Raw genomic sequence first — 461,373 nt, 5'->3', positions numbered from 1 at the left:
GCTCGGCAATTCGGCGTGTCGGACTGGAACATTCTGAGTGCCAGGATCGAGGCCAATACCGAACCGTCGTTGTCGCTGCCGCAGGGATGGATGCGCTCCGGCAGCAAGCCCCGCCTTTACCGCTCCGGTCTGGATCCGGCAACCGGCAACGCGCTGATTGAAAGCCGGCTCGATAGCGGAACCATAAGCGCCAGTGACTTCTGCACCTTGATGCAGAGCATCGCTGCCGCCCCCTACATCGGCAAACGCATCCGTCTGACGGGAGAAATTCGCACTGAGAATGCTGCAGACGGAGGCACCATTTTCATGCGTATTGACGGCGAGACGGCAACCAGCCTGCGATTTGACAATCTAAATACCCGGGAGACCGACGGAGCAGTCACCGGAACTTCGGATTGGCAGACGCGAAACATCGTTTTCGACGTACCGGAAGAAGCCGTTAGTGTTCACTTCGGCTTTTTCCTCGCCGGTAACGGACGGTGCTGGGCCCGTCAGTTTACGCTGGAAACGGTTGATAGCTCTGTGCCGACCAGCATAAGGCAATTGCGCTATCTGCGGGAGCCAACCAACCTGGACTTCCGCAGCTCACAACCAAACTAAGGCCCCTGATGGGCCGTGTTTAGAGTCTGCGCCTCCCTCCCCTTGATGGGGAGGGAATGAGGGTGGGTGATGGGGGCCACAAAGGCCAAGGGTGTGAGTATTGCCCTTGATTTGGGACAGGAACGAGCCCTTAGTTCAGTGCGCTAAGCCTCAATCACCCCCGAGATATCGATCCCCTTCCGCTCCTCCAGCCAGCGCGGCACGGGCAGGCCCTTGCCGCGCAGGAATTCCGGGTTGAAAAGCTTCGACTGATAGCGGTTGCCATAGTCGCAGAGCACGGTGACGATGGTCTTGCCCGGCCCCAGGTCGCGTGCCATGCGCACGGCGCCGGCAATGTTGATCGCGCTCGATCCACCCAGGCACAGGCCCTCATGCTCGAGCAGGTCGAACACATAGGGCAGGGCCTCGGCATCGGAAATCTGGTAGGGATTGTCGATGGTCAGCCCCTCGAGATTGGCCGTGATCCGGCCCTGGCCGATGCCCTCGGTGATCGAATTGCCCGAGGATTTGAGCTCCCCATGGGCGTAAAAATTGTAGAGCGCCGCCCCTTCCGGGTCCGCCAGCCCGATCCGCACATCCTTGCTGCGCGCCCGCAGCGCCTCGGCCACCCCGGCTAGCGTGCCGCCCGAACCCACCGCGCAGATAAAGCCATCAATCCGGCCATTGGTCTGCTGCCAGATTTCCGGCCCTGTGGTTTCCACATGTGCGCGCTTATTGGAAACATTGTCGAACTGGTTGGCCCAGATCGCACCCTCCGGCAGCTCTTTGTTGAGCTTTTCGGCCAGCCGCCCCGAAATCTTGATGTAATTATTGGGGTCCTTATAGGGCTTGGCCGGAACCTCGATCAGCTCGGCGCCATAGAGCCGCAGCGCGTCCTTCTTTTCCTGGCTTTGCGTCTCGGGAATGACGATCACCGATTTGAAGCCCAGCGAATTGGCCACCAGCGTCAGCCCGATGCCGGTATTGCCCGCCGTACCCTCGACAATCGTGCCGCCCGGTTTCAGCGCCCCTGATTTCACCGCATCATGGATGATGAACAGTGCTGCCCGATCCTTGACCGATTGCCCCGGATTGAGAAATTCCGCCTTGCCCCAGATTTCGCAGCCAGTCAGCGCCGAGACGCGGTTGAGACGGATCAGCGGCGTATTGCCGATCGCGGAAATCAGGTCTTCGTGCTTGGCCATGGATCGACAATCTCTGGATGACGGTCTGCGACCCTAAGTGGCGCCGCGATGAGCCGCAAGCCTCGCGCTGGGGATTGGCATGGCATTCCGCCGCAAGCCTTTGCTGGGAAAGGCAATTTGGCGGGCAGCGTCAAGCCCGCAATATCATTCCCGCTCGCCTTATTCCAGAACTTCGGCCAGCGCCTCCAGCGCCGAATTCCAGGCTTCCATCGAGAAAATCCGCGATTCCGGATCGGCATGCGCCAGGCCCCGCTCGGTGATCGTTACCCGGGTCTGGTCCGCGTTCAGCGCTTTGAAGCCGATATCCAGCACGAAGATCATCTCCTCGCCGTCCTCGTCCTCATCCTTGGCCACCCAGGACAGCACCAGCTTCTCGTTCTCAACGAATTGCAGCACTTCCCCGCTGACCACATGCTCGTCCGGGTCCTCGTCGTCGCCAAACGTCACGAAACGGTATTCACCGCCCTCGAATGCATCGAATTCGGCCTCGTCCGCCTGCCATTGCTCGATCAGCGCCGGGTCGGTCCAGGCCGAGAACACATCGTCGATATGCGCGTCGATCGTGCGGCTGAGGGTGATCTGGCTTTCGCCATCGATATCGCTGCCATTGCTGCTCATGAAAGCCGCCTTTCTACTATTGGCGTCCTCCTAAACCCGGGTCTCCGGCGAGGCAAGCGCCCGGGCGCAGCGGCAAGACAAAAAGCGCGGTCGAGACAGTGGGGCGCTCCGGTTAGTTATGCGTTCACTTTTGTTCTACGGCTATTGGCGGAGTGTTATTTGAAGGAATAAAATAATTCTTGGAGATGTGGAATATTGCGACCTTGGGCTTCGTATATCCAGCATGACAAGTTCAGAAACAAACATAGATATATTGGCGCAACTCCCGCATTTGCGTCGCTATGCCTTGTCGCTGACCCGGCATCCGTCCGATGCCGAAGATCTCGTGCATGATACGGTGCTGCGCGCCTATGAACGGCGCTCGGCCTTCCGCGCCGGCAGCGCCTTGCGGCCCTGGCTCATGTCCATCCTGCACAATACCTGGGTCGACGGGGTCCGCTCCCGTCGTTCCGAGCGCGAGCGGATCAATCGCGCCTTCGAGGTCATGGAGGATCACGAACCGGGTCGCCAGGACATGTCCTTGCGCCTTTCTGAAGTGCGGCGCGCCTTTCTCAGTCTGCCCGACGAGCAGCGGGCGGCCCTGCATCTGGTGATGATCGAGGACCTGTCCTACCAGGAGACCGCCGACATTCTCGCTGTGACGATTGGCACGGTCATGTCCCGCATTGCCCGGGCCAGGGAGAAGCTGCGGTTGATCGATGAAGCCGGTCCCGCTGCAGGCAAGCTCAGGCTGGTGAGGGATTCGCAATGATGACCCATGATGTCAGCGACGCCGATCTCCACGCCTATCTCGATGATGAACTCGATCCGCTGCATAGCCTCGCGGTCGAAGCCTATCTGGCGCGCCACCCGTCGGCGGCGGCGCAATTGATGGCCGATAGGCGCCTGCGGACCGAATTGCGCCTGGCGCTTGCTCCCGAAGAGGCACTTCGCCCCGTGCCGACCGAACAGGCGGCCACGCGATTGGCGAACGCATTGAACCGGGCAAAATGGCAGGGATGGCGCCGCTCCGTTCCCTTGGCGGGCCTATTGCTGGCATGCGGCTGGCTCGCCCATGAGGCCGCAATCCTGCCCGATGTCATGTCGGTAGTCGGCGTTCCCGACTATGTGGATGTTGCCATCGAGGCTCACCGCGATACCAGCGTGCATCCGCCGCTCTACCCCCAGATCCAGGGCTATAACCGTCGCCAATTGCTCTCGGCCACGGCCATCGCCATGCCCCACTTGCCGCCCGATTGGAAGGTTGTGGATGTGCAGGCCTACCCCTCCCAATATGGCCCCAGCGTCGAAGTGCTGGTCGCGGCCCCGGGCATGGGAGCGGTCTCCTTCTTTGCCACCCGGCCGGGAAACTCGGCGATGGTGGAGGTCAACAGCGATCGCGTCGATGGCGTCGCCACCGCCAATTGGCAGGTGGGCGATGTCGCCTACGCTTTGGTGGGAGATACCGATCTTCCGCGCATCGAACGCGCGGCGGAGGACCTGACCGGGCGGTTCTGACGAAGGCCCGGGCGGATCAAAACAAGCAAGAAAACGTAACAGGCGGCGGAAACAGGGATGAAGGGAGAAGGCTATGTTCAGCAGATACGATATTCGGCCCGAATGCGAGGTCACCTACACCGTCTATGACATCGATACCGGTCAGCCCGCCGTGTTTCAGGGGCGCACCCTGGCGGGCATAGGCATCCAGGAGGCCGACGAGATCGCCGATCTCCTCAACGGCCTCGATGAGGGGCTGGAAAAAGTGCTTGGCGAAACCGGGGCTCTCCCCGCGCGCGGCATTGCCAGCGCCTGACAATTCCAGGTTCGGTTTGCGGCAATTGGCGAGGTTCTAAATGGCCCTGAGGTCTGGACGGCTGGAATATGTCGAAACCATCCGCGGCATCGTCTGCATCTTGCTGGTGACGTTCCACGTCACTGGCTCCGCCTCCACCGAGGGCCTCGGCCTCGACCTTTGGCATCCGCTGCGCATCATCAACGACGGGCTGGACAATTCCCGCATGCCGATCTTCGCTTTCATCTCGGGCTTTGTGCTGAGCGCGGCGATTGTCACCGTCACCCAATGGCGGACGGCTATGTTCAGCAAGGTCAAGCGCCTGCTCGTGCCCATGGTCGTGGTGAGCGTAATCTTCTATGCCTTGCGGGCCGCCGCCGGTTACGACCAGCAACCGTTCTTCTCGATCTTTTTTGTCCAATACGCCCATTACTGGTTTCTGCAGGCCATCTTCGTGCTCATCCTGCTGCTGGTCACCCTCAGCCTGCTGCTCAAGGGCCGCAGCGATGTGGCGGCCATGATTCTGTTTGTGGTCTTCGTGCCGATCTACATTTTCGTCGATCGCTGGAGCCCAAACATCATGTCCATGTATCAGGGCGCCTATCTGGCGCCGTTCTTCTACGCGGGCCACCTGTTCGCCTATCATCTGCGCCACCGGGCGCAGGCCGAGGAAGGGAACCTGCCGGCCTGGTTGACTGTGGCTTCCGGCGTGCTGCTGGCGCTGCTGCTCGTCTTCAATGTCACGCTGACCCTGGAACTGGTCGAGCTGCCCCGCCAGGTCGTCAATTTCCACAAGGTGATCCTGGGGCTGTGCAGCGCCCTGTTTCTGTTCCTGCTCAGGCCGCGGTCCCGGATATTGCTGTTCTTCGGCACCTACACCTACGCCATCTTCCTGTTCCATGTGATTTTCACCGGAGGGATGCGGGAGGTGATGTGGAAAATCTGGCCGAGCCTGCCCCCAGAGCTGATTTTCGTGCCGGCCTGCATCGCGGGGCTGTTCGGCCCCATCCTGGTGGAAAAGCTGGCGCTGAAAAACGACCTGGCAGCGCTGCTCCTGCTCGGCGTCGACCTCAAGGCGCAACGCAGAAAGGCCGCTCGCCGCAAGGAGGAAGCCCTGCAAGGCAACCAGCCCGGTTTGACACCGGCTGCGTCCAGCTAGGTTCTCCGGCCGGAAAGAGAGGTCGGCCCTTCGACCGCGACAAAACCAGGCCGGCGGCCATCCACCACCTGCGCATCCAAACGTTCTTTGCTGGGTGAGAAAAGGAACTGCGTTCCTTTGAAACGAATGGCTCCGCGAGTAGGACTCGAACCTACGACCCAGCGGTTAACAGCCGCTTGCTCTACCAACTGAGCTATCGCGGAAGACATTCGGTGGCCTTCTCTGCGAAGGCGAGGTCCGTGTACCGAACTTGATTTGCTTTGCCAAGCCCTCTTTGCATGCCTGTGTGAATAACTTCACATCCCTGTCACAAGCCACGCGCTCTGCGCTGCAGGCTCGTCAGGTCCGCCAGCGTATTGAGATTGGCAAATGGATCGCGCTCATACCCTGCGGTCCAGTCAAGCCTGGTCCCCTTTAGGCGCCCATACAGGGCCTTGAGGCTGTTGGGCGCGGTTCCATCGCGAACCTGGCCGGGCAGGGCGCTGAGCGCCTCTATGCGCCAGGCCGCATTGGGCGGGTAGAAGGCCTCCCCCCAGGCCGCATAAATCGCGTCCGCATCCCCCAGCGCCGCGGCCATCGCATCGCCGAATCCCGCTGGCAGGAAGGGCGTATCGACAGCCGCCGAAACCACAATGCCTTGGTGAATGCCCCGGCGCTGCAGCGCCTCGATTGCCGCCGCCAACCCCGCCAAGGGACCGCCGACGGGGCCGTCGAGATCAGCAATCGCCAGCATGCCATCGTCGAGCACCGGAGCCTCACCCGGCCCCGTGGCCACCAATACCGGCGGGTTCACCGCGCCAAGCGCCTGCCGCACCCGTTCGATCAGCCTGATCCCACCAATCCTGATATCGCGCTTGCGCACCCCGCCCAGCCGCTGGCCCTGTCCGCCGGCAATGATGACGGCATAGGGCGCGCTCACTTGGCGCCCGGCCCTTTCGGCAAGGCGATCCCCAGCCGCAACAGGATCAATATGGCGATGCCGCCCACCAGCCCCCAGAACGGTGCCCCGACCCCGACAATGGTAATGCCGGATGCGGTGGTGACAAAGGTGAAGATCGCCGGCAACCGTGATTCCTCGATCACCAATGCCCCCGAAAGCGCCGCCGCCAGGCTCGACAGCAGCGCCAATCCCGCCACCGCCTGGATCAGTAGGGGCGGGGAGGCTGCGATAAAGGCGGCAGCCAGGCTCGCTGCCGCACCGAGAAAGAGATAACAGACCCCCGCCGCCACCGGTGCTGGCCATCTCTTGCTCTTTTCCGGATGCGCTTCCGGTCCCGCGCAAATCGCGGCGGTAATCGCGGCAAGATTGCTGGTATGGCCGCCGAAAAATGCCGTTACTGCACTGGCCAATCCCGTCATCACAAAGAGTGGCGCCGGCGCCAGCTCGAAGCCATTGGCTTTCATCACGGCCAGCCCCGGCAGGTTCTGCGACGCCATGGTCACCACATAAAGCGGCAGGCCGATGCGGATAATGGCGTCCAGCGTGAACACCGGCATCACCGGAACCAGGCTCGGCCAGGTGCCGTCCAGCGTTCCGGGCGGTAGATGCGTCGTCGTCGCCAGCACGATTCCCGTCACCACCACCGCAATCGGCACCGCATAACGCTTGGCAAACCGCAGCCCGATCACCCAGGCCAGCAGAATTGGCAGCGCCAGCAACGGCATTTCCGCCACCGCGTTGATGGGCGCCAGGCACAGCGTCAGCAACATGCCCGCCAGCATGGCATTGGCGATCGCCGCCGGAATCGCCGCGATCAGCCGGGCCAGCGGCTTGATCAGTCCCGTCAGCACAATCAGCCCCGCGGCCACCAGAAACGCCCCCGCCACCGCAGGAAATCCGCCCGTCGGCTCGCCCACGGTCAAAAGAAAAGCCACGCCCGGCGTCGACCAGGCAAAACTCACCGGCAGCTTGAGCCGCGAACTGACCACGATATTGAGCACGCCAATGGCCAGGCACACCGAAAACAGCCCCGACCCCGCCTGTTGCGGCGAAGCCCCCGCCGCTGTCAGCGCTGCAAGCACCAGCGTAAACGTGCTGGCATAGCCCACCACGGCCGCCAATGCGCCCGCCATGATCGGCTGCAGAAACTCGCGCCGGCCAACGGCAAGGGTGGCCTCAGTCTGCATCACGGCATTCTCCCGGGGGACAAACAGATATGCCTCGAAAAAGCCAAGGCCGGGCAAACCTATGCAAGCTGTGCGCGCGGGTGAAGCCACAAAGTGAGCCCCGGCGCCCACGGCCCTTTGGATAAAATTGCTGCCATTAAGGTGAACAAGCGGTTTCGCTGGCGTTCAGCCGGGAAAGCCTACACAACACACGGGAGCCCGGATGAGCCGGGAACGCCCACGAGAGAGCGGTTCCCCGCCGCAACAGAGCCGCTCTCTCGGTCACCTCTCGCGCCGATGGCCGCCAATCCTCACACGAAAAATAGCGACACGCCGGGCCTTTTGGCTCGTCGCATACTGCTGCAATTTGGGGATGTTCTGGAGGCCACGCCCGGAATTGAACCGGGGTACGCGGATTTGCAATCCGCTGCGTCACCACTCCGCCACGTGGCCTCTAGGCGCCGGGTTCTAAGTCAGCGCCATGCCATATGCAAGATGGCAGGTTTCCAAACTGTTATTTTGCCATAGGTTGCGTTCCGGCCATTGCAATCCCCTGTTCATATTGTCACGCCATAATAAGTGTGCTTGCCATTGTTAGGGGCGAGGAATATTCACGTCCGGCATATGGTTTGATCCGGCAGGGCCTTGTTGAATGGTGGACTACGAGCGCGCGCGCCGCTTCATGGTGGACAATCAACTGCGCACCAGCCACATCACCGACCGTCGGATTCTGGCGGAGATGGGGCGGCTGCCCCGTGAACAGTTTCTGCCCGAACCCCGCCGCCCTCTCGCCTACATAGATGACGTGCAGCCCCTGGGCCCGGCCGGTTCGGCCCGGTTCATGCCGGCGCCGGCAACCTTTGCCAAGCTGTTGCAGCTGGCCGATATCGCCGCCACCGATCGGGTGCTCGATCTGGGGGCAGGGGCAGGCTATTCCACCGCTGTCATCGCCGGTCTCTGCCAGGCCGTCCTTGGTCTTGAGGAAGACGCGCAATTGGCCGCGGCCGCCACCGGAAATCTGGCTGCGCTGGGGCTCGCCAATGCCGCCATGCGCGCCGGCACGGCCGCGGACGTGGCTGGTCAGCGCTATGATGTCATAATGGTGGAGGGTGCGGTTGATAGCGTGCCCGAAGCCCTGTTTGCTCTGCTCGAAGAAGATGGGCGGCTGGTCGCCCTGGTTCGCGGGGGCGGCGTTGCCGTTGCCCATGTCTTCGTCAAATCTCATGGAAGCGTTGCGGCGCGGGCGGAATTCAACGCTACGCTGCCTCCGCTTTATGCCGGGCCGCGTCCGGTAGAGTTCGTATTCTGAGGACACGCAAGGCGCGGGGGGTGTTGCTCCCCGATCACGCCGAGATATTAATCGTGTCTTAAATTTTGGTAGGGCTTGCCGCAGAAGGTTGTGTACCCACATCTGCGGCGCAATAGTGTTGAGTGTCTGGAGGCCGGGGCGATGATGATGCGTAAAAATTTGGTCGCAAGTGTGCTGGCCCTGAGTTTGGCGGCCTGGAGCGTCGGCGGCGCACAGGCGCAATCGATTACACAGGCGCTGACCGCCGCCTATAATTATGCACCCGAGCTGGCTTCTGCCCAGCTGGCGGCCAAGTCCTCCGCCGAGAATATTGCCCTGGCAAAGGCCGGCAAGCTCCCAACCATCGGCGCCTCGATCGGCGGCACCTATGATTTTTCGACCGCCGGCTCGTTCACCGACTCCGCCGCGCTGAACGCGGGCCTGTCCTACAGCCAGACCATCTTCGACAACTACAAGACCGATGCGCAGATTGAAGCGGCCCGCGCTGGCGCTGAAGCTGCCGAATACCAAATCCGCAATACCGAGCAGAATGTGCTGCTTGCCGTCGTTCAGGCCTATATGGATGTGCTGAGCAATCGCCAGCTCGTTGCCCTGCGGCAGGAAAACGTCAATTTCTATCAGGCTCAGCTGCAGTCCGCCAAGGACCGGCTGGATGTCGGCGAGGGCACGCGTATCGATGTTGCCCAGGCCGAGGCGCGTCTGGCCCAGGGCGATGCGACCTATCGTGCCTCCCAGGCGAGCCTGGAAATCAGCCAGGCGACCTTTGCTCGCTATGTTGGCGCGCCGCCGCAAAGTCTCGACGCCTCGCACAATTATGGCCGCCTGATCCCCAATAGCCTGCAGGGCGCTCTGTCCGAGGCCGAGACCGGCCACCCGGCAATCATGCTGGCCAAGGCGGCCATTCGCGCGGCCCAGGCCAGCAGCGACGCCGCGTCCGCGGCATTCGGGCCTACCGCGTCGGTTTCGGGCCGCATCGGTACCAGCGTGTCCGATCCGGGTGGCATGGCCGCAGGCGTCAGCGGCCAGCTTGGCTTCTCGATCACCGTGCCGATCTATGCTGGCGGCGCCATCGGCGCCGGCGTGCGCCAGGCCAATCTCGATCAGATCAAGTCCGAAGTTGACGCGATGGGCGCCTATGATCAGATCCGCGCCGCTGTTATCGCCGCCTGGGCCGGCATCCAGAGTGCCGACGCGCAGATTTCCGCCGCGCAGGCCGCCGTGTCCGCTGGTCGCGAAGTGCTCGAAGGCACCATTCAGGAGCGCGATCTTGGCACCAGCACCACGCTGGACGTGCTCAACTCCCAGGCCGAGCTGACCACCGCCCGTGAATCGCTGATCAACGCCCAGACCAACAAGGTCATCGCCACTTTCTCGCTGCTCTCGTCCATGGGCCGCTTGACGGCCGGCAATCTGGGCCTCCCCGTCGAGGTCAAGACTGCGGTTCAGTACAACCAGGCCGTCGAAGACGTCTGGCAGGAATTGCGCACCGTCGCCGAGTAGTTCTTTCGTCAGCGTGGAGCCTATTTGGTGGCCGGGCAATGCCCGGCCACAACTTTTAGTGGAAGACCGCAAATCGGCCCGGTACCCCGATTCCTTATTGCGCGGGCTGGCGTTAAGGTGATGGCAACGAATCGGGCAGGCGACTTCGGCGGAGAGTCCCCGATTTGGTTCAAGCGCATGAGTAAGAGGCACTGATGAACAAGCCGGCAGCCAAAGAACCTTCCATGGACGAGATTCTGTCGTCCATCCGGCAGATCATCGCCGATGATGACGCCGCCGGGGTGCCACGGCGGCCTGCAATCCAGGCAGCGCCCCCGCCCATGCAGGCTGCCCCCGCGCGTCCGACGTCAAGTTCACTTGATCGTCCGACGTCAAGCTCGCTTGATCGTCCTGCGCCCGAACCGCTCGATCGCGACCTCAGCGACATGCTCGACGATATCGAGCCGCTTGCTCTTTCGTCGGCCCAGATCGTGGACGACGCCGAAGAGGACGAGGGCGGCCTGAGCTTCGATGACATTCTGGCTGACACCGAGGCTGACACTGTCACCCCGCTTGCTGCCGACCCGCTGGTCGAGCCCGACGACGTGGCATTCGTGACCGAGGAACCACCTGTCCCCGAATTGCCCGCCTTCAATCCGCCGCCGCTGGCCCGCGCCCCCTTTGTCCCTGAGCCGGAACCTGAGCCCGAGCCCGAGCCGCTTCGTCCGCGCCCGCCTGTGGCCCAGGCCGCGCCGCTACCCGATCCGACCCTGACCAGAGATATTGCCGAAGAACTGCTCGAACCGGCCACCAAGGCCGCCGTACGCAGCTCGATCACCCGCCTCAACGGCATCGGCCTGGGCAATTCGGGCGCCACTATCGAATCCCTGATGCGCGACATGCTGCGCCCCATGCTCAAGGAATGGCTGGACGAAAACCTGCCCGCCGTTGTCGAGCGCATGGTCGAAAAAGAAATCGGCCGCATCTCCCGCGGCGACTGAGCTAACGCCCACACCAACCACGGTGTCATTCCGGCGAAGGCCGGAATCTATGTCCGCATCTGCTCTCGACCACCGGCTCAGTCGCGTGGTCCACAGCATGGATCCCGGCCTTCGCCGGGATGACACAGTGTTTTATGACTGCACCAGGGCAGACACTGCTCGATGTCTCAGTCGGTTCACCCTCCCCCTTGTGGGGAGGGAAGCGAGATAGGACTTAGCTTGCTAAGTCCGTGATCGAGCAGGGTGTGGGGTATGCTTCCGCAAATTCGATGGCCGGGATACCCCCTCCCTTGATCGGGAGGGTGTCGACTGCATCAGCAGTGCCAACAATACCCTCCACCCACAACGTCATTCCCGCGTAGGCGGGAATCCACTCTATCCACTCCAGCGCCGCCCACCGAAAGCCACGCACCCCAGCCATTCATGCGCTTTCAGTTGACCCCGCACCGCGCTTTTGCTTGAAGTCTGCCAAACCCTATATTCGGCCCGCCCGGTATCCGTTGGCGGGTCGTTGCTGTTGCGAGTGACCTGATGCTTGAAAAGACCTATGAGCCCGGCGCCGTCGAGGCGCGCATTTCTGCCGACTGGCTCGAGGCCAATGCTTTTGCGGCCGGGGCAGGGGCCAAGCCCGGTGCCGAGCCCTTCACCATCGTCATCCCGCCGCCCAACGTCACGGGCTCGCTCCATATCGGCCACGCGCTCAACAATACGATCCAGGACATTCTGGTTCGCTTCAATCGCATGCTGAAGAAGGACGTGCTGTGGCAGCCGGGCATGGACCATGCCGGCATTGCCACCCAGATGATCGTCGAGCGCCAGCTCATGGAACGCCAGCAGCCCGGCCGCCGCGCCATGGGCCGCGAGAAATTCGTCGAGCGCGTCTGGGAATGGAAAGGCGAGAGCGGCGGCGCCATCATGAACCAGCTCAAGCGTCTCGGCGCTTCGGCTGATTTTAGCCGCGAACGCTTCACCATGGGCGACAATGGCGCCGCCGACGATCAGATGGTCCGCGCCGTCACCAAGGTCTTTGTCGAGCTGCACAAGCGCGGCCTGATCTATCGCGCCAAGCGCCTGGTCAATTGGCATCCGGGTCTCGAAACCGCCATTTCCGATCTCGAAGTCGAGAACATCGAGATCAAGGGCCATATGTGGCACCTGCGCTATCCGCTGGCCGATGGCGTGACCTATCAGTTCCCCGTCGCCCATGACGAGGAGGGCAAGCCCACCGAGTGGGAAACCCGCGACTACATCATCGTCGCCACCACGCGCCCCGAAACCATGCTGGGCGACAGCGGCGTCGCCGTGCACCCCGATGATCCGCGCTACGCCTCGCTGGTCGGCAAGTTCATCGACCTGCCGCTGGTCGGCCGTCGCATTCCGGTGGTTGCCGACGAATATGCCGATCCCACTTTGGGCACCGGCGCAGTCAAGGTCACCCCGGCGCATGATTTCAACGACTTCGAGGTCGGCGTCCGCAACAATCTCGAACAGATCAACGTCTTCACCACGCGTGGCGAAATCGTCTCCGACGAATTCATCCCGGCCACCTATCGCGGCATGGATCGCTTCGTCGCGCGCAAGGCCATCGTTGCCGATCTGACCGCTTTGGCTGAGGAAGACCCCACGCGCGGCCTCGACCATATCGAAGACAAGAAGATCATGGTGCCGCATGACGAGAAGTCCAAACTCGTCGTCATCGAGCCCTTCCTGACCGACCAATGGTGGGTCAAGGCCGATGTGCTGGCCCAGCCGGCCATGGCCTCGGTGCGTGAAGGCCGCATGAAATTCGTGCCCCAGCAATACGAAAACACCTATTTCGCTTGGCTCGAAAACATCAAGCCCTGGTGCATCAGCCGCCAGCTCTGGTGGGGCCACCAGATTCCGGCCTGGTACGGCCCGGATAATGAGGCATTCGTCGCCTATGACGAGGCGGAGGCGCAGGCTTTGGCCGATGACCATTACGGCAAGCCAACCCCGCTCAAGCGCGACGATGACGTGCTCGACACCTGGTTCTCCTCGGCCCTCTGGCCCTTCTCGACCCTGGGCTGGCCCGATGAGACGCCCGAGCTCAAGCGCTACTATCCCACCAGCGTCCTGGTCACCGGCTTCGACATCATTTTCTTCTGGGTTGCCAGAATGATGATGATGGGTCTTGAATTCTTGGATGAAGAGCCGTTCCACACGGTCTACATGCACGCCCTGGTCCGCGATGAAAAGGGCCAGAAGATGAGCAAGACCAAGGGTAATGTCATCGACCCGCTCGAGCTTATCGACCAATATGGCGCCGACGCCACCCGCTTCACCCTGGCCGCCATGGCTGCGCAGGGCCGCGATATCCGTCTGGCCATCAACCGCGTCGAGGGCTACCGCAACTTCGTCACCAAAATCTGGAATGCCGCCCGCTTCCTCGAAATGAACGAGTGCCGCCGCGTCGAGGGCTATGACCCCAAGGCCAACAAGCTCCCGCTCAATCGCTGGATCGTCGGCGCCACGGCGCGCGGTGCTGCCGCCGTCACCCAGGGCATTGTCGATTACAAGTTCAACGAAGCCGCCAACGCCGCCTATGACTTCGTCTGGGGCACCTTCTGCGACTGGTATGTCGAATTTGCCAAGCCCGTCTTCAACGGCACTGATGAAGCCGCCAAGGCCGAAACCCGCGCCACCGCCGCCTGGGCACTCGACCAGATCCTGACGATCCTGCACCCCTTCATGCCCTTCGTCACCGAAGAGCTCTGGGCGGAAACCGGCAAGTTCGGCCCGGCGCGCGAGAGCATGCTGATCCTGACCGAGTGGCCCGACCTGACCGGCCTCGAAGACCCGGCAGCCGATGCCGAGTTGACCTGGCTGATTGACGTGATCACCAATGTCCGCTCCATCCGCAGCGAAATGAACGTGCCCGCCGGCGCCAAGCTGCCCATGGTGGTGGTCGGGGCAGGGGAGACCACGCTCGCCCGCCTCGTCGCCGGCACCTCGCTGATCACCCGCCTGGCCCGCCTTGAGGAAATCTCGCCCCAGGGCAATGTGCCCGGCGGCTCCGCCCAATTCGTCGTCGGCGAAGCCACCTGGGCCCTGCCGCTGGCCGAGTTCATCGATATCCCCACCGAAAAGCTGCGTCTCGAAAAGGAGATCGGCAAGCTCGACGGCGAAGTCGCCCAGATCGACAAGAAGCTCGGCAACGAGCAATTTGTCGCCAAGGCGCCCGAAGAAGTCATCGAGGAACAGAAGGCCCGTCGCGAAGCTGCCATCGATCGGCGCGATCGTATCGCCGAGGCCCTCAAGCGCCTGAGCTAATTGTCGAGACCCGCCATGGATGACATTCCGCGCCAGCCGCCCGCCCGCCACGTGTTCAACGGCATGGTGGGCATTGGCGCGCTCCTGGTCTTCGATGGCAAGGGCGGCGTCACGCGCCACGAACCGACGGCCGCCGCGCCCTCGGTTCCGGCGCGGGGCTTCAAGCTCATCGTGGGCAATTCCAAATCGCCCGAATTCAAGGTCTGGCTGCGCGACGAGCTGGGCGCCTTCAACGCCGACCTCTTGACCGCCCCCTCCACCCGCGCCCGCTGCACGGTGATGGAGGACAAGGCCCTGGTCATGCTCCGCGTTGCCCGCCCCGGCGCCGCCCCCGACGATGTCGGCCGCCAGTTGCTCACCCTCTGGATTGAGAAGGGCCGCGTCATCATCGCGACCGAACTCAACATTCTCGATTTCCTCGGCCTGCCGCGTTGGGAGCAATCCCACCACGCCCCCGTTTCGCCCGCCGATCTGGTGGCGCGCCTGGGCCTGCGCGCCGCCGACCGCCTCGAACCGCTGATCGAAATGCTGGGCGATGGCCTCGACGAGATCGAGGAAGCCCTGATTCTCAAGAATCACACCAAGGCCCAGGACAATCTCGAGCATCTCCGCCGCACGCTGATCAATTTCCGCCGCCTGGTCTGGCCGCAGCGCGACGTGCTCAACACGCTCGAAATCGAGGACCTGTCCTTCTTCACCGCCAAGGATCGCCTGCGCCTGCGCGAAGCCTCCGCCCGCTCGGCCCGCATGGGCGATGAGCTGCAGGCCCTCTCCGAACGCGCCGTCCTCGTCCACGAACAGATGATCGACGACCGCGCCGAGCAGATGAACCGCATCATGCTCGTGCTCGCCGCCGTCACCGTGGTCTTCATGCCGCTGACCCTGATCACCGGCGCCCTGGGCATGAATGTCGCCGGCATTCCCTTTGCCGATCACGACAGCGCCTTCTGGATCGTCTGTCTGGGCCTCGTGGCCTTTGCCATCGGCATCATCTGGTGGATGCGCGGCCGCCACTGGCTCTAAGAGGCCCGCGCCTGCGTCAAAATGTGACGATTCAGCAACATTGCCCGCGATTCACTTTGTCGCACACCGCCGTCAACACTTTCGCGATGTTTCCCGCCACAATCTCACCCTAAACGAGACGACATAGGCATCTGGGGGCGGATGGTCTGTGGCGATGGCGTGGATGCGCCCGCCTATGCATTCCTCCTCCCGTGCCGGAACCGGCCAGTGATTATTTGCGCCCTGACGCCAAAAAGGTCAGCAAGCGCCGATATTTGAGCCGGGGAGGGGTGAGACTTTGGACGTGATTGACCTGGCCGCGACTGTTTCTGCCGATTTCCGGTCCGCCGAGCGCCGACTTGTGATCGGTTCGGCTGGAATCCGGTCACAAACTGGGTTTACCAAAACATTAACGCCTGCTTTCCACGCCGCCTCAAGTGGCAGAAAATGGCTGAAACCAATAAGGGACGCCGCCGGCATGTCTGGCGCGCCCGCCACGAGCCCGGAAATCCGGGCCGCGCAAGAAACGCCCGCCTGCCCGCCGGCAGGCAAAAGGAGTATGATGCGGACTATTAGGGGTACCTCCCTGATCTCCGCTGCGACGGCACTGGCGCTCGCCTTGGCGATGCATACCGTGCCTGCGTATGCGCAGACCGCGGCCGATGCCGCGCTGGATATGGCCAATATGCTCGATGGGGCAGGTGGTGGCGTGTCCGGCGACGATCTCCTCGCTGCCCTTGAGGATGCCGCCGAGGCCGGCCAGCCCATGGCCATGTGGCAGCTCGGTACCATGTATGAAAATGGCGAAGGCGTCGCCAAGGACCCGGCCAAGGCTTTCGGCTATTTCGCCCAGATCGCCAATCAGCACGCCGATGCCGCCCCCAAGGGCGTCGAATCCGACATTGTGGCGCAGTCCTTCGTCAAGGTCGGCGAATATTACCGCGAAGGCCTCCCCGACGCCGGCATTCCCGCCGATGCGGAGCGCTCGCACGCCCTGCTGCTGCACGCCGCCACCTATTTTGGCGACGCCGATGCGCAATATCGCGTGGGCCTGCTGTATCTCAACGAGGACGAACTCGGCGTCAATCCGCTGCAAAGCGCCCGTTGGTTCTCGCTGGCCGCCCGCAAGGGCCATTGCGGGGCCCAGGCCCAGCTCGGCCGCCTGCTGTTCAACGGCGTCGATGGCATTGCCGCCCAGCCCGTCGAGGGCCTGATGTGGCTCAACCTGGCCCAGCAACGCTGCGTCGGCACGGCTGACGCCGCATGGATCAACGACCTGATCAACCAGGCCAATTCCATCGCCTCGCCCGACCAGCAAGCTGAAGCCACCAAACTCGCCACCAGCATAGCGCCGCAATTCGCCGGCTTCTAAAACGCTGAACGGCCAACGCGGCGCCTTTCCACCCACAATGTCATTCCGGCGCAGGCCGGAACCTCTGCGCGCGGGACTCCGGCACGTGCCGCGGAGACTCACCAAACCCACCGCCGCTTCCCTCGGGCTCGACCCGAGGGCCACTCTCAACGCGGCACAAGCGGCGAATGATCCTCGGGTCAAGCCCGAGGAAGGCGACTGTGGTTATGACGTGAAGTTCGCCCCACCCACAGCGTCATTCCGGCGAAAGCCGGAATCCATGCTAAAGGCTCACCTCCCCACCGCCGCCTCCCTCGGGCTTGACCCGAGGGCCACCCTCAACACGGCACAAGCGGCGAATGATCCTCGGGTCAAGCCCGAGGAAGGCGACTGTGGTTATGACGCGAAATCCGCCCACCCACGGTGTCATCCTCGCGTAGGCAGGAATCCACTCTTCGTGCATGCGGCAGAGTGCTCACTCCACCGACTTGATCACCAACGCCGCGGTCTCCGCCGACAGCGCCCGCACGGCCTTGTCCGCTTCACCCGGCAAGTCCTCAAGGCTGCATCCAAACGGCACGGGCAGCGACAGGCGCTTGTCAGGCTCATCGTCCCACACCAGCAGCACGTGAGACTTCTTGGTCCGGAAATCGTGGTTGATCCCGACAATCGTCGCCGCTGCCATGGCTGCCTCCCTAAAAACTGAACCGTCCTTCGACCGGCACGTGATCGCTCGGCTTGTCCCAGCCGCGCACGTCCTTATGCACCGTCACCCCATCCAGCCGGTCGGCCGCTTGCGCCGACAGCATCAGGTGATCGATTCGAATCCCCGCATTGCGCCGCCACGCCCCCGCCTGGAAATCCCAGAACGTATAGGCCGGCTCGGCCGTCGTGGCGCGCAGTGCATCGGTCAGCCCCAGATTGCTCAGCGTACGGAACCGCTCAAGGCTCTCCGGCCGGTAAAGCGCATCGCCCCACCAGGCCGCCGGATCATGCGCATCGATCGGCGCCGGAATGAGGTTGAAGTCGCCCAGCAGCACGAAGGGCTCTTCCAGCGTCAGCCGCTCTTCCACAAATTTGGTCAGCCGGTCCATCCAGGCCAGCTTATAGGGGAATTTCTCGCTATCGACCGGATTGCCATTGGGCAGGTAAATATTGCACACCCGCACCGCCCCGGTTTCCACCGAGAACACGCCCTCGATCAGCCGCGCCTGCTCGTCGCTATCGTCGCCCGGCAGGCCCCGCGTCACCTCGTCGAATTTCAGCAGCGACAGGATGGCGACGCCGTTCCAGCTCTTCTGGCCATGCGTTTCCACATTATAGCCCAGCGCCTCGATTTCGGCCCGCGGAAAGCCCTCATCGACCGTCTTGATTTCCTGGAGGCAGACGATGTCCGGCTTTTCCTGCGCCAGCCAGGTCAGCAGGATTTCCAGCCGCGCCTTGATGCCATTGATATTCCAGGTCGCAATACGCATCGGGCAGTCTCCATTCACCGCAAGGGTAGTGTCCGCCGGAGCAGGGCGCAACCACCCGGCGCCCTCCACCCACAATCGCTTCCCTCGGGCTTGACCCGAGGGCCTTTCTCAACCCGGCACAAGCGGCGAATTACCCTCGGGTCAAGCCCGAGGGAGGCGGCGGTAGGGTGTGGAGAGGGTGCAAAACTATCGGCTCACCACGAAGCCCCTCACCGCAACCCCGCATAAATCGCATCGCGCACTTCCAGCGGATAGGCGCGATCACAACCCTCGAGCCCCGTATTGGTCATCGAAACCACACTGAGCCCGGCTGTCGGATCGATGAACCAGGTATGCCCATAAATCCCACCCCAGCGCGATGTCCCCACATTGGCTGGCGACTCGGCAAGCTTGGGATCCGCCAGCCATGCGCCGAAGAACCCGAACTGCCAGCCCGGCGACACCGATTGGGCCAGTTGCGGCGTCTGGTTGGCAAGGCCCAGTCCCACCGTTTCCGGCTTGAGCACCGCTCCGCCGCCTGTCCGCAAGGTTTCGAGCAGCGTCATATAATCCCGCGCCGTTCCCGCCATGCCGCCTCCGCCGGCATGATAGGCTTTGGCATCCAAAATCCGCCCGGGCGAATAGGTCGTAACCCCGCCCCATGGGCTGGGCACGCTATGCGGATCGCCCATCAGCACAGGCTCATCGGCCCCATCGGCATAGGCCGCGGCCAGCCGTGCCCTGTCGGTGGCGTGGAATGCCGTATCCACCATCCGCAATGGGCCGGTTACATATTTCTCGACGGCATCACCCAGCGTGCCGCCAACCAGCCTGCCGGCCACGGCGCCCAGCACATCGATGGCCGGAGAATAGGCCCACCCCGTTCCTGGCGCGAACAGCAGCGGCATGCTGGCCAGCCGCTCCATGTTCTCGTCCAGCGACAGGTGCCAGCGATCGAAATCGGGTGCCTGCTTCTCGGCCTCCGACAACGGGATATCCCCGCCGAGCCCGGCCGTATGCGTCAGCAAATGCCTGATGGTGATTGTGGGCGTGCTGCCGTCTTCCAGGCGCGGCGTGAAATAGGGCAGGTAGTCCGTCACCGCATTGTCGAGCCCGATCATGCCGGCATCCACCATGGCCAGGATCGTCGTTGCGACGATGGGCTTGGTCAGCGATGACAGGCGGAAGATTGCATCGGCCTGCATCGGGCGTCCCGCTTCCCGGTCGGCCAGGCCATATGCCGCTTCATGGATCAGCTCGCCATTGCGCCGAACCAGCAGCACTGCGCCAACGATGCGCTTTTCGTCTAGCGCCTTGCCGACCGCAGCATTGACCAATTGTTCCAGGCTCATGTCAGATCCTTTCCGCCGTAGACGGCGCGCAAGATGTCGTCGCGGAAGGGGCCGTTGCAGCCCTCGAATGTGGTATTGGTGCAGACCGCAATGGTAATCCGGTTGATCGGGTCGACCACCCAATTGTGCCCCCAGGCTCCGCCCCAGTCGACCGTGCCCTGGGGGCTTGGATTGTTGGCCGCCACCGGGTCGGCAAGCACCGCCCCGAGAAAGCTGAACCGCTTGCCCGCATCATGTTCGCGCCGCGGCAAATCGCCGATCTGGTTGGTCAGCGCCAGCGCCACGGTTTCCGGCGCCAGCAGGCCCGGCCGGCCATTATAGGCTTCGAGCATTTTCATGATGTCGTCGGTCGTGCCGGCCATGCCCGCGCCGCCATTCTGTGGTGCTGCGGGATTGAAGATGCGGCCAGGCGAAAATGTCGTGCCATGGCCTTCCGCATCCAGGATCACATGCGGCTCGCCCATGCGCACCGGCGGCGTGCCATCGGCATAAGCCGTGCTTAGCCGGGCCGGGTCGGTCACATGGAAATGGGTATCCACCATCCCCAGCGGCCCGGTCACATAGCGGCCCAGTGCATCTTCGACATTGGAGCCGTTGATAGCGGCCAGAACCCCGCCTAGCACATCGATGCTGGTGCCATAAGCCCAACCCGTGCCCGGCGCGAAGGCCAGCGGCACTCGGGCGATATTGGTCAGCGTCTCGGTCAGCGAATTGATCGGTCCCGACAGCCCGCCGCTGGCATCGGCCGGCACCCGTTCATAGGCCAGTCCCGATGTGTGGTTCAGCAAATGCCGGATGCGGATATCGGCCGGGCTGCCATCGGGATTGGCCGGCGTGAACCAGGGCAGGTAGCGCGTGACGCGATCGTTGAGCCCGATCAGCCCCAGATCGACCAGCCGCAGCACGGCCGTCGCGACGATCGGTTTGGTGACCGAGGCCAGCCGGAAAATCGCGTCCCGCCGCAGCGGCACATTGGCCTCGCGGTCGGCCAGACCGGCGGCCCGGGCATAGATTTCCTGCCCATCCTTGTTGATGATGATGACGCAGCCGACAATGCGCTGCACCAGCGCGGCATCAATCGCCGCGTCAACCCGTTCCACCAGCCCCATAAAATCCTCCGCTAGTTGCGGCGGAGACTATGGCGTGATTCTGCAGAGAACAATTGGTTTAGACGGCGAAACTCGTGCCGCAGCCGCAGGAAGCAACCGCATTCGGATTCTTGATCTGGAAGGCCTGGCCGATCAGATCGTCGACGAAGTCGATTTCCGAGCCGCCCATGAATTCGAGACTCATCGAATCGATCAGCACCACCGCATCGCCCTTTTGCAGAACGATATCGTCGCTGGCCGCCTTTTCCTGTACGAGGTTGTATTCATACTGAAATCCGGAGCAACCGCCCCCGGCCACCGAAATGCGCAACACCGTGCCCTCCGGCTCCTTGGACAGGATGCGGGAGACGCGCTTGGCAGCGCGGTCGGTCAGAACCACTTCGGTCGGGGCGAGCACAGCTTCGGTCATTTGCAATCCATGCCGTTCGTAATGTCATAACGGTCAGGCTAAAATAGTAACTCTGCCGGCCGTTGAAAAGGGCCAAAAAACATGGACCGCGATCACCGATGAGCGATACTGCTCCCTATGCCAGCAAACCCGAACACTCGCTCGGCCGTCTGTATGGCACCGGCCCCAGTCCCACGCGCTCCGAATTCCAGCGCGACCGTGACCGCATCATCCATTCCACCGCTTTCCGCCGCCTGCAGCACAAGACGCAGGTTTTCCTGCATCACGAAGGCCGCCACTTCCGTAACCGGCTGACCCACACGCTCGAAGTCAGCCAGATGGCCCGCTCCATCGCCCGCGCCCTGCTTCTCGACGAAGACCTGGCAGAAGCCGTCGCCCTCAGCCACGATCTGGGCCATACCCCCTTCGGCCATGCCGGCGAACGCGCACTGCACCATGTCATGGCGCCCTATGGCGGCTTCGACCACAATATCCAGGCCATCCGCGTCGTCACCCGCCTCGAAAACCGCTATGCCGAGCATGACGGGCTCAACCTCACCTGGGAAACCCTCGAAGGCATCCTCAAGCACAATGGCCCGCTGATCCACGCCGACGGCGCCCCCTATGGCCGCTACGCCCGCGAAGGCCTCCCAACCGGCCTCGACGACATCCCCGCCAGTGCCGATCTGCGCCTTTCCACCCACGCCTCGCTCGAAGCCCAGGCCGCCGCGATTGCCGACGACGTCGCCTACAATGCCCACGATATCGACGACGCCCTGCGCGCCGGCCTCATCGTCCTCGCCGATCTCGCCGACGTGCCCCTGGCCGGCCCCGTGGTCCGCGAAGTCCTCGCCCGCTACCCCGATATCGCCCCCAAGCGTCAGGCCCACGAAGTCCAGCGGCGCCTCATCACCCGCTCCATCGAAGACGTCATCGCCACCTCCGCCGCCAATATTGCCTCTGCCGGCGTCAAGACTGCTGAGGATGTCCGCACTGCCGGCCGTACCCTCGTCACCTTCTCGCCCGCCACCGCCGAAGCCGAACGCGGCCTCAAGCAATTCCTCTTCGATCGCGTCTATCGCCACGAGTCGGTGATGGTCCCCGTGCGCCAGAGCGAGGCGGTCGTCGCCGACCTCTTCGCCCGCTACATGCAGACCCGCGACATGCCCGGCCGCTGGGGCCTCGCCGCCGCCAATGCCCCAGACGACAATGCTCTCGCCCGCATCGTCGCCGATTTCATCGCCGGCATGACCGATCCCTATGCCCTCGATGAATATGCCCGGCTGTTTGACGCTAAGGTGGAATTCCGCTAACCCCGGCGCTCCTATACTTTCAGGTTTGTCATGGACGTTTTCGCCCTTTTTGCTGCGCGCGTTTCCAACGCTCTCTCGGTTCTTTACCCCGAAGCCGGTGCCGATCTCCTGGCCCGCATCGTGGTCGAGCCCCCGCGAGATAGCGCCCATGGCGATCTCTCCACCAATGCGGCCATGATCGTCGCCAAGCCCCTGGGCAAGAACCCGCGCGAAGTTGCCGCCACACTGGCCGAGCATTTCGGCAAGGACTCGGACGTGACCTCCGTGGAGGTCGCCGGCCCCGGCTTCATCAATTTCCGCCTCGCCACGCCCATCTGGCATCAGGTCCTGCGCGCCATCGCCCATCAGGGCGATGATTACGGCCGCTCGACGCTAGGGCAGGGGGAAGCGGTCAATATCGAATATGTGTCGGCCAATCCCACCGGCCCCATGCATGTCGGCCACACCCGCGGCGCCGTGTTCGGCGACACGCTTGCCGCGCTGATGGCCTATTCCGGCTACGAGGTCAGCCGCGAATACTACATCAATGATGCCGGCAGCCAGATCGATACGCTCGCCCGCTCCACTTTCCTGCGCTACCGCGAGGCCCTGGGCGAAACCATCGAGATTCCGTCCGGCTTCTATCCCGGCGATTACCTGATCCCGGTCGGCCAGGCGCTCAAGGCCGAGTTCGGCACCAGCCTGCTCGACAAGCCCGAGCCTGAAACCCTGGCCCTGGTCAAGGATCGGGTGCTGGCCGCCATGCTCGAATTGATCAAGGCCGACCTCGCCAAGCTCAATATCCATCACGATGTCTTCTTCTCCGAACGCACCCTGCACGGGCAGGGCGGCGCCATCGACACCACGCTCGATTGGCTGCGCCAGGAAGGCATGATCTATGAAGGCCGCCTCGAGCCCCCCAAGGGCAAGACCCCCGACGAGTGGGAAGATCGCGAGCAGACCCTGTTCCGCGCCACCGACTATGGCGACGATGTCGATCGCCCCCTGATCAAGTCGGATGGCACCTACACCTATTTCGCCGCTGATATCGCCTATCACCGCAACAAATATCTGCGCGGCTTCAAGCACATGATCAACGTGCTCGGCGCCGACCACTCGGGCTATGTCAAGCGCCTGCAGGCCGCCACCAAGGCCGTCTCGCTCAATGCCGCCGACATGGACGTGCGCATCTGCCAGCTCGTCCGGCTGATGAAGAACGGCGAGCCGTTCAAAATGTCAAAACGCTCCGGTGACTTGGTCACGTTGGCTGACGTTGTGGATGAAGTGGGCGCCGATGTTACCCGTTTCATGCTGCTGTTCCGGCGCAATGACGCCGCCATGGATTTCGACTTTGCCCTGGTCAAGGAACAGACGCGGGATAATCCCGTATTCTATGTCCAGTACGCGCATGCCCGCGCTTACTCGATCTTCAAGACCGCCAATCGCGATCTGCCAGCCCTCGATCTATCGCCCGAAGCCCTGGCCCTGGCCGAGATCGAACGCATCCAGACCCCTGAAGAACTCGACCTCGTGCGGGTTCTCGCCGCTTGGCCGCGCACCGTCGCTGCCGCCGCCGTGGCCCACGAACCGCATCGTATTGCCTTCTACGTGCATGACCTGGCCAGCGCCTTCCATAGCTTCTGGGCAAAAGGCAAGGATGATGTATCTTTGCGGTTTGTTAACGCTGACGATCCAAAGCTGACATTGGCTCGACTCGCGCTCGTCGACGCCGTCCGTCAGGTTTTGGTGAATGGCCTAGCAATTCTGGGCGTCTCCGCCCCGACTGAGCTTTCATAATTCGGGCGCATTACTGTGATGACTCGCGGCAAAATGCCTATACTGGGCGCCGTTGCAGTAACCAAGAAGGCGCTGCTTGATGACAACAGCGAAACCGGAGCCAATGGCCGGACAATCTGACGCCGACGACCTGATCGCCGAACTCGCCAAGCTGATGGCGCAGGATGCGCGCACCGATACGCCCGCGCCGTCCACCCCGCCGCCCGCTGCCGCCCAGCCTGTTGCTCCTCAGCCCCAGCCCACGCCATTCCCGGTTCGCATTCCGGGCGGCGATGCGCCGGCTGCCGCCAGTCCCGCGCCCGTGCCGCGTTTTGATTTCAACCGTCCTGCCGAAGCGCCCGCCGCGCAGCAGGCGGCAACCTCGCGTCGCGATCCCGAACCGGCTCCGGCCACGCCCGTCGCTCCTGCCGCCCCGGCTTCCACCCCGGTTGAGCCCAAGCGGTCCGACGATGCCTTCAATTTCGATCTGGATTTCGCGCCCAAATCCTCGCCTGTCAGCTCGCCCGTGCCGCAGGCCGCCAAGCCTGCCGAGCCGGCGCCTGTCGCCGTTCCGCCTGCCGCCACGCCGCAGCCGCCGGCAACACCCGCCAGCAGTGACTATGACAGCATTGCCGATCTGATTGCCGCCGAACTGCTGGCCGATACACCGGCCGAGCCGGAGGTAGCTCCGGCCCCCGTCAGCCCGCCGGTCGTTGCGGCCGCTACCCCGCAGGTGGGTCGCCCGGTCGTGTCGGGCGGTCAGGTTATCGGGCAGGAAGAGCGCGCCGAGCGCCGCCCGCCTAGCTTTGACGCTCCCGCACCCAAGCCGGAGGGGGACAGCTTCAAGATTCCGCCGGTCTTCGGGCTGGGCGGCCGTCCCGCAGCAAGCTCGACCTCCGCTGCATCCGAATCCGTCGCGCCCGTGCCCACGACCGAGCCGCGTGTCGAAACCCCGCCAGCGGCAGAAATTCCGGCCAAGGACGGCGACACGCTGGGCACCGACCCCATCGATGAGATCGAAAACCTCATCGGCCGCGCCGTCCGCGTCGATATGGAGCCTCCCGTCCAGGCCCGGCCCGCCGGTGAAAGACCCGTTGCGAGCCCCGCGCTGCGCAGCCTGGCTACGCCCACGCTGCAAGCGCAGCCCGAGCCTGCCGCAAGGGCGCCCCGTCCGGTATCGGATGTCGACGAAACCATTTTGGCCGCCGCTGCTGCGACCGGCGCCGATATCGGCTGGGTCGAGGCGCCCGATTCCGTCGAGGCCAAGCCCGGCAAGCGACGCGTAAAGGCTGATCGCGCCCCGCGCGCGCCGCGCAGCTTCAATTTCTCCCGTGCGCTGGCCGGCCCGGTCGTCGCCATCGTTCTGCTGGCCGCCGCAGGTCTCGGTCTCTATTGGGTCCTGGGCATGGGTGGCGGCGAAAGCGGTCCGCCGCCGGTGCTGACGGCCGATGCCACGCCCGTCAAGGAAACGCCGGCTGCCGAGCCGGCTGCTGCCAGCACGCCGCAATCGGTGGTTTTCAATGAAATCGATGGCGTGCAGCCGGGCAGCGAAGAACAATTGGTTTCCCGCGATCAGGCCGATGTCAACGAAGTCACCCAGGTCGCAACGCCTTCGGTGAGCGAGGAAGGCCTCGCCAACCGCAAGGTTCGCACCGTCACTGTCCGTCCCGACGGCACCATTGTCAGCGGCGACGAAACCGTCGCCGGTTCGGCCATGCTGCCGGTGGATCGCCCGACAGTGCCGGACGTCCCGGGTGCTGAAACGGCGAGCCCCGAGCTTGTCGCTGCCGCCCAGCCGCAGCCCGAACCCACGCCGCCCGCCCAGCCTGTCACCCCGCCCGTGACGCCGGTAACCCCAGGCGCGACCGTTCCCGCCGTCGATGCTGCGGGCAATCCGATTGCCGGCAAGACCGCGGTCGTGCCCCGTCTGCGTCCGGCGACATTTGCCCAGGCTGCCGCGGCGGCTCCCGCAGCGGCCGCGCCCAATACGGTGAACGCCATCATCGAGGCGGCAACGCCACCTGCCGCCGCGCCCACACCGGCACAGCAGCCGGCGCCCGGCCAGCCATCGATAACCGTGCCCGGCGCTACCGAGGTTGAAGCTCTGGGCAATGATGCGCCGGCCTATGTGCAGCTTGCCTCCCAGCGCAGCGAGGCCGAGGCCCGCCAGACGGCACAGGCCATGGTCAACCGCTTCGGTCCGCTCTTCGGCGGCGCCAATATGGAAGTGCAACGCGTCGATCTGGGCGCCCGCGGCATCTACTACCGCGTCCGCGTCCCGGCCACCTCCATGCAATCCGCCAACGAGATGTGCACCCAGGTCAAGGCCGCCGGCGGCGACTGCTTCACCATGTAGCCCCTGCACCTCTCCCTTTGGGGGAGAGGTCGGCCCGAATGGGCCGGGTGAGGGGGCCTTGCATTGTCCTCGACCTGACGGTCCCATCGCCTCCCTCCCCCTTGAGGGGAGGGATTGAGGGTGGGGGTTCTGAATTTTCCGTCGGCATGGAGTTTGTGGAGACCACAGCCCCCCACCCTGGCCCTCCCCTCAAGGGGGAGGGGACCGCGCGGTGGCTCTCGACCTCACAGTTGACGCATCCTGCCCAAAACCTGGCCCCCATAAAACCTCATAGAAACCGGCCCAGCGCTTGACGCTGCCCGGCCCAACCGCCAAGGATTGCAAGCATATCTTGCAAGGCGGCCACCGACTGACATGACGAGCCCACAGACCGATTGGTTCGATACGCCGGCGGCGCCAGCCGACGAAGACGTCATGTATGTCGATGTCGATGGCTATGAAGGCCCGCTCGATCTGCTGCTCGATCTCGCCCGCCGCCAGAAGGTCGATCTGGCAGCCATTTCCGTCCTGGCCCTGGCCGAGCAATATCTCCAGTTCATCGAAACGGTGCGCGAGAAGCGCATCGAGGTCGCTGCCGATTACCTCGTCATGGCCGCCTGGCTGGCCTATCTCAAAAGCCGCCTCATGGTGCCCCAGGCATCCACGGACGAAGAGCCCTCCGGCGAGATGCTCGCCGCTATGCTGCAATTCCGCCTCAAGCGGCTTGAAGCCATGCGCCGTGCCGCCAGTCAATTGATGAACCGGCCCCGCCTGGGTTTCCAGATTTACGCCCGCGGTGAGCCCGAACCGATTGAAATCAATCGCAAAAGTCTGTGGGAAGCCTCGCTTTACGATCTGCTCAAGGCCTATGCCGGCCAGCGCGAACGGGGCGCTACCACCGAATACACCCCCATTCACCGCACCGTCTGGTCGCTGCAGGACGCGCGAGATATCCTCCAGCGTCTGATCGGTGATAGTTTTGAATGGATCGCCATGGACACCTACCTGGCCGAATACCTGGCGACGCCAACCGAGCGCGCCACCGTTCGGGCCTCCACCTTCGCCTCCAGCCTTGAACTGGTGCGCCTGGGCCAGATCGATCTCCGCCAGACCGAGACTTTCGGGCCGCTTTTCATGCGCCGCCGCAAGGATGACACGCCGTGAGCGAGGTCACCGAGCGCCATTTGCGCATTCTCGAAGCGCTACTTTTTGCGTCCAGGGAGCCTCTGGATGCTAACAGTCTGCTAGCATATCTGGGGGAGGGGGCAGACATTGGCGCCCTCCTGCTAACGCTGCAATCGCGCTATGCCAGCCATGGTGTGAACCTGGTGCGCCGCGCCGACAAATGGGCCTTCCGCACCGCTGAAGACCTCGGTTTCCTGCTCCGCCGCGAAGAGCAGGAAACCCGCCCACTCTCCCGCGCCGCCCTCGAAACCCTCGCCATCATCGCCTACCACCAGCCCGCCACCCGCGCCGAAATCGAAGAAGTCCGCGGCGTCGCCACCGGCAAGGGCACCATCGATCTGCTGCTCGAAGCCGGCTGGATTCGCATGCGCGGCCGCCGCCGCACCCCCGGACGCCCCGTAACCTACGGAACTACCGAAGCTTTTCTCGATCACTTCGGCCTCGAAGCGCTGAGCGATCTCCCCGGTCTCGACGAACTCAAGGGCTCCGGCCTCCTCTCTAATCGGCTGCCGCCCACCCTGCAGATACCGCTCCCCTTCGACGGCGCCCTGCGCGACGACGAAGACCCGCTCGAACCCGGTGACATCGACGACGCCGAAGAAATCGAGGACAATTCATAGTGCCCAACACCGCCGAACTGCGCAGCTGGGGCGCGCGCGGCACCGCCGGCGTCAGCTTCGCCGCCACCCTCGAATTCGCCGCCGTCACCGTTCACCTCGGGGGCAGGGTGGTGCTCGACCAGTTCTCCCTCCGCCTCGAGCCCGGCGAGATCGTCTGCCTGCTCGGCGAATCCGGCTCCGGCAAATCCACGGCTCTCCGCGTTGCCGCCGGCATCCAGCCGGTCCATGCCGGCGCCTTGCTGATCAACGGCCAGACCATGTCCGCCCCAGGCGCCAATGTGTCGCCCGACAAGCGCGGAATTGGCCTGATGTTTCAAGACTTTGCGCTCTTCCCCCATCTCACCGTATTGCAGAATGTGCTGTTCGGCCTGCGCCGTCTCGGCCGCACCGCGGCCTTGTCCCAGGCTCGCGCCGCCCTCCACCGTGTCGGCCTCGGCGCCCGCGAAGCCGATTATCCTCACATGCTTTCCGGCGGCCAGCAGCAGCGTCTTGCCCTCGCCCGCAGCGTCGCACCGCGTCCGGCCGTGCTCCTCCTCGACGAGCCCTTCTCCAGTCTCGATGCACGATTGCGTGAAACCGTGCGCGAAGAAACCCTCGCCGTTTTGCGCGAAACCCATGCCACCAGCCTCATCGTCACCCATGACCCTGAGGAGGCCATGGTCATGGGCGATCGCGTCGCGCTGCTTCGCCATGGCCGCATCGCCCAGATCGGCACTGCCGCCGAAATCTACCGCCATCCCGTCGATCTCAGCGCTGCCCGCTTCTTTTCTCCGCTCAGCGAAATCGACTCCATCGCCGTCAACGGCCACGCCCCCACGCCCCTGGGCGCGGTGCCTACGCCCGGCCTGCCTGACGGCGCCGCCGTCACCATAGCTATCCGGCCCACCGGCGGGGCGGATTTGTCGACCACGGGGCCAGGCACACCAGGCCGGCTCGTCGCCAAGCGCGACGCCATCGGGGTCGATATCTGCGAGGTCAAAGTCGATGGCATTGAAGCGCCGCTGGTTCTTCGCCAGCCGGCGCGAACCGATATTGCTGTGGGCCAAGACGTCTTCGTGAAGCTCAACCGGGAACACGTTCTTGTGTTTGGCCGAGATTAAACCTATTTCTCGCTATATCTATCGCGTGTCACGCGTCTGAAAAGTCTAGGGAGTTCAATATGCACGCGCCAGGAATTTGGGGCATTCTCGTTATCGCCGTCGTTGTCGTGCTGCTGTTCGGCCGCGGCAAGATTTCCGGCATGATGGGTGAAGTCGCCTCCGGTATCAAAGCCTTCCAGAAGGGCATGCGCGATGAAGAGACCAAGCCGGTGGATCGGGTGACCACCAGTGCCGAAGTCGATGCTCGCGAAGTAGACCGCAGCAAGGACGCTTGATCGCGCCTGGCTCGCCACGGCCCTGGGCCGCGCCGTCTCTAAGGAATAGAACGCTATGCTCGGCTTGAGCTGGACAGAGATGCTGGTCATCGGTCTTGCGGCGCTGATTTTCATCGGCCCCAAGGAATTGCCCGCCGTGATGAATCGCGTCGGTAAGGTGATTGGTCAGATCAGGCGCATGGGCAATGAGTTCCAGCGCGAAATCAACAAGACCACCGGCCTCGACGAAGTGCGCAACCTGCGCAATTCGCTCACCAGCCCGCTCAAGAAGACGGCTGACGAGATTCGCCGCGAGTTCAACACCATCACTCCGACCGGCCAGAAGCCGAGCGGCATTATCAAGCCCGCCGATCCCAAGGTCGAAAGCGTGGTGGACGAAATCAAGGCCGCCGCCGGCATGCCAGCAAGCGCCGCCGCTGCCGCCGCACCACTGATGACATCAGCGCCGGCGGCAGCCGCCAAGGCCCCTGCCGCCAAAGCCCCGGCCAAGCCCAAGGCTCCCGTCAAAGCCAAGGCTGCGCCGACCCGTCCGGTCGTCACCACCCAGCTCGCACCGCTGCCCGAAGAGGCCGCCAAGCCTGCCGCTGCGAAAAAGCCCGCCGCGCGCAAAGCTACCGCGACCAAGTCCGCGGAAGCACCCGCCGAGCCCAAGTCCGCTCCGCGCAAGCGCGCCGCCGCCAAACCTGCTGCCGCAAAGCCCATTGCGGCCAAGGCGAAAGCGGCTGCCAAGCCCAAAGCCGCGGCCAAGCCTAAGCCGCCCGCCACCGAAACCGCTGCGAAAGCCGGAAACGAATAAACATGGCCGACGCAAATCCGCAGATCGAAGACAAGAGCAAGCCGGTTGAGGACGAACTGGCCGGTAGCGAAGCGCCATTGCTCGAACACCTGATCGAGCTGCGCAAGCGGCTGATCTATTCGGCGGTCGCGCTGATCATTCTCATGGTGATCTGCTTCATTTTCGCGCGGAACATCTATGACGCGCTGCTCGTCCCCTATCTGCGGGCCGTGCCCAGCGCCGAGCTGATCTATACCGCGCCCCAGGAACTCTTCTTCACCTACCTGAATGTGGCCCTGTTTGGCGCCATTTTCCTTGGTTTCCCGGTCGTTGCCAGCCAGATCTACATGTTCGTGGCGCCCGGCCTCTATAAGCACGAGCGCAAGGCGTTCATTCCCTATCTCGTCGCCACGCCGATCTTCTTCATCGCGGGGGCGTGCCTGGTCTATTTCGCCGTGCTGCCCATGGCGCTGCATTTCTTCGCCAGCATGCAGACCGACGACATCAAGATGCTGACCAGCGTTTCCGAATATCTGGGGCTGGCCATGCTGCTGATCCTGGCTTTCGGCGCCTGTTTCCAGTTGCCCGTGGTGCTGACCTTGCTGGCCCAGATCGATCTTGTGCATGTCGACCTGCTCAAAAAGGGGCGCCGCTACGCCATTGTGGGCATCCTGATCTTTGCCGCGCTCATCACGCCGCCCGATCCGATTTCCCAGATCGGCCTTGCCGTGCCCATGTACCTGCTCTACGAACTCTCGATCCTGTCCGTGCGAATGGTCGAGCGTCGGCGCGCCGCGTCCCTTGCGGCCGAAGCGGCGTCGACGGACGAGCAGTCGTCCTAGCGCATTAGTTTCTGGACCTCGTCCTGCGCGTTGCGACGGAGGAGGTCGTGGCAAGGTTTTGCCATGTCCTGATGGTTTCTTGGGCGCGCCATCAGGCCCCAATCATCCAGCCCGTGCAACCAGAGAGGCGGGCAGCGTCCCGTACCAACCGATGTTTGATATCAAGTGGATCCGTGCCAACGCCGAAGCATTCGATGCCGCCATTTCGCGGCGCAAGGGTGTATCGGTGCGCTCCTCCGATCTGCTTGCCATCGATGACCGCCGCCGCGACATCATCGTGCGTCTCAACGAGGCTCAGGAAAAGCGCAACGCGCTATCCAAGCAGATCGGCCGGGCCAAGGCCCAGAAGGATGAGGCCAAGGCGCAGCAATTGATGGCCGAGGTCGCCGCCCTCAAGGACTTCATCCCCCAGGGCGAGGCCGACGAGCGCGCCATCGAGCAGGAGCTGCGCAACGCCCTGTCGGTCATCCCCAACCTGGCCTTCGAAGATGTGCCCGATGGCGTCGATGAAAACGACAATGTCGAATATTTCGGCCCCAACGGTTCGCCCGCCACTGCCGCCAAGGCCCGCGCGCCCAAGCCCAGCTTCTCGTTTGCCCCCAAGGAGCATTACGAGATCGGCGAAGCCATGGGCCAGATGGATTTCGAAACCGCCGCCAAACTGTCGGGCAGCCGCTTCGTCGTGCTCAAAGGGCAGGTCGCCCGCCTTGAACGTGCCCTCGGCCAGTTCATGCTCGACGTTCACACGACGGAGCACGGCTATACCGAAGTTCAGCCCCCATTGCTGGTGCGCGACGAGGCGCTTTACGGCACCAATCAGCTCCCCAAATTCGAGGAAGACCTGTTCTTCACGCCGCATGGCGACTCGCGCCTGGCGCTGATCCCCACCGCCGAGGTCCCCCTCACCAATCTCGTTCGCGAATCCATCCTTGCCGAAGAAGCATTGCCCATGCGCCTCACCGCGCTCACACCCTGCTTCCGTTCCGAAGCCGGTTCGGCTGGCCGTGACACCCGCGGCATGCTGCGCCAGCATCAGTTCAACAAGGTCGAGATGGTGTCCATCACTACGCCCGAGACTGCGGTGGACGAGCATGAGCGCATGCTGACCTGTGCCGAAACCGTGCTGCAAAAGCTGGGCCTGCACTATCGCGTCATGACCCTGTGCACCGGCGATATGGGCTTTGGTGCCAAGAAGACTTACGACCTCGAAGTCTGGCTCCCCGGCCAGGACACCTATCGCGAAATCTCCTCGGTCTCGGTCTGCGGCGATTTCCAGGCCCGCCGCATGGATGCGCGCTATCGTCCCGCCGGCGAAAAGCAGGCGCCGCGCTTCGTCCATACCCTCAACGGCTCGGGCACGGCGGTCGGTCGCTGCCTCATCGCCGTCATGGAAAACTACCAGCAGGAAGACGGCTCCGTCCTCGTGCCCGAAGTGCTGCGCCCCTATATGGGTGGCCTCACCACGATCGGCGCCCGCTAATGGCCCTGCGCATCCTCCTCACCAATGATGATGGCGTGGATGCGCCGGGCCTTGCCGTGCTGGCCGATATCGCCCGCGCCATCAGTGACGATGTCTGGATCGTCGCGCCCGATGGCAATCAAAGCGGGGCAGGGCACCGCTTTACCCTGGGCCGTGAGCTGCATTACGAGCAGCGCGCCGCCCGCACTTTCACCGTAATCGGCGGCTCTCCCGCCGATTGCGTCGTCACCGGCATGACCCATTTGCTGGACCGTCCCGCCGATCTGGTCCTCTCCGGCGTCAATGCCGGTCAGAATCTGGGCGATGTCATCAATTGCTCGGGCACGGCCGCCGGCGCGCGGGAAGGGGCCTTGCAGGGCGCCATCGCCATCGCCATGAGCCAGGCCAATAATTACGAGCATGGCCGCGCGGTCGATTGGGCCAATGCCACCCGCTACGGCGCCGCTACTGTGCGCGCCATCCTGGCCGCCGTCGAGGGCCGACAAACCTATTACAACGTCAACTTCCCCTGGTGCCCGCCCGAGGAAGTCTCCGGCATCTCGGTCGTCCAGCACCAGCGCTTCTCGCGCTCGCCCTTCCGCTATTACCCCAGCGACAATGCCGGCAAATTCTTCGTCGCCGTCCCCGAAACGCCGCTGCCGCTCGATCCCACCCACGATTTCGAGGTCCTGCGCCAGGACAAGGCCATCACGGTAACGCCGCTATTGCTGCAGCAGACAGACTTGGCCACGACTGAGCGCCTCCAGGGCAAGCTGGCGCTGTAGAGCCACGGAATCATCAGTCGACTCACCCTCTCCCTTGTGGGGGAGGGAAGCGAGATAGGACTTAGCCTCAGCTAAGTCCCCCGCCTCTTAACCTTACCCAATCCAGAATCCACCCCATCCGATTTTGCTCAAATCGCATCGGCTTTAAACTCGTCTTTACCTTACCGGCTTAGTCTCAAACTCGTGTTGAGTACCTGCGTACGAGTGAGCTGATGAGTATCCGCGTATCCCGTCGGGCACCGAAAGGTGCAGTTGCGATGGTTGGCCTGATGGCCGCCGCATTTGCCCTTTCCGGTTGTTCCAGTCTGGGTAGCCGTACGTTCGGCGATCAGACGACGACCGCCTCCGTGCCGCAGAACGCTCCTTCCAGTTATACCCAGCCCATGCCGTCGAGCCTCGGTGCGCCCCAGGTCGCCGAAAATCAGTTCCTGCCGCCCGCCAATGTGGGTGGTGGCTGGAACGGCTCCCCGGTTCAGACGGGCTACGCTCCGCCGCTTGCGCCCATGGCGCCAGTTGCCGCACAGGGCTCCATGCCCACCGTGCAGTCCCAAGACCTTCCTGTATTGAGTTCCTCGTCTCCAATGGGATCCCAGCCAGCCATGCAAGCTCAGCCCGCCTTCGCTGCGGCGGCCCCGATGCCGTCGCCTGCCACTCTTGGCGCTCTGCCCACCAATAGCGCCGTTCCAACCGTCGCGCCCGCCACCACTGGCGGCACGTTCACGCACACCATCGCCAGCGGCGAGTCGCTCTATACCATCGCCCGCCGCTATGACGTGACGACGCAGGCCCTGGTCCAGGCCAATGGCCTGTCTTCGCCCGACAAGATCGTCGTGGGCCAGAAGGTCATTATTCCGGGCCGCGCCGATCTGCTGGCCACCAAGGCGCCCGCGCCAGTCCAGGTCGCTTCGACCGGCCCCGCCGCGACGCCGGCTCCGCAGCCGACCCTGCCTGCCGCAGCGCCCAATACCCTGCAAACGGCAGCGACGCCCACGCTGGCTCCGCCACAAGCCGCCGCGGCTCAGCCTGCGCCGACCCAGGTCGCCAATGTTCCGGCCGCCGAACCTGCCATGTCGGGCAACACCAAGTTCCGCTGGCCCGTCAGCGGTCGCGTCTTGACCGACTTCGCCTCCTCGCGCGGCACGGGCATCAATATCGAAGCGTCCGAGGGCAGCGCCATCAAGGCCGCCGAAAATGGCACCGTCATCTATGTCGGCTCGGGCGTCGAGGGTTACGGCAATCTGATCCTGATCCGCCATCCCAATGGCTATGTCTCGGCCTATGCCCACCTCAAGTCGATGAGCGTGGCCAAGGGTGCGGTTGTCAGCCGCGGCGACACCATCGGCGCCGCCGGCATGACCGGCTCGGTCACCCAGCCGCAGCTCCACTTCGAACTGCGCAAGGGCGCTACCCCGGTTGATCCCATGCCGTTGCTGGCGAGCTGAAATCGGCGCTCCAGTCGTAAAATCCCCGCTTCGGCGGGGATTTTTGTTTGAGGGCAGAATAGCCAGGCCAAGCCGTTCTCGGGAGGAAAGCCATGCGACGTTCTTTGATCATGCTCGGCGGCGCATTTGCCATGTGCAGCGCCGGCTCCGCATGGGCATGCGAGGTGTCCGACCTCTATGGACTGGATAATTTTCCCGTTCCCGTTGTCAGTGCTGACGCAAGCCGGCTGCATTTCCTCGCCCCGGCTTCGAATGACAAGCCGGGCTGTCCGGCAGCGAGCGAGCAATGCACGCTCCCGACCTATCTGGTCGCCGGCGATGAGGTGCTGATAACCGATTTCGCCGAGGGCGAGGATGGTCTGGTCTGCGCGCACTACATTTCCCCGGCGGGGAAGGTCACGAGCGGCTGGCTGGACAATTCGGCCCTGACCTACCGGGGCGACAGCATGGTGCGGTTCGATAGCACCGATGCCTATGGCGACTGGGTGAGCGGCCTGCAGGATGCCTCAATCTCCATCGGTCCCGCCGAAACACCCGATAGTGACTATGTCCTGGTGTCAGGCGATGCCACCCGCGGCCCACCCTCTTACAACACGGGAAGTTTTGCCGGCCCCGCCTATATGACGGACAATAACTGGCTCGCCGGCTATGACAGCGATCAGTATCGGGGCGATGAACCCGCCAGCAGCACGAAAACGCTTTCGGACGGCTGCCGGATTCGATTTCGTTTCGCCGGGCATTACCTGCTGGTCGACGACAATATGATCTGCGGCGGACTTGGTGTGACCTTTTCAGGCGTCTACGCTAAGAAAAACGGTCCCTAGACAGCCTTACCCAATTCCCCCGCCAACGTCCGCACCAGTTGGATCGCGACGCGTCCAGATCGCGCCCCGCGTGTTGCCGCCCATTCGATGGCTCGCGCCCGCAGCGTTTCCTCGTCCAGCCCCAGCTCGTAATGGTCGGCATAGGCCTCGACCATGGTGAGGAATGTCGGCTGGTCGCAATTGTGAAAGCCCAGCCACAGGCCGAACCGGTCCGATAGCGACACCTTTTCTTCTACTGCCTCGCCGGGATTGATCGCTGTCGAACGCTCGTTCTCGATCATGTCACGCGGCATCAAATGGCGGCGATTGGATGTGGCGTAGAACAGCACATTGTCCGGCCGCCCCTCGAGCCCGCCATCGAGGATCGTCTTGAGCGATTTGTAGCTGGTCTCGCCGCTATCAAAGCTCAGATCGTCACAGAACACGATAAAGCGCGCCTCTTCCTTGCCGATCAGCCGCATCAGGGCCGGAAGGGTTTCCAGGTCCTCCCGCGCAATCTCGATCAGCACCAACCGCTCAAATCCATCCCGCGCTACGATATCGCCATGGATCGCCTTGACCAGCGAGCTCTTGCCCATGCCCCGCGCGCCCCACAGCAGCGCATTGTTGGCGCCATGGCCGCGGGCGAACTGCTCGGTATTCTTGAGCAGGATATCCTGCACCCGATCGATTCCCTTGAGCATGCCCAATGGCACTCGGCTGACCTTTGGCACAGCCATCAAGATTCCGGCATCGCCATCCCAATGATAGGCATCAGCGCTGCCAAGCGTTGGGGCAGGGGTGGCCGCAGGCGGAGCAAGCGCCTCCAGCGAACGGGCTATCTGCGCCAAGGATGCAGCAATTTCAGTGAGTTGGTCTTTGGTCTTCAAGTCTTTTTCCTTGTCGTCGGCGCGGCAATTGGCGTCGCCCCGAATGCCTTTGCAATCGCAGGGGTGCAAATGTATAGTCCGCCCGATTTTGACCGGGGCGCAAGTGCAGTCAGGCCCATATGCGTCCACTGCATCGTAGAACGATGCCGGTTTCTGGCGCCGACCCCTCCACAGCCAAGAAGAAAAGATAAGGAGCACGCTTCATGTTTGTAACGCCCGCTTATGCACAGGCAGCCGGGGCCCCCGCCGGTGGCGGTATGACCGATATTTTTATCCAGCTTATGCCGATCCTGCTGCTGGTGGTGATTTTCTGGCTGCTGATCTTCCGTCCGCAGCAGAAGCGTCTCAAGGCTCAGCAGGCCATGCTGTCGGCCATCCGCCGCGGCGACACGGTCGTCACCACTGGCGGCATTGTTGGCAAGGTCACCAAGGCCGTCGATGGCGAAGACCTCGAAGTCGAGATCGCCACAGGCGTCAAGGTTAAGCTGGTGCGCGGCATGATTTCCGATGTGCGCTCCAAGGCCGAACCGGTCAACGACAACAAGCCTGCGTAAGCAGCTTATTCTGTGCCGGAGCCCAAGGGCTCCGGCTTTTCTGCCTCTAGGACTGCACAGATGCAATTTTCGCCGATCCGAACCGCTGTCATAGCCATCGTTGCTTTGCTGGGCGTGCTTTTCGCCGTTCCCAGCTTCCTTCCCCAGGATGTGCGCGATGCCTGGCCGAGCTTCCTGCCCAAGCAGACGGTGGTTCTGGGTCTCGATCTGCAGGGCGGCTCGCACCTGCTGCTGCAGGTCAGTGAAGAAGGCATCGTGTCCGAGCGCTTGCAAAGCGTGCGCCGCGACGCCCGCAATATCCTGGCGGGCCAGAACGGCATCGGCAATCTGATCACCACCGATCCGGCAACCAATTCCATCGCCATCGAGTTGACCGATCCGACCCAGAAGGATCAGGCCAGGACGCTTATCGAAAGCCTGCAGAACACCGTTTCCAACGGTATGTTCGCGGTCGGCGGCGTCAATGAATTCGCCTATGGCGAAACGCCCGATGGCAAGCTGACCATCACCCTCACCCCCGAGGGCATCAGCCAGCGCACCTCCGCCCTGGTCGCGCAATCCATCGAAGTCATCCGCAACCGTATCGACGAGCTTGGCACCACCGAGCCGTCCATCCAGCGCCAGGGGACCAATCGCATTCTGGTGCAGGTGCCCGGCTTCGGCGATTCCACCCGCCTCAAGGACATTATCTCCCGCACTGCGCGCCTGACCTTCCACATGGTCTATCCCGGCATGTCGGCCGCAACGGCGGAGGCCCAGGGCCTCCCGGCCGGGACCATGATCCTGCCCAGCCAGGATGGCGGCAGCGAGCTGCTTTATGAAGACGTGGCGCTTGGCGGCGAATCCCTCGTCGATGCCCAGCCCAGCTATGACCAGCAGCGCGCCATGCCCGTGGTCAGCTTCCGCTTCGATACGCGTGGCGCGGTCACCTTCGGCCAGATCACTTCGGCCAATGTCGGCCAGCGCTTCGCCATCGTGCTCGACAATACCGTCATTACCGCGCCGGTCATCCAGCAGCCCATCACCCAGGGCACCGGCCAGATCAGCGGCAATTTCACCACGCAATCGGCCAATGACCTTGCCGTGCTGCTGCGCGCCGGCGCACTGCCGGCCAGCCTTGATATCGTCGAGGAGCGCACCGTCGACGCCAGCCTTGGCGCGGATTCCATCCGCTCGGGCCTCACCGCCGGCGTGGTCGCCAGCGTGCTGGTCATCGCCTTCATGGTCATCGCCTATGGCGTCTGGGGCGTCTTCGCCAATATCTCGCTGATCCTCAACATCGTCCTGATCTTCGGCGCCCTCTCCATGCTCGGCGCCACCCTGACACTGCCCGGCATCGCCGGCATCGTGCTCACCATCGGCATGGCCGTGGACGCCAACGTGCTGATCTACGAACGCATGCGTGAAGAACAGCGCGCCGGCAAATCGCCGCTGCAATCGATCAATGCAGGCTTCGAGCGCGCTTGGGGCACTATCGTCGACTCCCACCTGACCCAGCTCATCACCGCCATCGTGCTCTATTTCCTGGGTTCCGGCCCGGTGCAGGGCTTCGCCGTGACCCTGGCGCTCGGCATCCTCACCTCGCTCTTCACCTCCTATACCGTCACCAATTATCTGGTCGGCCTCTGGTATCGCGCCGTGCGCCCCAAGGTCCTCAAGATCCAGCATTTCCGCTTCATCCCGGACGGCACCAAGATCCCGTTCATGAAGATATCGCGTTATGTGATCGTCTTCTCGATCGTGATGTCCGTGCTCTCGATCGGCTCGGCCTTCGTCAAGGGCTTCAACCTCGGCATTGACTTCGTCGGCGGTACCGCCATCGAAGTGCAGCATGTCGGCGGCCCAGCCGATGTCGGCGTGGTGCGCGGCCTGCTGGACGGGCTCGAACTGGGCGAAGTGCAGGTGCAGGGCTTCGGCACCCCCGAAGACGTGCTGGTCCGCGTTCAGGCGCAGGAGGGTGGGCAGGATGCCGATCAGGCCGCCGTCGCCAAGGTGCGCGATGCGCTTGCCACCGAGAATTACGAAATCCGCCGCACCGAGGCCGTCAGCGGCACCGTGTCGGGCGAACTGGCCTGGGCTGGCACTATCGCCGTCCTGGTCGCGCTCGGCGCCATCCTGATCTACATCTGGTTCCGCTTCGAATGGCAGTTCGCGCTGTCCGCGGTCACCACCACGACCCATGACGTGATCATGACTATAGGTCTGTTCTCGATAACCGGGCTCGAGTTCAACCTCACCTCGATCGCGGCCGTGCTGACTCTTGTGGGTCTGTCATTGAACGAAACCGTCGTTATTTCCGACCGAATACGTGAGAATCTGCGCAAGCATCGCAAGATGCCATTGCCTGAATTGATCGACCTGTCGATCAACCAGACCATTGTGCGCACCTCGCTTACCCAGTTCACTGTGTTCCTAGCCTTGGTACCGCTGGTGCTGTTCGGTGGCGAAGTCATCCGCAGCTTCACCATCGCCATGACCTTCGGCTCGCTGGTGGGCATGTATTCCTCGATCATCGTCAGCGGCCCGATCCTGATCAATTTCGGCCTCAAATCGCGCGCCGAAAACGACGAGACCGACAAAAAGGGCAAGCCCGCCGACGGCGCGGCTGTCTAAAGAGCGGAACTAAGACGGCGACCCATCAGCCATCGTCTCCCTCCCCCTTGTGGGGAGGGATCAAGGGTGAAGGTGCTCTCAACACGCTCGAACGTTTAGTCGAAAGCCAGGACTGCAGGAGACAGCGTTGAACGAAACGGGACACTATCCCGAACAGGTCGGCCTCGACGCCTATGGCAATGGCGGCTTCCGTTTCGCCGGCCTCTCCCATCGCGGTTCGCTGCTCTGCCTGCCTACCGGCATGCACGCCTGGGATGTGACCTCGCTCGCCGAATTGACCCTCGAAAGCCTCGCGCCGGTCCTCGCCGTGGCCGACGACATCGACGTGCTGTTTATCGGCCTTGGCCACGACATCGCCGCGCTCGATCCCACGATCCGCCAGGCCTTCCGTGAGCGCAATGTCATCGTCGAGGCCATCGGCACCGGCGGCGCCGTTCGCACCTATAATGTTCTGTTCGGCGAACAACGCGCCGTCGCCGCGGCCCTTATCGCCGTCGATCGGGCCCGCTGATGGCCGTCGAAAGCTTCGCCCATGCCGCGGCAGATCTCCGCGCCAATGATCGCGACCGCTACCTCGCCACGCTCGTATTGAGCGGGGCAGGGCGCGACGCCATCACCGCGCTCTACGCCTTCAATGCCGACGTCGCCTCGGTGCGCGACCGCGTCAGCAACCCGGCTCCCGGCGAAATCCGCCTGCAATGGTGGGCCGACGCTGTCGGCGGGCAGGGCCATGGCGATGTCAGGCAAAACCCCGTGGCCGATGCACTGCTCGGCACCATGGAGCGCTACCGCATTCCCGCCGGTACCCTGCAGCGCCTGATCGCGGCCCGCCGTTTCGATCTCTATGACGATCCCATGCCCGATCTAGAAAGTTTCGAGGGCTATGCGGGGGAGACGGCCTCGACCCTCTACCAGCTCGCCGCCATGGTCCTCAATGAAGGCGAACCCGTTGAAACCGGCGACGCTGCCGGCCATCTGGGCGTCGCCCACGCCATGGTCGGCCATCTGCGCGCCTTCGGTTACACCGCCTCCCAAGGCCGCATCATGCTCCCCTGGTCCATCTTCGCCGCCAACGGCGTCACGGAACGCGAAATCTTCTCCGGCCAGGAGAGCGAAGGCGTGATCGAGGCTTTGGGCCAGATTACCGAACTGGCGACGGGCCATCTCGCCAAGGCCGATGCTGCCATTAGCGCGCTGCCCGGCAGGCTAAAGCCCGCCTTTGCGGCGATTGCAGTGCTCAAGGCGCAACTGGCGCTGCTTGATACGCCACGCAATGCCTTCGCATCGGCGCCCGACGAGGCCGACTGGCGCAAGATCACGCGTCTTGTATGGTGGTCGTTGCGCAATCGGTAGAGGGGCAGGGCGCTTACGCCCAGCCCTTCAGATCTTCAAGTGCCCGCGAAGTGATCGCCTTGCGCTTGGCAATGGTCTTGTCATTGCCTCGCCAGCGGCCCACGCCTTCGGGCTTGGTGATCGTCACCTCGGGAAACAACCCGAAATTGACATTCATCGGCTGGAAGCTGCGCGCCCCGCTATAGCCTTCCGCCTCGATATGCCCGCCGGTGATATGCGCCACCAGCGCGCCAAGCGCCGTCGTCAGCGGCGGCGTTGCCAGGCTCTCGCCGCGGCTTTCCGCCGCGGCCAGCCGCCCGGTGATCAGCCCCACCGCCGCGCTTTCAACATAGCCCTCGACGCCCGTAACCTGCCCGGCAAAGCGAATGCGCGGATCGGCCTTGAGCTTGAGGTCCGGCCCCAGCACCTTGGGCGAATTAAGGAATGTATTGCGATGCAACCCGCCCAGCCGGGCAAATTGCGCATTCTCCAGGCCCGGGATCATGCGGAAGATTTCCGCCTGAATGCCGTAGCGCATCTTGGTCTGGAAGCCGACCATGTTCCACAGCGTGCCCAGCGCATTGTCCTGCCGCAGCTGCACAATGGCATAGCTCTTGACCAGTGGATCGCGCGGATTGGTCAGCCCCACCGGCTTCATCGGGCCGTGCCGCAGCGTTTCGACGCCGCGTTCCGCCATGACTTCGATCGGCAGGCAGCCGTCGAAATAGGGTACCTTTTCCCAATCCTTGAACTCATGCAGCGGCGCGGCGATTAGTGCCTCGACAAAGGCATAGTATTGATCCCGGTTCATCGGGCAGTTGAGATAATCCGCGCCTGTTCCGCCGGGCCCCGCCTTGTCATAGCGCGACTGCGCCCAGGCAATGTCCATATTGATGCTGTCGCGATGCACAATCGGCGCAATGGCGTCGAAAAACGCCAAAGAATCCTCGCCCGTCTTGGCAAGGATGGCATCGGCCAGCGCCGGGGAGGTGAGGGGGCCGGTGGCAATGATGACATTCTTCCAGTCCTCTGGCGGCCAGCCGGCAATCTCTTCGCGCACCACTGTGATATTGGCGTGGTTGTGGATGGCGCGGGTGACTTCGTCGGAAAAGCCGTGCCGGTCCACAGCCAGCGCGCCGCCCGCCGGCAGCTTGTGCAGGTCGGCGGCTCGCATGATCAGCGAGCCGCGGCGCCGCATTTCTTCGTGCAGCAGACCAACGGCATTCTGTTCGTGGTCGTCGGAGCGGAAGCTATTGGAGCAGACCAGCTCGGCAAAGCTGTCGGTGCTATGCGCGTCGGTGCTGCGCACGCCGCGCATTTCGTGGACGATAACCGTGGCGCCCGCTTCGGCCGCCTGCCACGCAGCTTCAGACCCGGCGAGCCCGCCGCCGATGATATGAATAGGTTCGTTTTGCATGGCCGTCAGGTAGCAAGCAGCAAGGCCGAGCGCAACAACTGTAGCTGGGAGATTATCATGCCGCTCAAGGGGCGGGGATAAGTTGGGTAAGCTGCCGGTCCAATTTCATCGGGTGAATTGCCGGCCAAAAAGCAAAACACCCGCGTCTCAGAGAGAGGCGGGTGTTCGATTTGCGTAGTCTGAAAATTCAGTGCAGCAAATCTTAGAGCGAGCTGGCATGGTCACGAGCAATCCGATTGATGTCGGTGCGCGAAATACCAAGGTCATTCAGCTGACGATTGTCGAGAGCGGCAAGCTCACGGACGGTCTGCTGGTAGGCGGCCCACTTCTTGAAGGTTTTACGGATGTCCATTTGGTAGTCTCCTTTCGTTTACGAGGCTATATTTAGGGCAGCGCCTGCCGAATGAGCAGTGGGAGATTGGTCAAACGAGCTATGCATTCTGCGCGGGGCATTAACCGGGCTCGTTCATTTCCGGTTAAGCGATGCGGCAGGCGGAAGGCCGCCGGGTGGCGAACCGGCGGCCGCCTCTGCCACCAGCGGCATGGCTGGGATCAGCGGTCGAACAGGCCCTTGGTCATCTTGGAGAAGTCGGGGCCGGAGATCCCCAGCAGGTCGGCGTCTCGCGTGGATGGCACGTCCGTCTCACGCAAAGTCTGCTTCAAATCCACCAGGCGCTTGAGGCGCCATACAGCACGCACGAACATCGGTCAGGTCCTCCATGAAGATCTGCGACGCTTAGGAAGATGATCCTGTTCGCTAGGAAGCGCCATGGCTCAAACTACAAATGCATCATGCAGCGAGCGCATGGCCGAATCCGCGCTTTGTCATAATGGTGTTAGACTTAGGTATGATGTGGCGGGATTGGCCGGCTGTTGGCACGTGGCGGAGATCGGCTAACAGACTGTTAGCATCCAGCGCGGCGTTTTGTGGCACGGGGGTGTTGAGGCTCTCAACCATCCGCGGGCTTATCAGTGGAGCACCGGTTGCTGCACAATCGCAATCGCCCTCGGGTCGAGCCCGAGGGCGATTGTGGTGGGGAGTCGTCGGCGCACCACCGATACACGCGCAAACGCCCCAACCACCTCGCGCTCAAGCCTACTCCGCTGCCTGGCTGGCCCGCATGGGGCGGCGGGCCATGACTTCCTTGAGGAAGGTGCCGGTGTGGGAATGCGGATTGGCCGCGATGTCCTCGGGCGTGCCGACGCCGACGATCTCTCCGCCGCCATCGCCGCCCTCTGGGCCCAGATCGATGATCCAGTCCGCCGTCTTGATGACTTCGAGATTATGCTCGATGACGATCACCGTATTGCCGCCCTCGACCAGCTCATGCAGCACTTCGAGCAGCTTGGCCACGTCGTGGAAATGCAGGCCCGTGGTCGGCTCGTCCAGCATGTAGAGCGTGCGGCCGGTGGCGCGCTTGGACAGCTCCTTGGAAAGCTTGACGCGCTGCGCCTCGCCACCCGAAAGGGTGGTGGCCGGCTGGCCGACCTTGACATAGCCCAGCCCCACCCGCTGCAGGGTGGCAAACTTGTCGCGGATGACCGGCACGGCCGAGAAGAAATCGACGGCCTCGTCAATGGTCATGTCCAGGATGTCGGAAATCGACTTGCCCTTGAACTGCACCTCGAGCGTTTCGCGATTGTAGCGCTTGCCCTTGCAGACATCGCAGGTGACGTAGACATCCGGCAGGAAGTGCATCTCGATCTTGAGCACGCCGTCGCCTTCGCACTTCTCGCAACGGCCGCCCTTGATATTGAAGCTGAACCGGCCCGGGCCATAGCCGCGTGCCTTGGCCTCGGGCAGGCCGGCAAACCATTCGCGCAGCGGCGTGAAGGCGCCGGTATAGGTGGCCGGGTTGGAGCGCGGCGTGCGGCCGATCGGGCTCTGGTCGATATCGATGACCTTGTCGAGGAATTCGAGGCCGGTGAGGCTTTCATGCGGGGCAGGGACCACGCGGGCGCCATTCAGCCGCCGGGCAATGGCCTGGTACATGGTATCGATCATCAACGTCGACTTGCCGCCGCCCGATACGCCGGTAATGGCGACGAACATGCCTAGCGGCACATCCACCGAGACATTCTTGAGATTGTTGCCCGTCGCGCCTTTGACGCTGAGCGCCTTACCCTTCTTGGCCACGCGCCGTTCCGCCGGCAGCGGAATGCCCATGCGGCCCGACAGATATTTGCCCGTCAAGGAATCGGGGTGATTGAGAATGTCCTGCGGCGTGCCCTCGGCCACGATATGGCCGCCATGCACGCCCGCACCCGGCCCGATATCGAGCACGTAATCGGCGGAGAGGATGGCATCCTCATCGTGTTCGACAACGATCACCGTATTGCCCAGATCGCGCAGCCGCCGCAGCGTATCGAGCAACCGCGCATTGTCGCGTTGATGGAGGCCAATGGAGGGCTCGTCCAGCACATAGAGCACGCCTGTCAGCCCCGAGCCGATCTGGCTGGCAAGGCGAATGCGCTGGCTTTCCCCGCCCGACAGGGTGCCCGAATTGCGCGACATGGAGAGATATTCCAGCCCCACATCGTTCAAAAAGTTCAGCCGCTCGGTGATCTCCTTGAGGATGCGTTCGCCGATCTGCTTCTGGGTCGGGGTGAAGCGCTCGGGCAGGGCGGTAAACCACTTCGAGACATTGCGGATCGACTGCTCGGTAACCTGGCCGATATGCAGGCCATCGATCTTGACGGCCAGCGCCTCGGGCTTGAGCCGGTAGCCATTGCAGGCCACGCACGGCTTGGCCGACATGTATTTCTCGATTTCCTCGCGCATGCCGGCGCTTTCGGTTTCCTTGTACCGGCGCTCGAGATTGCCGATCACCCCTTCAAAAGGCTTGGTCGTCTTGTATTGGCGCAGGCCATCGTCATAGACGAAATTGATCGGTGTCTTGTCGGTGCCAAAGAGCACGGCATGCTGCACCTCGAAGGGCAGGTCGGACCAGGCTGTGCCAGTCGAGGCGCCGAAATGCTTCACCACAGCCGAGAGGGTCTGCAGATAATAAGGTGCGCTGGTCTTGGACCAGGGCAGGATGGCGCCGTCGCGCAGCGAGAGCGAGGTATCCGGCACGATCTGGTCCGGATCGATCTTCTGTTCGGTTCCAAGCCCGTCGCAGACGGGGCAGGCCCCGAAGGGATTGTTGAACGAGAACAGCCGCGGCTCGATTTCGGTAATGGTGAAGCCGCTCACCGGGCAGGCGAATTTCTCCGAGAACGTAGTCTGGCGCGGCGTGCCATCCTCGTTCTTCTCATCGGCATATTCGATCAGCGCAATGCCATCGGCCAGTTTCAGCGCCGTCTCGAAACTCTCGGCCAGCCGGCCGGCAATATCGGGCCCCACCACCACACGGTCGACCACCACTTCGATATCGTGCTTGAACTTCTTGTCGAGGGCTGGCGCATCCTCGATCTCGTGATATTCGCCATCGATCTTGACGCGCTGGAAGCCCTTGCGCATCAGATCGGCCAGTTCCTTCTTGTATTCGCCCTTGCGGCCGCGCGCGATGGGCGCCAGCAGATAGAGCCGCGTGCCCTCGGGCAGCTCCAGCGTGCGATCCACCATCTGGCTGACGGTCTGGCTTTCGATGGGCAGGCCCGTGGCCGGGGAATAGGGAATGCCCACGCGCGCATAGAGCAGACGCAGGTAATCATAGATCTCGGTGACGGTGCCAACGGTAGAGCGCGGGTTACGCGATGTGGTCTTCTGCTCGATGGAAATGGCGGGGGAGAGGCCCTCGATATGCTCCACGTCGGGCTTCTGCATCATTTCGAGGAATTGCCGCGCATAGGCGCTGAGCGACTCCACATAGCGCCGCTGCCCCTCGGCATAGATGGTGTCGAAGGCCAGCGACGACTTGCCCGAGCCGGAAAGCCCCGTCATCACGATCAGGCTGTCGCGCGGCAGCCGGACATCGATGCCCTTGAGATTGTGCTCGCGGGCGCCGCGCACGACGATCTCTCGGTTCTGGCTGGGCTTTTGCATCATTGTCGAAGTCCATGGCTGGCTGCGCCGTGTCAGGCACAGGCGGCATATAAAGTACGGGTCATATTGGCTGGCAAGTGCAGAGATAGGAGCCAACCGTCTTGGCCGCAAGCGGCCATCTTACCGGGCCTTGCGCCCCGGCGTCACCTTATCGTGTCAGGGCAGGGTTGCGCAAAACGCCTTTCACTGTCGCATATGGAACATAAAAGGAACAAACTGGATTCGGTCAAGCCCCGACATGACCGAATATCCCATGCCAGGCGGCGAAGGCGGCTGCCAGGATGAACAGCACGCCCGCGCCACGGCCGATCCATTGCGTAACCTGCGGGTTGCCGATCAGGGCGTCGCGTGCCCTTGCGGCGGCGAGCCCAAGCCCGCCATAGATCAGCAATTGCATCGAGATGGTCATGATGCCCAGGACCAATGCCTGCTGCCAAACCGGGCCGAATTCCGGTCGGATGAATTGCGGAAACACGGCTATGACGAACATATAGGCCTTGGGATTGAGCAGATTGGTGATGGTGCCTTGCCGGAACGCCACCCAGCCCGACCGGCTCTGGGCCTTGCCGATATGGTCGACCGTGATCGAACTGCGCACCAGCGTATAGCCGATCCAGGCCATATAGGCCGCGCCGACCAGGATCATGGTGCGGAAAACCTCGACCGGCAATTGCGTCAGCACGCCCACGGCCAGCGCCCCGAAGAGAGTATGCACCACCGCGCCCAGCATGATCCCCGCCGTGGCGGCGAGCCCGGCGCGCCGTCCACCCGTCAGCGCATTGGCCAGCACGAAAAACATGTCCATGCCGGGCACGATGATGATGCCGAACAACAGCACGAGATAAAGCCAGAGAGCCTGAGCATAATCCAATCATGATCTCGCAACGGATGGGTGGAGTGCCGCTGGCTTGGCCGAGCCCTGCTGACAAACTGTGTCAGCAGCGGGCTTGACCTGCGTTAAGAATTGGAACATATAGAGAACAATTGTGCAAGGGCCCGTCACTTCTGTTCAAAACGCCAAGTTTGGCGCGCGGGACGGGGCAGGGCGGAGTAAGGTCCGGCGACCAAGGGGCCGCTGGCCCCGGCAATGCAATATGTGAGCGTCCCGGCGGCCGGAAAGGCCCGGGACTGAATTGAAAGGATTTTGCTATGGCAGGCAGCGTCAACAAGGTGATCCTCGTCGGCAATCTGGGTGCCGATCCCGAAGTGCGCAATCTGCCCAGCGGCGGCAAGGTGGTGAACCTGTCCATCGCCACTTCGGAGCGCTGGAAGGATCGCAATAGCGGCGAACAGCGCGAAAAGACCGAGTGGCACCGCGTGGTGATCTTCTCGGAAGGCCTGACCCGCGTGGCCGAAAGCTATCTGCGCAAGGGTTCCAAGGTCTATATCGAGGGCCAGTTGCAGACCCGCAAATGGCAGGACCAGTCCGGCCAGGATAAATATTCCACCGAAATCGTGTTGCAGGGCTTCAATTCCAACCTGACGCTGCTCGATGGCCGTGGCGACGGCGACAATGCCGGCGGCGGCGATGGCGGTTTCCGCAGCGCCGACAATGGCGGCGGCTTCCGCGGTGCGCGCCCGGCCGGTGGTGGCGGCGGCCAGCGCCCATCCTCCAACGCCCCGGCCTTCGAGCCCGGCGGCATGGATGATGATATCCCGTTTTGAGGCGGGGACCAGACGTTGAAAGGAGGCCGCCGGCCTCCTTTTTTGTGCGGGTCGTGGCGTTATATCCTGGGATACCCCCTCCTAGCCTCCCCCTGATAGGGGGAGGGATCTCTCCACTCTTGGGCAAGATCGCGTCCTAAACCACCAGACGGTCCCTCCCCCTATCAGGGGGAGGTTAGGAGGGGGTACCGCGAGCCTCAGAAGCTAATTCACCGTGTGCTGCGGCCCCGCATGGAATGTCCGGCTGGTGTTCCGTCCGGCGGCCTTGGCCGCATAAAGCGCGGTATCCGCGCGCTTGAAGAGATCGGGAGCCGGGCTGCCGTCGGGGTAGGCCACGCCCACCGAGGCACCCAGGGTCAGCATCTGTCCCAGCCGCATGAACGGCTTGCCGATTTCCGCCACGATGCGTTCGGCCACGGCCTCGATTTGCCCCGGCGTCGTCTCATGCCCCAACAGAACCGCGAATTCATCGCCCCCGATCCGGGCGACCAGCTCGGCGGCCGGGCAGGCATCGCGCAGGCGGGCGGCAGCCTCCTTGAGGCATTCGTCGCCAAGCGCATGGCCATAGGTGTCGTTGATCTGCTTGAAATTATCGAGATCGGCCAGCAGCAAGGCGCCGATCGGCCTGGTGTCGAGCTCGGCCAGCCGCGCCTGGAACTGGCTGCGATTGGCCAGCCCCGTCATCACGTCGAATTCGGCCAGATAGCGCGTGCGGTCGGCCAGCAGCTTTTCCTCGGTAATGTCCTGCTTCATGCCGAAAATGCGGGTGGCGACGCCATTGCGCGTCTCGACCGTACCGGTCAGCCGCATCCAGCGGCGGCGGCCTTTGACGGTGGTGATCTCGGCATCGAGGCTGAAATCGCTGCATTCAGCGATGGCCTTGGCGCGGGCCCGCTCCATGGCCTCGCGCGATGCGTCCGAATAGCAGCGCAGGGTTTCCTCGCGCGTCACCACCGAGCCCACCGGGAATTCGAACAGGTCATAGACCCCGTTGCTCCAGGTCAGGCTATTGTCGCTGAGGTCGCATTCCCAGACCCCGATCCGGGCCGTCTTGGAGGCGCGCTCGAACAGCTCGAGCTGCCGCCGGCGCGTGGCCAGCAGGTCGGCAATGGCTTGCTCGCGCTCGGCAAGCTCGGATTCGAGCCGGACGATCATGGCCTGGCTGCGCTGCTCGCTATCCCCGCCAAACACCTCCTGCGCCAGAATGCCCAGCTGGCCCGCCATGGCTGCGCTCCGCGGCCTGGCATCGAACAGGCTGAGCAAAAGCGGCTCGCCCTCGCCAAACGTCACCGGAATACCTGCATAAAAGCGGACGGCGCCGCGGCCGGTATCGGCAATGACAAGCGGCCCGGTGCCTTGCGCGGCATGGGCATGCAATTCGGCCAGGTCTTTGGCGATCTGGCCGCTGACGCCGGCCTGCCACAGGATCTGCATGGCCTGGCTGCCGGCAAAAGCCAGCGCCGCGCCATCCACGCCAAGCAATTGCCGGACCCGGTCGAGCCGCGCATCAAGCGCCGCAGGCCTTGCCTCGCCCGAAGGCGGGTGGCCCAGAAAGGCGGCGGATGACTGCATGGGGCGCACTGGCGCTCGTCCTAGGAGTTCGATTGTCCGAACGCTAGCGCAGCACAGTTAAGACTTCATGATTTCAAGGAGTTGCCGACTACTTGTTGAACGGCACCTGGGCGCGGATATATTCGCCGGTCGCAATATACATGACCTCGAAATTGACATCGATGGCGCCGCCATTGAGCGCGATCTGCGCCGTGATGCCGATTTCCTTGCCCTCTTCGTCCTGGTCGCGCTCGCGCAGATTGAAGATCAGCCCGCCGCCGCGCTTCTGCCCAACCGCAAGGCCGGTAAAGGCGACATTGGAGGTCATGGCCGCTTCATAGCGCTTGCTGGCCTCGATATAGGCGATCGTGCCATTCATCGAGAGCTGGCTGCCCGCCACGGTGCAGCGGCCGGTGTAATTGACCTTGTCCTGATTGCCCGGCTTGAGCGAGAGCCGGCAGACCACGGTCTCCGAATTCGCCCCGGTCACGGTGCCGCGCCCGCGCCATTCCCCGATATAGGATTTGAGCAATTCCACATCGGCCGGTGCGGCGGCAGCCGGTAGGGCGCCGAAAACCGCCGAAAAGAGCAGGCCCGTCAGTGCTGCGGCACGCGACAAAGGTCCGAGAAAAGTCATTGCACCAGGGCTCCACGGCGAACGCGCCGAATCATCGTCCTATTCTTGTAATGGGGCGGCAAATTTTCGCGCAAGCGGGCTCCCTATGTCGTGCTGGGATTAGAACGGATAATTTCAGTCGCCGCCTCGCCGGTGGGATCGTCCGGCGTCGGATCGTGATCGGCCATGCGCACGCGGATACGGCCCAGGGGCTGAAAGAACCTGCCGCCCGCCGCTAGCAGCGCCGGGAGGATGAAGAGGTCCCCGATCAGGGCAAAGCCCAGCGTCGAGACGAAGAGCGTGCCGAACAGAGCCACCTGCGGCATGTCGGAAAAGACCACGATGACCATGCCCGAACAGAGGATAATGGTGGTGCCGACAATGGCGCCGCCAATCCGCTCGAGCGTGTGCTTGATCGCCTCCATATGCGTGCGGCCTTCCTCACGCCGGCCATGCAGATAGTGGGAGAGGAAATGCACCGTATCGTCCACCGCAATGCCGAAGGCGATGGTGAGGGCGATGACCGTGGTGAGCTGCAGTCCCGCTCCGCTGAAATAAAGCCAGGCCTCGGTGCCCAGCACGGGAAAGAGATTGGGAATGGCCGAAGCCAGCGCCACCCGGAAGGACTGGAAGGCAAAGCCGATCAGCGCCAGATTGACCAGCACGCTCAGCGTCAGGTCGAGCTGCAGCCCGCGCACGATCTGGTCGGTGGCATAGGTGGTGAGAATGCGGAAGCCGCCGATCTCGGCATTTTCCACCCCGGCCGCCGCCAGTTCCCGATCGACATCCTCCACCAATTGCTTGAGGGCATCGGAATCCACGATGGTCGGCATGAAGCCGGTGATGAGCGCCTGCGAGCCATCGTCGGTGACGAAGCGGTGGCGCATGAACGGGCCGACCGATTCCAGCACCTCGGCGCGGCTGAAACCGCTCTCGATGTAATTGCTGGCGCTGGCCGCCGAGATGACCTTGTTCTGCCCCAGATGCCGCTCGAGAATCTGGTGGGCGGCCTTGATCGTCTCGAAATCGGCGTCCCCGACATCGGGATCGTTCTGCTTGAGCGGCACCCTTATATAGATCGGCGCCACCCCGCCCACGCCGCTATCGATTTCAGCCGCCGTCGCCAGGGCGCTGGAATCGCGGGCCACGAAATCCTCGAAGGAAAAATGCGGCTGGATCAGGCCATAGGGAATGAACAGCAATAGGGTGACAGCTATGGCCAGAATGGATAGCGGCCGCCCGAACCGGCTGGCCAGGAACCAGCTCAGCGGCAGTGGCGCGGTCAGCACCAGGCTCGGCCGCCCCGGCGCCTTGAAGCCGATGCGCAAGGCCGCCTTCAGCATCAGCGGCATGAAGGTCATGAGGCAGACAAACAGCAGGGCCGAGCCGATGGCCCCGGCAATCGAGAATTCGCGAATGCCCTGGCCGGGTGTCAGCGCCAGCGAGGCAAAGCTCACCAGCGTCGTCAGCATGGTCAGCGCCGTGGCGGGGCCGACCAGCTTGACCGTGGCATCGACCGCCTTGTTGGGCTCCATCCCGGCACGCCAATAGGCCAGCCAGTTGAAGACGAAGAACATGGACTCGGCAAAGGAGATCACCAATACCAGCGTCGTGACGATGATGGTGAGGAAGGAGAACGATCCGAAAAGCAGGATCACCATGCCCATGGTCCACATGACGGCCACGAAGGGTGTAGCAGCCACCATCAGCGCACCGGGCACCGAGCGCAGCGCCAAGAGCGCAATCAACGTGCCCAGTCCAAAGCCCCAAAGCGTGAACTTGATCTGGTCTGATACCGCCGCATTGACCATTTCGGTGGTCCAGATGGGCGGGCCGGTCAGCTCCACATCGATGTCGCTATCGGCATAATAGGCGATGGTGTCGCGCACCGAGGCGATCATTGCCTTCGTGCCATGCTCGCGCACCATGTCCTGATTGGGGAACATGATCAGCACCACGCCAGTGAGGTCCGGCGTGATGAGATTGCGCATCATCGGATCGTTCTGCTGCAACTGGCTCAGCGCCAGGGCGACCTGGGCGAAATCGGTCATCCCCTCGGGCACGGCCGGCACGGATGTTCCGCCGCCATCGGGCTTGCGCAGGGTGAAGGGCGACATGGTGCCGACGGCGAATTCGTTAAGCTCGAGATCGAAGGCCAGCTCACGCACCTGCTCCAGCGTTTCGGGCTGGGTCAGCGTGGGCGAACTGACCAGCAGGTAAAGGTCGTTCTCGAAGGTGCCGAACGTGTCGGAGAGGTGCTCATAGGCATCGTAATAATGCCCGGAATGGGCATAGATGCGCAGCAGGTCGCCATCGACCCAGGCGCGGGGAATCTGGGTGGCGCAGACTATGCTGAAGGCCAGCACGGCCAGCGCAATGGCGCGCGGATAGCGCAAGGCGGCCAGCCCGATATGCTCAAGACCGAAACCGATCGAGCGGTCGTACACCAACCGCGCCCAGAGACGCCTGAACCACGAACCAGCCAAAGGATACCGACTCCGCAACGCGCACGACGCTGGCGCAGTCCTACCGGGTTTGGTGGTGAGCCGTCCAGCGGGGAGGGATGGAGCTCAATTCAATAACACCCGCTGCGCTTCCCTCGGGCTCGACCCGAGGGCCACTCGCCGCTTGTGCCGGGTTGGGAGAGGCCCTCGGGTCAGGCTCGAGGGAGGCGATTGTGGGTGGGGGAGGGATGGTGCCCAAAAGATGTGTTAAGCCCTCGCCCTCGACGACCACCCTATTACCCCCAAAAAGCGACAAGCGATGTTCGACATCTATTTCGTCCCTTCTTCGTGCTCCGCCATGCCGGAGGACCCACGCGGATTGGAGCATGCGGGTTCCATCGACCTCGCTGCGCATCGCTCCCTGGCTCCTGTCTTGGACCAATGCAGGCAAGCGGGAGCAGACCTCAGCTATTTCGACGACACGCTACTGCGGCCGGACCAGGTTTTGACGATGCTGGGCGTGTTCAACGCGAATGCCGACACGCTCGGCGCTGAGCGTGGGCCGCGTGCCGCGTTCGAGACGATGCACGGGATGCTTGCTCGCGCCGCGAAACAAGGCATGGGGCTTGCGGCATTCTGCGACTGATGCGGGGAAGGGCGCGGATAGCGTAGCAGGGGCAGCGCTGGTTCAACCTCCGCCGCTTCCCTTGGGCTTGACCCGAGGGGCACTCGCCGCTTGCGCCGGGTTGGGAGAGGCCCTCGGGTCAAGCCCGAGCGAGGCGATTGAGGTTGGGGAGGGATATGCTTTCGGCCCCACCAGGGGACAAAAACCTCGCGCTTTCGCGGGAATGACACCGTGGAGGAAAAACGACCTCTGGCAAGCAGGCGGGTAGCGCGGCACCATTCGGGCGCCGCGCTGCGATATTACCCCGCCAGAGCCCCACGATTGGCCGCCAGAAATGCCTCCAGCGCTTCCGGCTTGCGGTTGGTGAACTGCTCCACCGTATCGGTGACGATGGCATGATAGCCGCCAGCCGCGTCGATATCGAAGGCCACCATCACATCGGCCATGCCGGCCGGCAGGCCGGCGGCGACCAGGCCTCCGCGCAGCTGGTCGGTGGTGAGGCCCACGCGCGCCACCGGCTTGCCGCTCAGCTTGGCGAATTCGGTGGCGAGCGCTTCCTGGGTCACGGCGGCGGGGCCGGTGACGTCGAGGATGAGCTGGCCTTCGGCGGTCAGCAGGGCACCTGCGGCGGTATCGGCCGCGTCCTTGCGCGCCACATAGGAGCGGCCACCGCCATTGGTGGCGTCATAGAGCTGGCCCGAACCGATGGCCGAACCGGCGCCCAGCAGGGTGATTTCGGCATAGATGTGATTGCGCAGGAAGGTGAAGTCGAGCCCCGCAGCGGCGATGGCGACCTCGGTCCAGTAATGCTCGGGGGAAACCCCGGTGCCGGGATTGGGCCGCGGATTGGGCGCCGAGGTATAGACAATGTGCTTGACCCCGGCAGCCTTGGCGGCGGCAACGGCATTGCGCTGCTGCTCGATGCGGCTGCCGACCGCGTCGGTGCTGATCAGCAGCACGCGCTCGGCCCCGGCAAAGCCGGCTTCAAGGCTCGCCTTGTCGTTGAAGTCCAGCTTGCGCACCTCAACGCCCTTGGCGGCCAGATCGGCCAGCTTGGACGGATCGCGCGTGCCGGCGATGATCTTGGTGGCGCCGCGCGCCAGCAGGGCCTCGACCGCCAGGCGCCCGAAATGTCCTGAAGCCCCGGTGACGAGCAGGGCGCTGTTCTTGAAATCTGCCATTTGTCTCTCCTTGGTTGGCACCGCTCCCTTGCAGCAGATGCGCCGAGAGAGTAGGTATCGATTAGAGAGTGCCTATCTAGGATGCCATTTGGCGCGGCGAAAGGAGGCACTTTCTCGGGACAACGTCACCTGGAGGTAACTCACGTGCGAACCTTGCAAGAGGAAGCCAGCCATTATGTCGAAAAGTGGAGCAGCAATGCCGGGCCGATCGGCAATTGCCCGGTGCGCGGCGTGCTCGACAAGATTGGCGACAAATGGAGCATGCTGCTGATATTGACGCTGGCGGCCGGCCCCCGGCGCTTTAACCAGCTGCGCCGCGAAATTCCCGATATTTCCCAGAAGATGCTGACCCAGACCCTGCGCGAATTGCAGCGGGACGGGCTGATTTCGCGTCATGTCTTCGATACCAAGCCGCCTTCGGTCGAGTATCGGCTGACCGCTTTGGGCGGTTCGCTGACGGAGCCGCTCAGCTATCTGATCCGCTGGGCCGACCAGCATTACGGCCAGATCGATCGCTCCCGCACCGATTTCGACAAGGCGGCCTGATTTTTTCTTCGGCGAATAGTCGAAGCCTTGTGCAGCCAAGCGTCGCGGAGATGACCGGATGCCGGTCACTCAGCAACAAGGAGCAAATCCATGCGTTTGGATGCCATCGAAGTCGTTACGCTATTCGTCGAGGATATCGGCGCCGCCAAGGCCTTTTACCAAAAGGTCTTCAACCCGGAAGTTCTCGGCGAGGACGAAGCCTCGGCGCTGCTCAAATTTTCGGGCGCCATGATCAACCTGCTGCGGGCCAGTCAAGCGCCCATGCTGGTCACGCCATCGCCCGTCGGCGCGGCGGATTCAGGGCCGCGCATGCTGTTTACCGTGCGGGTCGACGATGTCGATGCGGCCTATGCCGAGCTGCAAGGCAAGGGCGTCACATTCCTCAACGGCCCCATCAACCGGCCTTGGGGCCGCCGCACCGCCACCTTCGCCGACCCGGCCGGCCATGCCTGGGAACTGGCGCAGGTCATTGGCTGAGGACTCGTATCACCCACGGTGTCATTCCGGCCTGCGCCGGGATGACGCCCGCAGTGAGGTCGATCGGGGGCTAGGCTTCGTCCGGATAATGGCCCTTGGTCTGCCCGACCATTTTGGCCAGCTCGGCAAACGAGGCGATACTGGTTTCCGATGCGCTGTTATTGGCCAGTTGCAGCAGCCGGGCAGGGAAAGCCACGGCGTCGCGGCCGGACGGGTTCATTTCCTCGGTCAGCCGCTCGTCGCCCAGGGCGGTCTGCTCGGCGCGCCGCAGGGCGGTGTCCACCTCCTGGCGCGTCAGCACGCCTTTGGCGACCAGCGCATTGTTGATGGACGCAACGGCCAGATAGAGCCCCTGTAGCTGAAGGTTCGAGACGTTCATCATTCCTCCCGGATGCTTGTGTCACTTGCAGAGAAAATGTCCGATAGGGCCGCGGAGTTGCGTCGTCAGGCCACTCCCGCCTCCAGAATAGTGAGCCGCCCGGCGGCACAATCGATCCGCACCCTGGCGCCATAGGGCAGGGTGAGCATGGGCTGGGTATGGCCGAAATCGAGGCCCGACAACACCGGCAGGTCGGCGCGCCCGGCTTCGCCCAACGCGGTCAGCAGCGCCTGCTCCTGCCTCTCGCGATAATGGGCGTCGCCCTTGGGATCGGGCCGCGCCAGGATAATGCCGTTCAGCACGCCCAGAATGCCTTGCGCCGCATAATTGCGCAGCCAATAGCGCAGAAATTCGACAGGCGGCGCCTCTTCGGAGGTTTCGATGAAGAGGATCGCGCCGCGCCATGCCTCGAGCGGCGGCCACCATGCCGTGCCCTTGACCATTTCCAGCACCTCGGCGCAGCCTCCCAGCAAATGCCCCTCCGCAATGCCGTGGCCCTGCAGCACAAGCGGCGCATCGGCCGGTTGCAGGCGCCGCCGCTGCTGCTGCAAGGCCGGATCGCCCCATTCCAGGCGCTCGGCCGTCCAGCCCTCGGTATTGAGCGGCACCGGGCCCGCCGGTTCGCTGCTGAACAGCACCCGCCGCACGCCATCGGCAGTATAGCGGTGCATGCCGCCATTCTCGGCAAAGCCGGCCATGATGCTGGGACCATAGAATGAGGTAATCCCCGCCGCGTAGCAGGCTAGGTGCAGGCTCGTCGTATCGGAAAAGCCGAGGAACACTTTCGGATTCTGCCGGAGGACCTCGAGATCGAGATAGGGCAGCAGCCGGATGCAGTCGTCCCCACCGATCGAGCTGAATATGCCGGCGATGGATTCGTCGGCAAAGGCCGCCATCAGATCCTCGGCGCGGGCCTGGGGATTGGCCGAAAGCCAAGCCGCATCCGCTCTGGCATGTGCCATGTCGATCACCGTGACGCCGAACTCCGCCTCGAGCTGCCGCTTGCCGGCCTCATAGCGCTGCGGAAAAATGCCCGGCCCGCCCCAGGACGGGCTCACCACGGCAATCCGGTCGCCGGCCGCAAGGGCTCGCGGTTTTAGCAGCGTCATCGTCGTCTCCCCCGGCGGCTTTTTCGCTCAACTCAGCTTTAGCCGCTCGATCGTCTGCAACCAACCGGCTTCGATGCCCAGCGCGAACCATTCACGCGCTTTTTCGTCGCTGACATGGGGCGGGACCTCAAGCCGGCAGATCATTTCCGTGCCGCCGCCCGGCATGGGGTTGAACAGCAGTGTAACGAGCAGGGCATCGTCCAGCCCGCCGGCGAGATCGGGCCAGCCGCCCACGGCGCCGAAATTGAAGACCAGCTTCCTCGGCGGGTCGATCTCGCGATAAATCCCGCCCGTCACATAGGACTTGCCGGGATGCTCGACCATGAGCTGCCGCCAGGCGCCGCCAACCCGCAGGTCGACCTCGGGCGCCTGTTCGACCGGCATGCCGGGATTGAAGAACCAGCCCAGCAGATCGGGCTCGGTCCAGGCGGCAAAGACGGCCTGGGGCGGCACCGGATAGGTGCGGGTGACAGTGAAACCGCGCTTTTGAGGCTGGCCATTCATGACGCGTCTCCTTTGGGCTTGAGCATGGTGTTCAATTGGTCTCCGAGCCGGTCGAACCGCTCACCGAAAAAGGCCCGGTATTGGCCAATCCACTGATCGGCGGCCTCGAGCGGAGCCGTTTCGAGCCGGCAGGGCCGGTATTGTGCGGACCGCTCCTTGACGACCAGCCCCGCCTCCTCGAGCACCTTGAGATGCCGGGAAATCGTCGGCAGGGTGGTGGCGAACGGCTCGGCCAGTTCATTGACAGTGGCCGGCCCTTCCGTCAGCCGGGCAAGGATGGCCCGCCGTGTCGGATCGGCCAAGGCGGCGAAGGTAATGGTGAGCTGGTCCTGCATATTTGCTCATATACGTAATTACGTTGTTGAGTAAATACAAAGCCAGGAGCACCGAGTCAAGCCGGTCCATTCAGACGGCGCGCCGTGCTCTCCACAGCTTCCCCCGGCTAAAATTAGCAATTCCGGGCGAAATCGCTTACATATTGGCTAGTTCGAACAAGCAAGAATCACCCAGTGACCGATACGCCTGACAACGGAACCGGCGCGCCGCAGCCGTCCGATATCTCCCTGATCTCGATCACCGACGAGATGCGCAAATCCTATCTCGATTACGCCATGAGCGTGATCGTGAGCCGGGCGCTGCCCGATGTGCGGGACGGCTTGAAGCCGGTGCATCGCCGTATCCTGTTCTCGATGAACGAGAATGGCTACGAGTACAACAAGCCCTATCGCAAATCGGCCCGCGTGGTCGGCGACGTTATCGGTAAATACCACCCGCACGGCGATCAGTCGGTCTATATGGCCCTGGTTCGCATGGCCCAGGATTTTTCCATGGGCGAATTGCTGGTGGAAGGGCAGGGCAATTTCGGCTCGGTCGATGGCGATATGCCCGCCGCCATGCGTTACACCGAAGTGCGCATGCAGAAGATCACCAATTCCCTGCTCGATGATCTCGACAAGGACACGGTCGACTTCAAGGAAAACTATGACGGCTCCGAAAAGGAGCCGACCGTGCTGCCGGCGCGCTTTCCCAATATGCTGGTCAATGGCGGCGGCGGCATCGCGGTGGGCATGGCCACCAATATTCCCACCCATAATCTGGGCGAAACCATCAGCGCAGCCCTGCTGCTGCTCGACAATGAGAACGCCACGACCGAAGAACTGCTCGAAGTGCTGCCCGGGCCCGATTTCCCCACCGGGGGCATTATCCTGGGTCGCGCCGGCATCCGCTCGGCCTACGAGACCGGGCGTGGCTCCGTGTTGGTGCGCGGGCGCGTTGCGGTTGAGGAAGTGCGCAAGGAGCGCGAGGCGCTCATCATCACTGAGCTGCCTTATCAGGTGAACAAGGCCGCGCTGGTCGAAAAGATCGCCGAACTGGTGCGCGACAAGCGCATCGAGGGCATTGCCGACATGCGCGACGAATCCTCGCGCGAGGGCATGCGCGTCGTCGTCGAAATCAAGCGCGATGCGCTGGCCGATGTCGTGCTCAACCAGCTCTACCGCTTCACTGCGCTGCAATCCTCCTTCGGCTGCAATTTCGTCGCGCTCAATGGCGGCAAGCCGCAGCTGATGAACCTCAAGGAAATCCTCGGCGCCTTCATCGATTTCCGTCACGAGGTGGTTACCCGTCGCGCCCGGTTCCTCCTCAACAAGGCCCGCGACCGCGCCCATATCCTGGTGGGCCTGGCCGTGGCCGTGGCCAATATCGACGAAGTTATCGCCCTGATCCGCACCGCGCCCGATCCGGCAACGGCGCGCGAGCAACTGATGACCCGCCGCTGGCCGGCGGCCGATGTGGAGCCGCTGATCAAGCTGATCGACGATCCGCGTCACCGCATCAATGATGACGGCACGTTCAATCTGTCCGAGGAACAGGCCCGCGCCATCCTCGAGCTGCGCCTGGCCCGCCTGACGGCGCTGGGCCGCGATGAAATCGGCGATGAACTCAACGGCCTGGGCGCGGAAATCGAGGACTATCTCGATATCCTGCGGTCGCGCGAACGGGTGATCGAGATCATCCGCACCGAACTCACCGAGATCAAGGAACAGTTCGCCACCCCGCGCCGCACCGAAATTTCCGACGTTGTTGGCGATTTCGACGACGAGGACCTGATTGCCCGCGAGGACATGGTGGTGACCATTTCCCACGAGGGTTACATCAAGCGCGTGCCGCTCTCGACCTATCGGGCGCAGAACCGTGGCGGCAAGGGCCGCTCGGGCATGGCCACCCGCGAGGAAGATTTCGTTTCCCGGCTCTTTGTCGCCAATACCCATACCCCGGTGCTGTTCTTCACCAATCGGGGCATTGCCTACAAGCTCAAGGTGTGGCGTCTGCCGCTGGCGGCCGCCAATGCGCGCGGCAAGGCATTGATCAATATCCTGCCACTGGAACAGGGCGAACGGCTGACCACCATCATGCCGCTGCCCGAGGACGAGACCAGCTGGGCCAATCTCGACATCATGTTTGCCACGACGCGCGGTACCGTGCGCCGCAACTCGCTGGCCGACTTCGTCGAAGTGCGCCAGAACGGCAAGATCGCCATGAAGCTCGATGAGGGCGATGCGATCGTGGGCGTCGAGACGGCCACCGCCAATAATGACGTGCTGCTGACCACGGCGCTGGGGCAGGCCATTCGCTTCCAGGTGGATGATGTGCGCGTGTTCAAGGGCCGCGACTCCATGGGTGTGCGCGGCATCGCGTTGGCCAAGGACGATACGGTCATCTCCATGGCTGTTATCAACCACTCCGATGCCAGCGCCGAAGAACGCGCCGCCTATCTCAAGATGAGCCGCGCCGTGCGTGGCGAGGGTGAAAGCGAAGAAAACGGCTCGGACGAGGGCGATGTGGTTGCCGGCGAACTGAGCCAGGAACGCTATGCCCAGATGAGCGCGGTCGAGCAGTTCATCCTCACCATCTCCGAAAACGGCTATGGCAAGCGCACCTCCAGCCACGAATACCGGATCACCGGCCGTGGCGGTAAGGGCATCGTCGCCATGGCGGTCAACAAGCGCAATGGCAACCTCGTCGCCAGCTTCCCCGTGGCCGATGACGACCAGATCATGCTGATCAGCGACGGCGGCCAGACCATCCGCCTGCCGGTGGGCGGCGACAAGCCCATCCGTATCGTCTCGCGCGGCAGCCAGGGCGTCATCGTCTTCGACACCGCCGAAGACGAGAAGGTCGTCTCGGTCGAGCATATCAGCGAGCCCGAGGAAGATGAGGAAACTCCGGACAGCCCGGAAGCCCCGGACGGCCCGGAAGCTCCAGAGGCGCCGGAAACACCTCCTAGCGAATAAGAAAAAGGGCGCTTCGGCGCCCTTTTTTGTTTTCCTGGGTGTTGGGGGGCTCTGCCACGACCTCGTCCCACACAGCGCCATTCCCGCGTAGGCGGGAATCCATTCTTCGCTCCGAGGAACTTGGAAGATGGATTCCCGCCTACGCGGGGAATGACGTCGGGGAGAAGAAACGGTCTATGGGTCGCCGGCCGAGATTATCTCCCGATTCACCTCACCCTCTATCGCTTCCCTCGGGCTTGACCCGAGGGCCACCCGCCGCTTGCGCCGGGTTGAGAGAGACCCTCGGGTCAAGCCCGAGGGAAGCGATGGTGATTGTTGCGAGACGTGTATCCACCCCCGGCAACTGCAACCCACGCACCCCCTTGCACTTTCCCCCACACAATGGCTTGCTCACCCTCGGTAGGAGTCCATCACCGGCTCCTGTAAGGAGCCACCATGATCGACCCCGCAATCATTCTGCCTTACATCCTGGCCTGCCTGCTGTTCTCCATCATTCCCGGGCCGTCGGTATCGGTGGTGATCGCCAATTCGCTAGCGGGCGGCACTAAAGCGGGGCTCTTCACCATTTTGGGGACCGAATTGAGCATGCTCAGCATGGTCTTCATCGTCGCCATTGGCCTTGAGGCCGTGATGAACGTCGTCTCCGGTGCCTTCGAAATCATCAAACTGGTCGGCGCCGCCTATCTGATCTGGATCGGCTGGAAAATGTTCCGCTCTTCCGGCCGGCTCAATTTCGCCGATGGCGCGCGCCTGCCGATCGGCCGCTATATCTGGCAGGGTGCCCTGACCAATTGGTCCAATCCCAAAACCCTGCTGTTCCTCAGCGCCTTCCTACCCCAATTCATCGATGTGAGCCGGCCCGCCTTTGGCCAGATCATGATCCTGGGCCTCATCGTCATGGCCGTCGCTACCGCCAGCGATTGCCTCTATGCCGTGGCAGCCGGGCAGGCCCGGCACCTGCTGACCGCGGCCCGTGTACGGCTGGTCAACCGGGTTTCGGGCGTCATCCTGATGATGGGCGGCGTGTGGCTGGCTCTGCAGAAACGCGCCTGATGGCCGATCCGCAATCGTCCGGTTACCGGTCGCTCATGGCGCTGCCGGCGCCACGCTGGCTGGCCGCGGCGAGCCTGCCGGCCGATTTCGCCGATTGGCTGGACTATGCCGCCGTGGTGGCGCTGCTGGTCTTTGTGTGGGGCGAGGGGCCTTTCGTCATGGCGCTCTTCGCCCTGGCATTGACGCTACCCTATGTAACGGCCGGCCCGCTGCTCTCGATGGTTGTCGACCGCTCGCCTTTGGGGCGCGTGCTTTTTCTCAGCAATCTGGGCCGGGGCGTGGTTACCCTGGCGCTGCTCTTCGCGCCCAATACGGCGATCGTGCTGATCCTGGTCTTTGTGCGCGGCTGCGTTGATTCTGCCTTCAATCCGGCTCGCCAGGCGGCCATCCAGGCCACGACCCCGCCGGAAATGCTCTCGGCCGCCAATGGCCTGCACCAAGCCATCAACCAGACCTCCAAGATCGCGGGACCCGCGCTGGGCGGCCTTTTGCTGGCGGTCATGCCGGCCCAGGGCGTGTTCGGCATTAATGCCGTGCTCTCCCTTGTCGCCGCCGCCATTGTCCTGCGGCTCAACCTGCCGGCCCGGCCACCATCGGAACCGCAGGGCGATTTCCGCTCCGAACTTCTGGCCGGCGCCGCCGAATTCCGCCGCAGCCGCCTGCTGCTGGCCGCGCTGGTGTTCTCGGCCATCGCCTATTTCGCCTTCTTCCTCTACGACACGCTGATCGCCCTGCTGGCCGACGAATTCGGCTATGGCCCGACAGCCTTCGGCCTTTCCATCGCCGCCTCCGGCGCCGGTGGCCTCTTTGCCGCCATGCTGGCCGGGCGGGTCACCGCCAAAAATCCCATTGGCGGCATGATCACCGGCGCATTCGTCGCCGGCATCATTGCCTGCCTCATCGCCGCAGCGGCCATAACGGACCTCAAGCCACCTGTCCTGCTCTTCTTCCTCACCATGGCCATCGCCGCCGGCTCCACCACCTTCATGCTCGTGCCCTACCGCACCATCATCCAGGCCGAAGCCCCGCCTGACCGCATTGCCCGCGTCTTCGCCGCCGGGGAGGCCGTCACCATGGCCGTCATGCTCTCGGCCCCCTTTATCGGCAGCGTCATCGCCACCGCCTACGGCACCGGCATGGCCTTCCTGGCGGGTGGCGTCGTGCTGCTGGTGCTGGCATCGGCAGCCCTCATCGTGCAGCGCAGCGGCGCAATCCGATGAAGATTCTGGATCTGAACGACACCCCCGATCTCAAACCCATCGTCGCCGACCGAATCTGGCAGGCATTTTGGCGCCCATACGGCGCCGCGCTCAGCGATGTCGAAACAGCCCTGGCCGACGTTCTGGCAGGCGGACCATTCCGCTTCAGTCTCGTCGCGACCGATGGCGAGCAGTTCCTCGGCACCGCGACAGCCATAGAATCCGACCTGGCCGCCCGGCCGCTTCTTTCCCCCTGGATCGCGGCCCTCTGGGTCGAGCCCGAAATGCGCGGGCAGGGGATTGCCGAAGCCCTGCTCAAAGTCGCCACGGCAAGGCTCTTCGAACAGGGCATGTCGCCGGTCTATCTCTGCGCCAAGCCGCATATGCAGGGCTTCTATCAGCGGCTCGGCTGGAGCCTGATGGAGCAGGATGTCGGGCCCGACAGGCTCGACGTGTTCACGCGCCACGCGGTTCAGCGCTTGCATTCAGTCATCAACCCATGACACAAACCGCGCCAAACAGGGGGAGGGCCCTATGACCAAGCTCGTCGGATTTTATCCTGGCTCGTTCGATCCTTTGACCAATGGGCATCTCGATGTCATCGAGCGGGCCTGCAAGCTGGTCGATACGCTCGTCGTCGCGGTTGGCATCAATGCCGGCAAGAAGACGCCGCTTTTTGCCCATTCCGACCGGCTGGAGATTCTGCAGCAGGTGCTGGCCCCGGTCGGCAAGCGCACCGATACCGAATTCAGAATCGTCGATTTCTCCGGCCTCATGGTCAATGCGGCGCGCGAGCACGGCGCCAAGCTGATCATCCGCGGCCTGCGCGACACCACCGATTACAATTACGAAATGCAGATGGTGGGGATGAACGCCCAGATGGCGCCCGATCTGCAGACCGTGTTCCTGCCCTCCAGCCCGCCTGTGCGGCATATCTCGGCCACATTGGTGCGCCAGATCGCCGAGATGGGCGGCGATATTTCCGCCTTTGTCCCGCAAATCGTACTCAAGGCCCTGAAATCGAAATGATCGCCTTTACCCGCCGCTTTGCCCTGGTTGCCGCCGCTGTTCTGGCCGCCACCTTCGCCGCTCCCGCCTTCGCCCAGACCGGCACGCCGCATCTGATTCTCACCCTCGAAGGCGGCGACGTCGATATCGAGCTGCTGCCCGAGCTGGCCCCCAAGCATGTCGAGCGCATCGTGACGCTCACCAATGAAGGCTTCTACAATGGCGTGGTCTTCCACCGCGTCATCGACGGCTTCATGGCCCAGACGGGCGACCCGACCGGCACCGGCATGGGCGGCTCCGAGCTGCCCGATCTGGCCGCTGAATTCACCGACAAGGAAAGCTTCCAGCGCGGCGTGCTCGGCATGGCTCGCGCGCAGGACCCGAACTCGGCCAATTCGCAATTCTTCATCACCTATGCCGATGCCAGCTTCCTCGATGGCCAATACACTGTCTTCGGCAAGGTGGTTTCCGGCATGGAATATGTCGATGCGCTGCCCAAGGGCACCGACCAGTCCGGCATGGTGCAGAACCCCGGCAAGATCGTCTCGGCCAAGATCGAATATAAGTAGGCCAATGGCGCGACCTGCTTGGGTTGCGCCAAACGCCAACATTCCTTACATGCGGGGCACAAATCCCCCCAACACGAAAGTTGCAAGACCATGGCCGAGATCACCGATCCCGAAAACACCCTCGTCATCGAAACCACCAAGGGCAAGGTTGTTATCGCCATGCGCCCCGACCTGGCGCCCAATCACGTCGCCCATATCAAGAAGCTGGCGCGCGAAGGCTTTTACGACGGCATCGTGTTCCATCGCGTGATCGATGGCTTCATGGCCCAGACCGGCTGCCCCCAGGGCCGCGGCACCGGCGGTTCGAAGTATCCGGACCTCAAGCAGGAATTCAACGCCGAGCCGCATGTCCGCGGCACCGCCTCGATGGCCCGCGCGCAGAATCCCGACAGCGCCAATTCGCAGTTCTTCATCTGCTTCGACGATGCGCCTTTCCTCAACAAGCAGTACACCGTCTGGGGCAAGGTCATCGAAGGCATGGAATTCGTCGACCAGATCAAGCGCGGCGAGCCCGTCATCAACCCCGACAAGATGATCTCGGTCAAAGTCGCCGCCGATATCGCCGCCTAAAGGCCGATCACGAATCTTCCCCTCTCCCCTTGCGGGAGAGGGGCACGGAGCCTTCCTCCCCCTCTTGGGAGAAGGTGCCCGAGGGGCTTACGCCTCCCACAATGTCATCCCCGCGGAAGCGGGGACCTCCGTTTTCTTTCCTGCATCGCACAACAGAGGTTCCCGCTTTCGCGGGAATGACACCGATATTCTCAACGGGCCTCATCGCGCGTATGCCGTCTCGCGAGCTTCGCCCACCCAAACCACGATACGATAGATGAAAATGGATACTCTCCTCTGGGCGCTGATGGGCGTCGTCGCTGGCGCCTGCATTGCCACGCAAGCCCCGATCAACGCCCAGCTCGGCAAGGGCCTTGGCCTGCCGATCGCCGCGGCCGGCGTGTCCTTCGTCGCAGGCGCCATCGTGCTGTGGGCCATCGCGCTGATCTTCGTGCAGACCAAGGGCGCCACCATCAATTTCGGCGCCCCCGCCCCCTGGACCTTCGTGGCAGGCGGCGTACTCGGGGCTTTCTACGTCTTTTCCAATATCATGCTGACGCCCATGATCGGCGCCGCCGCCGTCATGGCTCTCTCTGTAACCGGTCAATTGCTGGCGGGCCTGGCGCTCGACAAGGTCGGCTTCATGGGCATGGCGGTGCGGGAAATCTCGCTCGGCCGCGTGGCGGGCGCGGTTATGCTTGTTGCGGGCGCAGTGATGATCCGGGCGTTTTGATCGGTCGCTCCGCCAAACTCTCCAACTGCCCACGGCGTTATTTACTCCACAGCATCATCCGCCTCCACGATGTCATCCCCGCGAAAGCGGGGACCTCCGTTTCCCTGCCGAACCGTCCAAAACAGAGGTTCCCGCTTTCGCGGGAATGACTCGGTGGGTGGCGCATTCCCCCATAGGCCCACCCGTGCTAGGGAGCCCTCATGCGTGTTTCCGATTTTGACTTCGACCTGCCCGAAAAGCTGATTGCCCTGCACCCCGCCGAGCCGCGCGACAGTGCGCGGCTGCTGGTCGTCGATCCGGTCAAGGGCCTGAGCGACCGCCATATCCCCGATCTGCTGACGCTGCTGCAGCCTGGCGACGTGCTCGTCGTCAACGACACGCGCGTCCTGCCGGCCGAGTTGCGCGGCAGCCGCATTCGCGGGGAAAACCGGGCTTCGGTGTCCTTCAACCTGCATAAGCGCGTCGATGCCCATACCTGGCGGGCCTTTGCCCGGCCGGCCAAGCGCCTCGCCGTGCTCGACCGGCTTGAGCTGGGCAATGGCCAGGCCGATGCGCTGACCGCCCGCGTCGCCGGCAAGGGCGATACCGGCGAGATAACCCTGGAATTCGATCTCGGCGGCGCTGAGCTTGATGAAGCCATCAAATCCCACGGCGCCATGCCGCTGCCGCCCTATATCGGCGCCAAGCGCGGCATCGAGGAGCGCGACAAGACCGATTACCAGACGGTCTATGCCGCCGAAGACGGCGCCGTGGCCGCACCCACGGCGGGCCTGCATTTCACGGAAACCTTGCTGCAGCAATTGACCGAGCGCGGCGTCACCATCGAGCGGGTGACGCTGCATGTGGGGGCAGGGACCTTCCTCCCCATGAAGGTGGACGACACCGACGATCACGTCATGCATGCCGAATGGGGCGAGCTCGACCAGGCCACGGTCGAACGCATCCGGGCCAAAAAGGCGCTGGGTGGTCGCGTGATCGCCGTGGGCACCACCAGCCTGCGCCTGCTGGAGACCGCGGCCCGTGCCACCGGCACGCTACAACCCTTTATCGGCGACACCGACATCTTCATCACCCCCGGCTTCCGCTTCCGCGCAGTGGATGTGCTGATGACCAATTTCCACCTGCCCAAATCCACCCTCTTCATGCTGGTCAGCGCCTTTGCCGGCATGGACACCATGCGTGGCGCCTATGAGCACGCCATCGCCGAAGGGTATCGGTTTTACTCCTATGGGGATTCTTCACTGCTGATCCGGGCGGAGTGAGGGCGATCGGAGGAGCGAGAGGGCGCGGCGAACGCCCCAAGTTCGTCACCCTCGGGCTTGACCCGAGGGTTCTTACTTAATGATTTCATACCAGAGATCATTCCACTCCGGATTGTTCTCCTCGATCAGCGCTATTTTCCACGCGCGCACCCAATGCTTTAGATTTTTCTCACGCTGGATGGCTAAGGGCACGGTGGCATGAACGTCGAAATGCACCAACTGCTTGATATTGTGCTTTTTCGTGTAGCCTTCGGCCAATCCTTCTCGATGCTCATAGACACGTCGTACGAGATCATTCGTCACGCCGACATAGAGTTTGCCGCGCGGGTGGTTTGCTAAAATATAGGTGTAACCGGCCATCTCGCGACGGTTAAGAAAAAGAGCCCTCGGGTCAAGCCCGAGGGTGACGATCGAGGATGAGGGTGACGATCGGGGATAGTGTCCCCACTGCCGCCACATTGCCCCGGCTTGCTCCCCGACGCCTGCATTCGCCTCTTCGGGAGAAAGTAAATTGTTTATTACCAAGAAGATAGCCGCGCCGCTGGCGTTGGCTGCCGCCACCACCTGTCTGTCATCCATCGCCGTGCTTGCAGATGACGCACCCGAGGCGATCGCCGCTGCGGTGGATGCCGCTTTCCAGCCGCTGCTGGAGGAACATGACGTGCCCGGTCTCGCGGTCGGGGTGACAATTGGCGGTCAGCACTATTTCTTCAACTATGGCCTTGCCGCCAAGGATACCAAGGCGCCGGTCAGCGAGAATACGCTGTTCGAGCTGGGCTCGGTCAGCAAGACCTTCACGGCCACCCTGGGAGCATCCGCCGTCGTCATTGGTGGAATGTCGCTGGCCGATCACCCGTCCAAATATATGCCGGAGCTGGAGGGGAAGGGCGTCGACAAGGCGACCCTGCTCAATCTGGCGACCTATACCGCCGGCGGCTTGCCATTGCAGTTTCCCGACGCCCCGGGCATGGAAGCCTATTTCCAGCAATGGACGCCCGATGCGGCGCCGGGCGAGCAACGGCGCTATTCCAATCCCAGCATCGGCCTATTCGGCTACCTCGGCGCCCGGGCACTCGATGGCGACTTCACCGACCTGATGGAAAAAGCCATTATTCCGGGCCTTGGTCTCACCAGCACATATATGCGCGTTCCCGAGGAAGCGATGGACAATTACGCCTGGGGTTACAACCGGGACGGTAAACCCACGCGGGTCAATCCGGGCTGGCTGGCTGCCGAGGCCTATGGCGTAAAATCCTCTACCGCCGACATGCTGCGATTCATCGACGCCAATATCGCGCCTGAAACCCTGGAGCCAGAGCTGCGGCAGGCAGTCGAAGGCACCCATATCGGCTATTTCCGGGTGGGCGAAATGGTGCAGGGGCTCGGATGGGAGCAATATCCCTTCCCGGTATCGCTGGAGCGCCTCCTGGCCGGCAATGCGGCGACCATGGCCATGGAACCCAATCCCGCGACCGAACTGACGCCGCCGGTTAGCCCGACGGAACCGACGCTGTACAACAAGACCGGCTCCACCAATGGCTTCGGCGCCTATGTCGCCTTCGTGCCGGAGGAGAAGATCGGCGTCGTGATGCTGGCCAACAAGAACTTCCCGATCCCGGCACGGATCACGGCGACGCATGCGGTGCTGGAGGCGTTGGCGGGGGAGTGGGCCAAGCGCGCTGAGTGACGAAAGCCCCGATGCAGTTCCCTCCCCTCAAGGGGGAGGGAGGCGATCGCGAACCTCAGTTGATCGCGTTCACATTCAGCAACTGGCCGGTAAAGCCGCAGGCAGCGCCGTGATAGCTGATGCAACCGTTGCGTTCTTCGAGGTTGAGGAAGCCGTCCTCGTCGAAGGTCACGCCGATTTCGCAATAGCGCTCGCGGGTCATCGGGCTGGTCGAGCCCTGTTCGTAGAATTCGTTCTCGACGAAGAAATTGCCGCCGGTCTCCGTCATGATCATTTCGCCATCGATGCCGCCGCCGCAGCCGGGAATGTCGTTTTCCATCGGTACGGTCGTGGTGATGGAAATGGCATAGACGTCGTTCTGCAGATGAGTGATCTCGGCGCTCAGCTCGCCCTCGCCGGAGCCGACATATTCGCCCACCCGATCACCAAGCGGACCATTGTCCTGGGCCAGGGCAGGGATGGCAGTGAAGGCCAGAGTTGCAGCAAGGATAGACAGTCGGATCATCAGGTCACCGGGAAATCGAGTTGGACACTTTCGTTAGACGCCACTGCGCCATCAAACCTTTGGCAGAAATCTGACAAATCGTACTTTCGCCGGCCTGATCGAGATGCATTGTCGCGCGCGTGGCAATTGTCTAGAACCTGCGCCCATGAAACAAGTCACTTTCACCCTTTCCGCCACCGATGGCATGGCCCGGCGTGGCCGCATTGACATGCCGCGCGGCGATATCCAGACGCCCGCCTTCATGCCGGTGGGCACAGCCGGCACCGTCAAGGCCATGTATCCCGAACAGGTCCGCGCCACCGGCGCCGATATCCTGCTGGGCAATACCTATCACCTGATGCTGCGCCCCGGCGCCGAGCGCGTCGCCTCGCTGGGTGGTCTGCACACATTCATGGATTGGGAACGGCCAATTCTCACCGATAGCGGCGGCTTCCAGGTCATGTCGCTGGCGCAATTGCGCAAGCTCACCGAGCGCGGCGTCACCTTCAAGTCCCATATCGATGGCTCCTCGCACGAGCTGACGCCCGAGCGCTCCATCGAAATCCAGACCTTGCTCGATAGCGACATCATCATGCAGCTCGACGAGTGCATTGCACTTCCCGCCGAGCGCAAGGAAATCGAGCGTGCCATGGAGCTGTCGCTCCGCTGGGCCGACCGCTCCAAGACTGCCTTCAACAATCAGCTCAACCGTGCCCTGTTCGGCATCGTGCAGGGCGGCGACGACGCCGAGCTGCGCGCCCGCTCGGCCCAGGGGCTCAAATCCATCGGTTTTGATGGTTATGCCGTCGGCGGCCTCGCCGTGGGCGAGCCGCAGGACGTGATGTTCCGCGTCATCGAGGACATTACCCCCGAGCTGCCGACCGACCGGCCGCGCTACCTCATGGGCGTCGGCAAGCCCGACGACATTCTGGGCGCCATCGGGCGGGGCATCGACATGTTCGATTGCGTTCACCCCACTCGCGCAGGGCGCCACGGCCACGTCTATACGCGCTTCGGCGTCATCAACCTGAAAAATGCCCGGCATAAGGATGATCATCGTCCGATCGACGAGGCCTCGCCCAATCCAAATTGCCGCCGCTTTTCGCGCGCCTATCTCCATCACCTCGTTAAGACTGAAGAGATTTTGGGCGCGATGGTCCTTTCCCAGATCAACCTGCACTACTATCAAGAGCTGGTTCAGGGCTGCCGGACCGCAATCGAGGCCGGGCGGTTCACCGATTTTGCGGCAGAAACGCGCGCGGCATGGGCCGCCGGCGATCTGCCTGTTCTTTAGCGTCAGAAAAGGGTTCATCTACATGGCAAAATCGGGGCGCAAGGCGGGTTTCGAAGCCCTTGGCAAGCTCAAGAAGCGCCTGGCTGAACAGCCAATGCGCGTGCAGTTCGCAGTCGATCCCAACCGGTTCAAGCGTTATTCGGCGACCGGGGCAGGGATCCTGCTGGACTATTCCAAGAACCGCATCGACGAAGACGTCATGGCCGCCCTGTTCGACCTGGCCCGTGCTGCCGGAGTCGAGGAACGCCGCGACGCGATGTGCGAAGGCGAACATATCAACATCACCGAGGATCGCGCGGTGATGCATATGGCTTTGAGATATCAGGGAGATCATCCGGTGCCGGTCGACGGCAAGGATGTCATGCCCGATATCCGCGCTGTGCTGTCGCATATCGAAAGCTTCACCAATGCCGTCCGCAATGGCGAAATCCGCGGCCAGACCGGCGAGCAATTCACCGATATCGTCAATATCGGCATTGGCGGCTCCGACCTTGGTCCCGCCATGGTGACGCTGGCGCTCGAGCCCTATACCCGCCCCGACCTGCGCGCCCACTACGTCTCCAATGTCGACGGCGCCCATATCCACGATATCCTCAAGCGCCTCGACCCCAGGAAGACGCTGTTTATCGTTGCCTCAAAGACCTTTACGACCGACGAGACGATGACCAATGCGGGTTCTGCCCGCAAGTGGATCGCCGATGCGCTGGGCGACGGGGCAGTGGCCGACCACTTCGCTGCGGTCTCGACCAACATCCCCGCCTGCCAGAAATTCGGCATCCGCGAAGACCGCATTTTCGGTTTCTGGGACTGGGTCGGCGGCCGTTACTCGGTCTGGTCGGCGATCGGCCTGCCGATCGCACTGGCCGTGGGCTACGACAATTTCGCCGCCTTCCTTAGGGGTGCCGACGCCATGGACCGGCACTTCCTCAGCGCCCCGCTCGAGGAAAACCTGCCTGTTATCATGGGCTTGCTGGGCGTCTGGTATCGTAATGTCTGGGGCTTTTCGACCCATGCCGTGCTGCCCTATGACCAGCGCCTGAGCCGCTTTGCCGCCTATCTGCAGCAGCAGGATATGGAATCGAACGGCAAGTCGGTGACGCTGGCCGGCAAGCCCGTCGCTTGGTCGACCGGCCCCATCGTCTGGGGCGAGCCGGGCACCAATGGCCAGCACGCTTTCTACCAGCTGATCCATCAGGGCACCGACATTATCCCCGCCGATTTCCTGATCGCCGCCCGGCCGCATGAATCGCTGCCGCCGCATCACGACAAGCTGGTCGCCAACGTTTTGGCCCAGTCTGAAGCGCTGATGCTGGGCAAGACCGAGGAAGAGGTTGTCGCCGAACTCAAGGCCCAGGGCCTCGACAAAGCCGCGATCAAGGAACTGGCGCCGCACAAGGTATTCCCCGGCAACCGGCCGTCCAATACGCTGTTTTATCAGCAGCTTACGCCCGAAACGCTGGGTTCGCTCGTCGCGCTCTACGAGCATAAGGTGTTCACGCAGGGCGTCATCTGGAACGTCAATTCCTATGACCAATGGGGCGTGGAACTGGGCAAGCAACTCGCCAAGGCGCTGCTGCCCAAGGTCGAAGGCAAGGAAAGCGGGGAGGGGCATGACAGCTCCACCCAGGGCCTGCTGGCCTATTACCTCGCCAACAAGGGTTGAACGCGTGACCATCACCACTGAAGAGCAGCTCGAAAAGCTTAGGGAAATCGGCCGCATCTGCGCCATTACCCGCGATGCCATGGCGGCCGCCATGCGGCCCGGCATGACCACTGCCGAACTCAACGAGATCGGCGCGCGGCTGCTGGCCGAGCATGGTGCGCGCTCGGCGCCGGTGATCACTTATGACTTTCCCGGCGAAACCTGCATCTCGGTGAACGAGGAAATCGCCCATGGCATTCCGGGCGACCGGGTGCTGCATGAGGGCGATCTGGTCAATATCGACGTCTCGGCCGAAAAGCATGGTGTCTTCGCCGATACCGGCGCCTCCTATGTGCTGGGTATCGGCGACAAGCGGCTGGATGCGCTCTGCCGCGACGGCAAGAAGGCCATGTGGACCGGCATCCGTGCGGTCAAGGCCGGCGCGCCACTGGCCGATATCGGCGAGGCCATCGGCAAGTTCGCCAAGAAGGGCGGCTATACGCTGATCCGCAATCTCGCCAGCCACGGCGTGGGCGATAGCCTCCATGACGAGCCAGGCGAAATCGCCACCTGGCCCGACAGGACCGAGCGCCGCCGCATGACCAATGGCCTGGTCTTCACCATCGAGCCCTTCCTGTCCCTGGGGGGGCGCATGGCCGATCAGAAGTCACCAGACGACGAATGGACGCTGATCAGCACGCCTTCGGCACCGTGTGTGCAGTATGAGCATACGGTGGTGGCCACCCCGCGCGGAGCCGTCGTGGTGACACTGGCTGCTTAAGTGGGGGCATTTCCACAATAGGTCTCTCCCCACAGAGTCATTCCCGCGAAAGCGGGAGCCTCTGTTCAGGGTGCTGGAGAAGTAAACGGAGGTTCCCGCTTTCGCGGGAATGACACCGTGGAGAATGGGATTCGCGCTAAAGCGCCACCAGCACCATCGGTCCCAGCAGCACCAAAGCCACTGCCACAACAAAACGCAGATTGCCCAATTGGCGCAGCGTCGGCACGCTGAGCAGGGTCGAGAGCAGCCAGAAGCCGACCAGTACGATGAGGACCGGCGTCAACGGCGACAGCGCGAAGGCCGTGCCTTCGGTGATCTGCAGAAAGGCCATGTGGCCACCGACGAAGCCAAGCAGGGCGGTGATCACCACCGTCACCGCCTTGGATACGATCAGCAGGCCCATATCGATCGTATTGCTGGTGATCAGCAAGGCCAGGCCCGACACGGTGACATGGACGGCCGCAAGTGTCGTGAACAGCCGGTTGTCGGCCAGCAGCGGCACCATTTCCGGCGGCGCGCTCAGCGGCAGCGACCCGATCATCGGCAGATTTGCGCCGTAACGGGCCAGCAGCAGTATGACATAGAGCATCACCAGCGTGCCGACCGCGAAGGTCAGGGCGGTCACGGCCAGCACCTTGAGCAGACCAAGACTACCTTGCGACACGGTCACGATCCCGATGATGAAGGGAGATGGTATGCCGGGAGGGGGTCGAACCCTCGACCATTCGATTAAAAGTCGAATGCTCTACCACTGAGCTACCGGCACAGACCGAAACGGCCAACGCTATTGGCGTTGCGGCGGAACATAGCCAGACAAGTTCGGCTGTCAACCGCAATTGCGCCTCTTGCTGCCTCAGTTGGGGAGAGGGATGCCGGTAAACGGCATCGGCGTGCAGGAAATCGATACGCTTTCAAGTCGGTTGCACAAGGCTCTCGCCTGAGAAATCTCCGCTATCGGGCCCACCACGATGCGCTTGCCATCGCCTTCGAGCTGGTCGGCCAGGCGGGGCGCAAGGCCAAGCAGCAAGGGGCCAACCTTGGTGGAGATGTCATTCCAGGCCAATCCCGCGTCCGCGGCTGCAATTTCAGGACCGACAGCGACGCCGAACGCCAGCGCGGCCGGGGTCTCATCTATACTGGCAGTTTCGACCGGATCGGGCAGGGGCTGGTTGTCCGGAGCCGACGGGAGCGCCTGCGGCATGGGCTGCTGGCTCACCTTGACGCTGCCCCCCTCGGCCGCAAAAACCACCGCCTCGCCATTGCCTATGGATGAGGTCAGAATGCTGCGGTCGATTTCGGCGCTGTCGGGAACCGCCTCAAGCAGGCGCGGCAGACTGACTTCAAGCGCCCCAACCCGCCGCGTCACCTCTCCGCCCGACTGTTCCTGCAGGGCAAAACGGGTCAGCAGCGTCGTATTCTCGTTTTTGAGGCGGAGCGTTTCCTTGCGAAGCTCGGAGACATCGAGCCGCAATTGCTCGACCGAAGCGCCCTCAAGGCGGGTCTTGTGCAAGCCCGCCAGCAAGCTCGGCGGGACGATCGCGGATACATTGGCGCTGAAAACGGCAATGCCGCCCACAATCAGCGCCACTAGACCCCATAGGGTGACGTCCGATTGCCGGAATTGTTCCGATGCGTTAGCCAATGACGCCACCCCGCGGCGCAGTCGAATCAAGTCTTGCGCCCGTTAATACAATGCCGCCGCTGTTATCGGTTCGCCAACTCTTGCGTGCCATAAATTTGTGAAAATCGGCGACGAGAAGATCGCCGCTCGGAGAACGCCTCATGACTGAATTGCTGTCGATCATTCTTGCCGCGGGCGAAGGCACCCGCATGCGATCGACAACGCCGAAAGTCCTGCATCCGGTGGGCGGCATGCCCATTGTCGGTCACGTGGCGCGCGCCGCACGCGAGGCGGGCTCGACCCGCATTGCGCTGGTGACTGGCCCGCGGCACGACCAGATCCGCAAGACGGTGTCCGCATTGGACCCCGCAATCGAGCATTTCGAGCAGTCTATCGCCAAGGGTACGGCGCATGCCGCCTCGATGGCACGCGCGGCCTTCGAGACGGCCAAAGGCTATATTGCCGTGGTCTATGGCGACCACCCGCTGCTGCGCGGCAGTAATTTTCGCGCGGTGCTGGACCGGCTGGACGCCGGACTGGACGTCGCCATTCTCGGGTTCGAGCCGGAAGACCCGACTGGCTATGGCCGGTTCATCACCGATGGCGAGCGGCTGCTAGCCATTCGCGAGCACAAGGATGCGAGCGAGGAAGAACGGCGCATCGGGCTGTGCAATGCCTGTATTTTGGCGTTCCGCGCCGAAGTCTTCCGCGACCTGATCGACCAGGTCGGCAACAATAATGCGCAGGGTGAATACTATCTGGGTGACCTGGTTGAACTGGCCAATGCCGCCGGCAAGAAGGTTGGCTATGGCGTGGCGCCGGAAAACGACGTCATGGGCGTCAACGATCGCAGCCAGCTGGCACGGGCCGAGGGCCTGTTCCAGGACGTGCGGCGCGAGGATTTCATGAAAGCGGGCGTGACGCTCAAGGATCCCCGAAGCGTCTGGTTTTCCTATGACACCGAGATCGCCAGCGACGTCACCATCGAACCCAATGTGGTGTTCGGCCCGGGCGTGGTGATCGAGAAGGGCGCTGTGATCCACGCTTTCAGCCATCTCGAAGGGGCCCATGTGGGCGCCAATGCATCGGTCGGGCCGTTTGCGCGGCTGCGGCCCGAGGCCAATCTGGGCGAAGGCGCCAAGGTGGGCAATTTCGTCGAGGTCAAGAAGGCTGAAATCGGCAAGGGTGCCAAGATCAGCCATCTCAGCTATATCGGCGACGCGACGATCGGCGCCGAGGTCAATATCGGCGCGGGTGTCATCACCGTGAATTATGACGGCTACAACAAGCACCAGACCATTGTTGGCGACGGGGCCTTTATTGGCTCGAACTCGTCGCTAGTGGCGCCGGTCACGGTGGGCAAGGGCGCGCTGGTTGCCAGCGGCAGCGTGATCACCGAGGACGTGGCCGACGACGCGCTGGCCCTGGGCCGGGCCCGCCAGGTGGCCAAGCCCGGACGGGCAAAAGAGATTTTCGCCAAGGCTGCGGCCAAGAAGCAGTCGAAGAAGGGATAAGACCATGTGCGGCATTGTGGGTATCGTTGGCAGTGAGCCGGTCGCCGGGCGTCTCGTCGATGCGCTGAAGCGCCTCGAATATCGCGGCTATGACAGCGCGGGCGTGGCAACGCTTGAACATGGCGCCATCAACCGCCGCCGGGCCGAGGGCAAGCTGGGCAATCTGGCGCAGAAGCTGGCTTTCGAGCCGCTCGATGGGCGGATCGGCATCGGCCATACCCGTTGGGCCACGCATGGCGCGCCGACCGAGCTGAACGCCCATCCGCACGCCACCGAGCGGGTAGCGGTGGTGCATAACGGCATTATCGAGAATTTCCGCGAAATGCTGGCCGATCTCGCCAAGGACGGCTACCTGCCACAGACGCAGACCGATACGGAATCTGTCGTTCTTTGGGTCAGCCGCGAACTGGCCAATGGCGCCGACCCGGAACTGGCGGTGGCGCGCACGCTCAAGAAGCTCAAGGGGGCCTTTGCCCTGGCATTCCTGTTCAGGGATCAGGAAGGACTGCTGATTGCGGCCCGCCATGGTGCGCCGCTGGCCGTGGGCTATGGCACGACCGAAATGTATCTGGGCTCGGACGCCATGGCGCTGGCCCCGTTCACGTCGCGCCTGACCTATCTCGAGGACGGCGACTGGGCGGTGATCACACCCAACGGCGTCACCATCCGCGACGGCATGGACGCGATCGTCCACCGCGAGCAGCAGATTTCGCAGGCCTCGGCACTATTGGTGGACAAGGGTAACCACCGCCATTTCATGGCCAAGGAAATCTACGAACAGCCCGAGACCATCTCCCATACCCTGAGCCATTATGTGGATATGGGCGCCGAGCGGGTCGCCCTGCGCGAAACGCTGCCCTTCGATTTCTCCGATCTGAGCCGGCTGACGGTCAGCGCTTGTGGCACGGCCTATTTTGCTGGCGCCGTAGCAAAATACTGGTTCGAGCGCTATGCGCGCCTGCCGGTGGATATCGATGTGGCGTCCGAATTCCGCTATCGCGAGCCGCCACTGGAAAAGGGCGGGCTATCGCTGTTCATCTCCCAATCCGGCGAGACGGCCGACACGCTTGCAGCGCTACGCTATTGCGCCAGCCAGGGCCAGCATGTGGCCTCGCTGGTCAATACGCTCGAATCCACCATTGCCCGCGAATCCGGCGTGGTCTTTCCCATTCTCTGCGGACCGGAAATCGGTGTCGCCTCGACCAAGGCATTGACGGCACAACTCACCGCGCTGGCCAGTCTGGCCATTGCGGCCGGGCGTGCCCGTGGCGTGCTGAGCGTCGACCGGGAAGCCGAACTGGTGCGCGCGCTGGTCGAATTGCCGGCGGCCGTATCGGCGGCACTGGGCGCCGAGGGGCAGATCATGGACATTGCCAAGCGGCTGTCCAAGGCCAAGGATGTGCTCTATCTCGGCCGTGGCCCGATGTTCCCCATCGCCATGGAAGGTGCGCTGAAGCTCAAGGAAATCAGCTACATCCACGCCGAAGGTTATGCAGCAGGTGAACTCAAGCATGGCCCGATCGCGTTGGTGGATGAAGCCATGCCGGTGATCGTGGTTGCGCCGTCCGACGAGCTGGTCGACAAGACGCTGTCCAACATGCAGGAAGTCGCCGCCCGCGGCGGCAAGATCATCCTGATCACCGATGCCGAAGGTGCCGCAACCGTCGGGCATGGCGTTGCCGATGTCATCGTCATCCCGCACGTGCACAATTTCGTCGCGCCGATCCTGGCGACGATCCCGGTGCAATTGCTGGCCTATCACACAGCGGTCTTCATGGGCACGGACGTCGATCAGCCACGGAATCTGGCGAAGTCGGTGACGGTGGAATAGTCACCCCGCCCGGATCAGCGGGATGGCGAGGTCTTTCCGGAACAGATAGAGCGCGGTGCGCGCGGCTTCGCCGTCCGGTCCTGAGAGGCCGGGATTGCGGGCCAATAGCGCCTTGGCGTCGTCATGGGCGAAATCGATGAGGTGGCGGTGGACATCAGCCACGGCCAGGCGATATCCGGGCATGCCGGATTGCCTCGTGCCCAGCACATCGCCTTGGCCGCGCAATTCAAGGTCGCGTTCGGCGATTTCAAAGCCGTCTTCGGTGGATTTGATGGTGTCGAGCCGCGCCTTGGCGGTTTCGCTGAGCGGGTCCTTGTAGAGCAAGAGACACGCTGAGCGCACCGAGCCGCGCCCGACCCGGCCGCGGAGCTGGTGGAGCTGCGCCAGGCCGAAACGCTCGGCATGTTCGATGATCATGATCGAGGCATTGGGCACGTCGACGCCCACTTCGATGACGGTGGTGGCAACCAAGAGCTTCAATTCATTGGCGGCAAACCGCTGCATGACCTCCTGCTTGGCGGCGGCGCTCATGCGGCCGTGCACAAGCGCGACCTGATCCCCGAACACCTTCTGCAATTCGGCGAAGCGGTCCTCGGCGGAAATCACATCGAGATGCTCGCTTTCTTCAACCAGCGGGCAGACCCAAAAGGCCTGCGCACCTTCGGAGAGGCGCGCCTGGAGGCGGGAGATGACGCGGGCATAATCGCCAATCGACAGGACGGCGGTGTCGATCGGCTGACGCCCGCGCGGCTTTTCTCGCAAGACGCTGACCGCCATGTCGCCGAAATGGGTGAGGACCAGCGTGCGAGGAATGGGCGTCGCGGTCATCACCAGAAGATCGGTGTGACGGCCCTTGTCGGAGAGGGCGAGCCGCTGATGCACGCCGAAGCGGTGCTGCTCGTCGACGACGGTCAGGCCCAGATTGTGAAACTCGACCCCGCTCTGGAACAAGGCGTGCGTACCCACAACGATATCGGTCTGCCCATTCGCAATGCCCGCCAGAATGGCGCGGCGCTCGGCGGCGGGCATCTTGCCGGTCAGCAATTCGCAGCCCAGCCCAGCCTTGTCGCAGAGGGGTTTCAGCGTTTTGAAATGCTGTGTGGCGAGGATTTCGGTGGGCGCCATCAATGTCGATTGCGCACCACCCTCGGCAACGGCCGCCATGGCCATCAGCGCGACCACGGTTTTACCGGAGCCGACATCGCCCTGCAGCAGCCGGGACATGCGGTCGGGGGAGGCGAGGTCGGCGCGGATTTCCGCAACAGCCTGTTGCTGGCCCTCGGTCAGCGAAAAGGGCAGGGCCTCGGCCACCCGCGCGGTGATCTCGCCCGTGAAGACGCGGGCAATGCCGCGCGCAGCGGTCATGGTGGAGCGGATCAACTGCAAGGTGAGCTGGCCGGCGAAATATTCGTCATAAGCCAGCCGCATGCGGGCAGGGCCCCAAAGCTCTGCTTCGACAGGGTTTTCGGGCAGGTGGACTGACTGCATGGCTTGAGCAAAGCCGGGCCATTTGTGCTTGGCCAGCGTTTCGGGGCCGATCCATTCGGGCAGGTCGGGCACGCTATCCACCACCTGGCGTACCAGCTTGGCGAGCGCCTTGGAGCTGAGCCCTTGGGTCAGCGGGTAAACCGGCTCGACCAGCGGCAGGGTGGCGAATTTATCCGGCTCCACCACATAATCGGGATGAGTGATCTGCTTTTCACCGTTGAAAAAGCCGATCTGCCCGGAAACAAAGCGCTCCTCGCCCACGGGCAGGGCCTTTTCCACCCAGCCGCCCTGGGCGCGGAAGAATACCAGCTGGATATCGCCGGTATCGTCATGGGCGAAGACCCGATGCGGCACATGCAGCTTGCCACGCGGCGGCGGCTGGTGGCGGTCGACATGCAGGCGCAGCGTCACGATCTGGTTGAGATAGGCCTCGGCAATGCCAACCTGCCGGCGCCGGTCCACGACACCGCTAGGCATATGCATCAGAATGTCGAGCGCGATGGCTTCCTGGCCTTCGGGGGCGCCGAAAAAGCGGGTCAGTAATGCAGCCAGTTTGTCGCCGACACCCTTGATGGAATGTAGCGAACGGAACAGCGGCGACAGGCTTTCAGGGCGTGACACGATTCGATGGGCCTCTCTCGGTCCCGAAACTAGCGCCCGGCGACAGCCTCGTCACCCCGGGGCCATTGATGGCTGACAAGCCGGCACAATCCGCGTAAACAGGGGGAACAAATCAGGAAGTTCGGAATCATGGCGCAGCAAAACGCAGCCGGTGAAGACATTGCTATGCGCCGGAAGAAAATCCGCTATCGGGCATGGCACCGCGGCACACGGGAAATGGACCTCGTATTGGGGCCGTTCGCCGATGCGCATACCGAAGCCATGGAAGCAGCGGAACTGGATCGGCTCGAGGCCCTTATGGCCGAGGAAGACCCACATTTGCTCAAATGGGTGATGGGGCAGGAAGTGCCGCCTGACACTGTCGATGTCGCGCTGCTCGAGCAGGTGATCGCGGACCATAAGGCGCGCGTTTCCAAATGAACGAAGTCATGCCGCAACGGCCCACGCGCACCATCTCCAATGTGCCCGATGGCATGCAGCCCATGGTGCTGTCGCGCCTGGTCGAGCAACGCCTGAGCGCTGCCCCAGACGACGCTGCCAGCGTGGTCTTTGTGGCGCGCGACGGCCGCCGGCTGCAGCGCATCGCCGATATCCTGACCGCGATGCTGCCCGGCCACACCATCCTGACGCTACCGGCCTGGGACTGTCTGCCCTATGACCGGGTATCGCCCAATAATGTCACCATTGCCGCGCGAATGAATACGCTTGCGGCATTGACCTCGGGCGCGGCCAAGGGTGCCGTGGTGCTGACGGCGGTCAACGCGCTGATCCAGAAAGTGCCGCCCCGCGATGTGGTGGAAACCATGTCGTTTTCGGCCGCGGCCGGGCGGGTGGTCGATAGCGAGAAGCTGATCGGCTGGGCCTCGCGCAATGGCTATCTGCGCGTGCCGACCGTGCGGGAATCGGGCGAATATGCCGTGCGCGGCGGGCTGGTCGATCTCTTTCCAGCCAGCGCCGAGTCGCCGCTGCGCTTCGATTTCTTCGGTAGCCAGCTCGAATCGATCCGCACTTTCGATCCCGATAGCCAGCGGACCACCGGCACGCTGAAGCGCGTCGACCTGACGCCGATGAGCGAAGTCGTGCTCAATGAGGAAACGATCCGCCGTTTCCGGCAGAATTACACCGCAGCCTTTGGCGGCAATACGGTCGATGACACGCTCTATGCCTCGGTCAGCGGCGGTTCGCGCTATTCGGGCACAGAACATTGGCTGCCGTTCTTTTACGACCATCTCGATAGCCTTGCCGACTATGTCGGTGACGCGCCCTTCGTGTTCGACGACCAGGCCGCTGAGGCCTATGCCGAACGCGCGACCCAGATCAGAGACTATTACGAGGCCCGCGAAGCGGCGCGGCTCGCGCCGGTGGTGGCGGGGGCAGGGGCACCGTATAAGCCGGTAAAGCCCGAACTGCTTTATGATATCGACGCCCATCCCTATGGGCTCGCGGGTGCGTCGGTTGTGCAATTCTCGCCCTTCATGGCGCCCGGCGCCAAAGCGTCGGACGATGCCGGGGGGCATATCGCGCCCAGCTTTGCCGCCGAACGGCAGGCCACCGACACCAATCTCTTCCAGGCCGTTGTCGACCGGCTGCTGGCCGAACGCCGCAATGGCCGGCGCAGCATTGTCGCCTGCTGGAGCGTGGGGACGCGCGACCGCATGGTACAGGTGCTCAAGGATCACGGCCTGACCAATCCGCGGCTGGCCGAGAACTGGCGCGATGCCGAGACCACCAGCGCGGCAACGACCTCGCTGGTCGTGCTGCCGCTTGAGACCGGATTCGAGACCAAAGATCTGCTCGTGCTCAGCGAGCAGGACATTCTGGGCGAGCGCATCCTGCGGCCGCAGCGCAAGAAGAAGGCCAGCGATGCCCTGACCGAGGCGGCGAGCTTGGCCGCCGGCGATCTGGTCGTCCATGTCGATCACGGTATCGGCCGTTTCCTCGGCCTCAAGGTGATCGAAGCGGGCGGGGCGCCGCATGAATGCGTCGAGCTTGAATATGGCGGCGATACCAAGCTCTATCTGCCGGTCGAAAATATCGAGCTGCTGACCCGCTACGGGGCCGACGATTCCAATGTAACGCTCGATAAGCTGGGCGGCGTTGCCTGGCAGGCCAAGAAGGGCCGGCTCAAGAAGCGCATCCGCGAAATGGCGGAACAGCTCATCAAGATCGCGGCGGCACGCCTGCTCACCCGGGCCGATGTGGTTGAGATCAGCCCCGGCGCCTATGACGAGTTCGCCGCGCGCTTCCCCTATGAGGAAACCGAAGATCAGATGGCCGCCATCGAGGCGGTGTTCGATGACGTGACCTCCGGCCGCGTCATGGACCGGCTGGTCTGTGGCGATGTGGGCTTCGGCAAGACTGAAGTGGCGCTGCGCGCAGCCTTTGCCATTGCCTTGTCGGGTAAGCAGGTGGCCGTGGTGGTGCCGACGACATTGCTGGCTCGCCAGCATTTCAAGACCTTCTCGGAGCGTTTTGCCGGCCTGCCGGTGCGGGTGCGGCATGCATCGCGCATGGTGAGCGCCGCTGAACTCAAAGCCACAAAGGAAGGCCTTGCCGATGGCCAGGTCGATATCGTGGTGGGTACCCACGCGCTGCTCAGCAAGACCATCAAATTCAAGGATCTGGGCCTGCTGATCATCGACGAAGAGCAGCATTTCGGCGTGGGCCACAAGGAGCGCCTCAAGGAACTCAAGGCCAATGTGCATGTGCTGACGCTGACCGCGACGCCGATTCCGCGCACGCTGCAACTGGCATTGACCGGCGTGCGCGATCTTTCGCTGCTGGCGACGCCACCCGTCGACCGTCTGGCCATCCGCACCTTCATCTCGCCCTTCGATCCGCTCTCGGTTCGCGAGGCGCTGCTGCGCGAAAAATATCGTGGTGGCCAGAGTTTCTACGTGGTTCCTCGCATCAAGGATCAGCACGAGATTGCTGAATTCCTCAAGGCGCAAGTGCCCGAAGTGTCGTTTGTCGTCGCCAATGGCCAGATGCCGCCGGGCGAGCTTGATGACATCATGAATGCCTTCTACGACAATAAATTCGATGTGCTGGTCGCCACGACGATCGTGGAATCGGGCCTCGATATCCCCAATGCCAATACGCTGATCGTGCATCGCGCCGACCATTTCGGACTGGCTCAGCTTTACCAGATCCGTGGCCGCATCGGCCGGGCCAAGGCCCGCGCCTATGCCCTGTTCACCGTGCCCGCCGACAAGAAGCTGACCGACACGGCCGAACGGCGGCTGGGCGTGCTGCAATCGCTCGAAAGCCTGGGCGCCGGGTTCCAATTGGCCAGCCATGACCTCGATATCCGCGGGGCAGGGAACCTGCTCGGCGACGAGCAATCGGGCCATATCCGCGAAGTCGGCTACGAGCTTTACCAGGCCATGCTGGAGGAAGCGGTCGCCAATCTCAAGAATGGCGACGAGGAATACGAGGACCGCAACGAGTGGAGCCCGCAGATTTCGCTGGGCATGCCAGTGATGATTCCCGAGCATTACGTGCCGGACCTGCAATTGCGCATGCAACTTTACCGGCGCCTGGGCGATCTGACCGAAATTCGCGATATCGACGCCGCCGGCGCCGAATTGATCGATCGTTTCGGCCCATTGCCGGAAGAAGTCGAGGCGCTGCTCAAGGTGATCCTGGTCAAGGCTTTGTGCCGCCAGGCCAATGTCGAAAAGGTCGATGCCGGCCCCAAGGGGGCTGTTATCACCCTGCGCAACAACGAATTTCCCAATCCCGCCGCCCTCGTGCGGCTGGTGTCGGACCCCGCCAATCAGGTTCGTATCAAGCCGGATCAGAAATTGGTTTTCGCCCGTAACTGGCCGACGCCGGAGGCGCGTCTCAAGGGAACGGCGGCCATCCTGTCGCGCATGGCGAAACTGGCCGAAAATGCGGCCTGATCAAGTCCTTGTTATGAGGGGCGGCCATAATGCTTTGGCAAGGACCATCGGTCATGTTATTGCCCGATTTCAGCACTTGAAGGGCAGTTCAATTCTCGTGGTGACAGGACGTCACCGGGACCGCCAAGGAAGCCAAGGATATTCTATGAAATTCAGGAAACCCCTCGTCGCCGGTTTTGCGGTGGCCGCGCTGATGCTGTCCCCCCTGTCGGCCTTTGCCCAGGAAACCACGCCACCAGCCGCGCCCGCTGCGGAAACCCCGGCCCCGGCGCCTGCCGAAGGGGCTGCGGCTCCCGCCGCCGCGACGCCAGGCGTGGCAAGCCAGAACTGGCTCAAAGTGTGCGATCCGCTGCCCGATGGTCAGAAGGCCTGCATCATGCGGCAGGTGGTGCTGGCCAATGGTCAGTTCCTCGGTTCGTTCCTGCTCCGTGACGATCCGGGCCAAGAAAGCCGCCTGCTCGCCGTTGCCGCCGTTCCGCTCGGCGTGCTGCTGCCGTTCGGGCTGACCTGGCAGATCGACGGCGCCAAGCCGATTCGCGTGCCCTACATGCTGTGCGACCCCACCTCCTGCGCCACGCAGCTGGTGATCAACGAGCAGTATGTGAACTCGCTCAAGAAGGGCGGCACGCTGAAGCTGACTGCCAAGAACCGCCAGAACGAAGATCTCACCATCGAGATCAACCTGGCCGGCTTCACCGCCACCTATGATGGCGATGCTGCGCTGACCTTCGACCAGTTCCGTCAGGAAACCAGCGGCTCGAACGCTCTCGAGCAGGTGCTGCAGGATCGCGCCGAAGAACTGCGCAAGCAGCTCAATGGCGAGGCCGCACCGGCTGAAGGCGCTGCTCCCGCAACGCCGTAAAAGCGAATACAGCTTTGAGTTTAAGAAAGGGCGCGGGAAACCGCGCCCTTTGTCTATTCAGCGATTGCCCATGCCGATGCCGAAGGCCTGCTTGCGCAAGCCGGGCAGCAGGCGAAGCGCCCACAACCCGCCGGCTCTAAGGCCTTGGGCGGGCAGCATATCGGCGAGCAGCGAACGGAACAGGGCATCGACCATGGTTCCGGTACGAGCCAGGTCTGCCGCGCGCAAATCGGCATAGCGCTGGCTGACGCGTCCGGCCCAGTCGGGCTGCGAGCGATCCGCGCTGCCGAGCACCGTGGCGAGATCGGCCACATCGCGCAGCCCCAGATTGAGGCCCTGCGCACCGATGGGCGGGAAGGCATGCGCCGCCTCGCCCACCAAGACCACGCCCTGCTTGCCCGGCCGTGCGACGCTCAGCGTGCTGAGCGGGAAAACGTGGCTGGGCGTTACCGGCAGGATCGTGCCGAAGAGCCGTTGCGATTTATCGGCAAATATCTTCGCCAGCGCCTCTGGCCCCTGGCTGCGGGCCGCCTCCAGCACGGACCGCTCATCGATCCAGACCAGGTTGGCCCGCTTGTCGCCGGCAGGCACCAGGGTAAAGGGGCCATTGGGATAGTGAAACTCGATGGACGCGCCGCCGATGGCGCGGCCGAGATCGAGATCGCAGACCAAGGCCGCCTGCTCGAACTGGTTTTCGTGGACGGGAAAGCCCGCGGCAGAACGGATGAGCGAGGATTTGCCATCCGCTCCGACGATCAGCGGTGCTGAGATCGTGTTGCCATCGGCCAGTGTGAGGGTGCCCCCGGAACCGTCAGCCGCAAAGGCAGTGGCCCCCATGTCGCGGATGTCCAGCTTGCCAAGCGTGGCCGCCACACTATGGAAGCGCTCCAAGAGACGGCTATTGGCAAAATTCCAGCCAAAGGCCGCTAGTCCCGCCTCGTTCGCATCGAACAAGGTTTCTGGCGCCCGAATAAGCCGCTGTGTCGCATCGATGATGCGGATCTGGGTCAGTGGGTGGCCGACATTGGCGGGGTCATCGATCAATCCGGCCGCAACCAGAAAGTCGACGCTGGGCATCATGAGCGCCGACGTGCGGCGATCCGGCGGCCCGGCGGGTGCGAGATGGATGGTCTGAAGCCCGGCCTTGGCGACGGCAATTGCCGTGGCGACGCCGACCAGGCCGCCACCGACAATGATCGCATCGGCAGTGCGCATGCTCATGGCGTCACCACCGTCTGTGCGGGCGTCAGACGCGGCATGACAAAGCGGCCTACCCAGGAGCCGATGGCCATGGTCACCAGAAATATCCAGAGACTGTCGGGCATGAAGGCAATCAGCGAAATGGCCGGGCCGGGGCAAATGCCGGACATGCCCCAGCCGAGCCCGAACAGCGCCGCGCCGCCAACCAGCGGGCCGTCGATCGCTTTGGATGCCGGCTCGTGGAATTTATCATCGAACAACGGAGCCTGCCGCCGCTTGCCGATGCGAATGGCGATGAACATGACCGCAATGGCCGGTACGATGACGAAGGCAAGGCTCGGATCCCAGCCGCCTTGGGGAATGGCTGTGAAATCGAGGAAGCGCAGTATTTTGAGCGGATCGACCATTTGAGAAATGTAGAGCCCGGAGCCAAACAGGGCGCCGCTGAGCGCCGCTGTCGCCAAAAACGGCAATTTGAAACCGGACATCAGACGATCCCCGTAATGGTGACGGTGAGGATGGCGACCACGAAAAACACGGCCACCGCCACCAGCGAGCGCACCGACAGCCGAGCCAGCCCGCATACGCCGTGGCCCGATGTGCAGCCATTGCCAATTCTCGTGCCGAGGCCGGTCAGCAGCCCCGCCGCGGCAAGCCAGACCGGGGTCGGTATGCTCCAGTCCGCCGGCGCTTCAACCAGCCGGATGGGTTCGCCGCCGCCCAGGCCGGGCAGCAAGCGGGAAGCGGCGAACGTGCCGAGTACCAGGCAGACGAGGAACACCAGCCGCCACAATGCATTGCGCGATGCAGGCAGCAGATTTCCAAATATGCCGGCTATTCCAGCGATACGGCCATTGCCCAGCCAAAGCAGTGCTGCGGCCAGGCCAATAAGCGTCCCGCCAATGGCGGCTGTAAGCGGGGTGAAAGAATCCATGCCGATGTCTCGCAAAGCGTGTTGGCGGGGAGACTATCATCGTGCTCGCAAGGGATACCAGCGCGGCCAATCAGGCTTTCTGCCGCAGGCGGAGAAATAATGCTGCCTTTCCCGCGGCCCAGACACCGCATAAGTATAGTGCCATCAAAGACTCGGAACGGAGCCGGAAATGCTTGAGCTATTGGCCGATCCCAATGTGTGGATCGCCTTTGCAACCCTGACGGTCATGGAGATCGTGCTGGGCATCGACAATATCGTATTCATTTCCGTGCTGGTTTCGCGCCTGCCGCGCGAACAGGCCGAATTTGCCCGCAAGCTGGGCATCGGGCTGGCCCTGGTGTTCCGCATCGTGCTGCTGCTGTTGATCAGCGTGATCGTGCAATTGCAGGACCCCGTGGTCACCCTGTTCGGGCTCGCACTGTCCTGGAAGGACCTCATCCTCATCGCCGGTGGCGCTTTCCTGATCTACAAAGCCACCCACGAAATGCATGCGGCCATCGAAGAGCCACATGAATTGGACCTCAAGGAGAAGGCCAAGGCGACCCTGCAGGCGATCATCCTGCAGATCGTGGTGATCGACATGGTGTTCTCCATCGACTCGATCATTACCGCCGTTGGCATGGTGCCGGCCGATCAGGTGATCGTGATGGTTGCCGCCGTATTGGTCGCCGTTGCAGTGATGTTCGTCGCCTCCGGTCCCATCGCCAAATTCGTGGCCGACCACCCCACCACCAAGATGCTGGCTCTGGCCTTCCTGCTGCTGATCGGCGTGACGCTGGTGGCCGATGGCTTGGGCTTCCATATTCCCAAGGGCTATATCTATTCGGCCATGGCCTTCTCGGTGCTGGTCGAGGCGGTCAATATTTTCGCCAAGCAACGCCGGCTGAACAAGGGCGGCCATGCCGTCGCCAAGCCCGCGGCGGCCCTTGCCGGGGCTGCTGTCCAGGCTGACGCCACGCCGCCCAAGCCCCGCGCCAAGACAAGTGCGACCGCTCGCGCGCAGGCCCGTCCCAAATCGGCGCCCCGCAAGCCACGGACGCCCAAGCCATGAGCAGGGCAATCGTCGTCCACCAAACCGGTGGGCCGGAGGTTCTGAGCTATGAGGAGTGGCCACTGGCCGCTCCTGGCCCGGGGCAGGTCGCCGTGCGGCAGACCGCGATTGGCCTCAATTTCATCGATACCTATCAGCGTTCTGGTCTTTACCCGCAAAAGCTGCCCTTTGTTGCGGGCAACGAGGGCGCTGGTATCGTGACCGCGCTGGGCGAAGGCGTTACCCATTTCGCCGTCGGTGACCGTGTCGCCTATCAGGGGCAGATCGGCGCCTATGCAACCGACCGGCTGCTCAATGCCGAGCGCATCGTCGCCATCCCCGATGGCGTGGATGACAAGATCGCTGCTGCGATCATGCTCAAAGGCCTTACCGCCTATTACCTGCTGTTCAAAACCTGGCCGCTCGCGGCTGGCGAGACCATTTTGTGGCATGCGGCTGCCGGGGGCGTCGGCGCTATCGCCACGCAATGGGCCAAATCCCTGGGGGCCAGGGTCATCGGCACGGTGGGCAGTGACGAGAAGGCCGCGCTGGCGCTCGAAAACGGCTGCGATGCCGTGATCAATTATTCCAAGGAAGACTTCGTCGAGCGGGTTAAACAGCTGACTGAGGGCAGGGGCGTCGATGTCGTCTATGACGGGGTGGGCAAGGCCACGTTCGACAAATCGCTCGATTGCCTGCGGCCGCGCGGGCTGATGGTGAGCTTCGGCAATGCCTCGGGCGTGGTTTCCATTCCCGATCTCACGGTGCTGTCACGCAAGGGCTCGCTTTACGTGACCCGTCCCACCACCGCTCACTATGTGATGGAACGTTCGGCGCTCGAGGTCGCGGCTGCTGCCCTGTTCGAGGCCGTTGCCAGCGGCAAGATCAAGGTTGCGATCAACCAGACCTTCCCGCTGAAGGATGCGGCCGAAGCCCACCGGGCACTGGAGAGCCGGCAGACCACGGGATCGGTAGTGCTGTTGCCTTAGGCGCACTGGACAGGTTTGCGATCAACCGCTAAACGCTGACGTCCAACGGGTAGGTGGCAGAGCGGTTGATTGCTCCGGTCTTGAAAACCGGCGAACGTGCAAGCGTTCCGGGGGTTCGAATCCCTCCCTACCCGCCAAAACTCGCCGGCCTCATTCCGCAATCACGGCGTGCATCTTCTGGGTTGCTATGCTGGGTGTCGACCTCAGGGTAAGTGCCCAGAAAATGATGGTCACGAGGCTGATCGCTGCGCCGGTGACGCAGACGCCCGTCCATCCGGCCCAGGCGTAGACAATCGTTGAAGTCGACGACCCGATGGCACTGCCAATCGAATAGAACACCATATAGGCGGCTGTCAGGCGGCTTTGCGCCTCCGGCCTGACGCGGTAGATCATCGCCTGATTGGTGACGTGGGTCGCCTGCAATCCGAAGTCGATGACCAGCACGCCGGCAATCAGCCACAAGATCGAGTGATCCAGCAACGAAATCGGCAACCATGCGGCCAGCATCAGCCCGAGCGCGATGCCGGTTGTTCGCTGGCCATGCCCAGCATCGGTCCACCGTCCGGCACGTATGGCCGCCAACGCGCCGGCGGCTCCGGCGAAGCCGAACAGCCCGATTTCGGTATGGGACAGGGAAAATGGCGGTGCGCTCAATGGCAGGACCAGGGGCGCGAGCAAGGTCGTGATATTGGCAAAGATCAGCATGGCAATGACGGCGCGGATGCGCAGCACCGGTTCCTCAATCAGGAGCGTCGCGAGGGATTTGATGAGACCCGGATAAGATAGTCCGGTTGGTGGTCTTTCCTGCTGCGGGAGCGTCCGCCACAGCAGCAGCGCGACTGCTGACGTCATTGCGGCGGAAACGAGATAGACCGTGCGCCATCCGGAGAGATCGGTCAGGATGCCTGCAACGCTTCGCGCAAGCAGAATGCCGAGCACAATCCCGCCAGTGACCATGCCGACCACATGGCCGCGCTCGGAAGGGTGCGCAAGGCTGGCGGCATAGGCGACCAGAGCCTGCGTCACGACCGCCAACAATCCGACAATCGCGATGGAGGCCAGGAGCATGGTCGCGGAGGTCGAAAAGCCAACGCAGATCAATGCCACAACGGACAGAAACGACTGCGCGATGATGAGCTTGCGCCGATCGATGAGATCACCCAGCGGCACCAGCAGCACAAGACCCAAGCCGTAACCGAGCTGCGTAATACCCGCGATGAGGCCAGCGCTGGCGCGGGAAAGTCCCAGATCGTCGGCCATCACGTCGAGCAGCGGGTGCGCGAAATACACATTGGCCACCGCAAGGCCGCTGGCCAGGGCGAACAGGAAGACCCTGGCGCGGGTGAGCGGGGATGGTTCCGCGGATGGCGTAGTGGCGCCGGTTGCGCGCGCAGGCGTCCTCGTTCGTGGCGCCCGCAGGCGCCGCGAGTTCGTCAGAAACATTGCAGACTCCAGATTGATGGTTTAATAATGAAACCATCAATCGAGTACGGAATTTGGTTTAATAATGCAACCAATTTTTCCGAGGGCTGATGGAACACGGAGTTGCCTATGGTCGCGCGAAAGAGCCTCAAGCAGGATTTCTGCCCCAGCGCGCGCGCGCTCGACGTCATTGGTGATTGGTGGTCACTGTTGATCGTGCGCGATGCCTTTGACGGGCTGACGCGCTTTGGCGAGTTTCAGAAGAGCCTCGGCATTGCCCGGAACATCCTGACCGAGCGTTTGCGCAGGCTGATAGCGAGCGGCATTCTGGAGTCGGTTGCCGCCAGTGAAGGCGGCGCCCGCATGGAATACCGGCTGACCGCGAAGGGAAAGGACCTGTTCCCGGTCGTCGTTGCGCTCAGGCAATTTGGCGAACGCCATCTCTTCGCACCCGAGGAGGCGCATTCGCATTTGCTCGAACGCGCAACCGGTCAGCCCATCCGGCTCGAGGTTCGGACCCAAAGCGGCCAACTTGTCGGTCCTGACGAGGCGGTCATCGTCAAAGTGCCGGAACCAGAATAACGCGGCCACAACCTTGCTGCCCTGTGCAGCGCAGAAGCGGCGGTCTGAGGCGCCGCTTCCGGACCATCAACCGTCACATATTGCCATTTGGCCCCAACCGCCTTTATGAGGAGGTCCGGCGCGCGAGCTGTTGCGCCACCAAGCAGAAGGTCTGAACAGTGAGCCGCAAGGAATTCGAGGCATCGCGAATGCGCCGCATGAAGCGGCTTGCAGGGCGCTACGGCCTGACCATCCTGACGGCGGAAAAGCTCACGGCCAAGCAGGGCAAGGGTGGCCACGCCATCCGCGACGATGAGAGCTTCAAGGTCGTCTATGGCCATAGCCCGCTGCCGTTTTCGGCAACGCTGGACGATATCGAATCTTATCTGGAGAAGCTCGAAGCGGGCGAAGAGTAAGCGCCGCTGTCGTTTCTGGCAATTGCCCACCTGACGGGCAGTAACAGATTTCCATTATTCAATCTGAAAGGGGAATCGCGTCACAATCCCTCCATTGGCTACTTTGGAGGCGCGTTATTGTGTTTACTCTGATTAACGCCGACGCTGAAGACGACGACGCCGAAATCACCGATCCCCAGGAAATCGCGGAACTGTTCGCTGCCATAGCGGCGGTCGCCATCGAGGCGATCGGCGCTGGACAGGCCCGGCTCTTGTTTGATGCCGTGGTCGAACAGGACGGCAGGGATCCGAACTGACCAGTAAGCCTGGCCGGTCATATCTGGCTGGCGCTTTCGGGCGCCGGCGTGAACAAACGGTCTTCCGGGGCAAGCAGAGCCTTCGCACCCATTGACCGGGTTGACCCATAAGGGCAGGTCCGACAGGACTAGGGCTCATGCATGAATCAGCCGAGGAGGCTGTGCCATGGCCAGCCCGGCCTCACGAGAGCTGTTAGCGTCGCCCATATTGCAGCCTTTGGGCGATGCAGCTCTGCTGATCCGCTTCGCAACCACGCTGACCGACCCGGCAAACCGCGCGGCGATTGCCTGCGCGCAGACATTCGTCCGCGATCCCGTTCCGGGCGTGGTCGAGGTCGTGCCGAGCCTTGTTTCCGTGCTGTTGCGCTACGATCCGCGGCGCGCGGCGCTGAATACGCTGATGGGCGAGGTGCGTCTGCGCCTGTTCGGGCTTTCGGTCGAGGATGTGGCGCCCCCGGTGGAGCGATCCATTCCAGCCAGATTCGGTGGCGCGGCCGGGCCCGACGTTGATGAGGTCGCCCAAATGCTGGGCATGGCGCCGGAAGCGTTTGTGGCGGCGCATAATGCCACCACGCTGCGGGTCCTCGCCACCGGCTTTGCGCCGGGCTTTGTCTATTGTGGCTTCCATCCGGCCGAGCTGCTGCTGCCCCGTCGCAGCGTGGTGCGCTCATCCGTGCCCAAGGGGAGCATCTTGTTTGCCGCGGGCCAAACGGCGATTGCGGCGACGGAAATCCCCACCGGCTGGCACGTCATCGGCCATACCGATTTTGCCAATTTCGACGCCACGGCGATGCCACCCACAACACTTATCCCCGGCGATCGCCTGATATTCGAGGCGCTGATATGAGCGCACTTCTGACCATTACCCGCGCCGCCCCGCTCAGCACCATTCAGGATGCTGGACGCTTCGGCATGCTCTCGCATGGCATCAGTGCCTCGGGAGCCATGGATGGCAGCGCCTACCACGTGGCGGGGATATTGGCTGGCGCGCAGAGCAATGGCGCCATCGAGTTCACTACGGCGGGCATCGACGTCGCTGTGAGCGGCGGACGCTGCAGTGCCGGCGTGGCGGGAGGCGATTTCAAGGCCTTGCACAACGGCGCGCCAATCGCCTGGCCTGGCCGGGTCGATCTGAGGGCCGGCGACCGCCTCTCCATCACGCCGGGTGCAAGGGGCAATTACGGCTATCTGCGATTCGAGCGAAATTTCGATCTACCATTGGTGATGGGAAGCCTCTCGACCAGCACGCGAGCCATGATTGGTGGCCTTGATGGCCGTGCGCTAAGAGCCGGTGACACCTTGGCATTGGGAAATACCGGACCGGCCGCGACGGGGAATATTGTCGAACCAAAGCAGGATGATGCGCCCATTCGCGTCGTCTGGGGCCTGCACGCCGACATGTTCGGCAACGCGCTGCGCCAGCGCTTTCTGGACAGCAATTTCACGATCGCCGCGCAGATGGACCGCATGGGGGTGCGGCTGGGCGATTCTGCCGGGGTTTTCGCCGCCACCAAGGCGCTTTCGCTTGTGTCGGACGCGGTTGTGCCCGGCGATATTCAGATCATGGGTGACGGCACGCCCGTCGTTCTGATGCGCGACCATCAACCCACGGGCGGCTATCCGCGCATTGCGACCATCGCAAGCGTCGATTTCGACAGGTTTGCGCAAATGCGGCCCGGCAGCCCGGTTGCTTTCCAGTCCATCACCGTGGAGCATGCCCTCCACTTACTGAGGAGCGGCCAGCCATGACGACGATCGATCTCAATGCCGACCTCGGAGAGGGCATGGGGACCGATGACGACCTGTTGTCCGTCGTATCGAGCGCCTCCATCGCCTGTGGCGGCCACGCCGGCGATGCCCCGACCATCCGGCATATTCTGAGGACCTGCAAGGCGCGCGGTGTGCGGGCAGGGGCCCATCCCGGCTATGCCGATCCCAAGCGGTTTGGACGCTTTCGCGTCGTCATGCCGCTCGATCAATTGCTGGGGCAGATTCGCTCGCAACTATTCCTGGTTCGCTTCATCGCCGACGAGGTGGGCGTGCCGCTGGCCTATGTGAAGCTACATGGCGCTTTGGCCAACCAGACGGCCGAAGAACTGGCTTTTGCGGTCGGGATATTCTCCACGATCCAGGCCATGAACCCCAAAATGGCTGTGTTGGCGCTGGACAATAGCCAGCAGGTGCGGGCGGCGAAGGCCGTGGGCATGCCCCTGATCCGGGAGGCCTATGCCGACCGCGCGTATACGGCTGAAGGCCTGCTGGTGCCGCGCAACCAGGAAGGCGCGGTGCTGCATGACACCGATATGGTGATCGAGCGCTGCCTGCGCCTGGCCCAGAAGGGCGAATTGGTTGCAATCGACGGAACGGTGCTGAAATCGTCGGCCCGCTCGATCTGTCTCCATGGCGACACGCCCGGCGCAGTCGACCTGGTGCGGGAAGTGCGCGATGCCCTGGAAGGCGAAGGGATCGAGATTGCGGCGCAGCCGCCAGAACCGCCGACGGCGTGAGTTTACCCTGGGCCTCCCGATGGGAGAGGTGAAATCGGCGGAATGCCTTTGAGTCGAAAGACCCAGGGTAGAACGAACGGCCTTGCGGCCGAAATCAGATCGCCAGATATTCGTGGCGCAGGTCGGTGTTATCCAGAACCTCCTTGGCGGTACCGGAAAAGGCGACTTCGCCGGTATCCAGGATGACCGCCCGGTCGGCCAGCTTGAGCGCGGCGACGGCATTTTGCTCGACAATGATGGTGGTGATGCCCAGCGGCTTGATTGAATGCAGAATACGTTCGATTTCCTGGACGATCACCGGCGCCAGCCCCTCATAGGGCTCGTCGAGCAGGAGGAGCTTGAGATCGCGCGCCAAGGCCCGGGCAATGGCGAGCATCTGCTGCTCACCACCCGATAGCGTGACGCCCTCCTGCTTGCGCCGCTCGGCCAGCCGCGGAAAGCTCTGGTAGATCTGCTCAAGGCTCCAGCCATTGCCGGGGGCGACCTTGGCGAGTGTGATATTCTCCTCGACGGTCAAGCCGGCAATGATGCGCCGGTCTTCGGGAACGAGCTGGATGCCGGCGCGCGCGGCCTCAAAACTCTTCATCTGGTGGACAGGTTTGCCATCGAGCCAGATTTCGCCCTGCCGCATCTGTGGGTCGTCGGTGCGGGCGATGGTGCGCAGGGTGGAGGTCTTGCCGGCGCCATTGCGGCCGAGCAGAGCCAGGATTTCGCCCTGCCGCACATCGAGCGACACGCCCTGCACGATGTAGCTCTCGCCGTAATAGGCATGCATGTCGCGCACGGAGAAGAATGGTCTTGTCGTTTCGATGCTGGCGGCTTGGCTGTTGCTGACGATTTGGGTCTCCATGGCGATTGCGCTCATCAATGGGTCCCTCCGAGATAGGCTTCCTGCACCTTGGGATTGCCTCGCACCTGGTCGGGCGTGCCATCGGCGATGATCCGCCCCTGCGCCAGCACCGAGATCTTGTCGGCCAGCGAGAACACCACATGCATGTCGTGCTCGATGATCACCTTGGTCATGCCGCGGCTCTTGATCTTCTTGAGCAATTCGATGGTGGTATTGGTGTCATGGCGGCTCATGCCGGCTGTTGGCTCGTCGAGCAGCAGCAGGCGCGGATGCTGGATCAGGCACATGGCCAGTTCCATCCGCCGCTTGTCGCCGCGGCTCAGACTGCCCGCCGCCATATCGCGACGGCTGGTCATGCCCACATCCTCCAGCATGTCCTGCGCCTCGGCGCGAATGCCGGTTTCGCTGTCGAGCGAGCGCAGCATATTGAGCTTGAACGCGCCATCGCGCTTGGCCAGCGCCGGGATCATCACATTGTGCAGCACGCTGAGATCGGAGAAGATTTCCGGCGTCTGGAACACCCGGGCGATGCCGAGCTGGTTGATTTCGAACGGCTTGCGGCCGGTCAGCACCGCGCCGTCGAATACCACCGTGCCACTGGTTGGCGCGAGCTTGCCGATAATGACGTTGAGCAGGGTCGATTTGCCCGCCCCATTGGGGCCGATAATGGCGTGGGTCTGGCCTTCTTCCACCTGCAGGTCGATATCGGCCAGGGCATGCAGCCCGCCGAAGCGCTTGTGAACGTCGGCAACATGCAGAACGACATTTGGAATGGTCATTTTGGCTCTTCCTATTCTGCAGGCTGCACTTGGGCGGGCGTGTGCCGCGGCGTTTTGTTGGTGCGGTTGAACAATGCCGCGATCCGCCGCACGCCTTCCATGATGCCGCCGGGCAGGAAGACGACGATCAGCACAAAGACCAGGCCCAGCGTGAGGAACCAGCCTTCGCCGACGAATTTGCTCACGATCTTTACCGCGACATGATCGGCCCCTTCCGGCAGGAAGGCGAAAAAGCGGGTGAGGATGCTGTCGTTGATGGCCGAGAAGATGTTCTCGAAATATTTGATCAGCCAGGCCCCGATCACCGGGCCCACGAGCGTTCCTGCGCCGCCCAGGATGGTCATGAGCACCACTTCGCCCGAAGCGGTCCATTGCATGCGTTCGGCGCCGGCAAGCGGGTCGGTAATGGCGAGCAGGGCACCGGCAAGGCCCGCATACATGCCCGAAATGACGAAGGCTGCCAGGGTATAGGGCTTGGTGTTGAAGCCGGTATAGTTCATCCGCGTCTGATTGGACTTGATACCCTTGAGCATCATGCCGAAGGGCGAGCCGGTGATGCGCTGGGCAATGAAGAAGGCGATGATCAGGAAGCCGGCACAGAAATAGAAGCCGGCATAGCCCGTAAGCGGAGCCCCAAACAGCGTGGGTGAGGGCAGTCCCGCCGGGGCGGCCGAGAAAGCTCGATCGAGATACCGCGGGTCGGCAAGGGTGAGCTGCAAGCCGGTCTCGCCGTTGGTGATCGGCGTCAGCACCGAATAGGCGAGATTGTAGCTCATCTGCGCAAAGGCCAGCGTCAGGATGGAAAAGTAGATTCCCGAGCGCCGCAGGCTGACATAGCCAATGGCCAGGGCAAAAATGCCCGAGACCACGATGGCAAAGATCATGGCCGGAACGGCATCCATGCTGAGCAGCTTGAACGACCAGACCGCCGCATAGGAGCCGACGCCGAAAAAGGCCGCATGGCCGAAGCTCAGATAGCCGGTCAGCCCGAAGAGAATGTTGAAGCCGACCGCGAAGATGGCAAAGATCGTGAAGCGGTTCAGCAGGTCGGGATAGGCGGCGCCGAATGGCTGCAGCCAGATCGGCATGGCCAGCACGACAATGGCAAAGCCGAGAAACAGCAGCATATCCTTGCGAGGCATGGCCAACATGCTAGGCCTCCATCACGCCGCGCCGGCCGAACAGGCCACGCGGACGCACCAGTAGAACAATGACGGCGACCAGGTAGATGATGATCTGGTCGATGCCGGGAATGAGCGCCTTGACCTGCGTCAGCGAGGCGAACGATTGCAAAATACCCAGCAGGAACCCCGCCGCGACCGCGCCGGGCAACGAACCCATGCCGCCCACGACCACGACGACGAAGCTCAGGACCAGGAAGTCCATGCCGATGTGATAATTGGGCGGGAGCAGGGGCGTATACATGACGCCCGCCATGCCCGCGACCACGGCGGCCAGGCCGAACATGATGGTGAAGCGCCGGTCTATATTGATGCCGAGCAGCCCAACGGTTTCCCGATCGGCCATGCCCGCGCGCACCACCATGCCGAATGTGGTGAATTGCAGGAAGGCGAAAACTCCACCGATGATGACGGCGGCGAACAGGAAATAGACCAGCCGCCAGATGGGGTAGGTGATGACTCCCGCCTGCATGCCCAGCCACGCGCCGATATCGGCCGCGCCGCGCAGGTCGGCCGGCATGGGCTGCGGGATGGGATTGGGCCCGAAGACCGATTTGATGACTTCTTGAGCCACAATGGCGAGGCCAAAAGTCACAAGAATCTGTTCGGCATGCGGGCGTTTGTAGAAGTGCTTGATGATGCCGCGTTCCAGCGCAACACCAACCAGCAGCATGATCGGAATGGTGATGAGCAGCGACACGGGGACCGAGTAATTTACCAGCACGGCGCCCCAGTCTCCGAACCAGGCCTGCACCAGCGGTTCGCGCACTTCGAGTGGCGAACCCCAGGGTGATAGCTTCTCCGGATCGATGGTGACGGTTTCAAGCGTCAGGAACTGCCGCACCATGACGGCACAGAACGCCCCGAGCATGAACAGCGCGCCATGCGCGAAATTGACGACGCCCAGTGTGCCGAACACCAGGGTCAGCCCCAGCGCGATCAGGGCATAGGCGCCGCCCTTGTCCAGTCCGTTGAGGAACTGCAGGAAAATGACTTCGAACATGTTCTGCTTCCCAAGCAAGACAGCGGCCCGCCCGGTTTAGGGCGGGCCGCTATCGATCAGCACATGGGCACGGGTTCTGCCGGGCCGAGATCGCCGCCGAACATGGCCGGGTCATAGGCCACTTCTTCACGCGGGATTTCCTGCACGATGTTGAGCACGTCGAACTCGCTGGTCGGGCTCTCATTGCCCCGGACGACCAGAACGTTCTTGATGCACTGGTGATCTTCGGCGCGGTACAGCGTGGGGCCATTACCCATGCCGTCGAATTCGAAGCCTTCCAGCGCCTTGATGACCTCGGGTGGATAGAAGGTGCCTGCGCGCTCGACGGCGTCGGCATAGAGCAGGGCCTGCACATAGGCGGTGTGGGCTGCCTGGGAGGGCGGAGTGCCATAGGCTGCGCCGAAGGACTTGGTGAAAGCCACCGTGCCGGCGTCCTGCAGGTTCCAATGCCAGTTCGACGTGCCGAAAATGCCCTTCACGTTGTCGCCGGCACCCTTGGCCATCAACTCGGAGATGAGCGGGGTGACAATCTGGAAGTCCTTGCCGTTCGCCTGGCGGTCACGCATGCCGAACTGCACGGCCTGGGTCAGCGAATTGACCATGTCGGTGCCGTAGTGATTGAGGATCAGCACGTCGGCGCCCGAATTAAGGATCGGCGTCAGATATTGCGAGAAATCGGCCGCGCCCAGTGGCGTGCGGACAGCCTGCACGGTCTCCCAGCCGAGCTTTTCCGTCGCCGCCTTCATCGACTCTTCCTGGGTCCAGCCCCAGGTATAGTCGGCGGTGAGGTGATAGGCCCGGCGGTCGGCGCCATATTCGTTGACGATGGCGGGGGCCAGGCCAATGCCGGACTGATAGGCATTGAAGAAGTGGCGGAAGCCGTAGCGTTTCTTGTCCTTGCCGGTCGTATCGTTGGAATGGGTGAGGCCCGCCATGAAGATGACGCCCATTTCCTGGCACAGGCCCTGCACGGCAATAGCCTCGGCGGATGAGGAACCGCCCGTGATCATCACCGCGCCATCGCGCTCGATCATGCGGGTGGCGCCGGCACGAGCAACGTCGGCCTTGGTCTGGCTGTCGGAGGTCACAAAGGCGACCTTCTTGCCCAGCACGCCATTGCCCTTGAGTGCGGTGGGAGTCAGCACGCTGATCAGCCCGCCATCGCCCTCGCCATTGAGATGCTGGATGGCCAGCTGATAGGCCTTCTGCTCGTCGGCGCCTTCTTCGGCATAGGCGCCGGTCAGCGGCAGGTTGAGGCCGAAGGTAACGGTGTCGCCGGTGGGGTTGTTGCAGAATTCCTGCGCCCAGGCGCCGCGGCTGAAGATAAGCGGCGCCACGCCGGTCGCGAGAATGCCGGCCATGCCGGTTTGCAGCACACGGCGACGGCTGATGCCGCGCTTGATAACTGTCATCGATTTCCTCCTTTTGGCGCGGGGCATCGGTACATGGCCGAACGCTCACCGCATGCGAAAGTATTTGTCAGGACAGCAAATGCTGGCAATACAGCATTGTAATTGCAGCAATATTCTGTAAATAATTGAACTGCCATGGCCAAATAATAGTCAATTCATTGACAGGTGCCGGGCAGGGAGGGGAGCCCGTATGCGCGCGCCAATCGGCTTTCGCATCAGCAGCCGCCGGAAATCATTGAAGATTTCGCAGGCCGCATTGGCGCGCCTGATCGGCATTTCGCCGAGCTATCTCAACCTGATCGAGAACAATAAGCGCGATATCGGTGGGGCGCTGCTCAACCGTGTCGCACAGCATCTGCACATCGATATCGACGAACTGGCCGGCCGCGCCGAGCAGAAACTGCTGCAGGACCTCGAAGAGGCCTTTGCCGATCCCATGGTTGAGTCGCTGCCCTTCCGGCCCGACGAGCGGCGTGAATTGGTGGCGCAATATCCGGCCAGCGCGGCCGCCCTGGCGCGCATGCATCGCGCCTATAGCGGGGCGCAGATCAGCGCAGATGCCTATGCCGACCGCCTGCGCTCGGACCCGATATTGTCGCAGTTCTTGCATCAGATATTGTCGGGCGTCACGGCGATCCGCTCCAGTGCGGAAATCCTCGCCGATGTTCCCGATCTGGCCGAGGAGGAGCGCCAGCAATTCCTCTCCGCTATCGGTCGAGAAACGCTGGCGTTGACCGATGTGGCCCGCAATCTGATCGGCCAGTTCGACATTGCCCGCCGCGACAGAAGCGACATCTCCCCGGCGCGCGAGATCGACGACCTGCTCATCGAGCAGAACAATTACTTTCCCGCGCTTGAGACGGCCGCTGACACGCTGCGAAGCGAGGCCGAGCAACTGGGCCCCTTTGGCATGGCAACGCTCGTGCAGATGCTCGGCGAACGCTTTGGCGTCACGGTCAAAGTCGGCGGTACGGCGCTGGAAGGGTTTCCAGGGCAATATCGCTTCGATAGCGAGCAACGCACAATGTGGCTGCAAGGCTCTACGAGACTGGCGACCCGCCAGTTCCAGCTGGCGCGACTGTTCGGAGAATTGGCGGCGCCCGATATCATCGCGCAGCAATTGGCCAGTGCGCGGTTGTCTTCGCCAGTCGCCCGACGGCTGGCCTCCCGTGCGCTTGGTTCCTATCTGGCCGGGGCCATGATCCTGCCCTATGGCCGCTTCCGCGGGGATGCCGAGGTGGCCGCCTATGATATCGACCACCTCTGCCAGATTTATCACGCCAGCTACGAGCAGGTGGCCCAGCGGCTGGTTACTCTGCGGCGCCCGGGGGAGGAGGGCGTGCCATTCGGCTTTCTGCGTTCAGATCCGGCGGGGCGCTTGACCAAGCATTTTCCTCTGCCCGGGCTGCTCTTGCCCAATAGCGGCCATGCCTGCCCGCTCTGGGCCATCTATGGCGCCTTCCGCACGCCCGAAGCGGCGGTGCGGCAGGTGGTCCGCTTTTCCGATGGTTCTCGCTATCTCTTCCTGGCGCGCACGGTGCAGCGCCGCACAGCTTCTTTCCATGAACATGCCCCCACGGCGTCGATCATGTTGGCCTGCGATGTGCTGCACGCCGATCGCACCATTTACGGCGCGGGCCTCGATCTCTCCGACTTGTCCTCCGACGTCCCGGTGGGGCCGAGTTGCCGGCTCTGCACGCGGCACGATTGTTCGAGCCGGCAGGAGGAAGCATTGTCTCCCGCTGGCTCTGGTGGAGAAATCCGGGCGCCGCTGCTGCCGCCGGGATTTCAGCTTGGCGATTTGGCGTGATTGCGCTTTAGTGGAGCGATCCGCGGAGGGGAGACTGCGGATCGAGGGGGGATTTTGGCAATCGACATACTCATTGCCGAGGATGAGCCGAGCATTCTTGAATCGCTCGATTTCATTCTGCGGCGCGCCGGCTGGACGATCGGCTCGGTTACCGACGGCGAAGCCGTGATCGACGGCGTACGTCGGCTGCAGCCGCGCGTGTTGGTACTCGATGTCATGCTGCCCAAGCGCAGCGGCTTTGATGTGCTCAAAACGATCAGGGCCAATGCCGATACCCGGCTGCTGCCAGTGCTGATCCTGACGGCCAAGGGCCAGCAACAGGATAGGCGCATCGCCGAGGAACTGGGGGCGAACGAATTCGTCACCAAGCCCTATGCCAATGCCGATGTGGTCGGCGCGGTGCGGCGATTGCTGGGCGATCATGGTCGAGCGGCGTAGGCTCGAAGCGGCAATGCTGGTGCTGACCGGGCTCGGCACGCTGCTGATTCTGCCGCCGCTGACCTATATCTTTGGCCAGCCGATCAGCCATTTCGGCGTACCGCAGGTCGTCATCTACCTTTTCGCCTGGTGGGCGCTGGTGATTGCGGGCACGGCAATATTGACCCATTGGATGCCGCGCGACAGCACTGGCGACGAGGAGCCGGACTGATGCTGTCGGCCGATTTCGTCATTGCAACGGCCGTGGCCTATGTCGGCCTGCTTTTCGTGCTCGCCTTTTTCGGCGACCGGAGGGCCCGGGAGCGAAAGTCGTCCTTCCTCCATTCTCCCGCCGTCTATACGCTCTCCATCTCGGTCTATTGCACCAGTTGGACCTTCTATGGCGCCGTGGGCAACGCCGCGCGCAGCGGGCTCGAATTCCTCACCATCTATCTGGGGCCGACCATTGTTTTTGTTGGCTGGTATTTCGTGCTGCGGCGGCTGGTGCGGATCAGCCACCTGCAGCGCATCACCTCGGTCGCCGATCTGCTCTCGTCCCGCTTCGGCAAATCGAGCCGCCTGGCCGTCTTGGTCACCTGCATCGCCGTAATCGGCATCGCACCCTATATCGCCCTGCAGCTCAAGGCGGTGACATCATCGATTCAGGCGGTTGCCGGCGCATCCGAATTCGGCCAGGGGAGCCTGGCTGGCATTGACGATGTGGGGCTCGCACTGGGTGTTGCCGCGGCCATGGCGCTTTTCACCATTCTCTTCGGCACGCGGCATGTCGATGCCAAGGAGCAGCATCACGGCGTCGTGGCGGCCATTGCCTTCGAGGCCGTGGTGAAGCTCGCCGCGCTGCTTGCCGTCGGCGTTTTCGTGGTTTTTATCGGCGGGGGCTTCGAGGAGATCTTCAGCAATGCGGCCGCGCGCGGCTTTACGCTCGACACCGAAAATACCTTCAATGATCGCTGGGTGACGACGCTCGTCCTATCCATCGCCGCCATCGTCTGCCTGCCGCGGCAGTTCCAGGTCACGGTGGTCGAAAACTCCAATGAAAATCACCTGCGCGTGGCCGGCTGGGCTTTTCCGGCCTACATGATGCTGATGAGCATCTTCATCCTGCCCATCGCGCTTTATGGGCTGACGACGATGCCCGCCGGCGCCAATCCCGACATGTTCGCGCTGACCCTACCTATGGCGGCGGGGCAGGATGGGCTGGCGCTCTTCGCCTTTATCGGCGGCTTTTCCTCGGCGACATCGATGATCATCCTGGAATCGATTGCGCTCTCGATCATGGTCTCCAACCATATCGTCATGCCGATCGTGCTGCGCTTCACCAGCGGCGGCCGGGACGGGCAGGGGGTCAGCCATTTGCTGCTGGTAGCGCGGCGCTTCTCCATCGTGCTCATCCTGTCGCTGGGTTTCTTCTATTTCTTCTTCACCCGCGACTCCGATGCCCTCGCGCCCATCGGCCTGATTTCCTTCACGGCCATTGCCCAGTTCTTTCCCGCCGTGCTCGCCGCCCTGTTCTGGCGCGACGCCTCACTCAAGGCCGCGACAGCCGCTATTGCGGCGGGCTTCGTGATCTGGGTCTGGAGCAGCTTCTTGCCTTCCTTCGCCTCTGTCTCGCCGCAGGTTGCCCAACTGGTGCTGGAGGGGCCATGGGGCATTTCGTGGTTGCGGCCGGAAGCCTTGTTCGGATTGGACGATTTCGACCCGCTGACCCACGCGGTGCTGTGGAGCCTCTCCATCAACATCGTCGTCCTGATCGTGGGTTCGCTCCTGGCGACCCAATCGACGCTGGAGCGTATCCAGGCCAACCTCTTTGTCGATGTGTTCCGGCGCGGCAACGTGGCCCCGCGCAACTTCATGCGCGGCGCGGCGACAGCCAACGATCTCTATTTCGTGGCCGAACGCGTGCTGGGCGAACGCCGTGCCGCAGCCCTGTTCGAGACTGCCGCGCGTGAAAGCGGCGTAGCGCCGGCCATGCTCGATCCCTCGCCCGAATTCATCGGACGGCTCGAACGCGAACTGGCGGGTTCGATCGGCGCCGCCTCGGCTCACGTCATGCTCTCCAAGGTGGTGTCGGGCGTGGAGGTCTCCCTGGAGGAGGTCATGCAGATGGCCGACGAAACCCAGCAGGTCATCGAATATTCCCAGCAATTGGAAAAAACCTCGGCCGAACTGCGCTCCACGGCCCGCCAGCTTGAAGATGCCAATGCCCAGCTTCGCGTGCTCGATGGCCAGAAGGACGATTTTCTGAGCCAGGTGAGCCACGAAGTGCGCACGCCCATGACCTCGATCCGTTCGTTTTCCGAAATCCTGCTCGATCAGGGCGCGCTCGACGAACAGCAGCGCCATCGCTTCGTCTCCACCATCCATCAGGAAAGCCTGCGGCTAACCCGGTTGCTCGATGAAATCCTCGACCTCAGCGCGCTCGAGCGCGGCGAACGTACCTGGGAGAATGTGCCCATCGATGCCGAAGCGGCATTGGAGCGGGCGCTGACGGTTTGCGGCGCGCTGCTGAGCCAGCGCGGCATGCGGGTGGAATTCGGCGGCCGCGCGCGCCCGACAATGGTGGAGGGCGACAGCGACCGGCTCTGCCAGGTCTTCATCAATGTCATTTCCAACGCCGTGAAATACAACGACAGCGAACGCCCGCTATTGCACGTCACCTCCGCAGTCCGGGCTGGCAGCTATGTGGTCGAGATCGCCGACAACGGCCCCGGCATAGCCAAGGCCGAACGCAAACTGATCTTCGAGAAGTTCTCGCGCGGCCAGCGTGGGGCCGCCGACCAGAGCGGCGCCGGACTGGGTCTGGCCATCAGCCGGCAGATCGTGGCCCGCATGAATGGCTCGCTCGACCTTGTGACAGGACCGCTTCCCGGGGCTTGTTTCCGTGTGCGACTGGCCGTGCTTCGCTAGTCGTGGCCGTGGTCGGGAATATTGAGAATGTGACCGCAGGCCTTGCAATGGACGGCATCCGGTTCGTGCTTCTGCAACCCGCATTGCGGGCAGGGGAAATGCACCTTGTAGGGCCGGAAGATCGACTGGGCCAGGCGCACGAACAGCGATATGCCGATGATCATGATGACAATCGAGGCCAGCTTACCCCACGGCCCCGGCAGGGTGATGTCGCCGAATCCGGTCGTGGTGACGGTGGCCACCGTGAAATAGAGCGCGTCGATATAACCGGCTATGCCGGATTCCTCACTGACAAAGGCGGTGTAGACGAAGCCGGTGACAACGAACAGGAACACGGCCAGGTTGATGACCGCCTGAACCGTGGGCTGGTATGAACTGAGCCCATGTTTGCGCAGTGGCCGCCAGAACGTATTGGACCGCGTCAGCGTCCAAAGCCGCATGATCCGCAGGAAGCCCAGATTGACCAGCCAGGTCGGCGCCAGCAGCGTCAGCAGGATGAAAATGTCGATGACAACCGGGAATTGCCGCATCCAGCGCAAAACGTCGGTAGATGCCAGGGCGCGCGCGATCAGGTCGGCTGCCAGGAGGGCCGCGATCGAATAGTCGATCCAGAGGAATGACGCGTCGTCGCGCAGCAGCGGCGTGGCGATGAAAAAGACGATAATCGCCAGATCGACAATCAGCGCCGCAGCCTGGAAGCGCTGCGCCGTGGCAGACTGACCGTGATAGAGCAGACGCAGGGTCGACCGTAGCCGGGTAAAGCGGCCCTCCGGGGCCTCGTCGGTCGTCTTGCTCATGCTTCCTCAAACTAACATGCCGATGACGCTACCAGCTTGTCACGCCAAATTGGTTGGCGCACAAGAAAGTTCCCGTTTCGGGAAGAGACAAGCAGGATAACTTCTATGACCATCTCGATGTACGGCATGACGGTGCCGTTCTTTACGCGCATGCTGACCAATCTGCTGGCAATCATGGACAAGGCCGACGCCAATGCGGCCGAGCGCAATTTCGATACCGGCGTGCTTGTCACATCCCGCCTGGCGCCTGACATGCTGCCGTTCCGCAGCCAGATTCAGATCGCGACCGACCACGCCAAGGGCTGTGTCTCGCGCCTTGCCGGCCAGCCTGTTCCGTCATGGCCGGACGACGAAACGACCTTCGACGAATTGCGCGCTCGCCTGAACAAGACGCTGGATCTGTTGGCGACCGTCAAGCCGACCGATCTCGATGGCTCCGATACGAGACCAGTGACGCTCAAGCTCCGCAGCGGCGATGTCACGTTGTCCGGCGAGGACTATATTGTGCAGCGCGCCTTGCCCAATTTCTTCTTCCACGTCACCACGGCCTACGCCATCCTCCGGCACAACGGCGTCCCGGTCGGCAAGAGCGACTTCCTCGGCTGACTTCACTCACGGCACAGTTGGCGAATTCGGCCCGCCTGGCGTTGTGGGCGTAGTCGGATTCGTCGGCGTGGTGGGTGTTGTCGGTGTATTGGGCGTTGTCGGCGTCGTGGGAGTATTGGGCGTGTTGTCGTCATCGTCCGACATGTCCGGCGACTCACCCAGGCTATTGATCGACTCGGCCCCGCTTGAGTTGGCATTCTGACAGCTATTGGCGCCGCCGACCCGGAACTTCGGCAATAGCGCCCGCTGTATCCGCGAATACCGGAAGCCCCCGACCACCTGTGGTCGCCGGGGGTCCTGCAGCGACAGCGTGGCTACCCCACCAGACGAGGAATACCCAATGGCGCAGCGCTCCGCCAACTGGACGCAGCGGCCCCCGCCACGGCACAATTGCAAGGCGCCCTCATAGAGCATGACCAGCGTTTGCTGTTGGGTGACGATCAGATCGAAGGCCGTACCGCGCACGGCGATTGCTGCGGTCGGTGTCTGGATCGAATAGGCCGATTTGGGGCTATTGCCGGAAATAAAGCGGAAGCTGCCGCTCAGCGCGTTGACGGCCAGCTTCTGCACACTATTGGGACCCGACAGCAGATAATCTTCGATAAGCAGCGCGCTGCCCGGGCCAACTACCAGCCGCGTGGCATCGTGGAAGACAATCTGAACCTGGCCGGAGCCTCCGGTAACGATCAGCTCGCCCACCGATACGTCGCTGCCAACCTTGAGGACGCGATCTGCCGAACTGATCCGCGCCACAGCGTCCGGATTGACGCCGACGGCCGTTCCTTCGCCCGCCGCATGAGCCGGGACAATAAGGAGCAGGGCGATGCTCAATGCAACAAAACAATGCAGTATTTTGCGGATGATCATTGCGCGATCTTTCGGTCAACCTGAGCTGAGGAAGTAAATCTGCACCGCACACAGATTACCGATAGCAGACAATTCCCGGCCGGGAAATGTGCCATGGCGCCAGACTGATGTGCAAAGAGCCGGAAAACATTGCCGTAACCCGCTGTAGAGGCTATTGGCAGATTTCCGCGGCCCGGCCGCGCCAACACGAGGCATCCATGAAACTGGCATTCGTCATCCCGGCGTATAATGAAGAAGCGCTGATCGGCAAATGCCTGCAATCGGTAGTTGATGAGATAGCGCGCTCGGGCGCCGATGCCGATATCGTCGTCGTCAACAATGCTTCGACCGACCGCACCGGCGAAATCGCCCGCAGCTTTCCCACCGTCCGCGTCGTCGATGAACCTAAAAAGGGCTTGGTCAATGCCCGCGACGCAGGCTTTGCCGCGACCGAAGGGTTCGATCTGGTTGCCAATATCGATAGCGATACTGTCGTTCCGGCTGGCTGGCTCGACACCGTGATGTCCGAATTCGCCAAGGACCCCAAGCTGGTCTGCCTCAGCGGCCCCTATGTCTATTACGACATGAGCCGCTTCAACCGCATTCTGGTGGGCATGTTCTATGGCTTGACCTACCTGATCTACGTGTTCAACCGCTTCATCCTGCGGGTCGGCTCAGTGGTGCAGGGGGGCAATTTCGTCTTCAAGCGCGCCGCCTGGGAACAGGTTGGCGGCTACGATCGCTCCATCGAATTCTTTGGCGAGGATACCGATGTCGCCGTGCGCCTGTCCAAGGTTGGTGGCGTCAAATGGACCTTCGCGCTCAAGATGAAGACCTCGGGCCGCCGCCTTGAGCAGGAAGGCGTATTCCGCACTGCGGGCACCTACACGCTCAACTTTTTCTGGGTCACATTTCGCGGCAAGCCGGCCACCAAGAACTATACCGATATCCGCCCGCACTAGCCTCTTCACCGATCGCTAAGCGGCCCGTGCCATTTAACTGCGGCTTTGCGATTCCTCTGCTAGGGTCTCGCATCAGGCCGCATGGGGCGGCGGAGGCGCGGGCGGTCCATGCCTATTTCCTCGCAGTTTCCGGCGCCGGCCGTTCCCACACGTGGTGGCGCGCTCGAGGCTTTGGCCCTCCAGGCCGGACAGGTCATTTCCGCCAAGGTCATCGGCCCGGCGCCCAATGGCGGCACGCAGGTACAAATCGGCGATCACCTGCTGAATCTGGTATTGCCGGTTCCGGTCAAGCCTGGCGCGGTCCTGCAGATGGAAGTGGCCGGCAGTGGTAGCCAACTGCGCCTCATACTCCAGCCGCAACAAGCAGCCGCGGCCACTCCACAGCCCGTGCAGACCGGCGCTCCGCTTTCAGGCATTCCCACGCCTAGCGTAACACCACAGCCGGCAACGGGCGCGCCGGCGCAAATGCCTGTATCCCTCCCGCCCGTCGCCGCGCCACAGACAGTTTTGATGTCCACGCCGCCGCAGCCGGCTGTTCAGCAGGCGTTATCTACGCCGCTCCGGGCCCAACTGCCGGCGGCACAGCCGGCCGCGGCTACGTTGCCAACGGTCTCGTACGCAGCCGCTACGCCGTCTGCAGCGGCACCGCAGCAGGCGGTTCCTGTTCCCTTGCCACCTACCCAGCACCCGCAGGCAACGACGCCCGCCAATATGGGCCGTGTAGCGGCGGGACCGACCGTACAAATGGCTCCACCGCCCTCAACCGGCACAGTGCCATCCGCGCCGCCGCGGCCGCCCGCCACGCCGGAGAGCGCGCTGGCGCAGATGGTGCAGACCTCGGTGCAGCGACAGGGCAGCTTGGCAGCGCTCACCTCGGCCCTGGCGTCCATTGCGGGGAAGGTCACGCTGCCCGAGCCGGTGGCGCGCGCCGCCCAGCAGGTAATGGCCGGACGCGTGTCGCTGAACACGCCCATTGATGGGGCGATGCTACAGAAGGCGGTGCTAACCTCGGGCATATTTCAGGAAACGGCGCTGAAAAGCGGCCAGACGCCAGCCCAGACCGATCTGAAATCGGCGCTGCTGACCCTGCGCCAAACGCTTTCCAGCTGGCTGGGCTCGCAAGCCGCACCCGTGCAGCCGGCGCCTATGGCGCCCCCGGTTCGCGGTGGTGTGCTCCGCGCCCGTGCCATGCAGGAAGCCGGCGGCATCGATCCGGCGTCGACCACAGCCGAAGAAGCCGGAAAAATCCTTCTCGACCTCACCGAGGCGGCCTTGTCGCGGATCAGGCTGCACCAGCATGCCTCTTTGCCCGACCCCACCGGCAAGCAGGGGGGCGACTGGAGCCTCGACTTGCCGGTGCTGGTTGGAAATCATCAGACGCTGCTGCAAATGCAAATCCATCGCGACGGACGAAGCGGTGGGGAGCAGGAGAACGAGCCGGGTTGGCAGATGCGCTTCGCGCTCAACCTGCCAGCGCTGGGTGAGGTGGGGGCACAGGTATCGTTGCGAGGCGGAGCGACGGGTATCATGCTCTGGGCGGGTGAGCCCGAAACCGCTGCGCTGCTTGAAAGTGAATTGCCCGAACTCCGTACCGCCCTGGCCGCCACGGGCCTGCGTGCCGGCTCAATTGTCGTTCGCCGGGGCGAGCCGTCTGCCGCGCAAGCGCCATCGGGTCACTTTCTGGATGCACAGACATGAGCAGGGAGAGCAAGCCGCGCGCTTTGGCTGTCGCGCTGCAATATGAAAAAGGCACGAGCGAAGCGCCGCGCGTCGTCGCCAAGGGCAGGGGGCTTATTGCCGAACGCATCATTGCCATGGCCGCCGAACACGACGTGGTCATCGAAGCAAATCCGGTGCTTGCCGAGGCGCTGAGCGCGGTCGAACTGGACGAAACCATTCCCATCGAACTCTATGAGTCGATCGCCGTGGTCATCGGCTATGTCCTGCGCATTGCGGCAAAGAAATAGCCCCGCAACCGAAGTTGCGGGGCTGAATAGTCAGCTCGAAGCTTTACGTTCTTATTGAACGCCAAACATCTGCTTGGCAGCCTGTTCAGCCATGTCGGCAGCCTGCTTGACCTGATCGTCGCTCAGGCCCTGGGCCTTGGCCGCATCTTCAGCAGCCTTGCGGGCGGTCGCGATTGCTTCGTTCTTCTGCTCGGGCGTCATGTTTGCCGCCTGTGCCTGAACGGCCTGCATGGCCTGCTCGGGCGTCATGGTGGCAGCGCCGGCGGCGGGAGCTGCGGGAGCAGCTGCCGGTGCGGCGGCAGGCGCCGCGGCGGGTGCAGCAGGTGCCGGCTCGGCAGGCGCTGCGGCCGGAGCAGTGGTCTCGGTCGAAGCGGCGGGCTCGGCCGGGGTCTGCGGATCACTGCATGCGGCCAGCGCAAACATCGAAAGAGCAGCCAGCGGCAGCAGGAACTTGGAATTCATCGACAATCTCCCATAAATTTTATGATGTTAGGTATGCAGATCACCGCTTCGTTACCGCACGAAGCTGGACGAAATTTGGTCAACTTTGCGGCTTCTTCGCGGCAACAAGAACTCTTTGCATCGCTCTTGGTTCCGCGCGGTTGCAACCGGTGCCGATGTTTCCCATTTTCTTGCTACGACCAGATGTCAGGGAGCCGGAAATGTTGAACCAGCAGGAACGTGACGCCATAAACGACCTGTTCGACCGAATCGAAGCGGCGGCTCGCAAAAGCCCGCCACGGGAAGCAGAGGCCGAGGCTCTGCTCCAACAGCGCCTGCGGGCCTATCCGCCATCGCCATACTATATGGCCCAGACCATTCTGGTGCAGGAGCAGGCCCTCCGTTCCGCGCGCGAACGCATTGAGGAACTCGAAGCGCGACAGCAATCGGGCGGCGGTTTTCTCGGTGGGCTCTTTGGCGGCGAGGAGCCGGTCCAGCAAGGGCGGCGGACTCGTGGCCCCTGGGATCGGCGCGACGATAACGACACTGCACGAGGGCAGGGCGGCGGCTTCCTCGCCGGCGCTGCCCAGACCGCATTGGGCGTGACTGGCGGCCTGTTGCTCGGCTCGGCCATCGCAGGAATGCTCAGCGGTGGCGCCGAAGCCTCCGAATATGAGCCGGACGCCCCTCAGGAGCCCGCCGAGGACATGCAGAGCGGCGACGCCGATTTTGGCGACGACGACTTCGACATGGGCGGCGATTTCTAGGCCTGGGCCAGTCCAGTACCAGGCTGCGGCCGCAGTGTTCTCACTAGGCGCATCGCCCTGCAATTGACGCGCGAGGCGATGCTACGCACTAGCACGCTATTATTTGGCATAAGGATCGTTTTATCGCATTTTTGCGTTGTCGCCCGATGAGGTTGAAGCGATTGCGCTTTCAAGCCTCACATTCGCGCTGAAACCCCTGTTCGATGACCCGGTCGTCGGACGAAACGGAGGATAAGTTGATGGCGGAAGATTGGGCCCTGAATGTAAGAAAATACGCGCCTCAAGCCGACCCCGATATCATTGCCGGAATCATTCGTCATTGCGGCATCGCCCTGCAAAGCCGCGACGCTTCATTGGTCTCGTTCACCGATAAGGCCGAAACGGACCGCGTTCGGGAAAGCTTCTTGAAAAAGAAGCTCGGCGTGATGGAGGCCGACGAGCAGTTGGACAATTCGATCACTGCCGTAGGCGAGAAAATGAAAGGCGAGTCTTTCAGGCACCGCGTTACGGTCTACTACCTGCTCGCTGACCATTATGGGAAGCTGGAGGTGTTCAGGAAGTCCCCCGCCCATGCCGGCGACGCCCATGCCAATGGCTCGCATGGTGCCGAGCCACCTGCCGCTCAGGCGCGGCACGTTTCCGAAACATTCCGGGCGGCTGAAGCGCCACATATCGCCGAAGTGCCCCGTCCGGTCGAAGCGCCAGATGCACCGGCGACCCATAGCGCCGAACCTCTTGCGGCCGCTGCCTACAAATCAGCCGATCCCGGCGACACCGCAAGGTCCGGAGCTGCCAGCCTCGGCAGTTTCGGTGCAGTTGGTGCCGCCGCCGGAGTGGCCGGCGTCGGAGCGGGTGGTGCGGCGATCAAGGGCACGCTTGGCGCTGGCGGAGGCCATGGATATGGCGCCCCCACGTCAAGCGCCGGCGGCAGTGCAGAAGGCAGCGCGGCACAGGCCTTTGTCGGCTCAAGCGCGGTAGAGGAACCGGCAACCCGGTCCGGCGGCATACATTGGCTGCTTTGGCTCGTTCTCGCCATCGCCGTCGTGCTGCTGGTGCTGTACCTGCTGGGCTACCGCCTCTAGGCGTCGCGATCCCTTACCCGCTCTTGGGGGAAGGTCAGTATTTCTCGTAGAACTCGTTGCCGCCCGCTTCGAGCACATAGTGCATATTGTTATAGGGGAAGCGCAGCCCGGCCGTGTGGAAGTGCTGCGCGTTCTGCACGCCCGGATGGCGCGCACCGGCCAGCACCTGGTCGGCCATCTGTGCGGCAAGCACCGCGCCGCTATCGGTCATCTTCTTGCTGAGCACGCCCTGGGCGAACTGGTTCTTCTGCCCCACGACACCGCAGACCGATTTGGGATAGCGCGGATCGTTGAGCCGGTTCATCACCACCGTCCCCACCGCCAGCATGCCTTCTGAGCTCGAGCGGTTCGATTCAAAATACATGGCGCGCATCAGGCATTCTTTTTCGCTGAGCTGGGCCATGCCGAAATTGAGGCCCATGAAGCTGCAGCCGCCCAGACTGGTGGCGACGACAGCCAGCGCGGCGACGCGCAAAAGCGCCTTCGACGAAAAGTGCATGAGTCATCTCCGGTCTGTTGCTGTGCTGCAAGTTTGACCGAAAATGACTCTGTACGATTAAGGAAACGGTGACCAGGGTGGTTAGCAAAAAGCTAACGCTGCTAGTCGCGGCGGAAAACCAGCGCGGAGATGAGGGCGATGGTGCCCAGTGCAATGATTACCGGCACCGGGTTTTGCTGAACGGCACGCGTCGCGACCCCGGCCTGACGGCCGACCTGGCGGGCAACGACCGCGCCCTGGTGGCGCACTTCATTGGCCAATGCCACCGCATTGTGCTGCACGTCATGCAGGCGATGCCCGCCATAATCTCCGACCGCGTCCGCTATTGTCGCGATCTCCTTGCGCAGAGCCGCAACCTGGTGGATGAGGTTGTCCGAGATATCGTCGCCGGTCTCTTCAATCTGTTTGATAGCTCGTCGTGCTGAAGTTGCCATCATGACGCTCCCATGGTTTGTGTTGCCTCCGATCAACTCGGCCTTGGCCCAATGGTTCCGGCGGTGGGGCAATTGGTCATTGGGATTGAACGGGAAATTGACTGGCCGGTCTTGGAACAGCCAGATTGAATGACCAGTTATAGTTCAACGCCAGACCAGCAAGGGATAGTGCATGCGAACCAAGAGCCACGCCCGCCTCAACCGCCAGTTCGACCGGCTGCAACGCCGCGTTCCGGAGTTTGCCGCAGGTTGGCTGGAACGCGTCCGCCGCCCCGAGGCCCGCTGGGTCCGCATTCCGCTCGGCATACTGCTGGTGCTGGGCGGCATATTCAGCTTCCTGCCCGTCCTGGGTATCTGGATGCTTCCGCTGGGGCTGCTCTTGCTGGCGCTCGATTTGGTTTTTCTGCAGGGGCCTGTCAATCACGCCATCGTCCGCGGCACCCGCAAATGGTCGACCTGGCAGCGGGCGCGCCGCGACAAGAAGGCCCGCACCAGCAATTAAAGCCGGGTTTTCTGCCCATAGGCTGCTTCGATGATGTCGACCGCGGCAGCCAGCTTTTCGTCGACGACATGCAGGTAGCGCGTCCAGTCGGCCAAGTGGCTGAGATCCGCCACGCCGTCGGAAATGCCTCTCAGGGCCAGCAGGGGCACGCCATAACTCTGGCAGGCGCGCAGGATCGCATAGGTTTCCATATCCACCATTTCGGCGTCGATGGCGTCATAGGCCGCGCCCGAAACGACATTCGCGCCGGTCGACAGGCTCGCGCCCTTCAATCCATCCAGCAACGGCGATAGCGGCAGCACCGCGGGCAGATCGAGCAGTGGCGTCCGGCCTTTCTCGAAGCCGAGCGCCGAGGCATCCATGTCGCGATAGCTCACTGAATGGGCCTGATAGACTTCGCACTGCTCAAGCGTCCGCGAGCCTGCCGATCCCAGCGAAACGACCAGATCGGGCAACGCATCGATGGCCTTTGCCTCGGCAAGCGCCCGCGTCATCACCACCGCTGCTTCTACCGGGCCTATCCCTGTCATCAAGGGAGAAATGCGCGCCTGCAGATGAGGGCCATATTCGGCCGGAGCGGCCATCACGTAGAGAATCGACATGGCGCGAAATTAACACGCGACTGGTACCAGCCAAGCGAATTGGCGTTACCGCTTCGGTAATAGAGCCATGACAATATGATGACATTCGGCGGTGGCGATCATGCCGCGCCTTGTTTGTATTGAGTTTTGAAGTGCGTTTCGCAGTAGTCGAAAACAGCCGGGCTCCTGTCTCGGTGGAAGATGTCGAAGCCGAAGCCAGGCGGCGCCTGCGATACCTCAAGCTCGATGAGTGGCGCACGCGCGAATTCATCACCGGGCGGCCCATGCCCGAGGTCATCCAGCATCTTGTGCAGCAGATCGATCTGGCGTCGCGAGCGCTGTCGCGCATGTCGCCGATCCCGCACGACTATTTCGACGACGTCTATTGGCCACGCATGTGGGAAGTCGAATTCGGGCCGATATAAGCCGCCCGCGCTGGTTCTGCTACAAAACTGAAGTACGCCTTTGCTATCGCGACGCTATGGCCGGATCTTTACGCGGCGCGTCCTTGAGCTTGTCGATCAGATAGGCATGCGTCGCCTTGTTGGCGACGATGACGCAGCCGGTCTTCTCATAGAATTCCGGCCCGCGGCCCCACCAATCCGTAACGACGCCACCGGCTTCCTGCACCAGCAGCACGCCGACGGCCCAATCGACCAGGCCCGATTCCTCGTAATAGCCGGTCAGCCGGCCCAGCGCGACATAGGCGCAGGAATTGGCGGAGCTGCCCACAATACGTACCGAGCTGATCGGATCTCGGATCTGTTCTAGCCGCTGATAGAAGCCGGGGAAGGTGAACAGGCGAGACGTGGCGAGGCCCGTGCCGACATTCATCAGGCCGATATCGCTCTGCTCGCTGACCTTGAGAGGCTCGCCATTCATAAAGGCGCCTTCTCCCTTGATGGCGGTGAACATCTCGTCGGACACCGGATTGTAGAGCGCGCCGCAGACCGTCTCATTGCCCCGGCGTAGGGCGATCGAAATGGTGTAATGCATGCCATTGATGAAATTGGTCGTGCCATCGATGGGATCGACCAGCCAGCGATATTCCGGGTCCGTGCCCGTCACCGGGGCGAATTCCTCACCGGTAAAGCTCCAATTCGGATAGCGCTCGAACAGAAATTTGCGGATGAGCTTTTCGGATTCCATATCGGCTTCGGAAACAAAGTCTGCTGGTCCCTTGATGCCGATTTCGAGATCGCGGAAGCGCTTGAAATACCCCAGCGTCAGGGCGCCTGCTTCGCGGGCAATGGCGACCATATCGGCGAGCACGGCATCGTAGGACTGCATATCTATCTCCAGGCCGCTGTGGCCATATCGTCTCAGGAGCCCACCCGGCTCACACTGGGCGGCCTAAATTATTCCGCAACGAGGGCCACAAGGCCCTCGGGATCGTCAGTGGTGATCTGGTCCACCTTGAGCGCCAGCAGCCGTTCGACCGCCGCGCGGGAATCCGCATTTGCCGCCTTGATCGTATAGCTGTCTACGCGCCGGGCATGCTGGTGAAAGGCTTCGATGAGATCGAAGCCCTGCCGATCCGCCGCAAGCACCAGCGGATAGGCCAGATAGATCATTTCCGCCTTCGGGGACGCGGCAATGGCATCAGCGACGAAACCGGCATAATCGCGCGAAACGGCAAGCCGCTCCAGCGCCCCGTCATGGCAGGGATCGTAGCCGATCCGCATTCCCTCGACCCCCTCGCTCAGCAAGCGCACCGAGTCCGCGTCGCCCGACGACAGGATCATATGCCGCGCCACCGGGCCGACACTGTCCTTGAAGGTGCGGATGGCGCGGTCGTCGAGCACCTTAGCATCTTCCTTATAGTCCAGTTGCAGCAGCGCATCGGGATGGGCGCCGCTTTCCGCCAGCAGCGCGGCCAGATCTTCCAGCAGCATGACCGGCTGGTCGAGCGGCTTGCCGTCTTCATCGCGCAGATAGAACGAGCGCAATTGTGCCGCCGTGAGTTCCGCCACTTTGCCGGTGCCGGTGGTTTCCCGCTCGACGCTCAGATCGTGCAGCACGGCGTAGCCGCGATCGGCATGCACGACCAGATCGACCTCGACACTGGCACCCAGCCGCATACCCTCAAGAATCCGCTGCCCGGTGAAAGCCGGATCACCGGCACGGCGGCGGCCACGGTGCCACTTCAACCAGGTCTTGTGGCCGTTGCGGACGATAGTGATGGGGTCGGTCATATCAGCTTCGATGAATAAGGGCGTGGTTGCGATAACAGGCGATGGCCCGAGGCGTCAGGGTAACCGCCTGGCCGGTCTTGAACAGGTCGGGATGGGCAACCGAGGCCTTGAGGCGCGTCGCATCCGGCAGTTCCAGATCGACCAGCCCATGGGTGCCATAATCGGTGACGCGGTGCACCTTGGCCTGGCCGTTTTCAGCGACCGCGGCAAGGTCCAGCGCCTCGGGGCGAATAGCCAGCGTGGCGGGGCCATCGGCGACCGGCAGCGGAAAGCTGAAGCCGGAGCGACTGAAAACGCCGTTGGAAACGCTGCCTTCCAGCAGGTTCATCGTGCCGATAAAACCAGCGACGAAGGGAGTTTTGGGCTCGCGATAGACCACGTCGGGGCGGTCGGCCTGTTCGATCTTGCCATCGCGCATGACCACAATGCGGTCGGCCATGGACAGCGCCTCATCCTGGCCATGGGTCACGAACAGCGTTGTGATCTTGAGGCGCTGCTGGATATCGCGCACTTCCTCGCGCAGCCGCTCACGCAGATGCTGGTCGAGGCTGGCAAAGGGCTCGTCGAGCAACAAAATCTTGGGTTCCAGGACCAGCGAACGCGCCAGGGCCACGCGCTGTTGCTGGCCACCGGAGAGTTGGGTGACATGACGCGTGCCATAGCCACCCAGGCCAACCAGCTCCAATACGCCTTCCACCCGGCGCTTGATCTCATCGGCCGGCAGGCGGCGCAGCTTGAGGCCGAAGGCGAGGTTCTTGAAGACGTTCATATGCGTCCACAGCGCGTGGCTCTGGAACACCATGCCGGTGGGTCGTTTCTCGGGCGGAAGGTGGGTGATTTCCTGCCCGTCGATGGTGATGAGGCCACTCGAAGGCCGCTCAAACCCGCCAACCATGCGCAGCAGGGTGGATTTGCCTGATCCCGATGGGCCGAGCAGGCAGACCAGCTCGCCATCGGCGACATCGAGGGAGAACGAATCCACGGCACGCGTGGTGCTGAAGACCTTGGAAACGTCGGAGATATTGAGAACGGACATGAGACTTCCTAGCCGCCGAAACCGCGGGCGAACGATCCCGAATTGACCACGCGGCGCGCGAACAGCAGGGCAATGAAACTGGGCACCCAGAGCAACACCGACAACACGGCGCCATATTGGATGACCGGCTGGTTGTTGATGAACGAAATCATCAGCACGGGCAGGGTGCGGACTTGCGGCGCGCCGATCAGCCAGGCGCCCTCGGTTTCGTAGAACGTACCGACGAAGGAGAGCAGGATGGCCGCGGCAATGGTCGGTCCGGCCTGGGGCAGGGTAATCGACCAGAACACCCGGAACGGTGAAGCGCCGACGTCGCGGGCGGCCTCCTCCATGCGCCGGTCAACGGCCTGGAAAGCCGCAACGGGAATCCAGATCATGAACAGCAGCGTGCCCACGAGCTGGATCAACACAACGCCCCAGAATGTGCCGATCAGGTTGAGTTGCAAAAAGATACCGGCAATGGCGACCAGAAGGCCGAATTTGGGAAAGGCGTGCCCGGCAAGGAACGAGAAGAACAGCAGGTTCCGTCCCGGGAAATCCATTCTGGCAAAGGCGTAGGCCGCCGGCAGGCAGATCAGTGCCGACAAAAAGGTCACCGTTGCCGCCAGCGTCAGGCTCATCGTGATCGAGCTCCAGACGTCGGCACGGGCCAATGTCTGGTTCCAGAATTTGAGGCCGAATTCCTGCGGAATGACCGAGGGGTAGCGCCAGACATTGGTGAATGCCCAGGTTCCCACCACCACTAGCGGAACGACAATGACGATTGTCAGGACAACGGCAAGGACGATGCCGGTCCAGTCTATTTTGGGTCGGACGAGAGCGGCGGCCATCAGGGCGTCCTGTTCTTGGCGACGGAGCGCACATAAAAGAGCCCGAACACGATGCAGAACCCGAAGGTGACCACGGCCTGCGTAATCGCATTGGTCGGATCGAACAATTCGCGGAACGTGCGCTGCATGAACGGCCCCATCATTTCCGGCGCCGCCGGACCCAGCACATAGGGCAGCGTGAAGGCTGAGAAAATGCCCAGCACCGCGAAGGAAATGGCGACCAGGATGGAATTGGAAATGCGCGGCAGGATAATGTGCCAGAGAAGCGCAAGGCGCCCGGCACCTACATCGCGCGCCGCTTCGATGGACTGATTGGACACATTGCCCAGACCGGACAGCAGGATCAGCACCGTCAACGGGATATTGTCCCAGACCAGGCCGATGACCGGCCCCCAGGGGGTCAGATAGGGCGTGCGGATCTTGGGCAGGCCCACGGCATTGAATAGCAGGTCGACGGTGCCGTTCGGACCGAGCACGCGGATAAACGCGAAGCTCAGGATGATCGAGGGCACGAACATCGGGAAAATGGCGAGGCCCTGCACATAGGCGGCCACGCGGCTGTCGGAAAAGCGCAGATAGAGCGCGATCGGCAGGCAGACCACCAGCAGCAGGATGGCGCAGACCATGGTGGTCCACAGCGTCAGCGACAGGTTGGAAAGGCTATAGGGATCGCTGAAGAAGAAGCGATAGGTCTCCACCGAGAAGGCCGTGCCTTCGGGCGTTTTCACCCAAAGCGTGGTGATGACGGCGGAGATGATCGGCCAGATCACCAGCCAGATCACCATCAACACGGGAATGGCGACGAGCAAGAGGCCAATTGGCCTCTTGCGACTTGGTTCCACGGCCGCGATCGGGCCGGACGTGACCGCTGTCACGAATTGGGATCCACATTCGGAGCCACGGCGCGATACCAGCCGTCATTAACGGCCTTTTCCCAATCGCCACCCGGGAAAACCGGGATCGAGGTCGGGATGATATCCTTGAACTTCTCACGCAGATCGGCAGCGACATAATCCCAGGAAACGCCGGGGAAGCCGCCCAGTTCAGTCAGCACGGCCGACTGGATTTCTTCGCTGAGCACGAAATCGGCAAGCTTGAGCGAAGCGTCCTTGTTCACGCCATTGGTCAGCACGGCGATCTTGGTGAAGCCGCCCGGCAGGCCGAGATCGGAGAGCTGAACCAGGCCGGTGGTTTCCGGCAGCACGCCCTGGGCGATGGCCGACAGGGCCTGATCCGACCAGGTCGGGATCATGGTCACGGCCGACTGGCCCAGCAGCTGCAGCGACTGGGTATTGCCCGAAGTATAGGCGCCGCCGTCGAACATGGACGGAGCCAGGTCCTTGAGGATATCCCAGGCCGGGTTCAGCGCGGCATCGCCGAATTCCTGCGTGTAATTGTCGACGGTGAACTTGCTCGGGTCCTTGCCGTTTGCCTCGAGGATGGCGCGGCGCACGAAATTGCCGCCCGAACCGCCCTTGTTGGGACGATTGTAGATGAACTGGCCGGGATTGGCCTTGATCCAGGCAACCAGGTCAGGCCAGGTCTTGGGCGCATTGGCCGGGTCGAGCTTGGTGGTGTCGTAAGCCAGCAGAACCTGCGAGCCGCGATAGGGCAGGTTGGTCGGCGTATCGAAAGCCAGCGGATTGATCTTGGAATAATTGCTGAGACCGGCCTTCTCGAAATCGACATAGAGGCCCTTGGCAATGCCGTCGACCGTTACGCGGGTGTCGAAGCCCTCGAAAATGTCGGCCTGTGGATCAGCGCCAGTGGCCATGGCGGCCAGGGCGCGGTCGCCGATCGCAGCGACGCCGGCACCATCGCCGCCATCGACCAGGTTCAGCACCAGGCCGGGATTGGCGGCCTCGAATTTCGGCTTCACCACATTGGTCCAGAAGTCGAGCACGTTCTGGTCCGAGCTGGTGTACCAGTCGATAGTGCCCTCGGCACCAAACGACATACGGGGCAGCATAAGGGCGCCGGCAGCAGTACCGGCAGCGAGCATGAAATCACGCCGTTTCATTGTTGTCTCCCAAAGTCCGTTTTCGAACGGATGTTCCACTCGACGGTTTGTTCCGCCCGCAGATTTCATCGGTCTTGTGCCAATGCTGGAAGCAAGACTAACTACCCATTGCGAGCGTGTGCAAGCGGAAACCCGCCACCGGACACATAGTCACGGCGATTGCGTTGTAATCATAAGATTGCGACGGTCTTGTAACAGCGCCTTTTCCGGGCGGATTGGGCGGGTGGGCACAGCTATTGGCCGCCGCGGGCAACGGCTGCACGCGTGATCGATTCCAGTGCAAAAATATGGACGTAGGCGCTTCGAAGTTCGCACGCGGCGTGTCGGAACAGGATTTTCGCGACCTGTCATGATGAAACGGATGTTCTGAAATTCGGCCATGACAATACCCCGGCCTGCCTTCGCATGAAGCGCTTCGGAACGACTCTGGCGGGGGAGGGAGTGGTGCAGTTTCGAGCCCATTCGATTTGTGTTGCCCGGGCCAGTGCGCGGCGTATCATCCCGGCCGCGGCAAACATGGAGAGAACCCATGCCAACAAGTGTCAAGGAATTGATGGCCGCCGCCAATGCGGTCGTGCCGAAAATCTCGCCCGAAGAGGCCCGCAAATTGATCGCCGAGCGCAATGCCCTGGTCATCGATGTGCGCGACGCACCGGAAGTCGCCGCCAGTGGCAAGGTGCCGGGCGCAATCAATATCTCGCGCGGCATGCTGGATTTCCGCGCCGAAGCCGACACACCCTACCACAATGCCGAATTGACCAAGGATCGCCCCATCATCGTCTATTGCGCCTCCGGCGGCCGCTCCGCCCTCAGCGGCAAGCTGCTCAAGGACATGGGCTATGGCGAAGTGTTCAACCTTGGCGGTTTCAAGGACTGGACCGAAGCCGGCGGGGCCGTGGAGAAGGTGGGATAAGATCACAGAAAGGGCGGGGCAACTCACCCCCGCCCTTTGTTGCTTCTAGGCGGATGCTCCGCGATATTTTGCGAGCTTCGTACGGGCATTCTCGCTTCGAGCAAGATCTGCCAATTCCGCCGGCACGACGCGTCGGCCCACAGGCCATAACGATATACCGGCAAGCTTGAACGACTGCAGTCCGAACGGAATGCCTATCAATGTGAGGCAACACAAAACGCCAGCCAAAAGATAGGCAAAGAACAACACGATACCGAAGGTGCAGGCCCAGATTACGTTGACGATAAAGCCGACGGTGCCCGTAACCGCCGTTGTTGCACTTAAGCCTTTGCCATCAAGCTCTCGGATATGAACCACGTCCTTGCCGAATGGCCACGCGGACAGTCGCGCCATTTGTAGCGCTGCAATAGTGAGTGGAATGCCGACGATTGATATCGCGAATACTGCTGCGCCGAGCAGCCAAATTAGGGCGGTGTACCACCCGCCCAAGACAAACCAGATTACGTTTCCTGCAAACCGCATATTTCCCCCAAAGCGTCATTTTGACATCCATCTCCTTTATTCAGAGTTCAGCATTTTTAGAATTGGAATTTGGGAGCCTAAGTAATCGGCGCGAAGGGTAGAGCACTCCCTTGGTAAGGGAGTGGCTAAATCATCGCCATCGTTCTGTCACATGCATGCGAAACCCGCGGGCTATCACCAGTGGCAGCGTGTCGGAGGATGTGATGACGGAAAGCGCCACGGCCCATCAGTTGAAAGACGCATGCGAGCAATTGCTCAGCGATGCGCAAAATCCCGATGATGTCACGGTGCGGCGCATTACCGAGCTGGCGCGGACCAATGTCGGGGCGGTGAACTACCATTTCGGCAGTCTCGAGCGGTTGATCCTTTCGGTGGGCGAGCGGGTCTATCTGCGGCTCAATGCGGAGCGGCTGACGCTGCTGGCGCAGGCGGTGGCGCGCAATCAGCCCCAGCCCGCTGATGCCGCCTCGCTGATCGCCGCATTGGTCGGTCCCTCGATCCGCTGGAGCCTCGATCCGAAATCGAGCTATCGCGTGCTCAAGCATATGACGACGATTGCCCAGGCCAGCCATCACCCGGAAATCTTCAATCCGATCGTGGAAGATGTGGAGCACCACCGCACGTTCATTCCCCATTTCCGGCTGGTCGCGCCCTGGCTGAGCGATGTCGATGTCGGGTTCCGGATCAGTTGCATACTGGGTGTACGCTCGCAGATCATCCGGAGCCGGCACCGCACCGAAATGTTGACGAGCAATGCCATCGATCTGGGCAATCCCCAGGTCGTGCTGGAGCAGGTTGTGGCCGCCACGGCGCCCATGTTCACCGTTCCGCCACAGCCCTATCCAAACGGCGTTTCAATTCCGTCACGGCACTGAGACGCCGCCGCGCTACCTGCTGCTCCGACCTTAAGCGGAGCATAGAGCATGGCCGGCGAGACCACCTTCATTCACCTGACCGATCTGCATATCGGCAACCCGGACGTTACCGATCCGCACCTGTTCAGCGACACCTCGGCGACGCTGCGGACGATTCTCGATCTGGTGGAAGCGGTCTCGCCCCGTCCCAGTTTCATCGTCGCCAGCGGGGACCTCACCAACCAGGGCGATCCCGGCAGCTATCGCCAGCTCAAGGCGCTGATGGCGGCAACCTCCCTGCCGGTCATCTATGCGCTGGGCAATCACGATACCCGCGAAGGGTTCTATCGCGGCATGCTGGATCGCGAGACCGATCTGGAAGCAACTCTGGACCACCAACAGGTGATCGCCGGTGTCCATGTCATCACCCTGGACACCAGCACACCCGGCCAGATCGGCGGCACCATCGAGCCCGAACAATTCGCCTGGCTCGAGGAGGCGCTGGATAGCAACCCAGAACTGCCCAAGCTGATTGTCGCCCATCATCCGCCCGCCTTGGGCGATGAGCCGGACTGGGCGCATTGGCGCACCGTGGAATTCTCGCAGTCGCAGCGCCTGGCCGAACTGCTCAAGGGCCGCAATATCCTCGGCATCCTGAGCGGTCATATTCATCACGACCGCCTGTCTGTGTGGCATGGCATCCCGGTAGTCGTGGGCATGGGCCAGCACGCCGCCACCGATATCCTCCAGGCCGAAGTGCTGCGCATGGTCAATGGCGCCTCCTTCGGCATTGGCACCATCAGGCGCTCGGGCCTCACCATGGCATTGGTGCCGTTGCCCTCCGACCGCGCCGAACTCAACCGCTATTCGCTGCAAATGCTGCGCGACCGCCAGGAAGCGGCGCTCGCGGCTGCCGGCTGACCCCTTCTCTCCCAGAGGACTATTCGATGATCAGACGACACATTCTCAAGCTGCTCGCTGCCACCGGCCTTGGCTTCACCGCGCTTTCAGGCCTGGCCTTCGCGCAGATGGCCGCCTCGGTCGACGCGCCCGTGACCATCACCTTCTACAATTACAACCTCGCCACGGCGAGCGCGGGCGCCGATGCGACGCGGGAGCTGATCGCCGAATTCGAGGCGGCCAATCCCAATATCAAGATCGAACCGATCGGCGTGCCCTCCAACGAGATCATCACGCGGCTCCAGGCCGACATGGCCGCCGGCCAGCAGCCCGACGTGGCGCAATTGGTGTTCCGCGACCTGATCTACATTGCCAGCGATCTTGGTGCGAATGCGCTTGAGGATATGGCGGGGCAGGAGGGTTACGACGCCCTCGTGGACGGATTGATCCCGCGTGGCGTGGATCTCGGCCGCATCGATGGCAAGACCTATGGCCTGGCCTATACCTTCTCGACGCCGATCCTCTATTACAACGCCGATCTCTTCCGCGCCGCCGGGCTCGATCCGGACCAGCCCCCGCGCACCTGGGCCGAGGTGAAGACCGCCGCCGACGCCATCGTCGCCAAGACCGATGCCGAGGGGTTCTTCCCCGGCGCCTATGGTCCGGCCGACGGCACCTTCGTCTATCAGGCGATCCTCATGTCCAATGGCGGCAATGTCCGCGATGGCAACACGCTGAGCTTCGCCAATCCCGAAGGCATCGAAGCGGTGCAGATGCTGCGCGACATGGTCGATAGCGGCGGCCATGGCCGGCTCGACCCCGCCAATCCCAGCGACAGTATGGCGAGCGGCACGCTGGGCATGTTCCTCTATACCAGCGCCTTGCAGAACACGCTCTCCAAGGCCGCCGAAGGCAAATGGGATCTGCGCGTCGCGCCGATGCCGGCCTTTGGCGACAAGCCGACCGCGCCGACCAATTCGGGCAGTGCGCTCTTCACCTTCTCCAAGGACCCGGTCAAGCAGCGGGCTTCCTACGAGCTGATGAAGTTCCTGACCTCCAAGCATGGCTACACCATCATCACCAGCAAGATCGGCTATTTGCCGCTGCGCCTCGATATCGTGGATGACCCGGAATTCCTGGGCCCCTGGACCGAGGCTCACCCGCTGATCCGGCCGAACCTCGAGCAGCTCGATCGTCTCACGCCCAATGTCGCTTTCCCGGGCCCGAACTACCGCCAGGCCGAAGGCATGATGAAGGAAGCCGTGACCGAGGCCGTATTCGGGGAAGGGGACGTCACCCAGGTGCTGACCTCTGCCCAGGAAACGGCACAGACCCTGATGCCGCAGGACTGACGACAGATCGGGGCGCTACGGCGCCCCGCACGTTTCCAAACCGATGAGATCCAGCAATGTCGATTGCCTTCGACCGGCACATGCCGCTTGCCGACACCCACAATATTCGCGATCTGGGCGGCTATGCCCGCGCCGATGGCGGCAGCACGCAATGGCGGCGCATCCTGCGGGGAGATTCGCTCTCCCACCTGCGCGAGGCGGGCCGCGCACACCTGCTGGCCCAGGGATTGTCGACGGTGATCGATCTGCGCGGTCCGCACGAGACGGCCGGGGAGCCCAACCCGTTCCAGGGCCATGCTAGCGTCGACTATCGCAACATCGCCCTCTTCGATGCACTCGCGCCGATTGCCGCCGGCGACGCGGGTTTCGACATGGGCGCCCGCTATCGCGAGGCGCTGGATCGCTGTGGGGACCGGCTGGCGGAGGTGTTGCGCGCCATTGCCGCAGCGCCACAGGGCATCGTGCTGTTCCACTGCACCGCCGGCAAGGATCGCACCGGCATTGTCTCCGCCATGCTGCTGCTACTCTCCGGAGTGAGCGAAGCGGACGTGGCCAAGGACTATACGCTCACCGCCACACTGGCCGACCCGCTTATCGCCCGGCTGCGCCTGGTGGCGCAGGCGAGGGGGCTCGACGACGCCCATATCGACCGCGTGCTCTCGAGCGACGCGGCCACGATGATGGACATGCTGCAGTATTTGCGCCTGCAGCACGGCGGCATCGCGGCCTATGGCACGGCGATCGGTCTCGCGCGAACTGACATCGACACCTTGGTCAGCCGGCTATGCGACTAGCCATGCACCGCAATCGCGTCCCAGCACATGCCGGCGATCTGCTCCCGCTCCAATACGGTGAGCGGGGCGGGATTGGTCCGGCGGCGCTTGAGCGTATTGCGGATGGCGCCGCGCACGAAGCTGGCCATGAGCGAAGCGGGCCCCTCGCGCACGCTGCCCTCGCGTTGGCCGGCCTCCAGCATGGCGGAGGAGTGGTCGACGAAGGGGCTGAAGATCGCGCCGGCTTCGTTGATCGTCATCAGCGGGTTGTTGTCGAGATATTCGAAGAGCCGCGCTCGCAGCGGGTCCTCCCAGATGAAGTCGATATAGTCGGCGATATAGCGGCGGATGCGGTCTCTATGCGAAATGCCCGCTTCCGGCTCGGCCGCCAGCCGCCCGGTCATCACCTCGGCCACCCGGCCATAGACTCCGCGGACCAGATCTTCCTTGGATTTGAAGTAGTTGTAGAGCGAACCAGTCGCGACCCCGGCCTCCACGGCAATAGCCGACATGGAGCATTGCAGACCGTTCTGCACGATCAGCTTGGAAGCCGCTTGAAGAATGCGCTCGCGCTTGTCGGGACTAACATCCATAAACTGAATGAACCTTCATTCACCTGTCATGCTGCGAGGCTACCCATGCCCTCGTCCTCACGCAAGAGCCAATCGCCAGCTTTAACGAACGGCCCGTGAACGCATCATTCGAACCGGTCGCCCCAAGGGCCGGTCTGCAACAGGAAGGCGCCACCAATGTCCGAACATCTCACCTTCATCCACCTCACCGACCTGCATATTGGCAACCCCGAGGTGCAGGACGATCACCTCTATTCCGATACCGCGACCACGCTGACCAGGATCCTGGCCGAGGTGAAATCGCTGGTGCCGCAGCCCAAATTCATTGTCGCCAGCGGCGATCTGACCAATCGCGGCGATGCCGGCAGCTACGAACAGCTCAGGCGCATCATCGCCGAATCCGGCCTCGACATGCCCATCCTCTATGCCCTGGGCAACCATGACCGCCGCGACGGCTTCTACCCCGCCATGCTCGGCCAGACCGAAAATGTCGATGCGCCCTATGACCATTCCCAGGTGATCGACGGCGTCCACGTCATTGTGCTGGATTCCAGCGTGCCCGGCAAAGTCGGCGGCCATTTCGAGCCCGGTCAGATCGATTGGCTCAAGTCTGAGCTCGACCAGCATGGCGACCTGCCCAAGCTGCTCGTTATGCACCACGCGCCGGCCCTCGATACCGACCGGCCCGACATGGAATGGGAATCGCTCACCATCGCCGACACTGAAGCCCTGCGCGAAGCCGTCGAAGGCTATGACGTGATCGGCATCCTCTCCGGCCATATCCATTTCGACCGCGTGTCCAACTGGTACGGCATTCCGGTCGTCGTCGGCATCGGCCAGCATGCCGCAACCGACGTGCTGTGGCTGCATGAAGGCCTGCGCATGCTGTCGGGCGCCTCCTTCGCCATCGGCACACTGCGCCCCTCCGGCCTCAGCATCACCTTCGCGCCCCAGCCCGCCGAGCGTCGTGAACTGCACAGCTTCACCTTCGCGGGCATGGCCGAAATGCTCAAGAAATACGAAGCCAGCGCCCCCGTTGCGGCCGAATGAACCGAAAGCCGATGCAGATGAACCGCAAGACGTTTCTCGCCCGCGCCCTGGCCTTGCTGGCCGCCGGCCTCTCGCTGCCCGCTTTGGCCCAATCGATCCCCGCAAGTGTCGATGAGCCGGTGACCATCACCTTCTACAATTACAACCTGGCCACCGCAGGCATTGGCGGCGACGCCACGCGCAAGATGATCGCCGAATTCATGGCGGCCAATCCGAATATCACGGTGGAAGGCGTTCCCTATTCCAGCGCCGACGCCAGCCGCATCCAGGCTGACCTTGCCGCCGGCCTGCCGGTCGATCTGGTGCAAACCGTGTTCAGCGATCTCGATTTCGCCGTCACCAATTTCGGCGCCCAGGCGCTGGAAGACCTTGTGCCGGCCGAAGAACTGGCCGCCCATTTCGAGGGCATGTCGCCCAATGGGCTCAAACTGGGCGTGCTCAACGGCAAGACCTATGGCCTGGCCTATACTTTCTCGACGCCGGTCCTGTTCTATAATGCCGACCTGTTCAAGGCTGCCGGGCTCGACCCCGACCAGCCGCCCAAGACCTGGGAAGCGTTGAAGGCCGCAGCCCTCGCCATCCAGGACAAGACCGACGCAGCGGGCTTTGCCGCCGGCATCACCGGCCCGACCGCCGCAGACTGGCTGTTCCAGGGCGTCGTGCGCTCCAATGGGGGCGAGGTGATCTCGCGCGACCGTACCACGCTCAAATTCGCCGAGCCCGAAGCGGTCGAGGCCGTGGCCATGCTGCGCGATCTCGCCGATGCGGGCGTCTATGAGAACGCCGATATCAATGGCGCACTCGAGGGCATGGCGGCCGGCAATATCGGCATGTACCTGCAGACCAGCGCCATCCAGGGCTCGCTGGTGGCCGGCGCGACCGGCAATTACGAGCTGCGCGCCTCCACCATGCCCAGCTTCGGCGACAAGCCGGTGCGGCCCAACAATTCGGGCAGCGCGCTGACCATCCACACCACCGATCCGCTGAAGCAGCGGGCCGCCTGGGAGCTGATGAAGTTCCTGACTTCGGAACATGGCTACACCATCATCACCTCCGAAATCGGTTACCTGCCGCTGCGCCCGGCCATCGTCAACGACCCGCAATATCTGGGCGAATGGATCAAGGAACATCCGCTGGTGCAGCCCAACCTGGACCAGCTCGCCGTGCTTGAGCCCTGGGACCCGATGCCCGGCCCCAACTACCGCCAGATCGTCAAGACCATGATGGACGCAGTCGAAATGGCCGTGTTCGGCGGCGCCGATCCTGCCGAGACGATGAAATCGGCGCAGGACACCGCGCAGAGCTTCATGCCGTGAATAATAGCCGCCCCACATACGGTGTCACCCCGGCGAAGGCCGGAATGACACCGAGGGTGGGGCGGTCTTCGAATATCAACGAGAGGTCAGCATGACCGATGCAACCCTATCCACCCGCCGGATTGCCGCGCCCCGCAAGCGCTCGGGGCTTTGGCGCGTTTCGCCCTGGCTCTACCTGGCCCCGGCCATCATCACGCTGATCATCTGGATCTATTGGCCGCTGGTCGATGCCCTGCGGCTGAGCTTTTTCCAATGGAACATGCTGCCCAATTCGCCGCGCACCTTTGTTGGCTGGGACAATTACACCAAGATTTTCGCCCTGCCGAAATTCTGGCTGGCGCTGCGCAATACCGGCATCTATGTCGCCGGGCTCCTGCCCATCGCCGTGCTCATTCCGCTGGCCATCGCCATCTACACCCATGATCTGCCGGCCCGCTGGCGCAATATCTACCGCGCCATCATCTTCGTGCCGATGATCATCGCGCCCGTCGTGGCCGCCGCCGTGTGGCGCTGGCTGCTCGATCCGGGCTACGGCATGGTCAATCTGGTCATCAAGTGGTTCGGCTTCGACCCGGTCAAATTCCTCAGCGATCCCAAGGTCGCCATCTGGACCATTATCGTTATCACCGGCTGGAAGCTGATCGGCTTTTCGACGCTGATCCTGTCGGCGGCCAATGCCAATATCAATCCATCGCTGATCGAGGCGGCCCGCATGGATGGCGCCAGCAAATGGGAAGTCATCCGCGATATCCGCCTGCCGCTGCTCAGCTCGTCGGTGCTGTTCCTGGTGATGATGACCATCCTGCTCGGCGCGCAATGGAGCTTCACCTATATCAATGTGCTGACCGGCGGCGGCCCGCTTGGGGCCACCACCAATATCTATTTCCTGCTGTGGGATTTCGGCTTTTCCAGCATGTCGGTGGGCTGGAGTTCGGCCTCTGCCGTCATCCTGTTCCTCGGCTTCGGGGCCATCGCCTTCTTCCTGTTCCGCCTCATCGACAGGTATTCCTTCCATGACAATTGAAGCCGTTTCGCGCCCTCTGGTCGCCGCAAAGCCACGACTTCGCCGCACCGCCCGGACCCGCTCGCGCCTCGATGGCGCGGTGGGACACCTGGTCATGGTCGTGCTGTCGATCTTCTGCCTCTTCCCGGTCTATTGGATGGTCGTCACCTCGCTGCGACCCGCCAACGCAATCTTCGAGACGAGCCTCTGGCCCTCATCGATCTCGCTAGACAATTATGCCTATGCGCTCAACGCCATTCCCATCGTGCATATGCTGGGCAATACCCTGCTGATCTCCGCCGTGGTGACCGTGATCCAGCTTTTTACCGGCCTTTTGGCTGCCTATGCCTTTGCCCGCTGGCGGTTCCGCTTCGATACATTGGTCTATTCGCTCGTCGCGCTGACCTGGCTGGTGCCGTTCCAGGTGGTGATGATCCCCAATTATCTGCTGGTGGCGCAACTGGGCCTGCTCGACAGCATCACCGCGCTCATTCTGCCGCATTTCGCCTCGGCGCTGGCCATTCTGCTGCTGGCCCAATCCATGCGCAGCTTCCCCAAGGAGGTCATCGAGGCCGCCCGCATGGATGGCGCGCGCAGCTGGCGGATTCTCTGGGAAGTGATGATGCCCAATCTGCGCGGCACCATCGCCTCGCTGGCCATCCTGATCTTCATTTCCACCTGGAATGAATATTTCTGGCCGCTGCTGCTCTCCCGCACACCGGAAAACAGCGTCATCCAGATCGGCATCCAGATGTTCATGACGGCCGAGGGCACCCAATGGGGCCCGCTCATGGCGGCCTCGACCATGGCCAGCCTGCCGATCCTGCTCATCTACATCGTCCTGCAACGGCAGGTCATCCAGTCCTTCATGAAATCGGGAATTCGCTGATGCAAACCCAGTTCACGCGCCACCTGCCGGTCAGGGGCACCTATAATATCCGCGACCTGGGCGGCTACCTTACCGCCGACGGCGAGACGCGCTGGCGCCGCATATTGCGGGCCGATGGCCTGCATCGCCTCGATGCCGAAGGCATGGCGGCGCTGGTGGGCGAGGGGGTAACCACCGTCATCGACCTGCGCCATCCCGGCGAATTGGTCAGCCACCCCAATCCGTTCGGCGACAATCCTGCCGTGCGCTATCACAATGTCTCGCTGTTCGAACAATTGGCACCGGATGCAGGGCAGGGCGGCGATGTGCTGCTCGAACTCTATAAGCTCGCCCTGGCCAAGCGGCAGGACGCCATCCGCGACGTGTTGACCATCATTGCCGACGCCCCTGAGGGCGTGGTGCTGTTCCACTGCACCGCCGGCAAGGACCGCACCGGCATCGTCGCTGCGCTGCTGCTGGCGCTGGCCGGTGTCGAAGCGGCACTGATCGTCGAGGACTATGCCCAGACCGGCACCATGATCGCCCCCATGGTCGAAGAGATCATCGCCGACGCTGTGGCGCGCGGCGCCGATATCGAGGCCTTCCGCCCCATGCTGGCTGCCGACCCCGCCACCATGGCGGCCACCATCGCCCATATCGTGGAAGCCCACGGCTCGGTGCGGGATTATCTGCAAGCCATTGGTCTTGGCGATGCCGCCATCGATCGCCTCAAGAACCGTCTCGCGGGAGAAGCATGATGGGTGAACTGGCCCTTTCCGCCCTCAAAAAGACCTATGAAGGCAAGCAGGTGCTGCATGGCATCGATGTCGAGATTGCCGATGGCCAGTTCGTGGTCATTGTCGGCCCCTCCGGCTGCGGCAAGTCCACCTTGCTGCGCATGATCGCCGGCCTCGAGGACATTACCGAGGGCACTATCACCATCGACGGTACGGTGATGAACGACATCGACCCGGCCGATCGCGGCTGCGCCATGGTGTTCCAGAATTATGCGCTTTATCCGCATATGACGGTGCGCCAGAACATGGCCTATCCGCTCCGCATTGCCGGCCTGCCGCAGGCGGAGCGCGACCGCAAGGTGGAGGAGGCGGCCGCCATTCTCAGCCTCACCGACTACCTCGATCGTCGCCCCGCGCAATTGTCCGGTGGGCAGCGTCAGCGCGTCGCCATGGGCCGCGCCATTGTGCGCGAACCTTCGGTGTTCCTGTTCGACGAACCCCTATCCAATCTCGATGCCACGCTGCGCGTGCAGATGCGCATCGAGATCAAGCGGCTGCACAAGCGGCTCAAAGCCACTTCGATCTTCGTGACCCATGACCAGGTGGAAGCCATGACCCTGGCCGATCTGCTGATCGTGATGAATGGCGGCCGGGTCGAGCAGGTCGGCACGCCTGCCGCGGTTTATCGCAACCCCGCCTCAACCTTCGTGGCCGGCTTCATGGGCGCGCCGGCGATGAACTTGATGCCGGCCTCAGTCGGGGCCAATGGCGCTGTTACCCTCGATATCGCCCCGCAACTACCCTTGCTGGAGGTGCCCGAACTGGCCGCAGGCACGCTCGTCACACTCGGCATCCGCCCCGAGGCCATCGGCATTTCGTTCGATTCCACACGCGGCTTGCCCGCGACAGTGGACCTGGTCGAGGAATTGGGCGGCTCGCGCGTCGCCTATTGCGCGGTCAAATCCCTGGAACTGGCCATCGTGCTGCCTCCGGGCGACGAGAGCTACGAGGGCCGCCAGGTCTTCCTCGATTTCGGCAAAGCCTGGCACATCTTCGACCGCCTGACCGGCAAGCGGATCGAAACGGCAGCACGCGAAGCTCGCGGTGGTGTGGGGCAGTCCCGGCTGATCGAGGCCTGAGGCTCAGTCCCAGCCCGACAGCATGGCAGCTTCCACATAGTCCAGATGCCCGCTCATCGCGGCGCGCGCCGCGGTGGCATCGGCATTGATGATGGCGCCGACGATCTTCTCGTGATCGTCCAGAATATGCTCGCGCACCTCGCGGATGTCGGCCAGATGCTGGTGGAAAGCCGCGTCGAGCTCTTCGCCGCGCGAATTCCACAGACCATCTAGGATTTCCCGCAGCACGGCATTGGCGCAACCATCGGCAATGGTCATGTGCAGGGCCCGGTCGCTCTCGGATGACCATTGGTCGGCGGCGGTCTCCGCGCGCATGGTCTCGATGATCCGCAAGAGCCGCGCCTTGCCTTCTTCCCCGATATTCTGCGAGGCCAGGGCCCCCACTTCCGGCTCGATGAGGCGGCGGGCCCGCATGATTTCGATGGGCGAATGGTTGAGCTCGGGCAGGGCGTCATCGTGCTCGCGCTGGCCCCTGACAAAGGCGCCGACACCGACGCGGACTTCCACCAGCCCCGCCACCTCCAGCGCGATCAGCGCCTCGCGCACCGTCGGCCGGGAGACCCCCAGGCTGATGGCCAAATCGCGCTCGGACGGCAATTGCTGGCCCGGCGTGGCGGCTCCCGAAACGATCTGCTCGCGAATCTGGTCGGCGATCTGGACATAAAGTTTCCGGTTGGAAACGACCTGCAGTTTCATGCTTTCCCCAAAAATTCCGCCGCTCGGCCGCTCCGGCATCGTGTTGGAACTGCCTCTTCTTAGCGGGCAAGCCCGCACTTGTCCACACTGGTATGACCACTTGACAGCCTGGCGGATTTACCATTAGCTCCATGCCACGAACGAGCCGACGCTTCTGAGGAGGGGCGCCAAGCCCGCGGTCCGCTGGGACTGCGCACTGCCACATGGCGGTGGAGGAATTTGCATACCAATCGCGCAACCGGGGCGATCTCTGCTGGAGAGCGGATGGCTCCTTGCGCCCTTAGTCAGCCAAGAATTTAGGGAAGAGACTGATGAACGAGCAGATTGCGGTGAAAGATTTGGTCCTGGCTCAGGACAAGAAGGACTGGTTCGTTGCGGACCGCTTCGGGATGTTCATCCATTGGGGCCTCTATGCCCTGGGCGCACGCCACGAATGGCTCAAGAACCGCGAAGAAATCACGACTGCCGACTATCAGAAGTATTTCGACAATTTCGATCCCGATCTCTACGACCCCAAGGAATGGGCCCGCCGGGCACGCGAAGCCGGCATGAAATATGTGGTGCTGACCACCAAGCACCATGAAGGCTTCTGCCTCTGGGACAGCAAGGTCACCGACTACAAGGCCCCCAACACGCCCTATGGCAAGGACCTGCTCAAGCCCTTCGTCGACGCTTTCCGGGCCGAGGGCCTCAAGATCGGCTTCTATTATTCGCTGATCGATTGGCACCACAAGGATTTCGGCGTGGATGTGCACCATCCCCAGCGCAATGCCGACGATGCGGCGGCGATGAATGTGGGCCGCAATATCTCCAATTACGCCTCCTATATGCGCGATCAGGTGCGCGAACTCCTCACCGGTTACGGCAAGATCGACGTCATCTGGTTCGATTTCAGCTATCCCAACCGCACCTATCGCAACCTGCCCGGCAAGGGCCGGCAGGATTGGCAGAGCGAGGAATTGCTGGCCATGGTGCGCCAGCTGCAGCCCGATATCATCGTCAATAATCGGCTCGATCTGATCGGGCAGGAAGGCTATCTGCCCGATATCACCACGCCCGAGCAGTATACCCCGCGCGCCGCCCCCAGGATCAATGGCCAGGCCGTGACCTGGGAGGCCTGCCACACCTTCAGCGGCTCCTGGGGCTATTACCGCGACGAGGAAACCTGGAAGAACCCCGAGCAACTGATCAAGCTGCTGGTCGATACCGTTTCGCTCGGCGGCAATCTGTTGATGAATGTCGGGCCCACCGGTCGCGGCACCTTCGACAGCCGCGCCAATGACGCGCTGGCTGTCTATGGCGAATGGATGCGGCTCAATTCCCGCTCCATCTATGGCGCTGGACCCAGTACGTTCCAGGCGCCCAAGGATTGCCGCCTGACGCAGAAGGGCAACCGCCTCTACTTGCACATCTACAGCTGGCCGTTCCGCCACATCCATATCGATGGGCTCGGGGACAAGCTCAAATATGCGCAGTTCCTGCACGACGCCAGCGAGGTGCGCTGGCTGACGCCCGAACCCACTGTGGACAGCAATATCGGCGTCGCGGTGCCGCAGGGCTCGATCACGCTCGAACTGCCGGTCAAGCAGCCCAACGTCACGGTCCCCGTGATCGAGCTGATCCTGAACGACTGACATCAAGCCAGGGATGGCCCGGCGCTGGAGGGATGTCGGGTCATTCGGACATGAACCAGGGATAGAGGAGGAAAATCCCATGAAGACGTTGAAGCATCTGGCGGCCATCGCCGTGATGAGCACGAGTTTCGTTGCATCCGCATTTGCCCAGGATCAGGTGAACCTGACCTGGCAGATGTGGGGCAGCAATGAAAACGACATCGCCGCCTGGCAGCACCTGGCCGATATGGTCACCGAGGTGCATCCCGAGATCAAGGTGACGCTGCAGACCTCGGCCTGGAACGATTACTGGACCAAGCTGCCGGTGCTGGCGGCCTCGGGCCAGCTGGGCGACATCGTAGCCATGCAGTCGCTGCGCATGCCTAATTTCTACGCCATCCTCGAGCCGCTCAATGCGCGCATCGAGACCGATAAATTCGATATCGGCGCGTTCGACGGTTCGATTATCGGCGGCATGTCGGCCAATGACGAGGTGTATGGCCTGCCTTACGACGTAGGCCCGTGGATGATGTTCTATAACAAGGACATGTTCGATGCCGCCGGCGTCGAATACCCCAAGCCCGGCTGGACCTTCGATGATTATGTAGCGACCGCCAAGGCTCTCACCAAGGACGGCAATTACGGCGCAGGCCTCACGCCGCAGAATTTCTCGCTCTTCTCGGCCGCGCTGGGCGCCAGCTACATCAATGCCGATGGCCAGCTCGATCTGGCCAATCCCGACGCAGTGGCCGTCGCGGCGCGCATGATCGATCTGGTGGTTACCGACAAGGCCGCCCCGGTGGTCGCTTCGGGTGCCGATCCCGGCGCCTTCATTTCCGGCCGCTTCGACGCCGGCAATATCGGCATGTATGTCGATGGCCCCTGGGCCATGATCGGCAAGATCGACACCGTCAAGTTCCAGATCGGCCTCGCCCCGCTGCCGCGCGGTACCGAGGAACTGGCCGCGGTGACGGCCGGCTCTGGCTTCGGCATCGCCGCCTCCAGCCAGAATAAGGACGCTGCCTGGAAGGCAATCCAGGTGCTGACCGGCCCGGACGCCCTGACATTCCTGGCCTCCGAAGGCCGCGCTCTGCCTGCCCGCACGGCCCAGCAAGGCACCTGGTACGATGTCGCCGCTGCCGATGTGGCCGGGGCGCGCGAGGCCCTCGAATACTCGTTGGCCCATTCGGCGACCTACCGGATCACCAACAACTGGAACGCGGTGGAAAATCTGTTCAACCAGTATTTCCCGCTGGCCTTTGCCGGCAGCGCCACGGCCGAGCAGACCATGCAGAACATCCAGAGCCTGGCCGCCAGCCAGTAAGCGAAACCTCCCTGTGGCGGCGGGCCTCCGGGTCCGCCGTCCGCATGAGCCACCCGCGAGGACCAATGGCCGATATCGTCTCGACCCAAGCCAAGACCGCCCCGCGCCCCAGGCGCCGGAACAAGATCTCTGCCTATGAGACGCGCACCGCGTTTCTCTTCCTGCTGCCCAGCCTGCTCGGGTTTCTGGCTTTCATGCTGATCCCGATCATCGCTTCGTTCGGGCTAAGTTTCACCAATTGGCAATTGCTGGCGCCGCCGCAATTCGTTGGCCTCTCCAACTATATCCGCCTGCTGACCACCGATCCGGCCTTCTTCAACGTCCTGGGCAATACCCTGTTCTTCACGGTCGAATATCTGGTGCTCAATATTGTGATCTCGCTGACCCTGGCGGTATGGATTTCGAGCCTCAAACGCGGCCAGCGCTGGTTCCGGGTGATTTTCTTCATCCCCACCTTCACGCCCACCATCGCCGTTTCGATCGTCTGGCTGCTGATCTTCACGCCCGGCGGGGTCATGGACTATCTGTTCCAGACCCTGGCACTGACCGTTCCCAACCTGTTGCTCGATAGCAAGCTTGCCATGCAGGCGGTGATCATCGTCACCCTCTGGGCCGGCGTGGGTTACAATATGGTGCTGTTCAACGCAGCGCTCGATCTGGTGCCGCAGAGCTATCTCGAGGCCGCCAAGATCGACGGCGCCTCCGCCTGGGACCGGTTCTGGAAAATCCGCCTGCCGCTGATTTCTCCCACCGTGTTTTTCGGCACGGTGATGACGGCGATCACTTCGCTCCAGGTCTTCGACCAGATCTATGTGATCACCCGCGGCGGTCCGGGCTCATCCACGGCAACGCTCGGCTTTGCCATCTACACCAATGGGTTCCAGAACTATCAGATGGGTTTTGCCTCATCGCTGGCCTGGGTGATGTTCGTCATGATCATGGCGCTCACCGGCTTCCAGTTCTGGCTGCAGCGCAAATGGGTGCACTATGACAGCTAGAGTTCGCACGCCACGCAAACCACCGCATCAAACCCGCACGCTGGTGCTCGACACCATCAGCCATGCCGGATTGACGCTGGTCGCACTGCTCTTCCTTTTTCCATTCTTCTGGATGGTCTCCAATGCCGTGCGCGGCAACAACGAAGTGTTGGCGGTGCCGCCACGCTTCCTTCCGACAGAATATCAATGGGGCAATTTCGCCGAGGCCTGGCTGCGCCTGCCATTCGGCAAGTTCTTCCTCAATAGCTTCATTGTGGCGGGCAGCGTTACGGTGATCACTATCATCGTCTCGTCGCTGGCCGCCTATGCCTTTGCCCGGCTGAAATTCCCAGGGCGCGAAAGCATATTGGTAGCCTATCTTGGCACGCTGATGATCCCCCAGGTCATGCTGGTCATCCCGCTATTCCTGATCGTCAGCCGCCTGGGCCTGATCAATACCTATCAGGGCATGATCCTGCCCATGGCGTTCAGCTCGTTCGGCGCTTTCCTGCTACGGCAGTTCTTCCTTTCCATCCCCAAGGAGCTGGAAGAAGCCGCGCTGATCGACGGGGCCTCGCGCCTGCGCATACTGATTTCGATCATCATCCCGCTCTCGCTGCCGGCCATTGGCCTCTTGTCGCTGTTCACCTTTATCGGGCAGTGGAACAATTTCCTGTGGCCGCTGATCGTGGTCAACGGCATGGACCATGCGACCCTGCCGCTGGGCCTCACCATGTTCCAGACCCAGCAGGGCACCTCGTGGAACTACATCATGGCGGGCGCGACCCTTTCGATGATCCCCGGCATCGTCCTCGCCATCATTCTCCAGCAGCTCATCTACAAAGGCATCACCGTCGGCTCCGGCTTCGGCGGCCGCTGATATCAATGCAAAGGAAACCAGGCTCATGGCCAGCGTAGACCTGATCGATGTGGTCAAATTCTATGGTTCGCTCGAAATCCTGCACGGCATCGATCTCAGCGTTGCCGATGGCGAATTCGTCGTGCTCGTCGGCCCCTCGGGCTGCGGGAAATCGACCCTGCTGCGCATGATTGCCGGGCTCGAAACCATCTCGGATGGCGACATCCGCATCGGCAGCACGATCGTCAACGACCTCCAGCCCAAGGAGCGCGACATTGCCATGGTGTTCCAGAATTATGCGCTCTATCCGCATATGAAGGTGCGCGACAACATGGCCTTCTCGCTCAAGCTCTCCAAGCGCAGCCGCGACGAGATCGAGGCAACCATCCAGCGCGCCGCCGATATTCTCGATCTCGGCCATCTGCTCGACCGCTATCCGCGCGAACTGTCGGGCGGCCAGCGCCAGCGCGTCGCCATGGGCCGGGCCATCGTGCGGGATCCGGCGGTGTTCCTGTTCGACGAGCCGCTGTCCAATCTCGATGCCAAGCTGCGCGTCGCCATGCGCGGGGAAATCAAGGCACTGCACCAGCGCCTCAAGGCCACGACCATCTATGTGACGCATGACCAGATCGAGGCCATGACTATGGCCGATCGGATCGTCGTTATGCGGGACGGCTACGTGGAGCAGGTCGGCAGCCCGCTCGAACTCTACGACACCCCCGCCAATGTCTTCGTCGCCGGCTTTATCGGCTCGCCGGCCATGAACCTGATTCACGGCACCGTATCGGGGCAGGGCGTGGAAACCGCGGGGGGCACCGTCTGGCCCTTGCCGCCAAAGGCGCCGGTAGAGCAGGGGCAGGAGGTCATTGTCGGCTTGCGGCCCGAGCATCTGGCGGTAACGGAGGAGGGGCTCGACGCGCTGGTCACGCTGGTCGAGCCCACGGGCTCGGAAACCCATATCGTGCTCGATATCTCGGGCGAAGCCGTAACTGCGGCGTTACGCGAACGTATCGTTGCCGTGCCCGGATCGCGCCTCACCGTGTCGCCAATGCTGGGCAGCATGCACCTGTTCGACAAGGCCAGCGGCAAGCGTATCGCTTTCTGATTCAAACCATTTTTGAAGCCCATGACAAAGATCACGTCCCTCTCCACGCACGATCTGCGCTTTCCAACTTCTGCTTCGCTCGACGGTTCGGACGCGATGAATCCCGACCCCGATTATTCTGCCGCCTATGTCATCCTGGGCACTGATGGTCCTCATGAGGGTCATGGGCTGACCTTCACTATCGGGCGCGGCAATGAGGTGGTCTGCGCCGCCATCATGGCGCTGCATGACCGCGTGGTCGGGCTCGATCTCGATTGGATCGCCGAAAATCCCGGCCGCTTCTGGCGGCACGTGACCGGCGATAGCCAATTGCGCTGGATCGGCCCCGACAAGGGCGCCATGCATCTGGCAACCGGCGCCGTGGTCAATGCCGTCTGGGACCTCTGGGGCAAGGTCGCAGGCAAGCCGGTCTGGCAGCTCGTGGCCGAGATGACGCCGGAACAGCTCGTCGCCATCATCGACTTCCGCTACCTCACCGACGCCATCACGCCCGAGGAGGCCCTGGAAATCTTCCGCAAAGCCGAGCCCGGCAAGGCCAGCCGCATCGCCACGCTCCGAGCCGAGGGCTATCAATGCTACACCACCAGCGCCGGCTGGCTGGGCTATTCCAACGAAAAGCTGACCCGCCTGGCTACCGAAGCGGTGGAGCAGGGCTTCCGCCACATCAAGATGAAGGTGGGCCGCGATCTCGACGACGACATAAGGCGCCTCGAAATCGTGCGCTCCATCATGGGCCCCGATCGCCTGCTGATGATCGACGCCAACCAGGTCTGGGAAGTCGGCCAGGCCATCGACTGGGTCAAGGCGCTATCCCGCTTCAATCCCTATTTCATCGAGGAGCCCACTAGCCCCGACGACATCTCCGGCCACCGCGCCATTCGGCAGGCCATAGCGCCGGTCAAGGTCGCCACCGGCGAAATGTGCCAGAACCGCATCCTGTTCAAGCAGTTCATCAAGGATGGCGCCATCGACATCGTCCAGATCGACGCCTGCCGCATCGGCGGGCTCAACGAAGTGCTCTCCGTCCTCCTGATATCAGCCAAATATGGGCTGCCCGTCTGGCCTCATGCTGGCGGCGTTGGCCTCTGCGAATATGTCCAGCACCTCTCGATGATCGATTATCTGGTGGTCTCCGGCACCAAGGAGGGCCGGGTGATCGAATATGTCGATCACCTGCACGAGCATTTCATCGATCCCTGCCTGATCCAGAACGCCGCATACATGCCGCCTGTACGTCCGGGCTTCTCCATCGAAATGAAGCCGGAATCGATCCGCGCGAATACCTTCGCCGGCTAGTCCCTCAGCTCGATCCACGCCGGCGCATGGTCGCTGGCGTGCTCGGCGCCGCGCACGTCCCGGTCGACACCGGCATCGGCCAGCCGGCGCACCAGCGGCTTGCTCAGCAGCAAATGGTCGAGCCTCAGCCCGGCATTGCGGGGCCAACGGTTCCGCATATAGTCCCAGAAGGTGTAGACCGTCTCGTCCGGATGCACCTTACGAAGCGCGTCGGTCCAGCCCTGATCCAGCAGCCGCGCAAAGAGCGCCCGGCTTTCTGGCTGCACCAGCGCATTGTCGCGATAGGACGTAGTCTCGTAGATATCGCGCGGTTCCGGCACGATATTGTAGTCCCCCGCCAGCACCACCGGCAGCCCGGTGCCGAACAGCTCGGCCGCATGGTCGAGCAGCCGCTCGGTCCAGGCCAGCTTATAGGCGAATTTCGGCCCTGGCTGCGGATTGCCATTGGGCGCATAGAGCGAGGTCACGATCACCCCATTGACCGCCGCTTCGATATAGCGCGCCTGCTTGTCATCCTCATTGCCCGGCAGTCCGGTGCGCGTCAGCACGGGCTCCACCCCGCGGGCCAGGATAGCCACGCCGTTCCAGACCGATTCCCCCAGGAAAACCGAGCCATAGCCCGCATCGGCCAGCGCACCGGCCGGAAACTGCCGCTCGCTGGCCTTGAGTTCCTGCAGGCACACCACATCGGGCGCAGCATCGGCCAGCCAATCCATCAGATTGGCCAGCCGGGTATTGATGCCATTGATATTGTAGGTGGCGATCTTCAGGGCGCGATCCGCCCGGCCCAGGCCTCGATTGTCTCGACCATGGTTTTCATATGGTCCGCGGCCGAAAAGCCCGACACCGCCTTGCGCGGTTTGAGATCATGGTCGCCGTCTTCGAGGAATTTCACCTCAATCGTCGGCGGCAACCCATAGGTGGCCACTTCCTCCGGCGTGCCGAACGGATCGCGTGTTCCCTGGACGATCAGTGCTGGCGCCTGCAGCTCGATCAGGTGCTTGGTCCGCAGCTGGTCCGGCTTGGCCGGCGGATGGAAGGGATAGCCCAGGCAGACCAGCCCCGCGATCCGTTTGGCGGCAAACAGGGGATCGGCAACCATGCTGGCCACCCGTCCGCCCATGGATTTGCCGCCAATGATCAGCGGGCCATTGGTCGGGCCGAGATCGTCCACGGCCGCGATGAATTCCGGCATCACCTTCTCGGCGCGGGGCGGCGGCTTGCTGCCCGCTTCAGTGCGGCGGCTGGCCATATAGCCAAATTCGAAGCGCGCAACGCGCAGGCCCCGGGCAGCCAATAATGCGGCCGCATTCGCCATCCACGGGGAATCCATCGGCGCCCCGGCCCCATGGGCGAGGAGCAGCGTGATCCGGGCATCTTCCGGCCCGTCAAAGAGAAAGTCCGTTGCCATCTAGCCCGCCGATTTCCGTAAGTGTTGATCCGCCACCACTATGCCGGCCCGCGCCCGTTTGGCCCAATCCGAGGTGGCATCGAGTTCGAGATAGCGCCGCCAATATTGCCGCGCCGCCGCCAGGTCATCCCCATCATAGGCAATCGCCGCCAGATTATAGACCGCGTCAGCATAATCCGGATCGAGCTCGACCGCCTTGGTCAGATGCTGGCGCGCCGCCTTGAGCTTGCCCGCGTCGCGCAGCAGGCCGCCATAGTTGAACCAGGCCTCGACAAAGCCGGGATCGCGCTTGAGCGCCGTCGCATAGGCCAATGCGGCCTCCTCGGCATGGTTGAGCGCACGCAGGCAATTGCCCAGATTGAACGGCGCCGTGGCGTCGCTGGGGTCGATGGAGGAGCAATGGGCATAGAGCGTGGCGGCCTCCGCCAGCAGGCCCGCCGCCTCGGCGGTCTCCGCCAGCCCAAAATAGTCCTCCGCCTCGTCATCGCCTTCGGGCAGGGCGAGAAGACGCTGCCCATCCAGCTCGGCAAAGGAATGAGCGTCGAGGCTGACGATCTTCTCCGTCCCCGCCGGATGCAGCGTGAGGGCCGTCAGCGAGCCCACCGGCCCGATCTGGTGCACCGATCGCGCCACCGCGCTCCATGCCGCGCCGCTTGCCAATAGGCCGGCATATTTCTTGGCAAGGATCACATCGCGAAACGAGAATGGCTCGGCATGATGTTCGAAAGCGTCGAACAGCGCCAGCATGTCAAAAACCGGCCCCGCCAATCCCGATTGCTCGAGTATCGATTGCCGGCTGATATTAGCGGCGGGAACCGGGGGCAGTGAGCCCAGCAGGCGCAGAAACCCATTTTCGCTGAGGGCTCGGGCATTGGGCGGCACGCCCCCAACCCGGCGTTCGATTTCGGCTTCGTCCTGCCGCGCGAGCAGCGTGCGGCCGAAAACGACGCAGGTTGTCGCGCGGGTCACATTGCGGTGCAGCCGTCCGCCATGGCTTTCGACACGTCTGGCGGCAAGGCGCAGCGGGAAGGCCTGCAGGGCGCCGACGACGCCAAAGCTCTCCCCGCGCAATTGCATGATTTAGGCCTTCTTCTTCGGTGCCGCCTTTGGTGCCGCAGCCTTGGACGCTTCCAGCGCCGCCTTCAGCGATGCCTTGACCGGCGATTCCTTGGGGACCGCCTTGGGCTTGCTCTTGGCGGCCGGCTTGGCTTCGCCAAGGCTGGCCTTGAGCGCATCCATCAGGTTGATGACATTACCCCGTTCGGGCGCCGCCGCAATGATCGGATTGTGGCCCTTGAGCTTCTCGCGGATCATGGCCATCAGCGCCTGCTCATAGCGGTCCTCGTAATCCTTGGGATTGAAGGTCGTCACCTTCTGCTCGATCAGCTTTTGCGCCAGATCGAGCATTTCCTGGTCCGGCTTGCCGACGGGAATATTGTCGAAATATTCGGCAGTGCCGCGCACTTCGTTCGGGTTGCGCAGCGTGGTCACGAACATGCCGGTTTCGCGGGCGCCAATGGTCACCACGCGCTCGCGACTGGTCAGCACCAGCCGCGCAATCGCGACCTTGCCGCTTTTGCGTAGCGCTTCGCGCAGCACGATAAAGGTTTCCTCGGCCATGGCCCCGTCGGGCGCCAGGTAATAGGGCGTGTCCTGATAGAGCACGTCCACCTCGCCGGCATCGACAAAGGCCTCGATGTTCATCGTGTGGTTGGATTCGATGCGCACGGCGTCGAGATCGGCATCATCGATGATGATATATTGCTTGGGCTCGTATTCGTAGCCGCGCACCAGGTCGCTCCGCTCGACCAGACCCAATTCGGGGTCCACCGCCTTCATGTTGATGCGGTTATGCGTGTCCTTGTGCAATTGGTTGAAGCTGATGCGCTCCGAGGCGCTGGTCGCCGGAAACAGCTTTACCTGACAGCTCACCAGGCTCAGCCGAAGCTGGCCCTTCCAACTTGCTCTCGCGGCCATTCTTGCCTCCTACGCGCGAACTACTTCCTCACCACAAGAAATCATGCGGGCAAATCCCGTGCGGACTCGTTAATTTCGGCCCAGGGGTCGCCTGACGTGGTTAATAGACCCGGAAGTGAAGAATAATTGAGGTCCAGCGGAGAGTCGATGGACTCCAGATCCCGCCAATCAATTGGCGTTGATGCTGGCAGATGGGGCCGCGCCCGCAAGGAATAGGCGGCGACAGCCGTGGCGCTACGCGCATTGCGATAGAAATCGATGAAGATGCGGCCCTTGCGGTTCTCGGCACCCATCAGGGTGACGAATGTATCGCGCCCCGTCGCCGCCAGCCGGCTGGCAATGGCCGAAGATGCCTGGTGCACCTGTTTCCAGCCCAGCTTTTGCTTGATCGGCACGACGATATGCACGCCGCGCCCGCCCGAGGTCTTGACGAAGGGAGCGAGCCCCATGCCCTCCAGCTCGCCCCGCAGATGCACCGCCGCATTGACCACGTCGCGCCATTCCACGCCCTCACCGGGGTCGAGGTCGAAAATCACCCGGTCAGGCTTGTCCAGATGGCGTTCATGGGTGCCCCAGACGTGGAATTCGACCACACCGAACTGCGCCAGCGCCAGATAGCCCTTGGCGTCCTCGACCGAGATATAGGTTCGCGTCTCGTCATCCGAATTCTTGGTCTCGAACACCTTTATGGTCGGGGGCATGCCGGTAAAGGCGTGGCGCTGGAAGAAGCAATCCTTGGTGCTGCCGCTGGGGCAGCGGAACAGCGACACCGGCCGGTTGAACAGGTGGGGCAGCATGTAGTCGCCCACGGCGGCGTAATAGACTGCGATATCAAGCTTGGTCGGGCCGGATTTGCCGAATAGCCGCCGCGTCGGGTTGGTCACCCAGATGCCGGCTAGGTCGGCATCCGAGATAATGCGCTTGCGGGGCTGGGTTGCCGGCGTTGTCAGCTCCACCTCGCGCAGTCCCTTGAACACCGAATGGCGCAGCAGGCCATCGGTGGTCATCGTGGCATATTGAATGCGTGCCGTGAGGGTAGGGCGCACGGGCAGCACATCGGGTGGCGCGCCATCCAGCTTGTCGGCAATGCGCATGGGCGCGAGCCGCTTGAGCAGCGCACGCATGGTGCTCGCGTCAAACCCCGTGCCGACCTTGCCGCGATAATGCAATTCGCCATCGACCCATTCGGCCAGGCCCAGAGCGCCAATGCCGCCTGCATCTTCGGAATCGGTGTAGCCGGCGATGACGAAATCGCCCGTCTTGAGCGCCTTGACCTTGAGCCACCCCGGGGAACGGCCCCCTTGATAGGTGCCCTTGGCGCGCTTGGCGACGATACCCTCAAGACCCTTCTCCGATGCCAGGCCGTAAAGCGGGCCGGCATCGCCCTCCATATGATCGCTGTAATGCAGGGCAGAGCGAGCATTGATATGCCCCGCCAGGAGCTGCGCCAGTAGCGTCTTGCGCTTGGTGAGTTCGACGCCGCGCAGGTCCCAACCGTCGAGATAGAGCAGGTCGAAGGCATAAAAGACCAGCTTGTGGCTGGCCCCTTCGGCAAGCGCATCCTGCAGCTTGCCGAAGCGGCTGATCCCATCGTCATCCAGCACGACGATTTCGCCGTCGATAACCGCCTGTTTGCAATCGAGCGCCGCAAAGGCCTCGGGCAGGTCGCCATAGCGGCGGGTCCAATCAAGGCCACCGCGGGTGATCAGCCGTGTCTTGCCGGCCTCGATGAACGCCAATGTCCGGTAGCCGTCGAACTTGATCTCATGCAGCCAGCCGCTGGCATCCTTCGGCGGTGCCTCGGCGGCCGTGGCCAATTGCAGGTCGACCTTGTCGGGCATCGGCCCCTTGATCGCCCCGGCTGCCTTGCCCGGCATGATTTTGACCCGTTTAACGGGGGCAGGGGGCGCAACCAGCTCCTCGATGCGCCGGCCGCTTTTGACGCTTTCCGGTCGTTCCTTGAGAATATCGACCTCGGTATCCATTGCCGGGTCGCGTTCCTTGAACAGCAGCCAATTGTCCCGGCCCTTGTCCTCGGGCTTGCCCTTGAGCCGGGTCAGCATCCAGCCGCCATTGAGCTTCTCCCCAGCCAGGCGAAACTTGAAACTACCCTTTTCCAGATCGGCATGCGGATCGCCCATCGGCGCCCAGACACCCCAATCCCAGACGATCATGGGCCCGCCGCCATATTCACCCTCGGGGATCACGCCCTCGAAATCGAAATAGTCGAGCGGATGGTCTTCCGTCGCCGCTGCCAGCCGCTTGTCGGCCGGGTTCAGCGACGGGCCCTTGGGCACCGCCCAGCTTTTGAGCACGCCATCGAGTTCGAGCCGCAGGTCGTAATGGTCGGAGGACGCCGAATGCTTGTGCACGACAAATCGATTGCCGGTCTCGTTGCCCGCGCCGACCGGCTCTGTGGTCTTGGAGAAATCGCGTTTCCGGCGGTAGGTCTGGAGTTTTTCGCTGGCCATGCCGAAAAGCTACACGGGAGCAGCCCAAATGCCAGCCCAATGTTAACAGTCTGCTAGCATTAGCTCGCCAAACAAGCCCTTGACGTGAATCACGATGAGGAACACAACATATGGTGTGTCGTGGTCACGCGGGTCGCAAGGACGTGTGATAATAGGGAAGCCGGTGCGGGCCTTGGGCCCCAGTCCGGCGCTGCCCCCGCAACTGTGAAAGCGTGCCCTGGCACGCCAGCCAGATACCTGCCGCGACAGGTTAGAACGTCCACGGGCGGGGTGTCCCGGTTGGTCGCCAGCGGAGCTTTGCCGGCACATCCGGAACCCGCGCGCGCCCATTCGCCCCCGCCATCCAGCTAAGGACTATGGGGGTCCAATGTCACAGACTGAAACGCTTCTCCGCTCCGAAACCCTTGCGCCACCGGCCTTTTCTGCGCCCGGTCACGCCACCGCCGAGCCGGGCTATTCGCTCATCAAACGTAATGGCGGCACCGTGCCGTTCGATCAATCCAAGATCGCCGTGGCGCTGACCAGGGCCTTCCTCGCTGTCGAAGGCAACAAGGCGGCCGCCTCGCGCCGCGTACATGAAATCGTCGAAGGCCTCACCGCCGAAGTCTTCGCCGCCCTGACCCGCCGCGCCAAGGACGGCCGCGTCTTCCACATCGAAGACGTGCAGGACCAGGTGGAACTGGCCCTGATGCGCGGCGAACACCAGAAGGTGGCCCGAGCCTATGTGCTTTATCGCGAAGAGCATGCCCGGGCCCGCGGCGCGGCAAAGGTGCCTGAAACGGTAACCGCCGTGTTGCGGATGAAGTTGACAGATGGTGCTCTTGTCCCGTTGGACGAGGCACGGCTGGCGACGGTGATCGCCGAGGCTTGCGATGGCCTGGAAGGGACTGCGTCAGCAACGATTCTGGAAGAAACCCGCCGCAATCTCTACGACGGCATTTCCCTCGACGAGCTGGCGCTGGCGCCGATCCTGGCTGCCCGCACGCTGGTCGAAACCGAACCGAACTATGCCTATGTCTCGGCCCGCCTGCTGCTCGATAAGCTGCGGCGCGAGGCCCTGAGCTACGTGTCGGGGCGGCCCGAACAGGCAACGCAGGCCGATATGGCGACGCGTTATGCCGACTATTTCCCGGACTATCTGAGCACGGGCATTGCCGCCGAGCTGATCGACCCCGAACTACAGCGCTTCGATATCAAGCGCATCGCCGCCGCGATCAAGCCGGAGCGGGATACCCAGTTCCAGTATCTGGGGCTACAGACGCTGTACGACCGCTACTTTTTGCACGTCCAGCGCAATGTGTTCGAGCTGCCGCAGGCCTTTTTCATGCGGGTCGCCATGGGGCTGGCGGTGCGCGAGATCGACCGCGAGGCGCGGGCTATCGAGTTTTACGACCTGCTGTCGAGCTTCGACTTCATGGCCTCGACGCCGACCCTGTTCAATTCGGGCACGCTGCGGCCGCAGCTATCGTCCTGCTTCCTGACCACCGTCGCCGACGACCTCGACGGCATCTTCAAGGCGGTGAAGGACAATGCACTGCTCGCCAAATATTCTGGCGGGTTGGGCAATGACTGGACGCCCGTGCGGGGCTTGGGCGCTCACATCAAGGGCACCAATGGCGAGAGTCAGGGCGTCGTGCCCTTCCTCAAGGTCGCCAATGACACCGCTATTGCCGTCAATCAGGGCGGCAAGCGCAAGGGCGCAGTCTGCGCGTATCTTGAAACCTGGCATGTCGACATCGAGGAATTCCTCGACCTGCGCAAGAATACCGGCGACGACCGCCGCCGCACGCATGACATGAACACGGCCAATTGGGTGCCGGATCTGTTCATGGAGCGCGTCGAGGCAGGCGGCGACTGGACACTGTTCTCGCCCGATGAGGCGCCGGACCTGCACGACCTTTATGGCCCGGCTTTCAAGACGGCCTATGAGGCTTATGAAGCCAAGGCAGCCGCGGGTGGGCTCAAGGTGCATCGTACGGTCAAGGCGCTCGATCTGTGGCGCAAGATGCTGACCATGCTGTTCGAGACGGGGCATCCCTGGATCACCTTCAAGGACCCCTGCAATATCCGCTCGCCGCAACAGCATGTCGGCGTGGTGCATTCGTCCAATCTCTGCACCGAAATCACGCTCAATACGAACAAGGACGAGGTTGCGGTTTGCAATCTCGGCTCGATCAACCTGCTTGCTCATATCGGGCCGAATGAGCTCGATCTGGTGCGGCTCAAGCGCACAGTCGATGTCGCCATGCGCATGCTGGACAATGTGGTGGATATCAACTTCTACACCATCCCCGAGGCGCGGAAATCCAATCTGCGGCATCGTCCGGTAGGGCTGGGGCTGATGGGCTTTGCCGATGCACTGCAGGCCCAGGGCATTGCCTATGCCTCGGATGCGGCCGTCGATTTTGCCGACATCTCTATGGAGGCCATCAGCTATTTCGCCATTTCGGCCTCGACCGATCTGGCCGAAGAGCGCGGCGCTTATGCGTCGTTCCAGGGCTCACTGTGGAGCCAGGGCGTATTGCCGATCGATAGCCAGGAATTGCTGGCCAAGACGCGCAGCGAGATCAATATCGACCGCAGCCAGCGGCTTGATTGGGAGACGCTGCGGGCTCGCGTCAAGACCGTGGGCATGCGCAATTCCAACACCATGGCCATCGCCCCAACGGCAACAATTTCCAACATTTGCGGCGTCAGCCAGTCGATCGAGCCGGGCTATCAGAACCTCTATGTGAAATCGAACATGTCTGGCGATTTCACCGTGGTGAATGCGCAGCTTGTTCGCGATCTCAAGGCGCGGGGCCTGTGGGACGAGGTGATGATCTCGGACCTCAAATATTTCGACGGTTCGGTGGGGCAGATCGACCGGGTGCCGGACGATCTCAAGGCGATCTATGCGACGGCCTTCGAAATGGATGCGCGCTGGCTGATCGATGCCGCCTCGCGCCGGCAGAAGTGGATCGACCAGTCGCAATCGCTGAACCTCTATCTCGCGAACCCCTCGGGCAAGGCGCTGGATCAACTCTATCGCTCGGCATGGAAGGCGGGGCTCAAGACGACCTATTACCTGCGCTCGCGCTCGGCGACCCATGTCGAGAAATCGACACTCAAGGGCACGGATGGCAAGCTCAATGCTGTGGCGGTGAGCGCGCCGGTCGCGGCGGCCCCGGTTGTCGAAGCGGCCCCGGTGCGGACTGCACTGGTGATGCCGGCGTTGGATGGCCCGGCTTGCCTGATCGACGATCCTGACTGCGAAGCCTGCCAGTAAGACCACGCATCGCCGACCGATGTGACCAGCACTCATCTCCTCGCACCGTCATTGCCCGGCTCGTCCGGGCAATCCACCGCTCCGCATACGCTGAACATGGATCACCGGGACAAGCCCCGTGATGACGGGGTGGAGAGATCGCCCTCCGGTCAACACATCTCCAAAATTCAAGGAATCCCAAAATGTCTCTCGATTGGTCCTCCGACGCCGCCAAGCCTGCGCCTATCCCCACCAGCGAAGCCCGTATTGACCGCGACGGCGGCCGCGTCTCCGTCGACGACAAGGCGATGATCAATTGCCGCGCCGATGTGAACCAGCTGCTGCCGCTCAAATACAAATGGGCCTGGGAAAAATACCTCAATGGCTGCAACAACCATTGGATGCCCACCGAGGTCTCCATGCAGGCCGATATCGCACTGTGGAAGTCCAAGGACGGGCTGACCGACGATGAGCGCCATACGCTCAAGCGCAATCTTGGCTTCTTTGCAGCCTCGGAAAGCCTGGTGGCCAACAATATCGTGCTAGCGATCTATCGCCATCTGACCAATCCCGAATGCCGGCAATATCTGCTGCGACAAGCCTTTGAGGAGGCAGTGCATACGCACACCTTCCAGTACATCGTGGAAAGTCTTGGCCTTGATGAGGGCGAGCTGTTCAACATGTATCGCGAAGTGCCCTCGATCACCGACAAAGCGGCCTGGGCGCTGAATTTCACCCAGCACCTGGACGATCCCGATTTCACCACCGGCACGCCGGACACCGACCGCGCCTTCGTGCGCGACCTGGTGGCGTTCTACGTCATCTTCGAGGGCATGTGGTTCTATACCGGCTTCGCGCAAATCCTCTCGCTGGGCCGCCGCAACAAGATGGTTGGCATTGCCGAGCAGTACCAATACATCCTGCGCGACGAGTCCATTCACCTCAATTTCGGCATCGACGTCATCAACCAGATCAAGGCCGAGAACCCCCATGTCTGGATCAAGGAGTTCCAGGAGGAGGTTCGCGGCATGATCAAGACGGCTGCCGAATTGGAAGCGGCCTATGGCCGGGACACCATGCCGCGCGGTTTCCTGGGGCTCAATGCGGCGCTGTGCGAGCAATATATGCACTTCATCGCCAACCGCCGCTGTGCGCAGTTGGGGCTGGCGGCGGTTTTCCCCGAAACCGAAAATCCATTCCCCTGGATGAGCGAGGCGATGGATTTGAAGAAGGAGAAGAACTTCTTCGAGACGCGCGTTATCGAATACCAGAACGGCGGCGCGCTCAGCTGGGATTGACGGCGTTCTGCTCGTGCCGGGCCCGTCGGCAGGCGGGCCCAGTCAATCTTCGTTCTTGAGGTAATTGTTGCCGTCGATCACCAGCAGCCCATCCGAACCGGCATCGGGCAAGAACAGGCTGAGCGTCTTCTCGCTGCCATCCGAGCCGGTCAACTTCAGGGTATAGCCATCCACTTCGTAGCGGCCGCTCATATTGGGACGATTGCTGGAAGCGGTGACGGAGGTGCTGGTGTCGCCGCTGGCATTGGACGACATGACGCCGGACCATCCGGTCATCTCAAAACGCCCGTCCGGCGTCATTGTCAGCAGGCGCTCGCTGGATACCCCGCCCGATGACGTCGCGGTCATCCCGCTGGACGCCCCAGAAATAGCGCCAGCTACCGTCAAGCTGTGTGCCCCGCGGCAGGGGCGGAATGCGGCGGTAGTCATCCTCATCGATGACGAGGTTGTCGCCATCGCGCGAGAAGGTCTCCGTCTCCGTTTCGACGATGCCGTAATCGTTGCTCATCTGCGCCAACTCGATGCTGTCGGCCCCGCCAAACCAGCCGCCGCCGCGCAAGGCATAGGTGCCGCAGCTCTTGAGCCGTGCCGTGCAATGATCCTGCATGCTGACCCCGGCAGCGGGAATCTCGCTGCTATAGAGCCCCGAAGGATCGAAGGCCAGGATCACGCTCTCGGCGGTGAAATCCATCCCGCCGAACAGATTGGGCATCAGACTGGTTTGCAGACTGGTATAGACGCCTTCAAGACCGCCAGCCCCCTCGGCCGGGGTGAGAACAGCCGGCGTTTCCTCGTTCTTGCTGCGCACCGACCGTATGGCGAAAGCGAATTCTTCTTCCAGCGCCCGCCGCTCGTCGGAGTCGAGATTGATCATTACCAGCACCAGGAAATACTGGGCATCGGGCCGCTGCATGCCGACCGCTATGGACGCCACCAGGATGTCGTCACGATAGCCGCAACAAACATCGCTGAGCATGACGGGGTACCCGTCCATCGTGGTCCCGGTGCGTTCGATGACCGGGTCTTCGTCGCGCAGCTCGGGCAGGATGGCCGCCATAGCGGCGAAATTGTCGGCAAAGGCGCCTTGGCTGGTCGGAGACGGAACCTGGATGAACGCGCCGCCTTTGCCACCGTCATCGGTGTTGACGGCCTTGACCAGGGCCAAGCTGCCGCCTTCGCCTTCCTGGACTTTCCAGCCCCGCGCTTTCCCCGGCAAGTCGAATCGGATGTCGCCAATTGTGTAGGACGCGGCCAGGGCTGGCGCCGCTCCGAACGAAATCACGGCAAGCGCAATCGCCCCGAGGCCCACCAGGGAAGACCATGAACATCTCCAAAAACCCGGCATTTATTGGCCCCCGGCGGTATGTGCACACCAAATAGTCGATGCTCTCTGCGGCGGCATGATGACAATTCAGCGTTGGTCGCAGCCCTGTCGCATTTGCTGGCCACCTTGGTGCCTGACAGAGGAGAAGCACGATGGGCCTGTTTGATAAACTGCGCGAGCTGCTGACGGGACAGACCGGGAAGGGCGCAAGCAAGCCGGTAGCAGCCGAACCTGCGCCGGCAGCCATGACCCCGGCGGCCAGCAGCGTGGACAATGAACAGGCGTTCGAGGAAACATTGCGCCGGCGGCATGAATACTGGGCGGGGGTAGGGGAGGTCGAAGACGATGTCCTGACCCATTTGATCAGCCCGACTTTTACCGGTGGCCCCGCCTGGCCCTCGACGCGTCAGGCCTTCCGCATCGTGCGGCGGCCGCATGGCATCGTCCTGGCAACCGATGGTCTTTCCGACCCGTTCGATGGTGTTGCAGGCGCAGGCAACGGCTTCGAGCTGGAGCTCTTCGTGGAGACCGCCGACATCGACCCCGACCTGGCTGGGGCAGCGGGCGATGTGGGCGGATTGAGCAAGAGCTGGGCATTCGAGCTGCTGAACCAGGTGGCAGGAACCATTGCCGGTGCCGGTGGCATCAGCGGACAACTGGCGCGCTACAAGGTGCTATCCATGGAAATCCCCGGCGTCAGCCGGAGCTACGCCATCGCCGCGCAGCTGCCGCCAGGTTTCACGACCGATGATGACAGCGTAGGCGTACTGATCGGTGCGCCGGAACCGGATTTTCCGACGCGGATCGACGATACCCCGCTCTCGCCCGTGACGATCGTGCCGTTGGTGCTGTTGCGCGCCGAGGAATTGCAGCAATTGCGCCAGGGCGGTGCTGAAGCGCGCCAGGCGCTTGCAGCCCGGTTGGCCGCATCGCCCACGCGGCACCGCAGCAGCCTGACGCGCCCGGCGCTGATTTAGCGCCGGGCTACCGGCAGGGTGAGGATTTCGCCGCGCCGGGAACCGAGATCGAACCGTGTCATGGCGACGCGGTCATTATCGAGCCAGACCAGGTTCTCGATTTCGCCGCTGCGGGTGGGAAGCCGCTGGATCAGGTCCAGCGACTGGACGTCCCAGATCAGCAGGGCCGAGGTATCCTTGCCCCAGACCGATGCGCCATCGAAGGAGGCCGCAACGTAACGGCCGTCGGGGCTGAACCAGATCCAGGGCAATAATTGCATGCGCCAGGCGCCCAGCGGCGCGGTCAGCAATTGCCCCGACCAGCTCTGGAAGGCAGCGTCGGCCAGCCGCAGGGCCACGACGCCGCTATCGCCACGGGTTTCGACATGCTGGGCAAGCAATGTCCCATCCGGCGAGAAAGCTTGCGAGACCCCTCCGGTGTAGATGAGTTTGGCGGCACCATCGGTCAGCTGCCCCAATGCGCTGCCGTCGCGAGCGGAAAACACCTGTGCGGCAATATCCGGCGGATGTTCGGAACTGATTTCGCCGCGGTCGATCAGCACCCGGTCCTCACCGTCAAAACCCACCAGTCCGACCGAATAGGGCGGAAATTGCGTGGTGACCTTACCGCTCGCGCGATCGATCACCGCCGTTTGCTGATCCAGCATGGTGGCGGCCAATTGCGCGCCAGCTGGCGACACTGCCGCATTCATCCAACTGGCGCCTGGCGGCAGGCCGGTAATCGCGGTTTCCGACAATACCGCGCCGTTTTCCGGATCGAGTTCGAGCAGGCGTTGAAGTTCGGTGGGGTCGGGGCCGTCCTGCCGGGCGACGGTCAGCAAATTGCCATTGGGCAGCTTGAGCAGCGCCTGTAGCTGGCTGGCATCGAAGGTCGTCACGATGCGGCAATCGCTGGTTCTAACGATGCGATCCACGGGTCCGCAGGGATAGAAGAAGCCAATACCCCAACCATAGATTGCCCCTGCGGCCGCGATGATCGCGACCAGGCCGGCCCATATCCGCATCGTTACCCCCAAAATGTCCCCTCGAAATTGTGCAGCCAATTATGTCGGGAATATTTCGATGATGGCGGCAGCTTCGATGTCGATGGCAAGTGCATTCACACTGCCGTTGATTTGCGAACCGGGTTCCTCATTGCGAACCTTGGGCTACCGGCTCAGCTCTGCCGAGCCACCAGCAGATTGAAGTTGGGATCGCCGAACTTGCCGAACAGGCGCATCCACATCGGCACCAGGTCTTCCATGGCGCGACAGGCGGTGAGATCACCCAGATCCAGGATGGAGCGCCAGCCAAAACTGCGCAGCAGCGCCTCGACCTCGCCCTTGGCGCCAGCGTCATCGCCAGCGACGAACACCGTGTGATCCGCGCCCAGGCTGGCCGGATCGACCATGAGATGGGCGCTGACGCTGTTGAGAGTCTTGACGAGCCGCGCCGTCGGAAACGCCGCCTGGAGCGCGAGGCCCAGGGGCGTGGCGATCGGACCGTGGACGATCGCTTCGTAATTGCCGATATCGACAAGTATCTTGCCGGCGAGGGCGCAACCGGTGAGCGTCGCAATGGCTTGTTCGCCCGGCAAGGCATTGACTATCCACTCGCCATGCGCGGCCGCGTCCTGATGACTGGCAACCGGGATGCCCGTTTCCGCGCTTAGCTGCCGGGCCTTGTCGCTGCCCGGCGATCGCGAGCCGAAAACCACCTCATGTCCCAGAGCGTGCAACTTGCCGCCGACTGTCGAGCCGACTTCTCCGGTTCCCATTACGCCTATTTTCATGGCCGACCTCCATCTTGCTTATGGCAAGGTGAGCGCGAAGCCACGATGGCGCAAGGGGGTGGTGCTAGAGCTCGATCGGTTCCTGGGTGAGGACCACGCCGAACCGCTCCTCTACGGCGTGTTTGATCGTCGAGGCGAGCTTGTGAACATCCCCATATGTGGCGCCGCCGCGGTTCACGATGATCAGGGCATGATCCTTATGAACGGCCGCTTGGCCTTCCTGGTACCCCTTGAGGCCGCAGGCATCGATAAGCCATGCCGCCGAGAGTTTGACCCTTCCGTCCGGTTGCGGATAGCGGGGGACGCCCGCAATGCCGTCAGCGACTGCGGGCTGGACCACGGGATTGTGAAAGAATGAGCCCGCATTGCCCAGCACGTGCCAGTCGGGGAGTTTCGAGCGCCGGATGGCAAGCACACGCTCCATGACGGCGGCGGCATCGACATCAGCCGGCAAATTGTCCAGCCCCGCATAGGAGAGCACCGGCACCCATTCCTGCGGCAGGGCAAGGGTTACGTCGAGAACGATAAAGCGCCCGCCGGCCTGCTTGAAGAGGCTCTGCCGATAGGAGAACTGGCATTCGTCCCGCTCGAAAACGCGCTCCTTGTGGTCGACGCTGTCCCATGCGGTCAGCGACTGAAACCGGTCTGCCAGCTCGAGCCCATAGGCCCCGATATTCTGTATGGGCGCCGCGCCGACCGTGCCCGGTATGCCCGCCAGGTTTTCTAGGCCCCCGATGCCCTGCGACACCGTCCAGCCGACGAATTCCGACCAATCCTCGCCCGCCTGTGCCGTCACGATTACAGTTCCATCGGGGCCGCGTTCGATATTGCGGCCCTTGATCGCCATTACGCCGACAATGGCAGCCAGTTCATCCCGCAGCACGAGATTGCTGCCGCCGCCGATGAAGTGAGCGGGCAAACCAGACGATGTGGCGAAGCGCGCCACCTCATCGACCTGTCTGCGCTCGGCGATCACTGCGCCAAACTGGGCATGTGAAACCAGGCCCATCGTATTGAATGCGGAGAGATCGAAGTGTTGCGTCAGGTGCATGGTGTCGAGCGGTGCCTTCGGAGTCGTGACGCGGTTTAGCATGATTTGGCGGGGGAGAATAACCGGCGCGCAGGGGCGGCGATTGTGCCTTGAGCCAGGACGCTGGGCCAGAAAGGCGCTGCGTGGGTTTTAAGACTCGGCTACATCAAGCCTCTATGCAGCTGAACCCCCAACAAGCTTGATGGCCGAGACCGATCTTTACCTTCCCCTGAAGGCTTTCATGGAAGGCGCCGGTTACGCCGTCAAAGGCGAGATCAACGGCTGCGATCTGGTGGGCGTCAAAGAGGGCGAGCCGCCGGTCGTCATCGTTTGCGAGATGAAGCTGGCCTTCAATCTCGAACTGGTCATGCAGGGGGTCAAGCGGGCGGCATTTTGCGACGAAGTCTGGCTTGCCGCGTGCGCCTCCAAGACCGGAAAGGGCCGCGAGCACGACGCACGTTTCCGCAATCTGTGCCGGCGTCTTGGCTTTGGCCTCGTGACCGTTTCGGCCTCCGGCGTGGTGGATGTCATCGTCGCGCCTTTCGCTGTAGCACCGCGCCGGGATGCCAAACGGCGCTCTCGACTGCTCGATGAGCACAGGCGCCGGGTCGGCGACCCGCAGAAGGGCGGGGGACGCGGCAAGCCGATCATGACCGCATACCGCCAGGACTGCATATTATGCGCGACCTCCCTGCTGACCGGCCCACAAAGCCCCAAGCAGCTGAAAGCGCTGGTTGCGAGGGCCCCGACAATTCTCAGAAGCAACGTCTATGGCTGGTTCGTGCGGGAAAGCCGAGGCATCTACGGCCTGACCGAACTCGGCAGAGCCGCGGTCGCGCCGCCGCAAGGCTGAACGGTCGTTCGCCCATTTGCCGTAGGGCGCTGGCCGAACAGCCGAAATTGCCGCCCGGCCCGGAGGCGTCGCGGTTATACGGTAACGGGCGGCCATTGGGCCTTCCGAAATCTAAAGAACGGACCAATGGCCGCCCGTTACGATCCGCTTTTGCGCAAGGTCCGGTTCAGGCGGTACCATTATTGCAGGCCCGGCTGCCGAGTTTCCAACCCCACTGGAAAGGCGCCCCTCTCCCACGGTCTCCCCACCCGGCCCTGCGTCGGGACCGCGTAACTGGCGGGGATGGGGGTATGATGGCATGGGGTTTGGGGGCGGGGATAAGTTTTTTGCATTGGCCGGTTTCGACCCCATTGCGGTCGTTCCCGCCGTGATCGAAACTTCTTGATAGCTGTCATGCATGGGCGCTCACGGGGTGAGCCAATGGGTCCCATCTCCCATCGTTTGGGTGGGTACTACCTTTTCCCAAGAGCTGCCGTTCACTTGGCCGAAAGTGAACAGTAATCAGGTTTTCTATTCCCGTCTCATCCGTCCTCCGCCGGTAACCAACAATCACGTCACAGACAACTTGGCGTGGGAACGAGTTATCGCCGCGATATGGAGAATCATCGCCACCGAGCGGACGATCAGGCAGGTTGGATCTGGCCAACCGCGTCGTTGAGGTTGTTCTTCCTCGCAACCGTCAAGGGAAATCCGGTCAGGTTAAAAATTTTCGAGCGAAGTTCGACGCGCACCGCAGGCTCGTTGGCCTTCGTAGCGTTGTGAAAGTTGAAAAGTCCTTCGATTGCAGGCAGTACCGAGATCGCCATCGCTTCGATCTGCGCGTCGGTCGAGCCGGGTTCCATAGACTGGAAAATGGCGCCCAGCGCCGCTGCTAGCTTGGCGCGGAGGAGTACGCTTTCGTCGATGTTGCGCCCGGGTGAAGCGCAGCGCAGCGCGCGGACGAGTTCGGGATACTCGGCGGCCAATTGTACGCGCGTCAGCGCTGCGAGGCGATCGGCCTCGGTGCTCGCGCGCGCGGGCTTGCCCGCGCCGCTTGATGTGTCGGCATAGTAGTTCTCGATCGCGCCGCGGCGGAGAAAGAAGCAACCGAGCTGTTCGAGCCCGTCGAGCAGCACGCCGTAGCGGGTGGCTAGCGCTGTCATTTTAGCCCCGAGCTCACCAGTGAACGCGGTCGGGTCGGTTAGGAGCTGCGCTAGCGTGCAGCGACGACGCTTCACATCGGGGTCTTGCTTGTCCGACCAGTAGGGATAGGCCCCCACCGCCCCGTCGATCGCTGCGGCGTTCGCGGTGATGAGCCCGGCAAGTTCGGATCGCAGTTTGCTGTCGAGGTCGATGAGCGAGGGATGGCCGATAGCGTTGGCGATCGCAATCGCCCCGTCCGCTCCGCTGAAGTCATTCACGAGGCGGTTGTCGTCGGCGAGGGCATCGAGATCGGCAAGCACTGTCACCCGCATGCCGATTTCGGTGAAGAGCTTCCTCGCCTCGCGAAATTCCCCCTTGCCGAGCGCAGGGAGAATCTGGGTGTTTCGGGCCTCGATCTTGAGGCCGAGAAGCCGGGCGGTGCGTGCCGCGACGATCTCGTCGCTCGGCCCTTCGACGAGTAGGATACGCTCGGCGAACAGCGCCTGCCGGTGGGACAGGCTAATGCGCGCGACGAAATCTCCGAGCTTCGACGATAGGAGCAGGCCGTCGGCGGGATCGATTTGGCGGCAATCGACGTCGCCGCCAAAGAAGACGACGCCGGGAAGGTCGGCGAGCGAACGGAGGGGCAGGAACGACGGCGAGTGGGTCGAGATCAGAATACGCTTTTTGCCAGGATCGGCCCAGTCGCCCGCGACCATTTCCATCTCCTCGAGGATGAACGCCTGGAGCTGTGGGTGGAGCGAGATCTCGGGCTCGTCGACGATGAGAGTTCGTATTGTGTCGTCGTAAATCGCGGCGAGCAACGAAACAAGTTGGGTGATCCCGCTCGCCTCGAGCCCGGAGTGATAGCGAGCGTTGCCTGACATGGCGGTGAAGGACATTGCGAGCCCACCCTGACTCCACTGGAAGTCGATTCCCCGTCCGAAAAGCTGTTGCAGCCTCGTTTCGACCTTGATCCGCAGATCAGAGCGCTGATCGAGATTCATCACGTCGCCCACAACGCTCTCGATTTCGTGCCATTGGGAACGATAACTTATGTGTCCGTAAAACGCCTCGCCTTGATTTGATCCCACCCCAGGAGAATCGGTGGCCGCTCGGTACCGCTCGACCGGTCCGGTTCGACCTGCGGGGAGAAAACGGACATAGGCGGCCTCCGCGCCGCGATTTCGAAGCGCCTGCTGGATGGACCGCAACGCCCGCGTCTTGCCGCTGCCGTTGGGCCCGACGAGGGTGGTGATGCCGGGGCGGATCGTAACCGTGCCGCCGGGCTTTCCCGCTATGACGCCGAGCGGAATTGCAACGTCGGTGGCCGGAGCTGCCACAGCGGCGGTCGAAGGGACATGGATTGCGGGATCGTCGGACACGGGAACCTCTTGGGATCGAAGTCTGCTTTTAGCACTCGTCGCAGCGATGTGTTACGACCGCAATAGTATCGATAGTAGAATCGCAGATTTCGTAGTCTGGTCGCTCAAAAACCGGACGGTAAACTTGCGGCCCGGTCTATGCCGGATCGACGACGTCCGCTTTTACAGCAGACCGCCCGAAACCTGCCAATCCGCTTTCCACCCATCTCTGCCATAGAAGCTAGCTTTGGAACGGCAGCTTTTGGCGATTGATCAGCACGCCTATCCGGACCAGCAACGGCAAAGACAGCCCGGTTTCCCGGGCTGTCTTGTTTTGCATACCAATTCTATGCGCAGCTACGGATAGTCTATTCGATCACGAGCACCCAGTCGTCGTCCCGCAATCCTCGCAGACCATGCAGTGACCGCTGACTTTCATCCGCATGGAATTGCAATTGCTGCACTGGTCGCCGGTATAGCCCTTCATCTGGGCTTCGGCGCGGAGCTGGTTTTTGTCCGTCGAGGGCGGCGGGGAGGGGATGGGGGCGATCTCGGCGGCGTTGAGGGCCGTCGGGGTCGGGTCGATCTTGAGGGCGGTGGCCGAGCGCAGGGCGGTCACGGTCGAGGTCTGCATGGCCTGGACCGGGTTGAACTGCTGATCGCCGGAAACGATCATCAGGCTCTTATTGGCCACCTTGCCGCGGGTCATGCCGCGGGAGACAAAGCGCTCAGCGGGCACCGGGGCCGATGCGCTGGCCTGCGGCCGCACACCTTGCTCCTCGGCAACGCCCTTGCTGAGCGAAGTCGGACTATCCGGATTGACATGGGCGAGGTCGTTCCGGTCGAGATAGCTGACGGCCAGTTCGCGGAACACATAGTCGAGGATCGACGTGGCGTTCTTGATCCGGTCATTGCCCATCACCATGCCGGCGGGCTCGAAGCGGGTGAAGGTGAAGGCCTCCACGAACTCGTCCAGCGGCACGCCATATTGCAGGCCAAGCGAGATGGCGATGGCGAAATTGTTCATCATCGCGCGGAAGGCGGCGCCTTCCTTGTGCATGTCGATGAAGATTTCGCCGAGACGGCCATCGTCATATTCGCCGGTCCGCAGATAGACCTTGTGGCCACCGACCACGGCTTTCTGGGTATAGCCCTTGCGGCGGTCCGGCATCTTCTCGCGGTTGCGGACTTCCACTTCCCGCTCAATGATGCGTTCGACGATCTTCTCGGCAATGGCCGGCGCGCGGGCGGCGGCATTCATCGAGACCAATTCTTCGACGGCGTCCTCGTCTTCCTCGTCATCGGCCGCGGCGAGCACGGACGAATTGAGCGGCTGGCTGAGCTTGGAGCCATCGCGATAGAGCGCGTTCGCCTTGAGCGCCAGGCGCCAGGACAGCATATAGGCTTCCTTGGCGTCTTCGACCGTGGCGTCGTTGGGCATGTTGATGGTCTTGGAGATCGCGCCCGAGATGAAGGGCTGCGCAGCAGCCATCATCAGGATATGCGAGTCGACCGAGAGGTACCGCTTGCCGATCTTGCCGCAGGGGGTGGCGCAATCGAACACCGGGAGATGCTCGGCCTTGAGATGGGGCGCGCCCTCCAGGGTCATGGCGCCGCAAACATGGATATTGGCGGCTTCGATGTCCTTCTTGGAGAAGCCCAGGAAGGGCAGCAGCTCGAAGGAGAAATCGGCCATCTGCGCATCGGTAACGCCCAGCGACTTCAGGAAATCGGCACCCAGCGTCCACTGGTTGAAGACGAACTTGATGTCGAAGGCCGAAGCCATGCCCTTGTTGAGGGCCTCGATCTTGTCGTCGGTAAAGCCCTTGGCGCGCAGGGTGGACGGGTTGACTGATGGAGCCTGGTTCAGATTGCCATGGCCGACCGCATAGGCCTCCATCTCGGCAATCTGGGCTTCCGAATAGCCCAGGGTACGCAGGGCCGGGGGCACGGCGCGATTGATGATCTTGAAGTAACCGCCACCGGCGAGCTTCTTGAACTTCACCAGGGCGAAATCGGGCTCGATGCCGGTCGTGTCGCAATCCATGACCAGGCCGATGGTGCCGGTCGGGGCGATCACCGAGACCTGGGCATTGCGGTAGCCATGCTGCTCACCGAGGGCGAGAGCATTGTCCCAGGCGATCTTGGCGCGTTTGGAAAGGTTCGCGTCGATCAGCGAGCCATGGTCGAGCGGAACCGGGTTGATCGAGAGCTCTTCATAACCGGTCGCATTGCCATGGGCGGCGTTGCGATGGTTGCGGATGACGCGCAGCATATGCTTGGCGTTGCGCTTGTAATCCTTGAAGGGGCCGAGTTCCTTGGCCATTTCGGCCGAGGTGGCATAGGAAACGCCGGTCATGATGGCGGTAACGGCACCGGCAATGGCGCGGCCTTCCTCGGAGTCATAGGGAATGCCCGAGGTCATCAGCAGGCCACCGATATTGGCGTAGCCGATACCCAGCGTGCGGTATTCATAGGAACGTTCGGCAATGGCACGGCTCGGGAACTGGGCCATCATCACCGAGACTTCGAGCACGATGGTCCAGAGGCGGACAGTGTGCTCATAGGCGGCGGTGTTGAAAGTGCCGTCCTGGTTGCGATAGGGCAGCAGGTTCACCGAGGCCAAGTTACAGGCCGTATCGTCGAGGAACATATATTCCGAGCAGGGGTTCGACGCATTGATCGGACCGGCTGCGGGGGAAGTATGCCACTCGTTGATTGTGGTGTGATACTGGATGCCCGGATCCGCCGAGGCCCAGGCGGCATAGCCGACCTGTTCCCACAGATCGCGTGCCTTGAGCGTCTTGGTGACCTTGCCGGACTGGCGGGCGGTCAGGTTCCAATCGCCATCATTCTCGACAGCCCTGAGGAAATCGTCGGCGACGCGGACGGAATTGTTCGAATTCTGGCCGGACACGGTGAGATAGGCTTCGCTATCCCAATCGGTGTCATAGATGGGGAATTCGAGATCGGTATAGCCTTGCTTGGCGAACTGGATGACGCGGTAGATGTAGTTCTCCGGCACCAGCGCCTTTTTGGCAGCGCGCACTTCGCGCTTGAGGGCCGGGTTCTTGGCCACGTCGAAGCAATCATCGCCCGTGCCTTCGCAATTCACGGCGGCTTTCATGATCGCCTTGAGATGCTTGGAGACGACCTTGGAGCCGGTCACAAGGGCAGCGACCTTCTGCTCTTCCTTGACCTTCCAGTTGATATATTCCTCGATATCGGGGTGATCGATATCGATGACGACCATCTTGGCGGCGCGACGCGTGGTGCCGCCCGACTTGATGGCGCCGGCAGCGCGATCGCCGATCTTGAGGAAGCTCATCAGGCCGGAGGACTTGCCGCCGCCCGAGAGCTTTTCGCCCGAGCCGCGCAGGGCCGAGAAATTGGTGCCGGTGCCCGAACCATATTTGAACAGGCGTGCCTCGCGGACCCAGAGGTCCATAATGCCGTTTTCATTGACCAGATCGTCATTGACCGACTGGATGAAGCAGGCATGGGGCTGGGGATGCTCGTAGCTCGATTTGGACGAGACCAGCTTGTGGGTGAAGGGGTCGACGTAGAAATGGCCCTGGCCGGGGCCATCAATGCCATAGGCCCAGTGCAGGCCCGTATTGAACCATTGTGGGCTGTTCGGCGCGACGCGCTGGCTAGCCAGCATGTAGCAAAGCTCGTCGAAGAACGCCTTGGCGTCTTCCTCGGAGTCGAAATAGCCGCCCTTCCAGCCCCAATAGGTCCAGGTGCCGGCGAGCCGGTCGAAGACCTGGCGGGAATCCATTTCCGAGCCGTAGCGTTCGGCTTCCGGCAGCTTGGCGAGCGCAGCTTCGTCGGGGACGGAGCGCCACAGCCAGGAGGGAACGGAATTCTCCTCGACCTTCTTGAGCGCCTTGGCGACGCCGGCCTTGCGGAAATATTTCTGCGCAATGATATCGGCCGCGACCTGGCTCCAGGTGGCGGGAACGGCAATGTCCTCGAGCTTGAACACGACCGAACCATCGGGATTGCGAATCTCGCTCGTAGCCGAGCGGAATTCGAGGGACCCGTAACGGTCCTGGCCTTCTGTCGTAAAGCGGCGTTCAATGCGCATTGTCGTCGTAATCCCCAATGTAGCAGGCACACAAATGCCCGCGAGCCGAACCCCGGCTTCTCATCCAAATCTGTTTTGACGCTACCAACCCGGCGCCCGGTAGCCCGGACTGCCGAAACTTGCCCCGTGCCCGGACTAGGCGACGGTCTTGGTGCCGCCGCTCGCCTCCGGGTCTTGCCCGCAACTTGTATGCTGCGGCCCGTCGAAAACACTCTGCCGATTCAAACCCAGCGTCAACGGCAGAAAAACTAATTGTAGTAGTGGGGCGCTGGGCCAGAACTAACTCTAGTGGGTGTAATATGTGGATTGCGGGGAAAATCTGCAAGGCAAAATGGACCCTGCACGGGGCCGGAAGTGACTAATTTTACCCTCCCGGAAACCTTCTGCCGAAAGTCCAAAACAGCGCTCTAAAGGGGCATAGAATCTGGCACTTCAGGCGCCGCTCCGACGCCTTAATTGGCACAATTAACCATGCCGGCAGATGCGCCGAATCACGTCACAATTTAAGTCAAGTTCATTATTCCGCGGCCTGTTGGCGGTGTGGACATCCACTAGCTGTTGATCGGACGCCAGGGCTAGGCGCAAGGGCAGGTGCGTGGTACACCCCAACCACATTGCAACGCCGTTCGCGGCACGAACTTGGTTAGCGGCATGAAGGACTTCCTGCTCGAAATCTTCCGGTGGTGGCATGGCCAGACCTGGGGGACGCGCCTGTGGATCTGGCGCCACGGCGATTTGGTGGGCACCGACGAATTCGGCAACAAGTACTACCAGGACAAGAAGGCCAACCGGCGCTACGTGACCTATAACGGCCCGGCCGATGCCTCGGCGATTCCGCCCGGCTGGCATGGCTGGATGCATTTCCGGACCGATGTGGTGCCGACCGAGGCAAACTATGTGGCGCGCGCCTGGCAAAAGCCGCATGAGCCGAATTTGACCGGCACGGCTGCGGCCTACCGGCCGGATGGCAGCATGCTCAACAAGGGCGAACGTCCGCGGGTAACCGGCGACTACGACGCGTGGTCTCCCGAGTGAGAAGGCCGGCGATTTGCGCCTGACCACGTTTTCCATTCCGATGTCAGCCAAAGCGCTAGTGCCCCTTGCGGCATTGGCGCTTTTGGCTTTCACATCCCCCGGTATCGCACAGCCGATTGCCAATCCGGTCGCTACCTTTGCCGGCCTCGATAAAATCACCGGCCGCATCACCCAGTTCGATGTTTATATCGATGAGACGGTGCTTTTCGGCGCACTCGAGATCACGCCTCGCGCCTGCTACAATCGGGCGGCAACCGAAACGCAGCGGATCTCGGCGTTTCTGGAGGTCGATCAGCGAAGCCTGACAGGCACTTCCAAGCGAATCTTCACTGGCTGGATGTTCGCCGACAGCCCGGCGCTCAACGCCGTCGATCACGCCGTCTATGACGTCTGGCTGATCGATTGTAAGACGAGTTCCGAGGTTCCGCCGCCCGAGGCGCGGAACGCGCCCTGATCTATCCCTGTTTGCTTTGAATTTTTTCGGCGCCCATGTCGAAGGCGCCCAGCCCTGTTCGTCGTGACCATGCCGGGTGGCTTTGCCACCCGATCGCGAGGAGGGCGCAATGTTGCTTGGGACAAAAACGGCAGTCATTTATGGCGGAAGCGGAGCGGTTGGCGGAGCCGTGGCGAAAGCCTTTGCGCGCGAGGGTGCGCGGGTCTTCCTGGCCGCAAGGACATTGGAAGGGCTGCAGGCGGTAGCGGATGAAATCCGTGCACTGGGCGGCGAGGTAGCGGTTGCGTCCGTGGACGCCACAGACCGCGCCGCCGTCGAGCAGCACCTGGCCGCCATCGTCCGGGCAACGGGCAGGGTGCATGTCATGTTCAATGCCATCGACTGGGGCGATACCCAGGGCGCCGTGCTGACCGACATGGCGCTCGAAACCATGCTTCGCCCGGTCTATACTGCGTTGACCACCTGGTTCCACACCGGGACCGTTTATGCCAGCCACATGGCCGAAAATGGCGGCGGGGTGATTGTTGGGATTACGGCCAACGCCGCCCGTGAGGCCTATAGCCATGTTGGCGGCTTTGGCATTGCCTGCGCGGCCGTGGAGCATTTCTTGCGGCAATTGGCCGTCGAAAACGGCCCCTTCGGCGTGCGCGCCTGCTGGGTCCGCTCTCCCGGTTCACCGGATGCTCCTGGCGTACGCGCCGCCTGGCAATTGCGCGCCGACGAACAAGGCGTGACCTTCGAGGATATTTCCCGTGAATTCGGCAAGCACACGCCGCTGCGCAAAGTGACGGCCCTGGCCCAGGTCGCCGATGCGGCCGTGCTGCTGGCGAGCGATCTGGCCGCCGGAATGACCGCCACCGTGGCAAATGCCACCGGTGGAGCCCAGGTCGACTGACTAAAGGTTCAACAGGAGGAAAACACGCATGCTTACCCTACCCGAAATTGTCGACCGTCCGGCCCAGCCTTACGCCTTCATCACGTTCACCGTGCGGATGGATCAGATGACCGAGCCGGCCGATAAGGGCTTTCCTGCCCTTTTTGCCTGGCTGGGACAGCACGGCATCGAACCGGTCGGCGCCCCATTCTACAATTACCGCCGGATCAACATGAGCAAGACGCTCGATGTCGAGGCCGGCATCCCCATTGCCAGACTGATTGCTGGCGAAGGGCAGGTCGAAACCGGAACCTTGCCCGCCGGCAAATTCGTCACGCTCGACTGGATCGGCCACTATGACGGGCTCATGGGCGCAACCACCATGCTGATTGGCTGGGTGCGGCTGACCCAGGTCGAGCTGGACATGACCACGCAGGGCGAAGACGATCATTTTGCTTGCCGGCTCGAAATCTATGAGACTGACCCGAGTGCGGAGCCGGATGTGGAGAAATGGCGGACGCAGCTGGCGTTCAAGATCAAGAATTGACGGAGATCGGAGTACCCCCTCCTAGCCTCCCCCTGACAGGGGGAGGATCTCTCCACTCTTAAGGCTGGATCCGAGTTCAAACCACAAGGCGATCCCTCCCCCTATCAGGGGGAGGCTAGGAGGGGGTACTCCGATGCCCGGTCAAAACAGCTCGTCCAGCATCCTGTAATAAGCCATTCGTTCGCGGTCCGGCGCGGATACGCCATAGGCGTCGAGAAAGGCATCGGCCGCAGCGGCGTCGAGATTGTAGACGAGGCTGCGATGGGCCAGGGCCAAATCCTGGTAGCGGTCGGCTATGCCCAGCCGGCCGCAATCGATAAAGCCGGTAAAGACGCCGTTTTCCGCCAGAAGATTGGGCAGGCAGGCATCGCCGTGGCAGACGACGAGGTCCTCGCCGGAAGGCGTGGTTTGCTGCAGCGCGTCAAAGACGGCGGCGGCAGTCCAGCCCGAGCGGCTGTCATCGAAATCGTCCTCATCGACCAGGCCCGCCGCGACCCGCGCTGCGCCGAGTGTCAATTTCCGTTCCAGACGAAGATCGAAGGGGCAATCGGCGATATCGATAGCATGCAGCCGGCGCAGTGCCTCGGCGTAGAGCTGGATCAGGCGATCGGGCGCGATCGGGCCGGATGCGAGATCATGCCCCGGCAGGGCACTCATGAGCAGCCATTGCCATTCCGCATGCTCGGTAACATCGATTATGCGCGGACAGGGAACGCCGTGCTGCGCCATCCACGCCAGGCGCGCAATTTCGCCCGGTAGCTCAGCCAGCGGAGCCTGCCGCTCGCCTTTGAGGAACAGCGGGGTTTGGTCCGGCGGCGAGAGCCGGTAGACCACAGCGCTGGACTGGCCAATCGTCTGGCGTTGCCAGCGGGCGCCTCCATAATGGGCGGCCCAGGCCGGTGGTATGTCTTGCGGCGTCATCGCTCGTCATTGTCCCAGGCGTGCCAATCGCCCTTCATTTCCAGGGCTTCGGCCAACCGCTCTTCATATTCCGCGCGGGGAATTTCGATGCCGCCCAGGGAAACAAGGTGATCGGTGACGAATTGGGTGTCGAGCAGCACGAAACCGCCGGCATTGAGGCGCTCCACCAGATGGGCCATCGCCATTTTGCTGGCATTGGTGGCGCGGTGAAACATGGATTCCCCAAAAAATGCACCACCAATTGCCAGGCCATAAAGGCCACCCACCAGATCTGGACCGTCCCAGACCTCGACGGTGTGGGCAATGCCGCGGCGGAACAGCTCGCCATAGACGGAGCGGATCGTTGCATTGATCCAGGTGGAGTGCCGGTCCTTGCCAACCGTGGCACAGCCTTCGATCACCGCCGGGAAGTCGGTATCGACGCGAATGGCAAAAGAACTTTTGCGCATCGCCTTGCGCAGGCTGGTGCTGAGCTGGAAGCCATCAAGCGGAATGATGCCGCGCTGCTCCGGGCTGACCCAGAACAAATCCTCGTCTGCGGCATCTTCGGCCATGGGAAAAATGCCGGCGCGATAGGCGCGCACGATCAATTCCGGCGTAATCTCGACATCGAAGGGATTGGGCCGCGACATGGACGATCCTTGAAACAGAAAGGGCGCCGCAGCGCCCCCTCCATCAAACTTTGTTCTCGGCCAGATACTTTTCAAGCCAGTGAATGTCGTAATTGCCCGCCAGGATATCGGGTTCCTTGATGAGACGCTGGAACAGGGGCAGGGTGGTCTTGACCCCGTCGACCACGAATTCATCGACCGCGCGGCGCAGGCGCTGCAGGCACTCTTCGCGAGTGCGGCCATAGACGATGAGCTTGCCGATCAGCGAGTCGTAATAGGGCGGGATTTTGTAGCCCTGATAGACGGCGGAATCGACACGCACCCCGACGCCACCCGCAGGGTGATAAAAGGTGATCGTGCCCGGCGAGGGCGCAAAGGTCTGTGGGTCTTCCGCATTGATGCGCACCTCGATGGCATGGCCATAGAATTGCACATTGTCCTGCGTCAGCGAGAGCTTCTCGCCCGAGGCCACGCGGATCTGCTCGTAGACGATATCGATGCCGGTGATGCGCTCGGTGACCGGGTGCTCCACCTGCAGGCGCGTGTTCATTTCGATGAAATAGAACTCGCCATTCTCGTAGAGGAATTCGATCGTGCCGGCACCCGAATAGGAGAGCTTGCGCATCGCGGCGGCGCAGATTTCGCCGATCTTGTCGCGTTCTTCCGGCAGAATCGTCGGGCCACCGGCCTCTTCCCAGACCTTCTGGTGGCGGCGCTGCAGCGAGCAGTCGCGTACGCCCAGATGCACGGCATTGCCCTGGCCATCGCCCAGCACCTGCACCTCGATATGGCGCGGCTTGCCGAGATACTTTTCCATATAGACGGAATCGTTGCCGAATGCGGCCTTGGCTTCCGAACGCGCCGTCGACCAGGCGATCAGCAGGTCCTTTTCGGTCAGCGCGACCTTCATGCCGCGCCCGCCGCCGCCGGCCGTCGCCTTGATCAGCACCGGATAGCCGATTTCCTTGGCGGTCCGCAGCGCATCCTGCTCCGTATCGACGGCGCCGGCCGATCCGGGAACCACCGGAATGCCGAGTTCGACGGCAGTCTTCTTGGCGGTGATCTTGTCGCCCATAATCTCGATATGGTGCGCCGACGGGCCGATGAAGGTAACGTTGTGCTCGGTCAGTATTTTGGCGAAACGGGCATTCTCGGACAAAAAGCCATAGCCCGGATGCACGGCGTCGGCACCAGTGATCTCGCAGGCCGCCATGATGGCGGGGATGTTGAGATAGCTGTCCTTGGCCGCATTGGGGCCGATGCAGACGCTTTCGTCAGCCAGGCGCACATGCATGGCATTGGCGTCGGCGGTGGAATGCACCGCCACGGTCTGGATGCCGAGCTCCTTGCACGCGCGCAGGATACGCAGCGCAATCTCGCCGCGATTGGCGATGAGGACCTTCTGGAACATGGAAGTTCCCCCTTACTCGATGACGACGAGCGGCTCGCCATATTCGACGGGCTGTGCATCATCGACCAGAATGCGGGTGACGGTGCCCGAGCGATGCGCCGGAATCTGGTTCATGGTCTTCATCGCCTCGATGATCAGCACGGTCTGACCTTCGGAGACCTTGGTGCCGATATCGGCGAAAGGCGGCTTGCCGGGCTCAGGCGAGCGATAGGCGGTGCCGACCATGGGGGAGGTGAGGGTGCCCGGATTGGACGAAAGGTCTTCGACCGCGGGCGCTGCGGCAGCCGGCACCGAGCCGGCAGGAGCAATCGAGGCCGGGCCCGGGGCCGGCTGCGCATAATGCACCGGCGGGGCCGCGTAGGTCACGCCTTCATTGGCGTAGGAGCGGGTGACGCGGACCCGGAAGTCCTCCTGCTCGATCTCGATCTCGGCGAGGTTTTCCTTGTTGAGCAGTTCGGCAATGGATCGGATCAGATCCTGATCCACTTGCGATGACTTGGTCATTCTTTTCGGTCTCCCGCGTTTTCCGCGTCGAAGCGTTATTTGAGTTTTTCGGCCAAAGCGTGGAGCGCCAGTTTATACCCCGCCGCCCCGAAGCCGCAAATGACGCCATAGGCGACGGCCGAGACATAGGAGTGATGCCGGAATGGCTCACGCTGATGGATGTTGGACAGATGCACTTCGGCGACCGGCAGGCCAACCGCCTTGAGGGCATCGTGAATGGCGACAGAAGTATGCGAATAGGCGGCCGGATTGATCAGGATCGCATCGGCGCCGTTGCGGGCCTCTTGAATCCAGGTGACCAGTTCGCCCTCATGATTGGACTGGCGGAAATCGACCGCAAGGCGCAGCTCATCTCCTGCCGACCGGCAGAGGGCCTCGATATCGCTGAGCGTGGTGCGCCCATAGATTTCAGGCTCGCGCATGCCGAGCAGATTGAGGTTCGGGCCGTTGAGGACGAGAACGCGCTTTGCCATTATTTTTGCCTTGTGCACCGGCCATTCCGGCCGACGCAAGGCCGGTTACACGAAATGCACCGAAAAGGCAAAAAACCTGCGCTTTCTGGAAAGCTCACCCTTGGCACTGCGCCTCGCCGCATTCGCGTATATTGGCGATCCTCGAACGCAGCTCATCGATGCCGATGGCGCCCGGAATGATCTCATTGCCGATGATATATGTCGGTGTGCCGGTGATATTGAGCGCCTTGGCAATCTCGTAGGAGGTCTGGATGGCCTGCGAAACGCGGGGCTCGCCCATCTGCATCTCGAGGTTTACCGGGCTCAGGCCCAGTTCGCTTGCCGCGGCGAGCGCCACGCCCTTGTCGACCTGGCCGCGGCTCGAAAACAGCGCTTCGTGAAAGCTCCAGTAGTCAACATCGGCCTTGCCCACCAAGACCGCGATCCGCGCGGCGTCGATGGATTCGTTGGAGAGAATGGGAAATTCCTTGAGTACCACGCGCAGGTTCGGGTCCTCGGCCAACAGGGTTGCCAGATCGGGCAGGGCGCTGCGGCAATAGCCGCAATTATAGTCGAAGAACTCGACCAGCGTCACATCGCCATCGGGATTGCCGAGCACGACCTGGTCGGGATCGTTGAAAATCTTGTCGCGCATGGAGGCAATGGCCGTAGTGGCCTGCTGGCGTTGCTCGCCTTGCAGCGTGCTGTCGAGCGCTACGGACATGCGCTGCAGGATTTTGGGGTCGCTCATCAGATAGTCTTCGATGAGCGGATTGAGTTCCGCCGGGTCGATGGCCGCCACAGCCTGCGCCGGTTCGGCCGCGGCCCGTGCTGCCAATGCCTCATCCACAATTGCCCGAACCGCCACCGCATCGGTCTGTGGTGCGGGCTTGTTGAAGACCGAATAGCCAAGCGCTCCCGCCAGAATGCCCACAAGGGCGACAAGGGCAAGGGTAACGCGCGACATAGGGCTGGCTCCGGCTAGTTGGTTTTCTGCCTTCTAGCAGAGGTTTGCGCAGAATAGCAGCCGGGGATGAAGAGACCGTTCGCCTCATCACCAATTGTTGTTGAGACGCAACGCTGTTCGGGCTAGGCCGGATGCAACACTGGAGCCCGTTATGACCGAAGCGCCCGCCGATGGCCTCATGCCATTCCATGCCATGGAAATATTGAAGCGCGCCAAGGCGATCGAGGCGTCCGGACGCATGGTGTGTCATCTCGAAGTCGGCGAGCCCGGCGCTCCGCCGGCCCCGAAGGTGATCGAGGCGGTGCGCCGCGTGTTGCCCGATGCCCATGGCTATACCAATGCCAAGGGGCTGGGCGAACTGCGCGAGGGACTGACGGCCTACTATTCCGCCCAGCACGCTGTTTCGGTCGACCCCGATTCGATTATCTGCACGATGGGTTCATCGGCAGGCTTCATCCTGGCCTTCCATACCGCGTTCCGGCCCGGCGCCCGCATCGCCATCACCCGGCCCGGCTATCCGGCCTATGTGAACACGCTTCTGGGGCTTGGCTTCGGCATTGCCGAAATCCCGCTGACAGCCGCCAATGGCTGGCGCCTGACCGGCGCCGATATTGCGGCCGCTCATGCGCGAGAACCCTTTGACGGGCTGCTGTTTGCCAGTCCCGCCAATCCAACCGGCGCCAGCGTCGACGGGGCAGGGCTCGCTGATATCGTCGTGACCTGCAAGCGGCTGGGCGTAAGGCTGATTTCCGACGAGATCTACCATGGGCTCGACTATCGCGGCCCCTCAGTCAGCGCGCTCGAGCTGACGCGCGACGCCATCATCATCAACAGCTTCTCGAAATATTACTGCATGACCGGCTGGCGCATTGGCTGGATGGTGCTGCCGGACGAGCTGATCCGCCGTGCGGAGATTCTGCAGCAGAACCTGTTCATTTCGGCACCGACGCTGAGCCAGATCGCGGCAACGGCTGCCCTGGCCGAGCGAGATTATGCCGAGGAGCAAAAGGCGGGCTATGCGGTCAACCGGGCGCTGCTGGATGCAGGGCTGCATGATCTGGGCTTTGAGATCGGCAGTCCCTCGGATGGCGCTTTCTACGCCTATGCCGGAATTGGCAGGTTTTCCAACGACTCCATGGCGTTTTGTGAATCGATGCTTGAGGCCGCCGGCGTAGCCATAACCCCCGGCATCGACTTCGACAGGACCGACGGCAATGGCTATGTCCGGTTCTCCTATGCCGGCAAACGTGAGAGCATCGAAGTGGCGTTGGAGCGGATGCGGAAGTTTCTCGCTTAAATGACCGTCAAAACCGGGTGGAGATTCGCCGCGGGCTTTGCCGAGCCGGTCGGTATGTAACCAGACAAGGATCAGCAATGTCGCAGACCGCCAAAGCCAGTCAGTTCGCCAGCCTGCACGTGCCGGGCAACCCGCTGGTCATCTACAACGCATGGGATGCCGGCAGCGCCATCGCCATTGCGGCGGCGGGTGCCAAGGCTATCGGCACCGGAAGTTGGTCGGTGGCAGCCGCGCAGGGCTATCAGGACGGCCAGGCCCTGCCATTGGCTCTTCTCGAACAGGTTGCTGGACGCATCGTGGCCAGTGTCGATCTGCCGGTGAGCATCGACTTCGAAGGCGCCTATGCGGAAGCGCCGCAAGAGGCGGCCGCGAATGTCATGCGGCTGATTGCATTAGGTGTCGTCGGCATCAATTTCGAGGACCAGGTCGTCGACAGGGGCGACGCCGTCTATCCCATTACCGACCAGCAGGCGCGGATCGATGCGATCCGGACTGCCGCCAGCACAGTGCTGCCGGACTTCTTTATCAATGCGCGAACCGATCTGTTCCTGCAGGCGCCGGCCGATCGCCACGCCGGTTTGGTGGGCGAGGCGATCGAGCGCGGCAAGGCCTATAAGGCTGCGGGCGCCAGTGGGTTCTTCGTTCCAGGATTGGCTGATCCCGGGCTGATTGGCACGGTGTGCCGCGAGGTGGCTTTGCCGGTCAATGTTATGAAGTCATCCGGCGTGCCCGGACATTCCGAGCTCGGAGCATTGGGCGTCGCCCGCATCAGCTACGGGCCAGGGCCCTATCGTAAGGCCATGACCGAGCTGACCAGGCAGGCCGCAGACGTCTTTGCCTAGCGCGGATTTTCCGCCCGGCTGAAGACACGCAGCACATAGCCATCTGGATCACGCGCGGCGAAGGTAAAGCCGAAATCCATATCGGTGGGCTCCTGCACGATGGTAGCGCCGCGCTGCTTCCATGTCGCGTAGGTGGCGCTGACGGCGTCCTTGTCGGGTTCGCTGAACGTCACCTCGACGCCGCCGGGGGGCAGGGGCCGGGGCACCATCTCGTCCTTGATCCACAGCCCTAATTTGATGCCATTGGGCAGCACGTAGAGCACAAAGGTCGGTGCTTTCTGCACAGGCTCCTGGCCCAGCAGGCGCGAATAGAACGTCTCGCTCTTGGGCGGATCGGCAACGGCCAGCAGCAGATAGTTCAATGTGGTCATCACGACCTCCTTTTCTGATGGAGGTCAGTCTAGGGCCATGGACTGTCAGTTTTCGGCAGTGGTCCTAGGGCCAATCGACATTCAGCTGATGCTAGCCTGAGTGAATGTCGATTGGCCCTAGAGGTGCTTGCCGGTGTAGATGGCACGCCATTCCCGCAGCATGACGGCCCGGCGCTTGGGATAGCGTTCGGCCAGCCGCTCGATGTTTTCGATCAGGTCGATGCGGAAATGCCGATAGTCCTGGCGCAGTTCGCACCAACCCGCAACGATCCTGGCGTCCTCAAAGAAACCGATCAGGAACGGCCAGATCGTCCTGGTCGAGAGGTCGCCGCCCAGACTGCGATAGCGGATGCGCAGCTTGTATTCGCCACGAATTGCCAGCCGGATTTCCGCGGCGTCGATGCGATCTGCATTGCTGCTACGGCGCACCAACAAGTTCGTCGCCTCGACGCGGTCGCGTAAATCGGCAGGCAATACCGCCGTGATCTTGCTGAGGGCCTGCTGGGCAGAAGCGCTGAGCCGGCCATCCGACGAGCGCGCAGCCACCCATCGAGACCCCAGGACCAAAGCCTCGATCTCGTCGGCGCTGAACATCAGCGGCGGCAGGGTAAAGCCGGGCCGCAATATATAGCCCAGCCCCGGTTCGCCCTGAATATCAGCGCCTTGCGCCTGCAGGGTCGCTATATCGCGATAGAATGTACGAATGGAAATGCCCAGCTCGGCGGCGAGGTCCTGACCACTCACCGGCACGGTGCGGTTGCGCAGGGCCTGCAACAGATCGAGCAATCGGGCGGCGCGAGACATGTTTCAAAGCCCAGGAAAACGAAAGGCGGCATGAATGCCGCCTTTCTAAAGCTTATGACTGGCTTCGCCTAGCCGAGGCCGAGGCGGCGCTGCCACCAGCCGACCTTCTTCTTTTCCGGCTCCTCTGGCGTCTCGCCTTCGGCCTTGGGCGTGCTTGATGACACCACGATGCCTTCAGCAGGCAGTTCCTTCTTCACCCGGCGCGGCTTGGGCGCTTCGGCCGCAGGTTCGGGCGCAGCGGCAGCCGGAGCTGCTGCAACCGGAGCGGCTTCCGCCACGGTCGCGGCCGGTGCAGCCTCGGCCGGCGCGGCTTCCGCTACCTCAGCCTTGGGCTTGCGGGCGCGCGGCTTCCGCTTGGGTTTCTCGTCGGCTACCGGGGTTTCCTCCGGTGCTGCTTCAACAACAGCGACCTCAGCCACGGCTATCTCGGCAGGCACTTCGGCGGTCTTGCGGGGCCGGCGGGTCCGCTTCGGCTTCTCGGCCGGTGCTTCGGCGACAGGCTCAGCCTCTACCGCGACGGGCTCAGGAGCGGGAGCAGGTGCGGCCTCGGCCACAGTCTCGCTAGCGGCTTCGACGGGCTCGGCATCGCCGGCAGTCGCGGGCGAAGTCTCGCTGCCCTCGGTGCCTTCCTCGCCATCGCGACGATTGCGGCGGCCGCCACGGCGACCGCGACGGCGGCGCTTGCGCGGCTCGTCATCGGCACGGGCATCCGAAGATGCGGAAGCGGCGGTCTCGTCGCCCTCTTCACCCTCATCGTCGCCTTCTTCGGCGTCGCTCTCGGCTGCTGGCTGCTGGGCTGCACGCTGCTGCGGCGGGCGCTGACCACCGTCGTCACCACGCTCGCCACCACGACGGCGGCGGCGACGGCGGCGACGGCCTTCGCCCGTTTCCGAAGCCTGCTTTTCGCCGGCCTCGGCCGTTGCTTCTTCCTCCTCGTCCTCGACGATATCGTCATCGGCGCTGTCATCGATGACCGCACTGTCGACACGGACATGTTCGGCCACGCGCTGATCGGCATAGGCCGAGACGCGGGCCTCACCCTTTTCGATGGCGAACTGGTGACCGGTCATCTTGCCGTCGGCAGTGATGGTGATCGAGAGATGGTTGCGGATTTCCAGCGCCGTCAACGTGTCGCGCTTGAAGTTGAGGATATAGAGCGCGACATCGATCGGCACGCGCACATTGATCGACTGCCCCTGGCGGCGCAGCACGTGATCCTCGATATGGCGCATGATCATCAGCGCCAGGGATTCGGTGGAACGCACCAGGCCCGTGCCATCGCAGATCGGGCACTTATGGGTGGAGCTTTCGACGACGCCAAAGCGGATGCGCTGGCGGCTCATTTCCATCAGGCCGAAATGGCTGATGCGGCCAACCTGGATGCGGGCGCGGTCGTCCTTGAGGCAATCCTTGAGCTTGCGCTCGACGGCGCGGTTGCTCCGGTTCTCCATCATGTCGATGAAGTCGATGACGATCAGGCCGGCCAGATCGCGCAGGCGGAGCTGGCGGCTGACTTCCTCGGCGGCTTCCAGATTGGTCTGGAGCGCGGTGTCCTCGATATTGTGCTCCTTGGTGGAGCGGCCCGAGTTCACGTCGATGGAAACGAGCGCTTCGGTCGGATTGATCACGATATAGCCGCCCGAGGGCAGGGTGACCGTGGGGGAGAACATCGAGTCGAGCTGGGCTTCGATGCCATATTTGGAGAACAGCGGCTGATCTTCCTTGTAGAGCTGCACGTTTTTGGCGTGGCTCGGCATGATCATCCGCATGAAGTCCTTGGCCTCGCGATAGGCGTCATCGCCCGCGACCTGAACTTCGTCGATGTCCTTGTTGTAGAGATCGCGAATGGTGCGCTTGATCAGCGAGCCTTCCTCATAGACCAGGCACGGCGCCTGGCTCTTGAGGGTCAGTTCGCGCACGCTTTCCCAGAGGCGCATCAGATATTCGAAGTCGCGCTTGACCTCGGCCTTGGTGCGCGAAGCGCCGGCCGTGCGCAGAATGACGCCCATGCCCTGCGGCACCTCGAGATCGCTGGTGATCTCCTTGAGGCGCTTGCGGTCGGCGGCATTGGTGATCTTGCGGGAAATGCCGCCGCCACGGGCGGTATTGGGCATCAGCACCGAATAGCGGCCGGCCAGCGACAGATAGGTCGTCAGAGCCGCGCCCTTATTGCCGCGCTCTTCCTTGACCACCTGCACCAGCATGACCTGACGGCGCTTGATCACTTCCTGGATCTTGTAGTGACGGCGATTCTGGCTCTGGCGGCGGCGCTCGGGAACTTCCTCAAGCGCATCCGCCCCGCCGATCGACTCGACAGGTTCGGTATTGGCCGGGGCCTGCTCGATATGGCTGGCGCCTTCCATGTCCTGGGTATCGGTATCAGCGTCCGGCTCGGTCACGCCTTCGGGCAGGGAAATATGCTCCTCACCCGCCTCGTCATGGTGATCGTCGTCCTCGTGCTCTTCGCGCAGCAGGGCTTCGCGGTCGGCAACGGGGATCTGGTAATAATCGGGGTGGATTTCGCTGAAAGCGAGGAAGCCGTGGCGGTTGCCGCCGTATTCGATGAAAGCGGCCTGCAGCGAGGGCTCTACGCGCGTAACCTTGGCGAGGTAGATATTGCCCCGCAACTGGCGGCGGGTCGCCGATTCGAAATCGAACTCCTCGAGCCTGTTACCCGCTGTGACGACAATCCGTGTTTCTTCCGGGTGGATGGCATCCACCAGCATTCTCTTGGTAGCCATAGTAAACTCCGCGCGCTCGCGCGCCGACAAGAGGCCGCCGGTCAACCGGCATCCTTCTCATGGTGCTGTGCGAGGCGAATGGTTTGAAGGTAAAGGCGCGCGAAACGGAGGTGTCGGGCGCGCCGGCATAAATGGTCATGGCCGGAAGATGCAGCGTGGCAAAACGGCAATCGTTCACGTCGATCGCGTCGCGTTTTGTCCGCATGCGGGCCATCTGACCTCTTCCTATTGGGCCGCTCGCATCCATAAAATGCCAGCAGCCGTCCGGTCCGAGCGGACCGAAATTTGTCGAGAAGCGCAGGATTTGCCGCTTCTGAACCAGCCTCCGGGAAGTCTCTTCGCCCCGGTGCCGGCCCACTTCCTGTCCCAATGTCGTCAGCCTCTAGCCAACGCGAACTGGTGCCGCAGGAAGCTTGCGCCTCATCTATAGCGTGTAGGGGTGTTGCAACAGATTGGCAACAGGAAAGTCAAAAAGCGCATGCCGCCTACTTTTCGAACACCCTTTATTGGCCGCCTCGGCAAATCATCGCATAAGTGCCTCAGCGCCGCAGAATCGCCCGATCTTTCTGGCACTGCGGCAGCCATGACATAGGGGCCGTTCCGCACTTGTTCAAATTCCTCCGCTCGATCCAATGGCTGGTGATCGCCCTGCTGGCTTTCGCGGCACTTTTGCCTGCAAGAGCACAGGACGCGACCCCGCTGCCCGCGCTGCCCAATGTGATGGACGTCCGCGTATCGGACACGCCCGAGCGGGCACGGTTGATCGTCGACCTCGCCGCCAAGACCGAATTTGCCCTGGTTTCGCTCGATGGGCCCAACCGGCTGGCCATCGATGTGCGCGCCGCCACCTTCTCTGTCCCTGACCCGACGGGCGAGCCGGCCGGGGAGGGGATCGTCTCGGGATACCAGATCGAACAGGCCGCGCCCGACCGGGTCCGCACCATATTGACGCTGTCCCAGCCCGCCCAGGTGCAACAGGCCTATGTGCTTGATCCCTTCGAGGATCAGCCCGCGCGGCTGGTGGTTGATATCATTCCTGCAACGCCCGAGGACTTTGCCGCCAATGTCGCCAAGGACAAGGCTGCTTCCAGCGATATCGCGGCGGCGCCGGCGCAGTCCACTCCGGCCGGCGGCTCGGAACTGCCCAGCGCTACCCGTCCGCTGGTTGTGATTGATCCGGGCCATGGCGGCATCGATAGTGGCGCCGAAGCGGCCAACGGCATCAAGGAAAAGGACATCGTCCTCGCCTTCGCCCTCAAGTTGCAGCAATTGCTGGTCGAGTCGGGGCGCTTTGACGTCGCGCTGACCCGCGAAGATGACACTTTCCTGCGCCTGGAAGAGCGCGTTGCCCTGGCCCGCGCCAACAAGGCTGACCTCTTTATCTCGCTGCATGCTGATAGCTTCCAACAGCCGGAAATCCGCGGCGCCAGCGTCTATACGCGCGACGAGAACGCCACCGACGTGCTCGACAAGGTGCTGGCCGACAATGAGAACAAGACCGACGTGATCGCCGGCTTTGCCGTGCCGCGAATGGCCCCTGAAGTTGTCGATATCCTGATGGACCTGATGCGCCGCGAGATGCGCATGCAATCCTACATGGCCGCCCAGGCTATCGTGCATCAGCTCGAACCCAGCGTGGAGCTGCGCCGCTTCCCGGTGCGCCAGGCCGATTTCTTTGTGCTGCAGGCCCCTGACGTGCCTTCACTGCTGATCGAGCTGGGCTTTCTTTCCAACGCCACCGATATTGCCAACCTCATGCAGAGCGATTGGCAGGATCGCACGGCCAACGCCCTGGCGCGGGGCATCTCGACCTATTTCGACAGCCTCAAGCCCGGAGAGTGATGTGACAAATCCGTCACGCCAGCGGCCAACGGCACGAGCCCGGCTCAACGCGTTGACTTCCAGTCTACATTTTCAACGCGCTCTGCTATGATTCCGCCTAATATTGACAGGGTGCACCAACGCGGTGTCGGTCACGTTATGCGGGCGTGCCGGCGACCGGGCGGTGTGCCGTGGAGAGACCGACTATATGCTGCGTTTGCTCGGCTGGATTTTTGGCTTTGGAATGTTCTTGGCGCTGGCCGGCGTGGCTGGCGGCGCTTTCTACCTGACGACGGTTTCGGCCGCGCTGCCGGACTACACCGTTCTCAAGGACTACCAGCCTCCGGTGACGACCCGCGTTCACGCTGCCGACGGTACGCTGCTGGCCGAGTTCGCGCGCGAACGGCGCCTGTTCCAGCCGATCGAAACCGTGCCGCCGCTGGTTGTCCAGGCTTTCCTCTCGGCCGAAGACAAGGACTTCTATAGCCACGGTGGCATCGCCGTCGACGGTGTGTTCCGGGCTGTCCGTGACAATCTCATGGCACGGATGGACGGTAACTCGGCGATTCAAGGTGGCGGTTCATCCATTACCCAGCAAGTGGCCAAGAACTTCCTGCTGACCACCGAGCAGACCTGGGATCGTAAGATCCAGGAAGCCCTGCTGGCGGTCCGCATTGAATCCACCTTCTCCAAGGACCGGATTCTGGAGCTCTATCTCAACGAGATTTTCCTCGGGCTCAACTCCTATGGCGTTGCCGCCGCGGCGCTCAACTATTTCGACAAGGCGCTCTACCAGCTCGATCTGGCCGAAGCCGCCTATATCGCGGCGCTTCCCAAGGGCCCCAATAATTACCACCCGTTCCGCCGCCCGCAGGCCGCCATCGAGCGCCGCAACTGGGTGATCGATCGCATGGTTGAAAATGGCTATGCGACTGCCGAAGAGGCGGCCCTGGCCAAGGAAGAGCCGCTCAATGTCGTGCCCCGCGCCGGCGGCAGCCAGCTCTATGCCGCCGAATATTTTACCGAGGAAGTCCGCCGCGAACTGGCCAAGCTTTATGGCGAAGACCAGCTCTATGGCGGCGGCCTTTCGGTGCGCACCACATTGGACCCCAAGCTGCAGGAATATGCCCGCCGCTCGCTGATGGATGGGCTGATCGCCTATGATCATACCCGGGGCTTCCGCGAGCCGGTGGCCAGCATCGAGATCGGGGAGGATTGGGGCGTCGACGTTTCCAAGATCAGGCCGCTCAGCGATGTGCCCGAATGGCAATTGGCCGTTGTGCTGGAGATGAATGGCAACGAGGCCCATATCGGTCTTCGGCCCGCGTCTGCCGTCGATGGCGCCGTTGGCCAGGACCGCGTTGAGGGAACCCTTTCAGGCCCCGAAGTCAAATGGGTCTCCAGGTCGCTGTCGGACATCCTCAAAGTGGGCGACGTGGTCTATGTATCGCCGGTCAGCGGCAAGACGGGCATTTATACCCTGGAACAGGTTCCCGAAATCGAGGGCGCCCTGGTTGCCATGGACCCGCGCACCGGTCGCGTTCTGGCCATGGTGGGGGGCTTCTCCTTCGCCGAATCCGAGTTCAACCGGGCGACCCAGGCGCTGCGCCAGCCCGGCTCATCCTTCAAGCCGATCGTTTACGCTGCCGCGCTCGACAACGGCTATACCCCGGCCTCGGTGGTGCTCGACGCGCCCGTCGAAATCCGCAATGCCGATGGCTCCATCTGGCGGCCGGAAAACTATGCCCAGCAATTCTATGGTCCGCAAACCCTGCGGCGCGGCATCGAGCGCAGCCGCAACGTGATGACGGTGCGGCTTGCCAAGGATATCGGCATGCCGCTGGTGGCCGAATATGCCCGGCTGTTCGGCGTCTATGACAGCATGCAGCCTGTGCTGGCCATGGCGCTCGGTGCCGGCGAAACCACCGATATGCGGATGACGGCGGCCTATGCCACCATCGCCAATGGCGGCCGCAAGATCGTGCCGACCTTGATCGACCGCATCCAGGATCGCTATGGCGTTACGGTCTATCGCCACGATCAGCGGATCTGCGAGGGCTGCGTTGCCGACGCCTGGCAGGGGCAGGGCGAACCTCGCATCGTCGATAACCGCGAGCAGGTGCTCGACCCGATGACCGCCTATCAGATCACCTCGATGATGGAAGGCGTGGTGCAGCGGGGCACCGGCACCGCCGCCAAGGTGCTCAACCGCCCGGTCGCTGGCAAAACCGGCACCACCAATGATTATAAGGACGCCTGGTTTGTCGGCTTCACGCCGGAACTCGCCGTGGGCGTCTATGTCGGTTACGACCAGCCGCGTTCCATGGGCAGTTCCGTCACCGGCGGCACGTTCGCAACCCCGATCTTCACCGAATTCATGCAAAAGGCCCTGGCCGGAACGCCGGCGACGCCGTTCAATGTGCCCCCAGGCATGACGACGGCATGGATCAATCCCAATTCCGGTGTGCAGGCCTATAGCGGTGAAGGCGGGGGTATTGAAGAATCCTTCAAGCCCGGCACCGGACCCAATCTGGCAACCTCGGTAATCGGGCTGGGCGTCAATGCCGCCGATGCCGTCCAGCGGCAGCAACAGATGCAGCAGCAATACGGCAGCGGCTACATGGCCCAGCCGACAGCCGATAACGCCTATGTTGACCCTAATGCCGGACGTGGCGGCCTGTTCTAGGACCAATCGACATTCAACTGATGCAGGCCGTGCCCGATTTCGTTGTCTATCCGCATGCCGCACTGAACCGGCCGGCCAAGCCCCGCCCGGTCGATGGGGCTATGCTGCAAGCAGGCCAGCGCTTGTTGGCGGCAGCAAAGGATGCCTTGGCCTATGGTCTTGCGGCGGCCCATCTCGGCGAGACCGAGCCTCTCGTCGTCATCTCCATGACGGACGATCCGGCGCAGCGCGACTATCGCGTTCTGTTTAATCCGCAAGTCGTTGCCGTTGCTGAAGAAACGGCGAGCGGCGTGGAAGGCTCCGTGTCCCTTCCGGGCATCGAGCTGGCGGTTACACGTCCAGTCGACGCCGAAATTGCCTATGACGACCCCGATGGTGTCAGCCACCGTCTCCACCTCGACGGCTTTGTCGCGCGGGTGGCCCTGCATGAAATTGACCAGATGAACGGCGTTTTCTTCCTCGCGCGCGTTTCGCGGCTCAAGCGCGACGCTGCGTTGCGCAAGTTCGAGAAGAGCCGGCGGGCATAATTGCTGCCACAAGGTTGATCCTCAACCCGCTCTCCGTTACACGGGGCGCCAGTTTTGAAGGAACAAACCATGCGTACGGAAATCGAAAAGACCGTCGCCGAAATCGAGCAGGTTCTGACCCTGCTGAGGAGGCATCTTTGACTGGGATACTGCAGAAGTCCGTCTCGACGCGCTGAATGCGCAAACTGAATCCCCCGATTTCTGGAATGATCCGGAAAAAGCCCGCACTGCCATGCGCGAGCGCGACGAGCTCGACGTTGCCGTCAAGGCCGTGCGTGAGCTCGAAGCCGGAATTCGCGACAATTCCGAGCTGATCGAAATGGGTGAGGCCGAAGGCGACGCCGGTATCGTCAAGGACGCCGAAGACTCGCTGATCGAGCTCAAGCAGACGGCTCGCCGCCGGCAGATCGAAACGCTGCTATCGGGCGAAGTCGACGCCAATGACTGCTATGTCGAAATCCACTCCGGCGCCGGTGGCACCGAGAGCCAGGATTGGGCGAATATGCTGCTGCGCATGTATACGCGCTGGGCCGAACGGCGGAAGATGAAGGTCGAAGTGCTCGAAATGCATGACGGCGAAGAAGCCGGCATCAAGTCCGCCACCATCCTGGTCAAGGGGCACAATGCCTATGGCTGGCTCAAGACCGAGAGTGGCGTGCACCGGCTGGTCCGCATCAGCCCCTATGACTCGGCTGCCCGCCGGCATACGAGCTTTTCGAGCTGCTGGGTCTATCCCGTGGTCGATGATTCCATCGAGATCGAGATTCGCGAGTCCGATCTCAAGATCGACACCTATAGGGCCTCGGGCGCCGGTGGCCAGCACGTCAATACGACCGACTCGGCCATCCGCATTACGCACATGCCGTCCGGCATCATCGTGGCCTGTCAGCAGGAACGCAGCCAGCACAAGAACCGCGCCACCGCCATGGCCATGCTGAAATCGCGTCTCTACGAAGCCGAGTTGCAGAAGCGCGAAGAGGCGGCCAATGCCCAGGCGGCCAGCAAGACCGATATCGGCTGGGGTCACCAGATCCGCTCCTACGTGCTGCAGCCCTACCAGATGGTCAAGGACCTGCGCACCGGCGTCGAAAGCGGCCAGCCCTCCGTCGTGCTGGATGGCGATCTCGACGAGTTCATGGAAGCAGCCCTGGCCCAGCGCGTCGGTGTCGCCACCGACGTAGCGGAAGCCGAATAAGCTGACGGCCCTGCGGGCAATCAGCCGAGCAGGGCCGTCAGCCGCTTGCCCGCCTCGATAAAGGTCTTGGGATTGATGGCCATGTCGTCCCGGCGCACTTCGAAATGCAGGTGCGGGCCGGTCGAGCGGCCGGTAGAGCCCACTTTGGCGATCGGGCTGCCGGTGTTCACCCGCTGCCCGACCTCGCTCAGAAAGCCCGACAAATGGGCGTAGCGGGTAATGAGCCCATTGGCATGGGTCACCTCCACCACATTGCCATAGCCTGACTGCTGCCCGACAAAGCTGACGACGCCGGCGCCCGCACTCAAGACGATGGTGCCGCTGGTCGCGGCAAAGTCGAGACCCGAATGAAACGCCCGCCGGCCAGTAAAGGGATCGGTGCGATTGCCGAAGCCCGAACTCTGCCGGAAACTGCCTGAAATCGGCATGTGGACCGGTGCGGTATCGATGGTGTCGCGGGCTGCCTTGTAGCGCACCAGCGCGGCCATCACCGCGTTTGCATCGTCGATCATTGGCGAAGAAGCGTCGGCGCCATCCACCGCCGCCAGAAGCGGGCCGCCAACCCCGTCTGCGTCCTCGCTGGGCAAGTCCACGCGAATGCCCAACCCCGTCAGCTCGGTCACGATATTGCGCGTCCGCTGCGTTGCCGTTTCGGCAATCGAGGTCATGGCGAACTGGGTTTCGCCCATCATCTGCGAGATCGCCGTGGCTGTCGCATCGATTTCGGCATTGCCGCTGTTCATCGCCAGGGGCGCGATGTCCGGGGCACCGGTCGCTGTGGGTAGCGCTGCGCTATCGATTCCCAATTGCCCGGCCTTATCGACCAGAACCTTCACCAGCTGATGCTGCTCGAGCAGCACTTCCTGCTGCTGCGACAATTCCTGCAACTGAAGATTGATATCACCCGCCTGCGCGTAACTGCGCGAATGCAGGCGGTCGACCTCGACGCGCAATTGCGCGATGCGGTCCTCATAGGCTGCGACAACCTGGTCGTCCTGCCGGTTCCACAGTTTGGCGATGTCACTCGAAAACACAAAGGCGGTAGCCGTCAGCGCATTGGCACAGAGCAGGGTGGCGAACATGCCGTAGAAAAGGGCAGGGCGGACACCCTGGCGCGGCGCCGGAGCGGGAGTGGCGGGACCGCCAAAACTGGCTGAATAACGCAACGCAACACACCTCGCGACACCAACAACATGGTGAGCAAATTATGGCGAGGCATGGTTAATAAAGGCAAAAGCCGCGCTACTTTGCGGCGAGATGGGCGTCCAGCGCTTCCAGCATTTTTTGCGCATGCCCTACGATCCGCGTCGCACGGATGATCCGGGCGATGCGACCGTCGGCGCCGATGATGAACGAGGTGCGGATCAGCCCCATAAACTCGCGTCCATAGAGTTTTTTCAGCTTCCACAGCCCGAAAGCCTCGATGGCCTTGTGCTCGGGGTCCGCCGCCAAGGGTACGGCCAGGTCATACTTGGCGCGAAACTTGACATGACTGGCCAGATCGTCTGGCGATATGCCCACTAAAACCGCGCCGCGCTTGGTAAATTCAGGGGACAGCGCCGAAAATTCTTGGTTCTCATTGACGCACCCGCCCGAGTCGTCTTCAGGATAAAAATAGAGGACAACAGGCCTGCCGGCATGGCGCGCCAGATCGAAGGTCGAACCATCATCCACTGGCAAAGTAAAAGTTGGTGCGAGGTCGCCCTCTTGCAGTTCGGTCATCGTGGGAACTCCTGGCCTTTCCGGCTGGGTGCTATTGTAGGTGTCAGCGCCATATTACAGCCGGTATCATCAGGCACTAGACCGCATTCTGCGGTTGATTCTCAGGGGTGCCAGCAGATACCGGCCGAGTTTCGATCTGGAAGCAAGTGAGCGCGTCACCTTTACCCGCAGACACGCCAACTTTATCGCCTGCCGCGGGCGGGCGGCATCCCGTGCGCCATGCAGCCAAAGTCTGCGTCTGGGTGCTGGGCATTCCTGCCGTCCTGTCGCTGTTGCTCTACATGGTCCTGCTGATCACGCCGATCCGGCTGCCCTTCGGCGGCGATGCCGTGCGCGCCCTGGCGCAATCGGCCTTCCCGCCGACAGCCGATCTGCAACTGGGGCAGATGGCGCTGGCCCTCGAAAATGGCGTCTGGCCCGTCATTCAACTTTCGCCCGTCATGCTCACCGACGCCAAGACGGGGGCGAAGGTATCGATCGAGGCCTTTGAGGTCGGCTTCTCGCCGGCCCGGGCGGTCTTCGGCCAGCCTGGCGCCACCGTTACGCTGGTTCGTCCCCACGTGCAGGTGGTGCAGGACCTGTTCGGGCCGCGTGTAACCAGCTTTGATCTGGTGGATGACCCCGATGGCGGCCCCCCCATCGTGCGGGTCAACGAGGGGGAAGATGCTTTCCCTGCCGTCGATATTTCCCAGCAGGGCATCGATCTGCGCGGCGCCGCGCAACCGGTGCAGATGCGCTCGGACAATGATTGGCTGATCTACAATCTGGAAGCCAGCGAGAAGGGCATTGCCGACATTGTCGAGCACGCGGCGCAAGGACGGTTCTCCAAGCTCGTAATCCGCGACGGCACCGTGGATATGAGCGATAGCGTCTATGGCCTTTTCCGGCGTTTCGAAAACATCAATCTCGAAATCGGCCCCACGCCCGACCGCCGCAATACCCATGGCCGGTTTTCCGCCACGCTGGGCGGGCGCACCATGTCGGGCAGCTTGTCCCGAACGCTGGATGACGCCGGCGGGGCACGGCTCGAGGCAGATGTCACCAATATCGACTTTGCCGCCGTGCTGCCCTTTATCGACGACCCATCCAGCCTGGCGGCCATCCGTGGCGCCGGGGCGCTGTCTTTTGATGTGCAGTTTGCGCCGGAAGGCAAGCTGATCGACGGCAATTTCAAGATCGACGCAACCGGTCTCGACCTGCGCATTGCCGATTCTTACTTTCCTATTGCCAGCTCCATCATGAATATCAACTGGGCGCCGGAAAAGGGGCAGTTCACCCTCGAAGAAAGCGCTTTGCAGATCGGGCAGAGCTCGGCGCGCGTCTCGGGCGTCTTCGCTCTTGGCCTGGATTCCAAATTCGGTCCAACCACCGGCATAGCCCTCAAGGCCACCGATGTCCGTATCCAGCCCGGCGATATGGAAGCGCCGGCCGAACCATTCGACAGCATGGAATTTTCCGGCTGGTCGGCGCCGCTCTACGGGGCATTGGGCATAGATCGCCTCATCGCCCGCAAAGGCGCCGCGACGATCGAAACGACCGGCCGGCTCGACATGCTGCAAAAGGGGCTGGGTGTCGATTTGACACTGGCCGGGCAGGGCGTCAGCGCCGACGATGTGAAACGGCTCTGGCCCTATATAATGAATACGGAGAGCCGCGACTGGTTCGTCGCCAATGTCACCGGCGGTACGGTCAAGAACGCCCGCATGCGTTTCAACTTCCCCGTCGGCACCATGTCGCTGGAGGGGGAAGACAAGCCGATCCCCAAGGACGCGCTGCAAATCGATATGGTTGGGGAGGGGGTCACGGTCACGCCCACCGCCGAGATGGCTCCGATCGCCCTGGAAGGGGAAACCCGGCTGCAGATCGACGACAGCAATGTCACCATATCGGCCGGCGGCGGCCAGATCGCCACGGCTTCCGGCGCCCTCAAGGTGACCAATCCGGCCCTGGTCATGGACAATTCCGTGTTGTCGGAACGCATAATCGAGGTCTCCGGCGACCTTGATGGCTCCATTCCGGCGCTGTTGGCCCTCACCCGGGAACAACAGCCCCAGGCCATCGAGAATACGCCGCTGCCGCTCGATCTCGATGCGCTGAGCGGCACTGTCGATGCCGGGCTGGTCGTAACGGTCAAATTGCCCGACGAGGACAGCGGCCGGCCATTGAATATCGACTACGTGCTCAATGGCACTGTAGCCGGCTTTGCCAGCGCGCAGCCCATCAAGGGGCATCAGATCGGCAACGGCCAATTGGCTTTCAGTGCGTCCCAGGCCGGTTACCAGGTTGGCGGCACGGCCGAGGTCAACGGCATGAAGGTTGACGTTGAGATATTGGGGACGCTGGAGAGCCAGCCCGCCTTCCGCCTCTCGACAATCGTAACCGCCGAGGATCTGGCCAAGCTGGGCTTCGATGCTTCGCAATTCCTGGGCGGCTCGGTGCGCATCGTCGGCCAGCCCATGCCCGATGACTCGATCCAGGTCGCAGCCGATCTGCAGGATGCCCGGCTCACCATCAAGGATATCGGCATCAGCAAGGCGGCGGGGACACCGGGGACCCTGCACGCCAACGTCAAGCAGAACGGCGAGGTCACCGAACTGGGCGGCATCGATCTGTCATTCGGCTCGGTGCATCTGCAGGGGGGCGTCAAATACCACGCCACCGAGGGCCTCCAATCGGCCAATTTCGAGCAATTCGCGCTTAGTGCAGGCGATAATGCGCAACTGGCACTGGCGCCGCGCGATGGCGGATATTCCGTACAGATACGGGGGGCTCAGCTCGATCTGCGGCCGATGCTCAAGCAGTTCTTCGGGTTGGGCGAGGGCACCGGCGGCGTGCAATCCACCTTCAATCAAACGATCGCGCTCGACGCGCGGCTGGATCGCGCCCTCGGCTATTATGCGACCACGGCCTTTAACATGAATCTTGATCTGCTGCTGCGCGGCAGTGACCTGCGCCGCGTCGGCATGTCGGCTCAGTTCAGCGACGGCAACGCTGTGTCTGTCACGACCAATCCGACGCCGGACGGCCGCACCATGTCGGTGGCCTTCAACGACGCCGGCACGATATTGCGCCTTTTGGGCGTTTATTCACAGCTGGCGGGCGGGGAGGGCAGCCTGGTCCTCAATACTTTCAATCAGCAGAAGCTTGATGTCGGACAGCTATTGATGCGCCGCTTTGCCATTGTCGACGAAGCCAATGTGGCCCAGGTGCTCGGCAATCACTCGGACTCCCGCGCCGCGATCGCGCGGCAGAACCGGCTCGATTTCGACAATGCCAAGGTGGATTTCGTTCGCCGCTCCGACCGCGTCGAAGTGACGAACGCCGTGCTGAGCGGCAGCACGGTTGGCGGCACCCTGCGCGGCTTCATCTATACCCAGCAGCGTCAATATGATCTGACGGGAACCTATGTGCCCCTGTTCGGCCTCAACAGCGCTTTTCAGAAGATTCCGATTATCGGCCCGCTCCTGGGCGGCCGGGAGGGCGAAGGGCTGCTGGGGGTGACGTTCTCCGTCACCGGCGCGCTATCCAGCCCGGTATTCCGTATCAATCCCCTGTCGGCCCTGGCGCCCGGAGCACTGCGTGAACTCTTCGAGTTCCGCGCCAACGAACAGCCTCGCGTGGAATAGAAAAGGCGCCGCGAACGGCGCCTTTCAGTTTTCCGGTAGACCTCACATCCCGAGCTTGTCGGGGAGGTCCGCTCTGGGCTCGTTTATACCGGCTTGATCAGCGCATGGCGCTTCTTGCCCACGGAAAGCTTGATGACACCCTCAGGCAGCAGGGCATTGCCGCCAATGCTGAGCTTGTCGTCTTCGATCACGGCATCATTGACCCGCACGGCGCCCGACTGGACATGCCGGCGCGCTTCGCCATTGGAGCCGGCAAGGCCAGCGGTCACCAGGGCGGCGAGAATACCGATACCATCGGCCAGATCGGCCTGCGATACCGTCGCCGTCGGCAATGATAGATCGATGCCGCCGGTCTCGAACGTTGCCGCGGCGGTCGATGCCGCCTGCTCGGCCGCCGCCCGCCCGTGGACGATCGCGGTGACCTCGGTCGCCAGCACCTTCTTGGCCTCGTTGATTTCATTGCCGCCCAAGGCCTCGAGCTTGGCGATTTCGCTCAGCGGCAGGCGGGTGAAGATCTTGAGGAATTTGCCGACATCGGCGTCTTCCGTATTGCGGAAATATTGCCAGAAATCATAGGGGCTGAAGAGGTCGCCATTGAGCCAGACGGCGCCGGAGGCCGACTTGCCCATCTTCTCGCCCGATGCCTTGGTCAAAAGCGGGGTGGTCAGCGCATAGAGCTGCTCGCCGCCCATGCGGTGATTGAGGTCGACACCATTGATGATGTTGCCCCACTGGTCCGACCCGCCCATCTGCAACACGGTGCCATAGCGCCGGTTCAGCTCGGTGAAATCATAACCCTGCATGATCATGTAGTTGAATTCGAGAAAGCTCAGCGACTGCTCGCGATCGAGCCGCAGCTTGACTGAGTCGAAGCTCAGCATGCGATTGACCGAAAAGTGGCGGCCCACATCGCGCAGGAATTCGACATAGTTGAGCTTGAGCAGCCAATCGGCATTGTTGACCATGATGGCCGGATTGGAGCCCTCGTAGTTCAGGATATTGCCGTAGACCTTCTTGATGCTGGCAATATTGGTCTCGATCTGCTCGACCGTCAGCAGCTTGCGCTGATCGTCGCGGAACGAGGGATCGCCCACCATCGAGGTACCGCCGCCCATCAGGCTGATCGCCTTGTGGCCGGTTTCCTGCAGCCAGTAGAGCATGGTGACGGTGATCAGATTGCCGATATGGATCGAGGTCGCCGTCGCGTCATAGCCGACATAGCCTGATATCGGGCCCTTGAGCGCGAGCGCGTCGAGCCCCTCGGGATCGGAAATCTGGTGAATGAAGCCGCGCTCGTCGAGCACGCGCAGGAAATCGGATTTGAACTTGGTCATCTGGTGCGATCCGGTCTGGATAGGTGCTGCGCCATTCCCTTGCCCGGCGTCATCCCCGCCCTGCGCGGGGATGACGCCGTGATAAGGACGGCGGGTGGAACTTGATCGCGGTGTGTGCGCTCGAAACTAGCGCCCGCCGCCGGCGGCGATCTCCTGCCGGCGACGGTCGAGATAGTCGGCACAGCGGGTGGTCAGTTCGTCGATCTTGCCCTCGAAGAAGTGGTTGGCGCCATCCACGATCTGCTGCTCGATGGTGATGCCCTTCTGCGTTTTGAGCTTGTCCACCAGCTTCTGAACCGAGGTGGGCGGGGCCACCCGATCCTTGTCGCCATGGATGATCAGGCCCGAAGAAGGGCAGGGGGCCAGGAACGAGAAGTCATAGAGGTTTTCCGGCGGGGCCACCGAAATGAAGCCTTCGACTTCCGGACGGCGCATCAAAAGCTGCATGCCGATCCAGGCGCCGAAGGAAAAGCCGGCAATCCAGCAACCGCGGCTTTCGCGATTGATGATCTGCAGCCAATCCAGCGCCGCGGCAGCATCGGAGAGCTCGCCAATGCCATGATCGAACATGCCCTGGCTGCGGCCGACACCGCGCGAATTGAAGCGCAGCACGGCAAAACCGCGCTCGGCAAACATATAGAAGAGATTGTAGACGATCTGGTTATTCATCGTCCCACCGAACTGGGGGTGGGGGTGCAACACGATGGCAATGGGAGCATTGGGCTCCTTGCCCGGCTGGTAGCGGCCTTCCAGACGGCCCTCGGGCCCGTTGAAAATCACTTCTGGCATGGTCTTGTTCTTCCGGCCATTCGGCTCTGTTGGCGTGGGTCTTTTCAACCTTCGGTTTGACGGCTCTGCGGCTTGACTAAGCGCGCCTTGCTGCCTAAAACATGGGTCGAAAAATCCAGTTTAGAATTATTCGAAACTTGGTTTTTGGCCGCAAAGCGGCCTGTGAGAGCGCCCCTTGTAATGAAGTTGGGCGGCAAATTTCAAGAAGTGTTTGGATTCGGCGGCACATCGGCGCCCCGGGCCGGGCATGGAAGCCATGAGCGGCGCGCATGCGCCACGGAAATTCGATGACGCGAGCGGCGATCTATCTCGATCATAATGCTTCCGCGCCGCTTCTGCCGGAAGCGCGGGCGGCGCTGCTTGCCGCGCTCGATCTTACGGGCAATCCCTCATCGGTGCATGGCCATGGCCGGGCCCTGCGGCATGCGGTCGATAATGCCCGCGCGCAGGTGGCTGCCCTGGCTGGCGCCGAGCACAAGCAGGTTGTGTTCACCGGCTCGGCCACCGAAGCGATTACCCAGGCCATCATCGGCGGGGCTCGCGTGTTTGGCAGCGATGCTGTTGTCATCAGCGCGGGCGAACATGCGGCAGTCTCCAAGGCCGCCGAAGCAACCGGTCTTCCGGTCCGCACCATTGGCCTTCTGGCCGATGGCAGCATTGATCTCGATCAACTGGCTGCGCTTCTGGCCGATGCCGACGCCAATGGCCGCACCTTCCTCGTGGCCTTTCACTGGGTCAACAATGAAACGGGAGTCGTGCAGCCGATCGGCCGCATCAACGCCCTGGTCGGCCCCACCCGTCACACGCTTTTCATCGATGCGGTCCAGGCCTTCGGCAAGCTGCCCCTCGAATTTGCCGCTTCGGCACCCGATATGATGGCTATCAGCGGTCACAAGATCGGCGCGCCTGCCGGCGTCGGAGCGCTTCTGGTAAAAGCTCATGCCGATACCGTCCGCCTCATCCCGGGCGGTGGCCAGGAGCAGGGGCGACGCGGCGGCACCGAGCCAGCTGGCCTGATTGCGGCCTTCGGCGCTGCTGCCGCGGCTTTCGCGGGGCGTTATGAGGCCGCTGACGTGGCTGATCTGATCGACCGGCTCGAGACGGGGCTGCGGGCCATGGCCGATGATGTGGTGATTTTCGGCGGCCAGCGGCTTGGCAACGTGACCAATTTCGCCGTGCCCGGCATCAAGAATACCACGGCCATGATGGGCCTGGACCTGGCGGGGCTATCGGTGTCCTCGGGTTCGGCCTGTTCGTCCGGCAAGGTCGGGCCGAGCCACGTATTGGCCGCCATGGGCGTTGCGCCCGAACTGGCCGAATGCGCCTTGCGGGTCAGCCTCGGCTGGTCCTCGACCGCGGAGGACGTTGATGCGTTCCTCGCCGGTTACCAATCCATCCTGTCGCGCCACCGCGCCCGGCAGGGACAGGCGGCCTAGGCCGCAGAGATTTTACTGAGAGGCTCGCGGCGACCTTAACTCGCCGAGGGGCACATAGGAGAAGCCACATGGCTGATTACGATATCCCGACGCTCAAGGAAAACATCGACCGCGAAACGGTGGAGTCGGTGCTGGCGCTCGACGTCGACAAGTACAAATACGGCTTCGAGACCGATATCGAATCCGATGTCGCGCCTGTCGGCCTCAACGAGGATGTCGTTCGCCTGATCTCGGCCAAGAAGGAAGAGCCCGAATGGATGCTCAATTGGCGGCTTGAGGCTTTCCGCCGTTGGGAGACCATGGTCGAGCCGACCTGGGCCAAGGTCCACTATCCCAAGATCGACTTCCAGGCGATCAGCTATTATGCGGCCCCCAAGTCCTTCAAGGGCCCCAAGAGCCTGGACGAGGTCGATCCCGAGCTGCTCCGCACCTATGAGAAGCTGGGCATTCCGCTCAAGGAACAGGCTATCCTGGCTGGCGTTGAAGGCGCTGGCGAGCCGACCGGCACCCCGTTCAGCGGCAATGTGGCGGTGGATGCGGTGTTCGACTCCGTTTCGGTGGTCACCACCTTCCGCACCGAATTGGCCAAGCACGGCATCATCTTCTGCTCGATTTCCGAAGCCATCCGTGAATATCCCGAGCTGGTGCAGAAGTACCTGGCTTCGGTGGTTCCCGTTTCGGACAACTACTATGCGACGCTGAATTCAGCCGTCTTCACCGATGGGTCCTTCGTCTACATCCCCAAGGGCGTGCGTTGTCCCATGGAGCTGTCGACCTATTTCCGCATCAACGAGAAGAAGACCGGCCAGTTCGAGCGCACGCTGATCATCGCCGATGACGATAGCTATGTGAGCTATCTCGAGGGCTGCACGGCTCCTTCGCGCGACGAAAACCAGCTCCATGCTGCCGTCGTCGAGCTGGTCGCGCTCGAAAATGCCGAGATCAAGTACTCGACGGTCCAGAACTGGTATCCCGGCGACAAGGATGGCAAGGGCGGCATCTATAACTTCGTCACCAAGCGTGGCGATTGCCGCGGCAACAATTCCAAGATCTCCTGGACCCAGGTGGAAACCGGTTCGGCCATCACCTGGAAATATCCGAGCTGCATCCTGCGCGGCGACGGTTCGCGCGGCGAATTCTATTCCATCGCCATCTCGAACGGTCACCAGCAGGTCGACAGCGGCACCAAGATGCTGCATCTGGGCAAGAACACGTCCAGCCGTATCATCGCCAAGGGCATTGCCGCCGGTTTCTCGGACAATACTTATCGCGGCCAGGTCTCGGCGCATGCCAAGGCCAAGAATGCCCGCAACTTTACCCAGTGCGACAGCCTGCTGATCGGCGACAAGTGCGGCGCCCACACCGTGCCCTATATCGAAAGCCGCAACGGTACGGCCGTGTTCGAGCACGAAGCCACCACGTCCAAGATTTCCGATGACCAGATGTTCTATTGCCAGCAGCGCGGCCTCAATGAGGAAGAAGCTGTGGCGCTGATCGTCAACGGCTTCGTGCGCGACGTGCTGCAGCATCTGCCCATGGAATTCATGGTCGAAACCCAGAAGCTGATCTCGATCAGCCTCGAAGGCAGCGTTGGCTAAACCTGTAACCAGTTCATTGCCGATTGGCGCCCGTCCGGCGACGTCGGCCCCTTACTTTCGGAGACGACTATGACCACCCCAATTCTTGAAATCCGCAACCTGCATGCCCGCATCGAGGAGCGCGAAATCCTCAAGGGCGTGAACCTCACCATTCCCGCCGGCCAGGTCCATGCCATCATGGGCCGCAACGGCTCGGGCAAGTCGACGCTGAGCTATGTGCTGGCCGGCAAGGAGGACTATGAGGTCACCGAGGGCGAAATCCTGCTCAATGGCGAAAACGTCCTTGAGATGGAGCCCTCCGAGCGCGCCGTCGCGGGCATCTTCCTGGCCTTCCAATACCCCATCGAAATCCCCGGCGTCGCCACCATGACCTTCCTTAAGGCCGCTCTCAATGCCCAGCGCAAGGCGCGCGGCGAGGGCGAGCTGTCGACGCCCGATTTCATGCGCGCGGTCAAGGAAGCCGGTTCCCAGCTCAATATCGATGCCGATATGCTCAAGCGCCCGCTCAATGTCGGCTTCTCGGGTGGCGAGAAGAAGCGCGCCGAAATCCTGCAGATGGCATTGCTCAAGCCCGCGCTTTGCGTGCTCGACGAAACCGATTCCGGCCTCGATATCGATGCGCTCCAGGTGGTCTCCAAGGGCGTCAACGCCCTGCGCGATGCCAAGCGCTCCATGCTGGTCATCACCCACTATCAGCGCCTGCTGAATCACATCGTGCCCGACGTGGTGCATGTGTTTTCTGATGGCCGGATCGTGGAAAGCGGCGACAAGGACCTCGCCCTGCAGCTCGAAGCCAAGGGCTATGCCGACTTCGACGCGACGGCGGCCTGATCATGCGTCAAACCATGCCAGTCCGGCTCAATGCAGCCGAAGAAACCCTGATCGCGCAGCTCAAGAGCGTCGGCGCCGAGGCGGATGCCGAACGCATCAGCGTCGCCGGCCTGCCGACCCGTCGCGTCGAGAGTTATCACTATACCGACCTCAAGATGCTGCTGAAGGCCGTGCCGCCCCTGGCCCAGGCCGCCAACCAGGCCAGCGCCCCTGCGCTGCGCGTTCCTGGCGCTTACCAGCTGATGATCGCCAATGGCGTGGTGCAGACCGGCAGCACGGCTCCGGCCGGCATCATTGTCGGCACGGCACAGGGTTCTGCCCTCTCCACGCGTGACGACGTATTGGTGCATCTCAACACCGCGCTCGCCAAGAACAGCCTGACGCTGACACTGGAAAACAGCGTCGACCCGGTGATCCAGATCGACCATCGCAGCGAGGGTGAAGCCGCCCACGTCGCCGACTCGGTCAAGATTTTCGTGGCCGACGGCGCTTCGGCGACCATTCTCGAGACTTTCTCGGGCTCGGACGCCGCGCACGTCAACAATCACGCCACCTATCTGGCGCTCGGCAAGGATGCCGTGGTCACCCACATCACGGTCGATCTTTCGGGCCGCGCGACCTCGCATTTCGCCACCAATGAATATCACGTGGGCGAGGGCGCCAAGCTCCGGACCCTGGTGATCCATGCCGGCGCGGGCCTCAGCCGCACCCAGCTCTTCCCGCGCTATGAGGGCGCCGGCGCCCATGGCGACATTACCGGCCTCAATCTGGTGTCGGATGGCCAGCACAGCGACATCACCATGGATGCCAGCCATGCCGTGCCGCACACCACCAGCCAGCCGCTGTTCAAGTCTATCGCCCGCGGCCATGGCAAGGCCATCGTCCAGGGCCGGCTGGTCGTTGCCCGCGATGCCCAGAAGACCGACGCCAAGCTGATGAGCCAGGGGCTTATGCTCTCCGACGAGGCCGAAATCCTCAGCAAGCCGGAACTCGAAATCTATGCCGACGACGTCGTCTGCGGCCATGGTTCGACCTGCGGCAAGCTCGACGAGGATAGCCTCTTCTACCTCGTCAGCCGCGGCATTCCCAAGGCCGAAGCCGAAACCATGCTGGTCCGCGGCTTTATCGAGGAACTCATCGACTCCGTCGAAGACGAAGCGCTGGCCGAAGCCCTGCACGAAGTCGTCGACGGCTGGCTGCTGGGCAAGTAGCCCAAGGCTGCTTTAGGCACCATTGTGCCACAACCACTGAGCGGCACCTCCCCCTCGACGGGGGAGGTTGGGAGGGGTGCGAGAGCCCAAATATATGGGCTCACGCACCCCTCCCTGACCCTCCCCGCAAAGGGGGAGGGTGACGACTGAGAAATTGGGGACGTGCATGACCTTCGATCTCGAAAAAGTCCGCGCCGATTTTCCGATCCTGTCGGAACAGATCCACGGCAATCGGCTGGTCTATCTCGATAGCGGCGCATCGGCCCAGAAGCCGGTGCAGGTGCTGGACCGGATGGATTATGCCTTCCGCCACGAATACGCCAATGTCCATCGCGGCCTCCACACGCTGGCCAATCGCGCGACCGAGGCCTATGAGGGCGGCCGCCATGCGGTGCAACATTTCCTCAACGCATCGCGGCCCGAAGAAATCATCTTTACCCGCTCGGCCACCGAGGCGATCAACCTGGTCGCTTCCTCCTTCGCCGGTCCGCGCATCGGGGCAGGCGACGAAATCGTCACCACGATCATGGAGCACCACTCCAATATCGTGCCCTGGCATTTCCATCGCGAACGCAAGGGCGCGGTGATCAAATGGGTCGATGTGCGCGACGACGGCAGCTTCGATATCGACGCCTTCGAGGCCGCCCTGACCGACCGCACCCGTATCGTTGCGGTTACCCATATGAGCAATGTGCTAGGCACCGTCACCCCGATCAAGGACGTGATTGCCATCGCCCATGCGCGCGGCATTCCCGTGCTGATCGACGGCAGCCAGGGCGCGGTTCACACCAAGGTCGACGTCCGCGATCTCGACGCCGATTTCTACGTCATGACCGGCCACAAGCTCTATGGCCCGACCGGAATCGGCGTGCTCTATGGCAAGCATGACCTGCTCGCCGAGATGCAGCCCTATCAGGGCGGCGGCGAAATGATCGATGTCGTGACCATGGAAACGGTAACCTACAACGAACCGCCGCATCGCTTCGAAGCCGGCACCCCGCCCATCGTCCAGGCCATCGGGCTGGGCGCGGCCATCAAATACATGGACGATCTGGGCCGCGAGGCCATTGCCGCCCATGAAGCCGATGTGGCCGCCTATGCTCATGAACGGCTGAGCCGCATCAATTCGCTGCGCCTCATCGGCACGGCGCCGGGCAAGGGCGGCATTTTCTCATTCGAGGTCAAGGGCGCCCACGCCCACGACATGGCCACCATTCTCGACCGCTACGGCATTGCCGTGCGCGCCGGCACGCATTGCGCCATGCCATTGCTCAAACGTTTCGGTGTCACCTCTACCTGTCGCGCCTCCTTCGCCCTATATAACGGCAAGGACGACGTGGACGCGCTGGTGGACGGCATCGAACGCGCCCAGAAATTCTTTGCCTGATTGGTATCGCTATGACTGACGAACCAGAAATCGCTCCGGCGCCTGTTATTCCCGAGCCCCGCATCACCCCCAATGTTTCCGGCGGCTTGCCGGAGGCGGAGGTTGAACGCATCACCACCGACCTGATCGGCGCGCTCAAGACCGTCTATGACCCGGAAATCCCGGTCGACATCTATGAGTTGGGCCTGATCTACAAGGTCGATCTCGATGATGACCGCAAGCTGGTCATCGACATGACGCTGACCGCGCCTGGCTGCCCGGTGGCCGGCGAAATGCCCGGTTGGGTCGAGAACGCCGCCCGCGGCGTCGAAGGCATCCAGGATGTCGAGGTCAACATGGTGTTCGATCCCCCCTGGGACGCCTCGCGCATGAGCGAAGAAGCCCAGGTGGCCCTCAACTGGTGGTGAGGTGAACCGTCCGCCGCTGCAGGGCCTGGTCGAAACCTGCCTCTACGTCTCCGACGTGGTGCGCAGCCGCGACTTTTACGTCAGGATTTTCGGCTTCGAGCCAATGGGCGGCGACGAACGCATCCAGCCGCTCAGGGTCGGGGAGGGGCAGGTCCTGATTCTCTTCCGCCGCGGCGCCACGCTGAAACCAATTCCCGTCGGTGGTGGTTTCATCCCACCCCATGACGGCGCCGGAGAACAGCATTTCGCCTTCGGCATAGCTGCCGAGAGCTTCGAGGATTGGAAAATCTACCTTGAAGGTCTACATATAGAGTTGGAAAGCGAAGTTGGCTGGCCGCAGGGCGGCCGCAGCATCTATTTCCGCGATCCGGACCGCCTGGTGGTCGAATTGATCACCCGGGGCGTCTGGCCGAATTACTAGAAGGATATGGCTCCATGGCCTTCAAGATCATGTCGCTGACCGATGCTGCCGCCGAGCGCATCACCGAAATCATCGAGGATTCCGACAAGCCGGTCATCGGCCTGCGCGTTGGCATCAAGAATTCCGGCTGCGCCGGCGTGGCCTATACCATGGACTATGTCAGCGAGCCGGTTAAGGGCGACGACCATGTCAGTGACAAGGGCGTCGACGTCTATGTCGACCCCAAGGCCACCATGTTCCTGCTCGGTACGGTCATGGATTTCGAGCAATCCAAGATGAGCGCTGGCTTCACCTTCACCAATCCCAACCAGACCGGTGCCTGTGGCTGCGGTGAGAGCGTGACGCTCAAGGCCGCCGATCTCAAGGCCATTGCCGACGCTCGTGCTATTGCCTGAACGTCCCGTTGCGCCTGCCCGATATTTGCCCTAACAGGCAGGAGCAATCTGGCTCCAGCCTTTAGAGTATGTCCATGACCGGCCTGCCTCCGGCTCTCACCGTCATCCCGCCCAATCATCCGCTGGTCGGCCGGGTTTCGCCTCCGGGTTCCAAATCCATCACCAATCGCGCTCTGCTGCTGGCCGCCCTGGCCAATGGCACGAGCCGCCTGTCCGGCGCGCTCAAGAGCAAGGATACCGTGCTGATGGCCGCCGCCCTGCGCCAGATGGGCGTTACGGTCGAGGAACCCGACGCCACCAGCTTTGTGGTAACCAGCACCGGCCGCCTGCAACAGCCCGATAGCCCGCTCTTTCTGGGCAATGCCGGCACGGCCACGCGCTTCCTGACCGCTGCGGTCGCAACCGTCGACGGTGAAGTCATCGTCGATGGCGACGAGGAGATGCGCCTGCGCCCCATCGGTCCGCTGGTCACCGCATTGCAGTCGCTTGGCATCGAGGCTTCCAGCCCCACCGGTTGCCCACCGGTTACCATCCGCGGCAAGGGCAGCTTCGGGGAGGGCCGGGTCGAGATCGATGGCGGGCTTTCCAGCCAATATGTATCGGCGCTGCTGATGGCGGCCCCGCTAGGCGATGGTCCGATTACCGTGGCCCTCAGCGGCAATGACATCGGCGCGCGCGGCTATGTTGATTTGACCCTCGCCGCCATGCGCAGCTTCGGCGCCGATGTCGAGCAGATCGATGCCGGTTCCTGGCTCGTCCAGCCCACGGGCTACCAGGCCGCCGATCTGCTGGTCGAGCCCGATGCCTCCGCCGCAACCTATCTCTGGGGCGCCGCGGCGTTGACCGGCGGCAAGATCGATCTCGGCGTCGCCGCCGACGCTTTCACCCAGCCCGATGCTGCCGCACAGGCCATTATCGCACAATTCCCGAACATGCCGGCCGCCATCGATGGCTCGCAGATGCAGGATGCCGTGCCGACCATCGCGGTTCTCGCCGCCTTCAACAACCATCCGGTGCGTTTTGTCGGCATCGCCAATCTGCGGGTCAAGGAAACCGACCGTATTCGCGCAGTTGCCAATGAACTGAACCGGATCTTGCCTGGCCTGGGAACCGAAGAGGGCGATGATCTGCTGGTCGCTTCCGACCCCAACCTGGCCAAAAAGCTGGCCGGGCGAAACGCGCTCACCCGCATCGAGACCTATCACGATCACCGCATCGCCATGAGCTTTGCTCTGGCTGGACTAAAGCTGACCGGGATCACCATTCTCGACCCCGCCTGCACCGGCAAAACCTACCCGCAATATTGGGATATGCTGGCCGGCCTGGGCGTCAAGCTCGTCCCCACAGCCTGAAGTCAGGCGGCCGATATACCGCTGCCGGCCGCCTGCATTTCGGCCAGCTCCGTCTCGCTGACCACCCTGTTGCGGCCGGCATGCTTGGCCGCATAAAGGCAGCGATCGGCGCGTTCCAGCAGCGATGATGGGGTGTCGCCCGAACGAAACGCCGCGACGCCGAACGACGCCGTGATCCGGCCGAGCTTTTCATTGGTCGAACGCTTGAGCAATTCCTTGGCCTGGATCGCCTTGCGCACGTTTTCGGCGACAATGACCGCGCCATCGAGGTCGGTAGAGGGCAGGATGGCGACAAACTCCTCGCCGCCATAGCGAGCCGCCAGGTCCTTGCCCTTGATATTGGACCTTATGGTCATGGCGACCAGCCGCAACACCTGGTCGCCGGTTTGGTGACCATAGGTATCGTTGAACGTCTTGAAGTGATCGATATCGGCGATCATCAGGCAAAGCGGTTGATCACCGATATTTGCCTCGGCAACCGCAGCCTCCAGCCCCTCGTCAAAGCTTTTGCGATTGGCGATCTTGGTCAGCGGGTCCAGCATGGACTCGCGCCGCACATCGTCGAGGTCGCGCTGCAGGGCCGCGATGTCGTCGCGTGAGGCCTCCAGCTTCTGCTCCAGCGCCTGGTTGGTCTCCTGCATGACGCGGGTTTCCAGCAGCAGCCGGTTGGCCAGCGATTTCAGCGTCTCGACAGTGATGTCCTGTTGCAGATCGCCGCTGGCGGCCTGCAGTGAGCCGGAATAGGCATTGGCCGTGGTCATCGCGCTGTCGATGGCGTCATGCACCGCCTCGATGCGCGCATGCATGCGCTCCGAGACATCGCTGATGCGGTCATTGACGTCCGACTTCAGAAATTCATTGTAGAGCGCTTCGGCCAGATCGACCGAAGGCGACGATCCCTCGCGGAAAATCGCGTTGATCCGGTTGTTCAACGACGGATTGACACCCGTGGCATAGGTGTAAAGCAGCTCATAGAACTGCGGATAGGGCGGAATTCCACTCCGCTTGAGCAGCTCGAAAGCCGCGTTGGCATAGCCAAGCGCCCGTTTGAATTCTTGTCCGGACACCGCTTCCCTCGCGCTCCGTTACCCGCATTCGGCTCTCGCGTCCCCAAGAAAACCGAATCTATGCAGATAGATACAGTCCCTCTTCCTCTAAGTACAACCGCTAGGCCAATTTTTTCTTGGCCATCTGTCTAGTCAACCGCTTAACCCGATCAGGACGGGGTCCGCGTGGACCGCAGCAGAAAGGCCGGTATGGGGCCATCATTGCCGAAAGGCGAGCTGGGGTCGATGCCCGATTCATCCGCTCGGGATTCGGCCGGACGGCGGCCGCGCCCGCGCGGCGGCTTGGCCTCCTCGCTGCGCTGCGGTTTTGCCGGCTGGGCCTCGACTGCTTCCGTCTGCTCGGCAGCCGGCCGCGCTCCTCTCCCGGGAGATTTGGGCGCGGGCTCGGCGCTTTCCACATCCGGGTTCGCCGCGGCTTTCTCGGCCGCCGGGCGTGGGCCACCGCGGCGCGAGCGGGCAGGGCGCTTCGGCTTGCTGTCCTCCGGCGCCTCTTCGGCCGCAGCAGGCGCCGCCCCGCCAGCAACCTCAAGCCATTCGATCGGCTTCTGGATCAGCTTGACGATGGCATCCAGGTGCTTGCCATCGGCCGGTCCCACCAGCGTATAGGCGACACCAGACCGGCCAGCACGGCCGGTGCGGCCAATGCGGTGCACATAGTCTTCGGCATGCACGGGCACGTCGAAATTGAACACATGGCTCACCGCGGGAATGTCGAGACCACGCGCAGCCACGTCGCTGGCCACCATCAGGGTCAGCTTATTGGCCCGGAAGGCATCGAGCGTTTCGGTGCGGCTCTTCTGGTCCATGTCGCCATGCAGCGCACCCACGCTATAGCCATGCCGCTCCAGCGAACGGGCGAGGGTCGCCACATCGCGCTTGCGATTGCAGAAGATAATGGCATTGGTCAGCCCCTCGGCCGCGTCGATCCGCGCCCGCAGCGCTTCGCGCTTGTCCTCGGGCTTGGACGACACCTTGACCAGTTTCTGATCGATCGTGTCGGCCGTCGAATTCTGCCGCGCCACTTCCAGCCGGATCGGGTCGCGCAGGAACTGGTTGACCAGCTTCTGCACTTCCGGCGGCATGGTGGCCGAGAACAGCAGCGTCTGCCGGCGCGCCGGCAAGAGACTGCAAATCTTCTTGATGTCGTCGATAAAGCCCATGTCCAGCATACGGTCGGCTTCGTCGATCACCAGGATGTCGACGCCGGTCAGCAGGATACGGCCACGGCCGAACAGGTCGAGCATGCGGCCGGGCGTGGCGATCAGCACATCGACGCCGCGATCCAGCTTCTTGATCTGGTCATCGAACGACACGCCGCCGATCAACAGCGCCATGCTCAGCTTATGGTTCTTGCCATATTTCTCGAAATTCTCGGCCACCTGCGCGGCAAGTTCCCGCGTCGGCTCCAGAATAAGAGTGCGCGGCATGCGTGCACGAGCGCGGCCGCTTTCCAGCAGCGTCAGCATCGGCAGCACGAACGACGCGGTCTTGCCCGTGCCAGTCTGGGCAATGCCGATAATGTCCTTCTTCTGCAGGACATGAGGAATGGCCTGCGCCTGGATTTCGGTAGGCTTGGTGTAACCCGCAGCCACCACCGCCTCGGTAACTTTGCTCGAAAGGCCCAGCCCGGAAAATTCGTCGGTCAAATTCAGTCGTTCCACTCAAAGCTGTTGCCCGATGCAGGATCCGCTCGAAACATTCAAGGCGGCGCACCGGGAAGAAGACCGCAAGGGACGCATGTCAGATCATGCGGTTTGCGTCAGCGGCGGGCTGGGAAGGCAATCACACAGACAGTCCGCACACGAGGCGGCCACGATACGCGAGAGCAACAAGTGCTGGTCGGCAAGAGTGGCCCTGAGGCACCTTCAGCAAAGGCGGACTGTGTCAGTAAAACCAGCCGTCAAGCCGGAAATGCTCCAGCGGCGCGGACCATAGCGCAAAGACCTTTCAAGTCAACGGCCTTGCAGGATTTAGCCTTAACTGCCCGCTTTGCAGCCGCATCCTAAATATCGAGATCGGTCACGAAGGCCGCATTCTCCTGGATGAACTCGAACCGGGCCTCCGGCCGGTTGCCCATCAGCCGGTCGACACTGATCTTGGTCGCATCGACCTCATCCAGAACCTTCACCTGCAATAGCGTCCGCGTCTTGGGCGACATGGTGGTTTCGCGCAAATGCGCATAGGGCATTTCGCCCAAGCCCTTGAAGCGGGTGATATCCACCTTGCTCTTGCCAGTGAATTCGGTCTCCATAAGCTCGTTCTTATGCGCATCGTCGCGGGCATAGAGCGTCTTGGGGCCCTGCGAAATGCGGTAGAGCGGCGGCAATGCCAGGAACAAATGCCCGCCATCGATGAGCTTGGGCATTTCCTGGAAAAAGAAGGTGATGAGCAGCGACGCGATATGGGCCCCGTCCACATCGGCGTCGGTCATGATGATGATCTTGTCATAGCGCAGATCGTCTTCGCGATAGCGGTCGCGCGTGCCGCAGCCCAGCGCCTGGATCATGTCGGCGATCAACTGGCTGGCCGCCATCTTCTCCCGGCTGGCGCCGGCGACATTGAGGATTTTGCCGCGCAGTGGCAGCACGGCCTGGCTGGCGCGGTTGCGCGCCTGCTTGGCGGAGCCACCGGCCGAGTCGCCTTCGACGATGAACAATTCCGCGCCCTGCGCCGCGCCCTGCGTGCAGTCGGCCAGCTTGCCCGGCAGCCGCAGCTTGCGCGTGGCGCTGGCCCGGTCGATCTCTTTTTCCTTGCGGCGCCGCAGGCGCTCCTCGGCCCGTTCGATCGCCCAGTCCAGAAGCTTCCCTGCCTGGTTGGGGGAGGCGGCCAGCCAATGATCGAAAGCGTCGCGCAGGGCTGTATCGACAATACGGGTCGCTTCGCCCGAAGCCAGCTTGTCCTTGGTCTGCCCGACAAATTCGGGCTCGCGTACAAAGACCGACAGCATGGCGCTGCAGCTGGCGAAGACGTCTTCGGCGGTCAGCGTCGCCGCCGCCTTGTTCTTGGTCAGCTCGGCATAATTCTTGAGGCCGCGCAGAATGGCCGTGCGCAAGCCCGTTTCATGCGTTCCACCATCAGGCGTCGGCACCGTATTGCAATAGGACGAGACCCCGCCATCGCCCAGCGTCCAGGCGATTGCCCATTCCACCGCGCCATGCGAACCAGCCTTGCCGCTATTGCCCGAAAAGATATCGTCGACAATGCGCGTCTCGCCATCGATCCGCGCGGTCATGAAGTCCCGCAGGCCATCGGGGTAGTGGAACACCGCCTTGGCCGGCGTTTCGTCGCTGGCAAGGCTGTCGTCACAGCTCCAGCGCAGCTCGACACCACCGAAGAGATAGGCTTTCGCCCGTGTCATGCGGAACAGGCGTGCCGCTGAGAACTTGGCCGTCTCGCCGAAGATCTGCGGATCGGGGTGGAAACGGGTGGTCGTGCCACGGCGATTGTTGACGCGGCCCAGCGCCACGATATCGCCCTGCGGAATGCCGCGCGAGAAGGTCATGCGGTAGAGCTGCTGCTCCCGCGCCACTTCCACCACCATGTCGTCCGATAGCGCATTGACCACCGAAACGCCCACGCCATGCAGGCCGCCAGAGGTTTCATAGGCCTTGGAATCGAACTTTCCGCCGGCGTGCAGGACAGTGTGGACGATCTCCAGGGTGGAGCGATTGGGGAATTTGGGGTGCTTTTCGACCGGAATGCCGCGGCCGTTATCGGTAACGGTAATGTAGCCGTCTTCACCCAGATGCACTTCGATGCGGCTGGCGTGGCCAGCAATGGCCTCGTCCATCGAATTGTCGATGACTTCGGCAAACAGGTGATGCAGCGCATTGATATCGGTGCCCCCGATATACATGCCCGGACGGCGGCGGACTGGCTCAAGTCCCTCCAGAACCTCAATATCTGCAGCCGAATAGCTCCCCGCCACCGGTGCCGCGGCGGGCGCGGGTTTGGGCGTTTCGGGCTTGCGAACGGGTTCGATGGGGCCGCCGAAAAGGTCGTCTGCCTGGGACAATGCACTACCTGTCTTAAAGCCCGAATCGGGCGATTTGCGCCTTTTAGCATATCTGATCGAAGCCGCATGCTCGTGCGGCATCGCTTGATTTGCCTTGAAATTCCACATGTCTGAACGGATTATGAATGGCGAGTTCGGTGCCGGTTCAGCCCAGTGCGCCTATGGCGGATCCGCTGGCGCGATCGCCGCGAACCGCAGGAGATGACCATGCGCAAGGTTGGGTTAGCCCTGCTTTCTGTCTTATTCATGGCCGGCGGATTGAGTGGCGCGGCCAATGCCCAGCCATCTTTCGGCTTCGGCATTCATTTCGGCGACGGCCCGGAGGATTTCCTGCCCGAGCGCCGGCTGTGCCAGACCGACCGGCAAATTCGCAATACCATCGCCGCCGCCGGCTATACCGATATCTCGCTCAACGTCCCCAATGACGAGTTGATCAAGGTGCGCGCCACCCGTGACGGCTGGGTCTATCAGCTCAATTACAATTATTGCCGCGCCTATATCAAAGAATGGATCAGGCTGCGGCCCGCCCGCTAAGCAAGATATCGGGACAAAACCGTCCCAAGATCGGGCGCTGGATTTACGTTCCGTTTGCTTCTTGAAAGCACTTTCTTAAACGCCCGCTGCTAAAACAGTGGACATACGGTTTTTGTTTGGAGTTGCCGTATGCGAGCCGACCGGGATCGTCGTTCTGCGTATCAAGCGAACCCAGCCGGCTCATCTATCGGCGTTTGGCCGCAAGCCGGATTTTCAGGTATTGCGTACCGGCTGGCCAGGCTGTCTGTCCCGCGTTTTGGGGCATTGACCATCGTTTCCGCCTTGTTTTATCTCATCTGACCGCCGCGAATTGATTTTTGCGGCGGCCGGGACTATTTGTCCCTTCAGTGTTCAACACCAGCGCCAAGGAGGGCTGCATGACATATTCGCGTCCGCATCGTCAGCGCGGCCCCGTCCAGGCCCTGTGGCATAAGCTGCAGGGCTGACCAGCGACTGGTTCTGACACTTCTTCCTGTCTCCCATTCTGGTTTGCCCTTCATGGCGGCGCGTTCAACGCGGCCGCGACGTGAATGCAAAAGGCGCGTATCCAATCCGGCGCCAGACCAGTGAGACGAAAATGGGCTCGATCAGCCTCCGCAATGCCGGCCTTACGGCAACCGACACACTCTTCAGCAAACTCGATGTCGTCATCGCCGATGGCGACCGCGTCGGTCTCGTAGCCGGCAACGGCAAGGGCAAGACCACGCTGCTGCGCGCCATAGCCGGGCAGGGGGAACTCACCGAGGGCGAAATCATCTGCTCGCGCGGCCTGCGCATCGGCTATGTCGAGCAGGACGTGCCCAAGGACATGCTGGATGTATCGCTCTACGACGCCGTGCTTGCCGTCCTGCCCGAGGGCGATCGCACGAGCGACAGCTGGCGCGTCGATGTGGTGCTGGCCGATCTCGAAGTGCCCGACGACCTCTGGCAAAAGCCCGTGCGCGAACTGAGCGGGGGCTGGCAGCGCATCGTACTTATTGCCCGTTGCTGGATCGCCGAGCCCGATGCCCTGCTGCTCGACGAGCCGACCAACCATCTCGATCTCGGCAAATTGCTGCTGCTGGAGAACTGGCTGGACCGGGCGGCCCGTAACATCCCGGTTATCATTGCCAGCCACGACCGGGCCTTTCTCGACGCCACCACCAATCGGACCCTGTTCCTGCGCCCGGGCACATCAGCCTATTTCCCGCTGCCCTACGGCAAGGCGCGGGCGGCGCTCGACGAGCTGGATGCCGCGGCCGAACTCAAGCGCGAACGCGACCTCAAGGAAGTCGACCGCCTGCGCCGGCAGGCTGCCAAGCTCACCAATATCGGCATCAATTCGGGCAGCGACCTGCTGACGGTCAAATCCAAATATCTGCGCGAGCGGGCCAGCAAGATCGAGGACAATCTCAACGAGCTGCACAAGGAACGCTCAGGCGATATCAAGCTCTCCAATAGCGGCACGCCGGCGCGGGTACTGCTGGCCATCGAAAATTTCGATGTGACCACGCCCGATGGCCGAAAACTGTTCCGCATCGACAAGCTGCATATCTTCCAGGGCGACCGCATAGTGCTGCTGGGGCGCAATGGCACGGGCAAATCGCAACTGATGGGACATCTCTATCGCGCCATGATTGGCGAGGAGGTGCCGGGCATTCGGGTCAGCCCGCAATTGAGCGTGGGCTATATCGATCAGGCCATGTCGCACCTGCCCAACAAGCTCTCCCCGCTCGCCTTCATCACCGGCCAATTCGACAATGGCGACCAGCGCAGCAAGAGCCTGCTGGCCGCCGCGGGCTTTCCGGTCGAAAAGCAGGACAAGCCGATCGCAACCCTGTCCTTCGGCCAGCGCACCCGGCTGGGCCTGCTGGCGCTCCGCCTGCGCCAGCCCAATTTCTACCTGCTGGACGAACCCACCAACCACGTGGACATCACCGGCCAGGAACAGCTCGAAAGCGAAATCCTGACCCATGGCGCGACCTGTATCCTGGTTTCGCACGATCGCAGTTTCGTCCGGGCGCTTGGCAGCCGCTTCCTGCAGATCGAGGGCAAACGGCTCAGGGAAGTGGATGACCCGGAGGGCTTTTTCGCTGCAACTGTGGCGGGGTAGGTGGCGGTTGGGTTGATGGACCCGGAGCACCTCCCCCTTTGATTGGGGGAGTGTTTACTTCGGACTTCTGCGGCTCCCATCACCCCACGCCTGCTTTTTCGCTGCAACGAAAAAGCTGACCTCCCTATCATGGGGAGGGAGGCGCAGGCTGAGGGCCCACGGCTCTTTCGTCTCCCTCCCCCTTGTGGGGATAAAGGGTGGGGACACATGCGCCCAAGATGGACCCTCTTGATGAGGGGGCCGTGAGTGTTTTGCTCCGACGCCATTTTTGTCCACGACGTCATTCCCGCGCAGGCGGGAATCCACTCTTCTGCACACGGACCATCGAAAGAATGGATTCCCGCCTGCGCGGGAATGACGTCGTGGGACATTGCAAAGTGACCCGGACCAGCCTCCTCGCAAGGGGAGCGATTGGTAGCTGGCCCTTCACCTTTCTCCCCCGCAGGCTCAGCTCAACACCACCACGTCATAGGCGTCGAGCTGGGGCAGCGTGAAGGACGTGTAGCCATTGCTTTTGAGGAGCGGCAGGCTGCGCCCACTGCTGGCAAGCCTGGCCGTGTCGAATTCCCCATGCAGCTCCACCCGGATCGCGCCCATGGGAATGGCGGGATGGAAGGCGACCTGCGCCGCGCCCGACAGGTTTACGAAATGCACCAATGTACGGTTGGCATGCGCCTGTTTTTGCAGCGTCAACTGCACCATGGGGTGGGCATTGGTGCGGATCTGCCGGCCGGCGGGCAGCAGATCGTCGATCAGGTCGGCGACGAGGCCCGAATGGAAGGCGTTGCTGGCGCGATAATAGAGGTCGCCGATGTCCCAGGGAATATAGGTCAGCCGGCCCTTGCCATAGCTGGCGCGATAGAGGCCGGGCTTGGCGGTATCGGTCAGCCCTTCCCCCACCATTTCCATCGGGTTGACCTTGGTGCGCGGCACGAGGGTCAGCGGCGCATCGTCATTGGCCTCAAGCTCCAGATAATCGCCATAGAAGAACAGGAGATCGGCATCCCTCAGCGAAGGCAGCAGGTTGCGGTCCCGCACGCGCCAATAGGAGGCCAGCGTCTCCTTGCGCGGCCATTGCCGCACGATTGCCGGCAGGTCGAGTTCCGGCTTTTCCGCACCGGCCGCCAATACCCGCCCGCCACCGCGCAGATAGGCGTCGAGCTGGGCCGGTGCCCGCCGGCTTGAAATCACCAGGTCGTAACGCCCCGGATCGGTATCGATCCAGCCGAGGTCGCGCGACAGCACGAAGGGAATATGGTTTTCCGTGAGCATCCGGAAAAAGCCGGCCATGGCCGTATTGCTGTTTTCCGGGCCGCTGCCCAATTCCAGGCTGTCGCGATAGCCGAAACCACCATTGCCCGGCGCCGTGCCATCAACCACCTTGCCCTGTCCGAACCGGAACAGCATCCGCGCCAGCGAGGGGCCGGGTTCATCAAGCAGCATGATGCGCGCCGCATTCTCCTGCCGCACATAGAGTTCGGCATTGGCCTTGTGGAATTTGAAAGCCGGGCGGGCACCGTTTTCGCCATTGCGGTCGAATTGCTCGTGATTGCCATTGACGAAGAGATAGGGGCCGGCGCCATTGGCCATGTTCTGGTAAGCGCGTGCCTCGCCATCGGGGGCCGAGCGATGCGCATAGCGCCAGCGGCCGTCGAGGAATGCGGCGTCATTGTTGAACTGCATGCGATCGGGATGCGCCGCCCGGGCCCTGTTGACGGTTTCACTGGCATCGTACAGCCAGAAGGCATGGGCTTCGGCTATGGGCGCGCTATGGGTTTCCGAATTGGTGGAATCGGCGTCCTTGCCCACCATGAAGTTGAAATTATGCGGCTTCTTGGCCTTGGCGAAGGCACGGATCTTGCTGGCCAATTGCCCGGCGCAGTCATTCATGAAGTCGATATATTGCGCGTCCGGCGTAAGGGGCAGCTCGGCGCCATATTTGTCCTTATAGAGCCGCTTGCAATTGTCGCACTGGCAGGGGCCGAAGGCATTGCGCTGGCCGCCGCCATAGTTGAAGAACATGCCATCGAGCGGATAACGCGTCAGCGCTTCGTCCATGATCTTGAAGATATGCTCCTGCATATAGCCGCCGTTGACGCACATCAGATGCGTGTCGTTCCAGAGCGGGGAATTGCCCTGGCTGTCGCGCTGCACCCAATCGGGGTGGGCCTCGATGATCGACTTGTCCTGGTTCACCGTCCATTCAAAGCGCGCCACGACATAGATGTCCCGGGCATGGGCCTTTTCGACGATCTCACCCACCAGATCACGGCCGGGCGGCAGCGAGGGCGCGCGGACATGAAAGGGGACTTCGGTGGGATAAAATGCGCCGATGCCGCCGGTAGGCAGGATGACGGCATTGACCTCCAGATCGACCAGTTTCTGCACAAAGGCATCGGTATCGACCGGCGCCTGATATTGATTGTAGAGAAACAGCGCCATGCGGATCGGCTCGTCGATCCACCACTGGCTGTTCTTGTCCGTCGCACGCTCGCTCATGTCACTTCCCACAGGTTTTTCCTGAGTTTCGAATGACAACTTTTACAAGTCAATGGGAAGTAGCGGGAAGTTGTTTTATTTATGCCGCGATAGCGCGAGCACGGTGCCGCCCGCGGCGATGACCAGGCATCCGGCAATGACGCCGGCCGTGGGCAATTGGCCAAAGAACCACCATCCCCAAAGGGCGGCGAAGACCAGCGAGGAATAGCCGACCGGCGCGAGCAGGCTGACGCTGGCGGCCATATAGCCCCGGATATTGAGATATTGTCCCAGAATGGCGAACGGCCCGAGGCAGAGCAGGGCGGCATTGACGGGGCCGGTGGAACGCCAGGTCAGCAGCGCGGGAATGAGCAGCAGGATGGCGCCGAAGAAATTGGCATGCGCCAGCGTAACCAGCGGCCGGTCGGACATGGCCAATATCTTGATGAAGACATGCTCGGTGGCCAGCAGGAGCGCGCCAACCGCCACGATGGAAGCGGGAAACAGGTAGCTGGCATCCAGCGTCGTGAAGGCCCCGCGGGCGGCCATGACAATGGCAGCGCCCGCAATGCAGGCCAGGGCGCCCGCGATACCCGGGCCGGGCAGGCGGTCGCGAAAGACGATATAGCCCAGGCCCAGGGTGAAAACCCCGCTCAACAGGCCGATCGCATTGGCGTCGACCAGCGGCATATGCGCATTGCCGAAGATGATGGCCGCACCGCCCAGCCCACCCGCCAATGCCCGCAAAGCCTGGCTCACGCGGTGTTCGCTCTGCATGCTGGCCCAGTTTCTGCCATTGAGCCCCGCGATGGCGCAGACCGTCAGCAGGCCACCGCAATAGCGCAGAAACATGATTTGCAGCGGCGAGGCCAGATCGCCGACGACGCGGCCTGATATGAAAATGAGCGAGAAAATTGCCGTTGCGGCAAGGACGCAAAGCACTGCGACGACATTGGTCCAGTCGCGCCGGCTCAGGGATGGGGATATGGACGTCATTGCACGCGCCCGCATTGTGCGCCAGGCCGCGCCCGCCCCATCCGATCCATGATCTATCTCCAGACTGTCACCAGGCCGCACTATGGGGAAAGCGTGCCGCCAAGACAAGTTTCACATCTTGAACAACTTGTTGTCGCAGCCACCTGGCGCATGCTAGATTGTTGCATAGACCGGTCGATGGAGGAAGAATGGCGATCGAGGAGCGCCCCCCTTATGTGCTTGAGCGAGGCCAGAGCCTGGCGGATGTCGTGCATGGCCAGATGCTGGCCTTGATCGACGATGGCAGCTGGTCGCCGCGCTCGCGCCTACCTTCGGAAACCGAACTGGCCCGGCGCTTCGGCATGTCGCGCCCGGTGATCCGGCAGGCCTTGGCCATGCTGCGCGACGCCGGGCTCATCCAGTCGCGCCAGGGCTCGGGCAGTTTCGTCATCGGCCCGCCCGATGCTGTCGAACAGCCACCCGAGCAGGTGCTGTTTCCGGCCATTGGCAGCATTGCCGATATCACCGCCTTCGTCTCCTTCCGCGAAGGCATGGAGGGGGAAATCGCGGCTACGGCGGCGCTCAACCGCAGCAAGGAGCAATTGGCGACGATCCTGGGCGTATTGGGACGCTTCCGGGAGAAGCGCGCGCTGGGGGAACGGCCGCAGGACGATTTTGCCTTCCACCTGTCGATTGCCCAGGCCACGGGCAATCCGTTTTACGTCAACAGCCTCACCTCGCTGCGCGAGCAGATGACGATGGGCATGGCGTTGATCTGGAATTTTTCGGCCGATCGGCCGGATTTCCGCGCCGTGGTGGCGGATCACCACGAGGCGATCTATGATGCCATCCGCCTTCAGGATGCCGAGGCGGCGCGCGATGCCATGCGGCGGCATCTCCGCTGGGCGGGCGCGCGGATTCTGCGCGGCGATGATGCGGAGGCGAACAAGATTTAAGCCCTGGCGGTCCCCGGACCGGCAGGTGCAGAAGTTCCCGTCACGGCGTCTGAAGAGGAGCAGCGTCATGATTCAGTCAAGCACCGATTGGCCGACATCTGGCCACCATTGCTTCGAATTCCGCATGGGGATCGAGGGCGAGGCGGCTGCGGCTGCCGCGCGGCATCGAACCGCCGACGATCTGATCCAGCTGGCCGACGTGGTCAGCAAGCTCGAAACGCTCGATGCCAGCAAGGAGCCCGGGCTGGAGGAGGATTACAATTTCCACCTCTGCGTCGCCCGGGCCTCGCAGAACAGCTTCTATTCCAGTGTCATCCAGGCCATTCGCGGCAATATTTTCGGTGGCATGCTGCTGGCGCGAACGACGTCCGGGCTGCGGACGGCCGAGAAGGTCGCTGCCATCAATGAGCAGCATCGCGCGATCTATGAAGCCATTGTCGCCAGCGACGCCGATCGCGCCCGCCAGGCCATGCGACACCATCTGCTGGCCTGCCGCAAATCGACCCGCCATTGGGACGCACGGGTCGGGTAACGGACCGGCACTGCCCGGAAGGCCGGGCAATGCCGATATCCATGCTTAGTCCTGCAATTGCACGATCACGAGATCGCGTTGCGGAATCGACACCGTGCCGGTGCCTGATGCCTTGCCCCAATAGGCCTTGCCATAGACGGCCGGCCTGCCGTCGACGGCAATATCGACGCTCGCCGCTTCGCGCAGCGGATTGAGCACCCACAGAACCTTGCGGCCATCGGCCTCGTGCAACCTGGCCTGCAGGCGATTGTCCGAGATCGAAACGCGTTGCTTTTTGCCGGCCCAGGCGAGAATGGCGGCGAAATAGGCTTTGCCGGTGTCTTCGCTTTTCTGGAAATAGCCGATGCCCGGATGGGTGCCGACCAATAATGTACGTCCGGAACCATGCCTATGTTCGGCAATGGCGATACGGCCATCGGCGAAGCGCCCGCGTTCGGTCGCCCCTTCAAGCGTATAGGATTGGAGGAACCCCCCGCCGCGTATCGTTTTGCCCTCGAAGTCAAAGGCGATCTTGTCGCCCAGATCGGGCATGAACTCGACCTCGTGCTCCCTGACGCCGAAAACCGCGTCGAGCCCGTTATGCGGCTGGACCGTGCCGACCTTGCCGCGATCGCCGAAATAGCCTGGCGTGGCTTCGCTGATCAGCGTGCCGCCCCCTGCCACCCAGGCGGCGATGGCCTTGGCCGTCTCGGTGGTCATCGAAATGGGGTAGGGCGCGTACAAGGAATTGTACTTGGCAATATCCTCGATATGCACCCAATCGGCCTGGATGCCATTGTCGAAGAAGCCGCGATAGACGCCCCACATGGCCTGGCGATAGGTTTCGGGCATATGGTTGCGATTGAGCAGATAGTCCCAGGCCTGCGCTTCGGGAATGACCAGAATGCCGATATCGCCTTGCACCGGCCGGGCCTCGAACAGGCTCTGCTGGGCATCGTCATTGGCCCATTTGGCGATGGCACTGGCCATGTCCGAACGCGGCGTGCGGCTGCCATCCATGCCATAGGAGCCGAAAGCGCCGAACAGCGGTCCGTCAAGCAGCGGCCGGTAGCGCAGGTTCAATACACCCGTGGCGCCTGCGGCAAAGGAAGTCATGGTCAGTAGCCGCACATCCTCGGGTTCCATCACCCGGCCGTCTTCCTTTTCGTGGCCGAGCACCTGCGGCTGCATCCACAGTGGACCGCCCGGGCGTTCGGCATGCCACCATTTTTTGCCGCGCGAGGCCGAGCGGGTCAGGTCCGGCCCGAAAAAATTCTGCCAGGGCTTGAAGCCGCGGCGGCTCGGCACCCAGGTCAGCCCGTAGAGTTCAACCTTGGAGGCGGCCAGCCAGTCGTCGCTGCCGTGCGACGACATATGCTGGATGGCGCCGGCCACGCCATGGGCGGCGATCAGGCAATCCTTGTCGACGGCGCGGATCGTGTCGATCTTCCACTGCATGTCGCCGTAATAATGCTGGCGCTTGAATTCCAGCCAATCGAGGTTTTCGGGGTAGGGGCCCACGTCATGGGGCGGCTCGACATCGTCCCATTCAGCGTGGGAATAGCGATACCAGGCCTGGCTCAACGCTTCGAGATCACCATATTTGGCCTTGAGCCAGGTGCGGAACGCGGCCTTGGTATAGTCGTTGAAGTCGATATCCTCGGCATAATTGACCTCGTTCCAGATGTCATAGCCGAGCAGGCCCGGATGCCCCTTGTAGCGCGTCGCCATGGTGGTGAGGAAAGCCCCGACGGCTTGCTTCACCTCGGGACAATTATAGGTGAGCGCGCCGCTGCCGGCGCCGTTATGAGAGAATCCCCCGGTTGCCGAGCTGCCACCCATGATGGTCGTCATGACCGAGCCATCGGCCCGGATCTGGCGGGCATGAGCGAATTTGCGATAGGCCCAGTCCGGCGTGGTCTGGGTCATTTCGGCGATGACGGTCACCATGCCGTTCTTGGCTGCAAGGTCGAGCTGGCGGTCGAATTCGTCCCATTCATAATAGCCCGGCCGCCGCTCGATTGCGGACCACATGAACCAGTGGCGGAAGACATTGAGCCCGTCTTCGGCGGCGATGCCATAGTCCCGCTCCCAATCCGGCTTGGGCGGGTTGGACTTGCGGAAATACACGGCGCCATAGGGCACTTTGGGCAATCTATCGAGTGGCATTGTTGTTCCTCCAGACAAAATGAGACTGCATGGCGCCGCGGCGGCGCCATTGAAAATGCTGATATTTATCGCCGCTTAGGCTGTGGCGCTGGACAGTGCTTCGAGCGTGCGGATCAGCCCGGAATGGTCCTTGTCGCCATCGCCCTGGGCCAGGGCCGCCGACATCAGCTGCGCGGTTGTGGCGGTATTGGGCAAAGCCAGTTCGAGGCTTTTGGCGGCGTCGAGCGCCAGCGCCAGGTCTTTGCGATGCAGGCGGATGCGGAAGCCGGGATCGAAGGTGCGATTGTTCATGCGCTCGCCATGCACTTCGAGAATGCGTGAGGCGGCAAACCCACCCATCAGCGCCTCGCGCACCTTGACCGGATCGGCGCCGGCGCGGGTGGCGAACAGCAGGGCCTCGGCCACAGCCTGAATGGTGAGACCGACAATGATCTGGTTGGCGACCTTGGCGGTTTGGCCGTCGCCGACCTCGCCGACCCGGTTGATGTTCTTGCCCATCAGCTCGAAAAGCGGTCTCGCCCGCTCGAATGCCTCCTGGCTACCACCGACCATGATGGTCAGCGCGGCATTTTTTGCGCCCACTTCGCCGCCCGAGACCGGCGCATCGAGATAGTCGCCACCCTTGGCTTTGACGCGGGCGGCGAAGTCCTTGGTGGATACCGGGGAAATGGAGCTCATGTCGATGACCAGCGCGCCCGGCGCGATAGCTTCGGCAATGCCACCCTGGCCAAATAGCACGGCCTCGACATCGGGCGTGTCGGGCAGCATGAGGATAACGATTTCGGCGCCTTTGACGGCCTCCTGTGCCGTCGCGGCGGCGCGCGCTCCGGCATCGACAAGATGCTGGGAGATTGGCTTGACGCGATTGACCGCGACGTCGTGTCCGGCAGCGATCAAGTGTGCGGCCATGGGGCGCCCCATGACGCCCAGTCCGATAAAGCCGATCTTCATGGCCTAGTTCTCCTTGCGGTAGGGATTCATCCAGCCCAGGCCCTGGCTTGTGCCGGCGCTCGGCTTGTATTCGCAGCCGACCCAGCCGGCATAGCCGAGCCGGTCCAGCGCCGCGAAGATGAAGGGGTAGTTGATTTCGCCCGTACCCGGCTCGTTGCGGCCGGGATTGTCGGCGATCTGCACATGGCCGATCCGATTCTTGAGCCGCTCGAAGGTCGGGATCAGGTCACCCTGCATGATCTGCATGTGGTAGAAATCGTACTGGATCTTGAGATTGTCCGACGTCACCTTGGCCATGATCCGCTCGGCATGCTCGGTCGTGGACAGGTGGAAGGTTGGCATGTCGCGGCGATTGATCGGCTCGATGACCAGCGCGATCCCGGCATCGGCCAGCCTTGGGGCGGCATAGGCGAGATTGTCGATAAACGTCCAATCCAGGTGATTGGGATCGCTGCCAGCGGGCGCAAGGCCAGCGAGGCAATTCACCGTCGGGCAATCGAGAGCCTTGGCGTAGTCGATGGCGGTATCGATCCCCAGGCGGAACTCGTCGACGCGGTCCGGCAGGCAGCCGATACCACGCTCGCCAGCGGCCCAATTGCCGGCAGGCAGGTTGAACAGCGCCTGGGCAATGCCTGCCTGCTTGAGCGCGGCGGCAATCTCCTGCTTGTCATATTCGTATGGCGACACATATTCGACCGCCCCGAAGCCATCCCGGGCGGCCTGTGCGATCCGCTCGAGAAAGGGCAGGTCCTGATACAGAAACGATAGATTGGCGGCAAACCTGGGCACGAAACAGTCCTCTTAACCTGTGAAGCGCGTGCGGTGCAGCATGCGCTTATTGCGGGGGTCGGGGTTGGGAACGGCGGAGATGAGGCTCTGCGTATACGCCTGTTTGGGCGTGGTGCAGATCTCCTCGGTGGGGCCGATTTCAACCAGCTTGCCCCGGTGCATCACGCCCACACGGTCGCAGAAATAGCGGACAACCGAAATGTCGTGCGAGATGAAGATGAAACTCAGCCCCAGCCGCTTCTGAATGTCGAGCAGCAGATCGAGCACCTGGCTGCGGATCGACACATCCAGCGCCGCCGTCGCCTCGTCGGCAATGATGATCTTGGGGTCGAGCGCCAGCGCCCGGGCAATGCCGATGCGCTGCCGCTGGCCGCCCGAAAAGGCGTGCGGATAGCGTTCGCGCGTCGCCGGATCGAGCCCCACCAGTTCGAGCAGTTCGCAAACCCGCTGATCGATGGCCTTGCCATTCATGGTGCCGGAAACCACCAGCGGATCGCCCACAATGTCCCGCACCGTCATGCGCGGATTGAGCGAGGCAAAAGGGTCCTGAAAGACCAGCCGCACCTGGCGGTGAAACGTCCGCAATTGCGATTTGGAGAGTGCAGTCACCTCCATCGGGCGCTTCTCGTCATTGAAGCTCACAGTGCCCGAACTGGGCTCGACGATGCGCAACAGCATGCGCCCAAGCGTGGTCTTGCCCGAGCCGCTTTCCCCCACAATGCCGAGATTTTCGCCGGCCCGCAGATCAAAGCTCACATCATCGACAGCCTTGATCGCGAAATTATTGCCGCCGAACCAGGCGGTGGATGCACCATAGACCTTGGTGAGATTGCGCGCGGAGAGCAGCACCGGCGCTTCCGGGCGCGTTTCGCGGCTTGCCGACCGGCGGTTCTGTTCCAGCTTGACCGTGGAATTGAGCAGGCGCCGCGTATAGGCGTGCTTGGGGTCATGGAAGATGTCATCCACGCTGCCGAATTCGACGATCCGGCCGTAATGCATCACCGCCACGTCGTCGGCCACCTCGGCCACCACGCCCATATCGTGGGTGATCAGCAGCATGGCCATACCGCGGCTGACCTGCAGGCGCTTGATGAGATCGAGAATTTCGGCCTGGGTGGTCACGTCCAGCGCCGTGGTCGGCTCGTCCGCGATCAGGATTTCCGGATCGGCCGCCAAGGCCATGGCGATCATTGCGCGCTGGCGCATGCCGCCGGAGAATTCAAACGTATAGCGGTCGATCATCTTGTCGGGATTGGGAATTTCGACCTGCCGCAACAAGTCGATGGTCTCGGCCCGCGCCTCGGCCTTGCTCATCTTGCGATGGAGCCGCAGCGCCTCGACGATTTGCGAGCCGATGGTGTGGACCGGGGAAAGCGAACTCATCGGCTCCTGAAAGATCAGACCAATGCGGCCGCCGCGAATGGCCAGCAATTGGCGGCTGCGCTCATCGAGGCCGGCAATATCGATCGGCCCCTTGGGATCGTCGAGCAGGATGCGGCCACCGGCAATGCTGCCATTGCCGTCGATGATGTGCATGAGGGCGCGAGCCGTGACGCTCTTGCCTGACCCGCTTTCGCCCACAAGGCACAATGTCTTGCCGCGTCGCAGCTGGAAGCTGACATTGCGGGCCGCATGCAGCACCTCGGTCCGCAGGCGAAAATCGAGACTGAGGTCCTGCACATCGAGCACGATGTCGCTCTTGTCCATATCGTCACTTGCTGGATTGAGCATCAGATCAACTTTCATAGGGGTCAGCGGCATCGCGCATGCCGTCTCCGAGGAAGTTGTAGGCAAGCACGGTGATCACCACGGCGCCGGCCGGCCAGATCAATTGCCAGGGCGCATTGGCGATGGTGCGGACATTCTGCGCCTCCTGCAGCAGCACGCCCCAGCTGACGATCGGCGCCTTGAGCCCGATGCCGAGAAAGCTGAGAGCGGTCTCCGCAACGATCATGGTGGGCAGGGCCAGCGTCACCACGGCCAGGATATGGCTGGTGAGCGAGGGCAGGATATGGCGGAAGATGACGCGCCGCTCGGTCGAGCCGTCGAGCTTGGCGGCCGTCACGAAATCCTCGCCGCGCAGGGCATAGAAGCGGCCACGTACCTCGCGCGCCAGGCCCGTCCAGCCGAACAGCGACACGATCAATGTGATGACAAAGTAGACGGTCAATGGCGACCAGGTGAGCGGGATCGCCGCCGCGAGGCCCAGCCAGAGCGGAATGGTGGGCATGGAGGATATGACCTCGATGACGCGGGCAATCAGCGCATCGACCGCGCCGCCGTAAAAGCCGGCCAGCGAGCCCAGGGTGACGCCCAGGCAGAGGCTAATGCAGACGCCAAGCAGCCCGATCGACATGGAAATGCGCGTGCCATGGATCAACCGGCTCAGCAGGTCGCGGCCAAGCCGGTCGGTGCCCAATAGATACATGGTGTCGGTGGATTTGAGCGGTCCGACCAGGTGACGGTCGGCGGGGATCAGGCCCCACAGCTTATAGGCCGGACCCTTGACGAAGAATCCCACCGGCACGACGACACTTTCGTCGGGCACATAGCTGCGCCGCAGGGAAGCAGGGTCGACCTCCATCGTATAGCCCGTCACATGCGGCTGGAAGCTGCTGGTGCCGTCCTCATTGGTCGTGAACAGCCGCAATTGCTGCGGCGGCGCATTGGTGAATTGCGGCTTGGACGTATCGGGCAGGGCAGGAGCCAGGAATTCGGCAAAGAGCCCGATCAGCGCCATGATGATGATCACCATGCCCGAGGCGAGCGCCAGTTTGTTGCGGGCGAATTTGTGCCAGATCAGGTTCCACTGTCCGGCCACCGCCAGCTGGCTATTGTCGCGCCTGGCCTTGATGGGCGTTACGGCTGGCCCGGTTTCGGGGTCGCCATCGATGAAGGTATGGACTGTCATCAGGTAAACCGGATTCGAGGATCGAGAAGGGCGAGCAGCAGGTCCGATACCAGCATGCCGATGAGGGTGAGCACGCCCATGAGCAGGATGAAGCTGCCGGCCAGGTACATGTCCTGGCTGACCAGCGCCCGCAGCAGCAGCGGCCCGGCAGTGGGCAGATTGAGCACGATGGCGGTGATGGTGACCCCCGAAACCAGTTCAGGCAGCACCCAGCCGATGGCTGAGACGAAGGGGTTGAGCGCGATGCGCACCGGATATTTGATCACCGCCCGATGCTCGGGCAGGCCCTTGGCCTTGGCGGTGATCACATAAGGCTTGCGCAATTCGTCGCTGAGATTGGCGCGCAGCACGCGGATCATGGCGGCCGTGCCCGAGGTACCGATCACGATGATGGGGATCCACAAATGGCTGAGCAGGTCCACGAACTTGCCCCAGCTCCAGGGCGCATCGACATATTGCTGGCTGAACAGCCCACCCACGCTCTGGCCGAAATAGCGGTAGCTCAGATACATCAGGGTCAGCGCCAGGATGAAGCTGGGCACGGCAAGGCCGATAAAGCCGATAAAGGTGAAGACATAATCGCCCACCGAATGGCGGCGCATGGCCGAATAGATGCCGATGGGCAGCGAGACGGCCCAGACAAAGAGCAGCGACGCAACCGAGATACCCAGGGTTGAACCCATGCGATCCCAGATCAGCTCAGAGACCGGCCGGTTCCATTCGAAGGAATGGCCGAAATCGCCGCGGAACAGGATGCCTCCGATCCATTTGAGATATTGCAGCCATACCGGGTCGTTGAAGCCATAGGCTTCGCGCAGACGCTCGATCTGGCGCGGATCCACATTGGCGCCCGAATCCTGCATGGAGGCGATCATTGAGGTCACATAGTCCCCGGGCGGCAATTGGATGATCAGGAAGGCGATCAGGGACAACCCGAACAGTGTCGGGATCATGTAGAGCAGCCGCTTGATGATATATTGGAGCATGGCAGGCTCAGCTCCAATCGATCTGGATAGCGTCCAGCGTTGCCAGTTCCGCCAGCGTTACCGTGACTCGCCCACCGGCGCTTTGATGCCTCATGCTTTCACCAGTCGAGCCCAGCCGCACCTGATCGACGGAGCGTCCCTGGGGAATGGCGATGGAGAGCGTGATGGGGCCGATGGGGAAGACCTCGCGGATCGGCCCTTTCATCATCATCGGATTGGTCAGGTTGTTGACCAGAACGACTAGCCTGTCCTCGCTCTTGCGCAGAGCGATATCGATGACGCCCTTGGCCTCCACCTCCACATCGACCCGCTTGCCGAGCGCCCAGTGCACGCTATTGGCGATCAACCGGCCATGGTCGCCGGCCAGCACTTGCCAGAAGGTGGCCCCGATATTCCAGGGAATATAGACCGTGCGCCCGCCACCCTCGTGCTGGCGTGCAATGACCGCGGCGCCGCGCGGTTCCTCGCGCGGATAGACCTCCTCCATCGGCAGGTCGGGGAAATCAGGCACATAAAGGAAGGGTTGCTCGGCGCCGTTTAGGGCTTCGACGCCCATGAGATGGGTGCCCCCGATAATGCGCTCGGCGCCATCATAGCCCTGGTTGATGGGATGCTCGCCATTGAGCGAGACATAGGTATTTTTGACCGGACCACGCGCCGGACTGGTGACGCGATAGCCCAGCAGGTCCGCCAAAGCAGGCGTTGCGCGGGGGCTGTTGTCCGCCTGGCGCGTGCCCGTTTCGAAAGCGGCCACCAGCGAACCACCACGGGCGACAAAGCCCTTGAGCATGTCGACCTGTTCGTCGGAAAGGCAGGTCGAATTGCACAGGACCAGCACCTTGAACTGGTCGAGCCGCTCCGGCGTCATCTGCGCGTCCGACACCATTTCAAAGGGTAGTCGCGCCTCGACAAGGGCGTGGTAGAAGCCCAGTTCATGGCTCTCTGCTTCCTTGCGTGACCACATATCGTGGTGGCGCAGGCTGGTAGTGGGATCGAGTATGGCGATCTCGGCATCCGGCTGCGTGCTCAAAACCAGGGGTTCGAGCTTTTCCTGCAAATGGAAGCTGTCGATGATCGGCTGCACCCAGCGCTGGTCCGGCACCACGCCATTGAACTTGGTGAACCAAGGCAGCATGCCATGCACCGTGCCACTATTGGTCCAGGCCTCGATTTCGGGGCCCAACGTCACGCTGTCCTTCCAGCGATAGACCTCCTCCGGCCCGATCGAGGTGATCAGCACGGCCGGCCGGTCGGGGAAGGTGGCGCGCATGCGCTTGCCGTTGCGGCCCGACATCCAGACCGGCTCGGTGCCGCGGCGCCCCTGATCGTCGACGCACAGAAAGGGGCAATAGGTCTTGATGATTTCCTGGTCGAAATCCATCAGCGACACGCCGCCCATATTGGGAATGAAACTGGTATGGGGCTTGATCGCCTTCATCACCGCGTCCCATTCCACGACGAGGCGGGTCAGCACATCGCGGCGCCAGTCGTTCCAGGCGCGCCAGGATGGATCCTCGCTGTCGCTCGAGCGCGGCAGGTCATGGCCCGATGCGGCCTTGAAATTGCTCTTACAGGCCTCGCAATAGCAGATGCCATGGCCCTGCCAGCGATTGGCGAAGATCGCGTCGATATCGTAATTGGCGGTGATTTCCCGCAGTACGTCGGGCATGAATTTGAAATTGTAGTCCGAATAGGCGCAGGTCACCCAGACATCGGAAAAGGCCCAGTGCCGCATCGGCGCGCCGTCCTTGTCGACCATGACCCATTCGGGATGAGCGTCCGCGGCGTCCTGGTGGATGGCGTGCGGATCGACGCGCGCCATGACATGCATGCCCAATTGCCGTGCCCCATCGACAAGCTGACCAAAGGGGTCGGTGTCGCCGAGATGCTTGCTGACATAGTGATAGGGAACCTTGCTGGGGTAATAGGCGATATAGCCTCCCGCGCTCAGACAGGTTGCGTTCGAATGCGTCCGCTTGAAGATGTCGATCCAGTACTCGGGGTCGAAACGGATCGGATCGTCCTCGACCAGGGTGAGCTGGGTCCAGCGCGTGGCGGACTTATACCAGGTCGAGCTTCTGAGGTCGGGCGTGGATTTGGCGTCGAGGTGTAACATCATCGTCTCGCGGTGCGCGTTTCACGGGACGCAGGCCCGGGGGCCCGCGTCTGGGAAGCATCATCAATGGCTGCGGCCTAGGCCTTGAAATACTGTTCTGGCCGGGTCGGAGCGGGCGTGGGCCAGCCGAAGGAGTTCGGCATGGTCTTTTGCACATTGACCATGTCGTTCTTGACGATGCCGTAGCCATCGGCGGGCAGGCTGACGCCGAAGGTGAAGAAGAGATCGGCCGCGTTTTGCAGGATTTGCGTCATGATCTCGGCCTGCCTTTCCGGAGCCGGGGTGGCGGTCAGTTCGCGATACAGCGCCTGCTGCGCCTTGACCGGCTCCGGCGGCTCGATGGCGGCCGCGTTGTCGGGCTGGCTGTAGTAGAGTGACCAGCCCGGCGCATAGAGGCAATTGCTGTTGATTGGCACGTAGAAACGGGGATCGAGCATGGCCGCAATGCCCGAATTGGCGCCGAACTGATGCGCCGTTGCGTCGAATTCGCGGCCATTGCGCACGCGTTCTTCCCAGAGCGAGCGGTCCATGGAGCGCAATTGTGCGTCGATACCGACAGCCTGGAACATGGGAATGGCCAGCTGGAACATATCGAGGAAGGTGGTGCGCGTCTGGTCGATCTCGAAAATGATCGTCATGCGGCGCCCCTGGGAGTCCAGGCGGTATCCCTCCCCGTCACGCTCGGGCATGAGGGCGTCGAGCATGGTATTGGCAGTATCGGGATCGTATTCGGTGAACTGTTTGGACAATTGCTCGTTATAGAGGGGATCGGTCTCGATCATGGAGGGTTGGGCCGGCGCGCCCTGACCAATAAACACGGCGTCGATCAGAGCCTGGCGATCAATGGACAATGACAGCGCCTGGCGGAATTCGATCGTGTTGAATAGCGCGTTCTTGACCTCGTCGAGATGGTTGAGGTTGAGCTGGAAGGCCATGACGTTGGCCGCTGTCTCCTTGAGCGTATAGAAGCTGTAATTGCCGGTCTGCTGGCCATCAAACAGCGTCGGTCGATTGGCTGGCGTCGCGATATACTGGTCCATCATGTCGATTTCGCCCTGCAGGGTCTTGAGCAGCAGGACTTCGGGATCGGCCACCATCTGATAGACGATGCGGTCGAAATAGGGGAGCTGAGTGCCCTCGGTATCGACCTTGAAATAATAGGGATTGCGGGCGGCCAGGGTCTGCTCGGTATTCTGGCCCGGGGGCAGGGTGAAGTACCAGGCGTTCAGCGTCGGACGATTGCCGTTCTGGTAATAGGTATTGGTATCGTCAAAGCCGATTTCGCGCTGGAATAGAGCTATCCAGCTGCCGAGCCCCGCGTCCTGCGCCAGCTTTTCCGCATCCGGGTTGTAGCGGATGTGGAATTTTTCCAGATAATGCTTGGGGCAGCGCACCAGCTGATCCTGGTCGGCCCAGGCCATTTGCTGCAGGAAAAAGCCATTGGGGCTGGCGAAAGTGACCTTGAAGGTCGTCTTGTCTATGACCTCGAGCTTGGCCTTGCTGCCGCCGATCTCCCAGAAGGACTGGACGCCCAGATTGGTTTCGGCATCGGTGAAATAGGCGTCATACCAGAACTGCACGTCATCGGTGGTGAAGGGCTCGCCATCGGACCATTTATGGCCCTCGCGCAGCTTGAACGTATATTCGGTGCCGTCTTCGCTGACCTCGTAGCTTTCGGCCACATTGGGAATGACGCCCTTCCATTCGGGATCGAAGCGCACCAGCGGATCATAGGCCTGGTAACGCACAATCATGGAGAGCGAGCCGCCGCCCACCAGGGCATGGCGCCAATCGCCGCCCTGTTGTCCGGGCCGCTCCAGCGGCGTCACGACAAGCGGATTGACCGGCAGGCGCTCGGCCACCGGCGGCAGGTTGCCGGCATCCACCTCGGCTTGCAGGAATGCCGATTCAGGGGTGGCTTGCCCATAGGCCCAGCGCGGCAACAGGCCCACGCCGGTAGCCGCCGCAGTGGCAGTGATGAAGGTTCTTCTGCTGATGGTTGACATCATATCCTCCCAGGCATCGCAGATGCATGCGGCCCACAGGCCGCGCTCCAGTCCCTGACCCGACCTCCCTCCTCAAGGCGCCCGGGCAAGACCAATGCCCCTATGGTTAGATTATTTGTCCATGTTGTCAATGTTGTAAAATACAACTTTGGCAGGAGGGGCCGCCTGATCTGGCATTCAGGGGGTTGAAACGAACCGTACCGTACGGTACACCGCGCCAGTCCGGTCCTCCCGCCGGACTGGCAAAGATCGTCCGGGCGCCCGCGAGATTTGCCGGCCGGCCCGGCTGGCCCAGCATTCAAACGCGCCAGGATATCGCCATGACCATCGCCACGGACGCCGCCAACGGCGCCCCCGTGCCATCGACCAATTCCGCTCGCCGCATCCTTGCCGCGAGCATGGTCGGCACCACCATCGAATTCTTCGATTTCTACATCTACGCCACCGCCGCGGTGATCGTATTCCCGCATCTGTTCTTCCCGGCAGGCGACGAGACCTCAGCGCTGCTGTCCTCGCTCGCCACCTTCGCCATTGCCTTTTTCGCACGCCCGATCGGTGCTGCGTTCTTCGGCCATTTCGGCGACAAGATCGGCCGCAAGGCGACGCTGGTTGCGGCGCTGCTGACCATGGGCATTTCGACCGTGCTGATCGGCGTGCTGCCGACCTATGGCCAGATCGGCGTCATGGCGCCGCTGCTGCTGGCATTGTGCCGGCTGGGGCAGGGGCTTGGCCTGGGTGGCGAATGGGGCGGCGCGGTGCTGCTGGCCACCGAGAATGCGCCGGAAGGCAAGAAGGCCTGGTACGGCATGTTCCCGCAATTGGGCGCTCCGGTCGGCTTCTTCTTCGCGACGACGATTTTCCTGGTGCTGGCCCATTTCATGGGCGAAGAAGCCTTCATGAGCTGGGGCTGGCGCGTGCCGTTCCTGGCCAGCGCGCTGCTGGTCATCTTCGGCCTCTTCATCCGCCTCAAGATCACCGAGACGCCCGAATTCGCCAAGGCCATCGAAAAGGCTGAGCGCGTGGAGGTGCCGTTCCTCGACGTGTTCAAGCACCACAAGCTGAGCCTGCTGCTCGGCACCATGGCGGCGCTGGCCACCTTCGTCCTGTTCTACCTGATGACGGTGTTCTCGCTGAGCTGGGGCACATCGGCCCTGGGCTATACCCGCGAGGAATTCCTCATCCTGCAGATGGTGGGCGTCGTGTTTTTCGGCCTCTTCATCCCGCTCTCGGCCGTGCTGGCCGACCGCTATGGCATGCGCCGGGTGATGGTCGGGGTCTCGCTCGCCATCGCCATTTTCGGCCTGCTGATCGCCCCGCTTTTCGGCTCGGGCAGTGTGGTGGGCGTGCTGGGCTTCCTCTGCATCGGCCTCGCACTGATGGGGCTGACCTATGGTCCGCTCGGCACCGCCTTGGCCGCGCCATTCCCGACCGCCGTGCGCTATACCGGTGCCTCGCTGACCTTCAATCTGGGCGGCATTTTCGGCGCCTCGCTGGCCCCCTATGCCGCGACGTACCTCGCCACCAATTTCGGCCTCCACGCCGTGGGCTATTACATGATCCTGGCCGCAGTGATCACGCTGCTGGCCTTCGGGTTCATCCGGCAGACCTCCGACTGACACTAGGCGAGGTTGGCGTCCCGACCTCGCCACACCACCTGTTCTCCCTCGGGCTCGACCCGAGGGCCACTCTCAATACGGCACAAGCGGGGAATGGTCCTCGGGTCAAGCCCGAGGAAAGGCCCGGCGGACTTTGCGGCCACCGGAAATCCATTCGCCGCTGCGGGAGATGCCGCGCCGCGCGATATTTTCTCCGGCCCCCCCTTTTCCTTGTCACATCGAGCGTCTAGGAAAGCGGCCATATCGAGCAAACCCCAACGGGAGAGGGCTTTTCCATGTCGTCAATTATCCACGTCCAAGGCCGCCAGATCTATGACAGCCGCGGTAACCCGACCGTCGAAGTGGACGTGGTGCTCGATGACGGCAGTTTCGGCCGCGCCGCGGTCCCCTCGGGCGCCTCGACCGGTGCCCATGAGGCGGTGGAGCTGCGCGACGGCGGCAAGAAATATTCCGGCAAGGGCGTCCTGCAGGCCGTCGAGAATGTCAATTCGGCCATTTTCGATGAAATCCAGGGTATGGATGCACTCGATCAGCTGGCCGTCGACAAGGCCATGATCGAGCTGGACGGCACCCCCAACAAGTCGAGGCTCGGCGCCAATGCCATTCTCGGCGTGTCGCTCGCCGTGGCCAAGGCTGCTGCCGAATCCAGCGAATTGCCGTTCTACCGCTATATCGGCGGCCCGAACGCCCATGTCCTGCCGGTGCCGATGATGAATATCATCAATGGCGGCCAGCATGCCGACAATCCCATCGACATGCAGGAATTCATGATCCTGCCGGCCGGCGCGGAAAGCCTCAGCGATGCCGTCCGCATCGGCTCGGAAATCTTCCACACCCTCAAAAAGGGTCTGGCTGCCGATGGCCACAATACCAATGTGGGCGATGAAGGCGGCTTTGCGCCCAACCTCAAATCGGCTGACGAAGCGCTGGGCTTCATCATGAAGTCGATCGAAAAGGCCGGCTACCGGCCGGGCGAGGATGTGTTCCTGGGCCTCGATTGCGCCTCGACCGAATATTACAAGGGCGGCAAATACGCCATGGAAGGCGAGGGCAAGACCCTGTCGTCCGACGACAATGCACGCTTCCTCGAGGACCTGGTGTCCCGCTTCCCGATCATCTCCATCGAAGACGGCATGGCCGAGGACGATTGGGAGGGCTGGAAGGCGCTGACCGACGCCATCGGCAAGAAGGTGCAGCTGGTCGGCGACGATCTCTTCGTCACCAATACCGAACGCCTCGTTTCGGGCATCAAGATGGGCGTGGCCAATTCGATCCTGGTCAAGGTCAACCAGATCGGTTCGCTCTCCGAGACCCTCAATGCCGTCGATACCGCGCACCGCGCCAGTTATACGTCGGTCATGTCGCACCGCTCGGGCGAAACCGAAGATTCCACCATTTCCGATCTCGCCGTGGCGCTGAACTGCGGTCAGATCAAGACCGGCTCGCTGAGCCGTTCGGATCGTCTGGCCAAATACAACCAGCTCATCCGCATCGAAGAGCAGCTCGGCACATCGGCCAAGTATGCGGGCTTCTCGGTGGTCAAGGGCCGCTAGGCCCATGACCAAGATGCGGGCCCTGGTCTACGACTCCTATGGCCCGCCAGAATCCTTGCGGTTGGAGAGCATTCCCCAACCGCAGCCCGGTCCCGGCGAGGTGGTGGTGCGCATCCGCGCCGTCGCCCTCAACTCCTGGGATTGGGACCTGATGGTCGGCACCACTATGGGCCGCATCACCAACCCCTTTAAACCTCCCCGCAAAATCCTTGGTGCTGACATTGCCGGCACCGTTGAGGCCGTAGGCGAAGGCGTCACGGAATTCGCGCCAGGGGACCGGGTCTTCGGCGATCTCTCGGAGGGCAACTGGTCCGGATTGGCCGAGTTCGCGCGTGCGAAAGCCGGTCACCTGGCCCCGCTTCCGCAGGGCCTCAGCTGGATTGACGCGGCGGCTCTGCCGCAGGCCGGCAGTCTCGCGCTGCAGTCAATGCGCAAGCGGCCTCAACTGGGACCTGGTGAGCATCTGCTTATCAACGGTGCCGGTGGTGGTGTCGGCACCTTTGCCTTGCAGATGGGAAAGGCCCTGGGTGCGCGAGTCACGGCGGTCGATCGGGCGGAGAAGCGTGACGCGCTTATGTCCTTGGGGGCGGACGCTTTCGTCGACTATCGCACCACAGACTTCGCCGCTGGTGCAGACCGCTTCGACATGATCATCGACGTGGTGGCCAATCGATCGATTGCAACCTTCTCGCATGCCCTCAACGATGGCGGCACGCTCGTTGTCGTCGGCGGTACCGTGGGCAGCCTGCTGCAGGCAGCGGCCCTTGGCTGGCTGGTTGGCCGCAGGCGGCGGCAGAATCTCGGTGTGCTGGTGTATCGCGCCAACCCTTCCGACAGTACCGAATTGGCGGCGCGCTGCCTTTCCGGGGCCATGCGCCCAGTTATCGACGGTGTCTACCCGCTGGAGCTGGGCGCACAGGCCATGCGCCGCCTCGGTGAGGGCATGGCGATCGGCAAAGTCGTGGTTTCACCTGACGCATAGCCCACTATCCCGCACAGCAGAGGATGGCGGTGGCGGCGCGCGGATATCCAGCGTCCTTGCGGACAGATCAAACCGACTCGCTGAGCCGTCCCGATCGTCTGGCCAATACAACCAGCTCATCCGCATCGAAGAGCAGCTTGGCGCCTCTGCCAAGTATGCGGGCCTCTCGCTGGTCAAGGGCCGCCAAATCACAAGCAGAGACCAAGAAGGGGCCGGCACGGTTACATCGCATCGGCCCCTTCTTTTTGCGCGTTTTCCGGTAACGTTTTGGAGAGTATGATGTTTACGGCGAATCATGAGGAGGGCTCAAATTGATTCAACGACTGTCTGCTGAAGCATTTGGTACGTTCTGGCTGGTCTTTGGTGGCTGCGGTGCAGCTGTTCTTGCGGCGGGCGTGCCCGACGTTGGTATTGGTTATCTTGGCGTGGCATTCGCCTTCGGTTTGACTGTTTTGACCATGGCTTATGCTGTCGGCAATATTTCGGGCGGGCATTTCAACCCGGCCGTTTCGCTCGGTTTGGCGATTGCCGGCAAGTTCGAATACAAGGATCTGGTGCCCTATTGGGTCGCACAATTGGTCGGCGGCATCCTTGGCGCGGCGGTGCTCTTCGTCATCGCTTCGGGAACGGCCGGCTTTACCGCTGGTGGCTTTGCTTCCAACGGCTATGACGCATTGTCGCCTGGCGGTTACGGGCTGGTCGCGGCCCTGGTGGCCGAAATCGTGCTGACCGCCTTCTTCCTGATCGTGATCCTGGGCTCCACGTCCAAGCTCGCACCGGCCGGCTTTGCGCCGATCGCCATCGGTCTGGGCCTGACGTTGATCCACCTGATCTCCATCCCAGTGACCAATACGTCGGTCAACCCGGCCCGCTCGATCGCTGCTGCCATCTTTGCGCAGAATGGCGCTCTGGGTCAGGTCTGGCTCTTCATCGTCGCTCCGCTGATCGGTGCGGCCTTGGGCGCCATCATCTGGAAGGCCCTGCTGAGCCGCGACGACGCCTGATCGGATATTCCGCGAATGAAAAGCCCGGCAGTGATGCCGGGCTTTTTGTTATCCGCGATGCCATTCCACCCACGGTGTCATTCCGGCGCAGGCCGGAATCCATGCTGAAGGCTATCCCAGCGCTGGATGTGCGGGCAGCCTTCAGCATAGATTCCAGCGATGGGGAGACAAGGTGGTGTGCACTATCTTGCCAAAATCACCGCTCTTCCTCGGGCTTGACCCGAGGACCATTCGCCGCTTGCGCCGTATTGAGAGCGGCCCTCGGGTCAAGCCCGAGGGAAGCGCGGTGAGGAGGAGGGACGGAGGTATTTGCACGCAGGCTCGCTCAACCACCTGCAGCGCCATTCCGGCCTGGGATATCGCAACACCCCGCTAGATGGCCTCGCGAGGGCCACCCGTTCACACATCTTGCGGCTGTAGCCGCATCTCGATATGGGCCGTTGCCCGCGCCGGGGTGACACTGAGTGTAGGCGCAGCCCTACTGAAACGCCGTCTCCGCGAAACTGCGCAGCTTGCGTGAATGCAGCCGTTCCGCCGGTTGATCCCGCAAAATCTCCATCGCCCGCAGGCCGATCTGCAGATGCCGGTTCACCTGGGTGCGGTAGAAGTCCGAAGCCATGCCGGGGAGCTTCAGCTCGCCATGCAACGGCTTGTCGGAGACGCAGAGCAGGGTGCCGTAGGGCACGCGGAAGCGGAAGCCATTGGCGGCAATTGTCGCGCTTTCCATATCCAGAGCGACGGCGCGCGATTGGCTGAGCTGCCGGGTGATTTCCACCTGGTCGCGCAGTTCCCAATTGCGGTTGTCGAAGGTTGCGACCGTACCGGTACGCATGATGCGCTTGGTTTCGAGCCCTTCGGTCTGGGTGATTTCCTCCACTGCCTGCTCGAGCGCCACCTGCACTTCGGCCAGGGCCGGGATCGGCACCGAAACCGGCAGGTCGGCATCCAGCACATGGTCTTCACGCACATAGGCATGGGCCAGCACATAATCGCCCAGCTCCTGCGAATTGCGCAGGCCCGCGCAATGCCCCAGCATGATCCAGGCATGGGGGCGTAGCACCGCGATATGGTCGGTAATGGTCTTGGCGTTGGAAGGACCGACGCCGATATTGACCATGGTGATGCCGCGACCGCGCGCCGCCGTCAGGTGATAGGCCGGCATTTGCGGGCTGCGCACCGGCGCCGTGCCGCTGATGCCGCCGCCACGCAGGGCATTGTCGGTCATCACATTGCCGGGCTCGATAAAGCTCTCATAATGGCTGTGGCCGGTGCGCATATGCTCCTTGGCTACCCGGCAGAACTCGTCGATGTAGAACTGGTAATTGGTGAAGATCACGAAGTTCTGGAAATGCGCCGCATCCGTGCCGGTATAGTGGCTCAGCCGGAACAGCGAATAGTCCACGCGCGGCGCCGTAAAGGCCGAAAGCGGATAGGGGCCACCCTTGGGGGGTACGAAAGTCCCATTGGCGATTTCGTCGTCGGTATTGGTCAGGTCGGGCGCGTCGAACAGGTCGCGCAGCGGGATATTGAGCGCGTTGAGCGCTTCGCCATCGATCCGCTCATTGGCAGCAACAGCAAAATGCAACGGGATCGGAGTGTCGGATTCCCCGATATCGATCGTGCCGCCATGGTTCTTGAGAATGACGGTGAACTGTTCCTGGAAATAGGTGCGGAACAGGTCCGGCGCGGTCACCGTGGTCCGGTAGATGCCCGGCGTATGCAGATAGCCATAGGGCAGGGTGCTCTCGCCCTTGCCGAAGCTGGTGGAGCGCACTTCCACCTGCGGATAGCAGGCGCGCACCCGGCCTTCGGGCACCACGCCCTTGGCGAGCGCGCTCAAATGCTCACGGATGAAGCTGGTATTGCGGCGATAGATTTCCGCCAGATGCGCCCAGGCTTTTTCAGGGTCGGTAAAAGATTGTTTTTCGAGGCGCGGCGGGCTGATCGTGGTCATACTTGTCTCTTGGTTTGCCGGCCCCGGATTGGGCCGAGCCGTCTAGCGGAATCGCTGGGCTTTATCGTGCAATGCCTATTCTTCTGGCATGACAGCTTCTCGACCGCGCTTCAACCGGCGGGCCAAAACACAAAATCTTTCACAACCGAGTGAAGGGCACTTTTCTTGCCGCATTTCGACACCATCTTCATGGGCAGTTCACTGGCACGGCAAGCGACCCATGCAAAACCGGTGAGCGAGGAATGTTGCGCAGGCCGCTTGTCCCCCAAGCCCTCAACAGCGCGGCAGGCAGACATTCCATAGGGCTGCGACGGCAGAAATGCCTCGCAGCCCTTTTCATGTTCGGCCCGGATAGGTCCGGCGCAGCGTCTCCACCGAAATGCCGGCCAATTGCCGCAGGATTTCGAGATCGATGTCGCTCAGCCGTTTCACATAGAGACATGCCTTGCCCATGCGATGTTTGCCGAGCCTTGCCAGCAACCGGTCGCGGCGCTGCGTTTCCTCGGGAAGATAGGTTCCCATCAGATAGATGCTGAATTCGGTCTTGCGCGGGGCGAAGCCGACGAGAAAGGCATCGCCCTCGTGCCCGCTGGCATATTTGTAATGGTATCGGCCAAATCCGATCATCGTGCCCCACAGCACGGGCGGCTCGCCCGATACCTCCTGCAGCAGTCTGGCCATGGCATGGCTATCGGCGCGCCGGGCCGGATCCTCGATCTGCGCCAGAAAGGCATCGACCGAGCCGGTGTCCGGCATGGTTTTCTGTCCGGCCATGGCCTGTTTCGCCTCAGCTATAGCGGCGGGCCGTGAAGGTCACCGGCCGGTATTGCGGCACGCTGGGCGAATAGGTGCAGCGCAGCGACCCGATATTGGGGATGCCCGGCACGACGACGAAGCCGATAATGCCGCCGAGCAGGCCCGCGCTGCGGCAGGTCATGCGGTCGGCGCTCCAGGCGACGCCATTGCCGCAGGAGGTGCGGCGCAGCTGGACGTTGATATCACGCCCCGACACCCGCCAATCGAGCCGGCCATTGCAGGTTATTCCGCCGCCGGTCACCTGATAGACGCCGCGCTGTTGCAGACAGAATGTGAGCCGGTAAGGCCCATAGAGACGGGCATTGACCCGATAGCAGCCACCAAAGGCCGCGCCACCGGGATAGTCGGGCACAACGACGCGCGGTTCGTTCTGGGCAAAGGCGCCATTGGGCGCGAACGTGGTCAGGCAGAGCAGAATGGCAACGACAATACGTTTCAACATGGTCTCATCCCTCCTGAGGCGCACGCCGAAATGGCGTCGAGTCTCGCGCCTTGCTGCAGCATGGCTATCGCATGAACCCGCCGTCAAGCTGTTGATACTGCGGGGGATGGACGAAGCGGGCGGCATTTTCTATTGCAGTGAACGAAGCGTGCAGCCCCAGCCAATCATTTCTTCACAGGAGCCACCATGACCGCCCGGATCATCGACGGAAAAAGCTATGCGGAAAACTTGCGCACCCGCATTGCCGGTCACGTGGCGCGCCTCAAGGCCGAACATGGCATCACGCCGGGCCTGGCCGTGGTTATTGTCGGCCACGATCCGGCCAGCGAGATCTATGTGAGCAGCAAGGCCAAGCAGACCGCTGAGGTCGGCATGGTCTCGTTCAAGTATGAGCTGCCCGAAGATACCAGTGAGGCCGAATTGCTGGAGCTGGTGCGTCGTCTCAATAATGACGACCAAGTCCATGGTATTCTTGTTCAAATGCCGGTTCCGAAACAGATCGATCCGGTCAAGGTGATCGAGGCGATCGCGCCGTCCAAGGATGTCGATTGCTTCACCCCGGCCAATGTCGGCAAGGTGCAGATCGGCCTGCCCGGGCCGGTTTCCTGCACCCCGCTGGGCTGCCTGATGCTGCTGCGCGACCAGCTGGGCTCGCTGGCCGGACTCCATGCCGTCATCGTCGGCCGCTCCAATCTGGTCGGCAAGCCGATGATGCAATTGCTGCTGCGCGAGAACTGCACCATCACCGTCGCCCATTCCAAGACCCGCGATCTGGCCGATGTGGTGCGCCGCGCCGATATCGTCGTGGCCGCGGTCGGCCGTCCCGAAATGATCAAGGGCGACTGGATCAAGCCGGGCGCCACCGTGCTCGATGTCGGCGTCAACCGCATTCCGGCGCCGGAGCGCGGCGAAGGCAAGACGCGGCTGGTGGGCGATGTCGCCTTTGCCGAGGCCAAGGAAATTGCCGGCGCCATCAGCCCGGTTCCGGGCGGCGTTGGGCCGATGACCATTGCTTGCCTGCTCGCCAATACCATCACCACGGCCTCGCTGATCAACGGGCTGGTGCCGCCAAGCGATCTCACCGCATGAATGACGGAGCCGGCCACGACCCCGGCGGCAAGGTGCGCCTGCCGCTGATGGCGGGCGTCAAGGGCGACGCCAGATTCAGCGCCGACGGCCGCTATCGCCAGCTGATGCGCCGCTGGACCGGGGAGGCTTTCCCGGACCGCTATATCCTGTTCATCGGCATGAACCCGAGTACGGCCGATGCGACGGTCAATGACCCCACCTGTGCCCGCGAATGGACCTTTGCGCAGCGCGAAGGCTATTCGGCCATGACCAAGGCCAATGTGGGCGATTACCGCGCCACCGACCCCAAGATGCTATTGGCGCCGGGCGTGGTCGCGGTGTCGGAAGCGAACCTGCCGGCGATCCGTGCGGCCGCGGCGGATGCGGATTTCGTCGTCCTCTGCCACGGCAAGCTCAACAAGGCCCTGGCCGCCTCCGGCAAGGCGATCGTTGAAGCGCTGAAAGCCGATGGCATCGAGCTCTGGTGCTTCGGCACCAATGGCGACGGCAGCCCCAAACATCCACTCTATCTGCGGCTGGATACCCCACTGGTACGGTTCGAGGGGTAGGGTTTGATCTAGACCTAACTCAACGCCGGCTTGCTTGGCACCAAGCCTTCCCCAATCACCGCGCTTCCCTCGGGCTTGACCCGAGGGCCATTCGCCGCTTGTGCCGTGTTGAGAGTGGCCCTCGGGTCAGGCCCGAGGAAGCGATCGTGGGGGGATTAGTTTGTGGTTCTCACAGGCATCAAATCACCCACCGGGTCATTCCGGCGCAGGCCGGAATCTATTCTGTGAACTCTCCGTCATCGCTGTTTTCGGATGGCCTTCAGCATGGATCCCGGCCTGCGCCGGGATGACATCGTGGGGAGTTGCGGTCTCGGTGGGCTACCCCGCCAGATAAAACAACCGCGCCACAGTATGATCCCGCATTGCCTGGGCCGGCAGTTTGCCCGTCAGCGCAGCCACGACCACTGACGGATCGGGCACAGCGCTCGCATCCACCACGACGCGCTTGAACGCCGGCCGCAGCCCCTGTTTGGCCCCTTCCAGCAGGTCGAACAGCATCGCCCGCACATCGCTGCGTCCGGCACAGGCAATGCAATAGTCGCCGTCGGCATGGCCGTGGCCGCTATTGGCGGGCAGGCGCAACAACGCCGTGTCCGGGCCCAGCGCCAAAAGGCGCGAGGGCTCGGTCACCAGCGTCACCGGAATGGGATCGATCCGGCCCATGGCATCACTCCGCCGCCACGATGGCGGGGCCCGGAATATAGTTGAGGATCGGCCCGAGCCAGCGCTCGACATCGCCCACCGCCATGCCCTTGCGCTGCGCATAATCCAGAACCTGGTCGCGCTCTACCTTGGCCACGCCGAAATAATAGGAATCCGGGTGGCTGAAATAGAGGCCGGAAACCGATGAGCCAGGCCACATGGCGTAGCTTTCCGTCAGCGTCACCCCGGCATTTTTTTCGGCGTCGAGCAGCCGGAACAGCGTCGTCTTTTCGGTATGGTCGGGCTGCGCCGGATAGCCCGGGGCAGGGCGGATGCCCTGGTAGGGTTCCCCGATCAGCTCGTCAGGCGCAAAGGTTTCGCCCGAGCCATAGCCCCAGAATTCACGGCGCACCCGCTCATGCATGGCCTCGGCAAAGGCCTCGGCGAAGCGGTCGGCCAGCGCCTTGACCAGAATGGACGAATAATCGTCGTGCTGGGCCTCGAAACGCTCGGCAATGGCCACTTCCTCAAGCCCGGTTGTCACGACGAAAGCGCCGAGATAGTCGGGTGTGCCGGCCGGGGCCACGAAATCGCTCAGCGCCATGTTCGGCTTGCCATCGCGCTTGGTCAGTTGCTGGCGCAGGGTGAAGAGCGTGGCCAATTCGTCGGCGCGGCCTTCATCGCCATACAAGCGGATATCATCGCCCACCGCATTGGCCGGCCAGAAGCCGACGACGGCGCGCGGATGGAACCACTTTTCATCGATGATCTGCTTGAGCATTTTCTGCGCATCGGCAAAGAGCTGCCGGGCGGCTTCGCCCTGCTTTTCATCCTGCAGAATGGCCGGGTAACGCCCCTTGAGCTCCCAGGTCTGGAAGAAGGGCGTCCAGTCGATATACCTGGCCAGCGTTTCGAGGTCATAATCGTCGAAGACGCGCGTGCCGAGAAAGCTTGGCTTGGGCGGAACATAGCCCGACCAATCCGGCTTGAAGGCATTCTCGCGGGCCTTGCTCAGCGGCAGGCGCTGCTTTTCTTCCTCGGCGCGCAGATGTGCATTAGCCGCCTTGGCATATTCGGCCCGCACCTCTTCGATGAAGGTGACCTTGGTGTCATTGGACAGCAGATTGGAGACCACGCCCACGGCGCGGCTGGCGTCGTTGACATAGACGGCCTGACCGCGTTCGTAGCGCGGATGGATTTTGACGGCGGTATGGACGCGACTGGTCGTTGCCCCGCCAATCAGCAGGGGGATGTCGAATCCCTCGCGCTCCATTTCGGCCGCCACATGCACCATCTCGTCGAGCGACGGCGTGATGAGGCCGGAGAGGCCGATAATGTCGACCTTCTCGTCGCGTGCCGTCTGCAAGATTTTGGCGGTCGGCACCATGACGCCGAGATCGATGATCTCGTAATTGTTGCAGGCCAGCACGACGCCAACGATGTTCTTGCCGATATCGTGCACGTCGCCCTTGACGGTCGCCATCAGCACCTTGCCGGCGCTTTGGCGCTCATCGCCGCCATTGAGGCGCTTTTCTTCTTCCATGTAAGGCAGGAGCAAAGCCACGGCCTGCTTCATCACGCGAGCCGATTTCACCACCTGCGGCAGGAACATCTTGCCCGAGCCGAACAGGTCGCCCACGATATTCATGCCGGCCATCAGCGGGCCTTCGATGACATGCAGCGGCCGCGCCGCCGCAAGCCGGGCTTCCTCGGTATCGGCGTCGATATATTCGGTGATGCCATTGACCAGGGCATGGGCAATGCGATCCGCCACCGGCTTTTCGCGCCAGCTCAAATCCTTGGCGGCCACTTCCTTGCCGGCCGTGCCGCGATAGCGTTCGGCCAGTTCCAGCATGCGGTCAGTGGCATCGGATCGCCGGTTGAGGATCACGTCCTCGCAGGCGTCGCGCAATTCCTTGTCGATGGACTCATAGACCGCCAGCTGCCCGGCATTGACGATGCCCATGTCCATGCCGTTCTGGATGGCATAGTAGAGGAACACCGCATGCATGGCCTCGCGCACCGGCTCATTGCCGCGGAACGAGAAGCTGAGGTTGCTGATACCGCCCGAAATATGCACATGGGGCAGGGTGTCGGTAATGATCTTGGTCGCCTCGAGGAAGGCGACACCATAGCCGTTATGCTCTTCGATGCCGGTGGCGACGGCGAAGACATTGGGATCAAAAACAATGTCTTCCGGCGGAAAGCCGACTTCCTCGGTCAAGAGCTTATAGGCGCGGGTGCAGATTTCGACCTTGCGTTCCAGCGTATCGGCCTGGCCCTGCTCGTCGAACGCCATCACCACCACGGCGGCGCCATACGCGCGGACCAGCCGGGCGTGATGCAGGAACGCTTCTTCGCCTTCCTTCATCGAGATGGAATTGACCAGCGCCTTGCCCTGCACGCATTTGAGGCCCGCCTCGATCACCTCCCATTTGGAAGAGTCGATCATCAGCGGCACTTTGGCGATGTCGGGTTCGGCGGCCAGCAGGTTGAGGAACTCGATCATCACCTGTTTGGAGTCGATCAGGCCCTCATCCATGTTGATGTCGATGACCTGGGCGCCATTGGCCACCTGGTCACGGGCAACGTCGAGCGCGGCGGTATAGTCGCCGGCGGTGATCAGCTTGCGGAAGCGGGCCGAGCCGGTGACATTGGTGCGTTCGCCGACATTGACGAAGGGAATGTCGCTGGTGAGCGTAAAGGGCTCGAGGCCCGACAGGCGCAGCAGCCGATCGGCCTCCGGCACCGCGCGCGGCTTGTGCTTGGATACGGCCTGGGCGATGGCGCGGATATGGTCCGGCGTCGAGCCGCAGCAGCCGCCGACGATGTTGACATAGCCCGAGGCGGCAAAGCCTTCGATCTGCTCGGCCATGAATTCTGGCGTTTCGTCATATTGGCCGAAGGCATTGGGCAGGCCGGCATTGGGATAGGCGCAGATGAAGGTGTCGGCCACATCGGACAATTCGCCCAGATGCGCCCGCATGGCATTGGCGCCCAATGCGCAATTGAGCCCGATGGTCAGCGGATTGGCGTGGCGCACCGAATACCAGAAGGCCGTCGGCGTCTGGCCGGAAAGCGTGCGGCCGGAAAGGTCCGTGATGGTGCCCGAGATCATGATCGGCACTTCGATGCCGCGTTCGCGGAACAGGCGCTGAGCGGCGAAAATGCCGGCCTTGGTGTTCAGCGTATCGGTGATGGTTTCAAACAGCAGCAGGTCCGCGCCGGCATCCACCAGCCCGGTAATGGCTTCGCCATAGGCTTCCACCAGCTCATCGAAGGTGATGGCGCGGTGGCCAGGGCTGTTGACGTCGGTCGACATGGACGAAGTCTTGTTGGTCGGCCCCAATGCGCCGGCCACAAAGCGCCGCTTTCCATCTTCAGCCTCGGCCCGTTTTGCCGCCCGCCGCGCGACGATCACGCCCTGGTAATTGATGTCATAGACTGCGCTTTCGCAGGCATAGTCAGCCTGCGCGACCGACGTGCCTGAAAAGGTGTTGGTTTCGACGATATCGGCGCCAGCCATGAAATACTGGTAGTGGATATCCTCGATCATCTGCGGTTCGGTTATAACCAGCAGGTCGTTGTTGCCTTGCAGCGGCAGCGTCCAGTCCTTGAACCGTTCACCCCGGAAATTTTCCTCGGTGAGTTTCAGGCGCTGGATCATGGTGCCCATGGCGCCGTCCAGAATCAGGATGCGCTCGCGCGCGGCCTGGGTCAGCGCGGAGCGGACCTCGTTCCAGTCGGGAATGTGGGCGTCATCATGCCGGCTCATCGCCATACCTCGGCTCAGTCAGTATTTTCCAGTGACATAAAGATATCTTTATATCCTGCGTGACGCAAGGACAGGAATGCTGTCGCATTTCGCCGCCCATCGTCACCAATTGCGCTCAAATGCTACGCTCAATGCTAACAGTCTGTTGTCTTTAACCTAGCCGAAACCAGAAAACTGTTCTCTGCGTGTGACAGCGCCGGATCGGGTTATGATCTGCGCGTACCAGTGTGACCAGTGTAAGAGTTTGCGTACCGTGACGATGACCCCTTGGCGCCAAGCCATCCGCCTCGTGGCCCTCGGCGCTTTGATCGCCCCGATGATTGCAGCCTGTGCCACCGGCGGGCTCGGCGCCACCGTCAAGCGCGGCGCCTTCACCTCCAAGGAATATGGGGTCGGGGTTTCTCCCCGCGTCACCAACAATCCCAATCCTCCCAAGGGGGGAGGGCGCTATCAGGTCGGCCAGCCCTATACCGTGCGCGGAAAAACCTATGTGCCGCAAGAGGATCCGAACTATCGGGCCGTCGGCAACGCCTCCTGGTACGGCTCCGATTTCCATGGCCGCCGCACAGCAAATGGCGAGATATTCTCGGCCAACGCCATTACCGGCGCCCATCCCACGCTGCCCCTGCCATCCTATGTCCGGGTGACCAATCAGGAAAATGGCCGCTCCATCGTGGTGCGGGTCAATGATCGCGGGCCATACCTGCCGGGCCGCATCATGGACCTGTCGCATCGCGCCGCCGAGATGCTGGGCTACGTCAACAATGGCTCGGCGCAGGTGGCGGTCGAATATGTCGGCAAGGCGCCGCTCGAGGGCGACGATACCCGCGCGCTGCTGGCCAGCTATAGCGGTCCCGCCATCACCGGCGGCACCAGATATGCCGACAATACCAATAGCTTAGCCGATATGGCGGGCAATTTCTTCGGCAATCTCTTCTCCTATGCCGACACCACGCCAGAGGCGCAGGACCAGGCCATCGGCACCGCTTTTGCCGCCGTCAACGCCATGGCCACGAAGTCTCCCGACCTGCAGGCCTGGGCCAGCACGGTGGATGCCGATGCGCGCACCATCAAGCTCGGGCTCGGCGTCTTCTCCGACCAGGCCAATGCCGTTGCCCTGGCTGAACAATTTGCCGTTATCGGTTCGGTTCAGGAAGAGCCGGCTTCGGTCAATGGAGCCCCGGCCACGCGGCTGACGCTGACTTATCTCAAGCCCGGCGTCGCCCAGGAAGACGCGCTGAATCTGGCGCGAAAACTTGGCCTTAACGACATAATTCTCTATTAGTTTATAGAACCGGCGCGGTGATCCTTGGTGCCGGCCGGGCCGCGGCCCGCAACCGACAGGATGCCTGGTTCGTGAAACTGATCGCACAGATTTTTGCAGTCCTGCTGACGCTGACGGCGCCGGCTTTCGCGCAGGCCAATTTCGACACCAAGGCCAAGTTCGCCATCCTTATGGATGAGGAGTCGGGCACCGTCATTTTCCAGAAAGATGCCGACCTGCCGATGGAGCCGGCCAGCATGGCCAAGCTCATGACCATTGCCGTCGTGTTCAACGAGGTGCGGGCAGGGCGCGTGAAGATGAGCGACGAGTTCTTCGTCTCCGAACATGCCTGGCGCACCGGTGGCGCGGCGTCGGGTGGTTCCACCATGTTCGCGGAGCTGAACTCCAAGATCAGCGTCGAAAACCTCGTCCGCTCCGTCATCATCCAGTCCGGCAATGATGCGGCCATCATTCTGGCCGAGGGAATTGCCGGCACGGAAACCAGCTTCGCCGCGATGATGAACGAGCTTGGCGAGGATATCGGGTTGGAGAATTCGGTTTTCACCAATTCCACCGGCCTGCCGGACCCCGCGATGCATGTAACGGCCCGGGATCTTGCCGATCTGGCGCGGTACCTGATCCATGATTTCCCGGAATATTACCACTATTTCTCCGAGCCGGAGATGGAGTGGAATGGCATCAAGCAGGCCAATCGCAACTCGCTGGTGGAGCTGGGAATCGGCGTCGACGGGCTCAAGACCGGCCATACCGAGGCGGCTGGCTATGGCTCGGTGATCTCCACCGACGATGGCGGGCGGCGCCTGATTGCCGTGGTCCATGGCCTCAAATCCATGGCGGAGCGAACCGAAGAGGGGCGCAAGCTGATCACCTGGGGCGCCCGTGCTTTTGAGCGTGTCGCGGCCTATACCGACGGCGCCGTCGTGGCCTATGCCAATGTCTATGGCGGCACGAGCGGCAGCGTTGGTCTTGTCGGCGACGGGGAAATCGCGCTTTACCTGCCGCGCGGCTCGCGCAAATGCCTTGGCGCTTCGGTGGTCTATACCGGACCATTGCTGCCGCCGGTCAATGCCGGCGACAAGGTTGCGGAATTGCGCGTGTTCTGCGACGACCAATTGGTGCAGACCGCGCCGCTGTTTGCTGCCGAAACGGTGGAGCAGGGCGATATCGTGCGCCGCGCGACCGATGCGCTGAAGCAGCTGGCCCTGGGCTGGCTCTAGAGCGTTTCCAGCAAAAGTGACCACGGTTTTGCGGTTCGGAAACGCGACGAGACAAGAAATTGGGGCCATTCGGCATTTCGCTGAAATGGCTCTAGGACTGGGATAAGACTGGCTGATGCTGGAAGCGCCAAAAACCAACCGGGCACGCTTCATCACCTTTGAGGGTGGCGAAGGCGTGGGGAAATCGACGCAGGTCAAGCGCCTGCTCGCCAATCTGCATCGGCTGTCGATCGAAGCCATCCGCACGCGCGAGCCGGGCGGCACGCCGCGCGCCGAGGCCATTCGCTCGTTCATTTTGCAGGGGCGCTCGGAGAGCTGGGGCGCCGGTGCGGAAGCCGTGTTGTTTGCGGCGGCGCGGCTGGATCATGTCACACAGCTGATCGAGCCCAATCTGCAGGCCGGCACCTGGGTCATCTCCGACCGCTTCCACGATTCCACGCGCGCCTATCAGGGGCTGACTGGCGGGGTCGACGACAAGCTGATCCGCGGCCTCGAAACGCTGGCGCTTGATGGTCACACGCCGGACCTGACCATCATTCTGGACATGGATCCCGAGGTCGCGTTCAAGCGCGTGGCGCTGCGCGCTGTCGAGGATGGCCTGGCGCAGACCGGCGACCGCTTCGAGAAGGAAGAACTCGACTGGCACAAGCGGCTGCGCGAAGGGTTTCTGGCCATTGCCCGTAACAACCCGGATCGCTGTGTGGTGATTACGGCAGAACAAAGTGAAGACACGCTGGAGGCAGCCGTTTGGGATGCGGTTTGCCAGCGCTTTCCCGAATTGCTGCGCGGTTCGCAGGCATGAGCGATCCCGAAGCTCTTGAAGATGTGCCGCTGCCCGAGCGGCGCCAGCGGGCGCGCGGGCATGATGCAGCGCGCAGCGCCATCTTTGGCAATATTGCCGAGCGCCGGTTGCCGGGCGCTATCCTGCTGCACGGGCCGCAGGGGATAGGCAAGGCCACGTTCGCCTTCGAGATTGCCGCGGCAATCCTGGCGGCTACGGGCGATGAAGATGCTGCCCGGGTGGAAGAGCAGGTGGCGGCGATGTCCCACCCCAATCTTTTCCTGCTGCGCCGGCGCCCCAAGGACGGTAAGGGCTATTACACGGTGATCCGGGTGGAAGACGTGCGCGAGGTTCGCGATTCTCTCCATCATACGCGGGGGAGGGCAGGGCAGCGGGTGGCTATTATCGATAGCATCGATGACTGCAATCCCTCCGCCGCCAATGCCTTGCTGAAAACGCTTGAGGAGCCGCCGGCGGACACGACATTCCTGCTGGTGTCGCATCGGCCGGGGCAATTGCTGCCCACCATCAAATCGCGCTGTCACAATCTGGCGCTGCGCCCGATTGCGGATACGGACGTTGCAGCTGTGCTGATGGAGCAGGGGGGCGCTATCGATGAGGCAGCCTTACAGCGCGCTGTTGCACTGGCGGGCGGACGGCCGCGCCGGGCATTTGAAACGCTGGCGCTCGATGCCGATTCCGCGCTCGGCGCGCTTCAGGCCTGGCTGGCCGATCCGCTGCGCCATCCTGCCGGCGTGGGCCTGCAACTGGCAGATGCCTTGGGCGCCGATGCCCAAAGCACCGAACTTTCGTTTGCCCGCGAGATGCTGGACGACTGGATGGCCGACGAGGCCCGCAACGCGGCCATGCAGCCCGGCGCCCGCATGCGGCTTGCCTCTGCCAACGACCTATGGGACAAGGCGCACGCCCTGCTTGCCGAGGCTGACAGCATCAATCTGGATATGAAACAGACGCTGGCCGCCATTTTCAATGCGATCAGGAAGCATGTTTCTCTGACCGTTCCCGTTTCCGCCGAGCCCCGATGACCGCAAAGCCCTTCTACGTCACCACAGCAATTGCGTATCCCAACGGCCTGCCACATATCGGTTATGCCTATGAGCTGATAGCAACCGACGCCATCGCCCGCTGGGCGCGCCTAAGCGGCCGTGACACCTATTTTCTAACCGGCACTGACTATCACGGCATCAAGATGGTGCAGACCGCGGCGGCACAGAACACTAGCGTCCGCGAGCTGGCTGATCGCAACACTGCCGAGTTCCGTCGTCTGACGGGCGTGCTGAACATCTCCAATGATGACTTCATTCACACCGAGGAGCCGCGCCACTATGCGGCCAGCCAGGCCATCTGGCAAAGAATGGTGGATAATGGCGACATCTATCTGGGTGGCTATGAAGGCTGGTACTCGGTTCGAGACGAGGCCTATTTCGATGAAGAAGAGCTGACGGAAGGGACCGGCGGCAAGAAGTTTGCACCCACGGGCGCCGAAGTGGAATGGGTAGTTGAGCCTAGCTATTTTTTCCGCCTGTCCGCGTATCAGCAGAAGCTGATCGACCTTTTCGAGGGCAACCCGGATTTTCTCGCTCCGAAGGAGCGGTGGAATGAGGTGCTGTCCTTTATCAAAGGCGGGCTTAGAGACCTCTCTATTTCCCGTACGACGTTCAACTGGGGCATACCGGTTCCAGATGCGGCAGAGCACATTATGTATGTGTGGGTTGATGCACTGACCAATTACATCACCGGCGTTGGCTTCCCGGACGAGCAGAGCGAGCTGTTCAAAAAGTTCTGGCCGGCGAACCTGCATGTCATCGGCAAGGATATTATCCGCTTCCACACCGTCTATTGGCCTGCCTTCCTCATGAGCGCGGGCATTGAGGTGCAGCATCGTGTATTTGCGCATGGCTTCCTGACCGTCGACGGCCAGAAGATGAGCAAATCTCTTGGCAATGTCGTCGACCCGTTTGAACTTGCTGAGGAATTTGGCGTCGATCAGCTCCGCTATTTCCTGCTGCGCGAGGTTTCGTTCGGCCAGGATGGCGATTATAGCCGCGACAAGCTGGTCAACCGTGTCAATGCAGATCTTGCGAACAATCTGGGCAATCTGGCACAGCGCTCGCTGTCCATGATCAACAAGAACTGTGACGGGCTGGTTCCTGAATATGCCGGGGCCACGCCGGATGACGATGCCATCGTGGAGCAGGTCGATGCCGCGCTGGCCGAAGCGCAAAGGGCCATGGATGCCCAGTTGGTGCATGAGGGCGCTGGTGCGATCATTTCCGCATTGAGCGCGGCTAATAACTATTTCGCGGCCCAGGAGCCGTGGGCGCTCAAGAAGACCGATCCGGCGCGCATGGGCTCGGTGCTTTATCTCACGGCAGACGTCGTCCGCAGGCTGACCATTCCGCTGCTCGCCTTCGTGCCGCAGTCGGCCAATGCAATCCTTGATCAGTTGGCCGTTCCCGCCGACGAACGCACGCTGGCCGCGGCGCAAGTCTCCAAGGGGCTGCACTCCGGCACGCCATTGCCGGCGCCGCAGGGCGTTTTTGCACGGCTCGAGCGCAAGGCTTCCTGACCATGCTGATCGACAGCCATTGCCATCTCGACTTCGATGCTCTCGCTGGCGATATCGAGGGCGTGATGGCGCGCGCGGCGGCGGCCGGCGTCACCGGCATGGTGACGATATCCACACGTGTGGATAACTTTTCCACTTATGCCGCCATCGCGGAACGTTTCCCGAACGTCTGGTGTTCGGTTGGGACGCATCCGCATAATGCGGATCAGGAATTGCATATCCAGGCCGACGATCTGATCAGGCTTTCTGCCCATCCGCGCTGCGTTGCGATCGGTGAGGCGGGGCTGGATTACTACTATGACAATGCGCCGCGTGAGGCGCAGGCAACGGGTCTGCGCCGGCATATCGCGGCAGCCCGATCCACAGGTCTTCCACTGGTTATCCACAGCCGCTCGGCCGACGATGACATGGCGGCGATCCTCGAGGAAGAAAGCGGGCAGGGGGCCTTCCCCTTTGTTTTGCATTGCTTCACGGCCGGAGCAGACCTGGCGAAGCGCGCGCTTGCCCTGGGTGGCTACATCTCGTTTTCGGGCATCATAACCTTCAGGAATGCCGAGGAAATTCGCGAGGTGGCCAAGATCGTTCCGGCCGACCGCTATCTTGTGGAGACCGATGCTCCGTATCTCGCGCCGATCCCGCATCGCGGCGAGTCCAACGAGCCTTCCTTCGTTCGGCATACAGCCGAGAAATTGGCCGAAGTCCGGGGCATAGACCTGGCGACGCTCGGTCAGCAGTCTACGGCGAATTTCGCGCGGCTTTTCTCGAAAACCGGCTTGAGCGCCTAGATGCCGGCTGCACAAAGGATCATCGCGACGATCCTGGGATGCGGCTCGTCGGGCGGCGTGCCGCGCATTGGCAATGTCTGGGGTGATTGCGATCCGGCCGAGCCGCGCAACCGGCGCCGCCGCTGCTCATTGCTGGTCGAAGGCTGGAGTGAAGGCAGCAACGAGCCGACGCGCGTGCTCATCGACACCGGCTGCGATTTGCGGGAGCAACTTCTCGACGCGGAGGTCGATCGTGTCGAGGCCGTATTCTACACCCATGAGCACGCCGACCATACACATGGCATCGACGATCTGCGGGTTCTGGCTCTGCACAATCGACGGCTGGTCGACGTCTATTTCACCCAGGCCACCGGGGCACGCATTCGCGAGGCCTTCGGCTATTGCTTCGCGGCTCCGCCAGGAAGTTCCTATCCGCCGATCCTCAATGCCCATGAGATCGAGGCCGGGGCCGAAATCATCGTTGAGGGACCGGGCGGCACTATCGCGGTGCAATCATTCGAACAGGCGCATGGCGATATCACATCGCTGGGCTTCCGGATCGCCGACTTTGCCTATTGCTGCGATCTGTCGGGATTTCCGGCGCAATCGCACGAGGCGATAACGGGACTAGCGCTTTGGGTGATCGACGCATTGCGACCGACGCCACATCCCAGCCATCTGAGCCTGCCGGAGACGCTGGACCTGATCGGCAGGTTCGCACCGCAGCAGGCGGTGCTGACCAATATGCATATCGACCTCGATTACCGGGCCACCGATGCATCCACGCCTGGCAACGTCATGCCAGCGTTCGACGGCATGCAGATCGACATCCTGGCCGGACGCATTCTCAACCTCTAGGGGCGTCGGATTGGCCGGAAACCTGGGGTTTCGGCGCATCCGTTAGTTCCATAATATATATTATGCGAATTGTGCGTGTGGCGAGAAACGGACGTTGCAGACGCTGCAACTGTGATGCAAACGGCTGCCATTCTGCCCTGCCCAGCTGGCCTTCCTGCCTCGGGATCAACCTCGGCGTGATGCGATTGGGCCGGTTATGGCGACGAATGCCAGGCCGATGGCAACGAGAATAAAGCCGGTGGCAAGGCTCCAGTGTTGGCCAACGAAGCCGATTGCTGCGGGCCCGACCAAAATCCCCGCATAACCCATCGTGGTGATTGCTGCGATCGCCAGGCTTTGTGGCATGCGCTTCTGCTCGCCCGCGGCGGTGAAGAAGACCGGCACAATGTTCGAAGCACCCAATCCCACCAGGAGGAAGCCGGCAAATGCCAGTGGCTGGGTGGGAGCAAAGACAGCAAGGCAAAAACCAAGCGCGCCCAATGCCCCGCCCAGGACGACAATCCTGGTTCCGCCCATGGCCTTAACCAGGTGATCGCCAAAGAGGCGGCCGATTGCCATGGCCACGGCGAAGAGTGTGTAGCCGAAGCCCGCCTGCGTCTCCTCGACACCATGGGCGCCAATGAGGAAGATCGCGCTCCAATCGAGCACGGCGCCCTCCCCCAGGAAAACCAGGAAGCAGAGCAAGCCGATCAACAGGACAATGCCGCGCGGCATGACGAAAGCCGGAGTGCCCGCCTCGTCCCGATTGCCATAGGGAAGCAGGCCCTTCCAGGATGCGAGCAAGAGAAGGAGCAGCATGGCGCTGACGATGAATGTCGCATTGAGCGGGCTGAGGCCCGTGGCAAGCAGCAGGCTGACCCCACCAGCACCGAAGATGCCGCCCACGCTGAAGAGACCATGGAAACCCGACATCATGTTTCGACCGCTGTCCTTTTCGACCATGACCGCCTGAATATTCATGGCGACGTCGAGTGTACCAACGCTGGCGCCAAAAAGCGCAAGGGATAGCGCCAGGGCGACGACGGTGTCCGCGATCGCCAGGAGAGGCACAGCGGCCGCGAGGACCACGGTCGCGCAGGCCGTGACCCGTCGGCAACCATGGCGGCTTGCAAGTATGCCCGTTACCGGCATGGCGAGGATCGAGCCAAGGCCCAGGCACAGCAGAAGGACGCCGAATGCCCCCTCCTCCACGCCAACCCTATCCTTGGCAAAGGGAACGAGCGGCGCCCAGGCGGCCATCGCCAGGCCAGCAACAAGGAAAACAGCCCGTGTCGACCACTGCTCGCGCGAGCCCGATGGAGCATGCTGAGACGCGTCGATGGAAATGCTGCTCATGATCCGTCCCTGCCGGTATGGTCCTCGCCCGGTCGATTCCGGCGATACTGACCCCAAGTTTTGCGTATCCGATACACTATAGTACATATGTACGCAACGGGTGATGGGTTGGAATCATTGCCATTGCAGGACATGATCGAAGCATGACCAAGCTCAGCCGCCGGTACGAGCCGGACAGACGCAACCGCATCATCGCCACCGCCCTGGACGTTATCGCCGAACAGGGCGTGGCCGGTACCACGCATCGACGCATCGCCGAGGCGGCAGACGTGCCATTGGGTTCGATGACCTACCACTTCGCCAGCCTTGAGGAGGTGATTGCCGAAGCGTTCAAGCAGCTCTCACAGGAGATTTCCGAGAGCTTCAGGATCACGCTGGAAGCTGCCAGGAATGTGGAGGAAGCGCGGGAGGCGGTCGTTCGGATCATCTGTGGAGACGTCTGGCTCACCGACCGGAACATGACGCTGCAGCTGGAGCTCTATGCCTATATGGCCCGGCACCATGAATTGAAGTCGCTCGTCGCGGATTGGATGGCGCGGAGCCGGGCGGCGCTGGAGACGCATTTCGACGCCCAGACGGCTCGGGCACTCGATTCGATCATCGAGGGCACCACAATTCATAATTTCGCACGCAAGGACCTGATCCCCATCGGCGAAGTCCGGGCCCTGATCGCCAAGGTGACCAGCTGATAGCGCGCCCACGCGGAATTGAAGGAGCCTTATATGAATACCGCAAACGATGCACGTTTCTGGGACCGTACATCGCGGCGCTATGCTGCGGCGCCGGTTGCCGATCAGGCGGGATACGAGCGAACGCTGGCCAGGACGCGTGATTATCTAAGGCCCGACGACCAGGTTTTGGAATTGGGGTGCGGCACGGGGTCGACCGCCCTGCTGCTCGCCGGCAATGTCCGAAGCTATGTCGCCACCGACATATCCCCCGAGATGATCGCGATCGCGAGGGAAAAGAACAGTGCGGCGCCCATTTCCGGGCTCACCTTCCGCGTGGCGATTGCGGAGGAGCTCGCTGCCGAGGCCATGCAGGTCCAAGCCGTGCTGGGGTTCAACTATCTGCATCTGGTGCGCGATCTGCCCGGCACGCTTCGGCGCATCAATACATTGCTCGAGACCGGCGGCCTGTTTATTTCCAAGACCCCCTGCCTTGGCGATATGAACCCGCTCATACGGCTCGTGCTGTTGCCCGCCATGCACGCGATAGGTCAAGCGCCCCATGCCAGCGCTTTCCGGGCGAATGAGCTGAGCCAATACCTGGCCGATGCGGGTTTTGAGATTCTCGCCACCGAGAGCCATGCCAGCAAGGGCAACGAAAGCCTGCCCTACATCGTCGCACGCAAGCGGTGACATGGCCGCAAGGCCCGCGCCATCGGGCCCGATCGCTGTCACAAGCCTTTCATATGAACATCGTAGTGAGCGATTGCCTTGAGCGGGTCCAAACCGCTTGAGCGTGTTTCATCTCATTCCGTCCATCTATGTTCATTTGAAATCGTCTCTTTACCAAATGAACATCTCGTTGCTACCACTGGCAGTGCGAGGACGGAGATCCTTTGCTTGAAGAACAGGAGGAACGACCCCATGAAGAAATTTGCGCTGCTATTGTCGACGGGCCTAGTTGCCGCCCTCGCCTATGCGCCTGCCGCCTCGGCCCAAACAGAAATTGCCTGGTGGCATGCCATGGATGCCGAGCTTGGCAAGAAGCTCGAAGAAATCGCCCAGGGCTTCAATGACAGCCAGACCGAATACAAAATCGTTCCGACCTATAAAGGCACCTACCCCGAAACGCTGACCGCCGCCATTGCCGCTTTCCGCGCCAATGAGCAGCCCGCGATCGTGCAGGTCTTCGAGGTGGGCACCGGCACGATGATGGCCGCCAAAGGCGCCGTCTACCCCGTCTATCAGTTGATGGCCGATAATGGCGAACCGTGGGATCCGTCGGGCTTTCTGGCCCCGGTGACGGGCTATTATTCCGATACTGACGGCAACATCCTCTCCATGCCGTTCAATTCGTCCACCCCGATCATGTATTACAACAAGGACGTGTTCGAAAAAGCCGGCCTCGATCCCAATACGCCGCCCAAGACCTGGGCCGAACTGGAGACGATGAGCCGCACCATCATGGAATCGGGCGCCGCCTCGTGTGGTTTCACCAGCGGCTGGATTACCTGGGTGCAGACCGAAAACCTGTCGGCCATCCACGATCAGCCCTATGGCACGCTGGAAAACGGCTTTGGTGGCCTTGGCACCGAATTCACGTTCAACGGCCCCGTCCAGGTCAAGCACTGGGACAATCTCAAGAAATGGGCTGATGACGGCCTGTTCCAATATGGCGGCCCCGGCGGCGGCGCCGATGCTCCGCCCAAATTCTACGCGCAGGAATGCGCCATCTACATGAATTCCTCCGCATCGCGTGCCGGCGTCATTGCCAACGCCAAGGATTTTGAAGTCGGTTTCGCACCCCTGCCCTATTATGACGACGTGACCACCGATCCGAAGAACTCGATCATCGGCGGCGCGACCCTGTGGACGCTCAATGGCAAGGACCCCGCAGTCTATAAGGGCGTGGCCCAGTTCTATACCTATCTGAGCCAGCCCGAAGTGCAGGCAGCCTGGCACCAGGCCACCGGCTATCTGCCGATCACCAATGCCGCCTATGAGCTTGGCCAGTCGCAGGACTATTACGGCCAGAACCCCGGCTCGGACATTGCCATCCAGCAGATCACCCGCGGCACGCCGACCGCCAATTCCAAGGGCGTACGCTTCGGCAACCTGACCCAGGCCCGCGCCGTGGTGGATGAAGAGTTCGAAGCCATGCTTGCTGGCTCCAAGACCGCCCAGGAAGCCCTGGATACCGCAGTCGAACGCGGCAACCAGATCCTGCGCGATTTCGAGGCCGCCAACCAGTAAGCGGCGCTCCACCGATCGTTAAACCCGCCCCACCCTCTCCAGGGTGGGGCAACCGTGCATCAGACACGGCGTGAATGAGGCGGAGCATGCAGGCCAAGCGAACCATTTTCCCCAATAAGGTCCTCCCCTATGTGCTGCTTGTTCCGCAGCTCGCAGTGACCTTGATCTTTTTCATCTGGCCGGCATTGCAGGCTGTCAAATCCTCGTTCGAGCGCGAAGATCCATTCGGCTTCAAGACGACATTCGTCTGGTTCGAGAATTACCGGCGGCTGTTTGGCGAGGCGAGCTATCTCGGCTCGCTGGGCAAGACGGCGGTGTTCGCCATCAGCGTCACCGCGCTTTCGATGTGCCTGTCGCTGCTGCTGGCCGTGGCCGTCAATCGCGTATTGCGGACCAATCGGCTCTATACGACATTGCTGGTCTGGCCCTATGCCGTGGCGCCGGTGGTGGTGGGCATTCTGTGGTGGTTCATGTTCAACCCCACGATCGGCATTGCGCCCTATATGTTGCGGGCAATCGGCGTGAGCTGGAACCATCGGGTGGACGGCGTGGATGCGATGGTCCTGGTCATCATCGCCGCCAGCTGGAAGCAGATATCGTACAATTTCCTGTTCTTCGTGGCGGGCTTGCAATCGGTGCCGCAATCGCTGATCGAAGCCGCGGCCATCGATGGCGCCGGTCCCTTCAAGCGCTTCTGGACGATCGTCTTTCCGCTGCTGTCCCCGACCACGTTTTTCCTGCTCATCGTCAACATCAACTACGCCATGTTCGATACGTTCGGCATTATCGATGCGACGACCCAGGGCGGGCCGGCCCAGGCCACCAATATCCTGGTGTACAAGGTCTATTCGGACGGTTTCCTGGGCCTCAATATCGGCTCCTCTTCAGCGCAGTCGGTTGTCCTGATGCTGATCGTCATCGCCCTCACCGCAATCCAGTTCCGCTTCGTCGAGCGGCGCGTGCAATACTAGGGAGCGGCGCAAATGGTTGAAAACAGACCCTTTCTGGCATTTCTCACGCATCTCGTCCTCATCCTGGGCGTCGTGATCGTGGTGTTCCCGGTCTACCTGGCCTTCATCGCCTCGACCCATGGTCCGGGTGATTTCATGCGCGGCCTGGTCCCCCTGCTGCCAGGGCCGCATATGATCGAAAACTACAGCTTCATGCTCAACGAGGGCATATCGAGCGCCGGGGCCCCGCCCCTGTCGATCATGCTGCTCAATTCGCTGGTCATGGCCATCCTGATCGCCGTGGGCAAGATCATCATCTCGATCCTGTCGGCCTATGCGATCGTCTTCTTCAAGTTCCCGTTCCGGCTATTGGCATTCTGGATCATCTTCATCACGCTGATGCTGCCGGTCGAAGTGCGCATCATCCCCACCTTCAAGGTCGTGTCCGACCTGGGAATGCTCAATTCCTATCCGGGCCTCATCATCCCCCTGATTGCCTCGGCCACCGCGACCTTCCTCTTCCGCCAGTTCTTCCTCACCGTGCCGGACGAGCTGATGGAGGCCGCGCGTGTCGACGGAGCAGGCCCAATGAAGTTCTTCCGCGATATCCTGCTGCCGTTGAGCCGCACCAATATCGCGGCGCTTTTCGTCATCCTCTTCATCTATGGCTGGGTGCAGTATCTCTGGCCGCTCCTGGTGACCACGGACAGCCGCTATTACACGGTCGTCATGGGCATCAAGCGGCTGGCCGCTACGGCCGATTCCGAGCCGCAATGGAACTTTGTCATGGCCGCCGTGATGCTGGCCATGCTGCCCCCCGTCCTTGTCGTCATCCTGATGCAGCGCCTTTTCGTCAAAGGCCTGGTCGAAACCGAGAAATAAGCACCATGGCAAGCATCGACATTTCAGGCGTCAAAAAGGTCTATGCCGGCGGCGTCACTGCAATCCACAGCCTCGACCTGGCCATTCCCGACGGCGAACTCGTCGTGCTGGTTGGCCCCTCGGGCTGCGGAAAATCCACATTGCTGCGCATGATCGCGGGCCTCGAAGCCATTACCGAAGGAACGATTTCAATCGGCGGCGCGGTGGTGAACGCCAAGGAGCCGGCCGAGCGCGACATCGCCATGGTGTTCCAGAATTACGCGCTCTATCCGCATATGACGGTGCGCGGCAATCTCGAATATGGCCTCAAGAATCGCGGCACCCCGCGCGACGAGATCGACCGCCGCGTCACCGAGGCGGCGCGGATTCTCGAAATCGAGCCCTTTTTGGAACGGCGGCCGCGGCAATTGTCCGGGGGCCAGCGTCAGCGCGTCGCCATGGGGCGGGCCATTGTGCGGCAGCCCAAGGCCTTCCTGTTCGACGAGCCGCTGTCCAATCTCGATGCCAAGTTGCGGGGGCAGATGCGTATCGAAATCAAGCGCCTGCAGCGCAGCCTGGCCACCACCAGCGTCTATGTGACTCATGATCAGCTTGAGGCCATGACCCTGGCGGATCGGCTCGTCGTGATGAATGCCGGCCGGATCGAGCAGGTCGGCGCCCCCATTTCGCTCTATGAGCGGCCCGCAACGCTGTTCGTGGCCGGTTTCATCGGTTCGCCGCCGATGAATCTGATCGAGCTGGCCTATCTGCAGAGCAAAGGGACGCTCGAGCTGCCGGCGAATACCGATCTCGTCGGCATCAGGCCCGATACAATCCACCTCACCCCACCGCAGGGGCCACATATCGCGTTAGACGCAACGGTCGAGCTTTACGAGCCGATTGGCGGCGAGAGCCATCTGCATATGCGGCTCGAAGGCAGCGGACAGCTGATCGTTGCCGCTGTACCGGCACGAACGGCAGCTACTGAAGGGGCGACGGTAAAGCTATATGTCGGCAATGCCGACCTGCACCCGTTCAACAAGGAAACCGGCCGTCGTACGGATTAGGGCGCTGAGCGACGGTCCCCAACCATTTGTATCCGAGTTAGATGATGTCCGACCCTCGGCTTTCCGAACGGCAGAACGATATTCTCGCACGAATCGGCGCACGCGGCGTGCAGCAGATCGACATGCTGGCGCGCGACTATGGCCTGACGACCCAAAGCATCAGGCGGGACATCAACTTCCTCTGCTCCCTGGGACTGGCGAGACGCCTGCATGGCGGCGTCGACCTGCCGGTCATGCCGCAGAATACTCCGGTCAATGCGCGTGCCAGGCTCCACGGCCCGGCAAAGCGCCTCATCGCGGAGCGTATTGCGCAGGACATTCCGGATGGATCGACCATATTTCTGGGCATCGGAACGACGGTGCAGTTCACGGCCGAAGCGCTGCGCAACCATACCGGGCTGACGGTGGTCACCAATAATGTGGATGTTGCGCTCATCCTGGGCAATGTGCCGGGGATTGAGCTGCATCTTACCGGTGGGGTCTGGCGCTCCAACGACCGGGACTTAGTCGGTCCGGAGGCCAGCCGGTATTTCGAGAAATTCCATGCCACCCACTCGGTCGTGGGCGCGGGCGGCTTGCATCCGGTCAGCGGGGCGCTGGATTTCAGCTATGGCGACGCGCAGATCACCAATGCCATCATCCAGAATTCGCGGACGCGATATTTGGCGGCCGATGTCAGCAAGTGGGGGCGGTCGGCCGCCGTTCGCGTGGCGGCCTTTTCGCAGTTCAGCTATCTGGTGACCGACAGCCTGCCCGAGCAGGCCGATACGAGACATGCGCTGCGCGATAGCGGGGTCGCGGTCATCGTCTGCGACGAAGGCGCACAAGACGCCGGCTAGCGGCGCCCCGGAAGCGGCATGCGCTCGATCTCAGCCAGTACTTCGAGCATGCCGGCGACATTGTGTTCGGCGATCTCACGGCCCTTTTCGGCCGTGGCGAGCGAGGCATCGCCCACCGCCCCGCTTGGATTGATGTCGGAAGCGATCCACGCATAGGTGTGCCCGAAAGCGCCCGTGGGCCGGAGATATGTGAACTCGGCCTCGTCGCGCGCAGCGATGGAGACAAAGTTTTCCGCCCGGCTCATATCGACGAGGTCGGGCCGGAAATGCAGGATCAGCGAGGTTTCCGCATCGCCGCCATGGATGCCGTGGCGGCGCTCCTGATCGCTCAGCAAGCCGGATGGGGTGAAGCGCCACCCGCTTTTGACGGCCAGCATGTCTGCCTGCACGCGCAACTCGCGGGCGACGATACCCATGATCTCTTCATTGCCGCCATGGGAGTTGACGAAGATGATCTTGCGCACCCCTGCCCGCGCAACCTCTAGCCCGATCTGCGTCCAGGCATCGATCAGATTGGTCGCCTTATGGCTCAACGTCCCCTTCGCCCAGATATGCTCGTTGGATTTGCCGATGGCCTGGACCGGCAGAATACGGATATCGAGCTCGGCCGGTGCACGCTCAGCGAGCAGCTCCATCATCGATTGATTGATGATGGTGTCGGTGCCGACCGGAAGGTGCGGTCCATGCTGCTCCACGGCCGCTATCGGCAAAATGGCGATGGTCTTTGCGGGGTCGATCGTGCTGAAGTCGGACGCTGAAAAGTCTGTCCACCAGATCTTGCGGGTCATAAAGGGTTCCTTACGCCGGGCCGGCGGCAATGGCTTCGATCTCGACCACGAATTCTGGCCGGGCAAAGCCCGAAACGATCATCAAGGTGGAGGCGGGATAAGGCTCGGCGAACAGCGCATTCCGCACTCCCATATAGTCCGGCAGATGTTCCCTGCCCGTCACATAGGCGTTGATGCGGATGATATTGGCCAGCGTCATGCCGGCTTCAACCAGAATGGCCGAAATATTGTCGAAGCAGATGCGCGTCTGCCCGGCGCAATCGGGTGGCACGAGCTTGTCGGCGCCGATGCCCAACTGCCCCGAGCAAAACACCAGACGCTGTCCGGCCGGCACGACAATGCCGTGGCTGTAGGGGGCAAAAGGAGGATGAATCTGGGTGGGAGAAAGCGGCGTCGCCATGGTCGGAAGTTTCCTTGCGCTGGCGATGCTAGCGGCGAGTAAACCGCTTGCCTAGCCCAAATTGCAGAATTTGCATGCATGGCAGGCATTTTCACATACTGCCCATTTTTTGACTTCACAACGCGACAAGACAGGGACAACAATTGCGCAGGCGACAGTGTCGCACAAAAATTGGTCGTGGCTGCTGTCAGCCAATGCCGGGGAGCGCAAATGCACGATTTCATCAAACTCGTCTCATCGTCGGTTCTTATCCTTGGGGGGCTTAGCGCCGCTGCGGCAGCGCAGGACAAGGTCACCTTCGGCACCAATTGGCTCGCTCAGGCCGAGCATGGCGGCTATTACCAGGCGGTCGCCGATGGCACTTATGCGAAATACGGTCTGGAAGTGACCATTCGCCAAGGCGGGCCGCAGGCGCCCAATGGGCAATTGCTGGTGGCCGGCCAGCTCGATTTCTACATGGGTGGCATGGGCACGATCGACTCGATCTCGCGCGGCATTCCCGTCATTACCGTCGCGGCGATCTTCCAGAAGGATCCGCAGGTGCTGCTGGCGCATCCCGACGCACCCTTTACCGACCTGGCGAGCCTGACCGGCGCTAGCAGGATGATCCTGGGCAAGGACAGCCTGTTCAGCGGCTTCTGGCCCTGGATGAAGTCGACAATGGAGGGCTTCTCGGACGACAAATACGAGCCCTATACCTTCAACCCGGCCCCCTTCATCGCCGATCCGCTGGCTGTTCAGCAGGGCTACCTGACTTCCGAGCCCTACGAGATCGAACGCCAGACCGGCTGGGCGCCGAAAATCTACCTGCTCGCCGACTTTGGCTATGATCCATATTCCACCGCCATCGAAACGCGGCAGGAGATCGTGGACAACAATCCTGACCTGGTGCAGCGCTTCGTCGATGCCTCCATTATCGGCTGGTACAATTATCTCTATGGCGACAACACCGCCGCCAATGAGCTGATCAAAAAGGACAATCCTGAGATGACCGACGGTCAGCTCGCCTTCTCGCTGGCCAAGCTCAAGGAATATGGCGTGGTCATCTCAGGCGAGGCCGAAACCCAGGGCATTGGCTGCATGACGGCCGAGCGCTGGCAGGCCTTCTACGACATGATGGTCACGGCAGGCGTCTACGAGGCCGGCATCGATATTTCCAAATCCTTCTCGACCGCGTTCGTCTGCAAGGGCGTGGGGCTGGATCTGGCCAAGGCCGACTAAGACGTCGACGATCGGCACGGGCAATCCCGTCCGTGCCGTTTTGACCCTAATCCGGGTTTCCGATATTGACCGATACAGCCGCCGCCGCTCGCCTCCCCGAGGTTGAATCCTCCCGCGCCATCGTCTCGATGCGCAACGTCACCAAAGTGTTCTCCAATGGCACTCTGGCGCTTAAGGACATGTCGCTGGACGTGAAGGGCGGCGAGTTCATCTCGCTGCTCGGACCATCCGGTTGCGGCAAGTCGACAGCCCTGCGCATCATTGCCGGACTGGGCGCGCCGAGTTCGGGCAATATCGATTGGCCCTCGTCCAAGATTAACGCCAAGGGCCTGCCCGAGGGCGATGTCGGCTTTGTCTTCCAGGACCCCACCCTGATGCCCTGGGCCACGGTCTTCGACAATGTGCACCTGCCGCTCAAGCTGCAGGGCGTCGCCAAGGCGGATGCTCAAAACCGCATCATGGAAGGGCTGGCCAGCGTCGGCCTGGCCGATTTCGCCAAGGCCTATCCGCGAGAGCTGTCGGGCGGCATGCGCATGCGGGTCTCCATCGCGCGCGCCATGGTCACGCGGCCCAGGCTGCTGCTGATGGATGAGCCCTTCGCGGCGCTCGACGAAATTACCCGCCAGAAGCTCAATGACGACGTTTTGCGGCTGTGGAGCCAGTTTGGCATGACAGTGATCTTCGTGACCCACTCGGTCTACGAGTCCGCCTATCTCTCCAGCCGTATCGTGGTGATGCGCGCGCGGCCAGGCCAGGTGTTCACCGATATGCAGATTGCCCAGCCAGCGATACGCGACCACGATTATCGCACCTCGGAGGGCTATCGGCAGACCTGCCAGACCGTTTCGGATGCCCTGCAACGCGCCATCCATGCCGCGGAGATCGCATCATGAACCAGATCAAGACCATGGCCTCCGGCGAGGCCGGCACCGATAGCGCCGTCGCCGCCCTGCTGCCGCGCACCAGCCGAAATGAGAAGATCATCCGCGTGGCCGTACCCGTCCTGGCGCTGGCCTCGGCCATCCTGCTCTGGCACATGGTGGTGACGGTCAACAGCATCCCCAAATATATCCTGCCGGGACCGGTCGATGTCGCTATCGCGCTGTTCACCGACTCCGCCACCCTCTGGCCGGCTTTGCTCGTCACGCTCAAGATCACCTTCATGGCCCTGGCCCTGGCGCTGGTCGGCGGCGTGGGCCTGGCAATCCTGCTGGTGCAATCACGCATTCTCGAGCTGGCGCTGTTTCCCTTCGCGGTCATCCTGCAGGTGACGCCGATGATAGCCATCGCGCCGCTCCTGCTGATTTATGCCCCTGATACGCAGACCGCCCTGCTCATCTGCGCCTTTATCGTGGCCTTCTTCCCCATTCTGTCCAACATGGCGCAGGGGCTGAAAAGCGTCGATCATAACCTGCTCAATCTATTCGAACTCTATGGCGCATCGTCCTGGCAGACACTGATCTATCTCAAGATACCGGCCTCCATGCCCTATTTCATGGCCGGCCTCAGGATTGGCGGTGGCCTGTCGCTGATTGCTGCCGTGGTCGCGGAATTCGCCGCCGGTTCCGCCGGTCAGGGCGCGGGCCTCGCCTTCCGGCTGCTGGAAAGCCAATATCGGCTAAACCTGCCCCGGCTTTTCGTGGCGCTGCTGATGCTGTGCGGCACCGGCATTGCGATTTTTGGGCTGACTTCGTTTATCTCCTGGCTGACGCTGCATCGCTGGCACGAGAGCGCGATCAAGCGGGAGAATTGAGTTGACCATCGCGATACCCTCGACTGGCCGCTACACGCTTGCCAATGCCAATGTGCCTGCCGCGGTGATGGGAGAGCCCAATTCCGGGGCCCTGCGGCTGGTCGATATCGATATTGCCGATGGCATGATCACAAGCATTGCGCCTGCCCGCGGCGGCCCCGCAGATGCCACGCGTATCGAGCTCGATCGCGGGCTCGTGCTGCCGGCCTTCGTGGATATGCATACCCATCTCGACAAGGGACATATCTGGCCGCGCAAGCAAAACCCGGATGGCACCTGGCTTGGTGCGCTGATGGCCGTCGGCGAGGACCGGCAGGCCAATTGGGCCGCTTCCGATGTCGAGCGCCGGATGGATTTCGCCCTGCGCTGCGCCTGGGCGCATGGCTCCGCGGCCATTCGAACGCATATCGATAGCGCCCCGCCCCAGCACGAAATCTCCTGGGATATTCTTGAATCCATGCAGGCGCGCTGGGCCGGCCGCATCGAATTGCAGGCCGTGGCGCTGATCGGCCCCGACGATATTCTGAACGCCGACAATCTGCGGGCTGTCGCCACGCGCACCAAGGCTGCCAAGGGGCTGCTGGGTGGCTCGACCGGCGTTCATCCGGACAATCCCGCCATCATGCGGGCACTCCTGGAAATGGCGGGCAGCCTTGACCTCGATGTCGATCTGCATATCGACGAGACGGGAGACCCCGCTGCCGATGCCTTGCAGTGCCTGGCCGATGCGGTCATCGAAACGGGCTTTGCCGGCAAGGTCACGGCCGGCCATTGCTGCGCCATCGCGATCCAGCCCGAGCCGACAGCCATGGCGACGATCGAGCGGGTGGCGCGAGCCGGCATTGCCGTGGTTTCGCTGCCGATCTGCAATATGTATCTGCAGGACCGCCGCAATATCGAGGGCGTGCGGACACCGCGCTGGCGGGGTGTTACGCTGCTCAATGAACTCAAGGCAGCTGGTGTTTCCGTCGCCATGGCATCGGACAATACGCGCGACCCGTTTTACGCCTATGGCGACCTGGATGGTTTTGAGGTGCTGCGCGAGGGGGCGCGTATCCTCCATTTCGACCATCCGCAAAGCGAAGCCTTTGGCTGGGTCCGATCGGTCAGCGCCGACCCGGCGACGATCGGTGGCTTCAGCTATTCGGGAACAATCAGTGCGGGAGGACCGGCCGAGCTCGTCCTGTTCCGTGCCCGCAACTGGACCGAACTGATGGCACGGCCGCAGACCGACCGCACCATACTGCGCCGGGGCGCGCCCATAGATACCGCCCTGCCCGATTATCGCGAACTCGACGACCTGATGGGATGACCAGCATGAGCATTTCAAACTTCCGCGCGGACCTTGGCGACATCCCGGTCGAAGATCACCCCCGTATCGTGCAGCAGCGCAGCCGCGACCATTACTGGTATTCTCCCGTTCTTAAGGCCAAGCTCGATCATGTAACGGCGGAGGTCGTCGTCTCGCCACGCTCCAACGAGGAGGTGAAGCGCGTTCTGGCCGCCGCCTTCCGCCATGGCGTCGCGATTACTCCGCGTGGCGCCGGCACGGGCAATTACGGCCAGGCCATGCCGCTTTCGGGTGGCGCCATGCTCAACCTCATGAACATGGACAAGGTCCTGGACATCAAGAAGGATCGCGTCCGGGCGCAAGCCGGCGCGGTGCTGGAACAGATCGACCACCAGACACGTGCGGCAGTCGACGGGGAATTGCGCTTTCACCCTTCGACCTACCGTATGGCCAGCATAGGTGGGTTCATCGCCGGCGGCTCAGGCGGGGTCGGCTCGGTGCGCTGGGGTGGGCTGCGCAATCTCGGCAGCATTCTCGGCGTCAAGGTCATCACCTGCGAAGAAACGCCGCGCGAACTCGATCTGGTGGGCGAGGACGTTCTCAAGGTCGCCCATGCCTATGGCACCAATGGCATCATCGTCGAAGCGGAAATGCCGCTGACACAGGCCCATGACTGGGTCGACATGATGGTCGGGTTCGACGATTTCATCGATGCCTGCCGCTTCGGCGGCGCCGTGGCGCTGCAGGATGGATTGCTGGTCAAGGAGGTAGCGCCCTGCGCGGCGCCGATCCCCCAGGACTATTTCAACCGCCACAAACCCTATATCCGCGACGGGCAATCCGTCGTGCTGCTGATGGTGGCGCCTGTCGCGGTCGATGCGATGACCCTGTTCATCGCCCATCACAAGGGCGAAATGCTCTACCGCTCGGACCTGGCCAGCGAAGAGGAGCGCAGGCGCCTGCCGCCCATTTACGAGCTGGCGTGGAACCACACGACACTCCGCGCGCTCAAGGTCGATCCGACGATCACCTATCTCCAGACCCGCTATCCCACTGTCGCCCATGTCGAAAAGATCATCTCGATCCTGGGCGACGAACTGCCCATGCATATCGAGGTCGGCCGGCAGGACGGCGTGGTCATGTATGGCGGCCTGCCGCTGGTGCGTTACACGACGGAAGAGCGGCTCAACGAGATCATTCGCATTCACGAAGAAAACGGCTGCACAGTATTCAATCCGCATCGTTACACGCTTGAGGAAGGCGGCATGAAGCGGACCGATCAGAAACAGCTCGATTTCAAGCGTGAGGCCGATCCCAAGGGCATGCTCAACCCCGGCAAGATGATCGCCTGGGATGATCCGGACTTCGATTTCAACGCCGGCCGGGCCTGGCTGTTCGACGGGCTCAACCCGGTGAGCGCGGCCTGATGCGCGTTCATGTCGTCCATGCCCACCCGGTCGAAACCAGTTTCAATCGCGCCCTTTTCAACGCAATCGTAGAAGAGCTTGCGGCAAAGGGACATGAGGTCGACGCTCTCAATCTCTATGACGAGCAGTTCGATGCCGTGCTGAGCCGGGACGAACGCCTCAATTATCATGACGTGCCGGCCAATCTGACGCCGGAGATCAAGCCTTATGTGGACCGGCTGCGGGCGGCAGACGCGATCGTCTTCGTGCATCCTGTGTGGAATTATGGATATCCCGCTATTCTTAAAGGATATTTTGACCGCGTATTTGTGCCGGGCGTTGCCTTTGTCATGGAAGGGGGCGGGGATCGCGGGCGGCTTGTTCCCAATTTGCGAAACATCAAAAAGGCGGCCTTCGTCACGACCTATGGCGGCAATCGCTTCCGCACCATGATCATGGGCGATCCACCCCGGCGCATCGCGCGCCGCTGGGGCTGGGCGACATTCCGCACGCTTCCGCGATACCTGGCGCTCTACGATATGAACAATTGCACGCCGGATCAGCTCAACGGCTTCATTCAGGCGGTTCGCAGCGAGATCGGCAAGTTCTAAGCTCGGGGTCCGATTCCCCGCTTCGAGCCCCGCCATGCAACCCTCCCGCGACATTTCCCGCCTCATCGAGATCATGGCCGCGTTGCGCAATCCGGTCGGCGGTTGCCCATGGGACCTCGAGCAGGATTTCTCCACCATCCGCCACTATACGATCGAGGAAGCCTACGAGGTTGCCGACGCCATCGAGAGGCAGGACTTTTCCGACCTGCGGGAAGAGCTGGGCGATCTGCTGCTGCAACCCGTCTATCATGCGCAAATGGCCAGCGAGGCCGGGCAGTTTGACATTGGCGACGTGATCTACGGCATCACCGAAAAACTGATCCGCCGGCATCCGCATGTTTTCGGCCATGTGGACGCCAATGATTCCAACGCCGCCAAGGGCCGTTGGGAGGCGATCAAGGCTCAGGAGCGCGCGGCCAAGGCGGAACGGAAGGGGGAGACCACGCCTTCGGTGCTTGATGACGTGCCCACGCCCCTGCCGGCCCTGGCGCGAGCGGAAAAGCTCACCAAGCGTGCCGCCAAGGTCGGGTTCGACTGGCCCGATTATGCAGCCGTGCGAGCCAAGGCCGCGGAGGAACTAGCCGAGGTCGACGATGCCGTGGCGGCAGGAAACCACGCCGCGACGCATGAGGAAATCGGCGACCTGCTGTTTGCCGTGGTCAACCTGGCCCGGCATGCCGGCGTCGATGCCGAGGCCGCCTTGCGCGACGCCAATCTCAAATTCACCCGGCGCTTCCACTATGTCGAGGCCAGGTGCCGGGAGGACGGCATCGAGCCGGGCGCTGCCGGGCTCGACCGGCTGGATGGGTATTGGAACGAAATCCGCAAGGCCGACAAGGCTTCCGGCTAAGCGTCGGAAGCCTCGATCCGGCCGTTGAAGCGCTCCAGGAACGCTGCCTTGTGGCGGGGCTCCACCCTGACGACGAAGCCTGAACCTTTCTCGGTCGCTTCGTCCCGCGAAATGATTTCGGTATGCGAATGCAGCCAGCCGATATCGCTGCCCGCGCTATGCGGCACATGCACGTGATAGGTGCGGCTCTTATCCGTCAGGGCGGCCTCGATGGCCAGCTTGAGGGCTTCCAGCCCCTGCCCTGTCTTGGCCGAAACCGGAACCACGGCCGCAACGCGCCCGGCCGGGCTGATCGCAGCAAGGGTCTCTTCGGGCGAACTATCCGCGCCTTCCAGCAGGTCGATCTTGTTCCAGACCTCGATGATCGGCGTCGTTTCCGCCGACACGCCGAGATCCTCCAACACCTTGAGCACATCGAGCGCTTGCGCCAGGTGGTCGGGATTGGCGACATCGCGGGCATGCAGGATCACATCGGCATCGACCACTTCTTCCAGGGTCGCGCGGAAAGCGGCGACCAGATCGGTCGGCAGATCGGCTACGAAACCCACCGTGTCGCTCAGGATGACCTCGCGCCCATGCGGCAGTTCCAGCCTGCGGACCGTGGTGTCCAGGGTGGCGAAGAGCAGGTCCTCGGCGAAGACCCCTGCCCCGGTCAAGGTATTGAACAGGCTCGATTTCCCGGCATTGGTATAGCCGACCAGGGCGACGATCGGGAATGGCGTATCGTCACGCTGCCGGCGTTGCTGGGCGCGGGTCTTCTTGACCTTTTCCAGGCGTTCTTCCAGCAGCACGATGCGATCGGTGAGCTGGCGCCGGTCGCTTTCGATCTGGGTTTCGCCGGGGCCACCCATAAAGCCCATGCCGCCGCTGCCGCGCTGGCGCTCAAGGTGGGTCCAGGAGCGCACCAGGCGGCTCTTCTGGTAATTGAGGTGGGCAAGCTCGACCTGCAGCACACCTTCACGGGTTGCCGCGCGCTCACCAAAAATTTCGAGAATGAGGCCGGTCCGGTCCAGCACCTTGGCGCCGGTTTCCTTTTCCAGATTGCGCTGCTGGATCGGATTGAGCGCGGCATCGACCAGCAACAGGTCAATCCCCTCTTCCTTGACCCGTCCGGCCAGCGTTTCGACATGTCCACCGCCGATAAAGGTTGCGGGCTTGATTTCGCGGACCTTGACGATTTCGGAGAAAATGATGTCCAGCCGGATAGCTCCGGCCAGGCCCTCGAACTCGGCCTTGCGCGCTTCGATGCTGTGCTGGGAAAAACTGCCGCGAACATCGGGGCAAATCAATCCGGCCCTGGTCGGCTGGGTCCGCCGATCGATAAACGCCTGCGGGCCGCCCTTTTGGACGGCCTCGTCGTCGTAAAAATCGCTCATATAAGCTCGTTAGTCGTCGTGGTTCTGTTCTGGATCGAACAGCTGGATCGGCGCGCCCGGCATGATCGTCGAGATGGCATGCTTATAGACCAGTTGGGACTGGGCGTCACGGCGCAGCAACAGGCAGAAATTGTCGAACCAGGTGATGACACCCTGCAGCTTGACACCGTTCACGAGAAAAATCGTGACCGGAACTTTCTGCTTGCGGACATGGTTGAGGAAAGAGTCCTGGAGATTTTGTTGTTTTTCACTAGCCATTTAGGTCTCTTTTCGCGGCATTTGTTGTCGCTGTTATAGTTGCGCTGGCTGGTCCAGACTGGGTGCGAAGGCCGATGCCCTGCCCCCATCGCAAAAGTGTATTCACTACACGTTAAACACTATGGCACAGAAGCCCAGGGCTGCCTACCCGCGCCCCGTGCATGGCTCCGGCGAATTTTCAGAGCCCCAGCGACTTGATTTTGCGATGCAGGGCGCTGCGTTCCATGCCGACAAACTCAGCGGTTTTGGAGATATTACCGCCGAAACGCTCGATCTGCGCCAGGAGGTATTGCCGCTCGAACACTTCGCGCGCGTCGCGCAGCGGCAGGCTCATCAGATGGGCCGAAGCGTCGGTATCGCCCACTGTCGGCAGGACCTCGCCAATGTCTGATGGCAGCATGGCGGCGGTAATCACGCCATCGTCCGGCTGCTGGTCCTTCATCAGAATCAGCAGACGTTCGATGGAATTGCGCAATTGCCGCGCATTGCCGGGCCATTCCTGCGCCTGCAGCACGGCGATCGCGTCATCCCCCACAGTCATGCGCTGCAGATTGTGCATGCGGCAAACCTGCTCGATGAAGACATTGACCAGTGGCGGCACGTCCTCGCGCCGCTCCTTGAGCGGCGTCAGCGGCAGGGGCACGATGGACAGGCGATGGAACAGGTCGGAGCGGAACTCGCCGCCTTCGATCTGGGCCGCAACGTTCTGTGAGCTGGACGAAATGATCCGCACATCGATGGGCACAGCCTGCGTGCCGCCCACGCGATTGAAGCGGTTCTCGACCAGGGTGCGCAACAGCGCCGCCTGGGTCTGGGCGGGCAGCGTCGTTACCTCGGAGAGATAAAGCGTGCCGCCATGCGCCTTTTCCAGCGCGCCGACTTCCACCTTGAGGATGCCGGTCTTTTCGCGCGCCTCGCGGCCGAACAGCACCACCGGCACTTCTTCAGGCGCATAGAGCGACGCATTGATCTCGACAAAGGGCGCATTGGCGCGCGGGCTGCGCTGATGGATCAGCCGCGCGACAAGACCCTTGCCGGCCCCTGATGGGCCGGAGACGAAGATACGCGAATTGGTGGGCGCGGATTTGTCGATAATGCCGCGCACTTGCTGCAGCGCCGGCGAGGTGCCCACCATATCCGCGCTCTTGGTCGCGGAACGCTCCTTGAGCTCGGCCACCTCATTGCGCAGGCGCGTGGCTTCCATGGCGCGCTGGGTGATGTGCAGCAGCCGGTCGATCTTGAATGGCTTTTCGATATAGTCATAGGCGCCGCGGCGAATGGCCGAAACAGCGGTTTCGACATTGCCATGCCCCGAGATCATCACCACCGGCATATCAGGATGCTGGCTCTGGAACACATCGAGCAATTGCAGCCCGTCCAGGCGCGACCCCTGCATCCAGATGTCGAGGAAGACCAGGCTTGGCCGGCGGCGGGCGATTTCGTTGAGCCCGCTATCGGCATCGTGGGCCTGACGGGTCTCGAACCCCTCGTCCTCCAGGATGCCGGCGATCAGGTCGCGGATATCGTCTTCGTCGTCGATGATCAGAATGTCGAGTGCCATTATTTGTGAACCGCTGCTGAGATGAGCGGCTCCTCCTGTTGCGAGAGGGCGGTTGGCGCCGCATCGGCACTGCCCTTCTCGGAAGTCTTCGTTGGCGATTGCAGGGGCAGCGTAAAGGTAACGCAGGCGCCGACCCGTCCAGTTGAATCGGGTTCGGCATCGACCAGTTCCACGATGCCGCCGTGTTGTTCGATAATTTTGGCGACGATGGCGAGACCTAGGCCCGTGCCCTTCTCCCGCGTGGTCATATAAGGCTCCAGCAGCCGCTGGCGGTTTTCGCTGGGCCAGCCCTTGCCATTGTCGGACACGTTGATCCGCGCGTGATTGCCTTCGATCTGGCCCTGCACCGTGATAGTGGGTATCCAATCGGAAGAAACGCTCACATTTTCAAAGGCTTCTACAGCGTTTTTGATCAGGTTAGTCAGGCTTTGCGAGATCAGCCGGCTGTCGAACCAGGCATAAATGGGCTCGTCCGGCAGATCGGTGTGGATGACCATTTCCGGCAGCCGGACGCTTTCGAGAAACACGGCCTGCCGGATGGTATCGGAGAGATCCGCCGTTTCCGGGGCCGCTTCAGGCATGCGGGCGAAGGCGGAAAACTCATCGACCATGCGCCCGATATCGCCCACCTGACGGACGATGGTGTTGATGCATTTGTCGAAGACATCGCGATCGTCCTCGAGCTTGGAGCCATAACGGCGGCGCAGGCGCTCGGCCGAAAGCTGGATGGGGGTCAGCGGGTTCTTGATTTCATGGGCAATGCGCCGGGCGACGTCGGCCCAGGCGCTGGTCCGCTGCGCCGATTCGAGATCGGTGATGTCATCGAAGGTCAGCACATACCCCTTGGATTCGGCGATAGATCCCTCACGGGTCAGCTGCACCTGGTAGGTACGCCGATCCGTCTCGTTGCCGAGTTGAATCTGATCGCGAACCTGGCCGCGGCGGGCCGAGCGGGCGCGCTCGAGGATCGGCGCCAATTGGGGCATGGCAACTTCAATCCGCTCACCCATAAGCCCGATTTCATCGCGGCCCAACATTTCGCAGGCACGTGCATTGACCAGTGTGACGGCGCCAAAGGGGTCGAGGCCGATAATACCGGCCGACACGCCTTCCACCACTGCTTCGGTAAACTGGCGGCGCTTTTCGTTCATCTCGCTGGCGGTCAGCAAATCCTCACGCTGGGATTTAAGCTGCAGGGTCATCTGATTGAACCCATTGGATAAATCGCGTAGATCGCCCCTACCCTCCTGCACCGGAACCTGTACGTCGAGGTCGCCGCGGCTGACGCGGCTGGAGGCAATCATCAAGTTTCGAATTGGGTCCACGAAGCGGTTCGCCAACGCGATACCGATCCAGAGCGCCGCCAGCAGCAACACCACGGCCAAGCCGACATACATGATGGTGAAGGTGATCTGGAAGACCAGGCGGTTGGATGCATACTGCCGGTATTCGGTAATATTCTCATCCGTCAGGCGCATATATTCGAGCACTTCGGCATCGACCGGCCGCGCGACGAAGAGGAACGTGTCGTCATAGCCACGAAGCTTGACGATGGACCCGACGAGATTGGTGCTACCCGGCGCGATGGCGCTCGGCACCCCCTCGACAACGCCCTGCGTAATGCCTTCAGGCAGCCTGGGATAGGCACCCTGGACGTTGATCTGGGCGCGCATAAGTGTATCGCCATCGCCATGAATGAGCGAGGTGAAGGGCAGTGAGCGCGTTACCGCCAAGGCCGTCAGGATGCGCTCGAAGCGGGCCCTGTCCTCTTCGAACGTACCGCGCGCCTGCTCAAGCTCGGTAGCGACCCAGATGATGTCGTCGCGCAATACCTGGGCATGCTCGAGCATGTAGGAGCGCGCTACAAGGCGCGAGCTTTCCACCATGGCCCGGGTGCGTTCGGAGAACCACTGATCGAGCCCCTGGTTGAGCGAGAAGGTCGCAACCACGGCCACAATGGCGGCGGGAATGGCGGCCACGATGGCAAACATCGTGACCATGCGGACCTGCATGCTGGAACCGGGCTGGCGCTGCGAGCGGGCCTGAATCAGCAGGACCGCTTCGGTGACAACCAGGGCGATCATCAGCAGGACAAGGATACCGGTGACGATCCAGATAACGGTCCATACCGTGGCGGAGGGCTCGATATTGGTCGCCCCCGACAGGATCAGGAACGAAATCGAAGACATCAGCACCGAGGCCGAAACCACGACAAAACCAAGGACACGCAAGGGTCTATTGGTATGGGCAGCAAAAAACGGCACACGAGAAGGGTGCGCTGCGTCGCTCCGCCGTGTCGGCGCAGGCTGGCTATCTATCGTCGCCGTTTCCGTCATAAAATGCCGCTTGGCACTCCATCTCTGCCACAGGAAGGCAGAGCCTGACCCAATTCGCGCGACCCTTCAAGATAATTGTTGCCAAAATGTGACAGTGTGATCAAGGCGCCTCAATTGTCCGGTAGCCGAGCGGCATCAATTGCGGCGGCTATGCTTGACGATCTCGATGCTGTGGGTGCGGATTTTCTTGCGCAGCGTATTGCGATTGAGACCGAGCAGATCGGCAGCTTTGATCTGATTGCCGCCACAGGCATTGAGTGCCATGGCAATAAGCGGGGCTTCGACCCGGTCGATAACGCGCTGATAGAGGCCGGGCGGCGGCAGATTGGGCTCATATTCCCGCAGCAGCTGCCCGACATGGGTTTCCACCGCCATGGACACGTCAATCGGGCCGGCCATGCCGGTGGCCTGTGGGCGTTCGGCAATGTTCAGCTCATTCTGAACGATCTCGGCCGAGATGCTTTCATCGGCGTAAAGAGCCGATAGGCGGCGGACCAGGTTTTCCAGTTCGCGGATATTGCCCGGCCAGGAATAATTCTGCATCAGCCGGATCGCTTCGGGCGCGATGGATTTCAGCGGCTCGCCTTCGCGCTGGGCGGCATTGAGGAAATGGGTCGTGAGGTCGGCGATATCGTCAATGCGCTCGCGCAGCGGCGGCAGGCGGATCGGCACGACATTGAGGCGGTAATAGAGGTCTTCGCGGAACAGGCCCTGCCGAATCATCTGGCTGAGGTCACGATGCGTGGCAGCGACGATGCGGACATTGGTCTTGATCGAGCTGCGCCCGCCAACCATCGTGTATTCGCCCTCCTGCAGCACGCGCAGCAGGCGGGTCTGGGCATCCATCGGCATGTCGCCGATTTCGTCGAGGAAGAGCGTTCCGCCTTCGGCTTGCTCGAAGCGGCCGGACGATCTTGTATTGGCGCCGGTAAAGGCCCCCTTCTCATGCCCGAACAGCTCCGCCTCGATGAGGTCGCGCGGAATGGCGGCCATGTTGATGGCAACGAAGGGCCCATTGCGGCGCTTGCCGAAGTCGTGCAGGGCGCGCGCCACCAATTCCTTGCCGGTACCGCTCTCACCGGTGATCATCACCGTGAGGTCGGTCTGCATCAGCCGCGCCAGGGCGCGATAGATGTCCTGCATGGCGGTCGAGCGGCCGACCAGCGGCATGGTCTCGCCCGGCTCTTCGGCCTTGCGCTCGGATGAGGTGGGCTTTTTCGCATCGGCCAGGGCCCGCGCCACCACCGAAAGCACTTCGGTAATGTCGAACGGCTTGGGCAGATATTCGTAGGCACCGACCTCCGACGCCCGGATGGCGGTCATGAACGTATTCTGCGCGCTCATGACGATCATGGGCAGATCGGGCCGCAGCTTCTTGATCTTGGGCATGACCTCGAAGGCGTTACCATCGGGCATGGCGACATCGGTGATGAGGATGTCGCCCTCGCCGCGGCTGATCCAGTTCCACATGGTCGAGATATTGCCGGTGGGGCGAACTTCGTAGCCCGCGCGGGTCAGCGCCTGGTTGAGAACCATGCGGATAGCTGCATCATCATCGGCCAGCAGAACAACATGACTCATTTTGCCGAGACCTCTTCGGTGGGTGCATTAAAGGCGCCGCTTGCGACGGGAAGGAGAATGCGGAAGCGCGTGCGGCCGGGACGGCTATCGCAATCGATCACCCCGCCATGATCGCCCACGATCTTTGCCACCAGTGCCAGGCCCAGGCCCGAACCATTGAGCTTGGTGGTGACGAAAGGATCGAACAGAAAAGGCAGGATATCGGGCGGCACACCTGGACCATTGTCCTCGATGACGATTTCGAGCGGTAGCGAAATGCGTTCGGAAACGCCGGTGACGCTAATGCGGATGCCGGGACGGAAGGCGGTGGTGATCCGGATTTCCGGTTTCTGCGTCCGCTCAAGGGCTTCCGAGGCGTTTTTGACCAGATTGAGGAAAACCTGGATGAGCTGATCGCGATTGCCGAAAACCGGTGGCAGCGACGGATCATATTCTTCCGAAAAGGCAATGCCCCGCGCGACGCCATTGCGGGCCAGCAGTTTCACCCGATCCAGAATGACGTGAATATTGATCGGCTCACGCTCCATCGGGCGTTCGTCGCCAAACACTTCGACCCGGTCGATGAGGCCGACAATGCGGTCAGTTTCCTCGCGGATCAGGCGGGCCAGCGGAACTTCGTCGCTCGTGACGCTCTGCTCCAGCAATTGCGCCGCACCGCGAATACCCGAGAGCGGATTCTTGATTTCATGGGCCAGCATGGAGGCTAGGCCCGTCACCGAACGTGCCGCACCGCGCGACACCATCTGCCGGTCGATCTTGTCGGCCATGGTGCGCTCCTGGATCAGCAGGGCAACGCGTCCGTCGCTATCCGAGAGCGGGCTGGCGAAGACGTCGGCAATGCGTTCGTCACCAAATCGGGACGAGCCCACGCGCACCCGGTATTCGGTCATCGGCGCCCGGCGCAGGGCGACGGTTTCGACAAGGCTGATGATGGGGGAGCCAAAGGCGATGAGATCGTCCAGCCGCTGGCGGGTCAGAACGCTTAGCGAAGCGCCGAAAAACGCCTCTGCGGCATAATTGACGAAGACGATCCGGCGCTCTTCATTGCAGACGATGATCGGCTGCGGCAGGGCCTGCAAGACCGCAGTCGAAGGCACGCTGGCCGCCTTGTTCGCCGTAGTAGACGCGCTCATGCCGCCGCCTTCCATTCGCCCGAAAAAATCTCGCCGATCATCTCGAGCACGTGAGACGGCGCTTCATTGTTGAGAAAAGTATTGCGGGTGGGCTTGTCGAGCGTGATATCAGCCGCTTCGAGATACCAATCGAGATGCTTGCGCGCCGCACGTAAGCCAACGGCAGTGCCATATTCGAGCAGGATTGCCTCATAATGCTCGGCCACCAAGGCCGCGAGCGCATCCCCTTCAGGCGCGGGTTGCGCCTCCTGCCCTGCCAGTTGGGCGCCGATCTGGCCGACCGCCCATGGCCGGCCCTGGGCCCCGCGTCCAAGCATAACGGCTGCCGCGCCCGATTGCTTCAGCGCTTCGCGCGCAGTCGTCAGGTCGACAATATCGCCATTGACCACGACCGGCACATCCACGGCCTCCACGACCGCCCGCACCAGCTCCCAGCGGGCGCTGCCCTTGTAGAATTGTTGTCGCGTACGGCCATGCACGGTGATCATCCGCGCGCCAGCATCCACTGCGCGCCGCGCAATCTCGGGCGCGTTGAGGCTGTCATCGTCCCAACCCAGGCGCATCTTCACCGTAACCGGCAGCGGGGTGGCCGCGACAACAGCGTCGATCAGCGTCATGGCGTGGTCCGGCACGCGCATCAATGCGGAACCGGCATAGCCATTGGTCACGCGCTTGGCCGGGCAGCCGAAATTGATGTCGATAATATCGGCGCCCGCGTCCTGGGCTATCTTGGCGCCACGCGCCATCCATTCGGCCTCGCAACCCGCCAGTTGCACCATGTGGGGCAGCGAGCCTGGGCGGCCCAGCTTGCGCACCATATCTTCCTTGCCGACGCCCAGAGCGCCGCTTGCGATCATTTCCGACACGACCATGCCCGCGCCGAACCGCTCGGCGAGGGTTCGGAATGGACGATCGGTGATTCCGGCCATGGGAGCGAGAAAAGCAGGACGGCGAAGCTGATGGCTTCCAATGCTCAACTCGCAGGCAATTTCAGTCAATGACTGCCCCAGAAATGGTCACTTTTGCAATTCTGCCCGCACAATAGTCAAAAGAGCCGTGAGCGCAACACCCTAAGTACCGGCGCGAGGTGTGCGGCAGCCCTGCACTTGCCGCATGACACGGCGGTCGCTAGACCAGATTCATGTGACGGTTTTCAGGGTTGAGTGTCTGTTCCGATATGCGTCAAAAATCCATCGCCGTTATCATTGTCGCCGCGGGCATGGGGGAACGTGCGAGCGCCGGTGGAGCGCCCGATCCCAAGCAGTACCGCAATGTGGCGGGCGTGCCGGTGTTGAAGCGGACGATAGAGGCGTTTCTTGATCACCCGGCGATCGAGCGGATTATCCCCGTTATCCACGCAACGCATAGCGAACGCTACGCGGCGCTGGGCGTGGAAGACGGCCGGGTGCTACCCCCTGTCATCGGTGGAGGCACACGGCAGGCCTCGGTGCTCGAAGGGCTCAAGGCCCTGGCGCCGCTGCGGCCCGACCTTGTGCTGATTCAGGACGCGGCGCGTCCCTTCGCCACGCTCGACCTGATTGGCGACGTCATCGCGGTGCTGGACCTCTATGAGGGCGCCCTGCCCGCCCTGGGCGTCACCGACACCATAAAGCGTTCGCTCGATGGCCGCATGGTTGTCGCCACCGAAGACCGTGGCCAGCTTTATGCCGCGCAAACCCCGCAGGGCTTCCGCTTCGGACAGATTTTCTCGGCGCATATGCGCGCCTCGACCATCCGCCGCCAGTTCACCGACGATGCTGAGATCGCCGAGTGGGCGGGCCTCAAGGTCGCCATGGTTATGGGCGGCCCCGACAATATAAAGATTACGCATCCGCAAGATTTCGAGCGGGCCGAGCGGATCGTTTTGGGAGACTTACCCATGGAAACCCGCGTTGGCACCGGCTTTGACGTCCACCCCTTCGAGCCGGGTGACGCGGTATGGCTCGGTGGGGTTCGCATTCCCTATAAGGCCAAGCTCAAGGGTCACTCCGACGCCGACGTGGCCCTGCATGCACTGACCGACGCCATCCTGGGCGCGATTGGCGAAGGTGATATCGGCGTCCATTTCCCGCCATCGGATATGCAATGGAAAGGCGCGGCCTCCAGCGTCTTCCTCAAACACGCTGGCGATCTCGTGACCAAGGCAGGTGGCCGCATCGTCAATCTGGACGTGACAATTGTTTGCGAAGGACCCAGGATCGCTCAACACGTGCCGGCGATGCAGGCGGTAATCGCCGAAACACTGGGAATTGCGACCAACAGGATCGCAATCAAGGCGACAACGAGTGAAAAGCTCGGCTTTACCGGGCGGGAGGAAGGTATCGTGGCCATGGCGAGTGCGAGCGTCGAAGTGCCGAGGGTTGACTGATGGCAGCCAAGGCAGTGCGTGACCCCGGCAAGGAGGTCATCGACCTCCTCACGCAAGCCGGCAAAACCATCGTGACCGCAGAAAGCTGCACCGGCGGGATGATTGCCGCCGCGCTGACCGACATTCCGGGAGCCTCCGCAGCGGTCTATGGCGGCTATGTGACCTATGCCAATGCGGCCAAATCCCGAATGATCCAGGTCCCTGCCCGGCTCATCCACGATTATGGCGCGGTGTCCAATCAGGTGGCGCGCGCCATGGCCGATGGCGCACGCAATACCGCGCGAGCGGACTACGCGGTCGCGGTAACCGGCATTGCCGGACCGGACGGCGGCACGGAGAAAAAGCCGGTGGGACTGGTCTACGTAGCCGTATCGTCGGAGCTGGCCACAGTGGTCATCGAGCATCGCTTCGGTGACCTCGGCCGCGATGCCGTACGGCGCGCAACAGTCGAGGCCGCATTCGAGCTGATCCTGCAGGTGCTCAACAGCGACGACGACTAGGTTTCCCTAGTCGCCATAGCGCCGGTCGGCCTCCTCGGCGAAGGCGCGGATGATTTCGTCCTGCTTGGCGGCGAAAGCGGGCTCGGCAACGGCCGCGATCAGCGGATTGGAAATCTTGAAGTCGATCTCGAACCGCACCCGCGTCCCCATGCCTTCCTGCTCGAAGGTCCAGACACTGTCGAGATAGGCAAAGGGCCCGTCGACGGCCTTGGCGCGGATGGTCAGCGCCTCGGGGTCGGCAGTCACCCGGCTGGTATAGGCCTGGCTGATCGGCCCAAAGAACAGCGTCATCTTGGCCAGACGGATATCGGCATCGCCGGCGGCGGGGTCCTTGCGGACCTCCATCGCCTTGCAATTGGGAATGAAGCGCGGATAGTCCGACAGATCGGCGACGATGTCGTACATGCGGCGGGGCAAATGCGGCACATGCCGTTCGAAAAAGCGTTTCATCAGTGGCCGAGCTTTGCCATCCGGGCTGCCTTGAGCTTGGCGAAATCTTCGCCAGCGTGGTGGGACGACCGGGTCAAGGGGCTGGACGAGACCAGCGCAAAACCCTTGGCCGTCGCGACGGTCGCGTAGGATTTGAATTCGTCGGGGGTGACAAAGCGCTGTAGCGGATAGTGCTTCTTGGTGGGCTGCAGATACTGCCCGATGGTCAGAAAATCCACATCGGCCGAACGCAGGTCATCCATCAACTGGAGCACTTCGTTCCGCTCTTCACCGAGCCCAACCATGATGCCGGACTTTGTGAACATGGTGGGGTCGAGTTCCTTGACCTTCTGCAACAGGCGGATGGAGTGGAAGTAACGCGCACCGGGCCGGACCTTGAGATATTTGGACGGCACGGTTTCCAGGTTGTGGTTGAACACGTCGGGCTTGGCGGCCACGACGATTTCAAGGGCCCCTTCCTTGCGCAGGAAATCGGGCGTCAGGATTTCGATCGTGGTGCGGGGATTGCGCGCGCGGATAGCCAGGATCACATCGGCAAAGTGCTGTGCCCCACCATCGGCCAGGTCGTCGCGATCAACCGAGGTGATGACGACGTGCTCGAGGCCGAGCTTTTCGACCGCCTTGGCGACATTCTCGGGCTCGTTGACGTCGAGCGGGCCCGGCAGGCCGGTGCGGACATTGCAGAAGGCGCAGGCGCGCGTGCAGATTTCGCCCATGATCATCATGGTCGCGTGCTTTTTGCTCCAGCACTCCCCGATATTGGGGCAGCCTGCTTCCTCGCAAACGGTGACGAGATTGTTCTCGCGCACGATCTGCTGGGTTTCCTTGTAGACCGGGGAACCTGGCGCTTTCACCCGGATCCAGTCCGGCTTGCGCAGCACGATGCTGTCGGGCCGGTTGGCCTTTTCGGGGTGGCGCGGTTTCAGCGCCGAATTATCAATGAGCGTAACCAATTTTGGTCCTGACTGGGCGGAGCGTGCCCGTTATATCGCTCCCAAAGGCTGCCGGTTCAACCCGGTCTTATGGTGGGCCACCCATGAGCAGCCCGATGATGATTGCCGCAACGCCGCCGCACAGCGCCGCTACCACGATTGTGGTCCCCGCGCTCCGGCCGATCTTCGTGACACTGACCAGGACGCCGAGCAGCACCCCGACAATCGCGATGACGGCATAAAGCGCCACAGGGCCTACTTCACCACGACCCGCGCCACGATGATGACGACGATGGCGCCAAGCGTTGCGGTAATGATCTGGCTTGCCAGCGGATGGCCGACCGGCAGCGAGATATTGGCCACCGACAGCAGCCAGCCGCCGACAAAGGCGCCGATCACGCCCACGATCAGGTTGCGTAGCAGCCCGCCACCACCGAGCAGCAGGCCAGCGAGCCAGCCGGCGACGAGGCCGATGGCGAGAAAGATCAGAAGTTCCTGCGTTCCGACATTCATTGCATGATCTCCGCGATGTCTACCCACTCGCCGCCCCGGGCGGCTGAGGTGATGGTTGCCTGCACCAGGGCAAGCGAATGCAGATTATCCTCGCCCGAGCTGAAACGCGCGGGAATTACGCCGCTTTCCAGCACCTTGGCGATGCTTGCCAGAGTGCCGGTGCGATCGGTGTATTGGACGGGCGCCAGGGCGACCGGAACGGCTTCCTTGTCGAGCGCCCGCAGGCTCAGACGATCGGGACCGCTCTTGCCCATGAAATGATCGCGGGAGGACCAGATGATTTCACCTTCCGAGCAATCCATGGTCCATTCGCCCGACCATGGCGTTACCGGGCCGCTGCTCATCCAGCTGCCGCGATAGGAAACGATGGTGCCCCTTTCGAACTCCAGCGTTGCCACGCCAATCGGGTGATAGCCGAAAGGGCTCGCTTCGGGATTCCAGGTGCGGCAGGACACACGCTTGGGCTCGTCGCCCAGCACCATGCGCATCAGGTCGAAATGATGGATCGACATATCGGCCAGCAGCGGATCGGGCATATCCCAATAGCGATAGCCCTGGGTCGGGGCATGGCGCCGGAAATCGATGGAGACCAGGTTTACCGCCCCGAATTTCCGGGCGCTGATCAGCTCGGCGGCGGCGATGGGCGCGGATTGGAAGCGATAATTCTGGCTGACCATCAAAACACGGCCACTGGCCTTGGCGAGCGCCACCAATTCCTTGGCCTGCGCCACAGTCGAAGCGAAAGGCTTTTCGACAATGACATTGAGGCCCAGTTCAAGACAGCGCTTGACCACCGGATAATGCGCTTCGGTGCGCAAGGTGCAGATGGCGAGATCGGCGCGGACGGCCTGCACGGCCTCTTCGAGGCTCAGAAAACAGCTTTTCTCATCGACGCCAAGCTCGTCCTGCACGCGCTTGACCGCGTCAGGATTGGAATCGACATAGCCCACCATCTCGATATTGGGAACTTTGGGGATAACTTCCTTGGTCCAGCTGAATCCCCAGTGCCCGAGGCCGACTTGGATAGCTTTGACCATGTGGATAACTCCTTACTTGCCGACTGCCCGATGGGCTCTCGCCCTTCACTTAGATATTCAGCGCGCGCCCATAGGCGTCGAGCACGCTTTCCTTCATCGTCTCGCTCAGCGTCGGATGCGGGAAGATGGTGTGGATCAGCTCTTCCTCGGTCGTCTCCAGATTCATCGCCACGACAAAGCCCTGGATCAATTCGGTCACTTCCGCGCCGATCATGTGAGCGCCGAGGAGTTCTCCGGTTTTCGCATCAAAGATGGTTTTGACCAGGCCATCGGGTTCGCCGAGGGCAATCGCCTTGCCATTGCCGACGAAGGGGAACCGCCCGACTTTGATCTCGCGACCGGCTTCCTTGGCCTTGGCTTCGGTGAGGCCGACGCTGGCGACCTGGGGTTCGCAATAGGTGCAGCCGGGCACTTTGAGCTTATCGAGGCCATGCACCTTGAGGCCGGCAATCTTTTCGACGGCAATGACGGCCTCATGCTCGGCCTTGTGGGCCAGCATCGGGGGGCCGGCGACGTCGCCAATGGCCCAGATGCCGTCCACATTGGTCTTGCCATAGCCATCGATGACGATGGCGCCGCGCTCGGTCTTGACCCCGACGGTCTCAAGCCCCAACCCTTCGATATTGCACTGCACACCGACGGCCGAGATCAGCTTGTCGCCGGTGATCTGCTGCTTTTCGCCGGATTTGAGTTCGACATGAGCCACCACGCCGTCCTTGGTCTTTTCGACCTTGGCGACCTTGGCATCGGTCAGGATCTTGATGCCGCGCTTTTCCAGACGCTTGCGGGCAAGGCCGGAAATCTCCGCATCTTCCACCGGCATGATCTGCGGCAGCAGTTCGATGATTGTCACGTCTGCGCCCATGGAGCGATAGAAGGAGGCAAATTCGACGCCGATCGCGCCCGAGCCCATGACCACCAGCGATTTAGGCATGGTGGCGGGCTTCATCGCCTCGAAATAGGTCCAGATCTTATCGTCATCGGGCTCGATGCCGGGCAGCACGCGCGGGCGGGCGCCAGTGGCGATGATAATGTTCTTGGCCTTGTAGATGCCCTCGCCCAGCGCATTTTTGGGCACGGGGCCTTGTGGCTGCACGATGGCCTTCTTGGTCGGGGCGACCTTGACCTCGCCGGGCTTGGTGATGACCGCCTCGCCCCAGATGATGTCGACCTTGTTCTTCTTCATGAGGAACTGGACGCCATTGTTCATCTGCGCGGCGATGGCGCGCGAGCGCTTGACCACGCCATCGATGTCGACGCCGAATTTTTCGACGGTCAGGCCATAGTCCTTGGCGTGGCTCATATGGCCGTAGATTTCGGCCGAGCGCAGCAGCGCCTTGGTGGGAATGCAGCCCCAGTTCGAGCAGATGCCAGCCATGTGCTCGCGCTCGACAATGGCTACCTTCATGCCGAGCTGCGCACCGCGAATGGCGGCGACATAGCCACCCGGACCGGCGCCGATAACGAGAAGATCGTATTGGTCAGCCATTTTGGCCTCCAGAGTTTGGCCTAGAGGCCGAGTATGGATTTGACGACAGGCACGAGCCCGGCGCCTATGGCGCGGGTATTGGCCGCATCGAGATGGACACCGTCGCGCGGATCGGCCTTGGCGGCCGTCGCGGCATCGAAAAAGGCGACGCCCGTCTCGTCGGCGTGGCGGCGATAGTGGCGGGCAAAGTCATGCGACTCGCGCAGCAGATGGTCGAGCCCGCCGAAATTGCTCAGCATGTTCTCGTTGGTCGTCTCGACGATATGCGGCGGCGAAACGAGCAGAATTTGCGGAGCCGCTTCGCCGGTCGCCGCAAAGTGCCCACGCGTCAGCTCCACCAGCCGCCGTGCGCCGCGGGCAGCATAGGCAGCCGAACCGGCGACGAATGGCTTCAAATCATTGGTCCCGAGCATGATGATGATCAGGTCCAGCGGCTTGTGGCTGTCGAGCAGCGTGGGCAGGATGCGCGCGCCGTTGCGGTCGGCGGCAGCCGTCCAATCGTCATAGGCGGTGGCGCGGCCACCCAGGCCCTCGGCGATCACGCGTGCCTTGCCGCCCAGCCCTTGCTCGAGCGTGGTCGGCCAGCGATCCTCATAGGCATGCCGCGGACCGCCACCGGGGTCCGCGCCATAGGTCAGGCTGTCGCCGTAGGCAAGGATTGTTTTCATGCGCCCTGCCCCTTAGGCCAGCATCATCACGGGATTTTCGATCAGCCCCTTGAACACGCCCAGCACTTCGGCGCCCAAGGCGCCATCGACGGCTCGGTGATCGCAGGAGAGCGTGACGGTCATGAACTGGCCGATCTTGATCTGCCCATTCTCGGGATAGACGCGCTCCTCGCCGACACCGACCGCCAGGATGGTGCCATGCGGCGGGTTGATCACCGCGGCAAATTCCTTGATGCCGAACATGCCCAGATTGGATACCGAGGACGAGCCGCCCTGATATTCGTGCGGGGCCAGCTTCTTGTTGCGGGCGCGGGTCGCCAGGTCCTTGACCTCTTCGGAGATTTCCCGAAGCGTCTTGGTATCGCAGGACTTGACCACGGGCGTGAACAGCCCGCCGGGCACCGACACGGCAACCGCCACGTCGCTGCGCTTGTGGTAGAGGATCGAATCCCCGGCCCAGGTTGCATTGGCGGTAGGCACGCGCTGCAGCGCAACGGCCCAGGCCTTCATCACGAAGTCATTGACCGAGAGCTTGAAGGCCGGCTTGCCTTCCTTGCTCTTAGGCGCAGAAGCATTGATCTGCTCACGCGCCGCAAGCAACGCATCGATCCTGCAGTCGAGCGTCAGATAGAAATGCGGCACGGTCTGCTTGGATTCGGTGAGGCGCGCGGCGACGACCTTGCGCATGCCATCGTTCGGCACCAGCTCGTAGCTGCCTTCCTCGTAAAGCGCGATGACCTGGTTCTTGCTCATGCCGCCGGCAAGCGTGGCACCGGCCGGAGCTGCGGCGGGCGCGGGTTTTGTAGCACCCTTGCCGGCCTTGACCGCTTCCACGTCCGACTTGATGACGCGGCCCTTGGGGCCCGAGCCGGCAATGCTGGCAACATCGATGCCGGCCTCTTTGGCCAGGCGACGGGCGAGCGGCGACGCAAAGATCTTGCCGCCTTCAGATTTGGCCGGAGCAGCAGGTGCTGGTGCCGGGGCGGCTTCGGGAGCCTTGACTGCCGGCGCGGGAGCCGCGGCCGGAGCTTCAGCCTTGGGGGCTTCCGCCTTTGGTGCCTCGGGAGCCTTGCTTGCCCCTGCCCCGATGGCGCCGGCGTCCTCGCCTTCCTGTAGCAGCACGGCGATAACAGCGTTGACCTTCACACCTTCGGTGCCCTCGGCAACCATGATCTTGCCGATCTTGCCCTCGTCCACGGCCTCGACTTCCATCGTGGCCTTGTCGGTTTCGATTTCGGCGATCACGTCACCGGAAGAGACACTGTCGCCCTCCTTGACGTGCCATTTGGCAAGCTTGCCCTCTTCCATCGTGGGAGAGAGCGCCGGCATGGTGATTTCAATCGGCATCTCGTCTCTCCTTACGAGCGGTACGTCACGGCATTGACCGCCGCGATGACTTCATCGACGTTGGGCAGCGCCAGCTTTTCGAGATTGGCGGCATAGGGCATTGGAACATCCTTGCCGGTCACGCGCATGACGGGGGCGTCGAGATAATCGAAGGCCTGTTCCATGACGCGGGCCGAAATCTCGGCGCCGATGCCGCCCTGGGGCCAGCCCTCTTCCACGGTCACCAGGCGCCCGGTCTTTTTGACCGAGGCGATCACGGTGTCGCTGTCGAGCGGGCGCAGCGTGCGCAGATCGATCAGTTCGACATCAACGCCGGCCGCGACCAGCTTTTCGGTGGCCTGGGTGGCGTAGCGCATGCCCATGGAGAAGGAAACGATGGTGACATCGGCGCCTTTGCGGGCAATGCGGGCCTTGCCGATGGGCAGCACGAAATCATCGACCTTGGGGACGAGGCCCGTCGAGCCGTAAAGAATTTCGTTTTCAAGGAAGACGACCGGATTGGGTGAACGAATGGCGGCTTTCAGCAGGCCCTTGGCGTCGGCGGCGCTATAGGGCGCGATGACGGTGAGGCCGGGAACGTGGCTGTACCAGGCCGAATAGTCCTGGCTGTGCTGGGCGCCCACGCGGGCAGCGGCGCCGTTGGGGCCGCGGAACACCATGGGCGCGGTGACCTGGCCGCCCGACATATAGAGCTGCTTGGCGGCCGAATTGATGATCTGGTCGATGGCCTGCATGGCAAAGTTCCAGGTCATGAATTCGACGATCGGCTTGAGGCCGGCAAAGGCCGCGCCGACGGCGAGACCAGCAAAGCCGTGCTCGGTGATCGGGGTATCGATGATGCGCTCGGGGCCGAATTCCTGCAGCAGGTTCTGCGTGATCTTGTAGGCACCCTGATATTCGGCGACTTCCTCGCCCATGACGAAGACGTCCTTGTCGCGGCGCAGTTCCTCGGCCATGGCCTCGTTCAGCGCCTGGCGCACGGTCATCTCGACCATTTCCACGCCTTCGGGCAGGTCAGGGTCGTTGGCGGCCTGGAAGGCGGGGGCAGCGGGCGCCGCCGGAACGCTGGGAGCCGGCGCCGGCACTGGCGCTTCGGCTTCCACCATGCTCGGCGCCGGTTCGGCTGCCGCTACCGCTTGCGGTGCGGGAGCCGCGCTCGCCGTTTCGCCTTCCGCCAGAACCAGGGCGATGGGCGTATTGACCTTCACCCCTTCGGTGCCTTCGGCAACCAGCAATTCCTTGACCACGCCTTCATCGACCGACTCGACTTCCATGGTCGCCTTGTCGGTTTCGATCTCGGCCAGCACGTCGCCGGATTTGACAGTGTCGCCGACCTTGACCAGCCACTTGGCCAGTTTGCCCTCTTCCATGGTGGGCGACAGCGCAGGCATCAGAATTTGGGGCATTTAACTCTCCAGCGAGGGGGCGCCGGGCATCGCGGCCACGCGGCGGGCAGGAATTTCAGGATTGGATTGAACAAAGGCAGTGGTGCTCTCGGCCTGTGCCGGACGGTTGGCGGACCAACCGCTCAGGATCAACCCGAGCACCAGAAAGATTGCAAAGGCGATGACGGCGCGCTTGTAGATAGCCAAGGGGCGCGCAGCTTGCGGGCCGGCCTTGGCCTCGATCTGGCCGAACTTCCACCAGCCGAGCGGAAAAAACGAGCCGATCTGCTCGCTGGCCGGGGCAAGCCGGGTGATCGCGACAGCCTGGACCACCGCAATGGCCAGGGCCAATACGGTGAACAGCACGATCACACCGAGAAGCGCGCTCATCTATCGATCTCAGGCTGAGATCGTAATGTCGGTCCAGAGCTGGGACGCATCCGGCTCGGGATCATTGGTCGCGAAATCTGCTGCTTCCGTCACGATGGCGCGGATTTCGGCTTCCGTCGCCTTGAGTGATTCTTCGGTGGCGTAACCTTCCGCCAGCAGCCGCGCCTTGATCTGTTCGATCGGGTCGCGTTCCTGCCGGTACTTGGTCACTTCATCCTTGGTGCGATACTTCGCCGGATCGGACATGGAATGGCCGCGATAGCGATAGGTCAGCATTTCGAGGATGAACGGGCCCTTGCCCGAACGGGCATGCTCGATGGCGCGCTTGGCCGCTTCATAGACCATGCGCACATCCATGCCGTCGACCTGCTCGCCCGGAATATCGAACGAAGCGCCGCGCTGAGAGAAATCGGTGGTGGCCGACGAGCGCTCGATCGAGGTGCCCATGGCGTATTTGTTGTTTTCGATGATGAACACGACCGGCAGCTTCCACAGCTTGGCCATGTTGAAGCTCTCATAGACCTGGCCCTGATTGGCCGCGCCGTCGCCGAAATAGGCGATGGAAACCGAGCCGTCGCCCTTGTACTTGGCCGCAAAACCGAGGCCCGTCCCCAGCGAGGCCTGCGCGCCCACAATGCCGTTGCCGCCGTAGAAGCGATGCTCGTTGGAGAACATATGCATCGAGCCGCCCTTGCCTTTCGACAAGCCGCCCTGGCGCCCGGTCAGCTCGGCCATGACGCCCTTGGGGTCCAGCCCCATGACCAGCATATGGCCGTGGTCGCGATAGCCGGTGATCTGGGCGTCCTTGCCCTTTTCCGAAGCCATGGTGATGCCGGTGACGACAGCTTCCTGGCCGATATAGAGGTGGCAGAAGCCGCCGATCAGGCCCATGCCATACATCTGGCCGGCCTTTTCCTCGAAGCGCCGGATCAGCAGCATCTCGCGATAAGCTTCGAGCTCCTGTTCCTTGGTAAGCTGAGGTATGTTGGATTGCGTCTTGGCCTTGGTGGCCACAGCCTTACGCGCCATAGGGGAACGCTCCGCATCGGAAATGGATTTGCCGCAGGGCCTGAATTGGCCACAGAAGCGCATCATAGTGCAAGCGATTGGCGCAAAGCAATGCCCATCAAGCAAACGAAACTATCGCTAGAGGATTGAATCCGCTGCGATAATTGCGTTTAACTGATCTTTGGCTAATTCATCAAATTTACCGGAAAGTGGTTTACCGCTCACCGGATCAACCATGACGATAATGTCATCTGCATTGGCCATGTTCAGCAGCGCCCGGGCGCGCTCGGTGACGATGTCAGGATCAAGCCGCCGGCTGTCCATCAGGGTCGAGCGATGGCGGAAAGCGTCGATCTCCGCCTGCAGTGCTGCCGAGCGGGATTTGAGGACATCGATATCGGCAAGAATCTGCTCGCGGTTCTCGATGCCGAACTGCCCGCTGATTGCCGAATAGGCCAGATAGCCTTGAAAACCCAGCAGCGCCACGGTCATTGCCAGTGGACGCCAGAAGGGCGGACGTTTGAGACGGGTGGGCATGAGCAAACCGATACTGAACGCAGATCAGTATGGCTGACAATGCCTTAACATGGGGTTTCGCTATTCGGCGGCCGCCTGTTCGGACCGCACCGCATCATGGAAGAGCGAGCTGACCGACTCTCCGCTATTGATGCGCCGCATGGCTTCGGCCAGGGCCGGCGCAACCGAAAGAACCGTGAGCTTGTCGACCATCCGCTCCGGCGCGATAGGCAGCGTATTGGTACAGACGATTTCCGCCAGGTCGGGCTCGGCGGCCAGCCGTTGCAGACCATTGCCGCCAAAAATGCCATGCGTGCAGGCAATGCGGATCGAGCGCACCCCATTGGCCCGCAAATGCCCCAGCAATTCGATCATCGAACCGCCGCTGGCAATCTCGTCGTCGAGCACGATGACGTCGCGCCCGCGCACCTCGCCAATAATGGCCGAGATACGCACCTTGGTATCGCTGATGCGTTCCTTGGCGCCCGCGGCTACCGGCGTGCCCAGCCGCTTCGCGAATGCCGCCGCGGTCTTGGCATTGCCCAGATCGGGGGAAACCACGACGGCATTGCTCAGGTCATAGCGCTGGAAATAAGCCGCCAGTTCACTCAGGGCGTGCAAATGATCCACCGGCACGCTGAAAAAGCCATGCACCTGTGGGGAATGCAGCGTCATGGTCAGCACCCGGTCGGCGCCGGCGGTCGTCAACAGGTCCGCAACCAGCCGCCCGCCGATAGAGATGCGCGGAGCATCCTTCTTGTCCGAGCGCGCATAGGCATAATGTGGGATGACCGCGGTGATCCGCGAGGCCGAGGCGCCGCGCGCCGCATCGAGCATCAGCAACAGTTCCACCAGATGGTCCTGCACCGGCGCACTCAGCGTCTGGATCAGGAACACGTCCTGCTCGCGGCAATTGGCCTGCAATTGCACTTCGAGACAATCGTTGGAAAAGCGCTTTACCAGCGTGGGATGGAGCGGAACGCCGAGCTGGGTGCAGATGTCTTTTGCCAGCTCTGGGTGCGAACTCCCAGCGAATACAGCAATCTGATTCATCGGGGGCATCCTCTGCTTGCTGGAGGCGACGACAGCCCTCTACCGCATCGGCCGTCCGCCAGCAAGCGCCCTGCCCCGATCAGAGATGGGTATAGTCGATTTCCAGAAACCGCTCGACTTCGGGCACCCAGCGGTCGCGCACGAAGGCGACATGAACCGGGTGCTCGTTATAGCCCGTATAGGCGGCCTGATCGGCAAACTCCATCGAGAAGCCGAAGGCGTAGTCATTCTTCGGGCTGACCTGGCGGAGCTGCTCGAACTTTTCGACGCCGGGAATATCGGCCAGCACCAATGCACCGCGCAGGAAGCCATCCTCGTCGGCCGAACCGGGCGCATGCTTGAGGGTGAAGACGACGGTGTGCCGGATCATGCTTCGGTTCCTATGGCTTCGGTGGCAGCGATGGCAGCCATGTTGACGATGCCGCGGCTGGTGGTGGACGGCGCCAGAATATGGGCCGGCGATTTCGGCCCCATCAGGATCGGCCCCACCGACAGCGCATTGTTCATTTCCTTGAGCAGCGTCATGGAAAGGTTGGCCGCGTCGAGATTGGGGAAGATCAGCAGGTTCGCTTCCCCGTTGAGGATCGTATCGGGCACATAGCGCTCGCGCAGGTCCTGATTGAGCGCCAGATCGCCCTGCATTTCGCCCTCGACAATCAGGTCCGGGGCAATGGCTTTGAGCTTCTTATAGGCTTCGCGCATCTTGTAGGCGCTGTCGCCGTCGCGCGAACCGAAATTCGAATAGCTGAGCAGGGCCGCACGCGCCTCGATATTGAAGCGCTTGAGGTGGTCGCGCGCCTGCAGCGTGATGCGCACGATCTCGTCGGCTGTCGGGTCCTGGTTGACATAGGTGTCGGCCAGGAAGAACGCGCCACGCGGCATGATCAGCATGGACAGCGCCGAGACATCATTAAGCCCGTCCTGCAGGCCGATGACCGAGCGGATATCACGCACATGCTTGATAAAACGCCCCTGCAGGCCGCAGATCAGCGCATCGGCCTCGCCGCGCTTGACGGCCAAGGCCCCAATCACCGTGGTATTGGTGCGCACCATCTGCCGGGCCGTATCGGGCGTGACCCCGTCGCGGCCGACCAGCGAGTGGAACAGCGAGACATAATCGCGATAGCGCGGATCGTCTTCGGGGTTGATGACCTCGAAATCGCTGCCTGGCTTGAGATTGAGGCCGAAGCGTTCGATGCGCGCCTCGATCACCGCCGGACGGCCGATCAGGATGGGCCGGGCAATGCGTTCTTCCAGCAGGACCTGCGTGGCGCGGAGCACGCGCTCGTCCTCGCCATCGGCAAAGGCAATGCGCTTGTTCTGCCCCTGCGCGCGGTCGATGATCGGCTTCATCACCAGGCCCGAGCGGAACACGAAGCGGTTGAGGCTGTCGAAATAGGCCTTCCAATCGGTGATCGGCTTTTTGGCGACGCCCGATTCCATCGCCGCGCGGGCAACCGCCGGGGCGATGCGCAGAATCAGCCGCTGGTCGAACGGATTGGGGATGATGTGCTCTGGCCCATAAACGGCTGGCGCGCCCGAAGGCGAGGATTCCAGCCCCGGTTCATGCGCCAGCTTGGCAATGGCGCGCACGGCGGCCAGCTTCATCTCTTCATTGATCGTGGTGGCGCCAACGTCGAGCGCCCCGCGGAAGATAAAGGGGAAGCACAGCACATTGTTGACCTGGTTCGGATAGTCCGAACGGCCGGTGCAGACCATGGCGTCCGGCCGGGTTTCCTTGGCCAGTTCCGGCATGATTTCGGGGTTCGGATTGGCCAGCGCCAGGATGAGCGGCTTGGGCGCCATCTTCGCCAGCATTTCGGGCTTGAGCGCACCGGCGGCCGAAAGGCCCAGGAACACATCGGCGCCCTCGATGACTTCGGCGAGGCTCGTGGCATCGCTGGTGCGACGGAATTGGCCGCGCCACTTGTCGTTGACGTCATTGCGCTTGTGGGTGACCAGGCCATCCTTGTCGGCGACCCAGATGTTCTCGTATTTCGCGCCCAGCGCCACCAGCACATTGAGGCAGGCAATGGCCGCGGCCCCTGCCCCGGACGTGCAGATCTTGACGTCCTCGATCTTCTTGCCGGCCAGCTCCAGCCCGTTCAGCACCGCCGCACCGACAATGATCGCGGTGCCGTGCTGGTCGTCATGGAATACCGGAATCGGCATGCGCTCGCGCAGGGTTTCCTCGATTTCAAAGCAATCGGGCGCGCGGATATCTTCCAGGTTGATGCCGCCGAAGGTCGGCCAGAGCGGCGCTACGGCATCGATGAATTTCTTGGGCTCGATCTCGTCGATCTCGAGATCGAACACATCGATACCGGCGAATTTCTTGAACAGGACGGCCTTGCCCTCCATCACGGGCTTGGAAGCCAGTGCGCCGATATTGCCCAGGCCAAGCACGGCCGTACCGTTGGAGATCACCGCGACCAGGTTCTGCCGCGAGGTATAACGCGCCACGCTATCGGGATTCTCGGCAATTTCCTCGCAAGGCGCGGCCACACCGGGCGAATAGGCCAATGCCAGGTCGCGCTGGTTGCCCAACGGCTTGATCGGCTGGATCTCCAGCTTGCCGGGCTTGGGGAATTCGTGGAAATGCAGAGCCGCTTCGCGAAGGGCCTTCCGCTGCTCGTTGATGTCGGTGGACACGAGATATTCTCCTGGCGATCCGGCCATCAATGCAAATGGATTGCCGGCACGCGTACGTGCCATCAATCCGGCAGGATGAAAAGACCTAATGTCCCAAGACCTATTGCCAAACCAGGACGTGCGAGGATTCCGTCAGGGCGAGCCGAACCGAAGGTCCGCGCCAGCGAAAATGGTGGCTTTCGAGAACCGGAGCGGAACGTACGTTTGGGTACGTGAGCACCGGAAGCGCAGAAAACCGCCATTTGCAGGCCGCCATCACGGAATCCCCGCACGTCCTAGGCAGCAGTGGCGACTGCGCTTTCTGCGCGCCGCCGCTGCGGCTGGGTTGCCTGCAGCGCTATGGCCAGTTCCTTGAATGCCCCAACCTTCAATGCGGGCGCGAAAATGAAGCCCTGCGCCTGCAGCACACCGCGCGCCCGCAGATAAAGCGCCTGCGCTTCGGTTTCGACGCCCTCGGCCACGATCTCGCAATTGAGGTCCTTGGCCATGGCAATCAGCCCATCCAGCACCGGCACCTGTGTCGTGTCGGGCTTGATCATATCAACGAAAATACGGTCGATCTTGATGACATCCACGCCGAGCGTTCCGAGATAGGCCAGGTTGGAATGCCCCGTGCCCGCATCGTCCATGGCAAGCTTGGACCCCAGGGCATGCAAGCCCGCGATCACGCTGATCGCTACCGTGGAATTGGCCAGCGGACGCCGCTCGGTGATCTCGAACACCAATTGCCGGTATGCAATGGGAGAATTGCCGAAAATGGCCTGCACGTCTTCGACGATGCTGCCATCCCGGAAATGGCCCTCGAACAGGTTGATCGAGACCTTGAGGTCGGGCATCTGGCGGCACAGTTCGCCGAGATCGAACTTAACCTGCTGCATCAGCGACAGCGTCATGGGAATGGCAAGGCCGGTAACTTCGGCATAATCGATGAAAGCGCCGGGCGGGACGATTTCCCCATTCCGCTTCTCCCAGCGGCACAGCACTTCGCAGCCCATCAACTGGCCCGTCCGCAAATTGATGACCGGCTGGTAATAGGGCTTGATCTGCCCGCGGGCGATGGCGCGTTCCAGATCGAAGGCCGGCACGCGCGAGCGGCGGACATAATGCAATGCCGTCAGCAGGAAGACCGCGCTCATCAGGCACGCCAGAACGGTGAAACTCACGTCGAGATCGGCATAGCCGGCACGCACTATGGCAAAGGGCACGGCGGATTCGACCTTGAGCGGCAATTCGCCGGCAAAGCTTTGGGCGGACACAAATTCGGTGCCCGGTTCTTCCTGGTCGAAAGCAGCCGCATCGCCAATGGTAAAAACCGGCGTGCCATTGGTCAGCACCACCCGCAATATACCCGCCGTCGGAATGGTCTTGGCCAGCCCATCGCGGCTTTGCCCGATGAGGGGTACAAAGGCGGAAACGCGGCGCGTGGTGCCAAATATCTGGGTGATCTTGAGCGCGGGCATGGCCATTTCACCGAGCTTGACCACGGTGATCGTCTCGGTGTGGCCCGGTATCGGCAGGCTTTGCGACAGCGGCGAATAGCTGACCGAGCGGCCAAAAGCATCGCAATATTGGACGCCATCGGCATTCTCGACCAGCACCTGCTTCATATTGAGGCTGGACTCGATCTCATTCTGCACATTGGCGACGAAGGTCGGCGTGCAGAGCGAAGGGCTGGAAGCCAGGATGCGCCGGAGGGACCCCACGGCGTCAAGCGCACCGATTTCAATCTGTGAACTGATCAGGTTAGCTGATTGTTGTATAATCGCTTTTTCGCGCACACGCACATAGGCGTCGAGCAGATAATCCACCGCCAGAATGGGCACGAACGCCAGGATGGCGCCCAAAAGCATCAGGATGTGGGAGTACCGCGACTGCACAGAACGAATCCGGAAAGAGACCCTTGGTCATCCTACGCGTAACAATATGCGTTTAACGCATCATTAACGCTGATTAATCCGGTCGGCCAGGCACAAAAAGGGCGGCGACTAAGCCGGTCCCCGCCCCTTCTTGCAGCCATATTCGAAGGCCTACTTGTCCTGCACGTTGAGCCTTATGCTGAGCTCGCGCAGCTGCTTGGCGGAAGCCGGGCTCGGCGCGTTCATCAGCAGGTCTTCAGCCTGCTGGTTCATCGGGAAGGCCGTGATTTCGCGCAGGTTCTGCACGCCGCAGATCAGCATGACGATGCGATCGATGCCGAAAGCCGCGCCACCATGTGGCGGAGCCCCATACTGGAAGGCGCGATAGAGGCCGCCAAACTGCTCCTCAACCTCGTCACGGCTCTTTCCGGTCAGTTCGAACGCCTTGACCATGGTCTCGGGCAGCTGGTTACGGATCGAGCCGGAGGCGATTTCATACCCATTGCAGACCGCATCATACTGATAGGCCTTGATGGTCAGCGGGTCCTGGCTGTTGAGCGCGTCCATCCCGCCCTGCGGCATGGAGAAGGGATTATGCGCGAAGTCCACGCGCTTTTCCTCTTCATCCCATTCGTAGAACGGGAAATCGACGATCCAGCACAGGGCGAACTGCTCGGTATCCACCAGGTTCAGATCGGTGGCGGCCTTGGTGCGGGCTTCCCCGGCAAACTTGTAGAACTTGGCCGGGCGACCGCAGACGAAGAACACCGCGTCGCCATCGTTGAGGCCGAGCTGGGCCTTGATGGCGGCGGTGCGTTCTTCGCCGATATTCTTGGCGATGGGGCCGGAGCCCTGCCCGTCCTTGAAGAAGATATAGCCAAGGCCTGGCTGGCCTTCGCCCTGCGCCCAGGCGTTCATGCGGTCGCAGAAGGCACGACTGCCGCCGGTAGGTGCGGGAATGGCCCACACTTCGACCTTGTCGTCGGCCTCGATCTGGCCGGCAAAGACCTTGAAGCCCGAACCGGCAAAATGCTCGGTGACCGCCTGCATCTCGATCGGGTTACGCAGGTCTGGCTTGTCCGAGCCATATTTGCGGATCGCCGTATCATAGGGAATACGCGGCCATTCCTTGGTGACGCGCTTGCCATCAGCGAATTCCTCGAAGATGCCGGTGATGATAGGGGCCATCGTGTTCCAGACGTCTTCCTGGGTCACGAAGCTCATTTCCAGGTCGAGCTGGTAGAATTCGCCCGGCAACCGGTCGGCGCGCGGATCTTCGTCGCGGAAACACGGCGCAATCTGGAAATAGCGATCGAAGCCGGCCACCATCAGCAGCTGCTTATACTGCTGGGGCGCCTGCGGCAGCGCGAAGAACTTGCCGGGATGGATACGGCTGGGCACCAGGAAGTCGCGCGCCCCCTCAGGCGAGGAAGCGGTGAGGATCGGCGTCGAATATTCGGCAAAGCCGGCCGTCGCCATGTCGCGGCGCATGGCGGAGATCACCTTGGTGCGCTTGACGATATTGGCATGCAGTTTTTCGCGGCGCAGATCGACGAAGCGATACTTGAGGCGCACATCCTCGGGATATTCCTGGTCGCCAAACACCGGCAGCGGCAATTCCTTGGCGGCCGAGAGCACTTCGATCTCGCGGACATAGATTTCAACCGCGCCCGTGGGCAGGTTCGGATTCACGGCAGCCGCGTCACGCAGCTTCACTTCGCCATCGATGCGCAGCACCCATTCGGCGCGCACCTTCTCGGCGGCAGCGAAAGCCGGAGAATCGGGGTCGATGACCGCCTGGGTGAGGCCGTAATGATCGCGCAGATCGATGAACAGCAGGCCGCCATGGTCGCGGATACGGTGTACCCAGCCGCTGAGACGGACGGTCTGGCCCGCATCCTGGGCTGTCAGGGCCCCGCAGGTGTGCGAGCGGTATCGATGTGTTGTCATGTCGGAACTCGGTAAAAGGCCGGAATCTTGGGCCGGAAAAGCGCATGGGTCGGCAGGCTTGTCAAGTTGGACCGGCAGAAGCGATTCAACCGGATCACGAGGCCGTGCTAACCAATTCCTTATGCTTAAAGATTCACTTCTGGAGTGACGCCGCAGCACCTGCTAGGAACAATCTTGACTATTTTGAGACGGAAACCGGTATGGACGCCCTAATTTCCACAGATACGCTCGCGGCCTTCTGCGAGCGCGCCGCCCAGTTTGATTTCGTAACGGTTGATACCGAGTTTTTGCGCGAAACCACTTACTGGCCAAAGCTCTGTCTGATCCAGGCCGCTACAGACGATGAAGCCGTGCTGATTGACCCCCTGGCGCAAGGGATCGACCTGTCTCCGTTTTTCGCATTGCTCGCCAATCCCGATGTCACCAAGGTATTCCATGCCGCCCGGCAGGATGTGGAAATTTTCGTCAAGCTCACCGGCAAGGTGCCGGTCAATATCTTCGACACCCAGATCGCCGCGAGCGTTTGCGGCTTCGGCGACAGCGTGTCCTACGACAATCTGGTGCGGTCCATCACCAATGTAGAGCTCGATAAATCCTCCCGCTTCACCGATTGGTCGGCCCGCCCGCTCTCGGAAAAGCAGCTGACCTATGCGCTGGCCGACGTCACCTATCTGCGCGACATCTATCGCGAGCTGCGCAAGCAGGTGGACGCAACCAAGCGCTGGGATTGGGTGGAAGACGAGCTGGGCGTCCTGCGCAGCATCGATACCTATGTGGTGCAGCCGGATAAGGCCTGGGAACGGCTGAAGATGAAAATCAACCGGCCGCGTGATCTTGCCGCGCTCAAGGTTCTGGCCGGCTGGCGCGAAAAGCGCGCGCAGGATGGCGACCAGCCGCGCAGCCGCGTGCTCAAGGACGATGTGCTGTTCGAGCTGGCCATGCAACGGCCCCTGACTCCCGATGCCTTCGACAAGCTGCGCGCCGTGCCGCGCGGCTTTGGCCGCAGCGCAGCCGCAGGCGAAATCATGGCGCTGCTCAAGGATGTCGAGGCACTGGGCAAGGCCGATTTGCCGAGCATGCCCGAGCGCTATCGCGGCCCCTCGCCCAAGGGCGCGGTGGGCGATCTTATCCGCGTACTGCTGAAATCGGTGTCCGAACAGCATGGCGTTGCCGCGCGGATCATCGCCACCTCTGACGATATCGATGCCCTGGTGCTCGATGACGAGGCCGATGTGGCCGCCCTCAAGGGCTGGCGGCGCAAGCTGTTTGGGGAAAAGGCCCTGGCCATAAAGCATGGCCGCGTCGGGCTCGCCGCCACGCGCAAGGGCATTATCGAATTTCCCGTCGTGCAGGCAGAAGCGGCCGAGTAGCCGCCGGCTCGTTTAGCTCGTGGCCCGAATGAACGAAGCCTTGTAGCCGGCGAGATTGGCGAACTGGTCCAGCCGCCCACTCAGATGCTCGCCATCGAGAAAGGCGAAATCCTGCGGTAGCACGAGGGTCAGCGTCGGCCCCTCCACCTCGAAGCGGATGCGCGGCAGAATGCCGGGCATGGCCGCCGTCATCGGATAGGCGACGCGGAACAGCGCCCCGATCAGCTTGGCGCGCAGCATCTCCGCCTCGGGCGCAAGGCCGAGCAGCGGGTGATCGACGCCCTTCATCTTGAGGCCGCCATAGCGCACTGCAATGACCTGGCACAGGAAAGCGCGGCCCGGATGGTCGACGCCGGTCAATGAGCCATAGGCCACCGCATCGACGCTTTGCGAACCGCGATAATCCGGATGGGCGCGCCAGCCGATATCGGCCAGGAGGCACGCAACCGTGCGGAGGCGCGTTTCATCCGATGTCTCTGCAATGCCCGCAGCGGCGAAGTACTGACCGGTGAACTCAATCAGGTCATTGGCATGCGACGGCGACCGCGACCGCAGCACCGACAATTCCTCGGCGGCCTGGATCAATGGGTCGATTGCCTGTTCCTTGGCGTCCAGCAGGCCAAAAAGATAACCCTCGCGAACCCCCAGCGCCGAAAACATCACATTGGCAAACTTGCCGCTCTTGAGCACTTCGCCCAGAACGGCGGCGCCGAAGGGCACCAGGTCGCGGCGGGAGGAGCTGACGAAATCCGAACCGGGATAGTTCTTGAGCGAGCCCGCGGCGACGATTTCGGCACAAAGCGCGATCATATCCTCGGCCGGCACGACATAGTGCTGGACCATATGCAGCGGATAATCGCGCATGACCTGGTGCAGCTTGGCCAGCGCACGCCAGGTGCCGCCAATGGCCGCAAAGCTGTTGCCCGGGCTGATGGTCTTGAGAATGGACGTTTCGAGGCGCTCACGCACCAGGGCCGCGGCCTTGGCCGGATTGCCATCGCTGTCGTCCTGCAGCCGGATCACGCCGAGCTCGTGCGATTCCCCATTGGTGTCGTTGCCGTCGCGGATCGCGGAGAGTTCGAGGCTGCCCCCGCCCAGATCGCCCACAATGCCGTTGAACCCGGGAATGCCGGCCACCACGCCAAGCGCGGCGAAGTGGGCCTCGCGCTCGCCGCTCAGCACATGGACCTTGGTTTCCATGATGGCTTCGACGGCGGCGACGAAGTCGTCGCGATTGGCCGCATCGCGCACGGCCGAAGTCGCCAGCACATGAACTTTGCCGACCCGCATCATGCGGGCCACCAGGGCGAAGCGCTTTATCGCATTAAGCGCCTGGGCGACATTGGCGTCGGCCAGGCGTCCCGTCTGGGCCATCCCGCGCCCAAGGGCGCAGGCGGCTTTTTCGTTGTAGAGGGGTGTCAGCGAGCGCGCATGGCGCTCATAGACGACGAGGCGAACCGAGTTGGACCCGATATCGAGGACGGCCACAGGCTTGGCGCCTTTGATTCGCCCCTGTGCCGTCGGATCGGCATCGACGCCCCAGAATTGTGTCAAACCGTACCCTCGTCGCCTTCACCTATGCCGGCGCTGCCGCGACCCGACAGCGACGGATTGGTCATGAAGTAGTCATGCGCATTGAACGTTTCTTCGCCTTCGGCGATGCGCACCCGGTGTGAACTGCCGTCTGGCAACACTTCCCAGCTCTGCTGGTTGTCGCGCAGATAGGCAACCAGAATCCGGTCCAGAATCTGCTTATGCACGGTCTTGTTGAGAATCGGCACCATGATCTCGACGCGGCCATCAAGGTTCCGCCCCATGATATCGGCGGATGAGATGTAGACCCGCGCATTGGGATTGGGCATGGCCTCGCCATTGCCGAAGCAATAGATGCGGCTGTGCTCGAGGAACCGGCCGACCACCGATTTCACGCGGATATTGTCCGAGAAACCGGGAATGCCCGGACGCAGGCAGCAGATGCCGCGCACGATCAGATCGACCTTCACCCCAGCCTGGCTCGCGTCGTAAAGCGCGTCGATGACCTGCGGATCGACCAGGGAATTCATCTTGAGCAGGATGCTGGCGGGCTTGCCCTGGCGAGCATGCTCGATCTCGCGGCCGATATCGTCGATCAGCGTCTGGCGCAGATTGACCGGGGAAACCGCAATGGTTTCAAGCTCGGTCGGCCGGGCATAGCCGGTGATGAAATTGAACACCCGCGCCACATCGCGCGTGATGGCGGGATCGATGGTGAAATAGCTGAGATCGGTATAAATCTTGGCGGTGATCGGGTGATAATTGCCCGTGCCGATATGGCAATAGCTGACCAGCTTGCCCTTTTCGCGGCGGACCACCTGGCTCATCTTGGCGTGGGTCTTGAGCTCGATAAAGCCGAACACCACCTGCGCCCCTGCCCGCTCCAGGTCGCGCGCCCAGCGGATATTGGCTTCTTCGTCAAAGCGCGCCTTGAGTTCGACCAGGCACGTCACCGACTTGCCGGCTTCCGCCGCCATGACCAGCGCCTTGATAATCGGGCTGTCCGAGGAGGTGCGGTACAACGTCTGCTTGATGGCGACGACATCGGGGTCGCGCGCCGCCTGCATCAGGAACTGCGCCACCACATCAAAACTCTCGAACGGATGGTGGACCAGAATGTCCTTGGCCCGGATGGCGGCAAAGCTATCGCCATTATAGTCGCGGATGCGCTCGGGGAAGCGGGCGAGATAGGGCGTGAACTTGAGATCGGGGCGATCGACATCGCAGATCTTGCGAGCATCGGCGAGCCCCAGGAAGCCCTGCACCTCGAAGACGTCGCCTTCCTTGACGCCCAACTGCTCGCCGATCTGGCGCTTGAGGGCGCGGGGCATGGAGCTTTCGATTTCGAGCCGGATCACCTGGCCACGGCGGCGCTGGCGCAGCGCGGATTCGAACTCCACCACCAGGTCGGCCGCTTCGTCGTCGATTTCGATTTCGCTGTCACGAATGATGCGGAAGGCGCCCGAGCCGACCACTTCGTGACCCGGAAACATCTTGTGAAAGAAGAGCTTGACCAGGGTATCTATAGTAACAACTTCAGTCCGCCCTTCCGATACGAGACCGGTGGGCAGGTTGATGAAACGGTCAAGATTGCCCGGAATGCGCACCAGCGCGGTCAGCGGTTGGTCACTATCAGGGCGGCGCAGCTCGAAAGCCAGCGCCAGGCCCAGATTGGGGATGAATGGGAATGGGTGCGCCGGATCGACAGCGATCGGCGTCAGCACCGGGAAGATTTCCTCGCGAAACAGCTTTTGCAGGTAATTGACCTGATCGGCGCTGAGGTCATCCTGCTCGTGGATCACCACGTTCTGGGCAAAAAGCTCTTCGCGCAGGTTTTGCCAATGGTCCTGCTGCTCAAGCTGCAAATGCTGGGCGAGTGTTGCGATCTCTTCGAGCTGCTCGGCCGGGGTCAGCCCGTCCGCGCTCTGCTTGGACAGCCCTGCCCGCAGCTGGCCTTTAAGGCCGGCCACGCGGACCATGTAGAATTCGTCGAGATTATTGGCCGAGATCGAGACGAAGCGCAGCCGTTCGAGCAGCGGATGGCTTTCATTGCCGGCCTCTTCGAGCACGCGCATATTGAACTGCAGCCAGCTGACCTCGCGGTTGACGAACCGGGCCGGGCTGGTGCGGAGAGCCTCGGCGTCGGGCACGCCCGCATCGGCTTCGGCAAACTCGCTCATTTCATTCATCGTCGTGCTCATCCCAATCCTGTTCGTGCTGCTTCGCGCCGCGGGCGACCTGGCGGCGGTCGAGCGCATCGGCGGCGATGCTGCGGGTAATGGCCGTACCCTTTGCCAGGGCCAGCCTATCCATGAGGTCAGCAAGAATCACGACTTCCTCGGTTGAGCGCTCCATGCGCGCGACGAGGTAGCCGATAATTCTGGGATCGACCTTGATCTGTCGATCGCCGAACAGTTTCACGAACATCTGTGACAATTGAATGTCGTCCGTCATTTCAAGGCTGAAAGCGGTTGCCCGCCGGGCCCGTGAGCGGACATCATCGGTCGCCAGCGGCCAATTCGCAACCTCTTCCCGCGCCGTCAGCAAAATGGCGCGCTGGTCGCGCATGGATTGGTTGAGCAGGTGAAAAAGCCCCGCCTCATCATAGCCCAGGCGATCCACATCCTCGACCACCAGCGGGGTCTGTCCGCCTTGCGTCGCCAGCGCCTCCAGTTCATCGACACCAGCGAAATGCGCGCCGCTCCGATCGGCAAAAATCCGCGCCAGATGCGATTTCCCCGAAGCCGCAGGCCCGATCAGCAGCGTCAGCGGCTCGGACCAGTGCGGAAAAGCAAAAATCCGGCCATGGGCCAGTTCATTGCCCTCGCCCACCAGAAAATCGGCTTCACCCTGGGCAGGCGTGTGCGACAGCTCGAAGGCGAGCTGCCCGCTGGCCTCACTGGCATCGTCCATGTCAGGCCGCGCTGGCATCGCCATCGGCGTCCCCATTGGTGCCCTTGTAAAGCGTGCTCGCCTTGTATTTTCGCACGCCATAGCGGATCAGCACGCCCACAATGGCCGCAAGCGGCACCGCCAGCAGCAGCCCGACAAAACCGAACAGCGCGCCGAAAGCCAGCAGGGCGAACATCAGCCAGACCGGGTTGATGTTGATCGAGGAGCCGACCAGCTTGGGATAAAGGATATTGCCCTCGATAAACTGCCAGCCCAGGAAAATGGCGCAGACGGCCACCACCATCCAGTAATTGGGCCAGAACTGCACGATGGCGATGCCGACCGACAGCGCAAAGCCGAAGGCGAAGCCCACAAACGGAATAAAGCTGAGCAACCCGGCCATCAGGCCGACCGCCAGCCCGAAATTGAGGCCGATCAGGCTCAGCGCCGTGGCGTAATAGGCAGCGTCGATCAGCAGCACGCCGCCCTGCCCGCGAATAACGCCCGCCATGGATTTGTCGATATCGCCGAGGATGCCGTTGATTTCCCCGCGCGAATCCCGGGGCAGCAGCCCCTGCAACCCGCGCACCATGCCCTCCCAGTCGAGCAGCAGATAGAAGGCCACGACGGGTGTCAGCAGCGTGAAGCCGATGACGCCGGCCCCGGTCAGTCCGATATTGACCAGCTCCGCCGGTAGCGTGGCGATAAAACCGAGCACCTGGCTCGCCATGCCGCTGATGCTGGTCTGCAATTGCGCAGCCCGTTCCGGCCCCAGCCATTCATTGATTTCCGGCGACCATTTGGTGACCAATGCCTGCAGGTCCGTAACGTAGCCGGGCAGGCGCTGGACCAGGCCGATGACCTGTTGGCCGATCAGCGGCACCAGCATGAAGAACAGGCTGACAATGATGGTGATCACGCAGAGCAGCACCACCGCCGTGGCCCAGCCACGGCTGAAACGCCACTTCTGCAACTGGTTGACCAGCGGATTGAGCAGATAAGCCAGCGCCGCGCCCACCACGAATGGCAACAGGATGCCGCGGAACAGCCAGAGCAGCAGTACCAGCACCACCAGGAACGCGACCCAGATCAGGACTTGATTGCGCAGTGTCATCTTGCCGTACGGCCCTTGCGTCGGAATGGTGGAGAAGCTATCAGGCCCTCTAGCTTCCGGCTCCGGCGTTGGCAACCGACTTTGCTTTCCGGTAATGGCTTTGCGCACGCTTTCCCCAAACGGTTCCAAGCCTATGTCCGATCCACAAAACCTGACACCAAACGGCCTTTCATACAAGCAGGCAGGCGTCGACATCGATGCCGGCAATGCGCTGGTAGAAGCGATCAAGCCAGCCGTTCGTTCCACGCGCCGCCCCGGCGCCGATGGCGAGATCGGCGGCTTTGGCGGCTTGTTCGATCTCAAGGCAGCCGGATTTACCGATCCGGTGCTGGTCGCGGCCAATGACGGGGTGGGCACCAAGCTCAAGATTGCCATCGATACCGGCAATCATTCGACTATCGGCCAGGACCTGGTGGCCATGTGCGTCAACGACATCATCGTGCAGGGCGCCGAGCCGCTGTTCTTCCTCGACTACTTCGCCACCGGCAAGCTCGATGTCGAACAGGGCACCGCCATCGTCTCGGGCATTGCCGAGGGCTGCCGCATTGCTGGCTGCGCGCTGATCGGCGGCGAGACCGCCGAAATGCCCGGCATGTATCACGGCAACGACTATGACCTCGCCGGCTTTGCCGTTGGCGCCGCCGAGCGTGGCGCCCTCCTGCCCCGCCCCGATATCGCGGCCGGCGACACCCTCGTGGCCATCGCCTCGTCGGGCGTCCATTCCAACGGCTATTCGCTGGTCCGCAAGATCGTCGAGATTTCCGGCATCGACTGGTTCATGGACGCGCCCTTCGCGCCCGGCCAGTCGCTCTCCGAGGCCCTGCTAACGCCCACCCGCATCTATGTGAAGCCACTGCTTGCCGCGCTCAAGGCCGGCATCGGCATCAAGGCCTTGGCCCATATCACGGGCGGCGGCTTCATCGACAATATCCCCCGTGTGCTGCCCGACCATCTGGCCGCCCATGTCGATCTAAACGCCATTACCGTGCCCAAGGTCTTCGGCTGGCTCAGCCATGTCGGCGGCATGGACACCAGCGAAATGCTGCGCACCTTCAATTGCGGCGTCGGCATGCTGGTCGCCGTCACGCCCGAGGATGCCGAAAAGCTGGTGGAACATCTCACCGCCGCCGGCGAAACGGCCTCCATCGTCGGCAAGCTCACCGAGCGCACCGGCGAGCCGGTGACCTTTGAAGGCGCGCTCTCGCTGTGAGCGTTCGCCGCATCGTTCCAGGCAAGAAACGCGTCGCTATCCTGATTTCGGGCCGCGGCTCGAATATGCAGGCCTTGATACAGGCTGCGAAGCATGCCGATTATCCGGCTGAAATCGTTGGGGTCTTTTCCAACAAGAGCGATGCACCCGGCCTCGAATATGCTCGGGCCAATGGGGTGCCCACGGCCACCCGTTCGCACAAGGACTTTGCCTCGCGCGAAGCGTTTGACGCCGTGATCGATGCAACGCTTGAAGATTGGGAGGTGGATTACGTCTGCCTTGCCGGCTTCATGCGCATCTTTTCCAACGGCTTTGCCCGCAAATGGACCGGGCGGATGCTCAATATCCACCCCTCCCTGCTGCCCAAATACAAGGGCCTGCACCCCCATCAGCAGGCGCTGGACGATGGCGCCACGGTTCACGGCTGCACCGTCCATTGGGTCATCCCCGAACTGGATGACGGCCCGGCAATCCTCCAAGCCGAAGTACCGATCCTGCCCGGCGACACGGCCGAAACCCTGGCCGAGCGCACCCTGGCCGCCGAACATCGCATCTACCCCGAGGCCCTGCGCATGCTGGCCTCGGGCGAGATCGCGCCGCTCTAGTTTGGCAGCGCAGCGATGAAGGCCGTCACCACGGCCGCTGAATTGGCCGAGGCCAGTCCCATGAACGTGCCCATCTCGTTTTCGCCTTCGCCGCCGCCGGCTAGGTCCGAGAGCGAACGGAAGGCGATGAACGGCACGTCATTGGCGTAGGCCACATGCGCAACGGCCGCGCTCTCCATATCCAGCACCTGGGCCTCGAATGTGCCGAAAGCATATTCGCGGAAGGCCGCGTTATCGACGAATGCCGCGCCGGACACGCCATTGCCCCCGACATAGATGCCGGGCGCTGTGGTGAGGCAGGCATTGGCCTCGACGCAATCTTCTAGGTTGATCTCGGCCGCGACCTTTTCGGCCACCGCCAGCAGATCCGGATCGACGGCAAACCAGAACCTGTTCTCCGGCTCAGCCCCCTCACGGGCAATGCTGACTTCCTGCGGGAAGATCATGCCGAAATTGGGAAACGGCGCCTCCAGGAAGGGCGGCGGCGTGAATTCGCCCTCGCTGGTCTCACGCGCCAGGATCACATCGAGATATTGCCCCCATTGAGCCGGCACGATGACATCCCCGATATGCCGCTCCGGATTGACGCCCCCGGCGATGCCAGAAAAGACGATGCTTTCGACATTAAACACGTCCAGCGCAAGCTGCGACGTCATCGCCGCATTGACCATGCTGACCCCGGTCAGGAACAGCACGACCGGCTTGCCCTCGATCAAGCCCGTCGCGAAGGTCGTGCCGTTGACTTTATAGTCCTTGCGCTCGCTGAGTGCGTCCTGCAGCGCGATCCATTCGGGCGCGAAGGCCGACATCACGGCAATGCGCGGCGTGGCGTCCAGTGTTTCGGCGGCCAGCCCTGGCGTGACAGTCAGGGTAGCGAGCAAGGCGGCGGCAATTTTGGTTTTTTGCATTTTTCCCTCATTGTTATGCCAGCAAAGACTATTGAGCCCGGCCCCGCCCGACCATTGCCGGTCCTGCATGGCAGCATTCTCCCATCAGCGACGCTTATGGCATCCATCGTCAAAATCGGTTCGACCTTTGTTCTGGTCAGGCGTAGGTTCGCCTCGCTAACGGGCTGGGAGGAATCACATGGCCACGCGTGACTGGGCATTGCTCATCTTTGTCGGCAGCATCTGGGGATGCTCGTTCCTGTTCAATGCCGTTCTCATTCGCGAGCTGGGGCCGATCTGGGTCGCGGCCGGCCGTGTGAGCATTGCGGCTGTTGCCAGCTGGATCATCTTCTTCGCCCTGCGCAAACCGTTGCCGCGCGATCCCATGCTCTATCTCAAGCTGGGCCTGTTGGGTGTCTTCAGCTATGCCCTGCCCTTTACGCTCTTCCCCCTCGGCCAGGCCCATATTCCCAGCGGGCTCACGGCGATCATCAACGCGCTGACCCCGATCCTCACCGTGGTCGTCGCCCATTTCTGGCCCGGCGGGGAGAAGGCCAGGCTGAACAAGGCGCTCGGCGTTGTGGCTGGCTTTGCCGGCGCGGCGCTGCTGGCCTCACCGGCGCTGACCGGCGGGCATGCCGGGGATCAGCTCATCGGCATCGGCTTCTGCCTGTTGGCCACCATTCTCTATGCCGTCACGCTCAATGTCGCCCGCAGCTTCCGCATGGTCGAACCAACGACCCTGGCCACCATCGCCATTACTGGCGCAGCCATCGTCTCAGTGCCCGTCGCCTTTGCCTTCGAGGGTGTTCCGCATGCAACGCGCCCGGAAACCTGGGCCGCCTGGCTGGCCCTTGGCCTGTTCTCGACCGCATTGACCTTCCAGATCATGTACCGGCTGCTGCCCCGCATCGGCGCCACCAATTTTGCCTCCAACACCTTCATTTCGCCTGTGGTCGCCATCATTCTTGGCGTGACGCTGTTGGGCGAAACCATCCTGCCGGTGCATATCGCGGGCATGCTGCTGGTTTTTGTCGGCCTGCTCTGCATCGATGGCCGCATACTCAAGCTGGGGCGCCGCGCCCCCGCGTGACGCCGGCCTTTGCCTTTTGCCGCGGCGGCGCTACGATCCCGCCGCGGTAACTGGAGAACAACCCAGTGTTTCTCAAGACTGTTGACCCCAAGGAGGCGACAGGGGACGTCGCCCAAATCTACCAGCATGAACTGCAAAGCATCGGCTTCGTCATGGAGGCGACCCGCTGCTGGACCTCGCGGCCGGAGGTGCTTGCGCTCTATGAGCAGTTCTCGGAAGGCATCAAGGCAAACTTTTCTCTGGGCATGCGCGGCTGGCGGCTCATCACCTTCGTCGCCGCCAAACAGGTTCCCTCGACCTATTGCACCCATGTCTATGCCCGATCGCTGACCCGGGAGCTCGGCTCCAAGGACAGGGTGCTCGCCCTGCAGCGCGACTATCGCGCGGCCGGATTGTCGGAAAAGGAAGTCGCCATGCTGGCCTATGCCGAACAGGTCGCCCGCGACGCCTCCAAGGTCACCCGCGCCGATATCGATGCCCTGCGTGCGGTAGGCTTTACCGATATCGAAATTTCCGACATCGCTCTCTGCGCCTCATTCCGCTGCTTCCTCAGCCGCTTCTTCGACGCAACGGGAGCAACACCCGAACCGGTCTTCTTCGATGCCGACCCGGTCTTCCGGGATGCGATGACGGTGGGCAAGCCGATTTAAGTGGCACGGCTATCGGAGGGCCCCACAGTGTCATTCCCGCGAAAGCGGGAGCCTCTGTTTTGCTGCACTCGTCACTACGTCATTCCCGCGCAGGCGGGAATCCATTCTTTCTTGCCAATCCATGGTCGCAAGAGTGGATTCCAGCTTTCGCGGGAATGACTCCGTGGGTGGGTGCTATCTACTCCAGCCCCAACTTCTTCTTCATCAGTTCGTTGAGCGCCTGCGGATTGGCCTTGCCGCCCGAGGCCTTCATGGCCTGCCCGACGAACCAGCCGATCATGGTCGGCTTGGCCAGCACCTTGGCGACCTGGTCGGGATTGGCGGCGATGATTTCGTCGACGATCTTTTCGATCGCCCCCATATCGGTCACCTGCTTCATGCCGCGGCGCTCGACGATGTCGGCCGGCTCGCCCTCGGGCTCCTCGGCGATGATGATCTGCAGTAGATCCTTGGCCAGCTTGCTCGAAATGGTGCCCGCGGCCGTCAGATCGACAATCCCGGCGATCTGGCTGGGCTTGAGATGGGTTTCCCACACCGCCAGGCCCTGGCTATTGGCATAGGCCGCCACGTCGGCATTGAGCAGGTTGGCAACGGCCTTGCCGTCGCGCTTGGTGCCGCCATGGGCCACGCAGGCCTCGTAATAGTCGGCCGTCTCGCGGTCGAGCGTCAGCACCATGGCGTCATAGGGCGTCACGCCATAATCGGTGATGAAGCGGGCCTGCTTTTCGTCCGGCAGTTCCGGCAGCTTTTCAGCCAGCATGGCGATGAAGGCGTCGTCGAACTCGAGCGGCAGCAGGTCGGGATCGGGGAAATAGCGATAGTCATGCGCTTCTTCCTTGGACCGCATGGAGCGCGTTTCGCCCAGCTTGGGGTCGAACAGGCGCGTTTCCTGGTCGATGCTGCCGCCATCTTCGAGAATGTCGATCTGGCGGCGCGCCTCATATTCGATAGCCTGGCCGGCAAAGCGCACCGAATTGACGTTCTTGATTTCGCAACGCGTGCCGAATTCGCCGCCGGGACGACGCACCGATACGTTGACGTCGGCGCGCATGGAGCCCTGCTCCATATTGCCGTCGCAAGTGCCGAGATAGCGCAGGATGGTGCGCAGCTTGCTGAGATAGGCCTTGGCCTCGTCAGACGAGCGCAGATCGGGCTTGCTGACGATTTCCATCAGCGCCACGCCCGAGCGGTTGAGATCGACAAAGCTCATATTGGGATGCTGGTCGTGGATGGACTTGCCCGCGTCCTGCTCCAGATGCAGCCGCTCGATACCGATTTCGATGCTCTCCCCGTCGACATCGAGCAGCACCTTGCCCTCGCCCACGATGGGATCCTTGAACTGGCTGATCTGATAGCCCTGCGGCAGATCGGGATAGAAATAGTTCTTCCGGTCAAACACGCTGCGCTTGTTGATGGCGGCCTTGAGCCCCAGCCCGGTGCGTACCGCCTGGCGCACGCATTCCTCATTGATGGTGGGCAGCATGCCTGGCATGGCCGCATCCACGAAGCTCACATTGGAATTGGGTGGATTGCCGAATTCCGTCGAAGACCCGGAGAACAGCTTGCTCTCGCTCGTCACCTGCGCATGCACTTCCATGCCGATGACCACCTCCCAATCGCCGGTGGAACCGGCAATGAGGCGCTTCGGATGGGGGGTACGGGTATCGATCAGAGTCAATTGAGCAGTCCTAAGCGGAAGGCAGGAATATGCGAAACGCATAGTGCCTGGGGGCGACGGATGCAATTGTTTTGCACCGCGATAGCCCCACCCACTGGCACTTCCCGCGGACTTGATCCGCGGGCCTCTCGTCGCTTCCACTGCGTTGGGAGTGATCCGCGGATCAAGTCCGCGGAAGGCGAATGTGGGTGGGATAAAAGGTGAGGGTTTCTAATCCTCGTCGTCGATCTCGCCTTCGAAGGGGTCGAGCCGTTTTTCGAGGTGGACGCTCATGAAGGGCTCATGAGCCGCCCTGCCGTCGGGGCGCAGCGCGAGGATACGGTAGCCTTGCTTCTCATAGAAACGCACCGCGCGCACATTATCAGCGGGTGTCTCCAGATGCACCCGATCGGCGCCTTCGAGTTCGAGCATGGATTCCATGCGGCGCAGCAGCATGGAGCCCAGCCCGTGGCCCTGCAATTCGGGCATGACGAACAGGAAGGGAATATAGGCGCGGCGGGCCGAGCGCGAGCACCAGGCCACGGCAATGCCGTCGACTTCGGCGACGATGATGCGCGAAATGGTTTCCGACACGGCCTGGGCCAGGCGGCGTTGTTCGGCCTCGCGCATGCCGGGTTTTTCGGTCAAGAGCGGCAGAATGCTGCTTTCCCAGGCCCGATAGGCAATATCAGCCAGCCGGTGGCCATCCTTGGGCTCTGCCTTGCGCATTGTGATACCGGGCATGGGACCTCTCCCTATTCCGCGCGGCGGCGGGCCGCGATGATGCCCTTCTCGTAGTTGATGTTCCAATCGATCAGGGTACGCCATACAAGTTCGGCCTGATCTTCGTCGAGATCAAGAGCCAAACTGCGATCCCGGACCCTGGCGATGACAGCTTCGATACGCGTGGGGTCGCGCGCCTCATGCGGATCGGTCTTGATCTCGGCCATGCGCGTCACATAGCGGTGCCGCTCGGCAAACAGATGCAGCAGCGCCTGATCGATCCGGTCGATCTCGATGCGAACGTCATCCTTGGTTTCACACTGGGCGGGCGATTTCTGAGCGGTCACGGCAAAATTCCAGTCAAGCTAGGGCTGTTGCTGGTTTGCACCGATAGGCCGAGGATTTCAACCATTCTGCATGGCCAGACTTGGCGGAAAGTCAGCTCGCCGCTATTTAAAGCCCATGTTTAGTCAGTCTGAAACCGTCTGAAGCCCCGTCCAATCGCGACGGGGCAAGAATGAACAATCGGCCATCCTGCGCGATGCGGGTGGCGGATAGCGTTTGTTCGCGGGTTGCGTAGCGCGCCCGCAGGCACAGGCCCTAGACTTTCATGGATATTTCGAAAAACGAACAGCGGGTGCTGCATGCACTCGCTCAGGGCGGCCGCATTGCGCTGCTCAGGGACGACAATGGCAAGGTCACCGGCCTTGAATTCTACAATCGCGACGGCTGGCTGATGAACAATTGCACGCTTGCGCTGTTCAAGAAACTCAAGGCCAAGAAGGCGATCAAATCATCGGGCGGCAAGCCGTACCGGATCACCAAACGCGGCTTGGAGCTGGTGCGGAGTGAGGTGAATAACCGGTAGACGGTTTGCGATGGTCTGGGAGACATCCCCAACCACCGCGTCATTCCGGCGTAGGCCGGAATCCATGCTGAAGATTATCCCGACGCTGGATGTGTGCGAAGGGCCACGGATATGGATTCCGGCCTGCGCCGGAATGACACCGCGTATTGATTGGGTTCCACGCCCCCCTAACCACCGCGCTTCCCTCGGGCTTGACCCGAGGGCCACTCTCAACACGGCACAAACGACGAGAGGCCCTCGGGTCAAGCCCGAGGGAAGCGATTGTGGTGGGTGGGATGGTGCTCTGGGAGTGGGTTAAGCCCCCTAGTGCCTTGTCACGTCACTCAGCGCTGCCGCGATATGTTCCCATTCCTGCGAAACACTGGCAGTCGCCCGGCGCTTGCCGGCGCGGCGATACCAGTAATCGGCATTGCCCATATCCGCCTCGATCCAGTGCATCAGCGCATGCACCCAGTCGAATTGCTGCACACCTTCCATGGCCTGCACGATGAGGTGAGCCTGTTCCCATTCCGGGCCCACGCGCAGGCCGCCCTTTTTGAGCCACCACAGCGCCTGCAGCGGCTTGCTCATGTCCTTGGGCGGCTCGGACCAGTCGAGCGAGGTGAAAATATCAGCGGCCATCGGCGAAGTTCCTGTCGGCCCGGACGCCGCCATGGGCCGCGTCACAACCAGTTTCAATTTGTGCATGGGCGCCAAGTAGTGCGGATTGACGCCGGGATCAAGTCACCCCGGCGTTGCACTACCACCACTGCTTGGGCGAGAAGTCGGTATCGGCGCTGCGTTCGATCACCCGGCCAGCGGCGAAAAGCGTCTCTTCGTCGAAGGGCTTGCCGATCAGCTGCAGCCCCAGCGGCAGCCCTTTCCCGTCCTTGCCGGCCGGAACCGCGATGCCGGGCAGGCCCGCCATGTTGACCGTGACGGTGAAAACGTCCTGCATGTACATGGCCACCGGGTCGGCCGCGAGCGTCTCATCGCCAATGCCGAAAGCCGCCGAGGGCGTTGCCGGGGTCAGGATGGCGTCGACGCCGGCATGGAAGGCATCTTCGAAATCCTTCTTGATCAGCGTGCGCACCTTCTGTGCCTTGACGTAATAGGCATCGAAATAGCCGGCCGACAGCACATAGGTACCGATCATGATGCGCCGCTTGACCTCGCGGCCGAAACCGGCGGCGCGGGTCAATTCGTACATGTCGGTAATGTCCTTGCCCGATACGCGCAGCCCGTATTTGACGCCGTCATAGCGGGCCAGGTTGGACGAGGCCTCGGCCGGCGCCACGATGTAATAGGCCGGCAGGGCATATTTCGTATGCGGCAGCGAGATGTCCTTGACGGTGGCGCCTTCGGCCTTGAGCCATTCCAGCCCCTGGCTCCACAGCTTCTCGATCTCGGCCGGCATGCCATCCATGCGGTATTCGCGCGGCACGCCGATGGTGAGGCCCTTGACGCCCCGCTCCACCGCAGCGGCAAAATCGGGCACTGCGATATCGACGCTGGTCGAATCCTTGGCGTCGAACCCGGACATGGAGGTCATCAGCAGCGCGGTATCTTCCACCGTGCGGGCGATCGGGCCGGCCTGGTCAAGCGAGGAGGCAAAGGCCACCACGCCCCAGCGCGAACAGCGGCCATAGGTCGGCTTGATGCCGACGGTACCGGTGAGCGCCGCAGGCTGGCGGATCGAGCCACCGGTATCGGTTGCGGTTGCCCCGGCGCAAAGCCAGGCGGCCACGGCAGCAGCCGAACCACCCGAGGAGCCGCCGGGCACCAGATTGGCATTGCTGCCTTCGGCGCGGATCGGATTGATCACCGGGCCGTAATAGGAGGTTTCGTTGGACGAGCCCATGGCGAATTCGTCCATATTGAGCTTGCCCAGCATCACCGCGCCATCGCGCCACAGATTGCTCGTCACGGTCGATTCATATTCGGGCTTGAAGCCATCGAGGATATGGCTGGCCGCCTGGGTATGCACGCCCTTAGTGCCGAACAGGTCCTTGATGCCAAGCGGAATGCCTTCCAACGCCCCGCCCTGCCCCTTGCCGAGCCGGTCGTCGCTGCCCTTGGCCATATCGAGCGCCTGTTCCCCGGTCACGGCCACATAGGCATTGAGCGCGGGATTAGCCGCTTCGATCGCCTTGAGATAGGCGCCGGTCAGTTCGGTCGAAGTGAAGCTCTTGTCCTTGAGCCCCTTGCGGGCCTGGGCAAGGCTCAGTTTGGTCAGGTCAGTCAACGGGGATCTCGCTCAGATTGTCGCAGCGGTAATACAAAGTCGCGCCCGGCGTAACGGTCGCGTCGGAGGCCTCGAAAACACCGGCAGCCTGCATGGCTGCGTCGTAGGACGAGACCACCTGGATGGTCTTTTCGTCATAGGGCGTTATGGCAAATGTGTCGGGGTAGACTTCACCCAGCGCATCGCAAATCCCCGTGGCGAGGAAGGAGCGATTGGTCGGGTGGCTTTTGACGTCGAAAAAGTCGCAGCTATATTCCAGCGACTGGATGCCGCCGGAAAAGGTCATCACCGCGATATTGGCGTCGGACATGGCATCGGCCCCGCCCTTTTCCAAAGCCTCGCAGGTCTCGGGCGGCGTGACGTAAAGCTTGCTCTGGTCGATGGTAAATTCGGGCTGGGCGAAGGCCGGCGCGGCCAAGAGACCCAGGCCCAGGACGAGTATCGTTCTCATGCTGTCTGCTCCTGCCGAACCGGCTTTTCGAAAAATGCCGACCATTCGCTATCGGGATAGTCCAGGAACGGGCCGCGCAAAGTAAAGCCGCTGCGGGAATAGAGCCGCTGCGCCGCATCGAAGCCCGGCCCCGTGCCCGTTTCGAGCATGAGCTGGCCGAGCCCCTTTTCCGCCGCCAGCGCCTCGATCGCCGCGAGCAGTGCCGACCCCACCCGCTTGCCGCGGATTTCCGGGTCGGTGAACATGCGCTTGACCTCGCCCAGCTCGGCCGAATGCACTTTGAGCGCACCGCAGCCAATGGCCTGCCCGTTTTCGTCGCGGGCGACGAACACGGTCGTATCGGCCCCCGCCATTTGCTCGACCGTCATCTTGAACTGGAATTCGGGCGGCGATAGCGGCAGCAGATGCGCGTTGAGTTTTTCGACCAGCACGCGCACATCGTCCTGCAAGGGCGTTTCGATGGCGATCGAGACGGTCATTATTCGACCACCTTGGGCACCATGAAGAAATCGTCTTCGCTGAGCGGGGCATTGCTGACTATTCTGTCGGCATAGCCGCCATCGCTGATCACGTCATCGCGGCGGCGCAGCTTCATCGGCGTCACAGAGGTCATCGGCTCAACCCCGGCAACATCGACTTCGGCCAGTTGTTCGACAAAGCCGAGGATGGCATTGAGCTCGCTCTGGTAGCCGGCCACTTCATCTTCTTCGATGCGAATGCGGGCCAGGCGCCCGATGCGCTTTACGGTTGCGGCATCGACGGACATGTCAAACTCCAGAAAACAGCGGCACGATTTTTCGCGTTCTAGCAACGGAGCGCCACAAAAGACAATGAATTTGGCTGATGCCTCGCATCAGACTTCCAATGCCATGGCCGGCTCGAGCGCCATGAGCCCGGTTCCATCGAGCCGATCCCGCAACGCGGCCACAGCCATATCGACATCGCTCTCCTTGCCGCCCAGCACCAGCAGCTTGGGCGGCGAGGCCTCCAGCAGAGCCTGGCCGAGCGCGGCGATCCGCTCGCCGTCACCCAGCAAAACGACAACCGCATCGTCCGCCCAACGGCCCAGAACCGGCAGCGTATCGGTTACCAACAGCAATGGCGGCTCACCCACGGCGTCGACCAGAACTGCCCCCTGACCGGCCCGAAGCGCAGCAATGACCTCCGGCGCTTTGCCTTCATCGAGCAACCGCGCCGGCCGCCTCGGTTTCCAACCTGCCGCATCGACATCGGCCAGCCCGTTGCCGTGCGATTCGAACTGCATATCCGCCCCGGACACCAGTTCCGCCGCATCGATTCCTTCGGGCGCGGCACCGGCATCCATCACCAAAATCTGCCCACCAATATGTATCCGCAGCGTCGTGCCGCCAAACCAGGTGAGTTTCATCGCTGCTTTCCTGTCGCCATTTGCCTGGCGAGCCTATAGGACGGAAATGATGAAGCAAGCCAGCATGCCATGACCGACGATCTACCCGTCAATCCGCTCGAATCGATTCCCCCCAATGGCAAGATCCTTGGTCTCGACCTGGGCACCAAGACAATTGGCGTCGCGATTTCCGACGCCATGCGCTATTCGGCCACGCCGCTCGAGACCATCAAGCGCACCAAGTTCACCCAGGACGCCATCCGGCTCGAGGAGCTGATCGCCCAGAATAATGTGGTGGCCATCGTCCTCGGCCTGCCGCTCAACATGGATGGCTCCGAGGGGCCTCGGGTGCAGTCCACCCGCGCCTTTGCCCGCAGCCTGGGCCAACGCATCGCCCTGCCCATCGCCTTCTGGGACGAACGCCTTTCCACCAGCGCGGTCACGCGCATGATGATCGACGCCGATCTGCGCCGCGACCGGCGCGCCGAGATCGTCGATAAGTTGGCGGCCAGCTATATTCTACAAGGCGCTCTGGATCGCTTGCGGCGCGGCTAGCTTGCGCACGCCACCCGGCGGAATGCCGAAGAACTGCTTGAAGGCACGTCCGAACGCGGCTTCGGACTGATACCCCGCCCGGCTCGCGACAGACCCCACCGGCTCGCGGGTCTCCAGCAATTGCGCCCGCGCCAGATGCAGCCGCCATTGCGCCAGATATTGCATGGCCGGTTGCCCCACCAGTTCGGTGAAACGCGCTGAAAAGGCCGAGCGTGACATCCCGGCTTCGCTCGCCAGGTCCGCAACGCTCCAATCATGGTCCGGCTGGCGGTGCATCAGCGCCAGCGTCCGGCCGAGCTGCCTGTCGCGCAGCGCCGCCAGCCAGCCCAGATTGGCTTCGGGCGCGCGGTCGAGCCAGGTGCGGATGGCCTGGATCACCATGATGTCGGCCAGGCGCGTCATCACCGTTTCCCCGCCGGGTCGCATGGCGCTGGCCTCGCGCGCGATCAGCGACAGCGTGCTTTGCAGCCAGCTGCCAATTTCGTCCTCCCAGGCATCGATGCGCAGCATGTCTGGCAGCAAGGCGACGAGCCGCTTGGCCGCAACATGGTCGAACTGCACCACGCCTGCCGTGGCGCGGGTCATTTCGCCGCCGCCGCCATGCTGCATGATTTCGTAGCGGTCACTGACCTTGTTGACCGGAATGTCAAAGAGCGGCGTGGGCACGGCATCCGGGGCGCTCAGCAGGTCGTAATTATTGCCATGGGGCAGCAATACCATGGTGCCCTGCTGCAGCGGCACCGGTTCTTGTCCCGGCAGCCGCAGCCAGCAGCGGCCCGAGGTGACGATCACGAACATCATGGAATCGATCAGTCGCGGCATGACCAGGCCCCAGGGCGCGGTCATCTCGGCGCGGCAATAGAGCGTGCCGGTCAGGTGCAGCATATGCAGCACTTCACCCAATGGGTCGGACAATGGCACAGGCTGGAAATGAGCGTCGGTCATGAGCTCCTTATAACGCCCTACAGGCACATAGTCCACAGACCTGGACGACCTGCATATTTTGACGGCGTTCACAACATTGATGATCCAGATGGCGCGGCGCATCTTGCTTGCATCGCAACACCACTAGGGATCAACGCAAATGACACAGACCTCACCCATCCTGGTTATCGGCGCCACCGGCAAGGCCGGCAGCCGTATCGTCGCCAAGCTCGAAGCCCTCGGCCATCTCGTGCGCGGCGCTTCCCGCAGGTCCTCGCCGGCCTTTGACTGGGAAGACGAGACCACCTGGGCCCCTGCCCTGGCCGGCGCCGAAATCGTCTTCGTCGCCTTCGTGCCCGATCTGGCCGCCAAGGGCGCGCCGGAAGCCATCGAGAAATTTACGGCAAAGGCCGCCGCGGCCGGCGTCAAGCGGGTCGTCCTGCTCTCCGGCCGCGGCGAAGACAATGCCATGCGCAGCGAGGCCATCATCCAGGCTTCGGGACTGGGCTACACCATTGTCCGCGCCAGCTGGTTCAACCAGAATTTCAGCGAGGGGCACTTCCTTCCCGCGGTGCTCGAAGGCTTCGTCTCCCTGCCCGCCAGCGACAAGAAGGAGCCCTTTATCGACGTCGATGACATTGCCGATGTCGCCGTCGCAGCCCTGACGGACGAACGCCATCTCGGCCAGGTCTATGAAGTAACCGGCCCGCGCCTTTTGACCTTTGCCGAGGCCGTGGCCGAGATCAGCGCCGCCTCCGGCCGCCCCGTCACCTATGCCCATATCGCGCTTGCCGATTTCCACGCGGCCCTAGTGCCTGAAGTCGGCGAGGCCACCGCAGATTTTCTGCATGATCTCTGCGAAGAGGTCTTCGATGGCCGCAATGAGCATGTGAGCGACGGCGTGCAGCGCGCCCTCGGCCGGGCCCCACGCGACTTCGCTGATTTCTGCAAGGAACAAGCCGCTGCGGGCGCTTGGAACGCCGCCGTCTGATCCTACGCAGGGCGCCCTACGGGCGCCTTGCCGATCCCCTGCAATAGCGGCACTCTCGTCCGCCGCCTGAACCCAATGAGGATATCATGCAAACTTCTGCCCCGATCGTCGGCCTCCTCGCCCTGCTTGCCAGCGGGCTGATGGCAGGCCTGTTCTACGCCTATTCCGTCTCGGTCATCTGGGGTCTTAGTCGTGCCGATCCCCGGGCCGCCATCGACAGTTTCAACGGCATCAATGTTGCCATTCTCAATCCGCTGTTCCTGCTGGTCTTTATGGGCGTGCCAGTGCTCGCCGCCATTGCCGCCTTTCTCTACTGGCAATCGGGCCTGCCGGCGACCGCTTGGCTCTTTGCGGGGGCGGCCATCGTCTACGCCGTGGGCACAATTGGCGTCACCATGGCCGTGAATGTGCCGATGAACGAAGCGCTCGCCAAAGTGGTCATGCCGCAGGATGTCAATGCCGCCCGCCAGATCTGGGATGGTTTTGCCTCCGGCTGGATGCCGTGGAATCATATCCGCGCCGCGACCTCGACGCTTGCCCTGCTGCTTGCCGGCATCGGCCTCTACCTCGCCTGAGGGATCAACGGCCCCATCGGCCGTTGATTTCCTTGCCTTTGGGCTTGCCCCCCAACGCCCCCTCCGCTAGACCGCTGCAAATATCGCAGGAATGGAGCGCATGGCACCTACTCGCGCCAGCAACACCTCGACGCCCGCCGGTTCGACCGGCGATTTTCCCCCTTTCAATCAGCGCCATCTGCTTTCGATAGCCGACCTCAAGCAGCACGAGATCATCGACCTGCTCGATCGCGCCGAACGCATGGTTCCGGTGAGCCGGCAGGAGAGGAAGACCCTCCCCACGCTCTCCGGCAAGACGCAGATCAACCTGTTCTTCGAGCCATCGACCCGCACCCAGGGCTCGTTCGAGATTGCCGGCAAGCGCCTGGGCGCCCTGGTCATGAACATGTCGGTCAAGACCAGCTCGGTTTCCAAGGGCGAGACCCTGGTCGACACCGCCACCACGCTAAACGCCATGCGCCCCGACGTCATCGTCGTCCGCCATTCTGCGGCCGGCGCGGTGGAACTGCTCTCGCAGAAAGTGGGCTGCGCGGTCATCAATGCCGGCGACGGCGCGCATGAGCACCCCACCCAGGCCCTGCTCGATGCCCTGACCATCCGCAATCACAAGGGCCGCATCTCCGGGCTCACCGTCGCCATCTGCGGCGACATCGCCAATTCCCGCGTGGTGCGTTCCAACCTGCTGCTGCTCGGTGCGCTCAATGTACGCACCCGCGTCATTGCCCCGCGCAACCTGCTGCCCGCCGGCATCGAGCACCTCGCTACCGAAGTCTTCACCGACATGCGCGAGGGCCTCAAGGATGTCGACGTGGTCATGATGCTGCGCCTGCAGCACGAGCGCGCCAATGGCCGCATGATCCCCTCGGTCCGCGAATATTACCGCTTCTATGGCCTCGACGCGGAAAAGCTGAGCTTTGCCAAGCCCGACGTCATCGTCATGCATCCCGGCCCGATGAATCGCGGCGTCGAGATCGACCCCGCCATTGCCGATGGTCCCGCCTCGGTGGTCACCGAACAGGTCGAAATGGGGGTCGCCGTGCGCATGGCCGTGCTCGATGCCCTGCTGCCGGCCAGAAATACTGAGGGGAATGAAGCATGAGCCGTCCCCTTCTCATCGAAAATGCCCGCGTCGTCGATCCGGCTTCGGGCACCGACCAGCAGGGTGCGGTTCTCATCGAGAACGGCGTCATTTCCGATCTCGCCCTTGGCGGTCCGGTCGGCGTGCCCGAAGATGCCGAAGTCATCAACGCCAACGGCCATATGCTGGCGCCAGGCCTGATCGACATGCGCGTCTTTACCGGCGAGCCCGGCAAGGAATATCGCGAGACCCTGGCCTCAGCCGGTGAAGCCGCCGCTGCCGGTGGCGTCACCAGCTTCGTCATGATGCCCGACACCACCCCCGTGGTGGACGACAGTGCGCTCATCGATTTCCTGATCCGCCGCGCCAAGGCCACCAGCAAGGTCAATGTGCTGCCCGCCGCCGCCATCACCAAAGGGTTGGACGGGCAGGAAATCACCGAATTCGGCCTGCTCAAGGAGGCCGGCGCCGTCTGCCTCACCGATGGCCGCCGCTCGATCCAGTCCACCTCGCTGCTGCGCACGGTGATGAGCTACGCTGCCAATTACGGCCTCACCGTCGTCCACCATGTCTCCGACAAGGGGCTCACCGGCGATGGCGTAATGAACGAGGGCCTTTTCGCCACCATTCTGGGCCTCAAGGGCATTCCGCGCGAAGCCGAGACCATTCCCCTGGCCCGCGACCTGCAATTGGCCGCCCTCACCGGCACCAAATACCACGCCGCCCAGATCTCCTGCGCCGCATCGGTGGACCTCGTCGCCGCCGCCAAAAAGCGCAACGCATCGGTTACCGCCGGCATCTCGATCAACAATCTGGCGCTCAACGAAAACGACATCGGCCGCTACCGCACCTTCTTCAAGCTGGGAACGCCGCTGCGCTCCGAGGATGACCGCCAGGCCGTCATCGATGGCCTGCGCAACGGCACCATCGATACCATCCATTCCGATCACGATCCGCAGGATTCCGAGGTCAAGCGGCAGCCCTTCGCCGAAGCCTCCGATGGCGCCATCGGCCTCGAAACTCTGCTGGCCGCCGCCCTGCGCCTCGTCCATTCCGGCGACGTCGACCTGCTGACGGTTCTGCGTGCCATGACCAGCCGCCCCGCCGAAATCCTGGGCCTCTCCTCGGGACGCATCGCCAAGGGTGCCCCGGCCGACCTGATCCTGGTCGATCTGGATTATCCCTGGCAGGTCACTGAGCACGAAATCCGTTCGCGTTCGCACAATACCGCCTTTGAAGGCGCGCGACTTGCTGGCAAGGTGCTGCGCACAATCGTAGGCGGGCAAACCGTCCACACCCATGTCGAGGAGAGCTGATCCGTGACGGATTCCTATGTCCCGATGTTCGCCACCTGGCTGTTCGGCGGCGCCATGCTGCCGGGCCTCCTGGTTGCGCTGGTCATCGCTTACCTCTTTGGCTCTATTCCCTTTGGCCTGTTTCTGACTCGCGCGGCCGGGCTGGGCGATATCCGCCAGATCGGGTCGGGTAACATCGGCGCCACCAATGTGCTGCGCACCGGCAATCGCTGGATCGCGGCGGCAACGCTGCTGCTGGATGCCGCCAAGGCCGCCGTTGCTATTCTGGTGGTGCGTACCCTGCTCTATAGTCCCGACCTGCCCGTTGGCGGCGACCGTGCCCTGCCGCTCTATCTGGCGGCTTTGGGCGCGTTTTTGGGCCATTGCTTTCCCGTCTGGCTCGGCTTCAAGGGCGGCAAGGGCGTTGCCGTCATGATCGGGAGCCTGCTCACCCTGTCCTGGCCGGTCGGGCTGATTTTCTGCGCGGTCTGGCTGCTCATTGCCTTCACGCGCAAGCTCTCCTCGCTCGCGGCCCTGACGGCCGCTGCCACCGCGCCGATCTTTGCCTATGTGGTGGTCGATGAATGGCTGGCGGCCACTGCGGCGCTGCTGGCCATCCTGCTCTTCTACCAGCATCGCGAAAATATCGCCCGGCTGATTGCCGGCACCGAGCCCAAGATCGGCGCCGAAAAGAAGGCCTCATAGGCTTTGGCGCTGCGCTCGGGTGGTACCATGTTGACCCCGTCGCAGCGCGTTGCCTGGCTTCGGCTGCTGCGCACCGACAATGTCGGTCCGGTCACCTTCCGCCAATTGCTCAACCGGTTCGGCTCAGCCGAAGCGGCCATCGAGGCCCTGCCCGGCCTGCTCAAGCGCACGGGCAAGCCACTGCGGATCACCACGCAGTCGCAGGCGGAAGACGAGATTGCCGGGCTCGAACGGTATGGTGCGCGCCTTGTGGCCACGGGCGAACCCGCCTTTCCCGAATTGCTCGATCACATCCCGGCTCCGCCGCCGCTCATCACCATGGCAGGCGGCGAAAATCTTGATTGGCAGCGCACGGTCGGCATTGTCGGCGCCCGCAATGCATCTTCCGCCGGCATCAAGATGACGCGCCTTTTGGCGGCTGATCTCGGCGAACGCGGCTATACAATTGTGTCCGGCCTCGCCCGCGGCATCGACACCGCCGCCCACCAGGCAAGCCTGAGCACCGGCACCATTGCCGTATTGGCCGGAGGCTTCGACCAGATCTATCCGGCCGAAAATATCCCGCTCGCCCACGATATCCTGGACAATGGCGGCGCCCTGCTCACCGAAATGCCGCTGGGCTGGGAACCGCGCGCCCGCGACTTCCCCAGGCGTAACCGGCTGGTTTCGGGTCTTTCGCTCGGCATTGCCGTTGTCGAGGCAGCCAAGCGCTCTGGCTCGCTGATCACCGCGCGCCTGGCCCTTGAGCAAAACCGCGATGTTTTCGCCGTCCCGGGCTCCCCGCTCGATCCGCGCGCCGAGGGCGGCAATTCGCTCATCCAGCAGGGCGCCAAGCTGATCACCAATGCCCAGGACATTATCGAAGCCCTGGGCAGCGCCGATCCGGCTCGCAGCGCCCTTTTCGATCCGCCATGGACGCCCGATTCCGGACCTGAGACCGAGCCGCCGGGCGACGATGAACGGTCGCGCCTCCTCGCCGCCCTCAGCGCCACCCCGGTCGAAATCGACGAATTGATCCGCCAATCCAGCCTCACCGCCGCCGCCATGCAGATGCTGCTGCTCGAACTCGACCTGGCCGGCCAGATCGAATGGTCGAGCGGTCAGTTGGTGGCACTGAAATATAGCTGAGGGTACCGCGCTGACCTCCTCACGGAATGAGGCGTTAGCGACAGTTCGGTTGCACCACCCCCGCAAAACCCACAATCGCTTCCCTCGGGCTTGACCCGAGGGCCACTCGCCGCTCATGCCGGGTTGAGGCTGATCCTCGGGTCAAGCCCGAGGAAGGCGACTGTGAGGAGGAGCAATAAAGGGGTACTTCCGCGGCCAGACTATTCCTGATCGCCCAACCACCCACAACGTCATTCCGGCGCAGGCCGGAATCCATGCTGCGCCCTAACCTCACGCTGGATGGCGTTGATAGCCCAAGTGCCTCGGGCGCGAAACATCTGGGCACCATCCTCGCCACATCCACCGGCGCTTTCCTCGGGCTTGACCCGAGGACCATTCACCGCTTGCACCGGGTTGAGAACGGCCCCCGGGTCAAGCCCGAGGGAGGCGATTGTGCGAGATCAGGGGATCAAGATTGTATCCCCCTAAATCGCCTCCACCAGCACCGCCACAAGCTCGTCCGGCGCATCAATCGCGATATCGTGCCCACTGGCGATCCGGTGCACTGTCCAACCCTCTTCCTGTTCGTATTTCCTGGCCATGTCGGCAAACAGGTCCCAATTGGTCGCCTGAACGAAGGCCCTCTTACTGATATTGCGATAGGCTCCGGTTACCCTTTGCCGTTGCGTCAGTGTTGCGGTGGGCTGCGGCGTCGCCTTGGCATCCACCCAGAGCCGGTCGGCCTCGCTCACATAATCGCCTGGCGAGGTGGGCGGCGCGTCCGTCAGCGGCCCGTCCAATTCCCAATCCGGCACCAGGTCGGAAAAGGATTGATTGTCGCCGGGAATGAACGGCTCGACAAACACCACCGATGCAATCCGCTCGGGGATGCGCTCGATCACCCCGGTCGTGACCATTCCGCCATAGGAATGGCCGACCAATACGACATCGTTCAGGTCCTTCCAGACGATCTCGTTGACGATGTCGGCGATATGCGTCTGCATGTCGACACCCACCCCGGCCAGGTGCGAGCGCTCGCCCAATCCGGTCAGCGTCGGCGCGAAGGCGCGGTGTCCCAGATCGTGCAGCCGGTCGACGACGCGCTGCCACGCCCAGCCGCCTGCCCAGCCGCCATGCACGATCACGAAATTAGTTCTGTCGCTATTGATCCCGCTCATGGTTCATCCCTCCCCTAACGGCTAGCCAAACTTGCATATTTGCTTGCATTTTACAACCAGTTGTATTTTGCCAAATTACTGCTAGTCTCGCACGGTTAGGATACTGCCCATGACTCGTGACCATCGCTCCGGCTGCCCCATCAATCTCACTCTCGAAGTGCTGGGCGATAAATGGAGCCTGCTCATCCTCCGCGACATGATTTTTGGCGGCAAGCGGCATTTCCGCGAGCTGCTGCGGTCGCAGGAGGGCATTGCCAGCAATATCCTGTCGCAGCGCCTCGCCATGCTGGTCGAGGAAGGCCTGCTGACCAAGGCCGACGATGCCAGCCACAAACAGAAGGCGATCTACAGCCTCACCGGCCCGGCCATCGAACTCGTGCCGATCATGGCGCAGCTCGGCTCATGGGGCCGCCGCCACCAGCCGGTTAGTGCAGAGCTCAGCATCAGGGCGCAGTTGCTGGAAGAAGGCGGCCCGACCATGTGGGACCAGTTCATGGATGAATTGCGGACGGAGCATCTCCATACCCCGTCACGCTGGCCCGCCCCCACCGTGCGCCAGACCTTGCAGGCGGGATATGAAGAAGTCGTCGCCCGGCAACAGGCGGGGCAAAATCCCCCGCCTGAGCGGTAAGCCTCTCCACCGGGGCATTCCGGCGAAAGCGTGAACTTCTGTTTTGCGATTGATGGAGCGCCGATCCAATCCCCTCCCCCTTGAGGGGAGGGCTAGGGTGGGGGTTCCGCGGCCTCCAAAGGCTCAGAGTTGGCGGAGAATACAGAACCCCCACCCTCAATCCCTCCCCTCAAGGGGGAGGGAGGCAGATCGGGACTCTCTAAACGCTCGGCCTCGAACCAGGTCCAGGGAGGCCCTAATGACTAGATTTGGCTCCCTACCGCCCACCTTCCAGCTTACGGTTCCGCTGGTTGATGCCGCCTGCGCCATACGGATAATCGGCCATGACCGGCTTGCTGGCCTCGCTCAGCGTCCTGATATCCGCCGCGCTCAGCTTGAGCGACACCGATTTCAGATTATCCGCCAACTGTTCGCGGGTCCGCGCGCCCAGGATTACCGAGGTCACCGCCGGCTGTGCCGCGACCCAGGCGAGCGCGACCTGCGCCATGCTCACATTCTGCGCCTTGGCGATATCCTCGACGGCGCCGATTATGTTCCAGGTCGCGTCCTTGGCATTGCGGGCTTCGAACGCCTCCATGCCGCGCTTGGGGTTTTCACCCAGCCTTGTGGCCCCGGACGGCATCTGGTCGCGCTTATATTTGCCCGAGAGCCAGCCACCGCCCAATGGCGACCACGGCAACAATCCGATCCCGGCATCGAGCGAGGCCGGCACGATCTCATGTTCGATGTCACGAACCAGCAGGCTATATTGCGGCTGCAGCGTCACCGGCGGCTGATAGCCATTGAGCTTGGCCAAATAGACCGCCTTGGTCAGCTGCCAGCCGGTAAAGTTGGAAAAGCCGTAATAGGCAATCTTGCCGTTACGGATCGAGTCATCGAGAAAGCGCAGGGTTTCATCGAGCGGCGTCAGCGCGTCAAAGGCGTGCATCTGGTAGAGATCGATCCGCTCGACCCCCAGGCGCTTCAGCGAAGCATCCAGCGCAGCGCCGAGATGCTTGCGCGACAGACCCAGGTCATTGGGGCCCTCGCCCATCGGAAACCGCCCCTTGGTGGCGATCACCAGGTCCAGCTCCCTGCCCGGCTTGGCCTTGAGCCAGCGGCCGATGATCTCTTCCGATATGCCGGTGCTATAGACATCGGCCGTGTCGATGAAATTGCCGCCTGCCGCCACATAATCGTCGAGCAGCAGGTGCGATGTGGCTTCGTCCGCCTCCTTGCCGAAGGTCATCGTGCCCAGGCACAGATGCGAAACGACTGCGCCGCTATTGCCCAGTTTGCGATAGTCCATGCTCGATCTCCTCCTCGGAATGGCCCGCCATGCCTCCACCGGCCCGGGGCGCGGCGAACTCACGGACAGCCGTCAATGCGCGACGGCCGGTTTGCTGGATGTGTGAAACGGTTCGCCTGACGAGGCGACCACCCCCATTCCTGCATAGAACCTGCCACGCTGACAAGACTGCAACGTTACAATCGCGCTTATCGATGGCGAGCCCCCTTGGGAAGGCGTAGAATTACGCCGCTCGTGATCGGCTCCGGGGAGATGCTTGAACGAGCATTGGGGAGAGGACGAATGCCTAGAATTTCCAATCTGTTCTTCAAGGCGGCCATAATATTCCTGATCGTGGGGATCGGGATCGGCCTGCATATGTCGATCAGCCAGAACCACAATGTGATCGGGGCGCATGCCCATATCAACCTGCTCGGCTGGGTCACCAGCGCCCTGTTCGGCGGCTATTATGCGCTCAACCCCGCCAAGGCAGAGCGGCGCCTGGCCTTCATTCATTTCGGCGTCTACACCACCGGCGTCGTGCTGATGGCCGTATCGCTCTACTTCCTGCTGCAGGGCGTCACCGCGCTCGAGCCGGTCGTGGCGCTCAGCTCGCTAATCGTCTTTGCCGGCGTGCTGATCTTTGCCTGGACCGTGTTTTCCCGCGATACCGAAACAGTAACCCGCAAGGCAAGCCTGGCCTGACGACACCCTCCGCTCGGCCCTTTTTATGAGAGGGCCGAGCCCGCTTGGAAGGGGGCCGTTGACACTTCGTTCCGCCTTCACCATGTTGCGCCACCTCGATACAAGCGGTTGCGGAACGGAATATCCATGAAGGTCGTCGTCGTTGAAAGTCCGACTAAGGTCAAGACAATCAACAAATATTTGGGCTCGGGCTATGAAGTCCTGGCGTCCTTCGGCCATATCCGCGACCTGCCCGCCAAGGACGGTTCGGTCCGTCCCGACGAAGATTTCGCCATGTCCTGGGAGGTCGATACGGCCTCTCGCAAGCGCGTCTCCGACATCGCCAATGCCCTCAAGAATGCCGACGGACTGATCCTCGCCACCGACCCGGATCGCGAAGGCGAGGCCATTTCCTGGCACGTGCTCGATGTGCTGCGGCAGAAGAAAGCGCTCAAGAAGGACGTGCCGGTTCAGCGCGTCGTCTTCAATGCCATCACCAAGGACGCCGTTTCTCAGGCGATGGCCAATCCGCGCGAAATCGACATGCAGCTGGTCGATGCCTATCTCGCCCGCCGCGCCCTCGACTACCTCGTCGGCTTCACCCTTTCGCCCATTCTCTGGCGCAAGCTCCCCGGCTCCCGCTCGGCCGGCCGTGTGCAATCGGTGACGCTGCGCCTGGTGTCCGATCGCGAAGCCGAGATCGAAAAATTCCGCCCTGAGGAATATTGGTCCGTCGAAGCCAAGCTGGCGCAAAAGGGCAAGAGCTTTCTCGCCCGCCTCTTTTCGGTCGATGGCAAGAAGACCGACAAGCTCGACATCAAGACCGGCGAGAACGCCGCCGAGCTCAAGCAACTCATCGAATCCGGCCAGTTCAACGTCTCCAATGTCGAAAAGAAGCCGACCAAGCGCAATCCCTACGCGCCTTTCACCACCTCCTCGCTGCAACAGGACGCCAGCTCCCGCCTGGGCCTGTCGCCGAGCCGCACCATGCAGATCGCCCAGCGTCTCTACGAGGATGGCCTGATCACCTATATGCGTACCGACGCGGTGCAGATGGCGCCCGAAGGCATTGCCATGGCCCGTTCGGTGATCGGGAAATATTTCGGCGAGGAATACCTGCCCGAAAAGGCCCGCATCTACCAGACCAAGGCCAAGAACGCCCAGGAAGCGCACGAGGCCATCCGCCCCACCGACATGTTCAAGCGGCCGGAAAACCTCAATCTCGATGCCGACCAGTCCAAGCTCTATGGCCTGATCTGGCGCCGCACGCTTGCCAGCCAGATGAAATCAGCCGAAATCGATCGCACCACGGTCGATATCGCCGTCAACGTGCCCGGCCGCCAGGTCGAATTGCGCGCCGTCGGCTCGGTCGTCACCTTCCCTGGTTTCCTCAAGCTCTATGGCGTCGAGGCCAAATCCGACGAGGATGAGGAAGACGAGGACAGCCGTGAACTGCCCCCGCTGGCCGTGGGCGACAAGCCCGATTTGCAAGCCGTCGATATCGAGCAGCATTTCACCCAGCCGCCCAGCCGCTATACCGAAGCCAGCCTCATCAAGAAGATGGAAGAGCTCGGCATCGGCCGCCCCTCGACCTATGCGGCAACGCTCTCCACCCTCAAGGATCGCGACTATGTCCGGCTCGAGGGCAAGGCACTGCATCCCGAGGATCGCGGCCGCATCGTCACGGCTTTCCTCGAGAGCTTCTTCACCCGCTATGTCGAATACGGCTTCACCGCCGGGCTCGAAGAGCAGCTCGACCAGGTCTCGGCCGGCGATATCGACTACAAGGTGCTGCTGCGCGAATTCTGGAAAGATTTCACCCACGCCACCGACGAGATCAAGGATCTGCGCGTTTCCGAGGTGCTCGACGCACTGAACGAATTGCTGGCCAGCCGCATTTTCCCACCCAAGGAAGATGGCTCCGATCCACGCCGCTGCCCCACCTGCGGCACCGGCCAGCTCTCGCTCAAGCTCGGCAAGTTCGGCGCCTTTATTGGCTGCTCGAACTATCCCGAATGCAAGCACACAATGCAGCTTTCGGACGCGGCCTCCGGCCAGTCCAGCGAGGCCGCACAGGGCGATGGCATTCTGGGCACCGATCCGGAATCGGGCGAAGAAGTGTACCTGAAAACCGGCCGTTTCGGCCCCTATGTCCAGCTCGGCGAGGGCAAGGAGCCCAAGCGCAGCTCGCTGCCCAAGGGCTGGGAGGCGGCCACGCTCAATCTCGAACAGGCGCTCAGGCTGCTGTCCCTGCCGCGCGAGGTGGGCTTGCATCCCGAGACCCAGCTCCCCATATCCGCCGGCATCGGCCGTTACGGCCCCTTCGTCCTGCATGATGGCAAATATGCCAACCTGCCCGATGTCGAAGAGGTGTTCACGGTCGGTATCAACCGCGCCGTCGACCTCATAGCCCAGAAAGCCGCAGGCGGTTTCAAGCGCGGCGGCGGTGCATCGGTGGCTGCCATCCAGACCTTCGAGCACGACAACGGCCCCATCACCGTCCGCGCCGGCCGCTACGGCCCCTATGTCAACCAGGGCAAGATCAACGCCACCATACCCAAAGATGTGCAGCCTGAAGCAGTGACGCTGGATCAGGCCGTGCAGTGGATCGCGGCGAGAGCCGAGGCCACGGGGACGAAGGTGAAAAAGGCGCCGGCGAAGAAGGCGGCTGTGAAGAAGCCGGCAGCGAAAAAGGCCACGGCCAAAGCTGCTGCCGATAAACCGGCCGCCAAAAAGGCGGCTCCGAAGAAGGTTGCGGCGAAGAAGGTTGTTTCGGACGAGGACGTTCCGTTCTAGGCACCGCATTATCCTCCTCACGATGTCATCCCGGCGAAGGCCGGGATCCATGCTGAAGGCCAACCGCAACATCGCATGCCGGGAGACGGCACAGCATGGATTCCGGCCTTCGCCGGAATGACACGGTGGTTGGGAAATAATCGGGACCTAAAACCCCATCACCTCATCCGACAAATCTCGCCAATCGGGATTCAACTCCTCAATCAGCCGCTTCTTCCATTCCCGGCGCCAGTCCTTGATGCGCTTCTCCCGCTGTATCGCGGCAGTCGCATCCTGATGCACCTCGTACCAGACCAGCCGCTTCACATTGTACTGCGCGGTGAAGCTCTTGGCGAAGAACCCGGTCCGGTGCTGCCACATCCGTCCGGCCGGATTACCCGTGACGCCGGTATACAGCGTCCCATTCTTCATGCTGCACACCATGTAGACGATGAAGGTCTTGGCCATTTGCCGAGCTAAGCATCGGGCCACCGATCTGTCATCACCCACAATGTCATTCTGGCGCAGGCCGGAATCCATGCTGTGCCCTCCCCCCACACTCGATGTCGCCAATAGCCCTCAGCATGGATCCCGGCCTGCGCCGGGATGACGCCGCGCAAACACCCACCCACAAAATTAGCAATCCCCACCGAATTACCCTACATATCACCCGACACACAGAAACATCCTGAATGCCTATCCCAACCAAAAAACCCAAAAACACCTCCGGCCCCAAGCGCGCGCGACAACCCGCTGCTGGCGCTTTGCCGACCCGCGAACAGCTTCTGGAAGCGCTCGCCCAGCAATCCGACATCAAGGGCAAGCGCGATCTTGCCAAGGTGTTCGGCATCCGCGGCGATATGCGCCGGCCGTTCAAGGCCATGCTGGCCGAGCTTGAGGGCGAGGGTGTCATCACCCGCACCCGCAAGGCCCTGCGCCGCACCGCTGCCCTGCCCCATGTCACCGTGCTCGACATTCCCAGCGATGCCGACCCGGACAATCTCCACGCCTTCCCCGCCCAATGGAACGAGGAAGAAGGCGAGCGTCCGCGCGTGGCCGTGCTGCAGGGCCGCGATGCCCGGGTTGCCCCCGCGCCGGGCGACCGCATCCTCGCCCGCATCGATGCCGGCGAGGCGGACATCCCGGTCTACACCGCCAAGACCATGAAAATCCTCGACAAGCCGCGCCGTGCCCATATCGGCATCGTGCGGATGGACGAAGATGGCGCAAGGCTGATCCCGGTCGATCGCAAGCAGAAGGAAATGCGCATTCCTCTCGGCGATCTCGGCGAGGCCGGCGATGGCGATCTCGTCGAAGTCGAGGTCAAGCTCTCCGGCCGCTTGATGATCCCGCGCGCCAAGGTCACCGCCGTCATCGGCAATCCGCTCTCGGAAGGCGCGGTCAGCCTCATCGCCATCCATAACCTCGAAATCCCCTACCGTTTCCCCGCTTCGGTCGTGCGCGAGGCCGAAGAGGCCAAGGAAGCAACGCTCAAGGGCCGCGAAGACTGGCGCGAATTGCCCCTGGTCACCATCGATCCGCCCGATGCCAAGGACCATGACGACGCCGTCTATGCCGAACCTGACACGGACGCCGCCAATCCCGGTGGCTTTATCGTCTATGTCGCCATTGCCGACGTTGCCGCCTATGTGCGCCCCGGCACGGCGCTCGATCGCGAAGCCTATCTGCGCGGCAATTCGGTCTATTTTCCCGACCGCGTCGTGCCCATGCTGCCCGAGCGCATCTCCAACGAATTGTGCTCGCTCAAGGAAGGCGAGCCCCGCGCTTCGCTGGCCGTGCGCATGGTCATGTCGGCCGATGGCCGCAAGCGCAGCCACAGCTTCCATCGCGTCCTGATGCGTTCGGCCGCCAAGCTGAGCTATCAACAGGCCCAGGCCGCCATCGATGGCAATCCCGATGACAAGACCGGCCCGATTCTCGAACCCATCCTGCGCCCGCTCTGGGCCGCCTATGCGGCCATGGCCAAGGCACGCGACCAGCGTGGCCCGCTCGACCTCGATCTGCCCGAGCGCAAGATCGTGCTCGACGACAAGGGGCTGGTAAAGGATATCCGCATTCCCGAGCGGCTCGATGCCCATCGTCTCATCGAGGAAATGATGATCGCGGCCAATGTGGCAGCGGCCGAAACGCTGGAAGCCAAGCGCTCACCCCTGCTCTATCGCGTGCATGACGAGCCCAGCAGTGAAAAGCTGCAGGCGCTGCGCGATTTCCTCGGCTCGCTCGATATTGCGGTCAAAAAATCCGATTCCGTCCGCGCCAGCGATTTCAATGGCGTGCTCGCCCAGTCCCGCAAGGCGGGCAATGTCGAGCAGGTCAGCGAGATGGTGCTGCGCAGCCAGGCTCAGGCCGAATATGCGCCGGAGAATTACGGCCATTTCGGTCTCAACCTTGACCGCTATGCCCACTTCACCTCTCCCATCCGGCGCTATGCCGACCTCATCGTCCACCGGGCGCTGATCAAGGCGCTCGATCTTGGCCAGGATGGTCTCTCCGACCAGGAAGCGCTCAAGCTGACTGGTATCGGCCAGCACATCTCGGCCACCGAGCGCCGCGCCATGCTGGCCGAACGGGAGACCGCCGACCGGCTGCTGGCGCAATTCCTCGCCGCCCAGATCGGCGCCCGCTTCGAGGGGCGCATTTCCGGCGTCACCCGCTCGGGTCTCTTCGTGCGCCTGCTCGATACCGGCGCCGATGGCTTTATCCCGGCCTCCACCCTTGGTCAGGACTATTATCGCTATGTCGAGGAAATCCAGTCCATGGTGGGCGAACGGACCGGCGAGAAGTTCGGCCTGGGTGACCGGGTAACCGTCCGGCTTCTCGAAGTCGCACCGATTGCCGGCGCCATGCGGTTCGAACTGCTGTCCGAGGGTCCGCGCGTCAATCCGTCATCTTTCCGCCGTGGGCAGAAGCGCCCATCTAGGTCCTATGGGCCTAAGGGCCGCAAAAAGAGGTGATGAAGATGACCGCAGAGGTCACCACGCTGGAAGATCGGCAGACCTGGCAGGCGATTTGGCGGGGCACTTTGTGCAAGTGCCCCCATTGCGGCAAGGGCAAGATGTTCAGGTCCTACCTCAAGGTCACCGACTATTGCGCCTCCTGCGGCGAGCAGCTCGACCTGCATCGCGCCGACGACTTCCCGCCCTATATTGCCATCATGATTGTCGGCCACCTGCTGGTCGCGGTGATGCTGCATATAGAAATGACCTGGCACATCAATCCGATGACCTATATCTACACCATGGTTCCGCTGGCCATTATCCTGCCACTGGCCATTCTGCCCTCCACCAAGGGGGCAATTGTCGGCTTCCAATGGGCCAAGCGCATGCATGGCTTCGGCCACCCGGACGAAGCCCGGAACTGAAGCTTGACAATCTCAGCCAAATCCGTAGTTTGCGCCCAAATTCCGGCGCTGCCATCCGCAGCGCCTTTGGTTTTGTGAAGGACCCGAAGAATGGCCAAAGCCGCCTCCGTAAAGATCAAGCTGGTGTCGACGGCCGATACCGGTTTCTACTACGTCACCAAGAAGAACGCCCGCACCCAGACCGAAAAGCTGTCGTACAACAAGTATGACCCGGTCGTGCGCAAGCATGTCGAGTTCAAGGAAGCCAAGATCAAGTAATCTGGCGCCTTCGATCTGAATGCAAAAGCCCCGCATCCTCGATGCGGGGCTTTTTGCTGGGTTGTCATTTGCGAAGGTTTGATGCGCTGGATGCTAACAGTCTGCTAGCAGACTGGCGCATTGGCGATACCGAATGTCGCGAGTGGCTGGCCCGGAGCGGCATGTCGAAGAGGCCACTCTATCCGCTTCCGGACCAGCCGCCCTACGGGGGCTCAGGTGTTGCGGCGGACCCGAGACAAGCCGTAGGGAGCTGTCAGCAAAGCTCCGTAAGTAGGGCCCGCTGTTTGATCGGACCCTACTCCGGCAGGTCGTAAACTCAAGCAAATCCAGGCCACTTACACTGGTAAGCTCTTGTTAATTATAACAGCTAACCCTAACGCGTCCAATTGCAGCTTTCTCAAGCCGCGTCGAACACCACCCTATTGCGCCCCTCGCGCTTGGCCCGGTACAGCGCCACATCCGCCCGCTTGATCAGCGTTTCGGGCGTGTCGGTCAGGCTCTCGTTCAGCGTCACCCCCACCGACACCGTCACCGGCAGCATCCGCCCCGCCCCGGCCTCGAAACCGCGCTCGGCAATCGACAACCGCACCCGTTCGGCAATGGCTTCCGCCTGACGGAAATCGGTATCGGGCATCAGCACCACGAACTCCTCGCCGCCAAAGCGGCAGGCTAGGTCAACCCCACGGATATTGCGTTTCAGCCGGGTCGCGAACTCCTTGAGCACCACATCGCCCGTGTCGTGGCCATAGGTATCGTTGACCGCCTTGAAGTGATCCACATCCAGGATCATCAGCGCCATATCGCGCCCCTGCGTCTGCGCCTTGTTCAGCATGACGCTCAGATGCCGCTCGAAGTAGCGGCGGTTATAGAGCCCCGTCATGTCGTCGATCACCGCCATGGCCATGGTCTGGTGCACGCTGTGACGCAGCTCAGTGGCATAGCGCTGGCGTCGAATCTGCGTCCGCACCCGGGCGGCAAGCTCGTTGCGCTCCACCGGCCGCATGATGAAATCGTTCACGCCAAGATCGAGCGCCCGCACCACTTTGGGCCGGTCCGCTTCGTCGGCGATGAGGATAATCGGCAGGTTGCGGGTATGTTCGAGCGTCCGGATCTGCGAACAAACCCGTAAGGGATCGAAGTCGGTCAGCGACATGCAGATCAGGGCAAGTTCGTAGTTCGCGCCGGTCACCTGGAAGACCGCATCGGCCGGCTGGGTCAGCACATCGGCCTGATGACCCGGCGTCAGATAGGCCTTGATCCGCTCGGCATGGCGCGCATCGGTATCGACGATCAGGATCGAACCATTGTCGGCATTGATCTTGTCCATCGCCCGGAAGGCATCTTCGATGGCGATCTGCTGACCGGTCATGGCCCGCGAGCGCAACTCGTCGGTGAGCGACTTGAGGCGCACGAGGCTTTTGACCCGGGCCATCAGCTGCATGTCATCGACCGGCTTGGTCAGAAAATCGTCAGCGCCGACTTCCAGGCCCTTGACCCGGTCAGAGGGCTGGTCGAGCGCGGTGATCATCAGCACCGGCACGTGATGGGTACGGGTATTGGCCTTGAGCCGCCGGCAGACTTCGAATCCATCCATCACGGGCATCATCACGTCCAGCAGCACCATGTCGACATCGGAGCTTTCACAGATATCGAGTGCTTCCTGCCCGGAAGAAGCGGTCACCACGTCGAAATATTCCGCGGTCAGCCGCGCCTCCAGCAGCCGGACATTGGTGGGGATGTCGTCGACGATGAGGATACGCGCAGTCACTTGGCAGCCTTCAGCTCATTGCCCATCCGCAGCGTCCACCACGGATTTGGAGCGAGCCCGACCAGCCTCAAAGATGACCGCTCAGGCAGGGCCAATATAGTGGGCAATAGTTTCCAGAAAATGAGGCACCGAAATCGGCTTGCTGATGTAACCCTCGCAACCGCCCTGAAGTATCCGCTCCTCATCGCCTTTCATGGCGAAGGCGGTGACGGCGATAACCGGGATATGCGCCAGGTCCTCGTCATCCTTGAGCCATTTAGTGACAACCAGGCCCGAAACCTCCGGCAGTTGGATGTCCATGAGAATCAGATCGGGATGATGGGCGCGCGCCAGATCGAGCGCTTCCATGCCGTTTCGGGTCTGGATCACGGCATAGCCGCGCGATTCGAGCAGATCGTTGAAGAGCTTCATGTTCAGCTCGTTGTCTTCCACGATCATTACAGTCTTGGGCATCGATCCATCCTCGCGCCACGGGACGCTGGCGACACTTCGCTTTGCCGCCCCGTTCAGCTACCATGCTATCTCTTACAAAACACCAAATGAGGCCGGCGGTGCCGCGTATCCAGACTATCCAACCCGATGTGGCAAGCCTCGCCGATTCCTGCCTCGGTTACCTCGCGGAAAATCCCGATGAACTGCTCGCCTTCATGCAGTTCGCCGGTTTCGACCCCGATATGCTGCGCCGCTCCGTCGGTTCTTCAGCGCTTCAGCGCGGCTTGGTGGACTACTTTGCCTCAAACGAGTCGATTCTGCTCGCCCTCTGCGCAAATACCGGCATTACGCCCGAAGCGTTCATGCGGGTGTGGCAGCGCCTGAACCCATCGGGATAGACATGGCAATCGATTGGCTTTGCCGCGATTGCCTCGTGCATGGCTCCGCAACGGCGGCGCCGCAGCGCTGCCCAGGTTGCGGCTCACCACGGCTTGTGGCGCATGAAGAACTCTTTGCGCTGAGCACGGCGCATGTCGATTGCGATGCCTTTTATGCCTCGGTCGAGAAGCGCGACGATCCCTCTCTGCGCGACAAGCCGCTGATCATCGGTGGGGGCGTACGCGGCGTGGTCTCCACCTGCTGCTACATTGCCCGCCAGTCTGGTGTCCGCTCGGCCATGCCCATGTTCAAGGCGCGCCAGCTCTGTCCCGATGCCGTCATCCTCAAGCCGGATATGGCGAAATATGTCGATGTCAGCCGGCAGATCAGGCGCCATATGGAGGCTCTCACGCCGCTGGTCGAGCCCTTGTCCATCGACGAGGCCTTTCTCGATCTCTCGGGTACCCAGGCGCTGCACAAGGCTCCCCCTGCCCTGGTGCTTGCCCGTTTCGCCAGAACCATCGAGACCGAGATCGGTGTCACCATTTCTGTCGGGCTCAGCCACAACAAATTCCTGGCCAAGGTTGCGTCCGATCTCGACAAGCCGCGCGGCTTCGCAGTGATCGGGGCGGCCGAGACGCTGTCATTCCTGGCGCCCAAACCCATCAGCCTCATCTATGGCGTGGGCAAGGTGTTTGCCGAGACATTGCGCAAGGATGGGCTGATAACGATCGGCCAATTGCAGGACGAGCCGCCCGAAAATCTGATGCGTCGCTATGGCGAGATGGGCGCTCGGCTGGCCCGGCTCGCACGAGGCCAGGACAGCCGCCGTATTTCGTCAGATAGCGAAATGAAAACAGTCTCATCCGAGACGACATTCAACACCGACATAAGCTCTCTGGAAGCTCTCTCCACCGAGTTGTTGAACGTCACCGAACGCCTGTCCGAGCGCCTCAAGGCCAAAAATATCGTTGGCGATACGGTGACGTTGAAACTGAAATCTGCCGGTTTCCGCTTGCGTACGCGCGCCCGGCACCTGATGATCCCCACGCAGCTTGCCAGCGTCATCTACGAGACCGGCCTATCGCTGCTGGGGCGCGAAATCGATGGCACCGCATTCCGGCTGATCGGAATCGGCGTTTCGGGTATTGAACCGGCCGATGGGACAGATCCGGCGGATTTGCTGGAACCCGCCGTGGCTCGCAAGGCGGCCGCCGAACGCGCCATGGACCGGGTCCGCACCCGGTTTGGCCGCGAGGCCGTGGTGCGTGGCAAGCTTTATGGAATACGGCCGGCGCGCCCGCCGCTCGATATCGATGACGACCAGAACGAAGGTAAGACCAAATGACCAGCCCGATCGAAAAGCTCCGCGAATACGGCTATGAACTGCCCGCCCCCAAGGCTCCGGTGGCCAGCTATGTTCCGGTTACGCGGACCGGCAATATCCTCTATGTGTCGGGGCAGATTTCGAGCAACGAAGCCGGAGTCGTGACGGGCCTTTTGGGTGACACGATGAATGTCGTCCAGGGGGGCAATGCCGCCGAGCTGGCGGCGCTCAATGTGCTCTCACAGATCGTTCACATGGGCGGCGTGCCGCTGCAGGATATCAAGCGCATCCTCAAGGTGACGGTTCTGGTGGCTTCCACTCCGGACTTCACCGAACAGCATCTGGTGGCCAATGGCTGCTCCAACCTGCTGGTGGGCGTGCTGGGCGACAAGGGCAAACATGCCCGCGCCGCGTTCGGCGTCGCGTCCCTGCCCTTCGGAGCCGCAGTCGAGATCGAGGCCGTAGTCGAGGTGTAACGCCATCGTCATATTGCGGTGCCACTCAGGCCGCCAAATTCAAGATGAGGCACACCATGTCCGAAGCTCTCTTTCCCCATCCCGTTGCCCATCGCGGCCTGCACAATCGCGCTGCCGGCGTTATCGAGAACAGCGCCAGCGCCTTTGAAGCCGCCATTGCCGGCGGCTTTGCCATCGAATGCGACCTGCAGCTGACCAGCGACGGCGTGCCGGTGGTTTTCCATGATGATGAGCTGAAACGCCTTACTGGCAAGGACGGTCCGGTTTCGTCCCTCACCGCAAACGAGATGACCACGACACCGCTGCTGGACAGCGCCAAGGGCGAATGCCCGCAGCGGCTCGTCGACTTCCTGGCCCAGATCGGCGGTCGCGCTTTGCTGCAGGTCGAGCTGAAGCACCAGAACGACATTGCCGGTACGCAATTGCTCGCCCGTGCGGCGGCCGAGGCGCTCAAGACCTATACCGGTCCGGTGACTGTCGAATCGTTCGACCACAATCTCATCACGCTGGTTCGCCAGTTCGGCTTTAGCGGGCCGCGGGGCATCATCACCTATGATTACGAACCCAATGAGTGGGATAGCCACCTGACGGATGACCAGCGTTATACCCTGCGCCATCTGCTGCATTGGCATGAAACACAGTTCGATTTCATTTCCTGCGCCGCCAATGCGCTCGAATTGCCGGCCATCAAGTTCTGGCGGGCGCTGGGCAAGCCGGTTACCGCCTGGACCATCCGGTCAAAGGCCGAGGCAGACGCGGTTGCGGCGCATTCCGATCAGATCGTCTTCGAGGGCTTCGATCCCGCCAAATCCGCGTGATTGAATAGGGTGGCGGCCTTCCAATGGCGGCCGGCGCGACCTATGTTTAGGCGACCTGCCGACCTCCGCCCGGAGTTTCCGCTATCCCCTCGCCTTCGCTGACTGCCACCATCTATCCATCGACCTCGGCCATTCCGGCCGAGACGTGGAACGCATTGGTCCCGTCTACGGACGGCAAGACCGACAATCCGTTCCTGGACCATGCGTTTTTCCTGGCGCTGGAACAATCTGGCTGCGCCTCCGCGCGCACCGGCTGGCAACCGCAACATATCGTCCTGACCGATGGAGAACAGCCGCTGGGCCTGATGCCGCTGTTTCTCAAGTCGCATTCCATGGGCGAATATGTGTTCGACCATGGCTGGGCCGATGCCTATGAGCGGGCCGGCGGCAGTTACTATCCCAAGCTACAATGCTCGGTGCCATTCACTCCGGCCACCGCCCCCAAATTGCTGGTACCGTCTGGCGACCCGGCCGTTCGGGCGGCCTTGCTCTCCACTGCGCAACAATTGGCCACGCAGCGGCGGGCCTCATCGGTTCACGCCACGTTCGTGCCAGAGGCGGAGGCTGCCGCCATTGCCGCGGACGGCTGGCTGCGGCGGATGGATACCCAGTTTCACTGGTTCAATCGCGGCTTTGCCAGTTTCGATGACTTTCTCGACACGCTCTCATCGCGCAAGCGCAAGACCATACGCCGCGAGCGCCGCGATGCCCTGGCCGATGGGTTGACCGTCAAATGGCTGACCGGCAGCGATTTGATGGAGCATCATTGGGACGCCTTCTATGACTTCTACGAGGATACCGGCGCCCGCAAATGGGGACGCCCCTACCTCAATCGGGAATTCTTCTCGCGGCTGAACCAGACCATGGCCGACCGCATCGTGCTCATGCTGGCCTATGACGGGCCTACCCCGATTGCCGGCGCCATCAATTTCCTGGGTTCGGATCGGATCTTCGGCAGGAATTGGGGCTGCACGCGGGACGTCCCGTTCCTCCATTTCGAGCTCTGCTACTACCAGGCGATCGACTATGCCATCGAGCACAAGCTTGCCGTAGTCGAGGCCGGCGCCCAGGGCGAGCATAAGCTGGCGCGCGGCTATGAGCCGACACCAACCTATTCGGTGCATTGGATCGCCCATCCGGGTCTTCGCGACGCGGTGGCCGACTTTCTCGAGCATGAGCGGCTATCGGTCGCTCATGAGCAGCTTTTGCTGGATGGCCATACGCCATTTCGCAAAGGCGAGCGGACCGACCACTAGCCGGGGCGTGGCGCTATCGCCACTTCCATCGACCGGCCCTGGCCGATATGTAGGATGCCATGATCTGGGATATCGTCGTTTTTGCCTTACAAACCGCCCTGGTGTTCGTCGTTTCGACGGCGCTGTTCGATGCGCTGCACTGGACCCTGCACAAATGGGAAAAGTCGCGCTTCAAGCTGCTGCGCGTGCTCTCGTCATGGCATTGGGTCCATCACAAGTTCCTTGGCCTCGATATGCAGATCAACCCTGCCTATGCCAGGCAGAATATCTGGTTCCACGTGCTGCCCGAATACCTCACCTCGATGGCCGGCACGCTCATTTTCCTTTTGGTATTCCCCTGGCCTCCAATTGCCCTGGTGGCCGCGATCCGCACCATCATGCTGGTGCTGACGCTCAAGGAAGAAGGGCTGGACTACAACCATATGTCGATGGACCGCGTCGGCGGCCAGCAAGGGCTGCTGTGGGTGGACAATAATTACCACGCCATGCACCACGTCTATCCGCACAACTTTTTCTCGTCCTTCACCAATGCATTCGACTTGATCTTCGGCACCGGTTGCCAGATCGAGGGCCGGCGTTTCCTCGTTACCGGAGCATCGGGCGCATTCGGCTCGGCCATGGTGGCAAAGCTCCAAAAGCTGGGCGGCATAGTCGAAACCGCCAAATCTGGTGTAGATTTTTCGGCCGGCAGTTACGATGGAATGCGGCAGAAGCTGGAGCGTGCCGATGTGCTCGTCCTGGCACACGGCGCCAAGACGGACGATTGCTGGAACGCCAATTTCGTGACGTTCCGCGACCTCACCGAGCTCTTTACCGAAATCGGCAAGACCCGGCTGACGCCACCCGAAGTGTGGGCACTGGGATCAGAAGTGGAATTCCATGGCGATATGGGCCTGGAGGAACTCAAGGCCTATTCGGCCTCCAAGCGGGCCTTTGCGGCCCAAGCGCTCGACTATTACCGTTCCGACGCGCTGATCTATCGCCATATCGTCCCCTCTTCCTTCACCTCTGCCATGGGCAAAGGCGCGATGAGCGCGGAAACGGCAGTCAATATCGCCTTGTTCTTCATCCGGCGGAGTTTCAAATATGTGCCGGTGACCTTTACCGGCCTCGCCGTCCTCAATTATTTCCGCTTTCGTTTTTTCCAGAAGGGCCAGCCGGATCAGCTCAAGCCGGCGGAGTGAACCATGACCTACGACCCGTCCAACATCTTCGGCAAAATCCTGCGCGGCGAGCTGCCGGCGCACAAGGTCTATGAAGACGACACAGCCCTGGTGATGATGGACATCTTCCCCCAGTCCCGCGGTCACACGCTGATTGTTCCCAAGGCTGCGTCACGCAATTTGCTGGACGCAGACCCTGCGACGCTAGCTGCCGTCATTCCCCTGGTGCAGCGCGTGGCCAGGGCCGCCAAGGCCGTAACGGGGGCGGATGGCGTGCGTGTCGCGCAGTTCAACGAAGCGCCCGCCGGGCAGACGGTGTTCCACCTGCATTTTCACGTCATTCCGGCCTATGACGGCGTACCGCTGGGCGCTCATGCCGGCGGCAAGGCCGATGATGCCGAGCTTATCGCCTTGGCCAAGGACATCGCCGCAGCGCTCTAGCCGAAGTAGCAAGTAGACCTCATCCTGAGCCTGCCGAAGGACGGGGCATGTCGTCAGGGCACGACCTCGTGGTTCGACGAGCTCACCATGAGGTCTACTTGATAAGGTCTACTTGGATTAATTAGGGCGACGGACGACGGTCAAAGTCGCCAGAATTGCCGTGATGGCGATGATCATCAGCAGAGCCATGGGCGTGTTCCTCCACCAAGGAAGAATGCGCCCAATGGCAAATCGGTTCAATAATCACAAAGAATGATCGACGACGAGACCATTTCGTAGGGTGACGATGCGATCGGCCTTGCGGGCAAGGTCGTGATTATGCGTGGCAATCAGGGCCGCGGCCCCCTCTGATTTGATCAGACTGCCCAAGGCGGCGAACACCAGGTCGCTGGTTTCCGGATCGAGATTGCCCGTCGGCTCGTCGGCCAGGATCACCTTGGGCCGGTTGGCGGCCGCCCGGGCGATGGCCACGCGTTGCTGCTCGCCACCCGACAGCTCCGCCGGCCGGTGGGAGGCCCGCTGCCCGACGCCAAGCAGATCGAGCAGCTCCATCGACCGCCTATCGGCCTCAGCCTGAGGCTTGCCGGCAATGAGCTGGGGCATGGTGACGTTTTCGAGCGCAGTGAATTCGGGCAACAGGTGATGAAACTGGTAGACATAGCCCACTGTCGACCGGCGCAGCTGCGTACGGCCGCGGTCACCCAGCTTGCTCGTCTTGACGCCGGTAATCTCCACTTCGCCGCCCTGCGGGCTTTCCAGCAGCCCTGAGAGGTGCAGTAGCGTTGATTTACCCGCACCGGACGGCGCGACCAGGGCGACCATCTCACCGCTCTGCACGGTCAGATTGGCCGCCTCGAGCACGCGAACGATTGTGTCGCCTTCCCCGTAGTGACGGTGAACGCCAGTCAAAACCAGATGTGGCTTACTCATAACGCAGGGCCTCTACTGGATCATACTGGGCGGCGCGCCAGGCGGGGTAAAGCGTGGCCAGGAAACTGAGCCCCAAGGCCAGGCCAACAACGACCGTCACTTCGACGGGATCGGTCTTGGAAGGCAGCGAGGACAGGTAGAACAGCTCGGGCGGGAAAATGGCCACACCCAGTGTATTGGAAACGAAGGCTCGCAGCGGTTCGGCATTGGCGGACACGATGAGACCCAGCACAAGGCCCGCCAGGGTTCCGACAAACCCGATCGTGGTACCGGTAATCGAAAAAATCCGCATGATTGAACCCCGGGTGGCGCCCATCGTTCGCAGCACCGCGATATCCGAACTCTTGTCCTTCACCAGCATGATGAGGCTGGAGATGATGTTGAAGGCCGCCACGAGGATGATCATGGAGAGGATCGTAAACATCACCACCCGCTCCACCTGCAGCGCAGAAAAGAAGGTCTCATTGCGCTGCTGCCAATCGGTCAGCACGAGTGGGCGGGTGTTCGGATTGCTCTCAATACGCTGCCGCATGACCGTGATATTGTCGGGATCATCGATGAAGACTTCGGCGGCCGAGGCCTGGCCGACACGCTGATAGGCCGCATCGATTTCCTCATCGGTTGCCATGGGGTCGAGCGGCTTCTGGCCCGGCTTCAATACGTCTTCATAGAGCTTGAAATAATCCTGCGCCGGCTCGATCGGCATATACATGAAGAAGCTGTCGAACTCGACCATGCCCAGATCGAAGATCACCGTGACCGGGTAGGAGCGGATCTGCGGCGTCGAACCGAAGGGCGTCATCGCCCCGTCGGGGTTGATGATCTGGACCTGATCACCCAGCGACACGCCCAGCGTCTGGGCCAGCCGATAGCCGATGGCAATGCCGTTCGAGCTATCCCAATTGTCCCAGCCACCCTGGCTTGCAGCGCCATAGAGCAGCTTGAGTTTCTTGATATTCTCCTCGTCCATGCCGCGCACGGTGACGCCGGTGGAATTGCCCCGGCCCGAGGCCAGCACCTGGCCCTCGACGAAATAGACGGCAAAGGAGACGCCTGGAATGTCCTGGAGGCCGGCGACGGTCTCCTTGTAGTCGGTGAATTCCCGCTCGATTGGGTAGGCCGTGAAATGGCCATTGAGCCCGAGAATCTTGGTCAGCAGCTCACCGCGGAACCCATTCATCACCGACATGACGACGATGAGCGTCGCCACGCCGATGGCGACGCCCACCATGGTGAGGCTGGCGATCACCGAAATGAACGCCTCCTTGCGGCGGGCGCGCAGATAGCGGCCGGCAATCATCCATTCAAAGCGGGAGAAAGGCTTGGTGCCCTTGTTGAGCGCCGGCTGCCCCAGATCGGTCAAATGTCAGTCTTTCTTTGCGGTTCGATCAGCGCCTTGAGACGCGCGACGGCGTCGGCGATCGGCAGCGTTTCACGCTCGCCACTCTTGCGGTGCTTGATTTCGGCCTCACCAGCCTTGAGCCCGCGCGGCCCCAGGATGATCTGGTAGGGGATGCCAACGAGGTCGGCAGTGGCGAATTTGGAGCCAGCCGGCTGGTCGCGATCGTCATAGAGCATGTCGAGACCTGCCGCCGACAGCTCGCCATAGAGCTTGTCGCAAGCCGCGTCGCATTCGGCATCTCCCGCCTTGAGGTTGATCAGCACAGCTTCGAACGGCGCCACCGAAACCGGCCAGACAATGCCGGCGTCGTCGTGGAATGCCTCGATAATGGCTGGAACCACGCGCGTCAGACCGACGCCGTAAGAGCCCATATGCACTGTGGTTTCCTTGCCATCCTGGCCGGTGACGGTGGCCTTCATGGGTTCGGAATACTTGGTGCCGAAGTAGAAAATATGGCCGACTTCGATGCCGCGCGCAGAAACCCGCTTGTCCTCGGGGACCGCGGCTTCATAGGCAGCCTCGTCGACCATTTCTTCGGTCGCGGCATAGAGCGAGGTCCAGTCGTCGACAATGGGCTTCAGGTCGCCACGGAAATCGGTGTCCTTGGACGGAATGGGCTTTTCCAGCAGGTCGCGATGACAGAACACCGCGCTTTCGCCCGTATCGGCCAGAATGATGAATTCGTGGCTGAGGTCACCGCCAATGGGGCCGGTATCGGCGCGCATGGGAATGGCCGTCAGCCCCATACGGGCATAAGTGCGCAGATAGGCCACGAACATGCGTTCGTATGCCTTTACCGCTGCGTCCTTGTCCAGATCGAAGGAATAGGCATCCTTCATCAGGAATTCTCTCGAGCGCATGGTGCCAAAGCGCGGACGCAGCTCGTCACGGAACTTCCACTGGATGTGGTAGAGGTTGAGCGGCAGGTCCTTGTAGGATTTCACATAGGTCCGGAAGATGTCGGTGATGACCTCTTCATTGGTGGGACCATAGAGGAATTCGCGCTCGTTCCGGTCCTCAATGCGCAGCATTTCCTTGCCATAGGCGTCATAGCGCCCGCTTTCGCGCCAGAGATCGGCCGACTGGATGGTGGGCATGAGCAATTCGATCGCGCCGGAGCGGTTCTGCTCCTCCTCGATGATGGCCTTGACCTTCATCAGCACCTTGTAGCCGAGCGGCAGCCAGGAATAGAGGCCCGAGGCTTGCTGCCGGATCATACCGGCCCGCAGCATCAGACGATGAGAGGCGATTTCGGCTTCCTTGGGAACGTCCCGCAGCACCGGCAAAAAATAACGAGACAGGCGCATTTCCGCTCCACAAAAGTATCGACTCAAGGGTCTTCTTGATGCCCACTGAAATCCTACTCGTCCATCCGATGCAAGCATGGATGGCATGCAGAATCTAGGTGACAGCTATGGGACAAGTTGTTAGGGTCCCTGCCAATAAAACAAAGGCGGTTGAACCGCCGGACGTCGACAACGTCAAGGGAGGAGCGTTGGCAGCCGCTTCAGAGCGCGCCTAAGACCAGCGTATTGTCGAACAAACTCAATCCAGCGGGGCCTTGTGCCCCGCTTTTTTGTTTTCTCAGGCAGATCGGACCTCGGAAAATGGCCTTGGCAGCGGATTTAAGACGATTGGCAATGGCGCTGCCGGGCACGACAGAGGCGCCGCATTTCGACCGAGCCGCTTTCAAGGTGGATCGCATCTTTGTGACGCTGGCGGCCGACGGGTTGACGGCCAATCTGGCGCTGACCCCGGATGAGCAGGAGTTCAAATGCCAGCTCGCGCCCAATATCTTTCAACCGATCAACAATGCCTGGGGCCGCAAGGGCTGGACGACCATAATCCTGGCCAAAGCCAACGAGGCCGACCTGGAGGCAGCGCTCGTCATGGCGCATGTTCACGCCAGCGGCAAGGCGCGTCGCTAGATTCCTTGCTTTGTCGCGTTTCCGAACCGCAAAACCGTTGCCACTTTTGTTGGAAACGCTCCTAGCGATTCCAATAGTGATGCAGCGTCTCATTGCTCAGGCCCCAGAGCAGCAGACCGGTAAAGATGATGGCGACGAGTGTCGCCAGCCCCACCTTGCGCCAAAGCCGCGGGCTGACAGGCGCTCCTGGATCGGTACCGGCGACAATCTCGGTCCCTGCTTCGGCCTGGCTCTGATTGCCGATCGGCAGCACGGCGACAAAAGACAGCCACCAGATGACGAAGAATACGGCAAGCATCGAGCCAATTTGCATTTGAAGGTCCTTAGCGGGCACCTGCCCCGAAGGCGAGAGCGTGGCGCTGACAATAGCGCCACCCTCGCTGTTCCGACAGCCCATCCGGCGAACTGCCGGTGGGACATTCCGTCTCGGGCGATCAGACCCGGTGGACGAAGACCGAGACGTTGGGCTTACGCCCCCAATAGGCATTGACCTCGTTGCGGATGCCCTTGAACAGGGCGGAGTTCAGCACCTCGGTATCGCTGCGGCGCTTCGGCGGTACCGATTTGAGTACGCCTGCGATGGTGTCTTCGATCAGCTCGGAGACCGATTCATCCTCGGTCTCGGGCAGCCCTTCGATCACCAGATCGGGGCCGGAAACGACATGACCCGCGCCGTTTACACAAAGGCTGACCACTATATGGCCGCCGAAGGACAGGCGCCGACGGCCTTTTACGCCGCTTTCCTCCGGGGTGCAGAGCACCAGGCCGTCGAGATAGAGCTCACCGGTGCGCACTTCAGCGGGGAAAGCCATCGGCTCGGGGAAAAGCCGCACCAGATCGCCATTGCGGGCCTCGCAGACATCGGCAATGCCGGCTTCGCGGCCGAGCTTGGCATGGGCATCGAGATGCATGGCTTCGCCATGCACCGGCACCAGCACGTCCGGCTTGGTCCATTCGTAGAGCTTGCGCAGCTCATCGCGGCGGGGGTGGCCGGTGACGTGGACCAGGCCATCCTTCTGCGTGATGATCTCGATGCCCTTGTCGATCAGCAGGTTCTGGATATCGATGACTTCGCGCTCATTGCCCGGAATGGCCCAGGACGAGAAAATCATGCGGTCGCCGGCATTGAGGTCGATCACCGGATGATCCCCTCGGGCGATGCGGGCGATGGCGGCGCGCGCCTCGCCCTGGCTGCCGGTGCAGATCAGCACACATTTGTCGCGCGGCACGCTCTTATAGGCGTCCTGGTCGAGCAGTGGCGGCAGGCCTTCGAGCATGCCCAGTTCGCGGGCAATGCCGGTGATGCGGTGCAGCGAGCGGCCGGACATGACCACCTGCCGGCCGGCCTTGTGCGCGGCGCGGACAATGGAGATGACGCGGCCAACATTGGACGCGAAGGTGGTGACGGCGACACGGTGCGGGGCCTCGGCGATGAGGGCAGCGAGCGTTGCGGCAACGTCGGCTTCGCTGGGGCTTTCGCCGTCCTTCATGGCATTGGTGGAGTCGCAGATCAGCGCCAAAGGTGTGGTGCGATCCTGGCCGATGGCCTGCAGGCGCGCGACATCGGTGGGCGCATTGCCGACGGGCGTCGGATCGAGCTTCCAGTCGCCGGTATGCAGGGCGCGACCAACGGGGGTCGAGATCAGCAGGCCGTTAGACTCGGGGATCGAGTGGGCCACGTTGATCGCTTCGATGGTGAAGGGGCCGACGGTGAAGGGCTTGCCCGGACGCATGATGGTGATGTCGACATTTTCGACAATGCCATCCCCTGCCCGCTTGGCGGCCAGCATGGCGGAAGTGAAGGGCGTGGCGTAGACGGGCTTCTCAAAGCCCGGCCAGAGGTCGAGCACGGCACCATAATGGTCTTCGTGGCTGTGAGTGAGGATCAGGGCAAGCACGTCATCGGCGCGCTCCTCGAGAAATTCGGGATTGGCCATGATCAGTTCGATCCCCGGCAGGTCGGGCCCGCCGAAGCTGACGCCGCAATCGACGACAATCCATTTGCGCGAGCGCTCGGGGCCGAAGCCATAAGCGCCCATATTCATGCCGATCTCGCCGACGCCGCCAAGCGGCACAAAGACGAGTTCATCCCTTTGGGTTTTAGCCATGGGTCAGTTTAGTCCTTTCGCGCACGGCGCCGGTCGCAACTTTGGTTGCCGGTCGCCGCGCTATAGTGATGGTCAGCTTCGGGCGCTGGCCGTTGCCCCAAAATGCACGTCGCCCGCCGTTATCGCGATGCGACTATCATCATTGGCGCGGACGATCAGTCGCCCCGCGTCATCGATTGTTTCAAAAATCCCGCGTACGATGGCGCCGTTCTGGTTGACGGCCACCTCGGCGCCAATGCCGGCAGCGGAAGCGCGCCAACGCTTGAGCACGTCGCCAATGCCGCGACCGTCGTCCCACAGACGGAAGGCTTCCACCCAGGCATCGCTCAACGCCTCGAACACATCCTGCGCCGAGCGCGTGACGCCGAGTTCGGCAAGGCTGGTGGCCGGATAGGGCAAATCAGTTGGCGCCGCAACAACATTGACGCCGATGCCGATGGCAATGGCGTGGCGGCCATCGTCCCGCTTGGTTGCTTCCAGGCCAATACCGACCAGCTTGGCGCCATCGGCCAAAACGTCATTGGGCCATTTGAGGGCCACGCGGCTCCTGCCGCCGAGCCCGTCAGCGCCGTCAAGGCCGATTTTGACCGTCCCGGCGGGCAATACCGCGTCGAGCGCCGCGCCGATGGCGACACCAGCCACAAAGCCCAAGGTTGCGGCCAAAGCCGGGTCAGCGTCAGGGACGATCAGCAGCGTTGCCGCCAGATTGCCCGGTGTATGCACCCAGACCCTGCCCCGCCGGCCACGGCCTGCGGTTTGCTCTGTAGCCACAAACCAGATGCCGCCGGCATCGCCGGCTGCGGCTGCAGCCACGGCCTCTGCGGTGGTGGAGCCGATCGAGTCAAACGCGCGCAGCCGATATCCGGCCGCGCGCGCTTTTGAACCCAGTGAGAAATCCGCCACCTAGAACAGGCTTCCCGCGGCGGTATGCGCGGCATTTGCCAGCGGGCTACCGACCGTGAAGTAATAGGTGACGATGAGGAAGCCGCTGACGGCCATGATGATGTTGAGCTCCGCCGGAACGACTGCGAACTTGCGGACCGGTTCGTCGAAATACATCACCTTGACCACGCGCAGATAGTAGAAGGCGCTGACGGCCGAAGCCAGCACGCCGATCACCGCCAGCACATAGAGCTGGGCGTCGATTGCGGCGAGGAAGGCGTGCCACTTGGCGAAGAACCCCGCCAGTGGCGGCATGCCGATCAGCGAGAACATCAGGATGGCCATGATGGCGGCCACGAACGGCCGAGTCTGGGCCGCGCCAGCCAGCTCATCGATATTTTCGACATAGCCCTCTTCGCTGCGCAGCGAGAGAATGCAGGCAAACAGGCCCACCGTCATGGCGACATAGATGGCCATGTAGATCGCCACGCCCTCGACGCCCACCTGGGTGCCGGAGGAGAGGCCCACCAGGGCAAAGCCAACATGGCCGATGGAGGAATAGGCGATCAGGCGCTTGATTGACTTCTGGCCGATAGCGGCGAAGGCGGCCAGCACCATGGAGGCGATCGAGAGGAAAATCACGATCTGCTGCCAGTCATGGGAGATGGGCGCGAACGTATCCATCACCAGGCGGACCATCAGCGTCATCGCCGCCACTTTTGGCGCCGTGGCGAAGAAGGCCGTTACCGGGGTCGGCGCGCCTTCATAGACGTCGGGCGTCCACATATGGAACGGCACGGCCGAAATCTTGAAGGCGATGCCAGCGAGCAGGAACACTACGCCGAAGATCAGACCGATGGAGCGGCCTTCATTGGCGATGGCAATGACGATTTCCTGCAGATTGGTATGACCGGTGAAGCCATAGAGGAAGGAAGCGCCATAGAGCAGCATGCCCGAGGACAAGGCACCGAGCACAAAGTACTTGAGGCCCGCTTCGGTCGCCTTGCTGTCATCGCGCTTAATGGCCGCAAGCACATAGAGCGCCAGGGATTGCAGCTCGATGCCGATATAGAGGCTCATCAGATCGTTGGCCGAAACCATCATCATCATGCCGAGCGTGGCCAGCAGGACGAGGATAGCATATTCGAACTTGTGCGTGCCATTCTCCAACGCATTGGGCAGCGAGAGCATAAGCGCAAAGGCCGAACCGCCCAGCACCAGCACCTTCATGTAGCGCGCGAAGCTGTCAGCAATGAATACGCCGTTGAAGATCACGCCGTCGACCGGTTGGAACATGACCAAAAGGGCCACGACAGCCAGCAGGACCACCGACAAGTAGGAAACCAGCGGCGAGCGTTCTTTGTTGATTGCCACGCCAACCAGCAGCAGCACGATCGCGCCGATTGCCAGCAGCATTTCGGGATAGGCAGGAGCCAGGCTCGCGAAATCGATAACGTCAGAGTTCACGGGACTCTCCTAGTGGGCAGCAGGCTCGGCGGCCGGCTCTGCAGCGGTCGCCGGGTCGGCATGTTCGAGTGGCGCTTGCGCGTCGGCCAAGGCAACGGCGGGGTCAAGGCCGACCGCCGTAGCGTAGTGGGTGACCAGATTGTCGACCGCGGCGGCTGTGGTATCGAGGATCGGCGAGGGATAGAAGCCGAAGACGATGGTCAGCACGATCAACGGATAGAGAATGATCTTTTCGCGCAGGTTGAGATCGAGAATGGCCTTGAGGCTGTCCTTGGTCAGTGCGCCGAAAATCACCCGGCGATAGAGCCACAGAGCGTAGCACGCCGAGAAGATCACGCCGAAAGCTGCGCCGAAGGCGACCCAGGTATTGACCTGGAACACACCGATCATGGTCAGGAATTCGCCGACAAAGCCGGACGTGCCGGGCAGACCGACATTGGCCATGGTGAAGACCATAAAGGCGAAGGCATAGCGCGGCATGCGCTCGACCAGGCCCCCATAGGCTTCGATATCGCGGGTATGCATGCGGTCATAGATGACACCGACGCACAGGAAGAGCGCGCCGGAGACGATGCCATGCGAGATCATCTGGAACATCGCACCCTGGATGCCGAGCGCATTGCCGGCAAAGATACCCATGGTGACAAAGCCCATATGCGCCACGGACGAATAGGCGATCAGCTTCTTGATATCGGTCTGCACCAGAGCGACCAGCGAGGTCAGAATGATGGCGGCGACCGAAAGGAAGAAGACGATATTGGCGAACTGCGCCGAAGCGTCGGGGAACATGGGTAGGCTGAAGCGGAGGAAACCGTAGCCGCCCAGCTTGAGCAGGATGGCGGCCAGGATCACCGAGCCGGCGGTCGGCGCCTGCACGTGGGCTTCGGGCAGCCAGCGATGGAACGGCCACATCGGCATTTTGACCGCCAGCGAGGCGAAGAAGGCCCACCACAGCCAGGGCTGCATGCTTTGCGGGAATTCGTGGGTCAGCAGCTTGGTGATGTCGGTTGTGCCGCCATTCCAATACATGGCCATGATGGCCAGCAGCATCAGCACCGAGCCGGTGAAGGTGTAGAAGAAGAACTTGTAGCTGGCCTGGATACGGGCCGCGCCGCCCCAGATACCGATGATCAGGAACATCGGCAGCAGCGTGCCTTCGAAGAACACGTAGAACATGGCCAGATCGAGCGTGGTGAACACGCCGATCATCAGGGTTTCCAGGATCAGGAATACGATCATGTATTCCTTGACGCGGGTGTCGATGGATTCCCAACTGGCCAGGATCGCGAATGGCATCAGCAAGGCGGTCAGCACCACGAACAGCACCGAAATGCCGTCGACGCCGACGCGATAGCCGATAGTGTCGCCGATCCAGGCATTGTTCACGACGAACTGGAAGCCCGGATCGGACGGATCGAATGTCTGCCACATGGCGAGCGACAGCACGAACACGATGAGCGTCACGCCAAGGGCAATCCAGCGGATGGCACTGAGCGAGGTTTTGGGCGTGAACAGCAGCACCGCAGCGCCCACGAGTGGCAGCCAGGTCAGGATCGTCAGAATGGTGTTGTCGAAGGTCATCAGATCAGTCCCCCGGCCACGATGGCCCAGGTCAACAGCGCCGCAATGCCGATCAGCATGGCGAAGGCATAGTGGTAAACGTAGCCGGACTGCAGCTTGGTGGCCCAGGAGGTCACATTCTGCACGCGACGGCCAAGGCCCTCGGTCAGCTTCTCATCGATCAGCCAGTCATCGAAACCCTTCCAGACGGCACGGCCGATCCAGAGCGCAGGCTTGACGAAAATCCGGTCGTACAGCTCGTCGAAATACCACTTGTTGAGCAGGAACCGGTAGAGCGCCGGGTTCTGCGCAGCGAGGCGCTTGGGCGTCTCGGGCGAGCGGATATACATGTACCAGGCGGCAACGAAGCCGAGGATCATCGAGATGGTCGCGCTCCACTTGACCCAGAGCGGGACATGGTGAGCGGCTTCGATGATCTCGTGATCGACCACGAGCGAGCCGGCGAAGAAGTGTTCGATATGCTCCACATCGTGGAAGAACATGCCGTAGAACACCGCGCCCGCAACGACTGCGCCGAAGGCCAGCACATAAAGCGGGATCAGCATGACCTTGGGCGCTTCGTGGGCATGGTCATAGGCCGAGCCATGATCGTGATGGCCGTGGTCATCGTGCGCCGCATGATCGTCATGGGCATGATCGTCATGGGCATGATCGTCATGACCGTGACCGGCCGGGCGCGGCGTGCCGTGGAAGGTCAGGTGGATCAGGCGCCAGGAGTAGAAGCTGGTGAACAGAGCCGCGATGACAAGCAGCCAGAAAGCAAACATGCCGGTATTGCCGCCGACCGCATAGGCCGCTTCAATGATCGCATCCTTTGAATAGAAACCGGCAAAACCAGTCCAGAAGAAGTCAATACCCGGAATACCGACGCCGGTAAGCGCCAGCGTACCAATCAGCATCATGACATAGGTGATCTTAATCTTGTGCCGCAGCCCGCCCATGTTCCGCATGTCCTGCTCATGGTGCATGGCGTGGATAACAGCGCCGGCGCCCAGGAACAGCAATGCCTTGAAGAAGGCGTGCGTGAAAAGGTGGAAGACACCAGCCGAGTAAGCCCCTGCCCCGAGCGCCACGAACATGTAGCCGAGCTGCGAGCAGGTCGAATAGGCGATGACGCGCTTGATGTCGTTTTGCACGAGGCCAACCGTTGCCGCGAAGAAGGCGGTGATGGCGCCGATCACCAGCACGACGGTCATTGCCGTTGGCGAGGTCTCGAACAGCGGCGAGAAGCGCGCGACCATAAACACGCCAGCGGTCACCATGGTAGCGGCATGGATCAGCGCCGACACGGGGGTCGGGCCTTCCATGGCGTCCGGCAGCCAGGTGTGCAGTAGGAACTGGGCCGACTTGCCCATGGCACCCATGAACAGCAGCAGGCAGACCACGGTCATGGCGTGGAGGTCCCACGACAGGAAGCGGATCGTGGCGGTCGCAGCTTCTGGCACGGCATGGAAAGCGCCGTCGAAATCGATGTGGCCCAGCACCATGAAGGCGCCGAAAATGCCCAGGGCGAAGCCGAAGTCACCCACGCGGTTGACCACGAATGCCTTCATCGCCGCCGCATTGGCCGAAGGCTTGGTGTACCAGAAGCCGATCAGCAGATAGGAGGCCAGCCCCACGCCTTCCCAGCCGAAGAACATCTGCAGGAAGTTGTCGGCCGTCACCAGCATGAGCATGGCGAAGGTGAAGAGCGAGAGATAGGCGAAGAACCGGTTGCGGTGCGGATCGTCTGCCATGTAGCCGATGGAATAGACATGCACCAGGCTCGAGACCGTGTTGACCACGACCAGCATGATGGCGGTGAGCGTGTCAACGCGCAGCGTCCAGCGCAGGTCCATGTCGCCGACCTGGATCCAACGCATGATCTCGACCTTGAGCACGGCCGTGTGGCCGTCGGTCACAGCGCCAGCCAGCCCGCCGCCAAAGGCGACCGGCAGGAAGACAACCCAGGACAGGACAGCAGCAACCAGCAGGAGCCCCGTGGTGATGTACTCACTGGGGCGGTGCCCGATGGTGCGCCCCAGCAGCCCGGCGATCAACGCGCCGATAAGGGGCAGGAAAACAATCGCTTGAATCATAGCGGAGGTTCTTAGCCCTTCATCATGTTGACGTCTTCAACCGCGATGGAGCCGCGGTTGCGATAGAAAATAACCAGGATCGCCAGGCCGATGGCGGCCTCGGCGGCAGCCACGGTGAGGATCAGCAGTGCGAAGACCTGCCCCTGCAAGTCATTGAGCTGCGCGCTGAAAGCGACGAAGTTCAAATTGACGGCCAGCAGGATCAATTCCACCGACATCAGAATGACGATGACGTTCTTGCGGTTGAGAAAAATGCCGAACACGCCGAGCGTGAACAGAATTGCCGCTACGGTCAGGTAGTGACCGAGCCCGATACCCAAGCCCATATTTGCCTCCTACAGCCCTTGACCGCTTTTGACTTTGACGACCTTGACGGCCTCCGATGGCTTGCGCCCAACCTGATCGAGCGGGTTCTGCCGCTTGACGTTGGGCTTGTGGCGCAGGGTCAGGACGATCGCCCCGATCATGGCCACGAGCAGCACGGCGCCGGCGCCCTGGAACAGGAAGACGTAGCGCGTGTAGAGCACTTGCCCCAGCGCCCGAATATTGTCCATGCTGCCATCGATGGGCAGCGCGGCAGCACCCGCAATTTCGGGAGAAACCACGAAGCTGCCGGCAACCAGCAGCAGCTCGAGCAGCAGCACGGCGCCGACCAGCACGCCGATGGGTGCATATTGCAGGAAGCCCTGCCGCATTTCGGCGAAGTCGACGTCGAGCATCATGACGACGAAGAGGAACAGCACGGCGACCGCGCCGACATAGACCACGATCAGGATCAGCGCCAAAAACTCGGCGCCGGCCAGCATGAACAGGCCTGCGGCATTGAAGAAGGTCAGGATCAGGAACAGCACGGCATGCACCGGATTGCGCGCCGAGATGACCATCACCGCCGAAGCGATGGCGATGGCCGAGAACACATAGAAGAAGAACAGTGGAAGGGTCATGCTCTTCTCTCTTATCGGTAGGGCGCGTCGGCAGCGAGATTGGCAGAGATTTCACGCTCCCAACGATCGCCATTGGCCAGGAGCTTTTCCTTGGAGAAGTAAAGCTCTTCGCGCGTCTCGGTCGCAAATTCGAAATTGGGGCCCTCCACGATCGCGTCGACCGGGCAGGCTTCCTGGCAGAAGCCGCAATAGATGCACTTCACCATGTCGATGTCGTAGCGCACCGTGCGGCGGGTGCCGTCATTCTGGCGCGGGCCGGCTTCGATGGTGATGGCCTGGGCCGGACAGATGGCTTCGCACAGCTTGCAGGCAATGCAGCGCTCTTCGCCATTGGGATAGCGGCGCAAAGCGTGCTCGCCCCGGAAGCGCGGGCTGATATGGCCCTTTTCGAAGGGGTAGTTGATGGTCGGCTTGGGCGCAAAGAAGTAGCGCATGCCGAGGAAGAACCCCGACACCAGCTCGGTGAGGAGCAGCGTGTTAAAGACTTGGGCGACACGCATCAGGCGACCCCTCCATGCCAGCCCCAGCCGGTCAGCTGGAGCACGAAAGCGACGATGACGACCATGATCAGCGACAGCGGCAGGAACAGCTTCCAGCCAATGCGCATGAGTTGATCGTAGCGGTAGCGCGGCACGATGGACTTGGCCATGGCGAACATGAAGAACACCGCGCTGAGCTTGAGAACGAACCAGATGACGCCCGGAATCCAGGTGAAGGGCGGCAGATCGATCGGCGATGTCCAACCACCCAGGAACAGGACCGTGGTGAGCGCGCACATCAGCAGGATGGAGATGTACTCGCCCAGCATGAACAGCATGTAGGGCGTGGCCGAATATTCGGTCATGAAGCCGGCGACCAGCTCGGACTCGGCTTCGGGAAGATCGAACGGCGGGCGGTTCGTTTCGGCCAGGGCCGAAATGTAGAACACGATGAACATCGGAAAGAGCGGCAGCCAGAACCAGTTCAGGAACGTCAACTGCGGCAGGCCGATCATATGGGCGAGGCCCATTTCATACTGGGCGCGCACGATATCGCTGAGATTGAGCGAGCCGACGCAGAGCAGCACGGTGATGATCACGAGGCCGATAGAGACTTCATAGCTGACCATCTGCGCGGCGGAACGGAGCGAACCCAGAAACGGATATTTCGAGTTCGAAGCCCAGCCGCCGATGATGACGCCATAAACGCCCAGCGAGGAAATCGCGAAGATATAGAGCACGCCAAGATTGATATTGGCGATGGCCAGCCCCTCGCCCACCGGCACCACAGCCCAGGCGGCAAGCGCCAGGGTCGCGGTCAGCAGCGGGGCGAAGAGGAACAGGAACTTGTCGGCGCCGGCCGGAATGATCGCTTCTTTAAGGGCGAATTTCAGCAGGTCGGCAAAGCTCTGCAGCAGGCCGAACGGGCCGACCACGTTGGGGCCACGACGGATTTGCACGGCAGCCCAGATCTTGCGGTCAGCCAGCAGGATGAAGGCGGTGAAAACCAGCAGGCAGACCAGCAGCAGCAGCGTCTTGTAGATGAGGCCGACATGGATGCCCCATCCCAGGATCGGGATGCCCAGCAGGTAGTCGAGAGCGGTAGTGATAAAGTCCATTATGCTCCCCTACTCCGCTGCCTGGCGCAGGCCAGCGGCCAAAGCGGCGGATTCGCCCATGACGGCGGATGCGCGGGCAATCGGATTGCTGAGATAGAAATCCGCCACCGGCGACACGAATGCTGCCTTCTTGCCCTTGGGCGAGGTCTTGGCCAGCTTCGCGATATCGGCAGCCTTGCCTTCGGCAATAGCGTCGATGCGGGCCAGATGCGGGAATTCGGCATACATGGCGGCCCGCAGCTGGGCCAGCGAGTTGAAGGCCAGCGGCTGTCCGGCCACGGCCGATAGAGCGCGGATGATGGCCCAATCTTCCTTGGCATCGCCCGGCGGGAACACGGCGCGGTTGGTCACCTGCACGCGGCCCTCGGTATTAACATAGGTGGCGCTCTTTTCAGTGTAAGCAGCGCCTGGCAGGATGACGTCGGCACGATGTGCGCCATTGTCGCCATGGGTGCCCAGATAGACGACGAGCGTCTCGCCGAGCTGGGTCATGTCGACTTCGTCGGCCCCAACCAGGAACAGCACATCGACACCGCCAGCCAGCATGGCGGCCGTATCAGCAGCACCCTTGGCCGGCACGAAGCCAACATCGAGAGCACCGACGCGGGCGGCGGCATTGTGCAGCACGGCAAAGCCATTCCAGCCGGCTTCGATTTCGGCATTGGCCGTTGCGAGCTTGGCGGCGGCGGCCAGCACGTCGGCAGTTGCGGCGCCTTCACCCACGATCACCAGCGGCTTTTTGGCCTTGGCCCAAGTCTGCGCGAATTCGCCATTGCCGGCCACCAGATCAGCCAGCGTATCACTGCCGGCGCCGAGATGGGTGTAGCTATAGGTGAGATCAGCTGCTTCCCCGATCACGCCGATGGGCAGGCTCGTGGCGCGCCACACCTTGCGGATGCGGGCATTGAGCACAGCGGCTTCACGGCGCGGATTGGTGCCGATCAGCAGGATGGCGTCGGCCTGTTCGATCCCGGCAATGGTCGGGTTGAAGATATAGGAGGCGCGGCCATTGGCGGGCGACAGGCCCGAACCGGCGGGACGTGCATCGACATTGCCCGAGCCGAGCGCGGCCAGCAGCGCCTTGAGCGCATAAAGCTCCTCGGCGCCGGCCAGATCGCCAGCGATGGCGCCAATACGGGCGCCGGGCTTCTTGAGGGCCTTGGCAACGGTCTGGAATGCATCATCCCAGGTGGTGGCGCCCAGCCTCTTGTTGCGCCGCACATAGGGGCGATCGAGCCGCTGGCTCTTGAGGCCATCCCAGATGAAGCGGGTCTTGTCGGAAATCCACTCTTCATTGATGGACTCGTTGATGCGCGGCAGCACGCGCATGACTTCGCGGCCACGGCTATCGACGCGAATGGCTGAACCGACTGCATCCATCACGTCGATGGATTCCGTCTTGGTCAATTCCCACGGGCGGGCATTGAAAGCATAAGGCTTGGAGGTCAGCGCGCCCACCGGGCACAGATCGATCACATTGCCCTGCAGCTCGCTCGACAATGCCTTTTCGAGATAGGTGGTGATCTCGGCGTCTTCGCCGCGACCTAGCAGCCCCATTTCGGCAATGCCGGCGACTTCGGTGGTGAAGCGGACGCAGCGCGTGCAGTGAATGCAGCGGTTCATCGAGGTTTTGACCAGCGGGCCAATATACTTGTCCTCGACGGCGCGCTTGTTCTCGGCGAAACGGTTCTTGTCCACGCCATAGGCCATGGCCTGGTCCTGCAGATCGCATTCCCCGCCCTGATCGCAGATCGGGCAATCGAGCGGATGGTTGATCAGCAGGAATTCCATCACGCCTTCGCGGGCCTTTTTGACCATGGGCGTGTTGGTGAACATTTCAGGCGGCTCGCCATTGGGGCCGGGCCGCAAATCCTTGACCGACATGGCGCAAGAGGCCTGCGGCTTGGGCGGACCGCCCTTCACCTCGACCAGGCACATGCGGCAATTGCCAGCCACCGACAGGCGCTCGTGATAGCAGAAGCGCGGGATTTCCGCGCCAGCGGCCTCGGCCGCCTGCATCAGCGTGAAATAGTCCGGAACTTCGACCAGCTGGCCGTCGACTTTGATATTTGCCATCAGCCTTACTCCGCCGCAATCGACGGCACGGCGCCGTCGGAGGTGGACGAATATGTGTACTGGTCAATCCGCGCCTCGATGACGTCGCGGAAATTGCGGATCAGGCCCTGCACCGGCCACGCGGCAGCGTCGCCGAGGGCGCAGATGGTGTGGCCTTCGATCTGCTTGGTCACGGCGAACAGCATGTCGATTTCGCGCTTCTGGGCGCGGCCTTCGACCATGCGGCCGAGCACGCGCATCATCCAGCCGGTGCCTTCGCGACAGGGCGTACACTGGCCGCAGCTTTCATGCTTGAAGAAGGCGGCAATACGCCAGATCGCCTTCACGATATCAGTGGACTTGTCCATGATGATCATGCCGCCGGTGCCGAAGGACGACTTCTTCTCGCGCAACCCGTCGAAATCCATGATGGCATCCATCATGTCTTCGCCGCGCACCACGGGGCACGATGCGCCGCCGGGAATGACCGCGAGCAGATTATCCCAGCCGCCGCGGATGCCGCCGCAATGCTTTTCGATAATGTCCTTGAAACTTTCGCCCAGGGCTTCCTCGAAGGTCGCAGGCTTGTTCACATGGCCCGAGACCATGAAGAGCTTGGTGCCCTGGTTGTTCGGACGGCCGATGGACGCGAACCAGGCGCCCGAGCGGCGCAGGATTTCGGGCACGACGGCGATGGACTCGACGTTGTTCACCGTGGTTGGGTTGCCATAGACGCCCATGCCGGCCGGGAATGGCGGCTTGAGGCGGGGCTGGCCCTTTTTGCCTTCTAGGCTCTCCATCAGCGCGGTTTCTTCGCCGCAGATGTAGGCGCCGGCGCCGTGATGGACGATGATGTCCAGGTCCCAGCCGTGGATATTGTCTTTGCCGATCAGCTTGGCCTCATAGGCCTCCTCGACGGCGCGTTCCAGATGCTGACGCTCGCGGATGAATTCGCCGCGCACATAGATAAAGGCCAGATGCGCATCCATGGCACGGGCCGCCAGCAGGCACCCTTCGACCAGATGGTGCGGATCGTGGCGCAGGATTTCACGGTCCTTGCAGGTGCCGGGCTCGGATTCGTCGGCATTGACCAGCAGGTAATGCGGACGGCCATCATTGACCTTGGGCATGAAGGTCCATTTGAGCGCGGTGGGGAACCCGGCCCCGCCACGGCCACGCAGGCCCGACGCCTTGACCTCATTGGTGATCCAGTCGCGCCCGGAGTCGATAAACTCCTTGGTGCCGACCCAGGCGCCGCGAGACCGCGCGCCTTCAAGGCCCCAGTCGCCCTGGCCATAGAGATTGGTAAAAATGCGATCCTTGTCAGCGAGCATGATCAGCCGTTCCGCTTCCGCAAGTATGAAAACCAGGCAGCCACTCCGATGGCCGCGCCAATGGCGCCCAGCAAAGCTGGCGGGGCACCTGGAATAAGGTAAGCAACAAGGCCCTGGGCAATGATCATGGCCATGACTACAAAGCCTGCGCCCATGGCGTAGTCCTTGCCGGTCAGCTTGCCAAATTGGATCTTGCCCTCAGCCATTTAGCGCGGGTCCTTCCCAAATACCTTGCGGTACTCTTCGACTCCGCCCTTGGCGAGTGCTTCGGCCTGTTGCAGCCAGTTGTCGCGCGCAACGCGACCCTTGAAGCTCAGTGAGTCCTCGACCTTGGCAATATCCTCGGCCGAGAGCTTGGCAACCTGGCTCCACTGGGTAATGCCGATGGCATTGAGCCGCCCTTCAAGCACCGGAGCGACGCCGGAGATCAGCTTGAGGTCGTCCGGCGCGCCCTTGGGCGCCTTGAACAGCGGCGCAACAGCACCCTTTTCGGCCGCGGACTTGGCCTTGGCCTTTTTGCCGCTATCGATCGCCTCGGCATCGGCCGCCTTGCGCTCACCCTCAGCCTTGGCCTCGGAGACCTTGGCCTGCTTGGGCGTACCCTTGAGGGCGGGAGCGGATTCTTCGCTCACATCCTTGGGCTTGGCGGCCGTGGTCGGCGCCTGCGGGGCAGCAGCGGCCGGAGCCGGAGCTGCGGGTGCGGCAGCATCCACCGGCGGCGGAGGCGGCACGAATTTCTCGCGCTTGGCTGTCGGCTTTTCCAGTAGCGTAGTACGACCGCCTTCGGCAGCCGAATTCAGCCGCTCGATCTGGGTGCCCGGCTTGATGGTGTCGCCCTTGCCAGCATGGAAGGCATCGATGATTTCTTCGAGCCGAGCTGGCGTCAGGTCCTCATAGGTGTCCTGGAAAATCGCCACCATCGGGGCGTTGACGCAGGCGCCGGCACATTCGACCTCTTCCCAGCTCAGCGTGCCATCGTCATTGAGATGGTGCGGATCGTGGTGGATCTTGCTCTTGCAGACCTCGATCAGTTCCCCGGCCCCGCGCAGCATGCAAGGCGTCGTGCCACAGACCTGCACATGGGCCTTGGTGCCCACGGGCTGCAGCTGGAACTGGGTATAGAAGGTGGCGACCTCAAGCACACGGATATAGGCCATGCCGAGCATGTCGGCGACCTTTTCGATCGTGGCGCGGGTGACCCAGCCATCCTGTTCCTGGGCGCGCATGAGCAGCGGGATAACAGCAGATTGCTGACGGCCGGTCGGGTAAAGCCCGATCTTCCATTCCGCCCATTTGGCGTTTTCAGCGGTAAAGGCGAACGCGGCCGGTTGAACCGACTCGTCCGCAAGGCGACGCGCGACCATTAGCGATCAACCTCTCCGAACACGATATCGAGCGAGCCAAGGATGGCCGAGACGTCAGCCAGCATGTGGCCGCGACACAGGAAATCCATGGCCGACAAATGCGCAAAACCCGGCGCGCGGATCTTGCAGCGGTAAGGCTTGTTGGAGCCGTCGCTGACGAGAAAAACGCCGAATTCGCCCTTGGGCGCTTCAACGGCGGCATAGACCTCACCGGCCGGCACCTTGTAGCCCTCGGTATAGAGCTTGAAGTGATGGATCAGCGCTTCCATTGAGGTCTTCATCTCGCCACGGCTGGGCGGCACGACCTTGCCATCGAGCGAGGACACCGGGCCCTTGCCATCGACGGCATTCAGCTTGTCCACGCACTGCTTCATGATGCTGGTCGACTGGCGCATCTCTTCCATGCGGATGAGATAGCGGTCGTAGCAGTCGCCATTCTTGCCAACCGGGATGTCGAAATCCATTTCGGCATAGCATTCGTAAGGCTGGCTCTTGCGCAAATCCCAGGCAGCGCCCGAGCCGCGCACCATCACGCCCGAAAAGCCCATATTCCAGGCATCATCGAGATCGACCACGCCGATATCGACATTGCGCTGCTTGAAGATGCGGTTGTTGGTCAGAAGGCTATCGATATCGGCAAGCGCCTTGGGGAAGGTCTCACAGAACGTCTCGATATCGTCGATCAGCGCCTGCGGCAGGTCCTGATGGACGCCGCCGGGGCGGAAATAGGCGGCGTGCATACGGGCACCCGAAGCGCGCTCATAGAACACCATGAGCTTTTCGCGCTGCTCGAAGCCCCAGAGCGGCGGCGTCAGTGCGCCGACGTCCATGGCCTGGGTCGTGACGTTCATCAGATGCGCCAGCAGGCGCCCGATTTCCGAATAGAGCACGCGGATCAACTGGCCGCGGCGCGGCACTTCGAGGCCCAGCAGCTTCTCAACAGCCAGGGCAAAGGCATGCTCCTGGTTCATCGGCGCCACATAGTCGAGGCGGTCGAAATAGGGCACGGCCTGCAGATAAGTCTTCTGCTCGATCAGCTTTTCGGTGCCGCGATGCAGCAGGCCGATATGGGGATCGACGCGTTCAACGATTTCGCCGTCCAGCTCCAGAATCAAGCGTAGCACGCCGTGAGCGGAGGGGTGAACCGGCCCAAAGTTGATGGTGAAATTGCGGACTTCGGCTTCAACGGTCATTGCTTGGCCTTCTCGTCACCGGGCAGGACATAGTCTGTACCCTCCCAAGGCGACAGATAGTCAAAGGTGCGGAATTCCTGCATCAGCTTGACTGGCTCATAGACGACCCGCTTGCGCTCTTCGTCATATTTGACCTGGACGAAGCCGGTGACCGGGAAGTCCTTGCGCAGCGGATGCCCGTCAAACCCATAATCGGTCAGGATGCGGCGCAGGTCGTTGTGACCGGAGAACAGCACGCCATAAAGATCGTAGGTTTCGCGCTCGAACCAGTCGGCGCCGCGGAACACGCCGGTAATGCTGGGCACAGGCTCGACATCGTCGGTGGTGAGCTTGACGCGGATGCGCTGGTTCAGATGCGGGCTCATGAAGTGGTAGACCACGTCGAACCGCTCATCGCGCTCGGGGTAGTCGACCGCCGTCACGTCGGTAAAGCTAATGAACCGGCACTTGGCATCGTCGCGCAGGAACGTGGCAACGGCCACAATTGCGTCGCGCTCGATGGTCAGTGTCAGCTCGCCATAGGCGATCTCGTTGGCAAGAACCGCGCTGCCCAGGGCCCCGGCGATGTACTCGCCAAGCGCGGTCAGCGGATCAACCTCGATAACCTCATCCATGAAACGGGATCCTAGCGTTCGATGGTGCCGGTGCGGCGAATCTTCTTTTGCAGCAGCAGGATGCCGTAAAGAAGCGCTTCGGCCGTCGGAGGACAGCCGGGAACGTAGACGTCCACCGGCAGCACGCGATCGCAGCCGCGCACCACCGAATAGGAATAGTGATAATAGCCGCCGCCATTGGCGCAGCTGCCCATGGAGATGACATAGCGCGGCTCGGGCATCTGGTCGTAGACCTTGCGCAGAGCCGGAGCCATCTTGTTGGTCAGCGTACCGGCAACGATCAGTACGTCGGACTGGCGCGGAGAAGCGCGCGGCGCGGTGCCGAAACGCTCGATATCGTAGCGCGGCATCGACATCTGCATCATCTCGACGGCGCAGCAGGCCAGGCCCGTCTGCATCCACATCAGGGAGCCCGTGCGGGCCCAATTGACTAGCTGCGATACGGTGGAAACAAGGAATCCCTTGTCCGCCAATTCGTCCGTCACATCGGTGAAGAACGGATCCGTCGCGCCGGCAGTCTTATTGGTGCGCGGGTCGATGAGCCCGGTGGGGCGCGGCGCGACCAGCGTAGCGTTCTGTTCGCTCAATCCCATTCGAGAGCCCCTTTCCGCCATTCATAAATGAACCCGACGGTCAGAACGCCGAGGAAGATCATCATCGACCAGAAGCCGAACCAGCCGACATCGCGGAAGGCCACGGCCCAAGGGAAGAGGAAAGCCACTTCCAGATCGAAGATGATGAAGAGAATCGACACCAGGTAGAAGCGGACGTCGAACTTCATGCGCGCATCGTCGAACGCCTCGAAGCCGGCTTCGAAAGCGGAGACCTTTTCGGGGTCTGGACGCCTCACCGCGACAATGAATGGCGCCACCAGCAGGGACAGTCCGATAAGACCGGCAATGCCGATGAAAATGACAATGGGCAGATAGTCGCTGAGCAAATCAGTCATGCGGCAGCCTAACACTCAAAACCGGACGGGAGAGCCGGGAACGCGAGAGTTCTGCGAGCAATTGGGGCAAGCGAACCAACGCGAAAGTTGATGGGCTTGGGATTAGACCTTTGGCTAGCGCGTTTCAAGGGAAAGAAAATATGAGCAGAATAATCATATATCGGTATTTCGCGATGACGCTAATTTGCCGCCACAATGCGCGAAAACGACAGAAAACTTTTGCGTGAAAACGCGTTCACACGAGGTTCGCACTTGCTGCGCAAATGACAACAGACTGTGCACATCGGCGAAACCAAACCTGCCTTTGTGCTAACCGGCAATCACACGAATCGAGACGGCAAAAGCAAAACGGCGAACCACACGAAGTGGTTCGCCGAATTGGGCTTACAAGATTTCGGAAGACGAGGCGCGAACGCCCCGCCCTCTTATAAATCTTAGAAGTGGTAGGAAACGCCGATGGTTGCCTTGGCAGCGTCGAAGAAGTCGTCGCCAACAGCGTCATCGAAGTAGCCATAGCCAACAACCTGGCCACGGACGGTGACCGAGTCGGTGACAGCCAGTTCAACACCAGCGCCAAGCTGGTAGACGCCCTGGTTGTCGTCGCCGATGGCGCGGTCTTCGAGGGTCTCAACGCCAACACCGGCCAGTGCGTACACCAGGACCGAGTCGGTCACGATGGCACCAACGCGACCGTTGATGAAGAAGTTACCAGCGTTGATGTCCTGGTCGAGGGCATTGGTGCCCCAGACGTATTCTGCAGTGCCTTCGAGGCCGAGCAGGATCGGATCAGCAACGATGAAGTTCACGCCGACATGAGCACCGATGACGCCGTAGTTGTTGTCGTCACCGAAGAACAAGCCGCCGCCCTGAACACCAGCGTAGAGGCCATCCCAAGAGAAACCGGCTGCTTCATAGATCGGAGCAGGGGTGGTCGGGATGATGAGGTCAGCGGCCTGAGCACCACCAACGAGCAGCGCGGCAGCAGCCACACCGAGAGAAAGCGAACGTACAAACATATCTTGCACTCCCATAGAGTTAACCGTAGTCGACCGATAGATGCCCCACCGATGCTTGGCTGACAAGCCTTACCAAGGGCAATTTTGGGGGCTCGGATAAGATTCAATGACCATTTGGGGGCGGGTGTTGCATCAATACCGCGCAATTGGTTCAATTTGATACAAATACGGCTTGAACCGCACCTGCCTGTGTCCGCCAAGCGGCAGAATCAGGGCACCCACAAAGACATAAGCCCGTCCGAGAACCACCCAGTGCCCACTATAGACGGCGCTATCGGGGCAGATGTCAAGAATCAGAAGTGGTAGTTCGCACCAATGGTGAACTGGTTCTTGGCGTTGTCGCCAGACAGCGGGAAGCTGCGCAGATATTGCGCCTCGACCGAGACGCTGTCGGTGATCGCCATTTCCACCCCGCCGCCGAACAGCATGTCGTCTTCTTCGGGGGCGCCAAGGTCGAGCCCGTAGCCGCCCGCGGCATAAACCGCGACATCGTCGGTCACCGCCAGGCCGGCGCGGCCCAGGATCTGGCCATAGGTGGTTTCCTCGGCGCCGTCATTGCCGGCCAGGCCATGTACGGCCACTTCGGCGCCCAGGAGATAATAGTCGAACTGGGCATTGACGCCGGCCTGCACGCCCAGACCGTATTGCGTATCGCTCGCCTCACCATTCTGCACGACACCGTAGACGCCGGCATAAAAGCCGCTCCAATCGAAGCCGGCCGACTCGGCAACAGGCATTTCGACGGGCGTCGAGGTGGGCACGGTGATCATATCGGCAGCATGGGTCGCTCCGGCCGAAGCGGAGGCGGTCAGGGCGGCGATAGCCAATGTGTAGAACAGTTTCATCGCTGTTCTCCCTGCCAGTGAGACGGTCTGCCACAGGAACCCGCAATTGCTCGGCTTGGTTCCGTGGCCCTGTCTGGCCAGCCAGTTCGAACGGCCAGACAATCATCTTGCGGGACCTTACTGGCAGAAAGGCGCCGCTCGGGAGGCCAAAACGTGGCAGGGCGCCAAGGACCGCCCTGCCCTCCTTATTATAAGGTCCCCACAAGCACCGGGTCTTCCCGGTATTCATCGGGAAACAGCGATTTGAGCGCCGCGATCTTGGGCAGGTCGTTCACCACTATATAGGGCCAGGTCGGATTCAGGGTCAGAAAGTCCTGATGATACTGCTCGGCCGGATAAAACGCCTGGAAGGGTTCGATCGTGGTAACGATCGGCCCTTCGAAGCGCCCAGAGCTGTCGAGCTCGGCGATATAGGCCTTGGCCAGGTCCGCCTGTTCTTCGGTGACCGGGAAGATCGTCGAGCGGTATTGCGTGCCGTGATCAGGGCCCTGGTAATTGAGCTGGGTCGGGTTGTGCGCAACCGAGAAATAAATCTGCAGCAGCTGGCCATAGCTGACGACGGCCGGATCATAGGTGATCTGCACGGTCTCGGCATGGCCTGTCGTACCGCTGCCGGTCTGCTCGTAGGTGGCTGTTTCCGCTGCACCCCCGGAATAACCCGATACCGCATTGGTCACGCCAACCACATGCTGAAACACCCCCTGCACGCCCCAGAAGCAGCCGCCGGCAAACACCGCGGTTGCGGTGGCCCCGGATTCTGCAATGTCGCTAGAAGGCGCTGGAATCACCACGGGCTCTTCAGCGGCCCGCGCAGGCTGCATGGCCGCCAGCAGCAGGACCGGCAAAAACAGCAGTGAGGCGAACTGAACACGCGGCCGGCCGGACAAGACGGCTAAAGATGAGGCGATACGAGCCATGATACGAACCTTCAGGTTGAAGCAGCAATGCTCACAGGTACGTATAATATGGGCCAAAGGTTACAGCGGATCAGCAGTATCACGCGCAAATGAAGCGCGACACAGCGGCCATTCAGGCACCAACGATTTCAAGGAAAACGTGGCGCGAGAGACGGGGCTCGAACCCGCGACCTCCGGCGTGACAGGCCGGCGCTCTAACCAACTGAGCTACTCCCGCAGCGGCAAACTCAACTCGTTTGCGCAACGTGGCGTCGATGTACCCAGCCCCCCCTGTGAAGTCAAGCGCTCAAAACCGCCTTTCTTGAAGAAGTTTCAGCGGCCTGTGGGAAACTTCGAAAACCCGGGCGGAACGGACCCAGGGTCGCGCCCTCCGAGGGCTAAGCCGCTGGCAGTACCAATTATTAACGTCGCATCAATTCCATGTAGCCGCTCACGTAAAGGTGAGCCTAAGATGGCCTTATCGCAGGCAGTTCCAAGTTGCCGGCAACAAAACCATGGAGGCCAACATTGTTTTGCTATTTACGGACCCCAAGACAACTCATTGTATTTTCTACGATTTCAGGCTCTCTACTACTGACGACGGCGGGAGGAGCATCTGCGGCATGCGTATTTGTCGTCACGGCGGGTAACGATACCTATGTCTGCGACTCGGGCAGCTCGGCGGGCTTTGTCGATCTTGGCGGCAACAATGTTTTGACCCTGCCCATGGGGGGCACCGGGGTCATCACCAGTACTGTTTCGTTCGGCGGCGGCGCCGATACGGTGACGATCCGCTCAGGAACAACCGCCGCAATCGAACAGGGCAGCGGAATCGATCATTTTGAAATGAGTGGCGGCACCGTTGCCGCCCTGCAGCAAGGCGATGGCTACGACACCTTCCTGATGACCGGCGGCACGATTACCGGCGCTTTCGTCGATGGCGACTATGCCGAACAGAGCGGCGGCACCATCGGCCGGGTGGATATGAAACTCGCCGATAATTTCTATTACCTCAGCGGCGGACAGATTCTGGGGAACCTGGTGACCGGCTTTGGCCTCGATACAATCGTGGTTTCAGGCGGCGCCATTGGCGGCAATATCAGCACCAGCGGCGGCAATGACGTGATCCGCGTATCGGGCGGTACGATCGAGGGTGAGATTCGCGCCAGCTTCGGCAATGATACCTTCGACTGGACCGGCGGCGCCATTTTCAACAACGTGCTGCTGGGCGCCGATTCCGACGTCGCCACGATCGGCAACCTTAACGCGGCCACCATTGCCGCCGCGGGGAATATCGATGGCGGCGAAGGGGCGGCCGCGGGCGCCCCTGTCGCCAGCGATACGCTCAAATTCGAAAATAGCCATGCCATCAACGGCGCCCAGTTCATCAATTGGGAGACCATCCAGCTCAATAATGGCTCTACGCTGAGCCTGAGCGACAATCTCGTGCTGGGCGACGCCACCAGCACGACCGGCCGGCTCGATATCGATTCGAGCAGCTATCTGATCGCCAGCGGCGCAGCCGGGATTGCCCCGGCCGTGGCTGGCTCGCTGGTGCAGGTCAACAATGCCGGCGTCATCCAGATGACCCAGTCGGGCACCCCGAGCGCCACCGATACGCTGACCATTCAGGGCAATTATACGGGTATCGGCGGCTCGCTATTGCTCGATACCTATCTGGGTGTCGATGGCTCGCCGTCTGACAAGCTCATCATCTCGGGCGGCACGGCGAGCGGCCTTACCGGCATCGGTATCGTCAATGCCGGGGGCCCGGGCGGCGGCACCACGGGCAGCGGCATCATGGTGGTCCAAGCCACCAATGGCGGCACGACGGCCGCCGATGCCTTTGTGCTGGATCGTGCGGTCGCGGCCGGCGCCTACGAATATTTCCTGTTCCGCGGCGGCGTAGCCGCCGGTGAAGAGCAGAACTGGTATCTGCGTTCGCAGCTCCTGCCGGTTCCCGTGCCGCCCCCGCCGCCGCCCGAGCCGGTGGCGCCCGTGGCTCCCGCGCCTGAAATCGACGAAGGCGAAACGCCGGTAGCCCCCGTGCTGCCCCCTGCCCCGGTCGATCCGGCGCCCGATCCGGAAGTTCCGGGCACCGTGCCGCCGCCAGCCGTGGCCGAGCCTTTGCCGGAAGCGCCTGTCGATGGTCCGCTGCCTCCGGGCTCGCCGCCACCGGCAACGCCGACGGTTCCGGTGATCGATCCGTCCAATCCGGCCGGATACGCTATCGTCGCCCCGACCAGCCAGGCCAGCCTGCCCGACGCCTCGCTGCTGCTGGCGGGCGGCGTCGTGCCGCTCTACCGCATCGAAGCGGCCAATTATGCGGCCTTGCAGCCATCGGCCTATCTGCTGGCTATCGAATCGCTCTCGACCTTCCATAACCGGCGCGGCGAGCAGGCCTATCTGCCCAATGCAGATACGGAAAAGCGCAACGCCTGGTTCCGGGCGCTGGGCAGCTCGACCACGGCCGGCTGGTCCGGCACGGTCGCGCCGACATTTGACGGCACCATCGGCGGCTTCCAGGCCGGCATGGATCTCTATTCCGTGGTGGACGAGGACGGCGCAACGACCCAGGCGGGCGTCTTTGCCGGCTATGCGCATATGAGCGGGGACCTGCGCGGCTTTGCGCTGGGATGGGCCAATTACGACACGGGCACGCTGGGCCTGGGCGCCGCTTCGGTGGGCGCCTATGCCACGCGGATCAATGAAGATGGCTTCTATCTCGATGGCGTGCTGATGGCGTCCTATTATACCGGCGACGTCACCTCGACCCGTGGCCTGGGCATCGATGTCGACGGCTACGGCCTTACCGGCTCGATCGAGGCCGGCTACCCGATCGCCCTGGGCGGCGGCTGGGCCATCGAACCCCAGGCGCAGGCCATCGTCAATTTCACCAACTTCTCGGATGGCAGCGACCCCTTCGCCGCGATCAGCTTTGACAGCAGCACCATGGTAACGGGGCGGCTCGGTGCGCGGCTCTATAACCGCATCGAGACCGAGACCGGGTTCGTCCAGCCCGAGCTCATGGCAAATCTCTGGCAGAATCTGGGGGATTTCACCACGCGGCTCGACAATGACGTGTTGAGCACGCCGGGCAATTCCACCGTGCTGGAGCTTGGCGCGGGGGTGACGGGCCAGGTCAACGACACGTTCAGCTATTTCGCCAATGCGAGCTATTCCTTCGACGTGGCGGGTGGAGAGCGCTCCGGCGTCACCGCGCGGGTCGGGCTGCAGCTCAAGTGGTGAGGGAGAAATGGTGGGCGATGACGGACTCGAACCGCCGACATCCTCGGTGTAAACGAGGCGCTCTACCAACTGAGCTAATCGCCCGCCGGCCCAGCGGGCCTGCGTAAGGCGCCCTGATAGGGCGGGTTGCCCCGCCCGTCAACTGGTGTGTGCCCAGATTCAGCGCTGGCACACACTTGCAGGCGGCAAAAAAAGAATTGGCCCCGGCGCAATGCGCACGGGGCCGATCACCATAGCGAACTTTCGTCCGTATTAGTTGATCGCGTCCTTCAGGCCCTTGCCGGGCTTGAACTTGGCCTGATTGGAGGCCGGGATCTTGATCTCTGCACCGGTCGCAGGATTGCGGCCCGTGGATGCCTTGCGCTGCGACACCGCAAAGGTGCCGAAGCCGACGAGGCGGACTTCTTCGCCAGCCTTCAGGGAGCCGGTGATAGCCTCGAACACTGCGTCAACCGCTTCGGCGGCCTGTGCCTTGGTGATCGTCGCCTTGTCGGCAACAACGCCAACCAGATCGTTTTTGTTCATAGCGTTTCCTCACAGTGAATGCCCGCCATTTTTGGCGAACCAACCGCCGCAACCCTTTTGCGATTCTGCGTGAAAGGCAAGGAATTCCGGGCGTCTTGGCGCGCCAGACGGTGCAAAACCGTTATTGGACCGGAAAATCGGGCCCGGCAAGTCCGCTTTGCCGGCTTTTGCCCCGCTTTCCTGGGTTATTGCAGCTTTTCCGCGCTATTCCGCACGAGCCGGCACCGGAGGGCGCGTGCGGCGGATTCCCAGCATCAGCGGAAGCGCCAGCAAATAGACGCCCGCCCCCACAATCCAGGTCAGGCCCGGCCAGCCGCCACGCAGCTCATGGTAGACATAGCTGAAGAAGAGCGGCCCGAAAACGGCGGCAAGACTGACCAGGCTCGCCAGCACCCCCTGCAACTGGCCCTGCCGATCGGCACCGACCTGGGTGGTGACCAGCGATTGCAGCGCCGGCATGCCAATGCCGCCCAGCGCAAAGAGCGGCGCCAGGGCGAACAGCACCCAGCCCTGGGTCGCGATGCCCAGGATCGCCAATGCCGTCAATTCGCAGGCCATACCGACAATCAAGGCCCAGCGTTCGCCCAGCCGCGCGACGGCGGGGCCTGTGAGAAAAGCCTGCGCGCCGGCATGAAAAACCCCGAACGCGCCCAGCGACAGGCCGATCATCATGCCGTTCCACTGGAAGCTGTCCTCGCTGAACAGCGCCCAGATCGTGCCATACATGGTACCGACGAAATTCATGATGACGAAGATGGCCATCAGCGGAATCAGCGTCTTGAAGGTCAGCGCCCATTTGAGCGGCTTGAACGGATTGAGGGTTTCGAGATCGAAGCGGGCCCCGGGCTGGCCGGGCCGCGATTCCGGCAGCACGAACAGCGCCAGGGCGAAGTTCACGGCATTGAGCAAGGCGGCGGCGATGAAGGGCGCCCGCACCCAGAAATCACCCAGAAACCCACCCAGAACCGGGCCGATGATGAAGCCGATGCCGAACATGGCGTGGAAGAGACCAAACCGCTGCGCGCGCTCCTCCTCGCTTGAAATGTCAGTGATATAGGCGGTCGCCACAGCCATATTGGCGCTGGAAATGCCGGAGATAGCGCGGCCGAGCACCAGCATCCAGAGCTCGGGCGCAAAGGCCATGATCAGGTAATCGATGGCGGCGCCGGCCAGCGACACCAGCAGCACGGGGCGGCGGCCGAAACGGTCACTCAAAACACCCAGCACCGGCGAAAACAGGAATTGGCAGGCCGCATAGAGCGCCAGCATGAGCCCCAGCAGCGTCGAAACTTCGCTGACATGGCCGACATCGCGCAGCAGCGCCGGCAGAATCGGAAAAATCAGGCCAATGCCGATCGCGTCAAGCGTAACGGCAGCCAGAATGACGACGAGTGCCTTGTTCAAGGTCTTGGCTCCATTGCTTCCCGCCGCATCCGCAAGCTCGAGCAAAGCCGAGTTCCAGACCCTCCTGACAGGCACACTGATGTAACTGCTTCACGGCGCCGTTACAAGCACGCGTTCACGCCTTGTTCCAATTATGTGCCGTTGCTACATTTAAGGGCGTGCTGCTGACAGCGTACGGCAGCAGTGGTGCCGGCGCGGGCATGCGGGTTGGCTACTTCGCCACTTGCGGTGGCCGCTATTCCGCTCGCCATCGGACCGGTAGGTATAGAATCGATACGATCCTCAATCACATGCCGGAAATCTCGGATAAGTCCCTGCGCCGCCACTGACGAGCAGCAGGCTGACCAGCTGTATCAGTTCAGCCTGCATGGCTGGGTCGGCCAGGGTGCCGCGGCGGGCGGCGTTGTGGATCACTCCGTCGATGGCGTCGGAGACGATCAGGGCAGTGCGGCGGTCATCCTCGTTGACCGGACGCTTCCGGCAGGCGGCGACTGCCTCGGCGTAGTAGCGGAGATATTCGATCTCGAACGCGCTGTTGGGATTGCGGTATTCGTCGGAACTGGGGGCCTCGTCCAGCAAGACGCGGTGCAATCGAGGATGAATGCTGTGGGCCGCGACCATGGCCTCGACGAGGCTTGCAGCCAGCTGCGCCGACGATAATCCGGCCGTGCCGCATACGCGCACCGCGGCAAGGCAATCGTCGAGATGGCGCCGGCGGATGGCGTCGACCAGAGAGAGCTTGTCGGGAAAGTACTGGTAGAGCGAACCAATGCTGACGCCCGCCAGGTCGGCGACCTTGTTGGTGGTAAAGCCACCCCAGCCTTCATCGCCCAAAACGCGAGCCCCGGCCTGGACGATGGCATCCACGGTAGCGCGGGAACGGGCCTGGCGCGGATGCTTGCGCATCTGCGATTGCTGGCCGGCAATGCGAGTAGACATCGGACGCCTCCGGTTCAGAATGTGAGTGAATTACTCGCATTCTTTATGCCGGAAGGACAGATAGATGATGATTACCCTGCTTCGCGAGCTCTATGGCTATCACGCCTGGGCCAATGGCGAGCTGTTCGACAAACTGGCGGCGCTGGACCCACAGGGGAGCGAACTCCACACCGCCCTGAGGCTGATCAGCCACTATCACGTGGTAGCGGAGATTTTTTCCGCGCATCTGACTGGCCGGCGGCACGGCCATGTCGCCGACAATGTGGCCGAAACGCCGACGCTGGAGGCGTTGCGCGGAGCAGTCGCCGCCACAGACCAATGGTATCTCGATTATGCCGGCAATGTTTCGGCGGACGAACTTGCCGCACTTGTTCCATTCACCTTCACCGATGGCGACCAGGGATGCATGAGCCGGCAGGAAATGCTCATCCATGTGGCCCTGCATGGCGGCTATCATCGCGGTGAGGTGGGCCGGATATTGTGGGGGCTGAGCATTACCCCGCCCTGGGACACGTTCGCCGTATATCTCCACCAGTCCGAGCCTGCCCGGCGGCTGCAACAAGTGGCAGCACGATAGCGGCAGGCAAAGAAAACGGCGGCCCTTTCGGACCGCCGTTTCCTGTTCTGCGATTTTGGTCTGCCTAATGCGGCAGGCCTGCGCTGGCTTCGTCGCCGGCTTCCACCGTGGTCGACACCGCCGGGGCGGCTTCGTCGAAATTCCACTCGATGGGCTCTGGCTTACGCACCAGGGCGCGCTCGATGACCTGGTCCATGCGGCTGACCGGCACGATTTCCATGCCTTCCTTGACGATATCAGGGATCTCGGCGAGATCGCGCACATTCTCTTCGGGGATCAGCACGGTCTTGATGCCACCACGGAGGGCCGCAAGGAGCTTTTCCTTGAGGCCGCCAATGGGCAGCACCCTGCCCCGCAGCGTGATCTCGCCGGTCATGGCAACATCATTGCGGACGGCAATGCCGGTCATTACCGAGACGATGGCAGTGGCCAGACCGATACCGGCCGAGGGACCATCCTTGGGGGTGGCGCCTTCGGGCAGGTGGACGTGGATGTCACGCGTGTCGAACATCGGCGGCTTGATGCCGAAATCGATGGAGCGCGAGCGCACGTAAGCCGTGGCAGCGGTAAGCGATTCCTTCATCACTTCCTTGATGTTGCCGGTGACCGTCATGCGGCCCTTGCCCGGCGTCATCACGCCTTCGATGGTCAGCAGCTCGCCACCAACCGAGGTCCAGGCCAGACCGGTCACCAAACCAACCTGAGACTCGGCCTCGATCTCGCCGTGCTTGTAGATATCGGCGCCGAGATACTTGGTCAGCTTCTCTTCATCGATGGTGATCGACTTGACCTTGGTCTTGACGATCTCGGCCACGGCCTTGCGCATCAGCTTGCTGATTTCGCGCTTGAGGTTACGCACGCCCGCTTCACGGGTGTAGCGCTGGATCAAGGCGGTCAGCATGGCGTCATCGAGCACGAACTCGCCATGGGCAAGCCCGTTTTCCTTGAGCGTCTCCGGGATCAGGTGCTGCTTGGCGATCGCATGCTTCTCCTGCTCGGTGTAACCCGACAGGCGAATGATCTCCATGCGGTCCATCAGCGGGCCGGGGATGTTCAGGGTGTTCGAGGTCGTCACGAACATCACGTCGCTGAGGTCATAATCGACCTCGAGATAGTGATCGGCAAAGGTGTGGTTCTGCTCCGGATCGAGCACTTCGAGCAGTGCCGAGCTGGGATCGCCACGGAAATCCTGGCCCATCTTGTCGATTTCATCGAGGAGGAAGAGCGGGTTGGACTTGCCGACCTTCTTGAGCGACTGGATGACCTTTCCGGGCATGGAGCCGATATAGGTGCGGCGGTGACCGCGGATTTCGGCTTCGTCCCGAACCCCGCCAAGCGCCATGCGCACGAATTCACGGCCGGTCGCCTTGGCGATCGACTTGCCGAGCGAAGTCTTGCCAACACCCGGAGGGCCAACCAGGCACAGGATCGGGCCCTTGAGCGAGCCGGTACGGCCCTGCACGGCCAGATATTCGAGGATGCGTTCCTTGACCTTCTCGAGGCCATAGTGATCCTCGTCCAGAACCTTTTCGGCCAGGACCAGATCACGCTTGACCTTGCTCTTCTTGCCCCAGGGCAGGCCGAGCAGCGTATCGAGATAATTGCGCACGACGGTGGCTTCAGCCGACATCGGGCTCATGGTCTTGAGTTTTTTCAGTTCAGCTTCGGCCTTGAGCCGGGCTTCCTTGGAAAGCTTGGTCTTGGCGATACGCTCCTCGATCTCAGCGATCTCGTTGGAGCCTTCTTCGCCGTCGCCCAGTTCCTTCTGGATCGCCTTCATCTGCTCGTTGAGGTAGTACTCGCGCTGCGTCTTTTCCATCTGCCGCTTGACGCGGCTACGGATACGCTTTTCCACCTGCAGAACGCCGATCTCGCCTTCCATCAGGCCAAGAATCTTCTGGAAGCGCTCAATGACCGAAACGGTACCGAGCAGGTCTTCCTTCTCGTTGATCTTGATGACCAGGTGGCTGGCAATGGTGTCAGCAAGCTTACTATGGTTCTCGATCTGCCCCACGGCAGCGACGACCTCGGCCGAGATCTTCTTGTTGAGCTTCACATAGCTCTCGAACTCGGTGGTGGCCGAACGGGCCATGGCCTCGATCTCGGTGGGGTCTTCCACCGGTTCGGGCAGCACGGACGCTTCAGCCTCGAAATAATCGACAGTCTGCAGGTAGCGATCGATGGTCGCGCGGTTCAGGCCCTCGACCAGCACCTTGACGGTGCCATCGGGAAGCTTGAGCAGCTGCAGGACGGTGGCAATGGTGCCGGTTTCAAAAATCTGGTCCGGGCTCGGATCATCGTCCTGCGCATTCTTCTGGGTCACCACCAGAATATGCTTGTCATCGCGCATGACTTCTTCGAGCGCCTTGACCGATTTTTCGCGGCCGACGAACAGCGGCACGATCATGCCGGGGAACACGACGATGTCGCGCAGGGGCAGAACTGGGTACACCCGGTCCCGGCTCGCATCGCCAGTGGCGGGATTGACGTCCGTCATCTCGTATCCTTTCCGGGGCGCGCGGGAGGAAGGAGATGGATGCGCGCCCGTTATAGACAGCTCCAGTTATAGATGCTGGGCTGATTCCGGTTAATAAATAGGTTCGCCTATGGAGCCCGCAAGTCAACCTTTGCAGATTTGTCACGGTTAACTCGTGAACGCACAGGAGATATGCGGTCGAGCCCGGAAACACCGGTGTGCCTTGGCTGCAGCATGCATGTGGGAGGATCGGTTCCTATGCATCCCCACCCACGGTGTCATTCCTGCGACGGCCGCAATCCAAGTCCCTGGCCGCCAACACGCATCTAGCGCTGGGATGGCTTCAGCATGGATTCCGGCCTTCGCCGGAATGACATCGAGGTTTGTTTCCGTTGCGGTGGCGTGCCCCTTGCTCCCATCCGATATCGGCATCATCATCAAGCACCACAAGGACCCTGCCCCTATGACCACACGTCCCCGCCGCATCGATCTTCTGGGTATTGCGACGGCGGCCGGCGCTTCGGTGCGAGGCGCGGGCATGGGGCCGGAGGCGCTGCGCGTGGCCGGGCTCATCGAGGCGCTGGTCGATCTTGGCCATGACGTCGCCGATTTCGGCGATCTGCGCCGTCCCCACACCCTGCCCGGCACCAGCCCGGCCAGTTGGCGGCTGCCCGACGAACGGCGCGCCGATGTGCTCGACCTGGCAGCCCGCTCCAGCGATCAGGGGCTCGATATTCTCAAGGCCGGTCACTTTCCGGTGTTCCTGGGCGGCGATCATTCGATTGCCATGGGCACGGTCTCTGCCGTGGCACGGCATTGTGCGGATAGTGGCAAACCGGTCTTCGTGCTGTGGATCGATGCTCATGCCGATTTCAACACGCCGCTCACCTCGCCCAGCGGCAATCTGCACGGCATGCCGCTCGCCCTGCTCTGCGGCGAGGAAGAGTTTGGCGAAGAATATCGCGGTCCATGGCTCGGCCGGATCGATCCGAAGAATGTTGCCGTGATCGGCGCCCGCTCGGTGGACCGCGAGGAACGGCGCCTGCTGACCGCACGCGGCGTCGAGACCATAGATATGCGGCGGATCGATGAAATGGGCGTCGTCGCCCTGATGCGCGGCTTCCTTGACAAGGTAAGGGCCGCTGGCGGGCATTTGCATGTGAGCCTTGATGTGGATGCCATGGACCCCTCCATTGCCCCTGGCGGCGGCACGCTGGTCCCTGGCGGGCTCAGCTATCGCGAAGCGCACCTGATCATGGAAATGCTGCATGACAGCGGCGTAGTGGGCTCGCTGGACGTGGTGGAGCTCAATCCCTTCCTCGACCATGGCGGCAAGAGCGCGACGCTGCTGGTGGACCTCGTGGCGAGCCTCTTCGGCCGGCAGATCATGGGGGAAGAACCCGGGCCGGTGGCGTTTGTCACGGAGGGTGAGATCGAAGAGTAGCGGATCGGGTACCGTTCCTCCCCATCCCAAAAACAAAAACGCCGGGCTCATCACCCGGCGTCTTCAATTCAATCCGCAAAAACTCACGCCGTTGCGGGCGCTTCGTCCTTCTTGCGCTCGGAATAGATGTAGAGGGGACGCACGTCCTTGCCCTTCACCACATCCTCCGAGATCACCACTTCTTCCACGCCTTCGAGCGAGGGCAGGTCGTACATGGTGTCGAGCAGGATGGCTTCCATGATCGAGCGCAGACCGCGGGCGCCGGTCTTGCGCTCGATGGCCTTTTCGGCGATCGCCTTGAGAGCGTCCTCGTGGAAGGTCAGCTCGACCTCTTCCATCTGGAACAGGCGCTGGTACTGGCGCACCAGGGCATTCTTGGGGGCGGTCAGGATTTCGATCAGGGCGGCGATATCAAGGTCTTCGAGGGTCGCCAGCACAGGCAGGCGGCCGATGAATTCCGGGATCAGACCGAACCGCACCAGGTCTTCGGGGGCCACATCGGCAAGAATCTGGCCGACGCGACGGTCGTTGGGGTCCTTGACGGTAGCCGAGAAACCGATGCCCGAGCCTTCGCCACGCGCCGAGATGATCTTTTCGAGCCCGGCAAAGGCGCCGCCACAGATGAACAGGATATTGGTCGTGTCCACCTGCAGGAATTCCTGCTGCGGATGCTTGCGGCCGCCCTGGGGCGGAACCGAAGCCACGGTGCCTTCCATGATCTTGAGCAGGGCCTGCTGCACGCCTTCGCCCGAAACGTCACGGGTGATCGACGGGTTGTCGGACTTGCGGCTGATCTTGTCGACTTCGTCGATATAGACGATGCCGCGCTGGGCCTTCTCGACATTGTAGTCGGCCGACTGCAGGAGCTTGAGAATGATGTTCTCAACGTCCTCGCCGACGTAACCGGCCTCGGTCAAAGTAGTCGCGTCGGCCATGGTAAAGGGCACATCGAGGATGCGCGCCAGCGTCTGGGCCAGCAGGGTCTTGCCCGAGCCGGTCGGCCCGATCAGCAGGATATTGGACTTGGAAAGCTCGATATCCTGGTTCTTGCTGGCGTGATGCAGACGCTTGTAGTGATTGTGGACGGCCACGGAGAGCACGCGCTTGGCGCGGAACTGGCCGATGACATAGTCGTCGAGCACCTTGCAGATTTCTGCGGGTGTCGGCACGCCATCGGAGGACTTGACCATGGAGGTCTTGTTCTCTTCGCGGATGATGTCCATGCAGAGTTCAACGCATTCATCGCAGATGAATACGGTGGGACCTGCGATCAGCTTGCGAACCTCATGCTGGGATTTCCCGCAGAACGAGCAGTAAAGCGTGTTCTTCGAGGATTCGCCGTTTGTTGTCTCTTTGGACATCCAGTTACTCCCGGGGGTACGGAACCCCCAAAATTCAGCGGTACCGATAACGGTAACGCCCGAGGCCTAAAGAAAGTCTAAGCCGAACCGACCTTAATGGCCGATCCGGCTCGGTGCAATTGCACTCACGTCACAGTCAACGCAGTGTCACCAAACGCTGTTAACAGCGGGAGGATCTTAGCTGCCCTCAGGAACGACGCGCTTCTCAAAGACGCTGTCGATGATACCGAAGGTCTTGGCTTCCTCAGCCGACAGGAAGTTGTCGCGCTCCAGCGCCTTTTCGATTTCCTCGTAAGTGCGGCCGGTGTGCTTCTCATAAATCTGATTAAGACGGCGCTTCAAGCCCTCGACTTCCTTGGCGTGAATCAGGATGTCGGTGACCTGGCCCTGATAGCCGCCGGAGGGCTGATGGACCATGATGCGCGAGTTCGGCAGGCTGGTGCGCATACCGGCTTCGCCGGCAGCGAGCAGGAGCGAGCCCATGGAGGCCGCCTGCCCCATCACCATGGTGGCGACGGCCGGGCGGATAAACTGCATGGTGTCATAGATGGAAAGGCCAGCCGTCACCACGCCACCGGGCGAGTTGATGTACATGGCGATTTCTTTTTTCGGATTCTCTGATTCGAGGAACAGCAGCTGGGCCACGATCAGGCTGGCCATATTGTCCTCGACCACGCCGGTCACGAAAATGATGCGCTCGCGCAGCAGGCGCGAATAGATATCGAAGGCGCGCTCGCCCCGATTGGACTGCTCGACCACCATGGGAACGAGCGTATTCATGTAGATATCGTGCGGATCTCGCATGTGATGCCCCTTGAGCTGCGCCGGGTCGCGTGGATACCGGGCTAGCCATCTTCGGTTGGAACACTACTGCCGGGCCAGGACATCCAGGGTCCGGCGGAAGTGTCGAAATTTCGAATCAGCGCGACTGGCCGATTGCAGACGATGCCGCCTTAATGTGCGGTAAAGCCAGAGATAGGCGGCAATGGGGCGCGCTTCAATAGCCGTGACACGCGATGTGACGGCAAGGTGAATGGCCGCAGGTGCATCAGGCCGAGAAGCTGACCGCGACGCCCTTTTTCTTGAAGTAGGACTGCATGATCTTGCGGCCCTGCCGGTTGGACTGCGCCAGCTTGGCTGGCTCGAACACCGCTTCCTTGGCGCCTTCGCGGGCCATGGCGACCTTGAGGGCCGCGATATGGGCGTCCAGTTCCTCGTTATTGTTCTTGATCGAGGTGTAGATGTTCTCGATGGCTTGGGTCAGCGTCAGATCGCTCACGGCGGGCTCCAAAAAGAGTCTAGAGTTTGGCTGCCTTCAAGACATCATTAATGCGCGATTGCCAACCCTTTCCGGTGGCTTTGAACTTCTCGATCACATCCGGATCGAGCCGTAGCGAGATTTGCTGGCGGGGAGATGCGACCTTCGGGCGCCCGCGAGCGCGGCGAATGCTCTCGGCAAGGTCAGGATAGACCTCGGCGAATGGGCGAGCCTGCGCCAATTCTTCGTCTGTCAGCTCTGGACTGTCCACGGCGTCCCAATCTTCCCGGGTATAGCCTTGGCCTTCCTTGAATTCCTTGGTCATAATAACCTCCTTTCCCGCGGGCTGGCCGCGCGCATCGAGATCACTGAAATTGCCTCGGTGCCGTAGATTACGTGAATTACGACGATCCCGGCGCCATCGAACCAGCCAATTGCCACTTTGCGACCGGACTTACCCGGCACGATGATCGCCTCCTCAAAGAACGCGGTCGTCAACTCAGCAAAATCCATGCCGTGTTTTGCAATATTGGCTCGCCGCTTCGGCTCGTCCCAAACAATCCGCATCGATTTTCTGTATCACTTTATATAGCAATCCATATTAAAAGTGCTACACAAAATTTCGTGCGTCCAGTGCTTGCTGTCAAAAACGCGGATGGCGAGCGTAGCCCGCCATCCGGAATATGATCAGATGGTCCGGAAATCGGGGCGCGCCTGCCCGGTTTCGCTGTGGCGATGCTCTTCCATCAAGGGGCGGATTTCGACCCGGCCGTATTCTTTTATGGGATCGTCTTCCAGGAGGGCGAGAACCGCCGCCATGTTTTCGGCTTCGAGCAGCAGGAAACCGCCGACCCATTCCTTGGCTTCGGTATAGGGGCCGTCGGTTTGCGAGAGCTTAGCCAGGCGCTGCCGGCCAATCGAGATTGCCGTTTCCGGCTCGGCCAGGGGCGAGGCGATGAGCAGGTTTCCGCTCGCTCGCAGGCGATGGTCGTGTTCGATCGTGGCGTCGTCGAGCTGGCGCTGTTGCTCGGGTGTGATGCCATCGAAGGCGTCAGATTCGAAGTGGACGAGGCAGAGAAATTTCATGATCGGTCTCCCGTGGTTGAACATGACCCCGACGACTGGCAAACCGCAGGTTCGACTATTTTTCTCCTTGTCGCATCACGAATGTCAGTTCGTAATGCCGGCTGTTTGATTTCTCTATTGGTTCCCCTCATCCATGGCCGCCATTCTCCAGCTCAAGCCCGTCGAAAACGTTCCCCAGAACCGGCGCGGCAGTGCCGATCCGCGCGATCCCATTTTCTACCAGAACCCCTACGCCTTCTATGATCGGCTGCATGCGGACAATTCCACCTTCTTCTGGGATGAATACGGCCATTGGTGCTTCGCGGGCTTCAAGGAGGTCAGCGCCTTGCTGCGGGACAAGCGGTTCGGCCGCGAAATCCTGCATGTCGCGAGCCGGGAAGAGCTGGGCATGCCCAAGCCCAAGCCGCATACCGCCGCGTTCGATCTCACCGAGAAATATTCCCTGCTCAATCTGGAGCCGCCTGGGCATACCCGGCTGCGGACGCTGGTCAACCGCGCCTTCGTGTCGCGGCATGTCGAGCAATTGCGGCCGCGGATCATCAGGCTGGCCAATGAGATGATCGATGGCTTCGAGGATCAGGAAAGCATCGACCTGATCAAGGCTTTCGCCGCACCGATTCCCGCCATCATCATCGCCGAAATGCTGGGGCTGCCGGCCGAGGCAGCGCCGCAACTGCTCGCCTGGTCCAATCGCATGGTGGCCATGTACATGTTCGGTGTGACGCATGAGACCGAACTGGACGCCAATGATGCAGCCCAGGATTTCATGGATTACCTGCACGCCGAAATCGCGATCCGCCGCAAGCAGCCGCGCGAGGATTTGCTGACCCATATGCTGACCGCCGAGCAGAATGGCGAACGACTGAGCGACGAAGAGGTGATGTCGACCGCTATCCTGCTGCTCAATGCGGGGCACGAGGCCACCGTCCATACGACGGGCAATGGCGTCAAATCGATCCTCGAAAGCGGCATCGATCCGGCGACGCTTTTCACCAGCGACGAGCAATCGGCGGCGACGGCGGAGGAATGCCTGCGGTTCGATGCGCCGCTGCATATGTTCACCCGCTATGCGCTGAGCGACGTCGACTATGAGGGCATCGAGCTGCGCAAGGGCGACGTAATCGGGCTGATGCTGGGGGCCGCCAATCGCGATCCCGCGCGGTTTGCCAATGCCAATAGATTCGACCCGTTCCGCACCGATGGCGCCAATGTCAGCTTCGGCGCCGGCATCCATTTCTGCATCGGAGCGCCGCTGGCGCGGATCGAATTGCAGGTTGCGTTCAGTGAATTGTTCCGGCGGCTACCGAAGCTGCGGATCGCCGAAGAACCGCGATACAATAATGTCTATCACTTCCACGGACTGGAAAAATTGATGGTGAGCTGGCGCTAGCCTAAAGGCTCGCCAACACGCCCGGGATCAACAGGGGCAAATCTTCGCTGATCAGGCCGGGGCCGCCGAAGCGGTTGGCTGCCTCGGCATGTAGCCAGACACCGGCGCAGGCGGCTTCCCAGCCGTCCATGCCCTGCCCCATCAGTCCGGCGATCACGCCGGCCAGCACGTCGCCCGAGCCGGCCGTGCCCAGCCAGGCGGGTGCATTGGTGTTGATGGCGGCGCGGCCGTCGGGGGCGGCAATGATGGTGTCGCTGCCCTTGAGCACGACGATGGTGCCCGAATGTGCGGCGGCGGCGCGGGCCATATCGAGTTTGCCGCCCGGCACGTCGCCAAACAGCCGCTGAAATTCCCCTTCGTGCGGCGTGATCACCACCGGGCGGGGCTTTGCCTTGACCGCATCGAATAGCACGATCGCGTCGCCCGAAAAGCTGGTCAATGCGTCGGCATCGAGCACCACGGCGGCGTCCGAAGCCAGCACGGTCAGCACATTGTCGCGGGTTTGTGGCCCCACACCGGCAGCCGGACCGATAACCACGGAGCGCACCCGCTTGTCGCCGAGCAATTCGGCCAGGGCAGCTGTGTCCTCAGCAGGCTTGAGCATGACGGCGGTGACATGGGCGGCGTGGACCAGCAGGGCCTGTTCCGAGCCCGCCAGCGACACCAGCCCTGCCCCAGCCCGGAACGCTCCCATGGCCGCCAGCCGGGCCGCGCCGGTTTGCAAGGGGCCGCCGGAGACGACGACGCAATGGCCGCGGTCGAATTTGTTGCCGTCTTGGCTGATCTCAGGCAGCGACCAGAGGCTAGGCCCGTTCTGCCAGGCAGTTGGCGCAATCGGGTTGAGCACAGCATCGGGAATGCCGATATCGCCCAGCACCACCTCACCGCACAGCGTGCGCCCCGGCTGCAGCAGATGGCCCGGCTTGAGCCGGAAGAAGGTCACCGTCATTTCGGCGATCATGGCCGCGCTACGCGCCCTGCCCGTCGCGCCATCAATGCCGCTGGGCACGTCGATACTCACCACAGGTCGCGAACTGGCATTGACCGCGTCGATGATCTCCTTGAACGGGCCTTCCACATCCCGGTCCAGCCCCGCGCCCAGTAACGCGTCGACGACCAGATCGGCGTTTTCAATATCGGCGGCCGTTGGCGTTTCCACCCGGCCGGTCCATTGGTCCGCCATGGTGGCGGCGTCGCCCTTGAGCGCATCACGCGCACCGATCAGCCGCAATTGCACCGGCCAACCGCGCTGTTTCAGCAGCCGCGCCACCACGAACCCGTCGCCGCCATTATTGCCCGGTCCGCACAGGACGAGGGCGGAGCGCTGGTAATAGCGCTCGGTGATGGCCTCGGCCACCGCCTTGCCGGCCGCCTCCATCAGGGCCAGCGACTTGACGCCGGACTGAACGGCGAGCCGATCGGCCTCGGCCATCTGGCTGGGAGTGAGCAGGACATCGGCAATATTGGCGGTCATGGGGCGGTCTGCTTTGAATTATGCGGTGTCATTCCGGCGCGGGCCGGAATCCATGCTGAAGGCTATCACCGACATCGACTGTTCGGGCAAGGCACAGAATGGATTCCGGCCTGCGCCGGAATGACCCGGTGGGCGGATATTGCCCGGCGCCTCATAGCAAAAACAAAAAGCCGCCCATTTCTGGGCGGCTTTGAAAATTCGCTTTGGATCAGAACACTTAGTGGTGGTGTTCTTCCGGAACCTCGTCCTCGTCAGCCTGGATCAGCTTGGCGAGTTCGGCGCGGGTCATCTTCTTGTCGGTGATCTCGCCCAGGTCAGCGACATAGTCGACGACCTTGTTCTCGAACACCGGCGCGCGAAGACCGGCAAGAGCCTGCGGGTTCTTGCGGTAATAGTCGTAGACCTGCTGTTCCTGGCCGGGGAAGCGGCGCACTTCGGCGATCAGGGCCTGCTGGTGCTCTTCCTCGGTGACATTGACCTCGTTCTTGTTGCCGATCTCGGCAACGACCAGGCCCAGGCGCACGCGACGCTCGGCGATCTTGCGGTACTGCTCGCGAGCGGCTTCCTCGGTGGTGCCTTCGTCTTCGAAGGAACGGCCGTGGCTTTCCACTTCGTGCTGCACGCGGCCCCAGATGGTTTCAAATTCGGCATCGACCAGCTGGGCCGGGACTTCGAACTTGTGACCGTCGTCGAGCGCGTCGAGAATCTGGCGCTTGACGTGCTGGCGGCTCATCGAGGCCAGCGCGGCTTCCATCTGTTCCTTGACGGCATTGCGCAGGGCGGCAACGTCATCGAGGCCGAGGCGCTTGGCGAAATCATCGTCCAGATCGCCCTGGTTGGGGCCATCGACATGCAGGATGGTGACGTCGAACACGGCGTCCTTACCGGCAAGCTCAGCGCTCTGGTAATCGGCCGGGAAGGTCACTTTGACTTCCTTGGAGCCGCCCTTCTTGACGCCGATCAGCTGCTCTTCAAAGCCGGGGATGAATTCGCCCGAGCCGACAGTGAGGTGAGCATGGTCGGACGTGCCGCCATCAAAGGCCTTGCCGTCGATCTTGCCAACGAAGGAGAGACCCAGGCGGTCGCCGTTTTCGACAACGCCTTCATCGCCCTTGTCGGTATAGCCACGGTTCTGAGCGAAGACGCGATTGACTTCGGCATCCAGCTCTTCGTCGGTGACGTCGACGACAGGCTTGTCGAGCTTGACGCCCTTGAGCTCCATCAGCGCAACCGGCGGCAGAACTTCGTATTCGACTTCGAATGCCAGATCGGCATTGCCGTCGAGCACTTCGTTGATCACGGCCTGATCGTCGGGCAGGTCAACCTTGGGCTGAGCGGCAGCGCGTTCTTCGCGCTTGTCCAGGGTCTCGGACACCGTCGCGTTGATCGCGTCCGTCATCACTTCGCTCATGGCGGAGCGGCCATAGACCTTCTTGAGATAAGAGGTCGGCACTTTGCCCGGACGGAAGCCCTTGATATTGGCCTGGCCCTTGAGCTCCTGGAGCTTGGCATCGAGGCGCGTGACCAGGTCGGCGGCCGGAATGGTAACGCTGAGCTTGCGCTTCAGGCCCTCATTGAGGGTTTCGGTAACCTGCATTCGGTTCAATCCCGTATTCATTAAACTCAGGGCCAGTGTCCAATTGTGGTGCGGGTGAGAGGACTCGAACCTCCACGCCTTGCGGCGCTGGAACCTAAATCCAGTGCGTCTACCAGTTCCGCCACACCCGCAAGGGTACCCGCTGGCCGGGTTGCGCGTGGGTCTAGCCTAAGTTCAACTGTCAGTCAAAGCCTTGCTTGGCAATTTCCCGGGAATGGCGAAGACCTCGGCTATCAACCCATCGCGGATAACAAACATGATCGCCGTTTCAATCGGCTCAGGTCCCAGGCCATGGATCATCTCATGGTCGATCACCGTATTGCCCAATGCGATGCGATTGATGACCTCGGCCCGCAGCCCCTCATGCACAAACCGCTCGCGCGCGTAGAATTCGCCATAGGCCGCTTTTCCGGCCAATAGCGGCGTCATGTCCGGCAGGCGGAAGCTGCGCACATCCTCGGCAAAAGCCGACAGGAAACGTGGCAGATCGCGCTCGTTATAGGCTTCAAACTGAAGCTGGACACATTGAAGTGGCGTCATCATAGTCATTTTTGGGTCGGTTCTTTCACTGAACGATCACAAAATGCACAAAGTCTGTGCAGTTCGATGACATTTTGATCACTGACTGCATCGCAGTTACGATCAGCAACTTCAGCTTACAGCAGTAAGCCTTTAGCAAGACGATATTTTTTATGTTTCCGCCAGCGTGGCACAGGCCGTGCATACGGGATGGCGGTATCCGCCTAAATCAGGCACGTGGAGGCTCAATTGAAAAAAATCGAGGCTATCGTAAAGCCGTTCAAGCTCGACGAAGTCAAAGAGGCGCTGCAGGAGGTTGGCCTGCAGGGCATCACCGTTACCGAGGCGAAAGGCTTCGGCCGGCAAAAGGGCCACACTGAACTTTATCGCGGCGCCGAATATGTCGTGGATTTTCTGCCCAAGGTGAAGGTCGAGGTCGTGTGCCCCGACGAGCTCGCCGAAAAAGCCATCGAAGCGATCCGCAACGCAGCACAAACCGGTCGCATTGGCGATGGCAAGATCTTCGTTTACTCGATCGAGCAGGCCATCCGCATCCGCACCGGCGAATTTGGCGACGACGCGCTCTAAGGGCCCTCCCCCTTAGAAGCGACGCGCCGAGACGAACAACAAGCATTCCGATTTAGACAGGGGAAGACCTAATGACCACCGGAAGCGACCTCCTTCAGAAGATCAAAGACGAGAACATCAAGTATCTCGACCTGCGCTTCACCGATCCACGCGGCAAGCTGCAGCACGTCACGCTCGACGTGTCGATCGTCGATGAAGACCTGTTCGAAGAAGGCACCATGTTCGACGGTTCCTCGATCGGTGGCTGGAAGGCCATCAACGAGTCCGACATGGTGCTGATGCCCGATCCCAATTCGCACTATATGGACCCCTTCTTCGGCGCGTCCACGCTGGTGGTGAACTGCGACATTCTCGAGCCCCTGACCTACCAGCCCTATAGCCGTGATCCGCGCACCACGGCCAAGAAGGCCGAAGCCTTCCTCAAGGCATCGGGCATTGGCGACACCGTCGTGTTCGGCGCCGAGCCCGAATTCTTCATGTTCGACGACGTGAAGTATTCCAACACCCCGTTCAAGGTTGGCTTCGAGGTCGATCACCCCGAACTGCCGTCCAACAATGACACCGCGTATGAAGCCGGCAATAACGGCCACCATATTGGTCTGAAGAAGGGCTATTTCCCGGTTCCTCCGCTGGATAGCGCGCAGGATATCCGTGGCGAAATGCTGGCTGCCATGGCCGACATGGGCGTGGTCGTCGAAAAGCACCACCACGAAGTGGCTTCGGCTCAGCACGAACTCGGCATCAAGTTTGCGCCGATGATCAAGGCTGCCGATGACGTGCAGATCTACAAGTATGTCATCCATCAGGTCGCCAATGCCTATGGCAAGACCGTGACCTTCATGCCAAAGCCGATCTTCGGCGACAATGGCTCGGGCATGCACTGCCACCAGTCGATCTGGAAGGACGGCAAGCCGCTGTTCGCCGGCGACCAGTATGCAGGCCTGTCGATGGAAGCGCTGTACTATATCGGCGGTATCATCAAGCACGCAAAGGCGATCAACGCCTTCACCAACCCCACCACCAATAGCTACAAGCGCCTGGTGCCGGGCTTTGAAGCCCCCGTGCTGCTGGCTTATTCGGCGCGCAACCGTTCGGCTTCCTGCCGTATCCCCTTCGGCCAGTCGCCGAAGTCCAAGCGTATCGAAATCCGCTTCCCCGATCCGCTGGCCAACCCATACCTGGCCTTCTCGGCCATGCTCATGGCCGGCCTCGACGGCATCAAGAACAAGATCCACCCCGGCGAGCCGATGGACAAGGATCTGTACGAGCTGCCGCGCCAGGAACTGATGCAGATCCCGCATGTCTGCGGCTCGCTGCGCGAAGCCCTCAACAGCCTCGATGCCGACCGCGAGTTCCTGCTCGCCGGCGGTGTGTTCGACAACGACCAGATCGACAGCTATATCGAGCTGAAGATGACCGAAGTCGTGAAGTTCGAGCAGACCCCGCATCCGGTCGAATACGAAATGTACTACTCGGCGTAAGCTGCTCTGGTGCAATAAGAAAAGGGACCCGAAAGGGTCCCTTTTCGTTTGGGTACAGACGGCCTCAACCCCGCCCTGGCACCTGCAAATACTGCGGGAGCCCGTCGGCTATGTCGTAGTAGTCGCCTTTGTCGGCGACAAAGATGTGCAGCGCCAATTTGGTATTGGTGGGCGTATCGAAGGCGCCCATGTTGATCCCGATCCGGTCATGGCCGACAATGTCGAAAAAGAGCGAAGAGCCGCAGATCGAGCAGAATCCGCGACGCACGTTCTCCGAAGAGAAATACCAGGTCACTTTCTCCGCTCCCGCGACGCTCACCGCCGACCGCGGCACATCGACACCGGCCTCGTAATGCCCGATATGCTTGCGGCATTTTGTACAATGACAGGCAGACGCCGGTGGCAGCGCCCCTTCGACGGTAAAAGTCACGGCCCCGCATAGGCACGAGCATTGATGCATGTTTTGCCCCTCTTGGAAGGCCAAGTTTGGCAATGCGGGAGCTCGGCGTCAAACTGGATGAACCGGCCTTGACCTAAAAGACCTTGCCTTCCTTGAGATGGGTGGTGGTGCCGTTGAGCAGGTAATCGCCGACGATGCGCGATTTATGCAGCAGCGGGTTGTGGTTGAGCACGGTGCGGATATTGCGCCAATGCCGGTCGAAATTGTATTTGCGCGAGGTAACCGAGCCGCCACCCAGTTCGAACATGCGCTCGGCGGTGCGTGGCCCGAGCTGGCCGAGCACGATCTGCACCCGTGCCGTGGTCACCGCGCTATCCAGCAGCGATTGCTCGATCTCCTCCTCATTGCCCCGGCCAAAGGCCGCAACGGTGTGATCGAGCGCGCGAGCGCCCTCGGCCAGAAGAGCATCGATGGCCAGGGAATTGGCCGCGATCTCGCCAATGACCTGCTGCACGAAATGATCCTCCCGCGCTGTTTCGGCCGTACTATGCGCGGCCGAGCGCGCCTGCCGGCGGACATAATCGAGCCCATCGGCCAGCACATTGCGCACTGCGCCGCCGGCACTGGCCGCCAGATGCAATTGCCGCAGGGTCGAGCAATGCCGGCCAACGAGGTTTTCAAGGCTCCGCCGGGTAAATTCGTGGGCGAACACCTCGACATTGTCGAGAATGACGCCGCCACTGGCGGTCAGCCGCTGACCCATGCCATCCCAATCATCGAGAATTTGGATGCCCGGCCGATCGACCGGCAGCAGCACGCCCACCGTCTGCCCCTCTTCATCCAACGCGCTGAACGAGGCAAAATCGGCAAAGGCGGTGCCGGTCGCGTACCATTTGCGGCCATTGAGCCGCCAGCTCTCGCCCTGCCGCACGATGGTGGTGGTCACCTGCCCCGGCCTGGCCGTCCCCTGCTCGGTATGTGCCCCGGCAAAGAGCTTACCGGCCAGGACCAGCTCGATGGCGCCAGCATCCCGCTCGCCCCGGCCGCTCAACACCAGGTTTTCAACATAGTTGAAATGCGAGCGCAGGGCATGGGCCACATTGGAATCGGCCGCGCCGATCGTGGCGATCAGCTCGATATAGTCGGCCACCGAGCCACCCGGTCCGCCCAGCGACACCGGCACGCGCAACGTACTGAGCCCGGATTCGCGGAACAGGCGGAAAGCTTCGAAAGGCAGTTCCCGATCCTGATCGCGCTGGGCGGCGCCCTTGGCAATCTCGGCAACGAGCGCCGGAACGCGAGCCAGCAGGTCCTCGCGGCTGGGCGGCGATGGCTGAACTTTAGTTGCGGTGGCGCTCATCCTGGCTCCTTAGGGGAAAATCAAAACAAAAAGCGGCCGGACATATCCGGCCGCTGCAGGCTCCAGGCCTATTGCTCGAGGTAGATGTCGGCGCCATTGCTCCACAAATGCTCGACGCCAAGCTTCAGGTTCTTGACGCGCTTGTCGTAGATGGTGAGCACGGCCGGCGTGACGATATCGAGGGTCGGCAGATCCTCCACCACCAGTTTCTGGAACTGGTTGAACAGCTCCAGCCGCTTTTGCGGATCGACCTCGACCGCCGCCGTTTCGAGCAGGCGGTCCACTTCGGGGTTCTCGTATTTCGAACCATTGGTGAAGGGCACGCCGGGCTTGAAGTTCTTGGACCAGTAGAGGCGCTGAATGCCCACCGTGGGGTCGTAGAGATTGCTCATGCCCTCGATGGCGATATCGAAATCGCGATCCGTGAAGATGCGCTTGACGAAGGTGGCAAAGTCCTGCGTCCGCAATTCCACCTGAATGCCGACCTTGGCGAGCGCCTGGGCAAAATATTCGGCAGTCTGCTTGGGCGGGCCGGAAGGCTGGGTCGGATCGATGAAGAGCTTGAAGCGATACCCATCGGCGCCCCGCGGATAGCCGGCCTCGTCCAGCAAGGCCTCCGCCTTGGCCGGATCGAATTCATATTTCGGCAGGTCGGGCGTGTAGAACTTTGCCAGGTCGGGGCTGACTGGACCATCGAGACGGGTCGCGTAGCCCAGATAGATAGTGTTGACGATGAAGTCTTTGTCCACCGCATGGGCGATGGCGTGACGCACCTTGATGTCGGCCAGATACTTGTTTTCGAGGTTGAACTCGGCCCGCGCAATGCTGGGCGAATAGGGCGCCGGATTGGTGTCCACCACCAGATTGGGATTGGCCTTGAGGCGCTCCACATCGGTCAGCGGAATATTGGCCGTCGAAACCTGCACTTCCCCGGTTTCGATGGCGGCCACGGCCGCTGCCGGATCGGTGATGAAGCGGAAAATGAGCTGATCGAGATAAGGCTTGGGTGAACCCCAATAATTCTCGTTACGCACGAAGAGCGCATGGCTGCCGCGCACCCATTCCTGGAACTTGTATGGCCCCGTGCCGATGGGGGCGGTATTGTGCGGGTTTTCAGGGACGTTGGTGCCTTCATAGAGATGCTTGGGCACGATGGGCGCTTCAAAGCTGGCAAAAGCGCTCAGCAGATAAGGCGCGGGCTTGGAGAGAATGAGTTCGACTTCGTTCGGGCTGAGCACATTGGCTTCTTCGACCGAAGCGAACGTGGCGCGGCCGCGCGGATGATGTTCCTTGAGCGCCAGGATGGAGAAGGCAACGTCTTCGGCGCTGAAATCCTCGCCATCATGCCATTTCACGCCCTCGCGCAGCTTGAACCAATAGCGCAGGCCATCCTCCGCGACGGTCCATTCCGTAGCCAATAGCGGCTGCGGATTGAAATCGGCGTCATAGGTCAAAAGGCTCTCATTGGTCTTGCCACTGATGTAGTAGGCCGCCCCCGCACTATGGGCGATCAGCACCAGCACCGGCGGTTCGGTACCGATATTGATGGTGACACTGCCTCCCTTGACCGGCTCTCCCTGGGCCCAGGACAGGCCGGGCACCGCCGCAAGCGCGGCAATGGCAGCGGTGGACAGCAGGAAGGCGCGGCGAGTGGTCGTCAGCACGCCAGGATTGCGGATCGACATTCGAAAATTCCCCGTTGTTGCGGTCTCGGCCAGCGTGAAAGCCAACCATGATCTCGGCCCCCACACCGGGAAGCGGCACAAATGATATAAACTCTAGTGATTTAATCGAGATACTAGATTGCTGAGCACCGGGCCCACGGAGAAAAGGCGGGGCGCTCCTTACCCCAAGCGGAGAATAATATCGCGGGAGCGTCACCGATTGAGGCTTCGGCAGCAAAATCGTGCCTGGAAATAAGGCTTGCCGCCGACCAAGCCAGGCAAGGGCGCCCTGCCCGAAAGAATTTCTGCCGGAAGCGGCACACATAAAATGCCGCTGCAGGATTGGCCGGCAAAACGCAATCGACAATCTCTATCAATTGCATAGACTTAAGGCGCAATGATGGGGCTTCCAATGACCACAGATCAAAACAGCAGCTTGCGCGACCTGCCGGCCCGCCCGCGCGTTGCGGCACGCCGGCGTTTCAACGAAGCCGTATTGCTGGCCGGCATGAGCCTCGCCTTCCTCTTCGCCCTGGCCGTGACCTTCGGTTTCATCAGCGGCTAACCTGCTCTCACGGAGTTTCCCATGGCGTCCGAGTTCATCGGCCACACCTCGAACCGCGAGGGGTCCGACATCGTGCCGACCACCGGCCCGGTCATCGACAAAACCTATATTCGCAACCATGTGCAGGCCGCCGAAACCGCCGGAATCGACAGGCTGCTGATCGGCCAATTCGCGCAATGGCCCGACAATAACCAGATCGCCGCCTATGTGTTCAGCCAGACCGAACGGATCGGGGCCTTGCTGGCCCATCGCCCCGGCCTGATGCAGCCCACGCTGGGCGCGCGGCAATTGGCCAGTCTGGACCAATTTTCCGAGGGCCGCGTCTGGGTGCATATCATCACCGGCGGCTCCGACGCCGATCAGGCCCGCGACGGCGATTTCGAGGATCACGACACCCGCTATGCCCGCACCGACGAATATATCGAGGTGCTCAAAAAGGTCTGGGAAAGCGACGCGCCCTTCGATCACGAAGGCCGATTCTACAAATTCAAGGGCGCCTTCAGCCAGGTAAAGCCCTTCCAGAAGCCGCGCATCCCGATCTCCTTTGGCGGCTCGTCTGACGCTGCAATCGCGGTTGCCGGCAAGCATGCCGATATCTACGCGCTCTGGGGCGAACCGCTCGATGGCACGCGCGAGACCATTGCCAAGGTGCGGGCCGCCGCCATCCAGAATGGCCGCTCGCCTGACGATATCCGCTTCACCCTCGCCTTCCGCACCATCGTCGCCGAAACCGAGGACCAGGCCTGGTCCAACGCCGCCGATATACTCGCCAAGGTCAAGGCGGGCGTGGCGCGGCAGGCCGGGGGCAATGGCGAGAAACTGCCATCCAATGTGGGGTCGGTTCGCCTGCGCGAGGCCGCCAAGCGCGGCAAGGTGCTCGATAAACGCCTCTGGACCGAAGTGGCCGAAGCCAGCGGCGCCGGTGGCAATTCCACCGCTCTGGTCGGCACGCCCGAACAGGTCGCCGAAGCCATTCTCGATTATTACGACGCCGGCATTTCCAACTTCCTCGTGCGCGGTTTCTACCCCACCGAGGACACGGTGACCTATGGCCGCGATGTCGTGCCGCTGGTCAAGGTCGGCATTGCCGAACGCCAAGCCAGGAAAGTTGCCGCAGAATGAGCACGCCTCTCGATATCGTCGACATCCACACTCACCTCTGGCCACCAGCATGGGGCCCGGGCGGCAAATACGCCAAGCCCGCTGGCGCCTTCTCGCCCGAGATCTATCGCAAGATCACGACCCCAGCCGCCCTGGTGGAAGAGTTCGCGGCGGCCGGCGTCTCTCTGGCTGTGGTGACCTCAACCATTGAAAGCCTGTTCGGCGCCGAAGGCGCCGTCGACTTCGCCGCTATACGGGAAGCCAATGAATGGCTGGCCGAACTCGCTGCCAACCAACCAAGCCTCGCCGCCTTCGCCGTAACCGACGTCTTTGCCGGTGACGAAAGTGCGCGCGAGGCCGAACGGGCTATTGTCAATCTGGGACTATCGGGCCTCGTCATCGACTCCTCCCGCAACGGCAAATTCCTCGCCGACCCATCCGCCCGCCCAACGCTCGAAGTCGCAGCCCGGCACCGCGTCCCCGTCTTCGTCCACCCGGTGGCCCACCCCAATTCCGACGTGCTGATCGCCGGCGCGGGTATGCTGGGCAATTCGCTGGGCCGTGGCCTGATGAATGGCGTGGCCTTCCTCTCCATCATCCAGTCGCCCATCCTGCAGGAACTCCCCGACCTGCACCTGATTTTCGCAACCCTCGGCCTTGGCGGCATCGTGCAAGCCGCCCGCGGCGGCCTTTACGGCCGCGCCGAACGCAAACATCAGCCCCGCCCCAATATCTATTTCGACACGATGGGCGATGACCCCGCCATCGTGCGCACCCTGGTCGGTTTCTTCGGCGCCGACCGCGTTCTGGCTGGCACCGACTGGCCCATCCTGCCAGCGCTCCAAGCCCAATCCCTCGCCGCAAACCTGACCGAAGCTGGTCTCTCCGATGCCGACCAGCGTCTGGTCGCCGGCGGCAACGCCCGCCTCCTGCTCGGTCTGAGGGATGCCAAGGCAGAAGCTGCCGAGTAAGGCAACTGCACCCCCCTCAGGGATCGGGCCAACTAAATGTTGAAATCACCCACCGGGTCATTCCGGCGCAGGCCGGAATCCATGCTGAAGACCATCCCCGCGCTGGATGTGTGCGGAACGCCACGGACATGGATTCCGGCCTGCGCCGGAATGACCCGGGGTGTGGGAGGGATTTGAGCAGCGGGGGTGGAGAACTGAGCCCGCCACTCCGAAACAAAAGCGGCCCGCAGATTTCTCTGCGGGCCGTTTTCATAACTCCACCAATCGCTACGCTACGCGCTGCGTACGGTTCAGTGGAATAACCTGCGCCGTACCAGCCGCCGAGCGCGCCACGCGCCCTTCAACAGGATGCCCCGGATCGGTAAAGCCCGGCGTCGAGGGATGCCCTGTTGCGACCAGACGATCCACCAGCGCCTCGTCGTCGGCATCGAGCTTCACATCGAGCGCGCGGACATACCCATCCCAATGCGCTTCCGTGCGCGGGCCGGTAATGGCGGAAGTGATGAGCTGGTTATTGAGCACCCAGGCCAGCGCAAAATCAGCAGCGGCAACGCCTTTGGCTTCGGCATGCGCCGCAATTTCCTTAGCGATAGCAAGCGACTCCGCGCGAAACTCCACGTCATGGATGCGCTTGTCGCCGCGGCCTGCGCGGGTATCGGCCGCCGGCTCTTCGCCTGGATTATACTTGCCGGTCAGCACGCCACGCGCCAGCGGACTATAGGAAACATTGCCCAGCCCATTGGCGACGGCAGCGGGAAGCTGCTCGGCCTCGGCCGTGCGGTTGACGATATTGTAGAGCGGCTGGCTGGCAATCGGGCGGTCGATCCCCAGTTGGTCGGCCAGATGCGCCACTTCGGCAATACGCCAGCCCCGGAAATTGGAAACGCCGAAATAGCGCAGTTTGCCCGCCTTGATCAGGTCGGCAATGGCCCGCACCGGTTCTTCCAACGAGGCGTCGAACACCGCGCGGTGGAAATAGAGGATATCGATATAGTCCGTGCCCAGGCGGCGCAGGCTGGCGTCAACGGTCTCGTTCACCCATTTGCGCGAATAGCCGCCCTTATTGGGGCCCTTGTCGCGTGAATTGACGAATTTGGTGGCCACCACCCAGTGGTCGCGATGGGCCTTGATGCCCTGCCCCACCACTTCCTCGGACTTGCCGTCATTATAGACGTCAGCAGTGTCGATGAAATTGATGCCCTGCTCGCGCGCCTTGTCGATGATACGGAATGCCTCGTCGTCGGGCGTCGGGCCACCGAACATCATGGTGCCGAGGGTAATCGGGGATACCTTGAGCGCGCTGCGCCCCAGATAGCGGTAATCGACCATATTGTTTCTCCGTTATGGGTCGTTGTGATGCAAAGAGCAGCCCCCTAGGTGGCGGCCAACTCAAGTTCTGGGCGGGGCGCAAGCACGCGGCCGCCCTTGTCACTGGCCGCCGCGATCAGCGCGCGGGTATAGTCGGTGCGGGGCGAGCGCCAGATGGTCTTGTGGTCGCTTTCCTCGACGATGCGGGCATCCTTCATCACGATCACCCGGTCCGAAATATACTGCACGACAGCCAGGTCGTGGGAAATAAACAGATAGGACAGCCCCAGACTGGTCTTGAGATCGACCAGCAGGTTCAAAATCTGCGCCTGGATCGAGACATCGAGCGCCGATACCGGCTCATCGCAGATCACCAGCGACGGCCGCAGGATCAGCGCCCGGGCAATACCGATGCGCTGCCGCTGACCGCCGGAAAATTCGTGCGGATAGCGATCGGCTACCGAACTGGGCAGCCGCACATGCTCGAAGGTTTCGAGCAGCCGCTGCCGGCGCTCGGCGGCATTGGCGACGCCATGGACGATAAGCGGCGCCTCAAGGATATCGCGAATGGTCTTGCGCGGATTGAGCGAGCCGAACGGGTCCTGGAAGATCATCTGCAGGTCCCGGCGTACCGGTTGCAACTGCTGCGGCGCGAGCCTGCTGATATCCTGTCCCTGAAAGACGATACTACCCTGCTGGGCATCGACCAGCCGCATGATTGCCTTCGAAAGCGTGGACTTGCCGCTGCCCGATTCCCCGACAATGCCCAGCGTCTCGCCCTTGGCCAGGGTCAATGAAGCCCCGTCCAGCGCCTTGTCGGCCTTCGAGCCGCCCTGATAGGTAACCGAGAGGTCCTTGACCACCAGCAAGGGTTCGCCATCGGTTACCGGTGCCGGCAGCGTCCGCAATTGCGGCGGCTTGACGTCGTAGACATTGCTGCCCTCGGGGCTCCGGCCGACCTTCACTTCGGCCAGCGTGCGGGCCGTGTAATGCACCTCTTCCTCCAGACGGATCGAAGCCTGGGTCAGCCCCTTGGTATAGGGGTGCCGGTCGGGCGCAAAGAGATTGCCGGTGGACAGCTCCTCAAGCTTGTCGCCGTGATACATCACCACCACCCGGTCGCTCCAGCGCGACACGAGGCCTAGATCATGGGTGATCAGCAAGAGGCCCATGGAAAGCTTGCGGCGCAACTCGTCGAGCAGTTCAAGAATCTGCGCCTGAATGGTGGCGTCGAGCGCCGTTGTCGGCTCGTCGGCAATCAGCAGCTTGGGCTTGCAGGCCACGGCCATGGCGATCATGACGCGCTGCCGCTGGCCCCCCGAAAGCTGATGCGGATAATCATCGACCCGTTTTGCCGGATCGGGAATACGCACCAGTTCCAGCAATTCCACGGCCCGCAGGCGCGCCTGACGGCGAGAGAGTTTTTCGTGCAGGCGCAGCACTTCGATGATCTGGTTGCCGATGGTAGCAACCGGATTGAGCGAGGTCATCGGCTCCTGGAAGATCATGGCGATATCGCGCCCGCGCACCGCGCGAATATCCCGCTCGCTCAACCCCAGCAGGTCCTTGCCCTCAAAGCGGATACTGCCATTGGGAATGCGCGCATTGCGCGGCAGCAGCCGCATCAGCGCCAGCGCGCTCAGCGACTTGCCTGAACCGGACTCGCCGACCACGGCCAGCGTTTCGCCCCGCTCGATGCTGAAGCTCAAATGCTTGACCGGGTCGGTCTTGCCGAACCGGATGGTGAGGTCTTCGACCTCAAGCAGCGTGGGTCCCAGGCTGGCCGGGGAAACGACGACATTCATACCCGTTCCTCCGAAAAGCGCGGATTGAGCGCATCATTGAGGCCATCGCCGATCAGGTTCAGGGCCAAAACGGTGAAGACGATGGCAAGGCCCGGCAGCAGGGTCAGATACCAGGCGGTGCGGATGAGTTCGCGGCCATTGCCGATCATCGACCCCCAGCTCACTACATTGGGGTCGCCCAAGCCCATGAAGCTCAGCGCCGATTCCATCAGAATGGCCGTCGCCACCATCACCGAGGCGGTCACGATCAGCGGCGGCAGCGCATTGGGCAATATCTCGCTGAAGATGATGCGGGCGCGCTTGAAGCCCAGACTGCGCGCGGCCATCACGTAGTCCTTGGCGCGAATGGCGCGGAATTCGGCACGGGTCAGCCGGGCCACCATCGGCCAGCTGACGATGGCGATCGCGACGGTAACCGTGGTTGCGGAGGGCTGGGCAATCGCCACCAGCACGACGAGCAGCACGAAATTGGGCAGGGTCTGGAAGATTTCGATGATGCGCACCAGCACGTCATCGACCCAGCCGCCGAAATAGCCCGCCACCGCGCCCACGATGACGCCGACGCCAAGGCCCAGCGCGGTCGCGGTCAGGCCGACAAACAGCGAAATCCGCGAGCCATGCACGATGCCGGCAAGCACGTCGCGGCCCATGGAATCGGTGCCCAGCGGATAGGCCGCATCCTGCCCCGGCCAGATGAACGGCCGCGCCACCATGCCCAGCGGATCGCCCGGAAAGAGCAGCGGGGCCACCAGCGCCATGACCACCATGATCGACAGGAAAGCCAGCCCGAACAGCGCATTGGGATTGCGCAGAAAAATGGCCAGCTCGCGCCGCCCGGCCGGCACCGTCACCGCCGCGGTGAGGGTGGAGCGCGCATCGGGCGCTCTTAGATTATGCCATTCCTGGGAAGCGCCGGTTTCAGGGCGCGGCGCGCCCCCACGCGCACCGGCCAGCGCTGCCGCCGGCGCGTTGAGATCGGTCGTGGACATCAATGCTCTCCAATACGGGGATCGAGCCAGGTCTGCAGCAGGTCGACCGCGGCATTGGCGACAATGACCAGCAGGGAGGACAGCAGCAGAATACCCAGCAGAACAGTGAAATCGCGGCCCATCACCGCCTCGAAGGCGAGGCGCCCGAGGCCGGGCCAGCTATAGACGGTCTCTACCACCACAGCCCCGCCCAGCATGCCGCCGATATGCATACCGGCCATGGTGGTGATCGGGATCAGCGCATTGCGCAGTATGTGCCGGATCGTGACGGCGGCGGGCGACAGGCCCTTGGCATAGGCGGTGCGGACGAAATCCTGGTTGCGCACCTCAAGCATCGCCGCCCGGGTGAGCCGGGCATAGATGGCCACGTAGAACAGCGCCAGCGACGTCGCCGGCAGCACCATATAGCGCGCCTTGTCGACAATCGCGGCCCACCCGGTGAGGCTGGAACCAATGGTCCCTGCCCCTCCGCTCGGCAACCAGCCCAGCGTGACCGAGAACAGCACGATCAGCATCAGCCCGACCCAAAATCCGGGGATGGAATAGAACAGCAGCGAAAAGATCGAAAGCAGCCGATCGGGCAAGCGCCCGGCAAAGGCCGCCATCAGTGAACCCAGCGTTAGCCCGATCAGAATGGCAATGGCCAGCGCCATGGCCATGAGCGTCAGCGTGCCCGGCAGGCGTTGGCCGATCAGCTCCACCACGGGCATGCCGTAACGCGGCGAGAACCCGAGGCTGAAATGGGCGAGATTGTTGAGATAGTCCAGCAATTGGACCAGCACCGGATTGTCGAGGCCGAAGCGCGCGCGCAGCGCTGCCATGGTCTCCTCGGTGGCCGACCCGGCTTCGCCCGCCATTACATCGGCCGCATCGCCCGGCGCCAATTGCAGCAGGAAGAAGTTGAGAATGATGATTCCGAGCACCGTCGGAATGGCTTGCAGGAGGGTCCGGCGCAGCGTCTTGGCAATTCTGGTCAGCGCCAGCATGGGCGAACTCTCCGGGGGCTTGTGGCCGGCAATCAGGGCCGGAGCTGCATGGATTTTTCGGCTTTTTCCGGCGCCTGAAATCGGCCCCGGGATCATGAATTTTATTGTTGACTAACTTTATAGGCTTTGTCAAACGTGTTTTGGCAAATCCATCCTGCATTGAGGCAAATACAGGAACCAGATTTCTAAATGATCGCCAAATAGCGAGTTTGTGACAAGAAATTGCTACAAAAGGCCCAGCGAAGAAAGAACCATCCCTGGCGCAGCGCAATTTGAGAAATCAGCCTCTGGCAGCAGGCCAGTCAGTAAACCAGCCGGTAGCGCCGGTCACAGCATCGAGGGACAAAGATGACGCTCAAGAACGCGATTTCGGAGATCTGGTACACGCGCTGCCCGGTGCCGACCCCGGTTGGCCTTGCCGTGCAATTGGGCCTGCTCGATGAAACCTTCGCCAAGGAGGGCATTGCCCTCAAATCGATCATCGACAGCAAGGACCGCGCCATCCGCACGAGCCACTTCGATCATCACCTGAACTATTCGTTCCGCCATGGCGGCAATGTCCCGCCCATCCGCGCCCGTTCCGAAGGCAATCCGACCCGGCTGGTCGGCATCACCTGGACCGACGAATTTCAGGCCATCATCACCCTGCCCTCCACCGGCATCAAGACCACCAGGGATCTGGTCGGCCGCCGCTTCGGTGTCGCCCGTCGCCCCGAGGGCATTGTCGATTTCATGCATGCCACCGCGCTCAAGGGCCTGGTCTCGGCGCTATCGCTGGAAGGCCTGAGCCACAAGGACGTGGAGATCGTCGACATCCATCTCACAGACTCGGTGCTCGATGGCCGCGAAGGCCCCCAGCTTTATGGCTTGCGCAACCGCCAGGCCTATGGCGCCGAAATCGCAGCGCTGCTGCGCGGCGAGGTGGACGCCATCTATGTCAAAGGCACGCCGGGCATCAGCGTAGCCAATCTGTTCGCCACCCACACGGTCGCCGAATTCGGCTTCCACCCCGATCCCAAAATCCGCATCAATTCCGGCTCGCCCCGCGTGCTGACCGTGGATGAGCGCCTTGCCGAAGATCGCCCCGATCTGGTCACCAAGCTCATCGAAACCCTGCAACGCGCCAGCGCCTGGGCAATATCGCACCCCGAAGACGTCCGCCGCTTCGTGGCCCGCGAAGTTGGCGCCTCCGAGGAAGTCGTGGCCGCCGCCAATGGCCCGGACCTGCACCATCATCTGGGCATCGGCCTCGAACCCGAACTGGTCGACGCCATCGGCCATTACAAGGATTTCCTCCACGAATGGGGCTTCCTCAAAACCAATTTCGACATCAACGCCTGGGTTGACCGCCGTCCCTATGACGCGCTCGACACCCGTGCCGTCGCCTGACCGGAGCCCGCCATGAGTACCGATTTCGCCCCCGCGATCGAGCAGGCCATCCGACTGGGCCAGCGCTTCGCCTTGACGGCACGCCATTATGACGAAACCGGCGATTTCCCCTTCGCCAATTTCGACGCGCTCTACGAGGCCGGTCTGCTCGGCCTCGTAACGGCAACCGAACATGGCGGGCTCGGCGGCGGCCTCACCGAGGCGCTGGCCGTGATCTCGGCCGTGGCCCGCGGCGAGCCATCCACCGCGCTTGTGCTGGCCATGCATTATAACCAACACTATTCCCTGCGCATTTCGGGCAAATGGCCTGCCCATCTGGTCGAACGGGTGACCAAGGCCAATCGCGAAGGCGTGGCCCTGCTCAATGCCGCCCAGGTCGAGCCCCGCGTTGGCTCGCCCTCGCATGGCTCGCTGCCCGAGACCGTTGCCCGCAAGGTCGGCAATCAATGGCGCATCAGCGGCCACAAGACCTACGCCACCGGCATTCCGCTGCTCAAATGGGTCTCCGTTCTCGCCGTCACTGACGAGCCCGAACCGCGCCTCGGCTCTTTCCTCGTCCCCACCGACAGCGACGGCATTCGCGTCGAAAAGACGTGGAACGCCACCGGCATGCGCGCCACCAATAGCGACGATCTGATCCTCGACGACGTGGCCATCCCGCTCGAAGACGTTGTTGACATCGCCCCGGCCAATGAAGGCCTCAAGCGCGACGAGCGCCAGGGCGCCTGGTATTTTTCACTGGTCCCCGCCATCTATGACGGCGCCGCCCAGGGCGCGCGCGACTGGCTCATCGAATTCACCACCACCCGCGCCCCGGCAAGCCTGGGCGCCCCGCTCTCTACCGTCCCCCGCATTCAGGACGGCCTGGGCCAGATCGAAGTCTGGCTCACCACCAATCGCCGCCTGCTGCGTTCCATTGCGGAGGATTTCGACTCCGGCCGCCCCTTCGGCCCCGATGCCGCAGCGGTCAAACACGTCGTCATCGAAAACGCCATCGCCGCCACCACACTGGCGCTGGACCTGGGCGGCAATCCCGGCATCAGCCGGGACAACCCGCTCGAGCGCCACCATCGCGATGCCCTCTCGGGCAAGGCCCATGCGCCACAGAACAATCTGGTCCGCACCATCCTCGCCAAAGCCGCCCTCGGCCGCCACGCCGCCGCCGGCAATGCCCCCGTCGAGCCGGTCCCGGTGCGGCCCCGGCAGATTCCCCGCCTCGCCGTTGTCGGCAATAGCTGATCGGAGCCCGTCATGACCCAGTCTGTTTGGTATACCCGCTGCCCCGCGCCAACCCCGCTGTCCATCGCCTACCAGCTCGGCTGGGTCGAGCAGCAATTCACCCAAGCCAATGTCGGCGTCCGCTCGATCCGCGACAGCAAAGACCCGGCCGTGCGCGAGAGCCATTTCACCCACGCGCTGGATTTCTCCTTCCGCCAGGGCGGCAATATTCCCCCGATCTGGGCGCGCTCCGGCGGCCGGCAAACCCGCGTCGTCGGCATCACCACCACCGACGAATTCCAGGCCATCATCGCCCTGCCCGGCTCCGGCATAGCCAAAGGCAGCGACCTCAAGGGCCGTCGCATTGGCGTGCCCCGCAAGCCCGGCGAGCGCATCGATTTCCAGCGCGCCACCGCCCTCAAAGGCATCGTCTCCGCCCTCACGCTTGAGGGCCTGACCCATGCCGATGTCGACCTCGTCTTTCTAGACAGCAGCGAAGCCAGCCTTGCCGAAACCGGCAATGCCGCCTTTCTCGGGCTCAAGCGCCGTTATCCCTATGGCGAAGAACTGCTCGCTCTGGCGCGCGGCAGCATCGACGCCTTCTTCGTCAAAGGCGCCGAAGGCCTCGTCCTCGCCAACCAGATCGGGGCAATCGTCGTCTCCGAATTCGGCTTCCACCCCGATCCGCGCATCCGCGTCAACAACGGAACGCCGCGCCCGCTCACGGTCGACGCGACCTTCCTCGAACAGCGCCCCGACCTGGTCGCCGATCTCGTCGCCACAATCAGCCGCGTCGCCGCCTGGGCCGAAGCCAATCCGCATGACGCGGTGCGCCTCATCGCCAATGAAATCGGCGTCGGGGAAGACGCCGTCTGGGCCGCCAATGGCCCCGACATCCATCGCCACCTCGCCCTCACGCTCGAACCCGAGCAGACCCTGGCCTTCACCCATTTCAAGCAATTCCTGCTCGAATGGGACTTCATCCCGGCCGATTTCGACGTGCCGGGCTGGATCGACACCGGCCCCCTGGAGGCGGCGCAACGCCGCGACGCCGCATGAGCGCTCCCATCCTGGTCACCGGCGCCACCGGCCGGCTTGGACAATTGGTAACGGCACGGCTACTCGAACACGATCAGCGCGTCCGCGTCTTCACGCGCCGGCCTGAAACCGCCCGCGCCCTTTTCGGCAATCGCGTCGAGATTGCGGCCGGTGATTTTGCCGATCGCGATAGCCTGCACGCCGCCCTTGCTGGCACCCGGAAACTCTTCCTCCTCTCCCCGATCAGCGAGCGGCTGGCCGAGGAACAGATTGCCGCCGCCGGCGCCGCCGTCATCGAGGGCGCCTCCCGCATCGTCAAGATTTCCGGCTCCGACTGGACCATCGATCCCTCCGGGGTCTCCATCTCCGGCGATGCCCACGCCGCCGTCGAATGGCATCTGCGCGGCCTCAACGTCGAGCATGCCTGCCTGCGCCCCAATGCCTGGATGCAGGTGTCGCTGCTCAATTCCATCCGCCAGGCGGCCAATGGTCAGCCATTGGAGGCGCGCTACGGCGCGGCGCAAGTCTCCTATATCGACGCCCGCGATATCGCCGATGTCGCGGTACAACAATTGCTGGCACGTGAAGTGGCGGAAAAGCCGATCATCCTGACCGGCTCGGAAAGCCTCTCCATCCGGCATGTTGCGGGCCTGCTGGCGCGCGTGCTGCACCGTCCGGTTGGCGTCGCCGAACCCTCGGGCCGCCTGGCCCCGCTGCTGGGCGGCAGCTTCGAGCATCGCGCCGTCGCCCAATTTGCCACGCTCATCGCCTCCGGCCGGGCGGCAGCGGTTACCCGCGCCGTGCCCACGCTTCTGGGCCGCGCACCGCGCAGTGTAGCCAGTTTCATCACCGAATATTTCGCCGCCGACGCGGCCCTTGCGGGATAAGCGCTCATGTCCATCGTCATCTTCGGCGCCTCAGGCAATATTGGCAGCAATCTCCGCAAGGAGGCGCTGTCGCGCGGCCATCGCGTTACCGCCGTGACCCGCTCGACCCAGCTTGAACCGACGCCCAACCTCACCACCCTTTCGGCCGACATATCCAATGCCGACGATGTCGCCAGGATCGTCGCCGGCCACGACGCGGTGATCTCGGCCTATAGCCCGGGCCTGCGCAACTATTCGGCCGAAGACGCCGCCGAACTGATCCGCAAGGCGCATGAGGCGCTGTTTGCCGGGGTCAAGCGCGCCAATGTCAAACGCCTGATCCTCGTCGGCGGCGTGGGAAGCCTCGAGGCCAGCCCTGGCGTCGATGTGGTGGACAGCGATTTCTATCCGGCCGATCACAAGGCCCATACGCTGCGCAACCGCGAAATCCTGCGCAGCCTCAAGCGGGGCGAGCATGACCTCGACTGGACCTATGTCTCCCCGCCGCTCACCATCAAGCCCGGCGCGCGGACCGGCCGCTTCCGCCTGGGCAATGATCAATTGCTGCGCGACGCGGAAGGCGACAGCCGCATCTCGGAAGCCGATTTCGCCATCGCCGTCCTGGACGAGCTGGACCAGGGCCAATTCATCCGCAAGCGCTTCACCGCCGCCTATTGAGCAAACAAAACCCCCGCTTTCGCGGGGGTTTTTGCTCATCAATCTGCACGCCGCTAAACCTCCAGCGGCGCCGTAATGTGCCGATAGGCGCCATGCCAATACAATAGCGGCTGCGCCTCGCCGCGAACGGTAATCGCCCGCACCCGCCCGATAAGGATCGAATGGGAATGCCGGTCGATCGCCTCGTCCAACTCGCAATCCAGCACGGTCAACGCATCGGAAAGCGCCGAAGTGCCGGTCACCAGTTCGGTCCATTCAGCCCCCAGATAGCGCTCGACGCCCTTGATGCCGCCCCGCCCGGCGAACCGGTCGGCAACATGGCGCTGATCATGCGCCAGCACATTGACGGCAAAACTGCCATGGCGCTGCAGCACCGGCCAGGATGACGAACTGCGATTGAGGCTGACCAGAATGGACGGCGGCTCGATTGACAGCGATGACACCGACGTCGCGGTAAAGCCCGTGCGATCCTCGCCACGCCCCACCGTTATGACGCTGACCGCGCCCGCCAGGTGCCGCATCGAATCCTTGAACTGGCCGACATCGACTTCCAGCTCTTGTTCCTGGGACGGAGCGAAATGGGCAAGATCCAATAGGGACATCGAAAATCCTCTCTATTCTGCGGCGACAGCGATGGCATTGGGCGCCGCGAATTGCGACGGGCGGAGATTGAGTGTGGCGGTGCGGGTGGCGGCGGCCTCGGCTAGCAGCCAATCGCGGAACAATTCGACGCGCCCCAGCTTGGTCTTGTGCGGGGTGGTGGCGAAGAAGTAGGAAAATTCGACGGCCTGCGGTTCGCCAAACGGCGCCACCAGCCGCCCGCTTTCCAGATCGGCCGCAATCAGGCGCAATTTGCCGAGCCCTACACCCTGCCCGGCAATGGCGGCATCGATGACCAGCGAAGACTGGTTGAACCGTGTGCCTGGTTCGCCCACCCGCAGATTGACTCCATTGCTCCGCAGCCAGGCCGGCCAATCAGGGCAGGATGCATCGCGCTCGGGCCCGTCCTCATGCAGCAGCGGAACTCCCAGCAGAGCCTCGGGCCCGCGCCAAAGGCCATGGGCCTCGGCCAGCTCGGGGCTGCAGACGGGAATGACCGCCTCCGAAAACAAGCGGTCGATGGTCAATCCGGGATAGGCCCCAAGCCCATAACGGATGACGCAATCGGTTTCATCCCGCCCCGGATCGGCCAGTTTGGCCGAGGAATCGACGAGAACCTCCAGATCCGGCGCATACACCCGCAATGCCGCCAGCCGCGGCACCAGCCACTTGCTGGCAAAGGACGGCGCCACCGACACCCTGATGGGCGCGGCATCGCTATTGGCATTGAGCCGCGCCATGGTGTCGAGCACGCGATCGAAAGCATCGGTAAGACCGGGCATCAGCGTCAGCCCGGTTTCGGTCAGCTCCAGCTGCCCGCGATTGCGCAGGAACAAGGCCTGCCCCAGATAGTCTTCAAGCAGACGAATCTGCTGCCCGATCGCGGCCGAGGTCACATGCAGCTCGTCGGCGGCGCGGGTAAAGCTCAGATGCCGCGCCGTCGCCACGAAGGCGCGCAGCGAGGTCAATGGCGGTAGCCGCGCCAGCGTTGGCGCTATGGATCGGGCACGTGGGCGCGTTTGCGTTGTCATGAGCAAATAGCACCACGATTGCCCATTCCTGGACGAGAGCACGCTTTGCGAATGCGACGGGCGAGTGACAAATTTCCACGCCGGCACCATGGCTTCCGTAGAATTCAATCCTAAAAACTCAGAATGTCTATCAATCTAGTAGATTTACGTTCCCAGCGAGCGCTGTTCTAACCGGCCCGATTGGCCGCAACAATTTCTACCGGGGGCGCAAATTAGTCATTTCTGGACTGTTGGGCGGCCTGCGGCGACCTTTACGGCGGCCTTTCAATTCACGGCCTTCCGCTGGAGGATGTCAGATGACCAAGCGTAGCGACCAGATCAAGCTCGGCGCTTTCCTGCTCTTTACTGGCCACCATGTTGCGGCCTGGCGGCACAAGGACGCTTCGATAGGCGTGCATTTCGAAAATTATATCGAACTGGCCAGGCTAGCCGAAGCCGCCAAATTCGACACCATCTTCTTTGCCGATGGCGTCGGCGTGCGCCTCAAGGATATCGACGCGGCCAGCCGCAAGGCGCATTCGGGCGTCTACCCCTTCGAGCCCATCACCCTGCTCTCGGCGCTTTCCGCGGTCACCAAGAATATCGGCCTGATCGCCACCGCCTCCACCAGCTATTCCGATCCATTCAATCTGGCCCGCCAATTCTCCTCGCTCGATCATCTGAGCGGCGGCCGCGCCGGCTGGAACCTCGTGACTTCGTCCGACCCGGATGCGGCATTCAATTTCGGCCATGAAGCCCACATTCTTCATGCCGATCGCTATGACCGCGCCGAGGAATTCGCCGATGTCGTGCTGGGCCTGTGGGACAGCTGGGAGGACGACGCCTTTCCGCGCGACCGTGAGGCCGGCGTCTATTTCGACAAGAACAAGCTCCATATCCTTGATCACAAGGGCAAGCACTTCAAGGTGCGCGGGCCCCTCAATACTCCGCGCACACCGCAGGGCCATCCGGTGGTCGTGCAGGCCGGCGCCTCCGAGCCCGGCAAGGAACTGGCCGCCCGCACGGCCGAAGCCATCTTTGCCGCCCAGATCACGCTGGACGAAGCGGTAGGCTTTTATGCCGATGTGAAGGGCCGGATGGCCAAATATGGCCGCGATCCCGACGAGCTCAAGATCATGCCCGGCATCTTCCCCGTGGTCGCGCCGAGCCAGGCCGAAGCCGAGGATAAATTCGCCCAGTTGCAAGACCTGATCCAGCCTATTGTCGGCCTCAACATGCTGGCGGGCCTCTCGGGCGGCATCGATCTCAGCCAATATGACATCGATGGCCCGCTGCCCGACGTGCCCGAAACCAATGCCGGAAAAAGCCGCCAATCGCTGCTGCTCGATCTGGCACGGCGCGAAAACCTCACCATCCGCCAGCTCTACCTGCGCATTGCCGGGGCCCGTGGGCACTGGCAGGTGGTGGGCACTCCCAGCCATATTGCCGACCAGCTCGAGGAACGCTTCGAGGCGCGCGGCGCTGACGGCTTCAACATCATGGCGCCCATCATGCCGGGCGGCCTCAAGGACTTCATCGATCTCGTCGTGCCCGAACTGCGTCGTCGCGGCCTGTTCCGCACCGAATATGAGGGCACGACGCTACGCGAAAATCTGGGCCTCAAGCGCCCTGCCAACCGCTTTGCCAATCCGGCGAAGGCCGCCGAATAGGGACCATCATGGCCAAGGACAAACTCTTTCTCATCACCCCCGGCTTCACCGATCCCAAACGGGATGACGGGCCATTTATCTGTCCATTCTGCAACCAGGTGGAAGGCTTGCTCGCCAGCTTCCCGGAACTGGCAAAAAAGGTCGATGTCGAACGCGTCGACTTTGTGCGTCCGCGCGGCAAGGTGATCGACATTCTGGGAGAAGAAAACCAGGGCCTGCCCGTACTGATCCTGGGCGATGATCCGCCCATTGATGCCAAAAGCGCCAATGGCTACCATTTCATCGGCGACACCAGGCGCATACTCGAATTGCTGGCCGAACGGCACGGCTTCCCCAAACTCCATTGACCATCAGGAAAACCGCAATGCCGCAAACCGCCAAGGCCCCCGCCATCGGCACCGAAGCCGAGCTTCTGGCCGACCTGCTGCGCCGGCGCTACCGGCAGGACCCGCCGGTAACCGACGCTCCCTGGAATACGGCCATCGACGCCATTCTCGACCATCGCACCGCCCGCGCCTATTTGCCCGATGCGCTTCCCGAGAGCACGCTGGAACTACTGGCGGCTGCCGCGCAATCGGCGCCGACCTCCTCCAATCTCCAGGCCTGGAGCGTCGTCGCCGTGGCCGATTCGGCCCGCAAGGCCCGGCTCGCCCAATTGGCCGGCCCAAACAAGCAGATCGAGGAAGCACCGCTTTTCCTTGTCTGGATCGCCGATCTCGCCCGGGCCCGCGCCATCGCCAAACAACACGACGCCCCCGGCGATGGCCTCGACTATCTTGAGAGCTTTCTCCTTGCCGCACTCGACGCTGCCTTGGCCGCACAAAACGCGGTCGTGGCCGCCGACTCGCTGGGCCTGGGCACCTGTTATATCGGCGCCATCCGCAACCAGCCCGAGGCCGTCGCTGCCGAGCTGGGTCTGCCGCCCGAAGCCGTGGCCGTCTTCGGCCTCACGGTCGGCTATCCCGATCCTTCCCGCGCCTCCGACGTCAAGCCGCGTCTGCCGCAGAGTTCGGTGCTGCATCGCGAACAATATGGCCGCGCCGTCCAATCGGACGATCTGGCCGCCTATAACACCGCGCTGCGCCAATTCCAGGCCGAACAAGGCATGCCGCAAATCGACTGGACCGAGCTGATCAGCCGCCGCATCGGCACCACGCCCGCCCTCAAGGGCCGCGAGCAGCTCACCACCGTTCTGCACCGGCTGGGCTTCAAGCTGCTATAGGCAGAGCCCCAAATCCGCCCCCCCTTTGAATGGAGGAAGGGACTTCAAAAAAGCGGCCGCCTGCGCAAGCACGGCGGCCGTTTTGCAATTTCGGCGCAACAACCATATCGCCGAAAGCCCCGCTTGCCGCCTCAGGCAGAAAATCATTCTTCCGATTTGGCCGAGACCGCCCGATGCTCGCTCCACACCGACAGGAGCCAAGCGTCATGTCTCTCAATCGCCGTGCCTTCAATCAGCTCTTGCTGCTGGCCAGCGCCAGTGTCGCCATCCCGGCCAATGTTTTCGCCCAGGATGCGACGCCCGTTTCCGGCGGCACGCTCACCTGGCTCTATACGGTCGATCCCGGCACGGCGCTCTTTGCCATCAACACCTCCTCGGGCACCGGCCAGGCCATCGGCCCCAAGATCGTCGAGGGCCTGCTGACCTTCGACTACGATCTCAATCCCCTGCCGCTGCTGGCCACCGAATGGTCGGTGAGCGACGATCACCTGCAATACACCTTCAAGCTGCGCCAGGGCGTCAAATGGCATGACGGGGTGGATTTCACCTCCGCCGACGTCGCCTTCTCCATCCTGCGCCTCAAGGAAGCCCATCCCCGCGGCCGCATCACCTATCAGAATGTGGTGGAGGTGCAGACGCCCGATCCGCTCACAGCGATCATCGTCCTGTCCAAGCCGGCCCCCTTCCTGCTCGCGGCACAATCGTCAGCCGAATCCCCCATCGTCCCCAAGCACATCTTCGAAAGCCTGCCGCCCGCCGATGGCCAGAGTCTGGCTACCGCCATCGGGACCGGTCCCTTCAAGCTGACCGAATGGGTCCCGGGCAGCCACCTGATCTTCGATCGCAACCCCGATTATTGGGACACCGGCAAACCCTATCTCGACCGCCTGATCCTGCGCATCATCACCGATCCATCGGCCCGCGCCGCAGCGCTCGAAACCGGCGAGGCCGATATCGGCGCCAATCCGGTTCCGCTCGGCGACATCGCGCGCCTCCAGCAAAATCCCAATCTGGTGGTCGATACCAAAACCTACGCCTATGCCGGCCCCCAGCAGCAGCTGTTCTTCAATTACGACACCGAAATCCTCACCCAAAAGCCGGTGCGCCTCGCGATCGCTCAGGCCATCAACGCCCAGGAAATCGTCGATGTCGCGCTTTATGGCTATGGCCAGGTGTCGCCCAGCCCGGTCAGCGTCGCCCTGCCCAAATGGTACGATCCGACAGTCGTCGCCCACCCTTACGACCCGCCGGCCGCCGAAAAACTGCTTGACGAGGCCGGCCATCCGCGCGGCGCAGACGGCACCCGTTTCCGGCTCTGGCTGGCCTATAACGCCTTTCTGACCCCAGCCTATGCCGATGTGGTCAAGAACCAGCTCGAAAAGGTCGGCATCGGCATCGAGATCATCAAGTTCGACCTGCCGACCTTCCTCAAGACCATCTATACCGACCGCGCGTTCGATCTGGTCATCGAATCCCTCTCCAATACCTTCGATCCCTCGCTGGGCATTCAGCGCGCCTATTGGAGCCAGAACTTCAAGATCGGCCTGCCCTTCTCCAATGCCTCCCACTACGCCAACCCGGAAGCCGACGCCCTGCTCGAAGCAGCCGCTGTCGAACCGGACGAAGCCAGGCGCCGCGAAATCTGGAGCCAGTTCCAGCATCTGATCCACGACGATGTGGCCTCGGTCGATCTCGTCGCCGCCGGCAGCCAGATCATCGCCAACAAGCGCGTCAAAAACTTCGTCACCGGCGCCCAGGGCATCAGCTGGAGCTTTGGCGACACCTGGATCGATCCCAACGCCTGACCTTTCATCAGAGGAGAACTAATATGACCGATCGCACGATCAGCAAGCAGACCCTTATCGACTGGCTCGGCGATGGCGCCGAACTCGCCGTGATCGACATTCGCCCCGCCGCCGATGTCGGCTATGCCTCGCCCCTTTTTGCCACCAACCTGCCCGCTGACCGGCTCGACGCTGAAATCGACCGCTTCATCCCGCGCCGCGTGGTCCGCACCGTGCTGATCGATGACGGCAAGGGCGCAGCCCAAGCCGCCGTCACCCGTCTCACCGCCGCCGGCTGGAGCAATATCGTGGCGCTTGAAGGCGGCATTCCCGCCTGGATCGAAGGCGGTCTCGATCACTTGCCAACCTTCGATATTCCCGGCGTCCCCTTCGTCACCAAGGTCCGCGACGAAAAGGGTACCCCGGTCGTCAGCGCCACCGAACTGCAGGCCCTGCGCGACAAGGGCGAAGACGTGATCGTGCTCGATAGCCGCACAATCCCCGAATACACCAAGGAACACGTCCCTGGCGCCGTCAGCGTTCCCGGTGCCGAACTGGTCCTGCGCTTCAAGGATCTGGTCCCCTCGGCCAATACCAAGGTGCTGGTCTCCTGCGCCGGCCTGCCCCGCGCCATTCTCGGTGCCCAGACGCTGATCGATGCTGGCGTGCCCAATTTCGTCGCCTATCTCGATGACGGCACCAAGGGCTGGACCAATGCGGGCCTGACGCTCGAAACCGGCAAAACCGCCGCCTATGGCGAGGCCAGCGACGCGGCCAGGCAATTCGCCGCCGAACATATCGAAACTCTCTCCAAGGATGATGGTCTGCTCTATATCGACCAGGCCAATGCCGACGCCTGGGTGAGCGACAAGAGCCGCACCACCTATTTCCTCGATGTCCGCACCCCCGAAGAATTCGCCGCCGGCCATCTGCCGCGCTCGATTTCGTCCGAAGGCGGCCAATTGCTCGGTGTCGCCTATCGCACCATCGCCGTGCGCGGCTCTCGCGTCATCCTGGTCGATGACCTGCTCGGCGTTCGCGCCAAAACCGTCGCGCATTGGCTCAAGCGCCGCGGCTACGAGATCGCCATCCTGCTGCACGATTTCGAACAAGCCAAACTCGGCGCCGTCGCCTGAACCCAGCGGGAAGAATTGCTTTGCCCAACGCAAAGCAATTCTTCCTCGCGCATCGGCCGCATCCAAGCGGCCGGCTTTTCGTTGCGTCCCTCCCGGAGATTTCCCCCATGTCCTCGCTCTGGACACCCAGCCGGCGCCATTTCCTCGGCCTGTCGGCAGCCGCCCTCGGCGCCGGTCTGCTCGCCCGCCCGGCCCTGGCCCAATCGCCCCAACATGGCGGCACGCTAAGTGTCGTGGCAGCGTCCGAACCGCCCACCATGACCGGCATCGCGCATACGGGCGTGACCTTCACCAGCCCTAAGTCAACCGAGGGGCTGCTGACGTTCGATTTCGATCTCAATCCCAAGCCTCTGTTGGCAACCCAATGGTCGATCAGCCCGGATGGCCTGGCCTATACCTTCACATTGCGCCAGGGCGTCAAATTCCATGACGGAACGCCGTTCACCGCCGCCGACGTGGCCTATTCGATCAGCACGATCAAGGAAGTGCATCCGCGCGGGCGCGTGACGTTTGCCAACCTCACCGGGATCGAGACGCCAGATGAGCATACGGTGGTCCTCAAGCTGTCCAAACCTGCGCCATACCTGCTCCCGGCTCTCAGCGCGTCCGAAACCCCAATCGTGCCCCGTCACCTCTATGAAGGCACGGCCGCTGACGCCAATCCGGTCAACAATGCACCGATCGGCACTGGGCCTTGGGTCTTTAAGGAATGGGTCCGCGGCAGTCATATCGTATGGGATCGCAATCCAGATTATTGGGACCAACCAAGGCCTTATGCAGATCAACTGATCTTGCGCATCATACCAGACGGCTCCGCCCGTGCCGCCGCCATCGAGACCGGCGAGATCAACCTGGCGCCCCAATCGCCCGTGCCGCTCAGCGAATTGGCACGTTTCTCCACCCTGCCAAATATCGGCGTCGAGCAGCGCGGCTACTCGTATTTCAACAATATCTCGCGCATCGAGTTCAACTTCGACCGGCCCTATTTCGCCGACGTCAGGGTGCGCAAGGCCTTCGCGCATCTGATCGATCGCAACGTCATCCACCAGACTGCGCTCTATGGTTATGGCACGCCGATCCCCGGCCCCATCAGCGCCTCGCTCACCAAATATTACGTGCCAGACCTGCCAACCTATCCCATCGACCTGGCCAAGGCCGAAGCCCTGCTCGACGAGGCGGGCTACCCGCGTGGCACCGACGGCATCCGCCTGCGGCTTACCCACGATCCGCACCCTTCCGCCGAATATTACAAGCGCGGCGGCGAATATATCCGGCAGGCGCTAGCTGCCGCGGGCATCGAGGTGTCGCTGCGCACGCAGGACTTCGCCACCTATATCAAGCGCGTCTACACCGACCGCGACTTCGATTTCACCTTCCACGGCATGAGCAATCTGTTCGATCCAACTGTGGGCGTGCAGCGGCTCTATTGGAGCAAGAACTTCAAGCCGGGAATCCCCTTCACCAATGGCTCGCACTACGCCAGCGACAAGGTCGATGCTCTGCTTGAAGCCGCCGCCGTCGAGGTCGATGCGGCCAGGCGCTTGGAATTGTTCACCGCATTCCAGCGCCAGGTTGTCGAGGACGTGCCCGATATCGGCGTGGTCTCCGGCGTCGAACTCACCCTCTACGATAAGCGGGTCGCCGATCACACCATTGGCGCCGAAGGCCTCAATGACGGCCTCGCCTATGCCCATTTCACGGCTTGACCCTGCAGGAAAAATTGCTTGCGCCCACGCAAAGCAATTCTTCCTCGCGCGTCGGGCAAAGCCTGACATTGTTCACCAGCCGCGCGGCTTGCCGCCGGCGCATCCCGAATCATTGCCATGACCAACATCAGCCAAGCCTGGGGCGCCGGCCCATCCGACCGCTTCGACACCATCGCCGCCCCCTTCCGCCAGATCTTCGCGCGCATCCGCGAGCGGGCGGTGGCGCGCGACGTCGAACGCGATCTGCCCCGTGAGGAAATCCGCTGGCTCAAGGACGCCGGCTTCTCAACGCTCCGCCTTCCTGTCGAAAACGGGGGGCTGGGCCTCACTCTGCCCGAATTCTTCGGCCTGCTGATCGAACTCTCCGAGGCCGATCCCAACATCACCAATGCCTATCGCAGCCATTTCGGCTTCACCGAAGACGTCATCAACGCTCCCAAAAGCGAATGGCGTAACACCTGGCTGACCCGCCTGGGCCAGCGCGAAACCATCGGCAGCGGCTTCTCTGAAACCGGCGACGGCAAGATCGGCACCTATTCCACCCGCCTCATCCGCAATGGCGATGGCTGGCAGCTCAACGGTGAAAAATACTACACCACCGGCTCCCTTTATGCCGATTGGATCACCCTTGGCGCCGCCGATGACGAGGGCAATCCCATCGGCGCGCTAGTGCCCACTGGTGCCACGGGCGTCGAAATCCTCGACGATTGGGACGGCTTCGGCCAGGCGCTGAGCGCCAGCGGCACAGCGCGGTTCAACGATGTCGCCATCAGCGACGATCTGATCAAACCCAGCGCCGCCCGCTTCAGCTATTCCGGCGGCTTCTTCCAGCTTGTGCATCTGGCCACACTTGCGGGCATCGGCCGCGCTGCGGCAGGCGATCTGGCTCGTCATGTCTCCGAGCGCAAGCGCGTCTATGGCCGTGGCAATGCCTCCCGCTCGGCACAGGACCCACAGATACTGCAGGTTGTCGGCAAGGTGCGTGGCGCAGCCTATGTGTCCGGCGCCATTGCCCTCAAGGCCGCCGAAGCCCTGCAACGCGCCTTCGAGGCCAATCAATCCGGCGACGCAGCCCGTAAGGCCGAAGCCGACCGCAACGCCGACCTTGAAGTCAGCCAGTCGGTAACCGTCATCACCAGCCTGATCCTCGACGCCAGCACCGTGCTGTTCGACGCCCTCGGCGCCTCCGCCGCCAAGCGCAGTCACGGGCTGGACCGGCACTGGCGCAATGCCCGCACCATCGCCTCGCACAACCCCCGCATCTATCACGACCGCATCGTTGGCGACTTCGCCGTCAACGGTAACGCCCCCGCGCCACATGGCGGCATCGGCGTTGCAGCGCCACAGCAAGAAGCGAAAGCACAAGCATGACGACGACGACACGCCGGCTCAACCTCAATGTCGGCATCAATACCACCGGCTATCTCGGCAATGCCTGGCCCTATCGCACCGGCAACCGCCACGACATAGCCGACCCCGCCTATTACCGGCGCCTCACCGAGCTGGCCCATAAGGGCGTGTTCGACGCGGTGTTCTTTTCCGATCATCCCGCGCTGATGACCGATCCGAACAGCCGGCCCTTCCACACCCTCGATCCGCTGATCCTGTGCACGGCCCTGGCCGCCCAGGTGCCCGATATCGGTTTCGTCGCCACAGTCTCATCCACCTATAATTCGCCCTACAATCTGGCGCGCCGCACGCAATCGCTCGACGTCATTTCCGGCGGCCGGCTGATCATCAACATCGTTTCCTCCTTCAATCCCAACGTAGCCGCCAATTTCGGCAGCGACCCCCTGCCTCCGCGCAAGGAACGCTACGCCCGGGCCAGCGAATTCCTCGACGTGGCAAAAGAACTCTGGGCCAGCTGGGACCCGGCCCGCGAGGGCGACGTTCCCGAAGGCCGCTTCTGGGATGCGTCAAGCGCCCATGCCATCGATCACGAAGGCGATTATTTCACCATCAAAGGCCCGCTCAACGTGCCCCGCGGTCCCCAGGGTCACCCGGTCATCGCCCAGGCCGGCGCCTCCGAAGGCGGCATCGATCTGGCCGCCCGCCATGGCGAAATCATCTATTGCAACATCCTGTCCCGCCCGGCCGGCCAGGCCTTCGGCAAGAAGGTCAAGGACCGCGCAGTTTCCTTCGGCCGCGACCCATCGGGCATCCGCATCGTGCCCGGCCTGGTCCCCATTGTCGCTGATACCCACGAAGAGGCCCTGCGCAAGCACGAACTGTTCAGCGGCGCCGGTTCCGAAGATGGCCTGCTGAAACGCTTCGCCAAGGAAAACGGCATCGATCTCGCCGATTTCGATCCCGACGCCGTCCTCGACCCCGCCCAATTCATCCCCGATCCCAACCGCATACAGGCAGTCGGTATGGGCCTGGGTCTCTCCGAACTGCTGACCCATGAGAGCCTGACCGCGCGCCAGGCCGTCCGCCGTTCCGAGGGCCATCATCGCCTCGTCCTCGGCACTCCCGAACAGGTCGCCGACGGCCTTATCGACCTCTGGGCCGATGGCACGGTCGACGGCTACACAATCCAGCCCCCACGCGCGCCGGACGATATCGAAGACTTCGTGGAAAAAGTCGTGCCCATCCTGCAAGATCGCGGCGTCTACCCCCGCGCCTACGAACAAACGACAATCCGCGATCGCTACGGGCTACCCTATCCGGATTAGGTCGGCGCGGCTCAACCTCCCTATCGGGATAGTGTTCTCTCTGAACACATTTAAAACCACGATGTCATTCCGGCGCAGGCCGGAATCCATGCTGAAGGCCATCAGCACATCCAGTGTTGGGAAAGGGCACAGCATGGATTCCGGCCTGCGTCGGAATGACACGGTGGGTGGAGCGTGTCCCACGTGAACGCCCAACCTCAATCCCCAAAAAATCACCCCACCCCACTTGCCAACGTAATAATATTACATCTAGGCTCCACAACGTAATGTAATAACATATGGACGCAAGCCGATGCGCTATTCCTCCCTCCTCGCCTGCACTGCCCTAACGCTCATTGCCACCACCGGCCTCGCCCATGCCGACGATGTCACCGCCTGGCGCCTCTTCGTGGCCGATCATGCCGAAGCCAAGGTCACGGCCATCGACCTGGCCACTGATGCCACGCTCGATACCTTCCCCCTTGAAAGCCCCGGCGTTCTCTACACCACGCCCAGCAATCAGGCCGTTTACGCCGTGGAAGGCGCCGCCAACCGCGTCTCGGCAATCCGGTCTGGCATCGAGATCGAAGATCACGGCGATCACGGCGACATCCACGTCGCCGCACCGGAAACCATTTCCGCGGCTATCTCAGGCAATCGCCCGGTGCATTTCGTCGAACATCACGGCCAGATCGCCCTGTTCTACGATGGCGAGGGCGTTGCCCGCCTCGTGTCGGAGAAGGATTGGCTCGATGGCGACGACAAGCTGGCCATCCGCGAAATTCCCACCAATGCCCCCCACCACGGCGTCGCCATCCCCTGGGGCGATTATGCCATCGCCACCGATTTCGCCCCCAATGGCGAAACCACCCGTCCGCAAGGCGTTTATGTCTACGACGCCCAGAACGCCAAGCTCGGCGACCTCCACGAATGCCCCCTCCTGCATGGCGAAGCCACCTCCGGCAACATCACCGCCATTGCCTGCGCCACGGGCCTGCTGATCGCCACGGGCTCGGGTGAGCCCAGCATCACGCACCTGCCCTATCCAGCAAGCCTGCCCGAAGGCAATGTCTCGACCCTGCTGGGCGGTGTTGGCCTGCAATATTTCCTGGGCAATTACGGCGCCGACAAAATCGTGCTGATCGATCCCGCCGAGGCCGATGCCTTCCGCCTGATCGAACTACCCACACGCCGCGTGCATTTCGCGGTCGATCCGCAGCAACCCAAATTCGCTTACATCTTCACCGAAGACGGCAAGCTGCATCAGCTCAACGTCCTTTCTGGCCGGATCGCCAAGTCGATCACCCTGACCGAGCCCTATTCCATGGATGGCGAATGGAGCCTGCCGCGCCCGCGCATCGCCGTGGCCGGCGGCGAGATCGCCGTCACCGATCCACTCAAGGGCCTCGTCCACATCGTCGACGCCGCCAGTTTCGAGCTGGATCGCGATATCGAGGTCGCCGGCCTGCCCTACAATATCGTTGCAGCAGGCGGTTCGGGCACCACGCACTGATCCCTGCCCGGCCGCCCTCCGGGGCGGCCGTTTCCATCGAGGTGACCCCAAATGAACCGCCTACCCGTCACGGTCCTTTCCGGCTTTCTCGGCGCCGGCAAGACGACCCTTCTCAACCACATTCTCAACAATCGCGAAGGCCGCCGCGTCGCCGTCATCGTCAACGACATGAGCGAGGTCAATATCGACGCCACGCTCGTCCGCGAAGGCGGCGCTAATCTCTCCCGCACCGACGAACAATTGGTGGAAATGAGCAATGGCTGCATCTGCTGCACCCTGCGCGGCGACCTGCTCAAGGAAGTCACCAAGCTCGCCACTGCCGGGCGCTTCGATTACCTGCTGATCGAATCCACCGGCACTTCCGAGCCTCTGCCGGTCGCGGCCACCTTCGACTTCCGCGACGAACACGGCATAAGCCTCTCCGATATCACCCGGCTCGATACCATGGTCACCGTTGTCGATTGCGCCAACCTGCTCAAAGACTATGCCTCGACCGATTTCCTGGCCGACCGCGGCGAAACCATGGGCCCGGAAGACGAGCGCGCCCTGGTCGATCTCCTGGTCGAACAGATCGAATTCGCCGATGTCATCGTGCTCAACAAGGTTTCGGCCGCCAGCCCGGCCGATCTCGCCGCGGCCCGGACCATCATCAAGGCCCTCAATCCGGTCGCCCGCGTCATCGAAACCGACTTTTCCAAAGTACCGCTGGACGAAGTGCTCGATACCGGCCTCTTCAGCCTGGAAGCCGCTGAACAGAATCCGCTTTGGTTCAAGGAACTCAATGGCTTCACCGAGCATATTCCAGAAACACTTGAATACGGCATAAGCTCATTCGTCTATCGGGCCCGCCGCCCCTTCAACCCCATGCTGCTGAACAATTTCATCACCAAAAACTGGGCCGGCGTCATTCGCTCCAAGGGCTTTTTCTGGCTCGCCACAAGGCCCGATCTGGTCGGCGAACTGAGCCAGGCCGGCGCCCTGGTCCGCACCAGCCGCCGCGGCATGTGGTGGGCTGCCGTGCCCCGGACGCGCTGGCCCGACGATGCCGATTGGCGCGCATCCATGGCGCCCTATCTCGATCCGCAATGGGGAGACCGGCGACAGGAAATCGTCTTTATCGGCGCCGCCGGCATGGATGAAGCGGCCATAAGGCGTGATCTCGATGCCTGCCTGATCCCGGCCAAGGGTTTCACCCCCACGGCCTGGCAGGATCTGCGCGATCCCTTCCCCGCCTGGTCCTGAAAACACGTCGGCCGGGATGAAGTTCGTCCCGGCCGGCAATTGCCAATATCGTCAGACCAGGCGGCTGGCTTCCTGTTCGGTCGGAATGCGGCCATTGGGCGTCAGCTTGTTCACCGCCTCCGGCAGCGTCTTGGACAGACGCTCCAGCAATTCCTGCCGGCTGAGGCCCGTTTGCCGGGTCAACGCATCGATCGTGTCAGCGCCCAGCGTCTGCTCAAGACTGGCCGCATCGATCTCCTCATTGTCCCCGTCCTGCACCCAGCTTTTTGCCTTGGAACCCTGCCCACTGGTGTTGAAGCGGTCGACCAGATCGCCCAGCCCGCCGCTGAGCACGCTGCCCAGACCACCGGCGCCGGCCGCGCCACCGAGCATGCCGCCCAGACCGCCCAGCATGCCCTCAAGGCCACCTGTGCCGGGAGCCGCGCCCGTCTGCGCACTGCCTGCACCGGGCTGGCCGGTGCCCACCTGGCCATTGCCGTTCGTTCCGGCCTGGCCATTGCCCAATCCGCCGAGCAATTCGCCCAGCTTGTCCCTGTTCTGATAGCCTGCCACGGCCAAAAGCCCCAGCAGCGCTAGCATTGACGGCATTCCCTTATCGGCCATGGTGGCCTCCTTCATGTTGTGCGCTCAACGGCGCTTGGCGACAAAACCCCAGACGAACAGCACGATGACGGCGCCAACCACGGCGCCGATCAGCCCGGCGCCCTCGCCCGGCGCATACCAGCCCAGGGCCTGCCCGAGATAGGAAGCAACGAAAGCGCCGACGATGCCCAATATCGTGGTCATGATGAAGCCGGATGGCTCGTTGCTGCCCGGCATGATGAACTTGGCAATGATGCCGGCGACGAAGCCGATGATGATCGTCCAGATAATACCCATGACTAACGGTCCTTGTTGGAAGTGAACTGGCAACGCGCCGTGGGGCCGCCAGTTCCTTTTTTCCTTGTCCAACAAGTATGTGCGGCAAACAAAAACCCGCCGGACCAGGTCCGGCGGGTCTGAAATACGCGAGCGTTGTCAGCCTCAATCGTCTTCGACGAACACTTCCTTGCGCTTGCGCCGGATCGAGGGCAGCACGGCGATAATCACCGCCAGCAGCGCCAATCCCAGCAAAGTTGCCGAAATCGGCCGCTCAATGAACACCATCGGGTTGCCGCGGGAAATGATCATGGCCCGGCGCAGATGCTCTTCCAGCAGCGGCCCCAGCACGAAGCCCAGCAGCAGCGGCGCCGGTTCACAACCGAAGCGGATCAGCACATAGCCGACCACCCCGAAAAAGCCGATGGCAAAGACATCGTAGATGTTCTGGTTGATCGAGAAACACCCGATGCAGGCGAACAGCACGATGGCCGGGAACAGCGCGCGATAGGGGATGGAGAGCATCTTCACCCACAGCCCGATCAGCGGCAGGTTGAGCAGCACCAGCAGCACATTGCCGATCCACATCGAGGCGATAATGCCCCAGAACAGCGCCGGCTGGTCGTTGATCACATTGGGGCCCGGGGTAATGCCCTGCAGGATGAAAGCGCCAACCATCAGCGCCATCACCGGATGCGCCGGAATGCCCAGCGTCATCAGCGGAATGAACGAGGTCTGCGCCGCTGCGTTATTGGCCGATTCCGGCCCCGCCACGCCCTCGATGGCACCGTGCCCGAATTCTTCCGGCGTCTTGGAGAGCCGCTTTTCCGCCGAATAGGACGCAAACGAAGCAAGGATATGCCCGCCGCCCGGCAGGATGCCAAGTACCGAACCCAGCCCCGTACCCCGCAGCACCGGTCCGGCAATCCGCTTGAAGTCATCCTTGGTCAGCCACAAATTCTTGACGGCCTTGACCATGACGTCGCGGCCCTTCTCGTTTTCGAGGTTGCGCAGGATTTCGGCGACGCCGAACACGCCCACGGCCAGCGATACGAAATTGAGGCCCGAATAGAGCTCCCGGATACCAAAGGTGAAGCGCGGCTGGCCGGTATAGATATCCTGCCCCACCATGCCCAGCAGAAGTCCCAGCACGATCATGGCCAGTGCCTTGAGAATGGAGCCATGCGCCAGCGCAATGGATACCAACAGGCCCAGCACGATCAGCGCAAAATATTCCGGCGCCCCGAAATTGAGCGCGGCTCGCGCCAGGGGCGGCGCGAAGAATGCCAGCAGCAGCGTACCAACCGTACCCGCGAAGAACGAACCGAGTGCGGCCGTCGCCAGCGCCGGACCCGCGCGGCCCTTCTTGGCCATCTGATAGCCGTCGATCGCTGTCACGGCCGACGAGCTTTCGCCCGGCAGGTTGATCAGGATGGCCGTGGTCGAGCCACCATATTGGGCGCCGTAATAGATGCCCGCCAGCATGATCAGCGCCGTCGCGGGCGAGAGCGAAAAGGTGATAGGCAACAGCATGGCGATGGTCGCCGTCGGGCCAATGCCGGGCAACACACCGACCAGCGTGCCAAGCAGCACGCCGATAAAGCAATAGAAGATATTGATGGGGTCGAGCGCGACCGAAAAACCCAGACCAAGGGAAGCGATGATATCCATGATTGCGCTCCTATTGCCCGAGCCAGGGGCCGAACATCGGCACGCTCATGCCGAGCCCGATGACAAAGATCAGCGTGCACATCACCGTCAGCGCCACTGCAAGGATGATCGCAAACAGCGGAGAATTGAGCCGGCTTGCCATCGCCGCGCCGAACGAGCCGATCAGCACGACGGGCACAAAGCCCAGGCCGCGAATGGTCAGCCCGAAAAAGACAATGACGCCGATGATCAGCCCGATCCCGCGCCAGGGCGGCGCCAGCGCTTCCTCGGCATCAGGCTTCTTCCACCCGCTGGCCGCAACGCCCAGCCCCAGCGCGACCAGCACGCTGCCCAGCAGGAGCGGCATGAATCCCGGCCCCATGCGAAACGCCGTGCCGACCTCGTAATTGAGCGCTTCAATCGCAAAATAGGCCCCAGCCGCGACAAAAATGCCGCCCGACACCAGGTCCTTGGTCGAAAAATCTGTAGCCATATGCTGCCCTCCCGATTTTGTCGTTTGGCATGTAATGCCGCAGTCGACACCCTCCCCATTGCGGGGAGGGATCAAGGGAGGGGGTGGGGAACCCGAATTGGGCCCATCACCCCCTCCCAACCTCCCCCGTCGAAGGGGAGGTGCTATGCTGTGGGTATGGCGCGATAGTGCGCCCCACCCAGGCCTTAGTCCGCGTAAACGCCGGCCGCCTCGATAACCGCGCGCCACAACTCGATCTGGCTGCCCAGCATCTCGGTCAGCGCAGCGGGCGTGGCTTCTTCAGCCGTCACCGGCACCGTACCCAGTTCCGCGAAACGGCTCACCACGGTCTCGTTGGTCAGCGCCTTCTGCAGCGATGCCTCGAGCTTGGAGATGATCGCCGGATCGGTCCCGGCCGGAGCATAGAGGCCATGCCAAACGCCGATTTCGAGATCGAGCCCGCCTTCCTTGGTGGTGGGCAGGTCCGGAAGGTTGCCGAGGCGGCTGAGCGTGGTCACGCCATACGCCTTCACTTCGCCGGCCTGGATCTGGCTCGTCGTATTGGTGGTCTGGTCGCAGATCAGATCGATCTGGCCGCCGATGATATCGGTCATCGCCGGGCCCGAGCCCTGATAGGGCACTGTGGTCATCTGCGTATCGAGCGCATTCATCAGCAGCATGCCGCAGAGCTGGCTGGCCGAGCCGATGCCGGCATGGGCATAGGTGACGTTCTCGCCATTGGCCTTGATATAGGCGATCATTTCTTCCAGCGTGTTCGGCTCGAAGTCCTTGCGGGCCACCAGTGTCATCGGCACGGCGGTAATCAGCCCGATCGGGGCGAAATCGGCTACCGGATCATAGGGCAGGCTGCGGTAGAGCGTCGGCGCGGTCGACATGCCGATATGGTGCAGCAGCAGCGTATAGCCATCATTGGGGGCGGCAGCCACCTGGCCGGCGCCAAGCGTGCCGCCGGCACCGCCCACATTCTGGATCACTACCTGCTGGCCCAGGTCATTGCTCATCACCTCGGCCACCAGCCGCGCCACCGTATCGGTCGGGCCGCCGGCCGCGAAGGGCACCACGACGGTGACCGGCTTGGTGGGATAGTCTTGCGCCACGGCAGCGCCCGTCAGGGTCGCGCCGGTCAGCATCAAGCCGGCGGCAAGGGACAGAATAGTCTTGTTCATTATGGTTCCTCCCGAAAGATCAGCGCTCCTCGCGCAGTGCCTTCAATGCAGCTTCCATGCCAAACCCCGCAAAGCCTGCATTTTCAGCATATCACCAATGCAATCCCGCATCTGCATGCAGAATTCTCGGCAATTTCTTGCCAGCTATAACGGCGTGCTTGGCAAAAAACCGCCAATGCCATAGGAGGGCTATGGGAGGATTTATACCTCATGGCCAGCAAGACCATGCCCTTGTCGCCCTATCAGCGCCTGCTGATCGCGGTCGGCTGCGCGGTTCTGGTTCTTGCCAGCGCTTTAGCGGCCTATGAAATCGCGCTGCAAAGCGGCATCGCCGCCGCCCATGACATCAGTGAACGGCGCCTGCAGATTTTCGATCGCATGCTCGAAGCCAATATCGAGCGCTATCACTACCTCCCCACCACGCTCGCCCAGGCCTCCGAAATCCGCGACGTGCTGGCCCATCCCGAAGACGACACCGTCCGCGCCCGCGCCAATGGGTTCCTTTCCAATATGGGCGGCACCGCCGCCGCCGAGGAATTGTTCATCGTCGATGTCACCGGCCGCTCCGTAGCGGCCAGCAATTGGTGGACCCACCAATCCATGGTCGGCCGCCACTATGCCGAGCGCCCCTATTTCCAGGAGGCAATGTTCGACGGCGCGGCCAAATATTACGCTGTGGGTGTCACCACCGGCGTTCCCGGCTATTTCATCGCCAACCGCATCGACGGACCCGACGGCCCCCTGGGCGTTGCCGTGGTCAAGATCAATCTCGGCGAGATCGAAGCCGTCTGGTGGCGCTCTGGCGAGCTTATCGGCATCTTCGACAGCAATGATGTCGGCATCCTCTCCACCCGCCCCGACTGGCGCTATCGCACACTGGTCGATACCCACCGGAACGATCTCGACGCCCTGGCCCGCGACCAGCGCTATCTGGGCGTCGCCATCAATGGCAATGGCATTGTCAACTCCATCGAACCCTGGCGCGGCAGTGAATTGGCCGTGCTGCGCAGCGGCGACAGCGAAATCAACGGCGAGTTCATGGTCGATCGCCTGCGCATGCCGCTGCATGGCTGGCGCCTCCTCTCCTTCGTGCCGCTCGGTCCTATCTCCAACTGGGCCTGGACATCAGCCTTCTTCGTCGGCGTTGCGGTTGCCGCCATCCTGCTGGCCGCCGTCCTGTTCCTGCAACGCCAGCGTCTGATCCGCGCCCGCCTCGAAGATCACGACCAGCTCGAGCAGCGCGTCCTGCTCCGCACCAGCGAGTTGCAGGAGGCCAATAGCCGTCTGGCCGGCGAAATCGTCGAGCGCCGCGAGGCCGAAAAAGCCCGCCAATCGGCCCAGCAAGGCCTCGTCCAGGCCGCCAAGCTGGCCACGCTGGGCCAGGCACTGGCCGGCGTCGCCCACGAGGTCAGCCAGCCCATCGCGGCCCTGCGCACCCAAACCGCCAGCGCCAAGCTGCTGGCCCGCGGCAAGGTGCCCGAACTCTCCGACCTTTTCGGCAGCATGGAAGGCGTGCTCGGGCGCCTGGTGGCCCTAACCGGCCATCTCAAGACCTTCGCCCGCAAGGAAACCGAAATCTCCATCCAGAGCGATGTGCTCCATATCGCCCACAATGCCATCGAGCTGGCCAACCATTTCCGCGACGATCCCAACCTCGCCATCACCCTCGATGCGCCGCCCCACGCCCTCATCGTCACCGGCAATCCCGTCCATATCGAGCAGGTGCTGATCAACCTCATCTCCAACGCCGCCGACGCCATGACCGGCCTTGAAGACGCCTCCATTCGCATCTCGGTCATCGATACCGGTGAGCATGCAGTCATCTCGGTCGCCGACAACGGCACCGGCATCGACCCGGCCATCGCCGACACCCTGTTCGACCCCTTCGTCACCACCAAGGAGCCCGGCCGCGGCCTGGGGCTTGGCCTTTCCATCTCCTACGGCCTGGTCCGGGAAATGGGCGGCACTATCGAGGTCGAAAACCATCCCGGCGAAGGTGCGACCTTCACGGTCACCCTGCCCTTGGCCGAAGCCGCCGCTCCCCAACACAGAGATTCCGCATGACCACCAAGACATCGGTGATGATCGTCGAGGACGAAGGCATTGTCCGCAACGCGCTCGATCAATGGCTCAATCTGTCCGGTTTCGCCGTCACCACCGTCGGCAGCGCCCGCGAAGCCATGACGCGCCTGGGCGATGCCCAGCCCGAAGTGGTCATATCCGACGTCCGCATGCCCTCCGTCTCCGGCCTCGACCTGCTCGCCCAGATCCGCGACAAGGACCCCACCACCTCGGTCATCCTGATCACCGCCCATGGCGACGTGCCCATGGCCGTCAAGGCGATCCGCGACGGCGCCTATGACTTCCTGCAAAAACCCTACGAGCCCGAACAGCTCGTCAGCGTCATCGAGCGCGCCGCCGAACAGGCCCGCGTCCGCCGCGAACTGGTCAATCTGCGCCGCCGGCTCGATGGCGGCGCGGCCGAATTGTCCAACCGCCTCATCGGCTCTTCCCCCGTCATGGAGGATTTGCGCCAGCTCATTCTCGATGTCGCCGCCATCGATACCGATGTCATCATTCTGGGCGAAACCGGCACCGGCAAGGAAGTCGTCGCCCGCGCCCTGCACGATTTCTCCCCCCGCTCCGCCGCCCCCTTTGTCGCCGTCAATTGCGCCGCCATCCCCGCCGAGCTGATCGAAAGCGAACTGTTCGGCCACGAAGCCGGCGCCTTTACCGGCAGCGCCGGCCCCCGCATCGGCAAATTCGAATTCGCCAATGGCGGCACGCTGCTACTCGACGAAATCGAATCCATGCCCCTGCTCGCCCAGGCCAAGGTGCTGCGCGTCATTCAGGAGCGCACCGTCGAGCGCGTCGGCTCCAACCGCCAGATCCCGCTCGACTTGCGCATCATCGCCGCCACCAAGGTCGACCTGCTTGACGAAGCCGAAGCCGGCCGCTTCCGCGCCGATCTGCACTATCGCCTCAATACCGCGAGTGTCGCCGTGCCCCCGCTACGCCGGCGCGGCGAAGACGCCCTCCTGCTGTTCCACTATTTCCTCGAACTGGCCCAAAAGCGCTTCAACCGCCCCTCCCAGCCGCTCCACCCCGCCGACATCGAGGCCCTCTCCCGCTACGCCTGGCCCGGCAATGTCCGCGAGCTCAAAACCGTAGCCGACAAATTCGCCCTGGGCCTCTCCAGCGCCAATTACTCTATCCAGAGCGCCATCGGCATCAAGCCCGGCACACCCGACGAGAGCCTCAGCCTCGCCGACCGGCTAGCCCAATACGAACGCAGCATCATCGAAGCCGAACTGCGCAAGCACGACAATTCCATCGCCGACACCGCCGACGCCCTCAGCCTCCCCCGCCGCACCCTCAGCGAAAAAATGACCCGCCTCGGCGTCCGCCGCTAGGTGCTTACAGGCAGCGCTTCTGCCGCGATATTTGGGCGGGCGGCCCCTCTCCCTATGGGGAGAGGGTGGGGTGAGGGGGCCTTTCTTGACACTGAGCAAAATGAAGGCCCCCTCACCCGGCCCAAACGGGCCGACCTCTCCCCCTGAGGGAGAGGTGAAGCGGTGCCAAGCACCCTCATGGGTAACCCTACCCACACCGTCCCGCTCCCCCGCCGCACGCTCCCCTGCTATAGCTTGGAACAGCTTTCCCGAAATGCCGCCTCCATCCGAAAGGCATTTCGATCCAAATGCCTAGCAAGCACGGATAGACTACTGATTTCGTAGAGTTTTCTGGCCTCAAGCGATATGTCTTTCACCAGATGGCACTGACCCCGCGTTCAGGCCGACAAACAAGGAGCTTCCAGCCATGTCCCTCATTTCGCGCCGCACTCTGCTGGCCGCTACCCTTCTCGCCAGCGTGGCCTTCACCCCGGCCGCCTTCGCCCAGGATTTCGACGCCAACGCCACCATCCGCATCGGCTCGCTCTACGAACCGCAGAACCTCGACAACACGGCCGGCGCCGGCCAGGGCATCAATGAAGCCTTCAACGGCAATGTCTACGAAGCCCTGTTCCAGCTCACCGACAAGGGCAGCGTCGAGCCGGCCCTGGCCGCCGATTACAAGGTCAGCGACGATGGCCTCACCTATACCTTCACCCTCAAGGACGGCGTCACCTTCCATTCGGGCGATCCGCTGACCGCTGCCGATGTGAAATATTCCATCGAGCGCGTCACCGCCGAGACCTCGAAAAGCTCGCGCAAGAAGAGCCTCTCGACCATCACCGCCATCGACACCCCCGATGACAAGACCGTGGTCATCACCCTCTCGGCCCGCTCGATCTCCCTGCCCTACAATCTGAGCTATGTCTGGATCGTCAACGACGCGGCCGCCGACATCACCGCCACCGAAGACGGCACCGGCCCCTATACGCTCGAAGACTGGCGCCGCGGTTCGGCCCTGGCCCTCGCGCGTTTCGACGGCTATTGGGGCGACAAGCCCACCAATGGCGAAGTGATCTACACCTATTTCACCGACGCCACCGCGCTCAACAATGCGCTGCTGACCAACGCCGTGGACGTCATTACCTCGGTCCAGAGCCCGGATTCGCTGGCCCAATTCACGGGCAACCCCGCCTACACCGTCACCGAAGGCGCTTCCACCACCAAGGAATTGCTCGCCTATAACGACCGCGTCGCCCCCTTCGACAATGTCCAGGTCCGCAAGGCCCTGGCCCGCGCCACCGACAAGGCCAAGCTCCTCAACTCCATCTGGGGCGAGTACGGCACGCTGATCGGCTCCTTCGTGCCCCCGACCGATCCGTGGTATGTCGATCTCACGGGCGTTGATGCCTATAATGTGGATAGCGCCAAGGCCCTCTTGGCCGAAGCCGGCTATCCCGATGGCTTCACCTTCACCCTCGACACCCCCGATTACGATCCGCACCCGCTGGTCGCTCAGTTCCTGCAGACCGAATATGCCAAGATCGGCGTGACGGTGAACATCAACATCATCACCGCCAATGAGTGGTACACAAAGATCTACCAGGAGCACAATTTCGAGGCGACGCTGCAGGAGCACGTCAACCACCGCGACATCGTCTTCTACGGCAATCCCGACTTCTACTGGGGCTACAACAACCCCGAAGTGGTCAAGCTGATCGCCGATTCCGAGGCTGCGTCCTCGATCGACGAACAGACCGCCAAGCTCACCGAAGCCAACAAACTGATCGCCGAAGACGCCGCCAGCAACTGGCTCTACCTCTACCCCCAGATCGTCGTCTCCGCCGCCAACGTCACCGGCTACCCGATCAACGGCCTCAACTCCCAGTTCTTCGCCTACGACATCAAGAAGACGAACTAAGCGGCGAAGCACCGGAGAGCCACCAAACCGTCCCTCCCCCTATCAGGGGGAGGCTAGGAGGGGGTACTCCGATCTACGAGCCTGCCACGACCTCCCCCCCCCCCACAATGTCATTCCCGCGAAAGCGGGAACCTCTGTTTACTTACTTCTGCATCCAAAACGGTGGTTCCCGCTTTCGCGGGAATGACACCGAGGTTGATTGAGGCAAGTAGGAAGGGAAGACGGTGGCAGCGCCCCATCCCCCAGTGGCCCACCTCCCCCAAAACCGCTACCCTGCCCCAACTGACTCGGAGGCCACACCCATTCTCGCATACACGATCCGCCGCTCGGTCATTCTCATCGCGTCCCTGCTGATCGCGGCCGTAGTGCTGTTCGTCCTCCTGCGCCTGCTGCCCGGCGATCCCGCCAATGCCCTGCTCGGCGTCGGCGCCACCGAAGCCCAAATCGCCGCCGCCCGCAGCCAGGTCGGTTCCGATCAACCGCTCTACACCCAATTCGTCTCTTTCATCGGCAATCTCGCCCGCTTCGACCTCGGCACCTCCTTCGTCAGCCGTGCCTCCGTCATCAGCGAAATCGGCAACCGCATGTCGGTCACCCTGCCGCTGACCTTTCTCGGCTTCCTGCTGGCCCTGGCCCTCGCCATCCCCCTCGGCATCATCGCCGCCGTCCGCTCCGACCGCTGGTATGGCGGCCTGATTTCCGTGGTCTCCCAGCTCGGCATCGCCATTCCCGTCTTCTGGGTCGGTATCCTGCTGGTTACGCTTTTCGCCATCAATCTGCGCCTATTGCCCTCAGGCGGCTTCCCGCTGCGCGGCTGGACCAATTTCAGCGAAGCCGCCACCGCCATGATCCTGCCCGTCCTGACCATCGCGCTTGTCATGGCCGCCTCCGTCCTGCGCTACGTGCGCGCCGCCACCCTCGACGTCCTCGGCAGCGATTACCTGCGCACCGCCCGCGCCCTCGGCTCGTCCTTCCCGCAAGCCCTGATCCGCCACGGCCTGCACAATGGCGCCGTCCCGGTCATCTCCATTCTAGGGATCGAGCTCGCCAGCACCTTTCTCGGCGCCGTCGTCATCGAGCGCGTCTTCAGCCTCCCGGGCCTGGGCTCCATGCTCCTCCTCGCCATCCAGCAACGCGATTATCCAAACGTGCAGGGCGTGCTCTTCGTCTCCACCCTCCTCGTCCTGCTGATCGGCTTTGCCGCCGACCTACTGCAGCGCTTCATCGACCCGCGCCTGCGCGACCGGACAGTCGGCACGCCATGACCACGCTCGATCAGATCACGTCCAAGCGCCGCAACTACGGCTCCCTCACCCTTTGGGCGGGCCTGGCGCTCGTCGGCCTCCACATCGTCATCGGCCTGCTCACCCTCGTCTGGGCGCCCTACGACCCCACCGGCATGAGCGGCGGGCGCCTGGAAGCCCCATCCTGGCTGCATTGGGCTGGCACCGACCGGCTCGGCCGCGATTTCCTCACCCAGATCATGATCGGCTCGCGCATCGCCCTCATCGTGGGCACCGGCGCCGTCGCCATCGGCGCGGCTCTCGGTGTCACCCTGGGCATTCTCGCCGCCTTCGCCAGCAAACTGCTCGACGACGCCCTCGCCGCCACCCTCGATATTCTCATCGCCTTCCCCACCCTGCTCATTGCCATGCTGGTGGTCGCCGCCAGCGACACGGCAAACCTGGCCTCCGCCATCATCGCCATCGGCATTGCGCTGTCGGCCATCGTCGCCCGCCTCACCCGCATTCTCGCCAAACGCGTCCTGCTGATGGATTACATCACCGCCGCCCGCACCTCCGGCTCGTCCTGGCCCGCCATCGTCTTCGGCCATATCCTGCCCAATATCTGGCCGACCCTGGCGGTCAGTTTCGCGCTGCAATTCGGCCTCGCCGTCATCGCCGAAGCATCCTTGTCCTATCTCGGCCTCGGCGCGCCGCCGCCCAACGCCTCCTGGGGCCGCCTGCTGCAGGAAGCCCAGGGCACAGTCTACACCGCCCCCATCGGCGCCATCGCCCCCGGCATTGCGCTGGTCTCGCTGGTGATCGGCATCAACCTCCTCGCCGATGGCCTGCGCGACAGCATCGACCCCACAAGGCGCGCCCGATGACCGCTCTCCTCGCCATCACCGGCCTCACCCTCGAAACCGCTGATACTACGCTGGTCAACAACCTCAACCTGACCATCGCCCCCGGCGAACGGCTGGGCCTGATTGGCGAATCCGGCTCCGGCAAATCCCTCACCGCCATGGCCGCCACCGGCCTCTTGCCCCCCAGCATCAAAGCCAGCGGCTCCATCACCCTCGCCGGCCAGCAAGTCATCGGCACCCCCGACCACCAGCTCAATCACCTGCGCGGCACCGCCGTCGCCGTGGTCTTCCAGGAACCGCTAACCGCCCTCGATCCGCTCATGCGCATCGGCCGCCAGATCGCCGAGCCTCTGCAACGCCGCGCCGCCCGCGACGGCATCCCGCTCTCCGGCCCCGCCCTCGACAAAGCCATTCTTGGCCTCATGGCCGATGTCGCCCTGCCCGATCCCCAGCGCATCGCCCACGCCTATCCGCACGAAATCTCCGGCGGCCAGCGCCAGCGCGTCGCTATCGCCATGGCCCTGGCCTGCCGCCCCGATCTGCTGATTGCCGACGAACCCACCACCGCGCTCGATGTCACCACCCAGGCCGAAATCCTGCGCCTGCTCGATAGCCTCGTCCGCCAGCGCAACATGGCCCTGCTGTTCATCAGCCACGATCTCCCCGTCGTCGCCGGCATAGTCGATCGCGTCGCTGTACTCCGCCGTGGCGTCATCGTTGAAACCGGCCCCGTCGCCGAAATCTTCGCCCGCCCGCAACACGATTACACCGCCACCCTCGTCGCCGCCGCCCACGCCTTCGACGCCGCCCTGGGAGCCCAACCATGAGCCTCCTCAGCGTCCAGGACGTCACCTTCGGCTACACTGCCAGCAAACGCGTACTCGACGGCGTCTCCCTTACCATCGAGCCCGGCGACAGTATTGGCCTCGTCGGGGAATCCGGCTCCGGCAAAACCACCCTGCTGCGCCTACTGCTCGGCCTCACCCGCCCCTCCAGCGGCTCCATCACCTTCAACGGCACCCCGCTCGATCCGCGCAACCCCCGCTTCATGCGCGATTATCGCCGCCAGGTGCAGGTGGTCTTTCAAGACCCCTATTCCTCCCTCGATCCGCGCCAGACCGTGCTCTCCATCGTCTCCGAACCCCTGCGCGCGCTGTGCATCCCCGGCGACCACCGCCAGATGGTGTCCGACGCCCTCGCCTCGGTCGGCCTCGAACGCAATATCCTTGGCCGTTACCCCCACGAATTCTCCGGCGGCCAGCGCCAGCGCATCGCCATCGCCCGCGCCATCGTCGCCGGCCCCAGCCTCCTCTTGGCCGACGAAGCCGTCAGCGCGCTCGATCTCTCCACCCGCATCCGCATCGTCGATCTGCTCAAAAGCCTCAGCGAGCAGATGACCTTGGTCTTCGTCTCGCACGATCTGGGCGTCGTCGCCACCCTCTGCCAAAAGATCGTTATCCTCGAAAAAGGCCGGATCGTGGAAGCCGGCGCCACCGCCTCTATTCTTGCCAATCCGCAACACCCATATACGCAGCGGCTGCTCAACAGCGTGCCGCGCATGCCTGCCTGAAGGAACGCAAAATGTCCGATTATCTCACCGCCCTCGACGCCTGGAAGGCCAAGCGCCTCGCCAATCTCACCGCTGCCGATGGCTGGCTCAACATTATCGGCCGCTTCTGGCTCGCCGAAGGCACGGTCACAGTCGGCACCGCTGCGGATAACGACATCGTCCTCTCCGCCGGCCCCGCCCATGTCGGCGCCATCACGCAAGCCCCCGACGGCAAGGTCACCTATACCCCTGCTGATGGCGGCGCGCCCCAAGCCATCAAGCTCGACAAGCACCATCCCCCGCGCTTCACCGCGGGCTCCCTGCTGCTCGAAATCACCACGCTCAACGGCGAAAACGCCCTGCGCATCCGCGACACCGCCTCGCCCGAGCCCGCCCGCTTCCCCGGCATCGATTATTTCCCGGCCCAGCCCGAATGGCGCATCGTGGCCGATTGGGTGCCCTTTGCCACCCCCAAGGGCATGACGGTGGACACCACCAAATCCATCCCCACCGATATCGAGGCCACCCACAAGGCCGTCTTCACCCATGACGGCAAAACCTACGAGCTGATCGCCACCCACGGCACCCCGCAATCCCCCCAATTCGTGCTGCGCGACCCGACCTCCAAGGATTCCACCTACCCCGCCTCGCGCTTCCTCTATGGCGAAGACGTCACCGACAAAACCATCGTCCTCGACTTCAACAAAGCCATCAACCCACCCTGCGCCTTCACCGAACACGCCGTCTGCCCATTGCCGCCGCCGGAAAATGTTCTGCCCTTCCGCATCGAAGCCGGCGAAAAGCGGTTGAAGGACAGCCACTAGCGGAGAGCCCCAATCCCAGCTTTTTCGTCTACGCGAAAAAGCAGACCTCCCTCCCCCTAGAGGGGAGGGATTGAGGGTGGGGGTGCTGCGCCCAGCACCGACACCAATGCAGGCCAACCCACGGTGTCATTCCCGCGAAAGCGGGAACCTCCGTTTGGGATACAAAGAAAGAAAACAGGAGTTCCCGCTTTCGGGGGAATGACCGGCGGTTCGTTCAATGCTCAGGGATTCCCCAAAATCCCCCGCGCCCGCGCAATCACCGGCGCATCCACCATCCTCCCATCCACCACAAACGCGCCCTCATCCCGCGCCGCGGCCTCAACCACCCGCCGCGCCCAATCCAGCTCCGCTGCACTCGGCGCAAACGCCGCATTCAGCACCGCCACCACCGACGGATGCACACAACTGGCCCCATCAAACCCATGCATCCGCGCCTCGCGCGCCGCCTCGGCCAATGCTTCCGTATCCGCATAATCCGCCGTAGACGGCAGCAGCCCAAACGACAGCCGCCCCTCGGCCTTGGCCGCGTAATGCACCATCAGCTTGGGAAATTTCAGCACCTCCGGCACCGGCTGCGCCCCCAGCAAAAATGCCAGGTCCTCCCCGCCAACGCTCAGCGCAAGCACCCGCGCCGCCCGCGCGATTCCCCGCGCCTCGAGCACCGCCGCCGGGCTCTCAATCAGCGGCACAAAAGTCAGCTCATCCCGCCGCAGCGACACTTCCAGCGGATGCAGCCGCGCCGCCAACTCGCGTAGCGTCTCGGGGTCCTCCACCTTGGGCACGTAAAGCCCGAATGCCCCCGCCCGGCACGCCGCTTCCGCGTCCTCAAGCATCAGCGCCGGATCAGCATTGATCCGCACAAACACCTTGGCGCCATTCCGTCCCACCGCAGGCACCGCCTCAGCCAGCCGCGCCCGCGCGTCGGCCTTGTCAGCCGCCACCACAGCGTCCTCGAGGTCCAAAATAATCGCATCGGCCCCACGCTCATGTGCCTTGGCGATAAACCGCTCCGAACTCGCCGGCACATAGAGCAACGAGCGGATCATGCCCCCGTCTCCATCGCCGCCGCGATCTGCCCAGCGTCAAGCCCGGCCTCGCCCAACACCTCGCGCGTATGCTCACCCAGCCCCGGCGCCGGCCGCCGCCACACCCCTGGCGTACCCGACATGCGCGGCACGATGTCATGCATCGGCAGCGTACCGAATTCTGCATCCTCGACATCAACGATGATTTCGCGCTCATCGAAATGCGGGTCCGCCATAGCATCGGCAATATTGAAGATCGGGCCCACGGTCGCCCCCGATTTGCGCATGATATCAAGCGCATCCCCGCTGTGGCGCCCAGCAAACCACCCGCCAATCGCCTCGTCCACCAGCGCCCGGTTCCTCACCCGGTCCGAATTACTGGCAAAGCGCGGATCGTCATTCATGTCCCCGCGCCCGATAATCTCGAAAATCCGCCGCGCCACAGCCGGCGTCGAACCCGACAGCGCCAGATATTTCCCATCGGCGCAGCGATAGACATTGCGCGGCGAGGCCGTATTGGACGCACTGCCCACCCGCTGCTTGATCTTGCCTGTCACCGCATGAATAGCCGCCTCCGGCCCCAACACCGAAAACATCGGCTCCAGCAGCGACAGATCAATCACCTGCCCCCGCGCCCGCCCCCGTTGCCGCGCATAAAGCGCCATGGTCGTGGCCGACGCCCCATAAATCCCCGCAATCATGTCGGCCAGCGCCAACGGCGGCAGCACCGGCTCCCGATCCGGAAATCCCGTCCGGTCGGCAAATCCGCTCATCGCCTCGACAATCGTGCCAAAGCCCGGCAATTGGGCATAAGGCCCGGTCTGCCCAAAGCCCGAAATCCGCACAATGATCAGATCAGGATTGCGCTCAAGCAACGCCTCCGGCGCCAGCCCCATGGCCTCAAGCGTCCCCGGCCGGTAATTCTCGATAAACACGTCGGCCCCACCGACCAGCGCCCACAGCGCCGCCATGGCCGGCCCATGCCGCAGATTCAACGCCACCGAACGCTTATTGCGCCCATAGGTCTTCCAGAACAGCGAATGCCCGTCATCCTTCCAGTCCCGCAACGGATCGCCATCATGCCCCTCGATCTTGATGACATCGGCCCCAAAATCCGCCAGCTGCAGGCTGAGCATATTCCCCGCCATCAACCGCGACAGATCAAGCACCCGAATGCCATCGAGCGGCCCAGTGGCGGAAGGGTCAAATGTCTTAGGCTGACCGTGCATCAGCGCAGCCGCAATCCGCTGTTCTTGTCAAAAATCAACAACCGCTCCGGATCAATCCGCAGGTGCACCTTCTCATCCGGGCTCAGCAGCGCATGGTCCCGCACCACAATGGAAATGTCCTCATCCCCAATCCGCGCCAGCACTTCCTGCGCATCCCCCGTCGGCTCGACCACCACGACCGTCGCCGGCACACCAGCCTCACCCAGCGTAATATGCTGCGGCCGCACGCCATAAACGATCTGCGTCCCCACCGGCACATCCAGCGCCGTCCCCAAGGGCAATTTCACGCCATTCTTCAGCGCCAGATCCGTGCCGCCCTGGTAAACCGCCTCAAACAGATTGATTTCGGGCGACCCAATAAAGCTCGCGACAAACAGGTTCACCGGATTGTTATAGAGTTCCAGCGGCGCTCCGGCCTGCTCGATCTTGCCACCATTCAGCACCACGATCTTGTCGGCCATGGTCATGGCCTCGGTCTGGTCATGCGTCACATAAATCGTCGTCTTGCCCAGCCGCTGATGCAGCCGCTTGATCTCGCCGCGCATCTTCACGCGCAACTTGGCATCGAGGTTCGATAGCGGCTCATCGAACAAAAACGCCCGTGGATTGCGCACGATCGCCCGCCCCATCGCCACGCGCTGCCGCTGCCCGCCCGATAGCTCGCGCGGCAACCGGTCGATCAGCTTTTCCAGCCCCAAAATCTCAGCGGCTTCATCCACCCGCTTCTTGATTTCCGCCTTGGGCACCCCGGCGAGCTTGAGCGCAAAGCTCATATTGTCGGCCACTTTCATATGCGGATAGAGCGCATAATTCTGGAACACCATGGCCAGGTCCCGCTCCTTGGCCGGCATATTGTTGACCACCTTGCCGCCAATGGTGATCTGCCCAGAGGTAATGTCCTCAAGCCCGGCAATCATGCGCAACAAAGTCGATTTCCCGCAGCCGGAAGGCCCGACCAGCACGACAAATTCGCCGTTCCCCATTTCCAGAGAAATGTCATTGAGCACGCTGACCTGGCCATAGTTCTTGCCCACATGCTTCAGTTCGATTTCAGACATTCTGGTCTCCTTCCTCTTCACCTCTCCCTTTGGGGGAGAGGTCGATGCGCAGCATCGGGTGAGGGGGCCTTTCCCCTCGTTTGCGGCCTACGCCGTCTCGACGATCTCAATCCGGCCAACGCCAATCCGCCCCGCGCTCGCAAGCCGAATACCCGTCATGCCATAAGCGTAGCTGGCGTCCTTCGCCTCAATCAGCACCTTGCCATCGACGGCAAAGCTCAGCCGATCCCCCTTGAGCGTAAACTCAAACGAATAGCTCTTGCCGGTCTCGATCTTGAACGGCGCCCGCGCCAGCACGGTGCTGCCGAAATCCTCGCGGAGGATCACCACCTCATCGCCCTCGAACCCGGCCGCATAGAACCGCCCCGTGCCCTGCACCCGCGCCGTCACCAGCTGCGAAATGCCCGACAGGCGCTGCACATCAGCGGTTACGCTCAGGTCCCGCGCATAATAATGCCCGGTCCACAGATCCGCGTCCGTCGCCGTATGTCCCTGAATGCGGTCACCCGACTTGGTCCAATGCCCCCGGTTCCAGGTGAAGCGCGTGATAGCGCCCAGTTCCTGCACTTCCCGCGCCGGCTCGATCACCGTCTTGCCCGCTCCGCCGATCTGGAAATCGGCCAGGAACAACCGCCCAAGGAACTTCAGCCGCCCGAAATACTCGATGGAGATACCCACCTCATCGATCGCCTCATCGCCTTCCGGCACCACAAAGCTGATCTCCTGCCAGCCCTCGGCCGATGGCACATGCCACGCCCCCGTCTCCTCGATGGCCCCGCTCATCGTCCGGCGGACATAGGGCGCAATCCGCAGATTGCCGTCGCCATTCCACGGATCGAGCCACACCTTGAAGCTCACAACCTGCCCGGCATCGAGCACCGGCGAGAACATCGGGCGATAGCGCTCATCGTCAAAATCGGCCCGGCGATAGAAGGGTTTCCAGAACACCCGGCCGCCCTGCCCGCGCTCCAGCCGGTCGAGCTGGATTTCCAGCGACCCGCGCGAGTCTTCGGTGTGCCGCTCCGTCCCGCCCTTGAGCGTGATCTGGTTGAACCCCTCGGTGCGGAAACCATGCGTCGCCCCCGGCAGATCGAAATCGAACCGCACGCCGCGCCGCGTCATGTCTTCCAGCCACAGCGCCGGCACATCACGCCCCGCCAATTGCAGCGCCAGCACCGTCAATTCCCGCGCAAAGCTCGGGATATCGACAATGTTGATCGAGCCCACAATGCCCGAAGCCACCAGGAAATCATTGATCGGCTTGCGATATTTGTCCCAGCCCGGCTGCAGCCCCTCGAACGTGCCGACAATCGCGCCTGCATTGCCCGCATTGCAGTCCGTATCCCAGCCCGCCATGGTCGCAATCTCGACCGTGCGCGGCAGGTCGCCCTTGCCATAAAGGATCGACATAATGGTCACGCCCGCATTGGGAATGATGTGGCAAACGCCGGGATAGCGGTCATAACCCCATTCCGCCGTCAGCATGTCGCGGCAAGCCCGCCAGTCATCGGGATTGGCCTTGTGGAAGTCAATCACTGCCTGGCAAACCCGCGCATAGGTCGAGCCTGCGTCAATGGTCGCCATCGCCGTGGCGATGATCTCGTCAATCGAGCTGGCCTCAAACGCCGCCGCGATCGCCGCCGCGCAGAACCGCGCGCCATTGAGCCCGTCGCCATCATGCGCCACCGATGCCGCCATGGCCGACATATCGGCCGCCTTCTGCGGATTGCCCGGGTTCACCCAGCCCCAGCTATCGATGAAAATCTGCCCGCCGATCTGCTCGGCCACAGTCGTCCCATTCTGCGCAATCGACCCCGACTGCGGCGCTGATATCCCAGCCCGCAGATTGCGATAGGCCGTATGCTCGGTCGAAACGCCAAACCCGCCCCACCAATACATGCCATGCTCTTCAGCGGCATAATTGAGCCACGTCTTGCCGACATCCGCCGCCGTCGCATTGAGCCCATAATCGCGCAGCGCCCGGATGAAATAGACCGGCCCATTGGTATCATCATCGGCCGCAAAGTTCTTGAAATCGCGCAGATATTGCGTCACCTCGCCATAAGTCTTCTGGATGCGCTCATAGCTCCAGATGGTCGGCTCCACGGGCGCGCCCAGGCGCACGCCAATGGCCTTGCCGATAAAGCCGGCATAGATTTTTTCAAGGATTTGGATTTCAGAGAGCATCGGAAAGTCTTTCAAACAAGAGTAAGGCGGGCGCGCTGGCGCGATTCGGCGGCTTGGTGGTCGGCGGTCAGAATGGTCTTGGCCACCGCGGTAAAGGCATCGGCCGATGCAGTCAGATCGAGCCGATTGGCGCTATCGAGCAGCGCCCGGTCTTCGGGCAGAATGACGCTTTCACCATGCAGCGCCCCCAGGATCGCCCCGGCCATCACGCCGATGGAATCCGTATCCCGCCCCGAATTGATCCCGTCCTCGATCGACACCCGGAACGCCCCGTCATTGAGTAGGCAAAAGCCCAGCGCCAGCGGCAGCTCCTCGATCGCATTGAGCCGCGACGGCCGATAGGCATCGCTCAGCCGCCCCACCCGCTCGGGGCTGTGGTTCACATCGTCCCCCATGGGCGAATATTTGGCGATGGCCGCATGAAACGCGTCGCACACTGCCTCGTGGCTCGCCCCGGTGCCGCGCAAGTCCCGCGCAATCCCGGCAATCTCCACAATGGCGTTGCGCGTTCCGTCCTTGGCCACACCAATCGCCGCCTCGACAATGGCCTCAATGCTGGTATCAGGCACGAAAGCCGCCGCCACTGCCGCCGCCATCACTCCGGCCGCTTCCAGCCCAAAACTCTCCTGATGCCCCGCGGCAAAGCCAATCGCCTCGTCATAGGCGGCCTTGGGATCGGCCGCATGCACCACGCCAATCGGCGCGATATACATAGCCGCCCCACAATTCACCATGTTCCCGATCCCGCCCTGGCGCGGGTCGCACGAACTCAGCTGATGCCGCTGAAAAATCCACTTCTCAGGATAAAACAGCCGGTCGATCAACATCGCCTCACGCTGCAATTCCGGCACCCAGCGCGGCTTCCAGGCAATCTCCCGCACCATGCCGTCCGCCATGTCCCAGGCATCCAGATGCCGCTTGGTATCGCCATAGATATCCATCAGCGCCAGCGTCATCAGCGTGTCGTCGGTGACAATGCCGTCCCCACGCACCCGATGATTACGCGCCTCGGGCGCCCAATCCATCTTGTGCCAGCGCGTCTTGAGCGAGGTCACGCGGCCATAGCGCTGGCGAATATCGGCCGCCGACAGCTTCTCCACCGGCGCGCCAAGCGCATCGCCCAGGGCAATGCCGTGCAACATGGCGCGGACCCGACCGCGAAGGGAATTTGGCATTCTCATTCGACTTTCACTTTTGACCAAACGACCCCCACCCCGGCCCTCCCCTCAAGGGGGAGGGAGTGCCTGCAACGACACCGTATTTGCGGCTCCGTTGCTTCCCTCCCCCTTGAGGGGAGGGATCGAGGGGTGGGGGTCCCTGTGTCGTTACTCAATCGCCTACTTCAACACAGTCCGCGCATACTCATTCAGCCGGCTCCCGCCCGCCGCTTCCCACTCCGCGACATAGGCGGGCCACTGGTCCATCCCGGCTTCCCCGGAAATGAACTTGTAGACCCAAGCCCGATAGACGCTCTCGGTCGCATCCAGGTCCGCCGCATAGTCAGCGGGGAACACAAACGCATTGTCCGGCTTGAAATTGTCCGACACCTGCTTCAGCGAGGCCTGCGCGGCCGTGCTCATCCAGGGGGTCGGCGGCGTCCAATTGGCGGAGGCAAAGAACCGCGCATACCAGGTCGCGATCTTGTCGGTCATCGTGTAGGTGTCGCCCGACTTGGTATATTCCTCGCCTTCAAAGCCGAGGCGGTCGAGCAATTGGCCTTCCGGGCTCGCCATGAAGTCGAGCAGCGCCATCACCGTCTCCTTGTGCTCGGAGAGCGACGACATGGCAAAGCCACGCGCTTCCTTGGACACGTCGATGGCCTGATTGCCCTGCCCTGCCGGTCCGCCGGGAGGGGCGAGCAGCACGAGCTCGGTGCCCGGATGCACCTGGCGCATCTTGCCGCCATAAATGTCGATGACCTCAGCCGACGACCCAAAGATCACGCCGGCCCGGCCGGTATAGAACTTGTCCTCCTTCACATCGAATTTGGACGTGATGTATTCGGGGTCGAACAGGCCCTGCTCGCGCAGCGAAGCGTAGAAAGCGATCTTGTCGCGTTCCTGGGTCGTGATGCGGGCATTGACCCACTCGCCGGCCTCATTCTTCATCCAGCTTCCGGTCACGCCAAAAGCCTGGTTGAAGATGGAATCCAGCTCATTGGTATTGTCAGCCGTGGTCACGCCATAGGTATTGGCCACCCCGTCGCCGTCGAAGTCGCCATCCTTGATGGCCGTGAACAGCGCGACATAGTCCTCGACCGTCTGCGGCGCCGGCAGGCCTGACTTTTCCAGCCAATCCTTGCGGATCACCGGCTGCGGCATCCGCGGCGGATAGACGTAAAGCAGGTAGGGGTAATTGGCCAACCGCTCCGCATTATGCGGATAAAGCGCGGCCTTGAGATTCGGCGATTTCTCGATCCAGGGCGTCAGGTCTTCGAGAATCCCCTGCTCCACCATCTTGGCATCGCCACCCTGGAAATAGATCAGGTCCGGAATATCGCCCGAGAGCAGCATGACGCTCAGCGCATCGGCATAGCCGGAGCTGGGCAGATCAACGATCTGAATATCGATCTCGGTGCCCTTGGCTGCCATCGCCGCCTCGATCCGCTCGATATGCTTCACATCGGGCGGATTGGTCGACACCAGATCCTTGCTGACCATCCGGATCACCACCGGCTCGGCAAATGCCGGCGCCATGGCAAAAGCCAGCGCAGTCGTCGCCAGCAGCAGTTTCCTCATAAGCATTGCAGTCTCCTCCTAGTGTTTTGGTTGTTAGATGTTTGGGCCGACGGATCCGTCTATTTTCACGGTGTCATTCCCGCGAAAGCGGGAACCTCCGTTTCCGGTATCCGAAGCAAGAAAACAGGGGTTCCCGCTTTCGCGGGAATGACTCCGCAGAAGGGGATTGGCGCGTGGTGGTGACGAAAAGTCATCCCTTCAACGCCCCCGACATCGTCCCCTTGGTGAAGAACTTCAAAATCAGCGGGTAAATCACCAGGATCGGCACAATGGTCAGAATGATCATTCCGGCCTTGAGCGCCCGCAGGTCGATCTGGCTGGCCCCGGTGTAATTATTGGCCGCGTCCACCCCGACAATGGCCAGCTTGTCTCCGCCAATCACGAATTGCCGGAGCACCACCTGCAGCGGCCACTTGCCCTGGTCGGTGATGTAGATCATCGCCCGGAAAAACTCGTTCCAGTGGAAGACGATGTAGAACAGGGTGATCGTCGCCAGCGCCGGCTTGGCCAGCGGCAGCACCACATACCAAAAGGTCTGGAACGCGTTGGAGCCGTCCAGCTCGGCCGCATCGAGCAATTCCTGCGGAATTTCCTCGAAGAACCGGATCAGGATGATCAGATACCAGGCATTGACCAGCTTGAAGAGGATCACCGACCAATAGCTATCCAGCAGCCCCAGCCGCTTGTTGACGAAATAGTCCGGGATAATGCCGGGGTCGAACACGATGGTGACCAGCACCATGATGAACAATATCCGCCGCCCCGGCAGGCCCGGCCGCGACAGCCCCCAGGCCATCAGCGCGGTGAAAATGATATTGAGCAGCGTGCCAACCCCGGTGATCAGGATCGAATTGAGCAACCCGGCCCGCACATTGGGGTGGTTGATCAACAGGCTCCACACATCGAACGATAGCCCGCGCGGCAGCACTTCCATGCCGCTCATCCCCGGCAGCTTGGCCGGATCAGACAGCGACACCGCCAGTAGATTCAGCAGCGGCTGCACTGTCACCACCACCAGCAACAGCAGTGTCGAAACGATGATCGCATATTCCACGCGCTCGAGCGGGGTGCGGCGATTATTGGCGGCCATCACCAGACTCCCTTGCCAGTCAGTCGTTTGGAAAACAGATGCGCCAGCAGGATCAGCAACATGCCCAGCACGGCCTTGAACAGGCCCGCCGCCGTCGCCAGCGAGTATTCCCCGGTCTGCAAGCCGATGCGGTAGACATAGGTGTCAACGATATCGATCTGGCTGCGCACCACGTCGTTGGAGAAGTTGATGACCTGGTTGAGGTCGGCGCTGAGGAACATGCCGGCATTGAGAATGAACAGCGTGGCAATGGTCGGCACGATCCCCGGAATGGTCACATAAAGGATCTTCTGCCAGCGATTGGCCCCGTCCATCTCAGCCGCGTCATACAGCGCCTGATCGATCGCGATGATCGCCGCCAGATAGAGCAGGCTATCCCACCCCGCCGAGCGCCACATTTCCGAAAACACCAGCACCCAGCGGATCGCGCCGGTATCGGTCATGTAGGATTTCGGCTGCCCGCCAAAGAACCCGGTAATGTCGTTGACCACGCCATTGCTCGGCGACAGCGCCGCAATGAACACGCCCGCGATCACCACCCAGCTCAAAAAGTGCGGCAGATACACCGCCGACTGGATGAACTTGCGTAGCGAGCCGCTCCGCACCTCGTTCAACATCAGCGCCACGATGATCGGCACCGGAAACACGAAGGCCATTTTCATGCCGGAAATGATGAGCGTATTGACCAGCACCTGCCAGAACACCGGCGAGGTGAACAGCACCTGGAAATGCTTGATGCCGACCCAGATATTGGGCGGAATGATCCGCACCTGCTCAAACGCAATCTTGGCTTCCCAGATCGGCAGATAGTGGAACAGCACGAAGAAAATGATGCCCGGCGCCATCATGGCGTAATAGGGCCACCATTGCCGCACTTTGGCGCCGAAATTTGCTGTCGAGGGTAACAGTCTGTTAGCCGATTCAGCTACGGGAACGTTCCCATTACTAGCCGTCGCGGCAAGCTGCTGCTCTTGTCGTGCAACCATAATCAGACCCTCCCTGCCCCCGTCGCAGCGCGCTTCGGGGTTGGCACCGACAGATCGGCGAGTGAACCTCGCTCTATCAGCCGGCACGGCATATAGACCCGGCCATGTTCGGGCCGGTGTTCGATTTCGTCGAAAAGCTGCTCCACCGCCCGCACGCCGATCTCCCGGCCTGGCTTGGCAATCGTGGTCAGCCCCGGCCAGGCAAATTCGCCCGACGGAATGCCGTCAAAACCGATGATCGACACATCGGCCGGACAATTCAGCCCCGCCTCCCGCACGGCCATCATGGCACCCAGCGCCATCATGTCATTGGCCGCAAACACGCAGACATGCCCCACATGCGGCCGCTCCAGCAGCCGCCGCATCGCCTGGCGCCCGCCCTCGACAGTGTATTCGCCATCTTCCATGGCCAATATACCGGGGTCGATATCGCGCTCCACGCAATGCTCATGCACCGCCCGCAAAAACCGCGCCCGCGCCAGTCGCGACTTTGGCCCAACGATAAAGCTCGGCGCAAAATGTCCTTTGGAAACAAGATGATCCATCCCCAGGCGAACCGCCTGAGTGATATCCGAGCCAACGCTGGATATATCAGCAAACCGCTCGGCGCTCGATCCGATAAACACGAATGGCAGCCCAAAACGATGATGATCATCGAAATTATCAGCCACCGGATTGATGATCGCGCCATCCACCCGCGCCCGCCGCAGCGTGCCAACATGCGTGGCTTCCTTGGCCGCATCCCAGTCCGACGAAAAAACCAGCAGCGACGCGCCGCTCTCCGCCGCCCGGTCCTGCGCGCCACGCGCCACCTCACCCCAGAACGGATTGGTGATATCGGGAATGACCAGCCCCAGCATGCCCGAACGGCCCGAACGCATGCCCACCGCTAAGTGGTTGCGCTCATAGCCCGTCGCCGCCGCCGCGCGCAAAACCCGCTCGCGTGTCTCGTCATTGATATTGCCCGAGCCGGCAAGCGCCCGCGCCGCCGTGCTCTTGGACACGCCGGCGCGCTCTGCCACATCAATGATGGTCGGCCGTCGATTGCGGCTGCTATTCATAAACCCATCCCAAATGGCTTCTAATGGGCCATTTCATACGATGGGAACGTTACCGCGATTTGCACTCAAGTCAAATACTTTATGGCACAATCCTGGCAAACCAAAAAACGCCATTAAAATCAATGTGATGCCGGCGCCACAATCCTGCACGCACTGCTTGGCAGATTGCCTCACCGCAGATACGCGGTCAGCTTCCCACCCCGCATTCACAACAAGATGCCTAGTGCTAACACCCCAATCGTGATTTCGTCGCACCATCGCCAAAGGATTGCCGATGCTCTTTCGCAGCCTCGCCCTCGCCTCATCGATCTTGCTTGCCACCCCGGTTTTCGCCCAGGAAACCACGCCTCTGGTCGAGGTGCTGGACGATGCCCAGCGGCTCGAACCACTGGAAACCGTGATCGTCTCACTGGAGGGCGAAATCATCGCCGAGCGCGGTTATAACGGCCACCGTCTGGACGCCCCGACCAACATAAAATCGGCTTCAAAAACAATCATTTCTGCCCTAGTCGGCATCGCCATCGAACGAGGTATCCTCGAAGGCACCGACCAGACAATCGCACCAATCCTGCGCGCTGACCTCCCCTCCAATGCCAATCCCCGCATCGACGACATCACCATCGGCAATTTACTGACCATGCGGGCTGGCCTCGAACCCACCTCCGGCGTCAATTACGGCCGCTGGGTCGCCAGCGACAATTGGGTCCGCGCCGCCCTCGCCCGCCCTTTCGCCGATGATCCGGGCGCCGGCATGCTCTATTCCACCGGCTCCAGCCACCTGTTGTCAGCCATCCTCACCCAGCAAACCGGACGCTCCACCCTGGAAAATGCCCGCGAATGGCTCGGCGCGGTCCCCGGCTTCGCCATTGCCAGCTGGGATCGCGACCCGCAGGGCATCTATCTGGGCGGCAACCAGATGGCCATGAGCCCGCGATCGCTCCTGGCCTTCGGCGAACTCTACCGCAATGGCGGCCTCGCCCCCGATGGCACGCGCGTCATTTCCCAAGCCTGGATCGACCAGTCCTGGTCTCCGCACACGCGATCCATCCGCACCGGCGACAATTACGGCTATGGCTGGTTCCTGCGCAGCATCGGCGGCGAAGACACCCGCTTTGCCTGGGGTTTCGGCGGCCAGATGCTCTACATCGTACCCGCGCTGGACCTGACCGTCGTGATGACCTCGGACGAAACCACCGGCGCCGCCAATAGTGGCCACCGCGATGATCTACATGCCCTGTTAGCCGAAATCATCGCCGCCATCCGCGATGAGGAATAGAAGCTACTCGTCCTCGTCCCGCTTATGGGCATCGGCCCGCTTGTCCACTAACGCCTTCTCGGCCTCGGCTAGCGCCTTTTCGGCCTTGGTCCGACCGAACTTGACCCGGTTCTCGACCGCCTGCGCTTCCTTGGCAGCGCGGGCCTTAGCCTTGCGGGCTTTGGACAGCGAGACGATCTCCGCCATGGCCAGCCTTAGACCAACCGGCTCTGATCCATCGCCGCTGCAATGAAGCTGGCGAACAGCGGATGCGGCTCAAACGGCTTGGATTTCAACTCTGGGTGGAACTGCACGCCGATAAACCACGGGTGATCGGTGCGCTCGACAATCTCGGGCAGCTTGCCATCGGGCGACACGCCGGAGAACAGCAGGCCGTTTTTCTCGAGCAGCTTGCGATAGTCCATATTGACTTCGTAGCGGTGGCGATGACGCTCGGAAATGCGGGTGGAGCCATAAATATCGGCCACACGGCTGCCGCGCGTCAGCTGCGCCGGATAGGCGCCCAGCCGCATCGTACCGCCCAGATCGCCTTCGGAACCGCGCTTTTCGGTGTCGTTGCCCTTCACCCACTCGGTCATCATGCCAACGATCGGCTCCTTGGTCGGGCCGAATTCGGTGGACGAGGCATTCTTGATCCCAGCGGTATTGCGGGCCGCTTCGACACAAGCCATCTGCATGCCAAAGCAAATGCCGAAATAGGGCACGTCCTTGACGCGGGCAAAGCGCGCCGCCTCGATCTTGCCGGCCGAACCGCGCTCGCCGAACCCGCCGGGCACCAGAATGCCGTGCACATGTTCCAGATACGGCGCCGGATCGTCGCGCTCGAAGACCTCGCTATCGATCCACTGCAGGTTGACCTTGACCTTGTTGGCAATCCCGCCATGCGCCAGCGCTTCGCTCAGCGACTTATAGGCATCCTTGAGGCCGGTATATTTGCCCACAATGGCGATATTGACCTCGCCTTCGGGGTTGTGAAGACGACCGGAAACTTCGTCCCAGGCCGACAGATCCGGCTCGGGCGCATCGGTAATGCCGAAGGCAGCCAGGATTTCGCGATCCAGCCCTTCCTTGTGATAGGCCAACGGCACATCATAGATCGAGGCCACGTCGAGGCCCTGAATGACCGCGCTTTCGCGCACGTTACAGAACAGGGATAGCTTCTTCTTCTCGCCCTCGGGGATCGGGCGATCGCAGCGCACCAGCAGCACGTCCGGCGCGATACCGATCGAGCGCAGCTCCTTGACCGAGTGCTGGGTCGGCTTGGTCTTGAGCTCACCCGCCGAAGGAATATAGGGCATCAGCGTCAGATGCAGGTAGGCAGCGTGACCGCGCGGCAGATCGTTGCCAAGCTGGCGGATCGCCTCGAAGAACGGCAGGCCCTCGATGTCGCCGACTGTGCCGCCGATTTCGACCAGCACGAAATCGAACTCTTCATTGCCTTCGATGACGAAATTCTTGATCGCGTCGGTGACGTGGGGAATGACCTGCACCGTGGCGCCCAGATACTCGCCCTTGCGCTCCTTGGCCAGGATATCGGAATAGATGCGACCGGTGGTGATGTTATCGCGCTTATTGGCCGCCCGGCCGGTAAAGCGCTCATAATGCCCCAAATCCAGATCGGTCTCGGCGCCGTCGTCGGTGACGAACACCTCACCGTGCTGGGTGGGCGACATCGTGCCGGGGTCCACATTGAGGTAAGGATCGAGCTTGCGCAGCCGAACCTTATAACCACGCGCTTGCAGGACCGCGCCAAGCGCCGCCGATGCAAGACCTTTACCCAATGAGGAGACCACGCCTCCGGTGATGAATATGTACCGAGCCATGGGCGTTCACCTTAATCACATCGTCGTCGATTCGTAGAGTCTCTGTTGGGCTCTACACAAAAAGAAGAAGGGGATGTTTCCATCCCCCTCTGTCGTTGCGCCTTGCGGCGGTTAGTTGCTCGCCGGAGCGGCGGGCGTTTGCGTCGGCGTCGCCGCCGGAGCCTGAGGCACCGGCAGGTCGCTCGTCGCGTCAGGGGTAGTCGAAGGCTCCGCGGCAGGCGCGGCATCAGTGGCCGGAGCTACGGTGCCGATATCCTGGGTAACCGGGTCAGAGCCCGCCGGGGCCGTTGGGTCGGTCGCCGGAACCGGCAGATCCGAAGGCGCACCGCCCTGGAGGGAATTAAGGGCATCCAGCACGCTGGTCGGCGCGGCCTGATCGGTGCCCTGCACCGCACGCTCAAGAATACCCGAGGTACCGCGATCGAGTTCGCTGAGAATGGTCAGGCCGATCGCCGTCGCAAAAAAGAGGGTCGCCAGAATCGCCGTGGTCCGGGTCAAAAGGTTGGCCGAGCCGCGCGCGGTCATAAAGCCGCCGCTGCCCCCGCCAATGCCCAGCGCACCGCCCTCGGAGCGCTGCAGCAGAATGACTGCAATCAGCGCCAGGACGATCAGCAGATAGGCAACAATCAGGACGTTCGCCATCGTGTCTCAGTTTCAGGTCGTGTCAAAAGATGGCGCGTCTTACACGCCTCGTGCCGCAATTGCCAGAGGCCGGGGAGAATTTCCGGCCGGCCTCAAGCGTCTCGCGCCCGCTATACGGCGGAGATAATGGTGTAGAAGTCCTTTGCCAAGAGGCTGGCGCCGCCTACAAGCCCGCCATTCACATTATCGATGGCCAAAATCTCGCGCGCATTCTGCGGCTTGAGCGAGCCGCCATAAAGAATGCGGATGGCCGCGCCCTTCTCGCCGAAGCGATCAGCGAGAATGGCGCGGATGCGCCCGTGCATCTGCGCAATTTCCTCCCCCGTCGGCGTACGGCCGGTGCCAATGGCCCAGACCGGCTCATAGGCCACAATCACCTCGTGCTGGCCGGCATGATCGGGAATCGAGCCAGCCAGTTGGGCGGCAACCACCGTTTCCGCATTGCCGCTATCACGTTCGGCTTCGATTTCCCCCACGCAGATGATGGGCTTGAGCCCTGCCCCGATGGCCGCCTCGGCCTTGGCGCGCACGTCGGCATCGGTTTCGGCATACGCCGCGCGGCGTTCGGAATGGCCAACAATGACATATTGCGCCCCGGCATCGGCCAGCATCCCAGCGGCGATATCGCCGGTATGCGCGCCCGATGCCGCTGCATGACAATCCTGTCCGCCGGCCAGAATCCCGCTGCTGGCGCCCTGCCGGGCGACGGCGGCAAGAATGGTTGCGGGCGGACAAACGACCACTACTGCGCGCGGCGCTTCACCGGTTGTCAGCATGTCGGCGAGGCTCTGCAGCTCGTCCAGCGAAGCGCGGCCACCGTTCATTTTCCAGTTACCCGCGATCAGCGGCGTCAGTGTCGTTGTCACTCTTAATACTCCTGCCTCTTGCACCAGAGCGGGCTTTGCCCTAACCCCGAACGTCAAATTGGATTACTAGTGCCCTCCCGCTCCTGCGGTAAAGCCTAGATACGCGTTATGGAACGTCTGACATGCTCGATAGTTTGCGCGGTTTTGCAAAATCATGGCCCGGTAAGGTCATGGGTGCATTTCTTTTGGTGGGCGTAGCCGGCTTCGGCATCAACAACGTCATCACCGATCTGGGCACCAATACCGTTGCACGGGTCGGCAACGAAGAAATCAATTCGCGGCAATTCCTGCGCGCCTATCAAAGCCAGATGAACCAGGTGGCACAGCGGTTGGGTTCGGTTCCAACTGCCCAGGAAGCCGTCAGCCTCGGTATTCCATCCATGGTGCTGCAGAGCCTGGCACAGGACGCTGCCCTCGACCAGATGGCCTCCAGTTTTGGTCTCGGGGTCTCCGAACAGAAGCTGAGCGAGATGTTGCGCGAGGATCCATCCTTTGCCGGCACGCTCGGCAATTTCGATCCTGCCGCCTTTAGCCAGGTGCTGCAGATGAGCGGGCTGACGGAGGCCGAATATTTCTCTGACCAGGCCAAGGCCGCCGAACGCCAGCAGCTTGTGCTCTCGCTGTTTGGCGACACCAAGCTCCCCGCCACAGCGTCCAGCCTAGTCAATCGCTATGCCGCCGACCAGCGCACAATGGACTATTTCGTCATCGGCGACACCAATATCGAAACGCCTGCCGCCCCGACCGAGGAAGAGCTGGCTGCCTATCTCACCGAGCATCAGACCGAGTTCCGCACCGTCGAGACTCGTACCGTGCAGATGCTGGAGCTGTCGCCAGCAACGCTTGCCAAGACCAAGACCATTGCCGACGACACCATTGCTGCCGAGTATGAGCGCACTAAGGCCAGCCTGGTGACGCCGGAGCGCCGGACTATCCAGCAGGTCGTGCTCAATGCCGAACAGGTCACCGCCTTCGAGGCCGGACAGACTGCCGGAACGCCCTTCGAAACGCTGGTGACCACGGCCGGCCTGACGCCCACCGACCTTGGTACGCTGGCACAGGCCAATATTACCGACACCGCCCTTGCAACTGCCGCCTTTGGCCTGCCCCAGGGTGGCTTTGCCATCATCGACGGCGTTGCCGGCAAGCGCGCAGTCCACGTATCCGTTGTTGAAGCGGCCCGCGAGCCGACTCTGGCAGAGGCACGCGACCAGATTTCGCAGACCCTGGCTCTGGCCGAAGCACGCAATGAAGTGGCCGACGTCCTCGACCAGGTTGAAGAATTGCGCGCCGCCTTCCAGCCGCTGACCGACATTGCCGCACGGTTCAACCTTGATCTCTACGAGGCCAATGTTACTGCCGGTGGCAGCGAGCTTTCGGTCGTCCCCGATCTCAACGACACGGATCGCCCGCGCGTCACCCAGGCCATCTTCAAGGCCGAGCAGGGTAAACTGACCCCGGCGACCCAGTTGGCAGGCAATGCCAATCTCTGGTTTGACCTGCTCAAGATCGAGCCCGCCCGGGATCAAACGCTCGACGAAGTGCGCGATCAGGTCACGACCGCCCTTACCACCGAACGCACCAATGCTGCTATTGCAGAGGCCCAGGAGGCCGCGGTCAAGCGCCTCGACGCCGGTGAGGCTATCGCCGATGTCGCCGCTTCCCTGGGGGTGTTTCCGCAGCTCAGCACGCAATTCACGCGCTTTGGTTCGCAGGATCAGACGATTGACCAGACTGTCGCCTCCGCGGCCTTTGCCGGCGGCGAAAGCCATCATGGCTCCGTTGTCAGCAATAGCGGCGAGCACATCGTGTTCCAAGTTACCGGCGTGACGCCTGCCGAAGGCAATCTTGCCGAACAGGCCAATGCGAGCCTCGAAAACGAAGTGCGCATCGGCATCTATGGCGATTTCGTAGCCGCCGTACGCGACGAGGCCGGCCTGCGCGTCAACCAGCAGGCTCTCGAGCAATCGCTTTCACTTCTCACCGGCGCGCAATAGAGCCGCCGGCCTAACCTCAACTGGAACACCTGACGATGGGCGACGATTCCTACCAGCGCTTTGCCGAGCAATACGAGGCCGGGAAATCGCAGATCGTCTGGCGTCGCATCGTGGCCGACCTCGAAACGCCGATCGGCACCTATCTCAAGCTGGCGCAGGATCGCACCAACACCTTCCTGCTCGAATCGGTGCAGGACGGTGCCATTCGCGGCCGCTATTCGATCATTGGCCTTCTGCCCGACGTCATCCTCAAGGTCGAGAATGGCCAGGCGTCCATCAATCGCTCGGCCCAGCTCGATCCAGAGAGCTATGAGCCGCTGAGCCAAGCTCCGCTCGATGCGTTGCGGACCCTTGTGGCCGATAGCAAGATCGAGGTCCCCCCCGGCCTGCCCCCGCAGTCCGCCGGCATCTATGGCTTTCTCGGCTATGAGATGGTCCGCTATATGGAAGTGCTGCCCAACAGCAATCCAGACCATCTGGAGCTTCCCGAAGCGACCCTGATGCGCCCCTCACTGCTGGCCATCTTCGATACGCTCAAGGACGAGCTCTACCTCACCGCCCCCATTTTCGTGCGGGAGGGTGTCACAGCCCGTCAGGCCCATGAGGCAGCCGAGGCCCGCATCGAGGAGGCCATCGCTCGCCTGGGCCGCGCTCTGCCCACCACAGCCGCCCTGCCCGACCTTGAGAGCATCGCGGTCACCAGCAACACCAGCCGCGAGGACTATTTCGCGATGGTGGCCAAGGCCAAGGACTACATCACCGCCGGCGATATCTTCCAGGTCGTGCTGAGCCAACGCTTTGAGGCCGAATTCACCCTGCCCGCTACCGCGCTTTACCGCGCCCTGCGCCGCACCAATCCCAGCCCCTATATGTATTTCCTCGATTTCGGCGGCTTTGCCATTGCCGGCTCGAGCCCCGAAGTACTGGTGCGCGTGCAGGATGGCGAAGTCACCATTCGCCCCATCGCTGGCACCCGCAAGCGCGGCGCCACCCCGACCCGCGATCAGGAACTGGCCGCTGAACTCCTCGCCGACCCCAAGGAGCTGGCCGAGCATCTGATGCTGCTCGATCTGGGCCGCAACGATGTCGGCCGCGTCGCCAAGACCGGCACGGTCAAGGTCACCGACAAGTTCTTCCTCGAATTCTATTCCCACGTCATGCACATCGTTTCCAACGTGGTTGGCGTGCTCGATCCCAAATATGATTTCGTGGACGCCCTCTCGGCCGGCTTCCCGGCAGGCACCGTCTCCGGCGCCCCCAAAGTGCGCGCCATGGAAATCATCGATGAGCTGGAAAAGTCCCGCCGCGGCATCTATGGCGGCTGCGTCGGCTATTTCAGCGCCGACGGCACTATGGACACCTGCATCGTGCTGCGCACCGCCATCGTCAAGGATGGCAAGCTCTACGCGCAGGCCGGCGCCGGCATCGTGGCCGACAGCAAGCCCGAACTCGAACAGCTCGAATGCGAAAACAAGGCCCGCGCCCTTTTCAGCGCCGCCGAGGAAGCGCTACGCTATGCCGGCGAGGCGAGGATCGGGCAATGAGCACTACATTTCACACGCACGGCGCTCTGATCGCCTTCCACGGTGTCATCCCCGCGAAGGCGGGGACCTCCGTTTTGCGATGGCGGGTCTGGTTCTGAAACAGGGATTCCCGCTTGCGCGGGAATGACCCGGTGATGGAAACAAACCCACACAGGACCTAAGCGAAATGACCCGCACTCTCGTCATCGATAACTACGACAGCTTCACCTACAATCTCGTCCACTTCCTCGGAGAACTGGGCGCCGACGTCACCGTCTACCGCAACAACAAGATCACCCTCGATGAGATCGCCGCCCTGGCGCCCGAGGCCATCGTGTTGTCCCCCGGCCCCTGCACCCCCAACGAAGCCGGCATTTGCCTTGCCGTCATCGACCGCTTCAAAAGCCAGATCCCGATCCTGGGTGTGTGCCTGGGCCATCAAGCCATCGGCCAGGCCATGGGCGGCGACGTCATCCGCGCTCCCCACCTCGTCCACGGCAAGACCAGCAAGATCCATCACACCGGCAAGGGCCTGTTTCGGGGCCTCAACAACGACTTCGAGGCCACGCGCTACCACTCGCTGATCGTCAAACCCGAAACCCTGCCGCAAACCCTTGAGGTCACCGCCACCACCGATGACGGCCTGATCATGGGCATGCAGCACAAGACCCTCCCGGTCCATGGCGTGCAATTCCACCCCGAAAGCATCGCCTCGGAAAACGGCCACGCTTTGCTGCAGAACTTCCTCAACATCGCCCGCGACTTCAACGGCCAGAGGGCCGCGTGATGGATATCAAAGCCGCCCTCAACAAGATTGCCGACCGCCGCGACCTGACTGGCGAGGAAATGCGCGCCGTCATGCGCACCATCATGGCCGGCGAAGCTACCCCCAGCCAGATCGGCGCCTTCCTCATGGGCATGCGCATCAAGGGCGAAACCGTCGGTGAAATCGCCGCCGCCGTCTCGATCCTGCGCGAACAGATGGTGCCCGTCGAAGCCCCTGAAGACGCCGTCGACATTGTCGGCACCGGCGGGGACGGTGGTGGCACACTCAACATCTCCACCGCCAGCGCCATCGTCGTCGCCTCCCTCGGCGTGCCCGTCGCCAAGCACGGCAACCGCGCGCTCTCCTCCAAATCCGGCGCCTCCCAGGTTCTCGAAGCCCTCGGCGTCAAGCTCGACCTGACCCCAGCCGAAATCTCCCGCTGCATTGCCAAAGCAGGCATTGGCTTCATGTTCGCGCCCAGCCATCACCCGGCCATGCGCCATGTCGGCCCCTCCCGCGCCGAAATGGGCGTGCGCACCATGTTCAACCTGCTCGGCCCCCAATCCAACCCGGCTGGCGTGCGCCGCTACATGCTGGGCGTCTATGCCGAGGAATGGGTCGAGCCGGTCGCCGCGGCCCTGCTGGCCAACCGCGCCATCAAGGCCTGGGTCGTCCATGGCAGCGATGGCCTCGATGAAATCACAGTCACCGGCCCCAGCTTCGTCGCCCAGATCGCCAATGGCGACCTGCGCAGCTTCGAAGTTGCCCCCGAACAGGCAGGCCTGAAGCGCCACGACGCCAAGGATTTGCTCGGCGGCGATCCCGCCTATAATGCCGCCGCAATGCACGCCCTGTTCGATGGCGCCCCAGGCGCCTATCGTGACATCGTATTACTCAATTCAGCTGCGACCCTCATCGTAGCCGACAAAGCCGCCGACCTCAGCCAAGGCGCAGCCATGGCCGCCGAGGCAATCGACAGCGGCAAAGCAAAACAAACTCTGGCCCGCCTTGTGGCGGTTTCCAACGGACAGGACCAATGAGCGATATCCTGCAGCAGATCGAGGCCTATAAGCGCGAAGAAATCGCCGCGGCCAAAGCCATGCGCCCCTGGGCCGAGGTCGTGGCGCAAGCCCATGACCAGCCCGCGCCCCGCGGCTTCATCAGCGCCATCAAGGCCAAGCGCGCCCAGCGCCAATATGCCCTGATTGCCGAGGTGAAAAAGGCCAGCCCCTCCAAGGGTCTGATCCGCCCCGATTTCAACCCCGCCGAAATCGCCCGCGCCTATGAAAGCGCCGGCGCCGCGTGCCTGTCCGTGCTGACCGACCGCCCCTCCTTCCAGGGCTCGCCCAGCTATCTGATCGAGGCCCGCGCCGCCACCCGCCTCCCGGTTTTGCGCAAGGATTTCCTGTTCGAAACCTATCAGGTCGCCGAAGCCCGCGCCTGGGGCGCCGATTGCATCCTGGTCATCCTCGCCGCCATTGGCGATGACGTGGCCCGCTATCTGCTCGACGCCGCCGCCGAATGGGGTATGGATGCCCTGGTCGAAGTCCATGACCAGCTCGAACTCGACCGTGCCCTCGCGCTGGGCGCCGAGTTCATCGGCATCAACAACCGCAATCTGCGCACTTTCGAAACCACGCTGGACACCTCGATCAACCTCGCCATCGGCGTACCGAAAAATGTCCTCCTGGTTAGCGAAAGCGGCATTATGACCCACGACCACGTGGTCAAGCTCGAACAGGAGGCCGGCATCGGCACCTTCCTCGTCGGCGAAAGCCTGATGCGCCAGGACGACGTCGCCGCCGCCACCCGCACCCTGCTGATGGGCGCGCCCGAGGCCGTCCGCTAATGGCCGAGGCCAGGCTCACCCATCTCAACGAGCGCGGCGAAGCCCATATCGTCGACATCGGCGACAAAGCCTCCACCAAGCGCCGCGCCGTCGCCCAGGCCCGCGTCATCGCCCAGCCGGCCACCATCACTGCCATTATGGGCGGGACCCTCAAAAAAGGCGACGCCCTGGCCGTGGCCCGCATTGCCGGCATCATGGCCGCCAAAAAGACCTCCGAGCTGATCCCGCTCTGCCATCCGATCCCGCTCACCAAGGTCAGCGTCGACATCTCGGCCGAGAGCGGCACCGCCATCCGCATTGAAGCCGCAGCCGAAACCACCGGCCAGACCGGCGTTGAAATGGAAGCCCTCGTTGCCACCTCCACCGCCGCGCTGACGCTTTATGACATGGCCAAAGCCATCGACCGCGCCATAGTCCTCACCGACATCTGCCTCCTCGAAAAGTCCGGCGGCAAATCCGGCGACTTCGTACGCACACCATGAGCCTCTTACCCGTCGAAGCCGCCATCGCCGCCATTCTCGCGCGCGTGCCCGCCGTACGCCCCGAAATCGTCGTCCTGGCTGACGCCAATGGCCGCGTCCTGGCGCAAACCCTGTTCGCGACCCACGACCAGCCCCCCTTCAATGCCAGCGCCATGGATGGCTATGCCGTCCGCGCCGCCGACATCACTCCCGGCCACCGCCTCACACTGATCGGCATATCGCAAGCCGGCGCCGGTTTCCCCGGCAGCCTGGCCGCAGGCCAATGCGTCCGCATCTTCACCGGCGCCCCGGTTCCTCCCGGCGCCGACGCCGTTATCATGCAGGAAGAAGCCACGCCAAACGGCAATCTGGTGACCTTCGCCGAACAGCCCAAGCCCGGCCGCAGCATCCGCGCCATCGGCAATGACTTCGCCACCGGTGATGCCCTGATCGAAGCCGGCGCCCGCATGGGCCCGATGCAGCTGGCCGTAGCCGCCGCCGCCAACGCCCCCGCGCTTACGGTTGCCACGCGCCCCCGCATCGCCCTCCTCGCCACTGGCGACGAACTGGTGCTGCCCGGCTCGCCCCTCGCACCCGACCAGATCGTCGCGTCCAACAGCTTTGGCCTCGCCCCCATGCTCGCCCCCTATGCCGCTGAGGTCACCGACCACGGCATTGCCCGCGACGACCGCGCTGCCCTGCGGGCCAAGCTCGAATCAATCTTCGCCGCCGAGCCGGACATTCTGATCACCACCGGGGGCGCCAGCGTGGGCGACCACGATATCGTCCAGGACGTGCTGCTCGAACTCGGCGTGACGCTGGATTTCTGGCGCATCAATATGCGCCCCGGCAAACCGCTGATGTTTGGCACCCGCGGCAAGACGCTGATTTTCGGCCTGCCCGGCAATCCCGTCTCGGCCATGGTCACCGCCACCGTCTTCATCAAGCCGGCTCTGCGCAAATGGCTCGGCTATGCCGAACAACCCAATTGGCGCCTGCCTTTGGCCGGCCCCACCCCGCCCAATTCCGCGCGCCGCCACTTCATGCGCGCCCAGCTGGTGCATACGCCCACCGGCCCCGAGCTGATGCCAATCTCCCAGACTGACAGCGGCCACACCTCATCCCTGTCCAACGCCGATATGCTGATCATCCAGCCAGAATTCGACCCCGGCGCCCCCGCCGGATCGACAGTCGAATCCATCCAGATCGACGCCTTTTGACTGTCTAGCCAAGAAAATCACGATGGGGCCGCTGGGGATATTGCGGAACATAACTGGAACACGTATAGTCGTTCTGCCTATGTTCCGAATCCCTGTGGAAGGCCGCCAATGCTGACGCGCAAACAACACGAGCTGCTGATGTTCATCCACGAACGGATGAAGGAAAGCGGCATCCCCCCCTCATTCGATGAAATGAAGGACGCCCTCGATCTGGCTTCCAAATCCGGCATTCACCGCCTGATCACCGCGCTTGAAGAGCGCGGTTTCATTCGCCGCCTGCCTAATCGGGCCCGAGCGCTCGAAGTGGTCAAACTCCCCGATTCGATGAACCCCTCGCTGGGCGGCCGCAAGGCGCGCTTCGAGCCATCGGTCATCGAGGGCACGCTGGGCAAAGTGTCCAATCCGCCGGCCCGCAAATCCGCCGGCGAAGATTATGCCCGGCCGATCTCCATTCCCGTCATGGGCCGCATCGCCGCCGGTACGCCCATCGAGGCCATCCAGACCCATTCCCACACCATTTCGGTCCCCCCCGAGATGCTGGGCGCGGGCGAACATTACGCGCTTGAAGTACGCGGCGATTCCATGATCGACGCCGGCATTTTCGATGGCGACACCGTCCTCATCAAAAAGCAGGAATCGGCCAGCACCGGCGAAATCATCGTCGCCTTGGTCGATGACGAGGAAGCCACCCTCAAGCGCCTGCGGCGCAAGGGCAACACCGTCGCGCTCGAAGCCGCCAACCCCGCCTACGAAACCCGAATCTTTCCGCCTGATCGGGTCAAGGTCCAGGGTCGGCTCGTCGGACTATTGCGAAAATACTGATTGTGGATCGCGCCACGCCTGAGGCGGTGATGGCAGCCTATGCCGAGCGTATCAATCGGCACGACTTTGAGCTGCTAACGCCGCTGATCGACGATGACGCGACCTTTTGGTTTAGCTCTGGTTCCTATCGTGGAATGGAAGCGGCGCGAGCCGCTTTCGAGCGCACCTGGCAACGCCTGGCTGATGAGACATATTGGCTGCAAGACCTGCGTTGGATCGCCAAAGCCGATGAGGCAGCATGCTGCATCTACAGTTTTCATTGGCAAACAACTCTCGAGGGGCAGATCATCCGTGGGAGTGGCAGGGGGACGACCGTCCTGGGCAAGCGGGATGGCATCTGGCGCATTCTGCACGAGCATTTGAGTGCCTTCCCCGAATAAAAAAAGGCCCGCCGATCGGCGGGCCTTTCTGCTTCAAGAGCTGGGTGTGCCTAGTGGTTGTCGCGCGGAACACCATTAGTCTGGGCAATCCGTTGGTATTTCTCGGCTGGCTTGAGAATGGCGCCGTCGCCAAGCTGGCCAACGATGCCACGCTGGATTTCCTGCCAGGGCGTCTGATGCTTGGGATATTTGTATCCGCCAGCCTCAGCCAGTTCCTGCCGCCGGGTGGCGATCTCGGCGTCGGAGATCAGGATATCGGCCGTACCCTTGTTGAGGTCGATCCGCACCTGGTCCCCGGTCTTGAGGATGGCGAGATTGCCGCCCGCCGCCGCTTCCGGCGATGCATTGAGAATCGAGGGGGAGCCCGACGTGCCCGACTGGCGGCCATCGCCAATACAGGCCAGCGAGTGAATGCCCTTTTTGATCAGGTAATCAGGGGGCCGCATGTTGACCACTTCCGCCGCGCCCGGATAGCCGATCGGCCCGGCGCCGCGCATGAACAGCAGCGTATTCTCGTCGATCGCCAGCGACGGATCGTCGATCCGGTGGTGATAATCCTCCGGACCATCGAACACCACCGCCTTGCCCTCGAACATGCCGGGGTGAGCCGGATTGTTGAGGTAGCGATCGCGGAACTCGGAGGAGATCACGCTGGTCTTCATGATGGCGTTGTCGAAGAGATTGCCGCGGAGCACCAGGAACCCGGCCTCGGTCTTGAGCGGATTGTCGAAATGCCGGATGACCCTGTCATCCTGGATCGGCGTATTGCGGCAATTCTCGCCAATGGTCTTGCCATTGACCGTCGGCGCATTCTCGCGGATCAGGCCCTGCCCCATCAGCTCGTTGACCACCGCCGGCACGCCGCCGGCATGGTAATAATCCTCGCCCAGATATTCGCCGGCCGGCTGCAAATTCACCAGCAGCGGCACCTTGTGCCCATAGGTCTGGAAATCCTGCAATTCCAGTTCCACGCCAATATGCTTGGCAATGGCCTGGATATGGATCGGCGCATTGGTCGAGCCGCCGATCGCGGAATTGACCACGATCGTATTGATGAAATTGTCCTTGGTCAGGATGTCCGAGGGCTTCAAATCCTCATGCACCATGTCCACAATGCGTTTGCCGGTGCGATAGGCCATTTCCTGACGATCGCGATAAGGCGCGGGGATCGCCGCCGAACCCGGCAGTTGCATGCCCAGCGACTCGGCCAGCGAGTTCATCGTCGTGGCCGTGCCCATCGTATTGCAATAGCCCGTCGAGGGCGCCGAAGACGCCACCAGTTCGATGAACTGGGCATAATCGATCTCGCCGGCCGCCATCATCTGGCGTGCCTTCCACACAATCGTGCCCGAGCCCGTCCGCTCGCCCTTGTGCCAGCCATTCAGCATCGGCCCGACCGACAGCGCAATTGCCGGAATATTGACCGTCGCCGCGCCCATCAGCATGGCAGGCGTGGTCTTGTCGCACCCAATGGTCAGCACCACGCCATCCAACGGATAGCCGTACAGCACTTCGACCAGGCCCAGATAGGCCAGGTTCCGGTCCAGCCCGGCCGTCGGACGCTTGCCGGTTTCCTGAATCGGATGCACCGGGAATTCGATGGCAATGCCGCCCGCTTCGCGAATGCCTTCGCGCACGCGCTCGGCCAGCACGATGTGGTGGCGGTTGCACGGCGAAAGATCGGACCCGGTCTGCGCGATGCCGATGATCGGCTTGTCCGATTGCAGCTCTTCGCGCGACACGCCAAAGTTCATGTAACGCTCGAGATAAAGCGCCGTCATATCTGGATTGTCAGGATTATCGAACCAAGCGCGCGAACGCAGCTTCTGGGGCTTGCTGGCAGTCATTTCCTCATACCTCACTGTCCGCGCTGGCGGATCGTGCCTCAACGATTGCAGCTTTCTAGCATGCCCATAGCGAGAGTGAACGGAATTCTGCCAAAAAATCATACTTTTTAGAGGCGCGGAAAAAAGCCCTGTGCAATGTTCCGAAACGCGTCTGCTCGCTTACCAAATGAGGAGACGAAACCATGCGGCTTGGGCCCTTCTTCTGTCGCGCCGGCAGCCACAGATTCTGGCTGGCTCCACCGGCGCTCTACGATTAGGGTCGCCCCGCCGGGATAAGGCATGCGGCTCAGGGGGAGTGATTTGACTGATATTGTGGATTGGGTCGCCGTTGATTGGGGCACCTCGAACTTGCGCGCCTGGGGCATTGCCGCCGATGGCGCGGTCACATTTTCGCGCAATTCCCCCAAGGGCATGGGTAAACTCACGCGCGAGGACTATCCCGCCGCGCTGAGCGAATTGCTCGACGGGGTCACCGGTACCCGCGCCGGCTCCATTGATGTGCTGGTCTGCGGCATGGCCGGCGCCCGCCAAGGCTGGCTCGAAGCGCCCTATCTCGAAGCCCCCACCGATCTGCGCCACCTGCTCGCCGGCGCCGTCCAGCCCGCCATGCCGAACACCCGCTTCGCGGTCTCGATTCTGCCCGGCGTCTGCCAGAAAAACGGCGCCGACAATGTCATGCGCGGCGAAGAAACCCAGTTACTCGGCCTCGCCGCCCTCCGCCCCGGCTATACGGGCGTGGTCTGCATGCCCGGCACCCATTCTAAATGGGCCCAGCTCAGCGGCACCCATATCGACCACTTCGCCACCGCCATGACCGGCGAATTGTTCGAAATCCTCAGCACTCATTCCGTGCTGCGCCATTCCCTCAATGGCCCGCTCGACGGTCCCGCCCGCGCCGAAGGCTTTGTTGCCGGCGCCGAAGCCGGCCTTGCGCGCCCCCAGGACTTGCTCGGCCAGTTGTTCCAGGTCCGCGCCGGCTCGCTCCTGTCCGGCCGCGCGCCCGATTGGTGCGCCGGCTTCCTGTCCGGCCTGTTGATCGGTACCGAGATCGGCAGCAATCGTCATCTCATCGGTGCCGAACCTGTGCCATTGATCGGCTCGGCCGCACTTTGCGCGCTTTATGCCGATGTGCTCGCCAAAACCGGCGCAACAGGCATCCCCGTCGATGCAACAGATGTGGTGCTGGCTGGTCTCAAAGCCGCCCGCAGCGCCATCGCCTGATCGGAGTTACCCCATGAATCATCGTCACATCATCGCCATCCTGCGCGGCATCACGCCACCCGAAACCGTCGCCGTCTGCGAGGCGCTGGTCGCCGCCGGGATCACCATGATCGAGGTGCCGCTCAATTCCCCCGACGCGCTGACCAGCATTGCGCTGGCCTCCAACGCCCTGGGCGACCAGGCCGCCATCGGCGCGGGCACCGTGCTCACCAAAAAGCAGGTCTGGGCTGTGGCCGATGCCGGGGGCACCTTCATCGTCTCGCCCGACACCAACAAAGCGGTGATCGAGGAGAGCGTGCGCATCCAGCTGCTCTCCTATCCCGGCGTATTCACCCCCACCGAGGCCTTCCGCGCCATCAAGGCGGGCGCCACCGGCCTCAAATTCTTCCCCGCCGAGGTGCTGGGCGCCAAAGGCATCAAGGCCATGAAGGCCGTGCTGCCACCCGAAGTCCCGGTCTATGCCGTGGGCGGGGCCAATCCCGACAATTTCAGCGAATTCTTCGCCGCCGGCTGCACCGGCTTTGGCCTGGGCACCTATATCTACAAGCCCGGCATGGACGCTGCCGCGGTCGCCGAGCGCGCCGCCACGGCCGTTGCCGCGTATGACACGGGCATGGCCCAATGACCCAGACGGCAAAGCTCCTGCTCGATAGCCAATGCGCCCTGGGCGAAGGCCCGATCTGGCATCCTGGCCGCCAGCAGCTGTTCTTCTTCGACATCAACGAGCAGACACTATTCGCCGTCACCGCCGCAGGTGAAATCGCCGATAGCTGGCTGTTCAACGAAATCGTCGCCGCCGCTGCGATTATCGATGACCACACCCTGGCGCTGGCCACCGAAACCGGCCTCAAGCAATTCGATCTCGCCACCGGCGGCATGAACCGCATCAACGAAATCGAAGCCGGCAACGCGCTGACCCGCACCAATGACAGCCGCGTCCATCCCTCGGGCGCGTTCTGGATCGGCACCATGACCAAGGGCGAACAGGAAACCCCGATCGGCTCGGTCTATCATTACCGCGCCGGTACGCTCACTACGCTCAAATCCGGTATCAAGATTCCCAACGCCACCTGTTTCTCGCCTGATGGCACCATCGCCTATTGGTCCGACACGCCGACCAAACAGATCATGCAATGCCCCACCGATCCGGCAACGGGTCTGCCCAATGGCGAATGGACCCTCTTTGCCGATGTCTCCAACCATCGCGGCTATCCCGATGGCGCTGTGGTCGATAGCCAGGGCTATCTGTGGAACGCCCGCTGGGGCGGCTCCTGCGTCGTCCGCCACGCCCCCGATGGCTCAGTCGACTGTATCATCGAGGTCCCCGTCAGCCAGGTCACCTGCCCCGCTTTCGGCGGCCCCGACCTCAAGACGCTATTCATCACCACCGCCAACAAGAATCTCAGCGCCGAACAACTCGCCGCCGAGAAAGTTGCCGGTGGGCTCTTTGCCATCGCCGTCGATGTCGCCGGCCTTCCCGAAACTCCGATTGCCCTCTAGAGCCATAAAATGACCCCTGCCCTTGGCGTTTGCTACTACCCCGAACACTGGCCCGAAGACTGGTGGGACCGCGACGCCGCTCGCATGGCTGAGGTCGGCATCAAATTCGTCCGCATCGGCGAATTCGCCTGGTCCAAGCTCGAACCCACCCCCGGCGACCTGCGCTTTGATTGGATCATCCGGGCCATGGACGTGCTGGGCCGCCACGGGCTCAAAGTCGTCTTCGGCACACCCACCGCCACGCCGCCGCGCTGGATGGTCGACAAGCATCCCGATATGCTCGCCGTCGACGCCAATGGCCGCAAAAAGGGTTTCGGCTCACGCCGCCACTACGACTTCTCCCATCTCGGCTATCGCGAGGAAGCCGCCCGCATCACCCAGCTGCTGGCCGATGCCGTCGGCAATCACCCAGCGCTCGGCGGCTGGCAGACCGACAATGAATATGGCTGCCACGGCACCACCTATTCCTATTCCCCCGCCGCCGAAGCCGGTTTCCGCACCTGGCTCGAAGCCCGCTACGGCACGATCGCGGCCCTGAACGAGGCCTGGGGCAACGTTTTCTGGTCCATGGAATACAATCGCTTCGACCAGATCGAACTGCCAAACCTTCTGGTCTGCGAAGCCGCGCCCGCCCACGATCTCGATTTCCGCCGCTACGCCTCCGATCAGGTCGCCGCCTTCAACAAGGTGCAGTACGATATCCTCAAGGCCAAGCGCCCCGACCTGCCGGTCATCCACAATTTCATGGGCCGCTATACCGAATTCGACCATTACGACGTGGCCGAAACCCTCGACGTCGCCAGCTGGGACGCCTATCCGCTCGGGCACCTGGCCATGAGCGACGAGCCCGAAGACGTCAAGCACCACTATATGCGCCAGGGCGAACCCGATTATCAGGCCTTCCACCACGATCTCTATCGCGCCGTCGGCCATGGCCGCATGTGGATCATGGAACAGCAGCCTGGCCCGGTGAACTGGGCCAATTTCAATCCCGATCCGCTCCCCGGCATGGCCCGTCTCTGGGCCTGGGAAGCCTTTGCCCATGGCGCCGAAGTCGTCTCCTATTTCCGCTGGCGGCAGGCCCCGTTCGCCCAGGAGCAGATGCATGCCGGCCTCTTGCGGCCCGACAGCGAACCGGCCCCCGCCTATCACGAAGCCGCCCAGGTCGCTCAGGAACTGCGCCAGACCGCCATTGCCGGCAAAGCCGCCAAGGGCCGTGTCGCCATCGTTTTCGACTATCAGAGCGAATGGGCCTGGCAGATCCAGCCCCAAGCCAAGGGTTTTAGCCACAGCGCCCATGTCCGCGCCGTCTATGCCGCCTTCCGCAAGCACGGCGTCGATATCGATATCCTGTCGCCCAGCACCAAAAGCTTTGCCGGTTACGACATCGTCGCCATTCCGGCGCTCTTTGCCTGGAATGACGCCCTGCGCGAAGCCATTGCCGATTTCGAGGGGCACCTGCTGCTCGGCCCCCGCTCCGGCTCCAAAACGCAGAATTTCGCCATTCCCTCCGCCCTCGCGCCCGATCTGCCGAGCAATCTGCTCGACGCCAAAGTCCTGCGCATCGATAGCGTCGATCCCACTCTTGAGGTCGAAGTCCGTGGCGGCGGCGGTGCCGTCCGGCATTGGCGCGAACGCATCGAAACCCGCGCCGAAGTCGAGATTGAGGACGCCGACGGCTGGCCGGTGCTGATCGCCCAGGGCAAGCTGCATTACCTTGCTGCCAGCGGCAACAAGGCCCTGACCCAGCGCATCATCGACTATCTGATTGCCGAAGCTGATGTGCCCACCCTGCTGCTGCCGGCCGGCGTGCGCTCCCGCGTACGCGACGGCTTCCGCATCTACGTCAACTACGGCTCCGGCGCCGCCACGCTGAACCCGGCCGCCGACGAATCCGGCTATGTGCTGGGCACTGCCGAAATGCCGGCCGCTGGCGTCACCGTGGCAAAACTCGCCAAGGCCTCGTAATATTAGGAACGGCGGTGCGGATATCGAACCGCCCCGCCGTTTCATCCCACCGCAGCCAATGCACCCCGCCCGTCCGCAGCGCCGCCGCGTCGATATATTGCGCCACAGCGCATGTCGCGGGCACCCTGATGCGGCTGATCACCAGGTCATGCAGCGGGCAATCCTCGGCAAAAGCCGCCGCGCTCTTGATCACGGCAATCGAAAATTGCGGCGTCACCGCCACGCAGCCGATACTGTCGCACCGCGCCTCAGCCAGCCCCTGCCCAATCGCCTCCTGATAGTGCTGGCTCCACACTTCCACGGCAAAGCTGCCAATGCGCCCGGTCACCAACCCCACGCCTTCCGCACCGCGCAAGGCGACAGCCTGCGTCGTATCCGCAACCAGAATGTCGGGCCGTTGATCGAGCCCGAGCAACAGGATCAGCGGCAGCGCCACCACCGGCCCTGCCATCCGCCACCAATTGCCGATAAAGGCGAACCAGGCGAGCGCCGCCAGCCCGATCAGCATCGCCACAGGCGTCAGCAACGGGTTACCGGTCAGCCCCTCACTCCACCCCGCCACCAGCACGCCGACATCGACCATCCGGTCGATCCCCCACCCCATGATGGATACGGCAAGGCCCTCTATGCCAAACGGCATCAGCAACACCGAAATCACCGCGAATGGCATGATGACGAGGCTCACCACCGGCAAGACCAGCACATTGCCGACCACGCCAAGCGGTGCCGTCTGTTGAAAATGGTAGGCCGAGAACAATAGTGTAGCGAGGCCGGCGATGAGGCTCGTCATCGCTGTCACCCAAACGGTGCTGCCCATCCGCAACAGCCAGCCGCTGCTTCCCTTCACGGGCCGCCGCGGCATCTCGAAATAGCCGATCAGCCCAACCACGGCCGCGAATGAGAGCTGGAAGCTGGGCCGGAACACACTGGCAGGATCAATGAGGATAATCATGAGCGCCGCGATTGCCACATTGCGCATGGTGAGCGCTCGCCGCCCGGCCAGAACCGCCCCGAAGATCAGAGCCAGCATTATGGTGGAGCGAAGCGCCGGCACATTGGCCAACCCACCCGCCAGCATGAGATATCCCCCTGCTGCGACCAACCCGGCAATTGCCGCCAGCTTCTTGACCGGCAGCCGTATTGCCAGTGCCGGCACCGCCGCGAAGCCCAATCGCAACAGCCAGAAGACACCACCGGCGACAATGGACAGATGCAGACCCGAAATCGAGTAGATATGGGCCAGCCCTGATGCCGCGAGCACGTCCCGCGTCTCATCGCTCAGCGCACTCTGGTCGCCCATCACCATAGCGCGCCCAATGGCCGCCGTATCCCCGTCGAGCACCGCATCGATCCGAGCACCAATGGCATAGCGCATGCCTTCGATCATCCGGCCCGGATCAAAGCCGCTCGCCGGCGCAATGACAGCAAGGTCGCCGATCACCGAGCCATAAGCGCCAATACCCGAAAAATAGGAATGAAACTGCCCATCGTAGCCACCCGGCAGCACGGGTCCCGGGACCGGGGCCAACCGCAGCCGTCCCGATATTGTGTCCCCCGGCTCCAAAACCGGCTCAGCCGGCACCAGCAATCGCGCCCGCCGGATTGCGACTGGCCGCGTCGTTCCCAACGGCTCCAACGCCGACACAATGATGCGCCGCTCCTCGGCATTGGCCGAGATGATCGCATCAACCCGTCCCTGGAATTCGCCATAGGCGGGAAAAGCCAGCATCTTGGTGCCGGATAATCCGCCATGAATTGGCAATAGACAAAATCCGGCCCAGAACGCGCATAGCAGCGCTACCGCGGGCAGTGTCCGAAAACGCCACGTCAGAGCGACAACAACGCCAAGCCCCGCCGCCATGCCGGCCAAAGCGAATGGCAGGGGTTCGAACGGCAACTGGGCATAGCCCGCCAACCCGAAAATCATGGCAAACGGCAACAGCACAAACAGCCGGCGGGCCACCATCGCAGCAACGAGGCCGCCCAGAAGAGAAGATAAAGCACTTTTTTTATCGTGGTTTAACGGCCAAGATTGAAGTTTTGCTGGAGATTTTTTCGGCCGCGCTCTTGCCCGTTCCGGCGCGGTCCTCGGCTCAAGTGTTTCTGCCCCTAGCACCCGCCTAGCCCCCGCCCTTGCGCTCGTGCCCCTCTATGGTACACACGGCTCGCAAATTCGTCCAAACTTTCCGGTCGCCATGTCCCAGGTTGTCACCCGCTTCGCTCCTTCGCCCACCGGTTATCTGCATATTGGCGGTGCCCGCACGGCGCTGTTCAATTGGGCCTATGCCCGCAAGACCGGCGGCAAAATGCTCCTGCGCATCGAAGATACCGACCGCGAACGCTCGACCGAAGCAGCTGTCACCGCGCTTATCGATGGGCTCACCTGGCTCGGCCTCACCTGGGAGGGCGAGCCGATCAGCCAGTTCGGCCGCGCCGCCCGCCATGCCGAAATCGCCCATGAGCTGGTGAAAATGGGCCATGCCTATTATTGCTATTGCTCGCCCGCCGAGCTTGACCAGATGCGCGAAGAAGCCCGTGCCGCAGGCAAGCCCCCGCGCTACAATGGCTATTGGCGAGACCGCGACCCTAAGGAAGCTCCGGCCGGCGTCGAGCCCGTCATCCGCATCAAGGCTCCTCTTACCGGCGAGATCGTCGTCAACGATCACGTTCAGGGCAAGGTCGTGTTCAAAACCGAGAATCTGGATGATTTCATCATCCTGCGCTCTGACGGCACGCCCACCTATATGCATGCCGTGGTGGTCGACGATCACGATATGGGCGTCACCCACATTATCCGGGGCGACGACCATCTGACCAATGCCGCCCGCCAGATCGTCATCTACAATGCGATGGGCTGGACCGTGCCGGACATGTCCCACATCCCCCTGATTCACGGCCCCGATGGCGCCAAGCTCTCCAAGCGCCATGGTGCGCTAGGCGTCGAGGCCTATCGCCAGATGGGCTATCTGCCCGAGGCATTGCGCAATTATCTCGCCCGCCTGGGCTGGAGCCATGACGACGACGAGATTTTCTCCACCGAGCAGATGGTGGAGTGGTTCAGCCTCGAAGGCCTGAACAAGGGCGCCGCCCGCTTCGATTTCGTCAAGCTCGAGAGCATTAACGGCCATTATATCCGCGAGGCCAAGCCGGATTATCTCTACGACATCATGGTCGCGACGGCCGAGGAAGTCGGCCGCCTGGCCGATCTCGAAGGCCTGGTGGCGAACAAGGCCACCGCCCTCGCCGCCCTGCCCGAGCTGCAACCCCGCGCCAAGACCATTCTCGAGCTGATCGATCTCGCCCAGTTCATCTATGCGTCACGTCCGCTTGCTATCGACGCAGCAGCATCGGCTCTGTTGACCCCAGATGCCCGTGGCGTTCTGGCCGATATGGAAGAAACCCTGCGCGGCCTCAAC

General features: G+C 62.3%; 424 protein-coding genes, 7 tRNA genes, 2 pseudogenes and 1 riboswitch (2 of these 434 only partly in view). Of the genes and pseudogenes, 219 read left to right on the top strand and 214 right to left on the bottom strand.

Annotated elements, in window-relative coordinates; genetic code table 11:
* Positions 1–600, top strand: partial view of a glyoxalase superfamily protein gene (locus tag QQL79_RS08905; protein ID WP_284389954.1) — the 3' portion only. It extends 102 nt beyond the left edge of the window; the window shows 600 of its 702 coding nt (coding positions 103–702); its start codon lies beyond the left edge, outside the window; its stop codon occupies positions 598–600.
* A gap of 143 nt (positions 601–743) precedes the next feature.
* Here the strand turns inward: QQL79_RS08905 and QQL79_RS08900 are convergent, their stop codons facing one another.
* Both QQL79_RS08900 and QQL79_RS08895 read right to left on the bottom strand, forming a co-directional pair.
* Positions 744–1,784, bottom strand: coding sequence for a cysteine synthase A (locus tag QQL79_RS08900; protein ID WP_284389952.1), 1,041 nt, complete (start codon positions 1,782–1,784; stop codon positions 744–746).
* Positions 1,785–1,943: 159 nt separating this feature from the next.
* Positions 1,944–2,402, bottom strand: a complete 459-nt coding sequence (locus QQL79_RS08895) for an SRPBCC family protein (protein WP_284389950.1) — start codon at positions 2,400–2,402, stop codon at positions 1,944–1,946.
* Positions 2,403–2,625: 223 nt separating this feature from the next.
* Here QQL79_RS08895 and QQL79_RS08890 point away from each other — a divergent pair, with 223 nt between their 5' ends.
* From QQL79_RS08890 to QQL79_RS08875, 4 genes are all read left to right on the top strand, one after another.
* Positions 2,626–3,153 (top strand): sigma-70 family RNA polymerase sigma factor, encoded by a 528-nt coding sequence (locus QQL79_RS08890; protein WP_284389948.1) that lies wholly within the window; start codon positions 2,626–2,628, stop codon positions 3,151–3,153.
* On the top strand, positions 3,150–3,899 hold the full coding sequence (locus QQL79_RS08885) for an anti-sigma factor family protein (protein WP_284389946.1): 750 nt from the start codon (positions 3,150–3,152) through the stop codon (positions 3,897–3,899). The genes QQL79_RS08890 and QQL79_RS08885 overlap by 4 nt, the downstream gene beginning before the upstream one ends.
* 73 nt (positions 3,900–3,972) lie before the next feature.
* Positions 3,973–4,194: a hypothetical protein gene (locus tag QQL79_RS08880; RefSeq protein WP_284389945.1), complete on the top strand. Its 222-nt coding sequence runs from the start codon at positions 3,973–3,975 to the stop codon at positions 4,192–4,194.
* A gap of 40 nt (positions 4,195–4,234) precedes the next feature.
* A complete protein-coding gene (locus QQL79_RS08875; protein ID WP_284389942.1) occupies positions 4,235–5,332 on the top strand; it encodes an acyltransferase family protein in 1,098 nt (365 codons plus the stop codon).
* Between the two features lie 127 nt (positions 5,333–5,459).
* On the opposite strand, the gene QQL79_RS08870 is transcribed toward QQL79_RS08875, so the two are convergent.
* The 4 genes from QQL79_RS08870 to QQL79_RS08855 all read right to left on the bottom strand — a co-directional run bounded on the left by QQL79_RS08870 (position 5,460) and on the right by QQL79_RS08855 (position 7,891).
* Positions 5,460–5,535, bottom strand: a tRNA-Asn gene (locus tag QQL79_RS08870).
* A gap of 104 nt (positions 5,536–5,639) precedes the next feature.
* Positions 5,640–6,251, bottom strand: a complete 612-nt coding sequence (gene mobA, locus QQL79_RS08865) for a molybdenum cofactor guanylyltransferase (RefSeq protein ID WP_284389938.1) — start codon at positions 6,249–6,251, stop codon at positions 5,640–5,642.
* A complete protein-coding gene (locus tag QQL79_RS08860; RefSeq protein WP_284392849.1) occupies positions 6,248–7,459 on the bottom strand; it encodes a benzoate/H(+) symporter BenE family transporter in 1,212 nt (403 codons plus the stop codon). Before QQL79_RS08860 ends, mobA begins: the two co-directional genes overlap by 4 nt.
* Before the next feature lie 358 nt (positions 7,460–7,817).
* Positions 7,818–7,891 (bottom strand) — tRNA-Cys (locus QQL79_RS08855).
* A 199-nt stretch (positions 7,892–8,090) separates the two neighbouring features.
* On the opposite strand from QQL79_RS08855, the gene QQL79_RS08850 reads away from it, so the two are divergent.
* The 6 genes from QQL79_RS08850 (at position 8,091) to QQL79_RS08825 (ending at position 16,892) form a co-directional block, all read left to right on the top strand.
* Positions 8,091–8,747 (top strand): protein-L-isoaspartate O-methyltransferase family protein, encoded by a 657-nt coding sequence (locus QQL79_RS08850; RefSeq protein ID WP_284389936.1) that lies wholly within the window; start codon positions 8,091–8,093, stop codon positions 8,745–8,747.
* A 141-nt stretch (positions 8,748–8,888) separates the two neighbouring features.
* Positions 8,889–10,247, top strand: coding sequence for a TolC family outer membrane protein (locus QQL79_RS08845; RefSeq protein ID WP_284389935.1), 1,359 nt, complete (start codon positions 8,889–8,891; stop codon positions 10,245–10,247).
* Between the two features lie 194 nt (positions 10,248–10,441).
* Positions 10,442–11,227, top strand: a complete 786-nt coding sequence (locus QQL79_RS08840; RefSeq protein WP_284389933.1) for a PopZ family protein — start codon at positions 10,442–10,444, stop codon at positions 11,225–11,227.
* Between the two features lie 531 nt (positions 11,228–11,758).
* Complete coding sequence (locus QQL79_RS08835; RefSeq protein ID WP_284389931.1) at positions 11,759–14,518, top strand: valine--tRNA ligase; 2,760 nt, start codon at positions 11,759–11,761, stop codon at positions 14,516–14,518.
* A gap of 15 nt (positions 14,519–14,533) precedes the next feature.
* Complete coding sequence (locus QQL79_RS08830) at positions 14,534–15,541, top strand: CorA family divalent cation transporter (protein ID WP_284389930.1); 1,008 nt, start codon at positions 14,534–14,536, stop codon at positions 15,539–15,541.
* Between the two features lie 538 nt (positions 15,542–16,079).
* Positions 16,080–16,892, top strand: a complete 813-nt coding sequence (locus QQL79_RS08825; protein WP_284389929.1) for a tetratricopeptide repeat protein — start codon at positions 16,080–16,082, stop codon at positions 16,890–16,892.
* A 454-nt stretch (positions 16,893–17,346) separates the two neighbouring features.
* Here the strand turns inward: QQL79_RS08825 and QQL79_RS08820 are convergent, their stop codons facing one another.
* From QQL79_RS08820 to QQL79_RS08800, 5 genes are all read right to left on the bottom strand, one after another.
* Positions 17,347–17,556, bottom strand: coding sequence for a hypothetical protein (locus QQL79_RS08820; RefSeq protein WP_284389928.1), 210 nt, complete (start codon positions 17,554–17,556; stop codon positions 17,347–17,349).
* A 10-nt stretch (positions 17,557–17,566) separates the two neighbouring features.
* Positions 17,567–18,346, bottom strand: coding sequence for an exodeoxyribonuclease III (gene xth / locus QQL79_RS08815; protein WP_284389927.1), 780 nt, complete (start codon positions 18,344–18,346; stop codon positions 17,567–17,569).
* Positions 18,347–18,555: 209 nt separating this feature from the next.
* A complete protein-coding gene (locus tag QQL79_RS08810; protein ID WP_284389926.1) occupies positions 18,556–19,677 on the bottom strand; it encodes a serine hydrolase domain-containing protein in 1,122 nt (373 codons plus the stop codon).
* On the bottom strand, positions 19,674–20,786 hold the full coding sequence (locus tag QQL79_RS08805; RefSeq protein WP_284389925.1) for a serine hydrolase domain-containing protein: 1,113 nt from the start codon (positions 20,784–20,786) through the stop codon (positions 19,674–19,676). Before QQL79_RS08805 ends, QQL79_RS08810 begins: the two co-directional genes overlap by 4 nt.
* 58 nt (positions 20,787–20,844) lie before the next feature.
* On the bottom strand, positions 20,845–21,195 hold the full coding sequence (locus QQL79_RS08800; RefSeq protein ID WP_284389924.1) for a HesB/IscA family protein: 351 nt from the start codon (positions 21,193–21,195) through the stop codon (positions 20,845–20,847).
* 98 nt (positions 21,196–21,293) lie between these two features.
* On the opposite strand from QQL79_RS08800, the gene QQL79_RS08795 reads away from it, so the two are divergent.
* The 13 genes from QQL79_RS08795 (at position 21,294) to QQL79_RS08735 (ending at position 35,884) form a co-directional block, all read left to right on the top strand.
* Positions 21,294–22,487 (top strand): deoxyguanosinetriphosphate triphosphohydrolase, encoded by a 1,194-nt coding sequence (locus QQL79_RS08795; protein WP_284389923.1) that lies wholly within the window; start codon positions 21,294–21,296, stop codon positions 22,485–22,487.
* Between the two features lie 30 nt (positions 22,488–22,517).
* Positions 22,518–24,263, top strand: coding sequence for an arginine--tRNA ligase (argS, locus tag QQL79_RS08790; protein WP_284389922.1), 1,746 nt, complete (start codon positions 22,518–22,520; stop codon positions 24,261–24,263).
* A 103-nt stretch (positions 24,264–24,366) separates the two neighbouring features.
* Positions 24,367–26,598 (top strand): SPOR domain-containing protein, encoded by a 2,232-nt coding sequence (locus tag QQL79_RS08785; RefSeq protein WP_284389920.1) that lies wholly within the window; start codon positions 24,367–24,369, stop codon positions 26,596–26,598.
* A 354-nt stretch (positions 26,599–26,952) separates the two neighbouring features.
* Positions 26,953–27,741 carry a segregation and condensation protein A gene (locus QQL79_RS08780; protein WP_284389919.1) on the top strand — a complete coding sequence of 263 codons (789 nt, stop codon included), beginning with the start codon at positions 26,953–26,955 and terminating at the stop codon, positions 27,739–27,741.
* On the top strand, positions 27,738–28,382 hold the full coding sequence (scpB, locus tag QQL79_RS08775) for an SMC-Scp complex subunit ScpB (RefSeq protein WP_284389918.1): 645 nt from the start codon (positions 27,738–27,740) through the stop codon (positions 28,380–28,382). The genes QQL79_RS08780 and scpB overlap by 4 nt, the downstream gene beginning before the upstream one ends.
* Positions 28,382–29,482: an ABC transporter ATP-binding protein gene (locus QQL79_RS08770; protein ID WP_284389916.1), complete on the top strand. Its 1,101-nt coding sequence runs from the start codon at positions 28,382–28,384 to the stop codon at positions 29,480–29,482. The genes scpB and QQL79_RS08770 overlap by 1 nt, the downstream gene beginning before the upstream one ends.
* 59 nt (positions 29,483–29,541) lie before the next feature.
* Positions 29,542–29,757 (top strand): twin-arginine translocase TatA/TatE family subunit, encoded by a 216-nt coding sequence (gene tatA / locus QQL79_RS08765; RefSeq protein WP_284389914.1) that lies wholly within the window; start codon positions 29,542–29,544, stop codon positions 29,755–29,757.
* Between the two features lie 55 nt (positions 29,758–29,812).
* Positions 29,813–30,553 carry a Sec-independent protein translocase subunit TatA/TatB gene (locus QQL79_RS08760; RefSeq protein WP_284389912.1) on the top strand — a complete coding sequence of 247 codons (741 nt, stop codon included), beginning with the start codon at positions 29,813–29,815 and terminating at the stop codon, positions 30,551–30,553.
* Positions 30,554–30,555: 2 nt separating this feature from the next.
* On the top strand, positions 30,556–31,374 hold the full coding sequence (gene tatC / locus QQL79_RS08755) for a twin-arginine translocase subunit TatC (protein ID WP_284389910.1): 819 nt from the start codon (positions 30,556–30,558) through the stop codon (positions 31,372–31,374).
* Positions 31,375–31,525: 151 nt separating this feature from the next.
* On the top strand, positions 31,526–32,854 hold the full coding sequence (gene serS / locus QQL79_RS08750) for a serine--tRNA ligase (RefSeq protein ID WP_284389908.1): 1,329 nt from the start codon (positions 31,526–31,528) through the stop codon (positions 32,852–32,854).
* The gene (surE, locus tag QQL79_RS08745) at positions 32,854–33,618 is read left to right on the top strand and encodes a 5'/3'-nucleotidase SurE (RefSeq protein WP_284389906.1); all 765 of its coding nucleotides are present in this window, start codon (positions 32,854–32,856) and stop codon (positions 33,616–33,618) included. The genes serS and surE overlap by 1 nt, the downstream gene beginning before the upstream one ends.
* Positions 33,619–33,887: 269 nt before the next feature.
* Positions 33,888–35,060 (top strand): M23 family metallopeptidase, encoded by a 1,173-nt coding sequence (locus tag QQL79_RS08740; RefSeq protein ID WP_284389905.1) that lies wholly within the window; start codon positions 33,888–33,890, stop codon positions 35,058–35,060.
* Positions 35,061–35,152: 92 nt separating this feature from the next.
* Positions 35,153–35,884, top strand: coding sequence for a hypothetical protein (locus tag QQL79_RS08735; RefSeq protein WP_284389903.1), 732 nt, complete (start codon positions 35,153–35,155; stop codon positions 35,882–35,884).
* On the opposite strand, the gene QQL79_RS08730 is transcribed toward QQL79_RS08735, so the two are convergent.
* A complete protein-coding gene (locus QQL79_RS08730) occupies positions 35,881–36,753 on the bottom strand; it encodes an ATP-binding protein (RefSeq protein ID WP_284389901.1) in 873 nt (290 codons plus the stop codon). The genes QQL79_RS08735 and QQL79_RS08730 overlap by 4 nt on opposite strands.
* 203 nt (positions 36,754–36,956) lie before the next feature.
* On the opposite strand from QQL79_RS08730, the gene yajC reads away from it, so the two are divergent.
* The 4 genes from yajC (at position 36,957) to QQL79_RS08710 (ending at position 41,273) form a co-directional block, all read left to right on the top strand.
* The gene (gene yajC, locus QQL79_RS08725) at positions 36,957–37,307 is read left to right on the top strand and encodes a preprotein translocase subunit YajC (protein WP_284389900.1); all 351 of its coding nucleotides are present in this window, start codon (positions 36,957–36,959) and stop codon (positions 37,305–37,307) included.
* A 60-nt stretch (positions 37,308–37,367) separates the two neighbouring features.
* Positions 37,368–39,920: a protein translocase subunit SecD gene (gene secD / locus QQL79_RS08720; protein ID WP_284389898.1), complete on the top strand. Its 2,553-nt coding sequence runs from the start codon at positions 37,368–37,370 to the stop codon at positions 39,918–39,920.
* Positions 39,921–40,047: 127 nt separating this feature from the next.
* On the top strand, positions 40,048–40,431 hold the full coding sequence (locus tag QQL79_RS08715; protein ID WP_284389896.1) for an Mth938-like domain-containing protein: 384 nt from the start codon (positions 40,048–40,050) through the stop codon (positions 40,429–40,431).
* Positions 40,431–41,273: a phytoene/squalene synthase family protein gene (locus QQL79_RS08710; protein WP_284389893.1), complete on the top strand. Its 843-nt coding sequence runs from the start codon at positions 40,431–40,433 to the stop codon at positions 41,271–41,273. Before QQL79_RS08715 ends, QQL79_RS08710 begins: the two co-directional genes overlap by 1 nt.
* A 13-nt stretch (positions 41,274–41,286) precedes the next feature.
* Here QQL79_RS08710 and trmFO read toward each other — a convergent pair whose 3' ends face one another.
* The 5 genes from trmFO to QQL79_RS08685 all read right to left on the bottom strand — a co-directional run bounded on the left by trmFO (position 41,287) and on the right by QQL79_RS08685 (position 47,528).
* Positions 41,287–42,669 carry a methylenetetrahydrofolate--tRNA-(uracil(54)-C(5))-methyltransferase (FADH(2)-oxidizing) TrmFO gene (trmFO, locus tag QQL79_RS08705; protein WP_284389891.1) on the bottom strand — a complete coding sequence of 461 codons (1,383 nt, stop codon included), beginning with the start codon at positions 42,667–42,669 and terminating at the stop codon, positions 41,287–41,289.
* Between the two features lie 202 nt (positions 42,670–42,871).
* Positions 42,872–43,021: a DUF1127 domain-containing protein gene (locus QQL79_RS08700; RefSeq protein WP_081917282.1), complete on the bottom strand. Its 150-nt coding sequence runs from the start codon at positions 43,019–43,021 to the stop codon at positions 42,872–42,874.
* 200 nt (positions 43,022–43,221) lie between these two features.
* Positions 43,222–43,374: a hypothetical protein gene (locus tag QQL79_RS08695; RefSeq protein WP_284389884.1), complete on the bottom strand. Its 153-nt coding sequence runs from the start codon at positions 43,372–43,374 to the stop codon at positions 43,222–43,224.
* Between the two features lie 391 nt (positions 43,375–43,765).
* Positions 43,766–46,660, bottom strand: a complete 2,895-nt coding sequence (gene uvrA / locus QQL79_RS08690) for an excinuclease ABC subunit UvrA (protein WP_284389883.1) — start codon at positions 46,658–46,660, stop codon at positions 43,766–43,768.
* A 223-nt stretch (positions 46,661–46,883) separates the two neighbouring features.
* On the bottom strand, positions 46,884–47,528 hold the full coding sequence (locus tag QQL79_RS08685) for a LysE family translocator (protein ID WP_284389882.1): 645 nt from the start codon (positions 47,526–47,528) through the stop codon (positions 46,884–46,886).
* 278 nt (positions 47,529–47,806) lie between these two features.
* On the opposite strand from QQL79_RS08685, the gene ssb reads away from it, so the two are divergent.
* The gene (gene ssb, locus QQL79_RS08680; protein ID WP_284389881.1) at positions 47,807–48,322 is read left to right on the top strand and encodes a single-stranded DNA-binding protein; all 516 of its coding nucleotides are present in this window, start codon (positions 47,807–47,809) and stop codon (positions 48,320–48,322) included.
* Between the two features lie 204 nt (positions 48,323–48,526).
* On the opposite strand, the gene QQL79_RS08675 is transcribed toward ssb, so the two are convergent.
* The 3 genes from QQL79_RS08675 to QQL79_RS08665 all read right to left on the bottom strand — a co-directional run bounded on the left by QQL79_RS08675 (position 48,527) and on the right by QQL79_RS08665 (position 52,936).
* On the bottom strand, positions 48,527–49,894 hold the full coding sequence (locus tag QQL79_RS08675) for a sensor domain-containing diguanylate cyclase (RefSeq protein ID WP_284389878.1): 1,368 nt from the start codon (positions 49,892–49,894) through the stop codon (positions 48,527–48,529).
* Positions 49,895–49,982: 88 nt separating this feature from the next.
* The gene (locus tag QQL79_RS08670) at positions 49,983–50,510 is read right to left on the bottom strand and encodes a hypothetical protein (protein ID WP_284389876.1); all 528 of its coding nucleotides are present in this window, start codon (positions 50,508–50,510) and stop codon (positions 49,983–49,985) included.
* Between the two features lie 83 nt (positions 50,511–50,593).
* Positions 50,594–52,936 carry an efflux RND transporter permease subunit gene (locus QQL79_RS08665; RefSeq protein WP_284389875.1) on the bottom strand — a complete coding sequence of 781 codons (2,343 nt, stop codon included), beginning with the start codon at positions 52,934–52,936 and terminating at the stop codon, positions 50,594–50,596.
* A gap of 316 nt (positions 52,937–53,252) precedes the next feature.
* Here QQL79_RS08665 and QQL79_RS08660 point away from each other — a divergent pair, with 316 nt between their 5' ends.
* The gene (locus QQL79_RS08660; RefSeq protein WP_284389873.1) at positions 53,253–53,579 is read left to right on the top strand and encodes a hypothetical protein; all 327 of its coding nucleotides are present in this window, start codon (positions 53,253–53,255) and stop codon (positions 53,577–53,579) included.
* Between the two features lie 278 nt (positions 53,580–53,857).
* Here QQL79_RS08660 and QQL79_RS08655 read toward each other — a convergent pair whose 3' ends face one another.
* Positions 53,858–54,739: an NAD(P)H-binding protein gene (locus QQL79_RS08655; RefSeq protein ID WP_284389870.1), complete on the bottom strand. Its 882-nt coding sequence runs from the start codon at positions 54,737–54,739 to the stop codon at positions 53,858–53,860.
* 144 nt (positions 54,740–54,883) lie between these two features.
* On the opposite strand from QQL79_RS08655, the gene QQL79_RS08650 reads away from it, so the two are divergent.
* Complete coding sequence (locus QQL79_RS08650; RefSeq protein WP_284389868.1) at positions 54,884–55,285, top strand: winged helix-turn-helix transcriptional regulator; 402 nt, start codon at positions 54,884–54,886, stop codon at positions 55,283–55,285.
* A 90-nt stretch (positions 55,286–55,375) separates the two neighbouring features.
* Positions 55,376–55,762 (top strand): VOC family protein, encoded by a 387-nt coding sequence (locus QQL79_RS08645; protein ID WP_284389866.1) that lies wholly within the window; start codon positions 55,376–55,378, stop codon positions 55,760–55,762.
* A 70-nt stretch (positions 55,763–55,832) separates the two neighbouring features.
* On the opposite strand, the gene QQL79_RS08640 is transcribed toward QQL79_RS08645, so the two are convergent.
* The 4 genes from QQL79_RS08640 to QQL79_RS08625 all read right to left on the bottom strand — a co-directional run bounded on the left by QQL79_RS08640 (position 55,833) and on the right by QQL79_RS08625 (position 58,089).
* The gene (locus tag QQL79_RS08640; RefSeq protein ID WP_284389864.1) at positions 55,833–56,141 is read right to left on the bottom strand and encodes a hypothetical protein; all 309 of its coding nucleotides are present in this window, start codon (positions 56,139–56,141) and stop codon (positions 55,833–55,835) included.
* A gap of 65 nt (positions 56,142–56,206) precedes the next feature.
* Complete coding sequence (locus QQL79_RS08635; protein ID WP_284389863.1) at positions 56,207–57,250, bottom strand: S66 family peptidase; 1,044 nt, start codon at positions 57,248–57,250, stop codon at positions 56,207–56,209.
* A 27-nt stretch (positions 57,251–57,277) separates the two neighbouring features.
* A complete protein-coding gene (locus tag QQL79_RS08630) occupies positions 57,278–57,754 on the bottom strand; it encodes an SRPBCC family protein (RefSeq protein ID WP_284389861.1) in 477 nt (158 codons plus the stop codon).
* Positions 57,751–58,089, bottom strand: a complete 339-nt coding sequence (locus tag QQL79_RS08625) for an ArsR/SmtB family transcription factor (RefSeq protein WP_284389859.1) — start codon at positions 58,087–58,089, stop codon at positions 57,751–57,753. Before QQL79_RS08625 ends, QQL79_RS08630 begins: the two co-directional genes overlap by 4 nt.
* Before the next feature lie 174 nt (positions 58,090–58,263).
* On the opposite strand from QQL79_RS08625, the gene gyrA reads away from it, so the two are divergent.
* From gyrA to queA, 9 genes are all read left to right on the top strand, one after another.
* Complete coding sequence (gene gyrA, locus QQL79_RS08620; protein WP_284389857.1) at positions 58,264–61,047, top strand: DNA gyrase subunit A; 2,784 nt, start codon at positions 58,264–58,266, stop codon at positions 61,045–61,047.
* 435 nt (positions 61,048–61,482) lie between these two features.
* Positions 61,483–62,100 carry a LysE family translocator gene (locus QQL79_RS08615; protein WP_284389855.1) on the top strand — a complete coding sequence of 206 codons (618 nt, stop codon included), beginning with the start codon at positions 61,483–61,485 and terminating at the stop codon, positions 62,098–62,100.
* Entirely contained in the window at positions 62,100–63,320 is a 1,221-nt protein-coding gene (locus tag QQL79_RS08610; RefSeq protein ID WP_284389852.1) for an MFS transporter, read from the top strand. Before QQL79_RS08615 ends, QQL79_RS08610 begins: the two co-directional genes overlap by 1 nt.
* Entirely contained in the window at positions 63,317–63,802 is a 486-nt protein-coding gene (locus QQL79_RS08605) for a GNAT family N-acetyltransferase (RefSeq protein ID WP_284389850.1), read from the top strand. The genes QQL79_RS08610 and QQL79_RS08605 overlap by 4 nt, the downstream gene beginning before the upstream one ends.
* A 31-nt stretch (positions 63,803–63,833) precedes the next feature.
* A complete protein-coding gene (gene coaD, locus QQL79_RS08600; RefSeq protein ID WP_284389848.1) occupies positions 63,834–64,328 on the top strand; it encodes a pantetheine-phosphate adenylyltransferase in 495 nt (164 codons plus the stop codon).
* Positions 64,325–64,876, top strand: coding sequence for a peptidylprolyl isomerase (locus QQL79_RS08595; RefSeq protein WP_284389846.1), 552 nt, complete (start codon positions 64,325–64,327; stop codon positions 64,874–64,876). Before coaD ends, QQL79_RS08595 begins: the two co-directional genes overlap by 4 nt.
* A gap of 90 nt (positions 64,877–64,966) precedes the next feature.
* A complete protein-coding gene (locus tag QQL79_RS08590) occupies positions 64,967–65,446 on the top strand; it encodes a peptidylprolyl isomerase (protein ID WP_284389844.1) in 480 nt (159 codons plus the stop codon).
* A gap of 262 nt (positions 65,447–65,708) precedes the next feature.
* The gene (locus QQL79_RS08585; RefSeq protein ID WP_284389842.1) at positions 65,709–66,158 is read left to right on the top strand and encodes a DMT family transporter; all 450 of its coding nucleotides are present in this window, start codon (positions 65,709–65,711) and stop codon (positions 66,156–66,158) included.
* A 200-nt stretch (positions 66,159–66,358) separates the two neighbouring features.
* Complete coding sequence (gene queA, locus QQL79_RS08580; RefSeq protein ID WP_284389840.1) at positions 66,359–67,420, top strand: tRNA preQ1(34) S-adenosylmethionine ribosyltransferase-isomerase QueA; 1,062 nt, start codon at positions 66,359–66,361, stop codon at positions 67,418–67,420.
* A 72-nt stretch (positions 67,421–67,492) separates the two neighbouring features.
* Here queA and QQL79_RS08575 read toward each other — a convergent pair whose 3' ends face one another.
* Positions 67,493–67,780: a GIY-YIG nuclease family protein gene (locus QQL79_RS08575; RefSeq protein ID WP_284392848.1), complete on the bottom strand. Its 288-nt coding sequence runs from the start codon at positions 67,778–67,780 to the stop codon at positions 67,493–67,495.
* A 157-nt stretch (positions 67,781–67,937) separates the two neighbouring features.
* Between QQL79_RS08575 and ampC the strand changes: the two genes are divergently transcribed.
* Entirely contained in the window at positions 67,938–69,107 is a 1,170-nt protein-coding gene (ampC, locus tag QQL79_RS08570) for a class C beta-lactamase (protein ID WP_370461248.1), read from the top strand.
* Positions 69,108–69,162: 55 nt separating this feature from the next.
* Here ampC and QQL79_RS08565 read toward each other — a convergent pair whose 3' ends face one another.
* Positions 69,163–69,612 (bottom strand): hypothetical protein, encoded by a 450-nt coding sequence (locus tag QQL79_RS08565; RefSeq protein WP_284389836.1) that lies wholly within the window; start codon positions 69,610–69,612, stop codon positions 69,163–69,165.
* A gap of 145 nt (positions 69,613–69,757) precedes the next feature.
* On the opposite strand from QQL79_RS08565, the gene tgt reads away from it, so the two are divergent.
* The 3 genes from tgt to map are packed head-to-tail and all read left to right on the top strand — an operon-like array spanning position 69,758 to position 73,308.
* The gene (gene tgt / locus QQL79_RS08560; protein ID WP_284389834.1) at positions 69,758–70,885 is read left to right on the top strand and encodes a tRNA guanosine(34) transglycosylase Tgt; all 1,128 of its coding nucleotides are present in this window, start codon (positions 69,758–69,760) and stop codon (positions 70,883–70,885) included.
* Positions 70,886–70,907: 22 nt separating this feature from the next.
* Entirely contained in the window at positions 70,908–72,548 is a 1,641-nt protein-coding gene (gene pgi / locus QQL79_RS08555) for a glucose-6-phosphate isomerase (protein WP_284389832.1), read from the top strand.
* 4 nt (positions 72,549–72,552) lie between these two features.
* Complete coding sequence (gene map, locus QQL79_RS08550; protein ID WP_284389830.1) at positions 72,553–73,308, top strand: type I methionyl aminopeptidase; 756 nt, start codon at positions 72,553–72,555, stop codon at positions 73,306–73,308.
* A 136-nt stretch (positions 73,309–73,444) separates the two neighbouring features.
* Here the strand turns inward: map and QQL79_RS08545 are convergent, their stop codons facing one another.
* From QQL79_RS08545 to QQL79_RS08535, 3 genes are all read right to left on the bottom strand, one after another.
* Entirely contained in the window at positions 73,445–73,972 is a 528-nt protein-coding gene (locus tag QQL79_RS08545) for a hypothetical protein (RefSeq protein ID WP_284389828.1), read from the bottom strand.
* A gap of 27 nt (positions 73,973–73,999) precedes the next feature.
* Positions 74,000–74,074, bottom strand: a tRNA-Lys gene (locus QQL79_RS08540).
* An 87-nt stretch (positions 74,075–74,161) separates the two neighbouring features.
* Positions 74,162–74,950: a hypothetical protein gene (locus QQL79_RS08535; RefSeq protein WP_284389826.1), complete on the bottom strand. Its 789-nt coding sequence runs from the start codon at positions 74,948–74,950 to the stop codon at positions 74,162–74,164.
* A 140-nt stretch (positions 74,951–75,090) separates the two neighbouring features.
* Between QQL79_RS08535 and glmU the strand changes: the two genes are divergently transcribed.
* Together glmU and glmS are read left to right on the top strand one after the other, a co-directional pair.
* Entirely contained in the window at positions 75,091–76,443 is a 1,353-nt protein-coding gene (glmU, locus tag QQL79_RS08530; protein ID WP_284389825.1) for a bifunctional UDP-N-acetylglucosamine diphosphorylase/glucosamine-1-phosphate N-acetyltransferase GlmU, read from the top strand.
* A gap of 4 nt (positions 76,444–76,447) precedes the next feature.
* Positions 76,448–78,274 (top strand): glutamine--fructose-6-phosphate transaminase (isomerizing), encoded by a 1,827-nt coding sequence (gene glmS / locus QQL79_RS08525; RefSeq protein WP_284389824.1) that lies wholly within the window; start codon positions 76,448–76,450, stop codon positions 78,272–78,274.
* On the opposite strand, the gene recG is transcribed toward glmS, so the two are convergent.
* A complete protein-coding gene (gene recG / locus QQL79_RS08520) occupies positions 78,275–80,383 on the bottom strand; it encodes an ATP-dependent DNA helicase RecG (RefSeq protein ID WP_284389823.1) in 2,109 nt (702 codons plus the stop codon).
* 129 nt (positions 80,384–80,512) lie between these two features.
* On the opposite strand from recG, the gene QQL79_RS08515 reads away from it, so the two are divergent.
* The 3 genes from QQL79_RS08515 to QQL79_RS08505 all read left to right on the top strand — a co-directional run bounded on the left by QQL79_RS08515 (position 80,513) and on the right by QQL79_RS08505 (position 85,150).
* Positions 80,513–80,803, top strand: coding sequence for an FAD assembly factor SdhE (locus tag QQL79_RS08515; RefSeq protein WP_284389822.1), 291 nt, complete (start codon positions 80,513–80,515; stop codon positions 80,801–80,803).
* Complete coding sequence (gene mfd / locus QQL79_RS08510; RefSeq protein WP_284389820.1) at positions 80,800–84,288, top strand: transcription-repair coupling factor; 3,489 nt, start codon at positions 80,800–80,802, stop codon at positions 84,286–84,288. The genes QQL79_RS08515 and mfd overlap by 4 nt, the downstream gene beginning before the upstream one ends.
* A 145-nt stretch (positions 84,289–84,433) precedes the next feature.
* Entirely contained in the window at positions 84,434–85,150 is a 717-nt protein-coding gene (locus QQL79_RS08505) for an invasion associated locus B family protein (protein WP_284389818.1), read from the top strand.
* A gap of 57 nt (positions 85,151–85,207) precedes the next feature.
* Here QQL79_RS08505 and QQL79_RS08500 read toward each other — a convergent pair whose 3' ends face one another.
* From QQL79_RS08500 to QQL79_RS08490, 3 genes are read right to left on the bottom strand one after another with little or no spacing between them, the layout of a single operon-like run.
* Positions 85,208–86,371: an FAD-dependent monooxygenase gene (locus tag QQL79_RS08500; RefSeq protein ID WP_284389816.1), complete on the bottom strand. Its 1,164-nt coding sequence runs from the start codon at positions 86,369–86,371 to the stop codon at positions 85,208–85,210.
* On the bottom strand, positions 86,368–86,838 hold the full coding sequence (locus QQL79_RS08495) for a DUF6691 family protein (RefSeq protein ID WP_284389814.1): 471 nt from the start codon (positions 86,836–86,838) through the stop codon (positions 86,368–86,370). Before QQL79_RS08495 ends, QQL79_RS08500 begins: the two co-directional genes overlap by 4 nt.
* Positions 86,838–87,284: a YeeE/YedE family protein gene (locus tag QQL79_RS08490; RefSeq protein WP_284389812.1), complete on the bottom strand. Its 447-nt coding sequence runs from the start codon at positions 87,282–87,284 to the stop codon at positions 86,838–86,840. Before QQL79_RS08490 ends, QQL79_RS08495 begins: the two co-directional genes overlap by 1 nt.
* 169 nt (positions 87,285–87,453) lie before the next feature.
* Between QQL79_RS08490 and QQL79_RS08485 the strand changes: the two genes are divergently transcribed.
* The 3 genes from QQL79_RS08485 to QQL79_RS08475 all read left to right on the top strand — a co-directional run bounded on the left by QQL79_RS08485 (position 87,454) and on the right by QQL79_RS08475 (position 89,440).
* Entirely contained in the window at positions 87,454–88,335 is an 882-nt protein-coding gene (locus QQL79_RS08485) for a TerC family protein (protein WP_348523176.1), read from the top strand.
* Positions 88,332–89,303 carry a quinone oxidoreductase family protein gene (locus tag QQL79_RS08480; protein WP_284389810.1) on the top strand — a complete coding sequence of 324 codons (972 nt, stop codon included), beginning with the start codon at positions 88,332–88,334 and terminating at the stop codon, positions 89,301–89,303. The genes QQL79_RS08485 and QQL79_RS08480 overlap by 4 nt, the downstream gene beginning before the upstream one ends.
* 47 nt (positions 89,304–89,350) lie before the next feature.
* Positions 89,351–89,440, top strand: a tRNA-Ser gene (locus tag QQL79_RS08475).
* Between the two features lie 13 nt (positions 89,441–89,453).
* Here the strand turns inward: QQL79_RS08475 and QQL79_RS08470 are convergent.
* On the bottom strand, positions 89,454–90,746 hold the full coding sequence (locus tag QQL79_RS08470; RefSeq protein ID WP_284389808.1) for an MFS transporter: 1,293 nt from the start codon (positions 90,744–90,746) through the stop codon (positions 89,454–89,456).
* Positions 90,747–90,854: 108 nt separating this feature from the next.
* Between QQL79_RS08470 and QQL79_RS08465 the strand changes: the two genes are divergently transcribed.
* The 6 genes from QQL79_RS08465 (at position 90,855) to QQL79_RS08440 (ending at position 94,505) form a co-directional block, all read left to right on the top strand.
* On the top strand, positions 90,855–91,307 hold the full coding sequence (locus QQL79_RS08465) for a winged helix-turn-helix transcriptional regulator (RefSeq protein WP_284392847.1): 453 nt from the start codon (positions 90,855–90,857) through the stop codon (positions 91,305–91,307).
* Between the two features lie 158 nt (positions 91,308–91,465).
* The gene (locus tag QQL79_RS08460; protein WP_284389806.1) at positions 91,466–91,702 is read left to right on the top strand and encodes a hypothetical protein; all 237 of its coding nucleotides are present in this window, start codon (positions 91,466–91,468) and stop codon (positions 91,700–91,702) included.
* 119 nt (positions 91,703–91,821) lie between these two features.
* Positions 91,822–91,998, top strand: coding sequence for a hypothetical protein (locus tag QQL79_RS08455; protein ID WP_284389805.1), 177 nt, complete (start codon positions 91,822–91,824; stop codon positions 91,996–91,998).
* A 166-nt stretch (positions 91,999–92,164) separates the two neighbouring features.
* Entirely contained in the window at positions 92,165–92,845 is a 681-nt protein-coding gene (locus QQL79_RS08450) for a 5-oxoprolinase subunit B family protein (protein ID WP_284389803.1), read from the top strand.
* Positions 92,842–93,747, top strand: a complete 906-nt coding sequence (locus QQL79_RS08445; protein ID WP_284389802.1) for a 5-oxoprolinase subunit C family protein — start codon at positions 92,842–92,844, stop codon at positions 93,745–93,747. The genes QQL79_RS08450 and QQL79_RS08445 overlap by 4 nt, the downstream gene beginning before the upstream one ends.
* Positions 93,744–94,505, top strand: a complete 762-nt coding sequence (locus tag QQL79_RS08440; RefSeq protein WP_284389801.1) for a LamB/YcsF family protein — start codon at positions 93,744–93,746, stop codon at positions 94,503–94,505. Before QQL79_RS08445 ends, QQL79_RS08440 begins: the two co-directional genes overlap by 4 nt.
* Before the next feature lie 94 nt (positions 94,506–94,599).
* Here the strand turns inward: QQL79_RS08440 and QQL79_RS08435 are convergent, their stop codons facing one another.
* From QQL79_RS08435 to QQL79_RS08415, 5 genes are read right to left on the bottom strand one after another with little or no spacing between them, the layout of a single operon-like run.
* Positions 94,600–95,355, bottom strand: a complete 756-nt coding sequence (locus QQL79_RS08435; RefSeq protein ID WP_284392846.1) for an ABC transporter ATP-binding protein — start codon at positions 95,353–95,355, stop codon at positions 94,600–94,602.
* Positions 95,356–95,369: 14 nt separating this feature from the next.
* Positions 95,370–96,134: an ABC transporter ATP-binding protein gene (locus QQL79_RS08430; protein ID WP_284389799.1), complete on the bottom strand. Its 765-nt coding sequence runs from the start codon at positions 96,132–96,134 to the stop codon at positions 95,370–95,372.
* Positions 96,135–96,145: 11 nt separating this feature from the next.
* Positions 96,146–97,285, bottom strand: a complete 1,140-nt coding sequence (locus QQL79_RS08425) for a branched-chain amino acid ABC transporter permease (protein ID WP_284389797.1) — start codon at positions 97,283–97,285, stop codon at positions 96,146–96,148.
* A gap of 1 nt (position 97,286) precedes the next feature.
* Positions 97,287–98,318: a branched-chain amino acid ABC transporter permease gene (locus tag QQL79_RS08420; RefSeq protein ID WP_284389795.1), complete on the bottom strand. Its 1,032-nt coding sequence runs from the start codon at positions 98,316–98,318 to the stop codon at positions 97,287–97,289.
* A 56-nt stretch (positions 98,319–98,374) separates the two neighbouring features.
* The gene (locus QQL79_RS08415) at positions 98,375–99,730 is read right to left on the bottom strand and encodes a substrate-binding protein (RefSeq protein WP_284389793.1); all 1,356 of its coding nucleotides are present in this window, start codon (positions 99,728–99,730) and stop codon (positions 98,375–98,377) included.
* A gap of 190 nt (positions 99,731–99,920) precedes the next feature.
* On the opposite strand from QQL79_RS08415, the gene QQL79_RS08410 reads away from it, so the two are divergent.
* From QQL79_RS08410 to QQL79_RS08395, 4 genes are read left to right on the top strand one after another with little or no spacing between them, the layout of a single operon-like run.
* Positions 99,921–101,540, top strand: coding sequence for a helix-turn-helix domain-containing protein (locus tag QQL79_RS08410; RefSeq protein WP_284389792.1), 1,620 nt, complete (start codon positions 99,921–99,923; stop codon positions 101,538–101,540).
* A gap of 54 nt (positions 101,541–101,594) precedes the next feature.
* Entirely contained in the window at positions 101,595–101,978 is a 384-nt protein-coding gene (locus QQL79_RS08405) for a response regulator transcription factor (protein ID WP_284389790.1), read from the top strand.
* Positions 101,962–102,189 (top strand): hypothetical protein, encoded by a 228-nt coding sequence (locus QQL79_RS08400; RefSeq protein WP_284389788.1) that lies wholly within the window; start codon positions 101,962–101,964, stop codon positions 102,187–102,189. Before QQL79_RS08405 ends, QQL79_RS08400 begins: the two co-directional genes overlap by 17 nt.
* Positions 102,189–104,885, top strand: a complete 2,697-nt coding sequence (locus QQL79_RS08395; RefSeq protein WP_284389786.1) for a sensor histidine kinase — start codon at positions 102,189–102,191, stop codon at positions 104,883–104,885. Before QQL79_RS08400 ends, QQL79_RS08395 begins: the two co-directional genes overlap by 1 nt.
* Here QQL79_RS08395 and QQL79_RS08390 read toward each other — a convergent pair.
* The gene (locus QQL79_RS08390; RefSeq protein ID WP_284389784.1) at positions 104,882–105,682 is read right to left on the bottom strand and encodes a potassium channel family protein; all 801 of its coding nucleotides are present in this window, start codon (positions 105,680–105,682) and stop codon (positions 104,882–104,884) included. The genes QQL79_RS08395 and QQL79_RS08390 overlap by 4 nt on opposite strands.
* A 105-nt stretch (positions 105,683–105,787) precedes the next feature.
* Here QQL79_RS08390 and QQL79_RS08385 point away from each other — a divergent pair, with 105 nt between their 5' ends.
* Positions 105,788–106,288 carry a DUF1993 domain-containing protein gene (locus QQL79_RS08385; protein ID WP_284389782.1) on the top strand — a complete coding sequence of 167 codons (501 nt, stop codon included), beginning with the start codon at positions 105,788–105,790 and terminating at the stop codon, positions 106,286–106,288.
* 6 nt (positions 106,289–106,294) lie between these two features.
* On the opposite strand, the gene QQL79_RS08380 is transcribed toward QQL79_RS08385, so the two are convergent.
* Positions 106,295–107,155 carry a FecR family protein gene (locus QQL79_RS08380; protein ID WP_284389780.1) on the bottom strand — a complete coding sequence of 287 codons (861 nt, stop codon included), beginning with the start codon at positions 107,153–107,155 and terminating at the stop codon, positions 106,295–106,297.
* A 197-nt stretch (positions 107,156–107,352) separates the two neighbouring features.
* On the opposite strand from QQL79_RS08380, the gene QQL79_RS08375 reads away from it, so the two are divergent.
* The 3 genes from QQL79_RS08375 to QQL79_RS08365 all read left to right on the top strand — a co-directional run bounded on the left by QQL79_RS08375 (position 107,353) and on the right by QQL79_RS08365 (position 110,063).
* Complete coding sequence (locus QQL79_RS08375) at positions 107,353–108,096, top strand: glycosyltransferase family 2 protein (RefSeq protein ID WP_284389778.1); 744 nt, start codon at positions 107,353–107,355, stop codon at positions 108,094–108,096.
* A gap of 108 nt (positions 108,097–108,204) precedes the next feature.
* Positions 108,205–109,794, top strand: a complete 1,590-nt coding sequence (gene fliK, locus QQL79_RS08370; RefSeq protein WP_284389776.1) for a flagellar hook-length control protein FliK — start codon at positions 108,205–108,207, stop codon at positions 109,792–109,794.
* Entirely contained in the window at positions 109,791–110,063 is a 273-nt protein-coding gene (locus tag QQL79_RS08365; RefSeq protein WP_284389773.1) for an EscU/YscU/HrcU family type III secretion system export apparatus switch protein, read from the top strand. The genes fliK and QQL79_RS08365 overlap by 4 nt, the downstream gene beginning before the upstream one ends.
* A gap of 51 nt (positions 110,064–110,114) precedes the next feature.
* On the opposite strand, the gene QQL79_RS08360 is transcribed toward QQL79_RS08365, so the two are convergent.
* The gene (locus tag QQL79_RS08360) at positions 110,115–110,525 is read right to left on the bottom strand and encodes a hypothetical protein (protein WP_284389771.1); all 411 of its coding nucleotides are present in this window, start codon (positions 110,523–110,525) and stop codon (positions 110,115–110,117) included.
* Positions 110,526–110,725: 200 nt separating this feature from the next.
* On the opposite strand from QQL79_RS08360, the gene QQL79_RS08355 reads away from it, so the two are divergent.
* Positions 110,726–111,271, top strand: coding sequence for a DUF2076 domain-containing protein (locus QQL79_RS08355; RefSeq protein ID WP_284389769.1), 546 nt, complete (start codon positions 110,726–110,728; stop codon positions 111,269–111,271).
* 203 nt (positions 111,272–111,474) lie between these two features.
* Positions 111,475–112,353, top strand: coding sequence for a DUF2853 family protein (locus tag QQL79_RS08350; protein ID WP_284389767.1), 879 nt, complete (start codon positions 111,475–111,477; stop codon positions 112,351–112,353).
* A 40-nt stretch (positions 112,354–112,393) separates the two neighbouring features.
* Here QQL79_RS08350 and QQL79_RS08345 read toward each other — a convergent pair.
* Both QQL79_RS08345 and QQL79_RS08340 read right to left on the bottom strand, forming a co-directional pair.
* Positions 112,394–112,774: pseudogene (locus QQL79_RS08345) on the bottom strand (cell wall hydrolase); the annotation flags it as partial.
* A gap of 179 nt (positions 112,775–112,953) precedes the next feature.
* Positions 112,954–113,286 carry a hypothetical protein gene (locus tag QQL79_RS08340; protein WP_284389764.1) on the bottom strand — a complete coding sequence of 111 codons (333 nt, stop codon included), beginning with the start codon at positions 113,284–113,286 and terminating at the stop codon, positions 112,954–112,956.
* A gap of 172 nt (positions 113,287–113,458) precedes the next feature.
* Here QQL79_RS08340 and QQL79_RS08335 point away from each other — a divergent pair, with 172 nt between their 5' ends.
* On the top strand, positions 113,459–113,788 hold the full coding sequence (locus tag QQL79_RS08335; RefSeq protein ID WP_284389763.1) for a hypothetical protein: 330 nt from the start codon (positions 113,459–113,461) through the stop codon (positions 113,786–113,788).
* Here the strand turns inward: QQL79_RS08335 and QQL79_RS08330 are convergent.
* Positions 113,785–114,390 carry a 5'-methylthioadenosine/S-adenosylhomocysteine nucleosidase gene (locus tag QQL79_RS08330; RefSeq protein ID WP_284389762.1) on the bottom strand — a complete coding sequence of 202 codons (606 nt, stop codon included), beginning with the start codon at positions 114,388–114,390 and terminating at the stop codon, positions 113,785–113,787. The two genes, QQL79_RS08335 and QQL79_RS08330, sit on opposite strands and share 4 nt — an antisense overlap.
* A gap of 131 nt (positions 114,391–114,521) precedes the next feature.
* Here QQL79_RS08330 and QQL79_RS08325 point away from each other — a divergent pair, with 131 nt between their 5' ends.
* Positions 114,522–114,794: a hypothetical protein gene (locus QQL79_RS08325; RefSeq protein WP_284389760.1), complete on the top strand. Its 273-nt coding sequence runs from the start codon at positions 114,522–114,524 to the stop codon at positions 114,792–114,794.
* 43 nt (positions 114,795–114,837) lie between these two features.
* Here the strand turns inward: QQL79_RS08325 and QQL79_RS08320 are convergent, their stop codons facing one another.
* The 6 genes from QQL79_RS08320 to QQL79_RS08295 form a co-directional block, all read right to left on the bottom strand.
* Positions 114,838–115,659 (bottom strand): inositol monophosphatase family protein, encoded by an 822-nt coding sequence (locus tag QQL79_RS08320; RefSeq protein ID WP_284389759.1) that lies wholly within the window; start codon positions 115,657–115,659, stop codon positions 114,838–114,840.
* A 68-nt stretch (positions 115,660–115,727) separates the two neighbouring features.
* Entirely contained in the window at positions 115,728–116,564 is an 837-nt protein-coding gene (locus QQL79_RS08315) for a glycerophosphodiester phosphodiesterase (RefSeq protein WP_284389758.1), read from the bottom strand.
* A 1-nt stretch (position 116,565) separates the two neighbouring features.
* A complete protein-coding gene (locus QQL79_RS08310; protein ID WP_284389756.1) occupies positions 116,566–117,600 on the bottom strand; it encodes an ABC transporter ATP-binding protein in 1,035 nt (344 codons plus the stop codon).
* 8 nt (positions 117,601–117,608) lie between these two features.
* A complete protein-coding gene (locus QQL79_RS08305; protein WP_284389754.1) occupies positions 117,609–118,430 on the bottom strand; it encodes an ABC transporter permease in 822 nt (273 codons plus the stop codon).
* Positions 118,430–119,305: an ABC transporter permease gene (locus tag QQL79_RS08300; protein ID WP_370461194.1), complete on the bottom strand. Its 876-nt coding sequence runs from the start codon at positions 119,303–119,305 to the stop codon at positions 118,430–118,432. The genes QQL79_RS08305 and QQL79_RS08300 overlap by 1 nt, the downstream gene beginning before the upstream one ends.
* A complete protein-coding gene (locus QQL79_RS08295; protein ID WP_284389753.1) occupies positions 119,302–120,450 on the bottom strand; it encodes an extracellular solute-binding protein in 1,149 nt (382 codons plus the stop codon). The genes QQL79_RS08300 and QQL79_RS08295 overlap by 4 nt, the downstream gene beginning before the upstream one ends.
* A gap of 529 nt (positions 120,451–120,979) precedes the next feature.
* Here QQL79_RS08295 and QQL79_RS08290 point away from each other — a divergent pair.
* A complete protein-coding gene (locus QQL79_RS08290; protein WP_284389750.1) occupies positions 120,980–121,363 on the top strand; it encodes a rhodanese-like domain-containing protein in 384 nt (127 codons plus the stop codon).
* 45 nt (positions 121,364–121,408) lie between these two features.
* Here QQL79_RS08290 and QQL79_RS08285 read toward each other — a convergent pair whose 3' ends face one another.
* Positions 121,409–121,885: a YccF domain-containing protein gene (locus QQL79_RS08285; protein ID WP_284389748.1), complete on the bottom strand. Its 477-nt coding sequence runs from the start codon at positions 121,883–121,885 to the stop codon at positions 121,409–121,411.
* A 203-nt stretch (positions 121,886–122,088) separates the two neighbouring features.
* Between QQL79_RS08285 and QQL79_RS08280 the strand changes: the two genes are divergently transcribed.
* Genes QQL79_RS08280 through QQL79_RS08265 form a run of 4 tightly spaced genes read left to right on the top strand, consistent with a single transcriptional unit; the run spans position 122,089 to position 125,785 of the window.
* On the top strand, positions 122,089–122,760 hold the full coding sequence (locus QQL79_RS08280; RefSeq protein WP_284389746.1) for a TetR/AcrR family transcriptional regulator: 672 nt from the start codon (positions 122,089–122,091) through the stop codon (positions 122,758–122,760).
* 48 nt (positions 122,761–122,808) lie between these two features.
* Positions 122,809–123,660: a metallophosphoesterase gene (locus QQL79_RS08275; protein ID WP_284389743.1), complete on the top strand. Its 852-nt coding sequence runs from the start codon at positions 122,809–122,811 to the stop codon at positions 123,658–123,660.
* 26 nt (positions 123,661–123,686) lie between these two features.
* On the top strand, positions 123,687–124,991 hold the full coding sequence (locus QQL79_RS08270; protein ID WP_284389741.1) for an ABC transporter substrate-binding protein: 1,305 nt from the start codon (positions 123,687–123,689) through the stop codon (positions 124,989–124,991).
* 56 nt (positions 124,992–125,047) lie between these two features.
* On the top strand, positions 125,048–125,785 hold the full coding sequence (locus QQL79_RS08265) for a tyrosine-protein phosphatase (protein ID WP_284389739.1): 738 nt from the start codon (positions 125,048–125,050) through the stop codon (positions 125,783–125,785).
* On the opposite strand, the gene QQL79_RS08260 is transcribed toward QQL79_RS08265, so the two are convergent.
* The gene (locus QQL79_RS08260; protein WP_284389737.1) at positions 125,782–126,357 is read right to left on the bottom strand and encodes a TetR/AcrR family transcriptional regulator; all 576 of its coding nucleotides are present in this window, start codon (positions 126,355–126,357) and stop codon (positions 125,782–125,784) included. The genes QQL79_RS08265 and QQL79_RS08260 overlap by 4 nt on opposite strands.
* A gap of 156 nt (positions 126,358–126,513) precedes the next feature.
* Here QQL79_RS08260 and QQL79_RS08255 point away from each other — a divergent pair, with 156 nt between their 5' ends.
* The 6 genes from QQL79_RS08255 to ugpC all read left to right on the top strand — a co-directional run bounded on the left by QQL79_RS08255 (position 126,514) and on the right by ugpC (position 132,449).
* Positions 126,514–127,386: a metallophosphoesterase gene (locus QQL79_RS08255; RefSeq protein WP_284389735.1), complete on the top strand. Its 873-nt coding sequence runs from the start codon at positions 126,514–126,516 to the stop codon at positions 127,384–127,386.
* Complete coding sequence (locus QQL79_RS08250; RefSeq protein WP_284389733.1) at positions 127,383–128,702, top strand: ABC transporter substrate-binding protein; 1,320 nt, start codon at positions 127,383–127,385, stop codon at positions 128,700–128,702. Before QQL79_RS08255 ends, QQL79_RS08250 begins: the two co-directional genes overlap by 4 nt.
* A gap of 91 nt (positions 128,703–128,793) precedes the next feature.
* Positions 128,794–129,726, top strand: a complete 933-nt coding sequence (locus tag QQL79_RS08245) for a carbohydrate ABC transporter permease (protein WP_284389731.1) — start codon at positions 128,794–128,796, stop codon at positions 129,724–129,726.
* The gene (locus tag QQL79_RS08240) at positions 129,716–130,594 is read left to right on the top strand and encodes a carbohydrate ABC transporter permease (RefSeq protein WP_284389729.1); all 879 of its coding nucleotides are present in this window, start codon (positions 129,716–129,718) and stop codon (positions 130,592–130,594) included. The genes QQL79_RS08245 and QQL79_RS08240 overlap by 11 nt, the downstream gene beginning before the upstream one ends.
* The gene (locus tag QQL79_RS08235) at positions 130,594–131,331 is read left to right on the top strand and encodes a tyrosine-protein phosphatase (RefSeq protein WP_284389726.1); all 738 of its coding nucleotides are present in this window, start codon (positions 130,594–130,596) and stop codon (positions 131,329–131,331) included. Before QQL79_RS08240 ends, QQL79_RS08235 begins: the two co-directional genes overlap by 1 nt.
* Positions 131,331–132,449, top strand: a complete 1,119-nt coding sequence (ugpC, locus tag QQL79_RS08230) for a sn-glycerol-3-phosphate ABC transporter ATP-binding protein UgpC (protein WP_284389725.1) — start codon at positions 131,331–131,333, stop codon at positions 132,447–132,449. The genes QQL79_RS08235 and ugpC overlap by 1 nt, the downstream gene beginning before the upstream one ends.
* Before the next feature lie 3 nt (positions 132,450–132,452).
* Here ugpC and QQL79_RS08225 read toward each other — a convergent pair whose 3' ends face one another.
* The gene (locus tag QQL79_RS08225; RefSeq protein WP_284389724.1) at positions 132,453–133,145 is read right to left on the bottom strand and encodes a FadR/GntR family transcriptional regulator; all 693 of its coding nucleotides are present in this window, start codon (positions 133,143–133,145) and stop codon (positions 132,453–132,455) included.
* A 311-nt stretch (positions 133,146–133,456) separates the two neighbouring features.
* On the opposite strand from QQL79_RS08225, the gene QQL79_RS08220 reads away from it, so the two are divergent.
* The 6 genes from QQL79_RS08220 (at position 133,457) to QQL79_RS08195 (ending at position 140,319) form a co-directional block, all read left to right on the top strand.
* A complete protein-coding gene (locus tag QQL79_RS08220; protein WP_284389722.1) occupies positions 133,457–134,779 on the top strand; it encodes an alpha-L-fucosidase in 1,323 nt (440 codons plus the stop codon).
* A 79-nt stretch (positions 134,780–134,858) separates the two neighbouring features.
* Positions 134,859–136,082: an ABC transporter substrate-binding protein gene (locus QQL79_RS08215; protein WP_284389720.1), complete on the top strand. Its 1,224-nt coding sequence runs from the start codon at positions 134,859–134,861 to the stop codon at positions 136,080–136,082.
* A 65-nt stretch (positions 136,083–136,147) separates the two neighbouring features.
* Entirely contained in the window at positions 136,148–137,080 is a 933-nt protein-coding gene (locus QQL79_RS08210; RefSeq protein ID WP_284389719.1) for a carbohydrate ABC transporter permease, read from the top strand.
* Entirely contained in the window at positions 137,070–137,939 is an 870-nt protein-coding gene (locus QQL79_RS08205) for a carbohydrate ABC transporter permease (protein ID WP_284389716.1), read from the top strand. The genes QQL79_RS08210 and QQL79_RS08205 overlap by 11 nt, the downstream gene beginning before the upstream one ends.
* Positions 137,940–137,964: 25 nt before the next feature.
* Positions 137,965–139,023 carry an ABC transporter ATP-binding protein gene (locus tag QQL79_RS08200; RefSeq protein WP_284389714.1) on the top strand — a complete coding sequence of 353 codons (1,059 nt, stop codon included), beginning with the start codon at positions 137,965–137,967 and terminating at the stop codon, positions 139,021–139,023.
* 21 nt (positions 139,024–139,044) lie between these two features.
* On the top strand, positions 139,045–140,319 hold the full coding sequence (locus QQL79_RS08195) for an L-fuconate dehydratase (RefSeq protein WP_284389712.1): 1,275 nt from the start codon (positions 139,045–139,047) through the stop codon (positions 140,317–140,319).
* Here QQL79_RS08195 and QQL79_RS08190 read toward each other — a convergent pair.
* The 5 genes from QQL79_RS08190 to ligD are packed head-to-tail and all read right to left on the bottom strand — an operon-like array spanning position 140,316 to position 146,178.
* Positions 140,316–141,089, bottom strand: coding sequence for an exodeoxyribonuclease III (locus QQL79_RS08190; RefSeq protein WP_284392844.1), 774 nt, complete (start codon positions 141,087–141,089; stop codon positions 140,316–140,318). The genes QQL79_RS08195 and QQL79_RS08190 overlap by 4 nt on opposite strands.
* The gene (locus QQL79_RS08185; protein ID WP_284389710.1) at positions 141,086–141,730 is read right to left on the bottom strand and encodes an alpha/beta hydrolase family protein; all 645 of its coding nucleotides are present in this window, start codon (positions 141,728–141,730) and stop codon (positions 141,086–141,088) included. Before QQL79_RS08185 ends, QQL79_RS08190 begins: the two co-directional genes overlap by 4 nt.
* Positions 141,731–142,807 carry a tetratricopeptide repeat protein gene (locus QQL79_RS08180; RefSeq protein ID WP_284389708.1) on the bottom strand — a complete coding sequence of 359 codons (1,077 nt, stop codon included), beginning with the start codon at positions 142,805–142,807 and terminating at the stop codon, positions 141,731–141,733.
* 3 nt (positions 142,808–142,810) lie between these two features.
* Positions 142,811–143,707, bottom strand: coding sequence for a non-homologous end joining protein Ku (ku, locus tag QQL79_RS08175; RefSeq protein ID WP_284389706.1), 897 nt, complete (start codon positions 143,705–143,707; stop codon positions 142,811–142,813).
* 41 nt (positions 143,708–143,748) lie between these two features.
* Entirely contained in the window at positions 143,749–146,178 is a 2,430-nt protein-coding gene (gene ligD, locus QQL79_RS08170) for a DNA ligase D (protein WP_284389704.1), read from the bottom strand.
* A 104-nt stretch (positions 146,179–146,282) separates the two neighbouring features.
* A riboswitch (cobalamin riboswitch) is annotated at positions 146,283–146,437 on the top strand.
* Positions 146,438–146,545: 108 nt separating this feature from the next.
* Between ligD and QQL79_RS08165 the strand changes: the two genes are divergently transcribed.
* Together QQL79_RS08165 and QQL79_RS08160 are read left to right on the top strand one after the other, a co-directional pair.
* Positions 146,546–149,446 (top strand): ribonucleoside-diphosphate reductase subunit alpha, encoded by a 2,901-nt coding sequence (locus tag QQL79_RS08165; RefSeq protein ID WP_284389702.1) that lies wholly within the window; start codon positions 146,546–146,548, stop codon positions 149,444–149,446.
* A gap of 182 nt (positions 149,447–149,628) precedes the next feature.
* Positions 149,629–150,723, top strand: a complete 1,095-nt coding sequence (locus tag QQL79_RS08160; protein ID WP_284389700.1) for a ribonucleotide-diphosphate reductase subunit beta — start codon at positions 149,629–149,631, stop codon at positions 150,721–150,723.
* Positions 150,724–150,765: 42 nt separating this feature from the next.
* Here QQL79_RS08160 and QQL79_RS08155 read toward each other — a convergent pair whose 3' ends face one another.
* Entirely contained in the window at positions 150,766–150,999 is a 234-nt protein-coding gene (locus tag QQL79_RS08155; protein ID WP_284389698.1) for a hypothetical protein, read from the bottom strand.
* 1 nt (position 151,000) lies between these two features.
* On the bottom strand, positions 151,001–152,068 hold the full coding sequence (locus tag QQL79_RS08150) for a hypothetical protein (RefSeq protein ID WP_284389696.1): 1,068 nt from the start codon (positions 152,066–152,068) through the stop codon (positions 151,001–151,003).
* A 131-nt stretch (positions 152,069–152,199) separates the two neighbouring features.
* Here QQL79_RS08150 and QQL79_RS08145 point away from each other — a divergent pair, with 131 nt between their 5' ends.
* Positions 152,200–153,024 (top strand): hypothetical protein, encoded by an 825-nt coding sequence (locus QQL79_RS08145; protein WP_284389694.1) that lies wholly within the window; start codon positions 152,200–152,202, stop codon positions 153,022–153,024.
* On the opposite strand, the gene QQL79_RS08140 is transcribed toward QQL79_RS08145, so the two are convergent.
* The 3 genes from QQL79_RS08140 to murB form a co-directional block, all read right to left on the bottom strand.
* Positions 153,021–154,028: a WD40 repeat domain-containing protein gene (locus QQL79_RS08140; RefSeq protein WP_284389692.1), complete on the bottom strand. Its 1,008-nt coding sequence runs from the start codon at positions 154,026–154,028 to the stop codon at positions 153,021–153,023. The two genes, QQL79_RS08145 and QQL79_RS08140, sit on opposite strands and share 4 nt — an antisense overlap.
* A 152-nt stretch (positions 154,029–154,180) precedes the next feature.
* Positions 154,181–154,795 (bottom strand): NADPH-dependent F420 reductase, encoded by a 615-nt coding sequence (locus QQL79_RS08135; protein WP_284389690.1) that lies wholly within the window; start codon positions 154,793–154,795, stop codon positions 154,181–154,183.
* A gap of 64 nt (positions 154,796–154,859) precedes the next feature.
* On the bottom strand, positions 154,860–155,846 hold the full coding sequence (murB, locus tag QQL79_RS08130; RefSeq protein ID WP_284389688.1) for a UDP-N-acetylmuramate dehydrogenase: 987 nt from the start codon (positions 155,844–155,846) through the stop codon (positions 154,860–154,862).
* A gap of 181 nt (positions 155,847–156,027) precedes the next feature.
* Here murB and QQL79_RS08125 point away from each other — a divergent pair, with 181 nt between their 5' ends.
* A complete protein-coding gene (locus QQL79_RS08125; protein WP_284389686.1) occupies positions 156,028–156,678 on the top strand; it encodes a DUF2161 domain-containing phosphodiesterase in 651 nt (216 codons plus the stop codon).
* 623 nt (positions 156,679–157,301) lie between these two features.
* On the opposite strand, the gene QQL79_RS08120 is transcribed toward QQL79_RS08125, so the two are convergent.
* Both QQL79_RS08120 and QQL79_RS08115 read right to left on the bottom strand, forming a co-directional pair.
* A complete protein-coding gene (locus tag QQL79_RS08120; RefSeq protein ID WP_284389683.1) occupies positions 157,302–159,185 on the bottom strand; it encodes an ATP-dependent nuclease in 1,884 nt (627 codons plus the stop codon).
* Positions 159,186–159,540: 355 nt separating this feature from the next.
* Entirely contained in the window at positions 159,541–163,254 is a 3,714-nt protein-coding gene (locus QQL79_RS08115; RefSeq protein ID WP_284389680.1) for a vitamin B12-dependent ribonucleotide reductase, read from the bottom strand.
* A 651-nt stretch (positions 163,255–163,905) separates the two neighbouring features.
* Here QQL79_RS08115 and QQL79_RS08110 point away from each other — a divergent pair.
* From QQL79_RS08110 to QQL79_RS08095, 4 genes are all read left to right on the top strand, one after another.
* Complete coding sequence (locus QQL79_RS08110; protein ID WP_284389678.1) at positions 163,906–164,289, top strand: NADH:ubiquinone oxidoreductase subunit NDUFA12; 384 nt, start codon at positions 163,906–163,908, stop codon at positions 164,287–164,289.
* Between the two features lie 13 nt (positions 164,290–164,302).
* Complete coding sequence (locus QQL79_RS08105; RefSeq protein WP_370461193.1) at positions 164,303–164,743, top strand: DUF2155 domain-containing protein; 441 nt, start codon at positions 164,303–164,305, stop codon at positions 164,741–164,743.
* Positions 164,744–164,852: 109 nt separating this feature from the next.
* Positions 164,853–165,638: an SDR family NAD(P)-dependent oxidoreductase gene (locus QQL79_RS08100; RefSeq protein ID WP_284389677.1), complete on the top strand. Its 786-nt coding sequence runs from the start codon at positions 164,853–164,855 to the stop codon at positions 165,636–165,638.
* A gap of 28 nt (positions 165,639–165,666) precedes the next feature.
* The gene (locus tag QQL79_RS08095) at positions 165,667–166,164 is read left to right on the top strand and encodes a GyrI-like domain-containing protein (protein ID WP_284389675.1); all 498 of its coding nucleotides are present in this window, start codon (positions 165,667–165,669) and stop codon (positions 166,162–166,164) included.
* 141 nt (positions 166,165–166,305) lie between these two features.
* Here the strand turns inward: QQL79_RS08095 and QQL79_RS08090 are convergent, their stop codons facing one another.
* The 6 genes from QQL79_RS08090 to QQL79_RS08065 all read right to left on the bottom strand — a co-directional run bounded on the left by QQL79_RS08090 (position 166,306) and on the right by QQL79_RS08065 (position 171,030).
* Complete coding sequence (locus QQL79_RS08090; protein ID WP_284389673.1) at positions 166,306–167,085, bottom strand: APH(3') family aminoglycoside O-phosphotransferase; 780 nt, start codon at positions 167,083–167,085, stop codon at positions 166,306–166,308.
* The gene (gene aat / locus QQL79_RS08085; protein WP_284389671.1) at positions 167,082–167,717 is read right to left on the bottom strand and encodes a leucyl/phenylalanyl-tRNA--protein transferase; all 636 of its coding nucleotides are present in this window, start codon (positions 167,715–167,717) and stop codon (positions 167,082–167,084) included. The genes QQL79_RS08090 and aat overlap by 4 nt, the downstream gene beginning before the upstream one ends.
* A 43-nt stretch (positions 167,718–167,760) precedes the next feature.
* A complete protein-coding gene (gene accC, locus QQL79_RS08080; RefSeq protein WP_284389670.1) occupies positions 167,761–169,107 on the bottom strand; it encodes an acetyl-CoA carboxylase biotin carboxylase subunit in 1,347 nt (448 codons plus the stop codon).
* 12 nt (positions 169,108–169,119) lie between these two features.
* Positions 169,120–169,611 carry an acetyl-CoA carboxylase biotin carboxyl carrier protein gene (accB, locus tag QQL79_RS08075; RefSeq protein WP_284389668.1) on the bottom strand — a complete coding sequence of 164 codons (492 nt, stop codon included), beginning with the start codon at positions 169,609–169,611 and terminating at the stop codon, positions 169,120–169,122.
* A 35-nt stretch (positions 169,612–169,646) separates the two neighbouring features.
* Positions 169,647–170,084: a type II 3-dehydroquinate dehydratase gene (aroQ, locus tag QQL79_RS08070; RefSeq protein ID WP_284389666.1), complete on the bottom strand. Its 438-nt coding sequence runs from the start codon at positions 170,082–170,084 to the stop codon at positions 169,647–169,649.
* 94 nt (positions 170,085–170,178) lie between these two features.
* Positions 170,179–171,030: a DsbA family protein gene (locus QQL79_RS08065; RefSeq protein WP_284389664.1), complete on the bottom strand. Its 852-nt coding sequence runs from the start codon at positions 171,028–171,030 to the stop codon at positions 170,179–170,181.
* Between the two features lie 151 nt (positions 171,031–171,181).
* Between QQL79_RS08065 and QQL79_RS08060 the strand changes: the two genes are divergently transcribed.
* Positions 171,182–172,327 (top strand): pyridoxal phosphate-dependent aminotransferase, encoded by a 1,146-nt coding sequence (locus QQL79_RS08060; protein WP_284389662.1) that lies wholly within the window; start codon positions 171,182–171,184, stop codon positions 172,325–172,327.
* A 77-nt stretch (positions 172,328–172,404) separates the two neighbouring features.
* Positions 172,405–173,169, top strand: a complete 765-nt coding sequence (locus QQL79_RS08055) for an isocitrate lyase/PEP mutase family protein (protein WP_284389659.1) — start codon at positions 172,405–172,407, stop codon at positions 173,167–173,169.
* On the opposite strand, the gene QQL79_RS08050 is transcribed toward QQL79_RS08055, so the two are convergent.
* The 3 genes from QQL79_RS08050 to QQL79_RS08040 form a co-directional block, all read right to left on the bottom strand.
* On the bottom strand, positions 173,166–173,540 hold the full coding sequence (locus tag QQL79_RS08050; RefSeq protein WP_284389657.1) for a VOC family protein: 375 nt from the start codon (positions 173,538–173,540) through the stop codon (positions 173,166–173,168). The genes QQL79_RS08055 and QQL79_RS08050 overlap by 4 nt on opposite strands.
* Positions 173,541–173,657: 117 nt before the next feature.
* Positions 173,658–174,344, bottom strand: a complete 687-nt coding sequence (locus QQL79_RS08045; protein WP_284389656.1) for a helix-turn-helix transcriptional regulator — start codon at positions 174,342–174,344, stop codon at positions 173,658–173,660.
* Between the two features lie 68 nt (positions 174,345–174,412).
* The gene (locus QQL79_RS08040; protein ID WP_284389654.1) at positions 174,413–177,085 is read right to left on the bottom strand and encodes an Rne/Rng family ribonuclease; all 2,673 of its coding nucleotides are present in this window, start codon (positions 177,083–177,085) and stop codon (positions 174,413–174,415) included.
* A gap of 606 nt (positions 177,086–177,691) precedes the next feature.
* Here QQL79_RS08040 and QQL79_RS08035 point away from each other — a divergent pair.
* From QQL79_RS08035 to prfB, 4 genes are all read left to right on the top strand, one after another.
* A complete protein-coding gene (locus QQL79_RS08035; protein ID WP_284389652.1) occupies positions 177,692–178,927 on the top strand; it encodes an N-acetylmuramoyl-L-alanine amidase in 1,236 nt (411 codons plus the stop codon).
* A gap of 187 nt (positions 178,928–179,114) precedes the next feature.
* Positions 179,115–181,592, top strand: coding sequence for a penicillin-binding protein 1A (locus tag QQL79_RS08030; RefSeq protein ID WP_284389650.1), 2,478 nt, complete (start codon positions 179,115–179,117; stop codon positions 181,590–181,592).
* Between the two features lie 29 nt (positions 181,593–181,621).
* On the top strand, positions 181,622–182,119 hold the full coding sequence (locus QQL79_RS08025) for a peptide deformylase (protein WP_284389648.1): 498 nt from the start codon (positions 181,622–181,624) through the stop codon (positions 182,117–182,119).
* Positions 182,120–182,188: 69 nt separating this feature from the next.
* A protein-coding gene (gene prfB, locus QQL79_RS08020) for a peptide chain release factor 2 (RefSeq protein WP_284389646.1) occupies positions 182,189–183,314 on the top strand; the annotation gives its coding sequence in 2 pieces (ribosomal slippage) (positions 182,189–182,257 and positions 182,259–183,314; 1,125 coding nt in all).
* A 20-nt stretch (positions 183,315–183,334) separates the two neighbouring features.
* On the opposite strand, the gene QQL79_RS08015 is transcribed toward prfB, so the two are convergent.
* Together QQL79_RS08015 and QQL79_RS08010 are read right to left on the bottom strand one after the other, a co-directional pair.
* Entirely contained in the window at positions 183,335–184,480 is a 1,146-nt protein-coding gene (locus QQL79_RS08015; RefSeq protein ID WP_284389645.1) for a M23 family metallopeptidase, read from the bottom strand.
* A gap of 76 nt (positions 184,481–184,556) precedes the next feature.
* Entirely contained in the window at positions 184,557–185,036 is a 480-nt protein-coding gene (locus tag QQL79_RS08010; protein WP_284389643.1) for a peroxiredoxin, read from the bottom strand.
* A 212-nt stretch (positions 185,037–185,248) separates the two neighbouring features.
* Here QQL79_RS08010 and QQL79_RS08005 point away from each other — a divergent pair, with 212 nt between their 5' ends.
* Positions 185,249–188,662, top strand: a complete 3,414-nt coding sequence (locus QQL79_RS08005; protein ID WP_284389642.1) for an AsmA-like C-terminal domain-containing protein — start codon at positions 185,249–185,251, stop codon at positions 188,660–188,662.
* An 83-nt stretch (positions 188,663–188,745) separates the two neighbouring features.
* Here the strand turns inward: QQL79_RS08005 and tyrS are convergent, their stop codons facing one another.
* Positions 188,746–189,996, bottom strand: coding sequence for a tyrosine--tRNA ligase (tyrS, locus tag QQL79_RS08000; protein WP_284389639.1), 1,251 nt, complete (start codon positions 189,994–189,996; stop codon positions 188,746–188,748).
* A gap of 126 nt (positions 189,997–190,122) precedes the next feature.
* Positions 190,123–190,785 carry an alpha/beta hydrolase gene (locus QQL79_RS07995; RefSeq protein WP_284389637.1) on the bottom strand — a complete coding sequence of 221 codons (663 nt, stop codon included), beginning with the start codon at positions 190,783–190,785 and terminating at the stop codon, positions 190,123–190,125.
* Between the two features lie 269 nt (positions 190,786–191,054).
* Here QQL79_RS07995 and QQL79_RS07990 point away from each other — a divergent pair, with 269 nt between their 5' ends.
* The 9 genes from QQL79_RS07990 to aroA all read left to right on the top strand — a co-directional run bounded on the left by QQL79_RS07990 (position 191,055) and on the right by aroA (position 199,823).
* A complete protein-coding gene (locus tag QQL79_RS07990) occupies positions 191,055–192,221 on the top strand; it encodes a cysteine desulfurase family protein (protein ID WP_284389635.1) in 1,167 nt (388 codons plus the stop codon).
* A 68-nt stretch (positions 192,222–192,289) separates the two neighbouring features.
* On the top strand, positions 192,290–193,819 hold the full coding sequence (gene sufB, locus QQL79_RS07985) for a Fe-S cluster assembly protein SufB (RefSeq protein WP_370461192.1): 1,530 nt from the start codon (positions 192,290–192,292) through the stop codon (positions 193,817–193,819).
* Between the two features lie 81 nt (positions 193,820–193,900).
* A complete protein-coding gene (gene sufC, locus QQL79_RS07980) occupies positions 193,901–194,650 on the top strand; it encodes a Fe-S cluster assembly ATPase SufC (RefSeq protein WP_284392841.1) in 750 nt (249 codons plus the stop codon).
* A gap of 2 nt (positions 194,651–194,652) precedes the next feature.
* Positions 194,653–195,861, top strand: coding sequence for a Fe-S cluster assembly protein SufD (gene sufD, locus QQL79_RS07975; protein ID WP_284389632.1), 1,209 nt, complete (start codon positions 194,653–194,655; stop codon positions 195,859–195,861).
* Positions 195,862–196,027: 166 nt separating this feature from the next.
* Complete coding sequence (locus QQL79_RS07970; RefSeq protein WP_284389630.1) at positions 196,028–197,248, top strand: cysteine desulfurase; 1,221 nt, start codon at positions 196,028–196,030, stop codon at positions 197,246–197,248.
* Between the two features lie 11 nt (positions 197,249–197,259).
* Positions 197,260–197,655, top strand: a complete 396-nt coding sequence (locus QQL79_RS07965) for an SUF system Fe-S cluster assembly protein (RefSeq protein ID WP_284389628.1) — start codon at positions 197,260–197,262, stop codon at positions 197,653–197,655.
* A gap of 1 nt (position 197,656) precedes the next feature.
* Positions 197,657–198,076, top strand: coding sequence for a VOC family protein (locus tag QQL79_RS07960; protein ID WP_284389627.1), 420 nt, complete (start codon positions 197,657–197,659; stop codon positions 198,074–198,076).
* Positions 198,077–198,090: 14 nt separating this feature from the next.
* Positions 198,091–198,471, top strand: coding sequence for a HesB/IscA family protein (locus QQL79_RS07955; protein ID WP_284389625.1), 381 nt, complete (start codon positions 198,091–198,093; stop codon positions 198,469–198,471).
* 68 nt (positions 198,472–198,539) lie between these two features.
* Positions 198,540–199,823: a 3-phosphoshikimate 1-carboxyvinyltransferase gene (aroA, locus tag QQL79_RS07950; protein ID WP_284389623.1), complete on the top strand. Its 1,284-nt coding sequence runs from the start codon at positions 198,540–198,542 to the stop codon at positions 199,821–199,823.
* Between the two features lie 2 nt (positions 199,824–199,825).
* Here aroA and QQL79_RS07945 read toward each other — a convergent pair whose 3' ends face one another.
* The 3 genes from QQL79_RS07945 to parE all read right to left on the bottom strand — a co-directional run bounded on the left by QQL79_RS07945 (position 199,826) and on the right by parE (position 204,905).
* A complete protein-coding gene (locus tag QQL79_RS07945) occupies positions 199,826–200,890 on the bottom strand; it encodes a GGDEF domain-containing protein (protein ID WP_284389621.1) in 1,065 nt (354 codons plus the stop codon).
* A 149-nt stretch (positions 200,891–201,039) separates the two neighbouring features.
* Entirely contained in the window at positions 201,040–202,536 is a 1,497-nt protein-coding gene (locus tag QQL79_RS07940) for a DEAD/DEAH box helicase (RefSeq protein WP_284389619.1), read from the bottom strand.
* Between the two features lie 356 nt (positions 202,537–202,892).
* The gene (parE, locus tag QQL79_RS07935) at positions 202,893–204,905 is read right to left on the bottom strand and encodes a DNA topoisomerase IV subunit B (RefSeq protein ID WP_284389618.1); all 2,013 of its coding nucleotides are present in this window, start codon (positions 204,903–204,905) and stop codon (positions 202,893–202,895) included.
* A gap of 207 nt (positions 204,906–205,112) precedes the next feature.
* Between parE and QQL79_RS07930 the strand changes: the two genes are divergently transcribed.
* Positions 205,113–205,439 (top strand): hypothetical protein, encoded by a 327-nt coding sequence (locus QQL79_RS07930; protein WP_284389616.1) that lies wholly within the window; start codon positions 205,113–205,115, stop codon positions 205,437–205,439.
* A 577-nt stretch (positions 205,440–206,016) separates the two neighbouring features.
* Positions 206,017–207,531: an ATP-binding cassette domain-containing protein gene (locus QQL79_RS07925; protein WP_284389613.1), complete on the top strand. Its 1,515-nt coding sequence runs from the start codon at positions 206,017–206,019 to the stop codon at positions 207,529–207,531.
* A gap of 447 nt (positions 207,532–207,978) precedes the next feature.
* On the opposite strand, the gene QQL79_RS07920 is transcribed toward QQL79_RS07925, so the two are convergent.
* Both QQL79_RS07920 and QQL79_RS07915 read right to left on the bottom strand, forming a co-directional pair.
* Positions 207,979–210,030 carry a family 10 glycosylhydrolase gene (locus QQL79_RS07920; RefSeq protein WP_284389611.1) on the bottom strand — a complete coding sequence of 684 codons (2,052 nt, stop codon included), beginning with the start codon at positions 210,028–210,030 and terminating at the stop codon, positions 207,979–207,981.
* Between the two features lie 75 nt (positions 210,031–210,105).
* Positions 210,106–211,005, bottom strand: a complete 900-nt coding sequence (locus QQL79_RS07915) for a DMT family transporter (RefSeq protein WP_284389607.1) — start codon at positions 211,003–211,005, stop codon at positions 210,106–210,108.
* A 188-nt stretch (positions 211,006–211,193) separates the two neighbouring features.
* On the opposite strand from QQL79_RS07915, the gene QQL79_RS07910 reads away from it, so the two are divergent.
* Together QQL79_RS07910 and QQL79_RS07905 are read left to right on the top strand one after the other, a co-directional pair.
* A complete protein-coding gene (locus QQL79_RS07910) occupies positions 211,194–211,940 on the top strand; it encodes a FadR/GntR family transcriptional regulator (RefSeq protein ID WP_284389605.1) in 747 nt (248 codons plus the stop codon).
* A 67-nt stretch (positions 211,941–212,007) separates the two neighbouring features.
* Positions 212,008–212,472: a FadR/GntR family transcriptional regulator gene (locus QQL79_RS07905; RefSeq protein WP_284389603.1), complete on the top strand. Its 465-nt coding sequence runs from the start codon at positions 212,008–212,010 to the stop codon at positions 212,470–212,472.
* Positions 212,473–212,517: 45 nt separating this feature from the next.
* Here QQL79_RS07905 and QQL79_RS07900 read toward each other — a convergent pair whose 3' ends face one another.
* The 8 genes from QQL79_RS07900 to QQL79_RS07865 all read right to left on the bottom strand — a co-directional run bounded on the left by QQL79_RS07900 (position 212,518) and on the right by QQL79_RS07865 (position 224,379).
* On the bottom strand, positions 212,518–214,620 hold the full coding sequence (locus QQL79_RS07900) for a beta-galactosidase (RefSeq protein ID WP_284389601.1): 2,103 nt from the start codon (positions 214,618–214,620) through the stop codon (positions 212,518–212,520).
* Between the two features lie 75 nt (positions 214,621–214,695).
* A complete protein-coding gene (locus tag QQL79_RS07895; protein WP_284389599.1) occupies positions 214,696–215,571 on the bottom strand; it encodes a 2-hydroxy-3-oxopropionate reductase in 876 nt (291 codons plus the stop codon).
* A gap of 3 nt (positions 215,572–215,574) precedes the next feature.
* Positions 215,575–216,360: a 2-oxo-tetronate isomerase gene (otnI, locus tag QQL79_RS07890; RefSeq protein WP_284389598.1), complete on the bottom strand. Its 786-nt coding sequence runs from the start codon at positions 216,358–216,360 to the stop codon at positions 215,575–215,577.
* Positions 216,361–216,372: 12 nt separating this feature from the next.
* Complete coding sequence (locus QQL79_RS07885) at positions 216,373–218,091, bottom strand: ABC transporter ATP-binding protein (protein ID WP_370461191.1); 1,719 nt, start codon at positions 218,089–218,091, stop codon at positions 216,373–216,375.
* Between the two features lie 4 nt (positions 218,092–218,095).
* Positions 218,096–219,271, bottom strand: a complete 1,176-nt coding sequence (locus QQL79_RS07880; protein WP_284389597.1) for an ABC transporter permease — start codon at positions 219,269–219,271, stop codon at positions 218,096–218,098.
* The gene (locus QQL79_RS07875; protein ID WP_284389595.1) at positions 219,271–220,257 is read right to left on the bottom strand and encodes an ABC transporter permease; all 987 of its coding nucleotides are present in this window, start codon (positions 220,255–220,257) and stop codon (positions 219,271–219,273) included. The genes QQL79_RS07880 and QQL79_RS07875 overlap by 1 nt, the downstream gene beginning before the upstream one ends.
* 7 nt (positions 220,258–220,264) lie before the next feature.
* Positions 220,265–222,373 (bottom strand): family 10 glycosylhydrolase, encoded by a 2,109-nt coding sequence (locus tag QQL79_RS07870; protein WP_370461190.1) that lies wholly within the window; start codon positions 222,371–222,373, stop codon positions 220,265–220,267.
* 77 nt (positions 222,374–222,450) lie between these two features.
* Positions 222,451–224,379 (bottom strand): ABC transporter substrate-binding protein, encoded by a 1,929-nt coding sequence (locus tag QQL79_RS07865; protein WP_284389591.1) that lies wholly within the window; start codon positions 224,377–224,379, stop codon positions 222,451–222,453.
* 320 nt (positions 224,380–224,699) lie between these two features.
* Here QQL79_RS07865 and QQL79_RS07860 point away from each other — a divergent pair, with 320 nt between their 5' ends.
* The 4 genes from QQL79_RS07860 to aqpZ all read left to right on the top strand — a co-directional run bounded on the left by QQL79_RS07860 (position 224,700) and on the right by aqpZ (position 229,534).
* Positions 224,700–225,995, top strand: a complete 1,296-nt coding sequence (locus QQL79_RS07860; RefSeq protein ID WP_284389590.1) for an MFS transporter — start codon at positions 224,700–224,702, stop codon at positions 225,993–225,995.
* A gap of 275 nt (positions 225,996–226,270) precedes the next feature.
* Entirely contained in the window at positions 226,271–227,548 is a 1,278-nt protein-coding gene (gene eno / locus QQL79_RS07855) for a phosphopyruvate hydratase (protein WP_284389589.1), read from the top strand.
* A gap of 4 nt (positions 227,549–227,552) precedes the next feature.
* The gene (locus QQL79_RS07850; protein ID WP_284389587.1) at positions 227,553–228,530 is read left to right on the top strand and encodes an NAD(P)-dependent alcohol dehydrogenase; all 978 of its coding nucleotides are present in this window, start codon (positions 227,553–227,555) and stop codon (positions 228,528–228,530) included.
* A 311-nt stretch (positions 228,531–228,841) separates the two neighbouring features.
* Positions 228,842–229,534, top strand: a complete 693-nt coding sequence (gene aqpZ, locus QQL79_RS07845; RefSeq protein WP_284389585.1) for an aquaporin Z — start codon at positions 228,842–228,844, stop codon at positions 229,532–229,534.
* Positions 229,535–230,012: 478 nt separating this feature from the next.
* On the opposite strand, the gene QQL79_RS07840 is transcribed toward aqpZ, so the two are convergent.
* The 3 genes from QQL79_RS07840 to QQL79_RS07830 form a co-directional block, all read right to left on the bottom strand.
* A complete protein-coding gene (locus QQL79_RS07840) occupies positions 230,013–231,488 on the bottom strand; it encodes an AMP nucleosidase (protein ID WP_284389584.1) in 1,476 nt (491 codons plus the stop codon).
* A 336-nt stretch (positions 231,489–231,824) separates the two neighbouring features.
* Positions 231,825–232,262: a DUF1801 domain-containing protein gene (locus QQL79_RS07835; RefSeq protein WP_284389581.1), complete on the bottom strand. Its 438-nt coding sequence runs from the start codon at positions 232,260–232,262 to the stop codon at positions 231,825–231,827.
* Between the two features lie 13 nt (positions 232,263–232,275).
* Complete coding sequence (locus QQL79_RS07830; RefSeq protein ID WP_284389579.1) at positions 232,276–232,746, bottom strand: hypothetical protein; 471 nt, start codon at positions 232,744–232,746, stop codon at positions 232,276–232,278.
* A gap of 186 nt (positions 232,747–232,932) precedes the next feature.
* Here QQL79_RS07830 and folD point away from each other — a divergent pair, with 186 nt between their 5' ends.
* On the top strand, positions 232,933–233,835 hold the full coding sequence (folD, locus tag QQL79_RS07825) for a bifunctional methylenetetrahydrofolate dehydrogenase/methenyltetrahydrofolate cyclohydrolase FolD (protein ID WP_284389577.1): 903 nt from the start codon (positions 232,933–232,935) through the stop codon (positions 233,833–233,835).
* On the top strand, positions 233,832–234,383 hold the full coding sequence (locus QQL79_RS07820; RefSeq protein ID WP_284389574.1) for a DUF1643 domain-containing protein: 552 nt from the start codon (positions 233,832–233,834) through the stop codon (positions 234,381–234,383). The genes folD and QQL79_RS07820 overlap by 4 nt, the downstream gene beginning before the upstream one ends.
* Positions 234,384–234,701: 318 nt before the next feature.
* On the opposite strand, the gene QQL79_RS07815 is transcribed toward QQL79_RS07820, so the two are convergent.
* Entirely contained in the window at positions 234,702–235,046 is a 345-nt protein-coding gene (locus QQL79_RS07815; protein WP_284389572.1) for a hypothetical protein, read from the bottom strand.
* 4 nt (positions 235,047–235,050) lie between these two features.
* The gene (gene metH, locus QQL79_RS07810; protein WP_284389571.1) at positions 235,051–238,800 is read right to left on the bottom strand and encodes a methionine synthase; all 3,750 of its coding nucleotides are present in this window, start codon (positions 238,798–238,800) and stop codon (positions 235,051–235,053) included.
* A 259-nt stretch (positions 238,801–239,059) separates the two neighbouring features.
* Here metH and QQL79_RS07805 point away from each other — a divergent pair, with 259 nt between their 5' ends.
* The 7 genes from QQL79_RS07805 to QQL79_RS07775 all read left to right on the top strand — a co-directional run bounded on the left by QQL79_RS07805 (position 239,060) and on the right by QQL79_RS07775 (position 246,295).
* The gene (locus QQL79_RS07805) at positions 239,060–240,085 is read left to right on the top strand and encodes a septal ring lytic transglycosylase RlpA family protein (RefSeq protein ID WP_284392839.1); all 1,026 of its coding nucleotides are present in this window, start codon (positions 239,060–239,062) and stop codon (positions 240,083–240,085) included.
* Positions 240,086–240,156: 71 nt separating this feature from the next.
* A complete protein-coding gene (locus QQL79_RS07800) occupies positions 240,157–241,302 on the top strand; it encodes a D-alanyl-D-alanine carboxypeptidase family protein (RefSeq protein WP_284389569.1) in 1,146 nt (381 codons plus the stop codon).
* A 115-nt stretch (positions 241,303–241,417) separates the two neighbouring features.
* A complete protein-coding gene (gene tmk, locus QQL79_RS07795; RefSeq protein ID WP_284389567.1) occupies positions 241,418–242,104 on the top strand; it encodes a dTMP kinase in 687 nt (228 codons plus the stop codon).
* Positions 242,101–243,129 (top strand): DNA polymerase III delta subunit-related protein, encoded by a 1,029-nt coding sequence (locus tag QQL79_RS07790; protein ID WP_284389565.1) that lies wholly within the window; start codon positions 242,101–242,103, stop codon positions 243,127–243,129. Before tmk ends, QQL79_RS07790 begins: the two co-directional genes overlap by 4 nt.
* A complete protein-coding gene (gene metG / locus QQL79_RS07785) occupies positions 243,126–244,673 on the top strand; it encodes a methionine--tRNA ligase (RefSeq protein WP_284389564.1) in 1,548 nt (515 codons plus the stop codon). The genes QQL79_RS07790 and metG overlap by 4 nt, the downstream gene beginning before the upstream one ends.
* Before the next feature lie 2 nt (positions 244,674–244,675).
* Positions 244,676–245,458, top strand: coding sequence for a TatD family hydrolase (locus tag QQL79_RS07780; RefSeq protein ID WP_284389563.1), 783 nt, complete (start codon positions 244,676–244,678; stop codon positions 245,456–245,458).
* Positions 245,459–246,295: an MBL fold metallo-hydrolase gene (locus QQL79_RS07775; protein ID WP_284389560.1), complete on the top strand. Its 837-nt coding sequence runs from the start codon at positions 245,459–245,461 to the stop codon at positions 246,293–246,295. It abuts the gene before it with no gap.
* A 165-nt stretch (positions 246,296–246,460) separates the two neighbouring features.
* Here the strand turns inward: QQL79_RS07775 and QQL79_RS07770 are convergent, their stop codons facing one another.
* Positions 246,461–247,630 (bottom strand): MFS transporter, encoded by a 1,170-nt coding sequence (locus tag QQL79_RS07770; protein WP_284389557.1) that lies wholly within the window; start codon positions 247,628–247,630, stop codon positions 246,461–246,463.
* A 143-nt stretch (positions 247,631–247,773) separates the two neighbouring features.
* Between QQL79_RS07770 and QQL79_RS07765 the strand changes: the two genes are divergently transcribed.
* From QQL79_RS07765 to QQL79_RS07735, 7 genes are all read left to right on the top strand, one after another.
* Positions 247,774–248,319 carry a TetR/AcrR family transcriptional regulator gene (locus QQL79_RS07765; RefSeq protein WP_284389555.1) on the top strand — a complete coding sequence of 182 codons (546 nt, stop codon included), beginning with the start codon at positions 247,774–247,776 and terminating at the stop codon, positions 248,317–248,319.
* A gap of 33 nt (positions 248,320–248,352) precedes the next feature.
* A complete protein-coding gene (locus QQL79_RS07760) occupies positions 248,353–248,991 on the top strand; it encodes a class I SAM-dependent methyltransferase (protein ID WP_284389553.1) in 639 nt (212 codons plus the stop codon).
* 231 nt (positions 248,992–249,222) lie between these two features.
* The gene (ugpB, locus tag QQL79_RS07755) at positions 249,223–250,551 is read left to right on the top strand and encodes a sn-glycerol-3-phosphate ABC transporter substrate-binding protein UgpB (RefSeq protein ID WP_284389551.1); all 1,329 of its coding nucleotides are present in this window, start codon (positions 249,223–249,225) and stop codon (positions 250,549–250,551) included.
* 86 nt (positions 250,552–250,637) lie between these two features.
* Positions 250,638–251,522 (top strand): sn-glycerol-3-phosphate ABC transporter permease UgpA, encoded by an 885-nt coding sequence (gene ugpA / locus QQL79_RS07750; protein ID WP_284389549.1) that lies wholly within the window; start codon positions 250,638–250,640, stop codon positions 251,520–251,522.
* Between the two features lie 12 nt (positions 251,523–251,534).
* Positions 251,535–252,383 carry a sn-glycerol-3-phosphate ABC transporter permease UgpE gene (ugpE, locus tag QQL79_RS07745; RefSeq protein ID WP_284389547.1) on the top strand — a complete coding sequence of 283 codons (849 nt, stop codon included), beginning with the start codon at positions 251,535–251,537 and terminating at the stop codon, positions 252,381–252,383.
* A 5-nt stretch (positions 252,384–252,388) separates the two neighbouring features.
* Positions 252,389–253,429: a sn-glycerol-3-phosphate import ATP-binding protein UgpC gene (locus tag QQL79_RS07740; RefSeq protein ID WP_284389545.1), complete on the top strand. Its 1,041-nt coding sequence runs from the start codon at positions 252,389–252,391 to the stop codon at positions 253,427–253,429.
* A gap of 44 nt (positions 253,430–253,473) precedes the next feature.
* The gene (locus tag QQL79_RS07735; RefSeq protein WP_284389543.1) at positions 253,474–254,268 is read left to right on the top strand and encodes a DeoR/GlpR family DNA-binding transcription regulator; all 795 of its coding nucleotides are present in this window, start codon (positions 253,474–253,476) and stop codon (positions 254,266–254,268) included.
* On the opposite strand, the gene QQL79_RS07730 is transcribed toward QQL79_RS07735, so the two are convergent.
* Positions 254,265–255,056 (bottom strand): creatininase family protein, encoded by a 792-nt coding sequence (locus QQL79_RS07730; RefSeq protein WP_284389542.1) that lies wholly within the window; start codon positions 255,054–255,056, stop codon positions 254,265–254,267. The two genes, QQL79_RS07735 and QQL79_RS07730, sit on opposite strands and share 4 nt — an antisense overlap.
* 10 nt (positions 255,057–255,066) lie before the next feature.
* On the bottom strand, positions 255,067–255,456 hold the full coding sequence (locus QQL79_RS07725; protein ID WP_284389540.1) for a RidA family protein: 390 nt from the start codon (positions 255,454–255,456) through the stop codon (positions 255,067–255,069).
* Positions 255,457–255,666: 210 nt separating this feature from the next.
* On the opposite strand from QQL79_RS07725, the gene QQL79_RS07720 reads away from it, so the two are divergent.
* From QQL79_RS07720 to mazG, 7 genes are all read left to right on the top strand, one after another.
* Complete coding sequence (locus QQL79_RS07720) at positions 255,667–256,677, top strand: ABC transporter substrate-binding protein (protein WP_284389538.1); 1,011 nt, start codon at positions 255,667–255,669, stop codon at positions 256,675–256,677.
* A 128-nt stretch (positions 256,678–256,805) separates the two neighbouring features.
* Entirely contained in the window at positions 256,806–257,570 is a 765-nt protein-coding gene (locus QQL79_RS07715; RefSeq protein WP_284392838.1) for an ABC transporter ATP-binding protein, read from the top strand.
* The gene (locus tag QQL79_RS07710) at positions 257,567–258,430 is read left to right on the top strand and encodes an ABC transporter permease (RefSeq protein ID WP_370461188.1); all 864 of its coding nucleotides are present in this window, start codon (positions 257,567–257,569) and stop codon (positions 258,428–258,430) included. The genes QQL79_RS07715 and QQL79_RS07710 overlap by 4 nt, the downstream gene beginning before the upstream one ends.
* A 1-nt stretch (position 258,431) precedes the next feature.
* Entirely contained in the window at positions 258,432–259,742 is a 1,311-nt protein-coding gene (locus QQL79_RS07705) for a cytosine deaminase (protein WP_284389536.1), read from the top strand.
* 5 nt (positions 259,743–259,747) lie between these two features.
* Positions 259,748–261,148, top strand: coding sequence for an FAD-binding oxidoreductase (locus tag QQL79_RS07700; RefSeq protein ID WP_284389531.1), 1,401 nt, complete (start codon positions 259,748–259,750; stop codon positions 261,146–261,148).
* Positions 261,148–261,738 (top strand): NAD(P)H-dependent oxidoreductase, encoded by a 591-nt coding sequence (locus QQL79_RS07695; RefSeq protein ID WP_284389530.1) that lies wholly within the window; start codon positions 261,148–261,150, stop codon positions 261,736–261,738. Before QQL79_RS07700 ends, QQL79_RS07695 begins: the two co-directional genes overlap by 1 nt.
* Positions 261,739–261,772: 34 nt before the next feature.
* Positions 261,773–262,588, top strand: coding sequence for a nucleoside triphosphate pyrophosphohydrolase (gene mazG, locus QQL79_RS07690; protein ID WP_284389528.1), 816 nt, complete (start codon positions 261,773–261,775; stop codon positions 262,586–262,588).
* Here mazG and hflX read toward each other — a convergent pair.
* From hflX to dusB, 7 genes are all read right to left on the bottom strand, one after another.
* Positions 262,585–263,964: a GTPase HflX gene (hflX, locus tag QQL79_RS07685; RefSeq protein WP_284389526.1), complete on the bottom strand. Its 1,380-nt coding sequence runs from the start codon at positions 263,962–263,964 to the stop codon at positions 262,585–262,587. The two genes, mazG and hflX, sit on opposite strands and share 4 nt — an antisense overlap.
* A gap of 9 nt (positions 263,965–263,973) precedes the next feature.
* Positions 263,974–264,222, bottom strand: coding sequence for an RNA chaperone Hfq (gene hfq / locus QQL79_RS07680; protein WP_035096785.1), 249 nt, complete (start codon positions 264,220–264,222; stop codon positions 263,974–263,976).
* A gap of 178 nt (positions 264,223–264,400) precedes the next feature.
* Positions 264,401–265,783 (bottom strand): nitrogen assimilation response regulator NtrX, encoded by a 1,383-nt coding sequence (gene ntrX / locus QQL79_RS07675; protein WP_284389523.1) that lies wholly within the window; start codon positions 265,781–265,783, stop codon positions 264,401–264,403.
* Positions 265,783–268,119 (bottom strand): sensor histidine kinase NtrY-like, encoded by a 2,337-nt coding sequence (locus QQL79_RS07670; protein WP_284389521.1) that lies wholly within the window; start codon positions 268,117–268,119, stop codon positions 265,783–265,785. Before QQL79_RS07670 ends, ntrX begins: the two co-directional genes overlap by 1 nt.
* 135 nt (positions 268,120–268,254) lie before the next feature.
* A complete protein-coding gene (gene ntrC / locus QQL79_RS07665) occupies positions 268,255–269,700 on the bottom strand; it encodes a nitrogen regulation protein NR(I) (RefSeq protein ID WP_284389520.1) in 1,446 nt (481 codons plus the stop codon).
* A complete protein-coding gene (locus tag QQL79_RS07660; RefSeq protein ID WP_284389518.1) occupies positions 269,697–270,833 on the bottom strand; it encodes a two-component system sensor histidine kinase NtrB in 1,137 nt (378 codons plus the stop codon). Before QQL79_RS07660 ends, ntrC begins: the two co-directional genes overlap by 4 nt.
* A complete protein-coding gene (dusB, locus tag QQL79_RS07655; protein WP_348523186.1) occupies positions 270,830–271,810 on the bottom strand; it encodes a tRNA dihydrouridine synthase DusB in 981 nt (326 codons plus the stop codon). The genes QQL79_RS07660 and dusB overlap by 4 nt, the downstream gene beginning before the upstream one ends.
* Before the next feature lie 200 nt (positions 271,811–272,010).
* Between dusB and QQL79_RS07650 the strand changes: the two genes are divergently transcribed.
* Positions 272,011–273,201, top strand: coding sequence for a bifunctional 2-C-methyl-D-erythritol 4-phosphate cytidylyltransferase/2-C-methyl-D-erythritol 2,4-cyclodiphosphate synthase (locus QQL79_RS07650; RefSeq protein ID WP_284389512.1), 1,191 nt, complete (start codon positions 272,011–272,013; stop codon positions 273,199–273,201).
* Entirely contained in the window at positions 273,201–273,701 is a 501-nt protein-coding gene (locus QQL79_RS07645) for a CinA family protein (protein ID WP_284389510.1), read from the top strand. Before QQL79_RS07650 ends, QQL79_RS07645 begins: the two co-directional genes overlap by 1 nt.
* Positions 273,702–273,707: 6 nt before the next feature.
* On the opposite strand, the gene QQL79_RS07640 is transcribed toward QQL79_RS07645, so the two are convergent.
* The 17 genes and pseudogenes from QQL79_RS07640 to aspS form a co-directional block, all read right to left on the bottom strand.
* Positions 273,708–274,151 carry a type II toxin-antitoxin system RatA family toxin gene (locus QQL79_RS07640; protein ID WP_284389509.1) on the bottom strand — a complete coding sequence of 148 codons (444 nt, stop codon included), beginning with the start codon at positions 274,149–274,151 and terminating at the stop codon, positions 273,708–273,710.
* Positions 274,151–275,110 (bottom strand): annotated as a pseudogene (lipA, locus tag QQL79_RS07635) (lipoyl synthase); the annotation flags it as partial. The gene QQL79_RS07640 and the pseudogene lipA, both read right to left, overlap by 1 nt.
* Before the next feature lie 61 nt (positions 275,111–275,171).
* Positions 275,172–275,333, bottom strand: coding sequence for a hypothetical protein (locus QQL79_RS07630; RefSeq protein WP_284389507.1), 162 nt, complete (start codon positions 275,331–275,333; stop codon positions 275,172–275,174).
* A gap of 5 nt (positions 275,334–275,338) precedes the next feature.
* On the bottom strand, positions 275,339–275,596 hold the full coding sequence (locus QQL79_RS07625; RefSeq protein ID WP_284389506.1) for a GlsB/YeaQ/YmgE family stress response membrane protein: 258 nt from the start codon (positions 275,594–275,596) through the stop codon (positions 275,339–275,341).
* Positions 275,593–276,633 (bottom strand): Gfo/Idh/MocA family protein, encoded by a 1,041-nt coding sequence (locus QQL79_RS07620; RefSeq protein ID WP_284389504.1) that lies wholly within the window; start codon positions 276,631–276,633, stop codon positions 275,593–275,595. Before QQL79_RS07620 ends, QQL79_RS07625 begins: the two co-directional genes overlap by 4 nt.
* Before the next feature lie 49 nt (positions 276,634–276,682).
* The gene (lpdA, locus tag QQL79_RS07615; RefSeq protein WP_284389502.1) at positions 276,683–278,122 is read right to left on the bottom strand and encodes a dihydrolipoyl dehydrogenase; all 1,440 of its coding nucleotides are present in this window, start codon (positions 278,120–278,122) and stop codon (positions 276,683–276,685) included.
* A gap of 20 nt (positions 278,123–278,142) precedes the next feature.
* Entirely contained in the window at positions 278,143–278,790 is a 648-nt protein-coding gene (locus tag QQL79_RS07610) for an SGNH/GDSL hydrolase family protein (protein ID WP_284389501.1), read from the bottom strand.
* A gap of 12 nt (positions 278,791–278,802) precedes the next feature.
* A complete protein-coding gene (locus tag QQL79_RS07605) occupies positions 278,803–280,137 on the bottom strand; it encodes a pyruvate dehydrogenase complex dihydrolipoamide acetyltransferase (RefSeq protein ID WP_284389499.1) in 1,335 nt (444 codons plus the stop codon).
* A gap of 11 nt (positions 280,138–280,148) precedes the next feature.
* Positions 280,149–281,543, bottom strand: coding sequence for a pyruvate dehydrogenase complex E1 component subunit beta (locus QQL79_RS07600; RefSeq protein ID WP_284389498.1), 1,395 nt, complete (start codon positions 281,541–281,543; stop codon positions 280,149–280,151).
* Positions 281,544–281,912, bottom strand: a complete 369-nt coding sequence (locus QQL79_RS07595) for a hypothetical protein (protein WP_284389496.1) — start codon at positions 281,910–281,912, stop codon at positions 281,544–281,546.
* Between the two features lie 9 nt (positions 281,913–281,921).
* Positions 281,922–282,941, bottom strand: coding sequence for a pyruvate dehydrogenase (acetyl-transferring) E1 component subunit alpha (pdhA, locus tag QQL79_RS07590; protein WP_284389495.1), 1,020 nt, complete (start codon positions 282,939–282,941; stop codon positions 281,922–281,924).
* Between the two features lie 117 nt (positions 282,942–283,058).
* Positions 283,059–283,412: an FtsB family cell division protein gene (locus tag QQL79_RS07585; protein WP_284389492.1), complete on the bottom strand. Its 354-nt coding sequence runs from the start codon at positions 283,410–283,412 to the stop codon at positions 283,059–283,061.
* 105 nt (positions 283,413–283,517) lie between these two features.
* Positions 283,518–284,489: a ribose-phosphate diphosphokinase gene (locus tag QQL79_RS07580; RefSeq protein WP_284389490.1), complete on the bottom strand. Its 972-nt coding sequence runs from the start codon at positions 284,487–284,489 to the stop codon at positions 283,518–283,520.
* A gap of 79 nt (positions 284,490–284,568) precedes the next feature.
* A complete protein-coding gene (locus QQL79_RS07575) occupies positions 284,569–284,859 on the bottom strand; it encodes a Dabb family protein (protein WP_284389488.1) in 291 nt (96 codons plus the stop codon).
* Positions 284,856–287,141 carry an NADP-dependent malic enzyme gene (locus QQL79_RS07570; RefSeq protein ID WP_284389486.1) on the bottom strand — a complete coding sequence of 762 codons (2,286 nt, stop codon included), beginning with the start codon at positions 287,139–287,141 and terminating at the stop codon, positions 284,856–284,858. The genes QQL79_RS07575 and QQL79_RS07570 overlap by 4 nt, the downstream gene beginning before the upstream one ends.
* A gap of 275 nt (positions 287,142–287,416) precedes the next feature.
* Positions 287,417–289,018 (bottom strand): EAL domain-containing protein, encoded by a 1,602-nt coding sequence (locus QQL79_RS07565; protein WP_284389484.1) that lies wholly within the window; start codon positions 289,016–289,018, stop codon positions 287,417–287,419.
* Between the two features lie 150 nt (positions 289,019–289,168).
* On the bottom strand, positions 289,169–290,947 hold the full coding sequence (gene aspS, locus QQL79_RS07560) for an aspartate--tRNA ligase (RefSeq protein ID WP_284389482.1): 1,779 nt from the start codon (positions 290,945–290,947) through the stop codon (positions 289,169–289,171).
* Positions 290,948–291,147: 200 nt separating this feature from the next.
* Here aspS and rnd point away from each other — a divergent pair, with 200 nt between their 5' ends.
* Complete coding sequence (rnd, locus tag QQL79_RS07555) at positions 291,148–292,317, top strand: ribonuclease D (RefSeq protein WP_284389480.1); 1,170 nt, start codon at positions 291,148–291,150, stop codon at positions 292,315–292,317.
* Positions 292,318–292,329: 12 nt separating this feature from the next.
* On the opposite strand, the gene QQL79_RS07550 is transcribed toward rnd, so the two are convergent.
* Genes QQL79_RS07550 through QQL79_RS07535 form a run of 4 tightly spaced genes read right to left on the bottom strand, consistent with a single transcriptional unit; the run spans position 292,330 to position 297,856 of the window.
* Positions 292,330–293,871, bottom strand: coding sequence for a Ppx/GppA phosphatase family protein (locus QQL79_RS07550; protein ID WP_284389478.1), 1,542 nt, complete (start codon positions 293,869–293,871; stop codon positions 292,330–292,332).
* The gene (locus tag QQL79_RS07545) at positions 293,868–296,039 is read right to left on the bottom strand and encodes an RNA degradosome polyphosphate kinase (protein WP_370461247.1); all 2,172 of its coding nucleotides are present in this window, start codon (positions 296,037–296,039) and stop codon (positions 293,868–293,870) included. The genes QQL79_RS07550 and QQL79_RS07545 overlap by 4 nt, the downstream gene beginning before the upstream one ends.
* Positions 296,032–296,787 (bottom strand): P-loop NTPase family protein, encoded by a 756-nt coding sequence (locus QQL79_RS07540; protein ID WP_284389473.1) that lies wholly within the window; start codon positions 296,785–296,787, stop codon positions 296,032–296,034. The genes QQL79_RS07545 and QQL79_RS07540 overlap by 8 nt, the downstream gene beginning before the upstream one ends.
* Complete coding sequence (locus QQL79_RS07535) at positions 296,765–297,856, bottom strand: AI-2E family transporter (protein ID WP_284389472.1); 1,092 nt, start codon at positions 297,854–297,856, stop codon at positions 296,765–296,767. The genes QQL79_RS07540 and QQL79_RS07535 overlap by 23 nt, the downstream gene beginning before the upstream one ends.
* 133 nt (positions 297,857–297,989) lie before the next feature.
* Between QQL79_RS07535 and purM the strand changes: the two genes are divergently transcribed.
* Together purM and purN are read left to right on the top strand one after the other, a co-directional pair.
* Complete coding sequence (purM, locus tag QQL79_RS07530) at positions 297,990–299,066, top strand: phosphoribosylformylglycinamidine cyclo-ligase (protein ID WP_284389470.1); 1,077 nt, start codon at positions 297,990–297,992, stop codon at positions 299,064–299,066.
* Entirely contained in the window at positions 299,063–299,671 is a 609-nt protein-coding gene (gene purN / locus QQL79_RS07525; protein ID WP_284389466.1) for a phosphoribosylglycinamide formyltransferase, read from the top strand. The genes purM and purN overlap by 4 nt, the downstream gene beginning before the upstream one ends.
* On the opposite strand, the gene QQL79_RS07520 is transcribed toward purN, so the two are convergent.
* Positions 299,668–300,579 carry a 5'-methylthioadenosine/S-adenosylhomocysteine nucleosidase gene (locus QQL79_RS07520; RefSeq protein WP_284389464.1) on the bottom strand — a complete coding sequence of 304 codons (912 nt, stop codon included), beginning with the start codon at positions 300,577–300,579 and terminating at the stop codon, positions 299,668–299,670. The two genes, purN and QQL79_RS07520, sit on opposite strands and share 4 nt — an antisense overlap.
* A gap of 178 nt (positions 300,580–300,757) precedes the next feature.
* Here QQL79_RS07520 and QQL79_RS07515 point away from each other — a divergent pair, with 178 nt between their 5' ends.
* Positions 300,758–301,651, top strand: a complete 894-nt coding sequence (locus QQL79_RS07515) for a DMT family transporter (RefSeq protein ID WP_284389462.1) — start codon at positions 300,758–300,760, stop codon at positions 301,649–301,651.
* 65 nt (positions 301,652–301,716) lie between these two features.
* A complete protein-coding gene (locus tag QQL79_RS07510) occupies positions 301,717–302,301 on the top strand; it encodes a carboxymuconolactone decarboxylase family protein (RefSeq protein WP_284389460.1) in 585 nt (194 codons plus the stop codon).
* Between the two features lie 178 nt (positions 302,302–302,479).
* Here the strand turns inward: QQL79_RS07510 and gatB are convergent, their stop codons facing one another.
* From gatB to QQL79_RS07495, 3 genes are all read right to left on the bottom strand, one after another.
* Positions 302,480–303,979, bottom strand: a complete 1,500-nt coding sequence (gatB, locus tag QQL79_RS07505; RefSeq protein ID WP_284389458.1) for an Asp-tRNA(Asn)/Glu-tRNA(Gln) amidotransferase subunit GatB — start codon at positions 303,977–303,979, stop codon at positions 302,480–302,482.
* Between the two features lie 210 nt (positions 303,980–304,189).
* Positions 304,190–304,702: a GNAT family N-acetyltransferase gene (locus QQL79_RS07500; RefSeq protein ID WP_284389456.1), complete on the bottom strand. Its 513-nt coding sequence runs from the start codon at positions 304,700–304,702 to the stop codon at positions 304,190–304,192.
* A gap of 11 nt (positions 304,703–304,713) precedes the next feature.
* Positions 304,714–305,028, bottom strand: coding sequence for a chorismate mutase (locus tag QQL79_RS07495; RefSeq protein WP_284389454.1), 315 nt, complete (start codon positions 305,026–305,028; stop codon positions 304,714–304,716).
* A 263-nt stretch (positions 305,029–305,291) separates the two neighbouring features.
* Between QQL79_RS07495 and QQL79_RS07490 the strand changes: the two genes are divergently transcribed.
* The gene (locus QQL79_RS07490; protein WP_284389452.1) at positions 305,292–305,549 is read left to right on the top strand and encodes a YjhX family toxin; all 258 of its coding nucleotides are present in this window, start codon (positions 305,292–305,294) and stop codon (positions 305,547–305,549) included.
* A gap of 303 nt (positions 305,550–305,852) precedes the next feature.
* On the opposite strand, the gene QQL79_RS07485 is transcribed toward QQL79_RS07490, so the two are convergent.
* The 6 genes from QQL79_RS07485 to QQL79_RS07460 all read right to left on the bottom strand — a co-directional run bounded on the left by QQL79_RS07485 (position 305,853) and on the right by QQL79_RS07460 (position 309,611).
* Positions 305,853–306,170 (bottom strand): hypothetical protein, encoded by a 318-nt coding sequence (locus QQL79_RS07485; protein WP_284389451.1) that lies wholly within the window; start codon positions 306,168–306,170, stop codon positions 305,853–305,855.
* 118 nt (positions 306,171–306,288) lie between these two features.
* Positions 306,289–307,773: an Asp-tRNA(Asn)/Glu-tRNA(Gln) amidotransferase subunit GatA gene (gene gatA, locus QQL79_RS07480; protein WP_284389450.1), complete on the bottom strand. Its 1,485-nt coding sequence runs from the start codon at positions 307,771–307,773 to the stop codon at positions 306,289–306,291.
* On the bottom strand, positions 307,766–308,224 hold the full coding sequence (locus QQL79_RS07475; RefSeq protein ID WP_284389449.1) for a hypothetical protein: 459 nt from the start codon (positions 308,222–308,224) through the stop codon (positions 307,766–307,768). Before QQL79_RS07475 ends, gatA begins: the two co-directional genes overlap by 8 nt.
* Positions 308,221–308,703, bottom strand: a complete 483-nt coding sequence (locus QQL79_RS07470) for a GNAT family N-acetyltransferase (RefSeq protein ID WP_284389448.1) — start codon at positions 308,701–308,703, stop codon at positions 308,221–308,223. Before QQL79_RS07470 ends, QQL79_RS07475 begins: the two co-directional genes overlap by 4 nt.
* On the bottom strand, positions 308,703–308,990 hold the full coding sequence (gatC, locus tag QQL79_RS07465) for an Asp-tRNA(Asn)/Glu-tRNA(Gln) amidotransferase subunit GatC (protein WP_284389447.1): 288 nt from the start codon (positions 308,988–308,990) through the stop codon (positions 308,703–308,705). Before gatC ends, QQL79_RS07470 begins: the two co-directional genes overlap by 1 nt.
* 87 nt (positions 308,991–309,077) lie before the next feature.
* Entirely contained in the window at positions 309,078–309,611 is a 534-nt protein-coding gene (locus tag QQL79_RS07460; protein ID WP_284389446.1) for a hypothetical protein, read from the bottom strand.
* 69 nt (positions 309,612–309,680) lie between these two features.
* Between QQL79_RS07460 and ruvX the strand changes: the two genes are divergently transcribed.
* Positions 309,681–310,145, top strand: coding sequence for a Holliday junction resolvase RuvX (gene ruvX / locus QQL79_RS07455; protein ID WP_284389445.1), 465 nt, complete (start codon positions 309,681–309,683; stop codon positions 310,143–310,145).
* Here the strand turns inward: ruvX and QQL79_RS07450 are convergent.
* Positions 310,110–311,090: an AraC family transcriptional regulator gene (locus QQL79_RS07450; protein ID WP_284389444.1), complete on the bottom strand. Its 981-nt coding sequence runs from the start codon at positions 311,088–311,090 to the stop codon at positions 310,110–310,112. The genes ruvX and QQL79_RS07450 overlap by 36 nt on opposite strands.
* A gap of 139 nt (positions 311,091–311,229) precedes the next feature.
* On the opposite strand from QQL79_RS07450, the gene QQL79_RS07445 reads away from it, so the two are divergent.
* The 6 genes from QQL79_RS07445 to dprA all read left to right on the top strand — a co-directional run bounded on the left by QQL79_RS07445 (position 311,230) and on the right by dprA (position 316,841).
* Positions 311,230–312,060 carry an NmrA family NAD(P)-binding protein gene (locus QQL79_RS07445; RefSeq protein WP_284389443.1) on the top strand — a complete coding sequence of 277 codons (831 nt, stop codon included), beginning with the start codon at positions 311,230–311,232 and terminating at the stop codon, positions 312,058–312,060.
* An 86-nt stretch (positions 312,061–312,146) separates the two neighbouring features.
* A complete protein-coding gene (locus QQL79_RS07440) occupies positions 312,147–312,635 on the top strand; it encodes an anthrone oxygenase family protein (protein WP_284389442.1) in 489 nt (162 codons plus the stop codon).
* A 100-nt stretch (positions 312,636–312,735) separates the two neighbouring features.
* Positions 312,736–313,734 (top strand): aspartate carbamoyltransferase catalytic subunit, encoded by a 999-nt coding sequence (locus tag QQL79_RS07435; protein WP_284389441.1) that lies wholly within the window; start codon positions 312,736–312,738, stop codon positions 313,732–313,734.
* Complete coding sequence (gene pyrC, locus QQL79_RS07430) at positions 313,731–315,029, top strand: dihydroorotase (protein ID WP_284389440.1); 1,299 nt, start codon at positions 313,731–313,733, stop codon at positions 315,027–315,029. Before QQL79_RS07435 ends, pyrC begins: the two co-directional genes overlap by 4 nt.
* A gap of 54 nt (positions 315,030–315,083) precedes the next feature.
* Positions 315,084–315,713 (top strand): glycerol-3-phosphate 1-O-acyltransferase PlsY, encoded by a 630-nt coding sequence (plsY, locus tag QQL79_RS07425; RefSeq protein WP_284392835.1) that lies wholly within the window; start codon positions 315,084–315,086, stop codon positions 315,711–315,713.
* 27 nt (positions 315,714–315,740) lie between these two features.
* Positions 315,741–316,841, top strand: coding sequence for a DNA-processing protein DprA (gene dprA / locus QQL79_RS07420; RefSeq protein WP_284389439.1), 1,101 nt, complete (start codon positions 315,741–315,743; stop codon positions 316,839–316,841).
* Between the two features lie 464 nt (positions 316,842–317,305).
* Here the strand turns inward: dprA and QQL79_RS07415 are convergent, their stop codons facing one another.
* Positions 317,306–317,998, bottom strand: coding sequence for an alpha/beta fold hydrolase (locus tag QQL79_RS07415; protein WP_284389438.1), 693 nt, complete (start codon positions 317,996–317,998; stop codon positions 317,306–317,308).
* 109 nt (positions 317,999–318,107) lie between these two features.
* On the opposite strand from QQL79_RS07415, the gene QQL79_RS07410 reads away from it, so the two are divergent.
* Positions 318,108–318,629 (top strand): winged helix-turn-helix transcriptional regulator, encoded by a 522-nt coding sequence (locus tag QQL79_RS07410; protein ID WP_284389437.1) that lies wholly within the window; start codon positions 318,108–318,110, stop codon positions 318,627–318,629.
* Between the two features lie 256 nt (positions 318,630–318,885).
* On the opposite strand, the gene QQL79_RS07405 is transcribed toward QQL79_RS07410, so the two are convergent.
* Positions 318,886–319,917 carry an aldo/keto reductase gene (locus tag QQL79_RS07405; RefSeq protein ID WP_284389436.1) on the bottom strand — a complete coding sequence of 344 codons (1,032 nt, stop codon included), beginning with the start codon at positions 319,915–319,917 and terminating at the stop codon, positions 318,886–318,888.
* 282 nt (positions 319,918–320,199) lie between these two features.
* Here QQL79_RS07405 and QQL79_RS07400 point away from each other — a divergent pair, with 282 nt between their 5' ends.
* Both QQL79_RS07400 and topA read left to right on the top strand, forming a co-directional pair.
* A complete protein-coding gene (locus tag QQL79_RS07400) occupies positions 320,200–320,601 on the top strand; it encodes a hypothetical protein (protein WP_284389435.1) in 402 nt (133 codons plus the stop codon).
* 126 nt (positions 320,602–320,727) lie between these two features.
* Positions 320,728–323,376, top strand: coding sequence for a type I DNA topoisomerase (gene topA / locus QQL79_RS07395; protein WP_284389434.1), 2,649 nt, complete (start codon positions 320,728–320,730; stop codon positions 323,374–323,376).
* Between the two features lie 147 nt (positions 323,377–323,523).
* Here the strand turns inward: topA and QQL79_RS07390 are convergent, their stop codons facing one another.
* On the bottom strand, positions 323,524–323,895 hold the full coding sequence (locus QQL79_RS07390) for a GIY-YIG nuclease family protein (RefSeq protein ID WP_284389432.1): 372 nt from the start codon (positions 323,893–323,895) through the stop codon (positions 323,524–323,526).
* Positions 323,896–324,047: 152 nt separating this feature from the next.
* On the opposite strand from QQL79_RS07390, the gene rnr reads away from it, so the two are divergent.
* The 3 genes from rnr (at position 324,048) to rpmG (ending at position 326,995) form a co-directional block, all read left to right on the top strand.
* Positions 324,048–326,330 carry a ribonuclease R gene (gene rnr, locus QQL79_RS07385; protein ID WP_284389430.1) on the top strand — a complete coding sequence of 761 codons (2,283 nt, stop codon included), beginning with the start codon at positions 324,048–324,050 and terminating at the stop codon, positions 326,328–326,330.
* The gene (locus QQL79_RS07380; RefSeq protein WP_284389428.1) at positions 326,330–326,737 is read left to right on the top strand and encodes a DUF983 domain-containing protein; all 408 of its coding nucleotides are present in this window, start codon (positions 326,330–326,332) and stop codon (positions 326,735–326,737) included. Before rnr ends, QQL79_RS07380 begins: the two co-directional genes overlap by 1 nt.
* A gap of 90 nt (positions 326,738–326,827) precedes the next feature.
* Positions 326,828–326,995, top strand: a complete 168-nt coding sequence (gene rpmG, locus QQL79_RS07375; RefSeq protein ID WP_035096841.1) for a 50S ribosomal protein L33 — start codon at positions 326,828–326,830, stop codon at positions 326,993–326,995.
* A gap of 397 nt (positions 326,996–327,392) precedes the next feature.
* Here the strand turns inward: rpmG and QQL79_RS07370 are convergent, their stop codons facing one another.
* Together QQL79_RS07370 and QQL79_RS07365 are read right to left on the bottom strand one after the other, a co-directional pair.
* On the bottom strand, positions 327,393–328,763 hold the full coding sequence (locus QQL79_RS07370) for a PleD family two-component system response regulator (RefSeq protein ID WP_284389416.1): 1,371 nt from the start codon (positions 328,761–328,763) through the stop codon (positions 327,393–327,395).
* A gap of 81 nt (positions 328,764–328,844) precedes the next feature.
* Positions 328,845–329,216, bottom strand: a complete 372-nt coding sequence (locus QQL79_RS07365; protein WP_035096845.1) for a response regulator — start codon at positions 329,214–329,216, stop codon at positions 328,845–328,847.
* A 98-nt stretch (positions 329,217–329,314) separates the two neighbouring features.
* Here QQL79_RS07365 and QQL79_RS07360 point away from each other — a divergent pair, with 98 nt between their 5' ends.
* From QQL79_RS07360 to QQL79_RS07330, 7 genes are all read left to right on the top strand, one after another.
* Complete coding sequence (locus tag QQL79_RS07360) at positions 329,315–329,593, top strand: DUF3572 family protein (protein WP_284389413.1); 279 nt, start codon at positions 329,315–329,317, stop codon at positions 329,591–329,593.
* Positions 329,594–329,595: 2 nt separating this feature from the next.
* Entirely contained in the window at positions 329,596–330,921 is a 1,326-nt protein-coding gene (locus QQL79_RS07355; protein ID WP_284389412.1) for a DNA polymerase IV, read from the top strand.
* Positions 330,918–331,376, top strand: a complete 459-nt coding sequence (locus tag QQL79_RS07350; RefSeq protein WP_284389410.1) for a RidA family protein — start codon at positions 330,918–330,920, stop codon at positions 331,374–331,376. Before QQL79_RS07355 ends, QQL79_RS07350 begins: the two co-directional genes overlap by 4 nt.
* Positions 331,377–331,432: 56 nt before the next feature.
* Complete coding sequence (locus tag QQL79_RS07345; protein ID WP_284389408.1) at positions 331,433–332,194, top strand: glycerophosphodiester phosphodiesterase family protein; 762 nt, start codon at positions 331,433–331,435, stop codon at positions 332,192–332,194.
* An 83-nt stretch (positions 332,195–332,277) separates the two neighbouring features.
* Positions 332,278–333,450 (top strand): GNAT family N-acetyltransferase, encoded by a 1,173-nt coding sequence (locus tag QQL79_RS07340; protein ID WP_370461246.1) that lies wholly within the window; start codon positions 332,278–332,280, stop codon positions 333,448–333,450.
* Positions 333,451–333,509: 59 nt separating this feature from the next.
* On the top strand, positions 333,510–334,634 hold the full coding sequence (locus tag QQL79_RS07335) for a hypothetical protein (RefSeq protein WP_284389406.1): 1,125 nt from the start codon (positions 333,510–333,512) through the stop codon (positions 334,632–334,634).
* Positions 334,635–334,637: 3 nt separating this feature from the next.
* Complete coding sequence (locus QQL79_RS07330) at positions 334,638–335,054, top strand: HIT family protein (protein WP_284389404.1); 417 nt, start codon at positions 334,638–334,640, stop codon at positions 335,052–335,054.
* A gap of 243 nt (positions 335,055–335,297) precedes the next feature.
* Here the strand turns inward: QQL79_RS07330 and QQL79_RS07325 are convergent, their stop codons facing one another.
* The 3 genes from QQL79_RS07325 to proS are packed head-to-tail and all read right to left on the bottom strand — an operon-like array spanning position 335,298 to position 338,693.
* Complete coding sequence (locus QQL79_RS07325; protein ID WP_284389402.1) at positions 335,298–335,984, bottom strand: ABC transporter ATP-binding protein; 687 nt, start codon at positions 335,982–335,984, stop codon at positions 335,298–335,300.
* On the bottom strand, positions 335,977–337,347 hold the full coding sequence (locus QQL79_RS07320) for an ABC transporter permease (protein WP_370461186.1): 1,371 nt from the start codon (positions 337,345–337,347) through the stop codon (positions 335,977–335,979). Before QQL79_RS07320 ends, QQL79_RS07325 begins: the two co-directional genes overlap by 8 nt.
* Positions 337,344–338,693, bottom strand: a complete 1,350-nt coding sequence (gene proS, locus QQL79_RS07315) for a proline--tRNA ligase (protein WP_284389400.1) — start codon at positions 338,691–338,693, stop codon at positions 337,344–337,346. The genes QQL79_RS07320 and proS overlap by 4 nt, the downstream gene beginning before the upstream one ends.
* Positions 338,694–338,993: 300 nt before the next feature.
* Between proS and QQL79_RS07310 the strand changes: the two genes are divergently transcribed.
* Positions 338,994–339,314, top strand: coding sequence for an MmcQ/YjbR family DNA-binding protein (locus QQL79_RS07310; RefSeq protein ID WP_284389398.1), 321 nt, complete (start codon positions 338,994–338,996; stop codon positions 339,312–339,314).
* A 61-nt stretch (positions 339,315–339,375) separates the two neighbouring features.
* On the opposite strand, the gene QQL79_RS07305 is transcribed toward QQL79_RS07310, so the two are convergent.
* The 22 genes from QQL79_RS07305 to QQL79_RS07200 all read right to left on the bottom strand — a co-directional run bounded on the left by QQL79_RS07305 (position 339,376) and on the right by QQL79_RS07200 (position 360,475).
* On the bottom strand, positions 339,376–339,627 hold the full coding sequence (locus tag QQL79_RS07305; RefSeq protein WP_284389396.1) for a DUF1467 family protein: 252 nt from the start codon (positions 339,625–339,627) through the stop codon (positions 339,376–339,378).
* Positions 339,628–339,748: 121 nt separating this feature from the next.
* A complete protein-coding gene (locus QQL79_RS07300) occupies positions 339,749–341,422 on the bottom strand; it encodes a ribonuclease J (protein ID WP_284389394.1) in 1,674 nt (557 codons plus the stop codon).
* A gap of 72 nt (positions 341,423–341,494) precedes the next feature.
* The gene (locus QQL79_RS07295; RefSeq protein ID WP_284389392.1) at positions 341,495–342,325 is read right to left on the bottom strand and encodes a biotin--[acetyl-CoA-carboxylase] ligase; all 831 of its coding nucleotides are present in this window, start codon (positions 342,323–342,325) and stop codon (positions 341,495–341,497) included.
* Positions 342,326–343,771, bottom strand: a complete 1,446-nt coding sequence (gene nuoN / locus QQL79_RS07290) for an NADH-quinone oxidoreductase subunit NuoN (RefSeq protein ID WP_284389387.1) — start codon at positions 343,769–343,771, stop codon at positions 342,326–342,328. It abuts the gene before it with no gap.
* Between the two features lie 9 nt (positions 343,772–343,780).
* Entirely contained in the window at positions 343,781–345,352 is a 1,572-nt protein-coding gene (locus QQL79_RS07285) for an NADH-quinone oxidoreductase subunit M (RefSeq protein WP_284389385.1), read from the bottom strand.
* Positions 345,352–347,430: an NADH-quinone oxidoreductase subunit L gene (gene nuoL, locus QQL79_RS07280; RefSeq protein ID WP_284389383.1), complete on the bottom strand. Its 2,079-nt coding sequence runs from the start codon at positions 347,428–347,430 to the stop codon at positions 345,352–345,354. Before nuoL ends, QQL79_RS07285 begins: the two co-directional genes overlap by 1 nt.
* Before the next feature lie 11 nt (positions 347,431–347,441).
* A complete protein-coding gene (gene nuoK / locus QQL79_RS07275) occupies positions 347,442–347,750 on the bottom strand; it encodes an NADH-quinone oxidoreductase subunit NuoK (RefSeq protein ID WP_035097048.1) in 309 nt (102 codons plus the stop codon).
* Positions 347,751–347,765: 15 nt separating this feature from the next.
* A complete protein-coding gene (locus QQL79_RS07270) occupies positions 347,766–348,374 on the bottom strand; it encodes an NADH-quinone oxidoreductase subunit J (protein ID WP_284389381.1) in 609 nt (202 codons plus the stop codon).
* Between the two features lie 11 nt (positions 348,375–348,385).
* Positions 348,386–348,874 (bottom strand): NADH-quinone oxidoreductase subunit NuoI, encoded by a 489-nt coding sequence (gene nuoI, locus QQL79_RS07265; RefSeq protein ID WP_284389379.1) that lies wholly within the window; start codon positions 348,872–348,874, stop codon positions 348,386–348,388.
* Positions 348,874–349,971 (bottom strand): NADH-quinone oxidoreductase subunit NuoH, encoded by a 1,098-nt coding sequence (gene nuoH / locus QQL79_RS07260; RefSeq protein WP_284389377.1) that lies wholly within the window; start codon positions 349,969–349,971, stop codon positions 348,874–348,876. Before nuoH ends, nuoI begins: the two co-directional genes overlap by 1 nt.
* 9 nt (positions 349,972–349,980) lie before the next feature.
* A complete protein-coding gene (nuoG, locus tag QQL79_RS07255) occupies positions 349,981–352,047 on the bottom strand; it encodes an NADH-quinone oxidoreductase subunit NuoG (RefSeq protein ID WP_284389375.1) in 2,067 nt (688 codons plus the stop codon).
* A gap of 5 nt (positions 352,048–352,052) precedes the next feature.
* Positions 352,053–353,360, bottom strand: coding sequence for an NADH-quinone oxidoreductase subunit NuoF (nuoF, locus tag QQL79_RS07250; protein ID WP_284389373.1), 1,308 nt, complete (start codon positions 353,358–353,360; stop codon positions 352,053–352,055).
* Positions 353,361–353,362: 2 nt separating this feature from the next.
* Entirely contained in the window at positions 353,363–353,566 is a 204-nt protein-coding gene (locus QQL79_RS07245; RefSeq protein ID WP_284389371.1) for a hypothetical protein, read from the bottom strand.
* Positions 353,567–354,724: an NADH-quinone oxidoreductase subunit NuoE gene (gene nuoE / locus QQL79_RS07240; protein WP_284389369.1), complete on the bottom strand. Its 1,158-nt coding sequence runs from the start codon at positions 354,722–354,724 to the stop codon at positions 353,567–353,569. It lies immediately after the preceding gene.
* Complete coding sequence (locus tag QQL79_RS07235) at positions 354,724–355,917, bottom strand: NADH-quinone oxidoreductase subunit D (RefSeq protein WP_284389367.1); 1,194 nt, start codon at positions 355,915–355,917, stop codon at positions 354,724–354,726. Before QQL79_RS07235 ends, nuoE begins: the two co-directional genes overlap by 1 nt.
* Positions 355,914–356,531: an NADH-quinone oxidoreductase subunit C gene (locus tag QQL79_RS07230; RefSeq protein WP_284389365.1), complete on the bottom strand. Its 618-nt coding sequence runs from the start codon at positions 356,529–356,531 to the stop codon at positions 355,914–355,916. The genes QQL79_RS07235 and QQL79_RS07230 overlap by 4 nt, the downstream gene beginning before the upstream one ends.
* An 11-nt stretch (positions 356,532–356,542) precedes the next feature.
* Positions 356,543–357,124 carry a NuoB/complex I 20 kDa subunit family protein gene (locus tag QQL79_RS07225; protein ID WP_035096882.1) on the bottom strand — a complete coding sequence of 194 codons (582 nt, stop codon included), beginning with the start codon at positions 357,122–357,124 and terminating at the stop codon, positions 356,543–356,545.
* On the bottom strand, positions 357,115–357,480 hold the full coding sequence (locus tag QQL79_RS07220; protein WP_284389361.1) for an NADH-quinone oxidoreductase subunit A: 366 nt from the start codon (positions 357,478–357,480) through the stop codon (positions 357,115–357,117). The genes QQL79_RS07225 and QQL79_RS07220 overlap by 10 nt, the downstream gene beginning before the upstream one ends.
* A gap of 434 nt (positions 357,481–357,914) precedes the next feature.
* Positions 357,915–358,496, bottom strand: a complete 582-nt coding sequence (locus tag QQL79_RS07215) for an outer membrane protein (protein WP_284389359.1) — start codon at positions 358,494–358,496, stop codon at positions 357,915–357,917.
* 293 nt (positions 358,497–358,789) lie between these two features.
* Positions 358,790–359,341: an outer membrane protein gene (locus tag QQL79_RS07210; RefSeq protein WP_284389357.1), complete on the bottom strand. Its 552-nt coding sequence runs from the start codon at positions 359,339–359,341 to the stop codon at positions 358,790–358,792.
* A 188-nt stretch (positions 359,342–359,529) separates the two neighbouring features.
* Positions 359,530–360,258 (bottom strand): peptide-methionine (S)-S-oxide reductase MsrA, encoded by a 729-nt coding sequence (gene msrA, locus QQL79_RS07205; RefSeq protein WP_284389355.1) that lies wholly within the window; start codon positions 360,256–360,258, stop codon positions 359,530–359,532.
* A 140-nt stretch (positions 360,259–360,398) separates the two neighbouring features.
* Positions 360,399–360,475, bottom strand: a tRNA-Asp gene (locus QQL79_RS07200).
* Between the two features lie 476 nt (positions 360,476–360,951).
* Between QQL79_RS07200 and QQL79_RS07195 the strand changes: the two genes are divergently transcribed.
* Positions 360,952–363,486 carry an autotransporter family protein gene (locus QQL79_RS07195; RefSeq protein ID WP_284389353.1) on the top strand — a complete coding sequence of 845 codons (2,535 nt, stop codon included), beginning with the start codon at positions 360,952–360,954 and terminating at the stop codon, positions 363,484–363,486.
* Between the two features lie 8 nt (positions 363,487–363,494).
* Here QQL79_RS07195 and QQL79_RS07190 read toward each other — a convergent pair.
* The 4 genes from QQL79_RS07190 to QQL79_RS07175 all read right to left on the bottom strand — a co-directional run bounded on the left by QQL79_RS07190 (position 363,495) and on the right by QQL79_RS07175 (position 366,354).
* Positions 363,495–363,570 (bottom strand) — tRNA-Val (locus tag QQL79_RS07190).
* 168 nt (positions 363,571–363,738) lie between these two features.
* Entirely contained in the window at positions 363,739–364,011 is a 273-nt protein-coding gene (locus QQL79_RS07185) for an HU family DNA-binding protein (RefSeq protein WP_284389349.1), read from the bottom strand.
* Positions 364,012–364,215: 204 nt separating this feature from the next.
* On the bottom strand, positions 364,216–365,415 hold the full coding sequence (gene tet, locus QQL79_RS07180) for a Tet(A)/Tet(B)/Tet(C) family tetracycline efflux MFS transporter (RefSeq protein WP_284389347.1): 1,200 nt from the start codon (positions 365,413–365,415) through the stop codon (positions 364,216–364,218).
* 282 nt (positions 365,416–365,697) lie between these two features.
* Positions 365,698–366,354 carry a TetR/AcrR family transcriptional regulator gene (locus QQL79_RS07175; protein WP_284389345.1) on the bottom strand — a complete coding sequence of 219 codons (657 nt, stop codon included), beginning with the start codon at positions 366,352–366,354 and terminating at the stop codon, positions 365,698–365,700.
* 67 nt (positions 366,355–366,421) lie between these two features.
* On the opposite strand from QQL79_RS07175, the gene QQL79_RS07170 reads away from it, so the two are divergent.
* Entirely contained in the window at positions 366,422–366,931 is a 510-nt protein-coding gene (locus QQL79_RS07170) for a DinB family protein (protein WP_284392832.1), read from the top strand.
* 64 nt (positions 366,932–366,995) lie between these two features.
* On the opposite strand, the gene lon is transcribed toward QQL79_RS07170, so the two are convergent.
* Positions 366,996–369,428: an endopeptidase La gene (gene lon / locus QQL79_RS07165; RefSeq protein WP_284389341.1), complete on the bottom strand. Its 2,433-nt coding sequence runs from the start codon at positions 369,426–369,428 to the stop codon at positions 366,996–366,998.
* Positions 369,429–369,870: 442 nt separating this feature from the next.
* Here lon and rocF point away from each other — a divergent pair, with 442 nt between their 5' ends.
* Positions 369,871–370,851 (top strand): arginase, encoded by a 981-nt coding sequence (gene rocF, locus QQL79_RS07160; RefSeq protein WP_284389339.1) that lies wholly within the window; start codon positions 369,871–369,873, stop codon positions 370,849–370,851.
* Positions 370,852–370,934: 83 nt separating this feature from the next.
* On the opposite strand, the gene clpX is transcribed toward rocF, so the two are convergent.
* From clpX to QQL79_RS07130, 6 genes are all read right to left on the bottom strand, one after another.
* A complete protein-coding gene (gene clpX, locus QQL79_RS07155) occupies positions 370,935–372,212 on the bottom strand; it encodes an ATP-dependent Clp protease ATP-binding subunit ClpX (protein WP_284389337.1) in 1,278 nt (425 codons plus the stop codon).
* A gap of 177 nt (positions 372,213–372,389) precedes the next feature.
* Complete coding sequence (locus QQL79_RS07150) at positions 372,390–373,016, bottom strand: ATP-dependent Clp protease proteolytic subunit (RefSeq protein WP_284389335.1); 627 nt, start codon at positions 373,014–373,016, stop codon at positions 372,390–372,392.
* 244 nt (positions 373,017–373,260) lie between these two features.
* Complete coding sequence (locus QQL79_RS07145; RefSeq protein WP_284389334.1) at positions 373,261–373,491, bottom strand: hypothetical protein; 231 nt, start codon at positions 373,489–373,491, stop codon at positions 373,261–373,263.
* A gap of 19 nt (positions 373,492–373,510) precedes the next feature.
* Positions 373,511–373,795 (bottom strand): BrnA antitoxin family protein, encoded by a 285-nt coding sequence (locus QQL79_RS07140; RefSeq protein ID WP_284389333.1) that lies wholly within the window; start codon positions 373,793–373,795, stop codon positions 373,511–373,513.
* Entirely contained in the window at positions 373,792–374,037 is a 246-nt protein-coding gene (locus tag QQL79_RS07135; protein ID WP_284389331.1) for a BrnT family toxin, read from the bottom strand. The genes QQL79_RS07140 and QQL79_RS07135 overlap by 4 nt, the downstream gene beginning before the upstream one ends.
* 120 nt (positions 374,038–374,157) lie before the next feature.
* On the bottom strand, positions 374,158–374,556 hold the full coding sequence (locus QQL79_RS07130; RefSeq protein ID WP_284389329.1) for a YciI family protein: 399 nt from the start codon (positions 374,554–374,556) through the stop codon (positions 374,158–374,160).
* Positions 374,557–374,689: 133 nt separating this feature from the next.
* Here QQL79_RS07130 and QQL79_RS07125 point away from each other — a divergent pair, with 133 nt between their 5' ends.
* A complete protein-coding gene (locus tag QQL79_RS07125) occupies positions 374,690–375,946 on the top strand; it encodes a cytochrome P450 (RefSeq protein ID WP_284389327.1) in 1,257 nt (418 codons plus the stop codon).
* 1 nt (position 375,947) lies between these two features.
* Here QQL79_RS07125 and QQL79_RS07120 read toward each other — a convergent pair whose 3' ends face one another.
* The 4 genes from QQL79_RS07120 to QQL79_RS07105 all read right to left on the bottom strand — a co-directional run bounded on the left by QQL79_RS07120 (position 375,948) and on the right by QQL79_RS07105 (position 379,566).
* Complete coding sequence (locus QQL79_RS07120; protein ID WP_284389325.1) at positions 375,948–377,420, bottom strand: NAD(P)H-hydrate epimerase; 1,473 nt, start codon at positions 377,418–377,420, stop codon at positions 375,948–375,950.
* A 217-nt stretch (positions 377,421–377,637) separates the two neighbouring features.
* Positions 377,638–379,017 carry a trigger factor gene (gene tig, locus QQL79_RS07115; protein WP_284389323.1) on the bottom strand — a complete coding sequence of 460 codons (1,380 nt, stop codon included), beginning with the start codon at positions 379,015–379,017 and terminating at the stop codon, positions 377,638–377,640.
* A 46-nt stretch (positions 379,018–379,063) separates the two neighbouring features.
* Positions 379,064–379,148: transfer RNA gene (locus QQL79_RS07110), tRNA-Leu, on the bottom strand.
* Between the two features lie 43 nt (positions 379,149–379,191).
* Complete coding sequence (locus QQL79_RS07105; RefSeq protein ID WP_284389322.1) at positions 379,192–379,566, bottom strand: nuclear transport factor 2 family protein; 375 nt, start codon at positions 379,564–379,566, stop codon at positions 379,192–379,194.
* 219 nt (positions 379,567–379,785) lie between these two features.
* Here QQL79_RS07105 and QQL79_RS07100 point away from each other — a divergent pair, with 219 nt between their 5' ends.
* A complete protein-coding gene (locus QQL79_RS07100) occupies positions 379,786–380,124 on the top strand; it encodes a P-II family nitrogen regulator (protein WP_035079039.1) in 339 nt (112 codons plus the stop codon).
* Between the two features lie 71 nt (positions 380,125–380,195).
* A complete protein-coding gene (glnA, locus tag QQL79_RS07095) occupies positions 380,196–381,605 on the top strand; it encodes a type I glutamate--ammonia ligase (protein WP_284389303.1) in 1,410 nt (469 codons plus the stop codon).
* Between the two features lie 64 nt (positions 381,606–381,669).
* On the opposite strand, the gene QQL79_RS07090 is transcribed toward glnA, so the two are convergent.
* The 3 genes from QQL79_RS07090 to QQL79_RS07080 all read right to left on the bottom strand — a co-directional run bounded on the left by QQL79_RS07090 (position 381,670) and on the right by QQL79_RS07080 (position 385,050).
* Complete coding sequence (locus QQL79_RS07090) at positions 381,670–382,065, bottom strand: GFA family protein (protein ID WP_284389301.1); 396 nt, start codon at positions 382,063–382,065, stop codon at positions 381,670–381,672.
* 73 nt (positions 382,066–382,138) lie between these two features.
* Positions 382,139–383,365, bottom strand: coding sequence for an acyl-CoA dehydrogenase family protein (locus tag QQL79_RS07085; protein ID WP_284389299.1), 1,227 nt, complete (start codon positions 383,363–383,365; stop codon positions 382,139–382,141).
* 68 nt (positions 383,366–383,433) lie between these two features.
* On the bottom strand, positions 383,434–385,050 hold the full coding sequence (locus tag QQL79_RS07080; RefSeq protein ID WP_284389296.1) for an ABC transporter substrate-binding protein: 1,617 nt from the start codon (positions 385,048–385,050) through the stop codon (positions 383,434–383,436).
* Between the two features lie 391 nt (positions 385,051–385,441).
* Between QQL79_RS07080 and QQL79_RS07075 the strand changes: the two genes are divergently transcribed.
* The 3 genes from QQL79_RS07075 to QQL79_RS07065 are packed head-to-tail and all read left to right on the top strand — an operon-like array spanning position 385,442 to position 387,666.
* On the top strand, positions 385,442–385,594 hold the full coding sequence (locus QQL79_RS07075) for a hypothetical protein (protein WP_284389295.1): 153 nt from the start codon (positions 385,442–385,444) through the stop codon (positions 385,592–385,594).
* Positions 385,595–385,615: 21 nt separating this feature from the next.
* A complete protein-coding gene (locus tag QQL79_RS07070) occupies positions 385,616–386,716 on the top strand; it encodes an LLM class flavin-dependent oxidoreductase (RefSeq protein WP_284389293.1) in 1,101 nt (366 codons plus the stop codon).
* Positions 386,713–387,666 carry an amidohydrolase family protein gene (locus QQL79_RS07065; RefSeq protein ID WP_284389291.1) on the top strand — a complete coding sequence of 318 codons (954 nt, stop codon included), beginning with the start codon at positions 386,713–386,715 and terminating at the stop codon, positions 387,664–387,666. The genes QQL79_RS07070 and QQL79_RS07065 overlap by 4 nt, the downstream gene beginning before the upstream one ends.
* 267 nt (positions 387,667–387,933) lie before the next feature.
* Here QQL79_RS07065 and QQL79_RS07060 read toward each other — a convergent pair whose 3' ends face one another.
* Genes QQL79_RS07060 through QQL79_RS07045 form a run of 4 tightly spaced genes read right to left on the bottom strand, consistent with a single transcriptional unit; the run spans position 387,934 to position 392,754 of the window.
* Positions 387,934–388,995, bottom strand: a complete 1,062-nt coding sequence (locus QQL79_RS07060; protein WP_284389290.1) for an aldo/keto reductase — start codon at positions 388,993–388,995, stop codon at positions 387,934–387,936.
* A gap of 44 nt (positions 388,996–389,039) precedes the next feature.
* Complete coding sequence (locus tag QQL79_RS07055) at positions 389,040–390,779, bottom strand: ABC transporter ATP-binding protein (protein ID WP_284389289.1); 1,740 nt, start codon at positions 390,777–390,779, stop codon at positions 389,040–389,042.
* A complete protein-coding gene (locus QQL79_RS07050; protein WP_348523174.1) occupies positions 390,776–391,768 on the bottom strand; it encodes an ABC transporter permease in 993 nt (330 codons plus the stop codon). Before QQL79_RS07050 ends, QQL79_RS07055 begins: the two co-directional genes overlap by 4 nt.
* On the bottom strand, positions 391,768–392,754 hold the full coding sequence (locus QQL79_RS07045) for an ABC transporter permease (RefSeq protein ID WP_284389288.1): 987 nt from the start codon (positions 392,752–392,754) through the stop codon (positions 391,768–391,770). The genes QQL79_RS07050 and QQL79_RS07045 overlap by 1 nt, the downstream gene beginning before the upstream one ends.
* A 348-nt stretch (positions 392,755–393,102) precedes the next feature.
* On the opposite strand from QQL79_RS07045, the gene QQL79_RS07040 reads away from it, so the two are divergent.
* From QQL79_RS07040 to QQL79_RS07020, 5 genes are read left to right on the top strand one after another with little or no spacing between them, the layout of a single operon-like run.
* Positions 393,103–394,143, top strand: coding sequence for an ABC transporter substrate-binding protein (locus QQL79_RS07040; protein WP_284389287.1), 1,041 nt, complete (start codon positions 393,103–393,105; stop codon positions 394,141–394,143).
* Between the two features lie 12 nt (positions 394,144–394,155).
* Entirely contained in the window at positions 394,156–395,382 is a 1,227-nt protein-coding gene (locus tag QQL79_RS07035; protein ID WP_284389285.1) for an acyl-CoA dehydrogenase family protein, read from the top strand.
* A gap of 12 nt (positions 395,383–395,394) precedes the next feature.
* Positions 395,395–396,420 carry an ABC transporter substrate-binding protein gene (locus QQL79_RS07030; RefSeq protein ID WP_284389283.1) on the top strand — a complete coding sequence of 342 codons (1,026 nt, stop codon included), beginning with the start codon at positions 395,395–395,397 and terminating at the stop codon, positions 396,418–396,420.
* On the top strand, positions 396,417–397,286 hold the full coding sequence (locus QQL79_RS07025) for an NmrA family NAD(P)-binding protein (protein WP_284389282.1): 870 nt from the start codon (positions 396,417–396,419) through the stop codon (positions 397,284–397,286). The genes QQL79_RS07030 and QQL79_RS07025 overlap by 4 nt, the downstream gene beginning before the upstream one ends.
* Before the next feature lie 6 nt (positions 397,287–397,292).
* Positions 397,293–397,943 carry an NAD(P)-dependent oxidoreductase gene (locus QQL79_RS07020; protein ID WP_284389280.1) on the top strand — a complete coding sequence of 217 codons (651 nt, stop codon included), beginning with the start codon at positions 397,293–397,295 and terminating at the stop codon, positions 397,941–397,943.
* Between the two features lie 53 nt (positions 397,944–397,996).
* Here QQL79_RS07020 and QQL79_RS07015 read toward each other — a convergent pair whose 3' ends face one another.
* Together QQL79_RS07015 and gcvA are read right to left on the bottom strand one after the other, a co-directional pair.
* On the bottom strand, positions 397,997–398,545 hold the full coding sequence (locus QQL79_RS07015) for a flavin reductase family protein (protein ID WP_370461184.1): 549 nt from the start codon (positions 398,543–398,545) through the stop codon (positions 397,997–397,999).
* 12 nt (positions 398,546–398,557) lie between these two features.
* On the bottom strand, positions 398,558–399,574 hold the full coding sequence (gcvA, locus tag QQL79_RS07010) for a transcriptional regulator GcvA (protein WP_284389278.1): 1,017 nt from the start codon (positions 399,572–399,574) through the stop codon (positions 398,558–398,560).
* Between the two features lie 296 nt (positions 399,575–399,870).
* Here gcvA and QQL79_RS07005 point away from each other — a divergent pair, with 296 nt between their 5' ends.
* From QQL79_RS07005 to zigA, 10 genes are all read left to right on the top strand, one after another.
* The gene (locus QQL79_RS07005; protein ID WP_284389276.1) at positions 399,871–401,223 is read left to right on the top strand and encodes an LLM class flavin-dependent oxidoreductase; all 1,353 of its coding nucleotides are present in this window, start codon (positions 399,871–399,873) and stop codon (positions 401,221–401,223) included.
* 8 nt (positions 401,224–401,231) lie between these two features.
* Positions 401,232–401,570, top strand: a complete 339-nt coding sequence (locus tag QQL79_RS07000) for a DUF3088 domain-containing protein (protein WP_284389274.1) — start codon at positions 401,232–401,234, stop codon at positions 401,568–401,570.
* Positions 401,571–401,587: 17 nt separating this feature from the next.
* A complete protein-coding gene (locus QQL79_RS06995) occupies positions 401,588–402,445 on the top strand; it encodes an NADPH-dependent oxidoreductase (RefSeq protein ID WP_284389271.1) in 858 nt (285 codons plus the stop codon).
* A 206-nt stretch (positions 402,446–402,651) separates the two neighbouring features.
* Positions 402,652–404,250 carry an ABC transporter substrate-binding protein gene (locus tag QQL79_RS06990; protein ID WP_284389269.1) on the top strand — a complete coding sequence of 533 codons (1,599 nt, stop codon included), beginning with the start codon at positions 402,652–402,654 and terminating at the stop codon, positions 404,248–404,250.
* A 23-nt stretch (positions 404,251–404,273) separates the two neighbouring features.
* Positions 404,274–405,365, top strand: coding sequence for a rhodanese-like domain-containing protein (locus tag QQL79_RS06985; protein WP_284389265.1), 1,092 nt, complete (start codon positions 404,274–404,276; stop codon positions 405,363–405,365).
* 107 nt (positions 405,366–405,472) lie between these two features.
* Positions 405,473–407,071 carry an ABC transporter substrate-binding protein gene (locus QQL79_RS06980; RefSeq protein WP_284389264.1) on the top strand — a complete coding sequence of 533 codons (1,599 nt, stop codon included), beginning with the start codon at positions 405,473–405,475 and terminating at the stop codon, positions 407,069–407,071.
* A 117-nt stretch (positions 407,072–407,188) separates the two neighbouring features.
* Positions 407,189–408,442: an acyl-CoA dehydrogenase family protein gene (locus QQL79_RS06975; protein WP_284389262.1), complete on the top strand. Its 1,254-nt coding sequence runs from the start codon at positions 407,189–407,191 to the stop codon at positions 408,440–408,442.
* Entirely contained in the window at positions 408,439–409,746 is a 1,308-nt protein-coding gene (locus QQL79_RS06970) for an NtaA/DmoA family FMN-dependent monooxygenase (protein ID WP_284389260.1), read from the top strand. The genes QQL79_RS06975 and QQL79_RS06970 overlap by 4 nt, the downstream gene beginning before the upstream one ends.
* Positions 409,747–410,038: 292 nt before the next feature.
* Positions 410,039–411,238, top strand: coding sequence for a hypothetical protein (locus tag QQL79_RS06965; RefSeq protein WP_284389258.1), 1,200 nt, complete (start codon positions 410,039–410,041; stop codon positions 411,236–411,238).
* Positions 411,239–411,289: 51 nt separating this feature from the next.
* Entirely contained in the window at positions 411,290–412,480 is a 1,191-nt protein-coding gene (gene zigA, locus QQL79_RS06960) for a zinc metallochaperone GTPase ZigA (protein ID WP_284389256.1), read from the top strand.
* A gap of 51 nt (positions 412,481–412,531) precedes the next feature.
* On the opposite strand, the gene QQL79_RS06955 is transcribed toward zigA, so the two are convergent.
* From QQL79_RS06955 to QQL79_RS06935, 5 genes are all read right to left on the bottom strand, one after another.
* Positions 412,532–413,083, bottom strand: coding sequence for a YidB family protein (locus QQL79_RS06955; RefSeq protein ID WP_284389255.1), 552 nt, complete (start codon positions 413,081–413,083; stop codon positions 412,532–412,534).
* Between the two features lie 24 nt (positions 413,084–413,107).
* Entirely contained in the window at positions 413,108–413,359 is a 252-nt protein-coding gene (locus QQL79_RS06950; RefSeq protein WP_284389253.1) for a GlsB/YeaQ/YmgE family stress response membrane protein, read from the bottom strand.
* A gap of 144 nt (positions 413,360–413,503) precedes the next feature.
* On the bottom strand, positions 413,504–415,009 hold the full coding sequence (locus QQL79_RS06945) for a tripartite tricarboxylate transporter permease (protein WP_284389251.1): 1,506 nt from the start codon (positions 415,007–415,009) through the stop codon (positions 413,504–413,506).
* Positions 415,010–415,019: 10 nt separating this feature from the next.
* A complete protein-coding gene (locus QQL79_RS06940; RefSeq protein WP_284389249.1) occupies positions 415,020–415,481 on the bottom strand; it encodes a tripartite tricarboxylate transporter TctB family protein in 462 nt (153 codons plus the stop codon).
* 185 nt (positions 415,482–415,666) lie between these two features.
* Positions 415,667–416,647 (bottom strand): tripartite tricarboxylate transporter substrate-binding protein, encoded by a 981-nt coding sequence (locus QQL79_RS06935; RefSeq protein WP_284389247.1) that lies wholly within the window; start codon positions 416,645–416,647, stop codon positions 415,667–415,669.
* A 210-nt stretch (positions 416,648–416,857) separates the two neighbouring features.
* Between QQL79_RS06935 and QQL79_RS06930 the strand changes: the two genes are divergently transcribed.
* From QQL79_RS06930 to QQL79_RS06895, 8 genes are all read left to right on the top strand, one after another.
* Positions 416,858–418,711, top strand: a complete 1,854-nt coding sequence (locus tag QQL79_RS06930; protein ID WP_284389245.1) for a sensor histidine kinase — start codon at positions 416,858–416,860, stop codon at positions 418,709–418,711.
* Positions 418,708–420,060 carry a sigma-54-dependent transcriptional regulator gene (locus tag QQL79_RS06925; protein WP_284389244.1) on the top strand — a complete coding sequence of 451 codons (1,353 nt, stop codon included), beginning with the start codon at positions 418,708–418,710 and terminating at the stop codon, positions 420,058–420,060. Before QQL79_RS06930 ends, QQL79_RS06925 begins: the two co-directional genes overlap by 4 nt.
* A 406-nt stretch (positions 420,061–420,466) precedes the next feature.
* Complete coding sequence (locus tag QQL79_RS06920) at positions 420,467–421,960, top strand: ABC transporter substrate-binding protein (RefSeq protein WP_284389243.1); 1,494 nt, start codon at positions 420,467–420,469, stop codon at positions 421,958–421,960.
* Positions 421,961–422,277: 317 nt separating this feature from the next.
* Complete coding sequence (locus tag QQL79_RS06915; protein ID WP_284392830.1) at positions 422,278–423,225, top strand: ABC transporter permease; 948 nt, start codon at positions 422,278–422,280, stop codon at positions 423,223–423,225.
* Positions 423,222–424,070: an ABC transporter permease gene (locus QQL79_RS06910; RefSeq protein ID WP_284389240.1), complete on the top strand. Its 849-nt coding sequence runs from the start codon at positions 423,222–423,224 to the stop codon at positions 424,068–424,070. Before QQL79_RS06915 ends, QQL79_RS06910 begins: the two co-directional genes overlap by 4 nt.
* Positions 424,067–424,876 carry an ATP-binding cassette domain-containing protein gene (locus QQL79_RS06905; RefSeq protein ID WP_284389238.1) on the top strand — a complete coding sequence of 270 codons (810 nt, stop codon included), beginning with the start codon at positions 424,067–424,069 and terminating at the stop codon, positions 424,874–424,876. The genes QQL79_RS06910 and QQL79_RS06905 overlap by 4 nt, the downstream gene beginning before the upstream one ends.
* The gene (locus QQL79_RS06900) at positions 424,873–425,619 is read left to right on the top strand and encodes an ABC transporter ATP-binding protein (protein ID WP_284389236.1); all 747 of its coding nucleotides are present in this window, start codon (positions 424,873–424,875) and stop codon (positions 425,617–425,619) included. Before QQL79_RS06905 ends, QQL79_RS06900 begins: the two co-directional genes overlap by 4 nt.
* 11 nt (positions 425,620–425,630) lie before the next feature.
* Positions 425,631–426,422: a DUF1684 domain-containing protein gene (locus QQL79_RS06895; protein WP_284389235.1), complete on the top strand. Its 792-nt coding sequence runs from the start codon at positions 425,631–425,633 to the stop codon at positions 426,420–426,422.
* Positions 426,423–426,643: 221 nt separating this feature from the next.
* On the opposite strand, the gene QQL79_RS06890 is transcribed toward QQL79_RS06895, so the two are convergent.
* From QQL79_RS06890 to QQL79_RS06850, 9 genes are all read right to left on the bottom strand, one after another.
* Positions 426,644–427,468 carry an HpcH/HpaI aldolase/citrate lyase family protein gene (locus tag QQL79_RS06890; RefSeq protein WP_284389233.1) on the bottom strand — a complete coding sequence of 275 codons (825 nt, stop codon included), beginning with the start codon at positions 427,466–427,468 and terminating at the stop codon, positions 426,644–426,646.
* A complete protein-coding gene (locus QQL79_RS06885; protein ID WP_284389231.1) occupies positions 427,465–428,676 on the bottom strand; it encodes a CaiB/BaiF CoA transferase family protein in 1,212 nt (403 codons plus the stop codon). Before QQL79_RS06885 ends, QQL79_RS06890 begins: the two co-directional genes overlap by 4 nt.
* On the bottom strand, positions 428,676–429,734 hold the full coding sequence (locus tag QQL79_RS06880; RefSeq protein WP_284389229.1) for an ABC transporter ATP-binding protein: 1,059 nt from the start codon (positions 429,732–429,734) through the stop codon (positions 428,676–428,678). The genes QQL79_RS06885 and QQL79_RS06880 overlap by 1 nt, the downstream gene beginning before the upstream one ends.
* Before the next feature lie 87 nt (positions 429,735–429,821).
* Complete coding sequence (locus QQL79_RS06875; protein WP_284389227.1) at positions 429,822–431,921, bottom strand: ADP-ribosylglycohydrolase family protein; 2,100 nt, start codon at positions 431,919–431,921, stop codon at positions 429,822–429,824.
* Between the two features lie 11 nt (positions 431,922–431,932).
* A complete protein-coding gene (locus QQL79_RS06870; RefSeq protein WP_284389225.1) occupies positions 431,933–433,096 on the bottom strand; it encodes an ADP-ribosylglycohydrolase family protein in 1,164 nt (387 codons plus the stop codon).
* 162 nt (positions 433,097–433,258) lie between these two features.
* Positions 433,259–434,665 (bottom strand): extracellular solute-binding protein, encoded by a 1,407-nt coding sequence (locus tag QQL79_RS06865; protein WP_284389223.1) that lies wholly within the window; start codon positions 434,663–434,665, stop codon positions 433,259–433,261.
* 184 nt (positions 434,666–434,849) lie between these two features.
* Positions 434,850–435,749 carry a carbohydrate ABC transporter permease gene (locus QQL79_RS06860; protein WP_284389222.1) on the bottom strand — a complete coding sequence of 300 codons (900 nt, stop codon included), beginning with the start codon at positions 435,747–435,749 and terminating at the stop codon, positions 434,850–434,852.
* On the bottom strand, positions 435,749–436,735 hold the full coding sequence (locus tag QQL79_RS06855) for an ABC transporter permease (protein ID WP_284389219.1): 987 nt from the start codon (positions 436,733–436,735) through the stop codon (positions 435,749–435,751). The genes QQL79_RS06860 and QQL79_RS06855 overlap by 1 nt, the downstream gene beginning before the upstream one ends.
* 2 nt (positions 436,736–436,737) lie before the next feature.
* Complete coding sequence (locus QQL79_RS06850) at positions 436,738–437,796, bottom strand: LacI family DNA-binding transcriptional regulator (RefSeq protein ID WP_284389214.1); 1,059 nt, start codon at positions 437,794–437,796, stop codon at positions 436,738–436,740.
* Between the two features lie 274 nt (positions 437,797–438,070).
* Here QQL79_RS06850 and QQL79_RS06845 point away from each other — a divergent pair, with 274 nt between their 5' ends.
* Entirely contained in the window at positions 438,071–439,072 is a 1,002-nt protein-coding gene (locus QQL79_RS06845; protein ID WP_284389212.1) for a serine hydrolase domain-containing protein, read from the top strand.
* Between the two features lie 3 nt (positions 439,073–439,075).
* Here QQL79_RS06845 and QQL79_RS06840 read toward each other — a convergent pair whose 3' ends face one another.
* The 4 genes from QQL79_RS06840 to tpiA all read right to left on the bottom strand — a co-directional run bounded on the left by QQL79_RS06840 (position 439,076) and on the right by tpiA (position 442,403).
* Positions 439,076–439,258, bottom strand: coding sequence for a DUF4169 family protein (locus tag QQL79_RS06840; protein ID WP_284389210.1), 183 nt, complete (start codon positions 439,256–439,258; stop codon positions 439,076–439,078).
* Positions 439,259–439,266: 8 nt separating this feature from the next.
* Complete coding sequence (gene pyrG / locus QQL79_RS06835) at positions 439,267–440,895, bottom strand: CTP synthase (protein ID WP_284389206.1); 1,629 nt, start codon at positions 440,893–440,895, stop codon at positions 439,267–439,269.
* 111 nt (positions 440,896–441,006) lie between these two features.
* Positions 441,007–441,537: a preprotein translocase subunit SecG gene (gene secG, locus QQL79_RS06830; protein WP_284389205.1), complete on the bottom strand. Its 531-nt coding sequence runs from the start codon at positions 441,535–441,537 to the stop codon at positions 441,007–441,009.
* Positions 441,538–441,647: 110 nt separating this feature from the next.
* Entirely contained in the window at positions 441,648–442,403 is a 756-nt protein-coding gene (tpiA, locus tag QQL79_RS06825; protein WP_284389203.1) for a triose-phosphate isomerase, read from the bottom strand.
* 122 nt (positions 442,404–442,525) lie between these two features.
* On the opposite strand from tpiA, the gene QQL79_RS06820 reads away from it, so the two are divergent.
* From QQL79_RS06820 to QQL79_RS06780, 9 genes are all read left to right on the top strand, one after another.
* The gene (locus QQL79_RS06820; RefSeq protein ID WP_284389202.1) at positions 442,526–444,400 is read left to right on the top strand and encodes a peptidylprolyl isomerase; all 1,875 of its coding nucleotides are present in this window, start codon (positions 442,526–442,528) and stop codon (positions 444,398–444,400) included.
* Between the two features lie 35 nt (positions 444,401–444,435).
* On the top strand, positions 444,436–445,944 hold the full coding sequence (gene trpE / locus QQL79_RS06815; protein ID WP_284389200.1) for an anthranilate synthase component I: 1,509 nt from the start codon (positions 444,436–444,438) through the stop codon (positions 445,942–445,944).
* Between the two features lie 166 nt (positions 445,945–446,110).
* Positions 446,111–446,710, top strand: coding sequence for an anthranilate synthase component II (locus QQL79_RS06810; protein WP_284389198.1), 600 nt, complete (start codon positions 446,111–446,113; stop codon positions 446,708–446,710).
* On the top strand, positions 446,707–447,729 hold the full coding sequence (gene trpD, locus QQL79_RS06805) for an anthranilate phosphoribosyltransferase (RefSeq protein ID WP_284389197.1): 1,023 nt from the start codon (positions 446,707–446,709) through the stop codon (positions 447,727–447,729). Before QQL79_RS06810 ends, trpD begins: the two co-directional genes overlap by 4 nt.
* Entirely contained in the window at positions 447,726–448,538 is an 813-nt protein-coding gene (gene trpC / locus QQL79_RS06800; protein ID WP_284389195.1) for an indole-3-glycerol phosphate synthase TrpC, read from the top strand. Before trpD ends, trpC begins: the two co-directional genes overlap by 4 nt.
* A complete protein-coding gene (gene moaC / locus QQL79_RS06795) occupies positions 448,538–449,020 on the top strand; it encodes a cyclic pyranopterin monophosphate synthase MoaC (protein WP_284389193.1) in 483 nt (160 codons plus the stop codon). Before trpC ends, moaC begins: the two co-directional genes overlap by 1 nt.
* The gene (locus QQL79_RS06790; protein ID WP_284389190.1) at positions 449,017–450,219 is read left to right on the top strand and encodes a molybdopterin molybdotransferase MoeA; all 1,203 of its coding nucleotides are present in this window, start codon (positions 449,017–449,019) and stop codon (positions 450,217–450,219) included. The genes moaC and QQL79_RS06790 overlap by 4 nt, the downstream gene beginning before the upstream one ends.
* A 108-nt stretch (positions 450,220–450,327) precedes the next feature.
* On the top strand, positions 450,328–451,041 hold the full coding sequence (lexA, locus tag QQL79_RS06785) for a transcriptional repressor LexA (protein ID WP_284389188.1): 714 nt from the start codon (positions 450,328–450,330) through the stop codon (positions 451,039–451,041).
* Positions 451,042–451,070: 29 nt separating this feature from the next.
* Positions 451,071–451,421, top strand: coding sequence for a YybH family protein (locus tag QQL79_RS06780; RefSeq protein ID WP_284389186.1), 351 nt, complete (start codon positions 451,071–451,073; stop codon positions 451,419–451,421).
* 50 nt (positions 451,422–451,471) lie between these two features.
* Here QQL79_RS06780 and QQL79_RS06775 read toward each other — a convergent pair whose 3' ends face one another.
* Entirely contained in the window at positions 451,472–453,268 is a 1,797-nt protein-coding gene (locus QQL79_RS06775) for an IlvD/Edd family dehydratase (protein ID WP_284389184.1), read from the bottom strand.
* Between the two features lie 300 nt (positions 453,269–453,568).
* Between QQL79_RS06775 and QQL79_RS06770 the strand changes: the two genes are divergently transcribed.
* Genes QQL79_RS06770 through QQL79_RS06755 form a run of 4 tightly spaced genes read left to right on the top strand, consistent with a single transcriptional unit; the run spans position 453,569 to position 457,957 of the window.
* On the top strand, positions 453,569–454,489 hold the full coding sequence (locus QQL79_RS06770; RefSeq protein ID WP_284389183.1) for a 2-dehydro-3-deoxygalactonokinase: 921 nt from the start codon (positions 453,569–453,571) through the stop codon (positions 454,487–454,489).
* 13 nt (positions 454,490–454,502) lie between these two features.
* On the top strand, positions 454,503–455,114 hold the full coding sequence (locus tag QQL79_RS06765) for a 2-dehydro-3-deoxy-6-phosphogalactonate aldolase (protein WP_284389181.1): 612 nt from the start codon (positions 454,503–454,505) through the stop codon (positions 455,112–455,114).
* A complete protein-coding gene (locus tag QQL79_RS06760) occupies positions 455,111–455,989 on the top strand; it encodes an SMP-30/gluconolactonase/LRE family protein (protein ID WP_284389180.1) in 879 nt (292 codons plus the stop codon). Before QQL79_RS06765 ends, QQL79_RS06760 begins: the two co-directional genes overlap by 4 nt.
* A 9-nt stretch (positions 455,990–455,998) precedes the next feature.
* Positions 455,999–457,957 carry a beta-galactosidase gene (locus QQL79_RS06755; RefSeq protein ID WP_284389178.1) on the top strand — a complete coding sequence of 653 codons (1,959 nt, stop codon included), beginning with the start codon at positions 455,999–456,001 and terminating at the stop codon, positions 457,955–457,957.
* Here the strand turns inward: QQL79_RS06755 and QQL79_RS06750 are convergent.
* A complete protein-coding gene (locus QQL79_RS06750; protein WP_284389176.1) occupies positions 457,926–459,923 on the bottom strand; it encodes a ComEC/Rec2 family competence protein in 1,998 nt (665 codons plus the stop codon). The genes QQL79_RS06755 and QQL79_RS06750 overlap by 32 nt on opposite strands.
* A 229-nt stretch (positions 459,924–460,152) precedes the next feature.
* Here QQL79_RS06750 and gltX point away from each other — a divergent pair, with 229 nt between their 5' ends.
* A protein-coding gene (gene gltX, locus QQL79_RS06745; RefSeq protein ID WP_284389174.1) for a glutamate--tRNA ligase crosses the window boundary here: on the top strand, positions 460,153–461,373 show its 5' portion. Its footprint extends 198 nt past the window's final position; 1,221 of the gene's 1,419 nt are visible here — the first part of the coding sequence; the start codon lies at positions 460,153–460,155; its stop codon lies off the right edge, out of view.

Source organism: Devosia yakushimensis, assembly GCF_030159855.1.
Lineage (GTDB): Bacteria > Pseudomonadota > Alphaproteobacteria > Rhizobiales > Devosiaceae > Devosia > Devosia yakushimensis.
This window is presented reverse-complemented; position numbering and strand designations above follow the sequence as displayed.

Coding starts and splice junctions, on each gene's coding strand:
- QQL79_RS07830 (WP_284389579.1), bottom strand. CDS start 232,746: ATGTTGAAACGTATTGTCGTTGCCATTCTGCTCTGCCTGACCACGTTC.
- QQL79_RS07345 (WP_284389408.1), top strand. CDS start 331,433: ATGTCCGAAGCTCTCTTTCCCCATCCCGTTGCCCATCGCGGCCTGCAC.
- QQL79_RS07330 (WP_284389404.1), top strand. CDS start 334,638: ATGACCTACGACCCGTCCAACATCTTCGGCAAAATCCTGCGCGGCGAG.
- QQL79_RS07175 (WP_284389345.1), bottom strand. CDS start 366,354: ATGTCTACTCGCATTGCCGGCCAGCAATCGCAGATGCGCAAGCATCCG.
- QQL79_RS06850 (WP_284389214.1), bottom strand. CDS start 437,796: ATGAATAGCAGCCGCAATCGACGGCCGACCATCATTGATGTGGCAGAG.
- surE (WP_284389906.1), top strand. CDS start 32,854: ATGGCCCTGCGCATCCTCCTCACCAATGATGATGGCGTGGATGCGCCG.
- QQL79_RS08810 (WP_284389926.1), bottom strand. CDS start 19,677: ATGAGCCTGGAACAATTGGTCAATGCTGCGGTCGGCAAGGCGCTAGAC.
- QQL79_RS08480 (WP_284389810.1), top strand. CDS start 88,332: ATGAGCAGGGCAATCGTCGTCCACCAAACCGGTGGGCCGGAGGTTCTG.
- QQL79_RS08660 (WP_284389873.1), top strand. CDS start 53,253: ATGTTCGACATCTATTTCGTCCCTTCTTCGTGCTCCGCCATGCCGGAG.
- QQL79_RS08890 (WP_284389948.1), top strand. CDS start 2,626: ATGACAAGTTCAGAAACAAACATAGATATATTGGCGCAACTCCCGCAT.
- QQL79_RS06865 (WP_284389223.1), bottom strand. CDS start 434,665: ATGCTTATGAGGAAACTGCTGCTGGCGACGACTGCGCTGGCTTTTGCC.
- QQL79_RS06905 (WP_284389238.1), top strand. CDS start 424,067: ATGACCGCTCTCCTCGCCATCACCGGCCTCACCCTCGAAACCGCTGAT.
- QQL79_RS08440 (WP_284389801.1), top strand. CDS start 93,744: ATGACGACGATCGATCTCAATGCCGACCTCGGAGAGGGCATGGGGACC.
- accC (WP_284389670.1), bottom strand. CDS start 169,107: ATGTTCCAGAAGGTCCTCATCGCCAATCGCGGCGAGATTGCGCTGCGT.
- QQL79_RS07415 (WP_284389438.1), bottom strand. CDS start 317,998: ATGAGCGGGATCAATAGCGACAGAACTAATTTCGTGATCGTGCATGGC.
- ssb (WP_284389881.1), top strand. CDS start 47,807: ATGGCAGGCAGCGTCAACAAGGTGATCCTCGTCGGCAATCTGGGTGCC.
- QQL79_RS07580 (WP_284389490.1), bottom strand. CDS start 284,489: ATGAATCAGATTGCTGTATTCGCTGGGAGTTCGCACCCAGAGCTGGCA.
- QQL79_RS08115 (WP_284389680.1), bottom strand. CDS start 163,254: ATGCGCATTGAACGCCGCTTTACGACAGAAGGCCAGGACCGTTACGGG.
- QQL79_RS08295 (WP_284389753.1), bottom strand. CDS start 120,450: ATGAAACGGCGTGATTTCATGCTCGCTGCCGGTACTGCTGCCGGCGCC.
- tyrS (WP_284389639.1), bottom strand. CDS start 189,996: ATGACCAAGTTCAAATCCGATTTCCTGCGCGTGCTCGACGAGCGCGGC.
- QQL79_RS07920 (WP_284389611.1), bottom strand. CDS start 210,030: ATGAGCGAGCGTGCGACGGACAAGAACAGCCAGTGGTGGATCGACGAG.
- trpE (WP_284389200.1), top strand. CDS start 444,436: ATGGGCGACGATTCCTACCAGCGCTTTGCCGAGCAATACGAGGCCGGG.
- QQL79_RS08710 (WP_284389893.1), top strand. CDS start 40,431: ATGGCCGTCGAAAGCTTCGCCCATGCCGCGGCAGATCTCCGCGCCAAT.
- QQL79_RS07990 (WP_284389635.1), top strand. CDS start 191,055: ATGCGCCACGGAAATTCGATGACGCGAGCGGCGATCTATCTCGATCAT.
- QQL79_RS06955 (WP_284389255.1), bottom strand. CDS start 413,083: ATGGCCGATAAGGGAATGCCGTCAATGCTAGCGCTGCTGGGGCTTTTG.
- QQL79_RS08805 (WP_284389925.1), bottom strand. CDS start 20,786: ATGGGGCTGGTGGAACGGGTTGACGCGGCGATTGATGCCGCGCTGGTG.
- mfd (WP_284389820.1), top strand. CDS start 80,800: ATGAACGAAGTCATGCCGCAACGGCCCACGCGCACCATCTCCAATGTG.
- lon (WP_284389341.1), bottom strand. CDS start 369,428: ATGACGGACGTCAATCCCGCCACTGGCGATGCGAGCCGGGACCGGGTG.
- QQL79_RS07645 (WP_284389510.1), top strand. CDS start 273,201: ATGGCAGCCAAGGCAGTGCGTGACCCCGGCAAGGAGGTCATCGACCTC.
- QQL79_RS07955 (WP_284389625.1), top strand. CDS start 198,091: ATGGCCTTCAAGATCATGTCGCTGACCGATGCTGCCGCCGAGCGCATC.
- secG (WP_284389205.1), bottom strand. CDS start 441,537: ATGGCGAACGTCCTGATTGTTGCCTATCTGCTGATCGTCCTGGCGCTG.
- ugpA (WP_284389549.1), top strand. CDS start 250,638: ATGCAGGCCAAGCGAACCATTTTCCCCAATAAGGTCCTCCCCTATGTG.
- QQL79_RS07735 (WP_284389543.1), top strand. CDS start 253,474: ATGTCCGACCCTCGGCTTTCCGAACGGCAGAACGATATTCTCGCACGA.
- QQL79_RS08160 (WP_284389700.1), top strand. CDS start 149,629: ATGTCTCTCGATTGGTCCTCCGACGCCGCCAAGCCTGCGCCTATCCCC.
- QQL79_RS08465 (WP_284392847.1), top strand. CDS start 90,855: ATGGTCGCGCGAAAGAGCCTCAAGCAGGATTTCTGCCCCAGCGCGCGC.
- QQL79_RS08585 (WP_284389842.1), top strand. CDS start 65,709: ATGGATACTCTCCTCTGGGCGCTGATGGGCGTCGTCGCTGGCGCCTGC.
- QQL79_RS06755 (WP_284389178.1), top strand. CDS start 455,999: ATGACCCCTGCCCTTGGCGTTTGCTACTACCCCGAACACTGGCCCGAA.
- QQL79_RS07445 (WP_284389443.1), top strand. CDS start 311,230: ATGACACAGACCTCACCCATCCTGGTTATCGGCGCCACCGGCAAGGCC.
- QQL79_RS08265 (WP_284389739.1), top strand. CDS start 125,048: ATGTCGATTGCCTTCGACCGGCACATGCCGCTTGCCGACACCCACAAT.
- xth (WP_284389927.1), bottom strand. CDS start 18,346: ATGCGTATTGCGACCTGGAATATCAATGGCATCAAGGCGCGGCTGGAA.
- QQL79_RS08490 (WP_284389812.1), bottom strand. CDS start 87,284: ATGGATTCTTTCACCCCGCTTACAGCCGCCATTGGCGGGACGCTTATT.
- QQL79_RS07040 (WP_284389287.1), top strand. CDS start 393,103: ATGACGCTCAAGAACGCGATTTCGGAGATCTGGTACACGCGCTGCCCG.
- QQL79_RS08235 (WP_284389726.1), top strand. CDS start 130,594: ATGCAAACCCAGTTCACGCGCCACCTGCCGGTCAGGGGCACCTATAAT.
- QQL79_RS07245 (WP_284389371.1), bottom strand. CDS start 353,566: ATGGCTGAGGGCAAGATCCAATTTGGCAAGCTGACCGGCAAGGACTAC.
- QQL79_RS08220 (WP_284389722.1), top strand. CDS start 133,457: ATGAACGAGCAGATTGCGGTGAAAGATTTGGTCCTGGCTCAGGACAAG.
- QQL79_RS08030 (WP_284389650.1), top strand. CDS start 179,115: ATGCTGCGTTTGCTCGGCTGGATTTTTGGCTTTGGAATGTTCTTGGCG.
- QQL79_RS08630 (WP_284389861.1), bottom strand. CDS start 57,754: ATGAATGGCCAGCCTCAAAAGCGCGGTTTCACTGTCACCCGCACCTAT.
- QQL79_RS08320 (WP_284389759.1), bottom strand. CDS start 115,659: ATGCAGTCCTACGATGCCGTGCTCGCCGATATGGTCGCCATTGCCCGC.
- QQL79_RS08575 (WP_284392848.1), bottom strand. CDS start 67,780: ATGGCCGGTTACACCTATATTTTAGCAAACCACCCGCGCGGCAAACTC.
- QQL79_RS08800 (WP_284389924.1), bottom strand. CDS start 21,195: ATGACCGAAGCTGTGCTCGCCCCGACCGAAGTGGTTCTGACCGACCGC.
- QQL79_RS07050 (WP_348523174.1), bottom strand. CDS start 391,768: ATGTCCACGACCGATCTCAACGCGCCGGCGGCAGCGCTGGCCGGTGCG.
- nuoG (WP_284389375.1), bottom strand. CDS start 352,047: ATGGCAAATATCAAAGTCGACGGCCAGCTGGTCGAAGTTCCGGACTAT.
- QQL79_RS08350 (WP_284389767.1), top strand. CDS start 111,475: ATGACCCGGTCGTCGGACGAAACGGAGGATAAGTTGATGGCGGAAGAT.
- tmk (WP_284389567.1), top strand. CDS start 241,418: ATGCTGGAAGCGCCAAAAACCAACCGGGCACGCTTCATCACCTTTGAG.
- QQL79_RS07335 (WP_284389406.1), top strand. CDS start 333,510: ATGATCTGGGATATCGTCGTTTTTGCCTTACAAACCGCCCTGGTGTTC.
- QQL79_RS07895 (WP_284389599.1), bottom strand. CDS start 215,571: ATGAAGATCGGCTTTATCGGACTGGGCGTCATGGGGCGCCCCATGGCC.
- QQL79_RS06930 (WP_284389245.1), top strand. CDS start 416,858: ATGGCCAGCAAGACCATGCCCTTGTCGCCCTATCAGCGCCTGCTGATC.
- nuoI (WP_284389379.1), bottom strand. CDS start 348,874: ATGCGTGTCGCCCAAGTCTTTAACACGCTGCTCCTCACCGAGCTGGTG.
- QQL79_RS08845 (WP_284389935.1), top strand. CDS start 8,889: ATGATGATGCGTAAAAATTTGGTCGCAAGTGTGCTGGCCCTGAGTTTG.
- QQL79_RS08655 (WP_284389870.1), bottom strand. CDS start 54,739: ATGGCAGATTTCAAGAACAGCGCCCTGCTCGTCACCGGGGCTTCAGGA.
- QQL79_RS07365 (WP_035096845.1), bottom strand. CDS start 329,216: ATGCCCAAGACTGTAATGATCGTGGAAGACAACGAGCTGAACATGAAG.
- aroA (WP_284389623.1), top strand. CDS start 198,540: ATGTCCATGACCGGCCTGCCTCCGGCTCTCACCGTCATCCCGCCCAAT.
- QQL79_RS07905 (WP_284389603.1), top strand. CDS start 212,008: ATGATTCAGTCAAGCACCGATTGGCCGACATCTGGCCACCATTGCTTC.
- tgt (WP_284389834.1), top strand. CDS start 69,758: ATGAAACAAGTCACTTTCACCCTTTCCGCCACCGATGGCATGGCCCGG.
- hflX (WP_284389526.1), bottom strand. CDS start 263,964: ATGAGCGATTTTTACGACGACGAGGCCGTCCAAAAGGGCGGCCCGCAG.
- QQL79_RS08205 (WP_284389716.1), top strand. CDS start 137,070: ATGACAGCTAGAGTTCGCACGCCACGCAAACCACCGCATCAAACCCGC.
- QQL79_RS06750 (WP_284389176.1), bottom strand. CDS start 459,923: ATGGTGGCCCGCCGGCTGTTTGTGCTGTTGCCGTTTGCCATGATTTTC.
- QQL79_RS06980 (WP_284389264.1), top strand. CDS start 405,473: ATGTCCTCGCTCTGGACACCCAGCCGGCGCCATTTCCTCGGCCTGTCG.
- QQL79_RS07930 (WP_284389616.1), top strand. CDS start 205,113: ATGCGCAAGGTTGGGTTAGCCCTGCTTTCTGTCTTATTCATGGCCGGC.
- aroQ (WP_284389666.1), bottom strand. CDS start 170,084: ATGGCAAAGCGCGTTCTCGTCCTCAACGGCCCGAACCTCAATCTGCTC.
- metG (WP_284389564.1), top strand. CDS start 243,126: ATGACCGCAAAGCCCTTCTACGTCACCACAGCAATTGCGTATCCCAAC.
- QQL79_RS08215 (WP_284389720.1), top strand. CDS start 134,859: ATGAAGACGTTGAAGCATCTGGCGGCCATCGCCGTGATGAGCACGAGT.
- QQL79_RS08625 (WP_284389859.1), bottom strand. CDS start 58,089: ATGCAGGACCAGCTCACCATTACCTTCGCCGCCTTGGCCGATCCGACA.
- QQL79_RS07270 (WP_284389381.1), bottom strand. CDS start 348,374: ATGACCCTTCCACTGTTCTTCTTCTATGTGTTCTCGGCCATCGCCATC.
- QQL79_RS08365 (WP_284389773.1), top strand. CDS start 109,791: ATGAGCAGGGAGAGCAAGCCGCGCGCTTTGGCTGTCGCGCTGCAATAT.
- QQL79_RS08840 (WP_284389933.1), top strand. CDS start 10,442: ATGAACAAGCCGGCAGCCAAAGAACCTTCCATGGACGAGATTCTGTCG.
- QQL79_RS06860 (WP_284389222.1), bottom strand. CDS start 435,749: ATGGCCGCCAATAATCGCCGCACCCCGCTCGAGCGCGTGGAATATGCG.
- QQL79_RS07620 (WP_284389504.1), bottom strand. CDS start 276,633: ATGGTCAAAGCTATCCAAGTCGGCCTCGGGCACTGGGGATTCAGCTGG.
- queA (WP_284389840.1), top strand. CDS start 66,359: ATGCGTGTTTCCGATTTTGACTTCGACCTGCCCGAAAAGCTGATTGCC.
- QQL79_RS07285 (WP_284389385.1), bottom strand. CDS start 345,352: ATGACCTTCGACAACACCATTCTGACGATCCTGACCTGGCTGCCACTC.
- rpmG (WP_035096841.1), top strand. CDS start 326,828: ATGGCCAAAGCCGCCTCCGTAAAGATCAAGCTGGTGTCGACGGCCGAT.
- QQL79_RS07140 (WP_284389333.1), bottom strand. CDS start 373,795: ATGACCAAGGAATTCAAGGAAGGCCAAGGCTATACCCGGGAAGATTGG.
- gcvA (WP_284389278.1), bottom strand. CDS start 399,574: ATGACAACGCAAACGCGCCCACGTGCCCGATCCATAGCGCCAACGCTG.
- QQL79_RS07210 (WP_284389357.1), bottom strand. CDS start 359,341: ATGAAACTGTTCTACACATTGGCTATCGCCGCCCTGACCGCCTCCGCT.
- coaD (WP_284389848.1), top strand. CDS start 63,834: ATGACCAAGCTCGTCGGATTTTATCCTGGCTCGTTCGATCCTTTGACC.
- QQL79_RS06910 (WP_284389240.1), top strand. CDS start 423,222: ATGACCACGCTCGATCAGATCACGTCCAAGCGCCGCAACTACGGCTCC.
- QQL79_RS06965 (WP_284389258.1), top strand. CDS start 410,039: ATGCGCTATTCCTCCCTCCTCGCCTGCACTGCCCTAACGCTCATTGCC.
- glmU (WP_284389825.1), top strand. CDS start 75,091: ATGACTGAATTGCTGTCGATCATTCTTGCCGCGGGCGAAGGCACCCGC.
- QQL79_RS08505 (WP_284389818.1), top strand. CDS start 84,434: ATGAAATTCAGGAAACCCCTCGTCGCCGGTTTTGCGGTGGCCGCGCTG.
- QQL79_RS06925 (WP_284389244.1), top strand. CDS start 418,708: ATGACCACCAAGACATCGGTGATGATCGTCGAGGACGAAGGCATTGTC.
- QQL79_RS08785 (WP_284389920.1), top strand. CDS start 24,367: ATGGCCGGACAATCTGACGCCGACGACCTGATCGCCGAACTCGCCAAG.
- QQL79_RS06855 (WP_284389219.1), bottom strand. CDS start 436,735: ATGGTTGCACGACAAGAGCAGCAGCTTGCCGCGACGGCTAGTAATGGG.
- QQL79_RS07490 (WP_284389452.1), top strand. CDS start 305,292: ATGGATATTTCGAAAAACGAACAGCGGGTGCTGCATGCACTCGCTCAG.
- QQL79_RS08225 (WP_284389724.1), bottom strand. CDS start 133,145: ATGAAACTGCAGGTCGTTTCCAACCGGAAACTTTATGTCCAGATCGCC.
- QQL79_RS07120 (WP_284389325.1), bottom strand. CDS start 377,420: ATGACCGCCAATATTGCCGATGTCCTGCTCACTCCCAGCCAGATGGCC.
- QQL79_RS08305 (WP_284389754.1), bottom strand. CDS start 118,430: ATGGCCGCCGCTCTCGTCCGACCCAAAATAGACTGGACCGGCATCGTC.
- QQL79_RS06775 (WP_284389184.1), bottom strand. CDS start 453,268: ATGACTGCCAGCAAGCCCCAGAAGCTGCGTTCGCGCGCTTGGTTCGAT.
- gatC (WP_284389447.1), bottom strand. CDS start 308,990: ATGTCCGTCGATGCCGCAACCGTAAAGCGCATCGGGCGCCTGGCCCGC.
- QQL79_RS08095 (WP_284389675.1), top strand. CDS start 165,667: ATGCTTACCCTACCCGAAATTGTCGACCGTCCGGCCCAGCCTTACGCC.
- QQL79_RS06975 (WP_284389262.1), top strand. CDS start 407,189: ATGACCAACATCAGCCAAGCCTGGGGCGCCGGCCCATCCGACCGCTTC.
- QQL79_RS08060 (WP_284389662.1), top strand. CDS start 171,182: ATGACCGAAGCGCCCGCCGATGGCCTCATGCCATTCCATGCCATGGAA.
- yajC (WP_284389900.1), top strand. CDS start 36,957: ATGTTTGTAACGCCCGCTTATGCACAGGCAGCCGGGGCCCCCGCCGGT.
- QQL79_RS07820 (WP_284389574.1), top strand. CDS start 233,832: ATGAATGACGGAGCCGGCCACGACCCCGGCGGCAAGGTGCGCCTGCCG.
- QQL79_RS07030 (WP_284389283.1), top strand. CDS start 395,395: ATGACCCAGTCTGTTTGGTATACCCGCTGCCCCGCGCCAACCCCGCTG.
- argS (WP_284389922.1), top strand. CDS start 22,518: ATGGACGTTTTCGCCCTTTTTGCTGCGCGCGTTTCCAACGCTCTCTCG.
- QQL79_RS07790 (WP_284389565.1), top strand. CDS start 242,101: ATGAGCGATCCCGAAGCTCTTGAAGATGTGCCGCTGCCCGAGCGGCGC.
- QQL79_RS07660 (WP_284389518.1), bottom strand. CDS start 270,833: ATGAGCGCGTCTACTACGGCGAACAAGGCGGCCAGCGTGCCTTCGACT.
- QQL79_RS07305 (WP_284389396.1), bottom strand. CDS start 339,627: ATGCAAATTGGCTCGATGCTTGCCGTATTCTTCGTCATCTGGTGGCTG.
- QQL79_RS07865 (WP_284389591.1), bottom strand. CDS start 224,379: ATGTCAACCATCAGCAGAAGAACCTTCATCACTGCCACTGCGGCGGCT.
- QQL79_RS08380 (WP_284389780.1), bottom strand. CDS start 107,155: ATGATCATCCGCAAAATACTGCATTGTTTTGTTGCATTGAGCATCGCC.
- QQL79_RS08740 (WP_284389905.1), top strand. CDS start 33,888: ATGGCCGCCGCATTTGCCCTTTCCGGTTGTTCCAGTCTGGGTAGCCGT.
- QQL79_RS08260 (WP_284389737.1), bottom strand. CDS start 126,357: ATGGATGTTAGTCCCGACAAGCGCGAGCGCATTCTTCAAGCGGCTTCC.
- QQL79_RS07805 (WP_284392839.1), top strand. CDS start 239,060: ATGACCCCTTGGCGCCAAGCCATCCGCCTCGTGGCCCTCGGCGCTTTG.
- rocF (WP_284389339.1), top strand. CDS start 369,871: ATGACCACACGTCCCCGCCGCATCGATCTTCTGGGTATTGCGACGGCG.
- ugpB (WP_284389551.1), top strand. CDS start 249,223: ATGAAGAAATTTGCGCTGCTATTGTCGACGGGCCTAGTTGCCGCCCTC.
- QQL79_RS07380 (WP_284389428.1), top strand. CDS start 326,330: ATGAAGATGACCGCAGAGGTCACCACGCTGGAAGATCGGCAGACCTGG.
- glnA (WP_284389303.1), top strand. CDS start 380,196: ATGACCACCGGAAGCGACCTCCTTCAGAAGATCAAAGACGAGAACATC.
- QQL79_RS07450 (WP_284389444.1), bottom strand. CDS start 311,090: ATGACCGACGCTCATTTCCAGCCTGTGCCATTGTCCGACCCATTGGGT.
- QQL79_RS07885 (WP_370461191.1), bottom strand. CDS start 218,091: ATGCTCAATCCAGCAAGTGACGATATGGACAAGAGCGACATCGTGCTC.
- QQL79_RS06995 (WP_284389271.1), top strand. CDS start 401,588: ATGCCGCAAACCGCCAAGGCCCCCGCCATCGGCACCGAAGCCGAGCTT.
- glmS (WP_284389824.1), top strand. CDS start 76,448: ATGTGCGGCATTGTGGGTATCGTTGGCAGTGAGCCGGTCGCCGGGCGT.
- QQL79_RS07600 (WP_284389498.1), bottom strand. CDS start 281,543: ATGCCCCAAATTCTGATGCCTGCGCTGTCGCCCACCATGGAAGAGGGC.
- QQL79_RS07605 (WP_284389499.1), bottom strand. CDS start 280,137: ATGCCGATTGAAATCACCATGCCGGCGCTCTCTCCCACGATGGAAGAG.
- QQL79_RS08450 (WP_284389803.1), top strand. CDS start 92,165: ATGGCCAGCCCGGCCTCACGAGAGCTGTTAGCGTCGCCCATATTGCAG.
- QQL79_RS07725 (WP_284389540.1), bottom strand. CDS start 255,456: ATGGCGACGCCGCTTTCTCCCACCCAGATTCATCCTCCTTTTGCCCCC.
- QQL79_RS08255 (WP_284389735.1), top strand. CDS start 126,514: ATGTCCGAACATCTCACCTTCATCCACCTCACCGACCTGCATATTGGC.
- QQL79_RS07000 (WP_284389274.1), top strand. CDS start 401,232: ATGGCCAAGGACAAACTCTTTCTCATCACCCCCGGCTTCACCGATCCC.
- QQL79_RS08245 (WP_284389731.1), top strand. CDS start 128,794: ATGACCGATGCAACCCTATCCACCCGCCGGATTGCCGCGCCCCGCAAG.
- QQL79_RS08040 (WP_284389654.1), bottom strand. CDS start 177,085: ATGGCTACCAAGAGAATGCTGGTGGATGCCATCCACCCGGAAGAAACA.
- lexA (WP_284389188.1), top strand. CDS start 450,328: ATGCTGACGCGCAAACAACACGAGCTGCTGATGTTCATCCACGAACGG.
- QQL79_RS06950 (WP_284389253.1), bottom strand. CDS start 413,359: ATGGGTATTATCTGGACGATCATCATCGGCTTCGTCGCCGGCATCATT.
- QQL79_RS07700 (WP_284389531.1), top strand. CDS start 259,748: ATGAGCATTTCAAACTTCCGCGCGGACCTTGGCGACATCCCGGTCGAA.
- purM (WP_284389470.1), top strand. CDS start 297,990: ATGTCCGATCCACAAAACCTGACACCAAACGGCCTTTCATACAAGCAG.
- QQL79_RS08100 (WP_284389677.1), top strand. CDS start 164,853: ATGTTGCTTGGGACAAAAACGGCAGTCATTTATGGCGGAAGCGGAGCG.
- QQL79_RS07230 (WP_284389365.1), bottom strand. CDS start 356,531: ATGGATGAGGTTATCGAGGTTGATCCGCTGACCGCGCTTGGCGAGTAC.
- QQL79_RS08640 (WP_284389864.1), bottom strand. CDS start 56,141: ATGAACGTCTCGAACCTTCAGCTACAGGGGCTCTATCTGGCCGTTGCG.
- QQL79_RS08165 (WP_284389702.1), top strand. CDS start 146,546: ATGTCACAGACTGAAACGCTTCTCCGCTCCGAAACCCTTGCGCCACCG.
- QQL79_RS08285 (WP_284389748.1), bottom strand. CDS start 121,885: ATGCGGTTTGCAGGAAACGTAATCTGGTTTGTCTTGGGCGGGTGGTAC.
- QQL79_RS08825 (WP_284389929.1), top strand. CDS start 16,080: ATGATGCGGACTATTAGGGGTACCTCCCTGATCTCCGCTGCGACGGCA.
- QQL79_RS07770 (WP_284389557.1), bottom strand. CDS start 247,630: ATGAGCAGCATTTCCATCGACGCGTCTCAGCATGCTCCATCGGGCTCG.
- QQL79_RS08150 (WP_284389696.1), bottom strand. CDS start 152,068: ATGCCGGGTTTTTGGAGATGTTCATGGTCTTCCCTGGTGGGCCTCGGG.
- QQL79_RS06820 (WP_284389202.1), top strand. CDS start 442,526: ATGCTCGATAGTTTGCGCGGTTTTGCAAAATCATGGCCCGGTAAGGTC.
- QQL79_RS08500 (WP_284389816.1), bottom strand. CDS start 86,371: ATGAGCATGCGCACTGCCGATGCGATCATTGTCGGTGGCGGCCTGGTC.
- aat (WP_284389671.1), bottom strand. CDS start 167,717: ATGTCGCGGCCCAATCCCTTCGATGTCGAGATTACGCCGGAATTGATC.
- QQL79_RS07355 (WP_284389412.1), top strand. CDS start 329,596: ATGGCAATCGATTGGCTTTGCCGCGATTGCCTCGTGCATGGCTCCGCA.
- QQL79_RS07440 (WP_284389442.1), top strand. CDS start 312,147: ATGCAAACTTCTGCCCCGATCGTCGGCCTCCTCGCCCTGCTTGCCAGC.
- QQL79_RS08110 (WP_284389678.1), top strand. CDS start 163,906: ATGAAGGACTTCCTGCTCGAAATCTTCCGGTGGTGGCATGGCCAGACC.
- QQL79_RS08090 (WP_284389673.1), bottom strand. CDS start 167,085: ATGACGCCGCAAGACATACCACCGGCCTGGGCCGCCCATTATGGAGGC.
- QQL79_RS08595 (WP_284389846.1), top strand. CDS start 64,325: ATGATCGCCTTTACCCGCCGCTTTGCCCTGGTTGCCGCCGCTGTTCTG.
- QQL79_RS08155 (WP_284389698.1), bottom strand. CDS start 150,999: ATGACCGGATGGTCCGGCGTCATGTCGTCCAATGCCAGCGGCGACACC.
- QQL79_RS08315 (WP_284389758.1), bottom strand. CDS start 116,564: ATGACCGACCCCATCACTATCGTCCGCAACGGCCACAAGACCTGGTTG.
- QQL79_RS08330 (WP_284389762.1), bottom strand. CDS start 114,390: ATGTCGATTCTCTACGTGATGGCCGCTCCGGCCGAATATGGCCCTCAT.
- QQL79_RS08135 (WP_284389690.1), bottom strand. CDS start 154,795: ATGAAAATAGGCGTAATGGGAACCGGAGAAGTCGGCTCGACAGTCGGC.
- QQL79_RS08835 (WP_284389931.1), top strand. CDS start 11,759: ATGCTTGAAAAGACCTATGAGCCCGGCGCCGTCGAGGCGCGCATTTCT.
- QQL79_RS07070 (WP_284389293.1), top strand. CDS start 385,616: ATGGCGTCCGAGTTCATCGGCCACACCTCGAACCGCGAGGGGTCCGAC.
- QQL79_RS07925 (WP_284389613.1), top strand. CDS start 206,017: ATGGGCTCGATCAGCCTCCGCAATGCCGGCCTTACGGCAACCGACACA.
- QQL79_RS07150 (WP_284389335.1), bottom strand. CDS start 373,016: ATGCGAGATCCGCACGATATCTACATGAATACGCTCGTTCCCATGGTG.
- QQL79_RS06935 (WP_284389247.1), bottom strand. CDS start 416,647: ATGAACAAGACTATTCTGTCCCTTGCCGCCGGCTTGATGCTGACCGGC.
- ligD (WP_284389704.1), bottom strand. CDS start 146,178: ATGGCCAGCGAAAAACTCCAGACCTACCGCCGGAAACGCGATTTCTCC.
- QQL79_RS07475 (WP_284389449.1), bottom strand. CDS start 308,224: ATGAGAACGATACTCGTCCTGGGCCTGGGTCTCTTGGCCGCGCCGGCC.
- QQL79_RS07310 (WP_284389398.1), top strand. CDS start 338,994: ATGGCCTTGGCAGCGGATTTAAGACGATTGGCAATGGCGCTGCCGGGC.
- metH (WP_284389571.1), bottom strand. CDS start 238,800: ATGAGCCGGCATGATGACGCCCACATTCCCGACTGGAACGAGGTCCGC.
- QQL79_RS08250 (WP_284389733.1), top strand. CDS start 127,383: ATGAACCGAAAGCCGATGCAGATGAACCGCAAGACGTTTCTCGCCCGC.
- QQL79_RS07840 (WP_284389584.1), bottom strand. CDS start 231,488: ATGACCACGATCAGCCCGCCGCGCCTCGAAAAACAATCTTTTACCGAC.
- QQL79_RS07715 (WP_284392838.1), top strand. CDS start 256,806: ATGCGCAACGTCACCAAAGTGTTCTCCAATGGCACTCTGGCGCTTAAG.
- QQL79_RS06970 (WP_284389260.1), top strand. CDS start 408,439: ATGACGACGACGACACGCCGGCTCAACCTCAATGTCGGCATCAATACC.
- QQL79_RS07610 (WP_284389501.1), bottom strand. CDS start 278,790: ATGAAAACAATCCTTGCCTACGGCGACAGCCTGACCTATGGCGCGGAC.
- uvrA (WP_284389883.1), bottom strand. CDS start 46,660: ATGATGCAAAAGCCCAGCCAGAACCGAGAGATCGTCGTGCGCGGCGCC.
- QQL79_RS08275 (WP_284389743.1), top strand. CDS start 122,809: ATGGCCGGCGAGACCACCTTCATTCACCTGACCGATCTGCATATCGGC.
- tatA (WP_284389914.1), top strand. CDS start 29,542: ATGCACGCGCCAGGAATTTGGGGCATTCTCGTTATCGCCGTCGTTGTC.
- pyrC (WP_284389440.1), top strand. CDS start 313,731: ATGAGCCGTCCCCTTCTCATCGAAAATGCCCGCGTCGTCGATCCGGCT.
- rnd (WP_284389480.1), top strand. CDS start 291,148: ATGGACGCCCTAATTTCCACAGATACGCTCGCGGCCTTCTGCGAGCGC.
- QQL79_RS07515 (WP_284389462.1), top strand. CDS start 300,758: ATGGCCACGCGTGACTGGGCATTGCTCATCTTTGTCGGCAGCATCTGG.
- QQL79_RS08485 (WP_348523176.1), top strand. CDS start 87,454: ATGCTTGAGCTATTGGCCGATCCCAATGTGTGGATCGCCTTTGCAACC.
- QQL79_RS06845 (WP_284389212.1), top strand. CDS start 438,071: ATGCTCTTTCGCAGCCTCGCCCTCGCCTCATCGATCTTGCTTGCCACC.
- QQL79_RS07400 (WP_284389435.1), top strand. CDS start 320,200: ATGCCTAGAATTTCCAATCTGTTCTTCAAGGCGGCCATAATATTCCTG.
- QQL79_RS08385 (WP_284389782.1), top strand. CDS start 105,788: ATGACCATCTCGATGTACGGCATGACGGTGCCGTTCTTTACGCGCATG.
- QQL79_RS07300 (WP_284389394.1), bottom strand. CDS start 341,422: ATGGCTAAAACCCAAAGGGATGAACTCGTCTTTGTGCCGCTTGGCGGC.
- QQL79_RS07765 (WP_284389555.1), top strand. CDS start 247,774: ATGACCAAGCTCAGCCGCCGGTACGAGCCGGACAGACGCAACCGCATC.
- QQL79_RS08780 (WP_284389919.1), top strand. CDS start 26,953: ATGACGAGCCCACAGACCGATTGGTTCGATACGCCGGCGGCGCCAGCC.
- QQL79_RS07780 (WP_284389563.1), top strand. CDS start 244,676: ATGCTGATCGACAGCCATTGCCATCTCGACTTCGATGCTCTCGCTGGC.
- QQL79_RS07740 (WP_284389545.1), top strand. CDS start 252,389: ATGGCAAGCATCGACATTTCAGGCGTCAAAAAGGTCTATGCCGGCGGC.
- QQL79_RS08565 (WP_284389836.1), bottom strand. CDS start 69,612: ATGATCCGACTGTCTATCCTTGCTGCAACTCTGGCCTTCACTGCCATC.
- QQL79_RS08470 (WP_284389808.1), bottom strand. CDS start 90,746: ATGTTTCTGACGAACTCGCGGCGCCTGCGGGCGCCACGAACGAGGACG.
- QQL79_RS07125 (WP_284389327.1), top strand. CDS start 374,690: ATGGCCGCCATTCTCCAGCTCAAGCCCGTCGAAAACGTTCCCCAGAAC.
- QQL79_RS07170 (WP_284392832.1), top strand. CDS start 366,422: ATGATTACCCTGCTTCGCGAGCTCTATGGCTATCACGCCTGGGCCAAT.
- QQL79_RS08760 (WP_284389912.1), top strand. CDS start 29,813: ATGCTCGGCTTGAGCTGGACAGAGATGCTGGTCATCGGTCTTGCGGCG.
- QQL79_RS07235 (WP_284389367.1), bottom strand. CDS start 355,917: ATGACCGTTGAAGCCGAAGTCCGCAATTTCACCATCAACTTTGGGCCG.
- QQL79_RS08445 (WP_284389802.1), top strand. CDS start 92,842: ATGAGCGCACTTCTGACCATTACCCGCGCCGCCCCGCTCAGCACCATT.
- QQL79_RS08615 (WP_284389855.1), top strand. CDS start 61,483: ATGATCGACCCCGCAATCATTCTGCCTTACATCCTGGCCTGCCTGCTG.
- mazG (WP_284389528.1), top strand. CDS start 261,773: ATGCAACCCTCCCGCGACATTTCCCGCCTCATCGAGATCATGGCCGCG.
- QQL79_RS08270 (WP_284389741.1), top strand. CDS start 123,687: ATGATCAGACGACACATTCTCAAGCTGCTCGCTGCCACCGGCCTTGGC.
- QQL79_RS08335 (WP_284389763.1), top strand. CDS start 113,459: ATGCGAACCAAGAGCCACGCCCGCCTCAACCGCCAGTTCGACCGGCTG.
- QQL79_RS08045 (WP_284389656.1), bottom strand. CDS start 174,344: ATGTCTCGCGCCGCCCGATTGCTCGATCTGTTGCAGGCCCTGCGCAAC.
- QQL79_RS08875 (WP_284389942.1), top strand. CDS start 4,235: ATGGCCCTGAGGTCTGGACGGCTGGAATATGTCGAAACCATCCGCGGC.
- QQL79_RS08900 (WP_284389952.1), bottom strand. CDS start 1,784: ATGGCCAAGCACGAAGACCTGATTTCCGCGATCGGCAATACGCCGCTG.
- nuoH (WP_284389377.1), bottom strand. CDS start 349,971: ATGGACTTTATCACTACCGCTCTCGACTACCTGCTGGGCATCCCGATC.
- QQL79_RS06840 (WP_284389210.1), bottom strand. CDS start 439,258: ATGGCGGAGATCGTCTCGCTGTCCAAAGCCCGCAAGGCTAAGGCCCGC.
- QQL79_RS07625 (WP_284389506.1), bottom strand. CDS start 275,596: ATGAATGTCGGAACGCAGGAACTTCTGATCTTTCTCGCCATCGGCCTC.
- secD (WP_284389898.1), top strand. CDS start 37,368: ATGCAATTTTCGCCGATCCGAACCGCTGTCATAGCCATCGTTGCTTTG.
- QQL79_RS08125 (WP_284389686.1), top strand. CDS start 156,028: ATGGCCGAGACCGATCTTTACCTTCCCCTGAAGGCTTTCATGGAAGGC.
- nuoL (WP_284389383.1), bottom strand. CDS start 347,430: ATGATTCAAGCGATTGTTTTCCTGCCCCTTATCGGCGCGTTGATCGCC.
- QQL79_RS07135 (WP_284389331.1), bottom strand. CDS start 374,037: ATGCGGATTGTTTGGGACGAGCCGAAGCGGCGAGCCAATATTGCAAAA.
- QQL79_RS08895 (WP_284389950.1), bottom strand. CDS start 2,402: ATGAGCAGCAATGGCAGCGATATCGATGGCGAAAGCCAGATCACCCTC.
- QQL79_RS08670 (WP_284389876.1), bottom strand. CDS start 50,510: ATGACTTTTCTCGGACCTTTGTCGCGTGCCGCAGCACTGACGGGCCTG.
- QQL79_RS08735 (WP_284389903.1), top strand. CDS start 35,153: ATGCGACGTTCTTTGATCATGCTCGGCGGCGCATTTGCCATGTGCAGC.
- QQL79_RS06885 (WP_284389231.1), bottom strand. CDS start 428,676: ATGCACGGTCAGCCTAAGACATTTGACCCTTCCGCCACTGGGCCGCTC.
- QQL79_RS08695 (WP_284389884.1), bottom strand. CDS start 43,374: ATGTTCGTGCGTGCTGTATGGCGCCTCAAGCGCCTGGTGGATTTGAAG.
- pgi (WP_284389832.1), top strand. CDS start 70,908: ATGGCAAAATCGGGGCGCAAGGCGGGTTTCGAAGCCCTTGGCAAGCTC.
- QQL79_RS08280 (WP_284389746.1), top strand. CDS start 122,089: ATGACGGAAAGCGCCACGGCCCATCAGTTGAAAGACGCATGCGAGCAA.
- ugpC (WP_284389725.1), top strand. CDS start 131,331: ATGGGTGAACTGGCCCTTTCCGCCCTCAAAAAGACCTATGAAGGCAAG.
- QQL79_RS08145 (WP_284389694.1), top strand. CDS start 152,200: ATGGGCCTGTTTGATAAACTGCGCGAGCTGCTGACGGGACAGACCGGG.
- QQL79_RS07595 (WP_284389496.1), bottom strand. CDS start 281,912: ATGAGCGCGCTTCTCGGTGTGATCGTGCTGTTCACCGTATTGGCCCTG.
- QQL79_RS08010 (WP_284389643.1), bottom strand. CDS start 185,036: ATGACCGAACTGCAAGAGGGCGACCTCGCACCAACTTTTACTTTGCCA.
- QQL79_RS07775 (WP_284389560.1), top strand. CDS start 245,459: ATGCCGGCTGCACAAAGGATCATCGCGACGATCCTGGGATGCGGCTCG.
- QQL79_RS07545 (WP_370461247.1), bottom strand. CDS start 296,039: ATGAATGAAATGAGCGAGTTTGCCGAAGCCGATGCGGGCGTGCCCGAC.
- QQL79_RS08435 (WP_284392846.1), bottom strand. CDS start 95,355: ATGGAGACCCAAATCGTCAGCAACAGCCAAGCCGCCAGCATCGAAACG.
- QQL79_RS06985 (WP_284389265.1), top strand. CDS start 404,274: ATGACCGATCGCACGATCAGCAAGCAGACCCTTATCGACTGGCTCGGC.
- QQL79_RS07080 (WP_284389296.1), bottom strand. CDS start 385,050: ATGTCGATCCGCAATCCTGGCGTGCTGACGACCACTCGCCGCGCCTTC.
- QQL79_RS08290 (WP_284389750.1), top strand. CDS start 120,980: ATGCCAACAAGTGTCAAGGAATTGATGGCCGCCGCCAATGCGGTCGTG.
- QQL79_RS08410 (WP_284389792.1), top strand. CDS start 99,921: ATGCGCGCGCCAATCGGCTTTCGCATCAGCAGCCGCCGGAAATCATTG.
- QQL79_RS08425 (WP_284389797.1), bottom strand. CDS start 97,285: ATGTTGGCCATGCCTCGCAAGGATATGCTGCTGTTTCTCGGCTTTGCC.
- QQL79_RS07860 (WP_284389590.1), top strand. CDS start 224,700: ATGACCATCGCCACGGACGCCGCCAACGGCGCCCCCGTGCCATCGACC.
- QQL79_RS07730 (WP_284389542.1), bottom strand. CDS start 255,056: ATGACCCGCAAGATCTGGTGGACAGACTTTTCAGCGTCCGACTTCAGC.
- QQL79_RS07575 (WP_284389488.1), bottom strand. CDS start 284,859: ATGATCCGGCACACCGTCGTCTTCACCCTCAAGCATGCGCCCGGTTCG.
- QQL79_RS08610 (WP_284389852.1), top strand. CDS start 62,100: ATGGCCGATCCGCAATCGTCCGGTTACCGGTCGCTCATGGCGCTGCCG.
- QQL79_RS07090 (WP_284389301.1), bottom strand. CDS start 382,065: ATGCATCAATGCTCGTGCCTATGCGGGGCCGTGACTTTTACCGTCGAA.
- QQL79_RS08050 (WP_284389657.1), bottom strand. CDS start 173,540: ATGACCACATTGAACTATCTGCTGCTGGCCGTTGCCGATCCGCCCAAG.
- QQL79_RS07005 (WP_284389276.1), top strand. CDS start 399,871: ATGACCAAGCGTAGCGACCAGATCAAGCTCGGCGCTTTCCTGCTCTTT.
- QQL79_RS07520 (WP_284389464.1), bottom strand. CDS start 300,579: ATGCAAAAAACCAAAATTGCCGCCGCCTTGCTCGCTACCCTGACTGTC.
- QQL79_RS08860 (WP_284392849.1), bottom strand. CDS start 7,459: ATGCAGACTGAGGCCACCCTTGCCGTTGGCCGGCGCGAGTTTCTGCAG.
- QQL79_RS07435 (WP_284389441.1), top strand. CDS start 312,736: ATGGCACCTACTCGCGCCAGCAACACCTCGACGCCCGCCGGTTCGACC.
- trpC (WP_284389195.1), top strand. CDS start 447,726: ATGAGCGATATCCTGCAGCAGATCGAGGCCTATAAGCGCGAAGAAATC.
- QQL79_RS08240 (WP_284389729.1), top strand. CDS start 129,716: ATGACAATTGAAGCCGTTTCGCGCCCTCTGGTCGCCGCAAAGCCACGA.
- QQL79_RS07870 (WP_370461190.1), bottom strand. CDS start 222,373: ATGTTACACCTCGACGCCAAATCCACGCCCGACCTCAGAAGCTCGACC.
- QQL79_RS07650 (WP_284389512.1), top strand. CDS start 272,011: ATGCGTCAAAAATCCATCGCCGTTATCATTGTCGCCGCGGGCATGGGG.
- QQL79_RS07085 (WP_284389299.1), bottom strand. CDS start 383,365: ATGAGCGCCACCGCAACTAAAGTTCAGCCATCGCCGCCCAGCCGCGAG.
- QQL79_RS08340 (WP_284389764.1), bottom strand. CDS start 113,286: ATGGCAACTTCAGCACGACGAGCTATCAAACAGATTGAAGAGACCGGC.
- QQL79_RS08375 (WP_284389778.1), top strand. CDS start 107,353: ATGAAACTGGCATTCGTCATCCCGGCGTATAATGAAGAAGCGCTGATC.
- QQL79_RS07075 (WP_284389295.1), top strand. CDS start 385,442: ATGACCACAGATCAAAACAGCAGCTTGCGCGACCTGCCGGCCCGCCCG.
- lpdA (WP_284389502.1), bottom strand. CDS start 278,122: ATGGCTGACCAATACGATCTTCTCGTTATCGGCGCCGGTCCGGGTGGC.
- QQL79_RS07130 (WP_284389329.1), bottom strand. CDS start 374,556: ATGAAATTTCTCTGCCTCGTCCACTTCGAATCTGACGCCTTCGATGGC.
- accB (WP_284389668.1), bottom strand. CDS start 169,611: ATGACCAAGTCATCGCAAGTGGATCAGGATCTGATCCGATCCATTGCC.
- tig (WP_284389323.1), bottom strand. CDS start 379,017: ATGCAGGTTACCGAAACCCTCAATGAGGGCCTGAAGCGCAAGCTCAGC.
- QQL79_RS08415 (WP_284389793.1), bottom strand. CDS start 99,730: ATGACAGTTATCAAGCGCGGCATCAGCCGTCGCCGTGTGCTGCAAACC.
- QQL79_RS07470 (WP_284389448.1), bottom strand. CDS start 308,703: ATGACCGTCTCGATCGCCATCGAAACGCCCTTGCAGGACGATGTGCGC.
- msrA (WP_284389355.1), bottom strand. CDS start 360,258: ATGGCTCGTATCGCCTCATCTTTAGCCGTCTTGTCCGGCCGGCCGCGT.
- QQL79_RS08420 (WP_284389795.1), bottom strand. CDS start 98,318: ATGTTCGAAGTCATTTTCCTGCAGTTCCTCAACGGACTGGACAAGGGC.
- QQL79_RS08820 (WP_284389928.1), bottom strand. CDS start 17,556: ATGGCAGCGGCGACGATTGTCGGGATCAACCACGATTTCCGGACCAAG.
- QQL79_RS07035 (WP_284389285.1), top strand. CDS start 394,156: ATGAGTACCGATTTCGCCCCCGCGATCGAGCAGGCCATCCGACTGGGC.
- QQL79_RS08880 (WP_284389945.1), top strand. CDS start 3,973: ATGTTCAGCAGATACGATATTCGGCCCGAATGCGAGGTCACCTACACC.
- QQL79_RS08310 (WP_284389756.1), bottom strand. CDS start 117,600: ATGTCCGTTCTCAATATCTCCGACGTTTCCAAGGTCTTCAGCACCACG.
- QQL79_RS06760 (WP_284389180.1), top strand. CDS start 455,111: ATGACCCAGACGGCAAAGCTCCTGCTCGATAGCCAATGCGCCCTGGGC.
- QQL79_RS08495 (WP_284389814.1), bottom strand. CDS start 86,838: ATGTCCGGTTTCAAATTGCCGTTTTTGGCGACAGCGGCGCTCAGCGGC.
- QQL79_RS08210 (WP_284389719.1), top strand. CDS start 136,148: ATGGCCGATATCGTCTCGACCCAAGCCAAGACCGCCCCGCGCCCCAGG.
- moaC (WP_284389193.1), top strand. CDS start 448,538: ATGGCCGAGGCCAGGCTCACCCATCTCAACGAGCGCGGCGAAGCCCAT.
- ntrX (WP_284389523.1), bottom strand. CDS start 265,783: ATGGCACTCGACATTCTGATCATCGACGACGAAGACGATATCCGCGAC.
- QQL79_RS07720 (WP_284389538.1), top strand. CDS start 255,667: ATGCACGATTTCATCAAACTCGTCTCATCGTCGGTTCTTATCCTTGGG.
- pyrG (WP_284389206.1), bottom strand. CDS start 440,895: ATGGCTCGGTACATATTCATCACCGGAGGCGTGGTCTCCTCATTGGGT.
- QQL79_RS07485 (WP_284389451.1), bottom strand. CDS start 306,170: ATGGCCGCTGATATTTTCACCTCGCTCGACTGGTCCGAGCCGCCCAAG.
- topA (WP_284389434.1), top strand. CDS start 320,728: ATGAAGGTCGTCGTCGTTGAAAGTCCGACTAAGGTCAAGACAATCAAC.
- sufB (WP_370461192.1), top strand. CDS start 192,290: ATGGCTGATTACGATATCCCGACGCTCAAGGAAAACATCGACCGCGAA.
- QQL79_RS07045 (WP_284389288.1), bottom strand. CDS start 392,754: ATGCTGGCGCTGACCAGAATTGCCAAGACGCTGCGCCGGACCCTCCTG.
- QQL79_RS07970 (WP_284389630.1), top strand. CDS start 196,028: ATGACCTTCGATCTCGAAAAAGTCCGCGCCGATTTTCCGATCCTGTCG.
- QQL79_RS07220 (WP_284389361.1), bottom strand. CDS start 357,480: ATGACTGATTTGCTCAGCGACTATCTGCCCATTGTCATTTTCATCGGC.
- ruvX (WP_284389445.1), top strand. CDS start 309,681: ATGACCGACGATCTACCCGTCAATCCGCTCGAATCGATTCCCCCCAAT.
- QQL79_RS07015 (WP_370461184.1), bottom strand. CDS start 398,545: ATGTCCCTATTGGATCTTGCCCATTTCGCTCCGTCCCAGGAACAAGAG.
- QQL79_RS08645 (WP_284389866.1), top strand. CDS start 55,376: ATGCGTTTGGATGCCATCGAAGTCGTTACGCTATTCGTCGAGGATATC.
- QQL79_RS08700 (WP_081917282.1), bottom strand. CDS start 43,021: ATGGACATCCGTAAAACCTTCAAGAAGTGGGCCGCCTACCAGCAGACC.
- QQL79_RS07185 (WP_284389349.1), bottom strand. CDS start 364,011: ATGAACAAAAACGATCTGGTTGGCGTTGTTGCCGACAAGGCGACGATC.
- QQL79_RS07025 (WP_284389282.1), top strand. CDS start 396,417: ATGAGCGCTCCCATCCTGGTCACCGGCGCCACCGGCCGGCTTGGACAA.
- aspS (WP_284389482.1), bottom strand. CDS start 290,947: ATGACAACACATCGATACCGCTCGCACACCTGCGGGGCCCTGACAGCC.
- QQL79_RS06940 (WP_284389249.1), bottom strand. CDS start 415,481: ATGGCTACAGATTTTTCGACCAAGGACCTGGTGTCGGGCGGCATTTTT.
- QQL79_RS08605 (WP_284389850.1), top strand. CDS start 63,317: ATGAAGATTCTGGATCTGAACGACACCCCCGATCTCAAACCCATCGTC.
- QQL79_RS06900 (WP_284389236.1), top strand. CDS start 424,873: ATGAGCCTCCTCAGCGTCCAGGACGTCACCTTCGGCTACACTGCCAGC.
- QQL79_RS07065 (WP_284389291.1), top strand. CDS start 386,713: ATGAGCACGCCTCTCGATATCGTCGACATCCACACTCACCTCTGGCCA.
- zigA (WP_284389256.1), top strand. CDS start 411,290: ATGAACCGCCTACCCGTCACGGTCCTTTCCGGCTTTCTCGGCGCCGGC.
- QQL79_RS08430 (WP_284389799.1), bottom strand. CDS start 96,134: ATGACCATTCCAAATGTCGTTCTGCATGTTGCCGACGTTCACAAGCGC.
- nuoE (WP_284389369.1), bottom strand. CDS start 354,724: ATGGTCGCGCGTCGCCTTGCGGACGAGTCGGTTCAACCGGCCGCGTTC.
- QQL79_RS06920 (WP_284389243.1), top strand. CDS start 420,467: ATGTCCCTCATTTCGCGCCGCACTCTGCTGGCCGCTACCCTTCTCGCC.
- QQL79_RS07390 (WP_284389432.1), bottom strand. CDS start 323,895: ATGGATTCCGGCCTGCGCCAGAATGACATTGTGGGTGATGACAGATCG.
- QQL79_RS07815 (WP_284389572.1), bottom strand. CDS start 235,046: ATGGGCCGGATCGATCCCATTCCGGTGACGCTGGTGACCGAGCCCTCG.
- QQL79_RS07105 (WP_284389322.1), bottom strand. CDS start 379,566: ATGACTATGATGACGCCACTTCAATGTGTCCAGCTTCAGTTTGAAGCC.
- QQL79_RS08590 (WP_284389844.1), top strand. CDS start 64,967: ATGGCCGAGATCACCGATCCCGAAAACACCCTCGTCATCGAAACCACC.
- QQL79_RS07710 (WP_370461188.1), top strand. CDS start 257,567: ATGAACCAGATCAAGACCATGGCCTCCGGCGAGGCCGGCACCGATAGC.
- QQL79_RS07880 (WP_284389597.1), bottom strand. CDS start 219,271: ATGACAGTCCATACCTTCATCGATGGCGACCCCGAAACCGGGCCAGCC.
- QQL79_RS06945 (WP_284389251.1), bottom strand. CDS start 415,009: ATGGATATCATCGCTTCCCTTGGTCTGGGTTTTTCGGTCGCGCTCGAC.
- QQL79_RS07915 (WP_284389607.1), bottom strand. CDS start 211,005: ATGACGTCCATATCCCCATCCCTGAGCCGGCGCGACTGGACCAATGTC.
- QQL79_RS08515 (WP_284389822.1), top strand. CDS start 80,513: ATGGCGCAGCAAAACGCAGCCGGTGAAGACATTGCTATGCGCCGGAAG.
- QQL79_RS07460 (WP_284389446.1), bottom strand. CDS start 309,611: ATGAAACTCACCTGGTTTGGCGGCACGACGCTGCGGATACATATTGGT.
- QQL79_RS07535 (WP_284389472.1), bottom strand. CDS start 297,856: ATGACACTGCGCAATCAAGTCCTGATCTGGGTCGCGTTCCTGGTGGTG.
- sufD (WP_284389632.1), top strand. CDS start 194,653: ATGCGTCAAACCATGCCAGTCCGGCTCAATGCAGCCGAAGAAACCCTG.
- fliK (WP_284389776.1), top strand. CDS start 108,205: ATGCCTATTTCCTCGCAGTTTCCGGCGCCGGCCGTTCCCACACGTGGT.
- QQL79_RS08185 (WP_284389710.1), bottom strand. CDS start 141,730: ATGGCAACGGACTTTCTCTTTGACGGGCCGGAAGATGCCCGGATCACG.
- hfq (WP_035096785.1), bottom strand. CDS start 264,222: ATGGCTAGTGAAAAACAACAAAATCTCCAGGACTCTTTCCTCAACCAT.
- QQL79_RS08065 (WP_284389664.1), bottom strand. CDS start 171,030: ATGTCGCGCGTTACCCTTGCCCTTGTCGCCCTTGTGGGCATTCTGGCG.
- QQL79_RS06875 (WP_284389227.1), bottom strand. CDS start 431,921: ATGCTCTCTGAAATCCAAATCCTTGAAAAAATCTATGCCGGCTTTATC.
- QQL79_RS07055 (WP_284389289.1), bottom strand. CDS start 390,779: ATGAATGTCGTCGTTTCCCCGGCCAGCCTGGGACCCACGCTGCTTGAG.
- QQL79_RS06870 (WP_284389225.1), bottom strand. CDS start 433,096: ATGCCAAATTCCCTTCGCGGTCGGGTCCGCGCCATGTTGCACGGCATT.
- serS (WP_284389908.1), top strand. CDS start 31,526: ATGTTTGATATCAAGTGGATCCGTGCCAACGCCGAAGCATTCGATGCC.
- QQL79_RS07695 (WP_284389530.1), top strand. CDS start 261,148: ATGCGCGTTCATGTCGTCCATGCCCACCCGGTCGAAACCAGTTTCAAT.
- QQL79_RS07325 (WP_284389402.1), bottom strand. CDS start 335,984: ATGAGTAAGCCACATCTGGTTTTGACTGGCGTTCACCGTCACTACGGG.
- QQL79_RS07060 (WP_284389290.1), bottom strand. CDS start 388,995: ATGGTCGATTACCGCTATCTGGGGCGCAGCGCGCTCAAGGTATCCCCG.
- QQL79_RS08055 (WP_284389659.1), top strand. CDS start 172,405: ATGTCGCAGACCGCCAAAGCCAGTCAGTTCGCCAGCCTGCACGTGCCG.
- QQL79_RS06890 (WP_284389233.1), bottom strand. CDS start 427,468: ATGATCCGCTCGTTGCTCTATGTGCCGGCGAGTTCGGAGCGGTTTATC.
- QQL79_RS08850 (WP_284389936.1), top strand. CDS start 8,091: ATGGTGGACTACGAGCGCGCGCGCCGCTTCATGGTGGACAATCAACTG.
- QQL79_RS07585 (WP_284389492.1), bottom strand. CDS start 283,412: ATGACCGTGGCGCTGCTGGGTTTTCAAGGCTATCTGGCCTATTCGGCA.
- QQL79_RS07225 (WP_035096882.1), bottom strand. CDS start 357,124: ATGGGATTGAGCGAACAGAACGCTACGCTGGTCGCGCCGCGCCCCACC.
- QQL79_RS06810 (WP_284389198.1), top strand. CDS start 446,111: ATGACCCGCACTCTCGTCATCGATAACTACGACAGCTTCACCTACAAT.
- QQL79_RS07670 (WP_284389521.1), bottom strand. CDS start 268,119: ATGACGGAAACGGCGACGATAGATAGCCAGCCTGCGCCGACACGGCGG.
- eno (WP_284389589.1), top strand. CDS start 226,271: ATGTCGTCAATTATCCACGTCCAAGGCCGCCAGATCTATGACAGCCGC.
- QQL79_RS08355 (WP_284389769.1), top strand. CDS start 110,726: ATGTTGAACCAGCAGGAACGTGACGCCATAAACGACCTGTTCGACCGA.
- QQL79_RS08635 (WP_284389863.1), bottom strand. CDS start 57,250: ATGACGCTGCTAAAACCGCGAGCCCTTGCGGCCGGCGACCGGATTGCC.
- QQL79_RS07540 (WP_284389473.1), bottom strand. CDS start 296,787: ATGGCGATGCCAGCGCGGCCTGACATGGACGATGCCAGTGAGGCCAGC.
- QQL79_RS08390 (WP_284389784.1), bottom strand. CDS start 105,682: ATGAGCAAGACGACCGACGAGGCCCCGGAGGGCCGCTTTACCCGGCTA.
- pdhA (WP_284389495.1), bottom strand. CDS start 282,941: ATGGCGCGTAAGGCTGTGGCCACCAAGGCCAAGACGCAATCCAACATA.
- QQL79_RS07910 (WP_284389605.1), top strand. CDS start 211,194: ATGGCGATCGAGGAGCGCCCCCCTTATGTGCTTGAGCGAGGCCAGAGC.
- QQL79_RS07020 (WP_284389280.1), top strand. CDS start 397,293: ATGTCCATCGTCATCTTCGGCGCCTCAGGCAATATTGGCAGCAATCTC.
- QQL79_RS08830 (WP_284389930.1), top strand. CDS start 14,534: ATGGATGACATTCCGCGCCAGCCGCCCGCCCGCCACGTGTTCAACGGC.
- QQL79_RS08395 (WP_284389786.1), top strand. CDS start 102,189: ATGCTGTCGGCCGATTTCGTCATTGCAACGGCCGTGGCCTATGTCGGC.
- QQL79_RS08360 (WP_284389771.1), bottom strand. CDS start 110,525: ATGAATTCCAAGTTCCTGCTGCCGCTGGCTGCTCTTTCGATGTTTGCG.
- nuoF (WP_284389373.1), bottom strand. CDS start 353,360: ATGCTCGCTGACAAGGATCGCATTTTTACCAATCTCTATGGCCAGGGC.
- ugpE (WP_284389547.1), top strand. CDS start 251,535: ATGGTTGAAAACAGACCCTTTCTGGCATTTCTCACGCATCTCGTCCTC.
- QQL79_RS07835 (WP_284389581.1), bottom strand. CDS start 232,262: ATGGCCGGACAGAAAACCATGCCGGACACCGGCTCGGTCGATGCCTTT.
- QQL79_RS06790 (WP_284389190.1), top strand. CDS start 449,017: ATGAGCCTCTTACCCGTCGAAGCCGCCATCGCCGCCATTCTCGCGCGC.
- QQL79_RS07875 (WP_284389595.1), bottom strand. CDS start 220,257: ATGCTCCAATATATCATCAAGCGGCTGCTCTACATGATCCCGACACTG.
- folD (WP_284389577.1), top strand. CDS start 232,933: ATGACCGCCCGGATCATCGACGGAAAAAGCTATGCGGAAAACTTGCGC.
- QQL79_RS07410 (WP_284389437.1), top strand. CDS start 318,108: ATGACTCGTGACCATCGCTCCGGCTGCCCCATCAATCTCACTCTCGAA.
- QQL79_RS08795 (WP_284389923.1), top strand. CDS start 21,294: ATGAGCGATACTGCTCCCTATGCCAGCAAACCCGAACACTCGCTCGGC.
- QQL79_RS07350 (WP_284389410.1), top strand. CDS start 330,918: ATGACCAGCCCGATCGAAAAGCTCCGCGAATACGGCTATGAACTGCCC.
- plsY (WP_284392835.1), top strand. CDS start 315,084: ATGCTGCCGGGCCTCCTGGTTGCGCTGGTCATCGCTTACCTCTTTGGC.
- dprA (WP_284389439.1), top strand. CDS start 315,741: ATGTTGACCCCGTCGCAGCGCGTTGCCTGGCTTCGGCTGCTGCGCACC.
- QQL79_RS06765 (WP_284389181.1), top strand. CDS start 454,503: ATGAATCATCGTCACATCATCGCCATCCTGCGCGGCATCACGCCACCC.
- QQL79_RS08195 (WP_284389712.1), top strand. CDS start 139,045: ATGACAAAGATCACGTCCCTCTCCACGCACGATCTGCGCTTTCCAACT.
- tatC (WP_284389910.1), top strand. CDS start 30,556: ATGGCCGACGCAAATCCGCAGATCGAAGACAAGAGCAAGCCGGTTGAG.
- QQL79_RS07965 (WP_284389628.1), top strand. CDS start 197,260: ATGACTGACGAACCAGAAATCGCTCCGGCGCCTGTTATTCCCGAGCCC.
- QQL79_RS06880 (WP_284389229.1), bottom strand. CDS start 429,734: ATGTCTGAAATCGAACTGAAGCATGTGGGCAAGAACTATGGCCAGGTC.
- QQL79_RS08200 (WP_284389714.1), top strand. CDS start 137,965: ATGGCCAGCGTAGACCTGATCGATGTGGTCAAATTCTATGGTTCGCTC.
- rnr (WP_284389430.1), top strand. CDS start 324,048: ATGCCTATCCCAACCAAAAAACCCAAAAACACCTCCGGCCCCAAGCGC.
- QQL79_RS07995 (WP_284389637.1), bottom strand. CDS start 190,785: ATGCCAGAAGTGATTTTCAACGGGCCCGAGGGCCGTCTGGAAGGCCGC.
- QQL79_RS06780 (WP_284389186.1), top strand. CDS start 451,071: ATGGCAGCCTATGCCGAGCGTATCAATCGGCACGACTTTGAGCTGCTA.
- QQL79_RS06990 (WP_284389269.1), top strand. CDS start 402,652: ATGTCTCTCAATCGCCGTGCCTTCAATCAGCTCTTGCTGCTGGCCAGC.
- ku (WP_284389706.1), bottom strand. CDS start 143,707: ATGGCCGCGAGAGCAAGTTGGAAGGGCCAGCTTCGGCTGAGCCTGGTG.
- QQL79_RS07215 (WP_284389359.1), bottom strand. CDS start 358,496: ATGTTTGTACGTTCGCTTTCTCTCGGTGTGGCTGCTGCCGCGCTGCTC.
- clpX (WP_284389337.1), bottom strand. CDS start 372,212: ATGTCCAAAGAGACAACAAACGGCGAATCCTCGAAGAACACGCTTTAC.
- ntrC (WP_284389520.1), bottom strand. CDS start 269,700: ATGAGTCATGTTGTTCTGCTGGCCGATGATGATGCAGCTATCCGCATG.
- trmFO (WP_284389891.1), bottom strand. CDS start 42,669: ATGCAAAACGAACCTATTCATATCATCGGCGGCGGGCTCGCCGGGTCT.
- proS (WP_284389400.1), bottom strand. CDS start 338,693: ATGCGCCTGTCTCGTTATTTTTTGCCGGTGCTGCGGGACGTTCCCAAG.
- QQL79_RS07500 (WP_284389456.1), bottom strand. CDS start 304,702: ATGCCCGGTATCACAATGCGCAAGGCAGAGCCCAAGGATGGCCACCGG.
- QQL79_RS07760 (WP_284389553.1), top strand. CDS start 248,353: ATGAATACCGCAAACGATGCACGTTTCTGGGACCGTACATCGCGGCGC.
- QQL79_RS08675 (WP_284389878.1), bottom strand. CDS start 49,894: ATGCAGTCATCCGCCGCCTTTCTGGGCCACCCGCCTTCGGGCGAGGCA.
- murB (WP_284389688.1), bottom strand. CDS start 155,846: ATGCACCTGACGCAACACTTCGATCTCTCCGCATTCAATACGATGGGC.
- QQL79_RS08140 (WP_284389692.1), bottom strand. CDS start 154,028: ATGCGGATATGGGCCGGCCTGGTCGCGATCATCGCGGCCGCAGGGGCA.
- QQL79_RS08885 (WP_284389946.1), top strand. CDS start 3,150: ATGATGACCCATGATGTCAGCGACGCCGATCTCCACGCCTATCTCGAT.
- QQL79_RS06895 (WP_284389235.1), top strand. CDS start 425,631: ATGTCCGATTATCTCACCGCCCTCGACGCCTGGAAGGCCAAGCGCCTC.
- QQL79_RS07640 (WP_284389509.1), bottom strand. CDS start 274,151: ATGAAACGCTTTTTCGAACGGCATGTGCCGCATTTGCCCCGCCGCATG.
- QQL79_RS07405 (WP_284389436.1), bottom strand. CDS start 319,917: ATGGACTATCGCAAACTGGGCAATAGCGGCGCAGTCGTTTCGCATCTG.
- QQL79_RS07900 (WP_284389601.1), bottom strand. CDS start 214,620: ATGCCACTCGATAGATTGCCCAAAGTGCCCTATGGCGCCGTGTATTTC.
- QQL79_RS08180 (WP_284389708.1), bottom strand. CDS start 142,807: ATGCAATTGCGCGGGGAGAGCTTTGGCGTCGTCGGCGCCCTGCAGGCC.
- QQL79_RS07850 (WP_284389587.1), top strand. CDS start 227,553: ATGACCAAGATGCGGGCCCTGGTCTACGACTCCTATGGCCCGCCAGAA.
- QQL79_RS08400 (WP_284389788.1), top strand. CDS start 101,962: ATGGTCGAGCGGCGTAGGCTCGAAGCGGCAATGCTGGTGCTGACCGGG.